Below are 461,373 nucleotides of genomic sequence, written 5' to 3'. Positions count from 1 at the left end.
AAGTCTGTTTATCGTTTTTTGACCCAACCTCAGAAGCAGCCACAGGATTGCTCCTGCTACAGCACACATCACTACCCACCCCAGAATGTTCCAGAGGACTGAAGGCTCGGATGGGGGCTCTCTCCAGTCATTCGGGATATTTATCGGCTGATTGGGGTTGTCCATAGGCAATTGTGGCTCCTCGCCGGAAATCGGACCAAACCATCCCCTGATCCATGCGAGCAAGCGGTCACGTAGTGGCCCCAACCAGGCTGCCAGACTTGGGAAAGCACCGATCGCGACGATGACAATAAACATCCACATGAACCGCTGATGATTCGCACGTGCAAAATCTCGTAATACCAATCTTCTCTTGCCGTCATTGAGCATTGCCTGATCCAGTTGCAGCATATATCGTCCAACCAGCCAAAAGGCAAAGCTGATCACTCCAGCAATATAAATCCATAGGGTATAGGTTCGTATCGGCTGCATGAATTCTAATGAATTCGAAGCAATCATAAGTACAATTGCACTGATTACACCCATAATCTGCAAGCGCCATAACATTACAGAATGAAAGACTGGCTGGAAGGTCAGACCTGCATAAGCCGAGATAACTCCGCACAGTACCAATGTGATGATATCCGGCAACGGGAGAATGAGGCTCATCCCAACAACGAGTCCGAAGAAAAATCCTACGATGAGTGCCGTTACTCCACGAATAAATGTACTTTTCTCGCTAAAATCCGGTATTTTATGCTGAATGAATTGTCCCAACCAACCCACGAGAACAACCAGGATGAATAATATATACGGCAAATGTTCCATGGCATAGAATGAAGCGAGCGTAAATATCGGGAATAGGTATATACCAGCCATCAAGACGGCAAACATCGCTATGAGTCCCTTGGTCGTCGCTGCCTGTCTGCTGCTCATGCACTCACCGCCTTCGTATTACCCTTTACGTCTTCTACCGGGAGAATTGTCACACGATGTCCTTGTTCGTGCAGACGTGCAATCTCATGCTCCATAGCGGCAGATACATAGGATGTAATCAGCAGATAGCTGCGGATTTGCTGTGCTTCTTCATTCAGCCGTACTTCATCATTCAGGAATTGCTCCATGGGTACCATGCATTTCAGCTCTGTCTCCGCCATAGCTTCCAGTAACCGTTCCAGATGGGGTGTACCATAATCCGGCTCTATCCGAAGTGTATCGCGGCCTCCACCCACATGATAACCATTATGGGCGAAGCCTGCCGGCAATCCTCTACCGATGGCATCCACTGCAGCCGTGGCAGCGTAACGGAGTGCCCGTTCAATCTTTTCCGGTCGAGTGACAACACTCCACATATCTGCAGATTCCTGAATATTCACTACAATCCAGGATTGCGGATCAGCTGTCCACCCCTGCTTGTAGACTTGTAATTCACCTGTACGTGCACTCGCTTTCCAGTGAATACGATTCATGGGGTCGCCTGCGCCATAAGGCCGAACACCCAGAATCAAGAAAGGATCTTCAACGATCCATCGTGATACTTCCACTTCTCCCTGCCATACCTGATAAATTGCAGGAAGATCCTCTGCATTCACTAATGAAGGATACACGACCATAGACATTTGCAAAGGAATCGGTTTGGTGGAACGCCACACGCCAAAGAGATCCCCACCTGTCATCGTTGCTGTATTTAATGGATAAATCCCACGCTGAGTACATGCAAAAGGATGCTTGCGCGTAATACGAGTAAACGGTTTCAACGTAAAAATACTCTTATGGTTCTGATAGATTTCGCCTTGGCTAATATCCATACCTGAACCGGAACGAAATACAAACGACACCGGCATCATCGACTCAAGTCTGAGCCACGGTACGGAGACCCGTTTCTCATTCGATATCGTCTCCACCATCTCAAGTTCATCTCCAGCGTAACAACGCAGCTTGCTGAATTGTCTGCTGTACTTGAGCTTTCGCAGTGCAGGGCGTCCGAACCACACACCATGTATAACAACGACAATGCCTCCAACAAGGACAAGCCATAATAATGCCATAAGATTAACGCCCGCTTGTAGCGAGATTCTCCGTAGGCACTTCTGTCTGATTCAGAAGTTCCTGGATGATACGCTCAGCCAAGCCCTCTTGTTGTCTGACCCGGTTACGGAATACAAGTCGGTGGGCCAGCACAGGTTCCGCCAGAACTTTAATATCATCAGGCAAAACAAAGTCTCTGCCATGCAGTGCAGCCCATGCCTGACTTGCCTTGAGTAATGCCTGAGCCCCTCGTGGACTTACGCCAAGCGAGAGCTCGGGATGTTGCCTTGTGGCTTCAGTTAACTGAATGATATATCGTAGCAAATCTTCGTTGATTTGCACTGTTTTATACGTATCCTGTGCCTTTAAAAGTTCTTCACGACTGATCACTGCCGTGAGATCATCAACAGAACGGCTGGCTACCGTACGTCTCAAAATTTCTACACTCTCTTCACTGCTTGGATAACCCATGCGAATTTTCATCATAAAACGATCCATCTGAGCCTCAGGTAGCGGAAAAGTTCCCTGGTTATCTACGGGGTTCTGGGTGGCAATAACGATAAATGGCCGTTCCAGCTGTCTCGTTGAGCCGTCGATACTGATCTGGCGCTCTTCCATGCACTCCAGCAAGCTTGATTGCGTACGTGGTGTAGCCCGGTTAATTTCATCGGCTAGTACAAGATTGGCAAACAAGGGCCCCGGTCTGAATTCAAAATCACCTTCTTTTTGATTAAAAAAATGAATTCCTGTTAAGTCAGAGGGCAGCAAGTCCGGTGTAAACTGTATACGTTGGAATGTGCAGTCCAATGAAGAGGCTACCGATTTGGCGAGCATCGTTTTCCCGGTACCCGGTACATCCTCCAGCAGCACATGTCCTGACGCTATAATCGCTGTCATCACCAGCTCTATGGTATGCTCTTTTCCCACAATCACTTTCCCCACGTGATCCATCAATTGTTGATTCATTCGTTCCATTCCTTGGATTTCCATCTGCATCTCATCCTTCCGTTATGGAGCTTATGTATTCGCATTCATTACTAACTATAACCCTAATTGGCAACATAAAACAAAGGAGTCGGCAAATGGCCGACTCCTTGACTCCCCGCTCTTCTCAAAATACCAAAGGTAACATAATCATAAACCGCGTACCTTCGCCTTTTTTGCTATCCACAGAGATGGTACCTCCATGGTTCTTGATGATTCGGTAACTCACGGAGAGTCCAAGCCCTGTTCCGCTCTCCTTGGTCGTGAAGAATGGGTCAAACAGACGTACAAGCGTGTTATGGTCCATCCCATGACCGTTATCCGCGATGGAGATCTGCACGAACTTGTTTTCCGTGGCAGTAGATATTCGAATTAGACCGGTATGTTCTTCGCCGACTTCCTCAATGGCATCCATTGCATTTTTCACCATATTCAAAATAACCTGCTTAATCTGTTTGACATCAATGGACACATTCAGCGGGGCATCCCCTTCATCCAGTATGATCTCGCATCCCTTCATCAAACCTTCGCTTTCTGTCAGCAAGACCACCTCTTTGAGTAAAGAGTCGACGGACATCACGGTCTTTTGTGGAGCCGACGGTTTGGAAGAATTCAAAAATTCGTAGATGATGTCGTTCGCCCGATCAATCTCCGTCAATATGATCCGCGCGTACTCGTCTTTGCCGAGCTGTAGCAAATGGGGCCTGAGCAATTGGATGAACCCACGGATTGCAGTCAACGGATTACGAATTTCATGAGCAATAGATGCTGAAATCCGCCCCAGCATCGCAAGTTTGTCATTTTGATAAGCGGTCTGTTCAATTTGTTTATAATCAGATACATCTTTGACGCTGAACAAAAAGTCCCCATCCATCTGATCACCGTACGTCACAGTAACCAGCCAATGCCTTCCGTATTCATCAATCAACTCATGATAGCGCTTACGGTGAAAAATGGTTTCCCGATAAATACGTAAAATTTTCTTTTTCTTGAATCGGCTCATCTGCGGATGATGCAGCATTTGCATCAGGGTGCAGCCGCTCAACAGACTTCTCGGAAGTTCCAACAACTTTGCCATCTGAACGTTAATAAACGTCAATACACCGTGACTGTCAAACAACATAATACCGCTATCCAGATGTTCCAGTACATTCTCGTACTTGTTGTTATCCAGATGCACAGGCGGGAATCCATCCGTTGGTTGAGGCACTGTATCCTGAAATTCACTAATCATGTCAGGTTCCTCCTTTTCACGTAAATGATAAACTTGCCATTCGGACATCATATCATCACAGAAACAGGAAGGGCCGATTTTATTTTTCATTACCGGTGCCCTTTCGTTGGGGGGCTGAGCGCCGAAAATATGGATGGCATGTCCGGAACTCAAGCTGGTCTATTCCCGGTAACCAACAGTCGATCCGGAAAATCATATACGTTTGTTCCATTCTGACCTTCTCCTATTCCCAAACACGAACATTTTTTGCTCCGCCTCTTTTGCAAGTCTGCTTTTATCATAGACAAGTTTATAGAAGAGAGTCAATCGGAGAAAGTGTCGAATGGAAATTATTTTAAAAAAAACCTCGAATTAGTTCCAGAAACAAAGCACAAAAACGAAGCCGTTTCACCCAGGGGCAAATCAGCTTCGTTTTTAATATCTTTAATTTGTGATATATCCGAGATCATCTATAGTCCGGTCTTATTATGCTGAATTTTCAGTCTGCGCTGACTCATTACAGCTAATCGACGTTTAAGTTCGCTTTCCCACTTCTCGTCTTTAGTTTCTTTGGCAAGCCTGAGCAAATCCAGAGCCATATCAATCTGGCGCTGTACAATGACCATGGCATCCTCGCTCTCACGGTTTACACAGTTTTCGAAAATGGCATCCTCATCTTCTGTAACATAATCTTGAAAGTCGATCTCGGATGCACCGTCTCCATGCGCATATTCAGCCAGAATTTCGTACTCGTTCTCCACTTTATAATGCACCTCAACCCGGTGACACACCGGGCAAAACAGCAGGGGAACATTATGAACCTGGGTGCGGTAATGCTTCAGCGTGCCCTTCGTTCCAACCATACTTGCCCCACAACAGTAACTCATTTTTGTTCACCCTCCTTATTACGTGCCGGGACTTTTTTTGTTAAAATGCAATCCCGTACACTTCCAGCACTTCCGAAAAGGTAGTTCCATCAGTGTATCACATTCATGTACAGATTATAAATGCAGAGCACCGGAATATTTACCGGGTTTCCATACCCTATTCGCCTTAAAGGCCATCAATTCCTCTTTCAGCAGATAAAAAGAAGACTTTCTTCTAATATATTATTAACACGCTTGGCTGCTTGTTCAAACACTTTTGATTAACTTCGTGATAACTTCTGGCAAAAGGGTGCAAAAAGCCCTCAATCCCTAACGGGATGAGGGCTTGAAGAAAAACCGTTCAAGTTAACCTGGCCTTACAGGTTATTGTCGCCTGGTTTCCAGTTCATTGCACACAATCCGCCGGATTGCAGTGCTTGCAGTACGCGAAGTGTTTCTTCAACACTACGGCCTACATCGTTGTGGTTAACCACTTGATATTTCAATTCGCCTTCTGGATCGATGATGAACAGGCCGCGCAATGCTACGCCTTCTTCTTCGATCAGAACGCCGTAATCTTTAGCCACTTGCTTCGTGATGTCAGAAGCCAGCGGGAAATTCAATTGACCCAGACCATTGCTGTCTACAGGTGTGTTGATCCATGCTTTGTGGCTGTGTACGGAGTCTACGCTCACGCCAAGGATTTCTGTATCCAAAGCTTTGAATTGCTCGGAAGCAACGCTCAAAGCTGTAATTTCAGTTGGGCACACAAATGTGAAGTCCAAAGGATAAAAGAAGAATACAAGCCATTTGCCACGATAATCGGACAGTTTAACGGAACCGAAATCTTGTCCGTCTCCTGATACTGTTTCCATTGCGAAATCCGGTGCTGGTCTACCAACCAAACGTTCTGCCATAACTAAAAATTCCTCCTTTGGGATTATGTAAGCATCCTTACGGATTGCTCATCATCAAGAAAAACGCGAACGTTTTTCCTGTAATTAAAATGATTTGATACTTGATAACAAGTACAAGTAAAATGTTATCATCCGGACTTCCCAAAGTCAAGATTATAAACATTATTTTTTTATAATAATTATAAATAAGGATTTTTCGTGGCAAAAATGATAAAGGAACAGCCCTCTGTACATTCCATAATTGGAAACAAAGGGCTGCCTGTTGTTGGTCCTATAATTACGCTTGTTTCTGAATAGCCGCCACGATCAAATCGCCCATTTCGGTCGTGCTGATCGCTGTGCTCTTGTCTACAGCAATATCACTCGTGCGGTGTCCTGCGTTCAATACATCCGACACAGCTGCTTCAATAGCATCTGCACCTTCTGCATAACCAAAGGTTGTGCGGAACATCAACGCCAAAGAGAGAATGGTTGCAATCGGATTAGCGAGGCCTTGACCTGCGATATCCGGTGCAGAACCGTGTACCGGTTCATATAGTCCGAAGCTGCCTTCTCCCAGTGATGCAGATGCAAGCATACCGATGGAACCCGTCAGCATCGCTGCTTCATCACTCAAGATATCTCCGAACATGTTTTCCGTTACAATAACATCAAAGCTGGCTGGACGACGAAGCAATTGCATCGCGCAGTTGTCTACCAACACATGCTCCAGTTCAACATCCGGATAATCAGGTGCTACCCGATTCACAACTTCACGCCAGAGACGGGAGGTTTCCAAGACGTTGGCTTTGTCTACAGAAGCCAGCTTTTTGCGACGTCCTTGCGCAATTTCGAATGCCTGACGAACGATCCGCTCCACTTCTGTTACATTATATGCACAAGTATCTACTGCCTCTTCACCCTGTGCACTTTCACGTCTGAACTTCTCACCGAAGTAGATACCACCTGTCAATTCACGTACTACCATCAGATCAGTACCTTCAAGTACTTCCGGCTTCAACGTTGAAGCATCTTTCAAGCAATCAAATACGACAGCCGGACGCAGGTTAGAGAACAATCCGAGTGCTTTGCGAATACCCAGCAGGCCTGTTTCCGGGCGAAGTTCCTTGCTGTTATTATCCCATTTTGGACCGCCAACCGCTCCAAGCAGGACTGCATCTGCACTTTTACATACGCTCAGTGTTTCTTCCGGAAGAGGTGTACCCTTCTCATCAATCGCGATTCCGCCAAACAGGGCGTGCTCTGTCTCAAAACGATAACCGAATACTTCCTCCGTACGTTTAAGAACTTTCTCAGCCTCAGCTACGACTTCAGGTCCGATTCCGTCACCTGCAATAACTGCAATTTTTTTCACGTCTGCCATTGGGTTGTCCACTCCTTATATTTCATTCATTAATTATTCATAAAGTAACGTCTCATATTAACTCTCTCTTTTGTATCATATTCCAAGGTCATTTGACCAAGATATACAATCTATGACTTTAATAGATTTTACCTATAAGCTAATAGAGATTAGTTTTCGCAAGTTGTTCCGACCCTCCGAGTAAGGTAAAATATAGCTGAATTCAAATCAGGTACGCAGGAGGGATAAGCAACATGCAATATTCGTATTTGGGTAAATCAGGTCTCAAGGTCAGTCGAATCTGTCTCGGTACCATGAATTTCGGGCCTGCTACAGATGAAAAAGAAGCTTTCCGCATTATGGACGAAGCACTCGATGCAGGGGTGAACTTTTTTGATACCGCTAACATTTACGGTTGGGGTGAAAATTCCGGTCTTACCGAAGAAATTATCGGACGCTGGTTCAACCAGGGTGGTGGCAGACGCGAGAAAGTAGTTCTGGCCACCAAAGTCTATGGCTCCATGCATGATGATACAGATGGCCCCAACAACGAAGCTGGCCTCTCCGCCTACAAAATCAGACGGCATCTAGAGGGTTCCCTCCGCCGCTTGCAGACCGATCATATCGAGCTGTACCAGATGCACCATGTTGACCCAGCCGTATCATGGAATGAACTGTGGGGCGCATTTGAGAATGCCGTTCATCAAGGTAAAATCGGTTATGTAGGATCGAGTAACTTTGCTGCATGGCAGATCGCAATCGCTCAAAGCGAAGCCAATAATCGTCATTTCCTCGGCCTGGTATCCGAACAACATAAATATAGCCTCAACTGTCGTTTGCCTGAGTTGGAAGTACTGCCTGCTGCCAAAGAACTGGGCCTCGGCGTCATTCCATGGAGTCCACTGGATGGTGGATTACTGGGACGTAACGCTCTTCAGAAGCTGGAGGGAACACGCAGCGGCGGCATCGCGGGACGAATTGAACAGCAACAGACTCAGCTTGAAGACTTCGCAGCACTCTGTCGTGATCTCGGCGAACCACAGGATACAGTGGCATTGGCCTGGGTTGCAGCCAATCCGGCAGTGACCGCCCCGATTATCGGACCGCGTACACTGGAGCAGTTTGAGACCGCACTCAAATGTCTGGATGTGACTCTGGATGAAGCCGTGCTCAAACGTCTGGATGAGATTTTTCCGGGTCCAGGTGGACATGCACCTAATGCATACGCGTGGTAATAGCTTGATAGCGTAAAGTAATGCAATAAGTTACCGTAGAGAATGCACTGTGTTGCCATAATCATATAAAATACAAGCAAAAGAGTCTGACCCTCCATAGGAGAGTCAGACTCTTTACGTACCTCACTGAACGGAACAAAACAGCTCGAACGATCTTCTATACCCATTCAAAATGAGATAGATCGTACTGTCAGCATACATGTGTCCTAGCTATAATTTCCAGTTCAATGAAGGGTTTGTCCTGCTGCACCGGAATGCAGCCTACAGGTTCACATTTACACGATTTGTGTATGTCTTGCGTTTCTCAATTAATTGATTCAGACCGTCCACATAGGCACGTGCACTTGCACCCAATATATCTGTGCTTACACCACGTCCTTGTACCGAAACCTGATTTTGAGTCAGCACAACATGCACTTCACCCAATGCATCCTTACCATGTGTTACCGATTTGATGGAATAGTCAGACAACGTTACGTCTTCCCCACTCACTTGGTCAATCGCATTGTAGATTGCATCTACCGATCCATTACCCTCTGCTTGCTTCTCAACCGTACCCCCGTCAAGTGTCGCAATGCGTACTTTGGCTGTGGGTACCGATTCATCTCCGTACGTAACAAAGATCGATTCCAGTTTATACACCTCAGGTGCATCCTGCAATTTCTCTTCAATCACGGCAAGCAGATCTTCGTCAGTAACTTCTTTCTTCTTATCAGCCAGTTCTTTGAACTGGGCAAAAGCCCGATTCAATGCTTCTTCGTCCAGCTCATATCCCAGATCAATCAACCGCTCACGGAAGGCATGACGACCAGAATGTTTACCCAGTACAAGCTTGCTTTCCTTCAGACCGATAGACTCTGGCGTCATAATCTCATATGTTGTTTTTTCCTTCAGCATGCCGTCCTGGTGAATTCCGGATTCATGTGCGAAGGCGTTCGCCCCAACAATGGCTTTGTTTCCTGGCACAACCATACCTGTCAAACGGCTAACCAAACGACTGGTCCGTGCAATCTCAGACAACTGCAGTGAAGTTTTCGCCTGGAAAAACTCCTGACGTGTCTCCAGCGCCATAGCAATTTCCTCGATCGCCGTGTTGCCTGCACGTTCACCAATGCCATTGATCGTACCTTCGATCTGATCGGCTCCGTTGAGAATAGCTGCAAGGGTATTGGCGGTCGCCATACCCAGGTCATTATGACAGTGGGCACTCAGCTGTACCTTTTCAATATCGTGCACATTCTCCTTGAGATGTTTGAAAATGTTTCCGTATTCATATGGGCTCAGGTAACCAACCGTATCCGGAATATTCACAACGGCTGCACCTTCTTCAACAGCCATGTTCACCATTTCCACGAGGAAATCATACTCGGTACGGCCTGCATCCTCAAGTGAGAACTCGATCTTCGAAAATGTTTTCTTCGCATAACGAATCGCGGAACGAGCTGTATCCAGTACCTGTCCTTTGTCCATACGTAATTTATGTTGGCGGTGAATAGGAGAAGTTGCCAGGAACACGTGAATGCACGGGTCCTGTGCGCCTTTAAGTGCTTCCTTAACCGCATCAATGTCTTGCTCTCTGGAACGGGACAAGCCAATTACAGTCACATTTTTAACCGCTTTTGCTACTGCATTGACAGCTGCCAGGTCACCTGGAGATGCCGCCGGGAAACCAGCTTCCATCCGGTCAATGCCAAGCCGCTCGAGCTGATGGGCAATTTCCACCTTTTCACGAGTGTTCAGATTGACTCCCGGGGATTGCTCTCCATCACGCAGCGTTGTGTCAAATACATAGATTTTACGCACGCTTCGCACCTCCTGTACTTGTATTATAATGTTTCTCTGAACCAGCAATAGCGGCTCACGCATAAGCACGGCCGCTATTCCCAGTTAAAGCTCTAAGTTTACTTGAATACCTTAAAGTGCAGGTTCTAAAAGTTAATGCTTACTTCTTGATCCAGTGCATCATCTCACGCAATTGTCCGCCAACCACTTCGATTGGGTGTTCAGCTTCGTTACGACGAGTTGCTGTCAAGAATGCACGTCCGGATTGGTTCTCCAAGATGAAGTCGCGTGCGAATTTACCTTGTTGGATATCCGTCAGCACTTCTTTCATTGCTTTCTTCGTATCTTCAGTTACAACGCGAGGTCCAGTTACATAGTCACCGTACTCAGCTGTGTTACTGATGGAATCACGCATACTTGCAAGTCCGCCTTCATACATCATGTCAACGATCAGCTTCAGTTCGTGCAGACATTCGAAGTATGCCATTTCAGGAGCGTAACCCGCTTCTGTCAATGTTTCGAATCCAGCTTTTACCAATGCACTTACGCCACCACACAGAACAGCTTGCTCACCGAACAAATCTGTTTCTGTTTCTTCACGGAAGGAAGTTTCGATAACCCCTGCGCGTGTACAACCGATACCTTTAGCATAAGCCAAACCGATTTCTTTTGCTTTACCCGTTGCATCTTGCTCGATCGCGATCAGGCCCGGTACACCAAAACCTTCCACATAAGTACGACGTACCATGTGACCAGGGGACTTAGGAGCTACCAGCAATACATCGCTGTTTTTTGGAGCAACGATTTGACCGAAATGAACGTTGAAACCGTGGGAGAAGAGCAGTGCAGCGCCTTCTTTGAGGTTTGGTTCGATTTCGTTTTTGTATACAGAAGCTTGAGTTTCGTCAGGGAGCAAGATTTGAACTACATCTGCGCGGCTTGTTGCTTCAGCCGGGGACAGAACTTCAAATCCGTCATTTTTTGCAGTGTCGAAGGATTTACCTTCACGAAGTCCGATGACTACGTTCAATCCGCTATCACGAAGGTTTTGCGCTTGGGCGTGGCCCTGGCTACCATAACCGATTACCGCGATCGTTTTTCCTTTCAATACGTTAAGCTCTGCATCCTGTTCATAATAAGTAGTTACTGGCATGTTTATAAGTCCTCCTTTGTATTGTAAAGAACCCTTCATTAATGAGCGGGTGTCTCAAGGGACCGACTCGCTTGGAGTGTCCAAAGCATCTCAGGTCTGATCGATCCGTTCAGACACCCGCCCATTAATGCGGGAATGTATCTATCTTTTCAAGCGTTACATCACTAAAATGTTAAATTGCAGCTGTTAAGGGACTGACACTCACTTAAGATCAACTATATATGTTAGCTAACCGTCGTCCCTCTTCATCATTATAGCTTTATACGTTGCCACGTACCAATGCAGTTATGCCTGTACGGGACAATTCACGAATGCCATATGGCTTGAGCAGTTCAATCATCGCATCAATTTTGTCCGTATCTCCGACCACCTGTACAATCAGGCTGCCTGGACCAACATCTACAACGGATGCGCGGAATGTTTCTACCACACCCAGAATCTCAGGACGCTCGGAAGGCTCTGCTTTAACTTTGATCAGGGCAAGTTCACGGGCTACCATTGGTTTCAGGCTGAAATCAACCACTTTAATCACATCGATGATTTTGTACAATTGTTTCTCAATCTGCTCCAGCGTTTTATCGTCACCAATGGTGACAATAACCATCCGGGAGAGTCCGGGTTCTTCTGATTGACCCACTGTAATACTCTCAATGTTAAATCCGCGTCGACCGAACAACCCTGATACCCGCTGAAGGACGCCTGGCTGATCGTTAACCAATATTGAAATCGTATGTCTAATCATTCGTCAGCATCCCCCATCAGCATTTGATCAATTGTTGCTCCCTGCGGAACCATTGGATATACATTTTCTTCCTTGCGAACTACGAATTCAACAACGACCGGTCCCGGTGTATCCAAAGCTTCCTGCCAAGCACGCTCGGCTTCTTCCTTGTTCGTTGCACGCAAACCTTTTACGCCATAAGCTTCAGCCAATTTTACAAAATCCGGACTTCCTGCCAAATCGATATGACTGTAACGGTTCTCATAGATGATCTCTTGCCATTGGCGAACCATTCCGAGTACCTGATTGTTAATGATCACAATTTTAACCGGTATATTGTTAATGGCACAGATCGCGAGTTCTTGGGAACACATCTGCATTCCGCCGTCACCGTTAATGGAGATAACGAGTCTGTCCGGATTGGCCATCTGAGCACCTATGGCAGAAGGGAATCCAAAGCCCATCGTACCGAGACCACCCGAAGTTACCCATGAACGTGGTTGATTAAATTTGTAATATTGTGCTGCCCACATCTGATGTTGTCCCACATCCGTAGTTACAATCGCTTCACCTTTGGTTGTATCATTCAGCATTTCCACAACCCACTGGGGTTTCAGCACTTCGTCTGAATCGGTATAGCTGTAAGGTTTCTCTTGCTTCCACTGTTTGATCTGATCTCTCCATGCGTCTGCACGCTCGGCACGTCCAACTTCTTTGTTGGCTATTTCCAGTACAGTCTTCACATCACCAACGATTGGAATATCGGTTGCAATGTTTTTACCAATCTCAGCCGGATCGATATCGATATGAACGATCTTGGCATGTGGAGCGAATCCATCCAGCTTGCCTGTAACCCGATCATCGAATCGTGCGCCGATATTAATCAGCAGATCCGCTTGTTGAATAGCCTGATTGGAAGTGTACGTTCCGTGCATACCTGGCATACCCGTCCATAATTCATGACCGCTTGGGAAAGCACCCAAACCAAGGAGAGTCGTTGTAATTGGAATACCTGTCTTCTCAACAAACTCGAACAGTTCTTCATGTCCACCCGAGTACACCACACCGCCACCAGCCAGAATCATTGGACGTTCTGCTTCCTGAATGGCTTGGGCCAAACGGTCAACCTGCAGTTTGTTTGGTACTGTCCGTGGATTGTACCCTCTCAATATAACAGGTTCAGTTGTCGGTTCAAACAATGTTTTGTTCGCTGATACATCTTTCGGTATGTCGATCAGTACAGGACCTTTACGACCGGTATTGGCAATATGGAATGCCTCATGAATTACACTAGACAGATCTTTTACATCTTTTACCAGGTAACTGTGTTTCGTGATTGGCATTGTAATCCCGGTAATGTCCGCTTCCTGGAAAGCATCTGACCCGATCAGGCTCGAAATAACGTTCCCCGTAATGACTACGAGTGGTACTGAATCCATATACGCTGTTGCAATACCCGTAACCAGATTCGTTGCTCCTGGTCCGGAAGTAGCGATGCAGACACCAACTTTGCCGCTTGCACGTGCATATCCGTCAGCTGCATGTATTGCTCCTTGTTCATGACGAGTGAGAACGTGTTTGAAATCCTCGAAACCATACATCGCATCGTAAATGTACAACACTGCGCCGCCCGGGTAACCAAATACGCACTCTACACCTTCAAGTAACAAGCTTCTCAGCAGAATTTCGGATCCGCTAATGACCTCCGGCTTCATCCATTTTTCACGTAATTCATCTGTTGACCGCACTTCTGGAATTTGAGCTCCCATCAGTCATCCTCCTCTCGAAATTTACACCATTCTGACATTTAAAGTTACAAAAAAAACCTTCCATCCCTGCAAACAAGTTCATGCTTGCGAGGGACGAAAGGTTATCGCTTCCGTGGTACCACCCAACTTTGCCCGAAATTTCGCAATAACGGACCTTACCAGGTACAACAAAACGAATAGCTCAAACGAACATAGTCGTTTCCCATACCTGTTGTCTGTAACGCAGACATACGATTTTCCCTAATACGCGAAAGGAGTGACATCCAGTGCTTTTCAGGAAAACAGCTCCGAGGTGAGCTCGTATATAAGGGATAATGGTGGTGGTTTCAGCAATTCCAGCCACTCTCTGAGCAAAAGAGCCCTTAAAACTTCGTCCTCTTCATAGCCGATGAAATATTCTCGTTAAATGTTAGGAACATTATATGATTCCTCCAACCGATAAGTCAATACCTGTTTTGCATAAAAATTCAGAGAACCTTCCTTCCTCCCTCTTCAACCTTTAAGGTTGCCCTAATCTCGGCGCTTCATTCAGTCACCTTTTATCTTGTCTCGGGCATAGGATATACGAGCAGCACGACTGGTCCTGAAAGGAGGCTCCGTATGGTGATTCGGCAACGCACATCCAAGCTGGATGATGGCGCCATCATGAAGCTGATTGACACTCAACTTGTGCCTCTCTCTCACATGAGTGAAAAAGAAATTAACAAAATCCGCAAAGAAATACCCCTGCGAATGAACAGGGGCATGACCTTTGTTGTCTCGCCGGAGCCAGATAAAGCTGCTGTGGCATTCATCCATTTTCTCATGCATGGGGAACTGCTCTATGTCGATATGATGGCTGTTAGCCTGAAAGAACAACGCAAACGTTATGGGCAAACTTTGCTGCTCAAAGCAGAGAGCTTTGCGGCATCCCGGGGTTGTCGAAGATCGAAAGTGATGGTGGATGAAGGCAATACCAAAGGGATTCAGTTTTATCAAAAAAATGGATACAGCGCGATTCGATACATCATGATAAGCCGCTGCTACGAATTGGAAAAAACATTATAGAATATCCTAGAAAAATCCTGGCGGACGTGGCCCAGGTCCATAAGGACCGAATCCAGGACCCGGTCCATATCCGCCACCAGGTCCTCCAGGTCCACCATATCCAGGTCCGTAACCTGGGCCATATCCATGGCCTGGTTTTGGTCCTGGTCCATATCCGGGACCGAAGCCGGGACCAGCGCCATAAGCATAAGGCAGTGTGGCAATAGCCAGCAAATCAAATAATACCAGTGGCAGAATCGCTTTTGTGCGTACCTTTTTGCCATTCAGACGCTTCAGTACCAGTTTATTGCCGGATACTTTCAACAGCTTTCCCGTAACCCGAGTGCCGTCTTTTTTGATTGCAACAATATTTTTGCCTATTAATTTCATCGCTTCATCACGCGTAACTTGTAGTTTCATACTTTCCCCTCCTCCTCGGATCGTTCAAAACAGTGTATTCGTCCATGACTGGATTCGCCTGTTTCTTTGTCCCTACCTGAAAATATGGGTATCTGCACGAGAACCAAAGTAAACGTGAAAAAGTGGCTTGCCTACGTTCAAGAAAACAAAAAAGGCCCGCACAAGGCGGACCCTTTTATCAAGCTTTTGGATAATAAATTGACAAGTTGCACATTGCTACCTTTTACCCGGGTCATACGCTTCACCGAGTGCAGACGGAGCCGAAGAACGTCCAACCGCTGCAACAAGAACGATGATGGTAAGCAGGTAAGGCAACATGAAAATAATTTCCTGGGGAATACTTTGTGACCATTCAAACAACTGCACATAGTTTCGGATTGCTTGTGAGAATCCAAAGAAGACAGCCGCACCAAATGCACCAATTGGATTCCACTTACCAAAGATCATAGCTGCAATGGCAATATAACCTTGGCCGGAAACCGTATTGTGTGAGAATGTACCCGTAGTCGTCAACGTGATTGCAGCACCACCAATGGCTGCAAGCGCACCACTGATCATAACGCCAACATAGCGATAACGACGCACTTTAACACCAACCGTATCAGCCGCACTTGGATGTTCACCTACAGAACGAAGGCGCAGACCAAATGGTGTTTTAAACATGATGTAATACGTCAGGAATACGAACAGAATTGCCAGATATGTCGTTGGATATACGTTTTTGAAGAAGGCTTCTCCAAGCAAAGGAATGTCTTTCAAGAATGGCACATCAAACTTGTTGAAGCCTTGAACCAACGGTGAATCACCAGAACCTTCGAACAACAGTTTAACCAAGTACAACGTACTTCCTGCTGCCAAAAAGTTAATGACAATACCACTGATAATCTGGTCTGCCTTAAATGTGATAGACGCAACGGCATGAATCAACGATACCAGTATGCCCAATACAATCGCAAGCAGAACCCCCATCCAGGCCGACGTCGTTCCGCCCATACCCGCTTCTTGAGCATAATGCGCCCCGATACCAGCTGCAAAGGCACCGAAGACCATAAAGCCTTCAAGTCCAAGATTCGTTACCCCTGATTTTTCCGAAAAAATTCCGCCGAGTGATGCAAAAATCAATGCCGTAGCAAAGACAAGCGTCGTATTGATAATTTGCCCAATTGTCAACAAGTCCATCTACAACACCTTCTCTTTCTTACGCTTCGAATAGAACGGTTTAAGTATCCAGCGCACGATGCCTTGTGCCGCAATGAAGAAGATAATCGAACCGATCACAATCCGAATAATCTCAGGCGGAACATCCGCAGCAAAACTCATACCTGCAGATCCGTACGTGAGGGTACCAAACAACACTGCCCCCAATAACACCCCAAACGGATGATTCAAACCAATCAGGGCAACCGCAATTCCGTCAAAGCCTGTTCCCGGTGAACCCGACATTACGGTTTGGTATTGGAACACACCAAGAACCTGGAAGGCACCACCAAGACCCGCAAGCATACCACTGATAAACATCGCTTTTACGATATTCCGGTTAACATGCATACCTGCATATTCAGCCGCATTAGGGTTGTAACCTACCGCGCGGATTTCATAACCTTGTTTTGTTTTCCACATATAGATATAAAAGAGCACAGCCATCACAAGGGCAATTAACGTCCCCATGTGTACACGGGAATTGCCCATCAGTTCAGAGAGCCATGTCAAACTAATCGAAGCCGATTCGCTGATATCCACGGAACGATTCTCGCCCTTCAACAGTAAGAATTGGCGTACGATAAGGTTCGCCAGATACAGACCAATCCAGTTCAACATGATACTACTGATAACTTCATTGACCCCACGTGCCGCCTTCAGATAACCAGCAATAGCGGCCCACAGACCACCAAATAATGCACCGGCAATCAAAGCCAGTGGCGCATGAAGGTAGATCGGCAAACCTGCAAACTTAACACCAACAAATGTTGCAGCGGTCATACCAACGAGAAATTGACCTTCTCCCCCGATGTTAAACAACCCTGCACGTGATGCAAATGCAAATGCAAGTCCAGTCATAATTAGTGGTGTCATTTCCCGTACTGCTTCACCAAAGTTGTACATGTCGCCAAATACCTTGGTGAACAATGCACCATAGGCTTCGATTGGATTGTAACCACCAATCAGCATGACAACTCCACCGAGAATAAGACCCATAATAATAGCTACTACAGGCAAAATAAATGAATCTCGCGTAAACCATTTCAATACGTTATTCATGCGCAGTACCTCTCTTTTGGGTGCTGCCCGCCATCATCAAGCCGAGCTCCCTGTCATTGGTTTCTTCCGGCAGCACCTCGCCAACGATCTGTCCTTCATAAATAACAGCAATTCGGTCAGATACATTGATAATCTCATCAAGCTCAAATGAAATCAGTAGAACAGCCTTCCCTTGATCGCGCTGTGCAATCAGTTGCTTTTGCACGAACTCAATAGCCCCTACATCCAAACCACGTGTTGGTTGCGCAGCGATAAGCAGTTCAGGGTTTTTATCTACCTCACGGGCGATAATGGCCTTTTGCTGGTTTCCTCCGGACAAGGACCGAGCTTTGGTCTCGATGCTTGGTGTACGTACGTCAAATGCCTCAACAAGTCGTTTCGCTTGCTGTTTGATGGCATCGAAGTTAAGGAAACCTTTACGGGTGTATGGTGCTTTATAATACGATTCCAGAACGATATTTTCACTCACTGAAAAATCAAGTACAAGTCCGTGTTTATGTCGATCTTCCGGGATGTGGGCTACACCCGACTCCGAGATATGGCGCGGAGAATGATTGGACAGCTCCTTACCCTCCAAAAGAATCGAACCGCTCTCTACTTTACGAAGTCCGGTAAGAGCTTCAATCAGTTCACTTTGACCGTTACCATCCACGCCTGCAATTCCAACAATTTCTCCAGCACGTACGTTCAGGTTAAGTTGGTTCAATACTGCAATACCTTCTTTATTCTTGGCGGTTAATTTGCTGACTTCAAGCACATTCGCTCCTGGTGTAGCCGGCTTTTTATCTACTTTGAACGTGACATTCCGCCCCACCATTTTCTCTGCCAACTCATTTGGATTGGTTTCCGATGTTTTAACCGAATCAATGACTTTACCCCGACGGATAATCGTTACCGTATCGGAAATTTCCATGATCTCTTTAAGTTTGTGCGTGATCAAAATAATGGACTTTCCTTCAGCTACAAGTTTCTTCATGATGATCATCAGTTCTTTGATCTCTTGAGGAGTCAATACGGCTGTAGGCTCGTCAAAAATCAGAATGTCTGCACCTCGATACAACGTTTTAACAATCTCGACACGTTGCTGCATTCCGACAGAGATATCATGAATTTTGGCATGAGGATTCACCTTAAGTCCATACTGTTCGGAAAGACGCTGAACTTCAGCGGCTGCTTTTTTATAGTTAATATTGAGACCCTTCGTTGGTTCAGATCCCAAAATAATGTTCTCTGTTACCGTGAACGGCTGTACAAGCTTAAAGTGCTGATGCACCATTCCGATGCCAAGATCGATTGCTCGGTTAGGGCTGTCGATGATGACAGGCTTGCCATTCACTTCAATGGAACCTTCATCTGGCTGATAGAGACCAAATACAATATTCATCAACGTTGACTTACCAGCGCCGTTTTCGCCCAGTAGCGCATGGATCTCGCCTTTACGAAGCTGAAGGCTGATGGCGTCGTTGGCAACAATGCCTGGGAAACGCTTCGTAATTTGTTTTAACTCAACGACGGGGGTTGCTGCACCCATGTAATCACCCTTATAACTGATATAGTGTGGTTCCGCAAACGAAAGAAAAGCTCCTACCGGAGCGTTGATACACAGTGACCTTGTACAATTGTTATGATGACTTGATCAAATGTTCCTGTTCTTGCAATCATAAGGCCGGTCAAGACCGGCCCCAATGATTATTCATTTGCGACTAGGATCAAAATTACTCTGTAGGAACTTTGATTTCGCCGCTGATGATTTTTTCTTTGTACTCTTCTACTTTAGCAAGTGTATCAGCAGATACGTTGGCAGTAGAGGTATCAGCAATACCTACGCCGTTTTCTTTCAAAGTCAGGTTCTCGGAACCGCCGGCGAATGTACCATCAACTACTTCTTTGTTAACGCGCTTAACTGCTTCGTCAACTTTTTTGATCATGGAAGTCAAAGTGATCTCGTCACCAAACTCAAGAGATTGGTCTTTGTCAACACCGATAACCCATACATCTTGACCTTGGTTCTTACGAGCACTTGCTTCTTTAAACACACCGTTACCTGTTGCGCCAGAAGCGTGGAAGATAATATCTACGCCTTCATTGTAAAGTGTTGCTGCTGCTGCTTTACCCAAGTCAGGTTTATCAAATGCACCTGTGTAGTTAGAAATGAATTGAGCATCAGGGTTCACTGCTTTAACACCTTCTCTGAATCCTACTTCAAACTTTTTGATCAGTGGGCTTTCCATACCGCCTACAAAACCAATTTTGTTTGTTTTTGTTGTCAGACCGGCAACAACACCAACCAAGAAGGATCCTTCTTCTTCAGCAAAAGTTACGGACTTAACATTAGGAGAATCCACTACACTGTCAATGATCGCGAGTTTGGAATCCGGGTTTTGGTCAGCAACCGTTTTGATTGCATCAGCCAATTGGAAACCGATACCCCAAGTCAGATCATATCCACCTTTGACGAATTCGTTCAAGTTCGGAATGTACTCTTCATCGGATTTACTTTGCAGGTATTTAACTGCTACCCCTGTTTCTGTTTCAGTCGCTTGCAGAGCTTCCCAAGCGGATTGGTTAAAGGATTTGTCATTAACTCCACCTACGTCAGTAACCATACCGATTTTGAGATCGGATTTGGCTTCAGTGGGAGTTCCACCTGTATCTCCTCCGGCATTTGTTTCTTCTTTCGGTTTGCTACCGCAACCTGCGAGCATAACCGATACCGCCAGCAACATCACCAAAGACAAGCTGAGCATCTTTTTCATTTTCTCTTTTTCCCCCTTAATGATATATCCTTCATTCCAATCCAGCCTTCAATTGAACGGTTAACAGATAGCAGGAATGGCTTTTATGCAGAATGTATGGTTTCTTCGACATTAAAAGCGCATTCTCACCCTTGAAGCATCCTATCATCTGTCGAAAAACCGAACATTATGACATGGAGAGAAAAATCTAGGACTAGCCTACTAGAGGTGATTATACAATCAACCAGTGTTAAAATCCAGATGTTTCATCACCAAATATCACATATTTTTGTTCTTTTTTTATTGAAAACGCTTAATAATTTAGCGTTTTAACACACTAACGTTACAACGATGTGATTTTATATAACAAAAACATATCACGAACTTTAGTGAAGAAAAGGATTTACCTGTTTTCATTTGTATTATTTCACCGTTCGTATTTTATGTATTTCCATGGACTGTTATCCACCAGTTATCTGGTTTCATTGTTCCCTTCCAGACCATGGCCTATTCGCTCTACTCATTCAGAGATTCATCTTCGAATTGTTTCCAAGCCGTAAAAAAAGCCGCCATATAGGTACGGCGGCTTGTATCATACAGTTTAAGCGTTGATTTTGCCTTTAGCTACAGTAGCCAAAGAGTTGAACGCATTGATGTCGTTAACGGCCAGATCAGCCAACATTTTGCGGTTCATGTCTACACCAGCAAGTTTCAAACCATGGATCAGTTTGTTGTAAGACAAACCATTCATACGTGCTGCAGCATTGATACGAACGATCCACAGTCTGCGGAAGTTACGTTTCGTGTTGCGACGGTCACGGTATGCGTATACCAGGGATTTCATTACTTGCTCGTTAGCTGTTTTAAAAATACGGTGTTTGGAACCGAAATAACCTCTTGCCAGTTTCAAAACCTTTTTATGACGACGACGTACTACAAAACCGCCTTTTACTCTTGCCATATTAAAGAACCTCCCAAATAAATATAAATGTATCCGTGGTATGTGTACGGCCGTAGCCGATCCCCCATACGGAATGTACTAATTAGAATTAGCCTTTCAAGTTAGCCAAACCTTGTTTCAAACGTCTAACATCCCCGGCAGCCATAACTGGGTTACCGTTCAGAACGCGCTTAGCACGTTTAGATTTGTGGGAAAGCAAGTGGTTTTTGTGAGCTTTGTAACGAAGGACTTTACCGGAACCGGTAATTTTGAAGCGTCCTTTCAAACTGCTGTGTGTTTTCATTTTAGGCATTTTGTGTTTCCTCCTCCAATGTTATCAGGCTTTAGGAGCCAAGATCATGATCATACTGCGGCCTTCCAATTTTGGTTGACGTTCAATAGTACAAAGTTCTGCAACTTCTACCTTAACGCGCTCCAAAATCCGTTGACCAATCGCGGCATGTGCAATTTCACGTCCGCGGTAACGAACAGAACATTTCACTTTGTCGCCTTCGTTCAAAAACTTAACTACATTACGAAGCTTCGTTTGATAATCGTGCTCCTCAATATTGGAACGGAACCATACTTCTTTAATGTCAACAATTTTCTGGTTCTTACGGGCTTCTTTTTCTTTCTTTTGTTGCTCATAGCGGAATTTGCCATAGTCCATAATACGACACACCGGCGGTTTAGCCTGTGGTGCCACATTGACCAGATCCAAATTCAGGTCAATCGCCATTTGCAGTGCTTCGCGAATGGGCGTGATCCCAATTTGTTCTCCTTCAGCTCCGACAAGGCGTACTTCCTTCGCCCGAATCTCATCATTAATCATGTGATCTTTACTAATAACCGTCCACCTCCAGGTCATTTTGAATATCCAGTTACACAAAAATAAAAGGGATGCCGGTCAAGCTACCGACATCCCTGTAATCAACACAATTCTTCATGAGTATACACTTCATAAATTATTGGGATCGTTGACCAGCCAACATAGTGTTGATCAGGTGAGAAGTCGGACTTCTACTTGTGATTCCATTGCTATTCATCTTAAATCCGTTTTAAAGCACTTGAATACTATAACATCCACGAAATGCATTGTCAACATCTTCACAACTTTTTTTATGAATTATACATTTGTTATATCCGATGTCGACAAAGTCTCGTCTGCATGTTCCTTTATCCTTGTTTGCTCTGTACCTCATCCAGCCGCACAACACGTGTGTGTTGGGTGTGGCTCCACTGTTTGTTGTTCTGCGTGAAGAAAGCGTAGAACGTAATCGGGTACCAAGACAGCAGATAAATCGGGAACAAGATCAGATATAGATAAACTTTGGCAAAGGTAACCTTCTCCAGCGCCATAGATAGCAGGAACGTCAGAATATTCAGACCGATAGCCACGAATCCAACCCATAACGGGAAGTATCCATAAATATTCGCAATGTGCGGACCTTTAAATATGGCCATGTCTACCCACATCACAGCGGTCATCAGGAACGTAAGCAACACAACATAGACATTGGCTCCATAGATAGCAAGGTCAAATTTCACCAGGCTTCTTTCCTTAATGGACTGCCAGAGCAGTGGGAAGAAGTATCTACGTGCAACTGTAAAGTGACCTTGCATCCAGCGCAGGCGTTGTCTGGCTGAAGCTTTGAACGTTAATGGCTTCTCATCAAATACTTTGGCGTCATAGTTGAAAACAGGATACACATTACGTTGCACACTGCGCATCGTAAACTCCAGATCCTCAACCAGACTTGTTGCACCCCAGCCAATTTCCTTCAGCAGGTTGGTCTCGAAGCACATACCGGTTCCTCCGAGGAAATTCGCCATATTCAAGTTATGACGAGACAACTGCCACAGACGGTTAATGTACCAATAAGATACACCGTAAGCTGCAGTGATCCAGGAATCCTCCGGATTTTTCGTATCAATGTATCCTTGGATAACACGTGAACCATTGTTCAAGTCATCATTCATCTCAAGCAAGAAGTTACGGTCAACCAGGTTATCCGCGTCAAACATAACAACTGCGTCATACTGACGTGGCAATTTCCACAGGTACTTAAGCATCCATTCGATGGCATACCCTTTACCTCTTAGATCAGCGTTAGTACGTACACAGGCATTCAACCCATGTTCTCTAACAATCTGAGCCGTTCCATCCGTACAGTTGTCACAGATGACAAACACATCATACAGATCTTCCGGATAATCAAGTTGTTTCAAGTTCTCCATCAAGGCACCAATGACTTGTTCCTCATTGTGTGCTGCGACGAGTACAGCGAATGATTTTGTCGCCGGATAATGTTTCTTTTTCTTTTTCTTAATCAGACCGAACAGCGAAAACGTGAATTGGTACACGGCTAGCAGTGCCAGAATGACCTGCATCGTGACGAATATAGCGTCCAACATCGTTCTCTGTTACCCCCTTTTTTTCAAACCCAGTTTACTTAAGCATTTCTCTTCCTGATTCTGCAATTTATTTTTTTGTAATGTGCAGAATATGACCCTGTTCTTTTGTGTAATACGTGAATTTATCAGGCAATGTTTCAAAGCTTGGTTGCTGTCAGTTGGCTGCTTTATCGATTCTGTATTCTTTTCAGTCATTTGTCAAAACCCCAATTCCACTTTCTGAAGGAGAAATGTGATCTTTAAACGCTGAATAGACACTTCGTGATACCACAACCTCGCATTCATGCCTGTTATATCTTATTTTCAGCCGTTTACTTGATTTTTATTTCTAAAGTCCCTGCTTTTTTCATCAGCATGTTATTCTTCGTCAGAGGCTCTATAACAAATAACGCAAACAGACCTCAAAAAGTTTAAACCAAAACTCACATTTTTTTACCTCATTTCAGCCATGTTGAATCATTGTATCTTTTTTGGCTGACACAAGTCAAAAAGTTAAGATGGGTATATATCCACTCTTTAACATGAATTTTACGTTCTTTACATGGGTTCTTCTTGAAAAGGACAACATTTAAAAATATGATAAACATATACCTGAAATAACCTCAAGTACTTGAAAAACGGTTATATATTAATCAGGACGAAACCGGATGCAGAAGATGACCGGAAATAATGCCGCCATTACAGGCGGCCTGACTGGCAGGAGGCCAATATGAGCCGTTTATTCTTAAAGTTTCAAGATTATGATCGAAATGTTTTTATGTGGATCAACGGCCGACTTCATAATCGTTTTATGAATTTTTGGCTGTATTATTTCACCCATCTGGGTGGAGCAACTTCTTCTATTGCAGTATCCTTGTTAATCTGGCTGCTTGCTCCAGCTCCATGGAGCACAACAGGACTCCAGGCTTGTATCGCTCTTGCGGTCAGTCACATTCCTGTAGCCATCGCGAAAAAATTGTATCCCCGCATTCGACCTTATCTGGCCTTGCCGGATACAATTACATTCCGTAATCCCCTGACGGACCACTCGTTTCCTTCAGGACACACAACTGCCATTTTTTCGGTCACGGTTCCATTTATGACCACTGATCCGATCTTATTGCTAATATTGTTGCCTGTGGCCCTTATTGTCGGATTCTCTCGAATTTATCTGGGATTACACTACCCTTCCGATGTTCTGGCAGGTGCCACAATAGGTACTTTAGTCGCACTTGCAACAGTTGCATTCTGGTCTTAAAGCCGATATGTTAGACTCAGAAAAACCTAGCAGGAACAGGTGAAGTAAGCGTGGAGAAAAAAAGAGTATTACTATTATCTGAAGGCTTTGGTACGGGTCATACTCAAGCCGCCTATGCACTATCCAGCAATCTGCGAAAGCTCTCGTCAGACGTGCAGACGAAAGTGCTGGAACTGGGAAGTTTCTTAAATCCCAAGGTTGCACCTCTTATTATAACTGCATACAAAAAAACGGTTACCAACCAACCCAAACTTGTCGGATACGTATACAGACACCAATATAAAAAATCATTGAACCGGCTGACAACACTCGCGCTGCATAAACTGTTCTACACCCATACACGCAGCGTTGTGCGTCAGTTACGTCCTGATGCAATCGTCTGTACCCATCCAATTCCAAGTGCTGTTATAGCCAGACTGAAGCGCCTGGGTGTACAGGTTCCCCTGTGCACAGTCATCACCGACTATGATGCACATGGGACATGGATTAACCGTGAAGTAGACCTTTATCTGGTTTCTTCAGATGAAGTTAAGTCCAAATTATTGCTGCGTGGCGTACCTGTAGACAAAATTCGAGTCACAGGCATTCCCGTGCATCCGAACTTCTGGGAGCATCCCGGACGAGAAGAGATCCGAAGCAGATTCAACCTCAAGAACATGCCCACTGTTCTGGTAATGGGCGGCGGTTGGGGAATGCTCAGCGACAAGCTGCTCCATCCATTGCTGACACGCTGGCATGAAGATATTCAGATCATTTTTTGTCTGGGTAGCAATGATAAAGCACGCATTAGCATGGAACAGAACCCCATGTATCGCAAAGAAAACATTCATATTATCGGGTACACCAACGAAGTGGACAAATTGATGGAAGTATCCGACTTGCTGATCACCAAACCAGGGGGGATGACATGCAGCGAAGGCTTAGCCAAAGGAATTCCCATGTTGTTCCATAATCCTATACCTGGTCAGGAAGAAGAAAACGTCCATTATTTTACCGCAAGAGGTTTGGGAGAACCCATCTCTTCGCTCGACGTAGTGGTCAAATGGATGAACAAACTGCTGCATCACTACCCGGATGTCGTACGTAAACGCAAACGTCATCTGGCGGAAATCGCCAAGGTTCATCCAATGGAGAGCGCTCAAAGTATTATCGATCTGTTGGAGGACGTTCGTCCTTCATCCGCAGAAGAGGCCCGTATATGAAGCTGAATTTATCCGAACTTTTGCTGCTTCCCGCAGACTTCGTCCAATTACGCCTCTAACCAACGGCTTCAAACAAGCCTGCATACACATTGAAAAGGTGCCTTCGAATTTGAGGGCACCTTTTCTTTATGAAGGAAAGTACAAACTATTGAATGCCCGCTGACTTCAAATACTCCTGCCACTGCTTCGTGTATTCTGCCTGAATTTTTTCCAATCCTGCTTGTTTAGCCTTCTCCATAAATGTATTCAACCCAGCCTCTACGTCTGCCACCAAACCCACATTAAGCGGATACAAGTATTGTTTCTCAACTTGCTCCAATGCAGCTTTCTCGGCTTGGTATGGAGTCCAGTCTTCCGCAAATCCGGTAAAAATATCTGGCTTTTTGATTTTGTCCAGATCTTCAAACATGGTCAGGACATCATCAAAGGTTTTATCGTAGAGCATAAATTCGGGATTACGCCAAGCCCAGCCATTCATGCCCTCACGCGGGAAGCCGTTCGTTTGTGCATCGCCCATCATTTTGTAGTATCCATTATCTACCTCGAAGTTTTTGCCCTCCACGCCGTATTCAGTCAACCAATTATATCGTTTGTCTGTCACAAGCTTCTCGTAAAATGCCAATGCTTTTTCCGGGTTCTTACTACTACGCGGAATCGCAAAACCATTGTGGATCGGGTGAACCGGTTGTGCAAACCCTTTTGCATTCGGGTAAGGAAAATAAGCCAGTTTCCAATCTGGATGCGTAGACTGCACTTTGATTACATCTGCATTAAATTTGTTAGGGTTTTCCCCGGACAGAACAACAGCCGATTTTCCATTTTGCAGCAATGAGTTGGAAGTATCTTTTACATTCAGTACGTTTTTCGGGAAAAATCCTTTGTCCATCCAGCGTTTGTATGTTTTCAGGTCTTCCAGATGTTGCGCTGATCCCCAATAGGATGTCACGGTTGAAGGTGTGTCATACATAATATCCAATCCATATGGAAGTTGACCTGCTGTATTAACCAGCTTGGATGTCAATTGACGGATACCATGCGTATGGTTGGCATTGCTATCCGCGATCGGAATCATATTTGGTTCGTTGGCCTTGATGCCTTCGAGATACGCTTCGAGTGTCTCAAGCGATTCTGGCTTCGGAAGATTGTACTTCTCGCGCAAATCCTCGCGGTACGCAATCCCCTCGGTTACATACTCAATCCAGGTTGATGGAACAGTATAGATTTTGTCATTGATTTTGACAGCATTCCACATGTCATCAGGGACATGAGCTTTCAGTTTTGGCGCTGCTGTAGGCAGCATTTCATCCAATGCCAGGAACGCGCCCTTCTTGGCATAGGACTGGTAGAATGTCCAATCCGCTGTGAAGATCAGATCGATCGGCTGTCCGGAAGACAGCAGCAGTTTATATTTTTGATCCCAGTCGGTCCATGAGGTGTAGTTGAATTTCACATTGACGTTCAGATCAGCCTCAGCCAGCTTATTGATCTCGGATTCAATGACAGGCAGATCTTTGGGAGCATCCCCAAGCATGTAGAATTGAAGCGTTACTTTCTCGCCTTTGTTCCCGGATGTTCCCCCTTGCTCGCTTCCTTGCGACGATCCCCCCGAACCGTTGTTACATGCGGCAAGCACCCCGGCAAACAACATCAGGGCAAGTACCAGAGACAGGTGCCGAATTGTTTTGTTACGCATATGCATCCTCCCTTTTTGTGGTGAACCTTTATATGTTAGCGTGGACTCGCCATGTTTCAGACCGGAGATGATGCCAGCAGCCTGATATCCAGAGCGTGTTCACGTTCTAACCTTTCACTGCACCAATCGTAAGTCCTTTGACAAAGTAACGTTGTACAAACGGATACAGGAACAAAATCGGTCCCGTCACAACGATAGCCATCGCCATCTTGGTTGATTCAGTAGGCACATCCTGACTAAGCGTGATCCCTGTGCCAATCGCCATCTGGTCGATAAAGGTAATCGTGTTCATCGTGTTATAGAGATAAAATTGCAGTTGGTACATATCCGGGTTGTTAATGAAGAGCGATGAGGTAAACCAGTCATTCCAGTAACCCAATGCCAGAAACAGCCCTACAGTGGCGATCCCAGGCATCGCCAGTTTCAACACAATGCTGAAATAAATACGGAAGTCATTCGCTCCATCAATTTTGGCGGACTCAATCAATTCATCCGGCACTGCCGAACGAATGAAATTTTTCATCAGGATAATGAGGAATGGCGTCATCAATCCCGGGAAAATCAATACGGTGTACGTATCCGTGAGATTGAAGTAGTTCGCCAGCATAATGTACCAAGGCACAAGTCCCCCACCAAACAGGGTTGTGAAGTAAATAAAAAACGAGAACGTATTCCGATATTTAAAATCTTTACGCTGGAGCACAAAGCCGGCCATCGTGATGAGAAACAGCCCTAGCGTAGTCCCCACCACTGTTGTAAAGACCGTTACCCCATAAGCTTTGAGTACCTGAGTCGGGAATTTGAACACCATTTTGTAACCTTCCAGGGAAAAGTCCGTTGGAAAGAGGTGATAGCCATCCCTCACTATGGATTCGTTGCTGCTAAATGAGCCGGATAGAATCAGCAGAAAAGGCAGCAAGCACATGATTGATAAAATGATGATGAAGCTGTAGGAAATCAGTTGAAACATGAAAGTAAACTCCGAATCTCTGAGACGAGTATTCGTACGCGTGTGAGTATTCATTGGCGTGTTCATGATTGTTCTCCCTCCTGCCCTGCGGGCCTTCTAGAACAAGGCGTAGTCCTCATTTACTTTGCGGATAATATAGTTGACGGTCATGATCAAAATGAATCCGAACAAGGACTGATACAGACCAGCAGCCGTTGCCATCCCGATATCAAACGTTACTTTCAGAGAACGATACACATACGTATCAATAATATCTGTAGCGTTGTACAGCACCCCGTTGTTGCCAATCAGTTGATAGAACAGGTCAAACTGCCCCTTCATGATGCTGCCGAGCGAGAACAACAATAGGATGACAAAGGTTGGCTTCAGCATCGGTACCGTAATGTACCAGATCCGCTGAAAAATATTGGCCCCGTCGATTCGGGCTGCTTCATAATACTCGTCACTGATCCCCGTTATGGCGGCCAGATAGATGACCATGCTGTATCCTAGATTTTTCCACAGATAAAAGATGATGATCAGAAACACCCAGATCCAGGGTGTGTTATAAATATCGACCGGTCCGGCCTCGAAACGTTTGAGCACCGTGTTCACAAAACCCGACTCGTAGTTGAACATGTTGTAAGCGATTACACTTAATAGTACAAATGAGATGAAATACGGCAAGAACATGACGGATTGCGTAATTTTTTTGAATAACCTGCCACGGATTTCGCTAAGCATGATCGCACAGAAGATCGCCAGTCCGTTTCCCAATATAATGAAGGCGAGATTGTAACCCACGGTATTGGTTGTGAGTTTCAACAGCATTCCGGATTGCCACAGGAACTTAAAGTTCTCCAGACCGACAAATGGACTGCCAAATAATCCGCCTTCAAAATCATACCGGGTGAACGCATAATAGATGCCGACCATTGGAAAATAGGAGTTAATCAGAAAAAAGATCAGCGTGGGCAACAGCATCAGAAACATAATTTTGTTTTTGTTCAATTCTTTGAGCATGGCTCGATCCCTCCCGAATTTCTTGCGGTGCTGCGTGGTGGAGCTCTCTTTTTATTGTAGATGCTCTCTTCGCTCACGGATACTGAAGCTTCCCCTCAGAAAATGAACGATTCTGCGAAATAAACTATGAACAAAATGAACGAACCATGAAATGAACAGACATCCCCACACATCCGTTCACAAATGTTGATATCGTGCATAGGCTAAACCTAGTGAACAATCCAGCGAAAGTTGAACTTTATGTAGAAAAAGCAGGTGAAATGGCCTGTCCAGCATTGATGTAAACGCATACATAATATATAATTCAAGTACTCTTGTTCTTCTGCTCACCCATATATGAAGTCTGGTTTATGTATATGAAGTCCTACGTTGTTCACCCAAAACAGGAGGTCCAAGGGGGAAAAGGAATGCGTAAACGTTCAGAGGACAGTCAGAAGGTCTTCACACGGATTCTGATCGGCATTATCATCAGTACCGTCGCTACCTTACTTGTGGCTTCTTCCATTTTGTATGTCAACTATAATCGGATTGCTCTTCGCCAGGTGTATCGTACCGATATGAACAGTCTTACACAAACCAGTCGTGAAGTGGCCAAAATGACCGAAACTGCGAAATCATTGTCATATCAGATTTATCAGGACTACACCATCTCTTCATTACTGCTTTATTCCAAACCAAATATCTATGAGATTACATCGGCAATGGAGCAGCTCGACAACTACCGCATGTCTCTTCCCTTTATTGAATCCATCTATGTATATAACTCTAAAAGTAATGAATTCTTTATCAGTTCCAACGTGCGTAATGGGCAGCAGTCCATCTCGGAGATCGATGATCAGGGGATTACAAGCATCCTCCAACGCTTCCATGACTATAAACCTTTTGTCCCCATCCCGCGTACATATCAGGTTGGCTCTACTGAAGCAACAGAGGTTAACAGCTACACCTATCTCTGTTATGACACGATCAATGACAACGCGAAATTAAACTATGCTGTCATCGTTAATATCAAGGATGATTGGCTCAGTCCAAATATGAATGCTGTGGATCAACCAGGCAAGACCTTTATCGTGAATGAGAATGGGGATCTATTATCTGACTTTGGTGACCGTTCATTGATGAAAAATCTCTCCAGCGAAGCTTTTATGAAGCCAATTATGCAGGATGCCGAGCAGTCAGCTTACTTTACCGAGAAGGTCGACGGAGAAAAATCACTCATCACCTACACCGCTCCCGATGATCTGGGCTGGCGTTATGTGAGAATAACACCGTATGATCTGATTACCTCGGATATCCGGAGTATGCGCACACATACCGTTCTGTTTTGCGTTGGACTTCTCATCGCAGGGTTGCTTCTCTCTTACCTTGTATCCCGAAAACTTTATCACCCTATTGATAAGGTGCTTGTTCGTTTACGTGTGATGGAAGCAGAGCGACGTGGCAGTCTTCATTTGTTACGGCAGGATTTTCTACGAGGGGCCCTACAAGGCCGCGAAACAGTAACCGGAGGTATGTTGGAAGAACGGATGAAGTTCTACGGTTCCTCCATTGATGTTCAGCGCGCATCCAGACTGGTATTGCTGCGTATTGACCATTTTACCGAATTCTACGAAACGTATCGTGATGAGACCCAGCTTGTAAAATACGCCATGATGAACATCTGCACCGAGACAGCCAATCTCCACTACAATGCAGAAGCTGTGGACATGGGCGGTGATCTGATCACACTCATCTTCAATGAAAAAGCGGAAAACCATGAACTTGGGCAACTTGCTCATCACCGGATCGAAGAGCTGCTGCGCATGATGCAGGCTGCTGTAATGACCCATTTGAAATGCTCCATCTCCTGTACGATCGGAACGGAAGAAGATTCATTGGAAGACAGTATCGCATCCTACACCAGATCAGCCGAAGCCTCACTGCATCGTTTGTTCATGGGACCGGGCTGTCTGATCTATACCTCTGACATCATGGCTTATCACGCCAAGGAGTACGCATTCCCGGCAGGTAAGGAAAGACAGCTTGTTGATCATCTAATGACAGGTAAGACGCGAGAAGCCAAACAAGTCTATGCAGATATCGTCGGTGAAACAGCCTCTTACCCGTTCACCGTCTTCCAGCTAGCCTTATCCCATCTGACGATGACACTGAACCATGTACGAAATACCCTCAAGAAGAATAATCAACTCACGCTTGATTCAGTCTCGGATGGACTAATGCTGCCTGTCAAAGAAGCGGAAGACATCAGTGAAGTACATGAACACTTCTATCGTATGTTCGATGAGCTTGGTTCCAAAGTCGAGGAGAAGCGTACACTGAAGCACGAAGAGTTGATTCGTAAAATCAATGGCATTATTGAGCGGGACTATGCAGACCCCAATCTATGTCTAACTTCTATCGCAGATGAGCTTAGCATGTCGCCCATCTATGTAAGCAGGCTCTACAAACAGCTCACCCTGAAAGGGCTCACGGACGTAATTAACGAAACCCGCATAGCCAAGGCCCAGCATCTGCTGGTGGAAACGGAGAACTCCGTTGCCGACATTGCCGAGAGAACTGGATTCACCAACAGTTCATACTTCTATCGCATGTTCAAAAAGTTCAATGGTGTTACACCGAACGATTATCGGCGCAAAGAGTTTCATTCAGAGAACTTTTGAAATCATCCCAGACGTGAGTTTATGGAGCATTGCACATTGTTGTTAATGCAAAAAAGAGCGACCTATGAGAATGAATCATTCACCTCATGTGTCGCTCTTCTTTAATAAGTTTAAGTTAGATTTCGATTTATTCCTGTTCCTGATCTTCGCCGGACTCATCAGAAGCTTCACGAACTTTATACTTGTCCAGGCGTGTCTGCTGATACTCACGCAGGGCCTCTTCACCAACAATCACTTCAACCCGGTGAATGTTCATACCTTTACCCATGAATTTCTGCTCGTACTCCGTCATCACATGTTCTTCATTCAAACCATCACGATGCAGATTCAAAGAAATATTGGTCATTTGCAGGCCAAAGTCGGCAATGGCGTTGAGTGAGAAATCAAACAACGTCTCCGAATCGGTTTTGAAATGAATCTGACCTTTGGGATTAAGCAATTCCGTGTATTTCTTCAGGAAGCGCGGATGCGTCAACCGGCGACGTGCATGCTTTGCTTTTGGCCAAGGATCACTGAAGTTCAAATAAATACGTTCCAGTTCTTCCGGTTCAAAAACTTCCTCGATCTGTTCGATATTTGCCAGCGCAAGCTTCAGGTTCGGAGGTGTCTCCACATCAGCCTGACTCCACGCATTACGAGCTTTCTCACTGGCACGACGCACCAGTTCATCATACATATCAATACCGATAAAATTAAATTCCGGATATTTATAACTCATTTGGCTGATAAATTGACCTTTACCCATACCAAATTCCACGAAGATCGGATGGTCATTGCCAAACAGTTCAGACCATTTTCCTTTATGCTGCTTGGGGTCCAGTACAACAAGATCAACTTGTTGCTCCAGATTTTCTCTTATCCCTTTTCTGCCACGTAAACGCATTTTATTCCTCCGTTTGTCCCATACTTGTCTCAGACTTATTTTGCCGAAGAACTGGCAAATTGTAAAGAGCAATGAAAAGGGAATCTTCGGATCTGCCACTTTGGGCAAATCTCAAAGATTCCCTCTTCGATTTATTTGGAATTGGGGTCCAACTACTTTAGTAGTTCATAGTCTACCTTATCTTGGTGTGAAAAATCAAATGTCTTTTCGAAAGCATCGCGAACTTTTTGTCTTGCAGCCGCTTTCACTTTCGGATTTCCATTAAAACGAACACCTGTTAAAGCCAGTGCTTCTTCTGCCGTCAATTCAACAGACACATGATTCAATTCTTTGTTTTTAACTTGGGAATTCATTCATATCACCTCACGGTATAGTATGGTCCATGACGTCAACATTGATTCAAATGCTATGATGAATAGTACCCAGTAGATGGTGTCTGACGCTGATTTAAATATAACATAAGGTGTAAACTATAGCAAGGAGAAAACCTTGATTTTACGGCCTATTTTGCGTTTCGGTTCCCTTTTTTTTTAGTTTTTTGATACAATGATAAAAGTTCATGAAGACACCTATAATCGCTATCCATCGTCTATGACGGAAATCGCATAGCGCTTCTTCTTTTGTTCACGTATGATTACTGTAATTAGACAGCCAAAGGAGTACCTTGAAGATGAATGCACCTGCATTACAGTCCCCTCTCCTGTGGGGAGATAAACGATTCCATACCTGGAATTATGAGATGCGAGATCAATTTAACAATAAGGTTTTCAAAGTGATGCTGGATGCAGGATTCACCTGTCCCAACCGTGACGGTTCCATTGCCAAAGGTGGCTGCACCTTCTGCAGTGCGCGTGGATCAGGCGATTTTGCTGGCAACAGACGTGAAGATCTGGTTACCCAGTTCAATACGATTCGAGATAAACAGCACCTCAAGTGGCCTACAGCCCATTATATTGGTTACTTCCAAGCCTATACGAACACGTATGCTCCGGTTGAGGAGCTTCGCGAATATTTTGAAGAAATTTTAGAGCAACCAGGTGTTGTTGGTTTGTCCATCGCCACTCGCCCGGATTGTTTGCCAGACGACGTTGTTGATTATTTGGCTGAACTGAACGAGCGCACCTACCTGTGGGTTGAGATGGGGCTTCAAACGATCCACGATTCCACATCAACTTTAATTAATCGGGCACACGACACGAAGTGTTACGAAGAAGCGGTTGAGAAACTGCGCAAACGAAATATACGTGTGTGCACACATATCATATATGGTCTGCCTCAAGAGACGCATGAGATGATGCTCGACACTGGACGGGCAGTCGCCAATATGGATGTACAGGGCATTAAAATTCACCTGTTGCATCTGATGCGCAAAACGCCGATGGTGAAGCAATATGAAGCTGGTCTTTTACGTTTTCTGGATCAGGACGAGTATATCAAGCTGATCGTAGATACATTGGAGATGCTCCCACCAGAAATGATCGTACACCGCCTTACAGGCGATGCACCGCGTAATCTGCTGATTGGACCAATGTGGTCCCTGAACAAATGGGAAGTGTTAAACTCCATTGATCGTGAGCTGGTAGAGCGGGATTCATGGCAAGGTAAGTATTGGAGGCGAGCATAGATGGGCTTTCTTTCAGTTCTCAGCTGTGCACATCAGTGGATTGCTTCCCGTCTGCAGCCAGGTGATCTGGCCATAGATGCAACGGTTGGTACAGGAGCAGACACACTATTTTTGGCACAACAAGTTGGCAGGCGTGGTCAAGTCATTGGATTCGATATTCAAAGTGAAGCACTCACGCTGGCACAGGCCCGGATTCGAAAACAAAATGACGAAACCAATCTTGGCTCCATCTCCATGCTTCAACTAAGCCATGATCGAATGGCAGAAGCGGTGCCTGAGTCATGGTCTGGTGCGGTTGGTGCAGTTATGTTCAATCTGGGGTACCTGCCTTCAGAAAGTGCAGATTCCTCCATCATCACCGAGACTGACAGCACGATCGCTGCACTCGAGGCTGCACTCACTTTATTACGCCCTCGTGGAATCATTACGGTTGTGCTCTACCCCGGTCATGACGGAGGCGCACAGGAAGCGGCAGCCGTATTGGAATGGTCATCTGCCCTGCCGGTGGAACAGGCACAGGTTGTGATGTATCGCCAATTGCAGCGAGAAACTTCTCCTTTTCTGATCGGAATCGAGAAAAAATAATTTCTTTTGTTCACCAAATACAATAAACTAGACACAATCGCAAGGCGAGCTATTAACGGCTTTTTCTTACTGCGATCTGTGTTCTACATCTACATATGCAAACGTATTCACTTGTTTGCTCATGGCTTTTACATGCCCATGACTGATTAAAGCGACCCACCATTTCATATACTAGAGGAGAGATTACTGATGTCAACGCCATATCCATTACAATTCCAACCTGAATTCAAAGAACGTGTGTGGGGCGGTCGTGCGCTGGAGCAATTCGGCCTTACGCCCCCTGAAGGACATATCGGAGAAGGCTGGATGATTGCGGATCATCCAAACGGTACAACCAAGGTATTAAATGGAGCACTTGCCGGCAAGGGTCTGGATGAAGTTCGTGAACAACTGGGCACCGAATGGCTAGGAACCAAAGGCGTTTCCGAAAAAGGCGGACGCTTCCCCCTTCTAATTAAGCTGCTTGACTGCAACGATGACCTATCCGTTCAGGTTCATCCAACAGACGAGTATGAGGCACTTCCTCCTGGCGAACTTGGCAAAACAGAAATGTGGTATGTACTCGACGCAAAACCGGGCGCACACATCATCTACGGCTTGAATGAAGGCGTTGATCGGGCAACATTAAAAGAAGCATTGGAGAACGGTACGGTGATGGATACCCTTCGTCAGGTACCTGTGGAAGCTGGTGATACGTTCTTTATCCCTGCCGGAACAGTGCATGCGCTCTGTGCAGGTGTTGTTGTCGCCGAGATTCAGCAAAACTCGGATACAACGTACCGGATATACGATTACAATCGTCCAGGGCTGGATGGCAAACCACGTGAGTTGCATGTTGAAGACTCATTAAATGTCACCGCCTATGAGGGCGCAGGTGCCTCAACGATGAAAACAAATAATGCTACTCCCGGTGAATGGCTCAAGCTTGCGGAATGCCCTTATTTTGTGGTGGAAAAAGGGATTGTGACTGAACGGTGGGAACTCTCCACCAATCCTGACAGCTTCACGATTCTCGTTGTCTGTGAAGGAGAAGGCACTTTGGAGTGGGCACATGCTGAATCAGACCGCATTGAATTGAAAGCTGGACAATGTTATCTCTTGCCAGCCAATCTGGGGTCTTATACATTAGATGGAAATACCACTGTTCTTCGCTCTTATCTGCCATAAATCAAGCTTATATGTAACCTGTGAAGGAGGAATTACACGAGATGCAGGAATCTACCTTTGCCTTGGTCGCTAGTGAAGGTACCCGTATTCATGTGTACCGCTGGCTTCCCGATCCGGAATGCGACGTTAAAGGGGTAGTGCAAATTGCACATGGCATGGGCGAGACGGCAGCCCGATACGCGGAATTTGCCAACGTTCTTACTGAAAGTGGCTATGCGGTCTATGCCAATGACCATCGGGGTCATGGCAAAACTGTGGAGAATGCCAAGTTACTCGGTAATGCTGGTATCGATGCGTTCCGCTGGATGGCAAGTGATATGATCAATCTGGGCGAAGTAGCCGCCAAGGAGAATCCTGGGGTGCCCCTGTTTCTAATGGGACATAGCATGGGCTCATTCTTGGTACAACATCTCATGTACGCTGGTCATGAGCAGTACCATGCCTTTATTTTATCCGGGACAAACGGCAGACGCGGTCTGCTCCGGTTTGGTGAGAAGCTGGCCTTCTTGCAATGCGGCATTCAGGGGGCTACTCATCCCAGCATGCTGCTCAACGCGATTGTATTTGGTGGATTTAACCGTTCTTTCCGCCCTGCAACGACACCGTTTGATTGGTTGTCGCGCGACTCCCAAGAGGTTCAGCGATTCATTGATGATCCCCTGTGCGGAGCAGTCTGTACAGCAGGTTTTTTCCGCGACTTCTTCAAATTGCTGCTTGAAGTCCATCTTCCACACAATATGGAGCGCATACCCAAACACAAACCCGTATATCTGTTCTCAGGTGAGAAGGACCCTGTCGGCCTTCATGGCAAAGGCGTTCTTAATCTGGTCTCGCAGTATAAGAAGCTTCAGCTGGAGAATATTGAGTATCGCCTGTATCCGGATGGACGCCATGAAATGCTGCATGAAATCAACCGAACAGAAGTGGCTCAGCACGTTGTGAACTGGCTAGAGCGGAATACCCCTGGCTCGAATACACACCCTAGTCCATTGAACCCTACTGAGACGGCTGACTCTATATAAGAGTCGGAGACAACATACCAAGAGCAAAAGCAAAAGAAACCCCTGAATCGGATGTACAGCTCACGCTGCGCTCCAGTTCAGGGGTTTTCTTGTTAACTGATATGAATAATAGCCATGATCAAACGTTATGGATTAACCTTCAATTAACAGAGATTCCGGGTCTTCAAGCAGTTCTTTCACGGTCACGAGGAAACGTACAGCCTCACTACCGTCGATAATCCGGTGATCGTAGGACAACGCGATGTACATCATTGGACGGTTCTCCATCCGTTCTGCATCAATTGCCACTGGACGAAGCTGGATCTTATGCATCCCCAGAATACCCACTTGAGGTGTATTCAGAATTGGCGTAGACAACAAGGAACCAAATGTTCCACCATTGGTGATGGTGAACGTTCCACCTTGCAGATCAGATAACGCCAGTGTGTTGGAGCGAGCTTTGGATGCCAGGTCCGCAATACTCTTCTCGATCTCGGCAAAGCCCAGACGATCGGCATCACGTACAACCGGTACAACCAGTCCTTCCTTCGCAGATACGGCAATGCCGATATCATAATACTTTTTGAGCACAACATCTTCGCCATCAATCTCTGCGTTGATTGTAGGGAATTTTTTCAGAGCCCCCACAACCGCTTTGGTGAAGAAGGACATGAAGCCCAGGTTAATCTCATGTTTCTCTTTGAACTTGTCCTTACGGCGTTTACGCACATCCATGATCGCAGTCATATCAACTTCATTAAACGTAGTCAACATGGCTGCTGTCTGCTGAGCCTCTACCAGCCGTTTGGCAATGGTCGCACGGCGGCGAGACATCCGCTGACGCTCCACTGGTTTGGTATAGGTGGAACTTCCAGCTGCCGGAGCACTTGGTGCCGCAGGAGCTTTATTCGCAGGTGGAGCAGCAGGAGCAGGCGCCTGATTGTTATGGCTCTTCACATCGTCCTGATATACCCGTCCGATTGGATCTTTACTCTGAACCTGATCCAACTCGATACCACGTTCACGTGCAAGCTTACGTGCAGACGGTGAAGCCGTCTTGGCACTATCGGATGACTCCGGTGCTGCCGCAACAGGTGCTGGTGGTGTTGGAGCTTCAGGCGCTGGAGTAGCGGCCTTCTTCTCTTCAGCTGCTGCCGGTTCGGAAGCGGGTGCACCGCTTCCTCCTCCAGAACCAGCTGAGAGTGTACCGATCGTTTCACCGATCTCTACCGTCTCTCCTTCCTGACGAATGATCTTCTCCAGCACACCACTTTCTTCTGCGCTGATCTCAATATTTACTTTATCCGTTTCCAGTTCAAGAAGCACATCACCCTGATTAACGGTATCCCCTTCTTTAACCATCCATCTGGATACAGTTCCCTCAGTTATTGACTCACCCATTGCAGGTACTTTAATTTCACTCACAGCTGTTACCTCCCCAGTGGAATATTATTCTTCGTCGTTTGTTTCAACGCAGATGTAATAATCTGTTGCTGTTCCATACTATGCACAAGCTGATAACCGCTGGAAGGACTTGCGTGTTCCGGGCGACCTTCGTATCTAACGGTTGTGCCTTCCGGAGCAACTTCACGAAGACGAGGCTCCATGTAAGTCCAGGCACCCATGTTTTTGTTTTCTTCCTGTACCCATACCAGTTCTTTTACATTGCTGAAACGTGCAAGGATACGTTTGATCTCTTCTGCCGGGAACGGATATAGCTGTTCCACTCGAATGATGTGAAGCCATGACCAATCTGCTTTATCTTTTTCAAAAGCATCTTCAAGATCGATGGCAATCTTGCCACTGCACAGAATAATGCGCTCCACGCGATCAGGCTGCGTACCCAGCCCAGCTTGTTCAAGCACAAGCTCAAACTTGCCTTCACTGAATTCCACTGCCGGTGATGCAACACGCGGATTCCGGATGAGACTTTTCGGTGACATCATCACAAGTGGACGGGCATCTTCCGTTTCAGTCAACGAAGCTTGGCGACGCAACAAGTGGAAATACTGAGAAGCACTCGACAAGTTCGCAACCGTCATATTATCTTCTGCACAAAGCTGCAGGAAGCGCTCAAGACGGGCACTCGTATGCTCAGGCCCCTGACCCTCATTCGCATGTGGAAGCAACATAACCAGACTGGATTTTTGAGACCACTTGGCACGACCCGCTGATACAAACTGGTCAAAAATAACCTGTGCACAGTTGGCAAAATCTCCGAATTGAGCTTCCCAGATAACCAGTGTATCTGGTGAATATACGTTATATCCGTATTCGAATCCAACAACGGATTCTTCAGACAACGGACTGTTATAGATTGCAAAGGATGCTCTTGCCTGTGGCAAGTGATGCAATGGGCAGAACTTTGCTCCATTCTCCGAATCATGCAGTACCAGATTCCGATGAGCGAATGTAGCGCGCTCGGCATCCTGTCCACTAATCCGAATTGGCTTGCCATCTGCCAGAATGGTTGCAAATGCGAGTGTCTCCGCAAGGCTCCAATCCACTTTTTCCCCTTCGTTCAGAGAAGTGCTCCGGCGTTGCAAAATCCGCTGTAACTTTGGATACACATTGAAGTTCTCAGGCCATTTCAGCAGGTCCGCATTAATGCTGCGCAGATTCTCCAATGGTACGGCAGTAGGCGTAATCGTAACAGCTTCCGGCTCACTGATTTTCCGTTGGTAATATTCATGTACTTCATTTTTCTTCATCTGGTCATAAGCTTCTTTTAATTTGTTCGTTACTCCATCGCGAATGCTTGTAATGGACGCATCATCGATAACCGATTCCTGCTTCAACTGATCTTGATACAAGTGGCTTACCGTTGGATGGTTCTTCACCTTGTCATAAACGATAGGTTGAGTCGTTTCGGGATCATCGGTTTCATTATGACCGTAGCGACGGTAACCGATCAAGTCGATCAGGAAATCCTTTTTGAAACGATTGCGATACTCTGCTGCCATGCGAATGGCTGCAATACAAGCTTCCGGATTGTCCGCATTAACGTGAACAATCGGAATTTCGTACCCTTTGGCAAGGTCACTTGCGTAGTACGTTGAACGGGAATCACCGCTATCTGTAGTGAAACCCAGACGATTGTTGACGATAATATGGATGGTTCCGCCATTCTGATATCCTGGCAGTGCTTTGAAGTTAAGCGTCTCTGCAACGATCCCTTCTCCAGGGAATGCTGCATCACCGTGCATCAAAATGGTAGCTGCCTTCGTTACATCCTGCTTCGGATATCCAGGGTCACGACGGTCATCCTGTGCCGCACGTGCAAACCCTTGTACAACCGGATTGACGTATTCCAGATGACTCGGGTTATTCGCCAGAGTCAGGCGGGCCTGCACAGTTTCCCCGTCTTTTACAAAACGGTTGGCACCCATATGATATTTGACATCCCCCGTCCAACCGTAGTTGATTCCCGTCGAACCTTCCGAAGGAACCAGGTCTTTGTTCGGAGCATGATGGAATTCAGAGAAAATTTTGCTGTACGGTTTGCCCAAAACATGAGCCAGTACATTCAACCGTCCACGGTGGGCCATACCCATCAAAATGTGGCTTGATCCGGCTTCTGCCATGATGCGGACAGCTTCATCCAGCATCGGTACAAGCACATCGTTACCTTCGATGGAGAAACGTTTCTGTCCAACAAATGTTTTGTGAAGATAATCTTCAAATTGTTCAACTTCAACCAAACGTTCCAGCAAAGCCTTACGTTCTTGCGGCGTAAGCGGAGCTGGTGAAGTACGGGATTCCGCACGGCGATTCAACCACTCACGTTCTTGAACTTCGTGTACATGACTGAATTCATAGGCCATGGGTCCAGTGTATATCTGACGCAAGCGCTGGATTGCATCCCAACCGGTTGCTGTCTGCCCATCTGCACCTTCCCAGATCAGCGAAGCAGGCAAAGCTTTCAAATCTTCTTCGTTTAATTCGAAATGCTGAGGCTCCAGCAAAGATGTATCTGTATCTTCACTGATTCCAAGCGGATCTATGTCTGCAGCAAGGTGACCATACGTACGAATATTCCATACCAGTTTACCTGCTGTAACCGCTTTCTGTAATAATTGAATGTCTACGCTTCCGGAAGCCGATTGGGCGTTGCCGGAATTCGAGGTTGTGCGTGCATCCTTGCCAGACATTGGCGGTGCACCCCATTGTTCAAATAGTTCACGATAGGCCGGTGTAACCGAACCAGGGTCTTGAGCAAATAATTCATACTGTTCCTGTACGTATCCCATATTGGGGCCATAGTAACTTTCCCAGGGCTTCTTGTTGCCTTCCACGATCGTCATCGACGTTCCCTCCGTCTTGATTTAGTCATAAGTTTTTGACGGAAATCATTGACTAAGCCGTAATTTGCGTTCGTTCAACATTTTAAGCGAAATTTTTCATGAAGTCCAATAATCGTGCTGTTGGTGGTAGTAACGTTAGTCCGACGCTCCCGTCAAGGTTTGTCTGCGTTTTCAAAATCAAAGTAAAACAATGATTGTATATACCGTCGCACAGATGTCGAATACTGTCCTGATCCGTTCGAAGGTTACACTTTCTCCTCTTCTTCAAGTGAAGTCCGTGTTCTAATATCTATTCTATAAACTTTTACGCTCAGGAGCATTTCCTATTTTTAGCTCAATTGATGCATAAATTAGATGAATCGAATAAATCGAGCAATTTGGATAGAACAACGAACGCTTAATTACAACAAAATAGGCATACGATCTCCCATTTACCTCCTTAATTAAATTGTGGTCCATTATGTTCAAAAACAAACCGTCCAGTTAAACATTAACCAATTGACATCACAATCAACAAATAATTGGGGTTTTCTTCAGGAGACCAACTGAAAAAAGCTCGCCCAGACTAAATTATCCGAGCAGCTTCTTTGAATTCAGCAAATTCAACTCAGCGAATACTTCTATTTCTCTTCATCATCTGTAACAGCATCCAGATCTATGGCCATACGGATCATATCCACACAACGGATACCATCCTCTATAATCTCTTCCTCATAGTGCCTCACAAAGAAATCACGATCAACCCCGATAATGCGGAAACCGCAACGTTGATATAACTTCAATTGATGAAAGCTGGAGTTGCCTGTCCCAATCTCGAGAATCCGGCAGCCTAATCTGCGTGCAGCTTCCATCGCTTCCTTAATCATGTGTTTGCCTACACCTTGTCCCTGCAGTTCTTCCTGTACAGCAATATTAACAATCTCGGCAGTCTCCGGACGAGTCTTGAGCAATACGAACTCTCCAACCATCTCTCCTTCATACTCGGCAATAAAACAAACACCCCGACTCAGGTACTCATCCACAATTGTTTTTGAAGGATCAGCCATCAATAAAAGTTCGTACGGTCTCTCTTCTTCCCAGTCCAAAATCCGGAACGACAATTTCATGCCAATCTCCACCTTTTCATCGTACAATATTCATTTACGTCCTGTTTGCAGAAGCCTATGTATGGCAAATCCACAAATATATCATTCTTCATTTCAACAAACTAGTTTACTCAATCTATTATTAAACACACACTATTACTCACAGACTAGTCATCTCCCATAAAAATAGTAAACTTCATTATATCATAATATCTGGATATAAATATATAGATATGGATGATACATTATGAGGCATTATTTTTATCCTAACCCAAGCTTAAATGCTCATGGATTAATTTCCATTCTCCATCAAGCCCAGCAACAAACACATTCGTTGCCCGCCCCTTTCCATAAGCGAGCTCGCCCTGATAAATCCCCTTCCAGTGGTAGGTATAAATACAAACTGCCTGATCTTTGCTAGTCGTAATCCACTTAACCTCTTCAGCACTGTAGACTTCTTCCTTGACTGTTTCCCAAGCGTTCTCAAAATAAGCCCGAATGTCGTCTGGGGTAGTACAGGACGTTCCTGTAAACCAATATACGGCATCTGGCGATAACCATTTGCTCACTTCATGAAACTGATGTGTATTCGTCGCTGCAATGTATCCTTCCAGGGCATGCTGGTATCCCATGATCTTCTCTCCCTTTAACGTTTATCTTATCGAACCCCACGCTGTTCAAGAACGGAATCGTTATACACCATAAATGTCTCTTGCAGCGTACGTCCGGATGACTTCTCCCAGATTACGCTCCGCTCAAACGTACCGTTCTGGAAAAAACGTGGGAGACGTTCAGCGAACCAGTCCTGCATAGGTAGCTCGAATACCCGCTTCATAGGCACCCATAACAGTTCGCCTTCGGGCGGATCTTGCAATAATTGACCCTCGAATGAAGTCGCCAGATAGTTAAATACCATGTATCGTAACCCTTGTTCGGGATCACAGAACTCATCAAGTCCTTTATACGTAATCTCATTGACCGTTAAACCCGTCTCCTCCAGAACCTCCCGCACGGCACCATCCACAATGCTTTCCGGAAAGTCTACCTTTCCCCCAGGAGCGATGTATCCCGGAAATCCTTTGCGATCCGGCCGATTCATTAATAACACCTGATCATTCATTTTGTCCCATACCATACACATTGTTAATATCTCTATTCTGGTGCTCATATTCGTCCTCCTGCTAACATGCGCTTCTCTGCTGTACACTAACATTTCTGGGAATAACCTGTGTTTTCCTTCTTTATTCCCACGCTGATTTATTGGTATTTTCACCGGTTCCTCAGTATAGTCCATGATGATATATATGCATACGAAAGGCGGACGCCCTGTACATCAGAAGCCCGCCTGTTTTGTGATATTCTATGCTGCTCATTCCTCTAGCTTGGCGATTCCAGTTCTCAGTTCAATTCCGTAATCAACACGCGCCGTTCCTTCCATTCAGCCCGGCGGTAAGCCTGTTGAATACCGAATTTGCGGATACTTGCCTTTGGCACCGATTTGTAAGGCAAAACGACGGTAAAGTCCTCATCAAACGGGAAAAAAGACAGGCCAACTTTTTCATTGGATAACCACTCTGCCTGAATTGGTTGTCTGGAACAGGCATCAAACGTACAACTGAGCCCTTCTGCAAAAAAATCATAACGCGCAGCAGGTGTTCCAGGTTCCTCCATACAGAGAAACAAACTGAGCTGATCACAGAAAAGCATGATCTCCACATCACTTTGCAGCCTCTGTTTCAGTGCTTCAGCATCACCACCAAGCTGTTTCTCCCAATCCAGCTGACGTTCGTGTTCTTGCTGCAGATAATCTCGGATGTCATCATCATCCTGAGCATTGGCCCCCAGATTTTTCTGAAACAGTTCCGTATACATCAAGCTACACAATAATCCGGCGTAGAGGTTTTTCTGACGAACTTCTTCAATCCCTTTATGGTAGAATACAAAACGCGGACGCAATGGAAAGTCACGAAACGAATACGGCGATTGACTGTAATCATTCCAGAATGGAGCAGCATCCAACTCAATCCAGCCCCGGTCATGTTCTCTCGCCGCTAGAATTAATTCATCCCGATGCGCAGCATCGGCTAATAATTCGTTTTTCCAGTGAGAAGCCATCTCTCCGGCTACTAATCCATGCTCATGCTGTGCGGTCAAAACAAAATCATGCTCTCTCTCATATATGATCATATGCTGTCACCCTTCCGCATGGTATACGTTGACTTTAACATAAATTGGGTTAAACTTTCCTATAAGTTGGTTTTCGCTCCATTTGCACGAAAGGCATTATGGAATGCACAATGTAAAGGTGTTGTCAGTTTCCTGAAATTTGGTACACTAAAGGTTGTGTCCACAATTATATTACATACAGAAAGCGGGATCTCATGAATTTATACTCTCCTTACATCGAGTTTAACCGCAAGGAATGGGCTGAACTTAAAGAACATCAGACCACTCTTCCACTGACGGAAGCCGAATTAGAACAGTTAAAGGGATTGAATGAAGAGGTATCGATTCAAGAAGTCGAAGATATATATTTGCCTCTTACCCACTTTATTGACCTATATGCAAGAGTTTCACGAGAGCTGAATCGACTAACGGCCTCCTTTATGAAAAAAGAAGCTCTCCCCACCCCCTACATCATTGGAATCGGGGGAAGTGTTGCCGTGGGCAAAAGTACAGCGGCCCGCTTGCTTCAGGCACTGCTCGCCCGAGGTAAGAATAGTCCGAAGGTTGACCTTGTCACAACCGACGGTTTCTTATATCCCAACGCTGTCCTACAAGAGAAGGGCATTATGAACCGCAAGGGATTCCCGGAAAGCTATGATATCAAATCCCTGATTCAGTTCATGGGCGATGTGAAATCAGGCAAGCCCGAAGTGAAAGCACCGGTGTACTCTCACCTCGCCTACGATGTCATTCAAGGGGAAGAGATGCAGATCTGTCAACCGGATATTCTCATTATCGAAGGCATCAATGTACTTCAGGTCAAAAAAGAAACGCCTTTGCTGGTTAGTGATTTCTTCGATTTCTCCATCTACATTGATGCAGAAGAAGAGCATATAAGACACTGGTACGTTGAGCGTTTCAAGCTACTCCGCAATACGGCATTCCAGGACACGGATTCCTTTTTCCATCAACGATTCGCCAATATTGATGAAGAAGAAACCGTGCGTACCGCCAACCAGATCTGGCAGGATATCAATGCCAAAAACCTGCATGAAAACATTTTGCCAACCAAAGGGCGTGCCAGACTAATTCTGAAAAAGGAAGCCGATCACTCCATTGGGCAGATTCAATTGCGCAAACTCTAGACAACACTCGTGCAAAATAAACCTTGATGTTATAACTAATTACCCTTAAAAGGAGAGAAAAACACATTGCAAACCCTGATTATACTCGGCAGTATTATGATGTTCTTGGCTGTTGCTTTGGGTGCTTTTGGTGCACACGCGCTCAAGCGCAAATTATCCGCTGACATGATCAAAATCTATGAAACCGGCGTTCAATATCACCTCATCCACGGACTGGGGATCATCCTGATTGGACTGCTGGCAGACCGTCTCGAATCCTCTTCACTCGTCATGTTTGCCGGATGGCTGATGTTCGCCGGGATCATCCTGTTCTCTGGCAGCCTGTACGCTTTAAGTGTTACGGGTGTTCGCAAATTGGGAGCCATTACGCCACTTGGCGGAGTCGCATTTTTGGCTGGATGGGTTATGATCATGATTGCCGCATTATAAACATTCCCTATGAATAAACGAAAAGAGTGTTCTGGCTGATATCCTATCGCTGGAGCACTCTTTTCCTGTTTAATCTGTCCAGATTCTGCGAATGGTGAGCTGCCCTGCATCTGGCCGTTGTCTTTCCAGCACATACACATCCGGGTTAGAAAGTTTAGCCCACTCTTCATAGCCAAAGGATGGTTCATACTCACGAATAAGCAGTGATAACAAGTTCCCATGTGTAACCACAGCCCCGTGTTGTTCAGGTCTGCTCCACAACTCTTCCAGTAGTGCCACCCCCCTTGCAGCCGCGTTTCTCGAAGATTCCCCGCCTTCTTCCATCCAATCCACATCATCATATGTACGTTTTAGTACATCCATCCAGTTAGGCAGATCAAGAGAGCTAAGTATCCTCTCCTGGAGACGTTCATCCGTATGTATATGTTGCAGCGTTGCTATGCCCAGCGGCATAGCCGTCTGAACAGCCCTTTTCCACGTACTGGAAACAATATACGTTATGGATTGATGAGCCAAGATATCTGCAAGTTTTTCGGCCTGCCTGATCCCTTCATCTGTAAGCTCTGCATGGGGTTCCTGCCCTGTGGCCTTGGCGTGACGGATAAGATAAATGGACTGCATAGCGATCACCTCCTATGGTGTAACCTACATGGAGTTCTTCTCAAGATATTGAAGTGCCCTGTACATCTTCTCCTGCTCTTCCGGTCGGCCTGCTGAACTGAAGAAAGTGACCTGTTCCCCAATTCTGTCTCCATGCTGAGCCACCAGTCCAAGCCGCTGCTTCAGATGCTTCACGGTGCCTGTACTGCCATCAATAATCTGTATATGATCTGGCAGAACCGTGCGCAGAATGGACGTATAGAATGGATAATGCGTGCAACCAAGCACCACTGTGCCATACACCTGAAGATCGAGATCTGCCAGCTTGAACCGGAAATAATCAGCGATTTTACTCGGATCAAAATCCAGCTGTTCACACCATTCCACAAGTTCCGGAAGCGCAATGGAATCCACACTGTGGTGATCATCAACACGCGATACCAGTTCGTTATACTTGGTTTGGCTCAAGGTGAGGGCCGTGGCAAATACAAGCACTCTCTTCCCACTCTCACGATTCATCTCCACGGCTGGTTTCACCGCAGGCTCCATACCAATGATCGGGATATCGTACTTGGCGCGCAGATCTTTAACAGCCAGACTGGTTGCTGTATTACAAGCAATTACGATTGCTTGGACATCCTCCTGAACGATGGCTTCCACACAATCAAAAATATGTCCTCTAACCTCATCTGCAGACTTGGTTCCATACGGGACATGCAAGGTATCTGCGTAATACAGGAATTTTTCTTCTGGAAACTGTTGTAATGCCTTATGCAAAACGGTTAAACCACCGATGCCTGAATCAAAAAAAGCAATTTTCTTATTCAAGGATTTCACCTCTATAATGTATTATTTCGGGTTCCAAGAACCTCTCAATGCTGCTCATGCTGACTGGAGGTGAGGTTTGTACTTCCGGCTCATCACACACTAGGATGATGAACCATTATTCTACGTTTATTTTATACTGCCTGAGCCAGTCCTTGCCACTATGCCACGTCTCTACAGGGTTGTGCTCTCCAAGCATTTCGCTACTTGCCTGAGCCATGATCCATTCCTTGAGACCGTTCTCCGAACTGGATTCGAGTTGCTGTAACAGGAGAAGAAGTCCTTCCTCACCCATATTCAGAATGTCCTCGTAAGCCTCCCGGTTAGCAGTAATATAATCATTGGGATTGCTGCTGGTCAGGACGACAGGGTCGCTAACGATCTGCTGTAGATTGCTTGCAATGGTTGCTGACAATACCTGTTCTTCCGTCCGAGTCGAACACGCTGCTACCATCAAGGCTGTGCATACGGATAACAGACCCAGAATCAGTCTTCTGCGATTCACTGTACCACTCCCTTCAAAACGAGTTAACCCAATAGATGTCGCTTTTATGTTCAAGCCACTGACCAACTACAGCGCAAGCCCCCATTTTTCTTCGGTAAGCTCCCGCCCCGATAAAAACTGCTTGCGGACTTCCTTCACTTCAAAGCCCACAGATTGATATAATCTACGCGCGCCGATCAAAGACTTATTGGTCCACAGGATCACGGATGTGTAGCCTTTTTCTTTTGCAAAAAGAACTGCCTGTTGGATAAGCTTTCCGCCCCAGCCTGCACCACGTGCTTCCGGTTCGATCAGAAACCAGCGCAGTTGAGCCGTATGTTCATTCACATGAGTAATTCCTATGGAGCCGGAATAAGTCTGATCTAACTCAACGATCCATAACATCTCCCTCGCATGATTACCTGAAAGTGCAAACGAATTCACCGCATTCGTGATAAATTCGGCAAAGCTATCATCATAATTATACTCATCTCGATAGATTCGAATATGCGCTTCAATGACATACTGCAGATCCTTTTGTACGAAAGTGCGGATCATCAGACATCACAGCCCTTCCTCAACTCCACAGTTGTGATACTGAAATCCACACCGAACTGAATTAATCCCAGTTTACGGGCAACTTGCTGGGAAGCGAGATTATCCCAAGATGTACTGTAGATTGGCATGCGTCCACGCTCCTTGACATGATACTGCCAACATTTTACCGTCTCCGCTGCATACCCATGTCCTCTATAGCCAGGTGCCGTATAAAGACTTGCTTCCGCCCCATGTTCGGAGAGCCTTGCGGAGCAGCACACTGCCACAGCAGAATCACCAATAACATAAGCCGAAACAGGCCATTTTTCATGCAAGTGATCTGTTAATTCAGGAAAATGCTCTGCCAGCAAATAACACTGCTCCTGACCAATCAACTGAACCTGCTGATTCCATTCGTCAGATGACTCAGGAAAGGCATAGGCTGGTCCCATCCACACATGGTTAACTGGCTCAAAGGTCTCCACCTTTCGAATCAGTTTCGGAATATCCAATGGAAGCTCGCAATTCTTACCCAATTCATCCATCAGATCCGGCGGTAACTGCTCATGGTAATAGATCAGTGAACCGGCAGAAGTCATGCCGATAAAAATGGCTGGAGCCTGCCCACCACCCGGCTCGTTAATGCTTAATAGACGCTGCTGCTCATTGATTGTATATAACGTGCCCGCCTGTATCTTCAACATTTCCATAGACGACAGGTTCGATGTAGGAGCCATAACTATGAACTTAACCTTTGCAATAATCGTTTGCCTTCACTGCCTTTACCAGCTTCTTGCTGCTCCAGAAAAGCGGATAATTCACGTAAATCAGCCGGGCGATATCCAGCCCCGCACCCACAATTATGAAAGGTATAACCATGGCGATACAGAATCATCACTTTGGTCCATTGTTTGGTATCATTTTGTTTAGGCGCCTGGAAATCCTGTCCCATGCTAACCATAGACGCAGCACATTGCGGGCATTTATATTCAAGTTGTGCCACCACTTCTGGGCCCAGGTCGTATCTGGAAACTTGTTTAAATGATTTGCGACAATTGAAGCATGCATAGATGTCTTTGTATGGTCCCGACATGGCATATCTGCACATCATCTGCACCCCCTTAATAATTTCCATTATACGGTATTTCTCGCACACATACGAATGGATTTTGCATATTTGCGAATATCCCCTTCACAAGAATCAACGATCTTGCATCACAGCTTGTTTCCAAGCCTCACCCATTTCCGCAATCGATGTGTACCGCTGGGACCGATCGGCGCTGACTGCACGTATCACAACCTGATATAAAGCCTCTCCGGCATCCCATCTATCATATGAATGGTCTTTCTCCCCACCTAGCAGCGCGAATGCCATGGCTCCCATATTGAATACATTGGTAACCACATCTATGAGTGCACCCCGCTCAAATTCCTCTGGAGACATGAAACGAGAAGAACCCCACATACGCCCCATGGTATTGATGAAAGAGCCCTTTCGATACAAGTCTATATCACAAATTTTCATGACGTACTTGTCAAAATCATAGATCAGACTGCCGTCATACAGATCAACAGCCACATAACCTCTCCGCTCCACCTCGATATGAAAATCAAGAATCTGCTCCATCGCGCCAATCCTTGTCTTCACCGGTAGTTGTCTGAACTGATAGTAGGGGGAACGAGGATCTTCATATTTGGCCGGAGGCGGAAATTTCCAGTGATTATGAAGATTCTCCCCCTCCACCCAATCGAATACACAGGCATAGCCCTCATCCGTCGCAAAATGATCCGTTAATCGGATCAACGTGTCATGCGCCAAATCTTCATAGACCGAAACAGATGATTTCAGATTACGAATGGCTTCCGGGGGACTTCCTGTATGATTCGCATGAATGGTATGTGCTCCCGCATATTTAACAAACAATCTCTTTCCATCCTTTTGCATGATACCGAAGGAGAGATTGCCTGAATCCTGCTGATCGAATACTCGAAAGACCGTACCCATGGGCCGTAACCAATCAAATGAATGAGACTCTTTCAAGACAAAGGGGATACCGTCGATCTCAAGTTCAACTTGACCTGTCATAGGACACCTCCTGCTGTGATATCCTCATTCCATGTCGAATGCACCGTATAAAAGTAATTCATATGCGCTTCATCATATCCTTGACCATGGACCTCCAATGCGTTACGCTCGATGCCATAAACTTCAAATCCATATCGCTCGTATAAACGTCTGGCTGATTCATTGGTTGTAACTACACTCAGATTAATCTGTTTGATGCCCTCCAGATGTCTTCCCCGATCCAGCACCTCGCTGAGCATGCGCGAAGCCAGCCCACATCCCCGATATAGCGGAGCAACATAGACGCCCCAGATCATGCCTTTATGCCTGAGTTTCAGGCCGTGTTCCCTTTTGAAACCCATCATTCCCGCCAATGTTCCTTCTGTTGTATATGCGCCCAGAATATAATCGTCGGGCTCGTTATGTATGCGTTCCTGCACTTCATTCATGGGGATCTGAATGGACCATTCGAAGGAAGCCCCGAAGGCTTCAGGATGTGTTTTCAGTGCTTCCAGTCGAAAAGGCCAGTATACGTCTGCTTCATCCCGCTTAATATTGCGAATGATATAGGTCTCTTGCTTTCCATTTTCGTTCATTCTTCGACCACTCCCTCCATTTCATAAGGATAATCGATCTGGAGTTTCACATTTGCTGCCGCTTCCTGTCCTGCAAGCAACCCAACAACATAAATCCCCAGATCAATGGACGTGGCTACTCCACCGGCCGTAATTACATTTCCATCTTTTACAATCCGCTTCTGAATCACCTCATCGACATACGGCTGAAGCAAATCATATGCATAAGGATGTGTTGTTGCTTTTTTGCCGGATAAAAAACCAGCTGCACCCAATAGCAGAGAGCCTGTGCACACCGAAACCTTCAAAGGTACAGACGCAGCCTGTCTCAGCCAACCTACAAATGCCTCGTCGTATCGAAGCTTACGCGTTCCCATGCCTCCGGGGACAAACACGAGATCATATTCCGATAGGTCAGGCTTCACTCGATCCACCTTCATCGTTAAACCAGACTCATCCGTGACCTGATCTGTCATTGCACAGGTTTCCCACGTTGTTCCTTTGGTTTGTTCAAAGAAATTCAACCGATTGATCACATCATAAAACCCTGCAAAATCAAGGAAAGTCAGTCCATCAAACAAAACGAATGCAATTTTCATTGGCAACCTCCGCTTATTTTAATTTGGAGCATCCTGGTTATGTTTCTGATTCCGATCCCGTTCCATCGCTTCCTTCACCCAATCACGTTCCGGCAGCTTGCTGTTGATGCGAAAGAGCAGAACCACAATCGCAAGAAGTAAAATAATTACGGTGAATTCAAAGATGGTCAATCCCTCCCTTTCGGAAATTATGCAATGTTGACTGGTACCTATCTCTATTTTAATCCACGGGCAATGATCCATTCCAGCCACTTCCACGGTAGCAATGCTTTACCTATGATCAGCACACGCGATCCTTTTCCCAGCGCATATCGGAGCTTTGGTGCACGCATCCGTGCAATTCGTCCGATCAGATCTGCTACCTCCTGTGGGTCAGGTGCCGTCTCGCTCGCATGTTGGGAATAACGAAGAACCGCATCCAGCTTATGCTTATACGGAGAGTCCTCGCTCCGGTGAATCTCACCCAAACCTTTATTCCAGATCGGCGTACGATAAGCACCCGGTTCAACCAATACTACGCGAACGCCAAACGAAGACATCTCATGCCGCAGACTTTCCGTGAATCCCTCCACAGCGAATTTGGAGGCAGCATATGGAGCATATCCTGGAAAACCGGACAACCCGCTGACACTGGACAAGTTAACAATTAACCCCTGCTTCTGTTCACGCATCACAGGCAGGACCGCACGTGTCACAGCGATTAACCCAAACAGATTCGTATCCATCTGGCGCCGCCAATCCGCCATCGATACTTCCTCAATGAACCCGCCAACCGCAAATCCTGCATTGTTCACCAGTATGTCGATTCGGCCATTATTAATAAGTACGTTCTCTACAGCTTTCTGCACGGATTCAGCATCGGTTACGTCCAGTTGTACATATTGCAAACGTTCAGCTAACCCCGCCTGTTCAGCCAGTTTCACCAATTCTTCTCTTCGACTCAGATCACGCATTGTAGCAACCACGCGATATCCCTGCTTGGCAAGAGTGATTGCGGTAAGCATACCAAAACCACTGGATGTACCTGTAATTAAGGCCACAGGAGCGTTTGCTCCATCCTTCCTCTTCTTCACTACATCCGAAGCTGTGTCGATTCGTCCCTGTCCCGCTTCGGTTTGATGTTCCTGTACTGTCATGCGTCACCTTCCTCCCTCAAGTAATTGCTGTCCTCCTACCTCTACCTCTCGACTACTGAATTCCTTATACCCCGCTATGTCGTCTCTCGACCCTGCGAAGTTTCGTAATTCCCGGTTCAAATGTATACGGAACAAATCTGATCTCAGGTAAGGTACATTCCAGGCGCTCTCCCAGCTTCATCAGTTCACCCCGCACATCCGTCTCCACCTGCTCCAGCACTGCGCTCCCGCCAAGCCGAAGGGATACTTCCATCGTCCCGTCCTCTTGCTGCACCACACGATAATGTTCAATCTCTGGCGAAGCCGCAATGACCGAACGGGTGACGAAATCCGGAAAGACCGGCACCGCCTCACCCGTATGTAGTTGTGTAAAATAAAGCGTGTCATCACAGCGGCCTTCAATCCGCTCAATGGCGGTAAACGGGGAACCGCAGGCACATGGCATCGCCGCCTCGGTCAGAATATCATTCAGCCGATATCGGATGATCGGCTGTGATGTTCTGGAGAAGTCCGTAATAATGGGCACGAACCGCCGGGTGGCGGGGTCCATGTACTCTTTTTCAATATGGACTATATCCTCATTCAAATGCAGTGTGCCATAACGACAGGTTGCTCCCAGGAACCCTTCTGTACACTGATAGACTTGATGAACGGTCTGTCCGAAGACCTGCTCCAGTATCTTGCGATCCAGAGGGTCCAACACCTCGGCAACAGAGATGATTTTATCGGGTACAGCGGTCAGATGGCCTGCCACATATGCGTCCGCCAACAGACGCAGCATGGATGGAGGAGCCACCCACACGGTAGGTTGGTAGGTTTCAAGTCGCTTCACCAAGGTCTCCACACGCTCCAGCAGATCAAAGTACTGAAACTGCAATTTGCCACGCTGCACCGATTCATACAGATTACTGTTGGCCCGCAGGAAAAACGCAATCTTCGCAGGTTTCCACAGTCCACCAGGCAGCAACTTGGCCAGCACCGTGCCCGTCCAGGCATCCTGCTCCCGATCACTCACCAGAAATATCCCCCGGTTCCCTGACGTACCCGAGGACAATCCAACAGTCACTCCCTGAAAGGAGGGTTTGAAGTCACGCGTTTCTTCGCTCTCACCTGCAAGAGCCAACGCTTCGTCCTTGGTAATGCCCACCGTATTCAGTGTATCGAAGTTCTGCATCATGATTGATTTGTCAATCAATGGAAAACTTCTCCAGTTGGATGCGTCCACGCCACCCCACCATTTCCGATAAAACGGAGATCGGGCACGGATCTGATGGACATGTCGAATAATCCGGCGCTCTTGCCAGCGCTCCAGTTGTTCTCGCGTTTTCCATGTTCGCAGCCCACGTGCAAGCGCATAATGAACCACAATACGAAGTGGATTGCTCATAAGTCCTGCCCTCCTGTGCCCCAAGCGTCCAGCACATCTCGACAATGGCTCGGTACAATCCGAATGTGGGGAAACTGCTGATGCAGCTGAACCAACTTGTCAAAGTTACGGTGGTATTCCTGTCGATCAGACATAATGATACCAGCAAGAATATTCGGCCTACGCTGTTCACGAAAAGCCCGACTCGACCACACTGCGTCCGCGCACAGGAAATAATCATGTTCTTCTGTACGCAACAGGAGTCCCATCATGCCTTCCGCATGACCGGATACATCCACCCCCAGCAGACTGCCATCGCCAAAGATATCGTAGACCTCATCAAAAGGGAACTCCTCTCCAGCTCTCGTCCATCGCTCAGGCTGACGCGTAACTGGCAATGATCTGTCCGCAAAATCCTCAGGCAGCAACCCGGACAGATAACCTGCCTTCACAGCCGCAATCGAACCAAGGGAGCGCACAGCATCATAAGCCCTTGGCAGATAGATGAATTGTGCCTCCGGGAAATCTCTCACACCCGCGATGTGATCGCCGTGAAAATGGGAGAGGATGATATACCGAATATCCGAAGCTTTCAGCCCAAGCCCAGCCAAAAAATGAACGGCACTATCCTCTTCACGATAAACTACTGGTGTAATATGACGATACAGTGCATTGGGCAGATGAGCCGTTTCCGTGAAAAAGCGGGAGCTATATCCCGTATCCAGCAGGATTGGTCCATGTACAGGGTGAATGATGCAGGCAAAACCTGCCGGGAAAGGCACCGGCTTCAACCGACCACCCCGCAGCGTCAGAAACTCTGGATGTGTACAGTAACCTGCCGCACCCAGATATAGTTCTACCGGAGTTGTCGTCAGCATGATTCAGCCCTCCACCAGTCTGCAAATTGTTGTAAACCCTCTTCAATAGACACCCGAGGGGCGTATCCCAATTGCTCCCGTGCATCCGTAATATCCAACGTCTGCGGGATGGACAAAGAGCCGACTGTATACCGTGTCAACGCGGGTTCACCCAACGCAGGAATATAGCCATGAACTCGCTCCAGCAACGCTGCCACACCATATGCCATCCGATAAGGAATATTAAGGCGACGCAGCGGCATATCCAGCATACGAAACAGGCTGGTTACCAACTCATTAAACGCCCTTGGATCACCATTGGAGATATTGTAGGCTCTGCCGAGTGCTGTGGCATCAACATCACGGCACAACAATAAGGCGTCCACCACATTATCCACACCTGTCAGATCGATTAATGCCTGTCCCCCGCCGATCATCGGCACGCCTGATTTCGCGTTCGCTGCGACAATTCTGGGAAATAACGTCTGATCATACGGACCAAAGATAGCTCGCGGTCGAATCATGATCGACGGAAGTCCCTTCGCATGCCCCTCCATCACAACCTGCTCCGCGAGAAGCTTTGTGGCTGCATAATGATTGGCTGGTCTGGATGGCAACGGGTCATTCTCATGTACGTTAAATCGCGGTATGTAGTTAAAATAAATACTTGGAGTCGAGACATGTATGAATCGCTGTACCTCATTATGCAGGCAGCCATCCATGAGTTTCTGTGTCCCTTCCACATTACTGCTATAAAAGTCCTTATACTTCCCCCATGGTGATGATAGCGCCGCACAGTGAAAGACCACATCCTGCCCCGTACACGCTACATTTACTGCCGCCTCATCCCGTATATCTCCATTCAGAAATCGGATTCCTGCCGACTCAAGTTCTGCACCAATCTTTGGCTGTCGGCCCATGCCCGTGACTTCCCATCCCTCTTTTGCAAGTCGTATCGCGAGATGCCTGCCCAGGCATCCCGTAGCTCCTGTAACCAATGCTCTGTTCATTGTTGTTCACCGTTCCATTCTATGTCGTGAGTCAAAGCTTCCGTCAGCGAGAACTTCTGTGATCTTGCCAGACGCCAGGCGGTCAGCACCACTGCAAATTGTTCAAATAACGGCTGGATATCCTGCCGCATATAGACCACATCCCTGGCTCCACGCCAGGCAGCTACCCATGCCCGGAGCTTCCCTTGGCAGAAAATCTGCTGCAGTCCGTTACCCAACATGGGTAGCATCAGCATGGCTTTACTGCCCCGTGCGGGCGTGACCATTCTTCCTTCCTCGACCAACGTCTCCGGTTCAGTTAGTGCACGCACCAAGTCATCTCCGGGGTGAAACAGATGAATCCCACTCGTTGCCCTCGGATTACATTCAATTGCGTATACTTGCCTATCCTGACCTTCTATAAAATCAAACCCAATCTGTCCACTAAAACCTGTTGCCTGCACAAATTGTCTCACCCATGCAAGGGCACCCTCATGTTCCACCTGTTCAAAAAACACACTGGCCCCCACACTTCCTGTGCGGTAGCGGCTGTCGTAAGTGGCGTGCGCAACCAGTTGCCCTTCGTGGGCTATGCTGTATGTACATAACATCTGACCCGGAATGAAGGCCTGTGCAACCCAAGGTGAAATAGAGGATAATTCCCCTTCTTCCGGAGGATCGTTACGTAAATGTCGATGTTTCTTTTCGCTTACGCTTCCTTCCTGAACCGTCCCTGCCCCAGCGTCATCGGTTATGAGTGTTGGCATGCGAACTTTGGCTGCGAAGCGGGAATACACCGGTTTCCATACCCAATCTCCTTCTTCTCCCAGAACAGACTGAGCTTCCGTCCATTCCTGCCGACTGTTGATCAGACGTGTATCCGGAACCGAAAGACCGAGTGAACCTGCAAGCTGGATAAAACCATATTTATGGTGCAGCGCATGCAGCTGCTCCAGAGTTGTAACCAGCACACGGCAATATGCACGCAGTCTGTCTGCCCCTTGAGCAACATAGAAGACTTCTTCACACATGGGGATCAGCAGGTCGATCTGCCAATCCTGTGCCAACCGTTCCAGCTCTTCCAGATAAGCACGTGTATTATGACGCGGCGATGGGACCACAGCGCACTGTTCCACTGCACTGGATGATCTGGTCAGATGCCGTACGGCACTCTCCGCAACATAGACCCGATGGCCTGCCCGATGAAGCATACGTGCCAGATCGAGCGTAACGGGAGCCCTTCCACCTGTAAGCAGCACACGAAGAGAAGCAGCTGTACGATGTCCGGTTTCCCCAGATCTAGTAGTCAAAAATGAGTCCTCCCAATGATAATCCGGCAGCCGTGCCAATCATCAACACCCGATCTCCCCGCTGAATACGCTGTTGTCTAATCGCTTCATGCAGACCCATCGGGATCGATGCCGCAATTGTATTGCCGTGATTTCGTGTGATGTCCATAAACCGATCTTCAGCAATGCCAAGCTTCTTACGGATCAGTCTCATCGCCATGGCACTCCCCTGATGGGGAATCACCAATCGGAAATCCTCCATCTGATTCCCGGTAGCCTGCAACATATCACTAATGAATTCGGGCAAAAGTCTGGAAGCCATCCGGAAGATGGCCTGTCCATCCATATGAAACAGGTAAGGTTCAGGCTGATCTGCATTATAATTTGAAGCATGCAGCCGTGTACCTCCACCTGCTATCTCCGAGAAGCGAGCACCTCGGCTGTAGGTTCGAAGGGAAGCATGCACAATCTGTGAGGATGACCCTTCAGGCGAGCGTTCAATAATAACGGCGGCCGCTCCATCTCCGAACAGGGCCGCACTCTCTTTATCAGACCAATTTAGTCCCGCTGAGGCAATCTCGGTGGCTACGAGCAGTACTCGCTGGTAACGTCCGGCGTCTACCATATAGGAGATCACATCGAGTCCGTTGAGGAAACTCAGACAGGTTGCATCCATATCAAAAGCAGGTACGCCTGAATCTTGCTGCCCCATGGCCTGCTGGATAAATACCGCCGTACTTGGCAACGGTTGTTCCTTCGTGCCACTGGTACACACCAGGCAGTCGATATCACTGAATTGTAATCCTGCATCCGCAAGTGCAGCTTCGGCCGCCTTGGCACCCATGTAGGACGAGGTTTCTTCACCCGAAGCATAATGGCGTACACCTACACCTGTGGCTTTGCTAACCCAGCCCGCAGGCACCCCCAAGCGGCGATCCAGTTCCTCATCGGTGATCTCCTGTTCAGGCAGGTACTTCCCTGTTCCCGCAATCCGTACTCTTCTAAGTTGCATTTCCCCAACCTCTTTCTGTTCATCTGACTGATTATGAAATGAGTCCTTAACCTCAAATGGCGAAACGCCATCTGATAGAAGCCTTGAAATATATAATAAAGGGCAGATGCCTCTGCCCTTGCTGTTGTGTTTTATTATTTATACTGTGTTGTCATTTCTTCTTATTCAGAATCTCGGCAAGAGCGGTATCTAGTGTACCGTATGTGAAAGTAAATCCTTCCCTCTCCAATCGTTCAGGAATGACCCAACGACTTTTGAGAACCAATTCCGTCTCGGTCTGAATGAAGCGTGCACCCAGTTCAAGCATCCAGCGAGGAGAGGGCAGCCCGATCCGAACACCCATCTGTTCTCTCAGACGCGCCATTAGCTCCCGATTCGTCACCGGATGCGGAGAGGACGCATTGAACACACCATTCAAGTGTGGATGCTCTTGCAGATAAATTACCATACGGAAGAGATCCTCGATATGAATCCAGCTGAACTGCTGTGTTCCTGCACCTTGCGATCCTCCCAGTCCAAAACGAACGAGATTTGTCATGGGCACCATCACGCCGCCCTCGCCCAGCACAATCGCAATCCGCAGTGCAATCTGACGCGTAGACGGCAGACTGAATTCAAAGAAAGCCTGTTCCCAAGCTTTGGCAACGTCCACTGAGAAGCCAGAGCCAATCTCGCCTTCTTTTTCCGTCATGGGACGATCTTCAGCATGTCTGTATATGGTCGCCGTACTCGAATTAATCCATAGTTCGGGAGGATGATTACAAGCCAGGACGGCATCGCCGAGAATACGCGTTGTACGCGTTCTGGATTCCAGAATGACTTTGCGATTCTCATCCGTATAACGGCAATTCACCGATTTACCTGCCAGGTTAATCAACATCTCTGCTTCTTCCAGTGCCTCTATGATCCTTGCACGATCCTCCCAGGCAATATGACCGGGCTGACGCGAGATAATTAACACCTCATAACCCAGCTTCCTGAACCTTTGGGCAAAATCCTGTCCAACAAAACCCGTTCCACCAGCTAAGACAACCTTCTTCACGGTATCCCCTCATTTCCCATACTGGGTAAAGATTTCGCAATAAATAGATCAAATTGTTTCTATACATGCAAAATACAGATATTAGATTAAACACCGCTGGTGACCCGTTGGTTTGATTTAATTCGCACCCAGCGCCGTGTATAAGCGATCCCGCTCTTCGATAGCCCATGCGTTTGCAGGGTTTTGTTCCAGTTGATATCGGAGTTCATCATAAAAGTCATGAATCATGAATCCGTCTGGCAAGTTGCCAAGCATGGCTGTAAAGTTGTACTCTGGCAGCGCTCTCTTTCCTTCACTGATCTGCTTCAGCCAGTCCATCCACTTCGCAAGAGTAAGCACTTCCTCCTGCCACAACTCCGCCTGTAACCCAAGCACATCCTGAAACTGCTCGTACGCGAAAGGATCAACGAAGACCCGGCAAGCCTGAACAGCCAGTTCATACAACTGGGCCACTGCGCGACGTACCTCATGCTCAAGTTCGACCTCCAAGCCTCCCAGATAGTCCTGAACCTGAATGCTCTGTCCATCATCATATAGTAGCGGGGTTTGGGCCAACAGGCGTACAATCTCTTCCATCTCTTGCATTGAAACTCGTTTCTGCTCATAGAGAGCAGGTAATTGATATGCTGTAATGATCATTCACTCCTACATCGTTCTTCTATTAATGACCTATATTATAACATGGTTTGGCAATCATCTATCAGGATAACTTGACTATCCACTACAACATGTAGTAGTTTATACGTACTACGTAGTGTAGTAATACGATCGTTATGGACGCATAACGATGTTAAGGAGTGTTCACGGTGAACCAGATTCAAAAATTATCCGAAACAGAAATGGAGTTAATGGTCGTTATATGGTCATGCGACCCACCCGTCACCTCAACAGAGCTATTAGACATATTCGCTGAGAAAGGGAAAGCGTGGAAAGCGCAGACTATGTCTACTTTTTTGTCACGGTTGGTGGATAAAGGCGCACTTACCGTCACGAGACGTGGACGAACCAATGATTATGTACCTCTTCTACAGCCCGAAGATTACAAACTACAGGAAACGCAGCATGTTCTTGATGGACTTTATCAAGGTTCAGTCAAGAATTTGGTTTCGGCCATGTATGATGGCGACAAGCTTTCAGACGATGACATTTCAGAACTGAAAAAATGGCTTTCGGAAAAGTAGGTGCAGATGATGAACATCTTTTTTGAAATTCTGTGCAGCCTGACCGTGGCGGGAAGTATCGTTTCTGTTTGTATTTTGGCACTACGACTTATACCCGTATCTGTTTTTCCGACCAAGTGGCTCTACAGGCTCGGTAAACTGGCTATCTTGTTTTATCTGTTCCCGGTATCTCTTGGCCTTTCATGGCTTTTGGATATTGCATTCCAAACGACATCAACTATAACGGGTACGGAGAATGCAGCAACTTCGGGCGTACTTGCAGGAACGTTTATCCCGGAACAAACCATTTCGGTAACCACAGCCTGGTTCTTGTTATGCGTATGGGGCATTGGAGTCATTGGTTTTTCTGCATGGCAGGCGTACTGTTATCAAAGATTTCTGAATGAATTATCTCGTACACGTACGCCAGTCCTCTGTCATAGTGAAGCAGCTATACAGCTACCATTAATCAAAGAGGCTTTGGGTCTCAAACGTAATATCACACTTGCTCACAGCACCCTAGTACGAAGCCCTATACTGGTTGGCTTGTTTAAACCAACAATATATCTTCCACCCGAAAATACGGTAAAGATGGACATCAAGATGGTGATTCATCATGAGTTGGTACATCTGAAACATCAAGATCTGTGGGTCAAGGCTGTGACCTTGGGCGTTAGTGCCCTGCATTGGTTCAATCCCCTGATTCATATGATTCGCCGGGACATTCATACCTGGAGCGAGTTGGCCTGTGATGAAGATGTGGTGAAAGAGATGTCCCATGAAGAGCGAAGACGATATGGTGAGACGATTTTAAATGTGATGGCGGGAACCAAAAAAATGCCTGCTCAATTTTGTTCATCCCTGTCGGGTGAAGGCAAACAATTAAAAAGGAGATTGATGATTATGTTTAATGTAAAGAAACTGAAAAAGAAACATTGGGTGATAAGTATGGGAGCCCTCCTGCTTATTACAGGCGTAAGTACGTCCACCGCAGTATGGGCATCAAACCATGCGGTTAAAGTAGAGGCCAAGGCTACTGAAGCTGTGCCTGTTCCTTCCGTATCTGAGACTCCTAAGATCGTAGCTTCTCCCGACAAGGTCGGAATTTCCGAATCTGTAACTGCTCCCGCTGCTTCCGAAACGCCTGAAATCGTGGCTATCCCTGAGGATGAAGTTTCAGAAGCTGTGCCAGTTCCGTCTGCTACTGTACCTTCTACTACTAAACCTTCTGAGGCTAAAGTTGTAGAAACAGCCACTGTTCCTTTTACGAGTAAATCTCCTGAAATCGTAGCCGTTCCTTCTGAGGCCCAGGTCACCGAAGCTGTACCTGCTCCTTCAGAAAAATAACCTATCGTTAAGGAGCAATAACATCCTTATATGCAAACAGGACGAAGCGTAGATCTCCAGCTTCGTCCTGTTTCCGTTTTTTTGTCATGTGTACTAAATAAATGTTTTGATCGTAGCAAAATATTCACGGATCATATTGACCGGCTTCAAATATCCCGGTGATGGGGCTGATATGCCATATTCTGCCGCATAACCGTTCTTGGCAGCGATATACTTGGAGCGGAACATGTGATAGTCACTGGTGACAATCATGATCTCCGGGTGCTCCAACCCGGATTCCTGAATGATTTTTTTGGAAAAAGCCAAATTCTCCTGTGTACTTGTGGAGCGATCTTCCATAATGACTTGGGTGGGGTTAACCCCCTGTTCAATCAGATAGTTTTTCATGGCGAGCGCTTCGGGAATCGATTCCCCAGGTCCCTGCCCACCCGATACAATGACCGGTGTCTGAGGGTGACTGCGAATGTAGTCCAGACTGGCATCTAACCTTTGCTTCAAAGTCAATGATAATTCCGTTCCCCGAATGCCTGAACCCAGAATAATGACGTAGTCCGCCTCTTCCGGATCATTCGCACTAAGCTGTGTGAATACAAGTGCCTCAATAATGACAAAAGAGACGGCAACCACGCCAAATCCGGTAAGGATAATCCGTTTCAGAATAACATGCTTCTGATAGTCAATTCGTCTTAGAACGATAAAAGCCACCGTGATCATTCCGAATAACATGACTGGGAATCTTTGGCCCCAGAAGATCAGAAATGCCACAAAACATGTCAACAGGACAAGATCAATGATCAGTCCATTTTTTTGTAAGAACTTTTTTATCAAATCCGTAGACACTCCTTCTTGTACCTGCACTTCCTCATATCACTTATCTTTCAGTCTGTTATTATCGTTAGTTTGAGCCACTGTTGTTGCCAGCACTTCTTCTGTACTCTCTGATTATAATAGTCAGCATCCGTGAAAAACGGACTTTTGCGGACTATAAGATGATACAGATCATGCAAACCATGCGGAGCACAGATATTCACCCGATCTTCTTCATCCAGCTGTACGCCTATGGCAGTCACAACTTCTGGCCAATAGCGAAGAGCATCTTCAGTAGAATGATAAGGAACTGTGCCATTGCGCAGATGCATTCTCGCCTGATTTTTGACCGACCACTTGGCATTGCCTGTCAACTCACGAAGCTGACACTCCAACTGTATGTCTCGTTCCTCACGCAGGTCTGACGCATCATAATAGACAACATCAATATCGCTATGAAGTTCACGAAGATCATATCCATGCAGAACATCCCAGATATAATTACGAATATATCCTGCACCTATGTAACTTTGAGGCAAATGGAGACTGCGTACTCTACGCAGGTCATGCATTAATTGCTCGTGTTTGATGATCGTCTGAATAAAAAGGTCCTCATATAACATATCTGCCTCCTGCGGTTTACCTCATTCTCCTCTTATAACTGTTAACCTTCATTCCAATATATCATGTTTACCTGGCTGCAATAAAATGAACAACGCTTGAACATCCTCTGTACAACTTCGAATCTCTGATTAATCATAACCAAATAACCCATAAACAGCTTCGGTTATCCGAGTGTTTACGGGCTACAATGATCGAGTTTGAAACGGTTAAAATTTATTTAATCGGTATCCAGATTTGTGGCGGTTGATTGTGGCCCGGGTATACTTCCAGCTCCGGCATATATGCGTGCTCATAAGGGTTGGATGGAAACCATTCCGAAATAATCCGTTTCCACAGAAGCTGCATACTCTCCGGCATCGGGCCTTCTACTTCAAACACACTCCATTTGGAAGCAGGCATAGTGAAGCTTGATAATCCTTCTGGTACTTCACCATCGTAAGTTGTAGCAATCCAGTATTCCAGTTGCTTTTCCTTGATTTCGCTCTGATCCACAACGACGCCGAGTAACCCTGGAATATCCCCATTGTTCAGTTCAAACAAACGATCCTCTGTACCGCTCGCCCACGCTTCCTGCCACATTTTCCCGATCCCTTGCAGATGTTCTCCATCTGCATATGAGAAAGTCTGCTTTACTCCGACCAATGTAAATTCGGGATGTTCAACGATTTTATATTTCATCGGTTCTGCTCCTTTTAGACTTACTTGAATAACCAGACGATTATACGATTGGACAGAGCTACTATTTTTGCGAGCCTCACTGGGTGCGATCCCATGTTGTCTACGAAAGGCTTTAGAGAAAGATTCCGGTGTGTCGAAACCATATTTAAACGCCAGATCAATAATTTTGTGATCACTTTGCAGAAGTTCATGTGCCGCCAGTGTCAATCGTCTTCGTCTTATGTACTCGGCTACAGTAACATCAGTTAATAAGGCAAAGGTACGTTGAAAATGAAAAGGAGAGATATTGGCCTGCGCTGCAATCTGCTCCATCGTCATATTTTCGAGCAAGTGGTCTTCCATATATTGAATAGCGACCTGTAATGCGTTGATCCAGTTCATGTAATAATCACTCCTTGATGTCTAATATAACGGATAAACAACCCAAAAACCTGTCATGCTGTGCTTTCATTTGTCCGGTTAATGTGCAACGACGTAGTTCATGTAACACCCTCTCACAAAATTTGACAATGCAAACGATTTACTATAGCCTACTAGTATAATGATCGTTCTATCTTATTTTGAAGGGAGAGTATCAGTGATTATGAGCAGCAAAAAAGAAATGCTTTTGAACGTGGCTGAAGAACTGTTCTACCTTCATGGCTTCCATTCCATTGGCTTAAAGCGAATTATCACAGAGGCCGGGATCGCCATCATGACGTTATATAACCACTTTGAATCCAAGGATGATCTCATCGTCCAGGTTCTCCTGCGACGCGAACAGCGTTATTTGGAACAGCTCCGGCAATATGCAAACAATAAAGAGCAACCTATGTTTCTCAATCTGGCTGAAGGACATGCAACTTGGCTAAAAGAACATGAATCAAGGGGATGCTTGTTCTTACGCGCCAAGGAAGAATTCGGAGGTCATGTAGACCATATCATCGTCCAGACAGTAAATGCGCATAAAAGACATATGAGAACATTAATCCAAACATTGGCGCCTGCTGCAAGTGATCGAGATCTGTTGCGATTCTCCCTGCTGCTGGAGGGTTCCACGGCACTTGCTGAGACAGAAAATGTAAATGACGTCTGCCGCGAATTGATCCATATGACGCAAACCAGTTTCAAATAATGCTATTCCGGGTGAGTTAGTAGTTCAACTCACTTTTTTATTTCACAATAAATATAATGATCGTTCTATCTAAAAGGCGGTGGATTTAATGAAAAAAATTATCTTCCCAGGCATTGCACTTATCGCTGTATGTTATGCATTCGGGCGATTCAGTTATGGATTGTTTATGCCGGAAATTTCGGAAGCCTTACAATTGAATGATGCAGCCTCTGGCGCGATTAACTCAGGAACGTATATTGCCTACTGTCTGTCCCTTCTAACTGCACCACTGTTGATTAATCGCAAGGGACATCATTATGTCATTCAATTGGCAGGGATCAGTGCAGTGCTCGGATTAACCGGGATCGCCCTGTCTCAGAATGCATGGGTTCTTGCATTTAGTGTATTTCTAGCTGGTTTGAGTACAGGCTGGGCCTCTCCGGCACTCGGTAACACGGTTAATGCCGAACTTGCACCGGATCTGCAAGCCAGAGGCAATAGCTGGATTAATACAGGGACCAGCTTCGGAATTGTTATATCCGGTCCACTCTACTGGCTGTTCACGGATTACTGGCGTCTAACCTACATCCTGTTTGCTGTGATCGGTGTTGTCGTTCTGTTGTGGAACAGACGTGTCATTCCGGCAACCAAGACACTGCCTTGTACCAAGTCACTCTGGACATGTATGAAACCAACCAGACCCGGGTCTGCTCTTCTGATGGCTTGTCTGTTAACAGGTGTTAGTTCAGCAATCTACTGGACCTTTGCTCGAAACTTCCTCACGGACGAGAAAGGGGCCTCCGATTCGGAAGCCGTGTTGTTCTGGATTGTGATGGGGGTTATGGGGATACTCGGCGGATGCGCTGGACGCATTATTGAACGTATTGAGATTGGGTGGTCCTACCGGATAGGTATACTTTTATTGGCTATCTCACTGGGGGTAATCCTGCTTCCATCCATGACTGCCAGTCTCATCTCTGCGATCATATTTGGCAGCACGTATATTTTCCTGACCAGTGTATTTATCGTTTGGGCAACCAGACTATTCAGTCCAAATGTGTCCATCGGAATTAGTCTTGCCTTTCTCGCGCTGGGTGCTGGGCAATTCCTTGGTTCATCCATGGCAGGTTACACAATTGAAGTGTTCTCCAATACAACGGCATTTCTGGCCTTCGCTGTACTCGGCCTGTTCGGATTGTTAATTCGAGTGAAATAAATGACAGAACAACGTTCTGATCGTTTTTTATTCTACTCGGCGTACACTTCCGGTCACTCCATGGTGAAGCTGTACGTCTGTAAAAGTAACCGTGGTCCCTTGCCCAATGGGGGATTGGGCCACAATGCCAACTTTGATCTCTTCCGGGCAGTCGAGTCCGAAATAACGAACCAACTTCCACTTCTCTCCATCCTGAGAATAATGGAAAGCAAAGCTGTTGCCTGCCCGGGCTACACGTAAATAAGGCTTGTTAACCTCTACAGGTGCTGATACACAATCATCCGAGTTACCTCGAGTAACAACACTAAGAATAGACGGCTGTTCTTCAAAATACTCAAAGCAGACTTTAGCCCAATTCGTATCGTCCACCCTCACCATCAGGCAGCCTGAGTCATACTGTTCTTTCATGTCCACCTGTACTTGAGTGACGATGCTGAAATCTCCCTTGACTATCGTATGTAAAAATGGTGCTGAAGCTTTCACCGGCTCACCTGCCGGATCAATAAAAAAGTCGCTGATCGGCGAAACAGTTATCGTTACTTTGCCGTCTTCAATGGACCAATCTGCTGGCTCGTTCAGCCATCCGAGGTTGGCAGATAATGTTTGACCTGAACAATGTTCGAATAGATTCGTCATGTGGCACACCCTTTGTCTGTGATTTTGAATTCGCTGACTTCTCTGTTGTATTCGTTAAATAACGGAATTATCCTTTCGGATCAGTAAAAGGAAAAAAGCGACTCACATGAGTCGCTTGTATTCCTTTCATATAAATAATCGTATTCATATCGTCATATCCATAGCACGCTATACTGATAATACATCAGATGCACATCTAAAACCGATATGTCCGGTGGATGTGTCCAGCGTATTGGGAATCCGTGCTGCCACTCTGTACCGATTGCAATAGGAACGGTGGCACAGATATGAACCGCCTTTTAACACCTTGCGAACTTCATTGGAAGTAATAACAGTCTTAGCAAGTATAGACTTCTCATGATCCGTAACATAGTTGTCAGCGCACCATTCCCATACATTACCTGACATGTTGTACAATCCAAATCCGTTGGCAGGAAAGGATCGGGATGGAGCTGTACCCACATAACCATCCGCGGCATTATTTTGAGTTGGAAAGGTACCTTGCCAGATGTTGCACTGATGCTGTCCATCCGGTCTCAGAACATCACCCCAGGGATATTTCTTCTGGATTAATCCACCTCGTGCTGCATATTCCCACTCGGCTTCTGTAGGCAGGCGCTTACCCGCCCAGCCACAATACGCGTTGGCATCGTTCCAGGAGATATGGATAACGGGATGGTCAGCCCTGTCATTTACATCAGAGTCAGGTCCTTCGGGATGAGACCAGTCCGCACCTTCAACAACCCACCACCAGGGCGTTTGCTCCACCACAGTACGAACATGAGCAGCCGTTTGCGAAGAAACGAATAAATGAAAAACAAAGGACCAGCCGAATCGCTCAGCCTCCGTTCGATACCCGGTCTCCCGCACAAACTGTTCAAACTGCGCATTGGTCACTGTGCATTCATCCAGATAAAAGGAGTCCACCTGTGTCTCCCTGACAGGCCCTTCCCCATCTCCTGTAAAAGCTTCAGGATCATTGGTACCCATAAGGAACCTTCCACCTTTAATCCATACGCGGTCCCTGTCGTCACGCCCGGCGATGTATCCGTCGTCTCCCGCCAGCGCACTGGTCTCCAGAAGGTCAACAGGATGTAAGAAAGCATTGTCGGCCGCTGCACTCATCTCACGGGAAGCGGTCGATTCCCGTGTATCCTCTAATCGAATTCCCTCCTTAATCCTGCTACTCCGGCTTGCAGAACAACAGCAGGACGTTTCCTTTTTGGGTATCTGACCATGCATCTGAGGTATCCCCTTCCCCTGGTTTATGACTCATGATCCCCATTGTACACGACAGGAATAATGTTCGGAACGGGTGGAGTAGTCGTCATCCCTTCACCCAGATAATAATCCGTCAACAAGGATTGCATATATCCTTTCACAGCCAGTCCATTGCGGTAAGCCGGATTATGCGGCAACGTGTAGATGCGGACGTCGGATGGTATCGTTGTTGTATACAGACGTAATGCTGTGAAATCACTCGTTTCATAGAGAATTTCCTCTCGCCAATCCCCGAGCAGATCGCCATAGAGCACAGGGGCGTTTCTGGAATTGACGCGAACATCATCGGCTGTAAACAGACGTGTGGCTATGTTCTGCTCCCAATCCCACTTTTCCACAAAATTCTTATCCAGCAGCTCGCCGAGCACATCACCGTCCCACCAAATTCTGAAATTGGTCGAGGGCTGAACTGAACTAATCACTTCACCGTCCACGTTGTAGATATTGCCTGAACTGGACCACATCTCAAGCCCATTGTGCCGTGGATCAATATCCGCCAGCGTTCCCCGTGCTACGTCCTGCGGGATTTCCCCTGTACGAATGATCTCGCCCGTCGCCGCATCGGCATAAAACCAAGGGAATTGATTGACGTTTCCGTTCTCCGCCTGCTGAATCCCGAATTGCTCCAGCCCTGGTCGATCCGGATCAATGTCTGTAATGTGGAAACGATCGCCATGGACTACACCCGGCAGACTGTATAAGGTCTCTCCGTTATCATCCAGTGCCCAACCTCCGAATGACACCTCATCCTTCCCATCCCCATCGAGATCCAGGATACGAATCTGGTGGAAAAACTCACCGTCCGCTCCAACATGTCTCCAACGCTCCGTCAGGGCACCGCCTGCATAGTCATAGGCTGACGTCACATACTGAAAATTGCGGCTAAGCGCACGATTCTTGAGCGCTGTAATCAAGCTTGGATGTTCGCCATCCAGATAAGCAATGCCAAAGTGCCCACTAAGTGGACCGTCGACTGCATAATCATTGGTTATCGTTGTGCGTGCCGCTTCTGTTCCGGTCCATCCATCTACAACGGACACATACTGCGCACGCTCCGTCGTCGCAGGAACGACCTGACCATCAGCAAACGTTACTCCTTCAAACGTACGTAGCAATACTTCTGCTTTCCCATCACTGTCCAGATCAAATACCGTTATATTGTCGTTGTCCCGCCAGCCCCCAAGTCCAGCCACTCCAAATTCACTAACGGAAGCAGGCGGCGCATTATATGTATCTATCGTTGTGACACTGTATGGACCCAGATCAATCCGCCACAGGAAACCTTCGGTCAGACTGTAGGCCTCCACATATTTATTGCCTCCGTTCACCGGAATGCGGGTGACCACGTATTCATATTCCCCATCACCGTCCAGATCCCCAGGCCAACCATGCTGCACAAAATAATCGGACGGATTGGATGTTATATTTTGCAATGGAATACTGAAGTAATTGCGGATCTCGGGATTCGCTGCCAATACGACCTCGGCACTCGTATCTTGTAACCTACCGTCCACATAAGACTTCACGATATACGTATGGCTCTGGGTTACATCTACATTGGTGTCCGTATAATTGGTTCCCTGTGTCAAAGGCTGGTCATTCAGCTTCACTTCTTCTGTACCCGTCCGACGATAGATATCAAATGTAACCTGCTGCGGTTCGGTCCCAAGCAGACGCCAGCTCAGATACACCTTGTTCTCTCCCAGATATACGGCAGTAAAACCTCGTCCCAGATTTTCAACCAGACGTGGTGCAGATCCTTCTGCTGCATCGGCATTTGCATCTGCATGGAGTACTCCCCCTCCCGGTGAAGCAATTCCGGTCCATCCAATAACTCCACTTAACAGCAATGTGATTAGTACTTTGGTTCCTTTTGCCACAGTTGTTTTGGTTTTCATTTACATTTCCCCTCCATCGATGGTTAGTATATGCATAAAAAAAAGCAAAACCTGTTATCTCGTTCCCATTAGCCAATCTAAATGAGATTGACTGATTGGGTTCAGCAATAACTGCTTTGCCTCCGGATGCCCGGTCAACATGGTCTATCTACCGCTCTAACGGCTTGGTTCCTCCACGATCATAGAAAAAGGGTCCTTTCGCCCAACTGACAGCCAGATGCATCAGCAGTTCGGTCTTTAATTGCTCCCGAATTACAGCGTGCTGCTCATCATCATACAGGTTCGTCCACTCATGAGGGTCAACCGTCAGGTGATACAATTCACCCTTCGTTTCGTGCACTCTGGATGCAGACTCCGCAACAGAGCCCTCCATGTACAAAATGAGCTTCCACTCCGTGGTCCGCCACATATAGGCCGGAGCCGAATGAGGTGCCGTTACTCCCTTTCCATGAAATTCACAGAACGTTCCGCGATGCCGGAGATCGCCCAGCAGATCGACACCAGGCAGCATCGGATTCGCTTCAAGTCCGGCTGCACGCGTCAATGTGGGTACCAGATCCACCAATTCCGCAGGTTCCTGATCAATCGTTCCCCGCTTCTGCTCCTGAATATGGGTACCAGACAAGATGAGCGGCACCCTCACACTGCTGTCATACAGATTATATTTGGTGAAGCGAAACTGTCGTTCCCCCAGCATCTCTCCATGATCCGAGACAAATACAATCAGCGCGTTCTCCAGCCTCCCCTGGTTCTCCAACTTCTCCAAAGCGAGTCCAAAGTAATGATCGAGCCAGGAGCAATTCGCCCAGTATCTTAACGTGGTCCTCCTCCGCTCCTCCGAACTGCGCTGGTCCCATACCTTCTTCTTATCGAGGTACGACTGGCGACTACTCGAATTCAGTTCATCGGAAGCTGCCAGGTGAGTCTGCACTTCATCCTCCCAAGGTGGTTGCGGAATATCCGGAATATCTTCCAGCCTGTACAGGTCTTCGAATGCTTTTGGCACATTGAACCCGGCATGTGGCTTCAGGAAAGACAGATAAAAAAATAACGGCCGCTCCGGGTCTACCCCTTCATCCAAAAATTGCAGCGCCTGTTCGGCTACCCAGCCATCCCGATGCTGATTCATCGGAATCTGACTCGTAAGCCCTGTATAACCATTGACATTTTCCTCACCGCCGCCAAAATCCTTCGTCTCCTGATGGTAGGCTTCCAACGCTTCGGGATGGGAGTCACCCATCATTGTCGCTCCCTGTTCATAATGACCACTTTGACGGGAAAGTCCGATGGATCTTACTTCGAACCCTCGCGTGGAAGGCTCCTCTACGCCCTCGCTATGGTTCCAATGCGTTTTTCCGAATCCGGCGGTCTGATACCCTGCGCGGTGCATCAACGCTGGCAAAGGTTCTGAAGGCAGCTTGTCTTCCTCGAACAATCCGCCATAATTCGTTCGGACCCCAAGCTGTGACGGATAATATCCCATCATCATGGAGCTTCGGCTTGGCGCACACATTGGCGATTGGCAGACCGCATCATGGAAAGTGATTCCCTCGGCTGCAAGTTTATCGAGACTCGGTGTATGAATATGTTCATTGAACGTTCCAATACAGTCCCATCGCTGCTGATCTGTCATGAGAAAAATAATATTTGGCTTGTCCTGTGACACGTCACATCCCACTCTCCTTTGGCCGAAAACTAGGGCGTGTACTAAACGGAGCGGTTACCCCGATTATGCCCCGTATGATTGTGAATGTCTTCCCGGTAACGACTTGGCGTCGTTCCCTCATTTTTCTTGAACAACCGATTGAAGTAACTGGGCTGATAACCTACCTGCTCCGCAATTTCACTGATTTTGACGTCTGTTGATTCAAGCAGCTCCTTGGCCCGGTGGAGCCTTACCTCAGTCAAATAGTCCACAAAATTCTGCCCGAACGTCTGCTTGAATGCCCGGCTTAATGTGTAGGAATGAATCCCGTGAAGATCTGCCAATGCATCTAACGATAAGGCTTCTGCATAGTGCTGCTGTGCATGCTCCTTCATCTGATGAACAGCCATCTGTATCTGCTTCTCTTCCTTGCCTGTGAATTCCTCTACACATACGTGCACAATCCGCTCCTTGAACCACAGGAACAGTTCATCCAGATCATGCAGCTGCAACACCTCTTCATACATCCCTATCCCGAATAGCTCGACCGGATCTTCCCCTAATTGCAAAAGGGTATGTTGTATGCGTGCCAGCAGTTGGAATACAGCCTGACGAACATGCTTATCCGGCGCTTCAAATCGGGCATACGTGCCAATAAATATGCTGAACTGTTCCAAGGCAGTGTCCTGTTCACCACTCCGTAATGCCGAGATGATAGCCTGCTCCAATTCAAGCGAATATACTTCATGTTCATTCACATCCTGCTCTGCCTCCTCATTCATATCAATGATCGTCACATTGGATGAGAACTGCCTTTTCCTCAATACAGCCCTCGATTCTCTGACCAGCTGAGGAATATGGGAGGCATCTGATGTGGGTTTGCTGATCAAGACTGTCATACGAACGTTCCATTCCGACTGCACGGCTTCCAGCCAATGCTGGGCCATCCGAGATAATTCCTCTCTGAATTCAGGCGTCTCTGGCTGGACCTCTGGAGGGACAGCCAGCAACAGCGCAATGGACATGTCATGGTAATTGATCGTCTCGGCTCGGTAAGGAAGTCCCTTCAACTGCCTGTTCAGAATATCGGTTGCGCCAAAACTGATCCACTCCTGAGATTCGCTTCGATGTCGCTCTTTAGTCCCATATAGAAGAACTGCACTCGGAGGAATCTGAGCAAACAGGATGATGAACCGCTCATTCCGAAGGACCCAGCCCAGCTGTGCCAGACGTTCCTTCCATTCATGGTCGGATGACAGTAACAGATGACCCAGCGTGAGCTGAATCAGCAAGCTCTCCCGGGCGAGTGGAAGTTGCTCTTCCAACCGTTGCTGCAACGATTCTCTCTCCTGATTAACGCCAATCCAGCGCTGTTCAATATGCTTGATTTCATCCAGTTGTACAGACTCATTCGAGCGGACAGAAGCCGCGGTAAACATTCGCAATAACTTCGTAAACGGTTTATAGAGCTGGAGCGAACCAACCCACGATAAGATCAATGCCAGTAATAGTCCTGATCCATTGACGAGAAGAACGATTCGGGGTACCGATACAATCGGAGCTACAATTTCATTGAGAGGCACCGCGGACACGTAAGTCCAATCAGTACCCAGTCTGCGGAAGGTGCCCGTTTGAACCGAGTAAGTCAGGTCTTCATAATCCATCAGGAAAGAAGACAGACTTCCTTCCAAGTTCAACATATGTTCACGCACAGCATGCTGTAATCCACCAAACACTTTGTCTTGTGGAAGCATGGGCTTGCCCTGCTCATCCAGCAGGAATGTCGTCCCGCCATTATACGGAGACAAGGTCTGTAACATGTTGCCTAGTTGCTTGTTATCCAGCGTGATCGTTAGTGCCCCTAGTGCATCGTCGCTTCCACCCGGAAGCCGATTCACCATCATCATGGAGGTGCTATCCATGGAGCGGGACCAATATGTGGCCTGGGGCTGATGAGTCAACCGTTCATACTTCTCGATCTCCCCGGCGTCTTTGATAAAATCATACCGTTCAGAATCCATCTTTACGGCCTGGGGTTCCCCCAGATACAATTGAACTTTGCCGATCAATGTATTGGAATTCTGAATCATCAGCAGCAATCGGTACAGTTCATGAACCTGTTTATACTTGAATACAAAATCGAGCTCTTTCAGACGATTATCGAAAACCGGATCAAAGGCCCACTGCGAGAAGGTCAATTCAAGTGCATCCAATTGATCGCCAACCCACACGGTACGTTGTTCAAACTGATGTAGATGGGTTTGCTGCAAAATCTTTTCCATTTTGACGGTGACCCAGCCATACAGCAGCCCCCCTGTAATGACTCCCGGAATGCAGGCGATAAACAGAATCATCATCAGGCTGCGCCTGAAATAACGCCCTTTGGGTAATGGGTCTGCTGTGCGCTTGAATATCATCTGTATGGACCTCCTTCCCGGGAATACCCGCCTGAATGCAGATTCATCCTTTGACCGAGCCGATCAGTGCTCCTTTGGCAAAATGCTTTTGTATAAACGGATACACCACCAGTACTGGCAATATGGCTACAATAATCGCGGCCATCTTCAACATTTCTGTCGGCGGTGTCTCCACCTGCTGTCCAGGCGCAACCAGATCGATGTTGGATGCGTTCAGCAACATGTTTTGCAGTAATACTTGGATGGGCCATTTGGCAGAATCGTTCAGATATAACAGTGCCGCGAAGAATTGATTCCAGTACCCTACAGCGAAAAACAATCCAAAGGCAGCAAGCGCAGGCATCGACAAGGGCAACACAATCGTGTACCAGGTTCGGATGGCGCTACAGCCATCAATGGATGCCGCTTCGCTGATCTCTGCGGGCAGGCTGTCGAAGAAATTTTTCATCAGCAACACCGTCCAGCCATTGGCGAGCGCTGGCAGGATCAGTGCCCAGATATTATTGATCAGCCCCAGTTCCCGTACCAGCAGGTAATTTGGAATGATGCCCGGGCTAAACAAGATGGTTAGTACAATCAGGAACATCAGTATTTTTCTGAAGTGGAATTGCTTCTGGGACAGCGCATAAGCCAGAGAGGATGATACAGCCAGGCTGCACGCCGTGCCGACGGTTGCCAGAAATGCACTGTTCCCCAGCGAGCGTGCAAAGGCAGGCGTGGATAACAAATACGTATAGGCTTCAACAGACCAGCGTTCCGGGAAGAGTACGATTTTCTTTTGCAAATACTCTCCGGGGTCAGTGAATGAAACGACAAAAACATAATATAGCGGGAAAAACATAACCACAGCCAATAGTCCAAGCGTAACCACATTCAGGGACTGTCCAATCCGCTCACTCCATTTCATGCGATGCATTCGAAACCTCCTCTCCATTGATTAAAGGCTGGTACGGATATGGTCGAGTACCGGAACTAACTAATAGACGCCTTCCTGACCCAAGCGCTTTACTACACGATTTGCGACAACGACCAGCACCAGACCAATTACGGATTTGAACAGTCCAACCGCTGTACTGTAGCTGAAATCGCCCTGCTCAATCCCTGTGCGGTATACATAGGTGTCGAATACTTCGGCCACTTCAGATACAGCGCCGTTGTACATGAGGAAAATTTGCTCAAACCCCACCTCCATGATGTCTCCCAGCCTTAAAATCAAGAGTACGATGATGACACTGCGGATGGCAGGCAGCGTAATGTGCCAGATCTGGCGCAATCGTCCTGCTCCATCCATGCGTGCCGCCTCATACAGCTGAGTATCCACACTCGCCATGGCCGCCAGAAACACAATCGTGCCCCAACCTGCTTCCTTCCACATCGCTTGCAAGGTGACCATGATCCAGAAGCTGTCCGGATTCGTTAATATATCCACTCGGGGCCATCCCCATAAAGCGAATAACTCATTAATCAGTCCCGTTCCTTTGGCGAACAGCAGCAGCGTTAACCCTGCAATGATTACCCAGGAGAGGAAATGCGGCATGTAGATAATTGTTTGAATCAGTCTCTTATACGCCACACTTCGCAGTTCATTGAGTCCCAGGGAGATCAGGATCGGAAAAGGAAAGAACAATATCAGATTGAGCAGGCTGATCGCCAGCGTATTTCGGAACAACAAGGCAAAGTCCGGATTATCAAATAGTGCTGTAAAGTGCTGCAAACCAACCCACTCACTGCCCTGAATCCCCCGAAAGGGCGAGTAATCCTGAAACGCAATGATAATGCCCCACATCGGGATGTATTTGAAAATGAGAAAGAACAATATGCCTGGCAGTGCAAGCACATATAACGACCGGTCACGCCGAAGTGCAGACAGCAAGTTTAACCCTTTCTTTTTGGTTGAAGTTTGCTTCCCCTTAACCGTACTCATTCGTTGCTCATGGGTGCTCATGGTTTGCAGCTCCTTCCCCTCAGATTCACTGTCCATTTCTTTTCTTGTAGGCTTCGGTCATCTCATCACTCATCGCCTGGACATTCGGATCATTCCGCAGGGTTTCCACAAAGGCATCCCAAGCTTCAATCGGCTCCCGGCCCAAAATAATCTTTGCTTTCAGATCCTGGATCTTCTTGTTGAGTTCAGGCAGCACTTTTTGCCCGGTCTCGGATTGAAGGCCAGCAGCCAGATCTGCCACGCTCGTTTTGTCTCGCTCTGCCTCCACTTTTTTGAACAGTTCATTGGCCTGTGTCTCTTCGTCCGTTTCGCCAGTGGTATTCCAAGGCAGGTCGATGACGTTAACGATATGATTGAAATCCGACGCGTTATCCGCCGTCAACTTTTCACTACTTGCTACCTTTTTGCCATCGACCACTTCATAATGCGTACCTTCAATCCCGAACTGCTGGATTTCAAATACTTCCGGATTCATCCAGGTATCGACGAGTTGGAGAATTCGTTTCATCTTCTCTTCCGGCACACTGGCAGGGATCGCCAGAATACCGTTGTATCCCGAACCTTTCGGATTATATCCATTCAGATTGGTCAAAGGATAGAAATCCGTATATTTAAAAGAAGGATCGACCTTCTTCAGGTCATCGGCATAGATTTTGCGCATCGTACCTGTCTTGTCCACGATAATGCCCGCCTGATTGCGCTTGAACAGTTCCCTGGCCTGCGTCAGCTTGAGCGAAAGCAGATCTTCCGGCATCATGCCTTTGCTATAGGCTTTGGTTAAATATTGAAGGGATTCTTTCACCTCGGGCAACAATTCCCTGTAGACCAGCTTCTCCTGCGACCCATCCCATTTCCAACTGCTATTGGTTCCGATAAATGAACTCTCAATGGCACCGAGTACTGGGCCCAGATTCCCTCCCCAGCCGAGATCATCAGGACTGATATAAGCGGCAAGCGCTGTGGTATCTTTGGTTCCATTACCATCAGGGTCCTGTTCTACAAAAGCCTCCATCACCTTGAACAACTCATCCGTGGTCTCTGGCACCTGCAAATTCAATCGGTCGAGCCAATCCTTGCGGATGATGAAAAAAGAATCTCCAGTGACTGGACGAGGCCGCGGGATACCATAATTGTTGCCGTCTGCTGCCTTGGTTGTATCCCATGCAATATCGGGAATGCCTCCGCTGAGGTTGGGATAGTCTTTAATATACGGGGTGATATCCCAGAAAGCACCTTGTTTGACCATCTTGGTGAAGGTACTTCCAAACGGATCATTAATCATGATCAGATCAGGTATATCCCCGGAAGCCAAGGTCAGATTGAGCTTGTCACCATAGATATTGTTGGAGACCCACTGAATGTTCATTTTGGAGTTAGTTGCTTCTTCAATGGCGCGTTTGATTACATTATCATCAGCAGCGGGGACGGCACTCGGCGTGATGGTCATAATGCTGACTTCCAACGGATCGTCGGCATTGCCGCTGCTGCCACTTACCTGTCCTTCTTCTTTATTTCCGCATGCACTAAGCACCACGGACATGACCATGACAACCGATATGATCCAGGCCAGATTACGGGTGTTGCGTTTCCCCACTTTTTGCATAGGCTTTCCCATCCTCCTTAGTCTCTTAAACCTATAGTCTTAATCGGATTAACGATTAAAAAAAGGGGCTTTGACAGGCTCTTGAAGAAGATTCTTCCTGACCGGTCAAAGCTTTCACTCACTATAACGAACACCCGTATTTCCTGCAATTGCACTTTTTTGCACCTGTTAGAAACGGTAGAAATGTGCCCTAAACCCCTTCGCTTCAACGATAAGGTCTGATAATACGCTCGTCCCATACTTGTACTTCAATATATCGTTCGGGACCTTGATCGCTAGTCATAGTGTACATCATGCCAACATATGTGGAAATAACTGTAGCAAAATATTGCCCGTGGATAAAGTTACACTTGGGACTTCAATTACACGAGGTAAAACCCACTGTTATTAAGGAAATATTAACCAATATGTGGTAGACTAATATAAATTATTTATCTTCAGCAGGCTTAAAGGGAGGTCATCCTATGTTTGGTGTTAACGTGAAAAAAATAAAAGATCAACTGGTCATTCGCTGGCAGTTTTCCAAAATTGAAATTCCTATCTCCAACATTACGTCAGTTACCCTTGACGATACATATGGTGGCAGCGAACCAGCCGCCATTCGGATCGGTCCGGTTAATGGCACAAGCGAGAGGATTCTGATCCGTACGGTTAATCAATCATATATCTTATTCACGAACAGTGTGAATTTATATCCCAATATCCAAGCTATGTTACACCCGTCAAACTAGATTGTTGTTCTAGCCGGATTCGCATGTTCTCTTGGAAGAAGGGTTCCATTTACATATGTGCGCTACCCAAAAAGCGTTAGTATTCGCATGAATTCTTACAGCGAATACTAACGCTTCTCTCATTCCAATTCAACAGTCCAATTAACCCACAACCCCGGAGCGTTCAATGCTCTCCACAAAATAACGCTGCACGAACAAGTACAAAATAATCAGCGGTGCAATCGCGAGCAAAATGCCTGTATCCACGATCATCGCCACATAGTTCGGATCGGCCTTGATGCCGGAGTTCGAGCCAAATCCCATCAGCTGCGGGATCAACTGGTTCGCCTGAGCAGGCAAGGAAGCCACCTTCAGTGAGATCAGTGGACTTTCACTCATGAATAATGCCGAATAGAAGGTATCATTGTACTGCCAGACAAACGAAAACAGAATGACCGTGATCAGTGGCGAGATTGCATTGGGCAGCATGATTCGGGCAAACGTTTTGAATCCACCAGCGCCATCAATCAGGGCGGCCTCCTCAATTTCCTTTGGCATTCCCTTGAAAAACTGACGGAAAATATAGATGAACAGCCCCGCTTTCAGCCCTCCTGCCGTAGCCGCCGTAATCATGGAAGGCCAATACGTATTCAGCAGATTGATGCCATTCTTTCCGGTGAACAACTGGATGATGCCCATAAAGTCAAAACTGCGGAAATGCAAATACATCGGCACCATGAGCGTACTTGTCGGCACCAGAATCGTAAGAATCACCAGCACAAAGAGCACATTACTACCCGGAAACGAAAACCGGGCGAAGCCATACCCGGCAAGTGCACAGGATATCGCTGTCAGAAGCGTTGTGATGGTAACGAACAATAACGTGTTCGCCAGCAGAGGCAGGTAATCCATCACTTGTGCCGCTAGCCGGATATTATCCAGCGTAAAATGCTGAGGAATCATATAAATCGTTGGATTGTAGATATCCTGTTTATCCTTGAACGCCACTGACACTTTGAGAAATAACGGGTACAAAATAATAAATGAAATACCGATGACCAGTGCATATCTGAATATGGAATAGAGAAGGTCCGATGTTTTGTTTCGCACCCGATGCATGTGATAATTCTGCTTCGGAACTACCACCATGCGATCTGTCCCTGATGCAGCCATAATCTGAAGCCTCCCTTAATGTTAACCGTCAGTTGTAGTGAACCCGCCGTGACAAGACCCAGCCCACTACGATCAGTACAAGGCCAATCACCAGCGTATATAGCCAGGACATCGCCGAGCTTAAGCCAAAGTTCTGGGTTTTGAATGCGGTCTGATAGATAGCCTGTGTGACCGGACTTCCGGCAAAGGAATCAATGATGGTATAGATGACATTTGTCAGAATCAATGGACTGACCATGGGAAAGGTAATTTTCCAGAACGATTCGTAGGCTGTCGCCCCTTCGATCTTCGCAACCTCATACATTGATCCCGGTACCGATTGCAGCGCGGCAAGGAAAATCAAAATCTGCACACCCGAACTGCTAATAATCTCATAGATCCGCATGATGGCTTCAACGATATAATCCACATAGGCCATTGGCAATCCCACATCCGCCAGCATCCGCACAATGGATACCACATTGAACGAGGCACCGCCATCAGCGGCCGCATCGACAGCACTTGCATCTCCCATCAGATTGATTAATCCCGCAGACTCAGCTGCTGCAACTGCACTGGAAGCCAGAATAACCGGTAAAAAGAAGATTGCACGTGCCATCGTTCTACCTCTGAACTTCTGGTTAAGCAGTGTCGCCGTGAACAGACTGAAGAACAAAATCATCGGCACATTCAGCAACATCGCTCCAACGGAGTCGACCAGAATCCGGTTGAACGTCGCATCAACCAGAAGCGCATCCTTGAAGTTTTTAAATCCAACGAAGTCCAGAACGTACCCGCCCGGAGCAACGGACAGATTACTCAAACTGAACCGAATCGATTGCAGGAGCGGCGTGGCAAAGAGGAAGATGAAGCCGACCAGCCACGGCGAAATAAATGCAAGTCCAAGCAGCGCTCTCCGTGACTTCAGCGATAATCGAATGGTTCTCATCGGTTCACTCCTCCCACCACATAATCCGTCCCGCCAACCGTTGTTCCATCCACGGTTACAGCATCCGCATTGTAATTCACAAGGATGGATGTACCGCCAGTATAGATGATCCGGACCACACCATCCTGAATGCGTTCATGCTTGAGAATCTGCTCATTCGCCAGATCTCCCAACACTTCATTAGCCTGCTTATACAAGGCAACGGCGTCATCCACCCAATATGCATACTCCGTTGCGTAAGCCGAATCATAATTCGTCAGCTTCAGCCGGGAAGATGGTTCATAGGTCCATTGAAAATACGGAGCTGCCCCAAGCTCCAGGCTGCGCAGCAACTGTTTGCGCAGATCCTGATCTCCCGATGTGTTCATCGGAGATGCCGCATAGTTCATGTATCCATGAATGACCATCGCATAAAAAGGAACCTCTTCATCGGTAATATTGAACCGACTCGACCCTGCGGGTACATTCACAACATGTTGTGCACTACCCCAAGCGTAGCTATTTGCAGCAGATATCATCAGGTTCGGATAGGACTGTTCCAACTTGCCAAGTTGCTCCTTCACAATGTTTTTCGCCGTCTCCCGATGAATCACCCGACTATCCCGGTAATCGGAAGTCAGGACCTGCCCGAGATCACGAAGGGATAATCCGCCGAGGTCCAGTTGATTGTATTGGTCAGCAAACTCACTCACTACATAAGGAAGCTTGGCCGCTGAGAGCAGATAATAGCTGTCCCTACTCTGATCCATGCGATTAAGCGCAGGATTGTATGGATACAGTTCTGCTGTCTCCTTTGTGACAAACCGCGCCGCATCCGAGGAAGGAGCAAAACGCATATCATCGTGATAAATATGCTGGAAAGCCACATCCGGGAACAAAGCTCCACCCGACTGCTCCAGCTTGGCGGACAACGCCTGAAGTTCGGAATGACTGCCTACTTCACTGTCCAACTTCACCTTGGTTGGCGTATGATGACTGATGCCACCGCCGAACCATCCCTGATAACGCATTTGTACGCGGTTCACACCATTCTGCTGTAACTTCGCTGCCATTTCGGTGGCCTGTTCGTACGTCGTCATGGCTAAAGTGGTCCGATAGGGCACACTCAGGAACGAAGCCTTTTTGTCCACTGCACCAAGCACATCCACATAGAACGGCAGCTCCGTCTGTTCTGCGAGCGGCTTCAATATATCCTGCTCTATCAACTGCTGCTGATATAGGCGGGCCATACCCGAGTAACTGGCATCTTCTCCATGAAGGAAATGATAGCGAACCTGAATATCTCCACGGAAAGGCTCATCGCTAAGCAGCTGGATCTCCTGCATTTTCTGCGAGGTGTACATCTCCAGTTCATCTTCACCCCGCAGGGAGAAGGTCGCATGCACGTGATTGTAACTGTTCTGCCTGCCTCCAATATCCGCGGAGATACTGGCAATGCCGTCCCCTTTTTCAATGACTGCAAACCAGGCATTCTCTCCGTTTTTCAGACCAAACACAGGCATATGCGCGGATTCACTAACCTGAGGACGACTGAGCGAATTATCATTTGGGTCTGTGCCGTATACGCGCTGTACATACTGCTCTTCCTGGGTTTTCCCGTTGTTCAGATGGATCAGGCTGCCGGAACCATCAGGCACGAGCATATAGCCCTCACCCTTCGTATCCGCAGCACCAAAATAAGCGAGCAAATCAATATTCCGAATGCGGTATTGCCCACTTTCCTCTATCTGGCTCAGAGGCACGGTCACAACAAGTGCTCCCTGCTCCAGTCGGTATTCCACTGAAATGACAAAGCTGGGCTTATCGGATACGCCCCCACCTTCAACCCCGTTCTCCTGATTGTCAAAAGCCAAATCGTCCGCGGTATAACCCGCCGTCTCAAAGGCACCCAACATCTTGTTCAGTACTAGCTGCTTCGAAATCTGTCCATCCAGCCGTTCCAGAATATCCGGATTGTTCTTGGTTGGATAATAACGTGCAGACGTGTATCTTGCGACAGTAGCGTCCAGCTTGGAAAGCACCTTCTCCTCGAGTCGCTGCTTGCTAATCAACTTCGGCAGTGCATCAATGCCAAGCGACGTATCACCAAGTGTATAGTTCACCCGAATCCCCTGATCGATCTGACCCACTGTGAATTGTTTGTTGCTTATACTCGAACTGAAATTTGGAAAGTTCTCCAGTGTGCCCATCGAATCCCGGAAAGACACGTTCAACTGGGAGGACAGCACTTCTTTTTCATATGCGGAAGCGAGACTGTCCTCAGCCCGTTCTTTCGGGTTGCTATACCAGACCTCTCCACTCTTCCCGTCCCGTACTGCAATTTCCGTTGTTTCCTCGTTATAGTACAGGGCCAATCCCTGATCTTCGGCGACCAGCTGCATACCAGGCACACCCTGCGAAGAGTCGCTAAGGAACTGCAGCGGGACCTCCGTGACGGGCATGGCTTGGGTTGTCGTATCCAGATAAGCCGCGGCTTTTACGGCAGGAATCCCCCTGTTGTTTATATACAGCAGCCCGGCTGCAATCATGATCACAGCTGTACCACCAGCCAGCACCGTATATAGTCGTTGCCTTTTGTTCACGGATGCCGCCTCCTTTAGGTCCGAAAAATCAACTCGCGGTAAATGTTATAACCGAATTCGTACAACTGTTGCAGCATGCTGAAGACCAGTGCGCCAAGGAATACGATAATGCCCATCACAATGAGTGTCAGCACCATCGTAACGATTGTTTTAAATACCGTGTACTGGTGTACCGTCATCGTGCCAATGAACAGAAGCAGTACAAACCAGAAAAAAGCGATGCTATTGAACAGATAATAAAAAGCAGTCTCCTCCTGCACCATAAAGCGGCTAATCACGATCATTGGGGCATAGATCAGAATAACCGGAATGAGCGAGTAACCTGTTGCCAGAACGATTTCCCTGAACTTGCCTTCCCCTTCCATCAAGGTTGTTACTGCCCAATTGGCCGTACACCATAGAAAGAAAGGCACCGCAACTGTGGCGATCTCAATGATGCTGTTAATCGTGCGAGGGTCGATGTAATTGACGAGAAATCCTGCGTACTGCTTTTGCAAAATCATCATGACAATGGTAAGCGCGAGTGCTGCAAAAGCAACAAGCAGTCGTCCCCGGTTATCCGACTTGAGATCCCAAAATGCAGCAATGGGGTGAAAAATGAGATGCAGCGGAAACTTAATGAAATCCTGCTTCACGATCAACCTGCCTCCTCTGTCTCCATTTAACCGCTACCCGGGTCAGGAACAGAATGACAATCAGCGCGATTGCAACGGTCAGGAATGTACCAAAATGTTCCTTCATCATCTCTCGCCGATGCCTCTTGAATGCCACAGAATAACTCTTGCGATCCATCCCAAGTTCGAAGTAATCCAGCGCTTCCTCGTTTTTCTTCTCCATTAATAAGGACTTGCCGATACCGATATAGGCGATGTCATAGTTGGCATTCAGCTTAAGCACTTCTCTCCATATATTTACGGCCTCCGTGTCCTCGCCCCGATAGTGGAGTGCCACCGCTTCATTCACACGGGAACCAAAACGGGTTGGCTCATAGACAACAAGATTGTTCTTGCCCCGGTCCAGAACCAAGTGATGCTCACCCGATTGTTCAATCGCGACAGGTGTTTTGAGCGTGCCCACCTGATTGCCTTTGCCACCGTATATGTAGAGCAGATGACCTTCATCGTCGTACGTGAACACCCGGTTCTGTGTCGCATCCAGTACACTGTACATGCCGTCGCCCAGCACTTTCACATCAATCAGTTTGGATGGACCCGGATTGTTGCGGAACCGGATATCGCCTTTGACGTCGTAGTAACCAAACCGCTTCAGTACATCTTCACCAGACGGGTTGAGACGTTTGATCGGTTCATTCGAACCTGGATCAATATTCGTCGCATACACGAATCCTTTGGGGTCAATATCCGCATTGGAGAACTCCGTTGGAACAAACAGGACCATCTGTGCACGCTGGGCTTTGGTGGATAACATGCGCCAGATGTATTCGCCGTAGTCCCGCTCCACTTTGTTGGTACCGACGTATCCGATAAATGTCCCACTCTCATCAAACTGCATAATGCCTTCGTAGACACCTTGTGCCACAACATATACGCGACCTACATGATCAACCGTCAGTTTCAAGGGCTGGAACTGGAATTGGGTCGACAGGATATCCGACTCCGGCTTGGTTATGGTATGAAGCAGCATCCCTTCTCCATCCAAAACAACCACTCGACTGTTTCCCGTATCGGCGACATATATGCGTTCTTCTTCATCTACAAACAATCCACCTGGAAGGTTAAAGCTCTCTTTGCTACCCTCCATCATGAATCCATCGATGACGCGCAGCAGCTTAAAGCCTGGGTCCAATACGACAACTCGGCTGTTACCGCTATCCAAAATGTAGATCAACCCGGACGGAGAAACGTTCACATCACCGGGGTCTTTGAACTCACTAATGCCGAGGTCACGGCCTGAAATGGTGCGCTCGGGCAGATAGGCATCTGGTGAAGGAACAGCCTCTTTCCAGTAGTTGTAGTTATAACTCTCATACGGCGCCGGGGAGGCCGCCGCAGGCACGGCATTCACCAGCAGCAGAGATACTGCCGCCAGGAGAACAAGCCATCTTTTCACTGTGCGTGCCATATCGTTCCCCCTTAATCCTTCATGCCCGAGCTCGCCATCGTCTCAATGATCCGGCTCTGAGAGAAAATAAATAGCGTGATCGGCACACTCATCAAAATCAGTGCTACCGCAGCACCCGCTCCTGCCCGGGAAATTCCGCCCTGAATAATCTGGCCCGCTGCATAATGCAAGGTCTTGAGCTGCTCACTATAAATGTATCCATTGCCATCACTGCCCCATAACATCTGGAACAACAGGATGATCAACGTAAGCCAGGCTGGCTTCACATTGGGCATAACGATAGACCAAAAGATCCGGTATTCACTCGCACCGTCAATCTTGGCTGCTTCCAGCAGTGCATCCGGGATCTGCTCCATGAATTGTTTCATCAGATACAACCCGAGTGAATAGGCAAATGCCGGAATAATGACTGCCCAGTAAGTGTCAATCCATCCGAGCCATGACATGATCATATAGTTCGGAATTGCCGTCACCGCAGGTGTGAACATCAGTGACAGTACGACCACTTGGAACATGAATACTTTGCCTGGAAACTTGTGCTTGGCAAGCGGGTAGGCCGCCGCGGAAGCTAGCAGCACATGGCCTACGATACCGATGCCTGTTATAAACACCGTGTTGAATATATAACGTGAGAACGGCACCCACGAGTCACTCAGCAGATTCAGCAGATCCGTAAAGTTGCTGAACGTCGGATTTTTGACAAACAGCGTTGGTGGAAAGGTAAAAATCTCATCCAATGGTTTGAATGCATTGTTGATTGCATAGATCAGCGGCAGCACCATGAAGGCACCAAATACGAGCAGAAGGGCAAACAGGGAGAGACTTCCCGATAGCGAGCGATTTACCCGCTTTTTGCCTGTCGCAATTGCAGCCATAGCTATTCTCCCACCCTTCGAAGCAGTTTCTGTACCAGCAAGTTGGTACCCACCATAATCATGAACAATACGGTGGCAATCGCTGATGCGTAACCCATCTCAAACCGTGTTGTACCAAAGTCGATCAAATGGGTCACCACGGTCTCTGCTGCATAATTCACGCTTGGGAACCCGGCCAGCGCAATCGACACATCGGCCACGGCAAACGAGGTTGTAAGCTGAATGACTGCGCCGAACATGAGCTGCGGGCGCATCGAAGGCAGGGTAATGTACCATAGCTCCTGCCAGCGATTTTTGATCCCATCCACTGCTCCTGCTTCATATAACGTCCGGTCCACCGTCTGCAAACCGGCGATAAACGCCAGAAATCCGGTTCCGAGACTCAGCCATAACTGCACGAGAATGAGGATCGGCATAATGTAGGCTTCCGTCTTTAGCCACTGGATTGGCTCCAGCAGAAAACCCCATTTGATCAAAAGCCCATTGGCAATACCATAACGATCTCCCGAGAAGATCATCAGCCAGATAAAATACACATTGCCCGAGATGGAGGGCGCGTAGAAGATCAGCGTCATGAAAGCTCTCCATTTCGGTGTTAACTCATTAATGATCCACGCGAAGACGAAGCAAGCAATGTAACTGATCGGTCCGGTAATAATGGCAAACAGCAGCGTATTCTTGATCGCAATCAGGAATACATCATCCTCCAGAAACAGGCGAGTATAGTTCTGCCAGCCAATGAAACGTGGAAATTCCAACATATTAAAGTAGGTGAAGCTGAGTATGATCGAGATGACAACCGGAATCACGGTAAACATGAGGAACAGGAGCATATACGGTGCAAGCAGAACATAGGAATGTTTGCTGGCCTTCATTTCCTGGAGCTTCCAGCTCCACCACGATTTCATGCCCATCCTTGACGCTTTCTCAGGAGGACTGTTTTGTCGGTCTCGGAGTGATATTTGTGGCACGATTAACCCTCCCTCTGCTTACGGAAGACCAAATTCATTACGCTTCACTCGAATCTCGTCCTGAATATATTGGGTATAATCCATGATGGATTCCCTGGCTTCCACTTGGCCAACAACGGTTTTGTAAAATGCATTGAACAGATGGCGGCCTGTAAAATAACCACCAGGTACTTCGGGAATGCCCTTCACGGTTTCGAATTGTGCCTTCAGATTGGCGTAATCCTCCGCAGGCCACGGCAGGGAATCCAGTGCCTTGATGTTGGCCGTTGGATAACGGGCAGCCGCACCCATCAGTCCTTCCATCTCCCGTCCGAATTCAGCCTGGATCGGTGTACTGGTCCACCACTTCATGAACGCCCACGCCGCATCCTGATCCTTGGCACCCTCCAGCATCATGACTGCGCTGCCTCCACCGGGTACGTCCCGATTCAAGGTTCCATCCGCTTGAACGGTTCCCGGTACAGGAACGAATCCCCATAATCCTCGAATCTCCGGTGCAAATACGGACAACTGGTTGTACATGGTGTAATCCGTTAGTCCAATAGGCATCTGTCCTGTCCGGAAACGATTGGCAAAATCATATTCCCGCTCCAGCTTGTAATCGGTATAGAATTCGGTCCACTGCTTGAACGTCTCGATCCCGATCCGGGAATCCAGATCCGACTCCTTGTCATCGTTCCGATAGAAAGCGCCTCCGTTCTGGAGCAGCATCGTGGCATACTGTGAGTTCGGCGGAATATTGACACCCTGCATATTCGCCTGAGTCACAATCGGCATGCCAAATTCCATGTGATTTTTGCTCAGAATCGCGAGTAGAGCCTCGACATCCTGCCAGTTCTGAGGCACTTCAAGCCCGAGTTCTTCCAGCACGTCTTTACGGTAAAACAACATGTTAAAGGTCTGTGTTTCCGGCAGGGCATATACGCCTGAATCATAGGCATACGGCACGATTGCACTTTCCCTGAACTCCTGTTCTACGGTGCGATAGTCACTGAATTGCGTCAGATCTACAGCCGAGTTCCGCATCGCAAAATTCACAGGCAGATCATTACCGATCTGCATGGCAATATCGGGTCCTTCACCGGACAAGGTTGCTGGCAGCAAGGTTCCCATGTTGACCAGCTTCAGGTTCACGTTAATGCCACTGTCTGGTGTGAAGGTCTTGTCAATCATCGCCTTCATCGTATTCGCCTGGTCCCGCCCGCTGCCAATCCAGACGGTTACGGTGCGCTGATCTTCCGATGTGGCTACATTGCCGATCTGGTTGTAATCAATGAAGAACGAATGATAGAATATCTTCGCTTCATGACCGAGCTTGGCAAGTGGCCCCATGCCTGTGCCGGGAATATCGCGGTCGATCGAAGTGACGTACAGTGCGTCGATCTCCAGGGGCTGTTCTCGTGCCTGCTGCACCCATGTGCCAAGACCGCCTGTATTGGTTTTATAAGCCGCAAGCCGTCTTGGAATGGTATCTGGTTTGTCAATCATCTCGTCCAGTTGCAGCGCCATCGTCTTGATCAGCGCTTCCTGATCGCTGGACTGTCCTGACAGGAGACGAAGCTGTGCGGCCACGCCTTTGAGTCTTTTACTTTCTCCGCTGAACACTTCCAGCAGGTTCGGGATCTGTTTTTCCACCCGGTAATCCCGGAATTCATCAGGCTTCGTACCTGTAATCATCAGAATGCGTCGGTACATGGAGTTCAAGTTGTACAGACTGTCCTCCACATTTCGGATGAGGGGCGCAAAATCACCTAGGCTGTTCTCCAGCCGCAGCACATGTTTTCCTTTTTCCAAGTGAAACTTGTATGCTTCCTTGCCGCCCATGACGTCAATGCGATAGTCACTTTGATAACGAAAAGGTGCTTTGGCCATCTCTGCAAACGGAACTTCACCGTCAATGGTCAGTTTGCGTGTAGAATAGATGCCTTTGACAAAATTCTGCTGTGCGGTAAAACCGATATGATACAGTCCACTCTCCGGCACATCCACTTCCCATTCAATCCATTGTCCTGGCAAACGCCAGTTAAATCCGCCAATCGTATTGATGCGTACCTGGGAAGCGCTATATGGAGATACAGCAGAACTTGATCTTTCGCTCGTCGGGTATAACGTAGGTGAAGATTTGGCAACAGCAGCTTCTCCTTCAATGCGAATAAGTACATCCTTCGGTTGCCCAGAGGAATTCGATTGTTGTGCACCCGCAGTCTCTGCGTAAGGAACGGCTGTCTTCTCATTGAAAAGATGAATGGATCGGATCACCATGGGTTCACGCGAGGATTTTAGCGTTAGGGTGTGTTTCCCTTTTTCCAAATAAAACTTGAATGGAGCCTGTTCGTACCCGTCGGAGTCCTGAAACGTCTCTTCCATCCAGCGTGGTTGCTCCACTTGTCTCGGACGAAGGTCATTGCCTTGATTATCCTGCTCAACAACATCTTTCTCATTGGCCCACACCCGGTCAAACTGCAAATAGGCGGCTTCCGCAAAAGGAAGTTCATCGTCAATGTACAACGCACGCTCAATGGCTGAGCTCTTGCCTTCAACGGGATAATAGATGGCGGACAGGTTATACAGCCCGGTCTCCGGCACATTAATGGTCCAATCGACTTGTCCGGTCTCTCCGGTATGGAGAGATACACCATCCATTCCCTCATAATTGGTCAGTTTGCGGACGTCTTCACCTTCGGCTTTTATGTAATCTCCTGCTTCAATGGTGATGTCCACATTCGGCTGTGTAGCCTGATCCGTTCCGGATCGATACTGTTCGTATCCCTTTTTCTGCCGAGTCTGCTGCAAGATTGCATCCACTTCAATGGCAGGCAGACTGCCAGGTGGAATGTCTGCACTCTTCTCATCAGCGCCGGAAGTTACATATAGAATGATGCAGGCTGCTGCCACGATGATCACTGTGGACAATACCCATGTCTTGCGTTGTAGAATTCCAGCCATCCTACGAGTCCTCCTCATCAAGGCTGATGCCAGCAATGCCGATTTGGTGGTTCAGGAAAAAGGGGCTCCGTGCAACGTTGCCGACACGAGCCCCTGCCTGAATCGTTTGCTGGTGATAAGTGTGATTATTGTTTACCGAGTTTATCAATGGCAGCTTGTGCCTGTGCTTTATATTTCTCCGCTGTTGCCGTCACGGAAGCATTGTTTTTGATGATATCGTTCACATAATCCCCGAAAGGGTATCCCGTGTAGGCATCATCCAGCAAGATGCGGCCTGTTCCAGCGATGTGCTCGCGAATGATGGCAATATCCTTCTCGTCGGTGTAACGACTCTCCAGATAGTCCTGACCTGGATACTCTTCAATCTGCGGGATGTCGAAGGTCTCTTCATAGATTTGGTAGACGATCTTTGGGTCCTCCACACCTTTTGGAATGAATTTCGCTGATGCCGCGTTGTTTGCATACGTTACCTCTTTGCTACCCTGTGGTCCATTCGGAATCGGCACAACACCGACAGCAAAGGTGAGATCGCCCAACTGCCATTCGGCTGCGGTAAACAGGGCTACGTCTCCATCCTTAAAGGTATTGCTTTCCTCCCAATTGGTTTTGTCGCCCGTTTTGACCTTCACGACATTTTCCACGTTGTACAGTCTTTTGACGAATTCGGCAGCTTCAATCGTTTTCGGATCGGACAATCCTTCCTTGCTATGTTCATCATCCACGATCGTTCCACCATTGGCAGCGGTAAAATGACGAACGACATCAAGCGCCCAGCCAGAAAATCCGTATACGTCAATTTTTCCGTCGTTATTGGTATCTTTGGTTGCCTGTTTGGCGAGTTCCATGAATTTATCCCAATCCCATTTGCCTTGGTTATACAGTTCTTGAGGATCAGGCAGAGATAATTTTTTGAACAAGTCACGGTTATAGTGAAGTCCCAGGCCAATGCTGGTTGGCGATTCAAAGGCGTATTCGTTGCCTGCAATGGCAGGGAATTTAGTAATCAGGTTAGCCTCTTGGTTGATGTTGTTCTCAGGTGTAGTGAATTCGGAGAGGGGCAACAATTGCCCTTTGAGGATAGCAGGTAGTGCGGATTTGTATTCCATCTGAACGATATCAGCGAATGGTTCGCCGGCCAGCGCAGACGTGGTGAATTTGTTCATGTATTCTTCGAAAGGCACGTTGACGAATTCCAGTTTTACGTTGTATTTCTTCTCGACCTCTGCAATTTTATCGAGTCTGGCCTTATCGGAGGCTGTCTCTCCCGTCGGTTTCAAGTCCCACCAGGCCGCGACCTTAATGACACGTCCACCCAGATCAGGAACATTCGCCACAGCTTCCTCCGCTCCGCCCTCTTTCTCTGTCTCAGAGATTTCGGTGCTGTTGCCTGAGTTCGTTGTTCCGTCTGCTTCGGTCCCCGTCTGCGCTGCCCCCCCACCACTGCAAGCGGATACAAAAAGCATCACGGCCAATAACATCAGAGGTAGAACATTCCATCTTCTAATCATGATTTTAACAACCTCCCCGAATGTGTATACCAATCATGGTCCACCCTTAATCGTTAACCCCATTCATCAACCAATCGAAAATGAAGAACCACCACCATTTGTTATTTTCTTGTTTGTTTTTGACAAACAAAATTTAACACAGCAAAATGTAAGCGTCAACATTTTTGTTGTTAACATTTTCTAATTATTCTGATAAAATGCTGATAAAGCTGTAATTTATCTGTATCACAGCTTATTCAACATCCTGAATTCTAAGTACAAACTTATTAAAACATGATTATAACTTTGTTTATTTTGTTATTTTTATAAAATAACAAAATAATAATTCAACAGACAAAATTCGTCATACTATCTGAAAATATGCTTACCGTCACGTTGAACGTTCATCCTAAAATACTGTGCATCACTAACATTTTGAATTCTCTGTCCGTTATTAGATTAAGAGAAATACATCATGTTATACTAAGAACAGTTGGATATCGCTCCAAATAAGGAATACGGCAGAACTACGAGTGTAAGGATGGTATGATGAAGACAAAGGTAACAATTCAGGAGATTGCACATTTTACGGGTTTGTCGAAATTCGCGGTGTCAAGAGCTTTGTCTGGAAAATCAGGAGTTAGCGATCAAACGAGGGATGTCATTCTCAAGGCCGCTGGCAAACTTGGATATTTCAAAGATAACAGCATGTTGTCTGGTGAACTGTATAACAGCCATGAAATTCAGGAAACGAAGAACACACGTTCAAGCGGAACGATCTTGATTTTGTTTCCCAATGTTCGGTACCAAAATCAAGACTCCGTATACTGGGGACCCGTCTTTAACGGGATTTCTTCCAAGCTGAACCAAAAAGGGATTAATATTCTGACCTTGACGGAACCATCAGCAGACCAGCTATTCACCCTGCTCAACCCGGATGCCATTCGTGGAATCATTACCGTGGGCTCGATCTCGACTCCGATTCTGCTTGAAATCAAGCGGCTCAGTATTCCCGTTGTCATGGTAGATCATCTGGACCCTGTTTTCCACAGTGATAGCATATTTACCGATAACTTTGCATCCATGCGAGAGATCATGCTCTATTTGCTCCGCAAAGGCTTCAAAACATTTCAGTTCGTTGGCAATATCGGGGATGCTCACAGTTTCTATGAACGCTGGATTGCATACACTTCTGTACTTATGGGCCATGGGATGGAAATAGATCAGATCCCCGAACTGAGTAATCAGGCATTGGATGAGTTCCGCCAGACGTTCACTTCGGTGATCAGTGAGGATAACCTGCCTGAAGTGTTTGTATGTGCGAATGATTTCTATGGGCTATACACCATAGAAGCCCTTGAGAGTATGGGGATTCGTGTACCCGATCAGTGTGTTGTCACGGGATTTGATAATCTATATGACAATATCCCATTACTGGCTACTGTCAATGTGAACAAGGAATTGCTCGGTGCGCGTGCAGTGGATCAGATGTTATGGCGCATTGCGAATCCAGAAAGCAACGTCGAGAAAAAATTAATTCTTGCTGACGTCATTATTCGTGAACAGTTTGGCAGGCATAGTGGATAAAAGCAGACGAAATACCCTCAAACCCATCGATGAGATGACGGGTCTGAGGGTATTTGTGTTTCGTTTAGGATACAACACTCGATCATTCCATCCTACGTATCTGTACGCACATCATCCCACGCCTGATCCAGATAACAGATCAGCCAGTTCAATGCACGGTGACGTTCATAAGCCACTCCACCATTCAGTCCTACGGGAGGTGTTTTGTCATTCACACGACTATCCACGCATACCCAGTTGTAGCGGTAGATCAGATCTGCTTCATCCAGAATCTCGCTCTTATTACGCAGAGATGCATCGGAGAGAAAGTCGGCAAAGCTGTCCTTCTGTTGCAAATAACCGACATCCTTCCCTACGTTACACAACTCCGTTGGTGCACCCAGTTCCTTCACATAACCAAGCGCCCACAACATCACGTGGTACGCTTCATATCCCCAAGAGAAGGAGATGATCTCCTGCTGCTCTGCTCCGTGCTGGTCGATAAACCTCTTCTCTACGGGTGAGAAGAAGGATTCAGCATCATACTTGTCGATCACTTCCTGAACCAGTGCTGCGGTATCATCCGCACTTTCGCCCGCTCCCAGACACTCACCCTTAAGCGCGGCGAGACACAGGGCCACCGCACGGCGCGCGACTTCTTCTTTACTCCGAATTGTGGTGTGCTCTTCTCCGGCCCTTGCAGGCAAGTTCGCATTATACGGAATGCCTTGTTCCGTCAACCGTTGCTCTGAACGGGCTTTACGTTGAATTGCAGACTCTGACTGGGTTCCAGCATCGTCCAGGAAACTGGTGTGCGCTGTCACCGTGTAATCCTCTACCTCAGATTCTCCATTCACATCCAGCAATAACTGGCCTTGTGCATTCAGCAGAGATCCACCTCCCCAGAAAATGACGGCATCCAGAGCATCTGCCAAGCGCAACAATTCGCCGAAGAATTCTTCCGAGATATCCTCTTCCGTCTCAATACCAACCACCATGTTCAGTGTAGAACATTTGATCAATACCTTTTCCTGAAGCGAAGCATTGCGCCCCTCAATCTGACTCAAAAATCCAAGCATCCCCTGAATCATGGTCGTAAATTCCTCAGGATGTGTCTGGCTGGTCATGATATTAAAACCTTTGTTTTTTTTACTTAGCCATTTTTTCTGAGTCACTTGAATATGAGTCTTGTCTTCCCGGCGTTTAATCGTACCCTCAGGATAAATGGATTGAATCACTTCAAACAGCTGATCCAGGTCAAACTGAGAGCTGTATATCGCACAATTTCTCATGAAGTTCACCCTCTTTTCTGACTAATCCTTATACGGATCGAATTCGTTACCTCCGGCCATGGCAACACCAACGGGACGCAGCACATGGTTGATTTTCAGCGTATTCGCATGTGCGTTCAGCACGTCTTGCAGTTTCTTATACACAAACGGACTTTCGTCTGTGCCCGCTCCCCGCAGCTCAACACCATAGGCACGAATCGCCTCTTGCATCTGTGCTTCGCTAATCTCACCGCCCATACGTGTGCGCAGCTTGTAATTCATTTTGCCAGCCGCCTGGGTTCGGCTCATCGTGCGCCCTGCCCCATGTACGGTGCTGCGGAATGACTCGGTATTCTCCTCGCTATGGATTCCCTCCACAATTACCGAGATATCGCCCATACTGCCTCCAACAAAACCGAGTTGCCCGGGTGCCAGCGGCGTTGCACCTTTGCGGACCACCACTACCTCTTCACCCATGTGTTGTTCCTTCCAGGCAAAGTTGTGATGGTTATGTACGGCGTATTCAGCACTTGCCCCGAGAATTCCCAGTACCTGTTCAATAACATAATCACGTCCTGCATAGGCGTATCTGCCCGCCAAAGTCATTCCATCCCAATACATATCACCCATTTCGCTGTTCAGGTCAAACAACGTAGGCGGTTGATCCATGGATTCGCCCGGAGCTTTGCCACTGAACTGACGCCCTGCGGCAAGGTTAAGGAACCCACTCGCCACTTTGTGACCGAACCCGCGGCTGCCAAAATGATTCGCGATCCACACCTTTCCCGTTGCCTCTTCTACAAAAATATCCACAAAATGATTGCCACTGCCTACGGTCCCGAGTTGATTGCGTGCGAGTGTCTTTAGCTTATGTTGTAATCCTGGTTCAATGGTATCGAACATCTTCCAGCTCCCGTCGTCGAACAGTTCATGATCCACGGGTGTTAGGTTGTTACGACCCACGCCGAAAGATATGGTCGAATTGATGTCATCCATAATCGTCACAATCTGATCCCGAATATCATCCCACATCAGATTGGTGCGCACAGCCTTGTTGCCACAGGCAATATCATATCCGACACCTGACGGACTGATCATATTCCGATAAGCAACAACACCACCGATGGGTTGCGAGTAACCTTTGTGGTGGTCGGCCATCAGAGCCACACCCAAGACATCTCCATATTGCGAACAAGTCACCGCCTGACTTACGGCGTTCTCCAGCGGCTCCCCCCAGACTTTAATGTTATCTACGATACGCATGATTGTGTTAACCTCCTATGTATTATTTTGAATATTTCCTCTTAAGTTTTGATCTGTTACTTTCATTAGTTTAACAAAGATCAGCGTAGCTCGAAACGTTCTCATCCTTCAGATCACCAATTATCTACACATAAAAAAAAGAGAGCTCGGCTCCCTTTTCTCACGGTCGGTAACTATTTACTTCTTGCTAATCTTAAACTTGAACGCCCAGGTCGCTGTGTTACCAGAATACCGACCTCTGTTCTCGGTCACCACCACAGAAAGTGTCTTGTTGGTTGATTTGGAGAACGAAGATAGTTTGACGTTGGTGCTTTTATCCCCGTAATCGGGAATTTTGTCCTGTTCTTCGGCGATGGCCTCCAGTTTCAATGTACCCGTGGATTTCAGGTTTAAAGTGACTGACGAACCCTCCTCCAGATCTTTGCCGTTCACACTTGCTCCGATGGCCCACTCATTACCGACAGAGTTATTCTCGACAAGCTCTGCGCTCACCAACGTCACGGTTACCTTAACCGTTTTGGCGGCAGCATAGGAGGTTGGGGAACATACGGCGAATACCAGGCTCAGAATCATGAAAACATTAGCCCATTTTTTGAGCACGAGAGTGCCTCCCTCTTATTCGTTTCATTTGTTAAGACTATGCCTTATTCGCCATGTTCCTTAAGTAATCCTTCCACTTGTGTAAGAAATTTTCATCCGCTTGGATATTTAAAGATGCTTCCGGTAACCCTGAACCTTCTCATCCTTGAAACCCAGCTTCTCATAAAATATATGCGCTTCCTTGCGCTGATCGCCAGACACCAGAATCATGTAACCACAACCCAGATCTTTCGCAATCCGCTCAATCTGGAGCATTAATCTCTGCCCAATGCCCTGCCTGCGTACCTGATCAGATACAATCACATTCTCCACAACCATGAACGGTTTGCATGGACCCACCAGATCCATACACTCAATCCCCATAACGGACCCAACCAGTTTGCCATTGTAAAATGCCCCAAGCACATGATAATGACCGTTCTGCTGTATGTATTGGAACATCTTTTTCATCTGCTGCTCATTGGTGGGCATTCCCATCAACTCATTGTATAGCTGGCTTAGTGCCGGTAAGTCTTCAAGTTCGATTCCTTTAATGGTAACCATTGTTATCCTCCTGATTTGGTCTTATTTCGCGTATGTTGTCTTACGTGAGGTCCTTCTTAAAATAATAATGACTGTGTACAGTCGGTGCATTCTCGATCGTTGTGATTATTTGGTAGCCATGCTTCTTGTAAAATTCCGGTGCTTGATAGGAGAAGGTATTTAACATGACAAAATCACAAGATTTCTCTCGTGCAATTCGTTCAACTTCAAGCAACAACTGTGAACCATATCCACGATGCCGCTGTTCAGAATCCACCCATAGAATATCAACCTCCAGCCAGTTCCAGCAAAGTGTACTAAGCACACCTGCGACAATCTTGCCGGTCTCATTTTTGATATTGAAATTCAGTTCTTCGTAACGATGCCTTAATTCCTCGCTCACATGTGCAGCATTAAATGCGATAAGTTGCTGGCGAACATACTCTGAATCCTCTGAAGTACTTGGATTGATATTTATTTGGGACATCCTCTTCTCCCCCTATCGTCATTACTCACAGCCTCATTCATTTCTTGCATATTTTAACATAAAGTTATCCCTTACAAAAATAAAAAAACGCACCTTCCATAGAGGAAGGCACGTTGAAGTTACTTGCATTAGTTCACATATGCTGTTTTAAAATACGTTACTCTATTTCTTTCAAATCAACGTACACGTGACCTACACCAATTCTGCCCAGAGGGTCGGTAGCTATCACCTCAATCCGAATAGGCTCACTACTCGTTCCCAGTGCAGTAACGTATAGTTTCTGTCCAATCATTCTGACATCTGCCAGTTGTGGATCAGGGGAGTCAGCCTGTAGTGTGAGAGTTGATCTAGCGTCATCTTCATCTTCAAACATAAAGGACAGGTCGATCTCAATCTCATTTCCATGAACATAAGCGATATTACCCGCAGGTGCCTCCACCAGCACAGGGGGAGCATCATTAAAATCATACATGTACACACGTTGTAGCAACGTATGATGCATTGTGAAGTCCGGCTCTTCTCTCAGGGGTATGGCATTGTTACTCACATCCAAGTATTGCAGATCAGACAGTCCAGCAATTCCAGTTGGTAGATGAAAAAGCTCATTACTGTTCAGATCTAGTTTTTGCAAGGAATCTAGTCCGCTCACATCCAATAAAGGAAGTCGATTATTCGCGAGATTCAGATACTCCAGCTGGTCCAGTCCTGTCACATTAATTTGCGTCAGTTCGTTACCGGATAAATCAAGCCAATTCAATTGATCGAATCCAGAAGCATCTGCTTTGCTTATGGCGTTTCCGGACAGATCAATTTCGGTTACATTCAATCCTTTGAATATCTCGACTCCTGTCAGATCGGAAATGCCCGCATTTCTCGCATACAATCCTCCATTGGTCTGAATGAGTGCTTCCACCAATTCATCTTTGGTCAGTGGATCATTTACATCCTTTTGCAACCAATATGCAATAGCTCCAGCCAAATATGGATCAGGAAATTGACGACTTATCGTGTTGGGCTGTACCTTAACCTTGAGTTGTGCCGTGACACTTGCGCCCCGAACATCGACAGCTTTGATTGTCAGCAATGTTTCTCCAGCAGCTTGAGGTACAAGTCGAATCACTTTTTCTACGACAGTAGAGGAAACAATGGTTGCATCTCCGGTTATGACACTGAATTGCAATTCATCACCATCTGGATCACTAAAATACGTGGAGACATTCAAGTCTAATGCGGCATGATCTAGTGTAAGTTCCTGATCAGGCAAACCGCCACTAATAACCAGTGGCGCCCTGTTCCCCGTACCTGGATTGGACGGAGTGGAAGGATTCGTTGGAGTGGTTGGCGCAGATCCACCTCCTCCACCCGTACTTCCAGTTCCATTCCCTGGTGTCACCCCGGAATTACTGTTTGCGTTCCCTATACCGTTCCCTGCGTTATTGCCGCCTGAAGTTGTACCCTGCACCTCAATTCCCTTTCCTGGCTCATCAGGATTGGATTCCGAATTGGTGCCTCCTTGATTCGCAGCTTCATCAAGCGCTTGAATGACTTCAGTTGTGCGGAATGCGATCACGGCCATTTCCTGTCTGGAAGTAGAACGCTTCGGCGCAAAGTTTCCATTTTCCCCTTTCAAGATTCCCAATTCAACAGCCTGTTGTACACTTGGCAAAGCCCAGGCACTAATGTCGGAAGTATCCTTAAATGACAACTCTTTGGTCAAATTTAATGTTTCATCATATCCTTTAGCCTTCAAAGCACGGATAATTGTCGTTGCCAGCTCTTCCCTTGTTACCAGACCGGCAGGACGAAACGTACCATCCGGATAACCATTCATAATTCCAGATAATTGAAGTGCACGAATATAGGAACCATTCTCAGCGTTACGATCCAGATCCCTGAATAACTGATCTGGAAGCTGGACGGACGACAGCACGTTCAATTCCAATAGTTGAGCCAGCGTGTATGCAAGGTCACCTCTTGTTAACGTTGCGCTCGGGTTGAAATTCCCTGCTTTGTCCGCCAGAATCATCTGTCGCTCGGCAGCCCTTTCAATGGCTTGCTTGGCCCACGGTGCTGCCTGCTGCAAGTCACGAATGTTTACAGCATCGGACGCTGCATGCACTGTCCCGGGAACAGAAATGACGGATAAAGACAGAAGGGCTGCCAAATAAGGCGAGACTTTACGGATCTTATTTTTCGTATAAACTTCTCGTTTGGATATTCGTGTTGACATCTTTTAACGTTACCTCCCACATGAACATAAACCCTGGTGTCAGCAAAGACTTGTCAGCGTTATTTGATTATCTTCATTGTAGGAGAGACCTGAGCTTGCAAACAGTCTACAAAAGAGTAGACACAGTTTCACAAAATTATAATAATCCCCGCTGCTCCGCGATTTGTACAGCATGAGTTCGACTACTCGCACCCAGCTTCGCGAACACTCGGCGAATGTGTGTATTAACGGTTCCGGGTGAGATGCCAAACTCGGCAGCAATCTGTTTGCTGGTCAGGCCCTCAGCGATGTGACCGAATATTTTTTGCTCCATCGGGCTGAGTCCCACTTCCTTTGTATCCAGCTTTGCCTCTCCTACAGATGAGAGGCCTCTCAATCGTTTGTCACTTGCAAAAGCAGATAATAACTGTTTTACATAAGCCATTTTCACACCATCATCGTGTATTGCCTTCATGCGACGCAGAGACAGGTATCTCTGTAGCAGCTGCTTCATCTGTTCACCTTCAGCAACAAATGAACGGATATACCCTTCGGGCCCTCCCAGCACCAGAGCACGGGATAACGCTACAACACTGGCATCTGTAAGTGCCTGCTTTTGCAGCATGATTGACTCTAGCAGAGCACACTCTACCTGTTCAGCAAGCAAGTCCCGTTCTTCAGCCTGTTTACGGATTCGTCTCAGTTCCTCTCGCGCATAATTATACTGCTCAAGAATGATCATCGCACGTATGCGAACCATGGATCGGAAGATCTGATCACAGCTGATCTCAGCAGCTACATCTCCTTCGTTTGCAGGCTTAGCCAGAATGGTATGGGACGATTCCACCGGACTCATTTCAATTAAAATTCGGTTTTGATGCGCTGACAGTGCAGGTTCCCAGTAATCCATATCCTTCACAGATAATAAACCCGAGACCCGCTGAAGCAGTTTCAAGCCTTCCTCAGGTCTGCCCAGTGTAAGTTCAAGTCTGGACTTGAGTACATACGCAGGAACGAGCAACGCAGCCACCTTGATCTGCAAAGCCACTTCAAGCGCTCGGTCCGCATAACTTATCGCTTCTGCAATTCGATCCTGTTCCATTAAAATCTCACCATATCCAACACCATAGTAGGACGTTACATAGGCATGTTCAGCATACCAACGTTCCGTAATCGCTCCGAAGCAAGCTTCCCCACGCCTCAAGTAGCCATTAACGCCATGAAAGCTGCGCAGGCGCATGCTCTCTCTCCGATCATAGTCCATATATTGAAAGGCAATATCATCAGGATAGCCCTGATCAATGTAGGAAACCAAATAATGAGCCAACCCATCCAAATCTCTGTTCAAATAGGCCATGTATGCTCGCATCACACATATAACTTGCAACAAATACCCGATAATCTCAGGTTCCAGCTGCCCTTGAAGATGCACCCGGATCACGTGTTCGAGTTCATCCAACTGCTTTACCATCTGTCCATAAGGCATCTCACGTGCAACAAGGAACAGGTAAGACATATATAATTTTGGACGTGATTTCACGATCTCCAGTGGCACAACATCAAAGTATCGCCGGAGCGTCCACCACTCTCCCATAATAAAATGGGCAAACAACTCTTCCAGCAGTCTCGCTGCATCCTGCATGTGCTGTCCGAGAATATAATGATCCAGCGCTTCAGCCGGGTATCCTTGTTGTTCATACCAAAGTGCAGCAAGAGCATGTAATTCATTAACTTGTTCAGCACCACAACGATCCAGCTCACGCTTTAGAAATGCAGAGAACAAATGATGATAACGATACCAGTGCGCTTCCCGATCAAGTGGAACAAGAAAAAGATGTTCCTTCTCCAGTTGCCTTAACAATTGTGGAGCTTCCTGCATATCACTTAATACCTGACATAAACTGCTGTTCATTCTTCTTGTGATCGCTGTCCGGAGCAGAAATTGCTGCATTTCCGGTGACTGACGCTGGAATACCTCTTCAAGCAGGTAATCCGAAATCGTCCTCTCGCCAGTTGCTCCATGATCTTCACGAGACAGAGGTGACGATATCGAATTCATAGGGCTGACCAACGCGTTTCCACCCCATGCATGAGATAAAGCGAGCAGCTTCAATCCGGCAGCCCAACCCTCCGTCTGCTGTACCCAACCACGCGCATCTCCCCCGGCAATATCCAATTGCATAATCTCTTGGCAAAATTCAATGCCCTCTTCTGGCGTAAATGCCAGTTCCTGAAGTGTAAATTGCTTCAATTCACCTCTCAGACGCAGCTTTTCAAGCTTGAACGGAGGATATGTGCGACTAGACAGAACTAGATGAATGGATAAGGGAAGATTTTCAATAAAGTATTGCATCTGTTCATGAATCTTGGGCTGGGTTACTGCATGATAGTCATCCAGAATGAGCAGCGTATGTTGATTGGTCTGGTCAACGCGGTTCAACAATAATATCAATGCCGACCTGGGGTCTATCGGGTACCGTTGCAAAAAATGTGGCAGTACATCTCCGCAGAGTTCCTTACTCACTCGATCCAGTGCATGAATAATGTAGAGCCAAAACTGAAGTGGGTCCTGATCTTTATCATCCAGGCAAACACAGGCTGCATGAACGGCTTCACTTCTCACCCAGCTACCTAAAAGTGTTGATTTCCCTGAACCCGCCGGGGCAGTCAACAAAGTGACTTTGGATTGGAACAATTCTTTGCGTTGCAAACTTAGCCGTGGACGGTCCATTGTATCTGCTGGCAAGGGTGGAAGTTCCAGTTTGGTTGTTAAAATCATAAATTGAAGCCAGTCCACGTGGAGACCAGCGGTATGTTCCTGTTGCATGAGATCCTCCTGAATCAGCACCATGGTGCACTTTTTTCCGATTCATTGTATGTATATTTAGATAATCTAAGTATACAAGGAACAATACATATGCCCCACATATTTTTGAACGGAAATCAACGACAAATAAACCCTGCACATTGTGTACAGGGTAACATTGGATTATCGAACCATTATCCGATTGGCTCTTCTATTTTTCTGTCTGTAGCAACTTATAGTTTACTACAATATAATTCAATCCCGATAACAGCGTAACTCCTGCCGCCAGCCACAATAAAATTACATCAACCCGCACCTCAGTCAGCAAACTGAACGGAACATTGTATAACAAAATGGCAATGATGGCTGCCACCTGAAGCACCATTTTGATCTTGCCATATCGATCTGCTGCAAGAGCAATGCCCTGCTCTGTTGCTACCATTCGTAATGCAGTAATGACAATTTCACGCCCAATAATGATTACAGCAATCCATGAACTGATCATATTCTCCTGAACCATCATGACCAGCGCTACCGCAATCAACAGTTTATCCGCCAGTGGATCAAGCAACTTTCCCAGATTCGTGATCTGATTATATTTTCTCGCTACATATCCATCCAGTTTATCCGTACCTGCCGCTACTGCAAATATAACTAGTGCAAACATCAAGCTATGCTGATTAAGGAAACAGATCATAAACAATGGAATCAACGCGATTCTAGCCAACGTGATTTTATTTGCCAGATTCATTGAAAATCTCCTCTCGTTTCCCGTTATACATGAATCAGAACCATGGACTCTATCATCATTTCGACTCAATTCCATTATCATCCTTTTTTTCACAAGGTAATATTCTTAGAAAAAGCAAAAAGAACAGTCTGTATATATTACAGCTGCCCTTTACTCAAACTATTTTGTTATATCAGCATACGCCTGATCCCAATTCTACAAAGCTTCCTTAATCACCCGTTTATAGTACCACACGGACAACAGACCAAAAATCGAATATAACAATGTATAGACTATCATGACAATGACCGTAGGTGTCGCCAGCTCCGTGCCAAAGAAAAACCAACCTGATTTCACGGCAAAGTAACTATGGCTCAATCCCACGATGAGTGGAATACCGAAGTTAAACAATTGTTTGATCTGAATTCCACGCAACAGATTGCCTTGCGTAAATCCGAGCTTTCGCAGAATGGTATAGTTGCCCTTCTCCTCTTCACTCTCATTCATTTGTTTAAAGTACAGGATACATCCTGATGTAATTAAAAACGTCAAACCAAGGAATCCAACAATGAACATAATTAGGCCCATCGTGTTACGTTGATTATTTCTGAACTCAATTTGGGAGAAACTTGGGGCTTCCAACTGCTGCTCCTTGTATACGGCATATGCATCTTCAGCCTGCCCCTCGTTCACAATACGTACACCATAGTAGTCAGTCCACTCGGCTTTCTGCAGCTCGGGATCGATGTCCTGCTTCAGTTGCTGATATACCGTCTCATCCACGACCGCTACAGGCGTGCCCCCAGTATAGTACGCGGGAAGGACGCCATGTTTGGTTGTTCCGATCAGTTGTTGTGCCAGCCTATGTTTCAACCCGTGCAAGACGATTGGACCTTTCTCCTGAATGGAAATTAACTGCTGAATGGCATTTCCGTATCCCATGAAGACCACTTCACCCGCTTGCACATCAATGTTATCTACCATGTTGTCACTCAGCACACTACTGAACAGGTATTGTTCCGTCATGGAGTCATCCATCACTTCTTGTGCATCAATTTCAATATAAATAGGCTCTCTATGCTTCTCTTCATAAGCAATCTGTTTGTGTTCCAACTCCGCTACAAAACGATTTTTCACATCCGCCTGAGCAAAAGAGAAATCCTCCGGCAAGCTTTCCTTGGCCTGAGCCTCTGCCGAATAATACGAAATGTAACTGAGTGACAACATGCCAATCGCAAGTGCAGATACGGTTGTAATAATCGTGAGAAGCAAGGCATTAGACTTCATGCGGAACATGATTGAAGATAACGATAACACCTCATGAATGGATAGGTAGCCGTTTTTGCTTTTGCGAATCAGATTAAAGATAAAACTTACCGAACCCTTATAGAACAGGTATGTGCCCAGTATGACCGAGAAGAGAATCAGAATCATCGTATACATCAACTGCTGCATATCCATTGCCTCACCGCTGAACAGCCGTGCAGACATGAAGTATCCATACACAATCAGGGCAATGCCCAAGACGCCAACAATCATCTGTCCGACAGACATCTTCTGCACCTGCTGTTCCGTAGTGGCCGACACCCGAAAGAGTGAGAGAATGCTCTGTCTCTTGATAAAAGTGTAGTTCATCAGCATGATGAGCAAATACATTATCGTAAAGACAATCACCGTTTGCATCAGTGCCATCGGAGAGAAGTACAGTTTCGTAATCGCATCCACACCGAGAATTTTGAACAATATCATCAATACCAGCTTGGACGCAAGAAACCCAATTAACACACCGATAGCCATGGAGCCAAAATAGAGAATACTGTTCTCCGCACTCAAAATGCCAAAAATTCTGCCTTTCGTCAGTCCGATCAATTGAAATAATCCAATTTCTTTGCTACGCCGCTTGATAAAGATTGTATTGGCATAGAGCAAAAAGATGCCGACAATGACGATTAACAGTACCGAAGATGCGCCTATAGCCGCCGCACCTTTCGTTGAAGCTGCTACCTCATCCATGGAAGGATCATACTGTAACGTCACAAAGGAAAAATATAAGGCCACACTGAACACAAGCGCAAAAACATAGAGATAATAATTCTTCAGATTTTTCCTGAGATTACGGAAGATAATATAATTCAAGCTCATTGCTGCACACCACCCAATACGCCCTGGGTTTTGATAATATCGTTGAAAAACGATTGCCGGGACTCGTCTCCTTTATTCAGCTGGGTGTAGATCTGACCGTCTCGAATGAAGATCACTCTGCTGCAATAACTTGCGGCAACCGGATCATGGGTAACCATAATAATAGTCGCCTTTCGGGTGCTGTTCATCTCACTTAACTTGCCTAGCAGATCCGAAGCGGACTTGGAATCCAGCGCTCCTGTTGGCTCATCCGCAAAAATGATACTCGGCTCGTGGACAAATGCTCGTGCTGCCGAAGTTCGCTGCTTCTGCCCACCCGAAATCTCAGATGGATACTTGTCTTTCAATTCGTAGATTCCCAGTTCACGGGCAATCTGTTCAAACTTCCGGTGTGCCTCCTGCTTTGGAATGCTCGTAATCGAGAGTGGTAATAACACATTTTCCTTCACCGTAAGGGTATCCAGCAGATTGTATTCCTGAAAAATAAAGCCCAGATGATGTTTGCGGAACTCAGCCAGCTGTTTCTCCTTCATTCCGGTGAATTCCTTGCCTTCAATATCAATCGTGCCCTGGCTCACCCGATCGATGGAAGAAAGTACATTAAGCAACGTCGTTTTACCCGAACCCGAAGGCCCCATAATACCAACAAACTCTCCCTCGCTTACCCCAAGATCAATCCCCTTCAGCACTTCCTGTTTATTCAGTTTATTCCCATAGACTTTATGGATTTTTTTGGCTTCCAGTATCCACATATCCCACTCACTCCTCTTTGAACTTCTGCAAAATGCTCATGTCTATATCATAGGCGGAATGTGCAGTGTTATCGTGTGATTCACCGAACAAAACCAAAAAGCATGTGACATTGTTGTCACACGCCTGCAAGATGCACCATGTCGTTTTTTCGCGGAAAAATAAGTGTGACGATTGTGCCCTCGCCAAGAGAAGATTCTACATGAATGCGCATATGAAGCGTCTGGACCACCTGACGAACCAGATACAGCCCCATACCAGTAGCCGCTCCATCCATTCTGCCTCGGGTAGACGTAAATCCTTTATCAAATATACGCGGCAGATCTTGAGTCTCAATCCCTCGCCCGTGATCCTTAATCATCAGTATGACATGTCCATCCTGTTCCCGACTTTCAATGAGGATGTCCGATGAATCACTATATTTCACCGCATTACTCAACAACTGCCGGAGGATGAAACCTAACCATTTGCTGTCTGTAAGTACACGCGATACCATTAAAGATACATCAAAGCCAATGCCCTTGGATATGCACCATGATCTCAGCGCTCGAATCTCGCTATTCAATATCGGTTCAAATTCCGTCTCTTCGATGAACAGATCATTATGCATGAACGGAATCCGCTTCTGATGAAGCTGCTGATCCAGCAACTGATGGATTCGTAACCATTCATATGTCATTTGGCTCTGTAACTTGTCATCTGGCAAACGCTCAATCATCAGTTGCAATGCAGTTAGTGGGGTCTTCACCTCATGAATCCAGGACAACATCTCGTCCTTCTCCTGTTCCAGGGCGATAAAATGTTGTGATGACTCCTTACGATATCGCTGTGTCTGGGAACTCAGAGCCTCATGTACGATCTGCTCATATGGACTTTCGGCGATGTCGAGTTCTCCCAGATCATAGGTATGATCCCAGATGCTCAATTTTTTATAGAAACGAGTCTCTTTCAGGAATCTCGCCCAGATAAAAACAAGGCATACCACCACATTCAGTCCTACGATATACACCACAGATTGGAATGGAATGGACGAGTCCAAGTAGGCCACCAATAAAATAATAAGTTGCATGCTTACCAGTAGCCATAACCAACTAGCCCTTTCTCGTATGTACTTACCGATCATGCTTCTGCCTCTTCCGTTGCCATGTACCCCTGACCTACTTTGGTTTCAATGTACCGCTCCAAGCCGATGGGTTCAAGTTTCTTCCGTAACCGATTAACGTTAACCGTCAGCGTATTGTCACTCACGAAATGTTCATGATCCCACAAGCTCCGGATGAGTTCCTCACGGGTAACAATCTGATTTTTGTGCTCGACCAGCACTTTAAGGATGAACATCTCATTTTTGGTCAACAGAACAGATTCATCCCCGCAAGTGAGTGTATTTTTCACATATTCAATTGCAGCACCGCGCCAAGTCCGGAGTTCAATATGCTCTGTATTATAGTTGTACACCCTCCGCAGAGTTGCCTGAATCTTGGCAATCAATACATCGAAGTGAAACGGCTTCTGGATAAAATCGTCTGCACCCAAATGCATGGACATGACCATATCCGCAGGATGATCCCGTGAGGACAAAAAGATAATCGGCACATTGGAATGCGAGCGAATGATCCGACACCAATGGAACCCGTCATATTGGGGCAGCTGAATATCAATAATAACCAGTTGCGGCTGAATTACGCTGTACTCCTGCAATACCTTGCCAAAGTCCTGCACACCATACACGTCATACGACCATTGGGACAAACGTTCCTTGATTTCATTGAATAACGATTCATCGTCTTCAATGAGCATAATTTTAAACAAGAGATTTCACCACATTTCTGATCTTCTAAGGTTGAATAAGGTAATTAGACTCCGTTGTTGCAGGATCACCTTTACCGTTACAAATCGTTCTTTAGATCGCTGATTCCAGTGTACAGGTAAGTTGGGCTTATATCAAAAGGTATCCATACTTCGTAAAGAAAACGATCCGAAATACGTATAACATATTAGTTCTCAATAGGGTGTATAACATTGCTTGTATCATTGTGTTCGTCAATCCGCTCGATCAACTGCATCGCTACATCTCGTGGCGATCTTAATTGCCCTGCTTCATATACTTGATTGAACATGCCTGCAAGCGCAAACTCCTCTGCACTTTTGCCTCGTGCAGCAGCCTGTAACTCCGTATCGACCATCCCCGGATCAAAAGCAATGATCTCAACAGGGTTCTGTCGACCCGTTTGCTCCAAAGATACGCATTGGGTGAACATATTCATACCTGCCTTGGATGTACAGTACACTGCCATTGAAGGCGCGGGATAACTTCCCGAACCCGATGAGAGATTAACAATTTTACGTCTGGCGGACAGGTGATTGGTTTGTTGAATAAAAGATGAAGTCAATATCATTGGCGCTGCAAGACTGATGTTAAGACTCTGACTTATCTCTGCCGCACTGCATTGTTCTATGGGTCCTAGAGGCTCCAGCATCGCTGCATTATTAATGAGTCCAATGCAATCAGCTTCCTGAGTTGGGATTTGGTCCAATAGATATGTAACCACATCATCAATCCCGCTCAGGTCGGCTAGATCGTACTGAACATGATGGTAACGCCCGCTCCATTCCTCGCTTGATTCCAACTCGTCCGAATGCCCGCGTGAAATGCCATAGACCCATTCTCCCCTGGCTAACAACAACTCCGCGAGCTGTTTGCCAATTCCTTTGGATGTACCTGTAATGATAAAATACCTCTCTCCCATATTCCCCCGCCTTCTCTCGCTCAATGCGATATTGGTTAAACTTCAACCTATGACTTTATAAATCTATAACTAAACGCCCGGTTTCTTCCACATGGTCACCCACAAAATCGGTAATCCAAAACAATTCTCATCCTGGCTCATCGCCTTCATTGGGCGTAATTCCACGCATTCAAATGGATCTTGCAGTAAATAACGAAGCTTCTCCTCCGTGAACGCAAGACCACCTCGCATCGACTTCTCTTGATATACCTGCCAATCGTCCATGACGCTCTCCGGCCCACCTTGACCGCCAAAACCAGGAGCAAAACAAGTCATTCCAAAGTATCCTCCGGGCTTGAGCGCTTGGTGAATCATCTCTATGTAAGGAATCCGCTGATGAGGTAACAGATGGTGCAAACAACCTGAGTCGTAGACAAGATCATATTCTTGCTCCGGGGCCAGTTCGAACACGGAGCGACATTCAAAATGCACGTCCAGTTGCTCTTCTGTTGCCCTTTCCTTAGCCCAAGCAATAGCTGTCTCGGAAAGATCATAAGCATCTACCTGATATCCTTGGCGGGTTAAATACAACGCATTTCTGCCTGGGCCACAACCCAGTTCCAATGCCTTGCCGCCTGCCAGCAGACCTGCGTTCACATGCGCTACCAGATTCTCATCCGGTTTGTTAGGGAAAAAGGGGATGGGGCTGTCCCGATCCTCATAAAAAGGCTCCCAAAATTGCTTGGCAGATCTGAAGTCCGCATCGAGCATATCATATAGATCCTGTACACTTTTAATCGTCCTTTCCACAACCACATTCCTCCTTATACTCTCCATCCGAACCTTCATTTCCGACTATTCATTCCTCATCATTTTCATTAAGTCAGCCACACTCTATTATAACATTTTTACCCATTAATTCTCTATTTTTCTTGTGTTTTTCCACTCCAAAACAGAAGCTTTTTTCCAACAAAAAAACGACCGACATGAATGTCGATCGCTTACAACCGTAGCGGTTTTAAGTTGTAGCTTACTTCGCCCGTTCCAAGACTGCAAAGTAATTTCCTTCATTATCAGCAAAGTTGAAAACACGCCCGGTTGGCATCTCGACAATCTCTCCCACCGTTACATGTTTACCAGACAAGTCGGCATATAACTGATCCAGATTTTCGGTGAAGAACATTAACGAAGGTGTGCCCAGATTTACCCCCGCTGACATCCGTTCGACGAACTCTTTGTCATGGAGAATAATACTCGTCTGCGAATCTGGGGTGGGCGCAATCTCAATCCATCTCATACCCTCGTCCAGGTTTACTTCATCCACAATGTGGAATCCTGCAACTTCCGTCCAAAATGCCAATGATTCATCCTGATTGTTGACATACAACATAATTTGGCCGACTTTGCTAAACATGCATCATTCACTCCTCTGATCATCTAATCTCTCAACATCCTGCTTATCATTCCTCAAATTCCAATAGAGTATAACATGCAAGACGGCTTTTTCATTATCTTTTTTTGGAAGTACACTACACTTAAACTGAAGTAAACTTTTATGCTTCCACTACTTAAACACTGCTCTGATCGAAGTTTCTGATCAGACCGATGTAGCGATCCTACTTTGGAGAATGGAAGCTTCCCCTCCACTATACAGATAGGTTAAATTAGCTTAACAAATCAAGATCAGATTTTGAGTGAAGTGGATTACTTGAAGTTACTTATAGTGTTTTGACAAGAGCCAGCCTATGGAACCCCGAGGTATAATAGTTCATATCAACACCTTCCTTTTGAAAATTCATTCGTTCATAAAATACGAGCGCTGCTTCATTTTCTGCATGATCAAGTGTGTAAAGCATGATATCACTACATCCAAATTTAGCTATTTTCATACATATTTCAGTAATTAGTGTACGGGCTACACCCTGTCGAAGGTGTGATTTACATGTAACAACGCCAACAATTTCATATCGGTTAACCGTAGGCTGAAAGATATAACCAGCATGACCTATCACAACATCTGCTTCGTCAACCATGACATAATAAGCACTGATCCGTTCATCCTTCATATTTAAAAATAAATCCCAGCGCGCAGGATACTGTTCGCGTATAAACGGAGGGAATTGAAAATCATGATCCGTCATCATTTTCAGCACTGCTGGCTGATCAATCGTTTGAAAAAGACGAATAGTCATCTTTCCACCCCCTCCCCTTAAAGATCACAGCTTCATAAAATCCAGCCAAATCCATACTTGTCATTCGATCAAATAAAGCAAACGCCATTTTCATTGCCGCCACCAGTCCTTTCGTACCCGAATAATAAATAAAGTGTTTGATCAAAAGATCAAACACTTTGCCCAGGCGTACGGCATATAATATATGTGCTTCCTCGTGGTTCACTCCACGTTTACGCCAGTCACACACAATCGATATTTAACAACCAGTACACATGACTCACACTTATTACATGCCTTTTAATTTCTTCGTAAGATAAAGCACAACATCGTCGTCCATAACTGTTTCTTCACCTGGCTGAATGTAATGATCGTGTCTGTGGACACCATGACCGTCCGGTATATATCCGCGATGGGCATATAAAATTTGCGCTTTGCCATAATCGGAAAACACACCTACACCAATGCCTGCTACATCCGTTCGTTCCGAAATAACTTCCTCTGCTCGTTCCATCAACCGTGAACCAATACCTTGGCGCTGGAACTTGATCAGCACATTGAAATCGTTAATTTCGGGAATGCCTTGTTCCCTGAAAGACGGGTATTTGGACTGCCACAATACATTCACGTACCCAGCAAATTCTCCATTCAACTCGGCTACCAAGGTTACACGGTCCCCATTCTGTTGTTCAGCCAAGTAATGAAGATACTGCTCAGCGTATCTCCCCCACCCCTGCTCCTGAAACGCCTTTGATATGGTTACAGGATCACTCTCATTTAATAATCTGATATGTACAGTCATTAATGATTCTCCTTAATAAGATATTTTGCCTAACTATATTCCCAGTCGATCTCGAAGCGATGTGATATGCGCAACATGGTGTTTGCCATGCCACGCATACATGCCCAGATTATAATCCAGTCTCGTTGTTTCTTGCGATGAGGGATGATAGAATTGTTTGGCATAATCTGCATCTGTTAATGCGTTTAACAGAAACACCCAACGACGATGAAGTGCATCCAGAATCTGAAGCGAGAACTCAACATCCAGGTCCCTTGAATCACTCAGTTCAGCCCAACGCTCTTCATAATATGGTCGAATCGTAGGTGTATCCTCTGTCAGTGCCAATTTGAAACGAATCATACTGTTCATATGGCTGTCTGCCATGTGGTGAATGACCTGTTTGAGCATCCATCCGCCTTCTCGATAGGGCAGACTTAATTGCTCTTCACTCAGTCCCTTTACCGCTTCTCGCGCGTGCTCAGGCAACTCAGCAATGTCCTGAATCCACTTCTCCCGCTGTGCCAAGGTAACTTCACCTGTGTGTACAAATGGTCCTATCGGAAATCGTTCGTCCATCTATTATTCCTCCTTGTTTGTATGATTCAAAATAACTTTTAATTATCTAAGGAGCATATTCCATGAGCCAGCAGTCTCTCATCTGTCCTTCATGCTGCTCATGTTTCTCCAACAGCTTAATCCTTTGAAAACCACATTTCTCATAACAGGATATCGCTCGCAAGTTCCAGGATTGAGGGTCCATAACCACTTTACGGGCTTCTTTTTCATGAGTCAGATAAGCCAGCATGGATTGCACCAGCAATGTTCCGATACCTTTGTTCCAATAATCTATCTCACCAATAAACTGATCCGTTCCATAGATGATCTCATCCGTGTCTCCATAACCATACTCCGTTCGTTCTTCTTCCTCAAGCTCATAGAACTGAATGTATCCAATCGGATGTCCTCCATACTCAACGATACAACGGGTAGCATCATCATCCTGATTGTAAAAATGTTCTCTTACCTGCTCCAGATCATGCGGCCGATCACGGCCTTCATAGTATTGAAGGACTTCCGGGTCAGTCAGCCACTTCACCAGCTGGTGTTCATCTTCTGTTTCCAAGAAACGTACGGTGATTCCGTTTGATTCATATACTCTCATCACTCTGCATACTCCTTAATGATCTCCAGATTTTCACCCGTAACCCAACTTAGATCCTTCCCCAACAACTGCTCGTTGTGAACATAATACACCATGGGATTCTTTAGCGGTTGAGTCGTTCCATCCAAGGATCTGAGCGTAAATCGCAACTTGTAACTCCCTAACTCATCAGGTATCGCAAATCCTATCAGATTATCAGCTGATTTCCTCGTTTTCCCCTGGCCCTTCAGATACTTTTCCAGAATGACTTGATCAAAATAGGAGCTGCCAACAGACGAAGGCATGTACCACGCATCATCTAGTTCATCCGTGAATGTGACCCCTCCCCAGCCCGGGACAACGGGATACACCATATGTTGATCCTGGTCTTCTCTTTTTCGCGTTATCTCTAACTCTACCTCCACTGCATCTGTATCAATCTGTCTGATTGTCCCTGCCATCACAACATCCTTGGCATTCACACTTGGAATAACATAGCTGTAGATGAGCAGAGTCACCAAAAAAATGATCGTTATTCCCGTAATCCAAAATATTGTTCTTTTACGCATCTGCCTGATCCTCCGTCTGGTTAATCATACTTCTGGAGCAGCTCCTTCTCTGTTACAGATTGAGTTACCCTATCCAACTCAGGTGATGCCATCCAATCACTGAATGTATTTAATCCATGTTTGATTGTATGGATCGTGCTATGTGCAGACATGTATATATTGTGGTGGACTCCAGGTTGGACAATCATATGCTCTCCTTCACGCATCACTCGAATGGAAAACACCTGATCGTCTCCATAACTGGCATAAGCAATCCATCCGGATTGCACCACATAAAACTCCGTTAGACTGATATGTACATGACTGTTTTGCCATGCTCCCTGGGAAGAAGCAACGGTTCTACAATAATAACTGCCATCTTCTGATATCATTTTATATTTCTGTTCCCCGTTCGCCATCTGCTCAAAGCTGGTTTTGACACCAGTCTCACCATATTTCTGTTCTGAAAATTCTGTGTTCAATCGGCTTCATCTCCTGACAAAAAATCCCTTTATTCTAACATTCGACATCGGCTAATCGAATCTCCTGTTTGAATATGCGAATATCTTTGCCAAAATTTGAAACGTTTCCCTTCCAGCTTCCGTATTAAGGTCGAAGTCGTATGTATCCCCTATAATAAACCATCTGATCTGGAGGTTAAGCGCATGTCATTTTTCAAGAAAATGTTAGCCAGTGTAGGTGTTGGAGCAGCCAAAGTAAATACGGAATTGCATACACCAGAGGTCACGCCTGGAGGAATCATCACGGGGGTTGTGTACATTGAAGGTGGAGATGTGGAGCAGAACGTAGATCGAATCTATCTTTCAATCAAAACCCATTACATACGGGAGCACGATGATCGCAAAGTAAAAGAAACAGCCGTTATCGCCAAATACCTGCTCACCGAAGGTTTCACATTACAGCCTGGAGCCAAATTGGAGAAAGAATTCTCATTTGACCTGCCAGAAAACCTGCCGATTACACTGCATCGTGCCGAAGTTTGGGTAGAAACCGGCCTCGATATCTCAAGCGCGGTGGACCCATCAGATCGTGACAGGTTGCATGTTGTTCCCAGCAAAGACATGAATACTGTGCTCGATGCAATCGATATCCTTGACTTCAAACTGCGTGAAGTGACCAACGACTATGCGCCGAAGCTTGGCGGAAATCTGCCATTTGTTCAGGAATTCGAATATGTACCAACAAACAAGTTCCGTGGACATCTGGATGAGCTGGAAGTCCTGTTTTATCCAATGGGCGATTCGCTTGAACTGTTATTACAGATCGACCGCCGTGCTCGTGGGCTCAGTGGAATATTCTCCGAAGCCATGGGTACGGATGAAAGTTTTGTCCGCTTGCATCTGTATGAAAGACATCTGGCACGGGGTGCGCATTCTGTCGCTCAAGGACTGGAAGAAGTCATTTCCAAACATATCTAGTATATAGTCTATAAAAAAAACCGTCCTCTATCAGATAAATCTGATAAAGGACGGTTTCCATTTTAAATAAGGGAACTTAATAGACTCAGGGCAGTTGTAATTGAGTTTCAATTGGTGTGCTGCAAAGGCACCGTAAAGGAACATGTGACATGGAGCTTATGAGGACAATCCTTCAGGAACGCTGTGTCCAGCGCTGCATTCCAGATCGAAGACCGTAATATGCTGCGGCGAGCAAAACGAATCCGGCAACAGCCATGATCATGGATGTTGAATCCCACCGAACCATAGTTCCAAAAGCAACCTTGGATTGCAATGGGTTAACGGATGAAGCGGTGTTTGTCAGATCAGGTACGTAATTCATGGTCATGATCATGCCTTGTACGACATTCCAAGCTGCAAAACCGATGATGAATAACAGGGTAACCAGAACGGATTCCATCACTAATCGTTTGTTCATGTTTGTCAATTCCCCCCTCTTCCCATTCAATTAGACAAGAAGTGCTCCATCTCCTGTTTCAGCAGATCTTTGTTGGCATCCACATACTGATACAGCAGGTCGAAACTTTCTTCGTTATCGGATTGCATGCTTAGGTTGCCGGCTTCCAGTTCAATGCGCTGCAATACCTCATGAATCTGTTCCCCATGCGTTTGCAGGCTTGTCGTGATGTCATCTTCGGACAGGCCATTCACATTATCTCGTAATTGCCCGTGCGTTACGCTGCTTTCGGACAACACTTGCTCTATTTTCTTCAGGATCACGGCATCTGCATCATTGCCAATCCGTTCCATAGCTGTTATCGTCTCACCCAGATACTGCCCGCTGGCATTCTCAAGGAAACCGGTCATACCGTTCATGGACAGCTCGGTATCCAAATCAATGATTAGAATGATATCGCGCAATACTTGCGGAAGTACCGGCCCACTCTCGCGAATCGTCTCGAATTCAGCCCGATAAAGGTCCATGGCAACACTCCCCACCATTTCTTCACCTGACATCTCTTCAAGCTGATCGAGTGGTAACAACTCCTGCAGTTCTTCTTGTAACTTGTTCATCTTTCTCTGCCTCCTGTATCTCTATCTACATACGCCGACACGTTATTACATCATAGCAGAATACGCTATACAAGTTGAACTTATAGTAGTTAGTATTGTCTATCCTGTTATCCAATTTACAGGGAATATCGTCAAGTTAACATGCACTTGACCTCGGGAAAATGTTCCGCTGTTATGATCTTGGCATCACGAGTCTTGGGAGGGGTAATGATGCGCCTGGCCTTGTTCACAGACACCTATCTTCCGGAAACCAATGGTGTTGCTGGCACGCTCCACCGCTTGAGTAACCATCTGAACCGCAGAAGAATTGAACATCTGTTGTTTACTCCGAACTCCATCATTGAAGGAAGCCATGAGACTCAAGTCAGATCGGTTGCCAACATTCCCTTTTTTCTGTATCCCGAATGCCGCATTGCTCTACCCAACAGAGCTAGCACTCACAAGCAGCTGCAAACCTTTCAACCCGATCTGCTGCATATCGCCACGCCTTTTAATATGGGGCTGCTTGGTCTGAGGTATGCGCTCAAACATCATCTTCCGCATGTTGTCTCCTATCATACCCACTTCGATCGTTATCTCGAATATTACCGGTTGAAAAGTATGATTCCTCTCTATTGGAAATATATCCAATGGTTCCACCGTGCCTGTGATGCAACCCTGGCTCCATCACAGGAGACGTTAAACACCCTTCAAGTCCAAGGCATTCAGCGTCTGAAGCTCTGGTCTCGCGGAATTGATTGCAACCTGTACTCCCCTGATAAACGCAGCTCGGATATCCGTGAACGATACCACATCACCGCTCCCCTTATTTTACTCTACGTTGGTCGCATTGCCCCGGAAAAAGATATCGCTACACTCTCGACTACCATGCAGCAGTTGCCCCAGGATATGCAGTCCCGTGTACACTGGATTATCGTTGGCGACGGCCCATCTCTCCCCAAAATGCGTCTGCAAACCCCACCCAATGTCACCTTTACAGGCTATATGCATGGCGAAGAACTTGCTGTTATGTATGCTTCGGCAGATCTGTTTGTGTTTCCTTCCTCTACGGAGACATTTGGCAATGTGGTATTGGAAGCAATGGCTTCAGGGCTTCCTGTAGTGGCGGCCAATGCCGGAGGTGTAAAGGATCTGGTATCCCACCACCGCAATGGTGTGTTGTTCGAGCCAGGTCATGCTGATGCACTGATTCGGGAGATATGTCTCTGGGAAAATCACGTGAACCAATTGAGGATGATGGGACTGGAAGGCAGAAAGCTGGCTGAGCAGCGGTCGTGGGAGCATATTTTTGATACACTGATCAGGGACTATGAGGAAGCGATAGAACATCGGAACAGACAAACGAAAGATCGAATTATTACAGCCTGATCTGGTCGTAAAGGCTTCATTCGTCAAAAACATATTATGTGTTGATATTACGATATTGACATAAAAAGACATGATCTCATTGAACTGGATCATGTCTTTTATTGCATATATCTATTGGTTGAATTTAGTGTATGGGACTTTGATATCTACAAATCCTTTAGCGTAGGGTGCAACCTCATAAGGATAGAATCGGATGACGATCCCTTTGTCATACAAAAAGAATTCAGATGTTTGATCAAGCTGAAAATCATAAATATTCTCTTCAAAAATAGAAACTCCTGCATTATACATGGCTAATAGACTGTTGGAGATTGATTTCTCTACCTTCTCCATCTGAATATCATCTTTAACATACTCGCTTAGCTTCAGTTCTTTCCCTGTTCTTAAATCATAGTTATATGATGTTGTCGCATCCATTCCATGTGCTCCGCCAGTGTATACATGATCTTCATATACTACAGACAACTTTTCTTTTGCATTGTATTTTACACTGGCCATGGTAGTGTAGAAATAAGCTTTGTTTGATTGCTTTTCTTCTTTGTCCAGGCGAGCTGCTTTCACTGCGTGGAGTTTAAACGTCTTGTTCAACTTATCCGTCACAGATTTCTTTCCACCTGTTAGATGTATGTATGGCTGTCCTTTGTAATATTGGACCTTCGTTTTCACTGTAATCGTGCTGTCTGCCTCTACATGACTACTCGGAAGAATGATAGCAATCAGTACAGTGATCAACAGGTAATTTATCCATCTCCATTTTTTTCTTCCAGTTCTATCTTTCAATATTATCGATAACCCCCTTTGGCTCAAATGATTTCGCTTCCTGCATTCTGTTCCATATGACCTGTGGAGTGCCCTTTAAGTCTGTTCCGCCTTGAACGTTGCCAATCCAGATGTCTTCTGCTCCCGGATGTTGTAAATAGTGCCTGAGCGTTGCTTTAATTAGAATAGACGAATGTAAGTCCAGCACCTCATCCATTGGTATCCAGAATAACTCTCCTTCATCGGAGGGCACAAAATGTCGATGTTTCGTCTCTCCGAAATATACAAACTGCTGCCAAATCTCACCACCGTTAACCTCCAACAGCATATATCGAAGCCGAAAGTGTTCGATATCCGCTTGCTTGAACCCGGTCTCTTCTTCAATCTCCCGATAGCTGGCGGTCATGGGTGCGTTCAGTTCCCCTTGTTCCAGATGCCCGCCGATGCCACCCCAAAATTCAAAATCAAACAATCTGCTACCCGCCTTCTTCATCATCAGCACGTCTGAGCCATTCTTCAAAAACGCTGTAGCCATCTGTCTAATCTCCATATGTTCCTCGCTTTCCAGACTGTGATTATAGGAGTCTTTATCTATTTAAACTGAACAAAAAAATATTTACACTAGCCACTCCGATGACAGAACAACCTTCCGATCGCTGTTATCCCCAGATTTTTTGATTCCTTTCCTAAAGGGTAAATCCGGGGATAAAGGCGAGGTTTATGCTTCCGAAGTAGCTTTCTTTCAGAAAGCTTTTAGCTCCGCTTCTTCAGGTTATTTCTGTCCTCTACGTTTTGTGTAAATGTTATATTCAATTTATATAACCGCCTTCTACAGCAATTCCTTTAGCTCACTTAGATGCTCAATCGTATGTAAAGGACTAGTCGTAATCCTGTCCTGCCACGGCTGGTTGACCTTCATCCAGATGGTGCTCATGCCTACGCTTGCCGCTCCTTCAATATCGTTTACGGGATGATCGCCAATGTAGATGCATTGCTCTGGGCTTAGACCGAAATGATCGAGCGCAAGCTGAAATATGCGTGGGTCGGGCTTTTTGACTCCAGCCTCTTCTGAAACAATAATATGGTCGTAATCCTCCCGGATACCGAGTTGATCGATTTTTCCATACTGAATATCGGTCTGCCCATTGGTAATTAAACCGGTTTGATATTTCCCCCGCAGATGATGAACGACTTCTCGCGCCTGTTCCATCAGAACTGAACTTTGCACATACTCTCTGCCATAGAACTCCATCAGTTCTGCATGTGGCGGATGCTCTGCCCAAGGCAATTCGTGCAACAATTCGTTGAACAGGAGGCGTTTGTCCTTATAACCATCCTGGTCTAGTTCAATAATTCGCTTGCTTATCTCTTCAGTTGATTCAAGATGACCAAAATAAGTGTTCATTAAACGTTGCGTGAATCCGTCAAAGGTCATCGTTCTGTTTAGAATTGTATTGTCCAAATCAAAAATAACAGCTTTAATATGATTCATTCCTCTTCCCCCAGTTTTATGACACTGACACTCCGATGACAGAATAACCTTCCAATCGCTGTTACCCCCAGATTTTTTTGATTCCTTTTTATAAAGGAAAAATCCGGGGATAAAGGCGAGGTGTATGCTTCCGAAGTAGCTTTCTTTCAGAAAGCTTTTAGCTTCACTTTTTCAAGTTATGTCTGCCCTCTCCGTTATCGTGTGATGTTTAGTTGAACTTATAACTACCTCAGTGCAAAAACAGCTTTAATGAAAGAAGCACCAGTTATTTTTTCTTTTTATGATAGTGATAACCCGTGCACAGACCCTTTTGCTTGGATTTGGCAGAACAGTTATGTCCACCGTTCTTATCCAGTCTGCCTGGATGAGCATAAGCGGAAGAGGATACACCAACAAGTACAACAAGAGACAGGATTACGATAACAACCTTTTTCATAAGTCACCCTTCGATCTACACCCTATGCTTTAGGGCTTAATACGTGCCATATCATTCTACATGAAAATCCACAATTGGGATATCCTTCATCTTTATTTTATGTGAGAATCCTCATATAACCTTAAATTGCTCCAGCGCATGGGTGATGCCATCTTCACTTGCCCGTAGAGTAACATAATCTGCGCTTTGTTTAATTCGTTCTCCGCCATTTCCCATCGCAATTCCGATTCCCGCATACGTTAGCAGATCCACATCATTCTCCCCATCGCCAAAGGCCATTGTATCCTCTCTAGATATCTTCAGGTAATCAAGGACTTTCTCTGCGGCTATCGATTTGCTGACTTCGCTTGCTTCCAGCACATTCACTACATACGGATGGAATCTCACGAATCGTAAAGAAGGAAATCTGGATTGGAATTTCTCCGTCTCCGTTTCATCCGCATATAAACAAATGCAGTATACATCCTGTTCCAACGTGCTGATTTTCTGCGGAGAATCCATAAGTCCAAGCGTATCTCTTAAGGCCTCAGTAACACGACCATCTGCTGTACACAACCCGTTCGTCTCAAAAGACTCTGTAAAATATGAAATACTGTGCCTATGCAACTCGGCAAACTCACTGAATACTCTTACCATCTGTGCAGAAAGTACAGACTTATGTATCACCTCATTACCTGCTTTGATCAATGCCCCATTAGCCGAAATGATCGTCTCGATTCCGAGATTTTTGAATTCTTCGCATAAGTTATAGGGCCGGCCTGTGACAAGTACGACTTGAACGCCTTTATGAATCAATTCCCGGATCGACTCTGCAGTACGCGGTGATAAACTCCGATCTATTTCGCTCAGCAATGTACCATCCACATCAAAGAATACAGCTTTCATCAAAATATCCTTCCTCCTCTAATAAAAAGAGCAAGTACAGAATAACCTGATGTGGTCTTCCTGCACTCGCTCTTGCGATTAACGGGTCTGAACATCTTGGGTACGTCCCATGTACCATAATTGAAATGATTCCGCTGTATCCAGGGGAATGTCATGTGCACGATGATGCAGTACAGGTTTGGCACGGTTTACCGTATGAATGGAAGCAACACCGAACCAGCGCTGTAACACGTTCCGGGTGATCTGTACTTCGATAACTTTCTCGCGTTTGGAGATAAAGAGTGTTGAAGTGAGCGCCCCAGTCCGAAGTTGAATGAAATTTTGATGTAAAGTGTATCTGGTATGGAAAAATTCCATCACTCTGCTTGTTGCAATCCACACGAGCAGAATCGCCGAAATCATCCACCAGGCATGCTTCTGCCCAAAAACAAATGGTTTGAAATACCACAATACACCCGTAATCATGATCCATCCCCAGCTTGGTTTGAGCAGACGCAGCCATAGTGATATTCTCGGAAGTTTTTCCATCTCCTGCGTCACCTGATAGGATGGTAGTATCTCTTCAATCATGGTATAGGCTTGCTTCACCGGCAAGAAGGGATAGAGCGAATTCACTTCCTGCTCAGATTCCCCCAGACTACCTGCAGTGGTCAGTTCTACTTCCGCTAGTCCAAGCAACCTTTTCATCGGAGACTGTGTAATTTTCACAGCCTGAACTCGTTCTTTCAAGATTGAAAATGACGTTTGTTCCATCATGCCCTTCGAGATATAGATCCGCTTGGCATCCGAGGTGATCTGGAAGTTTCCATACTTCACAAAGGTTCTGACAATCCCCAGAGCGATGGATATGATCAATAAAACCAAAATCATCAAACCGGCAATCCACCAGGAATCAAGCCAGGTTAAGAATAAACTTTCCGTTACTTCTTCATCGGGGAAGAAATCTTTCACCCAGGAATAAAGTGTACCCAGGACTGGAATCAATACGAGAAAGCTGAGCGAGGTAAAGGATGCTTTGAATATGTCCTTGCGGGTAGAATGATAATGAACAACCCGTTCCTGTTTTTCTTTTGCAGGTAGAGACATGACTTCATCCGTTATAAAAGGTTCGGATTGCGCCTCTCCCTCTTCCATAGCTTGAACTGCATCCAACGTAACATGTTCCTCTGTTGCTTCTACTGTTTCTGCTTCTGCATCTTCTGCCATATAACCCGCTACAAGCTTCTCCAACTGTTCTGCTTCGGAAAGTGAAACAACGTGTAACTGAAAGGTAGCATCTTCTCCCTTAATCCCGGTCTCGAATCGGATCGATGTCACGTTGAACAGACGGTGAAATAGAGTCGTGTGGCGATTCACGTTCTGGACCTTGGTATACGGTATCGTTCTTCGAGTACGGTTGAACACACCACTGTAGATGTGAAAGGCCTTAACGTCTGCTGTATAACGAGAAGTAAACCACTTCCAGATCATCGAAATAAGACCAATGGACATACCTGCATAAAAGGTGATTCTTCCATAGTAGAGCCATTGGGACTCTGAACCCTGGCGGAAGACAAACAAAAACAAGATGATCGCAAACGAATTCTTCACCAGTTTCCACAGACTCCACAGCATGGATAATGGATGATGTCGCTTCATATCGATCATTCGTCCACCTCATTAATCCGTGCATAGGATGCAATCTGATGACGGAGTGCAAGCGCGACTTCCTCTGGCAATGCCGGGATCTCATGCGATGACCCCATCGTGCCAACCGATACGGAATAGAGCCCATATTTTCGCATCAAGGGTCCCTGATTTGTTGTAACCGATTGTACTTTCGCCATGGGAATAATCTGATGTACCTTGGTTAGCGCCCCACGCTTCAATTGCAGGAACTCCTCATTCACCTCATAGTACCAATGCTTGTATAACCATGCAGGCTGGATGAAAATATCCCACACTGCATAGAGCACCGATATGGCCGTAACACCCCACAGGATCCAACCGACCCACGTCTTCCATCCATAGATGGAGTCAAGTATTAACAGTACGGCAAGGATCAGGATACCTATTATATTCGTTAGGATGGCGCTAATTCTCCACAGCTTTACCGCTTGAGGGGATAGCCGTTGCTCGGGTGGTTTCCACTGTAATGACATATGTTCACTCCTTTTTCCTTCAGATACTTAAAAACATACATAATACACTGTACGAATAATCGTCCACGATCGATGCAGAAAGATTCACTTAGTAAAAGAGATGACCCCTGTAAAGTACAGGTCGTCATCTCTTTATTTGTAATCAAAAGCGGGCTTATTGAACACCCTCTATAAAATCCTGTACTTCACACAGCCACACCATATGATCTGTTCCTTCGCCCCAGTAGTTGTTCGCCACCACATAGGGTTCACCGAATTTGCGTTGCCACTTCTTCTGTGCGATTCGATAACCACTGTCCAGGCAAAATTGCTGAATTCCCAGCCGTTGCAGTTCAGTAACCAGTGCGAGAATGAGTGCCGAACCAATCCCCTGACCTTGAGCATCGGGCAACACATACAGGCTACCCAGTTCTCCGATATCATTCAGCCGGCCCTCTGTACATTCTCGAATCTCCTCACCACAAGGTCCATACGAGATTGTGCCTACAATAACATCTCCCCTTTTGGCGACAAGGAAAAATACACTTGCATCTATATTGTCCTTTGCTTGTAATGCCTTGTGAACCATCGTTTTTTTGTGTGTTATTTCATCCTGAATATCATCCAGAAGAGAGCCTATTCCCTCCTGATCAAATGCTGCGGGAATCGTTGTCTCGAACACCTGATACACTCCATCTGCATCTGATTGCGTCAAAGGTTCAATGGTAATTTTGTCATCCACAGGTTCTTCTCCGTTCCATCTACCTTCTTAATCTGTACGTCGCTGAATCAGTCTTCTTAGTTGATTCGAATCCTCAAGAGGAATGCTATATCCAGTATGCGAGTCTTCCTGGTTTACTAACAGGCCTTGCATCTTGGGATCCATTCCTAATGAAAAATCATACCGTGTTATCGAGCTGTCCGCATTTGTTATGCTCATGACGTACTCTGTACCATAATCGAGAATGCCCGGCAAACGCACAGCCTTATGTATGGCCTCCATCATAATCCGAATCTCGTCAGATCGATCAAACTTAACATCTTGGCATGGTTCCAAAGTGAGGTTTGGATTACACGTTAAAGTGATCAGTACAGGAAGCCCTTCTTTCGCGTTCGATTCATTCGGTTTGTTGCACCCTACAATGAACGTGGCAATGACGACTATTAACAACACTCCTGCATATCTCACCATACTGCGTGCCCCCCTGACTTCGTGTTAAATAGACAAGTACTGATGAACAGAGAAGTAATAAATACAGCATCTAATGACTCAGCTGCACTAACTAACGTTCGTAGTCATATCCAGTTACGTAACGCCGGGTCCCATGAAGACAACAAAGCGATCAATCGCTGTACGGTCTCTTCCACAAATACTCGGATCTTCTCCCCCGTAATGAACTCAGGAGTAATTCCAGGTTCTTCCCCATTCAGAAAAGAAAATGTGTGGTCCCTCCAGCGTACAATCTCATCAGCAGTTAAGCGATCCGTCATGTCATAACCTGGTGAACTGTTGAGCATCTGCCACACTTCTTCGCTCCAACTTGTACCTTGATAGAGATTAAAGTCGATCTGATCCGTCTCCTGGTAATATAAACGCGCCAGTTCTTCCTTGGATTTACTCGTACCTAAGGACAAGTCTGCCTTATTGACCCGTTCTACGAATTCAGGATGCACGCTCCGGAACCAGTAATAGTCTGTCATCACATGTATAAAGTACCCACGAACAAACCACTTCCATCCTTCATCTGTACGTTGTTGCATATAAGTTAAGTAGAGTCCCTTCAGTCCTCCGACGTAATCTCCTTCATCTGTCGGGTTGAAATGGGTGTACTCCTTATCCTCTCTAGTTGTGCCTTCACGCATATGTATGGAATCCGGGGCGATATTCCCCAGATAGAATGAATTTCGATCAGCCTGCATTTGCAGCGAGTCTGCAATTCGATTAGCGATATTGAGATGAACCATTGGTAACGGCATAGAGTTGATCTCCTTTTTGTCGGGAAGTATTCTACTATACTTAGAAAAATGATATAACCTACTGCTGCAACGTACATATTACTTAAATAGTAAACCTCCGCTATGTTCCACCTTTTTTCATCGTAATTGCGTAATTAACCCTGTGTTCTCTCCAATTGCATTCGATCAAACAATTGCTCCAGATCCGTATGGTACTCCGGATGCTCCTTCACTAGCAGACTAATATATTCCGACCCACACTCATAGAACATCAAGCGGTTAAATGGGGCTGTGTCTCCCATATGATTGCTTTCCTGTCCAAATTTTGCCCGAATCAGATTCTCAATATAACGCGCGTAACCCTCGTTCCACTCCAACCAGCTCCAGTACTCGGCTTGCTCTTCATTTAATGAAGTGAACAACGCCTTTCTAGCCGTGTGTACTTGTGTCAGGTCTTTACTTTTCAAAGCAGTCAACAAAGAGTTAATCCGCTCCACAACAATTTCATCTTCATATGGAAATTCATAATCCAGTTCCCATGTCACACGCTTCAATTCCGTCATTTTATGTTTAATCTGGAGACGATTCACGATCCGCTCATCATATTTCTCTTACACATAGCAATGAACATATTCGTGGAACAGATAGACTTTCTGCTCCAGATCTTTGAACGCTGCGTCCGTTACAATCGCACACATTCGTCCGTTCATATGATACACAGGCATTGCTGCAAGGCATTCATCTGGAATATATAAATCGTCCGGCACCGTCTTTACCCACTCATATTGCTGCGTCTTAGAGGAATAATCATAGATATATAATAAAGCTTCATAGGCTACAACTACTGGATAATGTTCTGCAAACAAAGGATGTATGCTGACCAAATCTTTCTGAAGCTCGTTTAACTCGTTAATTTGCTCTAAAAAAGCATCCATGTCATGAACCTCTCTTTACTGGAATGATGCGTTAATCATACTAGATTAGGAAAGATAAAACACTGAGAGAAAAATGATAATTCTGTTCGAGTATGAGATAGTGAACGTTAGAACCGTTCGCCGCGCTTCTCATACAGGTAGATATCCAGTGCCTGAATCCCACGCCGGGCCAGCTTAATAAATAGGATCAGCGCATACACACCGAGTCCATATAACAACACATTAATCAACATTAGAATTATTGTAATCATAATTGTTATTCCTCCTATGAACCTATTAAATTACCATTACCTATTCTAGCATATTTTTCCTCAGTTAACTTTTTGGTGGATGTAAAGGTTACTGGGTGTGCTTATTGATTCAAAACCAAAAAAACTTCCACATCCGTATGCGAAAGGTGGAAGTTTTATAATCCGGCATACATTTTTCTAAGTTCGTTCACCACTGACTATATGCCAATGTTGATGCTTCGAGTCCTGATAGCTGCCCAAGTTAGTTACAATCTTCGATGAGCCTGTCTGAGCTAACATGTCAGCAGCTACTTTTTTAATGACCCGCATCATTTCAATAAGCAGCTCATCATTATTCTCTTCCTCTTCTGAAATGAAGGACTGAATATGTATCTTGGGAATTACAACAATGTGGTGCTTGTAGTATGGCCGAGTGTGATGATAAGCCATAACGTTATTGGTTTCCATGACAACTTTAACTTGTGTTTTACCACTCAGCACCTCATCACAATAAAAGTCCTGCGTCATCATACTCCCCCTTCTTCAAAGTGCGTACGTTAAAACGTGTCCTTATGATTTGGTCAAGATTCCCTGGTCCACGGATTTCTGAATAAGCTGCTGCGCATACTCCCACAATGTCTCGGAACCGTTCGCAATCTCACGGTTTCTGTTTAACACCTGATCACTTGTAATGTTATATTTCTGCCATGTATCTCCCTCATTCTGATGGTTGTGGATAATAGGCTGCAATCGATCGAGAGATGAGGCAAACTGTGCTTCAGACGTCTGCTTTTCTTCAAACTCCAACCATAACTGGAGTAGTTCTTCAGCCTGTTCCTTAGGCAACATTCCAAACAATCGATGAGCCGCTTTGAGTTCACGATCATATTTATCCGTATTCCCTACCGTATCGTAGGCAAAAGTATCTCCTGCATCAATTTCGACCAGATCATGAACGAGAAGCATCTTAATGACTTTGAGCATATCCACATCCGTGTTGGCATGACTCTGTAAAACCAAAGCCATCATCGCCAGATGCCAAGAATGCTCCGCATCATTTTCAAGTCTATCACCATGCATAATTCTCGTCTTTCGTTCAATCGTTTTGAGTTTATCAATCTCAATGAGAAATTGAATCTGATCCTGTAATGATTCGCTCACAGCATATCCTCCTTCATATGGATCTCATTTAACATATATTCCGCATACTCCAGAAATAAGGCTCTTTATGTATAAATCATGTATCCAATTCAACATTCAGTTCACACACAAAAACAGCTGTACCCTTCATTTTGACATCCATATCCTCACCACCCCGAATCACGCTCACTTGAACCTTTCCATCTCTTCCAATCTCATGCCCTTGCTCTACCACAAACTGTACCTCATCAATCTCCGGTTTCACATAGGTTAAATAATAGGCACCCATAACCCCGGAAGCTGTTCCAGTCACTGGATCTTCCGTCGTACCTGAGTAAGGTGATGAAAAATGTCTGGCATGCATCATCGCATCAGAATCACGAGTTTCGAAACAAAAGGGATGTAGGGAAGCCTTGGGATTCTCAATTAGAATTCCTGGGAACAGGTAAGAATCCGGTTTCATTTTCATAAAAGAGCTTAGTTCACGAATGGGGATTAATAATGTCCAGGCTCCCGTACTTCCATAAACGATTGGCGTAGAAAGGTCAACATCTTCCAGAGTGAGGTTTATGGCGCTTACCAGCTTCTCGATATCCCCCTGGAACGGTATAAATTGCGGTTGATCCTGTTTCATTTCCATGTAAATAGAGTCGGCATTGCGCTCAAATCGTATGGGTAATATACCTACATTGGTTTCAATCGTGATTAACTCTTGGTCACCCAACATACCACGCGTCTTCAACCCATACAGTGATGCCATTGTGGCATGTCCACACAGATTAATCTCATGACCCGGCGTAAAATAACGTAATTTGACGTCAGCTACTTCCGAGTTCAACACAAATACCGTCTCATTAAAACCAACTTGATAAGCGATCTGCTGCATTGCTGTCTCACTGAAATGATCCGCATCAAAAACCACTCCTGCGGGGTTACCTTGACCGGGAACTGTAGAGAAAGCATCATAATGATAGACCTTGATATTACTCATCACTTGACCCACTTTCTCTGTAATCTACGAGACGCACATTTCCATGTAACTCTACTCTTTCACCATCAACTACAAGCCCGCCACCATCTTGGCACGCATAGACCGCTGTACAGTTAACATGCGTATATTCTCTTAGTGCATTTAGGGTATGTTCTGAACCATCCCAATGCGGTGCAAACTCAAAATCAACGAGTCCCAGTGCTTTCATATCTTTCAGATCTACTTTGTTTTCATCTGCATCTTCCCCATACCCGGCTATCTCTATCGTAGGTGTCGTCAGAATACTGCCTGCGCTGACCCCGATCAGCATGCCGCCACTCTTCACATAGGAACGCAGCAAACCAAGCACATTTCTCTTTTGTAATAAACTTAGAAAATTAAACGTATTTCCGCCGGATAGATGAATTGCATCACACTCGAAAATAGAGCCAAATGCGCTCTCTTCGTACTCCAGATCAAGATCATAATATTGAATATTATCTATTCCTATTTGATTATAGTAACGTCTAGTGTGTTCAAAATACCTTCGCTGCGGGTCGGAACATGAAGGAATATATCCGATGGAAGGCTGTTCACTGTGGAATAAGCTTCGTATTTTCTGATTCAATTTATCGTTAGATTCGAAGACCAAATCACTTAGCAGAATCAACGTAGTCATCTTATTTCCTCCCGTACATGTCAAACTGGCTTAAACTCTCTATCCAAAATCGAGTAAAAATACTGGTCTGTCCATTGATTGTTCCACCATAGTTCTTCCTGGAAGACGGCCTCCCGTGTCATACCCACATGTTGCATCAGTGCGGCTGAGCGAACGTTTTGTGAATTGCACATGCCAATGACCTTATGAGCTTGTAACTCTTGGAATGCAAATTGTAGCAAAAGTCGGGTAGCTTCACTCCCGTATCCTCTACCTGCATATTCAGAAAGCACAGCGTATCCAAGTTCCCAGCTTTTTCGGTGATCCACGTAACTCCACAACTGAACGATACAATGGGTGTATCCTCTGGATCATTCATGCGCCGTATAACGAAATCATAAGCATACGGTTTCTCATCTGCGACAGCAAAATGGCTGCGATATTTCTCACGGGCCTTTTCCTCATCCGTTTCAACAGTTTCCTCAAAACTCCATATGCTTGTGTCACATTCAAGTTGACCCATGAAGTTGAGGTCTTGTTCTGTAACTGTAGTTATTTTAATTTTCTGTCCCACGAATTCCATGTGAATTCATCTCCTTAGGATTATGCCACCATTCCATAGACTACTGCATCTGCCCGTTAATATATCTTCTGTGATTTGCAGATGCTTCCTGAACCCACAAGTCCAACTCAACCCTACTCACAAAAAATTTATCCTGAACCTTAATGAACGGAAACATTCTTCCATCAAAGAAACCTGCCACCGTGAAACTCCCTTGCTCTGCCTTAATAATACTCATTACCTGTTCTTCAGTCATACTCAGATACTCTGCAGTTTCTTGCATCGTCAATAATACTTTATCGTTAGGTACTTCTTGTCCTACTGCATGAGTCAGTTCACTATTTCTCTCATGAGTGGTTAAAATTATACAGCCAATGATAAAGGAGATACCCAAAACGACACTGGATAACAGGATAGAGAACGTTACAGATTTCATTGTTTTGGAATCTCCCACTCTGTATGAAGCACTCCTCTACTAATATTCCATTTGGCGAGTAAGGCTCTCTGTCTGTTTTCCAGATCAAGGTATGGTGCTGCAACACAGGATAGCGTATCAAACATATGGATAAAATGAGGTCCTTCCTTGAACCGTCGAAGCCCTCCGTACTCTTCATCATCCGCTGCCCATACAATCTTTTTAATACCAGACATTAGTATGGTACAAGAACACATAGGACAAGGTTCACAGGTAGTATACAGTGTCAGATCGTTCTTCGTGTATCTCTTCTTCTCTACATCCAGCAAATGTTTTCCTGCTCGACGAATGGCATCCACTTCAGCATGTGCGGTGGGATCGCACGTAGAGTAGACCCTGTTCCTGCCTTTACTCACGACATTTCCATCCACATCCACGATTATCGCACCAATCGGATACGTTCCTTCAATAAGCGATTGCTCTGCTTCTTCCATAGCCAAAGTTAAATATTCATAATCCGATAACTTCATTAAAGAACCCCCTAAGCACAGTTATAGTCACTTACAAACAGATTCCTTTTACATAAACCGGGTTACATCCGGTTCAGCGAAATGTTCATACACAACCTTCGTTCCGCAATGGTTAACTCTCGAAAGTGCAATCGTTCAGTCTCTATATTAGGAAAATAAGTCATGATGGGATCTCCTTCAATCGTTAAACGTTCCTCATTGTGTACTGCCCGGCCTCACCAAGAAAATCACTTTTGCTTAACCCTTGTTCTCCGAGCAACATCCTGTAGTTAGTAATCGTGCCATCATGGGAAATGACAAACGTGTTTCCACTCTGTTGCCTGCACCATTCCAGAAGCTGTTCAGCTAATATCTTGAATCGACATGCATCCATCTGATTAATACTTTCTTCCCAACAATCCAAACCCAACTCAATCATTTTTATGTCAGTGTACTGATGGCTGAGTTCTTCCTTGGAATAGATCTGATCGCAGACGAAAGGAACAAACTCCGGATTCTGAGGAAACATTCTTGGGCCAACCAACGGGCTGAACATAAGATTGCTGGTTGGGGCAAGCAAGCATGCTGTTTCGATAGTACGTTTCGTTGGACTAACCAAGATGGTGTCTTCAGGAGAAAAATTCACTTGTTTACGCAATGCTATAACCTGACTCTTTCCCAATTCAGTGAGACCAGGATGCAGGCAATTTAATTGGTTAGGATAATCTAACAAGTGTTCACCGTGACCATGACGAATAAATGTAACGTTCATAAGCCCTCTATTCCTGAAGATGCTCCACCAATATATTTTTGTTCTCTAAATACTCATCTTGCTGACCATCCATCGGACACTCCATCTATAAATCCCGTGATGAATGAAAAAATAACGAGTCCGAGCAATAAAATCAAACTGGCTATACCCCATTTAAGCAAAAGTTTCCTTTTACTTTTTGCACCAATCCCTAACAATAAAGCTGTTACAACTATCAATGCTACTTCCAACAAAATCATGCCAATAAACCTCCGTTATGTATTATGCTGAGCAGTTTTCATATATGTTCTGACCTGTTCTGCAAACCGAACTGCTTCCGCCTTCGTTTCAAAATTGTTGCAGGAAAGCCACAAAGGTCACTTCATCTTCGACTTCATTTACAAGCTCAAATAACGTTTTTTTCATGTTGTTTTGTTCACCTGCTCTCGATGTTCTTAGCTTCGTAAGGTTACTCCAGAATTTTTTCCAGTTTGCGTCTACAAACCTCCAGGTCATAATCCGAGTTATCCAGCCATTCCTTATCCATCTGAAGTAAGCCATAGATTTCGGACTCCAGCTTCTTTCTTTCCTGTAAAACTTGTACCGTACCCTGAAAACCATGATAACCCTGCGCTTGCCCAAAACCCTGATTCGTATAATAGTTAATAAAACCTTCTGACCATTCCTTCGGTCTTTCACGAACTGCCTTATCAAAGGTATAGGATATATTCTTCTGGTCGATATAGATGAGAAGCGGATTCAGAGCATGAATGATACGACCCAGTTCCAATACATACTGCACATTCTTCTCTTTGGATTGATTGCACTTTACTAGACCCATGGTTAGTGGATTCTGGATAAAACAACACTCAAATATCGTGATGCAGTCATCCTTCGTGCTTAACACGTTCTGGGTGAAATCTTGCCACTTCTCGGTGATCAGCTTCACATTTTGCTCAAAAGGAATTTCGTAAATATCTCGGCTGAAAATATCCTGTACAACGTGATCGGGAAGCTCTATTCCCCATTGTTCTCTCATCTTACGATAAGGAATCAGGTATCCTTGATCATGAGCAGTGGCATGGCTTTCCAGAATCTCTCTGTATTCTTCATGCGTTTTCAATAAGGACTCGAAGTCTCCAGCATCATAGTAAGCCACACCTTCGTAATCAGCAGGGTGATCCAGGTTGCCTTCTTGAAATAGTTGTACCTCCTTGCCCTTTTCTATCAAAATTTCGGATACCATTTTGGCAATTGTTGACTTGCCTGAACCAGGTAATCCTTCAATAAGCACTAAGCGTCTAGCCATTATTACATCATCCTTTACGTTGTGTGAATGTGAAGATATAGATCTTCCATGTGTCAGAGACGATGTTATTAATCAATATCTGCAATAACCCATTGCGCAAAATCGCCATCTTGTTTCTTTTTCCAAAACACCATCGTATTGATATATTCCTTATCGTTCTCTCTTAGTTCAGTAATCGTTACAGCTACCTGGAAGAGTTTCTTCTGCTCTTGAATGACAATATCGCTTATGGAAGTAATCTTTCGAATTTTGTATCTTCCCATGCCCGATATAGGAGACTGTGGATCAAACAGATTCTTATACCCCTTTTCGTCACTTTCGTATAAATAACGCATACGTGCATTCATAAGTTTGACAATTTCCAATTGGTCCCCGGTATAGTTTGTTTCATCGAGATACACTGGTGGGATTTCTTCCTTCTCTTGGGATGTCGATATTCCTTCATTCTGTTGTGTCTCTTTTTCTGTGACATTTAAGGGTGAGGAGTCTATTGATTGCTGTGCATCGTCAGTGTTTCCCTTGTTCTGACATGCAACCAGAAGTAGAAATAATAATGAAACTAGGGTTAACTTTTTCATATTCCGTCCTCCAATCACCAATCGTCTACATAAGAATACTTCCTATCTATGTAAAATTTTCTTTCAAGGTACATCATAACCCATAATGTGGGATTTGCGAACGAACGAAATTAGCCATTCCAACGTATAAGGCATCTCACGCCAAAAACACGCTTCTCTGCACAAGTTACATCATGCATAGAGCGTGGATATCAGCAGAACTTTTTCCTAACTTTTTTAACTGTCCATAGTCAATCTACCTATCGATTCCATAGCATATTCATTATGCCGACCGCTTCAATCTGGATTTCTTTTTCTTCATGATCCGAGAAAAGATAACTATACGTTGAAAAGATTCCCATATGGCGTATATGTCCACCTTTATAGTGAAGTATCTTTTCCTCACCGTCAATCGTCTGCGTGAACATCCTGCCTTCACTTACATTATACGAAGAATGGATATCATATTCACTTGCGAGCCATGCAACAAATTTCTCTTCGTTTGGATTGGTCATGACTAGAATAACGAGCAGAACAACAAATACAACCATGGCCGTTCTTAGTCCTGCGCCCCTCTTTACGCCTCGCTGTGAATATTTACGCCTCATCGAATTCCCCCCGTTTCTTGCGACTTAACCCATAAGTTTTCCATTTGGTAAAATTATGCTTCCAATACGTGATGAGCACTTCATTATGATCTCGATATCTTCAAAAACAAATGGATAACTCACGAAATATGAACCGTCTACAATACTACAGACTGCTCATTGACTCTTTCACTAACGTTTCCCGTTAGTTGAAGAATAATTTCACTTTTTTAATTGAGTCATCTTTTTAAGGAGAACCGCGGTGCAGACAGATATAACACTGGCTAAGTATAAAAGAGCATATGCTATGGCAGCATAATATGTATGTTCAGCTTCAATATCGGAGCTTGTAAGAAGAATAATAATGGAAAAGCCAACAACAAAAACTACAGTACCTAATAGAACATTTTTAATTACTTCTTTCACATACTCACCTCTCAGGATTTTCGACAGTTCCGGACCTGCTATTTTAGCGTTTATAATTTCCCCTCCCTTAAGCTATTCTCAATTGTGATCTAGCCCTTTCCCAAAAAAAGTCTTTTGGTTGTATCATTCGAAAAATTCGGAACGAATATCCAGTGTTTTAATAGTGAGTAGATATCCATTTATCGTATTAGTAATCATTTCAATTTCAGATACATTGTATGAAGTTATATCCATTTTCGAAATGATCACATGCTTACTAAGCACTTTTGATAAAGAAGAGGTAATTTGTTTCTTTACATCGTCATTTAAACTTTCAAACTGGAGTACAAGGTTTTCAAGGTCATCCTTGCTACCTTTAATCAAACTATGGGATTGGATAGCACTATGCCCTGGAGATGAAGACTTGATAGCATAAATCTCAATGATATCATCCATTTTAACTTTAAAGTTTTTACCTTCTTCTGTTTCAACAAATAGGCGGTCTTCCTTTAATTCTTTAGCAACACCACGGAAAAATTCATCTCGATTATTAACTTTAAATACTACAGAATATTGTTCTTTAACTGTCATCTCAATAAATTGTCTCTTGTTCATCATACTATGCAATGTGTTCCCCTCCCTTTTTAAAGATAAAGTACTCTATATGAGGTATATTATTCCCTTTTCATTAAACTAACCTGCCAGTTAGTTCAGCCAATTACTTGCAGGCTGTCTAAATTTAATTATCATAAGTCGTCCTAATGAGGACTCACGGCCAACTTATCTTCCAAATACATTGAAAACACCAAAATTCTAAGTTTTCACTGACATACTTATTGGAAATATCCTATTTCTTAATGGGTTAAGTCTCAATTGCACTGAATCTCTACGCTCTTCGCCAGAACCCAACCACTCAATCCATACGAGGATGAGATCACCATGTACTTGTATTTCTCCTTGATTAGCCGGATTTGCAATTCGTCATAGGACTCATAACTGACAGGCCAGCCTTGGCCTTTCCCCGATTCCAATAACTCGCGATTATATGGGATAAAATGCTTTAGATCCCTCTCATCCAGATCGAAAATAATGCTGCCATGCAGCGGTGTATCAAACGAATGGGCCATAACACCAGAGAATAAAACATCCATATTTTTCGGCACATCATGACTTGAACGAGTACGCATCTTGATTCTTCCGTTCTCTAAATCTACTTCGTAACTTAATATGATGTTGTCATGCAAACTTGGCATACTCCCTCTCCTTCCAATATGTCCGTTAACTCGTGTATCCTCAAACACCGTAATATCTTTTATAGTCCGAGACCCATTCCACTTTGGAAAAATTAACAAAATCATACGGCTCGCACTGTCTAAGGTACAGTAACTCCTCATGCGCCTGTTCCCCATCCATATTTTCCAGGTAAAACAATGTCTCCTCATACCCTGCACCACATAATAACTGCACATCAATATAACTGCTTGTATCCTGATTTTTCTGTTTGGCCTGCCAGATCAGCGTGGTGTCCTCTACATTTCCGATACAGAACAACATAATGCACAATAGTTTCAGAACTTCGTTATCCTCTAAGTTTCGATTCTCTATCTCTTGGTGAAGCAGCTGCCGGATATCCTTCCGGTTAACCTCATAAGGTTCCAATCCGTACAGCTGCAACAGTTCTTCCTCGTTCATACGTGCACTCCCTGCCTACTTGAGAATGTTATTTAACTCTTCCGCTTTTTTCCTGCTATCTATTCTAGCATAAAAATAAAAAGCGATGACGGAGCATTCAAGGCATGAGTTATTCTTTTCATATAATGGTGCTAGGTTAACGTTAATCAATCTCCAGATACATCTCCTGATTTTGCAGGATCATCTCGTTCATGTGTGTAATAGCTTCTTGTGCCACGGCTTGATAAGTAGCATATAATGCTTCTGTTCTCTGAAGTAGGGTCGGGTCCTTCTCCAGATCCGTTGGCAGCACCTCACGCCACGTTTCATCCACTCTATTGTGGTCCGTAATCAGGTATTCGATCTGATCCAGTACAGTTACCATCTCATCTAAACGGAAAAAGTGCATCCCTTTTTTAATTCCATTCCAACTCTTAATCTCAATGATGTTATACGCCGAAAACCAATAAAATTCCGCCAGACTCTTCGTGTGATTATGATAAGAATAGAACATAAATAAAGCTTGTTGCCCCTCATGTAACTGTCGGTATATCTCTGTTTTGGCGGCCATATCTCTGCCCCGTACGGCAACAAGCATCGGTTCAATACATAACCAACTTAATTGCTTTGAATATATATCTTCTGGTCGAATTCTAGCCTTCATAACATGCTCCTCTCTATTCACTAATTTAAGGATTCTCTGGTGTATCCACGGCCGGGTCATTCTCTCCGCCCATTCTGCGTCTGGATGTCTCCATCTTGCCTGTCGAAGGCACATGTTCAAATGCTTTAGCTAATCCGAATTTGGGCATGTTAGCGTATATGGTCTCGAAAGAACCTGACTGAGCCTTATATGTTTCATGATAAATCCCTACAGTTCCATCTGAACCAATGGAGCGGTTGAATCTTTTCCAAGCTTCCAAGTGTATTCCGCCCCGTGCGTATTTCTCCAATTCATCGTAAGAGCGCCAGTATTGGAGTAGCGTCACCCCACGCCAGCTTATAAAATACTCTGTACTCAGAAATCCGGTCTCCGGATTCATATAGAGTTCTTTAATCATCGGGCCCATGGACTGTAGAACAGGCAGCCATTTATGTATAGCCCACAGACGATTGATCCTCATTCCAATGATAAAAACCACAAATTCTCCCTCAATTTGAGCTGAATATCTTCCCTTATATATGTTCGGCACGTCACTTCTCCTTCTCGTCCAACATGTACCTGCGTTCAATAAACTTGATCTTACTAGCAATATTAAAAGCTTGGCTTGTCGTCACACCCTCTTTAATTATATGACCCTCGATCTTCATCCTCCTTTATGTGATTCTATTATGCAAAATTAATTGCCGACCATGGATGCCTATCTTTCGAACGCCTCTATTGTCCTTAGACTTCAATTTCCCCCCACTGCCAATCTCCAGTCGTTACATTGTATGGTCGTCCCCACAGGGTATTCAAAATCACACTCACCAATATACGAAAAGCCCAGCTTACGACAAATGGCATTCGAAGCAGGATTCTTGGTTTTAGGAAAAGCGTGAATAAATTTATGTTTCTTCTTTTCAGAACGAATAGAAGCTATGGCCTTCGCTGTTGCTTCTGTCGCTATTCCTCTACCTTGATATTCAGATAAAACACTCCAACCTATCTCGTAAATAGATTCTTCTTTCCAGATCTGATCCCAATACCCTACACTACCCACGACTTCAAGATGCGGAAGCAAGAGAATCTTGAACATTTTCCCAGTTCCATTTTGTGCAATTTCATAATAGCGCTTATGGCGTGCTAAGATTTTCTCCTCAGTCTCTGGTCCTCCGAAGTGTACTGTCATCTCAGGCGAATTTAATTGGCGAAGCAAACCTAGATCTCCTTCGTCCCATTGTTCAATTCTTATCTCTGGCGCATTCCTTTGTTCCATCTTGTCACTCACCTCACTATTTTTATTTTCAACCAGATTCAGAGGGTCTTCGGACCCTCTTTTGTATCATCTTCAGCCAGACCTAAAAGCGTCAGTGATGCTGCGTAAATCCTTATAAACATCCCATTTCGTATACAATTGTTTTAGCGCTAATCCTGTTGTATGTATGAATTCTTCCATAGCTTCCATGGATATAATATTTAATTCACCCGAAGGTTCGTTGTCAGGGTTAGCTAAAAACCCCAGTTTCTTTCCCCTATACTGATACACCTCAGCTTCCAGCAATCCACCTAAATCATATGCTTTTCCCACGTTCAGCTCACTTAACCAATCGTTGGCCCTGTTCCAATTCCGTAAAATCAGAAATTCAAGCTTCGTGACATCCTGTGTATACATGCTTCTTCCATTGGGGTGAACTTCATAGGCAGGATATATATCGAATGTCCACACGCGGTCCGTATAGATATGGGCGATGTAACCGCACAGATATTGCATGAATTTGGGATCTCTATAAGCTAACTTCTTGTTGGACTCAAAAAACTCTTTAAGTTCTTCGTCTGTTGCAAACCTTCCTGCCTCTGGCATGAGGTGGGTTTTTGCCTTTTCGGTACGAAGATTAGTTCTTACATGGATGGAATCAGGAGCTAGGCTTCCCAACAACAGTTCAGAGGATGGCTTGGATATCAATTCCGATGCAATTGCAAAATGGACCATAGGCCAGGGCATTTACATACTCCTTTCTGTATCTAAACTACTCTTAAGGCTATCACTCGCGTAGCAATTTAGACTCTCCTTGCTTCAAGTCTACAAATATAGGCTTCTGCACATTGTTAATTGTGGCAATATCAATCTCTTCCACACTTTTAAAAATAAGCTGTAATGACTCCTTTTGTTCATCTTCAAATAAAAGAGTTACTTGATCATCACAGAGTTTTCCTTCCAACTCCGCAATAACGTCAAATAAAAACATTACAAATACTACTTCATTTCCATCCGGATACGTATAGTGCATCCTCTCGCCCGTGTAGATGGAGGCCAATTCATAAGAACTCACCTCGAGCCCTGTTTCCTCTTTCACTTCTCTAATCATGGTTTCTTCGATTCGTTCACCTGGCTCCATACCACCACCGGGTAATCCCCAATCTCCATAATCTGATCTCTTTTGCAGCAGAACCCTCCCCATATGATCTCGAATAATAGCTCCACCCGTAACAACAATACGACTAGTCATTACTCTTGCTCCTTTCTATTAGGTTGCTTCTCAAGATCACAATTTTAATCAGGAAACGTTCCTATTGATTTAAATTCCAAAATGCACAATACACTTCCCATTTACCTCAGCATACTTTGCCATGTTCGCAAGCTTATGTAATTCGTTGATTAATTCAACTTTGTTGTACAAGAGTTTCTCGTAGCAGCCCTTCTGTTCTTCTCCATCAAAACCGTAACTCCCTGTTAGAACAATCGGATCTGTCGCATGACTAAATAGATCTATCCAGGCTTGAATCAATTGATGAAACTTCAACAATGCATCCTGCTCTTCAATAACGGTTATTCCACAGTTGTTCAGCCCACTTTTATGTATGTTGCCATGAGAATCCCATGAGTAGGAGGTATGAATATTCCCGTTTACTCGCGATTTGTTTTCAATCACAAAATGATGTTTTGACATACCTAACACTTCCCCCTTACACGGCCACTCCCACAGGCTCCTCTTTCTTCATCATAACCCATGTATTGGTAAATGGAAATTGAAAAAGATCCTATCCACCTCCCAACGCAGGAGAAGCAAACCGGACCTAAAAAAAATAAATTACATTCAAAAAACCTTTCGTTTACTCAGAAACTCTGCCCCTTCCTTACGATACATCTCTATCCATTCATTGGTCACATGATCATGCCTCAGTATTCCCATATAATCTGTTCCAGGTTTCTTTGGTCTATAATCGGAATCAATCGTGTAGATATTGAAATGTACCTCATCTTCGTCATCTGACACATCTGTATGATCAAAAAGTGAAATCACTTCATCTTTACCGAGAAACCTAAATGGAGGTTCCTGACGCTCTATAATATAAAAAGGATATGTGATGTTCTCTACCTCAACAAATTCCTGGTATCCCTTAAGCTCATCAGGTATAAGATCCATGTACTGTCTAGCTACATCTTCTGCCTGAAATATACCTGAAACCCACTTCCAATTCCCCTTGGTTGCTATGATAATAAACAAGCTAATCACCTTCTAATTTAAATATTTCTATGATAAACAGGTTACTGTTTATCCAAATATCGTGTGTATACCTTTAATACGTATTCATCACCTCCATTTTTTTCATTAGTATTTTGAGTTATCTCGCCATAAACATTTGACTTCAAAAAAAGTTCTATAACTTCATCAGGCTCACTCACATTCTGAATCTTGCATCTGAAAGGTAGCTCCTTATTGCTATCTGAGATTAGATTAAATCTTAGTTGACTCGCCATAAAATCATACCATAGATAAAATATCATTCCGCTCTGCATAGTCGAACGATTAATCTGATTCTGGCGGTTGGCTATGACGTCCATTATAAAACCATGAAAATCACTCACCCTCACCTCATTAGACATTTCTTCTGAAATTGAAATACACCACATATTCGTTTGTATTTCTTTCTGAAGTTCAGATTTAGAAGAACTTATATAGATCACATCATGAATAATTTCTTCGAGGTTCTTGAAATATTGCTCTTTAGACATTAAACATACTTGCCCCCTTCATATGTCTATATCGTCATCCATTACAAAAGTCTGAGACAAAATCCGGTGGCTGCCCGGTATGTTGTCAATCTCAATGTGATATGCAGACTCGGTATATTCAATCTGATGTTGTTCATAATACTTTTTCCAGAAGGAAACTGCGGCTGCATTGTTAGCGAGTTGTTCTACTTTGAATCTACCCTCAAATTGAGCAAAAACCAAGTCAACCGCTTGTGCTGCCAGCCCCTGCCCGCGATATTTTTTGACCAAGAACAGCTCTTGCACGGTATAATCCACTTCTTCCGACACATATGGAGGTGAGCACACCAGTACGAATCCAATAACCTTCCCTTCATACTGAATCAAAAACGGATGTAATTCATCGCGCTCCAGATATAGATAGGTGTTCGTTGGATCATATTTCCCCTCTTCTAGCAGATCCTCACCAGAAAATTCAGACAGATCATATAAGTACAAGTTGAACAGGTTGAGAAACAATTCCTTTTGTTCTGCCAAAATACTCATAATTTGTACATTCATCTTCATTCCACATCTCCCTTAGTTAATGAGTTGGTTAGTGATCCATACAGGACTTTCCCGATATCCACAACGAGCTTGCTAGGCCCAGTTCTCAATATATCGTTTCAACCCTAGCAGATATAGGCAAAGTTTGGTTTAAACCATAGAGTAACCTTACTTTCACGGTCGACATGCACATATGTACAAAAAAAAGACTCCTACAGAGTCCATTTATTGATCTTATCTTTATTTTCCGCCAAGTATCCACTGGCATGTGGCCAACACTTAATGGATTAAATAATCAACCACAGGGTATGAGATCACATTGCGGTCTCTGTACGTAGAAGTCACTGATTCGTGATGTATGCTAAGAATTCCATTTTGCAACATTACCGGCCGAAAACCTCGCTCCATCGCTCCGTTGTAGGTGAATAGTACACATTCCTCTGCGGCAAAGCCGGCGATGATCACTAGTTTAATGCCATGACTCTTTAACACCTGCTCCAGATCGGTCTGCCAGAAGGCATTGGAAGCTTCCTTCGTAACCGTGAGATCCTTCTCATTCACATCCACCTCGGGAATAATGCGATACTCATCTGGCGCCGCCTCTTCCATACCTTCCACATCCTGAACGTGAACGACCACATGGTCGTTCGAGCGCAGCACTCCTGCAACATGATTAATGTACTCGCAAGCATGGTCTATCGAATTCTGGTCCATCTTTTTCCGCACAATACTCTCTTGCATATCAACAATCAGCAAACCTACCTTCATCCAATCTCTCCTCAAAAATCAATTTTACGCGCATGATTTAGTATCTTCCCTTGTTTACACGGATAACTTAACTTAATCCTTAAATAATTCATTCAGCATCCGGTCGCGGTTCTCCAGAAAGCTGCGGGTAATCTGATAGTGATCGGTCTCCTCATAGGTTACCTCTTGAATATGGCTATCGTCAAAGCTTAAAATCTCTGCCCCCGGATACCCCAGCAAAATGGGGGAGTGCGTCGCAATTATGAATTGCGAAGTGCCTGACAGATCGTGGAGGATGCGCAACAAGGAGAGCTGCCTTGCTGGAGACAAAGCGGCTTCGGGCTCGTCGAGCAGATAGATGCCTTTGGAACTGAACCGATTGACGAACAGACTGAGAAAAGATTCCCCGTGCGATTGTTCATGTAATGAACGCCCACCATAATACGGAAGCGACTCTGGCATCTCATCCACATGTGATGCAAACTGATAGAATGATTCAGAGCGCATGAAGAAACCATTCGTTATTTTGGGCAACCATGCAAGTCTTAGATAATTCCCGAGCGAGGATTCGGAAGCATGTGTCTCATAGGCATTATTCCTGCCGCCCCCTGCGGTATTGAATCCACATTGATGAGCAATGCCTTCAAGCAGCGTCGATTTCCCTGAACCATTTTCACCTACAAAAAAAGTAATGTTATTCGTGAGCTCCAATCGTTCCAAGGATCGTATCGCGGGGATGTCAAAAGGATATTGGTTCCGATTCTCAATTTTGGCTGACATGAGTTCTACACTTCGAAGATACATAATCGTCCTCCCCTATGTGTTCTATTTCAATCTAACGCTCAAATTCATTCCCTTTCCATCGTACCCTATAACGGGGTACATATGAAACCGTTTCAACCAAAAAAGAGCAAGCCATAGGCTTACTCTCTCTTCAAGGTTAATAGACAAATCTGCGCTGCGCCCAATAGCTGAATAGGAAGATGGACACCTCGGTCAACAGTTTGGCAGCGAGCAGCGGAATAATCAGTTTTTCATTGTAAAAATACAGTAAACCGTAGTTTAATAACAGCACCAGTAGGACAAGCGAGAAATATTTGGGCAAAGACTGTCGCACCTTCGAGGTTCGCCCAGCGGAAAATACGTACTTCCGATTAATCGTATAGTTGAAGATGGAGCTGCATAGTCTTGCTGCGAGGACCGACATAAACAGATTGTGTGTGAAATACTGAATGACGAATAGTAGTCCAAAATCAATCAGAGCAGACAGCACCGAAGATGTGCTGAACATCAGGATTGGCATATAGATCCGGAATGAATCAACCAGCGGGCGGAAATGGGAGGACTCATTGTGATCCAGATACACCGTATCAATAAACTCCTCCGTAATCTCATACCCTTCCTTGTGTGCTGTTAACAGCATGTTCATCTCGTATTCAAACCGATCCCCGGGAATCTGATTCAGCCAGTCCAGCATGGAGTAAGGAAAACCGCGTAGACCCGTCTGCGTGTCATATACTTTGGTACCTGTTGTGAGGGAAAAGACCGCCCGTGTGATGGTGTTGCCAAAACGGCTGCGTGCTGGAATTTTACCACTGAAGCGACGGCTGCCGAGTACAATTCCTGGTGTCGTTTGTGCGAGCAGAACTTCGAAGATACGCTTAATATCATGCGGCAGATGCTGCCCGTCACTATCTGCGCACACGATACCGCCCTGAGGGCCGTACTCCTTAATGTATTGGAAGCCTGTCTTCAACGCCCTGCCCTTACCCAGATTGACGGGATGTGTCAGGACCGTACAGCCATAGGCTTCTGCTGTTTCAAAAATGCCACGGTAACCGGGTCCACTACCATCATCCACAATCACAATAGGTCCAAGCTTAAATGTCTGTAACTGCAGAACAAGATTTAGCAAACGCACATCGGGTTCATATGATGGAATTAATATCGTCATGATCCTTGTCCCTCCGTCAGATATAAAATGTCACTTACACCACGTTCCTGGTTGCGCCCCAGTGGATTATTGACGACTCGGCCCATAAAATACATCGTGGATGAACCGCCGCCGTCCAGATTGTAGGCTTCGGTTGCTCCGAGGCCTTTCATGACATCGGCCAGTTCTGCCAAGGTCATGCCACGGCTGTCGTCCTGCCGTCCGTCCACCACCACGAAGACGTAATGATTCGGAGCAATCATGCCGATCGCAGTTCTTGGATTCGCATCCTGGATGGAGCGATTACCGAAGTTGTTGTCAATTTTCACACTGCTAAAATCACTGACAATCTCTCCATCCTGAATCAGAATGGGCCCAAAGGATAACGTATTGGTGACACCTTCTGCCATCAGTTCCGAGGAGGAAATCTCGTTCTCGTTATATGTTTTCATGGTCCCATTGTTGAAGAGGGCAAGTGCATCCCGTGTCGGGCTGTCCCGATACAATGTTCCATTTCGGATAATGACACCATCATCACGGAATCCATAATAATCACCATTAATGGCAAAGATCGCATTATTGGCTGCGGCAATCTCTGACGTATTCTCGGTAATGTTCGTTCCAAAACTATTATCTGCCAGCGCGGATCGCAGGCTGCTTGCATCCGTTAGCTGAACATCAGCGACATAATACGTAATCTGATCCGAGCCAGAACCTGTCTGTACCTTTTCAATATTGACCTTCATATCATCACTTGAATAATTCCAATCATCTGACGTTGCATTCACTTTAGTTGCGGTGGTTGAAGAGCTGGTGGAGTCATTCGTGTTGCCCGTTGCTGCTGTGACCGTGCTCTCATCCGCTACAACTACCTGCACATGCCGGATCAGGTAACGGTCAGCTAGGCTGTACAGGATTCCACCTACTGCGAGCACCATGACAAGTGTGATGATGAGCCATCTTCGCTTTCTTGGGGAGAACGGTCTTTTATGTGGGTCTTTCCGGGTTGGTTTCTGATATATCTTCATCATGTGAAGCTCACCTCTTCATCTAAGTTCTTAAGGCCATATTAGGCCGGGTAGCTTAAATGAATCTGAAACCAAATAATTGAACTAAAGAATATTCACACTAAACACTACGATGACAGAACAACCTTCCAATCGCTGTTACCCCCAGATTTTTCTGATTCCCTTTTCTAAAGGGGAAAATCCGGGGATAAAGGCGAAGCGTATGCTTCCGAAGTAGCTTTCTTGCAGAAAGCTTTTAGCTTCGCTTTTTCAGGTTTTTTCTGTCCTCTCCGTTATTGTGTGAACGTATAGTTCAATAAAAAAAGGCCATCCGTTTTCCCACTGAGGAAATCAGATCACCTTTATTTTTAATCTATATAACCTTAAATGTCGCTGTTATCGTGTACATGTTTCGTTCAGCTTACAGATCAAAACATCTTCGTCAGAGCTTCCTGTTATGCCTCTGCAAAAAGGGCATCGTACGCAGGACAAGGCAGCTTCTCCAGGAATTCTATTAACGCCGGTGGCTGCTGGGCATAGATATCCTTCAACGACGTTCCGTTATAGATGTTGCCAATCACGACAGGATGGCATAACTCACAGATGAGAATATCCCCGTTGCCATGCAAGTGCAGCTGTTTCGTGCCATCCACGCAATTAGAGAAATACACGCCAGGTTGCTCCCGCAAATTCAACTGTTCAGCGAACCGGTCCATACAGGTGAAATAGAGCGTTGTATCTGGCTTTCTATTTTCAATCAGCTCCGTTACAGATCGAATGAGGGACTCTTTGGATACAATCTGGCTCCAGTCGGTATGCGGCATTTTAATGCTGTTCTGGATCTCATGGATGCGCACACCCAGATCATACACCTTATCGCTAATGTCCTGCATGTTCGCTTGGTTCCCTTCAAACAGTAACGTTTCCAGCACCGTCTCCAGACCGGCTTCCGTACACAATCGGATATTCTGCTCCAGTCTCTCATACATGCGAGGGTGCACACGGTAGTACGCAGCATACGACTCCGCATCTGTATAATTAAACGAGATATGAATGTTGGACAAGCCTGCATCACGCAATGCAAGAATCCGTTCTTCTGTCAGCAGACTGGCATTACTGTTCAATTGTGTATCGATGCCATGTGCCGCACAATACGTCACGATCTCCAGGCAATCCTGGTATTTCAGGGTAACTTCTCCCCCGGACAATCGCACTCGCTTAAGACGAGGAAGCTCACTAATAATACGGATGACTTCCTGACTATCGATGCACGCTCCATCGTCCCGATTGTAGGCGCAGCAGTAGTCGCATTTATAATTGCAGTTCGATGTCACTCCCACCTCAAGCCCTTCCAGCTCATATAAGCCCGGGGTCTCCAGTTCGAGTGATTTATATTTGTTTTTGGCTATCAATTCGTTGTACCTCCTGGTTACTTCACTTAATCCACATTTGGATAACTTGAAGATTATAGCGGATGGCACCTATGTGACGATATGACATTATGTACGTTGGTTTTAAAAAAATAAACCCCATTTCCTTAACGATCAGGAACGGGCCAACACTTGTCATATGATTATTGGATTAAACAATATAGAATCTTTATTGTATGTCACTATTGAGTATAGAAATCTTCTTTTACAATGGCATACATCTTCAGATCCTGATGTTCATTTTTCACCCTCATGTACTTCCTTAAAACACCTTCAAATTGCATGCCGGCCTTTTCCACGACTTTCGCGGAGCCCGTGTTCTTCACTAAACATTGGGCCTGAATTCGTTCTAATCCCACTTCGTCAAATCCAAATTGGATGATTCGTTTCACCACTTCGGTCATGTAGCCTTGATTCCAATATTGATCAGATAACACATATCCCAGCTCAACTCTCCTGTTATCGCTATCACACCCTAGATAATTACAACTACCTATCAGCTTCTTGGTTTGTTTATCTTCAATGCCCCATGGGCCTATTAAATTCACATCATACCGGCTCATGACAAAATCCAAAAAAGCTTTGGTATCTTCTTTGCTCTGATGCGCTTCTCAGGTGGTGAACTCCGAGACAGCAGGTACAACACAATAACTATACATATCGTCCAGATCATCATAGGTAAGAGGCCGGAGTAACGTCCGTTCGGTTTCCAACACAGGAAATGGTTCGAAGAAACATTCAATCGTTTTCATAGATTTGCCCTCCCTGAGATTGTTAAGAAAAGAAATACATAACCGTTCAATCCGCGCTGCATACTCATCTGTTATAAAATCAAGGCCACAATCTGCGTGTCTTCCACTGCCCATCCTGCATCACATATCGGACTCGCACATGCTTTCGCTCTGAATCTCCCTGCCAGAACTCCACCTCTTGTGCATTCACGGCATATAAACGCCATTGAGGTGTAACGACATCGGGATCACGTTGGATGCGTTCTTTCTGAGCTTCAATGGCACTATCCAGCACTTCCTCACTATCCAAAACCTCACTCTGATGCCCTGTCATGGCAACTGCTCGCGCTCCAGCTGAACGTTTGCGGAAATCATCAGCGCCCGCTTGATCTCCCTGATCCTCAGCAACTCCCTTTATCCGAATCTGTCTTCCAAGTGATGGCCAGTAGAAGGTGAGCGCCACATGAGGGTTCTCCTTCAACTGCTGCCCTTTTCGGCTCTCCGAACTGGAGGCAAAATAGAACGTTTCGTCGATTACGTTTTTCAAAATCAACACCCTCGCATCAGGATAACCATCGTGATCCACGGTGGAGATCGTCATGGCATGAGGTTCTTTCACTTCGTTCTCAACCGCCAATCTCAACCACTCCAAAAATAGCTTCCCTGGCCGTTCCAGCAACTGCCCCATATCCCACGTTGGAAATGGTCCAGATAAAGACTTCAAATGTTGTAGCAGTTCAATGGGTTGATTACTCATGTCATCGCCTCCGCCTTCTATTTTATACCAATGTATTACATTGGTATCTATGAGTTTGTTCATCCTTTCCTGATTAAGTCGACTTATCAGCTCTGGATCTAATAAATAACTACTCTAGATGACTTAACACATTTGCACTGCTAATTCTCCAACCATACCTTCCCTTTTCAACGGTATGTACACTGGCGTTGTCCATGGGATAGAATTTGGACTTATTGCTCCATTCCTTCTTCTCAAGCAGATAATACAGGATGTTAATCACTCCGCCGTGAGTAATTAACAGAACATTGGACTTGAGTGTATTCTCCTCTAAGCTTCTGAAAAGACTCTCGAAAGCAGTGCTTATCCGGCTATAAAAATCTCTTGGACTTTCTCCTCCCGGAAAAGGAGAATCCATCTCAAGGGTGTTGAAATACACTCCTGGGTAATGAACTTCTGCATCCTTATGAAGCATACCTGCCAACTCTCCGTTATTCATCTCCCTCCATTCTTCCATGAAGATCGCCTGCATGTTTAATTTCTTCTCCAATTCCCGTGTTGTCTGTGCAGCACGAGCAAGATCACTGCTCATGATGCTATGTATGTCATACTCTTCAGCATGAAGATGCAAATACTCTCCCAGCCTCTTCGATTGATTGATCCCCTGTTCCGTGAGTCCACGCTCACTCCATCCGCCTCGATAGCCTTCCTCATCCATCCCATGCCTTACCAGATAAATTTTCAAGGATTTCTCCTCCTTTTCAGATTCCACTGCAACAGATTCCTTAACATATATCGATACTTTTACAGCTGCTCTCAATGGAAACAAAAAAACGATCTCAGATAGCTTCTATCCAAGATCGGGCATTTCCTGCGATCCATTTATCTTACAAAAGTGTTATGAACTCGTTCCGACTTGATAAAGTAAGGAATCCAGATGGCACAAGTGAGTATCGATTTACCTATATCTCTTAACGAGCTTCCATCCTCAAGTTCTCTTGCCATTGGAATCTGGAGCAGCAACAGATAATCAATGATACTCACGGCCAGACTGACGCTATAAAACATGATCATAAGACGAGGAAAGATTGATTTTTTACTATAAAAAGCAATGATCGTATAAATGCCAAACACTAAAAAGAGCACGTTATATACCGTTTCAAAAATAACGACCGGTCCCCATAGCGGGTGATAATATTCAGATTGCTTCGAAGTTAGCAACTCCCAAGTCTCTGTTGTAAGTGTGGGCAAACAATACAGAACCAATTGGAGTGCAAGGAAAATCACTGTAAGAAATAATCCGATCTGGACGAGAATCAGCCAACCACCCAAGCCCGATACGCCTAGTGGACGGTAATCTGTTTTTTGCTCTGGAATATGTGGTTCCACTTGCTAACACTTCCTTAACCATTTTAGTTTTTTAGTTTTTCAGAGATGAGTCTTCCACGTAATCGTACTCATGCAAATCAAATCTACGGGTACTGCTTTCCCCTTACTACACGTGCGTTGTATGTATTCTCACACCCTTCTTATAGCTACCTCTCCATCCTCCTCTTATATAGAATTTTACACAACTTCCTTATTGTACTACGTGTGTCAAGGACAAACCCTCTATTTCAAAAACACCGTACTTATACACCGTGAAAGCCAAAGAAGACCTTCGCTATACTTCCGCCATGTTCAGTTTAGTACGTGCACGTCATAATCCTCTTATACAGATGCAGATGGTGACTCAGCATTTGACTACAAAGGAGGATATGGATATGTCCAATCCCAAAGTAAACCTTTTGCCTTTTGCCGATATTTCAAATTATGTCGAAGGCTTCGATATCGTTTCCACCCAGTGGGGCGGGGATGGCCTTGTCTATGTGCTGTTGATGAATCAGATTCCCGAAAGAAAACGAGGTATGTTCGTCCAAAGTAAATTTAATCAAAGCTATACGTACAAAGTTCTTATTGTGACTGATCAAACTATCGAGGAAATTGTCATCTGGGGGCAGACATTCAATTATCATTACGTACAACCCTTACATGATCATCTGCTGCTGGTCGGAGCACGGTGTGCGAATTATGGGAATGAACAGGTTGATCTGAACGCCAAAGTGTGTGATTTAGACGGAAATACCATTCGCGAGTTTTTGTTGGGAGACGGTATTCAGAGTGTACAGGTCACCGAAAAGGGAACGATCTGGACTAGTTACTTCGATGAAGGGGTATTTGGTAACTACGGATGGAGCGATCCGATTGGATCATGTGGTCTGCTGGCCTGGGATGAGCATGGGAATAAACTATATGAAAATCATGAAGCTGACATTGCGGATTGTTACGCACTCAATGTGGTGAATGAGAAGCAGGTTTGGTTCTACTTCTATACCGATTTCGAACTCGGTTGTATCTCAGGGGGCACCCGTGAACCCAACGTTACATTCATGAATCCAAACATCTCCGGTTCCTCCGGCTTCAGTACGGATGGTTATCATTTTTTGTTCGATGCCGGGTATGGTAAACATGGGACGTTTGTGCTTAAGAAGATGGAGAAGCCCGAAAGATTCAGCAAGGGGCAGAGAGTTGATTTACTAAATGAAGATGATAAGCCCTTCAAGCAGGCAAGGCAGGATTTTCGCCAACATCGTCTGCTACTCAGTGAAGGTAACTTGTTGTATCGGGTAACGATGGAGGAGATTATTTCAGCTTCTGGTTTGGATTAGCAGAGTATTCTGAAGAGGGTTACTTCTTAAACGTTAATCCCTCTTCTTCTAAAGCGCTTCGCAGTTTGGGTATGGCAGATGGTCCGATTCCATGGAGTTTCAGGATCTCTTTTTCCGTGTACTCTGCAAGTTGCAGTAGTGTCGCAATGCCTTCATTCTCCAAGGCACGTCTGGCGGGAGCTGACAGCAAGGCTAGAAATCCATCTGTCGGTTTACGTTCAGCTTCGCACGTCGGGCAGGTTGGGTAATCACTTTTTTTATAATATGAATGTCCTTGTTCGCATGTCCTGAGTGTTCCTTTATCGTTTACCATATGGGCATCTCTCCTTACTCATTAATTTCCCAACCAATTCTTAACATCTAAAATCATGATCAATTCACCGAGCTGTAATTCATTACACAGTTTTTCAAAATTTAAATTATATTGAGTATCGTTCATATGTTATCGCCTTTCATTTTGTATTGATCATATTCCTCGCCTTGGACAGGACATCCTCATTTGGGCTATTTGTCTGAATTAAAGATTACATTCCGTGCTCGGCAAAAACGCTGTCCAATTGCTGTACAATACCTTCGGATTTCTCATACAGTTCGGAGGCAACATCGCCTTATCCTTTAGCTTCTTCTCGCAGCATATGAGCCAGTTGGTACATCTCCGCAATGTCATGTCTGTTCTGTTCCTGGAATCTTCGGATTGCCTCGTCGATCTCTACCACTTCCACCGCAACCACCTGCTCGCCATCCTCTGGATTCAGTGGATCACCGACAAGTTCAACGTCTCCATATCCGATGATTCGCACAAAATGGGGATGCGGGATATGCGGTCGATACGGTTCCAACGCACTGGATGTACAGCGGAATTGGCCAAAGATCTGATAGGAACGCATTTCAGCCCCAAGTTCCTCCATCAGTTCACGCTTCAGTCCAGCCATATACGGCTCACCTGCTTCAAGCGTCCCCCCAGGCAGCTCCCAGTCTCCATTATCCAGTTGAAAGACGACACATTGATCCCCGACAAATGGAATGATGCTAATATTGCTCACCAGCTTTTCATCCACGATGTCGTTTAATCTGAACTCTGCCTCAACAATGCCCCAATGAATCGACGTACTCAGTGCCGGGAATTGTTCTGCATTCAAGCTGCTCATCCGCATCCGTTCCTCTCTATGTAAAATAAAATCTCTCACCTATATACTTCTCTCCCAATTATAGATGAAAACGAAGAAAGAAGGCCACCTTCCCACCGGGAATACATGACCTTCTCGTCCTTAACCACATCAGATCGTTCCGTTCCTGACAAACTCACCTAATCGTCTAATGCTGCACCAGTTTTCCCTTTTCCAAAAAAAGAACCCGGCTACAGAGCGGCAAAATCCGCTCATCATGCGTAACCATCACTGCACTCTTGCCCTGCTCTTTCACGAGCCGCGCAATCATGCCTACGATATCCAGCCCGCGCTCTGCATCCAGACTGGCTGTCGGTTCATCCGCGAGCAGGACAGCCGGATCGTTCATCAAGGCCCGTGCAATAGCGACCCGCTGACGCTCCCCACCAGACAGCTTCTCCGTATATGCCTTCCGCCGATGGGTCAGCCCTACGGTATCCAATAGCTCATCTACTCGTTTCTCCGCCTTGTTTTTATCCGTTCCGGCGAGCTTCGCGACCACCATCAGTTGTTCTTCTACTTTCAGATAAGGAATGAGGTTGGCACTTTGAAATATAAAACCAAGCTGTTGAAGCCGTACATCAGATATGTCTTGTTTACTTTTGCCCATAATAGAAGACCCGTCCAGCAGAACCTGTCCTTCCGTTGGTTCAAGAAGTGCGCCAGCAATGGACAGGAATGTACTTTTGCCAGAGCCGGAAGGCCCCATCACAGCTACAAGTTCCCCTTCGGCCACCTCAAGGTCGAGCTTATTCAGAATCGTGCGTTTACTGCTACCATCTTCAAAGGTCTGGGTAATTCCCTGTAATACCAATCGGTTTCTCATGCTGCTGTCCTCCCAATCGCATCAAGCGCATCAATTTTGGTAACCTTCCACACTGAAAATAATGAACCCGCCATAGACATCAGGATGAACAATACGCAGGTTAAGGCAAGCGTGGATAAGCCTAATTGAAATGGCATTGATGCTGGCAAGATGGACTCAAACAGTCGAACCAACAGTACGCTAATGACCAAACTGCCAACCGATAGAATGAACACTTGTAACGAAACACTACCCGCCAGATATCCATTCCGCGTTCCGATCGCTTTCAATATGCCGAACTGACTTGTTTTCTGAATCGTGATGACATAGAAAAATACAGCAAGTACAAACGCTGAGATGACATATAGAAAAGCGATCATCATAAGCAACGATCCCTGCTCTTCCTTATATCCAGGAATGGCCGATACGGCATCCGACTTCGTGATGACTTCCGTATTAGGCATTGCAGCACTTAGTTCGTCTACCTGCTCACCCGCGTCCTTTACCGCAATGGCATTGTATATCGGAGCATTAGCATTGGTGTCGGCCGAACCTTGTGTAGTCCGTGTCCCTCCTTGAAGCGTAAGCCATTCTTCTTCATTCAGGAACACGACCGGAGAGTGACTGAAAGACTCATTTTGTACAAATCCGCCAACGGTCCACTTCATCCCGGAAGCTTGATCGACCAGAACGGTGCCAATCGTCACACCGGATTCAGCTAACTTATGATCCACCACAACCTGCCCGTTGGTCTGATCCGTAATCGGAGTTCCTTCGGTAACCGCTGGAGCAAGCCAGCCTTCCGGATTCACCATGAACAACGTGACATCGATCTTTTTCGTGTCGCCCATTGGACTGACGGTTGTCATTTTCACACCGAGTGGCTCAGCGTTCTCTTGCCCCACTACGGAGCGAGCTTGATTAAGCTGATCCTGATCCACTTGTGACCGGGTAAACCGATGATTCGAATCCTGTTCCATCACAAAGTGGGTTGCTGCCATATTTTTGACCGAAGCTGCGTTATCATACGCCAGCCCCTGTGCAAGACCTGTAACAAACAGTACCAGAAATGAAACCAGTACCATGATTGTAGCAATTAAGGCATACCGCCCTTTGGCATACCTCATTTCCCGAATAGCCAAGTACATGTTGTGTGACCTCCCTCTTGATAACCCAAGTATAAGAGGCGAAAATGAACGGAAAATGAATAACAGATTACATCTGCGGAAGGGTCACGGTAAAGACCGTACCCTCAGTCGAACTGGCAACCTCAATTGTACCGTCATGGATTCGGATAATTTTCTGCACAATGGCAAGTCCAAGCCCGGTTCGGCCGGAAGAACGTTCCCGCGCACGGTCCACCCTATAGAATCGATCAAACAGGAAAGGCAGATGCTCCGCAGCAATCCCGTCCCCTGTATCCCGAATCTGAATCACACACTGGTTATCCATCTGCTCGGCATGAATCTCGATGCTTCTTCCTTGTGGAAGGTGATTCACCGCATTACCGAGAAGATTCATCCAGACTTGCATGAGCAGCACTTCATTGCCAATCAGCTGGATGGATTCGGGCACCGAAATCCGAAGTAGCAGTTCTTTTTCTTCCAGTTGCCATTGCAGCACCTGAACCGCTTGCCGGAACTGGTCTCGCAAAGAGAACTTTACTTTGGTCAGATCTTCGTTGCCTTGTTCAAGAGAGGACAGAAGAAGCAGCTGCTTGCTCAACAAGGAGAGGTGACGGCTCTCCTCCTCAATGATCGACGCATAGTGCTCCCGTTCCTGTTCAGGCAGATCCCGATCTGCCACTAATTGGGCAAACCCCTGAATGGATGTCAACGGCGATTGAATCTCATGGGATACATTGGATACAAACTGCTGCCTCGCCTGATCGACCCTCTCCAATTCACGACTCATGGTCATGAAATGCTGGGCCAATTGTCCAATCTCGTCACGCCGTGCGGTAGGCAGTTTCAGATTATACTTTCCTTGTGCAATCCGCTTGGTCGCCTCGGACAGACGTTCAATCGGATTGACCAGATATCGGGTACTGATCAGAAAGATCAGAATACTAATGCCTATGGTAAATGCGCCAATCAGTGCAAAAAAGATACGCAGCTCACCGAACTGCAGAATTACATCCGGGCGCATAAAGAGAGCGTAATTGGTATTGCCCAACTTTAGATGAACACCCACGGTGTTACTTAATTGATTATCGAAAAACCCGGTAATGAACGGTTTGCTTGGAAACTGCGCGACACCGTGGTACACTTCACCCCGCAGCACCAGTTCTACAGCTTGTTTGTCCAGATCTTTCTCTCGGAATTCGCGGCCGTAGAATCGGTCATTTTCCTTTCCATCTGTCACATAGATTTCGTATCCGAGTGCGGCGGCATTGTTCAGATACTGCTCCATCGTCCCAGGTTGCTGCTCCACAAATTGCTTCATTTGCGTTGCAATGCCCACCAGCTTCTCATCATTGAAATCCTTGAGCTTGGCATGATAGTAGATATTCGACAAAAGGAAACCGAGCATGCCGCTGACCACAATCACCGCCACCGTAATGAGGAATACCCGGACGTACAACGTTCTCAAGGTGCTTTCACCTCCATCTTGTAACCAATGCCCCGGACCGTTTGGATGACGAAATCCTCCGTATAATCGGCAAATCGATCGCGCAACCGCTTGATGTGTACATCAACAGTGCGGTCATCTCCTTCGTAATCTGCTCCCCAGACAAGTCGAATGAGTTCATCCCGAGAGAACAAACGTCCCGGAAACTGGGCAAGCTGTGAGAGTAATTCAAATTCCTTCATTGGTAAAAATAGAATGGATTGCCCGTCCGTAACCTCCACATTATTACGGTCAATGACGATTCGATTCATGCGGATGATATCGCTGGATGTGCGATGGTACCGACGAAATAACGCCTTTACCCGATAGACTAATTCTTCCGGTTCAAACGGCTTGGTCACATATTCATCCGTTCCTTTCAGATAACCGTCTCGCTTGTCAGATAGCTGATCTCGTGCCGTCAGCAACATAATTGGAATATCATAATGCTGCCGAATGTAATCACATAACTCCAATCCGTCCATGCCTGGCATCATCACATCTAAGATTGCCAGATCGATCGGTGTTTCTTGCATCAGTTTGACTGCTTCCAGTCCGTCCTGCGCTTCATGAACCCGATAGCCTTCCTTGGTCATGACATGCCGCAGGAGTGCTCGAATATTCGCATCATCGTCTGCCAGCAGCAGATGTTTCATATCGTTATCCGCCCTTCTATGTAGCGAGAACATCTCACTATGATCCTGCACAGATGGTAGCACAAAAGCAATCTCATTCGCCAGCACGTGCATGGAGATACCTTGGTATGTTTACATTTCCTTAAATCTGGTTGACACTACTATGAGGCGCAACTATAATAAAACCATAACATATGAACGAACGCTCATATATTCATTTGTTAGTGAGTAACCTTTGCTAAAGATTCATTTATAGCCACACTAGAAATCATATTACATAACGGAGCTTCGCTCCAAAGGAGAGGATTTAATATGTCTGGACATCAACACAGTCATAACCATGGGCACGATCACGCTCACACCACCAATAACAAAAAAGTATTATTGTTTTCCTTCATTATTATTACCGTCTATATGATCGTTGAAGCCATTGGTGGATTTATTACCAACAGTCTCGCACTTATTTCGGATGCAGGCCATATGTTGTCCGACTCCATTGCACTCGGGATCGCTTTGCTGGCGTTCACGTTTGGTGAAAAAGCCGTGAATACCGGCAAAACATACGGATACAGAAGATTTGAAATTCTGGCTGCCACGTTAAACGGAATTACGTTAATCGCCATTGCGCTCTACATTTTCTACGAAGCCATTGGTCGATTCATTAACCCGCCAGAAGTCGCAACCGTAGGCATGTTAATCATCAGCGTCATCGGATTGCTCGTCAATATTCTGGTAGCCTGGATCATGATGCGTGGTAGCGATACGGAGAATAACCTGAACATGCGCGGTGCTTATCTGCATGTCATCAGTGACATGCTGGGATCGGTTGGAGCCATTGCTGCGGCATTGCTGATGATGTTCTTTGGCTGGGGTTGGGCCGATCCACTGGCGAGTGTCATTGTCGCGGCACTGGTATTGCGTAGTGGGTTCTATGTCACCAAATCATCTCTGCATATCTTGATGGAAGGTACTCCGGCCAATGTGGATGTGAATGAGCTGGTGCAGACCATCAAACAAGTGGATGGTGTCAAAGGCGTACACGATGTGCATGTCTGGTCCATTACGAGTAACCTGAACGCACTGACTGCTCATATCGTCGTAGATGGAACGATGGATGTGTATGCATCCGAGACCCTGGTTCAGAAGATTGAACATATGCTGGAGCATAAAGAAATCAAACATGTAACGCTCCAAGTGGAGTCTGAGAAACATCTGCATGACACCTCGGTACTATGCACTGTCAAAGGCGACGCACCTGATGCCCACGCGCATCATCACCATTAAGATGAATAGCTGTAAATAAAAACAGGACTTATTCCCGGTAGTGGAATAGTCCTGTTTTCATTTTCCACGTAACTTTAATGCCTTTCAGGTGTTATGTAATACACATAGCATTATCGAATTAACCGGTTTTACACCGTCATTTTCTTAATATAACGAGGAGGTTATATCTACTCATGGGAAACTTCCGTAAGTTCATTTCAGTGATCCTTGTACTGGTAACGCTTCTTCTATTTCTTAACTACCAGGAGCTAAGAGAAAACAATAGACTACAAAACATCATCATCAATGGTATATATAATTGTCAAACCGACTGCGACAGAATTACTTTGAAGGAATAGAAAGGGGTAATAATCATGACAAATAGACCATTTTTCCCGTCTCTTCTGCTCTTCCTTCTTCTCACAGCCTGTGCTTCAGAAGCTCCTGCTGAAAATCATGATACTGAAGTTATCCTAACAAATGAAGCTTTGCCCATTATTACGAATGTTGAGACTAACTTTCCCGAAAAAGAAGGTTGGATTATACTTCCTACTGATAGCACAGAGATAAATATCACAGTAGAGGCGACCAACGCGGAAACACTTCTTTTCTGGGCCGTTCCAACAGGAACAGAGACTTGGGGAGAAAGAGAACTGATCGGATACGATACCAATGAGAACGATGGTTGGAAAATAACTTGGAATATTGCGGGTAAGTCTGTGCATCACCACATGACTGTTCAAGCATTAGGGAGTGACGGTAAGACTATTACAGATAAGACAATAAATATTACGAACGAGTAAGATCGATTTAAATCATTTAATTAACGAAAATATTTTTTTGATAAAGGAACCGCCCTACCCCAATAACTATTATCTTAAGTGGGACTCCATTATTTTTGTATATAAGTTATCTCTGAAATAAATGAAGAACGATTGGAGATGAATACAAATAGAGACTTTCACTAAAGGAGAGTCTCTTTTGTATTCCATATTTGTATTTTACTGAGCAACTATTTCGCTGCGGATAACAAGTTACACCCACATGATTTACCCGTTAAGCTGTGTCATCATTTCTTTCATATAACGTGTTCCATGAACCTCATTTTGAGGACTTACCTTTTCAATGCGAGCTAAGTCATCGGGTGTCAGTTCAATTGTTACAGCGTTCGCATTTTCCTCCAAATAGTTGATTCGTTTCGTTCCCGGAATCGGCAGTGCGTTATTAGCTATTGTCCAGGCTAAAGCCAATTGTGCAGGAGTACACTCCTTCTCCATCGCGATCTCTTTGATTTTATCCACAACTTCTATATTTTTGGCAAAATTTTCTCCTTGGAACCTCGGCATATATCTGCGCAGATCATTAACATGCAAATCTTCGAATTTCCGTATCTCACCTGAGATAAATCCTCTGCTTAATGGACTGTATGCAACATGTGTAATATTCAGTTCTCTCGCAGTAGGCAGAATCTCGTCCTCAATATCCCGGCTCCACAGGGAATATTCGCTCTGCAACGCAGAAATCGGATGAACGGCGTGTGCCCGGCGTAAAGTGGAAGCCGATGCTTCCGACAAGCCAAGGCAGCGGACTTTCCCCTCTTTAACCAAATCAGCCATTGCGCCGACAGTTTCCTCAATCGGAATCTGAGGATCTACCCTGTGTTGGTAGTACAGATCAATATAGTCGGTGTCCAGCCGGTGAAGACTTGCTTCTACAGCCTTTTTCACGTAATCTGGATGACCATTCAACGTCTCATAGTTCGGGGTGTACGCAAATTTGGTAGCAATAATCGCCTGATCGCGACGACCCTTCAGCGCTTTCCCCAGTAGTTCTTCATTATGACCATTACCATACACGTCAGCTGTATCTAGCAGTGTAACGCCAATCTCCAGCGCATGATGGATGGTCTTTATTGACTCCTCATCATTGGTTTCTCCGTACATCCCTGGAGACATGCCCATTATTCCCAATCCAATCGAAGATACGACGATATCGCTATTTCCCAGCACTCTTTGCTTCATTTCTCCATCTCTCCGTCCGTTAGTATTAGTCTAGTCTTTGCCGATGCTTTCCATTTGGTCTAGCAGCTTGCTTTCTGAAGGAAGCTTTCCTGTCTCTATGTCTTCATAGATCGTCAATTTGTTATCCACCGCTGCAAGTGCCTCGGCAATTTCACTTTGGCGGCGATGTAATTCCTCTTTATATTCGTGAAGTATCGCTTTCCGTTGTGGAATTGTTGAATCACCATCCAGCGCCAGACTAACCATATGTTTCAATGTAGATACCTTCATACCCGTTGCCCGGAAACAAGACATCAATCTCATCCAATCCAAATGTTCTTCCTCGAACATCCGATTTCCATGTTGATCCCGCCTAATGTAAGGGAGTAGTCCCTCCTTCTCGTAATAACGAATTTTATGTGCAGGACAACCCAGCCGCTCCGAAGCTTCTTTTATCGAAAAAGCCATAATGCTGACTCCTCCTTTATGTTCATTTTTGGATGCATTTGGCCGGTTCTTTTACATCCTAAAGCTTCATGTTCACATTAAGGCAAGCACAAATTTCAAAAAAATAATTCAACTGATCACTATTTTCAACAAATGCAGGACATAACACACGCTTCAGTACTGGGAAGTAACGATTAGAGGAGATATGCCGAGAAGATCGGTGAAAGCAGAAATACGGAGGAAAAGAACCTGGAGATGCTGGGGTTGTTTCACTTACTTCAATCGTTGGGTGTCATAGAGTGCCCGGGCTTGATCAAAATTCAATTGTTCCTTGTAGGCGGATACACACGTATGGCGCACTTGCCACCTTTTCCTTGATCCGATACGATATCGTTTAGTCTGAACTAAGGCATTCCGTGATAGCTGTAGAAACTTTGCTTGTTCAGAGTTCCTCACATAATCGCTTCCATCCATCCCATGCCTTCAAGTATTCAGGCAGATCATCAGGATGATGTTTGTTACTCAGCCCAATTCGGCAATAGAGATGAACCAGAGCTTCCTCGATCAATCTGGATTTGTCCATTTCCACCTGTTCCAGAAGTTCAAACGCAGCAAATAAGGTTTCGGTGTTGATATCATCCGGCGAGGAGCTAAAAGCATACAAGAAATCATAGAGAATAGGTCCAACCATTGGAGAAGGGTCAATAACGCCGATGAGTGCATTTTGATTGTATACAAAATTATGAACCCCCGTATCGCCATGCAAAAGAAACTTCTCTTCTTCCTCGAGAAACAGGCGATCCACTTTGGATTGAACCAGATGATAATCATCTGTCGTTAAAATACTTCCGATATTCATCTTCGCTTCATGAATGCTAATCTGATTGAATTCTTTCCATGTCCTCTGCGAGAACTCCATTCTGCCCCATGATTTCGTATCTGTAGAACGCACATAGGTATTGAACAGCTCTTTCACCAGACGAGTTAACCATTCTTTCTTCAGTCCACGGTTGAAATGGGTTGTGCCTTCAATATAGGAGTAAATTAGATAAGTGTGGTCCTGAGCAGTCAACAAAACTTCAGGCAATAACGAAGAATTCTTATACGTCTCCAAAAACTGCTGGGCGATGTGAATCTGTTCGGGTTCATCTGATTTCAGAATATAATGCTTATTCAGACTTGTACTCAACCGATAAACACATCCAGCGGTGGTACCTGACAAACGTTGAATTTCAGTGATCACTTCGTTGATATGATGTATCTTGAATAAGTTATTGATCTCATTTACCGTTGGATTGATTAACATATAGTTCTCCTCATATAACTAGGATCTTGATTCATTTGATAGACATAAGGTGAGGTTAGATTCCAATTGCACAGGAAGTTATCTTTCAAAATGGGCTCGTTCTTCTTGTTTGGAGCTAAAAATATAATCCGGATACTGGTTTGCCATGGTTGGAAGCTGATCCTCGGGGAAAAACTGCAGATCCTTCATCTCTTCATTATCGGGCGTGAGTTGCCCAGATTGGATCCTGCATTCAAATACGATAGTCAAATATTCGACCTGATGACCGTTACGGTATGTAAACCGTCTCGCTTCACCTCCGTATACTCCGATAATCTTCTCGGGTCCAACGACCAGACCTGTCTCTTCCAGTGCCTCTCTCGCCATCGCTTGCGCTGGTGTCACCAAGCTCGATGGCTCCAGCAATTAACCCCCAGGTTGATTCGTTATGTTTACGACCGAACAGGATCTCCCCTTGTTCATTTCGAATAATCCCAGCGACACCCGGCATAAAAATAAGCTCATTGCCGATCTTTCCCCTGAGGTTTTTGTAATAGTCTGACATGCCCATACAGGTCTACCTCCTGTCTTTTATTTTCTAAATTCCTTTCCATGAATGATCCACTGTACGGCATCCCAAATATCCTCTGCGATATAATCAGGTTCGGTCTCCGCCCATTTGTCTCTGAATTTCGTTAATGAAGACTCTCCCCAGCCTGTTCTCACCATGATCTTGGTCGCTCCTACGGCATGGGCAGCAAGCATGTCTGTATCTCCCACATCTCCAATAACGATGCATTTGGATAAATCCAGACCGTGTTCCTCGGAAGCTTGCAGTAACATTCCGGGTTTCGGCTTTCGGCAACTGCATTCTTGCTCATGTGGACATATATAGGAATGATCGAATCCATACTCGCGAAATTGCGCTTCAAAATCCTGAACACTTGCTTCTCCACGTGAGATTCGATATTGATTCGTAAACGCCAGTACCATAATTCCTTCTCGTTTCAAACACATAATGGCTTCTTGAGCATTGGGGTATAATCTGAAATCTCTCGGATGAATAAAATGTCCTGTACCACCGATGGTTCCATCTCTGTCTATAAAAACAGCTTGTACATTCCCATTTGCTTTCAGCATGTCTGTTCCTTTCCGAGAACATATTATTGGATCTCTCGCCTCTGATCTAAAATTATTTCCCTATACTTTCTCATCAATTATATGCTTGCGATCATCTTGCTGCTTATGGTGTTGCTGTTTTTTGATTTCAGTTTTAAGATAGTGTACTTCTTTAATTAATGCGTCCAACTTTTTCGATGTTTTGGATGAATCTACGGCATACCGTATGATTGCCGCAAAGATAAGAACTACAATAATACTTATAATTGAGATCACTATAGCCCAGATAAATTCGAAAATGGTGTCCAACTCCTTGCTGTCAAAAAACTAAATTGTAAAACTCTTCTGAAAACCAAAACCATATAAACCCCAGGATCACCATAATGGTGCCTAGGACTTTTAATATAATTTCGATATGTTTAGGGATATCACTATTTTCCCTTACTGAATTCCCGCCGTACCAAACGTATTTTCAATGGCATATTTATAACTATCCCAATCAAAAAAGAATGGGCCCACCTGCAGTTTCTTGTCATTCAATATGAAATCTCTCCAGATCACCACATCATCTTCTCTATCAATCTTCACAGAAATAAACCCACATTCTTCATCCCCACACCAGGGACATACTAAAATCGGATATCTATCATACATGGATTCATGTGGCTTTTTAAGTAAAAAATAATCAATAAGAAGTCTTTGATATTCATTGCTTCCCCATCCGAGACAAGGTATCAATTCATGTTTTTTCAATCTTTGATAGAGCGATGTACCATCAATTATGATGTCAGCAAATCTCGTATTTTTATTCCCATCCTGTTCAGGATCGAACTCATCGTATCTAGAACCTAATTTGGTTTCTATGGTGCTAATTTTCACTATTTTCCCTCCATATTCAGCCTCTTGGCCCTCTCTCATTCTTGCTCCACCAGAATGTCAGCACATCGAACAATTAGCTCAGGCATATTCTCTCCATCAAATAGAACATGAAGCTCATATCCGTTATCGATCCGGTACAGCTCCTGATACAACCAGTAAGTGCCTACAATCCCACCGTCTTGCTTGATGATTTCAGGTGCAACCAGCGTAAGTTTATTTATATTGGTGAAGCCCCCGCGGGTGTCAAAACGAATGAGCACTTCATCCCCTGTCAGTAGTTGCGTCACTGTACAATCATGAAATTGAACCCGGTTACGAATTTCATCCGGAATATCCTGTGCTATAATGACTTCCCGGTATTCATCCGATACACGCTCCATCTCTCTCCTATTTTCGGCGCTCTGTTTCTGTAGCTGTAGCATAACTTCTCTCGTACAGTAGCCCAACGTAAACACACGGATATCCGCAATTTGTTCAACAATTTTCTGTGGCAAATTCTCTGCCTTATATCGAAAATTCCATTCCATTGATTCTTTGTACTCTTCCTTGCATTTCTTCTCATCAAACGGAGGGCGTACATCATATTCTGCAATAAGTTTCTCGATATGCGCTCTTTGTTCCGGAGGCATGCGAAATACCATCTGATCCTCTTCCGTTATCTCTTCCCCGCTAAAAGCTTTCTCTACACGAGTCATGACCTGACCATCATGCTCCAGCATGAAACGCGGGTCCAAGTTATATAGCTCTCGCTCCTGCTCCACATGCGCTTTTTCCTTTCGTTTATATAGCCTTAAAAATAGATTCTCATCGAACTCATACGCTCCGCTATGTACTCTTATACCAAAATGAAGATGTGTCTGCTGACACAGCTCATACCATTCTTTCGTTAAATATCTCATATGCACCTCTCCTGCTGATTTTTAGAATCTACTTTGCGATTGAAGCGTAAAGCTTTTTTATTTGTGACGAGAAATTAGCTGCACCTGGAATATGTGTGCGTTTAAAAAACGCTGTTAATTGTTTAGGATGATTTTTGACCATATCATATTCAATGATGGTGTTAGCGATAACAGATCTCGTAAAACCTAATACCTCGACCACTTCAGATCGATCTCCTGCCTCAAGCTCCTCGCCTTCTGAAAATTCTCCATCTGGATCATCTTCCAACTGTTCACTGAATGTTAATCGAGCTAGAACATAGGACATGATATGGTCCTTGTCTCTGTCCATCTGCTCCATGATCCACTGTATACACTCTTCTTCGGTTGGAGCCGAAACACCGAAACCCACTAGTACATATTTCCGTTCTTTAAATGAATCCATCAGCAACGATGCTTCGAAACTGGCATGCTCGACAAATTGGACCTGAGGTTTAAGATGAATGATTTCAGCTGTTACCTGTGTATACCAATCACTCGTTAGAAATTGCTCTATGGTTTGCATCGCTACGCCTCCCCTATCTTCAGCCTTAACCATTCCTTATACTCAACAGACGCACGGGTCTACGCCAAGGTTTGAAAAAATCTGTGTTTTATCTCTTTGTCGTTCCGCGCCGCCCATTCATGCACAGCTTCTACGCCTGCAGACTCCTGACCTCTTTGAAAATAAAAACATAGATCCATCGGCACTAACCGTTTACCATAGAGTTTGATGCCAATCCGTCTGTAATTCATATAAATACACTCAATCTGAGATGCATCATATCTCTGATGTTTCGTAGAAATCACATGATCGCTTTCCAGCGTAATACTGGGTTTAGTGAAAAATAACCGCCAGATCAGGAAAACGATATAAACCAGAATATAGGTCAATATAGCGATCAGGGAGTACTTCCAAATCCCATTTTTATCGTAAATACCATCCCTGAGGAGTATTGCTTCAATGACCAACATACATAGTAGGCTCAACCATGCTCTTGGATAAATCGTCTTGTATGTGATGAGTTCCACCTCCTAATCATTCTCTCCATGAATTCGAAGCCACTTGGAAGGGGCTTTCTTGGCAAAATGCTTTTCAACAAAATGCAAAATGTCATCAATTCCGGGCAATGCCGCATTGTCTTTGGCTTCGTCAAACGTCATCCATTGGTACTCGGTATGTTCATGATTTAACCGGACAGGCTGGCTTTCATCCACGTATCCTACAAAAACAGGAGCGGTATAGATATACTCCTCCTTGGGTGAATAATATTGTTCGAATTGATTGGCAGAATACAACCGGACTTTCGTAATGCCTGTTTCCTCGTGAACTTCTCTCAGTGCAGCTTCCCATGCCTTCTCGCCCTTCTCTATCCCGCCGCCAACATAACACCATTCATTATGCAACATCCGACCAGCCCGCTTTAACATCAGTACACGGTATTGATCGTGGCTCTTCTTCAACAGAACTACAGCTACGCCTTCACAACGAAAGGGCACTGCCTGTTTCGCGTGCTCCGCACCATTCATCTTCCCGACCCCTTCTCTTCGGAATCAAAGTCTTCCAGAACCTTAAACTTATCCCCGTGGATTTTGTCCAGATGATCTTCTCCCCAGTAACACAAATGGTCCAGGGCAGGCTTAAGTCCCCAGCCGTAATCCGTTAACTCATACTCCACTTTGGGAGGAACCTCCGAATATACCTTTCGCTGCACAATCTCGTCCTTTTCCAGACCTTTGAGCTGTGTTGTCAGCATCTTCTGCGTAATGTCGGGGATTAACCGTCGAAGCTCTGACGTGCGTTTCCGTCCAGTCATCAAGTGATAAATAATCAAAGGCTTCCACTTCCCACCCATCACTTCCAAGGCCGCTTCCACGCCTACTTTATATTTCTTTGGAGCACTTGTTTCTCCATGTTCCGTCATTTTTGAACCCCTCCATATCCAGTTGTATCCCAGATGAAAATATAATCTTTTTGCTGTTCTTTTTTCTATTATTAAGCTCATTTCGAGGCATGCATTTAGGGTACTTCAATGTTCCTATGGCACTTTATTCTTCTTATAGAACATCAAAGTGCGTACTTCCAGATGTTTTCATACCTGTTTATAATAGCATCAGCCATTGATTTATGGCTACAAGACCGTAATCCAGAAAGGTAGTGAAAGATAAGATGAACGTACTCGTTGTAGTATCCCACCCGCGTAAAGATTCGTTGACCTTCCAGGTAGCTGAACGTTTTGCAAAAGGGCTTACCGAGGCTGGTCACGGTTATGAGATATTGGATTTGCATGGGATTGGATTCGACCCGATTCTTCGTGGAAAGGATGAAGCCGAGTATTCCCAAGAAAATAAAGTGTTCTCACCAGAGGTTGAAACCGAGATGGAGCGATTGAAGAAACACGATGCTGTGGCTTTTGTGTTTCCTCTCTGGTGGTGGCATCTGCCAGCCATGTTGAAAGGTTATGTGGATCGTGTCATGAACAACGGGTTTGCCTATGGCACGAACAAACTTCCTCATCAGCAGATCTTGTGGCTCTCTCTTTCAGGTGTGACGGAAGAACAGATGCACAAGCGCAACTATGGTGAATCGATCGCCACTCTGCTCAATGTGGGTATTGCCGATTACTGCGGCGTGTCCCAATCCAGGGTTGAGTTTTTATATGAAACGACGTTGGAATCCAATCCTGAGCATTATGAGGCATTACTGAATCAGGCGCATAACCTGGGACTGAATTTTGCCAACAATCCTTCGACGCTTTAAAGGCATTACAACCCCGATATGAAGTCTGAAGATCTGTTTTAATTTCTGTGGCCTGAAGCCTTCTTTGTGAAAATAAAAATCACGTTAACCATCACGATGACCTCTTGCGTTTACGGTAAGAGAACAACTACGCTTGAACACGGCAAAAGGGTCGCTCCTAAGAGCGACCCTTTTGCCGTGTCTTGCATTATTTTACGGTCGAGAGAAGAAACTTCTCCAACATACTAGTATCGGTGATGCTATGGTTGCAAGCTGTGTTATCCATACATACGTACTGGGCCACGGAAGATACGTTATCCGGCGTATAACTCTTGGTCTTCACGTTGAAGAATCCGAGCTCCTGATGGCGATGACAGAACATGCAATACCCTTTCTTGTTCGTGGCTGTAAGCCGCCCCTCAATTCCGAGGAATCTGCCTTCGTGCGGATACACGATGAACAAGCGATCGGTAGCAATGTCGGTCCATCTCAGATAAGTTGTACGTGCGTAATCGATGGATTCCAGATCCGGCACTTTGAGCTTCTTTACCTTGGGAAACAGCTTCTGAATCTGCTTCGCGGATACTTGCGGAAATGGAATCAGATAGGCTTCCAGTTGGTTCAGATAGGTCTTCAACTCATGTGTCGTCTCATACGTGGATAACTGCTCCAGCAGTTGCTTTTGTTCCGGCGTCAGATCATTGAAGATGCCAACGGCATTCGTGCTGACCGTATAACGGACCGTATCCAATACCTTGGGGTCCACGACCGAGCGCAGCGTTTTGAGCAGGAAATCAGCTTGTTTATGAATATAATTGAATTGATGATTATGAATGAATGGTGTTTGCATGGCTTTCAGCCCCTTATTTTTATTAAGAAAATAAAGTAAGGTGCAAAGCCTGCGGGTTGAACCATGCTGTTGATGTTGATTTCAGGGCAAACGATCTCATTTTGTCGCGCCCTACACAAAGTCCGCCCCTATTCAGGCTTTGCGTAAGGCTTTCTAGCGAACGAGCAATCCGGCATCATCCATATTGCCACGTCATAACCCCCAATGCAGTAGATATATCGGAATTATAACAGGGTAGCATAGTGTAGGCAACGGGCTTCGTTTCAATTTTCAATTCAAAAATAGCTTTGTTCTACATTTATAAATGATAAAGTCTAAAGTTCTCTAGATCTAAATTGAAAATTGCCCTCTTTAAGTATATCTAGTCCTAATACACCGTTAATATTATGATCTCATTCTCTTTGTCAACTTGAATGCCAATATCATCTACTTCACCCTGTGAAACTAAGGTATGACTTTCTCCCGTATCAATAACTATGTTATTGATGCTTTTTCTCTTTCCGTTAATATAAAATTGTTAGTTCAGTGAAAAATAAATAGTATAAACTTCGAAAATCTTACAAAAACATCATTGACAATTTAGAGTTTAATAGGTAAAAATAGTTATTGTATCAAGATTCAATATAAGGAAAATAGTAGAAATTTATTCAATGATACTTCCGCTAATTACATCCTTTGAAGAGCTGAGATTTATAGAGATTCATATTCGGGAGTAGCTTGAATACATAGGTGGTGATTAATGAAAGTTCCTTCAACGCTGTATCATAGTTTATCCATTCTGAAAAACTAGGAGGAATAACATTCATGTTAAAAATGTTCAAATCCGTATTTGTCTCATGTTGTATGGTATCGATTCTAACAATTCCACTTGCAAGTAACGCCTTTGCAACTGACTCGGTTAAGACCATAAGCGCATCTGACAGTATATTGCCTACCGTTGTTTCTGATTATGTCGACGCAATCAATAACAAAGACTGGGATACGTTTGTTCACTCTTATTCGCCTGATCGACAACAATTTTATCAAGGATTTCCAAGTAAAGAACAAGAAAAAAATAAAACAGGTATTTTATCTGTAGAATCTATCAATGTATTCGAGGCAAAAAAACTCCCTTCCAGTAATATACTAGAAGTAGAGCCCTATTTTGCTGACATCAGCTCAGCATACACGGATATCGGTTATTACTATGTAGGATTTAATTATACAGTTAATAAAGAAAGCGAATTCTTCTACAATGGTGTTAAATATGAGTTAATTGCAACAGGGAATCTAAACGGACAAGAATATATTATTGGTCATGAAAATGTTTATAATATTGACGAACTTGTAGCTCTTGGTTATGCCTTTAATTCAGCAGCTGAGCAACAAGCCAATAACGTAGTTAAAGAACGAGAACAGGGGCATATTGTAAATTTTGAGAATAAATCTATCGAGCAAACTACTATTGAAGAAGATGCGCAACATGCAGATTTAAACCAAACAGTAGAAGAAAATACTATAGATCTTAATCATGATTTCCCTGAAACAACTACAATTAAGAAACCACGAGAACAATTGAATTTGGAAAAAGCTAAGAACGGAGGTAACGCTCAAAGTAATTCAGGTGATATCCAACCTTTAAGTGCTACGAGTACGCCATCATCATTCAAATTGTATATTACTGGTTCCGGAACAATCACTAATATAGGATTTGACACTTACGCAAAGAATGTATTGCCAAACGAGTGGTACGGATCATGGAAATCAGAGTCATTGAAAGCTGGAGCAGTAACAATTAAGACATATGCCTGGTATAACGCCACTTATCCAAGAAAACCTGCAACAGATTATGGGGCACACTTGACAGACCGCTGGCAAAATTACCAACACTACGTTCCAAATTCTGGTCAAACAACTACAAACAATGCCGTTAATGCTGTATCAGGAATCTTCATGGTCAATTCTGATGGCAAAGTTTTTGACGCTCAGTATAGAGCAGGATCAGAAGGGGATATTGGTACAGCTTGGGGTGGAGTGTTAAGTCAATGGGGTACACAATATATTGCACAAAATTACCCAGAGTATAACTACTACACTATATTAAGCTATTATTACAGTTTTTCTGATAAAAGTAGTGGATACATTCAAACTGGGAATTATTAATCTTATCCTTCAGATTAGACGTCAAACGTAAAGTTTGGCGTTTTTTTGGAATTTTAATTCATTTTTTTCTATAATATAGTTTATTCATTGAAAATTATAGAAGGAGGTGATGATAATGACAAAAAAAGCATTCTACCTGCTTCTTTTTTTCCTTCTTCTTCTCACTGCATGTACTTCAGAAGACTCTGGGAAAAATCATGAGACTGAAAATGTTCAAAGAAAAGAGTCTGCACCTATGATCACGAGTATTAAGACTAACTTTCCTGAAAAAGAAGGTTGGGTCGTAGTCCCTGCAAACAGTTCTGAAATAACAGTCACTGTAGAGACGACAAACACGGAAACACTTCTTTTCTGGTCCGTTCCAACTGGGACAGAGACTTGGGGAGAAAGAGAACTAATTGGGTACGATACCAGTGGGAGCGATGGTTGGAATATAACGTGGAATATTGCGGGTAAGTCATTACACAATCGTTTAGTAGTTCAAGCATTGGGGAGTGATGGAAAAACGATCACTGATGAAACGATAAATATTACGAATGAGTAAGTCTGATCTAGATCATTAGTTAACGAAGATATAATTAACAATGGATGCCCACTTTAGGTGTTCGTCCATTGTTAATTATTCAGTTGTCTCTTAACGATTTAATCTTGTTAAGCAGCTTCTCTTTTTTTGCTCAGATTCATATTTAGTAATCATATTCTTTCTCTCAACTTTCTACTTGTGAATTGGATGGAGTTTAATAATTGGCGCTAAGCCTTCAGATTGTAAAACTTCTAACTTAGCTGGAGGGATACTTTCTTGCAAATCTCCATTCATAACATCCATCGCTTCCCATTCGACGAACACAACAAAGTTATCCGTCATTATGGAGTAATCGGACCAATTTGTCTTTTCATTAAGGCTATACGCAACTTCTTTCCACAAGCTCTTGCCTTCCTCCCACCAATCTCCGTTGCTACGCCAATACATAATAAGAGTTCGAAGTTTCTGAATTAAATGTTGATCCGTGAGTTCCTGTTGATCGTTCATCGGATGATCTCCTGAATTCCAGATCGTGTAATAATATTCTTCCTCATCATTATGTTTTATTTCGATTTGCTCTTCTCTTACTTCTTGCAAGCCAGGATGGAAAATAGGTGAGTATACCGTATGCACTTCATCATGCAAGTAGATCGACATGAAACAATACTCTTTGCCTGATTGATTTTCGCAGAGATATCCAATGATTCCTTTTAAGGCTCGAATGAGTTCTTCTTTTACCGCTTCTCTAATTATTAATGCTTCCTCAGAGGACATTCTTACATAAATAACACCTTTGGTCCCATCTAACACTCGCAAGAGAATCCCTTGCTCATCATATTCAAAATAGGTTCTAAGAAGATGATCAAAATAGGTATTATTTTCATATTGAGGTTGATATATTTGAACCAGAATATTCCCCTCATAGATATACTCTTCAACCTCTAATTTATCGAATCGAGGGAAATATTCCACAGATCGGTCGATTAATCCATCTTGCAACAAGTACTCTTTGATAGAATCCAGCATTCCATTGACATACGTTCTGGTAGTTTTTTTATTTTCTTCATATGCAGTATAAGCATACCCGTCAATTAGATCATCACAAGCCGAGATCCTAATGCTGTCATGCTTATCAAACCCATAATATGTATCCGTCTCTTCATCTAAAATATCTCCAGGAATTTCACCTTGGCGCGCAAACCAATATGGAGAAATGTCATAACGCTTGCTGGTCGTATATTCTATTCTATGTAGCGATGCTTCAGCCTCTTCCTTGTAAAATGTATAATTCTCTTGGGCATTTTGACTAAGCTTTGCATAATATTCTTTGTCTATCATAATTTTTAACTCCTCCGTGTCAACTGTCTGTGTCTTTCTAGATCGCCTGTAATTGCCTGTGCTCTTCTCTTATCAAGTCTCATTCAAAAGAAAAAGAGAGAATTTCTTCTCTCTTTCCACTTAAGTAAGATAACTTAGTAAGACAACCACCCATACGTACGATAATCATGAGGTACTGGACGATAAAATTCTTCATGAACCATGTTCATTTTGAATTGTTTTCGAAAACTTCTTTGAGTGAGTCTTCGAATATACTTAACCTCGTTATGATAATAATACTTGGTTTTTCTGTGATTTCGATACTCATTTAATTTCTTGATTCTGGGGTCAAAATCTCTTTTTATTCTCTTCCATGGATCCAGGTCCTTGTTTAGCTGTTGCATATCCCATACTTGCATTTCGTAGTTATCTTTGAACAATAAGATCCCCGGCACGTACTTTAGATTTACCTAAAATAAGGTATGAGTAGTAACGTACCTAGAGGTCTATAACATATGGAGGTAGCAACACGATTAACCTCACTTCCATCATAGATTGGTACTATTTTACAACAAATTAATAGGATTGAAAATATTTACACAAAAAGAAGCCACCTCCCTGGCCTTCCCCAGTTCAGTGACTCCCTTTTCATAATACATTCATTTAAGTTAAGCAATACATGTTTACACTTACATTCAACTACTCCTTAACAGCACCAACCACAATCCCCGTTACAAAGTACCGTTGCAGGAACGGATACACGAGCAGGATCGGCAGCGCGCTGATAAAGATCTGCGAAGCCCGAATCGTCCGTTGGGACAGGTTCTTCACCGCTTCCGGATCAAGCTTCGACATGTCGGCCTGCACGATGATCGTCTGCATGAAAGTTGCAAGTGGCAGCTTTTCCGCATCACGGATGTAGATAATCCCATCAAAGTATGCGTTCCAATGCCCAACCATCATGAAGAGCGAAACCGTTGCAATAACGGGTACGGAGACCGGCAGATAGATTTTGATAAACGTCTGCAAGTGACCGGCACCATCGATAAATGCAGCTTCCTCCAGATCCTTTGGAACGGTACGGAAGAAATTCAGCAACAGAATGATGTTGAACACCGCAACCAATCCCGGCAGGATCAAAGCCAGCAATGTGTTCATCAGACCCAGCTTCAGAATCAGGATATACCCCGGAATGAGACCACCGCTGAACAGCATCGTGATGACAAAATACCACAGATAGATGTTACGTGCGCGGAACACCCGTGTCTCTTTGGAAAGCGCATAGGCTGCAAGCGTATTAACGATTAACGCAAGTCCTGTACCTAATACCGTCCGCTCGACGGACACCCACAAGGAGGAGAGGAAGTTGGTATTGGCAAATGTCTTGGCATATGCCTCCAATGTAAATCCAATCGGCCAGAACGTGACGAGACCAGCATTCGCAGGTGCAGATGCGCTAAGAGATACCATGAGCAAGTGATACAAAGGCAGCAAGCAGAGCAGTGAAAGCAGGGTCAGTAACACATTGTTGAATATGCTGAATATGCGGTAAGGCATCGTTTTATGATACATTTGTTCGTCCTCCTTTCTAGAAAATTCGGTATCCGGCGAATCGGTAAGCCAGTCGGTACGAGATCACAATCAGGATCAGGCTGATGACCGATTTGAACAGATTCACAGCGGTAGCGAAACTGAACTGCCCACTAAGCAGACCTTCTCTATACACAAACGTATCGATAATATCGCCTTGTTGGTAAATCAACGGGCTATATAAGTTAAAGATCTGGTCAAAGTTGGCGTTGAGCACATTCCCCAGTGCCAGGGTGGCGATGACGATCCCAATCGGAATAAGTGCCGGGATGGTAATATACATCGTTTGCTTCCAGCGTCCTGCGCCGTCCACTTCAGCTGCCTCATACAGTGCCGGGTTAATGCCGGACAATGCCGCAAGGAAGATGATTGTGTTGAATCCAAACTCTTTCCAGACATCACTCGCGATAATCGTGAACCGGAACCAGCTGCCATCCCCCAGGAAGAAGATCGGCTTGATGCCGAATACTGAAACCAGGAACTGATTGACAATACCCGTCTGGGCCAGAATGTCGATCAGGATACCGGATAACGTTACCCAAGACAGAAAGTGTGGTAGATACACGAGCGTTTGAATCGTTCTTTTCAGCGCCATCTTCCGTACCTCGTTGAGCAATAAGGCGAAGACAAACGGAATGATCAGATTCATGACAATCTTCGTACAGGCAAAAAATAGCGTGTTCCACGTAATTTGCAGGAAATAATCATTTTCCCACATGTACCTGAAGTGCTTCAGTCCTACCCATTCGGAATTGAAAAATCCCAGTGCAGGTTTATAATCCTGAAATGCCATCAAAATCCCGGACATCGGAATGTATGAAAATATAAAGACCATAATGGCCGCCGGCAACACCATGAAGTGCAGAATCCATGGCTGTTTATAGCGTTTTTTTCTCTTTTTTTCCAGCTTGTTCCCAACGTTTGCCTGCGGGACCCGCTTACCCTCCAATTTAGCCTCCATAGCACTGCTCCTGTTCCCAAAAAAAGTTTTTGTGTGTGATGGGGTTCTCTGATATAAATAGTATCAAGCCATACTGAGGTCTGCTATATAACATTGTTAGGCTTGATAGTGTTTTGTTAGGGCCATCCTAGAAGAAGTTGTTTACACACGAATTAGAAGGAGACTTTTTATGTATATATGGAAGCGCTTAATGCCTTTTCAAAATAAAACCAGATCCCGATTCAGTCTATTCGCCAAAATAAATCTGTTAATTGTGGTCTTGTTCATCCCCATTCTGATCATGTATACCTACTCCAACAACGTCACTTATGATGTCGTCAGCAAAGAATTGCAGATCTCCAACACGAAGCAGCTCACGTTCTTGTCCAGTCAGATCGACTCCCGTATCAATCAGATGATGGATTTTAGCCTGATTCTCTCCCGTGATCCGAATGTCAGAGCCTTCAACGGCCTGAACATGTGGGATGATCGATATGACCGGATGCAGACCCGTTATGTGATTCAGGAGAAGATGACGCTTCAGACGAGCGTTACCGATATATGGCCTACCCGATATGCGGTGTATTCACAGCAGAATGAGGATGTCATCGCCAACTACAACCGAACTACAGGATATGATGAGGCCTATTTGAAAAAAAATATGAGCGGACAATGGACCTATGGGGACCAAAGTGCCGAATCACAAGATGAGATGAAATCCTTCTACTGGTTCTTTACGGACTCCCTTGCCCAACCAGGAATGCTCACGGGAAGCAATCTGGTGATTGAAGCCAGCTTCAGCTATGAGAATATTCAGAATATGCTGGATACGTATAAAGCAGGTGGACAAGGTGATCCTTTCTTATATCACAAAGGGAATGCACCCATTCTGAATCGCAGCGCGGACAAGCAGTTATCCGCAGCACTCACCCAGTATCTGGATACGCACTCGCCAGAGGATACCACACAGGACGTGGTCGAACTGAACGGAAAGAAATATCTGGTTAGCTCCGTGAAGTCCACCTATCTGGATTGGCATCTGGTTGACGTCATCCCGCTGTATCAGATTTTGAAACCCATCTCGCTCAGTCAGAATCTGTTCTACACCAGTATGATTTTGCTACTCGTAGTGGGCATCTCGGCTTCCATCCTGCTGTACCGGAATGTGCAATATCCAATCAAACAGCTGATCAAAGGCTTACGCCGCGTTGAGCAGGGTGATTATTCTGTTCGACTGCATAGCAAAAACCAGAATGAATTCTCATTCCTGTTCCGCCGATTCAACGATATGTCCCATCAGATTCAGGATCTGATCGAGAATGTGTTCCATGAGAAGATTAGAGCCAGGGAAGCTACGCTGAAGCAATTACAAGCACAGATCAATCCGCATTTCCTATATAATTGTCTTGGTTATATCATCAACATGGCCCAGATGAAGGACGAGCAAGCTGTGGTCTCCATGGCGCATAACCTAAGTGCGTATTATCGCTATACCACCCGTATGGAAAAAGAGACGTCTTCGCTTCAGGAAGAGATCAAGCTGCTGATCAACTATCTGGACATTCAGAAGCTGCGCAATGGCCGGATTGAATATCACATCGATATCCCTGAGGATATGCTTGCCCAATCCGTGCCGCGATTAATGCTTCAACCGATGGTTGAGAATTCTGTCATACACGGCGTGGCGAAGTCCTATTCATCCGGGGAAATCCGAATTACCGGGGAGCGCAAGAATGGTTTTGGCAGAATATACATTGATGACGATGGCCCCGGCCTAAGCCCGGAACAGTACGAAGCGCTGAACTTGAAGATGCAGGAACCTTTACAGGAAGAAATGGGCTGCGGCCTTTGGAATACGAATCAACGAATCATGCACACATTCGGAAGCCATTCCTACCTCCTATTCGGCCCATCCCCACTTGGCGGATTCCGAACCGAAATCATCTGGGAGATATCAAAAGAGGACACCGATTCCGATAAAGATAATACCGATACGGATTGATACGATACAACCAATAAATTGACGATTTAATTTTGAACAAGATCATGTACACGATAACTCAAAGGACAGAAAAAACCTTTAGAAACGAAGTGCTCGGAAGTGTTCTCTTGTGCGACTTTTACTAAAAAGGCTGCACAAGAATCGTAGCCTTCGCCCTTATTACAAATTCAACCTTTATATAAGGCTCATTTTTAAAATAAAGGGTTAGACTTTACGTGAACCAAAGCGAAGGATTGAAGGGATTCTGTAGAAACGAAGTGTTCGCCTTTCAAGCATCATTTTAACCTTATAATCTTCAAATTCAGAAAATGGGGCTTGAACAGCGATCGAAAGAACCCTTCGAATCCGTAGCGACCTCGTTCACAAGAAACATCCTTTGATTTTAACTTTTAAGACGTATATACACCAAGGGAGACATTATAATGCACATGATGATCGTAGACGATGAAGCACACTGGGTCGATAACCTGTCCATGACCAAGCCCTGGCATACGCTGGGCATCGAACATGTGCATAAAGCCTACTCGGCACACGAAGCACTACAAATGATCGACACCCACCCCATCGATATCGTGATCTCGGACATCCAGATGCCCGAAATGACAGGCATAGAACTGATCGAACGCATCCGCATCCGGGACAAAAAGATAAAATGCATCCTGTTATCCGGGTATTCCGAATTCGATTACGCCAAAAAAGCCATCCAGTTCGAAGCCGTAGACTATCTGCTGAAGCCGCCCACAGACGATGAACTAATGGGTGCTGTTCAGAAGGCCATCGACCAATTGAACAATGAATGGGAACTGGTCAGTTCACTGACACGAACGCAATTTACATTGCGAGAGAATCTCCCCCATTTGCGAGGACGACTGCTCCTTGGGGCTTTGCAGGGACAACGAATCGCCGCTGCCGAATGGGAGCGGAAGCTCGCCAATTACGATCTCCCTTTTCACACCGGGGATGCCGCTTTAATGTTGGTACGGTTGGAAGAAGAATTCGGACACTATGACAGCAATGATCAGACCCTGATCGAATATGCGATCATCAACATGGCGGAAGAGATTATGGGTGAGTTTATGGAAGTGTGGGGCGTGAAGGAGGAGCACGGATATCTGGTGTTTCTACTGCAAATGAAAGAACGGAAAGGCGATATTGGCAAAGAAACCATGCTGGAGAAGCTTTCCATTCAGCTTCAATCCAAAGTAAAACAATTTCTGAAAGGCTCCCTCTCCATCGTCATCACCGAGTGGTTCACCTTTCCGGAACAGATTTACGATCGCTTCCGTCAGGCTTCCGCCTATTTCCGGCAGATCGTTGGCGACGAACGCGAATTCGTCATGCGTGTTAGCGATGTCGAGACACCTGCGGCGCAAGGTCCACTCGACGTACTGTACACCCCGCCCACCTTCATTAGTCTGTTGGAAAGCGGACAGTGGGATGCCGCCGAAGAGAAAATCCTCGCAGTCTGCGCCGAGTTGGACGAAAAATGGTCGGAATCCTGGGAACACTGCATGGAGGCAGGTTTTCTTATTACAGCTTCATTCACTAATATTGCTCACCGAAACAAGCTGACCCTGACCACTTTAATGGGAAACGATGTCGAGGATTTGCAAAGCGGCGAAGTTTTCGCTACCATCAGCAAACTGCGGAAATGGTCTCTCAGCGTGCTCAGTAAACTCAAGGAAGGCACATCCAATGAGATCAAGGATATTCGTTCCGATTATGTGAAGAAGATTCAGGATTTTACAGATAAGAACCTGCATCTGGATGTCTCTTTGCGTGTGCTTGCAGATCATGTGAACCTGCACCCAACCCATCTGTCCAAGATCTATAAGATTGAAACAGGCGAAGGCATCAGTGATTACATCTCGCGCCTGCGTATGGATCGGGCCTGTCACAAGTTGGTGACAACCACCAAAAAAGTATATGAAATCAGCATGGAGATTGGCTATATGGACCCGGCCTATTTTATCAAAGTGTTCAAGCGTCAATTCGGCGTTACGCCGCAAGAATACAGAGACCAGCATAAATAACATCTTAGAGGTTGTTCAAAAAGTCCGCTTTTGATTACGAAGGATGCCTCACGGCATCATCAGCATCGAATATGGAATTCAGCCGAAATGTCCGTTGCTCACGTAGTTTTCCTACGCTCCGCTACTCCATTTCTAGCTTTATCCCATCTTCTCGGTACTGAAAACCGAATTTTTTGAACTTCATTTGCACATTCATTTGAACATTCACTAATAGAGTCCTATGGAAACTAACAAACTCATATAGATGCCCTCCCGCCCAAATTGGTACAGTTACATTGTAGAGGTTGTTCAAAAAGTCCGCTTTTGATTACGAAGGATGCCTAGCGGCATCATCAGCATCGAATATGGGATTCAACCGAAATGTCCGTTGCTCACGTAGCTCTATCTACGCTCCGCTACTCCATTTCTAGCTTCATCCCATCTTCTCGGTACTGAAAACCGGCCTTTTTGAACACGCATTTATAAAGATCATACACCGTAGGGGGATTGAACAATGATCAAATTTAAAACATGGTGGTCACTGCTCATGGTTATCGCGCTCATCACGATCACTGCGTGCGGCAGTGGCGAGACAGCCAGTGACAATGGTACCGATAATACGCCGGGAACTGTCGGTTCAGCTGAAGCAGAAGCTGCTTTTGCCAAAGGAAAATACGACCCACCCATCGAGTTCAGTTCGGTATTGATGCCGAAGAAATACGTGCAAGGAGATACCAAAGAAAATAACGTGCACGATCGCTGGATGCTGGAAACGCTGGGTATGAAACATAAAGATACCTGGTATCCGGCCAATGACGATCAATACAGACAGAAGCTTCAACTGGCTATCGCCTCTGGCGAGAAGCTGCCTGATTTTGTAACCGTGCCGACCAATGCGGTATTGACCAATCAACTGATCGACTCCGGTCAATTCATCGCCATCGATGAGTTGTTCGACAAGTACGCGAGTCAGACCCTGAAAGATCACGCAGCAGCACATCCTGAACTGTGGTATCCGTTCACCAAGGACGGCAAGAAATACAACATGCCGATCATGGAGTACACCGATAACGACGATACGCTGCTCTGGCTCCGCGAGGACTGGATGGAGAAGCTGAACCTGGAAGCTCCGAAAACCATCGCAGACCTTGAGAACATCATGGACAAATTCAAAAACGAGAACCCGGACGGTCTGTCTCCAGACAAAGTATTCCCGCTGGCGATCTCGCTGAAAAATAACACCAACACCTGGATGGGTCAGCTCGACTGGTTGTTCGGTGCATACGGCACAATCGAGGAGCAATGGAACAAAGACGCGAACGGCAATCTCGAGTACGGCTCCGTTAACCCGGGTGCCAAACAAGCTCTTGCCAAGCTGGCTGAATGGATGGATAAAGGTTATATCCACGCTGACTCCGCTCTGTGGGACGAAGGAAAATCCGCTGAAAGCTGGACAGCTGGCAAAGCGGGCATTCTGCCTGGCGCTAACTGGGTACCGGACTGGCCTGCACCTGACCTGCTGAAGAACGTACCTGGCTCGAAGTATAAAGCTTACCCTGTTCCAGCTGGCCCAGACGGCAAGATCGGTACGAAGTGGCAGAACTCTGGTGTCAACGCAAGTATCATGATTAACAAAGATGCGAAGCATCCAGAAGCCATCTTCCTGTACTACAACTACCTGCTGGATAACCTTGCGAACCCGAAAGCGGGCAGTGAGTATGAATACGGCTTCGCCAAAGGTTACGACTGGGATATCATTGACGGACAACCGACCAGTGACAAAGAGAAGATCAAAGACTTCTCCAACGAATTCCCTTTCCTGACCGGCCCAGCACGTATCCCGGATCTGTACATGAAAACACTCGTGAAGCTGGCCAACGGCGAGAAGCCTGAAACACCTTACGAGAAACAAATGGCCGAATTCCGTAAACCGGAAAACTGGTATGCCGGTAAAGTCGTGATGTCCCAAATTGACGTTCGTAAACAAAACTACTTCACTGGCGCTGCAACACCAACCATGGTATCCAAATGGAACCTGCTCCGCCAGTCCGAGATGGAAACCTTCAACAAAATCATCTACGGCAATCTGCCAATTGATGCCTTTGACCAATTCGTCGCCAATTGGAAATCCAATGGCGGTGATCAGATCACGCAAGAAGTTAATGAATGGTTTAAGTCTGTGAGTGCGAAGTAAGAGTTGGATTTTGGAAAAGTAGATCGTTAAAAAACCAGCCGAAGCGTGTAATCTACCGCTTCGGCTGGTTTTTTAAGTTAAGATCGGGGCCGCTTCCCCTGACTTATGGATTCGCGTTAGTGGATCAAGCCTTCGTATCAATCTCCTCCGGCATCGACACACCTAGCAAGGATACTGTGAGTTGAATGCCATCTCTTAGCCCTTGCATGTATAACCGCTCATTCTCTATTCCTTTACTGACAATGTAGCGGCTCTCCCACTTAGCATATTCGGGTTTCTGCTCGATATCCTTGCCAAAAAACAATCCTTCGAACGCTTCGTCCTTATCCTCACGTACACGACTCAATTCAGGGTCATGCTCGATTTGGGCAGATACTTCATCTAGCCTTGCCTGAATCGCTTGTTGCAACCATGGTGGAAAATCCATAGCTTCTCCTCCCCTACGCGTTATGTACCTCATTCATCATCGTACAACTCGGTTATGTCTCGCCTTCATTTCACCCACTCGGGCCACCAGTTCGTCCACCCTTCGGCTCTGTTCTTGCACTTCGGGGTTGTCCCACAACGGAATCGCTTGCTTCAAGGATGCCTCACCAAGCTGATTAAGCTTGCGCCTCTATGTTATTCCTTTTCTCTTTGTCTCATCTAAATTGTACGAAAAATTATGAACTTTTTAATGTAATTATCGAATTATAATAAAAGAATACGATTAATTTGCATGGTGGAAATAAACTGTTACCTCTAAGGAAAATAAATTTTCATATTTATAACATTGCCTTACTGACTCATATCAGCAATTATTCTCTCCATATATTTGCTTCCTTTAAACAAAAACGGCTGCACTGAAGTTCATGCAACCGATGTTCTCAATTTTTTGTACACTCTTGCATTCTCAATTTTAGTGGCGTGGATTCCTTCGCCCATACTCAAAGCAGAAGTTCTTATTATGAGCAAAGTGGTAATGAGAACTTCTATTATTGTCTTTGAAGAAAACCTGCTAATTGTGCGTGTCTTCTTAAAGTGACTTTAATTGCATCTTTAATTGACGAAGGTTTTGTGTTTTCCGAAGAAAACACCTTCATTTCGATAATAAGCTTATTTTTTTGTGCTCCTTCTTTTTTAACATATACATCTGCTCGAACTGAACTATATTCTGTATTGATATTTTTTTCATATGATGCTTCAAGGTCACACAATCTTAGTATCTCAGAAATTCTTTTCCCCAGTGCGACAGATTTTTCTGGTATATCTTGATACCACTCACGTGCAGCAATAGAACGTTGAGACTCTCTATCCCTAACAGGATTAAAATTATAATTAGTCCAATTATCAGAAAGTATTAAGTAAAAATGAGTAGCCTTAAACCTATTTAATGGTGAAACAGGTACTCGGTAATTTTCATCTTCTAATGAGAGACAAAGCTTGTGTAAATCAGCAACTTTTACAGGAACAATACGAAGATCAAAGTACAATCGCGTTTTATTAAATTCTCTTAAAGGTAGACTCGCTCTATCTTCGTCATTGAGTTCTCTATACCAAGCATCCCAATTAAGTTTATAACCTTCACGAGGTTTACTAAATTGCAGTACACGTTGAATTCTTACACTGTCTGCGACAGGCCACATTAGGATTACTTGGTAATCTGACAGATTATCAACATCATCAATGTTGCTCGCCAACAAGCTACCAACTTTTTCAATCGCGGCACCTATTGTATTACATCGAAGGCCAATATCCACCAGATCTGGTTCCAAAATACCGTAGTCCGCTAATGAATTCTCTGAGTTATGGAAGGAAAAAGTTTCTTCAATGATTGAAGGCCATTCTTCTTTAACGGGTCCTGAAATTATAAAATCATCACTTAAAAGAATCCTCTTATTTCTACTTGTAGCATCTACTAATAACCTCTGAAACTCCCTATTTGTCGTCAACCAAATAAAAACAATTGGTATATTACGAAACTCTCCCCGGTCTAATAAACTTAAATACTCTACAAATTGTGTTGGAATAGTCTCTCTGCCTACTACTCCTTCTTCATATTGATCAATAATCGCAATCAATAATTTGTCAATATTATATATTTTCTCGATTTGTACTCTTTCAAAGAGTTTCTCTTTACTTTCAATCTCTTCACGATTAAGTTGAAATGTATATGTACTAGGGATATGTGTACTTATCTCGCGAACAGCGGAAGTCTTTCCAGCGCCACTTTCACCGTACATAGGCAGAAAGCGAATCCCTCCACTAATTTGTATTGATTTATTTGCAGTGTTTATTATAGATAACAAGTTTGAATTAGGTACCAATCTTCCCCTATATGCCGTATCAAGATCTTCATATCTCGAAGGTAAACTGATTGTAATGGACATAGTAATAAATCTCCTCTCTTTCTAATTTCCCTGTGTTCTATCATTGAAATTCCCTAAACAACTTTCATTACTACATCTAAAAATACGTAGTTAATAAAATACATACAGAACTCCTTATTACTATTGTTTTGTTTCTTTATGAATAGATTTTTTTGTATTCACGGCCTTTAAAGAAGTGTTTGTACTTATTTTCCCCACAAATTCTTACTACACATAGTAATTAATCTTCGTATTGCTTTAATAACAACTCACCATAAGAAACTAGATCATCATAAGTAATTATTTGAATTGAATTAAGTTTAGAATTCAAAACTCTTAAACAATCCTTCTGATCATTATTAAAGTTCTTATTGCAACCCACGATTATTCTAATTCGAGGCATTATAACTTTAATGGAATACTCTCTTTCTAAGTTCAACTTATATTCTTCTAACTTTTGCAAATAGAAAAGGCTTTGACCAATGACTAATGACAAGTCTGGATGAGGATAATAACATTTATGGCTCATATCATACTTTAGTAAATCATGTGATGGCCGCTTTAATTCAATTAAATCAAGATATCCATCAACTGATTCCATGAGCAAATCTCCTTCACTAAATAAACCAATCTTTCTTGCATCATGCTTTTTTATATAATCCACACCGAAAATCCATAAATTTTGTTCAATCCAATTTTGAAAAACCTTTTCTGGTTGTTTAGCTCGATATTTGATTAAGCTATCTTCAGAATTCACTCCATCAACTATTTTTCCACTCTCTTCGTAAAGTAATAGTTTCCTTAGATTTGAAATCTCACTTATCATTAGTTTATGATGGTAGGCACCATGTAAATTTTCTATTTCCAGATCACTTAATGACTCTAGTAGACCAATAATTTTATTTTCTGATTTGAATTTGTTTAATAAGGTTAGTATTACTTCTAAGTCTCTCTCCTTTAAACTTTCTAGTAATACGTTGATTTCATCTGAGGTTTCAACAAACTTAGAAGATATAGGAGCTCCTTCTCTAATAATCGAAATAGAATTCAAATGTGTAAAAATTTTTCTAATATGGTCTACATAGAGTCGTTCTGTAAAAATAGGCATACCTTGAGCATCTATTGCAAAGATGTTTAAGCAAAGGTCTTCACTAGCAGTATCATTCACTATACCAGAATAATTTAGCATTAATTTAAACCGATCAGTTGAATAAATTTCCAGGTGGTAAGCAACACTCATTAATCTCACACCTTCGCAATGGTATTTGAATAACCTGTCCATTCAGGATTATACTTATCAGTTAATATTTCGAATTTTGGTTCACTTTCAATAATCTCTATGTTTCCAACATCTTTTATATCAAACATTCTAAAATCAGGAAAAGGGTTTTCCCAAGCAGAATCTGAAACTCCTCCTGTTTGTACAATATGTATTTTTGTACTTTTCAATCCACTTTTAGCTACAAAAATAAAAATTGCATGTACATTGCCTACTCTTATACCTTGAATTTTTCCAGGCTTGTTGTAGGTAAACATAATTGGTTTTCTATTCTCTACTGCTTGAATTAACTTATTGAGAGTCTCCATTAAGATTGCTCCTTTGTTAACGTATCAGAATATTCTTCTAAAATCTAAACTACGTATATCATAACCCATCTTGCGACATTTTCAGAGAAAAATTTGGTGAAAAAGGAAGATTCAGCAGAAAAATTATTCATCAATTCTTTTTCCAAGGAAGTTTATGGACTTTTTTAGATAATTTTTGTCAATATATGCTACTCTTGCATTCATATGACTAAGTAGTTCCTGAATGTAGCGTAGGTCTGTCCCATTTTTCAGCAGATGAAAGCCTCGGCGCATGATGTACATAGCTGAATATAGCAAATCATTAGATGTTATCAGTAAATTCTTCTAATCTACATCCTACCTAACAGACGTCCAGAGGTTGTTTGAGAACGCTAGGCAACCACAGTAATTTTGAAAAAGGTTGTTATTCATTCGTCGCCAAACCCCTCCGATCTTGTTGAAAACTCCTCTCTCACAATATAATTTTTTGCCTTTCAATATTACAGATTGCTGCAACTCTGACGGTTCATCCAACTCTTCATTAGCCCCAAATCCCGGTATATTGAAGACTGACCCCACGCTAAACGGCATTTTAATTTCCATTCTGTGCCTCCTTATCTCTGATCTATGTACAGCTCGCTTTTGACATCTCGCACTCTGAGATCGGCATTACGAAGTCTAACCATCGCGTCTCTTAATAAAGCATACCTTTCAGTAGAATTGAGTTCAGTAGCAAACCTTGCTGCTCGGATACTTGACCAAGCATCTGTAGGCAAAACTGCTTCTCTAATTGCTCCATTGACGCCAAATGTCCAGTAATTCAGAAATCCATCTACACAATCATATTTCTTCTGTTATCGGTCATATGCGAATAGTATAAATGCTTGTCCCAGCTCTTTTACTTTGATACATACACCACTTGTTTTTTATTCCATTTAATAATATTTTTTTGAATTTTTTTCTAAAAAAAATGTAACTTCTATTGAACTTTCGTTGTTAATAGATTCGAGAGGAAAAATAATCACATCAAGTATTACATAACACTCTAAATCAACTAAAGAAAGAGGTGATTTTCGAAGATATTGTTAGATAATGAGTCGTTACAATGTCTATCTCATTTCGATCTTCTTTGGATGCTGAACAGAAATTTACTACTAGAAAGATAATACAAAATCCTGAAAGTATGGAGGAATCAAATTTAAAATGAAGAATTTATTTAGAGTTCCGTTTCTTTTGTTGGCTATCTTCACTCTAGCGTTCAGTACTATATTTCCGACCTATGCTTCTGCAAATAGCAACACTACTGTACCGACAGAGGCTCAACCGTCTAAAGCGACTGTATCTAGTGAACAGCCTAGTCCCGTAGTAAAGAACAAAAATGGTACTATTATTCCTATGGCAAGCTCTGATGTTGCCGTATTGACTCTTTTTTCGGTCCCTAATGGCAGTACAAATAGTTCAGGGGGTTCGACAGGATCGAATTGGGGCACCCATTCTTTTATAACAGTTAAAAACGTGAGTTCATCCAATATTTCTGTTGGCGGACTTAGCGGAATTGCCTCTAATAAAACTATTTCTGTGGGTACATGGGGCAATAAAAGCGAAAATGAAGGCATATTTTATAACTTAGAAGCTAAATTTATCTCTGAGAATAGCTACAATAATAGAGTTTCCCGTTCTATGTATTTAACCCAGAGCCAACTTAACAGTGTCAATTCATATATTCGAAGCCATGACTCTTGGAGCTCGTTAAATAATTGCTCTTCTTTTGCGGTAGGATTGTGGAATTCTGTATCAACAGATACGTATACTGCTGGTTTTCCAAATACGCCACAAAATCTGTATAATTCACTCAGAGACGGTGCTTACACTACGAATGCTGCTGTGCCATATGATTATTTGGTATATTATTCAGATGAACCTAATGCTCCTAAACGTAGCAATCAGTTTTAAACAAATACAATTAATCGATGTACCCAAGTATCATCGGGTGCATCGATTAATATCAATGAGGTGATTTATCAACTATGAGACCAAGAACAAAGTATGGCATTATCGTTAGTGCCGTTATAATCGTTGTGGTTCCTGTTATCATTGGAATTTATATGTTTAACAAGGTTGTGAACCCTGAGGAAATCATGGTTACGAAATCCGAAGTTTCTTCTGAACTTATCACTTTAAAAGGTGGATTCGCAGATAGTATCAGTAGGTATCACGGCTATAACGTTTCGCATAATAACAATTCATTATTCATTCAGATTAAAGGTAGTAAACTCCCCATAGGAGGTAGTAAGGATTTCAATATATCGTTTTCCAATGCCTACGGAAAGGTCGAAGAAATCTATTTACTAGGTCCAGATGACTCAAAGAAAAAGATTTGGCCAAATCCTTAATTACCTTTTTATTAAAGCAGCATCTCTAGATCGTTCGAATCATTCCTGATCACTCTATATAATGAATATTTCTATAATTGGAACTTTACTGCTTAAAGAAGGTGATCCTGTAATCTAGCTAGATCATCTTTTTTAAGTTTTTTGGTATTTTATAATCGTTGAATTAGGTTTTGTTTAACTACTTATCTCATGACTTTTTTCCAATGCTACCTTACATATCGTTAAATGTCTTATGGAACGTAAAATACTCACAAACATAAGGATGGGGTTTATTTGATTATCAAGAAGCTAATAATTAGCATGATCACACTTTGTATTCTAGTCATATTGGGTTTTCTTAGATGGAACACCCTTGATTCCAGCGGAGACATTAGTTATAAGTATGATCGATGGGCAGGTCAGAAATGGGTAGAGTTCTATCCGCCGCTAGCTGCTTCATCCAACAGCATGGAGTTTCCACTTATATATAGGGATGGAATAAATCAAAATGATATAGAAAAATATTTAGGAAAACAAGCTCTCTCTGGAGAGTTAGTCAACAAGTGGATTGAACGAACAAAGTTAACGGATGGATATATAGGACTATTATTATTGAATATTCTAGTGGTCATTTACATTTTCTTTAAAATATTTATTTTGAGAGTTAAAAAAATAGGATGATCTGATAACTCTTCAATATGTTAATTACGTCTCTTGTTTTCACGTATGCGTTTTCAAAAGAGTTCACACGAATCTAAGTTATTTCTCAAATGCAATTACACTCCATTCAGGAGAGAGGCCGAAGAATTTCACCTTTCCAATTAACGATGTTTATTTCTTTATCTTTCAACAGGCACCAATCAATGATTTCACCTATCAACTTTGGCGTGATGATCTCATCGCTCCATTTCGGTGTTAGTACTCTTCTGTATCCTATATATTCTGTTGTCCAACCTTCGAATTCTTCTCCGATGATGACTATAAATGGGGGCTTGTTCTTAATACTGTGTTGTCCCACTTCATAAGTGACGATTAACTTTTTATCCTCAGAAACGATATGTAATTTGATTATCCCTTCATCGTCAATATCCGGTTCAACATACCAATAAAATAATCGATTGGAGCGAACGATTTTACGTTTATATTTTTTTCTTACGCCCATAACTCATCTCGCATATTCCTTTTTCTCTATATGCAGTATTTCAACAGTTTGCCAATCCACAACATGAACACTTTGTTATCCGATATTGATGGGCCTTATAATTCATTCATTTTATTGCTTTGTTATTCTTTCTTTATTGCCTAATATGACTTCATAAATTTTCATCATATAATTGTAAATCTATAAATTCTTCATGAATCCATAGTCCTTCCTCAACATCTCCTCCCCCCATACCTCCACTAATCCCATCACCAGGAAAGAGTTTTTCGTAAAATAGTCCTTGGCCTTCTCCCTCATTACAGGCCCATGCAATGGTATCTAAATCTTTTAATAGAGTATGTAATGTCTCCTCACTGCAATTGACTAGTTTCATAGGACAAGACAAGTAGATTTGTCCTCCATCATCACCTTCCATAATTACATATGCATCTGGAGTATCCAGAGCTTTCTTAAAACTATCTATAAACTGATTGTTCGGTTGTCCATTTGCTTCATTAAGGAAATGTCGTAAAGGGCTATGGTGATCTGGAATTATAGCCATCTCTTTGTTCTCATCTTTTTTTCTTTCCATAAAGATACACCTCTTTGTTAGATATGTTTATTTGGACTTTTTTCATATTAGTTATTTACATCATTCATCCCTACGACTTGTTCCATTGCTATATTAAATTCGTTAACATTAATGTTTAACTTGATTATTCCTTCTTTATCCAGCCCTTTAGTATCTAATTTAAAAGTACCTGTCAGTTCTTCCGAGCTATTACCATCAACTTTCTCATTTATGTCCAATTTAATGTCCCTATCAATTAATCGCTCCTGAATATCCTTACTTAAGATCGGTTCAACTGTTTTTAACATTATTGATGTATTGGTTCTATTTCGAAGAGTGAAATTGTATGTTACGACTGTAATACCTGCATCTTCTTCGCTCTCTCCCAGTCCAATTGTAATCGAGTTTATGTTCACCCCATCCTCAACAATTTTATCCGTCTTCACACTGTATGAAATGCAACCACTTAGGGCTAGTATCATTAAAAGAAATATTAAAATCATTGCATGCTTTTGGTTCTTCAATTCAGGAACTCCTTCAGTTTTTTTCTATATTTTTAAGATCCATATTTGCAAGTTCAAGTGCGATCGCTAATCTTTCAATCCGTTAACCCCACTGATATAGATCTAAGATAAATACTTCATTACCTATCGAAAAATAAATCTGTTCCCAATCAAACTCATCTTTCCATTCATTCTCTGTTACGAGTCTATAAGCTTTAACAATTGACCCTTCAAAGAATTCTTCCAACAGTTTAATCAGTTTATTACTCACGTTATTTAACTCTTTATCTAGTTCTGCAGGCGTTTCCCCATCAATGTCCGGATATTCAATACTTATGCCAAAATCTTGTAAGCGAAATAAAGAGAAAAACCATTTTGCCGTAATATTAAATATCTCATCCTTCCAATCATCTATTTCGCTTAGTCCTACATATTTAATATCTTTGTGATTTTTTAAATTACTATTAGCATTATAAAGTTCTATTGCTCGTTCTATTGGCGAATCAATTTTTACAAACTGATATTCGTGCCCATAGCATCCTCCGAAGTATGTAACTACATTACTTACTCCTTCTAAATATCCATTAATTCTGCTAAACAGTTCATGATTCATAGAGTCACATCCAATATCTTAGTATGTTGACTTTCTCTGTTCCACCATTAAATTCCTCATTTAATCCAGAGATTCTTAATATCTTCTATTATGATTTCTGAAATATGTATAGATGAATCCTGCGGATACAACCATATTGTTACGATAAGAGTTGAACATATCGTCAATCCTAGAATAACTCGCCCAACAACTCTAAACTTGGTGTATTTAAGCAAATAATAAACCACACTAGATGAGATCAGAATTATCACACCATTCATCATAAAAGTTAATGGCAAGCTTATAATTCTTCCTAATCCGGTGTTAGGATATTTTAATAAAAGTAAAATCTCTAATACTACAAATGGAACTGACAGTAGAACAATATAAAAAAAATGACTTTTGAATTTCCTCTCCACTACTGAACTCACCTACTCCAACTCTTTTAATACAATTTCACATCATATTTGGTGTTACAAGCCCGAGAACCCTAACTGACCAGTAAATATTATTCTTGTTTCCATTGATGTGATTCATGTAGTTTCCCGGTTTCATAAAAATACTTTAGTACTTCAAGCATGGGCATTAATTCTATACAAATGTTATCGCAATAATTGCCTAACTGACCACCAATCACTAGAGAAATTTCACTGTTTCCCTGCCTGTCGTTCATAAGCGTATATATATGTTCATCCATTGTAATGGACACAACAAAATATTCCGGTCCACCTCCAACTAATGCTGAACCTGTGTCTGATACCTCAAAAAAAACTAATGTAAATTTATCTCCATCGAGTTTTCTCAAAAAACTTAAACTGTCTGCCCATGTAGGGTTCATAACGATCTCTTCATTAAATGTGGTCCCGTTCCGCTCATCAATGCTAATAGAGTTTATCATTTTTTTCTTTTTATCCTTTTTAGATCATTTTATTGGTTTAGATCCTCCATCTTAAATGCTTCACTATAGAATTTACGCAGCTTGGTTGAATTATCATTCCACTGAATGAGCTTACCATTGATAATTGGGACCAATACATCTAGACACCGATGTCACCCTCCCTTACCGTGGACATCCACAATTAAATAACATTTATTACACCTATCCATCTTCAGGTTCACCAACATCAAAGCCCAACACTTTTGACGCTTCCAACTTAAATGCTTCTATCCAAGAAGTCCAATCCTCGCTATTCATCTGCGCATAAAAGGATAACCCACTAGGCTCAACGGATGCTTCAATAAATACATCATCCTCTTCAGTTCCAAACCAATGTGGAATCCCACTTTTATAACCCCTCCACCCTTGCATACGCTCATATAATTCAGATACTTTAGCCCATACCTCATCAGGCAGGTCATACCGTATATTTAGGTTGCAATGATGAGAGTTTATGTTGTTCATTTACATTCTCTCCTCCTACCTTGAATGTAGATCCAAAAACGCTCTTTATTATTATGTAAAATACTTATCTCTCCCACCACTTGCTCAAAGTTGTATCTCTTCATCCTTATACACTTTTTTCGTTATCATTTTTGTATATTTTAATCTCGTGATTTCAATCAGGTCATGTGGCTGCATCATATTCAGGATAGGACCATCTTTTATTAAAATCTTGCTGTTGCCTCGTCCCAATCCTTTAACTATAATCATATTTTTATTCTTCCTCACATCTACAATTTGTCCAATCGTTATGAGCTGCTCTTGTTTCTTGAGATCAAGGTATGTTAAAAGTCCAAGTATACAAAATATAAGAAAACAAAAAATTAATAATGCAGTTGTCCATACAGGGGAATGGTTTACTAAGGTGTTGGTAGTTAGTTGAATTCCAATGATAAAAATAAATAAAATGATGAGTAGGAATTGCTTTTTTAATTTCCCTTTAGCTTTTTCGTTCATAACTTCTCCTTCTAAGTCAATTTCACCATAGCCGATAATTCAAAACTCACTTACGTAACTCTAGTAACTTCAAGTCAATAATAAAGTTTTGTTGTTTCAGAATATCCAACCCGAGAAGACCTTTATGATCTTTAGGCAATATGCCTACATCGATCTCTATATTCTCAATGCTGTTTGTGTCTATTACAATCCTATCCATGATTTTGGTGTAAAAAGGAATACTTCCTCCAATCCCGTATGCTTCAAAAATTGAATCCCCTGTTTCATAAGTAACGCCGATTTCCTCTAAAACATCAGGACTAATGATCGTATGTGAAGATCCAGTATCTATAATGACATCATCTATTTTCAGTGTTCTTCCTCTAAATGTAACGGTAAGTGACGTTGTAATTAGCTGTCCATCATAGTTAATTTTCATTCGTATTACGTCTCACTCTCATTAATGGATCTTTACGGAGATGAATCACAAAGTCCTGATTCGAAGTATGATATACAACGTTACCAGGCTCTACTCGAAAAAACTCTTTATTCGCATCTTGTTCTGATACGGTACGAATTGGTGCAACTTCATCTACGATTTTTTTATTATCTTCCTCATGATATTGAATGATAGAAACCAGAACAAATTGGTCTGGGAACAGTTCTCTAACCTCTTGCCATTTCATGTGTTATACCTCCTGTTATTCGTATTGGTTCAACTTTCTATCATTTTAACATATCCCCCTGACTCGTATATCGTTCCTGCATTATTAACACTCGGCCTGATCTAATGTGTCCTCATTCAAGTATGTAAAATGTACAAAGAAACCGTCTCCTTTGGTATATGGTTGCTCTCACTTCCATTTACTACTACGGAACGGTTTCTTTTGTTTTCCCTCATGAAAAAGCTGCCCCTCACCCCAACAACGCCTGCTCAATCTGATCCACAATGCCATTGATCCCCATCGGCCCATAGCACCCAATCCATGTCGCAGCATCTACCGAGTGTATGTGCTGTCGCTCACCTGTATCCAGCATCCCCCACACACGCTGTTCTGTCGCGGATATCCCATCCTGCATAAGCTCATTACTGAGCAAAAAGTAATGGCTGGCTTGTACAGCCGGTAATCTATCAACCGAGATATGATAGGCCGTGTCGGCGGTATCGGATACAAATAACGGGACAGGCAGACCCAGATCACGGTACAACACAGCACCTGTACGATGAGCAGCAGAGTGAACCCGAACAAGAGAATCGAGCGGACGGATCAGCGCCACACTTTTACCTGCCAGTACCGGAGCCAGTTCTTCGGACAGCAAAGCAGTACGTCGATGATAATCCGCAAGTATACGCTTGGCCTCTGTCCGCTTGCCTGTCAGTTCACCGAACAGACTCAGTATGGTCTGCCAGCTCTCATTACGCTTGAACATAATCACTGGAGCGATTCGACTTAACCGTTCATGATGCTGATCATGCACCTCGGTGCAGATAATCAGATCCGGTGACAATCGTTCTACCGCAAGCAGATCAGGGTATTCGTACGTTCCGAGTAATTCGGTACCCTGAAGTCCTGCCCGGATGTACTGAGGGAAATTGACCACGGCACTTCCCGATCCTACGCTTCCTACTGGAGACAACCCAAGCGCGAGCAAATGATCGGCATATTGAACATCCAGTACGGCGATACGCTGTGGTGATTCAGTAACTTGATATTCACCTCGCATATGGCAGATCACCGGACCTTGGGCCGACTCGTACGAAGAAGCTGTGCGATTCCGCAGTAAGGCTTGAGCATACTTTTCATCTAATTCTGAAGCGGCAGCAAGTCGATAACGCAGCGGAGGAACGCCATAATATTTCTTAAACGCCCTGCTGAAATAATACATGTCGCGATAGCCCATTTTGTCAGCAATTTCCCCAATGGAAGCATCCGTATGAAGTAACATCCGAGACGCATTCTCCATCCGCAGCTGGATGACGTACTCCATCGGCCCGAGCTGCTTCTCTTGTTTGAATCGTCGCTGCAACTGCCTTACACTGCATCCAGCGAGGGCTGCCAACTCTTTTAGCTCCAGATTCTGGCGATAATGCGATGATATATAGGACACGACAACATCCACCATGTCGGACTCTGCTCCGCCTTGACCACGCTCATACTCCATGATCAGTTCGTAGATCATCCCCTGGAGCAATGCATTGGCATGAAAACGCTCCAGCCCTTCGCCGCGACGCCATTTGGCAACGATTTTTTCCGCATTCTGAATCCATTCCGCTTGCGTCACAGGATTCTGAATAAACGATGTTTGCAGCGGGTGTTTGCGATACGAGGGCAACGCATGGGAGGCTCCTTCCAGGGAAGAAGCCTTATACCTAATCACGATATAATAAAGTTCGTCTGATCTGGCCGTCAGTGTAAAGGATGTTCCCTTCGCCACATGACAAGCAAAAGAAGCTCCAATGTGGCAAACTTCACCATTCATTGCAAGCTCCCCTTCCCCGCCTACCGCCAGCAGCAACACATTCGAGGTTAATTCGGTTTCGTTAAGAACACTGCTTGTCTGCAAAGTACCGCTATACCCGTCAAGCATCTTGATCGTCGTATCACTCCATAGACTTGTCTGTTCTTGCAGCGGCATTTCTCTCATCTCCTGACAATAGCAATGGTAAAATTGTTGCTGTTGTCATTGTAGTTGAGATTCTTTCTCAATGTCAATTTTCGGACATTTGAGACAATATTCCCCTGACATCTGGTAATAGAAACAACAGGTGATCCGCTCACTTTTGGCAACATGCACATTGTCCTTACAATCGGTGAAGCGGGTTAACGGATTCTTCCTCACACCAAACACTTGTCCGGATGCTACCTGCGTTAGATAAGAGAAGTCCTCTCGAATGATCTTACGTTCCTGCTCTGTCTCGGCTTCATCAGGAGTGAATAGTCGGCCAATCCGCACCATAATATTCTCCCAGAGAATGCTCATCGAAAGAGGTGCAATCGCAGCAAGTGTCTTTAACAAAGGTGTCAGTTGTACCGCAAACATCTCCTGGACCGCCTTTTCCCGCCATACGCTCCTGTCTCCAGACAGTTCTTCAGCCTGAAGCCCGTTCACCGCTAGAAAAGGAAATCGTGTACCCTCCTCATGTTCTTCGAGCTTTGGATGATAGAGAAAGCTGTTCTCCAGCTGAAAGGTTACATGCTGATGATGAAACGTCATCGCGGTCACGAGCGGAGTCGTCCATAGATAGCCAAGCCGCTTGGCTAACATGGAGGCTGCGACTTTCATGTCTGGTGCATCGATATAGTTCTGAAACCAGCGGATATACTCTCGACACGCCTCTTCGTCATGCAGCTCACTCAAAGCAATGGTACGGACACTATGTTCAGGCGGTTCACCGAGCAAAATCGAATAATCCTCTACCGTCTCTTTCCATAAGTCTGTCGAGAGATATCGGTTCATATTAGTTCGATCCGAGCAGGGCTTCCGATGCCTGATCTACAATCAGATTAATCGCAAGCGGTCCGTAGTATGCAATCCACAGTGTGGAGTTTACGTCATACGTGCGGTTATTTTTCACAGCATCAAGAGACTGCCATACCGGATTGTTCACCATCGCCTCAGCTTCTGCCGCAAACAGCTCATCCGACAGCACAAAATAACGATCTGCCCCGATCTCAGGCACTTTTTCCATCGAGATTTCTACGGAACCATCTTCATTAATCTCCTGTACCAGAGCAGGCATTTTCAGCCCCAAGTCATTGTACATGATACCGCCAATGCGATGCTCAATACCGTGAACACGAATTCCTTCTTTTCGTGGACGAATGATCGCCACTGTTTCATCGCCCAGCTTCTCTGACAATTGTGCTTTCAGCCCGGCGATTTTCTCTTCATACGCTGTGCGCACTTTCTCTGCCTCGTCCTGCTTGTCTGTAATTTGGGCAACCGTAGCTAACGTATCACGCCAGTCTTCGTAGAAGTCGAGTACCAGGGTAGGTGCAATTTTGCTTACACTCTCATACTGTTTCTCCTGGAAGTCGGTCATGATAATCAGATCCGGGTCAAGTGCAACAATGGCTTCCAGGTTAGGCTCGTCCCGTGTACCCAGAACTTCTACGCCATTCGGCTGGTCTCCTAAATATTCTGGAAAATCGGTATTCCCTCCTGCAATAACACTTCCTGCTGGTTTCTCGCCAATCGCTAACATCTGATCCAGAAACTTAACATCGAGAATTGCAATTCTCTTCGGTTTTTCGTTTAGAGTGATGTCACCCTTCATACCCTTGATCGTTACGGGAAAAGCTCCGTCCGTCTGTGTTTCCGCATTCGCTGGTGTCTCTGCTGGCGTTGCCGCAGATTGCTTACCGCTATCTGTACCTGTTGCGGCACCGCAAGCCGTCAGGACTAGAATAAGGGCCAACATCACGCCCATAAGTAATCGTGATTTGTGAGCAGCATAGCCTTTGCTTCCGCCTGCTTGCCCCTGTGTTCCTTGTTTCATTTGTAAATCCCCCTTATGTATAATACTGATAATGATTTTCATTATCGAAACATAAAGAGAGTATATACGATCTCCGTATCGGGTTACCATGTACTTTTGCGACATTTCAGCCGGACTAATGCGACATGATGATTCATGATTTACTGATCCACTATCCACCCTTTAACTTTTCAGCAATATATGCTTGCAAGCGATAGATATCCGAAAGAAGTTCTTCTTCCTCTGATGTATTGCCATACTCCCCCAGCCAGCGAGGTGTGCGGATATGCCACTCATCTGTCAGGTATTGCTTTTGATCGCGATACTCTATAATATGTCCCAGGAAATATTCCAGAGAGCCAAAGGATTGCTTTTCTCGATCGTTAATGATGGATTGTGTTTTTTCGACGATCACCTGCAACATATGTTGGATATGGTCTTCTGTATTCATAGCTCCTCCTTCAGTCTCTTCTATTTAAAAGGTTAAAAGCCACGTATTCCAAAATCAATAGTAAACCCATCTACATAAGTTTAACTATCCTTCTACACCTATATAACACCAAATAAAATTTTATTATATTGTACATTACAATCTGGGACTACACGGACAACTGGAAGGAAAGGGATGGAGCGGAGAATTGCATGGGGATATGTGCGTGCAGACGTAGGACGTAAGGTTCGGTCATATAAAATAAAATCAAAAAACAGTCGAGGCGATAAAAATACGCTTCGGCTGTTTTATGAGTTCGAGATTAGGCCGTTCATCACAGATTCACAGACCACAGTTACACGGACTCTCTAATTCATTGTTCCAAGATTAGATCAAGATCCATCAAGCCTGCTTCACATAGCGATTCACAGGCACGGACAGTCCCAGGTTCCCCCGCAGCGTATCGTGCTCATATTCCGTACGGAACAGTCCGCGCTGTTGCAGCACAGGTACGACCAGTTCCACGAATGCTTCCAGTCCATCCGGTACGGTTGGAAGAATGATATAGCCGTCCGCTGCTCCCTCCTCGAACCATAGCTGCATCAAGTCGGCAATCGTTTCAGGTGTGCCAAAAAATGCAGATCGGGGCTGTGCAACATGCAGCGCAACCTCGCGCAGTGTTGATCCTTGCTCACGTGCTTCTCGCTTAATTTGATCGGTAAAACTTCGAAAGCCATTGGAGCCGAAATCTCCTAAATCCGGAAATGGCTCATCCAGTGCATATTGCGTAAAGTCATGGTAATCAAAATAACGACTTAGATATTGAATCGCATCATCAACAGAGCCAAGTTGCACAACCTCATCATATTTGCGCTGAGCCTCCGCTTCGGTATGCCCTACAATCGGTGCAATTCCTGGCAGAATCAAAATCTCTTCAGGTTTACGTCCGAAGGAGACTGCACGTTGCTTTAGATCATTGTATACCGCTTTCGCTTCCTCCAGGGATTGGCCGTGGACAAACACAGCATCCGCCGTTTTGGCAGCAAAATCCCGGCCCGATTCGGACGCACCTGCCTGGAAAATGACAGGATGCCCCTGTTTGGAACGCGCGATGTTCAGCGGACCGGCCACCTCGTAGAACTCGCCTTTGTGATTGAGCGTATGCAGCTTCTCAGGATCGAAGAAAACGCCACTTTCCTTGTCCCGAATCAACGCATCATCTTCCCACGAGTCCCACAGCCCACGAGTAACCTCGACATACTCTGCGGCCATGCGGTAACGGGTTTCATGATCGGGATGGCCTCCCTTGTTGAAGTTGTCCGCCACACCTTCCGATGGCGAAGTCACCACATTCCATGCTGCACGTCCACCACTGAGATGATCCAGAGATGCAAACTGACGGGCGACCGTAAAGGGTTCGCTATAGGATGTGGAGAGGGTTCCTGCCAGGCCAATATTTCGAGTCGATGCAGCAAGAGCAGACAGAACAGTAAGCGGCTCAAAACGATTCAAAAAATGAGGTATAGACTGCTCGGTAATGTGCAAACCATCGGCTATAAACACGAAATCAAGCTTGCCCGCCTCCGCCTGTCTAGCCTGCTGAATATAATAATCGATATTGATGCTTGCATCGGATGGCAGATCGGGATGCCTCCAGCCCGATACGCTGGAGCCAACGCCGTGCAATGATGTTCCCAGCTTTAATTGACCCTGTCTCGACATGAAGGCTCTCCTTTCAAAATTCAATGTATTCTCACCATTTTAATAGGTTTTATAATATAAACGATTCACATTAAACGGTCGCTTGCTCCGTCTTCTGCTGCGTATACCGATTTTCCGGTACGGGCAGACCCAGATGGCCTCGTAGGGTATCCGATTCATATTCGGTACGAAACACACCGCGCTCCTGCAAGATCGGTACAACCTTATCGACAAAAATAACAAGATCCTCCGGTATAATCGGATGTACGATGAAACCATCGGCTGCACCCGTCTCGAACCAATGCTGCAACGTATCTGCTACCGTCTCGGCCGAGCCAATGAAGGGAGACCTTGGCGCCACCGCTTCGAGAGCAACCTGCCGCAACGTTTGTCCAAGCTCTTGTGCCCTGGCTTTGATTCGATCCGTGCTGCTGCGGAACGAGTTCTGACCAATATCACCAAGCTCCGGAAATGGCTCATCCAATGCATATTGATGGAAATCATGATGGTCGAAAAAGCGTCCCAGTACGTCCAGCGCTTCGGTAATCGGGATACGGCTCGCCGCATCCTGGTATCTTCTCTCCGCCTCTTCGTCGGTTTCCCCAATGATGGGAACAATGCCTACCATGATAGCCAGATCGTCTGCCGAACGTCCTTGCTCCACAGTACGCCGCTTCACATCTTCATAGAATGCTCTGGCGTCCTCGATCGAGTTCTGTCCGGTAAACACCGCATCAGCTCCCTTGGCTGCGAGCTGTTTGCCGGGTTCTGACGAACCGGCCTGAAAGACGACGGGCTGTCCCTGCTTCGTACGCGCAATATTGAGTGGTCCTGCTACCTTAAAATGCTTGCCTTCATGCTGGATACGATGCAGCTTCGCAGCATCAAAAAAGACGCCCGTCTCCTTGTTTCGTACAAAAGCATCATCCTCCCAGGAATCCCACAAACCACGCACAACCTCCAAAAACTCCTCTGCAATCTCGTAACGATCCCCATGAGACGGGTGATTCTCTTTACTATAATTCGCTGCGGAACCTTCCAACGGCGATGTAACGAGATTCCAGCCTCCGCGTCCTTTACTGATATGATCCAGAGATGCAAATTGACGGGCCGCGTTAAAGGGTTCGCTGTACGTGCTTGATAATGTGCCAACCAGCCCGATCCGAGTGGTGACCACCGCAAGCGCAGACAGGATGGTAAGCGGCTCGAAGCGATTTAGAAAATGAGGGATGGATTTCTCCGTAATAAACAGCCCATCGGCAATAAACACCAGATCGAATTTGCCACGTTCCGCGGTCTGGGCCTGCTGTGTGTAAAATTCCAGATTAACGCTGGCATCCACCGGCACACTGGGATGACGCCAACTGGACATCGTACCGCCTACGCCCAAAATAATACTGCCTAGTTTAAGCTGTTTTGCTTTGCTCATAATCAACCTCCCACATAGATCCATTATTGAAGCAATAGGGTGTCGGCCAGCTGCAAGCGATAGCTTTTGACCAGCGTGTTTCCCCCTGTCATAAACTCTTTATCCAACGCTCGTTCAAACCCCAGACGCTCATAAAGACGAATCGCCGCCCCCATCATGTCCGAGGTGTGAAGGTACAACGTGTCCGCACCTCGTTCACTCGCCAGTCTGACACTGGCCCGAATAAGCTCTGTCGCCACACCTCTGCCTCGAGCTTTGCCAGTTACGCCCAGCAGACGAATAATCGGGGAATGGATGCCTAGCTCTGCATTGCCGTATGCGGTCTCGGATGAGGCATACACAAATACGCTGCCGACGATTTCTCCATCCAGTTCTGCGACAAGCTTGGCAATCGTTGACGATTTCCGGGTCGCTTCTGCAATGCCTGCTTTATAGGCAACCCATACATCCTGAGGAAGCTCCTGTTCATATTGACTGTATGCTTCATACAGGACGGCCTCCAGCAAATGGCCTTCTTCGGCAGCTGCTTCCCTGATGATCAGTTCCCGGCTGTCCGTACCCGAATTCGGATGTTGGCTGGCCGTTGATTGCGCCTCCGTGTTTCCCATTACTGCACCTGCTTTTCAGCTGCTGCTTGCTTGATTCTGCGAATCTGGTTGAGATGGTTCTGCACATGAGCGACAAAACCCGGAATGATCACAGCTAGAGATACCGTCTCGCCTTTGAAGTTAATGCCGGTTTTCTCCCATTCTTCGTCGCTCAGCCGCTTCAGTAGTCCTGAGTTGTACTGAACCAGACCATTGGCAATCGTAATCAGCTGAGAGATCTGCTCCTCATTTGCTTTTTGTCCGGCAATCCACGCGTCCTGGTTAAAACCAGGCAGCGTCGCCTGTGATCCCGCTAATATTTCCCGGATGCGAAAGGAAACGACGATACTGTGGTCCACCAGATGTGCCAGCACTTCAGTAACACTCCAGGAGGATGGAGAAGACTTCCACTTCAACTGTTGCTCGGTCAGACCCGCAATCTCCTGTTCAATCTCTTCATAAGCGTGTACATATGCCGATATAATTGATTCTGTCTTCACTGTTGTGTTCCCCATGATTACCGCTCTCCGATCCATATGAGTTTAACTAAAATACTACTTTTGAGAATTTCTGTACTTACACCAGTTCCCCTGTAAAGGCTTCTTTTAGCAATTGGAACGAGCGGCTTCGTTGATCAAAATCAGGAATAATGGTTGTGAACACAAAGCTGTTTACGCCATATTCCTCCGACAGCTCAAGCAGCCGCTTCCGCACCGATTCTTTAGTGCCACGTGTAATGTCCGCTTCGCGCTCAACCGCCGTATACGTTTCTCCCGCTTGCCTTGCGAATTCCGCTGCCTGCTCCAGTGTCTGCACATTCACGGTTTTGCCACTCGCCAGCGTTACACGCACGCTTTTGTGCTGTCCCGCCAATGCATTAGCCTCTTCTTCCGTATCTGCTGCAATGACCGACAAGGCTAGAATAGCTTCGGGCTCTCCACCTTGCTCAGCGTTAAACTGCGTGCGATACGTATCCAGCGCAGCGCGTGCCGTTTCGGGATCATTGTTGATAAACAGCGCGAACGCATAAGGAAGCCCCTGCTTTGCTGCCAGTTCCGCACTGGAAACACTCGTGCCCAGCATATAAATACCTGCCGGCTGCCCTGGTAACGGATGAGCTGTCAGTCCTGGCTGCGCATGGGTTTCACTTGCCGGAGCTTTCAGGAAGTTTTTCAGTTCTACCAGTTTGTCATCCAACGTTTCCGGTTCTGCAATTCCCTTTTGCAGCGCCTTCGTGGAACGAGGCAAGCCGCCTGGGGCACGCCCGATCCCCAGTTCAACCCGTCCCGGAGCCAGTGTCGCAAGCACATTGAAGTTTTCAGCCACCTTATAGGGGCTATAATGCTGGAGCATGACACCCCCGGAACCGATCCGGATCTTTTGGGTCTGTGCCAGCAAATACGAAACGAGCACTTCCGGCGATGATCCCGCCACACCTTCAGAGTCATGATGCTCCGCCACCCAAAACCGATCATATCCAAGCGATTCCCCAAGCTTCGCCAGTTTCACGGTATTATTCAACGACTCTGCAGCTGACTGGCCGGGAAACACAATACTTTGATCCAAAATCCCCAATGTAAATGACATACATCTTCCCCCTCAGATGTTCCTTATATGGAATAGGCAGTATCCGGTGTAATCCGTTTCAGAAACTGCTTCGTACGTTCTTCCTTCGGATAGCGGAACAGCTGCTTCGGCTCTCCTTCTTCCACAATGACCCCACCATCCATAAACACAACATGGTTCGCCACTTCTTGGGCAAAACCCATTTCATGAGTAACGATGATCATCGTTATGCCTTCCTCTGCAATCTGGCGAATAACCGCCAGCACCTCGCCTACAAGTTCCGGGTCCAGCGCCGAGGTCGGCTCGTCAAACAAAATGACCTCCGGATTCATCGCCAGTGCCCGTGCAATGCCGACGCGCTGCTGCTGTCCACCTGAAAGCTGACTAGGGTATGAATCGAGCTTGTTTCCGAGTCCCACCTTCTCCAGCAAGGCGGCACTCTGCGCCCGCGCTTCTTCCTTGGCCACTTTGCGTACAGCAACAAGTCCTTCCATCACATTTTGCAACGCTGTTTTATGACGGAACAGATTGTATTGCTGAAACACCATTGCTGATTTTTGGCGTAAGGCATGGATGTCCTTTTTAGTGTGCTTCCCATAATCCAAGGTAAAATCACCGAGTGTGATATGCCCGGAATCTGGTTTTTCCAAATAGTTAATGCAGCGCAGAAGCGTTGTTTTGCCTGATCCACTGGGTCCCAGAATCGCAACCACCTCTCCGCGCGCCACATTCAGATTAATTCCTGACAGCACCTTGTTGTCTCCGAAGCTTTTGTGTATTTGCTTTAGTTCAATCATGACACGCCTCCCCGGTTGTACACCCTGAACCGCTTCTCTGCCAATGCGGTCAGTTTCTCAATAATGATGGTCAGACCCCAGAAAATAAGGGCTGCCGCCACGTAAGCCTCAAAAAATTTCCAGTTAGTTGATGCGACAATCTGAGCCTTGGCGTTAATCTCGACCACCGATACCGCAAAGGCCAGTGTAGATCCATGCAACATGCCAATCAGCATGTTAGAAATGTTGGGTAGACTGGCTGCAAAAGCCTGCGGCAGCACAATTCTGCGCAGCGCCTTTGTCGCTGTCATGCCCAGAGAATATGCGGCTTCAATCTGCCCGCGATCCACCGAGAGCAAGCCGGATCTGACAATCTCTGACGCATAAGCACCCGCGGTAATCGAGAATGACAGGTAAGCAAAGCCGATCAATGGAATGGACGATGAGTTGAACCCAAGTCCGAGTGATGAAGACACGCTGTCAATGATCATCGGCAGACCGAAATAGATCAGAAGCAGATGTGTAATCATGGGTGTACCGCGAATAAACGTAACATAGGCAGTCGCCAGCTGGCTTAGGACAGGAACCCGAAACTGACGGAGAAGTGCAACCACAGTGCCGATGATAAAACCGAGAACCACCGAGACAACGGTGATGGCCAGTGTAATCGGGATGACACCGAGAAGCTGCACGAAAGCGGTCCATACAAAGGAAAGATCAAAGCTCATATCGGAGCAAACCCCCTCTTCTGCACTCTCCGCTCAAGCACACTGAACACCCTCTCCAGCACAAAACTCAAAACAAAATAAATGAGCGCCAGCGAGATATACGCTTCAATAAAATGACGAGAGATCGTTGCCAGTGTAGACGACTTGCCCGTCATCTCCATGACACCCACACTGAAAGCGAGGGATGTATCCTTCAGGCTGCTAATCACCATGTTGGTGAATATAGGCAATGCCGTCACATAGGCCTGCGGCAATACAATCCGGAAGAAAGCTTGTGGACCAGACATGCCCAAGGCATAAGCAGCTTCTACCTGCCCCCGATCCACGGAAGCAACTGAAGCCCGAATCATCTCCACCATAAACGCTCCGCTATGGAGCGAGTAAGTCATAATAACAAAATAGATTGCAGGTGCGCGGTCGGCATTAATACCGAACAAACCCAAAATTTCCGGCACACCGTAATAGAACAAGAACAGCTGAATCAAGATCGGTGTACCGCGAAAAAAAGACACATACAGCTTAGACAGCTGTTTCAGCACCGGAATATTGTACATCTGCGGCACTGCCGCGATGGAACTGATGATTAGACCAAGCACCATTGCACTAACTACAATTAGAAGCGTAGTACTGATGGTGGGTAGGAGCTTTATAAAGTAGTCAATGACATAACTGAATTCGAATGGTGTACCCATCGCTGCGACCTGCCTTTCATCTACGTGTTATTTAGTTTCCGATTCCGTAGCGTCAAAGCCAAGCCACTGCTCACTAAGTTTCTTCAATGTACCATCTGCCTTGATTTCCTTCAGCGCTTCATCGATGCGGTCAGCGAGTTTCTGCTCTTCAGGATCATCCTTGCGGAACATAAACAGGGTGTCGGATTCACTGAGTGGTGGACCAACCAGTTTCAGATCGCCGCTCGGATCAACGAGTGGAAGCGTAAAGTCAGCCGCTACAAACGCTGCAACCCGTCCAGCCTTGAGCTGTGAGATAGAATCGTTAGCCACACCGCTTGAATACACAATATCAAGTGCATTGTTGTGCTCTTTGTTGTAGTTTTCCAGCAAAATGGCCTGGGCACTGGTTGCTGTCGTTAATACTTTTTTGCCTTTCAGATCATCGATGGAATGAATGGTATTGTCATCTTTGAGAACAGCGATTTTGTTTTTCCAGTGTGAATACGCTTCTTTATTGAATAAATATTTCTCTTCGCGCTCCGGGTTTTTCTCCATTTGATGCGCAACCATATCAATCTTGTTCGTTTCGAGGCTCAGCAGCAAATTGGTGAACTCCATCGTCTGCAGATCAAACTCGTAATCATCAAGCCGTTTATCAATTTCTCTGACGAGTTCTACATCATATCCCGTCAGCTTGTTATTTTCGTCAATAAAAGCTACATTCGGAAATTGTGTGCCTGTTCCCACAATAATCTTGGTTGCTTCTTTCCCTCCATCAGCTCCTGATGCTGTCTTTGTGTCTCCCCCGGTGCTGCATCCTGTCAGCGCCAATACGATTGCAGTTGTAAGTGTTAGAACAGACCATTTTTTCATGTTTTTCTCCCCCGTTGTGTTTACCATTTTTTTAAACCATTAATTCTTACAAGTTAACTAGGAATTAATTGATATAAAAATAGCATTCTAACAGGAATATCGTCAACGGGTTTACTTATAGAACAATTCTATATATAAATAAAATATTAAATGGGTGGGATTACTCCACACCTTAGCAGTACCGAGAATACCCACTCGCAATAAGATAGACGACTTCTACGCTAAACCTGAACATTACCGTTATCTAACAATTCTCTACGGGAAATAAGCAAAAAACCTAACGAAATCTCGTTAGGTTGAGGCATCATAATCAGCATAATGATAAAATCCAGTTAGTGGCTCTTCTACTTTACTTATCTCCTACTTCACTTACCTTCTACTTAACTTCTTAAATGCTGAGTACTCCTTCTCGGAGTTCATATAACTTAATATTTTTTCCGCACATGCAGCCGAACTCAGTTCTTCCGTGTTCACTTCCAGATCATACTCATCATAGGCGTAGACATAGTCGAATTGAGAATGAGCAAGTCCAGTTGCGCGATTTTCCCTACTCTGTTCTCTTCGGGTAAGTTCCTCTTTGGAGCAATGCAGACTTGGTGAACCACTTGTTCCCTTCTTTAAAGTTAGTATAGATATACATTGGTATACAGTTCTTTATACAGATCATCTTTAGAAAACTTCTCAAGATTTTCTCTACTAATTTCAGTGGTTGTATACATATTCTCCTTCTCCTGATAAGTATACGAAAATTGCAATTTAGAAACCGGATAAGCAGATAGAAAATGTACACCAACTTCAGAACATTTTTCAGCAAAATCTTCCTTTGATAATTTTATGTTCTCTTCCCAACCAATATGAACAACCAGTACTAGATCTCCGTTGCTGTTGGGGACATATTGGATATTTTCTTTGCCAAACTCACTATAATAGGTCTTTTCATCAATAGATTGATGAAGAACGTGGACTTTAGCCGTAGGAAGAGTTTCTCTAACCTTAGTATTAAATTGCTCTTCTGCATCAGCTAATAACGCCCAGAACAAAAAGTCATCATCTCTTATATCCTCAAACATGTTTAAATCAACATAGAACTTAATTTTTTGTTTTTTATTTTCGGTATATACTGGGACTTTATACCATCCATCTGAGATGTCATTAAAAAAATTTTGACTGGGCCAACCAACTCTCATATTTTTATCAACATATTTCTTTTCGATGTAAACTACTGCTTGTTGTCGAGCTACACTATAAAAAATAAGGTGAATCAACATTATTAGTGTAATAATAGAACCTATTAAACCAAATATCTTTTTTATTTTGACCACTACTTTCGTCAGCTTCTTATAACGTAGGGGTATTCATGACTTTAGACGTAGTCGGATGTGTCCGACTGCCACTACCTCCCCTAAATTCCTATACCGGACCGAGGTCGTTATGCCCAATGCGTGAATATTATGTATGTGAAGCCTTTGCCTTCCGTGATACGCCTACACTCTTTATAACTCCCTTAGAATTCCTTCTTCAACGAATCCCCCCCATTTCCTGCGTATGAGCAAATATACGAATTCGCTTAATGTTCCCATATATATTATTAGACGAAGAGAGGGCTAATCCTCCAGCGCCGACAGGTTTTCTTAAAGGCTTAAGAGGCCGAACAACTCCTGAATCTCCTTATTTTGGTAAGTAAAAAGGCAGCTTCTGCTTTACACATCGCTGCCTTTTTGCTTATTAACTTTTTTCTAACGGACCTATCCGTCGTTATCTACATAAAAATTGTAGTCCCAGATTTAAATTATTTTCGGAAATGATATATGTTCCTGCGCCACTTACGCCCCACACCTCACATTTAACCAAATTCAGCATCACATCAGGTCCCTCCTAACCTCCCTGGGGTTTCGCATCGCTAGTGCTTCATTCATAGAAATGATTGTTCAACCTTTTATACCGCTAAATGTAATGCCGCTAATAAACGTCTTTTGAAGAAAAAAGAACAAAACAATAATAGGTAATGTCATCAAGGTGGATACCGCCATTAATAGACCCCATTCGGATCCCTTTTGACTCTGAAATTGCTGCAATCCAAGCGAAACCGTGTAAGATGGTTCATTGGTTAAATAAAGCAAGGGGCCCATGAAATCAGTCCAGCTCCCCATAAATTGAAACAATGCCACGGCTAATACGGCGGATTTGGCTAGTGGAAACATGATCTGTAAATATATGCGGAACTCACTAGCGCCGTCTAAGCGGCCCGCTTCGCGCAAGGCATCAGGCAGTCCCATGAAAAACTGCCGCAATAGAAAAATGTAAATGGGCACTCCAAAAAATTGGGGTACAATTAGTGGAAGAGGTGTCCCTACCCAACCTAATTTAGTAAACAACAGGAATAGAGGAATCATGGTCACCTGTCCGGGGATCATCATAACAGCAAGGGTAACAAAGAAAAGTAAACCTCTCCCACGGTACTCTAACTTGGCAAAACTATAGGCAACCAAGGGACAGGATATGATCACACCAAGCGTACTAACGATAGTTATAATCGCCGTGTTTTTCAGATATGTCCAGAAAGGGATATACTCAACAGCACGGGAATAATTACTCCACAGAATTGGACGCGGAATCCACTCTGGTGGGAATGTAAAGATTTGTGTGAGTGGTTTAAGAGAAGTCGAAAGCAGCCAAATGAACGGAATCATGAAAAATGCAGAAGCAACAATTAGACATACATAGGCTAACGCACGATTGATTCTTTTGATAGCGGTAGGATTCATCCCTTGCTTCCTCCTCCTTATTTTCCCTGATAATGAACCCAGCGTTTAGACGTAATAAAAATAATTCCAGTTAATGCCATAACGATAATAAATAAGATCCAGGCCATTGCGGAGGCATAACCCATTTTGAAATACCTGAAGCCGTTCTCATATAAATACATGACGTAGAAAGTCATGGAATTTGCAGGAGTTCCTTGCCCTTTGGTCAACGTATAGGGAAGAGTAAACTGTTGGAATGCACCAATCATTCCCATGACAAGGTTGTAGAAAATAACGGGCGTAAGCAAAGGCAGGGTTACCTTTCTCGTTTTCTGAAACCAGTTAGCTCCATCGATTTGCGCCGCTTCATAGTACTCCTCAGGGATGTCTCCTAATCCAGCAAGGTAGATAACGACAGCTTGCCCAATACCCCAAAGCGACATCAGAATGAGAGAGGGCTTGGACCACGACTCACCACCAAGCCAAGCGGGCCCATCGATACCGATATTCGCTAACATCCCGTTCACCAATCCGAAGTTTGGATGTAACAGCCACATCCACAGAACAGCCAGAGCCACTTGTGGCACGAGAGTAGGTAAGAAAAAGATCGTTCTGAATACAGCCATACCCTTAACCTTCATATTCAACATCATAGCGAGTGCCACACCGAAAAATATACTTAATGGAACAAAAAATACCGTAAAATAAATCGTGTTGTATATGGATTTCCAAAATAGAGGATCATGAAAAAGCTCTTTATAATTATTCATTCCGACAAATTCACCAGGCTGCAGAATGCTGTAAGTAGTGAAGCTGAAGTAGATGGACATTAGCATTGGAATTGCATAAAAGCATAGCAGCCCTATAGCCCAAGGTGAAGCAAACAGCCACCCAATCGCGTTAGTTCTGTGGAGTGCTCGTTTACTTGCCGATGGAATTGCTTTTACCTGAACTGGATCGGCCAGTTTTGCCATGTACATTCTCCTTCCAAGTGTCATTCATGAATAGGCAAGGAGAGAAAGTTCGCTCCCTGCCTACCGAGCACTCTATTTGTCGTATTTTTCTAGAGCCTTATTAACCGTCTCTGTTACTCTATCCAGGTTCTCTTTCGGAGTACCGTTACCGCGGGTAGCCTTTTCCGTAGCGGAAGCTAACTCATTCCACAGCAGTTGTCCTTCAGGAATAACCGGGCGGTTATGTGAATTGGGCAAAATATTAATAAATTCCTTCATAATCGGATCGTCCTTGTAACCGTATTTGTCGTTTACCGAATCAATAACGGAAATTTGAGAATCAGCGTTTAATAACGTTTGCCCTTCTTCTTTCCCTAAGAATTCGAGGAATTCCCAAGCAGCAGCGACGTTCTTGGCGCCTTTAGGGATAATAGCGGACCCGCCTCCCGACCATGTCGTAAAATTAGTACCTGTTGGGGTCGGTATGGGTGCAACACCGTAGTTTAAATCCGGCTTAAACTTTTCGATACCCTTCACCGTAAAGTTTCCACTTATCTTCATGCTAACTTGACCGGAAATGAACGGATCCATTTCCTCCGTACCCGCTGCGCTTGTGAATCCGGCAATATCCTCGACATTGTACTTTTTACCGAAGTCGGTCATCCATTGTAATGCTTCCACGACTTTAGGATCATTTGCGGTAATTTTGCCGGTGGCAGCATCCTGGAACTCTCCTCCAAATGCCCATCCCCAAGTATACAGCCAGCCTTGCGAATACCATGGGATGAACCCGATCCGTTTGAAACGTTTACCTTCCTTGATGGTTAACTTATCGGCGGCCGCTTCAAGCTCGGCGATCGTTTGTGGTGGTTTGTTGGGATCCAACCCTACTTCCTTGAAATGATCCTTATTGTAAAATAGCAGGCGAGAGTCCGTATCCATCGGCATTGCATAAAGCTTTCCTTGATAACTGGACTCCTCCCATGCAAATGGATAATACATTTCCTTACGAATTCCGGATTCTGCTGCCATCGAGGATAAGTCAGTCAGAGAACCTTGCGCTGCCCAAGTACCGACCTTAAAACGGTCGAAAAGTGCAACGTCAGGAGGATTGCCGCCTGCAACTGCAGTCAGCAGCTTCTGATCGGAACCCTCGTTGGATTCTGTATAAACCAAATTCATTTTGATCGTAGGGTTTTTCTCTTCAAATGCCTTCACGACTTTATTCATATTATCTAAATCAATTGATGTGAGACCATGCCACATCGTAACCGTTGTAATCCCCTCTCCGGCCTGATCGCTAGATCCTCCCTTCGTTGAACAAGCCGTTACAAGTAGTAACATAACCAGAAAGCAAACAAGAATTGGAAATGCGAATTTTTTGGATCTCCTCATTCAAAGTCCCCCTTAAGTTAAATGAATTCGTTTAACTCGGATTCCTATAAGATCCACTTCATTTTCTGATCATCCCTTATGTAAGCGCTAACAAATCTGGTGAAATGAACTATAAAAATCAGAAAATGATGAACACCGTGAATTTGTTATAGGAGCCCACTAGTTATACTAAGTATATTAATATGACATCATAAAACATGTCAATTGCAATATTACGACATCACTATTCATGATGTATGGCTATAATTTAGATATAGAGACCGACGTTTCAAGGGTTGGTTAATCTCCGGTCCCCTAACCAATTCCCTGATGTGAAACATGCTTTACCATAAGAAAAGCGCCTATCCACATGCTTCATAGAAGACAGGCCGCGTCTAAAAGAGGTTTTTCTTGCGATATCTGGTCAGGAAGTTCCCTGCTTCGAAGCTTATATTTTTGATATCAAAAAAAGTGCCGATAAGCCCCTCGGGACTTCTCGACACTCTGAACAATTGCTTTGGTTTAGCTGCACTTGTATAAACCCTACCCGTTATTTTTCACGATCATACGATGTTTGATAATGTTCAGCTCGGGAACTACTGTTCCATGCAATTGAGAGATTAACATATCCACTGCTAATTCACCCATCTGCTTCTCGTCCTGCTTAATATGAGTGAAGATGGGTTGACCCAGGTGATCGTTCAGGGAGTCGAAACAAACGATCTCGTATTCCTCCAGAGATTTCCCCATCGAGTGGATGACTTGAGCCAGCATGGTAGCTATTAGAAATTCCGATGCGACAAACGCCTTTACATCAGGGTGTTGTTTCAAAAAATGCTTTACTGTTTCTTTATCACTTTCAATCGCTGTTCCGTTTATGTTCTTGGGAAGGGTGCCCTTCAAGTTCGTCAATACATAATCTTTGTTCAAATTCATTCCTTCTTGGGTGAAGGCAAACGTATATCCGAGCAGCCTTTCCTCCAATGTTGAAGTGTTCTCTTCCGGCGGAGATAAAAAGGCGATTTTTTTATGACCTTTGCTAATCAGATGACGTGTAAGATCCATGGCTGCTTTCTTATTGTCTGTGTAAACCGAACAAACCGGAATTCCTTTTAGATATCTATCGGCCAAAACAATTGGAAACCGATCTAATACAAGTCGAAGCAGTTCAGAATTATAGTGTTGACCATGAATGGGGGTCACGATTAATCCTTTAATGCCTAAACCAATAAATAAGTCGATCGCACGTTTTTCCTCATCCCGATCCCCGCAAGTTCGCTTGATAATGAGTTGATAATTATGCTCAGCACTCCGCTTTTCCATCGATCTAAGAAGTTCCAGGCCAAACTCGTCAGAAAAATTCGGTATAATAAACCCGATCACCCGCTTATCGTCCTCAGGAACCAAAGTTGTTCTTACCTCTGAATAATGCTTCGGTTCTTGTCCTCCAATGATACCATCGGCCACATATGAACCTTTTCCTTGTATTCGATTAATAACCCCAGAATCTGCCAATTTCTCCAGAGCCTTTTTAGATGTAATACGACTGACGCCAAATTGTTCAGCCAACTCTTTTTCAGAAGAGACCCGGTCACCTTCTTTTAAACGACCTTCTTTAATCTCTTGTACAATATAGCTATATATCTGCTCGTATAAATGCAATTCCACAAAACCACCCTGACATCATAATATTAATATACTAAGTATATTACACAAGAAGTAATTCGCAAAGTTACTGGGTGGGTTTGTGGTGTTCCTTGAAGAAGGTCGAGTGCCTCCTAGAGGCTTGATTCCCTGATTTCTGCTAACGTTACTGTGTCGACCCGACGTATGTCGCATAGCCGACGAAGGGCGTATGCCCACAAAATGAATTTTATGTTAGAAGATGTGATGCCACTTCTTCTTCGAACTCTCCACCTACAATTAGTTATGGATTTGAGATTTGATTTTAGAAATTTGCTTATCTATTAAGTTATAGATTTTTTCGATTTCATCTTTTTTTATCTTGTTTTTTACCAATTCATTTTTAATTTCCTGTTGAAGGTCAATTAATGCTTCAAGTTTCAATGTTATAAACCAGCCTGTCCATTCTGTAACTAGGCTATCGTCAAAGCATTCGCCATCGGTATAAAAAAACATACTATAATAACCTATTCTATTATTTTTGTAGTAAATGTCTAACGTAGATATAACCCTCTGAGAATAGTAACTGTCTACGATCTGATAATCAGGATGAAAAATAGTTTTATACTCTATTGTATCTATTGAAGGCTTAATATCTTCCAGATTCAATTCATCAAAAAACAAACTAACTTCTTCTGGGCATTCTTTCAAGTAATTATTGAATGCTACCCAAAAACCTTCTAAAGTTCTATCCATAATTTTATATGTACCGATCCAGCTTTGAAGCTCAATATTATTCAATTAGATCACCCATTCTTTAATTACCTACTAGCAGGCCCAAGGCCAAACGGACCACAGCGCGAATATAATGCGAATTACCCGTCTTCAGTCAATCCAAATATTCTTTAAATCCCTTATAAATATACTGGGATCATCTTCATCTACATACATAAATCCTTCATCTTTTAGAATTTGACTCTGAATTAAGTCATTGATTATTCTATCTGTTACTTCTTTATAGTGTTCTATGTCTTGCGGAGATTCTTCTAGGTCTGAAAGAAATGTAATAGTATCGCCTACGTTATTTATTAAGTACCAGGTAGTAATCGCGGAAGCGACTGGATTCCCAACGATTTCCCTTAGTTTTGAAGCCGGTAGGTGACAGTAATTAATAACTTCTTTCTTTGATAAGTTTATTAATTGATATGTAGTACCCATACCTATCAGATCCTCCTTATATCGCATTTAGGGTATTTCACATAACATTCCCGCATTCACGACGTTCCACCACCCTAAGGAAGAAGTGACTGGACGCGATGCGGTTGGGTGGTGGGATGTGTCTGGTGATTCCGCTCCCCCGAAATGTCTCTTCCGGACTAAGGGCCGCTTGCGGCCCTTAGCGTTGAATGCGATGTTAGGCAATGCTGCTCTTGGCTTCTTCGAGTTCTCTACATAAATCTCTTATTGTATGTCTTTAGATCAATCAAATCCTTAAAATATTCTTTAAATTTATTACCTAATCCATCATCTTCAGTTAAGAATAATGTTAATGTGCTATCCCAACAAACAACCTCAATATCCGCTAATGGATGTTGTATTTTGGGTTCTGATACCCAGAAATTTGGATTTCCATCCGCATATGGTTCAATGATAAGTTCTTCTATATTGATATCTATATTTTTGCGGAATCCTGAAAACACACCCCAAACAAACTGAATACTGTTACCATATATTATCCTTGTTAGTTCTTCCCCACTAATCCAAATTGGATCTTTATCAAGCTTATCAGATGGGGAGGTTGATTCTTCATAAATTGTTAGATTATCAGGAAGACTTGTATTAGCTGCACTTCTTATAGCATTTGTATAATGTTCAAGATTAGTTATTAACCAGTTATATTCCAATTGGCATCCATCTAAAGCATTAAATACTCTTCTCATGTCAGTATGTATTGGCATTTGATTTGATCTTTCAAGAATAAAGCTATTCATAAATAATACTCCTTTGGATGTTCTCAATTAAATGTACTGTCAATTATGATTTTCCGAGAGTTTCGCCTAACGTTCCTGTATTCACGACGTCCGACGTAGTCGGATGTGTCTGCTGAAATACCTCTTGGAAGTTCATCCAGCAGACCAAGGCTCCATTAGGAGCCGCAGCTTGAATATTATGTTATAGGATGTCAGTGCCTTCTTCGAAACACTTTTACATTCAGGCATTTTTATATTAGTCATAATTCCATACAAGTTGTCCCTTTCTAATCTTTGCTGCATATATTATTTGTCCGGTGTGATAATGCATTTCTCTAATCATTGCTATCATTAGATTAAGAACCGTTGTCTCATTGTTTACCTGGCTATATGTGAGAGGTGGACGATTGATAAACGGTTGTGATAACAACAATTCAGGGTTTGATTTAAGGTGTTCGAGATAGAGAATGATTATATCAAATGCTTCTTTTATCATGTTATAAACTTGCTCTTTAGAATATTGGAGTCCACGTTCAAACTCCTTGTCTCTGTCCCTAGTGTCTGGAATGTCATAAAAGATTGTTTCTATTCTGGAATGGACACAACCTCGAATATGAGCAACTAAATTAGTAATACTATTACTTTCAGAGTTAGGCACCCATGTTAAATCTTCCTCTGACAATTGTCCAATCGCTTGGAGAGTCCATTTCCTCTCCGAGTTAAACTTAATCAACATACTTTCGATTACTTCATCTGCAATTTCCATGAGCGAGCCTCCCAACTAGTTATCTTGATAACCAATATTAATAGTTACTCAATCTCTATGTATTATCGGATATTTGTTTTTTCACTGATTTCCTATAACATCTTATTTATGTACTTCGTAAATACCACAGATCCTCTCTGATATGTGAACTACGTATATGATAACCGATGCTGTGGTATTTGCGAAGAAGAATTTGGTGGAAAAGGTAGATTTATAGGAGTATTCAACCTCCAAGATCCAAACGATCCAGCGGGCTCTGAATACGCTGAATATTTTTCGTACTAACATGCGTATATCGCTGAGTTGTTCGTGCACTCGTATGACCAAGGAACTCCTGAATATAACGCAGGTCTGTTCCGTTTTCCAACAAATGAGTAGCGAAAGGGTGCCTCAATACATGAATACTAACCTTTCTCACAATGCCTATTCTTTGTCCAGCTTCTTCAAAAACCTTCTGCACACTCCGCTCCGTAAGATGTCGATCAGAAGTTTGCCCTGGAAAGAGCCAACGACTTGGCCTATATTCAGTGATGTATTTTTGCACCATATCCCACGCTAGACTCGATAGAATCGTTCTCCGATCCTTTTGCCCCTTCCCCTGTCTCACTGATGAGTGCTTGCCTTTCAATATCCAGATCGCTGCACTGTAGACGAACAACTTCACTTACACGAAGTCCAGAAGAATAGGTTAGAAACAAAATGGCCTTATGTTTAGAGTTGGTTACGGATTTAAGCAATTGAATGACTTCCTTTTCGGACAATACTTGCGGCAGCTTAGTTTGCTTCTTTGAACGAATATACTGGATCTCCGTAGGGTGATAGAGTACATGCTTGCAATAGAAACGGATAGCGCTAATGGTCTGATTCACGCTTGAATGGGAAATGCCCCGCTCAAATAAGCCCAAACAATACGTCTGAACTTTGGAAGTAGTCACCTCATTATCTTTAAGGGGAGAGCTACTCAGAAAAACGTTCCACCTGATTACAATACGCTTTAATCGTTTTGCGGCTGTATCCTCGTAAACGGCTCTTTGCTCCATGGATGGTTTCCCTTACTAGCTTTCCATTGCTGTAAATGCTCATTTTCCACCCACAATTCTGGGGTAATCAGAACGTCATCTGGATCAAACTGATTCATGAACTCCTGAAGAGCAGCTATGGTGTAAGGGATGATCCACACTTTTTGTTTGGCTTCCCACGTTCTGCCCTAATCCGACGATCCGTTCAATATTTGCTGGGTTATATGGGATATGGAGGGTATAGTAACTCAGCGGAACCTTTTGTTATGGTAATCGCCTTTTCAGTAGTAGCATATTTATTTATAGGAAACTCCTTCATCTGGAAAGGTTATGTTGATGAACCAAATTCGCAAAAACAAAAAGGAAGGCCCTTCTTCATCCACTAGGGAATCAGACGACCTTCCTATGCTTTTGGAACATATATGCTGTAAAAGTAAAGCAAGAGCGCGGCTTATTCAATGGCAAGCCGCGTAAGGGTGAGGTGCTGCGCCCGATGGGTGCAAGCACCTTATGAAGATGCACCACGTTCATTGACGCGGTGCTCATCACTTGCAGGCATCACCCGCGCGTAGCCGTGATGCCTGCCTATAAAGTGCCACGACCGCAAAGCCGTGGCACCTCTCCCTTCTGCATGATGCCAATTGGCCATGCAGCTTGTAGAAGGCCGCTGCACCTACATGGCAGCGGCTTCTTCTCCCAGCGGCAGCGTGTAATACTGCGCCTGCTGCCCTTCATGCTGCTGGTACACAACGACCAGCAGCGTCCGGCCTTTCGCGGCAAGCGGGCTGGCGCCAGCTAACACACGCTCAAGCCGGAACGGAAGCACATCCAGTACGGTGTGCTTCTGCAGTTCTTTTTCGCCGAGACCAAGGTCGGCGAAAGCACGGGCACCCATGACCGTCTGTGCGGTCATGGCCGAGGTCATCGGCAACGCACGCGAAGCGTTGCCGTCTTCCCCGTCTGCCGCTCCATCCGCGGCAGACCCTGTTGCGTCGCCCGCAGGGAGCGACGCTGCCCCCCCGGCTTCGCTGCCGATCATACCCGCCGCATCCGCGGCAGAGTCTTCCTTGGCAGCAGCCGAACTTCCCACAGCGGCACTCGGACCCGTGCCGCTACTTTCCAGCCATGCCGTGCCAGCGGCACCGGCAACACGTGGCAGACGAACGTCTTCCGGACGTTCAGCCAACGTTTTCATGTAACCCGCCCATTGGTCTTTCTGGAGCGGATCTTCCCACCAGATTTTGCGCGGTTTGTATTTGTGGCCGAGGAAATAATCCAGCTTCATCAAACCTAGAACGATATCCATATGCGGCGTATTCCGCGACTCCAGGAAGCTGTGCAGACGAGTAAACAGATCCTCCAGTTGGTGACCAATCTTCTGCCAGCCCTGACCCTCCCAGTAATCCCCGAACGCCTGGAAGAAATCAAACGGCGAATTGAACTCCTGCTCCATCAGATATTTCAACGTATGATCCATCCGGTGTGCGTTCCAGTATTTTTCCAACACATCTTCCAACCGCTTCAAGCGTACAATATCGCTAAACGGCAGCACATCACTGCCCAAAATCTCATACGGCGCGTGATCCATATACGTATAGTTGTACTTCTCTGCATCCAGACGCAGACCCGTACCACGCAGCATTTTGAGGAATCCAAGCTGAAGCTCTTCTGGCCCCAGTGCAAATACATCGTTAAACGTCTTGCGGAACGTATTGTAATCTTCCTCCGGCAGTCCGGCGATGAGATCCAGATGCTGGTCGATTTTCCCACTGGCTTTGACTTTGTTAACGGTCCGGCTCAGCTTGGTAAAGTTCTGGCGGCGTTTCACCAGTTCATTTGTCGGATCATTCGTGGATTGAACCCCGATCTCGAAGCGGAATGTGCCCGGCGGCGCATTCTCTGCCAGATAATCCAGTACCTCGGGACGCATAATGTCCGCTGTGATTTCAAACTGGAACACCGTCCCCTGATGATTCTCGATCAGGAATTTGAACATTTCGAGCGCATAATCCCGCTTGATGTTAAACGTCCGGTCTACAAACTTGATCAGCTTCGCGCCCTTCTCAATCAGGTACAGAATATCCGATTTCGTCCGCTCAATATCGTAATACCGCACGCCGACCTCAATACTGGACAGACAGAACTGACAACTGAACGGACAGCCCCGACTGGTCTCAAAATAAACAACCCGCTTCCCAAGCTCCGGAATATCCTCTTCAAAACGGTGCGGTGACGGCAGATCGTTCAGGTCCGCCTTCGGTCGTCCTGGCATGAGAATGACTTCTTCCCCTTTGCGATACGCCAGTCCATAGACAAAGTGGAACTTCTTGCTTCCCTCCAGCTCCGTCAACAGCTGATGTAGCGTCTCTTCCCCTTCACCCATCACGATGAAATCAACATTGGGAATCCGGTTCATCCAATATTCCGTGTCGTAGGACACTTCCGGCCCGCCCAGCAGAATTTTCACGTCAGGCATAACCTTTTTCAGATTATCAATGACCTTGATCGTCTCTTCGATGTTCCAGATGTAACACGAGAAACCAATCACGTCCGCCCCGCGCTGGTATAGATCAGACACTATGTTCATCACAGGGTCTTTGATCGTATACTCCGCCAGGTCAATATCAAAATCCTTCTCACTGTACGCCTTCAGACACCGCAAGGCCAAGGAGGTATGGATGTACTTTGCATTTAATGTAGAAAGAATAACCTTCATGGTTCACAACCTTTGCCTGGACACCCAGACCATATTTTTTTGGTAAAAGTAAACCTGCACAGCCATCCTGCCCCGGATGCTGTTCATCTAAACCTCTTTTGAACTAGCCATTCCATCTCTCATGGACATATCCAACTTTTGTCTTTCAAAGAGTGGACACTCTTTTCAAAAAGACATATACACCCCGCCAAACCAAAAACACAACATACAGTGCGCAATCAACTAAATAAAACTATATATTGTACATGCTACTTTCAGATATCCCTATCGCCAATGTCCACCCTTTGAAAGACAATTCACCTTAATTTGTCCACAATACAGAGACACACTATAGTCCAAGTCCATTTCAAACTTAATTGCGCTCCGGCTTTCGACAGGTTTGAAGATATCCTCTGGATAGACATATAGCATCTCTACAATCATTTAAGCTTTACGCACATGAGCCTCAAAGACCTGAAAGCGCGAATGTAACCACAATTCACACTTCATCCCAACTTGCTCATATCTGATTATACCCTTGCATACTACTCAAACTCGTAAAATGCATCATCATCTGTATCGACTTCTTCGCCCGATTGCTTTTGGAAAAACTCCAGAAACGGCAGTCCGTACTTGCGATACTTGACCTCACCCACCCCTTTGATATCCAGCATGTCTCGTTCTGTCTGTGGACATACCACACTCATCTCACGCAGGGTCGCATCATTGAAGATAATGTAGGATGGCACATGCTCTTTCGCCGCCAAATCACGCCGGATCAGACGCAATTGTTCGAATACCGTCTCGTTAACCGCAGATGGCATCGCATCGCGTCCACGACGTCCGCCATAATTCGTACCGGAAGCCGTCGCCGCTGTCTTGCGGACGACACGTTGCATCACTTCACGTTGACCTTTGAGCACTTCCACCGCAAGTGGTTGCAGACGTACAACTGGATACTGCCCCTCGGACAGCATCAGATATCCTTCCGATACCATCACGTTGATGATCTCCGATATCTCGCGCTCTGTCCGATTACCCATTACACCGTAGGTTGGCAGAGAGTTGAAGCCATAATCAAGTACCTTTTTGGCACGGGAGCCTTTGAGCACCGAAGCGACCAGCGATACACCATACCGTTCACGCATGCGGTGAATGCAGCTGAATATTTTCTGCGCATCAATCGTCATGTCTACCAGCTCGCGGTCGTCCGTACAGGAACTGCAAATACCGCAAGGTGTATCGTCATGCACCTCACCGAAATAGTCCAGCTGTGCACTGCGCAGACAGCGGGTCGTGTAACAGTAATCCACCATCTGTTGCAGCTTCCGGTAATCGTTCTGTTTGCGGTCGCCCTCCATCGGATTCTGCTCAATCAGAAACTTCTGGGTGATAATGTCCTGTGCCCCGAATAGCAGAATACACTGACTGGGCTCTCCGTCCCGTCCCGCACGCCCCGCTTCCTGCACGTAGGCTTCCATGTTCTTTGGCATGCTGTTATGAATAACGTAACGCACGTTCGATTTATCAATCCCCATCCCGAACGCATTCGTTGCCACCATCACTCGAATATCATCGTACAAAAAAGCTTCCTGGCTATGGGCCCGTTCATCATCCGTCATTCCAGCATGGTAGCGCCCAGCAGGCAATCCCGCCTGCAACAAACGCTGATGCAGATCGTCCACGTCCTTACGGGTCGCGGCGTACACTATACCCGGCTCGCTGGCATGCTCGCGCGCATAATTCAGGACAAAATCCTTCTTGCTCTCGCCGCGCAGCACGCTAAACGCCAGATTATCCCGCCCAAGTCCAGTCACATACGTCTGCGGATCCTGCAAACGCAGCAGCCGCAGAATATCGCCCATGACCTCGGGCGTCGCTGTAGCCGTAAAGGCCGCAACCACCGGCCGCTCCGGCAAACTGTCCACAAACGGCGCTACCGCAAGGTAGCTTGTCCGAAAATCATGACCCCACTGCGATACACAGTGGGCCTCATCCACGGCAACGCAAGAGATTGGCAAATAGCCCATCTCCTCGCGGAACCAATCCAGCTCCAGTCGCTCAGGCGCGACATAGAGCAACTTCAGCTCACCGCGCTGCGCCGCGCGGATGCGATCATTCACTTCTTTGCCGCTAAGTGTACTATTAATATACGCGGCAGCAATTCCGGCGGTCGTCAACGCATCGACCTGGTCCTTCATCAATGAGATCAATGGGGAGACAACAAGCGTCAGTCCCGAATATAACAGGGCGGGGATCTGATAACAGATCGACTTACCGCCCCCGGTTGGCATAATGCCGAGCGTATCTTCACGTTCGAGCAGGCTGGCTACAATTTTTTTCTGTCCCTCACGGAAGTCGGGGTAGCCATAATATTTTTGCAGGAGACCCTGCGCTTCTTCAATAGTAGGTGTTTGCACACTCATGTAAAGACTCCTTACTTATCACCGGTGTTCTTCCACCAGCTTGGTCCGATCCGATTCTGACATCCGAAAGCGGTTCATATACCGCATCCTTGACAACAAAATGGCGTTCTCATGACTTGTCCGTCAAGCAAACGCCGCTCCCTTTAGTTTAACGGCCCAGCCCCGAATGAGCAACCGCGTTTTACTGTAAAACGTTTAAAGCTTCTTCATTAAAATAAAAACAATCGTCCTGCCCTAGTTGGACAAAACGATTGCATTCATTTTGAAAAAACCTAAGCCACCCAGCGACTGTTTTGTACTGGATGCGCTTCTAATCTTTCAACGCCTCAACTTCAGACGCAGTTAGACCACTTGTTTGGGCAATCACTGAAATTTCAATACCAAAAGAAAGCATATTTTTCGCAATCTCAATCGCCTTTCTTTTTTCCCCTTCTACTAATCCCTTGGCTATTCCCTGTTCCGTAGCCCACTCAATCATCGAAGCTTCATTATGCAGATACTTCTGCCGTTCTTCATACAAACGACGCGCCTCCCGATCCTGACTCAAGAACTCCAGCGTATCCATTGCTTTCTTCAAAGTCGGTTCGTTCATTTGCAACACCTCCCAATTGGATCTATCCGCACCTTTCAGAAACAAAAGCCAGTTGATCAGCCCACCCACCACCGGAACGGATTGATCGTCCAGCTTGGACAGCTCCATGAAATGCACTTCAAGATCATCACTCAGTTCAAGTCCGGTGTGGTCTTCCCTCAGATGAAACACATTATGATAACGCTCGTTCGCGATAAACGAGTAATTTAAAATATTAATGGTCACACACTTTTTCAGTTCCTTGTACGTTTGGCCTTCCTGCAACTGACTGGAATAACGCTTGCTCCAATAGTATAGGGTCCGCTTTTCAATATCGTATTTATTAAATAACTGCATCTCAATGTTAATCAATTTACCTTCAGCTGTTTTCGCCCAAATATCAAATATGGACTGTTTATCTAGTGGAGCATCTTTATCTGTGTACGGGTTGAGAAGTACAATCTCCGTCAGCGGCTGTTCCCCCCGATTCTGCAAACGTTCGGTTCAAGAACACCAGCAGGACATCTTTATTTTCCTCACTGCCAAAAATACGTTTGAAAACAAAATCGTTCCGAGGATCGAGCAAATCAGACATCTGACCATCAACTCCGTTTCTTTCTATTATACCATGTCGGGTGCGAATTTTTGCAGAGCACTCTTCGATATCTGAATGAATTAACTAACTCCAATTTCGTTTTTAAATGTGATCTCTCATACGGTTCGTACATTAAATAAGGATAAATATAATTCCGCAAATCGTGTCCATTAATTATTTCGTACGAGCTCACTTATCTACAACTGCTGCTTTTGCATTCATCCGATAATACAATCCTTTCCTCTGCATCAACTGTTCATGCGTCCCATCCTCGGCAATTCGGCCTTTCTCCATTACAAGGATACGAGAACACTGACGAGCGATCTCCATGCGATGTGTGACAAGCAACCCGATTCTGCCTTTCATAAAGTTCAGCAAGTGATTCATCACCCTCTGTTCTGTCTGAATATCCAGTGATGACGTTGGTTCGTCCAGGATGTACAGATCGGATGACCTCATAAAGAGCCTGGCTAGCGACAGTCGCTGCTGTTGTCCTCCAGATATATTGGAGCCTTTCTCTTGCAACATGGCTGCGTATTGTCCTTCCTGAGCCTCAATGTATTCATGCAAACCTGCCTGCTTTGCCGCAAGCTTCACTCTGTCCAATGTAACGTCTGAACTCAGACGAATATTTTCTTCGATCGTTCCTGTAAAAAAAGTTGGTGTCTGCGGCATATACGTCAGCTTGGATTGATCATCCATCTCTATATACTCTGCAACATGTTGATCACCCAGCAATGCGCTTCCGTTTGTTGGCTCGATCAGCCCTGCACACACTTGGCACAGTGTAGATTTGCCAGCACCACTGGCGCCAACTACAGCAACCAGTTCACCAGGAACCAGATTAAGCGTAATCTGATCCAAAATCTTCCGACCACTGTCTTCATCGGTTAACGTAACCTGTTGAAGACGTAGCATGGTAATTTCGTTCTCTTTGTGTGCCCCTTTTTGTGTACTCCCTTGATCTTGGTTACAAATTCCCTGTGCAAACTCCTCGTGCTTAGTATTAGATGCGTCAGTCTTCTTGTTCTCCGCCAATTTCAACCATGCAGAGATACGTCCAAATGCTCCCACGCTGGCTTGCATCTGACTCCACTGGCTAGACAAGCCGAGTACTGGCCACACCACCAATTCAAAGAGCAGACTACTTGCGACAACCATGCCCGGAGACAGAGTTCCCCTAGCCGCTGACAGAGCAATCAGGAACAACGCTGCCAATTGAGCCAGACCAAACACCGCCATCGCCACGTTATCCGACATGCTCAGTGTCATCTGTAACTTGGCCTGAACACGATTCAGTGATTGTTGTTGTGTTCGAAAGCGAGTGAGAAACCACGGTGAAGCATCATACATCTGAATCACCGGTATCCCTTCAACATACTGCTGTATCTGTTCTTGGGACTCGCCTTCTCTGGATTCGACCTCATCGGACAGATGTACAATTCGCTGATCATACAACCTCGCCGTGAACCAGATTGCCCCTGCACTTACCAAGGCGATAACCGCAACCCATGCATCTGCTCTGTACAAGTATCCCAGCGATAGAGCAATGATGAACACAACCGTAACACCCTCTGCAATAGCCTCCACAACTTCTGCACCATGCTTCGTGTCCTCTTTGATGCGAAGCATCACATCCCCGGACTTCTGTCTGCGCACCCAGGAATAGGGCATCCGGTTCAACAGTTTCAACAGATCCATCGACATGTCCCGTTGCATAGACTCCTTGAGCCATACCAGCACATACCGATGCATCGCGAGCAATACGATAAACCCTGCCAGAATGGCGATAAAGATCAATGCCGTAGCATTAAGCTGCTCCTGTCCCCCATCATGAATGGCATCCACGAAGAATCCCTGTACGAAGGCAAGTCCCCAATCGAAGATTGCATCTGCTGCAATAAAAATGAGCAAGATCACTACAGCTAATCCATAAGGCTTCATCCATCGAAAAATAACGGGCCATACCGTTGCCAGTGATACAGCTTGCTTTGGGTCATCTGGAACATGACTTTCGTTCATCTGATGATCAACTTCTATTTCATTATTTTCATTTATCTCATTTGCTCCACTTTTCTCATGACTGCTCTTCATTCCAACATCATCGGCATATGCTGCATCTTCAATCTTGTTACTCATGCTGTCCCTCCACTTCCGTATCCTGCTCCGCAATATAGCTTCGATATCCGTTTGCACGATCCAGCAATTCACGATGAGTCCCCGTATCTTCGACGCGTCCCTTCTGAATATAGATGACCTGATCCGCCCGTTCTATCAGCGATAATCGATGAGTAACTGCAATGACCGTTGTGCCTTTGTCAGCAGTAATTCTCGCCAAGAGATCATTCAATCGTTGCTCATGTAAAGGGTCTTGAGATGACGTCGGTTCATCCAACAATAGAATATCCGGGTTCCTCAGCATCGCTCTGGCCAAACTAATACGCTGAAGCTCTCCACCCGACATCGTCCCGCCTTGTGGCCGAAGCTCTGTCCCATAACCGAGCGATTGACGCATAATCGCGTCATGTGCATGCGTCATGTGGGCTGCAACCTCTACTTGATCGGCAGATACCCCCTCTTGTCCAAAAACAATATTCTCTTCCACTGTACCTGTGAAAATAAAGGCTTGTTGTGGAACATACACCTGATTGACATGTGTTGTGTGAACTTCGTTCACACCATTCAGTGAATTCTTCTGATTCATGACCTGGATCGAGCCAGTAACAGGTCTATCTAATCCGGCTATTAACTTCAATAACGTGGTTTTCCCGCATCCACTTGGCCCAGTGATTACAGTTAGCTTTCCTTTCTTGGCCTCAAAAGAAATATCCGTTAACACTTCTTCTTGCTCCGCATACCTATAAGACACATGCTGCACGTTGATGCCACCCGGTTTAGATTGCTTTTCAAGCTGCTCTAAATGCGTATCGGAACGTACATATGTATTGGTACTTGTATTAGCAGCCCCATCCTTTCTCTCCAAATCCAGTACTTCAAAGATTCTGGATGCGTGAGAAGCAGAACCAATAAAATCATTCCAAAGCCCGGATAGCGACTCAATTGGACGAGTTAACTGACTGCTTGCCACCAGAAAAGCAGCCAGGCCTCCTACATCCATATGTCCATTCAGTACCTGCATGCCACCTAAATAGAGAATCAGAATCATGCCACCATAGGTCGAGACCCGTCCGGCTGCTTCCGAAAGACGTTGTAATACAGATACAGACATAGTATGTCTGAACACTTGATCCATTCGATCTTTAAATTGATGATGAACATAACCCGCGAGTCCGTAACTTCGGATCTCAACTGGGGCTTGGATGATTTCAGTTAGCATCTCATCTCTTGACGCTGCACTGGCATTCAACTGATCATGCTGTCGCTGCAGACGTTTACCCAATCCTACCGTTACAAGAGGATAGATTAACGTGAATGCAATGATAGCCAACGACAACGGCAAGTTCACCCAGCTGAAGTAAGCAAAGGCAAGAATCAGCTGAATGATATTTTTTGCTAGTTCAATGCCATGTTGGTTTATCCCCTTCTGTGCTTCCTTGGCTGAAGTCCATATCCTGGAGGTTAGGTCACCCGTGTGATAATGTGCCAGATCGCGTGTCTCTGTGTTGCCTAGAGATGAGAGCAGTAGAGACTGCATAGACAATAATGTCTTTTGCTGAAATAACGTCTCGACCCTCGTCATGAATGCGGTTACAACCAATCGTAATACTACAATGCTAACGCCTATGATCAGACCTGAGTAGAGTAACGAAAACTGTGCTTCGGTAGCACCTTTGACCAGTCTTCGGATCGACTCCAAATAACCGACCTCAATCAGGGAGACCATACATGCGGCGAAAAGTAACAGAATGATGAACACACGGTACTTGCCCGTTAATGTCCATAATCGAGTTATCATGCCTAACGTTGTATACGTTCTTTTGTCAGCTAACATGGATGGTTTCTCCAATCTTGTCATTAAATTATGTACTTGGTTATGATATCATCGGTGATAAGGAAAAAATGAACATTTATTGCTGTAAGTACTATTTGAAGTAGGGAGATTGCTATGCAACATGATTTGCTAGACACACTGGATAAACTATTCGACTACATAGAAGACCATATTCAAGACAAATTAACGCTGGATCATCTGGCATCTGTGACTCATGTATCCAAGTTCCACCTGCATCGCATGTTCAAACATGCAAGTGGACAATTGCCTGGAGAATACATCCGTTCACGCAAATTGGCACGCAGCCTGGAGCAATTGGTGAACTTGAATTGGAAAATTATCGATATCAGTGGACATTACGCTTTTGAACATGAACAATCCTACATACGTGCTTTCAAACAAACCTTTGGGATCACCCCCTTGCAATATCGCAAACAGGGAGCTGGAGACCTTGAATTCACAGCCCGTCTGACTTCGTCCATGATCACGATGCTTCCGTACGGATATATTTTCACACCAACGTATGTAAGAAAACCGGCTATGAAACTCATCGGACAACGTTCCCATATTCGGTATGCAGACAATGAAGAACACTATGAAGCCAATTCAGCAGGCAACGATTTTTTTGAAAAACACTTTCATTCGATTCCTAATGTGTTGCAGCCTAACGTCTATATTGGATTTACCAATGAGATTAACGAGGATTACAGTACATATCAACCGTCTGTAGAAGTGTCCACTCTGGATCATATCCCTGAAGACCTGAATGGACTTGAGGTCCCGGCCAACCAGTATGCCGTATTCAAATTCGTTTGTGATTTCCATCCAAGTCTGATCAACATTGATCATCTGGACAGTGTCTGGACATTTATCGATGAATATTGGCAGAGCCATTCGGGGTACGAGAAGAGTGATTCATACTATTTTGAACGAATTGATGGCAGTTTGGCTCAGGACCACTACGGAGAAATGGACATTTATATTCCTGCAAAGCAAATTTCACTGTAGGTGGAGGTTCGATACTTATGAATCAAATTAAGCAAGCTAGTTCAAGTTCATCCCATACAGATTCTCGCAAACCTTGGATACGTAGACACCCTTTTTTCACCACATTTTCATTGTTGATTCTTGTACTGTTCGTTGCCTTATTCCTGTATTTCTGGCTCCGTCCATACTTCTCCACATTTGACCGTTCCGAACTGGGAGATCTGAGTTATTCCATGCCTTCACGGAACGGTGAATATACTGCCGAGATTTACGGCGTACCTTATGGTGGTGCGGCAGGCGGTGTTACGATCTGGGTCGATGTGAAGAAGACAAATGCCCCTGAGGACGCCACAGTACAAACGATCTATCGTGCCGAGCACCACGGAAATAACCATCTTGAATGGGAAAGTGAAAACACACTCCGGATTGAAAACTGGAATGAATACACGGATGAGACCATTACCCTCAATATCGATGACGAAATATATGATGGACGGGGCTGGGCGTGCAAGAGCTTACGGATGAAAGACCACTATGTGCGTTGCCTGGCACCGAAAAGCAAAGCAACTTAGCAGCTAAAATGACGCCCCTAAGCAATGAAGGTCTCATCTTGTGCGTAATACACACGGCATCTCACATCAGAAGTTCCACGCTGCGTATGCCTTGTGAAAATTTCGCCAAATGCCAGCCTTTGCTTACACAATGACGTGAGATACACGCGGTACAAGAAGCGTAAAAAGCCCCACTCACCGACTCTTTCGGTCAAGCGGGGCTACTCTTGTTCATTAACAACTTCGCAACCATCGACTTAAAACTTATGGCAGAATTATCATTTATCTATCCTATCTATGATACCTCATAATCTGCTTCTGCTTCTGCTTCTGCTTCTGCTTCTGCTTCTGCTTCTGCTTCTGCTTCTGCTTCTGCTTCTGCTTCTGCTTCTGCTTCTGCTTCTGCTTCTGCTTCTGCTTCTGCTTCTGCTTCTGCTTCTGCTTCTGCTTCTGCTTCTGCTTCTGCTTCTGCTTCTGCTTCTGCTTCTGCTTCTGCTTCTGCTCACAATTGTGCCCCACACTCTATTTCCACTCAACCCTTATTTCACACTGATCCGTCCTATCTTATCCTACAGCAACGACTCGTTTTTGTTGTTCTTTCAATTCTGCTTCAATCTATTGCCTTATTCCTTCTTCCCGCTTAAACCCCTTCTGTCCTCATCTGTCCCAGTTCGTCTTCCTACTTATGAGGTGAGACTTCACCACGATCTTCCCGCTCCTTCATCTCCTTGCGCACCACCACTTCGAGCTTCTGCCGATTGGCAAGCAGCCCTGGATCGTTTGGCAAATACTCACGGGCTTTGGTGTTATGCATCAATGCCTGCTCCCAGTTGCCCAGATGGGCATAACAAAGAGATAAACGAGCATGTGGCAGCCAGGTACGGCAGGCCGCGGGTACCGGACGAAGGCCTGGATCGCGGCTACTCACATCGACTGCCTGCATATACCAGTAGATTGCCGAGACGGGTTCATGCCGTTCATGGAAACAGGCCGCAATGGCGCAACAGAAATCGGCATGTGGCAAATCATACTGGAAAGACAGCAGCAATGCGCCGAGCTTACGACCCGGGTTGCCTAGTCGTTCATAACATTCTGCCAGCCTCGCGCAGGCAATTAGGTAATCCTCGCGGTAACCGCTTGGCTGTTCCAGCAGCTTCGCGTACCCGCGTGCCGCCGCCGCATAACGCTTGCGGTCATAACATTCGCCTGCATAATAGAACAGCAGGCGACCTTGGGCTACGCCCTCTTCGGCGATCCATTTGCGCAGAATGCGCACGTTTCGCGCCGAATGATGTCCCGCTTCGCGGCGATGTGTGACGGCAATGTCTGCCGTAATGACCTCGCCCTGCGGGAAGCTGAGCTGCTCGTGCAGCCGGCCATGCCAGCGACACCCGGCATCCCGCTTGACCAGGCGAAGGCGTCGGTCCGTCACAAGTGGACTTCCCTCCGCTCCCTCGGCCAGCGTGTAGTTCAAGATCACAGCTTCCGTCTTCCCCCCGGACGGAAGCTGCTGCTTCAACACCTCCAGCTTCGCCCGTTCCGCAGGCAGCAGCACATCATCCGCATCCAGCCACAGGATATACTCCTGCGTGGCCTTGGCGAATGACTCATTCCGCGCAGCGGCAAAGTCTTCCTTCCATTCATACGTGTAGACCTGGTCGGTATACTCCGCAGCGATGTCCATCGTACGATCCGATGAACCGGTATCCACAATGACAATCTCGTCCGCGATGCCAGCAACCGAGTCGAGACAGCGTGCCAGCGTGCGTTCCTCGTTCTTCACAATCATGCACAGACTGATGGTGATCACGTTTTGAGCCCCTTCCTGTCGAACGCGTATTGCGAAATGTCATGACGGCTTTGTTCTTTCATTGACCAGGTACTTCGAACACCGTACTAACATTTGGTATTTGGAACTTAGTACCGGTACATGTACTACAACACTCTAATTGGCTGCTTCAAGCACACGATTAACTTGTATCCCAGGATCATCAGGAATATCGCTACAAGCAACTGCTTTCACACTCCCACTGTGGCTAACGAACCGAGGTAACGCTATTCGGTGTATATCAGCCTATTGGAAAATCTAACGAATCTGAGGCGCGCTATTCATGCTTTTTAGGCATCCATTCCCCGTTTATCGCAGCTTTCGGATGAAATAGCGTCGCTTAGATTCGTTAGATTTTTACCTTCTCAAAAATCACCAATATAAGGCGTGTGAGATTCCTTAGAACATAAGCTGTCTCTGTCGTCACAAAACATCAGTGGAATAGAGATTCTCCTTCTATAGGATCTAATAAATGATCTAATTAAGATTCTAATAGGGATCTAATAAAGATCTGATAAGTGATCTGAGACGCGTGTATAAGAGACTTTTTTTGAGACCACCGCCTCTATACTCCAAAGTGGAATGGCCCGATCTCCTTCACAAGGAGAAGCTTAATGTTGATCCAGAGCACCCACCTCTTCACATTTACTCTAGCAGGCTGTTTTCCCCTAGTCCTACAATTTGCGTTTTGTTAGCGTCTACCTATACCTTTGCCTTCACAGTTTCTTGCAACACAGTTGCAGTGTCCTTGGGTTTGGGTTTGGGTTTGGGTTTGGGTTTGGGTTTGGGTTTGGGTTTAGCTTTTGCTTTTGCTTTTGCTTTTGCTTTTGCTTTTGCTTTTGCTTTTGCTTTTGGGTTAGCACTTGTCCTTGAGTTCGCCTCTAACCCTGCCCTTGCCTCTATCTCTACCGATATCCCTTTTCCTTCCACTCTTCCCCTACCTTCACTGCTACCCTTCCCCACTCTCCTGACGGCGAAGCCGTTTCACCTGCTCCACCGCACTGTCCAGTACCTTCTTGCGCTGTTTCATTGCGCGGAGATGCTGTTGTTCCACCTCGGCAAAATGCGCATGATCCAACCCCATCCACTCCATCAGTTGATCTAACGTTGGCGACATATGCAGTTGTGTTCTTCGCCGTCTGCGGGCCACGCAACATAGATATTTATGATGAACTTCCAGTTTCAAGACTTCAAAATACGGCATAAGGGTCATCGCCAGATTTCCTGCATAGAAGGTCTGCTTGTGATCATAGAACGGATGATATCCATATGGCACGGTTACAACCAGCGTCCCCTCTTCTTGCAACAGCCGATGAATCTGAATCAATAACGTCTCTGGATGAGCAAAATGCTCCAACACTTCTCCAAGCAGTACCGTGTCAAAAGTCGTTCTGACTTTCCATTGCGTAATATCCAGCATCCGAAAATCCACATTGTTCCTGACCGGCCTGGATTCTTTGGCAAGCTCTTCTTGTGCATACCGAATGCTCTCTTCCTCCAGATCAATGCCAGTGACACGAAATCCTTCACGTCCCAGCAGAATTGACGTAATGCCCTGACTGCACCCGACATCCAGGATGCGTTTGCCTGTCGCCTCACGGCACATCCAGTGGATACGTGTTCTCGTCGCTTCATGAGAATCTTCCGAGTTAATCTCGCCATAGTAACGTTCACTTACACGATCATGATTTGCCATGGGCATCTCCCTGATCCTTGTCGGGATCGATGGCAACTTCATGGTGAGCTGCAGTATCCTCGACTGCCGTTTCTTTTTGTCCAACCCATGCTACGATCTCCTGTTGCTCACGAACTCCATTCACCTCAGGCCGTACAGGCTGGCCCAGCACCACAATATTTCCCCCCTGGCAGTCGGCCGTTGCGTTACGTGTATCGAAAATCAGCTTCGCATGATCTGCCATCTCCTGATAATTGAATCCCGAATGATCCGTTGTGATGATCACCAAGTCAGCCCATGCCCACAATTCCGGCACCGCCGGACTAGCGTGCAGCACTGTCCCATCATCCTTGCGAAAGACAGGCACCATCGGATCGGTGAAAACCACTTCTGCCCCCGCTGCGCTCAGCAGCCGAAAGACGTCCAGCGCTGGCGATTCGCGCAAGTCGTCAATGTCTTTTTTGTAAGCCATACCCGCGAGTACAACACGTGCTCCCCGCACAGATACACCCTTTTGCTCCAGCAGCTCCGCGGCACGCTTCACCACTCTCTCTGGCATTTGCCGATTGGTTGCATCCGCCAGCTGAATGAATTGCAGCTCCGATCCCTGACGGTTTGCCGCCCAGGACAGATAGATCGGATCGATCGGGATACAGTGTCCGCCGATGCCGGGACCGGGATAAAATGGCATGTAACCAAACGGCTTGGTTGCCGCTGCACCCAACACCTCCCAGATGTTCACTCCCATCTGTTCACAGGCCGGAGTCAGCTCATTCACAAGGGCAATATTGACACTGCGAAATGTATTTTCGAACAGCTTCGCCGTCTCCGCAACCGTTGTTGAACTAACCGGCACAACTTCGTTGAGGAACGAGCCGTAGAACTGTTTACCATAATTCAGACAGGCGGGTGTAGAGCCGCCAATAATCTTCGGCGTATTTTTCACACCATAATGCACGCTGCCCGGATCTACCCGCTCTGGAGAATAACAAACGTAGAACTGTTCTCCGGCTCGCCAGCCATTTTCCGCTTCAATCGGTTGTTTCACACGTTCTTCCGTCGTGCCCGGATAAGTCGTGCTTTCCAATATAACAAGGCTGCCTTCTTGCAAATACGGAGTCATGCCATCCACCGCCGCCGAGATATATGAGATATCCGGTTGATGTTCAGCGGTCAGTGGGGTGGGCACACAGATTACAATGACATTCGCCTGTGCCACCGCTGCATAATCCGTACTGGCCGTGAACAAACCTGCCCGCATTAGAGACTGCAGGACATCATCCTCAATGCCAATGACATACGAGTGCCCTGCACGCAGCTTGTTTACCTTGGAGGTATCGATATCGATCCCGTGGACCTGATAACCTGCCTGGGCCATCTCCATGGCCATGGGTAAACCTACATAACCGAGACCGATGACAACAGCTTTCAAGGAGCGGTCATGAATAGGTTGTATTAGGGTACGCGGCTGTAATTCTTCATTTCTTTCGTGCTGCTCATGCTGATGATTCTCTTCCGTTCCTTCCAACTCCAAATGCTCCGCCTCCCTTCGGCGGGCGTGTCTGAAAACTCCGTTGAAGCAGTTTTGAGACACACCCTAATCGATATAACCGCCTGCACGCAAAAACCGGGCAATCGTTGGTTTGTTCATCATGGCACTGTCCGAACGATACTCTGTGAAGTTCACACGAGGCAGGCTGCTGTACTGTTCCGTCAGTCCCTTGTCCTGGTGCTCTGGCAGGATCACATAATACTGCGCATCGTATTGACGAGTGCGCGGTGCTTCAAAGGGCGAGATCAGCACTTCATGCAATTTCTCCCCCGGACGAATTCCCGTCACCTTGTAATCGAAGGATGGACGACCTGCCTGTTCCAACATGACGGAGGCCAGATCGGTCATCTTGCAAGCTTTCATTTTCATCACAAACGTCTCCCCGCCCACGGCTGCCTCAGCGGCCTTAAGCAGTAAATGTATAGCTTCGGTACGCGTAAGGAAAAAACGGGTCATGCCTTTGTCTGTAATGGTCAGGATCTTGCCTTCATCGATCTGACGACGGAACAATGGCACGACACTTCCGCTGGTTCCAAGCACATTACCGCCGCGGATGCAGACAAACCGGGTACCTTCACTCAGCCAATTGGCACGGATCATCATTTTTTCACCCAAAGCCTTCGTCATGCCATATACGTTAATCGGATCTACCGCCTTATCCGTGGACACATCAATAACTTTGGGAATCTGCATACGGATCGCTGCCCGAATAATGTTCTGCGTCCCGATCACATTGGTCTTGAACGCCTCATCCGGCTGGTCCTCGCAGACCGGAACATGCTTCAGCGCAGCCAAATGGAAAAGCACATCCACGCCCCTGCATGCATCTTCCACTGCCCGATAATCCCGGATATCTCCAATGATGAATCGCAGACGCGGGTCATGGTTGAACTCACGCTGCATCGCAATCTGGGCGTATTCATTGCGTGACAGAAGGCGAATCTCAGCCGGGTCCTGCTCCAGCAGCACCTCGGTCAGCTTTTGACCCCAGGAGCCTGTTCCTCCGGTGATCAGAATCGTTTGTCCTTGAATCATCGATGAATCCCCCCTGATCAGATCATGAATTCGCGTAGTACCTGTGCCATCTCATCCCGGCTTAATCGGTCTTTGGGCGGTACTTTTTTCACTGAAGTATTGTTTGAATGTACGATGTTGACATAATTGCGCGGAGCAAGCAGTTCATGCGGCAAGTCTATGACATTGCCATGTGTACCTCTGCCCGGAAGCTTGACCCGGTATCCGGATGCGTACTCCGCTGTTTTATACAGGTAGACATAGAATTGCGGAGAACGATGAAACGCTGGTGCCATCTCGTTGTTCACGCTATCCCAGAGATAGCCGTTCTGGTTAATCAGTGCCATCGTCTGCGGCTGTGGCTGAATATCGTAGAGTTGTTGAACAAAGGTTCTATGGTACAGATCATCCGAATCCAGACGGGCAATATAGATATCCTCTGCTCCTTCAGCAAAAGCCAAAATGGCACGCACACTTTCAATATTGGTTCCAAAACGAATATTGGAAGGAAGCGGCTCCTGATCTGCAAGAATCTCCCGCATTAAGTCCCCCGATTCCTTGGACAGCTTCACCACCGTAAGGAAATCCTGATTCGTCTGTGCCTTCAGGCAATGTAATGTGAACGTGCGGAAGATGCCCATCCGACGCTCCAGCCACTCCCGCGTCAACCGCTGCGGGTCCATCCCATAATTGTTGAAGTTAATTTCAATTACAACTTTCCTGGACATAACATTCCTCCTCATGGACACTGCAAGTTCCGTTTATCGGATGCAGACTGTTTTCATAGTTTCGATGCCGTATTTCAATGAACCACATCTATCACATTCAGATCACTTCCAAGCAACATCTCCTTTGGAATCCCGCACTCTATAACGTATGAAACGTTAGTAGAAGCGGTACCGACAGATGTACTAACTTTCATATAAATAGATTCATATACGCCTGAAGATGAAGCCCTGCGGGTCGAACGTACATATCGTTGCTCCAGTCGCAACATAGAATAGAGCAGTTCTATTTTCAAAGGGGGCAATCGCTGAATGGATTCGATCTATCTTGAACTGGAAGGTGTGCTTGAGCAGCTTGAAGCGGCGCTTCGTGAACAGCGTCCACTCTCTCTTGTGCGAGTCGGTGATGGCGAGAATATCGTCATGTCTCAAGAAACCGTGTGGACCACGGAACAGGTCCTTCAGGAGCGTTGGGCCAAGAAAGCCAATTTAGGACAAAAGGGATTACGTCTTCCCAACCCGCAGCTCCGGGATGAAGTCGCCGCTTCCTTGCAACGGGCGGATATCGTCGGCGTTCTTCCTCGCGGTGACAGTACCATTAATGCGCCGGATTATCTCAAAAGACCTCTGACTGATATGGTGTTTGCACACTTTGGCATCTCTCCCTCACGGACTTGTCATGCCTGTGTCAATCGGGAACTGGCGCAAAACCCGCGTTTCTGGCAGATGCTTGCAGGCAAGCGTGTGCTTCTCGTCACTCGTGAGATCGAGGCCCTACGTGCCACGCTCGAACGTGAGCCGTATCATTTAAACATTGTGACCGCACTCCCTTTCGACAGTTATGATCAAATGGGAGAAACGCTTCACTGGATTCAGACGAATCAAGATACCTTTGATGTCGCTCTCTTCTCCTGTGGTGTCAACGCGGTTATTCTTGCTGAGCGTACAGCCACACTCGCAGGTAAAGTTGCCATCGACTTCGGCAAAGCCAACAACATCATTTTGAAAGGCCGTGCCAATTGATCCAGGACACCTCCAAACTTCAGATTCGTGAGTTGTATTGAAACGCGCACATGCTTGTATGACAAAAACCCCCGACTCCTTGAGCCGGGGGTTTCTTGCTGAGCGCCAATCGAAACATATCGCTACACAGGTCTTGCACTTCTGGTTTCTGGGATCTGAAGCGGACTCTGCCGTCAAAAAAAGCGATGATGATGCAGGCTGCTATTCACATTTTAGTCCTTCACAACTAGTTGGTAGCTGCTATACCGTAAAACATCTCCGGCCCCGTTCTTACTGCTGTAGACACGCCCGAGATGAACGAAGTGTACACACTTTCCAGTGCTGGTGGTGCAGACAGATCCTGAGCAGTGAACGAATGAAACTCGGCACCGCCGTTCTGTCCAATCGTACCTTCAGCACGGTAGATCACATAGAAGGGGTCATATAGGAATCCCCGTACCAGCTCCACAACAAAGGTATCTCCCAGTTCTCCCGTAACGCCTACTGTCCCGTTCAATGTAATAATGGGATTCACCACACCTTGGGTCTGAAGACCAATCGCGCCGAATGCTTCCGGGGATGGACCTAGCGGTATTCCGGGCTGTCCTACCGTTCCCGAGTTCTCCGAAGTTCTCATATCGAGAAACACGCCCATAAGTAACACCTCCTATGCTATGGGATACCATATCCTATGAATCTCACAACTCTTCGGATTGGATGTATAGCAGTTTTATGAACCTATTTTTATTTGTCGACTGTTAATGGTATATTGGACTGCATAACGAAATGAACGGATCGTATGCACACAAGCGGTACAGGCTGTTCAGAAGGAGATTACTATTCATGAATAAACGCAAACGTCCAACAGGCAAAACATCAGCCTCGGCCAAGGGAAAAACATACGCAGGTTCATCTGTAGCACGTTCCGGCAAGTCTAACTTCTCATCTGCAAAATCATCAGGAGCTTCCGCTTCACGCAATACGGAGGAGAATAAGAAACCACTAGTTGCCAAATCAACGGCCGCACCGAAGAAAGGCGGAGGTAACAAATCCAAAAACGCCAGTGCTTCCAAGCGCCCGGGCAATTCCTATTACCGTAAGCAGGAACCACCACGCCAGTACAAAGTAACCGAACCAGACGAACTGCTGAACTTCTTGCTGCAACATCTGAAGTCGGGACGGAATGCCGTGAAGTCCATACTGGGTCGTGGACAGGTGTCCGTGGATCAGAAGGTCGTAACCAAGTTTAATGAAGCGCTGACGCCAGGTCAGATTGTCTACATTCGAAAAGAAGGTGCAGTCGCTGCTCCATCCTTGACAGGCATTAACATTTTGCATGAAGACGATGATATCATTGTGATTCGCAAGGAAGCCGGACTGTTGTCCATTGCCGCTGACAAGACGGATGATCTGACAGCTTATCGCCAACTGACGGAGCATGTACGCCGCACCAATCCCCTCAACCGGATCTTTGTTGTCCATCGTCTGGATCGGGATACGTCGGGTGTGATGATGTTTGCCAAAAGTGAAGAAGTGCAGCAGAAGCTGCAAAACAACTGGAAAGAAAATGTGCAGGACCGCGTCTACGTTGCCCTTGTTGAAGGTGCAGTAGCCAAAGAAGAAGGCACTATCTCTTCCTGGTTGAAGGAAACCAAAACGCTGAAAATGTACTCCAGCTCTCGTCCAAATGATGGACAACATGCGATCACACATTACAAACGTCTGAAGTCGAACCGCGAGTTCTCTCTGCTGGAAGTACGTCTGGAGACAGGTCGCAAAAATCAGATTCGCGTGCACATGGAAGATCTCGGACATCCTATTGCCGGTGACCGAAAATATGGCGCACGCACAAGAGACCTCGGCCGTCTCGGACTTCATGCACGTATACTCTCATTTATTCATCCGACAACCAATGAATTGATGTCATTTGAAACGGATATTCCGAAACCATTCCTGTATCCGTTCCGTGCAGATGCTCCACCTGCGAAATAACTGCATCTTCATAGAGAATCGGCTGATCCATTGATCATGCCTGAAAGGAGGAACGGACACTGAAAAAGCTGTTGATTACCGGTTACCGGGCACATGAATTACAGATTTTTGGACAGAAGCATGAAGGTATTCCTTTTATCAAAAAGGCCATCTCTTCCCGCTTAACGCCTCTTGTCGAGGATGGTCTGGAATGGGTGCTGACGCCGGGACAATACGGTGTGGATCTGTGGGCCTGTGAAGTGGTGATTGATCTGAAGAAGACGTATCCGCATCTAAAACTGTCAATCATTACTGCCTTTCAGAACCCGGAGGAACAATGGAAAGAAGACAAGCAGGAGTATTACCGTTCCATCCTCTCGGGTGTGGACTATTACGGTGCGATTAGCAATCAACCTTATATTGGGCCGTGGCAGTTCACTGCCCGGGATGACCTGTTGCTGCGCAAAAGCGACGGTCTTCTGCTCGTCTATGATGAAGATGCCGGGGAAGGCAGTCCCCGTTTTGTGAAGGAAAAAGCCGTGAAGAAACAGCAGAACGAGGACTATACGATCATCAGTGTCACTTCAGAGGATATCCAATCGGTAGCTGAGGATGAGCGCATGAACGATATTGTAGACTTCGACGATTCTTCCTTCTGAATCATGCTGGATCAATGCAGACCGTTCAAGGTCCATCCATTCACGTCCATCATCAGAGGAGATTAGCCTTTCGTATGACGTACATATGTTTTTTTTCGAGGCAGGTTGGGTATAAGTAGTATTATAACTGCGATGATATGTCGTATGGGATAAGGGGAACTGCAACCATGACAATTACGCCAGAGCAGCGCATTCAACTGCATGGATTTAACAACCTGACCAAGTCGCTGAGCTTCAATATGTACGATATCTGTTATACGAAAACCAAAGACGAACGCGAAGCTTACATTGAATATATTGATGAACAATATAACGCCGACCGGCTGAGCAAGATTCTGAACAACGTCTCCGACATCATCGGGGCTCACGTGTTGAATGTTGCTAAGCAGGATTATGTGCCTCAAGGTGCCAGTGTGACGATCCTTGTCTCGGAAGGTCCTATTGTGGAGATCCCCGAAGAATCACTCGATGAATCTCCCGGTCCTCTGCCCGATAACGTCGTTATGCAGCTGGACAAAAGCCATATCACGGTGCACACCTACCCAGAGTTTCACCCTAGTGAAGGCATCAGTACCTTTCGTGCGGACATCGACGTCTCCACCTGCGGTGAGATTTCACCGCTCAAGGCGCTTAATTATCTGATCCACTCGTTTGATACAGACATTATGACGATGGATTACCGGGTACGTGGCTTCACGCGGGACACCAGCGGACGCAAGCTGTTCATTGACCATGAGATCGGCTCGATTCAGAATTATATTCCGGACGAGATCAAGAACAGCTTTGACATGATTGACGTGAACGTCTATCAGGAGAATATTTTCCACACCAAATGTAAGCTGAAGGAATTTGACCTCGATAATTATCTGTTTGGGTACACCAAGGATAAGCTCAGCAAAAAGGAACAACAGGAGATTACGGAGTGGCTGAAGCTGGAGATGGACGAGATCTATTACGGCAAAAATATGAATCGTCCCACTTAAAAGTCTGTTCGAAGGCTGATCCATAAAGCCAGCCAAAGTCTAAGACAAGATTTCATGAAGGCAAGGTTCTTTTCAAGGACCTCCGGCATGTGCTTGTCTTTTTCTATGTTATGTTGACAGTGTGCAACTTTATTTTTTATTATAGGATTAACTGTATCCCTATGCAGTGAAGGAGACTGAGCCTGTGATCGAAACGAATACCACAAGACGTAACGAATCACTGTTACAAGCGCTTACTGCACAGCACAATGCTATTACCAACAACATAGCCAATGCAGACACGCCCAACTACAAAAAGAAAACGGTAGAGTTTCAGGAAGAGCTGAGACGGATCGTTGAGAATGGCAAAACAGATCAGCTCGCTATGAAGCGGACTCATGAAAAACACTTCCCTGTCAGTGATCCCCATTCTTCCATCGTACAGTACCGAATTGTCGAGAACAACGAAACCACGATGAACAATAACAACAATAACGTTGACATTGACAAGGAAATGGCAGACCTTTCAGAGAACCAACTCATGTATAACTACATGGTTGATCGGGTCAGTGGTCACTACAAAAAAATGAAGAATTTATTGAATGATCTGAAATAATGAATGTACAAGCAGCCCGAAATGGCTGCTTTTTTTTGTTGTTTTTTAATGCGTGTAGACTGTTTAGTGCCATTTTTCGGTATCCGCTCCTGTTCGTAGTATAATGGAATGAAATGAAAGATTTCATATCGAACAAAAGAGGTGCAACATGGCTCCACGTCATTTAAATGCTTTTCAAGGTTCCAAAGTCAGACTCGCGGCCCCATGCCCGGAAGATTGCATGCGTCTCTCCCGCTTCACGGACGATTACGAATATTTGCGCAACATGGATACCGATATTGCTGTTCCATTAACGCCGGATGAGACAGGTTCCTCCTCTGTCCGTCGAGACAACGGCTTTGAATTTGCATTACGTACACTGGAGGGAAATCGATTCATCGGCTTCACCGCCCTCTACCGGATTGAATGGAACAATCGCTCCGCCCGTCTGGCGATTGGCATCGGTGAAGAAAATGATCGGGGTAAAGGATATGGCAGCGATGCCCTCGCCCTGATTCTTCGGTATGGCTTCCACGAATTGAACCTGAACCGGATTGCGCTGGAAGTCATCGAATACAATGAAGCCGCGAGACGTGCGTACCTGAAAGCGGGATTTCGGGAAGAGGGTCGCCAGCGTTCTGCAGTTTTGCGGGATGGCATGCATTATGACCTGATCTCGATGAGTATCCTTGCTGAAGAATGGTCGGTACAGTCTGGGCTTCCCTTGTCGTTCCGGTCTAATCGTTCTGCTCCTGCTGCCGAATCCGGAAAAATGGTAACTGATTTTTCACAGCGTTATGAGAACGAACAAGCTGCGCTGTCCCTGTCGGAACTACGTTCAGATCCAAAAGGTGATGCTGACACTTCACCTCGTATTGGCGTAGGCGCGGTCATCCTGAATGAGCGGGGCGAAGTGCTTCTCGCTTGGCGAAATCGCCAGCCTGAACAGCACACCTGGAGTATTCCTGGCGGGAAAGTAGATCCCTATGAATCACTGGAGACGGCCGTCATCCGTGAAATCAAGGAGGAAGTGAATCTGGATATCGCCATCGACAGTCTGCTCTGCACGGCGGAGACCATCCAGCCACAACAGCAGGAACATTGGATATCCGTGCTCTATTCCACCAAGGTGATTGGCGGCCATGCTCGTAATCTGGAAGAAGGCGGAGCCATTGGTGAGATCGGCTGGTTCCCGCTCCATGATCTGCCCTCTCCACTCGCTTGTTTTGCCGTACCTGGGCTGGAAGCTGTGAAGAAGCTATATGATGAATCCCTGTAAATTCTAATATTCCATCCGATGGAGGACTTTCTTATGAATCAAGCAGATCAGATGAATCAACTATTTCAGGCTGCACAGGCTGGAGATGCGGTAACCATTGCTGGAATTCTCGCTTCTCAGCCGGAACTCACCAATACTGAAAATCAGGATGGGTTAACTCCACTGGGGTATGCCTCTCATTATGGACAAACAGGAGTAGTTCGTGTTCTTCTGGAGCACGGAGCCAATGTTAACGCCCTGTCTCATTCCAAAATTTCGTTTATTCCGTCCAATACTGCACTGCATGCTGCTCTTGCCGGGGAACGTTCATCCGAAGTGATCCGCCTTTTGCTCCAACGTGGCGCATCCTCAAGCATTCTGGATAGCGATGGCCAATATGCACTGCACTCCGCAGCATTTCATACGGATCAGACCGAACTTATCGAGATATTAATCCAGCATGGTGCAGATCCACATGCGCTGAACTCAGCGGGTCAGCCCCCACTGGACATTGCACTTGAACGCGGTAACACGTCTACAGCTTCATGTCTGCGAGCAGCCGTTGCAGCTCAGCAGCAATAATGTTTAGGTAGCTTGGACCATAACATGAACAACCGCCAGAACTCTTTTTGCAGTACAAAGAGAAGGTCTGACGGTTATTTGTGTTGTCCTCTACGTTCCTGTATACATACGTAGTTCAACTTCTATAGAAATCGTAATACATCATATTTTTTTCAGAAAACAAGAACCGTTTGACGCCTCACACGGTCTAATACTCAACATATCCATGAAAGGAGGAGCCATGTGACCCCTACTCAGCTCACTATCGCCGCACAAAAAGGGGATGCCGAGGCTTTTGCAGCCTTAATGGAATTGCATCATAGCCGACTGTACCGTATTGCCTATGCCTACCTGCACAATGAAGGTGATGCACTGGAGGCAATTCAGGAATCAACCTTCCGAGCATTCCGTAAACTCAAAAAATTAAAAGAGCCATCCTACTTTGGCACTTGGCTCATCCGCATTCTGCTCAACTACTGCGCAGACGAACGCAAACGCAAAAGTCGATTTAGTCCGGATACCACAGTTCACGAACCCAGCAGCTGGGATCGTCCTGCCGACCCTGATCTTGCTGCCGCCGTATCCAACCTTGATCGGGATTGCAAACAGATTATTATCCTGAGTTATTTTGAAGGTTTCTCCCTAACCGAAGTCGCCGATATTCTGGAAATCCCGACCGGAACCGTCAAATCCCGATTACATCGGGCACTCGGACAGCTACGGGATCAACTTGAAACGAAAGGAGATGCATCCTCATGACGGATGAACAAAAATCATTCGACGCATTGGAAGAACGTCTGAATGCTCGTAAGACAGAATACGAAACCATGCCAGTACCGGATGCTGCCTCCCAGGCTGTGCAAGCGGGAATTCGCCAGGCTGCCCGCAAACGCAAGTCCCGGCTGCGCTGGTATATGAGTTCCATCTCGGCAGCTGCCCTCATCCTGCTGTTTACGGGATGTATCCGTGTCTCTCCCGCTTTTGCGTCCTTCGTGGAGCAATTGCCTGGCATGGAAGGCATTGTTAGCATGATTCGCCAGGACAAAGGATTAATGATGGCGATTGATCAGTCCCTCTTACAGAAAGTCGGTGTCACCGACGAGCATGATGGTACTTCCTTGACCGTTGATGGCATTATCACAGACGAGTCACGCATGGTTATTTTTTACACAATGAAAGGTATGAAAGATCCCGAGAAATTCAACTATGATATCGATTTGCTTGATGAGAACGGTAAAGATCTGCCTGTTGCGTTTAGTTACGCTTCACCTAAACCGGCTTCAGAAAGTGGTGTTTATGAGGATAAAATCGATGTCTCATTCACCGAATCTTTACCGCCACAAGAGCTAACCATTATATTTAAAGAACAGGATAAGGAAACGAATAACAAGTGGAAGGTCACCTTCCCAGTGGATCACAGCTTAACGAAAGACATGAAAAAAATCATCCCCGTAAACCAAACAATGACCGTGGATGGGCAGCGTATTCATGTAAAACAGGGCGTTCTGTATCCCACTCGCCTTGTACTTGACATCGAATATGATCGCAACAACACCAAAAAAATCTTCGGCATTCCTGATCTGCATTTGGTAGATGAGCAAGGCCGAGCATGGCGAACGGATTCATCTTCCATCTCTGGCTCTGGAAATTCCGTCTTTTTCGAAAGCATGTATTTTTCCACTCCGAAAAAACTGACGCTCCAAGGGTCTGGTCTTTCAGCAGTGGATAAGAATGAACTAGTTATTAGTATCGATCCATTATTGGGTGAAATCCAAGGTGGCCCATCAAATTTGAAATTTTTGAAAAGCTCAGTCCAGGGCAATAATCTGATCCTCGAGTTTTCAATTGCAGACGCTCAAAATGCTACTTCGGGGCTATCATTTACCAATGTCGAGGACAGTAAAGGGAACCCATTCGACATAAGTGAAGTAGGCTGGAGCCCTTCCGTCTTTGAAGCAAGAGTTGTCATTAAAAATGGGGCCGCAGCCAAAGGAAATCTGACAATGGAAATATTCTCTTATCCTGATCAAATTCGCGCACCGTTCTCTATTGATATTCCTGTGAATCCTTAATCTAAACGCAATGTGCTTTCAATAAATGGATTAATCTATATAATGGAAATATTCATGAAGATGAGCAAAGTGAACAGGAAAGGGTGTTTTCACAATGAATCAACGTTCCATCCGTTATCCGCAGCCACTCGCTCCGGGAAATACCATCGGTGTAGCTGCACCCTCCAGCGGTGTAGGCGAATCCTTGCACCATTATCTTGAGGAAAGTAAACGTAATATGGAGCGCCTTGGTTTTGGCGTGATAGAAAGCCCATCGCTCCGCCACAACACCAAATGTGTGAGTGCCTCCAAAGAGGAACGCGCTGCAGAGATGAATGAATTTTTCCGCAATCCAACTATTCAAGCCATTATCCCTCCATGGGGCGGGGAATTTCTCATGGATATCCTGCCCCTGCTGGATTGGGAAGCTTTGAGAACATTGCCGCCCAAATGGGTCATGGGATATTCGGATATCAGCACGTTCTTATTCGCATACACCCTGCTCACCGGAACAGCATCAGCACATGGCACCAATTATGTTGATCTAAGATCAAACGCCCTCGATCCGGTGACTGCGCGCTGGATAGATGTTCTACAGACCGCATACGGCGGAAAGATCACACAATCGTCATCCACACATTATCAATCGGCATGGAAAATGGACCTGCCTGGATTTAACCTGGACACACCCTCACGCTGGAAACAGCTCGGCAACTCGGAAGATTCAGACACCGCTGTGGCATTCTCCGGTCGGCTGATCGGCGGTTGTATGGATACTATCACCTGTCTGATCGGCACCCCGTATGCACCCGTCCAATCGTATTTGGATCAGTACTGTGCAGACGAAGGAACGATCTGGTATCTGGAGAGCTGTGAGATGAACGCAGGAGATATTTACCGTCATCTGTGGCAGATGAGACAGGCTGGCTGGTTTGCAGGTGTGAAAGGATTCATGTTTGGCAGACCTGCCGGTTATTCCGATACAGCGGATTTCAATTTCTCTGATGCTCTCTCCTCTGCACTTGGGGATCTGGATGTTCCTGTACTGTATGACGTGGATCTTGGCCATATGCCGCCCCAGTTAACCTTTGTGAATGGGGCACTGGGCAAAGTCGCCTATGAAAATGGACGCGGGAGCCTGGAGATGGCGTTTGTGTAATCACCCTTTGTAGGCAGATGCATACCTTGAAGTAAGAACTTATTTTGAGGAAGGGTTGTGCATCATGTCTGAATCCACATCTACGCCATCCACGCGTGTCGTGTATCAAGCCAATCAACCGATGCTTCAATCCGTGCAAAGTGTGCGGAATATGCTTCATCATACAGCTCGGCAGCATATAGGCAAGAAGGTACAAGTCCAGAATATCGATGGTCAAGTGTGGGAAGGTGTCATCATCAGTGCAGACCGGGGGATTTTGTATCTCCAGGTTACCCCGATGCATGGATACCCTGAACCGCGCGCCTTGTTTGGACCCACGATTTTGCCGCTTGTGCTGTATGAATTGTTGGTTATTACCCTGTTGATGTAGGGGTATTGTTCCTGTTGATCCGTTTATATCCGAACCTTGTTCCACGAAGCTTCGCTCCTGAGATCTTCAAGTCTTGGGAACGAAGCTTTTTTAGGGTCTTGGCGATGGTGCGGTATGATTCTTTGCGAGCGTGTGAAATATGATACAATGGTGTCGCACCACCCCATATCACTTATGAAACGGAGCTTGATCCGGTTGGAATACATACGTCATGATTCATCACCCGTATCACAAGTGGAGACGGGTATGATTGGCACTAACCCTACTGAACAATCCCGCGTGATTGCCATCTGTCTGCTCGCAGGCAAAATCATGCTGCAAAGCGGTGGCGAAACCTACCGTGTGGAAGATACGATGAAACGTATGGCCGCTGCGCTCGGTTTACCCCATTCACACAGTTACGTTGTGCCTACAGGCATCTTCTTCTCTGTTGATGCAACCGAACCCGCCAAGCTGATTCGTATCTCCGAGCGTACGACGGATCTGGATAAGGTATCCGAGGTGAATGCGGTCTCCCGCCGTATTGGACAAGGTGAGCTATCTGCTCAGGAAGCTCATGATCTGTTGGTACAGATCGAAGGCAAGCCCTCCTCCTATTCAACGGCCGTACAGCTTGGGGCCGCGGCGTTATCCAGTGGTTGTTTTACCATTATGTTTGGCGGAGGCTGGAGCGACTTTCTTCCGGCGCTGATCTGCGGGGGTATAGGTTATGCAGCCGTTATTGCCTTTCACCGACTAGTACGGGTCAAATTCTTTGCCGAGCTTACGGCATCCTTCGTTATTGGCTTACTCGCTTTTCTCCTGATCTATATGGGAGTGGGCCATGAACGGGACAAAATTATTATCGGTTCGGTTATGCCGCTGGTTCCCGGGCTGCTAATTACCAACGCTGTACGCGACCTGATGGCCGGACATCTCGTATCCGGATTATCCAAGGGAGCCGAGGCATTTCTGACCGCCTTTGCCATAGGTACTGGTATTGCAGTTGTATTTTCACTTTTTATGTAAGACGGAGGAATGCAGGATATGCTCCATTTTATTGAACAAGCCTTAACCAGTTTTGTCGCTTCAGCCGCGTTTGGGATCATCTTCAACGCACCACGGCGCATGCTGCTCCACGGTGGATTTGTCGGCATGATCGGCTGGATTATCTATATCGTGCTTGAATACGCAGCGGATGCGGTGCCTGCTACCCTTGCAGCGACCATAGCCGTTGGTGTCATCAGCCAGATATTCTCTCGCATGTTTCGTGCCCCCGTCATCATCTTCAGCGTTGCAGGGATCATTCCCCTGGTTCCTGGTGGGCTGGCGTATAATGCGATGCGGAGTTTTGTGCAAAATGACTACAGTGCCGCCATGGAGATGGCCGCCAAGGCACTCATGTTATCCGGCGCTATTGCCGTAGGCCTTGTGCTGTCCGAGGTATTAAACCAGATGATACGCCGAATTCCCGCCTCGATCCGGACCAAATCATCATCGAAATGATTATTTTTCCCACATATGTAACACACGTAAGGCCCGTTAGCACACAGGATGAACTCTTGTATGCCAGCGGGCCTTACGTATTACTATTCCAATTCATCCTTTTTACTTCACAAACGTATTCTTCACACGTACCGACCTCAGGAAATACGGAATGAAGATACAACACACCAGAATGGATCGTACAATCAGATGAAAAGCCGGAGTTGCATCAAGTACATGCTGTTCTCTTGGGATTTCATTTCGCGCAATCAGAATCCAGGTCACGATGCTTATGATCACATTCATCACGTACATCACCATCATCATTCGTGGAAACTGTCTCTTCCGTTTATATAAAAGAATGAGATTCACGATAACGATTATCAATAAAATGATACTACTTATGAAGCCAAACCACAGGAGTGGACGAATCATCTCCGTGTAGATCTGCGGGTCAACACCACGGCCGACTTCCCATCGGGCAGGGTCCATGATGACATTCACCTGCGATACATCCGAGATGAGAAACACCAAGGCAAGCCAAAGACTGATCTGGATTAAAATAAGCCATCCACCTAATCCGGAGATACCAGGCCGTTCCGGTCTGATACCGGTTTTGGATTGCAGCGAGTTCATATCCGTATCTGCATCCGATTTACTGTATTTAACTTCCATTTCAACCTCCTTTTACACTAGATAAGAAAACATATTATACATTAAAATCTAGATTCTGTGTATTTTAGAGGACGAACGGAGCGTCTGGCCTATGATCTCCCTCACTTCGACGTCTATTACATCGCTCGTTTCATTACCGTTGCGAACAAATCCGCTGCGACACCACTCCCTGACCTCATATAATGTTCTGCATCCGTATGATCAAATCCCATCCAGACCGCCGCAGTCCAATTACTCGTATAGCCCACAAACCACAGATCCCGATTGGCCTCCCTTCCCACACCAGGTAATGCAGCCTGTGTTGTTCCCGTTTTACCTGCTACCTTGTGCTGACCTAACTGTGCCCGACTCCCTGTTTCCTGACTGACTACATTTTGCAGCATTCTGGTCATGGCATTCGCCGTGCTAGAGGAGATTACCTGCTTATTTTCCGACTTATGAGCGTAGATTGTTCGTCCACGGGAATCTGTTATCTGGCGTATCAGATGGGCTGTGTTCAACTTTCCATTATTCGCAAACACGGTATAGGCCTGTGCCATCTTCATTGGAGACACCCCCTGATGCACACCTCCCAAGGCAATCGAGAGGTTCAGGTCTTCTTTCCCCAGTTCAATACCGAGTCGTGCCGCAAATTGATGTGCGTATTTCAGTCCAGTTTCATGAAGCAGCCATACGGCTGGGGCATTGATGGACTTTTGCAGAGCTTGGGACATCGATATTGAACCGCTGTAACGCCCACCCAGATTGCTGGGCTGATAGTTGCCATAACTCATGCGTTTATCCGGCAGTATGCTCTCTGGCTTGAACTTCCCTAACTCCAACGCAGGGCCATATGCAATAATCGGTTTAAAAGAAGAGCCTGGCTGCCTTGCATCCATAATCGCCCGGTTGATGCCCCCTTTCGAGGGATTACGTCCCCCCATCATCGCTTTCACTTCACCGTTATGCTGGTCGATAATAACCATACTTGCCTGAACCAGTTCGTCTTGGCGGTCATCGGGGAATCGGGTAGTGTCTGCAAATGTTTCTTCCATCGCCAGTTGCGCCTGTTGGTCCAGCCCGGTTTGAATAACCCAACCTGCCGATTGAATCTCCGCTTCACTTTTACCTGTGAGCCGGGAAGCCTCCTGAATCACAGCATCTACGGCAGACACATATGCGGGCTCGCTCAAGCCCGATGAAGTTGCTGCATTCAATACAGTTTCAGGCGGCCTGTAATCGACACTACAAGCTTCGAGCATCTGCTTTCGTGTAATTAGTCCCTGTTCATGCATTAATCCTAGGATAACGGCACGTCTTTGTTTGGAAAGTTCAGGATGATCTACTGGATTGTATATGGATGGACCTTTGGGCATTCCGGCCAATGTAGCAATCTGCCATAGTTCCAACTGATGCATATCCTTCATTCCAAAATACCGCCAGGCTGCCGCTTTTACACCATACTGCTGGCGTCCCATGTAGATCTGATTCAGATACATCTCCAGAATTTCATCCTTGCTGTATTTCTTCTCAAGGGCCATCGCAATCGACATCTCATTCACCTTTCGATTCAAGGTTTTATCCCCATTCAAGTACAGATTTCTTGCCAATTGCTGCGTGATGGAGCTTCCTCCCTGACTCAGATTCATATGTATAATGTCTTGCACAATGGCCCTGCCGAGACCGATGAAATCCAGTCCATCATGGTTGTAGAAACGTCGATCTTCTGTAACCAAAAAAGCCATCTTTAATAAATCCGGCATGGCGTTCAGATCAGCATATTCCGAATACCCTTTGGTCTGAGTAAGCAACCTCGAAATTTCGGTCCCCTCTGCATTGGTAATAATGGTTGAAGCGGCCACCTGCATAGCCTCGGGACGATTGCGAAGTACCCCTTCGCCATAAGTAATCAGATAGAGATAGAAAAGCGCCAACATCACAACTCCAACCACTGCTGTATCAAATACGTAATACATCCATCGCTTGCCCCTGTGCTTCAACATTTAGGCTCCTTGTGTACCTGTTCAACTGAAACTCCGCGTTCCTGTCCATCCCGTTGTGTAATCTCCAGAGCATGTTGAAGCAGCAATGTCTGTTTATACGCCAACCTGACCCAATGCTGAACTTCTACCTCGTCCTGACAGCGCCCTTGGATGATTTCATCCAGAGAGGAACGGACGCCGTATAGGGTAAGCTTTATCGGTAAGTCAACCTGTGCAGAACTAGTCTGAGCATTCTCCTTGTCTTCTTCCACATGTTGCTTTAGATCAGGTTGCTCATTGTTAATAGACGCTACCTCTATCTCTCTTCTCTCATGTTTCCGTTCTGATATGCTCAGCCTTTCCTCATGCAGGAGAGACGCAATCGTATTCAGATTGGTAGCAATTTGTTTTAATTCACCACCACTTAGAACATCAATTCTTCCAGGTTTGTGGCCCAAGGCAAGTTCGGCTGTTCCGCGTGCAAGTTGACTGAGATCTTCCGCAATCTTCTGGGATCGAATCCAGAAAAAGATCGCAAACAAAGCTCCGCCAATGAAGATGAAGAACGGCTTTGTGCCGATATGGTTGATTCCCCAGTTCATCATACGCGTTATCCATGCTGTATTAGGAAGGACATGGTTATGCGCAAATCGTAGCACGTGATAAACGACAAAAAGGAGCGCTGCGCTCAGTAACGCGCTTGCTCCTCCAATGTATATGTATCTTAGTCTTACAGTACTGAATCGGGACTTCATATTCGGTATCCTCCTCCATATAACAATATGGTAATAGAGGTAGCATACCGAATATTTCTTAATGAGGAAGTAGTTAACTTCTTACCAATTTCTTAATTATTATTCTTCTGAGTAATTACTTGGTGGAGCAGTAGTTACAGGGAATCGGGTAACAAAATCCGTTCTGCCATTTTCACTGTAGGCAGCGATACTTCCTCGATGTAATTCAATCATCGATTTGGCAATCGCCAGGCCGAGACCCGTGCCTCCCGTTTCCCGGGAACGGGATTTATCCACACGATAGAATCGATCAAATAGATGTGGCAGATCTTGTGCCGGAATCGATTCACCATAATTACTGATGCGGACTACAGCCTCTTTACCTTCAAGAGCCAGTCCAATCTCCATTCGTTTACCTTGCGAACCATACCGAATGGCATTGCTGAACAGATTCTCATACGCTCTTACAAGCTCCCCCGGAGCAGCCTGTATCCATAGTGGCTCTTGTCCGCCGACGATATTGTAGGTCATCCCAGCAGCCTCCAGCATGGGAGCAAACTCTTCAGCCAACTGCATCAGAAACGAATTCAGGTTCAACGCCTGCAAAGACAATGGAAGACTCCCGCCACTCACACGCGTATATTCGAATAAGTCATCGATCAGCTTACGAAGAGTCAAGGATTTCTCATAGGCAATGCTAACGTAATAGCGCATCTCAATCTCATCCTGGTAGCGATCCTTCTCAATGTACTCCAGAAATCCCAGAATAGAAGTGAGCGGTGTTCTCAGATCATGTGATATCCCCGTAATCAGATCGTTTTTGGCAGCGACTGCATTACGCTCTTCCTGAAGCGATAACTGCAATTGTTCAGCCATCTGATTAATACTTGCAGCCACCACTCCGAATTCATCCGAAGTCTTCACTTCGATGCGATGGGAAAGCTCTCCTTTGGCAACTTCCTGAATTCCTGCCGTTATTTCGTCCAGAACCCGCATCACCTTGCGAGAGAACAGGAAAAAAAACAGCACAAAACAGAGCACGCCTACCACAATCATTAAAGGCACCGAACCGATATTATTCACCAACCATCTGATCCCTTGGGCTGGAATGGAATAATTGGGATATGTCTGAGCTTCCAGAATGGTCTGCCCCACTTGACTGCCCCCGTACAACATAACTGCAGTTAATATGCCGCTCAGCAAAAATGCATAGATAAATTTCCATCGGACTGTATTAATCAACTTTGAATTCATAGTAGGAACTCCCTGAATGTGTTCATGTCAAATGATATCCTGTGGATGTCATGTTTATTGCGGTTTGATCATCTTATAACCAACACCCCATACGGTCTGAATGAACTTGGGATGTTTGCTGTCGAGTTCAATTTTCTCACGAATCTTGCGAATATGCACCATGACGGTATTGTTCGACTCCATGAATTCTTCTTTCCAGACTTGACGATAGATCTGTTCCATACTAAGTACTGAACCTTGGTGACGAGCCAGTAGTTCAAGAACAGCAAATTCACGCGGAGTCAGACGAACCGGCTGCTCATCCACCCATACTTCATGTGTATCGGTATTAATTACCAGATCATCAATAACCCACTCGTGCTCTTTGTTCTCACGACCTTCATTGAAGGTATGATACCTGCGCAGCTGAGATTTCGCCCGTGCGACAAGTTCAAGCGGGTTAAACGGCTTGGTCACATAATCATCAGCACCGATGCTTAGGCCTGTGATTTTATCCATATCCATGCTTTTGGCGGACAACATAATAATCGGCATTTTCTGCTCTTCCCGAATTTTCATACAAGCTTCAATTCCGTCCATATTCGGCATCATGACATCCAGAATAATGAGATCAATCGACTCTTTTTTCAATTGTTCCAACGCTTCAAGCCCATCATTCGCAGTAAGAATCCGATAACCCTCGTTGCCAAAATAAATTTCCATCAGTTTAATAATCTCCTGCTCATCATCCACAAGCAGAATGGTTGCTGGCTGTGCCACGGCATTATTCCTTTCCCTTCCATAATTCATGATCTGTTCAAAGTATACCACCGAGGGATGAAACTTCGAAAATCATCATGATCTTCACGGACACGCTCGATCCTGGTCATCATCTCATGTGTCTCTTCCGGCTTCACCTGCTGAATCCATACCACCGAAGACACCAGCGCCATAGCCGTATACAGTGAATACAATCTCCAGAATAATTCATCCGGTTCTTTGCCATCGAAGTAACCCTGAATCTGACCTATGGAATATGGAATACTGATCTCCGAAGCAAACAAACCCAGCTTCAAAAATTCATGAATGGGATCACCTTGATCATAACGATTAAAATCAATTACTCCTGCGAGCTTATCCTGCTTAACGACAAGATTGCTCGGGTGGAAATCATCATGCTGAAATCCATCTGGACGATTTTTCATCCAATCGAGATGGTCTGCGATAAACGTAAGAATAGCCTGATCCTCTTTCATCACGATCGGGCACTGTTTATAGCGCTCCATGTAACGTTGATGCTTCGTGCTCTTGCGTATGTACCATGATTCGGTCTGTTCCTCCATCGGCAACTGGTGAATCAGCTGTAACTGCGCTCCTGCTTCCAAGCCAACGGCCCACTGTTGCTGTTCATTCAGTTGAGGCAGTCTCTCGGAAGCATCTTCGCCTTCGATGTAGCTAAGAATCATATATCCTTTCTTCTCATCCAATCTACCTGTGCCCAACGTTGTCGGACACAGTACACCTAATTGTTGCATGCTCTTCAAGCATTGGTATTCCTTTTGCTTCGTCCATTCCTCAGCAACATCATATACCCTTACCAACACATGGCCATAGCCAGGGACAAACATTTTGAATTTAGCATCCGCTGAATAACCCTTCATAACCGGTTCAATCCGCGTAGCCTGACCAAGTTCAGGAATCTGTTTTAACCTGTCAATCAACATATTGTTCATCGATGATGCATTCCATGTATTGTGTTGTTCCACGTCCCGAATCCTCCGTTATTTCACGTATAACGTGCAGTATCGTCGGTCTATTCCCACTTTAACCTGTAATGTTTCCTATAACATGCTAGTATGTATTCTACTCATTTCTATTTAAAAAGCACTGATTCGGGTTCTTTGCCCGTCAGGGTCAGCATTGTATACAATTGTCCTCTGTGATGATACACATGTCCCATAATCTCAAGCAACCACTCCAGCCGACTATAGGAGGCTCCCCAGTATGAATCCGTCACATGCAGTAACTCTTCCGTGTTAAACTGCCTGTATCGTTGGTATAGATACATCTGGTTATCAATCAGAGCCTGCTTGATCTCATGGAGCGAATGCACCTGATTCTCTGCATAGAATTGAGCCATCTCTTCCTCCGATGCACCTTCGGAAATATAAACATCCGCTCGGCAGATCACAGACAGATGGGCTAGTAGCTCTCCAACAGGCCGTTTACCTTCAATCGGTGTCAAAGCCAAATCTTCTTCCGACAACTGATCACATATATCAATCAACGATGTTACGGCCACGTCAATATGTTTGAACGCAGATTGAATCAACAGATACACTTCCTTTTTATCCTATTATACAGAACATATGTTCTATTTTCAACCAAGATATCCCTCCCTAATATATACCCCAAATCTATATAAATTGAACTACTCATTTACACGAGAACGTAGAGGACAGAAAGGACCTGAAGAAGCGGAGCGTTCGCCTTTATCCCCGGATTTCCCCTTTATAAAAGGAATTAAAAAAATCTGGGGATAACAGCGATCAGAAGGTTGTTCTGTCATCGGAGTGTGCAGTGTAAATATTCTTTAGTTCAATTTATATAACAAACTACGAACAAAAAAGTCCTTCCTCCTTCTTATAGACGGGATTCGGGACATTTTGTTGCTTATATGAGTTCAAATCTTTGTTCAACTTGAGTATAACGAACAATACGTATGTTCGAACCGTCCAGCCTCCAAGTCAGACTTGCGAATGAAAAATTGCAGTTCCCCGCAATCCCACCATTGAAAACCTATGGCATCATGTGTATCTATCTTCAACAGCAGCAGCGTATCGGATAGTTCCTGCCTAGTCCAATCCTCATCTCCACCGTAATACTTGGTCAGCTTCTTCTCACACGCCTGCTCATTATAATCGTACTCTTCTCCCAGTTCGATCTGTAACAATGCCCGATGCTCGGCATCCGGATGCTGCCCGTCAGGATATCCAAACATACCACCCCAATTCAGCGTACTTGGATGATTCCAGCTCGACTCGAATTCAAGGTATCGGTCATACAGACTTATTACTTCCGCTTCGGTCTCATCGGTCAGCAGAGCTGGCGAGAGCTCGTTCAGCGCGGCGGCATCAATATAAGCATATGTAGGAAACTCAAGATTAGGCAACACAGTCACCGAATGTGCAACAAAGGGTGCTCCATCCAGCGCGGTATCACCTTCAGGCTCTCGCCTTATCAGGTTATGAGAACTCGGCTCAAAAATCACACGATGTTCAATGGGACTAGCAGATTCATCCGTGCCAACGAAAAAGTATAACATTCCGCGTTCAGACAAAGTCCCGCGCCCATCATTCGGCGTATACGGCGACAGATCCACCAGGTTCAACTGGGCCAGGAAAGTCATCGGAACTCCTTCTTGTGTTACGGGCCACTCCATACGACTCGGCAAATCCGGATGTCCACCCACACGTGAGTTTCCTGTTCTGCGATATTCGTCCAGTGTGGATACATCGAGGCGAATTCCCCAGCGGCTTGAGGACAACAGCAGATCGGCAGCAACTCCCAAACCATATTCCTCAAGTGTTTTACGGGCTTTTCTGGTCAGACGTTCACATTGTTCTGGCTTAATCATATAGATCCTCCCCTTTTGACAATACACCTATGCTGAGACATATTCAGGTTCACACCTGTATATTCTTCCGCCCAGTCGTCTTTCCCTGCTTCTATATAAATTGAACTTAAGAATATTTTACACTTACCACTCCGATGACAGAACAACCTTCCGATCGCTGTTATACCCAGAATTTTTTAGATTCACCTTTGCAAAGGTAAAAATCCGGGGATAGCGTATGCTTCGGATGCAGCTTTCTTGCAGAAAGCTTTTAGCTTCGCTTCTTCAGGTTCTTTCTGTCCTCTACGTTCTCGTGTAAATGAGTAGTTCAATTTATATAGAAAAAAGAGACTGACATTCCTTGTCAGTCTACTTCTTCACCCTATATTCCATTTAACGATTTGGATCAGAAGACTTTTCCTGGTAAGCACGCATATGCTCCTCACCGTCCAGGAATTCATGGGCCTGATGGGCTGCCATCACCCCATGATAGCTGATATCCAGACCCAGATCTTCCTCTTCCTCTGTCGAACGTACAGGCACAATTTTGCCAATTAACTTTAACCCGAACCAGGTCATGGCGAATCCCCAGATGACCAGGGCTGTAAGGCCAAGCGCCTGAACACCCAGCAACCTCCAGCCGCCGCCCATGAATAATCCACCATCCGTGGCAAACAGACCTACAGCAATCGTGCCCCACATTCCGGATGCGGCATGCACCGGGAAAGCACCAACCGGATCATCAATCTGTCGACGGTCTAGCCAGTTGGTGGCTGCCATCATCAATAAGCCGGATACGGCCCCAATGAATATTGCTGCTACATCGCCAACAAAAGCACAACCTGCTGTAATTCCGACCAGTCCCGCAAGCGAACCGTTAATGACCGAAGGTGCATCTGAACGATTGAAGCGGAATAACGTGTACAGCAACGTAACTGCACCACCGGAGGCCGCGGATAACATCGTAACAATCGCAATGTGACCAATTCTTACATCCGTGGCGCTGAGTGTACTACCAGCATTGAAGCCAAACCAGCCGAACCATAATAGAAATGCACCTACAGATGCCAGTGGCAGATTGCTCGGGAGTGCAATGGCACTTACGCCAAGTGGCGTGTATTTGCCTTTACGTGGACCAATAATAATCGCAGCAGCCAGTGCCGAGAATCCACCAAGTGCATGGATGACAGCCGAACCGGCAAAGTCCTGCATTCCCAGCTGACTAAGCCAACCACCGCCCCATGCCCAGTGTCCACCAATTGGATAGATGATCGCCGTCATTAATATGATATACAGAAGATAGGCACGGAAGTTGATCCGCTCGGCTACCGCTCCTGAAACGATGGAAATAACGGCAATGGTAAAGGCAGCCTGGAACAACCAGAATGTCTCCAGCGATACCGGTACGTCCAGGTGAGACAAATCCCCATTCAGGAAAAATCCTGTTACTCCCGCAAAACCGCCAACGTCCGAACCATACATCAGTCCAAAACCGATGGCATAAAACAGCAACGTTCCAATCGTAATGTCAGCAAAAACCTTCATAATAATGTTCACACTATTTTTATAACGCACAAAGCCAGCCTCGAGCAGGGCGAATCCACCCTCCATCAATAATATCATCGCTGCACTCAGTACGACCCAGACCGTATCGATCCCGGTGCTTAACGTCTCCAAAGTCATGCTTGTACATCCTCCGTTTCACTAAGCTGTCTGAGCTCACGGATGGTATCGGGCGCAAGCTCAATCTCGTCCCGCTCAATGCTGTCCGGATGCTTGATTCGTTCTGCGATCTGATCCAATTCACGTATACGTCTGCGAATCTGTTCCATCTTGCGAAAACGTTCCTTCACCTGAACCATATATTCCACCGCCTGATGATGGGTTGCAGGGCGTCCCGCAAACCATTTGCGCACGGTCGACAACGATTGATAAGCGACCTCTTCCGCTCGACGCTTTTGTTCGAACTGTTCGATCTTCTGCTTAAGCGTTTGAATCTCATTTTCTTTTTTGACCTTCATCCGTTCGATAAGGTACAATAAATCGGACGATGATATTTGCAATGCTGTCTGGTGATAAACCTCGTCGATTACTAACATATCATGTCAGGACTCCTTACATATCAAGTTACTTGTACCGATTATAGTTTGCCGGGGTCTGCCCGTCAATCTTTTTTTGGACTTTGTATGAATTGAAATGAACCGTTCATAGAGAACGGCTTTTTTTTATTTGACACAGATTACATCTAACAAGGCTAATCTTGCCTGGATTCGCATTTACTCATTCCATTCCCTATGCTTATAGAATAAGCATCCACATTTGGGGTAATGAACATACACAGACTACCCTCATCACAGAAACTGTACCTTTAAGGAGAGGATTACACGATGTTTACTCGTAATGATGATATACGCGACCAAATCTGGGAAGCCGTCTCAGGACTCGAAGAAGAACAATTGAACCAGAAGCCTTCACCCAAACAATGGAGTATTATGCAAGTACTCCGTCATCTGAATCTGATGGAAAATGTAATTGGAAAACAAGCCCGCCTTGCACTTGAGAAGGAACAGACGGTGGCTGTGGACAAAAAACCATATGAATTATCGTTGGACCGCAGCCGCTCCGTCGAGGCACCACCCCATCTTCAGCCTCCAGCAGCACCTGAAGCACTCGCAGACGTACGCACCGATCTGGACGAATCTCACCAAGCGTTAAATAACTTTGCATTGGATCATGATCCTGACTTGCTGCGCAGCAAGTCCTTTCCTCATCCCGTATTCGGTGAGATGGATCTTACCCAATGGATTGACTTCGCAAGTTATCATGAGGAACGTCATCTGGGACAGATTCAAGAGATTAAGCATCAGCTTGGCGTATAAGTACAGCCTGCACTTTCACATAGCGAAGAATATATGTACGACAAAAAACCTCCAATCCTATAAAATGGGTTGGAGGTCTTCTTTAGCGTTCTTATGTTCCTAATAAAAACGACACTTATATTTTTTTGCCCAATATCGCCAGATCTCTATTCTCACCATCCAGCACGGCCACTTCGGGATAATATCCCCACTGTTCAAAACCATGCTTGCGCAACAATCCCAGACTCGGTTCATTATGCCCGAAGACAAATCCGAGAATGGTCGTAATTTCAAGTGCAGGACAAGCCGCAAATACCGTTTCAAGCAAACGTCCACCCGCCCCAATTCCGCGGCATTGCTGATCCACGTATACACTGACTTCCACCGTTCCATTATACGCAGGGCGTCCATAGAACGAGCTGAGACTTGCCCAAGCTACCACATGACCTGCCTGCTTCATCACCCAAAGAGGACGATGATCCGGTGAATGGTCCTCGAACCACGGAAGACGTTGCTCCACTGTCACTGGTTCCAAATCCGCTGTTACCATACGGCTCTCAATGGTGGAATTATAAATTTCTACAATCCTCGGTAAGTCCTCCAGGCGCGCATATTCAATCTGCACATCTTCCAGCTTCATCTATACTCCTCCATTATTCCAGATCGTTCTATATCATAGAGGATATTATAATGGAAAATAGAAGCCTTCGTCATCCCTTACATTCTGACAGAGAAATACTCCAGCATCACTCTGCCCTTCCCTGAATTGTGTTGCCACGAGTTAACTGCTGACTCTGGTCCGCCCAGCGAATGTTCATTGAATGAGATGTGAACAGATCCGGGCCGTCCGATACCTGGAAGTGCAGATGGGCTTCACTGGAGTTACCCGAATTGCCCAGCTCACCGATGAGGTCCCCCTGCTTGAGCTTATCTCCTTTTTTGACCGAAACACTGCCTTTCTTGATATGTGCTGTGATGCTGTATTCACCGTTGTCATGGTCGATTACTACATAGTTACCCGCCGGCTCTTCCGGATTCATCACACCCGGTACATTGTCCGGTATATCGTTCTTGATTTCAACGACGGTTCCATCCGCAGCAGCATAGAGCGGTTCACCAAAAGCATGGTAGCTATCGTTCACCTTGGCATCCCCGTTATAACTGAAACCTTCTTTAGCCCGAATGATATCCAACGCATAGCGCTGCGTTTCATGCTCATAATGATAGTTCGACAACACATCATTACCTCCCCAGAATACATACCATTCTCCCTTCATCGGGAATTGAAATTCGGTTTTGGTGAATTTGGCATCCGTGTCCTCATGAGCTTGCAGCGGTTGGATCGACAGACCCTCAATTTGATTTTCTTCGGAAAAATAGGCTCGAATCCCTTTGGTCCCAGTCTGATCCTTCCAGGCCACCTCGGATATTTGATTCATTTTGGCGTCTACCACTTGCTCCCATGATTCAACACCCTCCAGAAAAGGATCAGCGGTCGTTTTGAACTGCTCAAGCGTTAACGTCCCCTTTAATTCCGGAGAGAATTGATTATAGATTACATCCTTTGAACCTTTCATCAACGTATCTATGAAATTGTCCGGTGTAACCACCGCGCTCACCTCTGAATTGGAGTTCTGCTCCTGATTGGAGTTCTCGCTCGCTTCATTATTGGACGACTGTTCGGCTGACTGCTGCTCCGCCTGGTCGGAAGTAATGGAGTTGCCGTTGCCGCAAGCAGACAATATCACGCAAGCTCCAAGGGTAATCGCAAGCATCTTCCAGCCCCTTTTATTCTGTAATTTCGAATGTGTATGTTGTTCTGATTTCACATGACCTTCTCTGTTCATTCTCAACATCCCTTCTGCTAATCGTTATACTTTCCAGTTAAGTGTACAGAATGAGTCTTATCCTTCGTCTAACCCCATCTTACATGTAGTTAAACTTGCAACACCCTCTAACGCTGTATAATTAAGATTCCGTTAAGATAGCTTGTAAGCTATACAGCCCCATAGGATGGTATGATTATTAATACACACAACGGAAGTACCAGGAGGTCATGTTTTAACTATGGAAAACGTCTCAATACTGCTTGTGGATGATGAACAAGCTATTCTGCATATGCTCAAAACCGTTCTGCTCAAAGAGCAGTTTCTCGATATTGATACCGTTACAACAGGCGAAGCTGCCATTGAGGCTTGCAACAACAAGACATATCATTGCATTGTGCTCGACATCATGCTTCCTGGCAAAAGCGGGCTGGAAATCTGTCCTTTTTTACGGCAGGTCACCGATGCGCCCATCCTATTTCTAACAGCCAAAACAACGGATTATGACAAATTAACCGGGTTCGCCGTTGGTGGCGACGATTATGTCGCCAAACCCTTTAATCCTCTGGAAGTCGTTGCTCGAATTAAATCATTACTGAAGCGTTATTTACCTTCAAAAACAGCAGCAATCTCGGAACTCAGCTCATCCAACGTAAATACGTCATCTTCCAGCATGCCGGAAGGCGTGTACGACTTTGGACGATTCCAGGTGCTGGAATGGGCTGGTGAGCTTCGAGTTGAAGGAGAATCCGTATCCTGTCCGGCGCTTGTGTTTCAACTACTGCTCTTTTTCTGCAAACATCCCAATCGCATCTTCACCAAGTCTGATCTATATGAGCGGGTCTGGGGCTCAGAAGCCATTAGTGATGACAATACCGTGATGGTTCATATTCACCGCATTCGGGAGCGCATTGAAGCCGATCCTTCCAATCCAGTGTATCTCGTTAACGTCCGAGGTCTGGGATACAAGCTCATTCAGCCGGAACATGTGTCACTCCCATGAGTATTCGTCGCAGATTGATGACCCGGTTTGTCGGGATGCTTGCCGGTATAGTTGTCCTTATTATCCTGTTGGGTTCTGCGGCTACCTATTGGGTCATTCAAAGGGTAAATGAAGTCATGCTGGTGGATGACTTCGCTACAAGCGGACTGGAGCAATTAATCAATACCGCAGAGATGTTGCCCGATGGCACGGTACGTTATGATCCCAAGCTGCTGGAGCAGGTTAAACATAACCAGGGATGGTTGCAGGTTCTGGATAAGAAGGGCTACGTCATTGACGACTTTAATACACCACCCGATGTCCCCAAACAATACAAGCCCGGCGAGTTGATCGCTTATTGGGATGCCACAGAGCCCTTCCCGTACCAGATCATCATTCAGATTCGGGAGAAAGAGGGACAGAATTTCACCTTGCTGTACGGCGAGCGCAATCAGGCCGAGTCCTTACTTAATCAAGTCCGTCAAAACAGTTATTACACCAATGGAGAGCTGGTTCTCCAGCCCCAACAACAGGATGCGATTCGCTCGAAAGGCGCCTATCTGCAAGTTTTGGACGCTTACGGCCAAGAACTGGCTTCCTTTAACAAACCCGCCATAGGCGTCTCCAGCAGTTATGACATTCAGGAACTGGTATTACGTATTCGTTATCCCAATCGGTATGGAATATCGAGCGCAACTTTTTACGACGAACAGAACGGCACAACCTGGATGATTAGCATACCTGTAGACCCATCTGCGTCAGGAAATGAGAATCCATATAAATTCATATTAGCACCCGCTCTCCTCGTCCTGCTCCTGTCCGTTGTCATTTTGATTAGCCTACTCGCCTTTTGGTATGCCAACCGATTCGGCTCACCCATGCTGCATATGCTCCAATGGTTACAGCGTCTGGAACGAGGACATTACGAGGAACCTACCGGAGCCTTCGGAGTGCCTCGCAGTCAGCGTCGTAACGGAAAGTGGAAGCGAAAATACAACGTGTATGCTGAAGTGCTTCGCTCCATGCAGGCCCTGTCTCACACATTGAAGCAAGATGAAGAACTCCGCAAACAGACCGAATCCTTGCGGGAAGAATGGATTGCTGGCATAACACATGATCTGAAAACACCCCTATCCTCCATCCAGGGTTATGCCCATATGCTTGAGGCTGACAAATATAGCTGGACCACGGAGGAAGTCAGGGAATTCGCAGGTATAATGCTGGATAAGTCCATGTATATGGACAGGCTTGTCAACGACCTTGCCATGACCTATCGATTACGCAGTGGAGGATATCAACCTGCGGTGGAAGAGACTGACGTAAATACGTTACTCCATGATCTGATCCAGCGCGCTGAACGGAATCCAGCATATGGGGAAGGTCGCATCGTATTCCAACCTTCTGAAGTGCCTGTGTATGGGCTTGTCCATATTCCGTCGTTTGAACGAATTGTGGATAATCTGACCGCTAATGCCCTTCTTCATAATCCGCCCGAGTCCATCCTGGTTGTCAGTGTGCATTCTGGTGAACACGCAGATGCATTCAGCATTCAGTTTGCCGATAATGGACGAGGCATGGACCCCGAGACGGTATGGAAGTTATTTGAACGATACTATCGCGGTACAGATACAGGTACGTCGGATGTTGGATCAGGGCTGGGCATGGCGGTAACCAAAGGTTTGATTGAAGCCATGAATGGTCGTATTGAGGTACAGTCCACCCCTGGTGAAGGAACGATCATTCGCTTAATATGGGATGGGCCGTCCGAAACAAATTAAAATGTTCCGCTTGACCTTTCCATTTTCAGTCTATATAATCGACACTCAATAACACCTGTTCCAATATATTGATATTGAATGCAACACATTTCAGGATAACTTTAATGAGTTGATCTAACATATTTGGCGATGACCAGAGACATGATTTCGTTTGCGTGCTGCCCAGAGAGAGAGGGGATTGGTGAAACCTTCTTCAGCGAACGGACCGGAATTACCCCTCTGCAGCCGTGACCTCGAACCTCAGCATTTCGAACTTCCCTCGGATGTTCGGCTTGCTGCCAGTAGAGTTCACCGCCTGATCCCCGATAACGGATTCCAATGAGGGTTATGATGTTTTCTGTTCCGGCGGCTGGCCGAGATCAGGGTGCACCATAACCAAAATTAGGGTGGAACCACGAGCCAAGCGCACTCGTCCCTTTTCCGGGACGGGTGTTTTTTGCGCTTTCATTTGATGAAATGGAGAGTGGTTCACATGAGCAAACAAGAAAACAGTAACTCAGCAAGCAACAAATCAGTTAACGAAATAAACAACCAAGCAAATGATCTGCAACCATCCAGTCATTCCATTGAGGTCCGTCTGCAAGGTGGAGCAGTACGTTCTTACAACGCTGGCATCACTGTAGGGGCAGTTGCCTCATCCATCAGCACAAGTCTAGGGAAACAGGCGATCGGCGGTATTGTAGATGGTCAGAATGTCGATCTCGATTGGGTGCTCAAGCAAGATTGCGAACTCGTTATCGTTACTTTGGACAGCGTGGAAGGTCTGTATCGTTACCGTCACAGCGCAGCACATGTGCTCGCACAGGCGCTCAAACGCATCTACGGTGCAGAACAAGTGAAACTGGGTATCGGCCCAGTCATTGAAGATGGATTCTATTACGATGTTGATCTGGAGCATGCCCTGTCCATCAGTGATCTGGCCGCTATTGAGCGAGAAATGAACAAAATCATTCAGGAGAATCATAAAATCAGTCGTCGAGTCGTTAGCCGGGAGGAAGCCCTCCGTATCTTCGGAGAAATCCAGGACCCTTATAAGCTTGAACTCATTCAGGATTTGCCAGAAGACGCCGAGCTTTCGATCTATGATCAAGGAGAGTTCTTCGATCTGTGTCGTGGTCCCCATCTTCCATCCACGGGTCGGATCAAAGCGTTCAAGCTGCTGAATGTGGCTGGTGCGTACTGGCGCGGCAATTCGGATAATAAAATGCTGCAACGTATCTACGGCACTGCTTTCCCGAACAAAGCCCAGCTGGATGAACATCTGCACATGCTCGAAGAAGCGAAAAAACGGGATCACCGTAAACTCGGTAAAGAGCTTGAACTATTCATGTTCTCCGAAGAAGCGCCCGGCATGCCCTTCTATCTGCCTAAAGGCATGACTGTTCGTACTGAACTGGAGCAATTCTCGCGTGAGCTGCAATTACAGGAAGGTTATCAGGAAGTTCGGACGCCTCTCATGATGAACAACCGGCTGTGGGAGCAATCTGGCCATTGGGAGCATTACAAGGACAACATGTATTTTTCGGAAGTGGACGATGCAACGTTTGCACTGAAACCGATGAACTGTCCCGGGCACATGCTGATCTTCAAAAATACACTCCATTCCTATCGCGAATTACCGATTCGCATGATGGAATTTGGTCAGGTTCACCGTCATGAATTCTCAGGTGCCCTAAACGGCATGATGCGTGTGCGGACATTCTGCCAGGATGATGCCCATCTCTATGTCATGCCAGAGCAGATCGAGGACGAGATTAATCAGGCGATCTCACTGATTGGACGTATGTACGATATCTTTGGATTCGAATATAAGATTGAGTTGTCCACTCGACCGGAAGATTCCATGGGATCGGAAGAGCTGTGGGATCAGGCGGAACGTGCATTGCAAAATGTACTGGATCGCCGAGGTGTGGAGTATCGCATTAACGAAGGAGACGGCGCCTTTTATGGACCGAAAATTGACTTTCATATCCTCGATGCGTTGAAGCGCAGCTGGCAGTGCGGAACAATCCAGCTTGACTTTCAAATGCCGGAGAAATTCGACCTCACTTACATTGGCGAGGATAGCCTGAAACACCGTCCTGTCGTGATCCATCGTGCCATCTACGGTTCCATCGATCGTTTCATCGGTATCCTGACTGAACACTACGCAGGAGCGTTCCCACTCTGGCTTGCACCCGTGCAAGTGAAGCTGCTGCCTGTATCGGATCATTACGCAGATTATGCGCTCCAAGTACAGAGCCAGCTCCGGGCTGCGGGCATTCGGGTCGAAACAGATCTACGAAGTGAGAAACTTGGATACAAAATCCGTGAAGCCCAGATGGAAAAAGTGCCTTATTCACTCGTGCTTGGTGAGAACGAGAAAAATGCCTCATCCGCCTCTGTCCGTGTATACGGTCAGGGAGATCAAGGCATCCAACGTATTGAAGCTGTTATTGAAATGATCCAACATGCTGTGAAGGCAAAAGTATAAAAAAGTAGCGGCTCTACTCTATGGTCAATCATCAGCTTGTGTTAAATTACAACTTCTCGTCAGGCTTCAGCCCAACCTGTTCTTCGCTCCACGTCCAGAAACGCTCAGCTGAAGCATCATCAACGGCATGCGCCTTCAGCTGCTGCTCTTTCTGCTGATAGAAGTAACGCCCGGTGATGCCGACGACTTCAGGGCTTGTAGCCAGATAAACAGCCGTTCGCGCCCCTTCTTCAGGGGACAGAAAAAATGGAAGTTTGCCTGCAAACGCCATAATGCGTGTGCCAAATCCGGTATTGCGGTCTACGCCAATGCTCGTTCCCACCGCACCAGGGTGTAGACAGTTCACTGTGACAGACGTACCTGACAGTTTGCGAGCCAATGCACGAGTGAACAGCACATTAGCCAATTTGGATTGGGCGTAGCTTTTGATTGGATTATAACCTTTGTGCAGATGTGGATCTTCGAAGTGAATTTTGCCGGCCTTGTACGCACCTGACGACACGTTCACAATCCGTCCCTGTGTTGCAGCTTTCAGTGGTTCGATCAAAAGTAAGGTCAGCAGGAAATGCCCCAGATGGTTAATGCCGATACTCTGTTCAAACCCGTCTGAGGTTTCCTTCCGTTTGACCATCACCACCCCCGCATTATTCACCAGAACGTCAAGGCGATCATGACGCTCGCGGAATGTGCGGGCAAACTGGCGTATACTTTCGAGTGAACCCAGGTCACACAGCATTAATTCAATGGCAGAAGAGCCAGACTGACGCACAGCTTCCTGAAGAGCCTCCTGTCCGCGTTTCTCACTGCGGCATGCCATAATTACGCGATATCCTTGTCTTGCAAGTTCAATGGTGGTTGCCAACCCCATACCTGAGTTGGCTCCTGTTACAATTGCTGTCTGATTGGACATGAAGTACTTCCCTTCTGAACCTGAGGTTCCGAAATTAGAGGCGCGACGACGGACAATATGAGATAATGATAGGATCACATCTCGGTTTCCATGGGAGGACAAGTATGCTGACCAAAGAAGATTTTAAAAAGGTTAAAAAACAAGCCAAACTTGAAATCGCACTACTCGAACAGGAATATCAGGAAATCTTGCAGAACGTTGACACTACGCTGTATGAAAAATACGGTATTTTGGACAAAGAAGAAACACGTGAGCTCACCCGAAAACGCAAAAACCGAAGATATGCTTCACTGGTCATCGAACTATGTGCCATTATTGAACAAATGTTACATCAACTGTACAGACACGTATATCAGAAAAAGTTTAATTCGACCCAGCTGATGAAAACTCCTGCCTATCGGGCACGCTCCAACATGGAGATCATTCAAGCTGAACTGAGTAAAGAGTTCATTGCTCTGGAATCCGAAAAAGAACACTTCGCTGAAGCCCTTGGTCTGGTGTTTCAGACAAGAAACAAACTTGTTCATGATAACTTCTCGTTTGTCTCCATCGTTAAGGATGGCAGTAATGAAGAAGAAACGTTCGAATCACTGCTCCATACGGTCAAAAAATATAGAAAACACTTAAAATATAATCGCCCTGAATAACAACAATTATCGCTAAAAAAGAAAAGGAGGTGTACCGGACTACGGTCCGGATCATCATGAGCCAACCAACCCATTCGATTACTGTGCTAAATCTCCAGATTCCCACACCTTCCGGGAACAGCCCCATATTCCCCGTCATGCTTCGTGATGAAGATGGTGTTACCTTGGTGGATACGGGCATGATTGGCCAATTTGCTGAACTTCAATCCGCATTGGAACACGAGGGCGTACAACTCTCGGACGTCAAACGTGTGATTATTACACATCAGGACATCGATCATATCGGTAATCTGGGCGCTCTTCTGGATGCTATCCCCGATCTGGAAATCTGGGCACATGCCGATGAGATTCCATATCTAACAGGTGAAAAACCTTTGATCAAGTTCACGCCTGAACGTCGTGCTCTGCTTCCAGCACCCGTTCTGGCACTGGCAGACCAATTGCTCCTGCAGCTGCCCGAAGTGAACATCAGCAGAACGCTAGCAGACGGAGACCTGTTACCTCTGCAAGGAGGCACACAAGTCATTCATACACCTGGACATACCCCAGGTCATATCTGCTTGTATTTCGGAGAGCAGCAGTTCCTGCTTGCTGCCGATGAACTTCGTGTGGTTGATGATGAACTCGTTGGCCCTGCGCCACCTGCGACACCGGACATGCCTGAAGCACTTCGAAGCCTGAAGAAACTGACAGACCTTACGCTCAATAAGGTTCTCTGTTATCACGGCGGGGAGTACACTAATGATCCGGCTCAGCGTATTGTCACACTTGCGGAGAGCGCAGAATAAATAAAGAACGCGGAGCTGTGAGTGTTTTTGGAACGACAACGCATCCTCATAATGTTTGATAACTTAGTGTGGCAACCCTATGTTGTGCCACATTCAGGATTAGGATGACACATCTATTACAATCAAGGAGCTGTCCCATAAGTCATGAATTTGACGGGACAGCTCCTTTGATTAATTCACCACGCATTCTACTACTGCACTGGTGTTGACCATATGCTAGCTACCTCTTGCGCACGGTTTGCATGTAGTATCTTATATTTCACCGCTATATTTCACCACGTATATGCACAGTATCTTCCCTTGCCCTTTTGCAAAACAATTCACCAAAAAAATCCGTAACGTAAGTGTCTGAGTTTTTGACAGAGTTCCACCTTTAATGAATTGGGCACACTCTATACGCTATCGTTGTTTTGTAATGAATCTCAGACACCCTATACGCAGTATTTTGAGTATCAAGATTTTCTAATGAACTCCATACACCTTATTTACTCATTTCGTTGATTTTCCCACAGGTTTCGAGTGAATTTTGGCGATATAACGTGGCTGAGGTTCGTTACATTCTACAAACGCCATTAAACCTCTATTTAAGGTGCGTCAGGTTCGTTAGAATAATTTAACTCTCCGGAGTAAGTACAATCAGCTTGTCATCCCCATCCCGTGGCGATCCTCGTCCATCCCGATTGTTTGTAAGCACGTATAACTTTCCATCCTCGCCAGCACTCACATTACGAATTCGCCCCCATTCATCTTCGAAGATCGGTTCCATCTGCTCCACCTGTGTGCCATCTTCCGAAAGAGTGATCTTCAGCAACTGTTCACCACGCAGATTCGCGGCAATCAGCGAGCCGGCCCAAGGCCCTTCTTCAACAAAAGCTACACCAGACGGCGCCCATGTATCATTCCCACTATGTGCAAGCGGAGCCAGATATGCGCCATTGTCATCGTCGTCTCCCTCCACCTCGGGCCAGCCATAATTCTCCCCGGCCACAATCCGGTTGATCTCATCATGATTACGCTGACCATGCTCAGTTGCATAGAGGTAACCGTTGTCCGGGTTCCAGGCCAGTCCCTGTGCGTTGCGGTGTCCCATACTGTATACGGGTGAACTCGGCCATGGGTTGTCTGCCGGGATCGATCCGTCGAGACCTATCCGCAATATTTTACCTCCAAGGCTATCTTTGTTCTGGGACAATTCCGGTTCATACCGCTCACCTGTTGTGATATAGAGCAACTTGTCCGGGCCAATTTTGATCCGCCCACCGTTATGATTTGTTCCGCCTGGAATGTTACCAAGCAACTCTTGATCTATGACCGCTTTCGCATCATTCACCTTGAGGCGTAACACCCGATTGGCAATGTCGTCGCCTTCCAGATAGGAGTGGTACGCATACAAGTAACCGTTCTCCTCAAAGTCCGGATCAGCCGCAAGACCCAACAGACCTCCTTCACCTTCTTCATTAAACGGTGCTGAGAATTCAATCAGTGGTTCAGGGGCTAGTATCCCATCCTTAATAATCCGAATTGCACCAGGGCGTTCCGTTACAAACATCCGACCATCAGGCACACTTACAATCTCCCATGGTGCATTCAGTCCTTCAACCATAACGGAAGCTTTATACGGAATAACCGCCTCTCCCTGCGCTCCACTCTCAGTTCCACTCGTACCGGTATTGCCTCCATTAGCTGTATGTCCCTGACCGGTTCCCTGACCCTGAGACGACGTCTGCTCTGTTCCACCAACAGAGGGGTCGGCTGAAGAGCATGATGCTGTTAACAGTGCCACACTCAATAATGAAGCATACAGTGGAACGGTTCCTCGATTATTCATGATTACATCTCCCTTCGCATCTCGATCTTTTGTATCCATTAAATAAGCCCAGCTTCAATGTATTGTTAACATATTGTTCTCTATAGTTGTCGCACTATTATTCATGTACAGCGGTTTCGCCCTGTATTACCCTTCACACCAGCCGCTCAAACCAAGAATTTAAGGGATTCCGAGGACATGAAATCACTGCAGTTTGGAATTCCATCATATTCTTTTATAATAGAAAGATAGTATGAATGGAAAGGTGGACAACTACACTTATGAATCAAAACCCTTTATCTCGTCTTGAAGCCGATCTGTCCGGGCAAGGATTGGACGCCATGCTGATCACAGATCCGAAACATATCTACTATTTAACTGGATTTGCGAGCAATCCGCATGAACGCTTCCTCGGTCTGGTTCTCGCACGCGGCGAAGAGCCCTTGTTGATTGTACCCGCCCTAGACGCTGAAGCTGCCGCAGCCGCTTCCTCGGTCTCCAACATTGCGACTCACACGGATACGGATAATCCGTATGCTTTGTTTGATCGTTATCAGGGGCGCTTGGGCCGAGTAGGTCTCGAAAAAGAATATGTGACAGTCGCACGTTATGAGCAACTGACCGCCGCGCTGGGTGCTGCCAGCTTTGAAGATGTTGGCCCCCTGCTTCGCACATTACGTGTGAAAAAAACACCAGATGAGGTCGCCCGCATTCGCCACGCCATTCATTTGATCGAAGAAACATTGCGTCAAGGCCTCTCTCATGTTCGCACAGGCGTAACCGAGATCGAACTTGTCGCCGAGATGGAGTATCAGATGAAAAAGTTGGGCGCTGACGGCCCTTCCTTTGATACCATGGTGCTCACGGGACCCAAAACAGGTCTGCCACACGGGACACCAGGTGAACGGAAACTGCAACATGGTGACCTGTTGATGTTTGATATGGGTGTATATGCTGGCGGATATGCCTCGGATATCACGCGTACATTCGCCTTTGGAGACATCTCACCTGAACTCAAAACCATCTATAACACTGTACTCGCAGCGAACGAAGCTGCCATCCAAATCGTAAAACCAGGTATCACCTGCGCCGAAGTGGATCGTGCGGCACGTCAGGTCACGGAAGAAGCCGGATACGGCGAACGCTTTATGCATAGAGTAGGACATGGATTGGGTATCGACGTACATGAGTATCCTTCCCTCCATGGAGAGAATATGGACATCCTGAATGAAGGTACCGTATTCACGATTGAACCGGGCATATATACCGCAGCAGGCGGCGTTCGTATCGAAGATGATGTGATTGTGACCGAGACAGGTGTCGAAGTTCTGACAACATATCCAAAAGAACTGCGAATCCTTACCGACTAGTCCAATTGTGATCTAAATCCAAAACACCATATCCATCAATGCTCAGCCGATATTATCTATCATGAACTAAACTGTACGAAACTGTGCTGAACTGTATCTTCAAAATATACTCCTTTCCCGTACGCCTCAGTCCTGTATACAGAAAAAGTAGCAAGTACACACGCGAACGCAAAAATCCCGCAAATCCATGAATATCATGGGTTGCGGGATTTTAATTATTACGAAGCATATCCTAAATTACTCCGTCTGTATTCTACGTGTCTTATTCCTGCTCACTCAATTACCATCAGTTAAACTCATGCGTGATATCCTGCCAGGATTCCAGCTGTGGCAGCTGTTGCTTCCCCCAATAATCCAGAACCCATTGAATAATTGCAGTCGGATCTGCTGTGCTGTAGCTGTAATGCCGGAAACCGTCCTCCCCTTCCTGCAAACGAATCTCCGCCACCATTTGCCCTGGTTCCTCAAGCGCAGCGGCCTGCATATACATGCTTCCCTCCACCAGCTCCGAAGGTGCAAGTACTACGTAGTCCTGCAATTCCAGATTGGTGATCAACTCCACCAATAACGAGGCATTAATGCTATCATTCTCGTAGGTTGTGCCATTGCTTTCCAGTGTATAACGCAGTGTAGAGTACATATGCGATTCCCCTTTGGTTGAAATCATCGTTGGCTAATGATACACGCTCATAACGACAGGTCGTTTATATTATAACTTTTTCATAAAAATGTAAAAAGGGTTTTCCTTGTTTCGGGGACATGTGTTTTTATAAAAAAAATCCCCTTGCAGAGTCCAAATTACAATGGACTGCGCAGAGGGTGATTTTAAGTGATATTCTTTGATTGTTGTCTAAGCTTCATCCTTAAACTTAAAGCTACGTGCAGCATACAGAAACGGCGTTCCGACCGCAGTTAATACAAATTTGATAATATACGTCGTCAGGAAGATTTCCAGCCAAACATCCCAAGGATAGATGAACGCAAACGCGATCGTGCAGAACACCAGTGTATCTACAAATGAACTGATGATCGAACTACCGTTGGTACGAATCCACAACTGATTGCGTCCAGGGGCCACCTTGCGCAGCCAGGAGTATAATCGTACATCCAGGAACTGACTGATGAAGTACGCTGTCAGACTTCCGAGTGCCAGACGTGGCAGCAGACCAAATAATGCTTTCATCGAATCCTGTGCAAAGTCCGTCGGTGCCGGGTCAAAGTACAACACCATCTGCATCAACACCGTTGTCATGATGAGCGTGAAAAACCCGAACCATACCGCTTTGCGTGCCTCACCTGGTCCACATTTCTCATTAAGAAGGTCACTGGTCAGATACATGCTGACATACATCGTGTTGCCTAACGTCAGTACAATCCCCATAATATCTATCGTTTTGGTCACCTGAATGTTGGCTATAACCGTAGCCACACCAATCCAGGCATAGAGACCTTTTTTACCGAACAAGCGGTAACACAGCAGGAAAAATCCATAAGTTACGAGAACGAAAACCGCTCCCCACCCTAAGTTAAACATAAATACATACACTGCCTTCCTAGTTTTGATTACGCGGGATGGTTACGAACCGCGGTTTGGCTCAGGGCCAAAACATGAATACTCTATCACATTTCTCGTCCCATGAACAGAACTAAATAACTCCAAGTGTGCGTGAGTGACTACGATCCTTGCTATATTCCTCACGTATTCCTCTGAACAATACTACGCTTTTCCTGCCTCCCTCTCTCTTACCACGAGTATCAAAAAGTAGAAGGCTTCACACAACATGCACAGGTTTGATGATGCGATTGCCGCAAAAAAACCGCCCTCCGGATTCCTCCGAAGGACGGCTTTTCCCACTTGATTTGTAGACGGCTCTAGCTATCTTAATGTGAGCTTCTATCTAATCCATTCTGTATTAAGCCTGAGCCGCAGAATCCAGCTCACGGCTCAAATCGTTAAACGTGTCCCGATCGTTTTCTTTCAAAATCTTGCTGGTTACGAGTCCTGAAGTCATGGACCCGTTCACGTTAAGCGCTGTACGACCCATGTCGATCAGCGGCTCCACGGAAATGAGCAGTCCAACCAGAGCCACAGGCAGATTCATGGTGGACAATACGATCAGGGAAGCGAAGGTTGCCCCGCCGCCAACGCCAGCTACTCCAAACGAACTGATCATGACTACGAGGATCAAAGTCACAATGAAGTCCCAGCTCAGCGGGTCGATGCCGACCGTCGGAGCAATCATCACCGCCAGCATGGCCGGATAGATCCCGGCGCAGCCGTTTTGCCCAATTGTAGCCCCAAAGCTTGCAGACAGATTTGCAATACCGTCCGATACGCCGAGTTTCTTCGTCTGTGTCTCCACATTTAGCGGGATCGCCGCTGCACTTGAACGGGACGTAAAGGCAAATACCAGTGTTGGCAACACCTTCTTCAAATACGTAATCGGGTTGAAGCCGGACAGAGAGATAATGATCAAATGAATAATAAACATGATCGCCAGCGCGATATAAGACGCAATTACGAATTTGATGAGCTTTAATATCTCTTCCGCATTGGTCGTCGCCGTTACCTTTGTAATCAGTGCTAAAATCCCGTAAGGCGTAAGCCTCAGCACCAGTGTAACAATTCGCATAACCACCGCATATACCGCATTAACCATACCTCGGAACGTTTCCGCCTGCTGAGGTTTTTTGCGATCCAGTCCAAGTACAGCTACACCGATAAACGCGGAGAAGATAACCACCGCCAGTGTGGATGTACGACGTTCTCCTGTCATATCTGCAAATGGATTCGAAGGAATGAATTCCAGCACTTGCTGCGGGATGGTCTGATCCTTCACATCAACAAGCCGTTCTTCCACCTTCTGAATCTGCGCATTCTCCCGGTCTCCTCCTTGAATCTCAATAGAAGTCAGGTTGAAGCCCAGACTGGTCACAATGCTGACCCCTGCGGCAATCGCTGTGGTGATCAACAGAATGGCAATAATGGAAACACTCATCTTGCCGAGATTTTGCTTGCCTTTCAGATTCATGATGGCTGAGATGATCGACACCATGATCAATGGAATCACGACCATTTGCAACAAACGAACATATCCTGAACCGACCAGATTGAACCAATCGACTGATTTCGTAACGACATCAGAACCTGATGTGTACACCAATTGAAGAATAACTCCGTACACAACCCCCAGTCCAAGACCCGCAAATACGCGTTTCGTAAAGGAGATATGCTTTTTCTGCATCCAGTAGAGGATGCCAAGTAAAGCAAGCATAACCACTACATTCAATATGATTAGAAAAGTATCCATTTCTTTAAATCCTCCTCAGGTATGTGTGTAACCGGAACATATCCGATTTTCTCTATTATCTTTTGTACTTCCGACAAAGACATTTTACAATATACCACATAACAAACTATTCTGGTAGGTATTAATTGATATTATGTAATATGCATGTAACAGATTCATCTATTTCTGAAAAAAATACACCAATTCGTGAAAATTGTTCTATTCAACCTCCGGTTAATTTTGTAATATAGGTATATCCGCTTATTCCCAAGTTTTCTCAACCTATAATTTAGGTCTTTCTTCATTGGTAGATAGGTCTTATGAGTACGGAAAAGCGACAATGTTAATGAACTTGACGTGAAAGGATGATCATATGTTTCGTAATCGCACCGTTGCCGGTAAAATCAGAGGCACCTTGTTCCTCGTTCTGCTGGTTGCTTCCCTGTTGTTCAGTATTAGTTTCTATGCCGTATCGATGAATATTATTCAAAGTTACGTTCTCCCGCAGTTCGACAAAGTCCTAAACACGTCCATTCAGGATATATACAAGAACACTTCGGCATCCAAAATCCTACAGGTACAGAGTGGCGGAGCCGGTTCTGAAGGTGCTGCCATGACCGTGGAATCGTATCTGGCAGATAAAGCAAAAGAACATAATCTGGATGCAGCTTACGTTGTCGCCATCCAGGATGGCTCAGCCAAAGTTGTTGTGGCCAACTCTTCCTCAGGTATGAAAGCCCAGGATGATATCACCGTAGAGCCAGCAATGAATACAGCCATCGAGAGCAAAGAAATGGTAATCAGCGAAGTCTATTCCGATTCCTTCGGTGTACATAAGGCAGCATTCATTCCAATTGCAGGAAGTAACATGATTATGGCTGTAAGCATGGATGCCCAATTCATTCAGGATAAGATTACCCAGATTTTCTGGCTATGTCTTGGGATTACAGCATTAGTCTTTGTGCTCGGCTGGCTTATCTCCACTAGTATGATCAAAAGAGTAACCAAACCGATCATCAAGCTTGTCCAACATAGTAAACAAATATCTCAAGGTGACCTGACCGCTGAACTCCAGATCAAAGGTAAAGATGAAATTGCCCAGCTCGCTTCAAGCTTCCAGACGATGACACATAATCTGAAAGAAATGATCAGCCGCGCCTTGTCCACGTCCAATGAAGTGGTGTCAGGCTCCAATGACTTGCTTCAACGGGTCGAATCGATGTCCGGTATGGTACGGAACTCCAGCCGCTCCGCTGAAGATGCAGAGAAAGGCAGCATCAGCATTGCGTCAAGCGCATCCGAGAACGCCAGAGCCATGGAGGAAATTACGCAGGGCATCATGCATATCGCTTCATCTTCTGCCGAAGTATCCGAGCAGATTGGGGAAGCAGCCAATGAAGCAGTTAATGGTAACCGACTGGCTCAGAATGCCGTTGAGCAGATGGAACGTGTAGGCCAGACAGCAAGTGAATCACTGCGGTATGTGGAGACCATGAATGAACGTTCGGTAGCCGTAGGCACCATTGTAGCTTCCATTTTTGAGATCACCAAACAAATAAACATGCTTTCACTTAACGCATCCATTGAAGCAGCACGTGCAGGAGAGCATGGCCGCGGATTCGCTGTCGTTGCTGGAGAAGTTCGCAAACTTGCCGAACAATCCAAGACAGCCACAGAGGAAATCTCGGATTATTTGGGCACCATTCGAGAAGACGCTGAACGTTCCGTTGATGCCATGAACCGTGTAACCCAGGAGATTGGTTCAGGTACAACTGTCGTTCAACAAGCAGGCTCAGCCTTCCAGCAACTGAATGAATTGATCCAGAACGTCAACCTGACCATTCAGACCGTCTCTGCTTCGACACAACAAGTATCCGCTGGTGCAGAAGAAGTGAGTGCGTCCGTTGAAGAAACGGCACAGATTACGTCCAAATCCCGTGAGAGCATGTTACAGATTGCATCAACAGCAGATCTTCAGCTTAGCGAGATGGATTCACATTCGAATACGGTTCGCCATCTGCATGAACAAGCTGTAGAGCTGCAATCCGCCATGAAGAAATTCAAAATAAACTAACAGGTATACCATTAACCCATCATCACCTGATTTAAACCTCATTGAATCATAGGATATACAATACCCCCATGCCGCTAACATTCCGTTTCCAAAGAACGGTTTGTCGGACATGGGGGTATTGTTGTTTCACTCCGGTGACTGAACACCCATAATCTCGTACACGCGCTTCATATCCAATGCCGAACGCAATGATTCGGCTACCCGATCGAACTCCATCTCTTTACGTTCATGCGCACTGTATGTCTCCTGAAGTGGAGCCAGTCCCTTTCCTGCACGCAAACCATTAAGCCACGAACGGCGGAATAGATCACTTTCAAACAAACCATGCAGGTAGGTTCCCCACACGCTGCCATCCGCTGAGCCCCAGCCCTCTTGGAAAGGTTGCCCACCTGGATGTGAGATTTCAAACAACGTGGTTACACGTTCAGGCTCATGGCACTCTGTAACGCCCATATGAATCTCATATCCGTTAATAGGTAATGAAGCATCTGTTACATCTCGCTCACCATGCAGACGAATTGGGTGATTAGGCTGCACCCGTCCGGAAGCTCTGACGGTCTGCTTGTTCTGAAGAAACGTTGTTGATAGCGGGAGCCAACCAAGCCCTTTCGCTTCCTGGATCTGATTCGCTTCCACAGCGAACGGGTCCTTCAGATGACGTCCCAGCATCTGGTATCCGCCACATATGCCTACGAGCTGAACATGCTCACGCTCGGTCTGACTGGCAATCGCCTGCTCCAGACCAGACTCACGCAGAAATGCCAGATCACCTATCGTATCCTTCGTACCCGGTAGAAGAATGGCATCCGGACTGCCCAATTCCTCTGGAGTTGTCACGTAACGTACATTCACATCCGGTTCACGGGAAAGTGCATCGAAATCTGTAAAGTTGGAAATTCGCGGATATCGGATCACCGCCAGATCCAGCTCCGTTTTGCCGGATTTCCCATGACGCATGGAGTCCAATACCACTGAATCCTCTGCTTCAATCTGAATATCTCTTATGTAAGGCAATACACCCAGAACGGGTATGCCTGTCCGTTCTTCAAGCCAGTCTAGACCGGGCTGCAACAGGGACAGATCACCGCGAAACTTGTTGATGATAAACCCCTTCACACGCTGGACCTCATGCGGCTCTAACAGCTCCAAAGTGCCAACGATGGAAGCAAATACCCCGCCCCGATCAATATCAGAGATCAGAATTACCGGTGCATCAGCCCAACCTGCCAGATTCATATTGACGATATCCCGATCCTTCAGATTGATCTCGGCAGGACTGCCCGCTCCTTCCATCAGCACAATATCATAGGTATCCCGTAGCCGGTTCAAGGCATCCATAACCGTCTGTTTTGCTTCAGGCAGGAAATGCTGACGGTAGTCCGAAGCACTCATCTGGGCAAAAGGTACACCGTGTACCACGATCTGCGAATGCATGTCCCGCACCGGCTTGATCAGGATCGGGTTCATGTCGGTTGTCGCCTCAATACCGCAGGCTTCCGCCTGTGCCCCCTGGGCCCGACCAATCTCCTTGCCATCTTCCGTCACATAGGAATTCAGTGCCATATTCTGTGACTTGAACGGGGCTGGCTTGAAGCCATCCTGTTTAAAAATCCGGCACAATGCCGTTGTGATGACACTTTTGCCTACATCGGAAGCCGTTCCTTGCAGCATCAGTACCGCCGCTGGTTGTGATGGCCTATCTTCCACGCGCTCTCCCCCTGTCTCCGTGTTATATCCAGATCCCCTTGCTCCCAACCTTATGCGTAACACTTTCCATACTGCTTCATACTTCAAAAGTTAAAGCCAGAACAGCCCTTGAAGCACGCTCAGCACGGTCAACAAAGCCGCCTCCAGCAGCTCATTCATGGCACCATACGTATCCCCGGTTAAACCGCCGAGCCGTTCACTGATCCGAGCAGCCACAAATCGGCCGATGTAATAACACGCCACAGGCAGGATAATAACTGCCGTCACCGGGTATAGCCACCATGGCAGTGTTCCCAGACCACTCACCATGGCATCCGCAATCCCCATATCCGGCTTGAAAAGCCAAACTGCGGCAAACGTAACTGCCCCTGCAATCAGGGTCAGCCCCACGGCTGAGCTGCGTGCACGCTGTACCTCTTTCCGCTCACCGAGACCTTTGAACAATACGGCAAGTCCATCATCTCTGCGCGCATTTGGCCAGGCCGACATCGCATACACCATGAACCAGCGGCTCCAGATCATGGGCAGGATCAGCAGCGCACCGTACACCCAATGGCCCTGGGCAATAAAATCGGCGATTAGCGCAGCCTTCATCATGAGCAGCAGCACACAGGCGATCACGCCCATGGCGCCCACACGACTGTCTTTCATAATCTCCAGCATTCGCTCACGGGTACGATAACTGAGCAAGCCATCCGCCGTATCCATCCATCCGTCAAGATGAAGCCCTCCGGTGAGCCATACCCATAACGTCAAGGTTAGGACAGCAGCGGGAAAGGCGGGAAGCACCGCACCGCTTAAGGCTCCCGCGAGCCAGACACACAGACCGATTGCAGCACCGACCAGCGGATAAAAGACAACACTTTCCCGCAGCAGCGGCGGGGCAAAATCGATTTGCATTTTGACAGGGAAACGGGATAAAAATTGAAAAGCGGCTGCCGCCGCATGTTTGCGCTGAGGAGCAGGCGTGCCATCCTTCATAAGCGATACTCCTTGCTTTTTAGCTCAATCGCAATGCCTACAGTCACCAGAAACACTTCACCACATATCGCCGCAATGCGCTGATTCAACACACCGGCCAGATCCCGATATTTCCTGCCAAGGGCATATTCCGGTACGATTCCGTCCCCCACTTCATTCGTAACCAGAACAAGCAAACCGGGATAGGTTCGAATCGCTTCAACCAGCGCGTCCAAATGTCCCTGTAACACCTGCTTCTCGTCATGCTCATGTGCTAACAAAACATTCGTCAGCCACAGCGTCAGGCAATCCACCAGAATGGTGGGTGCAGAAGTCCCTGTATGCCCTTCACCCATACGGCTTATCAAAGCAGGCAGATGTATTGGCTCTTCCATCGTATGCCACAGATACCCTGATGCCTCGCGCTGATGCTGATGCATGGCGATACGCTCACGCATTTCATCATCGTACGCCTGGGCTGTCGCCACATACCAGGCCTCCGAGGAACGCTGCATGCAGAGACGTTCGGCAAAGGAGCTTTTGCCACTACGTGCGCCGCCCGTCACCAGTACACTCATCGGGAACTCTCTCCTTGCCGGGATGAATCAACCGACGCAGCGGAATCTGGAGCAAGGCTTGTCCCGTCCGAGACACCCGCGCTTGCAAAGGTGGCCATCTCGTTCAGAATGAGACAGGCCGCATCAATCAGATGAAGACTGAGAACGCCGCCTGTGCCTTCGCCCAGACGCATGTCCAGATCCAGCATCGATTTCAGGTCCAGTTCACGCAGCAGCGCTCCATGTCCATTTTCATGTGAAGTATGAGAAGCGATCATATAGGCTGTACTCAGCGGTGCAAGTTGTCTCGCCACCAGCGCTGCTGCGGTAGAGATGAACCCGTCTACAACGACCGGGCAACGATGAGCAGCTGCTGCGAGGATAACCCCGGTGAGTCCGGCAATCTCTAGTCCACCCACCTTGCACAGAACATCCAGTGCATCTTCCGGGTTCGGTGCGTTTACGCTAAGCGCCCGGCTGACTACAGCAGCCTTGCGCTGCAAGCCTGCATCATCAATGCCGGTACCTCTCCCCACGGCAGCGGCAGGGGCAACTCCGGTTAGTGCGCTCATTACCGCAGCACTTGCAGTGGTGTTGCCAATTCCCATCTCCCCGGTGACAAACAGCTGTGTTCCCTTCGCCACCTCTGCCGATACAACTTCGGCTCCCGCAAGGATAGCCCGAACTGCCTCATCCCGGGTCATCGCTGCGCCTCGGGCCATGTTGGCCGTGCCTTTGCGAATTTTACGGGAGAGCAGGCCCGGATGTTCAAGATCGGCATTCACCCCGATATCCACACAGATCACATCAGCACCTGCGTGACGTGCAAGCACATTCACGGCTGCGCCCCCAGCGAGGAAATTCATGACCATCTGTGGGGTTACTTCAGCAGGAAAAGCACTGATGCCTTCTTCCACTACGCCGTGATCTGCGGCCATGACAATGACCGCCCTGTGATCAAAACGCGGACGTACATTGCCCGTCATGCCTGCCAGGCGGATTACTAGCTCTTCCAATTTGCCCAGACTCCCCGGCGGCTTCGTCAACGAATCCACATGCGCAGAGGTCTGTGCCGCCACTTCCTGGTCAGGAGCGGTAATCCTTTGCGTTAATTGCTCCAACACCTGTTCATTATTCATACAACCAGCACTTCCTTCATCAAAATATGGGTTGCCCCGTTTCATTTAATCGATTTCCCGCCGCAGCAGCAGTTGAGGTATGGCATGGTCGGGATGGGAAACAATTGCGGGTTTGACGCGAAATATGTCCTGGATATTCTCATCGTTGATCAACGTATGAGGCGTGCCCTTTCCAACCGCCATGCCCTCACGGAGCGCCAGAATGTGATCGCAAAATAACGCGGCGAGATTCAGATCATGCAGCACAGCCACAATCGTAATGTTATTTCTCTGTCGCCATGCCGATAACAATTCCATGAATTGCAATTGATACTTAATGTCCAGAAACGTGGTCGGCTCGTCCAGCAGCAGCAACCGCGGCTCCTGAGCCATAACTTTGGCAAGTGCGACCCGTTGTCGTTGCCCGCCGCTGAGTGCATCCAGCGGTCTGTCCGCCAGCTCCGTCAATCCCAGGTCTTCAAGCACCCTGTCTACCACAAGTGCCCCATCACCCGCTTCCCGCCCCAGCCAGTTCTGGTACGGATATCGCCCCATCTCCACCACGTCTCGTACAGGATAAGAGATGGGTGGCAAGCCGTCCTGCTGCAATACAGCGATCATGCGCGACAGGTCCTTACGGCTGTAAGAGCTGATATCTCGACCATCGATACGGATCTGACCTTCGCTTAACTGTTCCGTTCCGGCAATAAGCTGGATCAGGGTGGACTTGCCGCTGCCGTTTGGACCGACAACACCCCACCAGTCACCTTCACCAACATGCCAGTCTACACTACGCAATGCCTGATGATTACCATATGACTTCCCTGCTCCCTTAATGGAAATAAGTGAAGTTGAGTTTGAATCGGTACTGGCATTGGAATTGGTACTGGAAGCCAAAACCTTGTCCCCACGTTGATTCGTACGTCTCTCCTTCTCTTCACTCATGGCATCATCCCCTTCTGCAACTTTTTGTTCCGGTGCAGCAGGTAAGCAAAGAACGGCGCACCAACAAAGGCGGTGACAACACCGAGCGGAATTTCAGTTGGCGCAAGCAACGACCTTGCGATGGTATCGGCCCACACCATGAAGATTGCTCCACCAATGGCAGACAAAGGTACCAGCAGTCGATAATCCGGCCCCACCAGCAGCCGCAACATATGCGGGATCACCAATCCAACAAATCCAATGACACCTGATACCGAGACAGCCCCTGCGGTCAGCAGTGTGCCAACTGCCAGAACGGACAGCTTAAGCCTGTCCACGCCAATCCCGATATGTGCCGCTTGACGTTCTCCCAGCGCAAGCACATTCAACGAGCGTGCCCTACTCCAGAGAAAGACCAGCCCCAACAGAAAATACGGGAAAAGGATGGCCGTATACGACCACCCGCGTAAAGCCAGACTTCCCATCGTCCAGTATATAATTTCATTAATCGTCTGTTTCGACATGGTCGACAGGAAGGAAACCACTGCGCCCAGGAAACTTTGCATGACCACACCAGCCAGAATGAGGCTGTGTGTTGGTATTTTACGCCCTTCACGAGCCAGTGCCATAACAAACCATAACGTGATTACACCCGTCAAAAACGCAATCAAGGGTAACGTCCAGATCCCGATCAGTGCATACTGCAATCCGAAGAAAATCAGGAAAGCAGCCCCCACCGACGCACCGGATGATACACCAAGTGTAAACGGATCGGCCAGCGGATTACGCAGTACACCCTGGAAGCCCGAACCCGCAATGGCCAGTGAAGCACCCACGAGCACAGCAAGCAGTACGCGTGGAAAACGGACTTTCCAGATAATCTGTTCGGCTGCTTTATTCCAATCCGGTGTAATCCAGTCGCCCAACCAGGGAATTTTGTGAATCAAGATGCCTGCAATATCCCGGATTGGCAACGCTACTGAACCAATGCCCGTGCAGATGAGCACGGTGAGCACCAGCAGCACCATGCCCGTCGTTCCGAACAGGATCAGCTTTTTACTCATTGGAACAAGTCAGGGTAGATCGCTTTGGCTACTTCTTTCAACCCTTGAGTTACCCGTGGACCCGGACGGCTCAGCAGATTGGCATCCAGGCCAATAACCGCGTCATTTTTCACCGCTGTAATTTGATCCCAGCCGCTGCGTGCCTTGATGATCTGATCCAGTGTTTTGGAGTTTTCGTCAATTACATCGTTGGCATACAGGATCACATCCGGGTTGGAGGCAATGACGTTTTCTTCATTAATTTCATACCAACCATCTTTGTCCGAAGCAATATTGCTACCACCGGCTACAGTGATGAGTTCATCCATAAATTCACCTTTACCTACAGTCCAGCCTGGGGAGAATTCAACGTATACTTTTTTCTTCTCTTCCGGTTTAACTGCCTTCACCGCTTCGGTTACATCCGTCACGTCCTGTTTCATCTGAGTGATGATTTCTTGTGCTTTTTCCTGATGATCGGTGATTTTACCGAAGGTTTCGATATTGTTCATCACGTCGTCAATGGATTTAGGATCCGTTTTGAAAATGGTAATACCCAGTTCGCGCAGCTTCTTCACGGCATCCTCGCTCATCGAGATACCTGTGAAGACGATGTCGGCTTCAGCTGCAATGATCGACTCTTCATTGGGCTTGGTGATACCGCCCATTTTCGCTTTGGTTGTTGCTGCTTCAGGATAATCGTCATAGTCGGATACACCAACAATTTGATCGTCCAATCCAAGGGCAAACAGGGATTCCGTCTCAGCCGGAGACACGGATACAATTTTGGCCGGTGCCTTTTCAAAGGTAAACGATTCACCCGTTGCATCCGTAACGGTAAGTGGATATTGTGTTTTGAGGTCCGTCTGCGCCTGACCTTGGGACTGCTCCTGTGCTGGTTGCTGTGAAGTACCTGTACCCTCATTCGTTGTTGCATTGCCACATCCGGCCAAAGCCAGTGCGAGTGCCGCTGCACTTAGCAGGGACGCTACGTTTTTCCAATTCTTGAAATTCATTCTGTTATTCTCCCCTTCTCTATTTGTGCTATTTTCTTCCATCGTGCTCGAACTCTTGCTCCCCATGCCTTGGTGTTCCTGTGTAAGGTTTGAACTGCAACATTTACACGTTAACGGAGAGTGCAGAACCGATCTGAAGAAACGAAGTGTTCGCTTAAAGCTTTCTACAAGAAAGCTACATCGGAAGCATACGCTTATCACCGGATTTTCCCTTTCAAAAAAAGGATTCAAAAAATCTGGGGATAACAGCGATCGGAAGATGGTACTGCAATCGGAGTGACCTCGTGTAAAATTGGTCTCGGTTCATCTTACATGAACAATAAAAAATCCCCAATCCATACGTCCAGGATCAGGGATGACGTCTCGCATATGGCGATCTGTACATGTTCAACCAAAGGTTGTCCATGCGCATAGAATAGCCCGAAACGCTGTCCTTTCCTCGAAGGAACACCGGTTTGTACGTCCAGGGCAGGTAACCTGACTTACAGGAATCATCCTGTTTTACAGTGGCGGGACCGTGCCGGATTTGCACCGACTTCCCCATTTCACCCTTGTGTGTTTCACGACTCGTACCAATCTGCCATGAAAACAGCCTTCACACACGGGACCCTTGGTCGCTGATATGGTAAACCATTGCCGTGTAATTTCTGCATGTTGCATACTCGTTGAGACTTAACAGCCTGCACCGTATCTGTATCCATGTTGAAGTCACACTTCTGTTGTGATTATAGGGTATATTGTACATCCTTACAACCCGATTGGCGGAAAAGTCACTCTGCTGCCAAACCATTGATTCCCCTGTCGATCAAGCTGAACCTGAATCGCCTGTCCCGGTACGACATGTGTATCCCAGAACCCAAGCCCGGCAATCAGACGGGACAAGGCATACCGGATGACACCACCATGCGTAACCACAACTATGGTTGGCACTTGCCCCTCATCAACTTGGATCGAAGGACGACCCTCCAACAACATCTCTTGGAGAAAGGAATCCAACCGTCCGGTAAACTCCTGCCACGATTCCCCTCCGGGCGGAGTGACCTCCTGCGGCGCATCAATCCAGCTTCGGTACACAGAATTATCCTTAAGCTGATCATACGTCAGCCCTTCCCACTGTCCAAAATCATTCTCACGCAGACGCGAGTCAAACTTCACCTGTGCGTTGGCATCAGGAAGGATCTGTTCCAGCGTCTGCCGGCAGCGAAGCAGATCACTGCAATATACCTCGTGCCACAAAACACCGCTCAATTGTTCATGAAGCGGAGCCAGTTCTTCTTTGGCATTTGGCAACAGACCAATGTCGGTATGCCCCAGGTATCTTTTTTCCACATTCCACAGCGTTGTCCCGTGACGGACCCACAGAATGTTTCGTTTCAGTGAGCCGGGTTGATCCATATGTACTTCATTGCCTGCATTCCCTTCATTTACGGCCATAACAGCGTCCCTCCTGCCAGCCACACACCTAGCGTTATGATCACACACAGTACCACAAATGCCCCTGCTGACCAGAACATCAGACCTGATGTTCGCACAATATCCTCGGCTTCCATCGGCCGTGTGGCCTCGCCCATGTAGGCGCGAAACGAAGCAACTCCATGATACACGTTATGTCCGCCAAGCCGGATGCCCAGTGCTCCAGCCACCGCTGATTCGGGAAAACCGCTATTCGGACTTGGATGCAGTCTGGCATCCCGTGCGACCATGCGAGCTGCTCCTTTGGCGTCCAGCTTCATGACCCAGGCACCCACAATTAACAGCATCGCGGTCAGCCGCGCAGGTATCCAGTTCGCCACATCATCCAGACGGGCCGAGGCCCAGCCAAGATGCAGGTACTTGTCATTTTTATATCCGACCATGGAATCCAGCGTGTTGACGGCACGATAAGCCATAGCTAGAGGAGCGCCTCCAATGAGCGCATAAAATAACGGGGATACAATGGCATCAACGATATTTTCGGCAACCGTCTCTACCGTTCCCCGTACAACCTCCGGTTCGTCCAGATGCGCCGTATCTCGTCCAACAATCATACCCAGTGAACGTCTGGCCGCCGGCCAATCCTGCTGCTTCAGATGACGATACACTTCCATACCTGCATCCTTCAGCCCTTTTGAAGCAATGGTCGTTGCAATGAGCACCACTTCAGCTGCTGCTGCAATGACAGGATGAATCAGCCAAAGCACATATACAAGTCCCCACGTGATGGCAAAAGAACCCCCCGCGATCACAATCGGAAACAACAGCCCTGCTCTCTTCAGCCCCGAATCTGTGTTCACACGCGAGCGAATAACACGCTCCAACGCCGAGATGCCTTTTCCCATGCCAATCACCGGGTGGGGAATCCAGCGGGGATCACCGATACATCGGTCTAACAGGTACGCCAGTATAATAATCCAGGCTCCAGCCATGCCTGTCCAGAACGGCCAGGTCCATAGATGCTCTATCTCAAAAGTCATTTGTGCCTGATCCTCTCTTTCCATAACAGTCCGGCCTGAAGGCTCTCCGTCACCGTGTCGTATACCAATCTGCCAATCGCCGCCCCTGCCGTAGTCGCCGTCCCGGCATACGTGATCATTGGTGGTGGTTCCTCCACTGCCTGACGTACCGCAAACACAATGGCATCGGTTGTGGTGCCCGTGGCGGGCAACCCGTTCTCCGAATCCAGAACACCTGCATCCGCCAGCGCTGCCGCTTTGGCTTCCACCGCCGTCTGTACCGCATTCACCATCGCCCCGGTGGTCATGCGTCCATTCAACCAGAGCATGATGTTAATTGTACCCGGGACATAGGGAGGTATCGATAGATTCCGTGCTGAAGGAGCAGAGTGCTCTCTGCCGGAAGACATCATCTTATTTCCCACCGTATCAAATACGGTTCTCTCCGACCCCGCTCGTGCGGCATTTGATACACCCGCAGTGGTGCAGCACAGAAGGCCAAATTCATCACTTGTATATTCCTGAATGGAGGTATGCTCCAGCCTTACGGCCGTCAATAATCCGGCACATTGATCACGCGGCTCTTGCCATTCGTTCAGTCCTTGTTCGATATCACGCGGCGGATCATCACATCGGTAATGCCTGTCCACATAGATATTAAATACGCGATCCAGTTCTAGCATCCCACCGCCATATACCGCACTCGACAATGCTTGGGCAGCCCTTGGACTCTGTGCTTTGATATGTCGTTCATGCGCAGATATGTTCAGTCCCGGCCAGGAAGAGGCCGCATATCCATTCTCGCCTGTTTCACCATTCGCAAAGTAGTTATAAAACGGGAGTGTCACTGCCGCTTCCCTCCCTGTTCCTGTTCCGAATCTTTCGCCTTCTCCTGCTGACTTGATACTTGAATCGAAGTCTGATCGACATTCGAATATCTCTTGGTTTTCAACACGCTGCCCAGCACTTCGAGCAAAGTAGCATTGGCGTCCGCATCCTTGACCGCGAAACGTACATGGCCTTCGTCAAGCCCCGGATACATGGCACAGCTGCGAATCAGGATACCCCTTCTGCCCAGCGCCTCCTGCATTAATGCTGCGGTCCAAGGGGCCGGCACACATGCCAAAATAAAGTTCGCCTCTCCCGGTGTCACCGCACATCCATACGCCTGCAGTTCTGCGATAAGATGTCCTCGTTCCCGCGTGATCTGTGATATGGTCTCCTGTTCGTACCGTTCTCCACTGCGCAGACAGGCTTCACCTGCCATAAGCGCCAGACCGTTGACACTCCAGGTCACCTGTTTCTTTGTCATTGCCTGAATGTATTCTGCACGGCCCAAAGCATATCCGAGACGCAAGCCCGGAATGGCATAAAACTTCGTCATCGAGCGAATGATGATCACATTTGGATAGTCATTCAGATGTGATGCCAGGGATTGGCGTCGGGCTACCGGAATAAAATCCATAAATGCCTCGTCAATGACAAGTACGGTTCCCGTTTCTTCCGCTTTGCGTGCAAGCCTTTGCAATATCTCCAGCGGGTATTGTACACCGTTTGGATTGTTGGGCTGACCAAGGAAGAGCAGGTCTACCTTTTCCATGAGCTGCTCGATGTCCTCCGGTTCCGCTCGCCACGCCAGCTCTTCTCTGCCCTCCGTATGTACAACCTCGGCACCGAATTGTCGTGCCAACGCGCGGTACTCCGAGAATCCCGGTTCCACCGTACCCACCTTGCGCGGGGCAAGCCCCAGCAGAATGAGCGCCATACTTTCGGCTGCACCGTTGCCCACGGAAATCTGCTCCTGCATCACACCAAGGCGCTCGCTCAGCAGTGCTTTGAATCCCCGATGCCCCGGATCGGGATACCGAATTACCGACTGCAATCCTTGCTGTATAGCCTCCAGCACCTCTCTGGGCGGACCGAGCGGATTAATGTTGGCACTGAAATCCAGAAAATCAGTGGCTTCCCTCCCGAATCGTGACGCAGCCGTCTCCACATCCCCGCCATGTCCGAACACTTCGATATAACCGGTCATTCTTCCGTCATCCTTTCTGTCTGTCCTTTTTATTATGGATGGCACGGGAGGTTTGGGTCAATCCTGTTTTCTTTGTGTCCCAACCATAATTCGTTTACAATAGAAGAGGAATTTCGGTTCCGTTTGATATACAAGGTTCACTACATAAGGGACTAGCAATCCCTCACATACATTAATGGAGGAATGACCATGCTGTTTGTAGACAATCAGGGCATTACAGATCCTTCTGTAAACCTGGCGATTGAGGAGTACATTCTGAAGCATCTGCCGATGGAGGATGACAGCTATCTGCTGTTCTACATCAACCGTCCGTCGATCATCATCGGAAAACATCAAAATACGATTGAAGAAATTAATATCGAGTACGTTCAGGATAACGGTGTGCAGGTGGTTCGTCGTCTTTCGGGAGGCGGAGCGGTGTATCACGATCTGGGCAACCTGAATTTCAGTTTTATTACAGCCGATGACGGTCAATCCTTCCACAATTTCCGCAAGTTTACCCAGCCTGTCGTTGAAGCTTTGCACGAGCTTGGTGTAAATGCCGAGTTGACCGGGCGTAATGATCTGCAAGTGGGCGAAAAGAAAATTTCGGGCAATGCCCAGTTTTCCACACGTGGGCGTATGTTCAGTCATGGCACCTTGATGTTTGATCTGAATCTGGAGCATGTTCAGGCTTCCCTGAACGTCAATCCCGAGAAGTTCAAATCCAAGAGCACCAAGTCCGTACGCAGCCGGGTCGCCAACATACGGGATCTGATTGACACCAACTTGACGATTGAGCAGTTCCGCGATGAGCTGTTACGTCACATTTTCCGAATGGAGCCTAAGGACGTTCCACAATATACGCTTACTGACAAGGACTGGGACAAAATCAAGGAAATCTCTGCTGAGCGTTACAACAACTGGGACTGGAACTATGGCTTGTCTCCGGAAAGCAATGTGAAGCACACTCGCAAATTCCCTGTCGGCATCATCGATCTGCGCATGAACATCAAGGATGGACGCATCGAAGATATCAAAATCTTTGGCGACTTCTTCGGTGTAGGCGATGTAGCGGATATCGAAAATATGCTGCGCGGCAAGCGTTATGAGGAATCCGAGGTGCGTACTGCACTTGAGGGACTAGATGTAAAACATTACTTCGGCAACCTGGAGCTGGAAGACTTTATCGGCCTTGTTTTCCTAGAAGAATAAAATTTAGATGGAAGTATAGTTTTAGAACGGAGTCTAAGATTACACGTTAACGGTGAAGACAGAATTTATCGGGAGAAGCGAAGCGTTCGCCTAAAGCTTTTTGAAAAAAAGCTACATCGGAAGCATACGCTTATCAACGGATTTCCCCTTGGGGAATGGAATCAAAAATCCGGGGATAACAGCGATCGAAAGATGAATCTGTATTCGGAGTGGCCTCGTGTAATACTTATTTTTTCGTTCGTTAGTATAGATACAGATAAAAAAGGAGAGAAACACAGATGACCTACAAATTAATCGCAATCGATATTGATGACACTCTGATCAACGACAACAAGGAAGTGACCCCTGCCACGCAAACGGCGCTGGAACAAGCGGTTGCTCATGGTGTAACTGTAACACTCGCGACTGGACGTGCTTATGCTTCCGCACAAGCGCTTGCTCGTCAAACCGGACTTAACGTGCCAATCATTACGTATCAAGGCGCTTTGGTGAAAAACCTGCTGGACGAAAAAGTTCTTTATGAGCGTTACGTTCCACAGGAAGCTTCCCGCAAATTGTATGATTACTGCCTGGAGAACAATCTCCACCTTCAAACATACATTGACGACAAGCTATATGCTCGTGAGGAGAACGACAAGCTTCGTAATTATGCCAAATTAAACGGCACCCAATATTATATCGAGTCTGATTTTATTAAAGTCATCGAACAAAAAACACCGAAACTGCTTATTATCGATGAGCCTGACTATTTGGATAAGGTTGCTGTTGACCTGCGTGAATTGCTCGGACCTCAAGTGCATATCACAAAATCCAAACCTTACTTCCTGGAGATCATGCACAATGAAGGAACGAAAGGCCATGCCCTGACCTTCCTGGCAGACCACTTTGGTCACCAGCTCAGCGAATGTATTGCCATCGGCGACTCCTGGAATGACCATGAGATGCTCGAAGTTGCAGGACTTGGTGTAGCGATGGGGAATGCCATCCCTGCGCTGAAAGAGCTGGCTGACTACATTACGGCAAGCAATAACGAAGACGGTGTAAAAGAGGTTATTGAGAAGTTTGTATTGAACGCAGAGTAAATAAGGTCAACGAACAGCCCGGTCAGTGAATTTCACTGTGCAGGGCTGTTTTTTGATTTTAAAAATATGTTCATTATCCAGTCTCTTACTTGCTCATGGCATGCTGGAAAGACTCCAGCAGTTTTTTGATTTGCCCATCAAATTCCAGTTGAAATGGCGGAATGATCTCATCTATTCTTTGCTGGAATAGCTCAGGATCTTGGACATCAAGCTCCGCTCTTAACTCCATTTCTTCTTCGGAACCATTGTCGTTCAGGATCATGTTCAGGATTTCACCTTTAAAGTATTCACTTGGAGGAAGGATTAGAGCATTCATCAGGAACTGAGTAAAAAAGAGATGATTATTGTTTTCCTGACTCGCCTTTTTCATCGCCTGCTTAGTAAACAAGTTTATATACTTCTGAGCAAACGCAACCCCTTTCATTCGGGAAGGCCCAACATGTTCGACCCCTTTCCATCGCAGATCGGCCACAGAACTAAGCCACCAGGCCGGTTCAATCGCCTGCTGCATACGAAGCAGGATTTGGCGCTCAAACTGTGGCTCAGGATGTATTCGCTGCTCATCCAAACATTTTCCTATGGTCTCCGCTTCAATTGCAGCGACCGTCATGCCTTGGCCATGGATCGGATCGAAGCTGCAAAATGCATCGCCAAGGACGAGTAATCCGGAGGGCCAATTCTCCATCAGTTCAAAATGTTGACGGACAGACTCGGAAATACGGTATCCCCGCGGCCCTTGAAAAGGCTCCAACTGGTCTGCCAATGCTAGGATTTCATCTGAAGCAAACAGATGTTTGATTTGCTCTTGAAACTCATCCGGATGAGTTGGAGGATATTCATCTCCTCCTGCGTTGAACAGTAATAGTCCAGCGATCTCATTCTCAATGCGCCACAACATGCCTGCACGAGTTCCTTGCACAGGATCGGACTCTGTTATCACCGTCCCCCAGTCATTTTGAATAGAGGATGGTATCTTATAATAGCGGGTGCTGTAACCAAGAGACACCTTCAGCACTTCCGGCTCAGGCACGGACAACCCTATCTGTTCAAGCCATCTGATCAATTTGGAAGAACGCCCCGCGGCATCAATAACCATATCTGCTGCAAGCATTGCTTCCCGGTTATTCCGGCCTCTTTCCTTGGTATACACGCCTGTAATCGAACGCTGATCTTCTGATGCCATTAACCCGGTAACTTCCGTACTCGTTAAGAAGCTTATATGATCGATGTTCTGGACGCGCTGACGCAGTACCCATTCCAGCAGAGCTCTACTGCTTGATGCAATTTTGAATAAGGAATTAGCATTTGCCTTATTAACTAATGTACCGTAGCGATTGGCAATCACAAATTTCTCTTCATGTGAAGGAATTGCGCCAAGCGCGACCAATTCGTCATTGTATCCGGGAAAGTAATGTTCCAGAATGAGTCCGCCGCGCGGTAACACACGATGTGGATGAAAGGATTGAGGCACACCCTGCCGATTCGCCGGCTCAGAAGGCAATTCATCTCGCTCAATGATACACACCTCGTCATAATAATCAGATAACATCCTTGCAGTTATTAATCCTGCAATACCAGCTCCAATGACCACAGCTTTTTTCATATCGGACATCGCCACTTCATCCTCTCTAATCCATCATATTTTATCTACACTTGTAGTCCTATCAAAAAATTACTTATAATACCAATATACACTTGGAATCTCGCATCAAGTAAGAATCAATATCAGGATACTATATAGCTAAACTACAATAAGGAAATGATGTAGATGAAAATGATTGATACAAAGGTGGATTTGAGAGTTACCCGAACTCATAAATTGTTAACGATGGCGCTTCTCGATCTGTTATGTGAGAAAGGCCAGCTATTCAGCAACATCACAATTAATGAAATATGTGACAAAGCTATGGTTCACCGAACAACGTTTTACAAATATTTCAAGGATAAATTTGCTCTACTGTCCTCCACCCTAACTTGGGTCCTTCGGGATTATTTACACATGAATGTAGAAGATCGGTTACAGCAGCCTTTGCAAAGCGTATCTAAAATTCTGTTCGGAAATGTACTGGAGACTATCGTGCAGAACCAGCAGAAGGATGAGGGGTTTAACAACTTTTTCATACATTATATCGGAGAGATATTCAGACGAGATTTTCTGGAATTGAAGAGAAGAGGTAAACATTTTTCACTTCCCATTGAACTGGTAGCCGAGTTTCACTCGGGGGTTATTCGTTTACTTGTGACGTGGTGGATACAACATTTCGATGAAAATGTTACGGCAGAACAGATGGATGAATATTACTACCTGCTGGTTAACGAGAACATCATGTTGGAATAACAAACAGCTCAACCTAAAATCAAGGGCTGATTTTGAGATTGAGCTGCATACCTTCAAACTTTACCTATTTTAAAACAGATTCGGAAGCCTGCACTGTCATCCTCGCACGCTTTCCGTTCTTCAACCAGCCGCTCACCTTCTCATTCATCGCCAGCAGACCTGAAACGACCAGCACCACTCCGATCCATGTAACCCAGCTGACATGCTCACCTGGAGATCCGGTTATTGAGAAGTTTGTGATTAAGGCGGATTACGGTTCAAGCGAAGCATTCAGCACAAACTATGTTCTGATCAAAACATAAAAAAACAACAGCCCTGTACAACGATAACTCGCTTGTGTAGGGCTGTTATTTTAAGTGTAACTATGTATTATCATCTTTCTCAAAACTCATTTTTTGTTAGCCATTTTCTCTAGTGCTCTAACGGCACGCTCACGTTGTTCCCTCTTCACAGCCCGGTAGTGACTTGCATCCTCTCCAGCACTGCTAAAGAATCCCCAGAGCATCCCAATTAAACTACCCACTATACTAGGAACCGCCTGATTCACCCAGTAAAAATCCATATCCAGTTTAATACTTAGAAATAAAAGTCCACCCCAGATGATAAAATAACCATAAAAAGCTAGATAACGATGACTAAATGCAAAAAGTAGATAAATTAAAAATGCAACAAAACCTAAAACAATCGAAATCACATGAAATTCATCTTCCATAATAACGCAGCTCCCTAATGCCAGTCTAATTGTTTTGCATAAACTTATTGAACTCTAAGAATTTCTTTTCACTTACATGCTCGATTAAACTCTCGCTTGGTAGAACTTTCTCCTCTCTGCTTTGTTAAACGCACTCCACACTATATCATATCCAGCTTCTTCTTATAACCTATATTTAATTCTTATGAACAAATAACCATCCGTTTACGTCATCCAAGATGTCGTAAACGGATGGTTTAGTTTCCTGTACTACTCATTGTATTATCGCTCTCATTCCTGTGCAGAATTACGCATCACCTATTTCACCACAGGTTTGGAGGTTTGAGATACTGAATAGGAACGCTTTCCTTTCTTCAACCAGCTGCTCACCTTCTCATTCATCGCGAGCAGTCCTGAAACGACCAGTACCACGCCGATCCATGTAACCCAGCTGACATGCTCACCATAGACAACAGCACCAAGCCCTACCGCAATGGGTGGTGAAATGTATAACCATGTGGCCGGGAATAACGGATTAGTGCGCGACATAATCCAATAGAACAAACTATGCCCCACCATGGAGCCTATGACAGTCAGATAGATCACCGACGAGACGGCAGGCACCCAGTCCAGAGCAGACATATTCCATGATTCCGTTCCGGCCGAGAGCAGAGTTAAGAGCAATCCCCCATACATCATCTGCACCGCATTAATCGCTACAGGACTAGCCTCCTTGAACTGATGAATGACCTTTTTGGAGTACAATGCACCTGCTGAATAACAGACTTCTCCCACCAGTACCGCGATACAACCCCACATGAATAGAGAACCTGCACCAAGCGATACACCTGGCAGCACAACCAGAACCACACCGGTGAACCCGATCAAACAGCCTGTAATCATACGGCCAGATGTTTTTTGCCGTAACAACGCCGTCTGCATCAACATAATCATCAGCGGCCCTGTCGCTGACAGAATGGCACCCACACCCGAGCTCACATGCTGTTCAGCCCAATATAATGTGGCAAAGGTGCCGAAGGTCAGACCCGCTCCCGTCAACAACATCTCCTTGCGGAACAGGAGCGACCAGCTCACTTTGCCCTTCATCCACATCCATGCAAACATCAGCGCTCCCGCGATTACAAATCGCAATCCAGCTGACAGAAAAGGCGGCATGCCAGCCTCAACTCCAATTTTAATAGCCAGAAACGTTGTACCGAAAATAAGACACATGACCGTAAATGCAATCCCCACCATGATAACCACTCCTTTATCTGTTCTCCATCATATCTCATGGTCTACAGAACAGAATGAACAAAACAGAACAGTTCTCTCCCATTAGCTGTTACAATAGAGTTCAAAAGGAGTGTGAGCCGGGTGGGCAGAACCGTGATGATGACAGATAACAGCCTAAAATTATATGAGCAAGTAATCCATTATCTCGTTGTACGTATAGAAGCAGGAGAGTGGGCCGAACATGAAAAACTGCCATCTGTACGAAGCCTGTCCGAGCTACTCGGCGTACATCGTCTGACCGTTTTCAAAGCCTATCAGGAGTTAAAAGAACGTGGGAATGTTTATGTGAAGGATAAGTCTGGCTATTATGTCAGCCCAGCGACTCCATTCTCAGTAACGGATCAGGCGGATGATCCCGCCGTGTCTGCCTGGCTGCATTGGGATTCACTTGCACGGGTACAGTCCCTTGAAGCAGAATACCAATTTTCCAAATCGTTAATCGATCCCTCTTTGCTGCCCAACCGTTATTGGGGTGAACTACTGCGTGATCTGCTGGATCAATATCCCCGTTTGCTCGGAACGTATTCCACAATTCAGGGTGATCTGGAATTGCGAAGTGCGCTGGCAAGCCATCTGACGAAAAAAGAACGCTTCTATCTCTCTGCAGACGAAGTGCTCATTACTTCGGGGGCCCAGCAAGCGATTGACGTCATCTCGCGGACGCTGGTCAAGCCCGGGGATCGGGTGTTGATGGAACGGCCTACGTATGGACCGGCAATGGAGATTTTCCGCAAACAAGGTGCTCGTCTGATCTTTACGGATATTCACTCGGACGGGTATGATCTGGAGCAGATTGAGCATCTGATGAAATCGGAGAAACCACGCTTATTCTACACGACGCCAACTTTTCATAATCCAACCGGCGTTAACGTTCCAGTAGAACAGCGCAAGCAGTTACCCGAACTTGCAGAACAGTATGGATGTTATTTGCTCGAAGACGATAGCACCTATGATATCTATTTTAAGGAGAAACCTCCTGCACCCATTTTCACCTACGACACCACCGGACACACTCTGTACATTCGCAGTTACAGTAAGTACGTTGCACCCGGGCTACGGATTGCAGCCATCATATGCCGCCAGCGATTCATGCCAGGACTACAGGCTGTAAAATCACTGACAGATAACGGATCGCCCCTTCTGAACCAGAAGCTTTTTCTCCGTTATTTTCAGTCAGAACGTATGCATCAGCATCTGTCCAAGCTGCGGACCGCCATCCAGCTACGGATGGAAGTGATGGAACAATCTCTGCTGGAAACGGACTGGACGTGGACCCGGCCGGAGGGCGGACTCAACTTTTGGGTGGAGCTTCCGGAGGGTGTGGATACTGGAAGACTGCTTCACCGATGCATGGAGCAATCCGTTGCTTTTGTACCCGGAACCGTATTCGATTCTTCGGATAATTCAGCGAGCCGCAAGCTGCGTTTGTCCTTCTCTTATGCCCATGAGCAGCAGATTCGGGAAGGCATGAACAGGCTTATTATGCTGGCCAAAGAAATGTAAGGTTTTGTATATAGTGAAAAAGCCCGAAAGGTCACATGACCCTCCGGGCTACTGTTATGAGCTGGATATGACCTTATCCACCAATCCATATTCGACTGCTTCAGCAGCGGTCAGGAAATAATCTCGATCCGAGTCCTTCTCAATCCGCTCAATTGACTGTCCTGTATGGTCGGCTAACAGCTTGTTAAGACGTTGACGGTGCTGAATGATGCGGTTAGCATGAATCAACATATCCGACGCCTGCCCTCGTGTACCACCATGTGGCTGATGGATCATGATCTCACTGTTGGGCAGCGCCATACGCTTGCCTTTTGTTCCACCTACCAGCAAGATCGTACCAAAGCTTGCCGCCATCCCTGTACAGATCGTGGAGATATCCGGCTTCACGAATTGCATCGTGTCATAGATCGAGAATCCCGCAGTCACCGACCCACCAGGACTGTTGATGTACATCTGGATGTCCTTCTCCGGGTCCTCTGCAGTCAAAAACAATAACTGGGCCACGATGGCATTTGCCATCTGATCTTCAATCTCTCCAGACACCATAATGATTCGGTCTTTGAGCAAACGTGAATAAATATCATAACTCCGCTCACCGCGAGCGGTCTGTTCCACTACATAGGGTACTACATTCATATGTGTCGCCTCCTTGGTTTAGGCAACCATGTTGGCCGTGTACCCACCTCCATACGACATCGCATTCGTTCCGGAAGCGGCGTACCCGTACATCACTGGCTGCATGGATGGAGACGGCAGAGTCTGCTGCAAAATGCTACCCGCCACAGCCATCGGATCATCCGTCCGATTCAGGCATAGATCAATGATGCGAGCGGTATCTCCCGTGCGGAATGCCAGCAGATAGCTGCGCAGCTCCTCCCGATTGTCCTCCACTGCGCCCTCTTCATACTGCAATTCAGCGTCCGAATGTTCCAACTTGTGCCTCACCTCAGCTATGGCTGAACGGGCACGACTTAACGCCGCTTTCACAGCGCCTTCTGTCGTCTCCAGCATATCCGCAGTCTCTGCCGCCTTATAACCCATAATTTCACGTAATACATATATGGCTCGCTGCCAGGGTGGTAATTCGCTAATTAATAACTGAACAGCAGATTCTAGCTCTTCAAAATGCTCTTCCTCTGCGAACTCTCGCATAACAGGCTTCAAGCCATCCAATATGGAATGCAATCTCTGCTGCTTCCGAATCATATCAATCCAGCTGTTGCGAGCAATTCGGATCAGATAAGCCTCCCAGTTCATTTCTTTCATCGTCTCGGAAGATTGCACCGCCGTGGACGACAATACTTTGAGACAGGTATCCTGAACCAAGTCCTCGGTCTCGGGTACAGATCTGGTCAAGGATAAACAATACGCATATAACGGACCCATCAGGTCGGTTAAGACGGCATGAATGCCCTGGTTAACCGGATGTCCGGCGATATCACCGGATTCCAGATCAGGTTTATTTTTTAGATCATCCTCTTGTGGTCTGTTCATGCGGCAATTCACGGACTTCACAAAGGCCATATCGGGGGCCCCCCTTTGCTGGTTCCTGATTATTGTGACTTACACTATGTAAACGAAGAACCTCCTTCAAAGGATACGCTCTTCTGAAATCATTTTTTGTTTCTAGCTCCCGCTTATAAGTCTAGAGGGTTCCAAGCGGCACTTTCATCCCGGTAAGGGCAATCGTAATACCTTGATCCAGATTATAATTCTGGCGTACATCAACGTCATGGGACATATGTGTAAAATAGGTATGACCCGGTTTCAGTTCCCGCAGCAGCTCCTGCGCTTCACGCATATCGTACACGGAACGTGTGGAGAATTCCGCAAGTTCATGCACAAAGCTTGTTCCAAGCACCAGCAGATCCAGTCTGTGCAGCGGCTCTTTCTCGGATCCCTTCAGGTCAATGGCATCTGAACAGTACGCCCAGCTAAACCCCACCCGATCCAGCCGATACGCGTACGAATACCCGTTATGCCCATGGCATACTTTCCAGGAATGCACCTTCCAGCCGCCGAGTTCAATATCATCATCCGTTTCCAGAAAGTCCATATGACGCCCCAACCAGGGAAACTGTCCCTGAATGGTGGATATCACTTCACGTGGTGCATATAAACGTCCCTTTACACCCAACCATCGGCACGCATCCGCCCATTCCGGCAATCCTCCAATATGGTCAAAATGGGCATGAGTGATGAGCAGCGTATGCACCATGCGCAATCCCTGATCCTCCATCTGTGATCTCCAGTCCGGCCCGCAGTCAATCATGAACTGTTCACTCGCACCATCGCCACCATAGTCAATCAGAACGGAAGAGCGTATCCGTTTATTCTCTCCCGTAAGCCTCGCCTCTGTACATACTTCGCAATCGCAATACACACGTGGAACGCCCATCGCATCGCCAGTGCCCAGAAATGTTAGCTGATTCAATCTGCATTCCCCCTGAACTAATAATATGTAAATTGTAATCGTGCACCTCTCTTTTTGCAAAAAAAGACCATCCCGCCGCAGTTATCCACTGCAATTCGGGACAGTCTGTGGTCTGACTGTTCACCGTCAGACTTCATCTCCATGCTTTGCTCCATTCGGGAGCGTTCAACTCATATTAACCCAACGCTCGAACTACACCAGTGCCCGCAGTTTTAGTGTCAATTCCTTACCCGCAGGTACATCCTTTGTATCGGTAATGACCCAGTTCGACGCAAGTCGCTTCGCCAGCACCTCTGCCTGCTCCGGTTTCAAGTGTAGTCCGGTGACGATTCCTTCACCCACCGTGAAGTCTTTCTCTGGCTGCACCTTAAAGGCCTTTTCCAACCAGATTCCGAGCCCACCACGTGTGTTAAAGGTAATCCGGTAGCCATCTTTCACTGCTGCCTCCAGATTTTCACCATGCTCGTCCGCATACGAGAAAAATTCATTATATCGGTATTCCTCTTCAGACACTGCGTCAAAAGCGGAAACGTCTTTGGCTTGAATGGCTTTTAATATTTCTTCCTCAGGCATCCCCTTACCGCGGGCTTGCTCCAGTCGAATCGCTGTACTTTGGGATAATTTGATCTCTGCACTCATCCAACTCACACCTTCCTGCTAGTACTATGTAACAATCATGATTCAGTATACCTCTATTATAACCTTTTGGCAGTAAAAAACCTCCATCTCTACTTCCATTGAAATGAAGGTTTAGTATCCACATACTCGGTTTCCTATTCAATTACATCAGCAATACTCATATTCCCGCAAGCACCTGATACCACACGCCGCGTTTGGAGTACAACGTACTGCGTACCTCATCCCATCCACCCAGATAGTTGATATCAAATAATCCTTCAGGCGTTGGGAATGTGGACTCGGTCTGTGCAAATACATCCGGATCTACTGAACGAAAACCATGCTTGGCAAAAATGCGCTGGGCTTCTGGTGTACGCAAATATGCGACAAAAGCTTCAGCCAGTTCACGATTCCCATGTTTATCGGCATACTTATTCACTACAACTGCCGGATTCTCAATCAGGATCGTATTTTTCGGAATAACGATGTCATAATCCACACCTTTGGCGATCCGGGCAAGCAATTCATTTTCATACGTGACGATGACATCACCGACACCGTATTCGAATGCCGCCATCGAAGAACGCCCACTCTTGTCCAATGACTCAACGTTACGATGTACCTGTTCGAGAAAAGCCTTGGCTGCAGCAGGATCTTTCTTCCCCTCTTGCTCCTCCGACAGTTTTAATCCAGCACCGTAGATGGCATTAATATCCCATTGTGCGCCCCCGGATGTCTTTGGATTAGGGTAGAGTACCTTTACTCCCGGCTTGGTTAAATCCTGAAAATCATGAATTCCGAGCGGGTTGCCTGCTCTTGTGCCCAGGACAACAATCGAGCGGGTGATCATGCCCTCATTAGGGGTCTGTTTCCAATCGGGGCTAACCAGATCGGCTTTGACCAGCTTGTCGATATCACTCTCCATCGCGAGCAAGGCCACATCCGCCTCGAATCCACCAACGATGGCTCTTGCCTGTGTACCCGATGCTTCATAGGACTCCTGGAAGTTAATCGTCTGTCCGGTCTTTGCCTTCCACTCCTCCTGAAACTTGGGCAGCAATTCGCCTACAGCGTCTTTCGCTACACTATAAGCACCGATCACCAGCGTATTGGATGAATCGTTACCAGCGGGCTCGTTCTGTTCGCTTGACTCCTCCTGCTTGCTGCATCCAGCGGTCATGCAGACGAGCAGAAGCATGAGGGCAACATATAAAAGTATGACTTTCTTCTTCCTCGTCTGCATGGGCAGCCCCTTTCTTCCACTTGACTAAATCATCACCGGCATCGGATCTTCCTTCAGTCGGTTCTCAACCACCCAACTGTTGGAGTCATTGAACAGGTATGCGCGATGTACCAGGACACGAATTTGTTGACCGATCTCCAAGGTCGTTTTCTCCAGGGAACGATATGTGATTAACTTGTGCCCCTGTACGTCCACCTCTACCATCCATTGACTGCCGCGGAAATGAAGATGTTTGACTGTACCTTTTTCCGTTGCAGACAACATGGTGAACTCATTTTTCAAGCCGATCTCAATATACTCCGGTCGGATCAGTGCTTTTGTATGCTCACCTTGGACTGCATGTTCGAAACCTTTCAGCTGTGAAGCATCCTCCACAACCGTAGACTCTCCGATAAATGTAGCTACAAAAGGTGTCTGCGGGTTTTTGTAAATATCCCAAGGAGTACCCTTCTGTTCCAGACGACCTTGGCTGATAATCATAATTTCGTCTGCCACTTCAATCGCTTCATCCTGGTCATGCGTTACAAAGATCGAAGTGATTCCCACTCGCTCGATTAGCTCCCGCAACCATGAACGCAGTTCCTGACGGATCTTGGCATCAATGGCCGCGAACGGTTCGTCCAGCAATAACAGCTGCGGCTCCGGGGCGAGTGCTCTGGCAAAAGCAACACGCTGACGCTGCCCACCAGACAACTGATGTGGATAGCGCTGTTCAAAACCTTTTAACCCGGTCAATTCAACCAACTCCATAACCCGATCACGGATCTGGGCTTTTGGCGTCTTCTTGACCTTGAGTCCAAAAGCAATATTCTCAAATACTGTCATATGTTTGAACAAGGCATAGTTCTGGAATACAAATCCGATTCCACGCTCCTGTGGAGGCAGATGGTTCACCACTTTTCCATGAAAGCGAATCTCTCCGGAACCTGGATTCTCCAGACCCGCAAGCATCCGCAGAATGGACGTCTTCCCGCCTCCGCTGGGTCCAAGCAGACCGATCAGATGGCCTTTGGCAATATCGAATGAGACATCTTTTACCGCATGAAAATCACCGAAATGTTTGTTCAGATCACGGACTTCTACATGCATATCAATGCACTTCCTTTCGCTTCTTGGCCCATTCCATCATGAGCAGCAGCCCGACGGAGAAGGTGACCAGCACCAATGCGACACCATTTGCGGCAGCTACATTAAAATTCTCAACATCCTGGTACACCAGGGTTGTTGCTGTCTGCGTTTTGTTCATAATATTACCTGATACAACCAGCACTGCACCGAATTCCCCAAGCGAGCGCGCAACCGTCAAGACTAAACCATACACTACCGCCCAGCGGATCGAAGGCCATGTCACACTCCAGAATGTTCTCCAGCCGTAGGCGCCAAGTGTAGATGCGGCCTCTTCTTGCTGAGAACCGAGTTCCTGCAGGACAGGCATGACCTCTCTTACCATTAGTGGAAAGGTAACAAATAACGTTGCGATCACCATACCCGGGAAGGCATAGACCACATTGAATCCAATCCCTTCAAAAAAAGCACCCATAATGCTGTTAGGTCCCAACATCAACACTATCATCAAACCGCCAATGACAGGAGATACGGCATAAGGCAAGTCTACAATGCTGTTCAGCAGCCCTTTTATCCGTTCACTCAACCATCCGGCACGAACCAGATACAGAGCCATCATGATGCCAAACAATGTATTTAACAGGGTGACCACCAGGACCACCAGTCCGGTCATCATCAAGGCGTGTAGCGCCTCAGGGCGCATCAGTCCTTTCAGGAATCCACCCGCCCCGTCTTCAAATGCACCAATAAAAATGCGTCCAAGCGGGATGATCAGCAGTATGATAAATACCGCAAACGTCAATCCGATTAAGAGTCGTCTCATCGTCTTCTCCCCCGCATCTGCACCAGATTGATCAGCCAGAGGATCAGGAAGGAGAGCGTTAGGAGCAACACGGATACAGCAGCGGCGCCCGTGGGATTATCACTTTCAATCTCCCCGTAAATAAATACAGAAGCAGTCAGTGTTCTTCCCGGAATGTTACCAGCCACCAGCACGACAGCCCCGAATTCAGCAAGTCCTCTGGAGAAAGCGAGCATCCCTCCACTGATCATGCCAGGTGCCATGGATGGCAGAATAACCTGCATGAACGTGCGAGCCTTGGATGCCCCCATCGTGTACGAGGCCTCTTCCTCGGAAGGATCGATTTCTTCCAGCAAAGGCTGCACCGCACGGATCACAAACGGAAACGTGACAAAAGTCATCGCGATAACAATTGCGGGCTGGTGAAATACAATCTCAAACCCCATGGATTCTGCCAGTTTCCCGATGGCACTGACCGGACCCAATAGCAGCATAATCATCAAGCCGCCCACCGCTGTTGGCAGTGCAAACGGGAGATCAACCAGACTGTTCAGAAACGATCGACCTACAAAGCGATACCTTGTCAGCACCCAGGCAATCATTGTGCCCAGAACCACATTAATCAGCGTAGCAATCACGGCCAACCGAATCGTCAGCAGTACGGCTTTCCACGCGATGGGGTCCATAATGCTCTGAACAAAGTTGCTCCATCCTTCGGAGAAGGAATTGACGTACACACCGATGATTGGAAGTACAATAAGTACGATAAAATATAACAATACGGTACTGCGGAATCCCCAAGTCCATCCCTTATGACGAAGAACGGTATTCATTGCTGCGTTCCCTCCCAGCCTCCGGCTTTAGCTCCGGTCGGCAGTCTTCCTGGCTTCAATACGACATTTTCCTAAGTTGGATGATATTACTTTATTATTATTCCCATTAGTCTACTTGGTTTTGCTTTTCTGATACTTTACCAGTTTGCAGTGCTAATCGTCAATGCTTTTATTGAATATAATTAGGCCAGATATAAGATCAATTAATTAAAATCGCACCTGTACACTGCGAGGCGACAACAACCTTCCGATCACTGTTATCCCCAGATTTCTTTAATCCCCTTTATTAAAGGGGAAATCCGGTGGTAAAGGTGAGGCTTATGCTTCCGAAGCAGCTTTCTTATAGAAAGCTTTTAGCTTTCGCTTCTTCAAGTTATTTCTGTCCTCTCCGTTATCATGCATTTTCTGTGATCAAAGTCATATGTGGTTTGTTTGGTATGTAGTGGTTAAGGTACAATCGAGGGTAAGTAAAGAATTATAAGGAGTGATCTAACATGTTATATACGAAGAATATATCCACTTCCACACGAGATGAAATGAAGGATATCACACGGGACGTGAAGCAGGTTGTCCAGCGTAGCGGTGTGCAGAATGGGACGGTGCTCATCTACTGCCCACATACAACAGCGGGTATCGCCATCAACGAAAATGCTGACCCGGATGTGAAACACGATGTCTTGCTCCGTCTGGATGAAGTGTATCCTTGGGAGCATCCCGAGTATCGACATGCCGAAGGCAATACAGCCTCTCACCTCAAATCGATTACAACAGGGCCATCACAGACGGTGATTATTCACGAAGGCAGGCTGCTGCTTGGCCGCTGGCAAGGCATTTATTTTTGCGAATTCGATGGACCACGTGAGCGGGAGTACTTCCTCAAAATCATGGAAGGCTAGTTCCAGTCCAACAGGCCTGCATCTGTTCTTTCGTTTTTGCATACACAAACAGGCGGTCCACCCTCATACCGGGTCGGAGCCGCCTGACTTGGTCTTCTGTGCTCATTAACTTTCGCGAGACAATGTGATAAAGAATTAAAGTTATGACAAATCACCGCCCTGAAGTGTAGGGGTGCAACAATTGCGCCATTATTGGACGCCAGACTCAGGCTGCTGACCCAGATTGCGGCACAGCACTTTGACATGAGACAGCGCAGACGATTCAATCTCCTCAAACGATAAACGATCCTGAATGTAATAAGAAATGAATCCGTGCATAGCCAAAAATAGCGTACGCGGTACCCTTTGAATATCCTCTTCCGTACAGTTCGCTTCATTCATATACTGCCTTATAATCGATGCAAATAATTCGAAGCAGCGTCCCTGTTCGGTACGACAATAAGACAACAGTTCTTCGTCCCTGATCATAAACATAATCTCGTATTGATAGGGATTCTCCAGACCAAAACGAATAAACTCCATCATAATGTGCTCTACCTTGCTCACATCATCACGAACCGGCCTGACCATAGCTTGCAGCAGCAAATGCCCCAGATAATTGAAATCTTCAACCACGATGGCATAGAACAGCTCTGCCTTTTCCTTAAAGTGATAATACAGCGACCCATGACTATAGCCTAGATGCTGGCCGATGCTTCGCATCGAAATGGCGCGGTATCCTTTGGTAATAAAAAGGTGCCTCGCCGCCTCCAGTATCCGCTCCCTCGACAACTCCTGTTCGACTGCTCTTCTAGCCATATATTTTATTCCCCTTCAATAAAATAAAGCCGCTGTCCCTCCGTGATCCGGGATTGCCCTTGCGTCAAATCCGTGATCCAGGCTACAAAAGCCTCGGTTTCACTATCCGGCGGAAGACAAGTCAACGTAACCTTATCGGTGAATCCAGTTTCACCTGTACGGACTTCCCGGCTCCTTAACTCATTTTCCACTTTACCCAACCATGTATAATCCAGCTCAACAAACACTTCACGATGCAGCACGTTGGTAATGGCTTCTCCGGCTTCAATGGCTGCCACAGCCCCATCCGTGTAAGCGCGAATTAACCCACCGGCTCCAAGCATGATTCCCCCAAAGTATCGTGTAACCACAATTGCCACATTTTTCAATTTCTGATTTTTGATTACTTCAAGAATGGGTTTCCCTGCTGTTCCGCTAGGTTCCCCGTCATCGGATTGCTTCTGGATCTCATCCCGCTCCCCAATCATGTACGCAGAGCAGTTATGAGTCGCATTCCAATGTTTTTTCTTGATATCATCAATAAAGGCAACGGCTTCTTCCTCTGTCGTGACCGGCATAATGTGACCGATAAATCGCGACTTCTTGATTACAATTTCCAGATTGCCCGGTCCTCGAACCGTGCGATAACGTTCGATCATCCCAAATCCAACTTTCTAGTCTTTTCCTGAGTCCCATTTTACAAGAAAGCAGTTCCCCGCGTGAACGCGGACGAACTGCCCTGGTTATCTATATCCGGGAACCCTGCATTATACTCAACAGTAATCCCCGGATAGATTTACATTAGCTTATTTAACTATATGAGCAGACCGATGAATTATTCGGAAAGTCTCGCTTCGAGCGCTGCTTTCTCTTCTTCAAAGCCTGGTTTGCCCAGCAATGCAAACATATTTTTCTTGTAAGCTTCCACACCTGGTTGGTCAAATGGATTGACGCCCAGCAGGTAGCCACTGATGCCGCATGCTTTTTCAAAGAAGTATACCAGATATCCGAAAGAATATGGAGTCATATCTGGAATGTTCACAATCAGGTTTGGTACTTGACCATCTGTATGTGCAAGCAGTGTTCCCTGGAACGCTTTTTTATTAACAAAGTCCATCGTTTTACCTTCAAGGAAGTTCAGACCATCCAAGTCATCCGGATCGGATTTGATCGAGATATGTTCCGCAACTTCAGTAACCTGAATCACGGTTTCGAAGATATTCCGGCTACCTTCCTGGATGAATTGACCCATGGAGTGCAAGTCTGTAGAGAAATCAACTGACGCAGGATAGATCCCTTTGTAGTCTTTGCCTTCACTCTCTCCGAATAACTGTTTCCACCACTCGGACACGAAGTGCAGGGATGGCTCATAGTTTACAAGAATCTCAGTTCCTTTACCTTTGCGATACAATGCGTTACGAACAGCAGCATATTGATATGCTTCATTCTCAGCTACGTTCGGGTTGCTGTATTCCTTGGATGCGTCAGCCGCACCTTGCATCATTTCTTCGATACTGATACCCGCTGCTGCGATAGGCAGCAAACCTACAGCCGTCAGAACGGAGTAACGTCCACCTACATCATCAGGGATAATGAAAGATTCGTATCCTTCTGCATTCGCCAGTTCTTTCAATGCACCACGTGCTTTGTCTGTTGTAGCGTAGATGCGCTTGCGAGCTTCTTCCTTACCATATTTCTCTTCCAATGCTGCACGGAAGATACGGAAAGCGATTGCCGGCTCTGTTGTTGTACCGGATTTGGAGATAACATTTACGGAGAAATCTTTGCCTTCAACCAGATCCAACAAGTGAGTTACATATGTGGAACTGATATTGTTTCCTGCAAAATAGATTTCAGGTGTTTTGCGTTTATCTTTTGGCAGGTTGTTATAGAAAGAGTGTGTCAGCATTTCAATCGCTGCACGTGCACCCAGGTAAGATCCACCAATACCGATAACGATCAGTACTTCGGAGTCGCTTTGGATTTTGGCAGCTGCTTTTTGAATGCGGGCGAACTCTTCTTTGTCATAAGCCGTTGGCAGGTCAATCCAGCCCAGATAGTCGGACCCTGTTCCTGTTCCGTTGTGGAGCTGCTCATGAGCCAAACGAATCGGTTCAGCGAAATAATCCACTTCGTGCTGATTTACAAATTGCAGTGCCGTGCTATAGTCAAATGTCACTTTTTTTGCCATGATCTCAAAAACCTCCTGATTTCGATTATAAAGCGGTCTTTTTGAACAACCTCTTATATTATTTCCGTATTCCATTCTAAACAACTTGCCTTAAGGATACTTCAAATCCACGGGGCTGACAAGCTTGCCGCTCGAACTTTGTCGTTCCTATTCAAGAAGCAAAAAGGGTAAACCGAATCCGCGGGTTGCGGTTCTGCTTACCCTTCTTATGTTATTCCGCCGGGTACGAGCAGACGTAGTCAGTAACGCTGCGTATCTCCAGTTTAAATTTGGATTCGGCAGGCACGTGGAACGTAGCTTGGCCTTGAATCTCTTGCCACTCTTCTTCTCCGGGAAGCAATACTTTCAGATCTCCGGACAGAATCTCCATAATTTCACGGGAATCCGTACCGAATTCATAACTGCCTGGAAGCATGATGCCCAGAGTCACTTTGCTGCCATCCCCCAAAATAACTGTTCTGCTGGTTACCTGACCTTCATAATAAATGTTGGCCTCTTTCACTACACTGACTTGATCGAATTGTGACATGCGTACCCGCTCCCCTGAAGTTAATGAAAACAAAAGGCAAAACAGATCAGGGCGATAACATTTACCGCCCATGTTCTGCGGAAATAACTTGCTGCCATGGACCAGGACAGCATGATGCCCTCCCAACCATAGCAGCGCTTATGAAACTATAGGTGCGTGTTCAGAAAGTCAGGTTTTCAGTACTTTTCGGCTGAATCCCATATTCGACGCTGATGATGCCGTGAGGCATCCTTCGTAATCAAAAGTAGACTTTTTGAACAACCGCTATTACAGCAATGCTTTTACGCGGCTAACCACGTTGTCCACTGTAAAGCCATACTCTTGGATAACACGGTCGCCTGGCGCGGAAGCACCGAATGTGCTGATTCCGAGAATGTCACCTTGATCTCCAACATATTTCTCCCAGCCCATTGGATAAGCCATTTCAATTGCAAGACGAGCTTTAACATCCGGAAGAAGAACGGACTCTTTGTAAGCTTTATCTTGTTTCTCGAACAGATCCCAGCTTGGCATGCTGATTACGCGAACTTGAATGCCTTGTTCAGCCAGTGCTGCTTGAGCTTTAACAGCCAATTGCACTTCAGAACCTGTAGCGATGATTTGTGCTACCGCTTTGCCATCTTTTGCATCAGAGACAACATAAGCACCACGTTTCACGTTCTCACGTGAACCTTCAACGGTACCTTCGAGGATCGGCAGGTTTTGACGAGTGAGTACGAGTGCAACCGGATTGCTCTTGTTCTCAAGCGCGTAAGCCCAAGCAGCCGAAGTTTCATTACCGTCAGCCGGACGAATAACCGTCAGGTTAGGAATGATACGCAGGGATGCCAGTTGCTCGATCGGTTCGTGCGTAGGACCGTCTTCACCAACAGCGATACTGTCGTGAGTCAGAACATACGTTACAGGCAATCCCATCAGGGCAGCCAGACGAACAGCCGGACGCAGGTAATCGGTAAATACGAAGAACGTACCTCCGAATACTTTCACACCACTGTGCAGTGCCATACCGTTCATTGCTCCAGCCATACCGAATTCACGGATACCGAAGTAGATGTTACGGCCAGAGTAATCTTCAGGTGTGAAGTTCTCCAGGTTGTTCAAGTGAGTCATTGTGGAGCTTTCCAAGTCAGCAGATCCACCTGTCAGTTGTGGCACGTTGTGTGCCAGACCGTTCAGAGCGTTACCAGATGCTACACGAGTTGAGAGTGCTTTGTCTGTTGCTGCATATTTAGGAAGATCACGGTCCCATCCTTCTGGAAGGTCGCCGTTAATCGCTGTTTCGAATTGAGCTGCCAGCTCAGGGAATGCTTTTTTGTACTCGGCAAATTTCTCGTCCCAAGCTTTATTAGCAGAGATACCACGATCTTTCACTTGTGCAAAGTGATCGCGAACTTCAGCTGGTACGTGGAAGTTTTCTTCATAAACCCATTTGTAATACTCTTTAGTCAATTTGGCTTCGTCTGCACCCAGTGGAGATCCGTGAGTACCGCCGTGGCCGCCTTTACCTTGTTTGTTCGGGCTACCATAACCGATAACCGTTTTAACTTCGATCAGTGTAGGACGCAGCGTATCTGCTTGACCTTCCTGAATTGCTTTTTCGATTGCAGGCAGATCGTTACCATCTTCTACGCGCAGCACTTGCCAGCCATAAGCTTCAAAACGCTTCGCGATGCTTTCGGAAGAAGACAGATCCAATTTACCATCCAGCGTGATGTCATTGGAGTCGAACAACATGATCAATTTGCCCAAGTGCAAACGTCCAGCCAGGGAAGCTGATTCATGCGATACACCTTCCATCAAGTCGCCATCACCACAGATTGCGTAAGTGTAGTGATCAACTACGTTGAACTTGTCTTTATTGTAAGTTGCGCCCAGTTGAGCTTCAGCCATCGCCATACCTACAGCCATTGCAATACCTTGACCCAGTGGGCCTGTAGTTGCATCAACACCTGCAGTATGTCCGAATTCCGGGTGACCCGGTGTTTTGCTTCCCCATTGACGGAACTGTTTCAGTTCTTCCATTGGAAGATCATATCCGCTCAGGTGGAGCAAGCTGTACAGCAACATGGAGCCGTGTCCTGCAGACAGGACAAAACGGTCCCGGTTAACCCAAGTTGGGTGGTCCGGGTTATGAGTCATCGTTTTTGCAAAAAGTTGGTACCCCATTGGAGCGGAGCCCATAGGCATACCCGGATGTCCGGAATTTGCCTTCTCAATTGCATCAATCGCCAAAGTACGTACGGTAGTAATCGACAGGTTGTCGATCGTGCTGTTCTCGTCCTTTTGAATCGCTTCGTTCTTGTCAGTCATGGTTTGTCCTCCTCATGTCTTTAGATAAGTCGGGTGCGCAAGCGAATCCCTCTCATCATACAAGCAAACCGAATTTCACAATAAGTGAATCCGCTTGAGTGTTTCATTTTGACTTATTCACTTTTGTATTGTATCACTTGGCGTGAAGCTTTTCCATAACCTTCTTTTAGAAGTTCGTGAAAAATTGGTTGTTTGTGATGAATAATCCCTTGCCAATCAAGCAAAAACCGTACCAAGACAAGGCATTAAATTCCATAAACAGACCTATTAAGCCTCGCAAATCCATCGCATGAAGTATAACCTTTAACACGAAAACCATACACTTTTTAGATATCCAAGTTAAATTTACATAACATATCCTGAATATGGATTCGAAAGCGGGACTGTGGTTTACTTTTCAAAGTAAACACCAATCATAGGAGGTTGTTATCATGTCTGTACATGCTGCTCACCCTACTGGGTACTCAAATCGTTCATTACCCTGGATCTCGGGCATTTTAACAGGTATGGTTTCGGGAGTTGTCCTTGGATTCTTCCTCAAAACAATTCAGCTTTACACTGGTGAAAAGGTATATACCCTGCTTCTGAATATTGATTTTGTACCTGGACTTCCGCCAACACTTCCCGAATGGATTGAATTTTCTCTGCATCTCTTCGTGTCCGTATTCATTGGCATCTTCTATCTATGGTGGGTAAGGCATTCTGGCCACCCGATGTTCAAAGGAATCTTGCTCGGTGCTGGATCTTCCCTGCTCTACATCCCGCTCTCTCAACTTTCTTCACGTGTACCAAACCTTTACGATATAACAGCCATTCTCTACTGGGTAATCGGTCATCTGTTATTCGGTATTGTGCTCGGCTTGTGCGGAAAGTATATAAGCGCGAAAAAAGCGACTCACCGTTCGTAAACGAATGGGGTCGCTTTTTTCTCAATCTATTATGTGGTTCCGAATCAACCTTGCACAGTATTAAAGTGTAAACTTAAAATACGACCGTCTTATTTTCATGAACGAGAACCCGGTCTTCAACATGCCACTTCACGGCACGTGCAAGCACAACACGCTCAATGGTACGTCCAATGCGCTTCAGTTCGGTGACATCATCTCCGTGGCTTACACGTTGCACGTCTTGTTCAATAATCGGGCCGCCATCCAGTTCTTCCGTAACATAGTGCGCTGTCGCACCGATGATTTTGACACCACGGTTATACGCTTGTGCATAAGGTTTACCACCAACAAAGGCCGGCAGGAATGAATGATGGATATTAATGATTCGATTGCGATAGTGCTCAATGAACATTGGAGAGATGATCTGCATGTAACGAGCCAGAATGATCACATCCACATCGTTGCCGATGACGTCGAGTTGACGTTGTTCCGCTTCTTTCTTCGTATCTGCTGTAACCGGAATATGATGATATGGAATGCCAAATGATTCTACATAATCCTTCATGTCCAGATGGTTGCTGACTACAAGCGCAATATCTGCATCCAAGTCGCCTGCCTGCCATTGCCACAACAATTCAACCAGACAATGATCTTCTTTGGATACAAAGATAGCTAATTTCTTCTTGCGGCTAACCGCAGATAACGTCCATTCCATTTGGAAACGGCTTGCCACTTCTGCAAAATCAGCTTCCAGTTTCGGCAAATTGACCAACAATTGCGGAAGATCAAACTCAATCCGCATAAAGAACATGCCGCCAGCAGGGTCCATGGTGTACTGGTCCGACTGAACAATATTTGCACCATGCTGGTGCAGGAAATGAGATACCGCAGCTACAATTCCTGGACCATCTGGACAGGAAATGAGCATGCGCGCACGATCGGCGCGGTTTTTAGAATCAGGGCGTACTTGTTTAGCGTGGATCTCCATCGGGTTATTCTTCCTCCTTCAATTAAGCCATGACCTGCGGGGTTAACCCGCAAGCCATGCAATCAAGCGATGATTCAGTTGTTCTTCATTCAAATGTGGGAACAACGCAGCTTCAGTCACCATGTCATAGAGGCGTTCCAGCGGTTCGCGCGGGTCTGCCTTTTTGGCTTTGGCATCATTTTTGAGCAACGTCCACACATCCAGAATATACGAACGGGACTCAATCTCTTTACCTTTGAAAAAGTGTTGCAATTGTTCTACTTCTGTCAGGAATTCCTGGCCGAATCGACCAGCAACATCCCCACGAAGCAACGCAATCTCCACCTCATACATTGGACGCTGTGTTTTGGCCTCTTTGCCAATCCAAGGTGTCTCCAGAATAAATGGACGTCCTTGAAGCTTCTCATGGTTAACGATGCGGTTAATCGCTTCAAACCCAATCCAGCCAGAGCCAATGGGAGTATGACGGTCCTTGTGCGCACCCACAGCATTCTTACTATCATTAATATGCATTACGGCAATGCGGTCAAGTCCTACCGTACGATCGAATTGTTCCAGTACACCGTCAAAATCGTTAACGATATCATATCCGGCATCGTGAATGTGGCATGTGTCCATACACACAGTCAGGCGCTCGTTATACGTTACTTTCTCGATAATCTGGGCGATCTCTTCGAAACTGCGCCCCATCTCCGTACCTTTGCCAGCCATGGTTTCCAGAGCGATGTTCACATCTGTCTCTTTCACACCTTCCAGCACTTCATTCAACCCTTCTGCGATCCGTCCGATCCCATAGTGGGCATCTTTATCTGTAAAAGCGCCGGGATGTAATACGATGTTTTTGACACCAATGGCATGTGTACGACGGATCTCTTCCTGAAGGAAATCTACAGCGAGTCTATACGTGTTGTCTTTGTATGAGCCAAGATTAATAATGTATGGTGCATGGACAACGATATCTTCCATTCCACCCTCTTGCATGGCAAGCTTGCCTTCTTCAATATACATGGATTCAATTGGCTTGCGACGTGTATTCTGTGGTGCACCCGTATATATCATAAACGAACTGGAACCGTACGATGACGCTTCCTTCGTTGCACTCAATAATCCCTTGTCCGAAAAGGACACGTGGGAGCCGATTTTCAGCATTATTGATCCCCCTTAATCTGAATTATCCCTTATTCTAACGCGATTATCGAAATAAATCTAGAAATGCGTTATAATTCGGGATAGAGGCTATTTCAGACAGCTAATTTATGGAACATGGGTAGGCGGCGGAATCCGTCTTTCCGTGAAAATCAATGAACCGAGGTGACTCCGCAATGATTTTCGACTCCTACGCGATGATACTGACCAGCACTTCCCCCAGCAATTGGTTTATGAATACGATCGCATTCTGGACTTTTTTATTGCTTGGCAGCATGTGTATCGGTGGATTTTTCATGATGCGCAAATTTTTGAAAGTGCTACCAAAAGCAGACGGAAAGTCCAAACTGGATTGGCAGAATTATTGGGTGGAAGCCAGCCGTCACTTGTGGACTGATGAAGCCAAAGCTTTTTTGGATCAACTCGTCGAGCCTGTACCTGGGCCATTTCGTGACATCGCCAAACATTCCATTGCTGCAGAGATCGGAAAAATTGCAGTTGAAGACAACGCCACGGAAGTATCGAGAGATCATTGTATCAAAGGATACATTATTGCCACACCGAAGCGGGATAATAAGTTTTTGGTAAAATTTTTGGAGAAAAACAAAATCGATTATTCCCCTTATCAACATTTGATTAAATAAGATACAAAGATGAGTTAAGCCATATATAGATTTGGTTAATTTACAGAGATGCTCCGTCAGGTAAGTTCGTTCCCAACAGGCATTGCTTACCGGCCGGGGCTGTTTGTCGATTCACAGGTATATATCAGGGCAGTGAAAATATGGAGAGGATGTTTGATATGAAAATTGCCATTTGTGGAGGTACCGGATTTGTGGGAGGAGCACTTGTAGATTACTGGCTGCAAGCCGGGCACCATGTGAAAGTTATTACACGAAAACTGCCTGACTTGCATAATCCAAGTAAAAATCTTACATATATATCGTGGGAACAAGTCGAAGAACAACCTCACTTGTTGGAAGGTATGGATGCTCTCGTTAACCTTGCCGGAGAAACGCTGAATCAACGTTGGACAACCAAGGCGAAGCTGGAGATTGTTGAATCCAGAGTAACAACCGTAGCACGGGTAGCCCGATTAGTGGAATCCCTGGAGCAAAAGCCGGAAGTGGTCGTTCAGGCTTCTGCCATGGCCATCTATGGAACCTCCCCTAATGAAACCTTCGACGAGAGCAGTCCGCAAAAATCCATGAACTTCCCGTCCCGGGTCTCGGAACAATGGGAAGTTGCTGCAGATGCAATCAAAAATGTGAGACTTGTTAAGATTCGGGTTAGCTTGGTACTCGGACATAAAAAAGGTGCATTTCCATTAATGAAACTGCCTTATATGCTAGGTGTTGGCGGCAAAATTGGCAGTGGCAAGCAATGGACTAGCTGGATTCACATTATGGATATCGTCAGACTGATTGACTTCACTATTCAGGACAAACAGATTTCCGGGCCTGTGAATGCTTCCACACCAAATCCCGTTACCAATGATGAATTCGGTCGCACGGTGGGTAAGGTGTATCATCGCCCTCACTGGTTCCCCGTACCCAGTTTCTTAATTAAAACCTTGGTTGGTGAACTATCCGTTGTTGTGCTTCAAGGGCAGCGAGTTATTCCGCAAAAAGCACTCGACCACGGATTCCAATTCACCTTCCCTACCTTAACCGAGGCTCTGGAGGATCTGAAGCACCGCGGTTTATCTGACTGATTGAAGTACGGCTTATCCAATCGACCGATAAGTGTAAACCGATTCCGCAAGTGTAAATGTATCTCCATCCGCCAATGGATACTCCTTATACGGAGCAAGAATATTGCCCTGAAGAATGGTTCCATTGACGGAACCCAGATCCTTAATCACATAGCCCGATTTGTTCCGGCTCAATTCCACATGAGCACGGGACACCCCGGTCGCTGTGTCCACCCACTGAACCATGTCTGCCGATCTTCCGATGACAAAAGATGCTCCCTGCACATCCATCCGTTCATGTTGGTCACCACTGCCAGATCTTCGTTCAAGATAATAAGACGCTATCACCGGGCCTGCCCCTGTAAAGTTACTTTTAGCCAGATTCTGCAAGTTCACGGTTGCTTCCGCAACTGTATCATGTGGGATTAGCTCTGAAGTTGAAGCTATCGTTTCCACATGGCGCTGAACGAACGGTGGTTCGGAGTGTTCAGGTGTCATGTGCAGACGTTGATAACGGGAATGCGCATTTCCTTCTACAACCGATTCAGTCGCTTGTTTTACACCTTCCTCCTTTTTATCAGCTGTATTCCAGCGCCAGCTTTCTTGAAATGGTTCCTCTTCATCTTCCGTTTGCTTCCCTTTGTTCTTACCTATATTGAACGAAAAAGACCGCTTATTCTCTGAGTCTTTATGAGGGTTTTCTTTACGCTTCCATGTCCATCCTGCTACCCCAAGCAAGCCAAGGCTTAGTACCATGCACAGAATCATCTGGGTCTGTCCCGGTTGCTCCATGTATATGAATCTCCACACCAATGCCATGGCAACCATGCAGCCCAATATGATATAGGTTACTTTGGAAGATCCGGACTTTTCCTCCGTTTCCATATCAACACGCTCTAATGAATCATAAGAGTTACTTGATCCATGATGTACGTTGCTTGAGCCCTCCAATGAAGATTGTCCAGGTGAGCGCCTGCCTGAAAAGGTTCGAGATCTCACCGGAAAGTCTTCAACCTCAGATTCACTCGTTTTCTGCGGCTGACGGAAATTTAGTTGCGACTCCATAGCAGCATTTTGAACAGGAGCACCGAGTTGATCTGGAGGAGAATAACCAGTGGATTGCCTGCTATCCCGCCCAGTAATTGACGAATGAAGATTATCTCCTGGACCATCGACGGTTTCCGACGTTCTGGACGAGAGAAATGCCGCTCTTCCTCTGCTCTCTTTCTCGTCTGCGTATAACTCCAGTAGAAGCTCTCGCAATTGTCTAATATCCCAGCGTTCATTGTCGCATAACTGCAGAACACGCTGAATTCCTTCTCCCTGCAGTTCCTGTACATGGGCCATCAGCCTGATTACCAGCTCACGGAATTGCTGAGGCATCGGATCAACTTCAACGGTATCCAAGATGGGCACATATACCATCCCAAGCTCACCCTGTTCGAATGAACCGTTGATGAATAGGTACTCTTCCTGGATCAATAATTTACGAGGCTCCAGCATATATTGTCGGCATTCCGTGAAGGCATCGGCTAATTGGAACAACAGACCATACAGAACACGCAACTTGATTTTGCTTGACTTTAACATCTGGGATAACATCTTGTAGCCGGATATGTCGTACTGCAAAGTTACATTACGGTCCACTTCCCGAATATGAACAGGAAGAAGTCGCGGAATCTGATTGGAGGACAACATGCCCATCTGTACCCGGCTCAATTCCTCCATTCGTAACCCTTCCTTTTTCTCCAAAACCATGAACGCTCCGCCGTTACGAATAAAATCTCTCGTTAATCCATACATGCCAATCCTCTCTTTCCATTGTTACTCTCAAATTTCTTTACTCCTTCATCTAAGGGAAAATTACTGAGATAAGCACCGTGATAAACCCGGGCAATACCGCAAGCATAAATGGAAACTTTAATGTCTTCTCTTTGTTCAGCAGCTTGAGGGAACCAAGCATAAAGAACCCGGCAAGATTGCCTGCCATGCCCCGAATCCGTTTCGCTGAGTCTTTGCGGAATAGAAGTATCACTAAACCAATGGCTCCTGCATACAAAACGGAGTAAATAATCACATGAATGCCAAAAGCAAGTCCCGTCCATGCGCCAATCGCACCAAACAATTTCACATCTCCTGCCCCTACTGCGCCAATCGCATACATCAGAAACAAAATACCAAAACCTGCTGCAAATCCAGCGGCTGAGAACAAGAAACCATCCCAACCTCCCCATATGATATGGGCCAGTACACCTGCAACAGTCACGGGTAAAGTCAATCGATTTGGAATTTTCATGAAACGAATATCTGTAACAAAAGCTGCAATAATGTATAGGCCACAGGCAATGTAGAACCACTCCACCTCCATCATCCCCTTCCTTATTTCCTGGAGGCCACGTTAAACGTAGTCTCTGTCTTGGCACCGTCTCCTGTCTCGACAACAAAACTCCATGTTCCTTCTGTTGTCCGAGTACCAACAAACCAGGTCCATTCGATCATTCCATTCTCATCCGCGGTGGCCCAGCCGATGTGCTTCGCGGAACTTTCACCTGACTTGTAAAATATCGTTAAATTGGCTGTCGCTCCTGGTTCAACCTTTACCTTAATCGTTGCATTGTTGCCTATGTATGCCGGGTCAGGCTTCGACAGTACCGTTGCTGAACCCGCAGTATCCCCATCTCCTGAACTGCCATCTGCCCCTTCTCCGGTATCTCCAATCCATACCCGTTCTGCCGCAGCAGCCTGAATCCGAAGCGGTTTACTGAGAAAGGGGACTTTTACCGGCAATTCATAACTCAGTTCAAGTCGGAAATATGGATTTGTTTTGTTTTTGAGATCAGGTATGGAAATCCCATTCACATGAACCCGTTCCATATCCAGCAGAGTTGGTTCGATAAAAGGTTGAAGCAGCGGTTTTACCGTGGGATCAAGTACGGTTTCCAAAACGGATGTCTTGATCTCCTGTAGTGGCTGTTCACCACTGGCCGCCGCTGAACGTACCCAATCACTTAATGGCTCGGGCAGAGAAGAAGCATAACCTTCTGCCCACTCTGTCAGAGACAACTCCGGTATCTTCCACCCTCCTCCAGAGCCTTCACCACCTGCAGAATCCGAAGGGGTAAATGCAAGGGAAACCGGATATATTTTCGTTGATAACTGCTTCACCGCTTCTCCTGCTGTGCTCTGCAGCGCTGTGGAGATTAGAGTCATTTGCACAATGAAGATGAGAAACATGATAAAGAACAGAAAGACAGGTAACACCAGTGAGGCTTCCAGAACCATGCTGCCCTGTTCCTTTTTCGGAGAACATATCTGCTTATTCAGAAACTTCAAACGTTGCAATCTGATTATTCTGGTTAACCTAATCTCTAATTGTGCTCTTTCTTTTTCATATTGTTGCTGCTTATCCATAATCCCTCCACCGAAACGATCCTAATCACTCAATAGGAATAATCCGCCTTCCGCTCAATGAAAAATCGCCCATCTTCAACCTGATCCGCACTACCCATAACTGCACCTATGCTTCTAACCACCCCTGGTAAAAACCACAACTTGATGCTGCTGCGCATGTTACCCGAAGCATACGTCTGTTTCTCATCTGGATTCACACCCGTATTTAATCGAATTAACGCCAGCATTCTGGACATTTTGCGTTCATTGTTGCTGTTCATCAATAGGAACAATCGAAGATGGTCCCTATACGTCAATTTGACTTTGATATACTTTGACAATTCCACACTGCCCTCTTTTGCTAGTTTCACCATATCCGCGATGGCGTTTGTAATCCCGTATAAGATTGCCGCCGATAATACCAGAAGTGGGTTCCCAAGCTTGCTGTGCTCAATTAACCCTTCTGCGGTTCGAATAGCCAGGCGCATCCCAAATATCTCCGCATATGCCGCAGCGATGTTACCCGAAGGATTATGAAACCCGTAAACGATATACTCCAGTTCCTGATTCTCCAATTTGAAGACATCACCCGCATCTCCACCACCTTCAGTCCAGGTAAATAGTTGACCAAAATCCATGGAGTTGAAATAGGCTAGAGCGTATTCATTCTGGAACAATTCGTCGCCAAGACTATCCAGCAGACCTGACATCCCGCCAAACAAACTGTCCATTCCCTTCATGGCATCGCCACCAGAGTCATAGGGATCACCAGCAATCTCTGCCTTTTTGGATTCCTCACGACTAGCCTCATTAAAAGCAATATTAGCGTTGTAATATTCCTCTAGCTGTTTGAAAGCTTCCATGGAACCAGCACTTCCATTCTGAATCTGCGACAAGATTCGTTTAACTTCCTTTAATTTCCCTTTGGATTCCTTATCATTCGCTTTGCGCTCAGCATCCGACCCACGACCACTCTCCAGCTGCTGCTTACTCTGTTGAATGAGGTTGGCAGGACCGCTACGTACATAGGTGTCCATATATCGTTCGGTAATCTGACTTGCCTGTCTGACCGCGGGTTTAATCGGAACCCCACTCATGCCCGTGACACTACGAAGATGTGTATTCAATTCCATATTGTCTCTTCTGACGTTGTCGAAGTCCGTATTCTGGGAAACAACTCGTGCCTTCAACTGCTCGAATAGGGTATCTGCCCTCACAAGCTCCGAAGCAAGAGAACGTGTACTTTTGGCTTCAGTGGCTGATCCTGTAGATGTAAGACTCGTTCCAGGCAGATTTGAGTTGCCCACGTTATCGTAACTGGCATTCTCCGAACGGTTCTCCCCCTCCGCGATCACACGTTTCATTTCCTCATTAATCTTGCGTGCTTCTTCGATCTTGGACTGTGCTTCCTCCAGCTTCGTTTGATGGGCCTGTAACGCCGGTTGTATGACCATGCTGATGCCTGTCACCACATTACCAACACCAGTCCGATAACGAGCCAGTTCCAATATGTATTGTTGCTCTCTGAACGGCAATCCCTCATCTGCCTGTTTCTTGTTAAGATAATCTGCATAACGTGCCGCTGCCTCGGCAGCTGTCTCTGGTGTTTCTTCCAACATTTCTTCATAGATGGCCTGTGAAGGCGGGTCCATGATTAACTTCGGAAGATTCTTCAGCTTCTCCGCGGATTCCGTCTGATTGGCAATGGCTTCATCCAACAATTCTTCACGTTTGTCATATAACTTCTGCAATTTTTTCAACAAGTCTACCGTGTGCGAGGCTTCCTTCATCTCGTCTGACATCGGTTTGAACCGATTGATCACTTCAAGGGTAAAGTCAACCGGAGCCCGATACTTCATATCCTCCTGAATCTGGCGATTAAATATATCGTATCTGCCCAGTTCACGCTCCATGCTCAGCGTAGTTGTATCCCACTGGATATCCAGAATGGGGAATCCATCTTTCACAGATGAAGGCTTCACGCTATCATTCAGCACTTTAGCCATAATCGCATCCCCACTACTGTCGCCATACCCGAATAAACCATACTCCCGTAGTGAGGTGTCATAGGCTGACATGACGGATCTCATCGCAGCATGAGTCATTCGTTCAGTCTGCACCTTGAATGCCGCTATACGAGCATAATCAATAAATATAGCGACAAACATATAAACTCCGGCCAAGATTAATATTAAAAAAAGGGTTACGGCCCCCAACTCACCGTCTTTTTTTCTAAACAGCTCCGCCCTCCTCCTTTTCTCACTTTCTGCTTTTGCCAAAATGCTGCACAACCTGTCCTGCTTCCGCGGCAGTACTCGCAGCTTCTCCGCCTTTGCCTTTAAACTTGGCTGCGTAATAACGGACCAGATCTACCGTTCGAATGAATTCCACCGGTTCAACAACCGCGGATGATCCTTGGGTCAACACACGGTTACCTGAATCGAACAGAAAAGAAGGAAGAGGCAAAGAGATTACTTGTTCCAGCTTGGTCGTTACTTTCCGCTGAATCAGAGAATTCTGATACTCAATTGTTCCTTTCATGGCTGAGGGCATCTGTTGAACTGCTTGTGCTAATTTCTGTTCCGAGAGACTTCCGCCTTCACGAGCAGGTACAGATATGCTAACCTGATTGTCCGCTCCCGCCCAGCCAAACAGCGCTCCAAGCATACGATCATCCGTCAGTCTCCAGTACAGACTGTCATGTTCTCCAGCAACATATTCACCCGTCATCGCCTGTTTGTGACTGTTGTCCCAACTATAGGCTGCACGCTCAGAAGCTGCATAGGCATGTTGAGTCAAGAATGTCTTTTGATACATGTACATGGTAAAGAAGAGCAACAACACAAGAATAAACAGCACGACAGGGAAGATCAGGGAGGCTTCAACGGTGAAGCTCCCTTCTTCCTTCTTCAGCCTGTTAACCCGGGAAAAATTCATTACTTTTTGTATCCACTTTGCTAAGAAGAGACTTGATTAGTGCCGTTATTTGGTCTTTAAAAATCAAAGCAATAATGATAATAACCCCGATAATCAGAATCAGCTCCAACGTGCCGAGTCCGTCCTCTTCCTTCCAAAATGCGCTTACCTTGTTTTTTAACACTTCCATCATCCCAATTCCTCCTACATATTCATCATCATAAAAGCAGGTGCCCCGATCATGACCACAATCGTAAAAAAGATCAGTACCATCGGAAACACCAATTTGGAAGAAGCCTGTTCTCCCTTCGCCCGACTGACAGCCTTGCGTTTCTCCCACAACACATGTGACAGATCCCGCAGCGCCAATACAAAGTCACCTCCCCCACGCCGGAAATTCAGCAGCACGGTTGTTGTAAAAATCGTCACTTCCTGCACACCGCAGCGGCGACTGAACTGTTCAAATGATTGTTGAAACGAATAACCGTTATTCCAATCTCCCACGGTCTTTCTAAGTTCGTTGTACAGCGGATGATCCCGTTCCCCCTGGCTTGTGACACAGTGAACGATGGCACGCTGAACGGTCTCCCCAGCGCCCACCAACAGAACAATTCGATTCAGCAACTCGGGCAGCTCCATAAGAATGTCCTGATCTCTCCGCTGGACCTTGGTATTGAGGTCTTTATAGAGTGCAAAAGGTAAAGCTATTCCTAACGCTAGTCCACCCACCATACCCCCGATGCCCATATCTCCAACAAGTGTTAACAGACAACCTGCCAGTAACATAAGCCACGTGTAGGTTAACATTTCAGCGCAATAGAGCATCGTTTTCTCCCCACTGTGCTGTATGCCATACATTTTCTGAATAGCATGTTGCATCCGAAACATGAGCACAGGCAATCTGCGTCCAGTCTCAAACTTGTCCAATATAAACAGGAAGGGACCATGCAATTTCTTCAGTCGCAATCCTTCCATATCCAGCTTGCGCAGATGCCGGTAGGTCTGTCCCCGGGTTCGATCCAGCACCAGCCATCCCGCTCCGAGCATCCCTGCGACTATAACGGGAAGCAGCATCGTTTCAGCTCCTTATACTTTGATATCCATAATGCGATTAATCCACAGATAACAGCAGGCGAGTACTGCCAAGGCACCGCTAGAGATGAGGTAACCCATCCCGCTATATAACGGCTCCATAAAGTCCTTGGCGGTCAGATTGAGAAATATCAAAAAAATAAATGGAGCGGCAAACATCACCTTCGATTCGAACTTTTTCTGTGATACCGCGACCATAATATCCTGCTGAATATCCAGCTTCTCACCAATCACCGCAGAGGTACGGCGCACAACCTCAACCAGATCCCCCCCAGTTCGTTTGCACGTAATGAATACATCTGCAAAGTTCGTAATATCCTCAATCTGCGCCCGATCCGAGAAATCCTGTAGAGCCTCTTCTATTGGTTGTCCATACTCCATCCGTGTCCTCAATATCGTAAACTCACGAATCAGATCGGTATCGGCTTCCGGATTTAACATCCGCAAATCTTCCACGGATTCCTTGAATCCATTCTCCACCGATTTTCCTGCGGCAAGTGCAGAAGATAATGCATATAACGCTTGCTTAAAATGTAAACTGAGTGTCATTCTTTTTCGTTCCAACAGCACTTTAGTCCAATGTTTTGGTACCCATATGCAACCCGCAGCCAGGATAGCTCCAGCCAACCAGTGATGGTAGAACAGAATTCCGATGCCAAAAAAGAGCAGACCACTGATCAGCATACAGACCATTCGTTGTCTCCGGGAAAGCGTATATACGGTGTAATCCGTCAACATCTGTCTGGCTTCACCCAACAGTAATCACCTTCCAATGACTTTAATTTGCGTTGTTATCTGATGAATTTGTTTCAACACTACATTGTTCTATGTATTCATCCAGCCATTCCCCGAGCCCAGCCATCTGAATTTTATCCACCTGATTCAACTTTCCAACCTGTACTAACCCGCCAATAATTTTGCCTTCACGCTCTTCTTGTTCCTGGAAACGAAAGAGTGGATTCAGCATAACCTCACCGTTCTTCATACCAATCACTTCACTAATTTCTGTCACCCGCCGTGAGCGGTCTCGCAGCCGGGATAGATGTACAAAAATATCGATTGCTGAACTAATCTGCTGCCTTACAACCGCAATGGGGAGATCCGCACCACTGAGCACCATCGTTTCAAGTCTGCTGATCATGTCGGAGATGGTATTCGCATGCCCAGTTGATAAAGATCCATCATGACCTGTGTTCATGGCCTGTAACATATCCAGAGCTTCTGCGCCCCTGACTTCCCCAATCACAATCCGGTTCGGACGCATCCGTAAGGAAGATTTGATCAGATCCCGAATAGATATCTGTCCCTTGCCTTCGGTGTTTGCATTCCGTGTTTCCAGTGATACCAGATTTGGTACCGTAACAATCTGTAACTCAGCCGAATCCTCAATGGTAATAATCCGCTCATCAGCAGGGATAAACTGTGATAAGGCGTTCAGAAAGGTCGTTTTTCCCGATCCGGTTCCACCTCCAATGAAGATGTTGTATTTACTCCGTACCAACTGCTGCAATAATTCTGCCGCTTCTTCATGCAGGGCTCCCTTTTCAATCAGATCGGACATCTTCATCGGTTCACTGGGGAATTTACGAATCGTCATCGTGGGACCTTTCAAGGCAATAGGAGGCAACACGATATTGACCCGCGAACCATCCTTTAAACGGGCATCTACGATTGGAGAAGACTCATTCACAATCCGGTTTACCCCGGACACAATCATCTGGATAATATCCTCGAGCCGTTCCATGGACTCAAATTCAAGGGTGATCTGGTTGACTTCACCTTCCTGCTCCACAAAAATCTCCTTGTGACTATTGATCATAATCTCCGTAATATCGGGATGATCCACAAGTGGCTGCAAGATATCTAATCCACGAAAGGAGTCAAACAATCGCTGTACCAGCGTATGACGCTCTCCTGATGTTAGATCATCCAGCTTCGGGTCACTGAGAACTTTGCTCTCTATCCCTTGCCAGAGTTCATCATCTCCAGCAGACGAGGTTAAATCGAGGCCAGCCCTGACTTCCCTGCGCATCATCTGAAACTGTTCTTCACGATCCAATATTCTATTGGATGAATCCGTCATAGTGCCCACCGATCCTGCTTCTGAATTCGTCCCGTCTGCTTCAATTCTTCTTCGCCATCTTGTACCAGCAGGGCACATAATCTCTTCACTTCACGTTGGAAGATCGGTGAACTAAGCATGACTTCCTCCTGACTGAGTTGTTTCCAAGAAGGGATATAGGGCAACACTGCATCCAGATGCAGATCAGGGCGTGGGAGTACATTGACGACATTGTCCCGATATTTGTTAACCACAAAGCGTGAACTCTCCAGTATACTTTCGTACAAATCTGGCTTCGTTCGTCCAGCATGCTGCAACCATTGCCCCCATCGATGCATGGCAGATATATCATCCTCAACCAACCAGACAAATGCATCTGCTGCATCTAGTACACCTTCACTGCGCCCATCCCATCCGGAATCCCCATCCAGAATCAACACGTCATATTGTCCGCAATCGGTTAAATAACGAAGCAGATTCGACGTATCCTCACGAGTCATCTGCAACAATTCTTTCCGATTCGATAATGGCCAGAACACATCGGATTTCAATGCTTCATGCCGGACCACATATCCATCTACGCCCTTCGATAGCGCCTGTAACTGCTTGCCGGATTCCTTTCTGCCCACCTTCAGATCGTATAACAGGCGTGACAATCCCGTCTCCGCATCCGGGTGGCGCTGCCCACTTCTAGTTAGTCCCTTTTCCAGAAACGGGAGCGTACTGTCCAGCGTCTCCAGATTCAGATAGAGAACAGCATAACCTGCAAGTCCCAGTTGCTTCGCCATATGCAGGGCTACTGCCGTTTTGCCACTTCCACCCGAAGCGGATACAACACCGATGGAGAGAGTCTCTTGCCCCGGATGGTGAACCTTCTTGCGGCGTGGCTGCCGACAAGCATGCATCACAGCATCCAGCAAAGCAGGCAAGGGTTGGTATTTCATCAGCCGCTTCGCCTCTTCCACCTCTTCCAGCCCTTCACTAAGCATCAGCCAAGGTACACCTGATCCTTCTCCCCCGTTATTCAGCCAGTCATTCAGAAACTCCGGTTCCGCAATAACCAGATCCGGTAATTCCCGACCTTCCTGCTGATTCATATGATCCTTGAACGAATCCCTTTGGGAGAATGCCGTGAAACGCACATGGAAACCAGACGAATCTCCCTGTACATAATCAAGCCAGGCGCTAATGTAATCTCTATCCTTTGAGACCAGAACAACCTTCAGTACAATCAATTTTTCCTTCCCTCCCTGTCAAAAAGCACAAAAAAGCACCGCCCAATAACCGCATGAATATGCAGTATATGGACGGTGCTTCCGTCACGTGCTATGAATGTATGGATAATATAGCATACAATTTCTGGTCGAGCAAGGGATTTATTCTAATCCATTTTTTCCTTAAGAGTTATACGGTGAATCAAACTCAATAATGTTACGGTCAGGATCGAGAACAAAAATCTGTGCGAATCCAGCCACACTATCCGGTCTCGCTTCGTACTCAATTCCCTGCTGTTCCAACCAAGCAATAGTCCCCGAATAACTGGTCACCCAGATTGCAAAGTGGCCGTCTGTTGTATCAATTCCGGCCTCGCGTAACGTGTGACCCTCCGGGTGCTGTAACAGATGAAGCTGCTGGCTACCGATGGCGTACCATGTACCAGTGGAGCGGAAAGGCGGACGTTCAATCTCCTGCATTCCCAGTAACCCCGAATAGAACTTTTTCGCGATTTCCAGATCACGTACAGCCAGACTAACATGGTGGATGTGTGCATATTCGATCATCTTTGATCTCCCCTCTCTACTTCAATATGACTATACTACAACATCTTGGACCCTGAACATATTCTCCTCTAAAAAGAAAAACACCCCTGTTTGAATCCGGTAAAACCTCTCGGTTCACACAGATCTAGGTCAGAGGTGCCTGTAAACGGTACACAATGATGTGCGTTCATCGCTTCAAATGATCTTCAGCATTTCATTTGGCAATTGTGCTAGCCAACTTACTTAGCGCTATCCAATGCTTCTTGTGGAATCTTGATCTCTTCCACTTGATCATGGTTGGAGAACGTACTGTTCATCTTCATGTCCATCGTCATTTTCTGTCCATTCTGTTCCATCTCCATGACCATGGTTACATCCGTACTTGCCGGCAAATACGTTTCTTTATTGATCATGTATTTCATCTTCATGCTGGTAATATTCATCTGATCAAGCATAGCTTGCATCTGGGCATCCGAGCCGTTTTGCTCCATCACGGCTTTGGCCAGTTCTTTTACATTATCACCGGATACGTCAGCGTTAATCACATAATTGTCGCCTTCTTCGGTTACTTCAGTATCTTCTTCGATCTTTTTGAATTGCTCCAATTCACCTTCCGGATTCATGCTTGCTTTCATCTGCTCAATCAATGCAGCAGTTTGTGCTTCAGGAATCGCAACCCATTGCTCCCCAACTTGGGAGTAGATTTTATCCGAAGTAATATACTGCTTCACGTTCTGAGCTTCCTGTCCCGACATTTCCATTTTCATCTCTTGATAGATCATCATTGGATCTTTGATAATATCCATCTTGAGCGATGTTTTGACCTGTTGATCCTGGGACTGTTCACCAGCATCCAGTTTCAGATTCTGATCAATGTTTGCTTCAGTTGTGAAGCTTTTCATTTCTTTCGTTGCTGCATTGGTTTTGGTAATCAATTCGTCCAAGGTAGGGATCTTTGTTTCCTGCTCCGCAGGTGTATTGCCCTCGTTAGATGTTTCGTTGTTAGTTGCTGGCGGCGTTGCCGTATTATCTGTGTCGTTACCGCATGCTGCCAAGCTCACTGCTAATAATGCCCCGATAAATAATGTAGTCCACTTCTTCAAGTTGTTGTCCTCCCAAAATAGATATGATCTGTAGTCATTACCCAATTATTTCCGTTATTAATCATAAAAATCGATCTTTGATCTCCGGGGTAGGCAACATGCACGCCTCATCCTTGCCAAACCAGCGATAACGGTTGCTAGCAACCCAATTATAGATTGCATTACGAATAAATTTCGGTACAATAATGAACACATATAACAATGGATAAGGAAACTTCAGACCTTTAGCCAATCGCAGTGCGGCTGTTGAACGTGTATAGTATTTTCCATTTTCAATCAAAACAAAAGTATCCATACTGTCTGTCGACAGATTGCCCTTCACTAGCAGTGCCTTGGCTACATCCGATTGGAGCGAAGCAAAATGATATTTCCCTTCCGGGTCACGTTTGATAATCCATTTGGTTAAGCCCTGGCAGAAGTGACAGACGCCATCCACCAGTACGATGGGATGTCCCTGATGCACATCTGTTTGATTTGCTGTCATATTGACTGCCTCCTATTGTTCCGGTTAGAGTAACTTACCCAATCTGAGCCTTCTTGTTCACTAATTCTAAAATTTAATTATAGAGGTAGTTCAAAAAAAGACTAAAACCCGCTCTTTTTGAACACGCATTAATGGGAAATAAAAGAAAAAGAGCGCAGGCATTGTGCCCACGCTCGTATCTGTCCGGCAATTACTCAGCAATTGCCTTTTCCATCCATTGGTCATCGATCATTTGTTGATGCAGGTCACTTGCCCACTGGTCCATACATTTGCAAATGAAATCTTTGCGGCATACTGGACAAGGCGTTTTCTGCAGACGGCTGATATTGGTCATCTTCCATTCCGGAGAACGGGAGTAGAATACACGGCATTTTGTACCGTCTACCAAATTCATTTTGAATTCGTACAATCCGTCTTCCTTGTTACCATAAGCTAATTCTAAATCTGCAATACGCGGTCTATAAGACATGGATATCACCTGTTTAATTCAAATTTGGTTCATGCAATGACACTACTCAGTACTAAGTTATATTAAAGAAAATTCAGTTCAATGTCAACTCGCGCATGTCTACCCGCCAAACAGAATATCCAGAATCGTCCCTACCTGCCCTTGTTTTTTACCTTTCAAAACATCCGGATCAAATACTTCAACATAGCCGCAGGAAGCACAAGCAACAAACAGGTAGTGGTTATGTTGTATATCGAACATCTTGCTCAGGCCTGCTCCTGACATGGAAACTTCCTTAATGTTACAATCCGTGCCCCTGCATTTTGTACATACAAATCGACGCTCAATCATCTCTTCAATACTCATCTTCGTTCCCCCTTTATGGAATGTGTAGCATGAAGTGGGAGTGCAATTATGTAAAAAGTACGCGATCTGGCATCTGATCTCCTGCATCCTGTCCTTATATTATAATCAACACAAAACCCTGCCGATTGCCAGCAGGGCTTTGTAGTCGAACATCAGGTATCTGGGATACCCTGCTCTATATGTTCCCCTTTACTTGCCGGGAGTCAAATCTTAGACTACGTTTAAAACAACATCAATGTTGCCACGTGTCGCTTTGGAATATGGACAGAAATCGTGTGCCTTGCGGGCCAGATCTTCTGCTTGACTGTGATCCACACCAGGCATACTCACGTCCAAGCGAACAGATAATTGGAAACCGTCATCCGCAGGGTCTTTACCAATGGATACGTTACTTGTAACCACCACATTCTCCAACTTCACACCTGCTTTACGTGCTACATTGGCAAGGGCACTTTCATAACATGCTCCATATCCAGCGGCGAAGAGCTGTTCAGGGTTGGTACCTTCACCACCGGGACCTCCGAGCTCTTTGGGCATTTTCAGATCATGTTTGAGCACGCCATCCGAAGAAGCCACAGAACCTGTACGTCCACCTTTAACTGTCGCTACTGCTGTATATAAAGCTTCCATTAAGAATCTCTCCCTTATCCATATAGTTTTAAATGCCTTCAATTGAATTTAAACTTCTGGCTCAATTTGAAACGCATTTTATATCTTTATCAGCTTTTACATCTTTATTATTTTCATGCATCTTATCTCCATGTCTGTATTTTTTCTGAGGTTGGGTAATATACAAAAGGGCATTTTCAAATTAGAACATAAATTTTGTGTTAATACATAAAAGTTGCACTAGACAAAAATTATTGAAGGAGTACAATGTAACAATAAACATAAAAATTTAGATATATCTTGAGCGGTTCGTCCCGCATCACTATTCCAAAGAGTCAGGTGATAAACGTATGAGTAAAGAAAATCCATTCAACGCTCCTTCAAGAGAATCATTGTCTACTGCAGGCATGGCCCCTTCACTCGGAGAAGCACATAGTTCCATGAAAATACCGCAGAATGCGTCATGGTGGAAGAAATTCCTCGCTTTTGTAGGGCCAGGGTACCTCGTTGCCGTAGGTTACATGGACCCCGGCAACTGGGCAACTGATATCGCAGGCGGATCGCAGTTCGGGTATACCTTGTTATCCGTCATCCTGCTCTCGAATCTGATGGCCGTTGTGCTTCAATCGTTGGCCGGAAAGCTTGGAATTGTCACTGGACGGGATCTGGCCCAAGCCTGCCGCGAACGCTTCAGCATGCCTGTTGTCGTCATGTTATGGATTCTGTGTGAACTGGCCATTGCAGCTACCGATCTGGCTGAGGTCATAGGTTCTGCCATCGCGTTAAAGCTGTTATTTAACATCCCCATGTTGTACGGCGTTATCATCACCGCAGTTGATGTACTCCTGATTCTTGTACTGCAAAACAAAGGCTTCCGCGCATTGGAAACACTCGTCATTGTGCTGATGGCCACCATTGCCCTCTGCTTCGGAATTGACCTGTTCCTGGCAAAACCGGATATGGGCGGTGTTCTCCATGGTTTTGTACCCAATGTCGAGATTCTGCAAAACCCTGCTATGCTCTATATTGCCATTGGTATTATAGGAGCAACCGTGATGCCGCATAATCTGTATCTGCATTCTTCCATTGTGCAGACGCGTCAGATCGAACAGACACCACAGGGTAAAAAAGAAGCTATTCGTTACTCGACCATGGACTCTACAATCGCGCTGACACTCGCCTTGTTCATCAATGCGGCCATCCTGATTGTATCAGCTGCTGTATTCCATAGTGCCGGCATGACGCAGGTTGCCGAGATCTCAGATGCCTACCACTTGCTGACACCCCTATTAGGGACTACAATCGCAAGTATCCTGTTCGGTGTAGCGCTGTTAGCATCAGGCCAGAATTCTACCCTTACAGGTACACTCGCTGGGCAGATTGTTATGGAAGGTTTCCTCAACATTCGGATTCCCTCTTGGCTGCGGAGACTGGTCACACGTCTGATCGCCATCATCCCGGCAGTAATTGTCACAGCAATTGCAGGAGAACACGGCACAGAAGAACTGCTCATTTTGAGTCAGGTTGTGCTGTCGCTTCAATTACCTTTTGCGGTAATCCCTCTGGTGATGTTCACGAGTGATAAAAAAAGCATGGGTGCATTCGCCAACAAATTGTGGCTCAAAATCATCTCATGGCTCATTACAGCAATTATCGTTGTGCTGAATGTATATCTGCTCATTCAAACGATCCGGTTATTCTGATCTCGTTCTGATCGACTAAATACTAAAAAGGCTGATCAACTCCGGTATTCAATACCAAGTTGATCAGCCTTTATTGTTGCAGTACAGCAACGCGTTTCTTTTTGCAGTAAAACTCTAGCTCTAACAAACAATCATCTAATCCTGATTGGGTATCAGTAAAGGCAGAAGTTGATCCAATGAATCCACAGTCCAATCCGCGCGTTCGTCATCCGATCGGTCTGGCTGGAATCTTCCGTAACCCTGCATAATTCGAATCGTACGCATGCCCAGCTTCCGGGCAGGAATGATATCGTTATCAATCCGATCCCCGACCATGACGGCTTCCTCCGGCGCACAACCTGCCTGTTTCAAGGCTACAGCGTATAACTCTGGATCTGGCTTGGACACCCCTTCTTCAGCCGAGCAGGCCAGAACATCAACATACTTCCGCAGTCCGTAACTCTCCAGTCTTTCTTCCGTTCCAGGACTCTGATTGGCAATAATGCCAATGCGATAATACCGCGACAACTGCTGAAGAACGGAATCCGCTGAAGGAAAAGGACGTTCAAGATCTTTTTGAAACTTCAGCTTGTCCTGAATCTGTTTCTGATGTCCCTCGTCTTCAATGAATGTGCGAATCGCCACCCTCATAGGCCATTGCTCATATTTCTGGTAACAGTTCGCGAACAGTTCACGTACTGCCTCAATCTTCACCGGATACCCCAAAGCACTGGCTTCGCGGACGAACTGTCCGATAATATCATCAACCGGCTCCCATTCGTCCACCAGCGTATCTCCAACGTCAAAAAACAACCACTTTAATCCACCCACATCCGGCACGCCAATTCCTCCTTGTAAGCCACAGGCAATCTAAGAGTTCGTGTTCACCTTTAAAACCATAAAAAAAAAGACTCACCATCTTGCATGAGTCTCCTCAAATTTCCGTTTATCGATACTTTCAATTATAACAGGCACCTTACACCTGAGCAATCAGAAGCTATGGCATTAACCATTGAGGAGAAAGCCGACCTCTCCGTTAAGCGAATATACAATCCGGTCTGCACCCATTCCCCGATAGATTCCCTTCGGATGGCTTTGCTCCGTAATGACGCACAGGGATTTCGATGTCCATGATCTACAGATCTGTAAATAACGACAGGTCAGGTTCAGGCTGTTCTCGAAAATAAACACGTTGCCCACACTGCCCTGCGGCAAAAACCATTTTTGAGCTGCAGCCGTATTCATGCGAATGACATGCTCTACTCCGATTCTACGGAGTCTGCGCTCTTCCCCTGCACTGTTGGTTAGAACGGCAAACGGCATTTTTTTGTACATCAGCAATTTGATAAATTTGCGTCCTGCTTCATTAGGAGCAGTCACTAAGATCATCTCAGTATCCATCATTCGTTCCTCCCTTGGCGTGAAAAGACAACAAAAAAGAAGCGTGGGGGACCAAGGCCTCCCGAACGCTTCTTAAAGAATCCATGGCGAAAACGCCATGAACCAGCGTACGGCTTGTTGCCTCTCCCTTTAACGCTTACGAGGTTAGCTGACGGATTCGGGCGCGAGAGTCGCCCTATTTCCGGCTGTCACCGGAAAATTCACCCCATGAATGCCTACTGTCCAAGACAGCGCATTCCGTTGGTTCCCCCGTTTCCCACTCATGAATGAATGGAAACTCAGCGATTAAAACATCGTTCGTATATCTTAAGTTAAGATCGAGCGATATTATCGTTTGTTTCGTTTTTCAAGTACAATTTAGTTTAAATTGAAATTACGTTATGAATCATACACCCGTGCCATGGCGGTGTAAAGTCCGGACAGATCACCGAATCGGCAGATTTTCGCCATTATTCATATATAATAACGCTTACAATATGGTTATACTCTATCCACCTCTTCAAGGCTATCTAATTCTCACTCTGGCGAAAATCACTTCGCAATTCATTCACGCAATCTGCACAACTTGCCTGTTTTGATTCATTTAACACCATATAAGTTTTGCATTAATTAATTGCAACCAATATAATAAGAGATATCAGATGATATCATGGAGGCGATTGAGATGACAGTCTACGATTACAAAGTGAATACCCTTCGCGGTCAAGAAGTTGAAATGTCCGACTACCGTGATAAAGTGTTACTGATTGTGAATACGGCAAGCTCATGCGGACTTACTCCTCAATTCAAAGGTCTGCAAGAACTGCAAGACAAGTTCCAGGATGCGCCATTTGAAGTCCTTGGTTTTCCAAGCAACCAGTTTGCACAGGAAAAAGGATCTTCCGACGATATCGCCGAGTTCTGTCAGATGAATTATGGCGTAAGCTTCCCGATGTTTGAGAAAATTGATGTGAACGGCTCAAGCGCTCACCCTCTCTTCCAGCACCTTAGCAAAGAAGCACCCGGCCTGCTCGGCTCCAAAACAATCAAATGGAATTTTACCAAGTTCCTCGTGGATCAGAACGGACAGGTAGTTAAACGTTATGCTCCCAAAACAACACCTGACAAAATTGAAGAAGATATCAAGAACTTGCTGCAAAAATAATACATCGGCCACCATAGCTGGAAGGGAAGGTACAATCGTCCCCCGGTAATGGATGGCCTTTTTTTCTCAAACCTTGATGTCAGACTGTTCAAAAAAGTAAAAAAAGAAGCTTTCCATTAATGGAAAGCTTCTTCTTAATCGTTCATATGATGCGGTCGAGAGGACTCGAACCTCCACGGGCATACGCCCACTACCCCCTCAAGATAGCGTGTCTGCCATTCCACCACGACCGCATGTCGTAAATAATCGGCAACAGAATTGATTATACCGGGTTCAGAACTAAAAGTAAAGTGTTTTTTAAACCTTCTTTTTGGGTAGGCATTTTCCTCAAAAAACGCATATTCTCGTCATGTTTATCCATGAACTGCATATCATTAGATTCGATCCCCTCTTTTTTCGGCTAGAGCCGATTTTGTTGATTCATTATATATAGTCCTCCCTGCGACTAATAACTTACATTATGAGTAATATAAAATAACACATATAATTGAATTTAGATTTAATACATTAAATTCCATCAATTCTATTGACAAAATGCGGACATTTATGGGATGATAACTATCATATAATTCGGATTTTCAAATATAAAGCAAACAAAAAGGAATATAAATGTCATTTAACATGACATTTAACGAACACAGGAGGCGAATGATTGTGAACCGTGGGAATAAGCTGCTCGATTATGTCAAACTGCTTGATTCCTCTATTCAGGTTGGAGGGTTTACCCATTCCTTCGGCATGGATATCCATATCAGGGAGGGTACCATTCGTAATGCTGAAGATCTCGAATCATTCATGCGTTGTCAGTTGCATCCCAGCATTGTTCGTCTTGAAGGCATGGCCATCAAAGGCATCTATACCGCAGCAGATCACAAAGATACATGGCGGATAGCTCTGATCGACAAGCTGGTCCATGTTCAGCGAACTCCTGGAGATCTCAGAGAACAAGCTGCCGCCATGGGAAAACGATTGATCAGACTGGCACGCGCTCTGCACCCCTGGATTGATTTCAGCCAGCTCGAACAGATCTTCGCCAAATACGATTCGGTTGGCTGCCTCTCCACTGTTCACGCCTGGATTAACCACCACCTCGACATCCCGGTCGAGGAGGCGGTCCTTGGTTACCTGCATTCAGCCATGAATGCCTGCATAACCGAAGCCTCCAAAGTCATTCCCCTGAACAACGATACAACCAAAGATCTGATCGTCCGCCTGGCCACGGATCTTGAGAATGAATGGAATACCGTCAGCGCCTCCGCTGCGGATGGACTGGCACAGCCAACCTCGATGTCCATGAAATCATTTTTCCCCAGTTTCCATATGCTTGGAGCTGGACTTCATGCCTACAGGGCCTAGTTCTCTTCCTCATCAAACCTCCCCTCATTCAGACAAACTAAAAAACACGCGGCAACTTCCTTGCCGTCGTGTTTTTTGTCATTTTATTTGTTTATTTAACGTATTTACGCCATTAAACATCACAAAATACACTTTTTTCCGTCTTTTTTAATTGTTAGATGACGCATTTACGTATATAATGAAATATACAGCTCGCATTTCTATATATTCTACATGAAGAAAGGGCGACTGAATACTACATTCTAACCAGGGGTGAACCCTTTTGAACAAGAACAAGAAAAAACCAGTTACTCCGTTCGGATGGGCCATCAAACGACGGCTAACCGAACTACAAGTGGACCAGAAGACCTTTTGTGAACAGCACGGCATTCCACCCTACCGTCTATCCAATCTCATTCACGGCACACGCAAAGCAACCCGATTCAGGCACATGGTCGCTGATATTTTGGATATTCCAGATGAACTGAGATAAGATTTCTGTCAAAGGAGGGTCCCATCCATGAGACATGTTACATCCGATCTGGAAAGGCTGTCGTTCCAGTCCATACGTCACCAGCTCATCATCGTTGATCACAATTGGATCATCCACAGTTGTAACCGTGCCTGGCAACAGGGACTCGGCCAACCATCACCTAACCCGGATGCGAATATTAATCATAAACACTACCTGCATCTGACGGAAGCCTGGGCAATACGAAGCAAGAACGTAAACACGGCACTTGTCGCACAGAATTTGAAAGAACGCGGAATACCCTTTAATCGAAATCATACATATGACATCTGCGTGTATACTGTATACAACGAAGAGAGGTGGTTTCGCGTGGATCTCACCCCTCTATCTCATACGAATTCAATTCTGGATACCGATCTCGCTTTGATTGCACACATGGATATTACCGAACAAAGGAAGACAGAACATCAATTAAAGAAGGCATTGTCTGAAGTGCGCACATTGCGTGGACTGTTGCCTATTTGCGCCGTCTGCAAACAAATCAAGGACGAAGAGGAACACTGGACCTCCGTTGAGAGTTATCTGGAGAAGCACACCCACGCCGAATTCACCCATGACATCTGCCCGGAATGCATCCGGCGGTTATATCCCAAATACTCGAATATCCTGGACAAGCGTTCCTGAACCTCTCTACTCAACACGCTAAATACAACTACACGGACAGATGATGTTCAAACTGTGACATATCCAGTTCTTGCGGTGTCCCGTGCAGGGTGATGGTTCCTTTGTCCATGATATAGATATAATCTGCGGCACTCTTTACAAAATCAATACTCTGCTCCACCAGTAGAACAGAGAGGTCTCCCTTTGCCTTGAGCTGCAAAATAACCTGCCGAATGTCCTCCACGATAGAAGGCTGGATGCCTTCTGTCGGCTCATCAAGTAGTAACAACCCCGGACGTGAAGCCAACGCCCGGGCAAATGCCAATTGTTGCTGCTGTCCACCACTCAGATCCCCGCCCTGCCGTCCATACATCGTAGCAAGCACTGGAAACATCGCCAGCACATCCTCTGGGAACGTTTTTAATCCCGGCGCACTTGTCTCCAGGCCAAGCAACAGATTTTCTTTCACCGTAAGCTGCGGGAAAATCTCCCGCCCCTGCGGTACATAACCGATTCCTGCCCTTGCGCGCTTAGCTGTGTCCAAGGTGGATAACTCCTGATGTTGCCACTGGATACTGCCCTTGCGTGTTTTGAGCAGCCCCATTAATGTTTTCATCAACGTGGTTTTACCTACACCGTTACGGCCCATCAGACACACCACCTGTCCAGGCTGTACGTCCAGATTCACACCACGAAGCACATTGCTCTCCCCGTAGCCGGATTCAATTCGTTGCAGCGACAGCATGGTCATCCCTCCTTTTGCCCAGATACACTTCTGCTACTTTCGGGTCTGCCTGTACCTCCGCCATCGTACCTTCCTTCAGCAATTTCCCTTCATGCATTACCGTTACCTTGGCTGCGAACTCTCGCACAAACTCCATATCATGCTCCACCACCACAACCGAGCGTTCACGCGCAATCTCTTGCAGGAGTCGCCCTGTCTTGTGTGTTTCTTCATCCGTCATGCCCGCGGCTGGTTCGTCCAGTAACAACACACGTGGCTCCTGCAGAAGCAACATGCCGATCTCCAGCCACTGCTTCTCCCCATGCGATAACGCCCCTGCACGAGTCTCAACGCGGTCTTGCAGACCAATCTGGAGGGTAACACGCTCCATGGCAGCACTCATTTTCCCATATCGACGAATACCGATGGCTTGCAAAGGGGAACGGCGAGTCTCCGCTGCCAGCGTCAGATTCTCCTGAACCGTCAGACCCGCGAAGATTGATGGCGCCTGGAATTTGCGTCCTACACCTTTGCGAACAATCTGGTGTTCCCTCAGTCTCGTCAAGTCCGCGCCATCCGCCATCTTCACCGAGCCGGACAACGGTTTGGTTTTGCCACAGATCACATCCAGCATCGTCGTTTTCCCTGCACCATTCGGTCCAATCAGAAAATGCAGATCATGCTCAAGCAGCTTCAGATTCATGCCTTTGACAGCAACGAACCCGCCAAAGGCCACCGTAATATCCTCAGCTACCAGGACCGCCGAATCCTTAGTAGACTTCAGGTTTTTCTCGAGTGACTTGGACATGCGCTCTCTCTCCTCTCCGCTTCAGCAAGCGAACGACATGACGATACACACCTACAATACCGTTTGGCATGAACAAAACTACCGTTACAAATAACCCACCAATGACAAACAGCCAGCCTTCGGGGTAAGCCTCGCTTATACCTGTTTTGGCTGCATTCAGCACCACCGCTCCGATGACCGCTCCAATAAGCGTACCGCGACCACCCAACGCAACCCACAGGACCATCTCAATGGAAGGCACAATCCCCATCATGGATGGCGAGATAATACCGACCTGAAGAACAAACAACATGCCCGCAATACCTGCAAGCGCACCTGAAAAAGCAAAAGCCAGCGTTTTATATCCTGCCGGATCATATCCGAGGAATCGCACCCGATTCTCTCCATCACGCGCAGCTTCGAGCACTTGGCCGAACCGACTGTTCACCATTCGACGACAGAGCACATACGCGATCACCAGAATAGCAAGCGTTATATAGTAGAGAACTATTGTTGTTCCAGCGGAATGAAGTGTAAAACCAAAGATTGAATTATACCCGGTAATGCCATTCGTTCCACCCGTCCATTCCTGTTTACCAACAAAGAGTGTTACCGTAATAAGAACCAAAGCTTGAGTCAGGATCGTAAAATAAACACCGGTGATCCGGTTACGGAACGTAAACCACCCCAGGGCAAAGGCAAGCAATGCCGGAAGGGCTATCCCCAATAACAGCGCCACCGGGAAAGAGCGAAATGGTTCCCAGAACCATGGCAGACCACTGAGACCACTCCATCCCATGAAGTCAGGAAGCGTTGCTCCACTGGCCTGAAGCTTCAGATACATCGCCATCGCGTATCCACCTAGCCCAAAGAACACACCATGCCCAAGACTCAACACACCACCATAACCCCAGATCAAATCGAGACCAATGGCCAGGATCGCCAGCGCCAAAAACTTGGCTAATAGACTCAGACGAAACTCCGTGGAGATCAGTGGAGCAAGACACATCATGATGAGTACAACTGCCCAGATGATCCTCATTTTCAGACTGCCAGTCTTGAGTAATGCCGACATGAACTAACCCCCTTCTTCACGTTAATCGAGACTCCGTGTACGCATTGCGACCAAGCCACGTGGTTTCCATTGCAGAAAAGCAACGATACACACAAATACCAGCACCTTGCCAATGGAGGCAGAGGTATACGTTTCGAACAGCGTGTTGAACATACCAATCCCCAGTGCACCACACACAGTTCCGACCAATTTCCCTACGCCACCCAGAACAACGACCATGAATGCATCCACAATATAATACGTGCCAAGTGATGGGCCAATTGGACCAATGAGCGTTAATGCACAGCCAGCAATTCCGGCGATGCCCGAACCAATGGCAAAGGTCATGCCATCTACCCGCCGAGTCGAAATTCCAAGGCACCCTGCCATACTCCGATTCTGCATCACAGCCCTCATTCGTCTTCCGGATGATGTTCGATAGATATACAGATACATACACAGCAGCACAACCGCAACCAATGCGATAATGAAAATTCGCTTGTACGGAAATACAATGCCATCCGAGATCGCCAATCCTCCATTGAGCCAAGCCGGACTGGATACCCCCACATTCGGCGCTCCGAATATCGTACGGGCCAGTTGTTGCAGCATCATCCCTACGCCCCATGTCGCAAGCAGACTGTCAAGCGGCCTGCCATATAGATGCCTGATCAGCACAACTTCGAGCAACCAGCCAATTAGAGCGGCGACGATGAACGCAATCGGCAAAGCTACAACAAAGTAGGCACCAAACCACGCTGCTGGAGCATAGGACATGAACAGATTCTGTGTTACATATGTGGCGTACGCACCGATCATGATCAGTTCACCGTGAGCCATATTGATGACATTCATCAACCCAAACGTTACCGCCAGACCGAGTGCTATCAACAACAGAATTGAACTGATACTCAGACCATTGAACATCTGCAGGATAAACATATCCATCGCTATCCCCTCCTCCATACGTTAGTCTCGCTATGTACATGACTCCATCTACCCCAGTCACATACACACATATAGTTATCGCATCAACGCTTTACCGCAATACGGTTAGAGGATGTGTTGTCACACCCTCGTTTCTGTTTGGGTTGCTTTGAAGCGAGTTACCTGTGTTTATTACGAGGTTTCTATGTTATTTGGCGCTAAGGGAAGCTCCCCATTCATACGTTTTCAGATAAGGGTCCGGCTTGACAGGCGCGCCAGAATTCCATAATTCCTTGAACTGCCCATCTTCCTGCACCTCACCGATCCGTACAGTTTTGTAGATATGCTGATTCTCTCCATCCACGGTTACCTTACCTTCCGGGGCATCAAACTCCAGACCCTTCGCAGCTGCCTTAACCTTCTCCACGTCGGTTGATCCCGCTTTTTCCACCGCCGCCTTCCACAGATATACCGCAACGTATCCCGCTTCAATCGGATCTGCTGTCACCCGATCAGCACCGTATTTTTCTTTATACTTGGCAACAAATGTTGCATTTTCAGGCGTATCCGTTGTCTGATAATAGTTCCACGAAGCGAGATGTCCCTTCAACACGTCCGCGCCAATACCACGGATTTCTTCCTCCGCCACACTTACCGAGAGGGTTGTCATCTGATCCGAAGAGATTCCGGCATCCTTCAATTGTTTGAAGAAGGCCACATTGCTATCTCCGTTCAGTGTATTGTATACAATATCCGGCTTCGCAGCCTTGATTTTGCTAATGATGGTACTGTAATCGGTATGTCCCAGCGGTGTATACTCCTCACCCACCACTTCTCCGCCCTCTGCTGCGAGTTGTGCCTTAATGACCTGATTGGCCGTTTTCGGGAAAACATAATCTGAACCGAGCAGATAAAACGTCTTGCCCCTGTTCTCCAGTAACCAGGTTACGGATGGAACGATTTGCTGATTGGTTGTTGCTCCTGTATAAAAAATATTTGGCGACGATTCCAATCCTTCATATTGTACCGGGTAAAACAACAGACCTTTGTTCTGTTCGAACACCGGGAGCATAGCCTTCCGACTTGCAGAGGTCCATCCACCAAATACTGCAGCGACCTTATCCTGTTGCAGCAGCTTTCCAGCCTTCTCCGCAAAAGTAGGCCAATCCGAAGCGCCATCCTCAATTACTGGCTCGATCTGCTTACCCAAAACTCCGCCCGCGGCGTTAATCTCTTCAATAGCAAGCATCTCGGCATCTTTAACAGATACCTCACTGATTGCCATCGTTCCGCTGAGGGAGTGAAGAATGCCAACTTTAATCGTATCACCGGATGCAGCCGGTTCTCCTGTACCACCCGAACCTGAAGCTTCAGGCGGCGCAGTACCCTCCACACATCCTGTCATTACAATGACCGCACCGAGCAAAATACTCCATAACTTGACCGACCTCTTCTTCAATAGCCTACACTCCCTTTTTTTAGTCTATTGCCGAACATTAAGGTCATTTACACCCGAAATGTTCGTTGATCCAAATTATGGAGCGTTACACTCTTCATGTCAATATAGCTTACATAATTTTATTTCATGCCTACTCGTTTCATGCATGCTGCTAATAAGCTTTGAAGCTTATTGACAAAGGATTCACCCTGTGTGAGTATATTTAACATATAACATGATTCATGAACATATCAGACATTATAAGCGAAAGGTCGGATTGCCTTGCACTGGACTGAACAGGAAAAGGAAAAACTCCTGATTACCGTGGCCGCTAACCTCGCCCGTGAACGAAGAGCACGCGGACTCAAATTAAATGTTCCCGAAGCCATCGCTTTATTGACCTCCGAACTCATGGAACGGGCACGGGATGGAATGAGTGTTGCCGATTTAATGAGACACGGAGGCACCATCCTGACACGCGAAGACTGTATGGATGGCGTTCCTGATATGATCCCTGAAGTACAGGTAGAAGCCACATTTCCTGACGGTACCAAACTCGTTACCGTACATGAACCTATACGCTGAGAAAGGCAGGAGAAGTTATGATTCCTGGTGAATATCGCTTGAAGCCAGATGACGATATCATCTGTCATCCGGATCGTCCAACCATACGCCTGATTGTCCTGAACCGCGGCGACCGTCCCGTCCAGGTCGGCTCTCACGTTCACTTCTATGAAGTTAATGCCGCGCTGGACTTCGATCGCACTTCAGCTTTTGGACATCGTCTGCATATTCCGGCAGGCACCGCCGTCCGTTTCGAACCTGGTGAGGAGAAACCCGTCGAACTCACGACCTTTGGCGGCAAACGCCAGATTCACGGATTCAATGGATTAACGGAAGGCTCAGCGGATCAACAACCCGATCCACAGAAACTGGAGGCATTCCTGAAGACGTTCTCCCCTCCCATACAGGATGGAGGTGGGCCTTCATGAAACGAATGAGTCGCGAGCAATATGCTTCGATGTTCGGACCTACAACTGGTGATGCCGTAAGACTAGCAGATACCGAACTATGGGCAGAGATCGAACATGACTATGCTGTATACGGAGATGAGAGCAAGTTCGGGGGTGGCAAAGTCATCCGCGACGGGATGGGCCAGTCCACCTCTGCCCTGCGCAGTGACGGTACTCCTGATACCGTTATTACCAACGCCATCATCATTGATCATTGGGGCATTGTAAAAGCAGACATCGGCATTCGGGATGGTCACATCTGTGCCATTGGCAAATCCGGTAACCCGGATACAATGGATGGGGTTCACCCCGCGCTGGTCATCGGCGCTTCCACCGAAATCATTGCTGGTGAAGGCATGATTGTAACAGCTGGCGGCATTGATACCCATATTCATTTCATCTGTCCACAGCAGATTCAGACCGCATTATCCTCCGGTGTAACGACCATGATTGGCGGCGGAACAGGACCAGCAACAGGAACCAAAGCCACCACCTGCACACCAGGGGCCTGGCACATTCACCGGATGCTGGAGTCAGCAGAAGCTTTTCCCATGAACATCGGTTACCTCGGCAAAGGCAACAGCTCCAGCACCGCACCTCTAATCGAACAGATTGAAGCGGGTGTAATCGGTCTGAAGCTGCATGAGGATTGGGGAACTACCCCGAGCGCTATCGATGCCTGCCTGACTGCCGCCGGTGAACATGATGTTCAAGTCGCTATCCATACCGATACACTGAACGAAACCGGATTTCTCGAAAACACACTGGCCGCGATCAATGGCCGGACGATCCACACGTACCATACGGAAGGCGCTGGTGGCGGACATGCACCGGATATTATTCGGGCCGCTGGGGAGTCCTACGTTATCCCCTCATCCACCAACCCAACACGACCGTACACACGCAACACTGTAGAAGAACATCTGGATATGTTGATGGTGTGCCATCACCTGGACCCTTCCATTCCGGAAGATGTGGCATTTGCCGATTCGCGAATTCGTCCCGAAACGATTGCAGCCGAAGACATTTTGCATGATCTTGGGGTGTTCAGCATCATCAGTTCGGATTCACAAGCCATGGGCCGAGTGGGCGAAGTCATTATACGCACTTGGCAGACAGCCGACAAAATGAAAAAACAGCGCGGCAAACTTGAACTCAACCCAGATTCACCTTCCGATAACGATCGGATCAAGAGATATGTCGCCAAATACACCATCAATCCAGCGATCGCTCATGGAATCGGACACCTCGTCGGTTCGGTGGAAGTCGGCAAGCTGGCAGATCTAACCATATGGAAACCAGCCTACTTCGGTGTAAAACCCGAGATTGTCATCAAAGGCGGCATGATTACATTCGCCCAAATGGGTGATCCCAATGCATCCATCCCGACACCTCAGCCGGTTTTTGGCAGACCGATGTTCGGAGCCTATGGAAGCGCCATTGCCAACGGATCGATCACCTTTGTCTCCCAAGCCGCAGCAGATGCGGGAATCAAAGAGACATTAGGGCTGAAAAAGAGGGTTGAACCTGTTAAAGGCTGCCGCTCGGTAAGCAAAAAAGACATGATTCATAACGACGTCACCCCTGTCATTGAAGTCGATCCCGAAACCTATGAGGTACGCGCCGACGGCGAGCTGCTCACCTGTGAACCCGCAGACGAGTTGCCTATGGCACAGCGCTACTTTATGTTTTGATCAGAATACGGATTAGCTGAGAAGGGGGCACTCATGATGAATAGCGGCACGAAGCTACTCCGTTACGTTCAGCTGTTGGATTCAGCCCTGCCCATCGGCGGGTTCTCCCATTCCTTCGGTCTGGAGGCTTATACGCATGATGGCACGGTGCAAAATACCACACAGCTCGAACAGTTTATTCGCAGTCAGCTTCATTCCAGTCTTGTGCGACTAGATGGCCTTGCCATCAAAGGAGTCTATCAGGCAATACATCAGCAAGATGCCGCTCTACTTGCCCTGTATGACAAACGTGTCCACGCCCAGCGCTCCCCTCGGGAACTCAGGGAGAGCGGTCACAAAATGGGAAAGCGACTACTTAAACTCGCCCGTTCACTCTATCCATGGATGGACTTCACCCTGATGGATGAGGCCATACGGGAATACGGCGCGTATTGTGGCATCACGACCATACACGGTTATATCAACTATCAATTGGAGATTGGATTGGATGAGGCTGTCACCGGGCACCTGTATACCTCAGTTAACGCTTATGTAAACAGCGCACTTCGCCTTCTGCCCATCGGTCAAACCGAGGCGCAAATGCTGATTCAGAAACTGCTTCATGACATTGAAGCGGAATGGACTCTCATCCGGGAGAATGACCCGGAGGACATGCACAGCTTTGGAATCGCCCAGGAAATCTACGCCATGCGGCATGAGATCTTACCCGCGCGGCTGTTTATGTCTTAACTACAAATTTTATCTAACTTAGGAGGAATTGTTATGTGTGGAGGAGCTAATCATACGCATCATCCAGAGTGGGAACGTAAAGCATTTGATCGGAGTCGTCCGATGCGAATTGGGATTGGCGGACCGGTAGGTTCAGGCAAAACAGCCCTTGTCGAGAAGCTGTCCAAGGCACTGCGTACACGTTATAGCCTTGCTGTCATCACGAATGACATTTATACCAAGGAAGATGCCGAGATCTTGCTGCGTCAGAATGCATTGGCACCAGAACGTATTATCGGTGTAGAGACAGGCGGATGCCCGCACACGGCTATTCGTGAGGATGCTTCCATGAATTTCGAAGCGGTTGACGAGTTGATTGAACGTTTCCCGGACCTGCAACTGATCTTTATCGAAAGCGGTGGCGACAATCTCTCCGCTGCATTCAGTCCGGAACTCGCTGATGTGTTCATCTACATTATCGACGTTGCCCAAGGAGAGAAACTTCCTCGCAAAGGCGGTCCTGGCATTACGCGTTCAGATCTGCTGTTAATCAACAAAACCGACCTCGCCCCTTACGTTGGAGCAAGCCTGGAAGTGATGAAAAATGATACCGAGCGGGTACGCGAAGGCCGTCCTTATGTCATGTCTAATCTAATGAGCGGTGAAGGTGTATCCGAGATTGTCCACTGGCTTGAACATCAGTATATGGATGACGATGCTTCCGCTGCACATCTGCATTCACACAGCCATGAACATGGCACTCACTCACATTAATTCATCTTCTGTTCCCACCGGGACAGAGATGAATCGGAACGAAAGTACAGGTGAGCCCATCACGCGCCGCAGCGAGCTTCGGGCCACCTTTGCCTTTCAAGGCGAGCGGACGGTTATGACCGATCGTTATTACAGCGCCCCTCTTCGGTTTAGCCGATCCTTTCGACCTCCCGGAGGCGGAACCGAATTATGTGTGTACACGTCAGACGTCTCTCCCGGAGTCCTTAACGGGGATCATTATCATTCCGAGTGGGAATTAGGTGAAGGCACGCATGTCATGCTGAGCAGTACATCAGCAACCAGGCTTCATCCTACACCTTCCCTTCCCTCATCCGTTAATCATCACTTTCGGTTGGGAAAAGGAGCCACGCTGGAATACTTCCCGGAATGCGTCATTCCCTTCAAGGGAAGTTCTTCTTCACTCGCTGTAACCTTTGAGCTGGAAGAACAGGCCATTCTTGCCTATGCAGATATCTGGTCTGCCGGACGGATTCATCGGGGAGAAGCGTTCCAGTTCGAACGCTACCGCAGCTTGACGGAGATATGGCAAGGTAAGCAACTGGCTGTCTGGGATCGCTTCGGACTCGTACCGGAAACCGATGACCCCAAACACTCAGCGTCCCTCCTTCACTACACTCATACCGCTGCATTGTGGATAATCGCCCCGGGGCTTGGCACTGCGGAGTTGGAACAAGTCAGATCCGCGCTGCCACCCGATGGACGAATGCTCGCAGGTGCGAGCTTGCTGGCAACTGGGGGTATCGGTGTTCGACTTCTTGGCGTGGCCGCTTGGGAGCTTCAGGAACAGTGCCTTCAGATCTGGAACACACTTCGTCCCCAGCTGCTGGGCAAAGAAACTCTTGTCTTTCGCAAATAAGGACATGAAGCATAGTTAACACCAAAAACCTCTGAACTTTCCCGAGTGATTCGGATTAGTCCAGAGGTTTTTGTTCATTCGGTCTATGGATGCTGCTCATATCACTTACGCTTCATTTTCCTCAGAATTGTTCTCTGATTTGTTCTCAGGCTTATAACGATATTCGCCTGCATCCTTGCTTTCCTTGGATTTGCGGTAACGGGTGAATTCAATATATTCGCTGATAAAAGACTGTTCCACAGTCGATAATTCACTTTCCTGGCAATTCAATTGCCGCAAAACGTCAAAAAAATAATCCTCCCGTTTTTCCCGAACCATCGCTTCCTTCGATGGACGCCCAATCATGAGCCAGTCGAGGCTCACATCAAAAAACGAAGCAATCTCAATTAATTTATTCGTACTCGGAATAGACTTGCCACGTTTCCAGTCACCCAGATTGCCTGTGCTAATCTTCAGCTGTTGGCAGAAAGCCTTCTTGGTCATTCCTCGTTCGGCAATCAGGTGTTCAATTCGCTCATAGATCGACTGCATACAAGAACCGCCTTCCAACCGTAATAATCAACTCATCTGCTTGAATTATACCACATTATTCCTGAATGCTCAGCCTTTATATACCTGGAACAGGATAAGGTATATCGTATAACACAAAGATAGACTCCCACGAATGATCATGGAAGTCTATCCTATAACGTTGTTGCTGTGATGCGGTCGAGAGGACTCGAACCTCCACGGGTATACACCCACTACCCCCTCAAGATAGCGTGTCTGCCATTCCACCACGACCGCATATTCAATTGTAAAAATGGTGAGCCATGAAGGGCTCGAACCTTCGACACCCTGATTAAAAGTCAGGTGCTCTACCAACTGAGCTAATGGCTCTTGCTGTAAACTTCACCGGATGTGCCATGCTTCATTCTTCTATATAAGAGCAATGACTTTGAGGATTTCTCATCGAAAATATAAATCTCATGAGGTGGTGAAGATATGACCCGTAGGGGATTCGAACCCCTGTTACCTCCGTGAAAGGGAGGTGTCTTAACCCCTTGACCAACGGGCCTTAATAACAAGTTGTCTTTCTTGGCGACAAGAATGAGTATACCACAGGACAATTTGAACTTGCAATACTTTTTTTAAATTTATTTTTCAAGCCTTTTTTGGTCTGTGGCACACTGCTCTTCAGGCCCCATTATTAGCCACCTCCACGTTCATGCCAATGTCACCCCCGTGCAGGAAGAATGTAAATTATTCATTAAAACACTTACAAAAACTTACGTTCACTTATAATATTGCAAATGGCATTAAGAATACTTATAATTAAAGTATCAGTATAAGTACGGTCATCCATACACTCGGAGGTGACATGTTTGTTTCAAGAAGAACGAATGCAGCTCATTGTTGAACATCTACGCAAACACAATCGCATCTCAGCCGATGATATTGTCGCCTTGTTTGATGTATCACGGGATACTGCACGCAGGGATCTGATCAAGCTTGAGGAACAGGATGCCATTATTCGAACCCGTGGCGGTGCGATTCTCCCCCCTCCTCCGCAAGAATTCAGATCCTACAAAGACCGTTTACTCGATGTATCTGAGGAAAAAAGAGCCATCGGCAAACTCGCTGCCGCTATTGTAAGACAAGGCGAGATCATTATTCTGGATTCTTCCACGACCGTGCAGGCCTGTGCCGAGAATTTGAACGGCAAATCCTGTACCGTCATTACCAATTCGATTCATTCCGCTGATCTTCTCTCCAATCACACGGCTGTCCAGATTCGTTTGCTCGGTGGCAAAGTCGATAAGGAACAACGTTATGTCTACGGTACCTCTGTTATTGAGACCCTCTCCCACTATTATGTAGATAAAGCCTTTATCGGAATTGGCGGTATCACCATGGATGGCTTCAGTGCTTCCGAAGAGGAAGGGAAAATTAAACACCAAATGATGAAAGCTGCCAAGAAAGTTGTTGTTCTTGCCGATCAATCCAAGTTTGATAGACGTTATGGTTATCGTTTTGCCGACTGGTCATTGGTGGATGTATTGATTACGGATCAATGGCCAACCAAAGAATGGCTTGTTTTTCTAGCCGAACAACAGGTCGAGATTCTCATTCCTGAACCTACAGATGATAAGGAGTTGTAAATATATGAAATTATTTGCCACAGATTTAGATGGAACTTTGTTGAACAGAGATAGCCAGATTAGCCCGGAGAATGCCACAGCCATCCAAAAGGCCCAGCAATCCGGTATGAAAGTTACCATTGCTACAGGACGCGTCTATTCCGATGTTGTGACCATCAGCCGCGAAGGCGGAATCAAAACCCCAATTATCGGCTCTAACGGAGCGACGATTCATGATGCCGACGGTGAACGTCTATTCCATCTTCCACTTGAGCGTGACACAGCGGCTTCCGTCATGCAGTGGCTGGAAGATCATGATGTCTATTATGAAGCTTCAACGCAACAAGGCATCTACGCCCCGCTTAGCAGTCATGAGACCTTGCTCGCCGAGATGGAACGTGTTCTTGGTTCGAACCCTGGTGAGGACATTGCACGCATGATTCGGGGCATTAAGAAACACTATGAAAAAAAAGACTACCACCGTGTAAACAGCCACCTCGAAATTCCGGCAGAAGCCTATATCTATAATATTATGGCCTTCTCCATGAATCCGGATAAAGTAAAAACAGGACGAGAATACTTCGCTTCCCGATCCGATGTCGCTATGGTTGTATCCTTTGAGCACAACTTCGAAATGCAGCACCCTGACGTATCCAAAGGTAACGCCCTCACCAAACTGGCGGCTCACCTGAATATCTCCATGGAAGATACAGCAGCGATCGGTGATAACTTCAACGATGTCTCCATGTTAAAAATGGTAGGACTCGGCATCGCCATGGGTAATGGCGAACCCGAAATTCAGGCACTGGCCAAAGCCATAACGCTGACTAATGTCGAGCACGGTGTCGCCCATGCCATTGAGTGCCTGCTTGAAGGCAAACCGGTGTCCCGTCCAGAAACGATTGTTGGAGAAGGGCAGTAATCGAACACATACTCACTTAAACACTAAACCTGCATGGTCGCCTATTGAGCCATGCAGGTTTTCTTCATTTTAATTCAGCAGAGCGAACATGAGGCACGTCCTGTAACAAAATAATCAGTTGCTCGCCCCGATATGAACCTGGTAGTTGCAACGTGAACTCAAGCATAGTCTCTTCCACGGAGTCTGTGCTTGTTTGCTGTTCTGTCTTAAATCCGACAACCGAGATCTTCTCCTGTCCCAGCAGTGCCATAACAGTCTTCAGGGCCTCTCCCTCATTTTGCAGATGGATGGTTAACGTCTCTGTTCGAGCGGATACCAGCCAACGTGTGGGTCTATGCAGTAACATCTGTGCCACGACAATAAGCAGTGTCACGCCTGCACCTGTCCAATACAGGCCTGAACCCACAGCAAGTCCCATGCCTGCTGTAGCCCATATGCCAGCCGCTGTGGTCAATCCCCTGACCGTGTGTCGCTGTGTGAAGATCATGCCTGCTCCAATGAACCCCACACCACTAACGACCTGTGCCGCAATCCTTGATGGATCAAGCGACAGATTGGCCCAGCCAGCCTGATCCTGGAATCCATACTTCGACACAATCATCATCAGGGCCGCGCCGACAGCGACCACAAAATGAGTACGGATTCCCGCCTCTTTCATTCGATTCTTGCGCTCATATCCGATTAACACACCACATATTCCAGCTATGAGTACACGCATCAAATATTCCAATTCCATGCACATCACCTCTTTCATTATGTATATGCTTACATGAGTCTATCTTTACTATTACCCAATCTTTCCCTGACTACTTAAGTTGAACTAAAGATTATTTACACTGGCACTTCGATGACAGAACAACCTTCCAATTGCTGTTATCCCCAGATTTTTTCCATCCCCTTTCCTAAAGAGGAAAATCAGGGGATAGCGTATGCTTCCGATGTAGCTTTCTTCCAGAAAGCTTATAGGCGAGTGTATGCTTTCGAAGTAGCTTTCTTACAGAAAGCTTTTAGCTTCGCTTTTTCAGGTTTTTTCTGTCCTCTCCGTTATCGTATAAATGATTAATTCATCTTATATAATAAAAAGCCTCCACTCAGGTCAATTCTCTGCCCGAAAATTGCCCCCTTGTCTCTCTCCCAATCCATAATAATGTCTGAAATTATATATCAGAGGATGCCATTCTTCTGGATTAATCTTGTTTGGTCCAGATATCAGTCGTATGTGCGCGTGCACCTTCAACGCTTTCACTTCCACAATCGCCATGAACGGTGTATGTTCGGGAATGCGTATGTGTTGTACAGCCGCTTCAATCTGGAGCGGACATTCGACTATTTTATCTGGAGCAACCTGAACCGAGCATTCGGATGTCAAGCCAGCTACAGTGAATTTATCATGACAATATTCATAGCCCATCTGCTTTTTCTCCTCAGGAACCGGGGTGACTCCCGTATAACGTCCTAATGCCTCAACCTGTCTCCACATGGTCGCATCTGGTAGATTAATCACACACTCCGGATGTCGACTCAGATTCTCATAGGCTTTGCCCTGTGTACCTAGACCGAGAACGAGACAGTCCCCCAGCGCCCAAGATGAGGACAGAGGAGACAAGTTGGTTGACCCATCCTCATTTAATGTACTTAGCAGCAATACAGGCGTACCATAATATAAAATACTGGGATTAATCGTTTCATGTCGTACCACTGCGGAAATTTTGTTCAACTGCTCAGTAGCAGCGTCCGTTTTCATTATCTTGTTCATCTTGTACCTCTCCTGTTCCAATCTATTCGTTTATAAGCTCCAGCTGACCCGTATAGGATGATACAACAGAATTGTAATACAGTAATAGTTCAGATATGATCGAAGTATGAATGTATATCCGAATATTACTGTTATTGCGTCGTTAATCGCTGATCCAAGTCGCTCCATTTTTCTGTCATCCTTACTGGATGGCCGGGCGTTGCCCGCAGGAGAGCTTGCCCATATGGCAGACGTCACGCCCCAGACGGCAAGCAGTCATCTCGCCAAACTCGTAGAAGGAGGATTATTGGAAGTTGAACAGCAAGGCCGTCACCGGTACTACCGTCTTGCAAATAAGGAAATTGCTAATCTGATTGAAACCATGGCCAGTATTGCCCCGCCTGTACAGATCCGCTCTCTCAAACAATCCGATCAGCTTCAACAACTGAGTTATGCACGGACCTGTTATGGTCATCTCGCCGGGAAATTGGGAATCTCGCTCTGTGAAGCCTTAATACAGAAGGGTTATCTTGCAGAGCCCGAAGAAGCACTAAGCAAGGATTATCAAGTTACAGAGAAAGGAATGCAGTGGTTCACCTCGTTCGGTATTGAACTTCAAGTGAAGCCGGGATCACGCCGGGCCTTCGCTCGTAAATGCCTGGATTGGAGTGAACGCCGTCATCATCTCTCAGGTATGCTCGGGGAACAACTCAGACATCGATTATCGGAACTGGACTGGATTCGTCAAAAAACAGGAAGTCGCTCTGTCGAAGTAACGGAAGCAGGTAAGAAAGGTTTATACGAGGTGTTGAGCATTTCACTTTAGACGGGGCAGAAAAATATACGAAGGATACCCAAAGACGAGAACGCAAAAACCCCCTTCACAGTGACCAATAACCGGTCAAATGTGAAGGGGATTTTGGGTTGAATCAGAACGGAGAGAGAGGGGTACTCTCACTTCGTTCGAGACTGCGAAGTATTGCTAACGAAGTCTATGCTCCGACGAACCTTTAGGGTTCTCATCCCTTTGCAGAGAAGTTATTACAGAACGGAGAGAGAGGGATTCGAACCCTCGCACCGCTTACGCAGTCTAACCCCTTAGCAGAGGGTCCCCTTATAGCCACTTGGGTATCTCTCCAAGAAATGGCTCCCCGAACAGGGCTCGAACCTGTGACAACTCGATTAACAGTCGAGTGCTCTACCAACTGAGCTATCAGGGAAAATTAACTTGAATAAGATTAATTTATCATGATTAATAATCCAAGTCAACATCCCTTCCATCACTTTCTCCAATACATTGATTGATACTCACATCAGATATTCTGAAGGCCCAACTTTCCCGCGCAACGACCACAGCGGTAACGCTTCGGATCTATTTTCCGCTTGCGCAAATATTCCGTCCCACAGCTCTTGCACACCAGCTTATAACGATATGGCAGCGGCTTTCTGCCTTTGCCATCAGGCAAAGATTGACAGTAACGCGAACCGCCCACCTTCTGTAATAAAGCCTTGAATTCCGGGTCACGATGCTGATAGCCGCGCCCACGAATATGAAGATGATAGTGACACAGCTCATGTTTGATGATTTTTTCAACCTCATCTCGCCCATAGACTTCGAGTTGATGCGGATTGATCTCAATCCGGTGACTTTTGAGCATATAACGCCCTCCCGTAGTGGTCAGACGACTGTTAAACAACGCTTCATGGGTGAACGGCACTCCGAAATGATCCAGTGATACCTGTTCAATCCATTGTTGCAATTCCTCATTTTCCATCGGTATCCTCTCCTTGCACCCCCTCGGAGCATTTGTTTTTCCGGCATAATACTTGAATTTTAACCGTTTCGTAGGCTACACTGTCAAGTAGAATGTATGAGGGGAGATTATTACTCGTTATGCCTACAATGCGCTATGTCATCCTGCAGCAGGAACAACAATTGCAGTTCGTGGAAATGCCGGCGGATTACGCCTATCAACTAAGTGCGCTCAATCTGCGCCTTCACAAGGAGATAGATAAACTCACGGCAGCAGATGTCCCTGTCCTGCCTTGGGCGATCGCCGAATGTGACAACCTCGATCTCCTGAACGAAAATCTTACCATCATCGGCGGCCTTGATTATATTAATGCGCTTGAAGAGTCTTTTGCAGCACTACGTGAAAGCCATTATCCTTTGATTTCTCTGCTTACCGAAATCCGGGCGCTCCAAGCTCAATTGGAACAATGGTATGAAGAAGAGATGGAAGCTCTCTAATTCATCTGAGGTATCATTTTAAAATGACAAGTTCAAAAAGCGCAACTCCCTGCATTGGGAATTGTGCTTTTTGGCGATTGAGATAATGATTTGGCGGAGCTCCTCACTTAAGCCGCACAGTCCAGGCTATTGCCACATATGCTAACGTACAGATGAATTATGCAAGAGGAGGAGATACCCTTGCCTCAATGGCTTTGCAATCAACTGATGCGTGCATTTCACAAAAAGGATAGCCGGCAAATCAAGTTGCTGAACGAATGCTGGTTCTTTTATCGCAACAAACCAGCAGCAAATGGCACACCACGTAGTGCCGAGAACGAACTTTAAGAGGTTTCCTAAAGTCTGCTGTGGATTACGAAGGATGGCCTTTAGAACTCGCACTTTAAGAAAATGCACATATTCCCACCGTACTTACCAGAGGAATTAGAACGGACAACGGGACCTATTACTGTTGACAACAAACAGCCTTCCCTGGTCAGGGAAGGCTGTTCTCCAATCCTAATGCTTAAGAAGACTGTTGCGCGGAAGCAGGCTTCTTCATCGTAAGGCCGACACGGCCTTTTTTGGTATCCACATTCATGACCCACACCGTTACATTATCCCCGACAGATACAACATCCATCGGATGTTTAACATATCCGTTGCTGAGCTGTGAGATATGGACAAGCCCATCACTCTTAATCCCAATATCAACAAAGGCACCAAAATCAATGACGTTCCGAACTGTACCTTGCAGCTCCATACCTTCTACCAGATCCTCAATTTTCAATACATCTGTACGGAAGATTGGCAACGGCATCTCTTCACGCGGGTCACGACCCGGACGCTGCAAGCTGTCCAGAATGTCACGCAATGTAGGCACACCTACGTCCAGTTTCACAGCCAATTGTTCTGGCTGTTGCTCTGACAGTAGCACCGACAGTTCCTTGCTGCCTAGCTTGTCCAGTGCAACCTGAAGCTCCTTGAACAGCTGATCCACAACCTTGTAGGACTCAGGGTGAATCGGTGTACGATCCAATGGATTCTCACCTTCACCAATACGCATGAATCCTACGCACTGCTCATAGGTTTTGGCACCAAGACGCGGCACCTTCTGAAGCTGACGGCGGTTCGTAAACCGGCCATTCTCTTCGCGGTACTTCACAATGTTTTTGGCAATTGTAGCGTTAACTCCGGCAACATATGACAGCAACGAAGGTGAAGCCGTATTCACGTCCACACCCACATGGTTCACTGCAGATTCGACGACAGCCTTCAGACTTTCTTCCAGAACCTTCTGGGAAACGTCATGCTGATATTGCCCCACACCAATGGCTTTTGGATCAATCTTAACCAACTCCGCAAGCGGGTCTTGTACCCGGCGAGCAATGGAAGCTGCACTGCGCTCCGCAACATCCAGATCCGGGAACTCTTCCTGGGCCAGCTTGGATGCAGAATACACACTCGCCCCTGCTTCGTTAACAATCAGATACACAAGACTTTCATCACCGTTCTCCTGAATGATCTCGGCAACAAACTGCTCCGTTTCACGCGATCCGGTACCATTACCAATGACGATCAGTCCGATATCATATTGCTTGATCATGCGGTGGAATACTTCCGCAGCTTCACGTTTTTTGTTGTGTGGTGGCGTTGGGTAGGTCACAGCCACTTCCAGCAGCTTGCCCGTATCATCTACGACAGCCAGTTTACAACCCGTACGATAGGCCGGATCGACACCGAGGACACGTTTGCCATGAATCGGCGGTTGAAGCAACAGATTACGCAGATTGGCGGAGAATACCGAGATGGCCTGATTTTCACCTTTTTCCGTCAGTTCTCCACGAACTTCACGCTCAATGGAAGGTGCAATAAGCCGCTTGTATGCATCCTCAATCACGTCACGCAGGATATCCTGCACGGCAGAAGCACCACGAATGATCTGTCCTTCCATATGACGATGGGCCGGTTCTGCCTGAACGTCCAGGCCGACTTTCAGAATACTCTCACGTTCACCGCGATTAATCGCGAGAATCCGGTGTGGAGGCATCTTTTTGGCTAGTTCGCGGTAATCATAATAATTCTCGTACACGGACTCCTCTTGAGCATCCTTCGCTTCTGAAGTCAGCATCCCATGATCCAGTGTGTACCGACGAATCCAGGCACGAATGGCGGCATCGTCTGCGATGTTCTCAGCGAGGATGTCTTTGGCTCCCTGAAGCGCAGCCTCCGCATCTTCTACGCCCAGTTCAGCATTGATATATTTCGCAGCTTCCTGGAGTGCATCCCCTTGTTTCGGTTGACCCCAGATCCATACAGCAAGGGGCTCAAGACCTTTTTCCTTGGCCACGCTCGCACGCGTTTTCCGCTTCTGACGGAACGGACGATACAAGTCTTCCACTTCCTGCAGCTTCACCGCTTGGGTTATGGACAGCTTCAGTTCTCCGGTCAGCTTGCCCTGTTCCTCTATAATACGGATGACTTCCAATTTGCGATCCTCAAGATTGCGCAGATAGACAATGCGTTCTTCAATCGATCGCAGCTGGTTCTCATCCAGCTCTCCAGTCATTTCTTTACGGTAGCGTGCGATAAATGGAATCGTATTGCCTTCGTCCAGAAGCTCCGACGTCGTACGGACCTGCTTCAAGGACAGTGACAGTTCCTTGGCTACCTGTTTGATGATTCGTTCATGGCGTTCTGCCTTTATTGTTTCTTCATTGGGTTCCAGAACCGTTTCCTGTTCAGACAAAATAAATCCCTCTTTCCTTCCTGAATCGTTCGTTACAATCATTTCAGGGCAGCTTTGCTGCTGTAATTACAGTATAGTTGAACCAATTGTTTCTTCCACTCTACCCTATATTATCACAAAATCACGCCTAGATTTCCATCAATCCGTAAGCATACAAGTTCTGACAGAATGATGTCATCCTCCAGCCTTCCCCATTACGGCAAAAAAAGACCGAAAAACGTCATCACAACGCTCCTCGGTCCTCCTTTATTTAAAACTCTATACACAATAGCAATCTATAAGTGAAACTACTCATTTACATGATGACGAAGAGGACAGAAAAAAACTGAAAAAGCGAAGCTACAAGCTTTCTTCAGAAAGCTACTTCGAAAGCATACACTCGCCTAAAAGCTTTCTGAAAGAAAGCTTCATCGGAAGCATACGCTATCCCCGGATTTTCCCTTTGAGAAAGAGAATCAAAAAATCTGGGGATAACAGCGATTGCAAGGTTGTTCTGTCATCGCAGTATCAGTGTAAATAACTGTAGTTCACTTATCTAGACGCGCTCGAACCGGAACAGTTCGCTCAGATAGTCTCCTGATGCGCTACCTACCGAAATACCCCCGTACATCAAGGCATCGCCGGTAAAGGTCTCTGATCCGCCTTTCAGACGATAATCCGCATCCGGGTCCAATCCTTTCAGCTTCAGGCGCTGAAGTGGCGCATTAGGCTCAGAGAGCACGCGGAAGTAGAATACAACAGCTTCGCTTCCGTCTGGTGCAATAAACATCCACGCCGTCTCATTGCCTTCAAACGGACTGAGCAAGCGACGGAATGTTCCATATTGAACCGTTCCACGGATCTCCTTGTACAGTTCAACCTGGGCTTTCACGATGTCGTTCTCTTCCTCCGTGAATTTCGTCAGGTCCAGCTCATACCCGAAGTTGCCCGACATCGCCACATGTCCCCGAATCTCTAGAGAAGTGATCCGGTTCACCTGATGATTCGGTACCGCCGAGATATGCGATCCCATGGAGCTCACCGGATACACAAGACTGGTACCATATTGAATCCGAAGACGAGAGATCGCATCGGTGTTGTCACTTGTCCAGGTCTGTGGCATGTAATAGAGCATACCTGGATCGAATCGGCCGCCACCACCTGAACAGCTCTCGAACAGAATGTTCGGGAACGCCGAAGTGATCCGTTCCATAACGTCATACAACCCCAACATGTAACGATGTGCGGTCTCACGCTGTCTATCTGCCGGAAGTAACGCAGAACCCACTTCCGTCATATTGCGGTTCATGTCCCATTTCACATAAGTGATTGGTGCAGAACCAAGTACGTCTGTTAACATGCGTACAATCTCATCACGTACATCCTGACGAGAGAAGTCGAGTACCAATTGTTGACGTCCTTCTGTCCGGCGACGATCAGGCACATGCAGACACCAGTCCGGGTGCGCACGGTACAGCTCACTGTCTGGTGAGATCATCTCAGGCTCAAACCACAGTCCGAACTGCATGTCCAGACCTGTTACGCGGTTAGCCAGATCATCCAGCCCCTGTGGCAATTTGTTTTTATCGACAATCCAGTCACCCAGCGAGGAGTTATCACTGTCCCTGTGTCCAAACCAACCATCATCCAAGACAAACAGCTCAATACCCAGCTTCTGTCCAGCGCGAGCAATCTGTTCAATCTTGTCCGCATTGAAACCAAAGTAAGTCGCTTCCCAGTTATTGACCAACACCGGACGCTCCGCATTGCGGAATTTGCCGCGTGCCAGACGCTCCCGATACAATTCGTGGTAGGACTGTGACATACCATCCAAACCTGCAGACGAATACACCATAACTGTCTCAGGTGTCTGGAAAGCTTCCTGTGGCTCCAGCTTCCAGGTGAACTCGAACGGGTTGATCCCAAGCGATACACGGGTGGTGTGGAACTGATCCACTTCAGCCTGTGCGGTGAAGCTACCACTGTAGACGAGACTGAATCCGTAGACTTCACCCTGATCTTCGTCCGTACCTGGTGTCATTAGCGCAATAAATGGATTTTGCTGGTGACTGCTTGAACCGCGACGACTCTCAATTCCTTGAAGTCCTGACGCAAGCGGTCTGCGCACGATATCACGTTCCCGTGTCCAAGCCCCTGACAATTGCAACAATTCATAATCAGCATGCGGGAAATCGACAGAAGAACTGAGCGCACGTACCACATTCACAGCGGTAGCGCTCTCATTAACGATACGCATGGAGCGTGTAATCGCATTAAATGCCGTAAAGGCTGTATAAGAAAGCTCGATCTTGATACCAGCGACACGGTCTTCCAGCTCAATAACCAGTGTCTCTGCTTCGTCATCGGATTCAACGTATGTTGCTGGCAGTCCGGTAAGCGTTGCCTTTCCTTTGACCAATCGATGACCTGTATACGTAAACTCTGAAACCGTTGAGCCATTCTCAAGTTCCAATTGGATTGCAGGGTTACGGAAATCACTCGTGCCATACACTGGCAATTCCACTGGCAACGTATCGAAGGAGATCGTACGATCCTCCGGCACCGGGTTAGGGCTAAAGGATGCTCGTTCTGTCCGTACATGCAACCAGCTCAGATCGGTGTCGCGTAATTTTTTGCCATAATACAAATGCACCAAATATCCTGAAGGCAGTACCTGAAATACGTAACTCGCCTCACGGGTCTGTAAATGAAACTGAAGTTTCTCCTGATTGATGTAAATGCTCATATGTCTCCTCCACCTCTATATATAGGTCTTTCGGGTAAACGGTTTCTCAGGTTTCATTATAGCGAAAAGATCGCCAATGTTCTACGCTTTCATCAAGCTTTAATCAAAAGAGCGTACAACAGCCCGAAGGATGTCATACGCTCTTTTGGTTACAGTCTGAATTCAGTGTGTTCCCTTACAGGAACATCCATTGCCAACGGACAGCAGGGCAGCGTACAAGACGCTGGTTACTGCCTTAAAAATCGATTAAACCAAGACTGATCTGTAAGGCTTCGTTGACCAATTTCATGGTCTCCTCGTCCAGATGGGTAATCTTGTCAGTCAGCCTCTGCTTATCGATCGTCCGTATTTGTTCGAGCAAAATAACCGAGTCCCGGTCAAAGCCATGTGCCGCCGCATCAATTTCAACATGCGTTGGCAGCTTTGCCTTCTGGATCTGGGCGGTGATAGCCGCCACAATACAAGTTGGACTGAACCGGTTGCCGATATCATTCTGGATCACCAGAACCGGCCTGACTCCACCTTGCTCGGAACCGACAACGGGAGAAAGATCCGCAAAAAAAACGTCACCACGTTTTACGATCAATGTCTACACCCCGCTAACTAAGCGGTCCAGAGTGCTGTCCGCATCTTCCTCCGCATGAAAGGCTTCGGATGCCATGGTCAGATTAATTTTTGCCATCTCCATGTACCCTCGCTGCATCGTTTCACGGATGTAACGTTTCTTACGCTCCGTTAAATACAGCTTCATAGCCTGCCTAATCAATTCGCTGCGGTTGGAATTCTCCAGCGCTACGATGCCATCCACTTCCTGCAAAAGATAATCAGGTAAACTGATCATGATCCGCTTGGTGTTCTGCAAGTTGGCCACCTTTCTTCCACCCCCACAAACCTTTCGCCATTGTGAACCAGTATTACGTTTTTCCAGAACTTTTATACAAAGGAATATATATGCCCCGAGTATATCAAGTATGCTGTACTCCATTATAAACACGGGGAACAATATTCGTACAGACCAAACATCTCAATTCAGGAATTAAATCCTTACCGTTATACAACATTCGAGATGCTCCGACAGTTTTCCTTCTGTTCTGAAAAAAAGTTTATTGGTAATGACGTCCAGTTTACCTGTCAGGATGTCAAAAGTGGATTGATTTTGGCGAGTACTGCTCCCCCACGGGTATATACACGTGGAATGCGGTGCGCCATCATGCAGATCACTTCATAAGCAATCGTACCGAGCTGGAGTGCCACCTCGTCTGCGGTTATAACGCCACCAGACTGATGACCGATGAGGACAACCTCTTCGCCGACTTGAATTTCTTCCGCTTCTTCCGCGAAAGATTGTAACGACACCATACACTGATCCATGCAGATTGTACCGACAACAGGGACGCGGCGGCCGCGTACAAGCACTTGTGCTTTACCTGTCAGCATTCTTGAGAATCCGTCTGCATATCCGATCGGCAGGGTCGCTATTCGTTCGTACCCTTGCGTAAAATAACGGGTTCCGTAACTGATCCCCCAATGGGGTGGCAGTGTTTTGACCAGAACCGCTCTCGTCTTCAGCGTCAATACCGGGGACAGCTTCACCACCTGATGATTCACCTCAGCCGAAGGATACAGTCCGTACAGGCTTATTCCCACACGTACCATATCATAGGACAATTCCGGTGTATCAATGGCAGCGGCGCTATTCGCCGTATGTATAATCGGGATGGAACATCCCTGATCCCTGAGCGCATGAACCACGCCTTGGAACCGTCGATACTGCTCCAGTGTATAGGTTTTGTCTTCTTCATCCGCTCTGGCAAAATGGGTAAACATGCCTTCCAGCATCACCTGATTGAGCGAAGCTACTTCCTGGATGAAAGCCAATGCCTCATCGCCAGGTAACAGACCTAATCGGCCCATGCCGCTGTCAATTTTAATATGAACCTTCAGTTTGTTCGCGAATGTGCTCGCATCCAAATGTCGAATAGCGTCAAGCACTTCCCTGCTGAACAGCGTGATGGTCACCTCATGTTTCCATGCAACAGCGATCCCTTCAGGCGGCGTATAACCCAATACCAGAATTGGAATCGTAATCCCATGTTGTCGCAGTTCCAGAGCTTCGTCAAGAAAAGCAACACTTAAGTAATCCACACCCATTCGTTCCAGTTCTCTGGCCATCTCCACCGCTCCGTGCCCATAGGCATTGGCCTTCACACAGGCGAGAAATTTCATGCCCTGAGGCAATGCCTTGCGGAAAGCTTCTACGTTAGTACACAAATGATCCAAATTGATGTCCGCTTGGGTCGGCCGATATTGTCCTTGCACGTTAAGTCACCTTCTCTAATCATCTTAATCCGGCTCACGTCAGACTCCATCGTAATGCTCCTGCATGTGACTGTCAAATGAACCGAAGTTTCACATTCAAAAACAGATGCAAGGCGCGCCGTTTGAGGAACCAATGTGAATACAGAAGAAGACCGATAAGCGAGATTGACAGGGTATAATTTCACTTTTAACCCCATCAAAGAGCTGCTTATATCGATTATTTACCCGGTTCCCCCTGCATAGAAGCGCATTTTGCATTATTGGATGATGGGAGTAGGAGAAACGGTTCCAGATGAATACCTATCTCTCATCAAACAAAGCACCGGAGAACGGGTCTCCGATGCTTCTTAGCATTCCTTATGTTTATGCTACTATTCGTTCTTTTGTGCAAAAATCATTTGCCTGACTCTTCCTGCATCGATGTTGCAATGCGTACCATTTCGTTCTGAGGCAGGTCTGCACTGGTGATCCGATATTCTATGCCATCTGTCATCCATGTCAGAGTCTTCAATGCATCTCCGCTGATCATTCCCAATGTGAATCCAAGATCCACTACACTGGATGGAGCAAGCGATACAGCTCGATCCTGCGGTCTGGCTTCGAATATCGTGTAATTATAGGTTCCTTCATAACGAAGCATGACCGAATAGTCTTCCGCTTCTTCCAAGATCTGATCATCCTTGAGCTGTACGCCTTCCGGCGCATAGGTCGGCTGAATTACGCCGAAGCTGTCTGAACCTTCCGGTTCTGCGAGGGTTGGCTCTTCGCCTTCCTGGCCTGTTGCAGCACCTTCTGTACCTTGCTGCTCTGTGTTCCCACCTACACCCGTCTGTCCATCAGTAACAGCTCCGTCAGGTTCAGGTGCAGTCTGAGGATTAGCCGGTTCTTTACTGCCCTCATTACCGGTTTGCTCCACAGGAGTCACACCGGAGTCGGTTCCTGTTTTACCGCCTTCTTCTGTAGCTGCTGTCATGTTACGTTGCATGTCAAAGGCATCTTTCTCAAATTCAGTCCCGAATTTGAAGGAGTCAAATTTCACATCGACCACAACATTGGCATTGGAGTCGGATACCTCCACCTGTTTAGGTGCATAATCACTTTTGTTCAGCCAGATTTTCTGTCTGACAAGTGCATGTGTATTATAATTGGCAGCTACATCAAATACATAGCTCTCCTTTTCATCCGCAAACTGGCGGGTTGTGTCCCCCGTAATGCTCCGAATCAAAGTTTCATAGAGATATACCTGTCCTTGATTATCTGGCCAATTGCTTTGAAAACGGAAGCTTTTGTTCTGGCTCGGTGTCAAAACAAACACGCCTTCATCGTTACGCAAGACAATCTGTGTTACATCCTTTTTGGCATTCGTTAACGCAATACGATAATAGGAAGGCTTCTGATGCCATACCTCGACCTTGTACTGCTGCGGCGCATCTCCGGTATGCAGCGTCATCACGCCTGCCCCCTGGTAACTTTCCATCTCTCCTACGACTTCGTTCAGATCTTTGACCACAGCTGCCGCATCCTTCTTCCCGCAGGCGGCAAGTAAGGCCGATAAGACCAATACCATGGCAAGCATCCATGATATTCGGCGCATGACATCATCCCCTTTAGCACATGTTTTCACTTCAGGATTGTGCTTGCAGCAGAACCCCTACTTGATTAGTACATGTTATGAGGGACTTGTTCGATATATGCGGACTAGTTTGACAAGCAATCGGTGAAGTCGGTTAATACGGCATTGACTACGCAAAATAAGTCTCGGGGAGGATGTTAACTTTATCCAGAAAAGGCATAGTGAATTGTAGGAAAATTGAATATCGGGAGGAAAAGGTATGACAACAACAAAGCTTCGCACATCACTGGAAGGACTGGATGAATTCATCGATGATCAGCTTCAACTATGGAATGGTGTCGGTACAGCGGTGGCTGTGATCTATAAGGATGAAGTCATCTGGCAAAAAGGCTACGGTTATCGTGACCTGGAATCCAAACTTGAAGTTACCCCTAATACGTTGTTTGCCATCGGTTCAAGTACCAAAGCCTTTACCGCAGCAGCCGCTGCTCTGCTTGTTGATCGGGGGATACTGGATTGGGATATCCCTGTGAAGTCGTATATGAAGGATTTCAAAATGTTCGATCCAGTCACAACAGAACGTCTAACTATTCGCGACATGTTGTGTCATCGTTCCGGTCTTCCAAGGCATGAGTTGGTATGGTACAACTCCCCACGTACAAGAGAAGAACTTGTGCGTGCATTACAGTATCTGGAGCCGAATCAAGATTTCCGTAACAAATGGCAGTATCAAAACCTGATGTACATGACAGCCGGTTACCTTGTTGGACAGCTCAATGAAACTTCGTGGGAGCAGATGGTCCAGAATTCCCTATTTAATCCGCTCGGTATGAACTCAAGTCTGTTCTCAGTTGAAGAGATGCAACTTCAGTCTGACTATGCTTACCCTTATATGGAGAAGGATGGTCAGAATACTAAAATACCTTTTCGAGCCATTGATGCCGTAGGACCTGCTGGTTCCATTAACAGTAATCTAGTCGATATGATCGCATGGCTTCAATTCCAGTTGAATCAAGGTCAATGGGAAGGAGCGTCACTAATATCTAAGGAACAGATGAAGATTATGCATAGTCCTCAGATGACTAGTGATTCGCCGTTCATAAGCCAAGAACTGCCTGTGAGTACATATGGTCTGGGTTGGATGATTGAGCCTTATCGTGGACATGCCATGATTCATCATGGTGGGGCTATTGATGGCTTTGCATCACAAGTTGCCTTTTTGCCAGAGGAGCAGATTGGAATCGTGATTCTGAGCAATACCAACGGAAGTATAATTCCGTATACGGTTGCTTTTCATATCATGGACCGACTGCTTGGACTTGAGCCCGTCAATTGGAGTTCCAAATTGAGCAAATTAATGGGTAAAGAATCAGCAGAAACGGAGGTTAATCCAGAGAATCCTTTGGAAGTACCTATTCAAGCAGACACTGCCGCTGAGGCAAAAATGGAAGAACCTCACATTACACCTTGTGATCGTCCTTACACCGCTTATGCGGGTATTTACACGCATCCTGGTTATGGCGAGATGTCTATTCAGGAAACAACGAAAGGGTTGCAGGCAACCTTTAACGCCATCGAAATGCCCATGGATTACACCGGAAAAGATACGTTCTCTGTCGAACTGGTCACATTCGGACAAAAGTTTACATTTACGTTCACCCTGAATGAATCATCAGAAGTTGCTCAATCCATCTCCATTCCTTTGTTGCTTGAGCCGGGTACAAAGCCTATTGAATTCAACAGGGTTTCGTAAATGATCTGAACTGGTGAACACTTGCTTCATTTCCGTTGTGGTAGGTATCCATCCATACCTACCACAACGGAATATACACCGGATAACTCGCATCCTCTTGCTCGGCACCAGGCCTTCTCTTCACCCACAATCGGCGCAGATCAGGCAGACCATACCCCGCAAGACGATAATCTCGCAACGAATCATGATGGGCGTGTTCTTCCTTGAAGCTGTACGCGGGCAGAAGCAACGCCTCCTGTATTAGTCGATCTTCCAGCTGAATCAATCTTCCCAACCGCTCCGCAGGTTCCTGAATCATGACCACTCGTCCGCATTCCTGCTCCAATTCATGTCTCCAGTAATCATTCATGGCGATAAGGAATAATGTGTTCCGGAAGGTATACATCGTCACGAGACTCAGCATGACATGATCATTGAAGACTTCTCCTGTATAGATCAGATCACAGTCCCCGAACCCATCTTGATAGACTGCATGGACCGGATCTCCCGGCATAATGTTGATATGTAGGCTAATCTGTTTACATCTCTCTGCAAACCAGACCATATCTGCCTCCATCTTCTCTCCTTCTTCCACCCATAGACTTAAACTTTGCCCTTGGTAAGAGCTACGATGCAATAATGCTGAGGCTCGCGCCAGGGAGGACTCCATGGAAAGTACGGGTACAGGTGTGACAGAACCATCCGGTTGTTCCGAATGCTGTCTCCATAGCTCCCCTTGATCCGTACCCAATGTTAGATGTTGCTCCTGTACTCGTCCTCGAATCAAACTATAAGCAGCCTGTGTGTTTGTGCTCCCAAGCTCTTCCGACAGCTCATACGCATTTAATAACTGTTGAACAGCCCGGCGAAAATTCACATCATGCTGCGGCCCTTCCTTTTGCATATTAAACGTCATATACACACCGCCCTGCATCTCATGCTGTACAGCACGAGGCTGTGCATCCGGAAATAGATCATGCTTGATGATGGATTCCGCCTTTGCCGAGTGGGGGAGCTGCCACACTTCAACACGATCTACATAAGCACGCCCTCTGAAATAAGCAAGGAACACATCAAGCACGAGCAGCTTCGTATCATGACGAGTCAATCGATAAGGTCCTGTTCCGATCGGATGAAGCGGGTTCATCTCCACATCTCTAGGCAGGATAGATGCACACATACTGCTCATCAGATCCGGGAACATGAAGTTCGGCTTATTCAACACAAAACGTACAGTCAACGGGTCATACACCTCTATGCTCTCAATGGAACCAAACAGCGGCCTGCACGGGTTACTCTTGTCAGAGATAATGCGATCAAAGGTAAACTTGACGTCCTCTGCATCCAGTATCCTTCCATGATGAAAAGGTATGCCTTTATGCAGATAAAAGGTCCATTCCCTTCCATCCGCATGACTCTCCCATGCCATAGCCAGACTCGGCTCGCAGACTTGGCGTTCAGCATTATAACGAACCAAACGATCAAAGACCTCTGTAATAATGAACACTTCTCCCCACATCCCCGTCTGCGTTGGGTCGAGAGTCTTAAAAGGTGTATTCTGCGGAATCCGCAATGTATCCACTCGGCCTCTGTCCCCTTCATTCGAACGCAAGCCGAATTGAGTCTGCATTTGCTGCATTAGATGTTCTCGCATCGTAATTGGCAAGGTCGCGGCCAGTTCATAGGCATCCTCCATCCTGTTACCCTTCAGTAGATCGTCAAACCGTTCACGCGCCACTGTAAGTAATGGGATACAAAATACCAGCATTGATTTTTTGCCTCTGCCACGCTGCGGGTTCCACCTGACCCATCCGTTTTCCTTGAATTTGTTCATAATGAGGTTCATATTGCGCATGGTACAACATAAAAGATCAGCGAGTTCACCTACCGTTGTATGTACTTCTTGTTCATCATGCACATGTGGAAAGTTCAACCGCAGTTGAATGTAATGTTCTGATACGTCCATATATGCCCTTCCTTCTTCTCATTCTAATCTCTATTTTTTAGTTGCCTTCCTCGTTCTGCTAAAATACGAAATCCACCCGGATGCTTCTACAGTTTTTCTTCAGGTTTTCCTCCATTATACTCAGTAACATCAACATGACCAGTGGGAAGGAAGAAGAACAATTTATGAAATACGCCGATCTGCACCCTAACATCAGGATACGTATCATTACAGATTTTTTCACCGATCTGACCCAAAAGTCCATCATTCCATTCATGGCGATCTATCTGAGTATTCAGATTGGCGCAGGTGTGGCAGGGTTACTGCTGACAATCAATATTGTGGCTTCCATGATTGTAGGATTGTGGGCAGGATATTGGTCGGATCGAATTGGACGGAAGAAATTAATGGTGATTGCACAAACTCTGCAGGTCGTGGCTCTACTTTGTTTGGCCATCGCCAACTCGCCGTGGATGGATTCGATCATCGTCACTTGTCTCATGTTTCTGCTCAGCAGTCTAAGTTCAGGGATCACAGTGCCGATTGCTAATGCCATGATTGTCGACGTGAGCAGTGAACATGAACGTCATTATGTATATGGGTTGCAATATTGGACAACGAACGTTGCTGTAACCTTTGGCGCACTGATGGGCGGTTTATTTTTCGAATCATTTCGTTTCCTATTGTTCAGTCTGGTATGCCTGGAAAGCATAGTTACCCTGTTTATTTTGATCTTTATAATTCGTGAAACAATGGATAAACGTGCAATGATCTACAACAAATCAGCCGATGATTCGGGTAGATCCACCAGACCAATGGAGGCCAATGCTCCCATCCAGAGGAACATACTGAAAACGTACTGGGCGGTCTTTCAGGACAAACGTTTCATGATATTTTTCACGGCTACGGTCCTTGCTGTCTCCCTGGAATTTCAGTTGGATAAATATATTGCTGTTCGTCTAAAAAGTGAATTCACCGCCCAACTGTTCGGCTCAGATATCTCTGGTCTGCGTATGTTCAGCCTGATCATGATCATCAACACTGTACTGGTTGCATTAGTTGCAATCCCATTCTCTAGATGGATGGGCCGCTTCCAGTCCCGATCTATCATGACTGTCGGTATGTGCCTTTATACCGCTGGCTTCGCCGTTCTTGCTTTCAGCAACTGGGCCTGGTTACTCATCTCATCCGCTATATTGCTAACTATTGGAGAATTGATGTACTCCCCAGTTCGTCAGGTCATGCTAGCCGGTATGATCCCAGATTCGGACCGGGCTGCCTACATGGCCGCTGACGGGTTGAGCTATAACGTAGCCGCACTACTCGGAAGTCTCGGGTTAACCATTGGAGCCTTCCTGCCTTCATACGTAATGGCTGTTCTGTATGTACTTATGGGACTTGGCGCGCTCATCTTTTTCCGAATGTTACTTCGGAAGGCAGAGGAACAGCATCAACATCTGGCGTGTGCAGATGCATCTTGATTTCACTTTTTCGGCAACAAAATAATCATCCAAGGGAGCCGGGCAGGCTCTCTTTTCATGTCCAATCTCACCATTTATAAGTAAATTATCATTAACATTTTGTATATTATAGTTTACATTTAGTTAAATATCATATACATTAGCTTCATGGAGGTGAGCAAGTGGAAGAATTGCACAATCACGTTCGGGAGTTACGAGCCAGAGACCGACTGTCCCAAGCGGAACTAGCCAAACTCATCGGCGCATCCCGCCAAACCATTGCCCTGATTGAACGTGGAGATTACTCTCCATCGGTCGTCTTGGCATTAAAAATAGCCCACGTCTTTCGTGAACCCGTCGAAAAAATCTTTGAATTGAAAGGTGGAGATTAAGATGAACAGAACAACCTCCCCGTCCAAAAAGAACAAGATGCGCCTTCCATTGTATGCGGCAGGTGGTACTGTAGTCGGTTTTCTCGGAGCCAGCGGAATCAACAAAATTCCATCTAATTTGAACTGGACGCTGTCCGTTTACTATGACTATGATCTTTTATTTGCATTACTGGCTGCTTCGTTGGTGGTTATGATGTTGTGGAACATATTCAGTCTCTCCCGCACGCCATCTGTTCCTCCGATGGAAGAAGATACGTATGGAGAATCTGACTCACTCATCTCTCCTGCTGAGCGTTCCCTCGGTAAAGCGATGATCCTCAGCGGATTGAGCGTTATTGTTGCGTTTACCTGGGCAGCACTGGCCTTGTCCTTGTACGCTTCCCATAGAAATATGACGAATTTTCCTGAACTGTTTAACCTCGTGAATCTCATTGTTGCATGTATCTCTATTATTATCGTCGTGGTGCTGCAAACACTGACCGTCAAGCGGTACAACCGCTATTTCCCTGATCGCGCACTGGATCTGAACTCACGTAATATGAAGAAAGATCACTTCGAGAAGTTGGATGAAGGTGAGAAATGGATCGTGTATCGCGCAGCCTACCGTTCTTTTCAGATGATGAATGTACTTCTTGGTGTCGGAATGGTCTCTATGGTGCTGTATTCGGTTCTATTCACCTTCGCTCCATTTCCAATCGTAATGCTCTCCGTCATCTGGATTGCCAACATCGGAATCTATTATCGTGAAACCTATCGTGCGAGTAATCAGTAATACATGGGTAAGTAACTATTTTGTAAATATTTTCATAAAAGGAGTGTTTGCATGCATTTATCCAAACGAAAGACCCGCGTCAGGTTCACCTCCCTAACCGGAGCTTTCATGGCTGTAGTTCTGTCTCTCAGTCTGTGGGTACCCGCCGTTCAGGCGGAGACCGCGACTCCGGTAGCTGCCGAACAGGGAAAGACGAAAGCGCTGACAACCGAATCAGCTACAGCATTTCTCGATTCATTCTTCGATTCCGCTGAGGCAAAAGCCCATTATGTTGGAGCGTCCGTTGTTGTTGTGAAGGATGGCAAAGTTCTGGCGGAAAAAGGATACGGCTATGCCGATCAGGAGAACAAAACGTCTATCGATCCGAAAAATACGGCCTTCCGTGTAGCCTCTGTCTCCAAAACATTCACGGCAGCAGCCGTGATGCAGCTGGTGGAGCAAGGCAAGGTTGACCTTCAAGCTGATTTTCAGACCTATGTGAAAGGGCTCAAATTCGATAACCCTTTTGACAAACCTGTAACTGTGGAGAACCTGCTCACACACACGACCGGATTCGAGATCCGTGATCCGCAGCAGGAAGACATCCATACTGATTTCGACAAGTACATAGCGATGGAGGATTACGCACAGCAACACATGCCTCCTGTCGTTCGCGAGCCTGGTAGCGCCTACATGTACGATAACTTCTCGTTTTTGCTGCTTGGCATGATTGTCGAGAATGTAAGCGGCGAGCCTTTTGAATCCTACATGCAGCAGCATATCTTCAAACCGTTAGGAATGGATAACAGCAGTTTCATGCTGGACAAAAAATTCCAAAAGCAGCTGGCTACAGGCTATGATGCGGCACACAATCCGCTTGATCTGTACACCATCTCTCCAACACCAATGCCTCAAGGGGGCATGTTGTCTACCGCCGAGGACATTGGGAAATTCATGATTGCGTTCCTGAATGATGGCGTGAAGGACAACAAGCGAATCTTTAAGGAATCCACGGTGAAAAGCATGGAACAGTACCGTTCTTCCATTCACCCACTGTTACCAAACACCACGTATGGATTCGAAGCAGCATTTCAGATTCCCGGTGCAGGAAGTAGTCCAAAAGTTATTACGAAAGCAGGCGACCTGACCGGGTTCAGCTCTTATCTCTTCCTTATTCCCGAGCAAAATACAGGCGTTTTCCTGACGTATAATCAAAATGGAGCACTTCGTAATCTGTTCTATCCTGCATTCATTCAGAGTTTCTTCCCGCAATATGCAGAGCCTGTGCAGTTCAAGGAATACACGCCGCAATCCGCAGCTGAGCTGCAACGCTTAACCGGATTGTACGCAGATCTTCGACTTAACACGATTGTAAGTTCCCTGAAAGGTGGCGGGGATAAGCCAGGACAACTGAGCATTAGCGATGTATTCCTGGGTCAACGCAACCTGATCCAACTGGAAGATCATCTCTTCAAAGATGAATTGACCGGTCAATTCACAGCATTCATAGAAAATGCAGATGGCACCACATACTTGAAGGAACCTTACCTCAACCCTATGGGTTATGAGAAAAAAGGGCAAAAACCTGTGGGCTTCCGGGATGTTCGTAAGAACAGTCCTTATGCTGAAGCTATCTATGGATTACAATCACTCGGATATTATGAGAATGAGGCTAACAAGTCTTTCCAACCGAAAACAGCTGTGACACGAGCTGAATTTATTGAAAACACGCTTAAACTTAGTGGATTGAAACCCAGCAAAACAACACCTCCTGCCGGCACCGATTGGGCAGACCATGCAGCAGCCGGATATATTCAACTCGGGTATGAGATGGGGATGATTACGGGCGCAGATGACACGCAGTTTAAACCGGATCAAGTGATTATGCGACAGGAAGCGATGGTAATGATCTGGAGATCTCTCCAACTGCAATATCCTAGCGAACTGTTCAATGATGTGAAACTTGCGGGACACACGGACCCATGGGCTGTACCAGCCGTTCAGATGATGGCGAAGCTTGGTATCCATGGACCTGAGGTAAAAGTGCTGGAAGATGGATCCATTGATTTACTTTCCCGCAAACCTCTGATTCGTCAGGAAGAGGCTGCGATTATGTATGCGTTGCTTACACAACCAACAGATCAAATCGTCGCTGAACTGATGGCTGCTAGGCAGCCACAAGCAGAACCTGCTGAAGAAGCCGAAGCTGCAGAGGAGACATCTGAAACTGCACCGGTTCCAGTACCAGTGCCGGTCCCTTCTGCGACTTCAGCACAATAAAAATAAAACATCTTCATACCGATTAGACATATCATGCTTTTTGCAAGAAAAACAGGCTTGTTCGGAAGGATACGCGCTCCTTCTCGAACAAGCCTGTTTCTTTATTTTGCTCATGTCATTATAGTCATCTGTTACATGTTACGAGTTATATCCGTCTCTCTGCAATCAACGAGGATACATGTGTGTTTCCATTACGCTGATCAAACTTGGCTGCAACGGTCTGAGCATGCTCCGCAAAGTAATCCGCCAGCTTGAGCAGATCTCCCGGATCACCTTCATACGGGAAGGATGCTGGCAGGCGCATGCGATAGCCTTCCGACTCTTTTTCTTCAGTCCAACGCCGCAATAACGGGGCTGCCTTCGCATAATATAACATTTTGGCATACGCATCTTCATGATCGGCTGCGAGCACCAGTGTTTCTTCGAGGACATCAATGCCTTTGGCAGGATTCGTAAGTGTGAGATACTCCATCTGCTCGGAAAAACTCTGCACAAAATCGTTCTCACCCTTGATCAAGCGGTATCCCTTGACCTGATATTTATCGGCTTCCTCCGTCCGCCCCAGACGATATAGTGGCATCAGAATTTCCGACAACGTTAGATGCGGAATCTCCGCACAGCTCATGCGTCCTTTGAGAATAGGCTTGGCCACTTCCAGCACCTTCTCGTCGTCTCCTTTTAACATAAAATAACGCATAATCTCATCCTGCTCACATGCCTCACAGTCACTCATGAAGTCGCGGTCTAATGTTCTAAACTTATCATAACTGCGCCCTGATTCCTCCAGCTCTCCGAAATCCATAAAGATGCGGAAACGATAGTACCAATAAGAACGCTCACTGTAACCATAAGACTTGAACCGTGCTCCGAAGTCCTCCAACAGCTCCATAATCTTCTCGCGTGAGATTTCCGGGAAATCGGGCATTTTGCCAAGAATCCATTTATATGACCACAATAACGTCTCTTCATCATACAGCTCTGGTTGCTGATCGAACTTGCCCAGCTGCCAAGAAAAAGCGATTAAAGCTTTCATTGGATACCCACAGAAGGTGGCAGCATCAACAATCTCCGAGCGTGCTTCGTATGCCTCTTCGACCATGCCATTGACATCGGCTACCCGCGCTGCTTCCTCCAAAAAACCGAGCTTCGCAGGACCATTAGGCAGTTGATAGGCCTCTTCCATCAAATCTTCAAAATCCATCTCTGTCTTCATCACGCATCCCCCTTACGATCTGTATTTGCCCGCAAACCCCAATCAATAAACCGTACAATTCCCTGGTTCAACACTTCAAGTTCCTGCTTGTTCATAGCGTAATGGCCCATCATCAGTGCGTTGACGTACAGCATTTCAATAGCAATCGGTGTCATCTGATTATCTGGTGAAGTCAACACCCGTTTAATGATGGGATTGTTCACATTCAGATACAAGGTCGAGTACCCTGCCGAATTAATGCCTGCTGACAATGAACCAAGGACAGAGGAGAATAAGTCTGTGCTTTCTTCGCTGGCTTTTTCCAGCGCACGCAGTGTAGATGACTCCTGCGAAAGGGTAAACAACACCGGCAGATCCGATGGCTTGAATCCTTTTACCTCTGCCCGGCAGCGAAAACGTTGTAATGCCGAATCTGCCAAACGCAGCGCATCATAGTACTGGTTACGCTCGGCCGGTGCAACATCCGTAAATGTCATCGATACTTCATCTGGCTCAATTCGCTCGGTCTGTACATTGTTCAGTATGACAGGCAGCATCGCCATCAGTTCTTTATCATAGATGTAACCTGCGTTGACGACCAGCATGGACTGTGCAGAAGCGACATGGTGAATCTGACGATATTCATCAATGGAGCCGGTGTAATACAGCGTCTCCCCTTCATCAATCAGTTCACCCAGTTCCCGGTGTCCTCTCGTCGTCTCAAAAGGTAGCCAGCGGTGAATCATCGCGTAGAACGCCTGATCCTGAACAGCCAATGCCTTCATCGAAAGAGCATGCAGACGAATCAGCTTCTGCAGACGTTCGGTCTGATTCTCAGCCATGTCAGCCAGCCCCATACGCAGAGCGTCTCCAAGCTCGGAGCGCACCTCTTCCAGCTTTTCATTTTCATAGAAATGTTCTCTTGACGCCGTTGGTTGAAGCTCATCGGTCCAAATCAGGCATTTCACAAAGAACGCCCACTCTGGCAAGATGTTCTCAGCCTTCTCCGAAATTAGCATTCGCTTCAGGTAAACTCGGTGAGAACGTTTTGCATTCAGATTCACTGCATGTGGCAGCACATACGCAATGCCTCCCGTACGGCCCGTAGCCGTTGTCAGCGGGATGAAATCCTGGAACTTCTCCCCCAGCAGACGTTCACCAAAAGCAAGCACTTCCGCTCGGCAGGAACGAGCAAGTTCTGGACGTGTTAACCAGATCGGGGAATCCTGATTGACAACAGACTGCACCCCGTCATGAAGCAACGTGACCGGATAAGGCAACAACGCACCATAGTAAAATAAAGCTTCTTTTACATACTCCGTTTCAAAATAATGTGCTGCATCCGGTGTACAACGCAGATATACTTTCGTTCCGGGAGACAACTGTGTGTCCAATTGTCTAATCGTATATGTACCATCCGGCTTACCTCTCCACTCCATCGAGGGACCACCCTTAATCGATTGAGTCAGCATAACGATCTCATGACTTACCATGAAACAGCTAAGCAGACCAATACCAAAACGCCCAATAAACGATGTCTCGCCATCCAGCAGTGCCTGTTGCCCCCGCTTCGAGGATTGTCCAATCATCGCCAGAAACTCGTGGATGTCCGCTTCGGTCAGGCCAACTCCGTTGTCCTCCACCATCATCGTCAGTTGATCACCGGTTCCTGTCAGTTCAATCCGAGCTTCTCCCTGATATCCCGGCTCCACTTCCTTGCGTGCCGTGATCGCATCTGTTGCATTCTGCATCAGTTCGCGCAAGAACACCTTAGGACTACTATATAGATGGTTGGACAAAATCTGAATCATCCCGCTCAGGTTCACCTGAAAACGATATTCATTGGATGCTGTCATAACTCACTCACCTTCCTCTACGTCCAAACACAATATGTACCCATACGATGTATTCGTATGGATGTGTTAGACGAATTCATTATGTAATCGTTAAAAACAGACGTTTCCGTTGTAGGTACGTCCAAAACATCACGCCAAGCCGGTCCTGGATTACCAAGACCGGCGTTAGATGATTATTACAGACATTCATGAGACGTAAGGTCTTAACTTTCATTACCACATTATGAATAGCAATGAAACGGATGTTCTACCCTAAAATAAGGATACATGTTACAAGCTATAGTGAAAACAAACCTGAGACCCGATTTCAGACAGGCTTCAGGGTAAATATGCATCCTGCATTCGGGACTATTGAAGGAGAGATAGATCTTTTTTGTCGTCCATTTGAACGATATCAGCCTACCGCACGTATAACCTCCAAACTCAGATCGGACGGTGAATATAGATGATCGAAGCACGTAACATATCCAAGCAATTCAAGGTGCATCAAGCACTTCAAGATGTCAGTTTCACAGTTAAACAAGGCAGTGTCACCGGGTTAATTGGCCCTAACGGTTCGGGCAAAACCACACTGATCCGTATCATGAATGGTGTCTTGGGTGCTTCCAGTGGACAGGTAACCATTAACGGATTGGACACCGCTCGTGAGGCGGAGAAAGTACTGGCCATATGTGGCACCCTTACCGAACAAAGTGGACTATATGAAAATATGAGTGGCCGTGACAATCTGACTTTCTTCGCAGATGTTTTTGGCCTGAAGCATGCTCAGAAACGTATTGACGAGCTTGTAACTCTGTTCGAGTTGCAGGATTATCAGCATCGAAAAGTCGGGACCTATAGCACAGGCATGAAGAAACGCTTGGGGCTTGCACGAGTACTCCTGCACCGTCCTTCCATCCTGTTCCTGGATGAACCCACCAATGGCCTGGATCCGGATGGAATTCAGATGGTACTGCGTATCATCCGTCAACTAAATCAGGAAGAAAAGATGACGATTCTGGTCTCATCCCATGTGCTGTCCCAACTGTCAGCCGTCTGTGATCGTTATATTTTCCTGGAAAAGGGGCGCATCGTTGAGGAAGGCACGGAACAGGAGATTGTTAGCCGATACCTGTCCACTCCGAAACTCGAAGTCGAAGCCGACATGCCGGAAGGATGGCACACGGCAACCGACTTTACACCTGAAATAATCTCCGCACATCAAGCAGTATTTCAGCTTACATCGCGTGAAGATATTCCATTACTGCTAAGGCAATTAACGGAGCATGGCCAAGTCTATCAGGCCCGTATCACGGGCAGTGATCTGGAAAGTATCTATTTTGCCATAAGGGAGGCACACCACCATGAATAATCGTCAAGCCATACGTGCACTGGTACGTAAAGATATCCGGTCCGTCACAGCCAGCGTTCAGCTCTGGTTGCCTATGTTGATCGTTCCACTGATTATCGGAATCATTATGCCCTCTGCCCTCTTGTGGGCGGCCTCCAGAATGGAACTTCGTTCTCTGGGCAACATCAGCTTTCTGCTCGAATCATTGGATGCGTTAACCCATGGCGGACAGATTCCTCAGCTTGCTTCCATGCCTACAGATAATCATCGTATTGTCTATTACTTGGCCATGTATATGTTCGCTCCCTTGTTTCTCATTATTCCGGTGATGGCCTCCAGTATTCTGACGGCCAATAGTTTCGCTGGAGAGAAGGAACGCAAGACGCTGGAAGGTTTATTGTTCACACCGATCAGCATGGACACTCTTTTTAAAGGCAAAGTATTGGCTGCCCTAATCCCTTCCCTTCTATTATCCTGGGTTACTTTCCTGATCTATGGAATCATTGCCAATATTCTGATGTACCCCATGTTTGGAACGTTGATGTTTCCCAATCTGAACTGGATCATACTTGTGGTGTGGGTTGTTCCCGCATGCAGTCTTATGGTCATTTTATTGAACGTCCTGATCTCGGCCAAGGTCCGTGGGTTCCAGGAAGCCTATCAGCTCGGCGGATTGATTGTCCTTCCCCTGATCGCCTTAGTCGCTGGTCAAGCCAGTGGCATGCTGCTGATCGGTCCTTGGATGTTACTCATGATTGGAGCATTGCTCCTGCTCATTAGTATGGTTCTTCTTCGTTTCGTCACCCTGTGGAATAGTCGTCAGCAGCTGGCAGAAAGTCAGATCTGAGATGTGCAGATTGAGAAATAGATAAACGCAGGTTATGATGTGGAGACATGTACTTTCGGAAGATAATAGAGAGGGATGGAACAACCGCATGGAATCCAAACTGCTTCAAAAATTAAAATATACTCCACAATTAACGACACAGGAGAAGCATATCGTGGACTACATCCTGAACAACCCCGAAGTTGTATTTGATTCTACAGCCCATGAACTGGCTCAGCAAACCTATACAAGCTCGTCTACCATTGTTCGTCTATGCAAAAAGCTGGGTACCAAGGGGTACCCAGACTTTCAGTTAAAACTTGCTCTTGAATATCAACAGATACCTTCCGCGTTGCAGACGCTGAATTGTCCAATTGCAGAACAAGGCAACGTGCTTGCTGCCATCGACTCGGTTCCTTACCTGTATCAGCAGGCGCTGGAGGATACACGCCGGATGTTAAATGCTCCTATTTTGCTACGAATCTCTAACTGGGTCAAAGAATCTGGACGCATCGATATCTATGGCAGTGATATGAACTATTATCTAGCGCAACAGGCTTGTGCCAAGTGGAATGAACTCGGTATATCTGCGATTGCTCACAATAGTCCCAACATGCATTATTTGAACACGATCAATCCCAACAGCCTGACGTTGTCTTTTGTTATCTCGCACACAGGTGAGAACCAATCCATGATTGAAGCCGCCAAAGTACTGAGCAACAAACAGATGAAAGTCATTGCGGTCACAGGCAAAAACCATTCAACCCTGTCCAAACATTGTGATGAAACGTTACTGGCATATGGATACAATGAACAATTAAGGCTGTCCAAAATGTCTTCGATGGTTTCTGTACTTTATATTTTCGACATGTTGTACATGAGCAGCATTAGTGACACGTATTAACGATTACTGTATATCTGCTGCGAATACAATTCCGGCATCCTTACGCGCACCCATCAGTACACCCATCACAGACTGGCTGTGTTCCAGCAGTTCGTAACACCGGTTGTGATCCCCACTTGCATGGATGTCCCTGAACGCTTCCCACTCATAGTATAGCCAATTGGACTTGGTCTGGGCATTATACTCCTCAGCAGGCTCATTCCCGATCTGAAGCTTGATCTCCCGGCAACCGTTTGCTCCCCCGACAACGTGAAGATACCCTTTCTCTCCCTGAATGAGGACAAAGTTCATGCTGTTTGTATCTTTGGCACCCACACATTCCGCGATAAACTCTGGATATTGGAGAACCACTACTCCGGATGTATCAATGCCGTTTGCATGTTGGTTTGCGGTATACGATACGGCATTCGGACTGCCGAACAGATTCATGACCAGATGAAGATTATAAATATTGATATCCATCAGCGCTCCACCAGAAAATTGTGGATTAAATACATTCGGTGTCTGCCCTGCAAGCAGATCATTGTACTTGCGTGAGTATTGACTGTAGTTACATTGGATGAGTTTGATCGGACCAAGCTTTGGTAGTTGCTCCTGTATAACTTTGATATTGGGCAAATGAATGTTGGAGATGGCTTCAAACAGCAACAGATTCTTTTCTTTTGCAAGTGCAATCAGCGTTTCTGCTTCGTGAAGCGTGGACGTGAATGGCTTTTCACAGACGACATGTTTGCCATGTTGAAGTGCCTGATAGGCCTGTTCGTAATGCATGCTGTTCGGTGACGCAATATAAATGAGATCTACATTGGTATCTGAAAATAGGGATTCCAGGTCCGTATAGATGGTATCGACCTCATACTTCCCCGCAAGCTCCTGTGCTGTCTCTCTCTTCCGGGAGTACATCGCTGTACACGTAACATCATCCAGTTCATTTATCGCAGATAAAATGGCATCCACAATGGACCCTGTACCAATCGTTGCTATATTCATCATATCGTTTCGCTCCTGTCGTTGATGAATCACTTTGCTCTCTTCGCCGCTTCTACTCCGTCATGTAAAATATCCAATACATATAAAACCTCTTCATCCTTGACCGGTTTATCACCGTGATGTCGAATGGCTTGAAGTAGTTGATCATATAAGATGCCATAGTCCGTTGCTTCCGAAGGAACTTTCTCCGTATGTGATGTTCCCTCATCGTCCACATAACTAATCGTACCCCAATTATCCTCGGGTTCAGCTTCAATGGATACCCTGGTTCGTCCATCTCCAGTTTTCTTTTGATGTCCGCTGCTATATTTGACAAAGCTCCCTCGATCCCCGTGTACAATGAATTTCGGATGTTCGATCTTCACAAGCAGGCTGCACTTAATCGTGGCCTTCATTCGTCCATAACGAAAATCAATATCGATATAATCATCGGACTCACCTGGCGCGATTAAACTCCTAACATCATAATCAATTCGGTCAGCTACTCCATATATGGAGATCAATTGATCGATGGTATGCACCGCCAAGCCATGCAGCAGTCCGAATCCACTTCTCGTGTAATGCGGGTGAAAATAATCATAGTGGGACTGGATTTCAACCATATTCCCCAGTTTGCCACTCTCCATCACTTTTTTCAATGTCAGGAAGTCACCATCAAATCTGCGATTTTGATTCGCCATGGCGATGAGATTTTTACGTTTGGCCAGTTCAAAGATAGCTTTGGCTTCCGCAGAAGTGGAGGCAAAAGGTTTCTCGACCAGCACATGTTTGCCGTATTCTAATGCCAGCTTGGCGTATTCTACATGGCTATCCACATGGGTGGCGACAACCATCAATTCAATTTCATCGTCCTGCAATATATCTTCGATATGGGTCGAAAAAGTAATCTCAGGATAAAGTAGCTCACGCTCTGTATCGCCAACCCGATCTTCCTCGCGACGGTATATCGTTTTCACCTTGATATTTTCTTTCTTCTCCAGATAAGGCAAATGATAATTCACCACTGCGTTCCCAAATCCGATGATCGCCACATTCATTAACATGATCGCTCACTCCTCTGCTCTGGTTGAATGTTATGTTATCACGATCAAGTCAGGCGGAGAATGCTTTGGAACCGGATTGGTAGCATCATTCGCAATTTGATTTCAAGTTGGAATGTGCATGAAATTCAATTTCATCCTCTGTTTTTTTCATGTATGAGACCTAACATATCTTCCATAGTTTACCGATATAACATAAGGAAATAACGACATACATACACGAACGAAGGGGACGAGGAAAGCATGAAAACAGGGTATACATACGTACAACGCACCATCTGTACATTGCTGTTATTTACACTCATTGCAGCAGTGACATTCGGAGGCGGGGGCGCAGCCCAGGCAGCTTCACTTAGCCAATCTACTGTGTATTATGAGTCCGACGGCGTTTTGTACAAAGTATCCGCGGATGGAAGCAATACAACAGAAGTATTAATTGATTTCCAAGGTGTGGACTTGCTCGCGGCAGGTTCTTATCTCTACTACACACAGACTGCTTCTTCCACAACGTTACTTCGGGTTCCGAATGACGGGTCCAGCGATGCGGCAGAGACATTTGCAACAGATGTGCTCAGCTATTATACGGATAACGGATTCATCTATTATCTGGATGCTACAGGCACGATTTATCGAGCTAATGGCAACAGTGATGCTTCAACTGTCACCAAGATTGCTGACAAGGCCGATACCGATTTTCCGTTTCTCGTGGTAGCCAAGGGGCGGGCTTACTATAATGCACTGGTTAATGGAAACACCTGGATCGTGTCCAAAACGTCCAACGGTTCTGGAGCTGTGCAGCGGATTGCCGCAGGCGCAGTGGAAGGTCGTTATTTTACGAATCAAGCCAAAAACGAACTGCAACTGATGGTTAATACAGACCCATACGAGCAGTACTACTCCACCAATGCTGTTGTCATGTATAAGGTGAATTACAACACGGGCAAAGCCACTGCGGTTAATCCAAAAGCGAAACTGGATGTGAACGCTGTATATTCCGGTGGCTGGGGAAACAATCTTTATGTGTATAACAAGGGAATCGATCTCGACAACAATAAGGATTACAATTATGCCAAAGGCAAAGCGTTTGCGTTAACAACTTCAGCCAAAACACTTCAGCTTCATAACAAAAGCGTTCGGGAAGTAAGTGCCCTAGGTACAGACAAGGTTGTCCTTATTGATGCAGACAAGAAGGCTTATGCCAAAACGGTCTCCGGCAACAAAGTAACCAAGTCCGCCAACCTGAACCTGAACAATGTAACGTATGTTGCGAATCAATTGACCAACGGCACACCTACGGCTGCTTACATCTCGGGCAACAACGGTCTCTATTCGGTCAATACTGCTCTCAAAGTAACCAAACTTACCAGTGACGAATGGGATGCATTCCATATTAGAGATGATGTTGCGGGCCTGTTCTATATCAATGCCAAAGATCAATATCGCTTGTATCACGTGCAAACGGGTGGAACAGGAAAAAAAGTACTAAGTGACGTTTTCCTCGACAATATTCTATTGGTAACACCGTACTAACTTACTAACATATCCTGTTGATTCAAGCATGTAGCTCATTCTACGGACTTGTCCATAATAAAAAGGATTACCTGGTAGCCATAACGGCTCTTGGTAGTCCTTTTTTGGTTGTCGAGAACTATTTTAAAAAACATCTTCCATATGAGAATGATAATTGTTATCATTAAGAAAATAAGACAAAAGGATGGTCCGTATGACTGAACAGTTTCCCTTCATTGCTGAAACCTCATCTCTACCGCTCCTCTCCTCCATGTGCCGTGTGCGTCGGGGGGAGAATTTCCGTGTGCAAGGCATGACGGTATCCCGGCCCATGCTCTGTCTTATTTTGCAAGGAGACGGTGTTCTGGTCCTGAATGATACAGTCTATACGGCTCAAGCGGGCAGCTTATTTGTACTGAAGCCAGATACAACCATTGAGGCCGCTGCACGCTCTAATGTGACTGAATTTATATTGCTAAGCATGGATACGGTTCGTTTGCAGCAAGTGCGAGGTGAGTGGAAAATGACCTCTTCACCTGACTTCCCGCTGGATTGGCAAACAGGCAGGTTGCTGGTTCGTCACGAACAGCAGGCTGTATCACGTTTGGAACAACTGTATGAAACCTATCGGGGCTGTCAGCCAAATCACTTTATCAGCATACATAGCCAATTACATGAACTACTGCAGTTTCTCTCGGAGAACCGGCTGGAAGCCAATCATGAGAAAGTAGACCCTGCTTTGGAACGCAGTATTATGTATATGCGACGCTACATGAGTGAAGGAATCAGCATGGATCAGCTTGCCAAGATCGCTGGTCTTACGCCCAGCTCCTATTCACGCAGTTTCAAGAAGGCCAAAGGCATGTCGCCGACCGATTATCTGAATCGTTTACGTATAGACGAAGCCAAAAAACAGTTGTCAGCGGAACCCTGTGTCCTCAAAGACGTCGCGGTATCTGTCGGGTATGGCAACGAGTATTATTTTAGCCGCAAATTCAAACAAACCTTGGGGATTGCTCCCAGCGTGTATATGAAAAAAGATCAACTTCGCGTAGCTACAGCATCCATCATGGGACTCCATGAGAATCTGGACTCGCTTGGACTGCGCCCGGTAGCTGTGCTTGAAGGAGTTCTTGACCGAGAACCGGATGAATATGAACAAGAACGCCGATTAACCAGACAATTAGATCAACTTCGGCAGGCGAAGCCCGATTTGATCATCGGGGACTTTTACCACAAGCCCTATTACGATCACCTGAAAAGTATTGCACCCACCATCATCTTGGAGTCCACGGATGACTGGAAAGAGAACCATCTTCGCCTAGCCGAACTGGTCGGACGTGAGAAGCAAGCGTTGCTGAACTTCAAGGAACTTGAGTTTCGCAAGCTCGAAGCAAGCCTGAACCTACCATCTTATTTCGGACAAAAACGGTTGGCGCTGATGGAGATTACGAATCAGTTCATCCGATTACAGGGGACTGGCGAGCATCCATTAAATCACTTGTTGTATGCTGAATTGGGAATCCTGCCTGCCCAACTTGTATCTCCCGACATCTCCCGGAATGATTATGCAGCAGATAGTATCCCCATGCTGGACACGGATTATCTGTTGATCCACCGTGCTTCGCTTCAGCCTGCCAGTGAAAAGGTGTTCCGGCGCATGAAGCAAACGCCATCCTGGAATCGTTCCCCTGCCGTGTTGCATGGTAATGTTCACGATATCTCAGATTGGCAACGGTTATGCTGGACTCCGGCTGGCCAAATGCAGATACTAAATGAACTGCAACAGATCTCACAGCATTCTGTAGCCTTTCCTCATGCAGGTCTGATTGGACATTAAACGAGACTATCAGCTTGAAACGATGTGGAATTTTTTCTTTTTCATCGTGTTCCTTCATTAATATAAAGAGAGTATATAACAAACCAAAAGGCCCCTCCTGTGACGGAAAGGGCCTTTTGCATGTAATTATGAGTGTTCCTTGATCTCTTCTTTTGGAACAAGCTTATATATCTCTTCATTTTCCATGGTATCGATTAACCGATCCAACCATTTGTAGTATGCTTCCGCTTGCAAAATCTTATGTTTGTCTTCCATCAGGATGTGGATCAGTTCAGCATCCGCCTCTTCATCCAGATCTTCGACTAACCGATTCATTTCTTCAATTGATTTTCGCAGAACCTGCAGATTACTCTCCACGGCTTTTCTCCATTTAATGGCAAAATAATCCGTAAACGTCTGATGCCAGTCATATTCCACTTCATATAGGTCTTTCCTGGAGCCCTTGCTCCACACTTTATTCACCATCTTCAAATCCAGCAGTGTTCGTACACCTGTACTCATACTCGTTTTGCTCATTTCCATTTCCCGTCCCATATCGTCAAGGGTCATTGGTTTGTCTGCAAAAAATAGCAATCCATATAAGTGTCCCGTAGACAGCGTAACGCCGTAAAGATCCATATTACGTCCAATGGCTTCGATGACACGCTTACGAATCTTCAGCACGGATGCCTGCTGTTCCTCTTGTAAATGGTCCAAGCCCATGCTTGCAACCTCCATTCTGAACATTCCACAGTCTTGGCAAAATAATTGCAACACTTTAAAGTCCTGCTTACATGGGAAAGCATCCGGCCGGACATCCTATATGCCAGAGGGCTTTCTTTCACCCAATGTATGAAAATGGGAACTTTACCAGGCTACATTTGCCTATGACTATCTTTTAACCAAAAAATTCAGCTTCAATTCAGCTCATTTTCTATTGTAGGAAAAGCAATGTCAAATGTAAAGCTGCCTTATTAGCCAGAAAAAGGAGAACGACGGAGTATATGGACGAAAAACTTTGTACAGTTTTTACTGTACAAACATTATGTACTGTTTATTCAGTTGATATACTGGTTAAGTATTGTTAGTATTAAAAACGTTACCCAGAAAGACGGGAAGCGAAGCAACAATTACCGGATTTCGTGGCTGGGCGCATAAGTGTATGGGCTTATGGATGCTGAAAGCCGTTCGAAGTGCACAACACATCAGAAGGGGTGAAAACATGACCATACTTGAAGTGAAAAACGTAAGTAAATTGTTTGGACCCCAAACCGAGCAAGGTCTGCAATTACTGGAGCAAGGTTGGGGGAAAGAAAAGTTGGCCAAAGAAAAACAGATAACGGTTGGTGTCAACCGGGTCAACATGGATATTAAGGAAGGCGAAATCTTCGTTATTATGGGACTGTCCGGGAGTGGTAAATCCACACTGGTTCGGATGTTTAATCGTCTGATTGAACCAACATCCGGAGAAATTCTGGTCCATGGTAAGGATCTACGCAAGATGAACAAAGAACAATTGCGCGAAGTGCGTCGGAAAACGATCAGCATGGTCTTCCAGAAGTTTGCGTTATTCCCGCACCGTACCGTTCTTGATAATGTGGAGTATGGATTGGAAATACAGAAAGTAGATAAGGAAGTACGCCGCGAAAAGGCGAAAACCTCACTTGAGCTGGTCGGCCTTAAAGGTTGGGAAGACAAAATGCCAGATGAACTCAGTGGCGGGATGCAGCAACGTGTCGGTTTGGCCCGAGCACTTGCCAATGACCCGGAAGTACTATTGATGGATGAAGCCTTCAGTGCACTTGATCCATTGATTCGCCGTGATATGCAGGATGAATTAATCGAGCTTCAGGATAAAATGAAAAAGACCATTATTTTCATTACCCATGACTTGGACGAAGCGCTGCGCATCGGCGATCGGATTGCACTCATGAAAGACGGCGCAGTTGTGCAGATTGGTACACCGGAAGAAATCATGATTCAACCGGCCAACTCATACGTGGCCCGCTTCGTCGAAGACGTGGATCTGTCCAAGGTCCTTACAGCCTCTCACGTAATGCGTCGCCCTGAAACCATTACGCTTGACCGTGGTCCTCGTGTTGCCCTCGAATTAATGCGCGAACGTGGTATTTCCAACCTGTTTGTCATTGACCGTTCGAAAAAACTGCTTGGTGTCATCACAGCTGAAGATGCTACCCGTGCGATGCGCGAAAATAAAGTATTGAACGACATTCTGATCACGGACGGGCCGACTGTTGCTCCTGAGACCCTGATTCATGAATTGTTCGAAATGGTAAGCTCAGCCCATGTGCCTCTCGCTGTTGTTGGTGAGACTGGCCGTCTGCAAGGTGTTATCGTCCGCGGTGCCCTGCTGGGTGCACTTAGCGGTGAAGTTGCAGTAAAGGAGGAACTTGTGAATGATTCCCAAAATACCACTAGCATCGTGGATTGAATCCATCGTTGACTGGATGAGCTCCTCGCTCTCCGGATTGTTTAATGTCATCTCTGTTGTTATTCAGGCAGTGGTCGGATTCTTCTCCGGGCTGTTCATGTTGCCCCATCCGCTTCTGTTCATTGCGATACTGGGTGTTCTAGCGTTCCTTGTGGGTCGCCTCCCACTTACCCTATTTACGGTGATTGGATTCTTGCTCGTAGATAACCTCGGGTACTGGTCCCAATCTATGGACACACTCGGCTTGGTTATTACTTCAGGATTAATCTCCATTCTGATTGGGGTTCCAGTCGGAATCTGGCTGGCATATAGCAAAACTGCAGCACGCATTATTACACCGCTGCTTGACTTCATGCAGACAATGCCTGCATTTGTCTACTTGCTGCCTGCGGTTACATTCTTTAGCCTTGGTGTCGTTCCAGGTGTTATCGCATCCGTTATTTTTGCGATTCCACCAACGATTCGTCTGACTCATCTGGGTATCAGACAGGTATCTGGCGAATTGGTTGAAGCAGCTGATGCTTTCGGCTCGACTTCCATGCAAAAGTTATTTAAAGTACAGCTCCCCCTCGCTCTGCCTACCGTGATGTCCGGTATTAACCAGACGATCATGCTGTCACTATCCATGGTTGTTATTGCATCCATGATCGGTGCACAAGGTATTGGTGCGGAAGTCTATCGTGCGGTAACACAGCTGCAAATCGGTAAAGGTTTCGAAGCCGGTCTAGCCGTTGTTGTACTCGCGATTGTATTGGACCGTTTTACACAAAATCTGTTTATGCCAGGTCGCAAAAAGACCTCACGCGTTACAGCAAAGCAAAAAGCATGGATCACGGCTGCAGCTACATTCCTTGTGCTTGTCGCTGGTTTCTCACAATACTTCGTTGGTGGCACAACTTCCGCTGGTGGCAACAATTCAGCAGCCAATGCTGTAGGTGAAGAAGTAAATTATCAGATTATTGGTATCGATCCAGGGGCTGGTATCATGAAGTCTGCTGCAAAAGCGATTGAAGACTATAAACTGACTGACTGGACTCTTATTGAAGGCTCTGGTGCAGCCATGACAGCCACGCTGGACAAAGCGCTCAAAAATGAAGAACCAATCATCATTACAGGTTGGACTCCGCACTGGATGTTCAACAAATATGATCTAAAATATTTGGAAGACCCTGAGAAATCTTTCGGTGATGCTGAAGAAATTCATACCATCGCTCGTAAAGGTCTGAAAGAAGATCACCCTGTTGCGTTTGAATTCCTGTCCCGTTTCCAATGGACATCGGATGAAATGGGTGAAATGATGACTGCCATTCAGGATGGCACATCCCCAGAAGAAGCCGCGAAAGCATATGCTGAGAAACATGCCGATCAGATTGCTGAGTGGACCAAAGGTCTGACTCCAGTGAACGGTGATGCATTCAAACTTAGCTATGTGGCTTGGGATTCCGAAATCGCAAGTACCAACTTGCTGAAATATGTGATGGAAAACAACTTGGGTTATAAAGTTAATGCTCTTCAAGTCGAAGCTGGACCAATGTGGACGGGTGTTGCCTCAGGCGACGTAGATGCCTCTCCAGCAGCTTGGCTGCCATTGACTCACGCAGACTACTGGGAACGTTACAAAGACCAGGTAGACGATCTGGGTGCCAATATGACAGGTGTACGCACAGGCCTCGTGGTTCCTAAATATATGACTGAAGTGAACTCGATTGCAGATCTGGAGACAGGTGCTACTTCTTCCTCCGCTCCATCGGCAAGTGCCAATGTGGGTAAAGAGGTCAATCATCAAATTATCGGTATCGATCCGGGTGCCGGAATTATGAGATCTACAGCAAGTGCCATTGAGAAATACGGTTTGTCTGACTGGAAACTGGTTGAAGGTTCAGGAGCCGCAATGACAGCTACGCTGGATAAAGCAGTTAAAAATAAGGAACCGGTCATCGTTACTGGTTGGACACCGCATTGGATGTTCAACGCATATGACCTGAAATATCTGGAGGATCCGGAAGGCGTTTACGGTGAAGCCGAACAGATTCATACCATTGCCCGTAAAGGGTTAAAGGAAGACAAACCTGTCGCTTATGAATTCCTTGACCGCTTCTCTTGGACAACTGAAGAGATGGGTGAGATTATGATCGCTATTCAAAATGGAGAAGATGCTCAGCAAGCTGCTGCCGCTTATGCAGAAAAGCATAGTGACCAGGTGGCTGAGTGGACCAAAGGTCTAACTCCAGTGAATGGTGACCCCATCAAACTAAGTTATGTAGCCTGGGACTCCGAAATCGCAAGTACCAACTTGCTGGAGTATGTTCTGAAGGAAAAACTCGGTTACAATGTAACTTCTCTTCAAGTTGAAATCGGTCCAATGTGGACGGGCATCGCCAACGGTGATGTAGATGCTACACCAGCCGCATGGTTACCACTTACTTCATCCGATTATTACAACAAGTATAAGGATCAGATCGATGATCTGGGTCCGAATATGGACGGTGCCAAAACAGGTCTGGTTGTACCAACCTATATGGACATCAACTCTATTGAAGATTTAAAAGATAATTAAACCAGTTTGAGATGGTTAAACCTGAATCTGGTAAAAAGACCACCGAAATTTTTCGGTGGTCTTTTTGAGTGTAACTTTTACTTGGGAAAGTCTTCAAACCTAATGAAAACCTCAATGTACCTGAAATGCCGTTAAAGAGGGTTGTCTCCCTTTCAATGAAAGGCTTCGCTCTCTGGAAGGGATCTGGTGAGCTACACACTCACGGTTGGAGCAGAACAAGTACAAGTGCTAACGAATCGGAGACGCCTTATTCAAGGATATGAAGTGATTCCAGAAATCTAAAGAACCTGAGACACGCTATATCAGAATAAAACAGTCGTTTGCAGTGTTTTTGACAGGGATTCCAGCAAATAAGGTGTCTGATGTTCCTTACTTTGTAAAAAGAAGAGCTGAAGGCGAAATAAGTCGTCCTGAGTTCCTTAGAAAATCGGCTCCCTTTCCCCAGGGGATAAGGCTTGGGCTTCAAGACATTTTTAAATGGTAATCTCCACCCCTAAGTAACCTCGAATCTCAAGCATAAAACTAAACGTACTAATCGTTGCCTTCTACATTAAAGGCTGTGAAACTGAATTATGTACTCGGGCTCTACATTTTTTTCTTTCTTCTCTATTCCTACACTTTACCAATCAGTAACAGCAGTACACCAATGACAATCAGGACAACACCGAGAATACCATATACTACTCTTGCGCCCTGCCGTCCAATGGTCTTCACAAAGATCCCTGCTCGAAAGCTCTTCATAAACCAGTCCCAGTTGTTAATTCCTCCGAGCAAACTAAAAATTCCTGCTGCGATGGCAAATAGTGCGATTAATACCGGTTGATCTTGCATGTTAACACTCCTTCCATATAATTCCGTCTACTATACCTTCCTCTGGTAAAAATGAACAGTCATTAATTAGTAAAAAAACAGCTTGCAGATGAAGGTCTGCAAGCTGTTTTCAATAGTGTAAAGGAGTTTAGCGCTTAAGGTTAAAACTGGTTTTAGCTTCCTTTTCATAGGAAAATTGAATAGTCTTTATTATTTCGCCTGCAACTCACTTGCCGACAATAGCAGGGTCACCACTTCAGCACGTGTTGCTTCGGCGAGTGGGTTAAATCTATTTTGCCCTGTTCCCTTCACCAGTCCTGCATCATATGCCGCAGCGATATACGGAACAGCCCACGTTGGTACTTTATCTGCGTCTGCGAAACTCAGTGTCGGATTGGACTGTACCGGAAGACCGAGTGCTCTGACGAGCATAACCGTCATCTCTACCCTCGATACTTTGCCCGATGAACGGAAGGTATCATCCGTATACCCGCTAATGATGCCTTGTTCCACTGCCTGAGCAATAAAGGTTTGCGCCCACGCAGGTATGCCAGCCGCATCCTTAAACGTCAATACCTTGTTGCTTGCTGGAAGTTCAAATGCTCTTCCCAACATAACAATGAATTCGGCGCGGGTGGCTGGTGCATTCGGACGGAAATTACCATCCTGATACCCGTTCACAATTCCCCGGGAAATGGCCTGCTCAATGGCAGCCGCAGCCCAGTGATTCCCGATATCTTTCAGGTCTACAACCGGAGTGGTTGGATTCGTACCTCCTCCATTACCAGGAACGGTTGGCGTAGTAGGGTTCGTAGGGGTGGTTGGAGTTACCGGCTGAGTAGGTGTTGTAGACCCTCCACCACTGTTACCACTGCCCGGATTACTGCCATTATTGCCACCACCATTACCAGGATTGCTTCCATTTCCGTCTCCAGGAAGCGGCTTGCCCTTAAGATCCGTACTGCGTCCTTCCGTCTTTTGATCAACTGTACCTACACGGTCCAGATGTTCATGGAAGATTTCATAATCGACCAGATTCAATTCGTAGAATCGATTATCATCTTTCGCCGTTCTCATCGCACGATAGAAATCTCCACCGTTAGCCATGAATGAATTGGTAGCAACGATATAATACCCGTTCGGATCGATATCCGAGTACGTCCCATCTGCATTTTTAATCTGAACTTTGACCATACGTTGCCCGACTTGGGTCACGGTGTTGGTCGTGGCATCAATTTTTTCGCCTGGTTTCGTGGAATCGTAGTAGAACCGCATGCCTGCCACTTGCGGGAAGCGCCCTTCTCCCGTTTCCACACCACTAACGCCATTTTCCAGCGCGGCTGTGATTTCTTTACCTGTCATTTTCAACGCAGACAGATTATTCCCAAATGGCATCACAGTCAAGAGATTACCCAGCGTAATATCACCTGTCTGGAATGAAGCTCGAATGCCACCACCGTTCTGAATTGCGACGTATCCTTTGACATCATTCTCCTGCACAATGGATTTCACTTTTTCCAGCATACCGTCTGTCATCAGGTTTCCTAAATTGGTTTCCTGTTTCCGCACAGTACCACGTTCTCCATCCAGGAAGACATTTGTTTTACCGATAACGGTTTTCTTGAATTGTTCCAACAGTGGAGCATACTCTTTCAGCTTGTTTGCGGCTTCCACATCATCAGCATAGACGAATTGACCGTTAGCATCTTTCGCATCCAGGCTCAGCAATTTGCCGTTCCACTTTTTCAATATACCTGCTTCATCAAACGTAACATCCAATTGACCAAGAGACACGTCATATTCACCAGTTTGTACAACCAAAGTTGGGTCCGCATGGGTATCCACCAAAACGGGTGCGTTCAGAATGGTGTGTGAATGCCCGCCTACCACAATGTCGATTCCTTCTACGGCCTCAGCCAATTTGAGATCTTCTGAGTAGCCTAAGTGAGTCAAAGCAATAATTTTATTGATACCTTCATGTTGCAGCATCTGTACAGTTGCTTGTGCACTTGCTTTATAATCTACAAACTTCAAGTCATCTCCCGGCGAAGAAAGAGATACCGTGTCCGGTGTCGTCAGTCCGAAAATTCCGACTCGCTCACCGTTCAGTTCCGTAATAATTGCCGGATAAATCTCGGATTTTTCACCCGGATTTCCGATGTTATTGTTGTACAAACCACTCAAATTCGCCTCTTTTGAATAATCAATATTGGCGCTCACAAATGGGAATTCTGCTTTTTCAATAAATGCTTTCAATACGCTCGGACCTTTGTCAAACTCATGATTACCGAAGGTCATGGCATCGTATCCGATCATGTTCATGAACTCCAGATCAGCCAGACCATTAAACAGATTGAAGTACAATGTGCCAGAGAAAACGTCCCCTGCATCCAGCACCAACGTGTTATCATTGCGCGCTTCCTTGATTGCGGTTACTCGGCGTGGGATATTATCCAGATGCGCATGGGTATCATTCGTGTGCAGTACGCGCAGGTTGAAGTCCCCTTCTTCCACCGGCTCTCCGATACTTAATTGGGCGAGCAGCGGATCATGATCACTCACCCGTCCATCTGCTGTCTCAAAATCGGCATTCACATGCACCACTTCGATGGCTGCCGTCTCAGTCAGGTTTTTACTCACCAGAATATGATCCAGTGTCTGAGAATTACCATCATAGATATAGGAGTAGCGCTGATTTTCTGGCAGTTCGTTTACCAGATTGTCCAATTCATTACCCTCAACAATGTTCAAAGTATTTGAGAATTGGAAATCATTGAAGTCGCCGAGAACAGCGACATTTACCTCTGGGTCTTTGTTCAGCAACTCTTTCACAAAGCCATTCACCAACGCAGCTTGCTTCGCACGTTGAACTTCACTGCCTCGAGTGGCAGGCTGTATGCTTCCAAACGGTTTCAGGTCTCCACCTTTGGAATTGAAGTGGTTGGCAATCACCACCACACGTTCACCATTGAATTCGAATTCCGCAGCAAGCGGTTTGCGAGAGCTGGCGAACGCCTCGTCTTCCGGTGCAATACGACCTGGGTTATTAGATAGACTACCGTCAGCGCCTACCTGAATTGCTGTTGTCGCATTACCTTTAATTCCTTCTTTCAAGGACACACGTGATTCATTATATAAGAACCCAACTCGAATGTTGGCACCTGGTGCTCCGCCATCCTTGTTATTTTCCGGAGCGATATCTGTGTATTTATACGTGGGACCACCTCTGGCAGCAATCGCATCAATTAAAGTCTGAAAGCTCGCATCCGCAGCAGTTGTTCCGCTGTCGGTTGCTCCATCATTATCTTGCACTTCCATAATGCCGATAATATCTGGATTTTTCAGATTATTCACAACAATGCCGCCAATTTTAACCGCTCTAGCCCCATCCTTTTGACTGAAATTCTCTACATTGAACGTTGCAATCGTTAATTTGTCATCCTTAGGTTGAATATTTGTTATGGCTTGTGCAAGAGAATTCGGCGTGATTGCCGGAAGATTGCCCTCAGGAATCACTTTAAAGTTCCCATTGGAGTATGTCATAACCCCTTTAACAGAGCCATCCAGCTTGTCTCCCGTTTTGACCGCTTGGGATGGTTTTTTATTGATGAACAGCCGTTGCGGATTAAGTGAACTCTCAAACGGCTCTACACCATCTCCTGTCAGAATGACACCACCCGCAGGAGTGCGCAATGGATTGTTCGCACCATTATCTACAACAACAGCGAGACCCGGTTCACTGGAATACGGACCGATAATGGTAGCATTATCGAGTTGTACTCTCATTCCTTCTAGACTCTCATAAAAGTCAATAGCATCCTTATCCGGATTAAACTCGCCGAATTGATCGGAATCAATTACAGTAGGAATCATTCGGCCGTTAGCACCCAAAACCACAGGTTCAGGCAGATCTTTATTACTATCTTCAACCGTAATCGCTGTAGCCACTATTTCTGTTGTCGCCAGCTCGGTCGTTGCTGTCGCATATTCCTTCACTTGACCGGATACGCTGACTTTGTTGCCTACAGCCATGCCATGAGTCGATTTATAAATAAGGATACCCTCAGATGTTTTTATGTCGTCATCTTCCATGCCAGGAATCTCCTGCATATAGAACGAACTTGCATTGACAATATGAGTCACAATACCTTCAACATTTTGCACAGCCAGACCGTCATAAAGGGAGTTATGAGATGCTCCTTGTATATCGTGAATTCTTAGATTGTTTAGTTCCTGAAGAACTTTGTAAGTAAAGCTATATACATCACTTGTATTTCCACCTGATACGGCGATCGCTTTAACAACCATATCTTCGTCTACAGTGATCGGGCCATTATAAATCGTAGATGTTTGGGTTGGTTCTGTTCCATCAACCGAATAATATATTTCCGCTCCTGCTGTTGGTGAGGATAAGGTCACGGTTGATCCTTTGACAATACCGCCCGACGGAACACTAGCTGTAACAGAAAGCAGATTTTCGACAACATCCGTTGCTGTACGCGGGATTAGTTCCAAACCATAGCTTGTGTGGTAAGTCATGACACCTGTCACTTTTTCGTATGTTTTGCCTGTTGCTAGTGCAGTGGGGCTATTTTTGGCATAGATCGTGATCTCACCACCATCGATATCTGTCGCAAAAAAGGTGGAACTACTGCTTCTTGTCACTGTAACCCCATTAACTTCGACAAGCATTCCTTCATAAATGCCGCCCGCACCCTTACCTCCGCCTTCAGCAGGTGTAAAATCCTTGGAAGTCAATACAAGCGGTTCAGGAATTTCTTGTGCTTTGTCTAAAATCTTGATGTATCCGCCTGGAAATCCTGCTTTATCCTTCTCGATCTGGAGCAGACCGTTATAAATGGTGAGCGGACCATATGCTTCTATCCGGTCACCGGGCTCCACGGTTGAATCCGTGCCCCGAATGACGATACCGGCATTCTCATCCTGAATGTATAGATTCGCCATCCCTCCGGATTCCTCTCGGTAGGTGACAATCCCCTGAACGGTAACCGAAGCGTTTTCCGGTTTGTTTCTGGCATCAGAGATTGAGATTGGTGTATTGTCCACGATGGTGTAATTAAATAAAGCAATTGCACTATCCAGCAAGCCTTCTTTATGTGCATAAGCTTCAATGTGTAAAGCATCATTTACCGTGATGGGAACTGTGTAAGGAAGAAATGTATTATCATCATTTAACTTGTAATATACGGCAGCACCGACTGTAGTTGTTCCTAAAGTCACCTGTGTTCCTGCCGGAACTTCCCCTGGAGATGGGTTAGCTGTAACATTGGCTACTTCCGTTTCCGGTGTGTCATCAATGAGTTGAAAGGTTGTTGATGCAACGGAGCGAATACCTTTAGAAGTGAAATATTGAGATAACGTACCGTTGTTAATACGCACTTTGGATTGATACAAGGAGGGATTGCTTAGTAGTCCGAACGTGCTGCGAGGAGCAGATGTGGGTACTTGAACAGGCATCATTTTGCTAATATCTTTTTCGGTTGGACTATCCGCAATAGCAAAATTGGTGTCTACAGTAAAGGGTGGATTCGAATTTACACTTGGACCGTTGCTGTAGGTCCCTACAACATAACCTTCAACTGTAGCGGTTGAATCATCCGAACCAAGAGCGAGCGCCTGTGTAACCGTTAATGGCTCGTCTGCTGCGGCGGCTTTGCTGTTGAATAAGCCAGCAGGTATAGCTCCGGTAATCAACAGCACAACAGCTAAGAATAATCGAAGCCAACTCTTTATTTGCTTACTTTGCATCTTTTTCCTACCCCCATGTTATGAATTTTCAATCATTTGTTCAGACAGCTTGTACATTAGTTCAAATATAAGATAACTGAATAACAGACTGGTGTAAACAATATTTCTTCACTATGAAAGAAAATAGAACATATACATCACAGAAATATATTAAATCTTATAATATTCTTTCGAATAGGACTAAATTTCGGCACTAATTGTGACTTTTTGAACCTTACATCTCTCATTCCTGTGCACAAAAAACTAATTTGAGTCAGTTAAACTAACATGAAGAATATAAACTTTATCTTCTTTCGACATTTTGTGATAACACATACGACTCCATACATCATGAAAAATCCAACTTAAGTCTCACTGGTTAAAATCCATAAAATCATAAAGACACGACGATCAGGAATGATCGCCGCATCTGGTTGTAATGTGAGATTAGCCTACAGTTATTTCTTCACCGTACTGTTATATTGCGCAATCTTGTCTGTAATTTGTTTAGCTGCTGCATCCAATGCTTCTTGTGGTGTACCTTGTCCATTCAGGACGGTTTCAATCGCTCCTTCGACAAGTTGTCGAGCTTCCGGGAATACGCCCATCACAGCCCCGGATGTTGCTGTCGAATCTGCTGAAGCGTGTAATTGGTCGACGGCTGTCTGGAATTGCGGGTACTTCGCCATATTATCCTTTAATACTTGCTCATTGTAGGCTGCTGTCGTAATAGGGAAGTATCCTGTCGCCACACTCCAATTCGCTTGAACCTCTGGTGTAGCCAAGTACTTGATGAATTCCCATGCCGCTTGTTGTTGTTCTTCCGATTTGTTGTTCATGATGTACAAGCTTGCTCCACCCACCACAACGCCGCCTTCTTTGGCATCAGCCGGACGAGGAAGGAAGCCTGTTCCCAGTTCAAACTTGCCACCTGAACCTTCTACGATTTTACGCAGGCCAGCCGTGGAATCCAGGGTCATACCAATCTGCTGAGCGGTAAATGCTGCTGTTGTATCGTCTGTGCTACGTCCCAGATTGGAGAGGGTTTTCTCGTCAATCATCTTTTTCCACCACGTTAACGTCTTCACGCCTGCTTCGGAATTCAGCAGAGACTCTGTAGCTGTTTCGGTTCTTCCGTTACCATTGTTTACATAATCTGCATTCTGGTTTGCAAAGAATTGTTCCATAAACCAGCCGTAGATCGCCATGGACGCACCTGGCTTACCGTCTTTCGCCAGTGCTTTTGCTGCTTGCTCAAACTCTTCATACGTCTTCGGCGGGTTCTCCGGGTCCAGACCTGCTGCTTTAAACATATCCTTGTTGTAGTACAGGATCGGGTTTGATGTGTTAAACGGCATGGCATTCAATTTGCCATCGATGGTGTAATATCGGATGATGTTTGGCTCCAATTGAGACAGATCAAACTGGTCCTTGTCAATAAACTGCTGTACCGGCGTGATCATGCCGGAATCGATCATGAACTTGCTGCCAATCTCATAGACCTGGATAATGTCCGGACCGCTGTCTGAGCCCATGGATGCTTTGAGTTTGTTCAGACTCTCATCGTACTTCCCTTGATAAATGGGCTTCACCTGAATGTCTGGATGACTGGCGTTAAAGTCGGAGGCGAGTTGATTAATGGCTTTCTCTCCAGCACCGGACATGGAGTGCCACCACGTCAGTTGTGTTGTTTCGGCGGCAGCCGCTTCTGCTTGAGCTCCACTCGCCGGGCTGCTTATTTCAGCTTTTGTTCCGCACGCGGAGATGACCAACATGAGTGCTGCCAGCATTAATGCAAATGTTCCTTTTTTTTTCAACCGAAATCGCTCTCCTTTTATATGGCTCGCGTAATCATAAGTGCATAGGTGCTGCAAGATGGCCGTTCCGGATATGAATCGTTCTTTTGATCGCTGTTATCCCCGGATTTTTTCATTCCCCCTCTCAAAGGGGAAAATCCGGTGATAAAGGCGAACGCTTCGCTTCTTCAGAATCGATTCTTCTCCTTCACTACTTTTGCAGCTCTTCAAGAGACTTATTGAAAATGTGAGCCTCATTTATTCGCTCCTGGTATCCAATCCTTAAGACCTTGTACGAAGATACAAGGTTTAATTCAAAACCTCTAAATTAAAATCTTTAGATCAAAACCTTCAGAATTTCAATTTCATTTTAATAGTTTTAAACTTTTCTTTTCTCACCCCTTCAGTGCGCCTGCGGCCATTCCGCGGACAAGCTGCTTCAACCCGAATATCAATAACAGTAAGGATGGTAGAATCACCATTGCGGTTCCGGCAAATACCAGATTCCACGCGGTGGATTCCTGGAACTCCAGCATCGAGATCCCGATCTGTGCGGTTCTCATCTCCGGTGTATTTGTCACCAGCAGCGGCCAAAGATACGAATTGTACATGCTTAAGAATGAATAGATTGCCAGTGTACCAAGTGCCGGACGGGACAAAGGCAAGACATGCGATATGAAATAGCGAATATGACCACAACCGTCGATCCTCGCTGCCTCGAACAACTCCTTGGGCAGCTGCATGAAGAACTGTCTGAGCAGGAATGTACCAAACGCCGTTGCCAGAAATGGCACTGTAAGCCCTTGATAACTATCCAGCCAACCCCAGCTGCGAACCGTGAGGTAATTTGGGATCATGGTTACTTCCCATGGAATCATCATCGTTGCGACAAACATGCTGAAGATGACGTTTTTGCCTTTGAACTGCATTTTCGCAAAAGCATAGGCCGCCATACTCGCTGTAATCAATTGACCAATTGTTGTCAGTCCTGCGACAAGGAAGGTATTACCGATAAATCGACCGATCGGAACAATATCGAATACTTCGCTAAAGTTGGACAGATCGATGGAATTTGGAATGATATGCGGCGGATAAGCGCTCGCATCTTCCGGCGTCATGACAGCCATGAAAAAGGTGTACATCACCGGATACAGCACAAGCGCTGCACAGATCGTCAGTAATCCATACAACAGCGTTTTGGTCCAAGTTGCACTCATTGGTAATGCACTTTCCTTTCTACCCATTTGAACTGGATCAGGGTCAGCAGCATAATCACCACGAACAGGATCAGTGCCTGTGCACTACCTGTACCAAAGCGGAAATTAACGAAGGCTTCCTGATAGATGGAATAGACGAACACATTCGTACTATCCATCGGGCCACCCCGGGTTAGAATGTTGATCTGACCGAACGATTGAAAAGCACCAATAATCGATACGACCGTAACAAAAAATAACGTTGGTGACAGTAGCGGCATTGAGATTTTACGAAACGTAAGCAATGCTCCTGCGCCATCAATCTTGGCACTCTCGTAGATCTCATCGGGTATGCCTGCCAAACCACTAGATAGAATAATGTAGTTAAATCCGAGGTTCATCCAGATGGTCATGATGGAGATCGAGATCAATGCCCAGTCCGGGCTGGTAAGCCAGGGGATTGGGTCAATGCCTACTTTGCCAAGCAGATAATTCAGCATGCCCAGGGTCGGATGGAATAGAAACTTCCAGATGACCGCTGAAGAACCGACCGATAATACCACGGGCAGAGAGAACACAAATTGGAATACACGCATTCCCTTGAAACGGTTGTGAGTCAATGCAGCCAGAATCAGAGCAGCCAGCATACCCGTAGGTACTGTAAACAGGACAAATAGTAACGTTACTTTCATGCCTTGCATAAACAGTCCCGATTGGAACACCGCCTTGAAGTTATCCAGCCCCACGTAAGCCGCAATCTGCCCCGTCGGATCTGTGGAATGCAGACTGAGGTACACGGACTTAAACATCGGATAAAACAAAAACACTGCAAACAAAAGCAGCGATGGTGCCAGGAAACCATAGGCCAGCAGATTCTCCCGCATTCGCTGCACACGCAGCGAGGTTGCCCGGCGCTCACTCGTACCGGATACGCGCCGTTTGGCCGCGGGCAAGCTGATCCGGTTATCAAGCTCACTCATCGGATTTTCTTCCCCCTTGTTTCACGCATTCAGTGTGTGTGAAAGGTTACATCCACTTCAGCACCACGTTATCTAGTGTAAGAGTCGAATGTCACAGCAAAATTCATTCTGAATCAACGTAACGTTAATCATAGACAAGGGACTTTACGCAAATGTGCATCCATACGAAAGCGGTATCTAGACCGGATTTCACGACAAAAAAACCGCAAGAACTCTCCTTTTTGGAGATATCCTTGCGGTTCGATGTGTAAATGGAATATGAACGTATACCTATTAAAGAACGTGACTCATTTTACAATAATCTGTAAATCTTCCAAACGGGGTGAAGCGTTGAACCGTTCGAGTTAACGATTAAGATGATATGGCACCGTGGTGACAATCACGTCTTTATAATTGATCAGATAGGCCCGGATCATGAAGCTGGTCTGGTTGTGCAGTACATTTTGCCACCAGTGCTTGGTGATGAATTGCGGAATCAATACGGTGATGTGATCGGTCTCTGCCGTTTTCCACTCTACGGTATCAATGAATTTCTTCAGCGGCCCCATAATGCTGCGGTATCTCGATTTGATCACGACCAGACGAACACCTGGATTCCACTCTTCCCACTTCTGCTCCATCTTGCGTATGGCCTCATCATCGAATCCAATATACAGCGCAACCACGTGATCCGACATCGTCTGCGCATAACTGATTGTATTCATGACGACCCGGGTAATGCCTGCGACAGGAATGATAATGGTATTGCCTTTGTGGGCTGGTTTTTCCACCTGAATGTCAATTCGCAGCTCATCAGCAATGTTGCAATAGTGACGGTGAATGCGCATAAATACATAGACAACGACCGGCAAAAAGATAAAGATGACCCATGTCTGCGTGAACTTGGTGAAAATAAAGATCAGGGTAATCGATAATGTAGTCAGCATACCGACCGTATTCACGAGCAGTTTCATCTGCCAGCCGGACGGCTTGACTTTGATCCAGCGAATCATCATGCCGAGCTGTGACAGGGTAAATGGAATGAACACCCCTACCGCATAGAGCGGAATCAGGCTTTCCGTATTTCCTTTGAACCCGACCACCAGCAGCGCAGACATCACACTAAGAAAAATGATCCCGTTCGAGAAACCAAGGCGGTCTCCTCTGACCATAAATGCATGCGGCATGTATTTGTCCTTCGCCATCATGAAGGATAGTAGCGGGAAAGCCGAATATGCTGTGTTGGCAGCCAGGAACAGGATTAGTGCCGTTACACCCTGAATGATAAAATACATCGTGCCCCTGCCAAACGTCGCTTCAGCAATCTGGGAAATGACCGTTGCTTTGGGATCAGGCTTCACTCCGTACCCATAAGCCAGTAAGGTGATGCCGATGAACATGGCTCCTAATATACAACCCATAAGCAGTAATGTACCCGCGGCATTTTTCTCGGCAGGCTGCTTGAAGTTCGGGATCGCGTTACTTACCGCTTCCACGCCAGTCAAGGCCGAACATCCGGAGCTGAATGCTTTCAATAACAGAAACATACTCACATGGGATAGACTTGTTCCGAATTCTGGTGCAGCTGCTTCCATGCCCCCGGCAAGAAATTTGATTCCGCCCGAGATAATCAGAATTGCAATCGAAAAGATAAACAGATATATGGGGATCGCCAGCACAGACGCCGACTCCGTCACTCCCCGCAGATTCATAATCGTTAGAAAAACAATCATAATGAGTGCAATCACAACACTGTAGTCATGCAGCATAGGAAAAGCCGATGTAATCGCATCCGTGCCTGCGGACGAACTTACCGCAACGGTCAAAATATAATCGACCAGCAGAGATCCTCCGGCGATCAGGCTGGATGTTGTACCCAGGTTATCCTTGGCTACGATATAAGCGCCGCCCCCTGTTGGATAAGCAAATATCGTCTGGCGATAGGAAAAAATTAAAATGACGAGTAATCCCAGCACGGCGATTGAAATCGGAACAGAGTACCAAAGGGCGGCGAATCCGGCCGCTACGAGCACCAGCAAAATCTGTTCCGTACCGTAGGCAACGGACGATAAGGCATCAGAGGACAGGATGGCGAGTGCCTTCCATTTCCCTAATTTTTCTCCATCCAGTTCAGCCGATTTCATTGGCTTGCCTATTAAGATTCTCTTCATTTTGCCAAGCATGATCATAACTTCCTTCCGTCTCTCATCTGTGAAGCATTGTTATTATGCAAAATCGCAGAGCCGTTGACAATACGTCATTTCACCCGAATTTCGCAAGCGCGTGATAATGGATTCTACGATTCAATAATCGATAACAAAGCCATCCTTTTTCAGCAATTTGAACTTTTTTGAACCAAAACGACGTTTGCTCGTCAAAAAAAAGGAAATGGTCTTCGGTTCAATGAACCAAAGACCACTTCCTTGATCTATGCGTTGACTATGTTAACTGCCGAGAATACCAGGACGAGGGATGACACCAAACGCTTGCGCCAGGGTAGTCAGCTGTTCATCCGTAATTCTCTGCCGGATCTCGTGACCAGCAACCAGCATATACACCTGTGCTGCCTTCTCAATGGTCTCAATCAGCCCAAAAGCCTCGTCAATCGTTGTACCTGTTCCAAAGATGCCATGTTGCGGCCAGATGACCGCGTGGTATTCCTTCATTTTCTCAGCCGTTTCCCGGCCAATCTCGTTCGACCCAGGAATCATCCATGGAATAATGCCAATGCCATCCGGGAATACAACTACACACTCGGTGCACATCTGCCAGAGGGTCTTTGTGAATTTCGCCTCATCCAATTCGTGGATAAACGTCATGGCCAATACATGAGTGGCGTGGTTGTGCATAACAACCCGGTGGTTCGGGTCCAATTTCAAACGTTCAATGTGGCTCATGAAATGCGTAGGTAATTCACTCGTTGGATTCGCCCCCGACTTCAATCCCCAGAGTACTTCCAGCTCCTGTCCATCTTGCGATACACGCAGCAATCCCAAATTGCTCTCGGGATCAGCGAGTACATTTTTGAAATATTTGCCCGATGCGGTCACGATAACATACTTGCCTGCCAGCTCCTGCACCGAAAATGCCGGTTTAATCTTGCGAATCACATGATGGATATCGATATATTGGGCAACTTCCTCTTCCTCCAGCAGATAGCTGACATTACCGCCATTGCGCTCATCCCAGCCATTTTTCCACATATGCTGTGTAATCTCGGCCATCTCTCGAACAAATGGAATATCGAAACCTGCAGCCTGTGTTGTGTCATTCGTAAGGGTCACGTTCATGATCAATCTCTCCTTATATTAAAAATCATATGCTTGCCACGTACAAGGTAAGTTCCTTTTTTCACATTCATTATACCTTTGTTTATCTTTGTTAGTCAATAACAAACACAGAATATTCTTTTATTTATTTTTGATCACTTTTGTTTATTTGAAAATAAAACAAAAAAATACCCCACCGGCGCCCGGCGGGGTCAGTCACACATCTATGCATTCCATCGAATTGACGGAGGTATTCCCTAGTTAGAACTAAGCCATATGTCTGCCACGAAATGCAGCATAATAATCATATAACATCTGCAAAGCAAACCATAACAATAGATACAACTGCTCAGCAAAAGAAAGCTTCAGGCAAATCGTTATCAATACGAGAGATATCGCTATAGCAACCCATTTTCCCCGATGCCATAGCTTTATCAGCCACCCGCGCATGATCCAGATCATAGAGACAAGGACAATAAGAGTAAGAAGCCATGATATGGACCAAGGTAAGGCGTCCCACGTTCTTTCCCCTGTTTCCGACTGTCGAATTCGGCTCGCAATGCCAAGAAATGCACCAAAGAGAATAACCTGAACCAGCAGCACCTTTAGAATTCGAGATGAACTTAACGTCTGGTATCGCTGCCTTAGTTCTGTAACCTCAGCATTGTATGCTTCACAGTGCTCTGCTTCGGAAACCTGACAGCATTCCATATGTTTTTTTTGAATAGATAACCATTCGGCGTTCATGCGATTCATCGCCCCAAAGGTACGTTTCATATAAGCCAAGCTGGGATACAATATAACAAATGAACACACAGCCAGCAGAAGAACGGATATCCAAGGATTGTTGATCCTGTTCAAGCTGGAAGCAGCAACATTTAAAAGGGCTGTGCTTACCCCCGTCCCATACAAGATACCTAATCCAATGGTTGTGCCCAATACCAACCGGATCGTTCCACTTATCCTTTTCATGAGACAACCGCCTCGATTGTGATCTGATCAAGCTCCCTTTCCATATATACTGCAAAAGCGGACAACTCCTGAGCATCTACCATCTGGACAGCTCGGTAGAGATCTGTGAACGTGCTATTAGCATTACATATTCGTTTGACATGCTCCAACCATCTGGAAGGATAGTCCCAATCATAGATCATTTTGATTAGCAGATTTTCTTTGATCTGCCCCACCTGTTCATCATCCATAACCTTGCTGATTTGGAGTAAAAGCTGCCTGAGCTGCCCATATGGCTCCACATTGCGACTTATGAGGATGAGATGATGAATGCCCGCTTCAGAACACCAACTGCATTCAAACTGCTCCTCACTCTTCTGACGCAAAAGTACAACAAACAGTTCAAGTCGAACTGCATACCGCAAATACTCATGGGAGGTAGCCTCTGCAGACGGACCTGGGAACACTACACCAATCCATGTCTCATGCCTGTCGTTTTCGGGCAGAAATCTACAGGAAAAACTTTTGGCCACCATCGGTTTAAAGTGAGCATTTATTGAACTCTCTTTCCCTTTGTTCATCGGCTCTTGTTCAATCCATCGGAGTGGACTCGCCTTACCCTTACGACTATGATTCTGATTGCCCAGAACAAACATGATCATGTTGCTAGGCTGATAGAAGCGGTGTATCATATCCTTTAACTGAGGAACTGTCATGGAACGAATATCCACATCCCTTCCAGCCGGATAGATCGAATAAGCATCGTCGGGATACATACCTGCCAACAGATGGTACAGTCTAGTTATGCCCGACTGCATAAATGCAGTCTCAATTTCGCTTAGAATGAGTGCAGTCTCGTCTTCAAACCGTGTAAAATCCCACACATTCCTTGTCGCCTGTTGATATAACATCAGCGCGTTCTCGTAAACATTATCCGGTTTAGATATACATAAATAGTGTGTATGCAGAAAGGTCGTGAACGCATTCATCAACGTGTACCTATCCGCATATTTTTCGTAGAGGCTTATCCCCCGATCCCAGAAAAAAAGATGCTCCACAAAATGCGCTGCTCCGTAAGGAATGGATCTATTCCGGGAAGGATCAAAACTATCTTTCGCACCACAATTCACCTGTAAATTGAGCAATGTGAAGCCCGAAGTGGACATATCAACACGACACACTTGGAGTCCATCAGCATACATCTCCTTGGTCATTTTACTGTCTGCCTCATGAAAGAAACGTTTCAGCTTCATCAACGCCCCCCCTTTAACCAGTAAACTCCGCCAAACTGCACTTGTTTATCTACAAATCGCTGTAATTGAGAAGATGTCACTTCGTTCACCAAGTGAAAAATATCACTAACTTGTATGTTATACGTTCTCAAAATCGGGCCATAGGCCATTCTGCCTTCCGGTTTATCCAATATAAACATGAGTTCCTCGATCAATCCCTTTTTAATCGTTTCAAGCCGCGATGATGTAAGCACTTGTTGTTCCAGACAGTGTTTTATGATCTTAGCTGCATTCCTCTCCATCCCTGAACGGACGCAGGCTGAGATAAGCCAGATGCCTGTCATCATATCATAACGACTTCCCGCATGATAAGCCGATACTGGAGCCGAACGCAAAGTTTGAAGCAAGTAAGGATCTCCATATTTCCCCATCCAGCCATCCAGCATTTTTGCATAAATATGATCTTTAAATCCATACTTATTGTTGCATCGGAAGCCGCCAATGATAATAGTTTGATTCTGAATTAGCTTTGTAGACTCCGTCCATTCCTGCGCAGCTGGAATGGACGGAGTCTGAAACTGCTTATTAATGTACCCAGACTTCTGTTCAGTCCGATGATCACCTTGACTCAATTGGGAAACAGTCTCAGGGTCTGCCTGGGATAAATCCCCCAGAAGAGTGATATTGGTGCGGAATTGTTGCATGTTATGCATCGCTATCCTTTTATGCTCTGACCATTCCACGTAACTTAGCGCTGAATAGATTTCATAACTCCCCTGTACACCCGTTCCTGACTCCGTCGCACCTGTTACATATTCAAGATAACGAGATGCAGCGTATAAAAGGGGATCATTGAATATTCGTTCCACCCGCTGAATCAAATTTCCTCTGGCCTGTTCCCACAGCCTTACTTCTTCTGAAGGAGAACAATCTGCATCTAAAGATAAGAGCTCTGTCAGCAGGCATCCAATCAGCTCCTCCCCAAGGTCCAAATACCTCGCATCGGGAATCCTTAGCCCCCATACATGGTTTCTCCCTCCAAAATAAACTCCGGTGGAGTACATAAAGGCTTGACCAAAGAGCCCGCCATATTTTTGAGCGAGCTGCTGTTTGCGCAATTGGCCCAAGATATAAAAAAACAGTTGGGTTTGCTCGAAACCTTTGTCATTCTTAATTGGATTTTGTCTACTTATACTTAGTGATATCGTTGCATATTGTGTTGTATTCATCACATAACTGTCAGGTAACAAGATGGATGACCCTTCCATATTACGCATCATAAAACCCCCCGTTTTTTCGGCGTAATGCAGTCAAGTAAACGACCGCACCGATCAATGGCACGAGAATTAAGCCCCAATATGAGGGCAGTAAAGCTACAGCCAGAACTGGGAGACAATAGACAACAGAGCGATATTTTCCGTACCCGCTCCATAGCTTTTGCTCATTGACCCATGACAGATTGGGCCTAAGTTCGTCCGCCTTTAATCGAATGCCCCCACAAACAGCCAAAAGTAACAAACACTCCAGCGTCAGCTTCCATCCAGGGCGAATTGAGTAAACAACCGACATAAAGCATAGAATGATCAGAAATCCGCCCATCAGCAAACCAATATAAAATCGGTACTTACTCCAAAACACTCTTTTTCGCGATAATGGCAGGGACAACAATAATAGACGAACTTTTTTTTCAATCGAAAATAATAAGGCAATGGGTGAACTCAAAAGTAAAAAAAAGCAGGAACCTATCATTAAGATCTGCGCCTCACGAAAACCCGATTGCAAAAATTGATAGGTAAAGAACAAAACAAAAGCCACAAACACCATCCAATTCACAAGCATCATCGGTGAGGTCAAAAAGCGCTTCCACTCGCGTTTATAAAATGATACGGATAACGGATTCTTCTCCGGTTTGGCCTTCGAACCCTGTCGATACACTGAATGACGCAACATAAGCGGAAACTCATGCCACCAACACCAGACGATATATAGCAGGCAGGCTCCTATTGCCCATTGTGAAGACCATAATACGATCGCAGCCATAAGAACAGCGATCACTCCATGCAACCCACACCGCAAGCCCTGACGCTGGAGCCCCCATGTGCTCATGACACTGCCCGCAGTGATACCGTACCAGGTGAAGACAGCAAAGGTAGCCATCCATACCCCAGCTTGAAACCATTCGACTTGTCCGTTAATGAACAGAAACAATGGAAACAGATAAAAAAAGATCGTTCTTCGTAGTGAATAATCGATAAAACAAAAAACGGTCCATGATATCCAAAAAGTCCGACCATCCACAGGAAGCTCACGAAACCGCTCCATCCATTGTTCCTTCCACTGTGCCCCCGTCATCATCAATGTCATGTATCCATTGCTCGCAATGACAGCCAAGCCTATAAATCTAGCGCTAAGCAGCTCACCCGTAAGATTCGCATGAAGGATCAGATAGAATTCGAACCCGATCAGTATAAGCAAACCGATCCATGTCCGCGCCCAATCCCTCCACTGATACTTGCCATAGAAGCGGAGCCAAATCACAGTGAATACATGCTTCCAGATCGAATTATCCATCATGAATCACTTGCCTTAGTTTGCCCCTCAGATCTTCCCCTTCGTTCAGATCAATCCGGGCCTGAATTCGTTTAGCATTGAGGATAAAAGCTTCATCACAGAATCGTTCTACCATCTCTAATAAATGAGAGGAAAAAATCACCGTCCCTCCATTGCTCGTGTAAACTTTCATCTGCTGCTCCAATGAATCAATGGATTCAATGTCCAGACCATTCAAGGGTTCATCCAGTATGTACAGAGGTGGCTCCACTAAAAATCCGGTTATTAGGGCGGTTTTTTGGCGATTCCCCAAAGATAGCTCACCAATCGTGCGATCAACGTATTCTGTGAAACGAAATAGGTGAACCAATTCGTGAAAATAAGCTTTATTCCAAGCCTTTTTATAGATTCGAGTAACAAAATCCATGTATTGAAAAGCCGTCATCTCTTCAAACAATTGTGGTGCATCCGGGGCAAAATAACGTTGCTTTTTAGAAAAATTCAGCTTATCGGCAGAGGATTGAGAATCCAGTTTACAACCGCCAACAAAACAATCGCCACTAAAACGGGAGTGAAGGCCTGTCAGTACATGCAGCAGCGTCGTTTTACCCGCACCATTCATGCCAAGCAAACCATAAATTTTGCCTGGCTTCAGTACCCAATCCACTTCCTCCAATACCGGAACACCCGGGGTATACCAGGCACTTACTTTGCTTAGATCCACAATCATCCTTTTTTGCCCCTAAACCCACGCATCCCAAAAAGCAACCCTATTAAAACAAAAAGAATGCCGAACCAATAGTCACCTTTTACGGTATACACCACTCCTCCAGCGATAAAAACAAGAGCAACTAAGAGCATCACCATTTTTTTCTGTTCCGGTTTCATCGTTTACACTCCCTCTGCTGTTATCTCATTGCCACTACAACTGTTTCAAGGTTGTTATCCGTAATCCAATGACAGCTTGTTTCTTGCTTGGCATTGGAATGGATTCCTTTCAGATAGCAACCGCCACAATATCCGCGGGACGGGCAATCCTTTTGACAGGCGTCGCTAAATCGGGGAGATTGCACTTTCCACAGCGTATGAACAAGCTTCGAATCAAAAATTTCTTCATATGTTTGTTTAAATATGTTCCCTAGGGAGAACTCTTTTGGAAACAGGGCGCAGGGTCTGATATTCCCGTTGGGATCAATCAGAACGGAGCGCCAGCCTGCCCCGCAGTTAGACGTCGCTTTTCTCTCATAGGGGACCACAGGAATCAAGCCACGGAATTCCTCAATTAATTCCTGTTCATAATCAATGAACTTTCTGTACTCTTCCCTGTTCTTCTCCAGCATCATATGTTTGCCTCGACCAAAATCATCCACCCAGTTATACGAAAATGCAGCAGCACCTAATTCCTTGACCAGAAAAGCCATCTCTTTAAGCTCCCACATGTTCCCTGGATGGATGGACATCCCTACCCGTACATATAATTGTCGTCCCGCAAGAAGTTGAATTGTCTTGCATGTTCGTTCAAATGCACCTTTACGCCCTCTAAACTGATCATGTGTTTTGGGATGGACACTATCCAAAGATATCCCAATTATAATCTTATTTTTATATTTATCCAATAATTCCAAAATCTCATTTTTGAGAAGTGTACCATTCGTCAGCAATCCGATCTTCTTAAATTTGCCTAGGGCGTATTCAAGCATTTCACGTATTTCTGGATGCACAAACACCTCTCCCCCAGTAATCTCCAACGTGAGTACGCCTCGCTCATACAACTGATTACATAAATTTTTGAAAGAAGTCAGACTCATGATTCCCTCTGCCTCTGGTGAAGCCTCCAAATAACAGTGCTCACACCTCAGGTTGCATTTGTGGGTAATCTCAATTGTGGCATGAAGGGGAGTCGGAAAGAGATTTGTACCACTGGTGATGATGTCCCACCGGAAAGGTGCATCACTCCACTCGACAATTTGTTTCCCGGTTAACATTTGCAACATATCTTCATACCAGTCTCTGTGGTCTTCCTTGTTCTCACCATATTTACTGCATTGGGATTCGAGAACCTGCTCTGCGGTTTGAATTCCACAAAATTGTGAACATAACTCATAGGCAGTCTGATTCAGATCCATATATTCCAGATCATTGCCGTCAGCATTGGCATTCATGTGATTGACTTCAATCATGCCTCCTGTGGGCAACTGATGTAATCTCACCTTTGCACTTAAATGCGGATATTGATAGATCAAGACAAACCCCACCTTTACAATGGATAATAGCAGCAAAGGAGCATATCACTATGCCCCTTTTTGCCTATAACTTGTCCACACTCAACATTGAATTAACCTACCAGACCAAATGTTCCTGTAATCCCCAAAATTTCAAAATCAGGCAAAGGACCGTCAATTAAACACGCTGCACCGATCGAACATGCTGCACAACCTTTGTTTGCCACAATAATTGCTTTTTCCATTGCTCATTCAGCTCCTTTGAATTTGTATAGTATGTAAATCTTTGATGTGACCTTATTATAATATGGAAAATAAAACTAAATAATGACATTAATCACATTTAATTTACATTTAAATACTTTTTATTGTAACAGATGACTTAGTTCACAAAAAAAATACCCCGCCGGCGCCCGGCGGGGTCAGTCACACATCTATTTAACACGAGAAGGGGTTTACAAGAATTATCATACCTCCGCTACCTTAATAGAAGCTGAAAGCGAAATAAAAAAAGCATGAAAAGCGAGCTAACTCAGTACAGACCGTGTACCTCATCTGATCTGATTCACCTTAAGAGAATACGCTAAGGCCTGTCCACATTAAAAGATGTTCAAGGACTTTGCAGCGCATACGATGGATGCATCTTTCCTGTCGGTTCATAGCGTTCATCACCTGTGTACTCGAATCCCAGCTTGACCAAGATGTGACGGGATACTTCATTATCCGGATGATGCCCGGCAAAGAGTGCATTCACGTTCATTTCGCCAAAGGCATAATCAATTACCGCCCGCGCTGCTTCCTGGGCATACCCTTTACCCCAGTGATCCCGGGTTAGATGAAATCCCAGTTCATAGATATCCTCTTCTGGAGAATATGGACGCAGGCCACAGCAACCAACAAATACCTCCGACTCTTTCTCAAAGAAAGGCCAATATTGCACCCCCGCTTCCTTCTGCCTTTGAATTTCCTGTGTTAATCGCGCTTCTACTTCATCCTCGCTCAGAAATCCCTTGCTACTAATCCACTTGGCAACTTCATGATCACCCCACAGCGCAAACGCCAGTGCACGATCGCCTTCGTTCCAAGTCGCACATTCCAGTCGTTCCGTTTCAAATAAGATTGTTCTGTTCATCATCCACTAACCTCCTGTATGCCACCACAAGTCTGCGTGCGCCTATACCTTAAATTAATCGAATGACTGCCAAAGTAAACAAACCTGTATAAAGACGCTACTAAAGTTTAAAGGTAATACGCATTTATGATTTACTCAACTTTCGCACTTAAAATAATGAGTCAACCCCTAGTGGGCGTAAGAAGATTTAAACAGTACTGTTTCTAGTAACAAAAAAACACCTCTCTTGTTTGGTATCATGGAAGTGTGGATCAACCATAAAAAAAGGAGCTGCCCAGATGCAGTCCCCTCTCTTAAGATGTAACATTTCTTGTTTATTAGACATCTTTCAGAATATAAAACGTTATTGAAGCGTTGGTTTTATTTTCATCACAAGTATCCTATTTTCATGATTCCTACCAAAAGTAGAACCCCTTCTTAAAAGGAGGGGTTCTAGGTTGGAACTAACGTCAATCTACAATTACTAACAGATCACAATTCATTGACTGTACCACAGCCATAAGGTTGGCAAGTTTGAATTGTCGAAACAGTATTAATAAATCCAGTATAATCATGATATCTATAATAGTGATGGTCTTTCCTAATGAATAAAGTCCCAGTGGCACCATTAATAACACCTTTAGTGTATGTTTTTGTTATCCAATAGGCTCTTGGTGCATCTTTAGAAAGATAATAACCGCCAATGCTTACAAGTATGCCTGCTATTTTACCACCTACAGGTCCGCCTATAAAGGAAGCAAGTATACCTGCTACTGCAGAGGCTGTGGCATATATTATCTCAGTTGAATTTTCTACTTTGCCTTTATATACATAATCATCTGCTAATGCCTGTGGAGCGTAACTAAGATCTTCATAAACGGGTCTTACTTTTTTGATTGCATAATTCACTTCGCCGGTTTGCAGGTTTTCATACTTTACTTTGCTATCATCGACTTTTGTAATTTTTAACTCATCTTCTCCATTTAGATCGGTCGCAATATAGTAATTGTCATATTGAACTAATGTAGAACCATCTGTAAAAGTTACAGAATTACTGGTTGTGCTTTCAACTAAATCTATGAGGCTTTTATCCACTTGTGACACTGGCAAAGAAGATGGTAAATCTACCTGATCCTGAGCAAAGGCTGGTAGTGAGATAGATGTAGAGAGCAGAACTCCCGCAAAAAATGTTTTAGAAATTTTTGATCCTATCATTTTTTATCCTCCATTCATTCTTTACTTCTATTTCTTCTTTTTCCTGAAGAAATCGAACTTGATCACATAATCAAAAAGAGACGTAATTACAATTGCTCCAATTGGAATCAATAAATAAATCCAAAACGGATTATTTGGAGCTTCACCAGGGGGGGCATCAGTTAAAAAAACATAAAGAACAACACAATAAATTATGGCCACTACAATACCTGTTATGTTTCTATTTTTCATAGTTGTTTTCCACCTCTTGTTCATAGAAATTCAAAATATTGTATTTCCCACCCAAATATACTATAACACATATTTGGAATAATTTCTCTCTTTTATCTATTACTCTATAATATTGATTTTAAAAATAATAGATTTTGTGAAGCCAGATTTCCACTCCATACGGCAACCTATGGCGGGTTATTTCTTTTATAATTTTTATTTTTTCTTATGAAAGACTCGCTTTGTTCTGTTAGTTATAATATTTTATAGGTTCGCATTTATGTGATTATTAGTTGTTACTTCTACTTCCTCTTCAGAAAGGATTTACCCTTCTACATATGCTATCGTTGTTCCAACGAATTTAACGTTTTCATCTACTGCCTCACCATAATAGGAAGCGGCAAGTATTTTATTAACTTTTATTATCTCAAAATACCCCTTTAAATCTATGTATATCCATACAAAAAAAGAAAAACCCCTGCCGGCAACCTGTCCGGCAGAGGCCAATCTACTTCATAACACCAATTAGAGTTCTGCTACGGAGAACTGAATTGTTCCGGAAGCTGCGCCTCCGAGGTTTGCTAACAATGCAAAGACCAGAACTCCACCTGCCGAAATGGTAAGGCTACTGTTTACAGGAATAACGTAAGTGACTACGGGTTCGTTCACACGTGTGATCACGAGAGATACGGGAAAAGGTCCAAAGTTGTTCACTGTAGCGCTGGCATTGGTGCCTCCAGCCAAGTTTTCGTAGTAGGACTTGCCTACACCAGCTGGAAGATTGTAAAACTGTTGCGGTAAAAGGATGGCCATTTAAAATCACCTCCTTTTGCTTTGATACGGTATTCTATGTTTGAAAACTATTAAAGCAACGGTGAATTACCAGCGTCACAATGTCCAATTTTGATAGACATCATAGATTGATAGACGACTGTACGCAAAAAGCCCCACCGGAACGTCCGATGGAGCCAAAGCTTACTTTAATAGTACAAGTTTAACTACGCATACAGCATGAAGAAATTTAATTCATGACCCTGCTGCTTGAGATAGTTATAGAGCTGCGAACGGTGATGGAACACATGTGTCAACGTTTCAATCTGCCATTGCGCCTGCAAATGACCGTGTTCCATATAGAAAGCTTTGGTAGAGCGGTTCAAATAATCTTCTTCACCTAATCCCGTGATATAGGCTTTGTAGGATTCGAAATTACTCCACAATGTTGCTTCCAGCTTCTCAATATCCTGGTTCCCGGACAGACTGTTCTCCACTAGCCCAACCTCAGCTTCACTTTGTTCTTGCATGATGGCAAGGTCCGATGCGGTGATCTGGATAAAATGATGTACAAGCTCCACCAATGAACGCATATTCTCCTGTGGACGATACGACCAATCCTCCGGACGGATCAAGCGAATTAACGAAGCCCCCGTCCGTACTCCTGTTTCCAGTTCAGTTAACAAATGATCCCGAATCTGCAATGTTCCATTCATATATGATGTCTCCCTTATCTTTTATTCCCACAATTAGAGTATAACTGAAGGCTCTACAGATCTATTGTACAAATCGGACAACATCCTGCCGTGCTCTCTGGCTGCCGTCAACGGAGTCTCTCCATAAAACTTGCGAAATTGCCGAATCAGATGGGCTTGGTCAAAAAAACCATGATTCTGGGCAAGCATGGCCCAGTCTGCCGTGTTCCCCTGATGAATATCGCTCAGTACACGATGAAAACGAACCACCTCACTGAATCGCTTGGGGCTGATTCCGACCCATTCCGAGAACTTGCGATGCAACTGCCGCTCACTGATCACTTCACGCATTGCCAACTCCTGGACACTCATACGTCCCCCATCGATAAAAATGCGGTGCAGCACGTTTTTCATCAAATCGTTCTCAGATGTGGTTGTCTGCACGGACAACGGATTCAAATATGCGTTCATTACCTCTACCCGTTCTGCAAAACGATTCGTTCCAGCCATCCGCTCCTGAAGCTCGTTCAGCCCCTCCGGCCAACATTCCTGAAGGGCAATTCGCTTATCCGTAAACCATTCCAGACGCATGCCATGGAAGACATGCGCTCCACCCGGAAAGAACCGAACACCAAAGGTGTAGTCTCCAGCAGGAGGACCATCATCGGATTGCTCAGGTACAATGAACGGCTGTGTATAATTGCCACAGTAAGCATAGGTATGCACGGAACAGACCGGGTCATATGTAATCAGCATATCCGTACAACCATCCGGCAATACCCGGGCAGGTACAGTCATCACTGATGGCTCTTGATCTTCTCCCATAACCCCCTGCTCATGTGTGTATGGAAGAGATCCTGATTCCCAATAACAGGCTACATAAGCCTTTAAGCCGGGAGCGGGTATTTTCTCAACGTAATAACTGTTCGAATACGTTCCATTCATCTGAATCGGCTTAAACAACGGGTGCAAGCTGTGATCCACTATGCAATCCTCCGATCACTAGAGTTGGTTACACATTATGTATTCATCTATCATACCATCAACCGAACAAATGAAGAAAAAAAGTGCCCTACCGGAGGACAATCCGATAGGGCCAGTCACACATCTATTTAACACGAGAAGGGGTTTACAAGACTTATCTTACCTTCGTAACCTTAATAGAAACTGAAATTGGGATGAAAAGAACCTCAATTTTTCTAAAGTGTCTTGATCAGTATGGACGCAATCAGCACGGATGCTGTTGTGACCGTTGTGAATCCACCCACCAGCATTGGCGTTAAAATCTCATCGAGGATGGCTTTGCGTTCATTTTCATCACGTCCAACTGAACGGCTTACTTCTTCACAGATAATATAGTCCCCCGGAAAACCGAATAGTGCGGTCAGTGCCACAGGCAGACCTTTGAGCGGGTCCCATTTGAACAGCTTGGAACCGACAAAGCCACCGATCAGCACCCCAACTACACCAACTGCGATAATGAACAACACCGGAATAATGGAACTAACCACCGCATTGAAAGTAATCGACTCCATACTTGTCATAACCACCACAATCAGACCTGTCATGGCAATTCCCGATGTACTCGCTTTGTCCAGAATACGAGATGGGAATACTCCGATCAGATGACCCAGAACCCCAAGCAACAGAGCCCAGATACTATAGCTAAGTCCGGTTACATTTCCCAGATAAATGGAGAGACTGCCCATAATGAACAAAAGCAAAAGCAGAATAGGTGCGGTTTGGAAACGTTGTGGAAGGAATGTTTTGGCATTCGCTTCTTTAATGTTCACATTGGATTCCCCTGCAACCTTGTTCTCAAAAGCGCCCTGTTTCTGTAGTTTCAGCGCATATCTGCGTAACATGTTAGTTGCAATCGGCATCCCCACGAGGGAATGAATACCCAGAATAACAGCCGGAATTGTAATTAGATGACCCAAGTTCATCTCTTGCAACTTCGTCGTTGTGATCAGATATGAGATAATGCCACCGACAACCGGACTTGACCCGGCAACAGCGGTAGGATAACCATAGAACGGTGATACGATTAACAGGATTAGACCTGTAGCTGTGAGTGATGCGAACAAAGAGATCAGTATTGCTTTATATTGGGACCGTATTAATTTCAGCGGTATTAGTGTGCCCATGTGTACAATCAGCGGAGCCACCATGAGAGCCCCGAACGCAGTCAGAGCAGAGCTGGAGACCACACCTTTGGGAAATACCCCCGCCCAGTTCAGCAGCAAATATCCGATCAGAATCACAAGCAAGGAAGGAATTCGCGCTTTGGACCAGATCGAAACCAGTTCCCCTATAGCTAAAATAACAAGTAATACCGTGGCGATATATATCGGTTGACTAAACATGGTGGCTTCTCCCCATTCTCTATGTTGTCAGTGCAGTACACGTAGAACCATCTTTCTCTTTCTTATTTCAAGCGTTCACCTGATAAATAGACCTGTTCGATATTCTCTGTGTTTTCGAGCAGTCCAATATCCGTTAACGGATTCACATTTAATACCAGCAGATCAGCAGCTTTCCCGGGTTCAATCGTACCGATCTCTGCTTCCATCTGCATCGCTCTTGCCGCATCCCTTGTGGCAGCTACAATCGCTTCCATCGGCGTAAATCCAACATCTTCAACAAGCAATCGCAGTTCGAGCGCATTCCCGCCATGCTCAACAGGTGCACAGGTGCAGAAATCTGTCCCTACTGCAATGGTTACGTCTGCCTTACGCGCGATAATCATGTTCTCTATATGCTCCTGATATACACTTTTGGCTTTACGAATGCCAAATTCGGGAACACCGTATTTATGCCCTTCTTTGATGATCCGATGTACAATGGCCAATGTTGGAACCAGAACCGCCTTTTGATCCAGCATCATGCCAATGCCTTCTTCATCAATGTAGATCCCGTGTTCAATGGTGCGTACGCCCGCTTCCAGCGCATTTTTGATCCCCTGTGTACCTTGCGCATGTGCAGCCACATATGACTGTACCGCTTCCGCTTCATACACGATCGCCTTCAGCTCATCCATGCGGAATTGCGACCAGCGAGGGTCATCTTTCTCCGAAAGCACCCCGCCTGTGGAACACACCTTAATGAAATCCGCCCCCTCACGGAACTGTGTGCGTGTTGCCTTAATGACTTCCGGAACGCCGTCACACACGGTGAACATATTCAGTTCCGTTGGAATCATATGAATATCTGCATGTCCACCCGTCTGAGAGAGCATATGACGGGATGTTTTAATCCGCGGCCCCTTCACCACACCTTCCTTGATCAGATCACGAATGTATACAGCAACATGGCTGCCGACATCCCTGACGGTTGTAAAGCCCGCGTTGATCAGCTTCGGCAGATCTTGAAGTGCTCTTCCCATCTGAAGTTCATTGGCTTCCAGCGCCACCGCAGCCATATTCAGATTTTTGGCCCCGTGCACATGCACATGGGCATCGATTAATCCGGGGATTACCGTTTTACCCGTTACATCAACAAGCTTGGCACTTTCCGGTACTGGAACGGTCGCCTTCGCACCCGCAGCTATGAATTTCCCGTTCTCAACCAGGACCACACTATCGGAAACAGGCTCTCCACCTTGTCCATCAATCAACAATGCACCTACAAAAGCAGTAATTTGACTCATCTGTACTCCACCTCATTTTCAGACTTGGTTGTCAGTTCAACTAAAGAATATTTACATTCCCACTCCGATGACAGAATAACCTTCCGATCGCTGTTATCCCCAGATTTTTTGATTCCCTTCTCCAAAGGGAAAATCCGGGGATAGCGTATGCTTCCGAAGCAGCTTTCTTTCAGAAAGCTTTTAGGCGAACGCTTTGCTTCTTCACGTTATTTCTGTCCTCTCCGTTCTCGTGTAAAAAGTTAAGTTGAACTTCAATATTACGTGTACACGTTCGATTTACAGCTCTATTGCTGTACTACGATGAAATTGTATAGTGTTAAAGTTAATGACATTATATAAGTTGCAAATGTATAATGTCATTGTTGATAACAACAGCATTTTGATATTTATTATGGTGATATACACAATATCGAATATAAATTACACAGCATAGTGAAGATCATGTTATATATGTAAGCATTTTGCCATGTGAACACGAAAGGAGTACGTTTGCTATGATTCATGAAGCGGTTCGCTCATTTATGGTTCAGGTCTTTGGATCTGCTTCGTATGGAATCTGGATGAAGGATGAATACGATTTCCAGTGGAATAATTGGTTGCGTGAAGGAGAAGTACCTGAATATACAGATCAAGAACAGATCGAGTCATCCTGGAAGATTCTCAGGTATACGTTTGATTTTTTGTCCAATATCAACATTCGTGTGGTTATCGATACCCAGAAGCAGCTCACCCTGCTACAAAGTGAACGTCTGGAGTCTTTGATTCGGGAAGGACTGCTGAAGCAGCAGATTGAGATGGAACGTGCACACAATGATCAATGGTTGACCGGACTGCGGGAGCTGACCTGTTCCCTGGAGTTGAACGACTTGTTATTCAAAATCATGGAGAATGCACTGCATGTCATCCCTTCTCTTTCCTGCGGACTGTTCATGATGGTTGATCCGGACTCTGGCAAGATGATCCCTAGAGCCAAGGTCGGTTTTCAGGATAGTGTGTATCAATATCAGGGCGAGCTGGATGAGGGCATTACGGGAAAAGTATACGAGGAAGGCATTGGCCGAATGTACAGCACACCGGATGATGCCTTTAAGGATATGGGCAATGTCAGTCAGGAGAATGCGGATATTATTGTACGTTCACTGCCTGATGGTGTTATGGCGAAAGGGCTTATCGCCGTTCCCGTGACGATGAACACCCATAAAATCGGGGTGATGCTGGTATACCAATTTGAACAACACAGACGATTTGCCCCACATGATCTGAATGTGATGCAGGGATTCGCGGATCAGGCAGCTATTGCCATCTCCAACGCCACCATGTATTCAGAACTGCTGGAAACGAATCGATATCTCGTTAGCCGCAACGAAATCCATAATCAATTCACGGCCCTTTCCATTGAACATGTGAGCCTCGGACATATCATTGAGACGGTTGGATCGATGCTGAAGCTTCCCACCTATTATGTGGACATGGCGAGAAATGACTGGTATCCACTCATCCCCGAAAGTGTCTTGCTAAGTGAGCTCGATATCTATACCGCTCTGGACAGTCAGTTTAACCCCATCACCTTATCCGGTGGAGCCGATCATAGCGATTATTACCTGTATCCGATTGTGAATGGATCTCTGATGCTTGGCTGTTTTGCCATCCAATTAGATCATCCGTTAGGTCAGTTGGATCATGTGATTTTGGAACAAGGCGGAGCTATTGTCATGCTGGAGATGATGAACACCTACTCCCTCACCGAAATGTCCTATCGAAAAAACCATGATTTCTTCAGCGATCTGGTGCAATATAGAGAACCACAGCAGTTGGAGGCCAGACTTTCCAGCTTTCAATTGCCAGCCCATCAGTCCTTGTTCGTCGCACAATTGCAGCTCTATGGGGAACATCCCGATATGAAAACCACTGAAAATTGGGTGCGCAAATTGATTGGTTTTATCGAAAAGGAACTAGGCATCCGTGAACATCTGTTGTTCAGTGCACATCACAAAATTACGATACTGGCTGCGGCACCAGAGCCCAAAGTCAGACATTGGATCATCAGCCGGCTGGAAACGGCCGTAGAGAAATGGACCACCTCCAAAACTCCTGCTCTATCCATCGGTATCGGCGGACTTTATCAAGGGCTTGAGTATGTGTCCAAAAGCAATGACGAGGCTACACGCTCGTTGTCCTTTTTACTGAAACAAAACAAAGCTGGCCTGATGCTCTACGAAGAAATCGGGATCAATCGGTTGTTTCTGAATCAGGAACCATCCGATATTGAGAACTACATTCATGAAATTCTGTCCCCTCTTCAACAGCAAAAATCAGGAGAGCTTGAACTCACACTCAAAACCTATATTGCGGCGAATCGATCTGTGCAAGCCACAGCAGAACGTCTGCATATTCATACCAATACACTGTATCTGCGCCTGCGCAAAATAGAGGAGATTCTAGGTGTTGATCTGAACGATTCCGAGGGTTGGATGAAGGTGTATCTGGCATGTCATTTAAGTGAAGTGTACTCTGTTGCTCCTACCGCAAACGGAGCATTAAAATTGTAACTTCATCAATTCAGTCCGTGCAGTTTGCGAAAACGTTCCGGACTCATACCTGTATGCCTTTTGAACATCGCACAGAAATAACTGGCGTTCTCGTAACCCACTCGATCAGCAACTTCATATATTCGGAGCTCTCTCTCACTGAACATAAGTTGTTTGCTCCGATTGATCCGTTCCTGGTTCACGTAAAATACAGGTCTGATATGGAGCGCCTTCTGAAACAGCCTGCACAAATATTGGGGAGATACTACAGCCACATCGGCCAGTTCCTTCAGCGTAAGTGAACGATCCAGATGCTCTGCAATATAACGCAGCACAGGCTTCAAACGCTCCAGTTCATCATTATAATTGGCGGATGCAATGAGCAGTGGTTTCAGATCCAGCAGCAGGGCATATAATTGTTTGGAGCATTCAACATCGTAATCTGTGTAATCCATCGTATCCTCCTTCTCTCCTCTAACTAGAAGTTGCTCCAGGCCACGCAGCAGCGTGGCTGTTCTGAGTCTGCACACGCGTGAACCGGTTATTCCCGCATAAGATAATAACTGGCTGGCCTCTCTCCCCTGAAACGAGACCCAAGCCAACTCCCAACGATCACTAATGGGCATATATCGATGCGGAACATCAGGATACAGAAAGAAAACGTCACCCGGTCCGACGATATACTCTTCGTCTTGTATAATCAGTCTCCCCTGCCCATAAATAATCTGATGGATTTGATAATCCGGGAATCCCTCTGGACGCTCGGTTTCATATTGGTGTTCCCAGTAACCAACCGTGGTCATATAGATCGGCAGGCGAGCAGCTTCTTCTGTTTTACCAAAAAAAATCCGGGTATCCATCCAGTACACCACTTTCTTCATCGTTAGTTTCATATTGTGATATATATGGGCAATATTCTTTATTCTCTAAGTTATCATTCAATTCTATAATGACAATATTATAACATTTCAGAAGGAGTTGCTGTTATGCGAAAGAAACTGGTATACACCCCTCCGGCAAATGGATACCCGGAATGGAACAACAATCCCGAGACTTTTCAAGTAGGCCGTCTACCCGCACATGCGTCTATGGTAGCGTTTCCATCTGTAGCAGAAGCGTTATCCAATGAATCCAGCGCATCGCCATGGTACGAATCACTGAATGGTCCGTGGAAGTTTGCCTTTGCGGAGACACCGGAGCAACGGATTGCATCCTTTTATGAGAACAACTATGATGCCAGTGACTGGGACGAGATCTCCGTTCCTTCCAACTGGCAGCTACAAGGTTACGATTATCCCCAGTATACAAACATGACGTATCCGTGGGTCGAACGCGAGCCTGAATTGAAGCCCCCCTTTGCACCAACGAGTTATAATCCGGTGGGTTCGTACATCCGTACGTTTACGGTTCCTGCGGACTGGAAAGACCGGCCTGTCCTGCTGCACTTTGAGGGCGTTGAATCTGCCTTTTATGTATGGGTTAACGGGGAGCTCGTCGGTTATAGTGAGGACACGTTCACACCCGCAGAATTTGATATTACACCGTATCTGACCGAAGGTGAGAACAAACTGGCTGTAGAGGTATATCGCTGGTGTGATGCGAGTTGGTTGGAGAATCAGGATTTCTGGCGGCTAAGCGGCATATTCCGTGGTGTGTACCTGCACTCACCTTCACCGGTTCAAATCGCCGATTTCTTTGTTCGCACTGAACTGGATGATGCCTATCAGGATGCGGAGCTACTGCTGGATGTGAAATTATTTAATCATAATGCGGTGCAGACTACTGCCGGATTGTCCGTTCAGGCACAGCTCTATGATGCACAACAGCAGACTGTATTGAAGCAACCACTTACTGCGGCGGTCACTTTCCAGGGCGAGGATGAACTTTCATTCCAGTTGTCAACAGAGGTTATGAAGCCGCTTCTATGGAGCGCCGAGACCCCTCATCTATATACACTTGTGCTGTCCATTCAGAATGAATCGGGCGAAATACTGGAGGCTGTTCGCAGCCGGATCGGATTCCGCAAGTTTGAACTGAAGGACGGCCTGATGCAAATCAACGGCAAACGCATTGTGTTCAAGGGCGTCAATCGTCATGAATTTTCCCCGGATAAGGGTCGAGCCATTGGTCGGGAAGACATGATCCGTGACATCGAACTGATGAAGTCATATAATGTTAACGCTGTGCGCACATCCCATTATCCGAATCAGTCACTCTGGTACGAACTGTGTGATGAATATGGCCTCTATGTCATTGATGAAACGAATCTGGAAACTCACGGCACGTGGTACTATGGGCAAAAGGAAATGAATGAGAACAATATTCCCGCGAGCAAGCCGGAATGGCGTAGTAACGTCATAGATCGCTGTAACTCGATGTTCCAGCGGGATAAAAACCATCCGTCCGTTATTATCTGGTCTCTGGGTAATGAATCCTTCGGCGGCGATAACTTCATCGCCATGTACGATTATCTGAAACAAGTCGATCCGACCCGTCTCGTTCATTATGAAGGGACTTTCCATTATCGGCCTTCCGATTCGGCAAGCGATATTGAATCAACGATGTATATCAGCCCTGAAGATGTGGAGAATTATGCTCGCATGCAAGGGCCGAAGAAACCTTATATTATCTGTGAATACAGCCATGCCATGGGTAACTCTTGTGGCGGTCTACATCTGTATTGGGATTTGTTCGATAAATATGATGTGTTGCAAGGTGCATTCATCTGGGACTGGGTCGATCAGTCCATTCGTACCACTACGGCAGACGGTGTCGAATATTTCGCGTATGGCGGTGATTTCGGTGAATCCCCTCATGATGGCAATTTCTGCGGAAACGGACTCATTCTGGCCGATAAGACGGTTACACCGAAGCTGGAAGAAGTGAAGAAATGTTATCAGAACGTTCGTATGGAAGCTATTGATGTAAAAGACGGCCTACTGCGCATTCGAAACCAGTTCCTGTTCACGGATCTGAGCGAATACTCACTGGTATGGACACTAGCACATAATGGCGTTTCTGTAGAGAACGGCAAGTTGGACATCGCGGTACCTCCAGGCGAATCGGCTGAAGTCCGTATCCCTTACACCCCATCATCCGATAAGTTCAAGGAAGCCGTGTTGACTGTATCTCTGGTAACCAAAGTGGCAACCAAATGGGCAGGAATAGGTCATGAAATCGGCTGGGATCAGTTCGTGGTATCTCCGCGATTGCGTCCAATCCAACTGGTACACCAAGGACAAGGCAATTCGCCACAGGTACATGAACTGCAAGATGAATTGAAAGTAGCTACAGGTCAAGTCACGTTTAGTTTCAACCCGGCTACTGGCGCGTTAACGTCTTATCAGATTAACAATCAGGAACAATTGCTGGCTCCTGTCCGCCCGAATTTCTGGCGAGCCATGACAGACAACGATATGGGGAACAAGCTGAATATGCGTTCTGCTTTCTGGAGAGATGCTCACGCTACCAGCAGTTTAATTCGCTTCGAGCACTATTCAGACGAACAAGGCATTCTCGTGACGACCGATTTTACGTGGGATCAACATCCGGGATGTACGCTGTCCATCTCGTACCGAATTAACCCAGATGGCGTATTGGAAATCAGTCAAACGCTTATTCCAGGCGAGGGTCTACCTGATCTTCCGGAATTCGGTATGCTGCTGCAACTGAGCAACAGCCTGGATACAATCTCTTGGTACGGCAGAGGGCCGCACGACAACTATGCAGACCGTCTAACCAGTGCTCGTCTCGGCTATTACACAGGTGCGGTTCGAGATCAATTCGTTCCATACCTGAAACCACAAGAGTGTGGTAACAAAACGGATGTACGCTTTGCTGAAATCACGTCAACGGATGGTCAAAGTGGCCTGCATGTTGAAGCCAACATACCATTTGAGATCAATGCGTTGCCATGGACACCGGAGGAACTGGAAGCCAATGATCATGTGTATAAATTACCTCAGAGTACACAGACTGTCGCCCGCATCAATTACAAACAAATGGGTGTCGGCGGGGATGATAGCTGGGGCGCACGTACCCACGCTGAATACACCTTGCCGGCCAACCGCGCGTATCACTTCACTTTTACGGTAAGACCTGTATAACATCAAGCAAGCACTGCTGGCAGTATGCCGGCAGTGCTTTTTTTTGTTGGGGACAATCTTACACTTTTGAAAGATTCGTGAAAGATAGATACATAGGAGTTACAACCAACATTGAATATACTTTAAACCAAGAAGATGCTGACAATGAACATAAAATAATTGGAGGGTTACAAATGGATCTAATACAAGTTATAGGCAAAATATTGCCTATCTTAGCTATTGCATTGGCCGCGGGAGTTGTTGTAATTGGTATTACTTATTCAGTATATGTTGCATACAGGAAAAGAGGGGGGAAAAGAAGCATAACCAGAAGGCAATTTATAGCGTCATTTTTGATCTTGGGTTGGTTTGTCATTGTCATGACTTTAACCACATTTAGCAGAGGGGCTAATTATGAGGGTTGGATCAATTTAGAGCTATTCAGTGGCTATATAAATGCATGGAATCAATGGTCGTTGAGCGAATTCCAGCTCATCATTTTTAATATGTTGATGTTCGCACCACTCGGTTTCATACTTCCGCATTTAGGAATGAAAACACGTCACGTTAAGCCCGTGCTACTCATATCGCTGTTGCTAACGTTGGGTATCGAAACTTTTCAAATGGTCACCGGCAGGGGAATATTTGAACTTGATGATATTCTCCATAATACACTAGGTAGTATGGCAGGATATCTGCTGATGAGAGCGATCCTCGACAGTGTTGAGCAAAGTAAGATCACCTTAAGGTCACTATCGAAGGCACTCTGCATACCACTAGTTTTTACGATGCTTTTTTCTAGTGCTTTTATCATTTATCACAACAAAGAACTTGGTAATCTCTCCATACGTCCAGCTATTTATCAAAATATGAATCAAGTCGAAGTAACGCTCAACACAAGGTTACCGGATGAGGCCGAGAAAGTGTCTCTTTATCGCAGTAGTGAAATTCACAACCTTGAATATGCCAAACGAGTTTCCTCTCTAATGAAGGATTATTTTGAATTACATCAGAAAGGTAGCATATCTATTGATGGATACAACCGAATTTGGAGTTTTCTTGACAATACGGGAACAGAATATACATTTAATTATGACGTCAGTAGCGGCACATGGTGGCTGTCATCTAATATCGAAGCAAGCACTCCTGTAGAGCCGGAAGATTTAATCAAACAAGGACAAGTGTATGGCAGTTGGTTGATTCAGAATGACTTAATGCCTAAGAATGCGATATTCAGTACGCAAAATGGAGACACGGTCCGATGGGATATCGGAAAAACAGTTACAGATATCGCGAAGGGTGATCGCGATTATGATACCGGACTAGTTATGATTGTCCCATCAGCAGAACCTATGATTCCTCAGAATTTATTATACTCTATAAATAAAAATATTTATGTGCGAGTAATTGATATTATCAGTCCAGCTGAGGCATACGAAGAAATTCCCAAGGGAAACTTTTCGATCTATAACAACTTAAAAAAAGGGGACAAACTAAATGTGAACAAGTATGAACTGACTTACACCTATGATTCGAAAGGTTATTATCAGCCAGTTTATCGGTTCGAAGGAGAGATCAATGGAGAGAATTGGGATGCTTTGATCCCAGCAGTAATGAATTGATTACAGCTTCTACGTGTCTTGATGTATGAGTTTGAAGTTTTTCATGAGAACATTATAATAAATGGGGTGCTAGAACGATGAAATTATTTTGATTACGAGGTGAGATTTTGCAATATCTGTTTACCGCTCTTTTCATTCTTGGTTTCATTGCTTTCTTGGGATTACTTGTTCTGATGATCTTATCTATTCGCAAAGTTAATAGGTTGCCGTTCAAATACATTTTTCTAACGACGGCCTGTTTTGCGATTGCTTCAATTGGATTGTATGGCATGCTGACTTTATCTTCGAACTCTGCTCAGTTTGGAGAAGATCAGCCCCCTTCATCTCAGATCAAACTTTCTGGACTCCATATGACTACCGATGAATTCCAAAACAAGTTTAATGGCGCCGTGGGCAAATACCGACTGAATGGTTTGAGTATTACCCGTTTGAATATGAAAGAGTCTTCCGAGCAGGGCACTGGCACTTTCGAGTATGCATTCAATGACAAATTGCGCTTGGCTGGTGTAGTGAATGCAGATGAGAGCTTACAGGAGGTCAGGTTATATGGAACTGGTGACACGAGAGAACCAACGGATGGAAGTTTTTTGACCGCGATCGCCACACTCATTCTCACAACCCATAGTGAGTATACGTATAACGATGCACAAGATGTTATCCAGAAGATCGGTCTATTGGATCGCGATGTCAATCAGTCTGATTTTGATGGGGCGACAGTTCGAAATGGATTAGAATATCGCTTCAGCATCCAGGATCATGAACAATCTACTTTTGAAATCTCTGTTGCGAAGTGAGATGTATTGGAGGAAAAAGGCCGCTCCATGAAGGAACGGCCTAGCGGGTGATATGTACTATGTACTATAGGATGATTCAGTAAGTTTACTTGCGATCTTTTCTTTTAAGGATTAAAGAGTCCTAATATTAAAGTAACCAAGATACAAAAAAGCGTTACAGGATACACTATCCATTTACTGATCCTGTCTTTGAACGTGATCATCAAACAAATAATGCATATCCACGCAATAAATAGTTGCCACCAAACCAATGATAACACCTCCACCATGCAAGATTTACTCAAAAGTTATAGTCTCGTTTTGATTGTTCCAACTCATTTTAAAGGTAATCGGATCTTTCATTTTCTCCGTCTCAGTAACCGTTCCCGACATACTGAACGGTACCCCTTGTTCTTCAAGTGCTTTCCCCTGTTGTTTTATGTTGTTGCCGGTAAGGTCAAACACAAAATTCTTTATACGCTTTTCATCACCGATGTAGGTGATACTATAGTACCCTGTTGATCTCTGAAGAGACACATCCCAGTTATCGCTCTTTCCATGGAGCCTATCATCCGCACCACAAGCTGAGACAATAGATACAAGCACTATAACACAAAGAATCATTGGAAGTTTAAGTAATTTCATAAAATCCCTCCTTTTAGGAATATACCCAAAAATGTGAGATGTGATATTTGCCTAATTATCCCCAGCATCTGCTCCAGTATAATGTGTCTTACCTTTGAATCACATGACTAACGATCTTCTGAGCATCGTACTTGACCCATCCCAATAGCGCTGAACCCCGTGATGTTTGCCAAGGTAGTCCAACATAGTACAGTCCAGCAATCGGTGATACGCCTCTCTCGTGTATAATTTCACCTTTTGAATCAAAAGCAGTATGGATATCGATCCAACCATCATTTCGCTTAAATCCAGTCGCCCAGATCATATTGTCTATTCTTGTCTCACTACCATCCTCATATAGGATGCGGTCATCTATTGCATTAACGGCACGTGGGCGCATGTTAACTTTCCCCTGGGTCATTAATTTTTTTAACTCATAGCCATAGACGTACTCTGGCTGATTCCGCAACCATTTTCCAACCATACGATCCGCACTTGCACGTAATATTCCGAGCTTTTCAAAATACCAGAATATACTTCGTTTCATGATATGCAATGGCCTAAAGGTAATATTTCGAGCTATGGATATGTATACCGTTTGTCTATCATCTGATACTAACTCTACAGCGATTTGGGCGCCTGAATTCCCTCCGCCTACAACTACTGTTGTCCCAGGCAGCAATTGAGAGCTATTTTGATATTCCGATGAGTGAAGTTGAACTATATTCTCGGATAACGACTTTGCAAAAGGTGGAACATTCTTAGTCTGGAAAGGCCCCGTCGCAACGATAATATTGCGCGCTTCAATTATTCCATCATTGGTTTCAGCATAGTACACCTCGTCTTGCTTCGAGAGACGGGAGATTTCACAGTTTAACTTTACTGGAAGCTCCATTTGTTTAGCATAGTTTTCAAAATAATCTGCAATTTCATCTTTGCTTGGCAGATCATTTTCGTTTCCACTAAGCGGCATTCCCGGTAACCCATCATACATTCGCGGGGTAAACAGACGCAAGGAATCGTACCGTTTACGCCAAGATTCCCCCATAGATGAAGCAGCGTCAACGATTAAAAAGTTGAACCCCGACCTCTGAAGATAGTAACCTGCTGCCAACCCAGCTTGCCCAGCCCCGATAACCAATACATCGTACATATGTATCATCTCCAATTTTTCTTATGTATTAATATATGAGCACTCATTCATATGTTTATTTTACTTAACAACTATCTGCTTAGCAATAAAAGAAATCACCCATACCTTTTTTTCAAAAAATGATCATTAAAAAAGACTCCCTCAAGGGAGCCTTTACATATTTCAGGTGTGGTTCGAACTAGCGTAACTTTGATCTTAAATATAATATGTTATTTTGTTTGTCGGTTAGTTATTATCTGGTGTATCGGTCAATGTCATCCATCGCAGACTGGTGCTCTCTTCTATGGTGATCTTCATGCTGACGGACATCGTTCTTTAACTTTGCTAAGAATCCCCACCCCATAAAGGCAAGTAAAAGCACGGTAATCAGTGCATATGCAAAGCTATATAAATTCATGAAGAAGTTGATAAAAATTGCAGCGAGCATCAAGCCCAGAATCAACAATGTCCATTTTGTACCCTTTCTCAAAATCATTTCCTCCCTAATTAGCGTTTGTTTCCAGAGAAACATCTAACGTGCCAGACATCCCTTGTGCAGAAGAAGTATTCACATAATACCAACCCGTCGACAACGCTTTGTCATTATAATATGTATGCTCTTTTCCATCTGGTGGGACACTGCCAGACATGATCGCAGTTCCACTAGTAGATCCTTCATTGATCGTAAACGCGAAGTGTTTCGAACCCGTGTTTTTAAAACTCACTTTTACATAACCAAATCCTGCCCGAATATCAAAACGATGCGTATTTGTAGTACCTGCTAAATCCTCATTATTAATTACTGTTAATTTCGTCAATGAAGTATTAATAGTTGCATCCGCTTTTACAAATTCACCTTCAGAATTGGAAGTGAAATTATAAACTAAGATGATAACAGCAGCAGAAACCAGAACTGCCACTATCATTTTTCTAATATGTTTCATAATATATGACCTCCAAATCTCTTTACTAACTTTCATCATACAACTGTAAATATTCCCTATGCAATAGGAAGCAAATACATAAGGTAACACTGCGAAAGGCATAAGGGGGAATCGAACTTTGATTATAAAAAGATTCAATAAAACAAAAACCACTTCTCAATAATTACTAAGAAGTGGTTTTTGTTTATTTATTGTAACAGTGTTTGCTTCAAGATGCATTAAAGGTTTTTTACACCTTTATTACATCATGCCGCCCATTCCACCCATACCGCCCATGTCAGGCATTCCGCCGCCAGCACCTGCTGGTTCTGGTTTGTCAGCGATAACCGCTTCAGTGGTCAGGAACATTGCTGCTACGGAAGCAGCGTTTTGCAATGCATAACGAGTTACTTTTGCAGGGTCAACGATACCTGCTTCGATCATGTTAACCCACTCGCCAGTCGCAGCGTTGAAGCCTACGCCAGTTTGTTCTTTTTTCAGACGTTCCACGATTACGGAACCTTCTTCGCCAGCGTTAGCTGCGATTGTACGGATTGGTGCTTCCAAAGCGCGCAGGACGATGTTTACGCCTGTTTGCTCGTCACCGGACAGGGCTACGCCTGCAACCGCGTTGTATACGTTCATGAGCGCTGTACCACCACCGGATACGATACCTTCTTCAACCGCAGCGCGAGTTGCGTTCAGGGCATCTTCGATGCGAAGTTTGCGTTCTTTCAATTCTGTTTCAGTAGCCGCACCGACTTTGATTACTGCTACACCGCCGGACAATTTAGCCAGACGCTCTTGCAGTTTCTCTTTGTCGAACTCGGAAGTTGTTTCTTCCAGTTGTGTACGGATTTGGCTAACACGTGCATCGATATCGGATTTGTTACCAGCACCGTCAACGATGATTGTGTTTTCTTTGGTTACACGGATTTGGCGAGCTGTACCCAGTTGTTCCACAACAGCGGATTTCAGGTCGAGACCCAGTTCTTCCGTGATCAATTGGCCACCAGTGAGGGCAGCGATATCTTGCAGCATTGCTTTACGACGGTCACCGAATCCTGGAGCTTTAACAGCTACAGCATTGAATGTACCACGCAATTTGTTCACAACCAGCATAGCCAGTGCTTCGCCTTCGATATCTTCAGCGATCAATACCAGCGGTTTGCCTTGTTGAACGATTTTCTCAAGCAATGGCAAGATGTCTTGCGTGCTGGAGATTTTTTTGTCTGTGATCAAGATGTACGGATTGTCCAAAACAGCTTCCATTTTGTCCGTGTCTGTGATCATGTAAGGAGAGATGTATCCACGGTCGAATTGCATACCTTCAACCACTTCAAGCTCCGTAGCGAATCCGCGGGATTCTTCTACAGTGATAACGCCGTCTTTACCTACTTTTTCCATAGCTTCAGCGATCAGTTCGCCTACTTCTTCGTCAGCTGCAGAGATTGCTGCAACTTGTGCGATAGATTGTTTGGTTTCAACCGGTTTGGAGATGGATTGCAATTCAGCAACCGCAGCTTTAACCGCTTTGTCGATCCCTTTACGGATACCGATTGGGCTAGCGCCTGCAGTTACGTTTTTCAGACCTTCTGTGATCAGCGCTTGCGCGAGTACAGTTGCTGTTGTAGTACCGTCACCGGCAACATCGTTGGTTTTAGTAGCTACTTCTTTAACCAGTTGTGCACCCATGTTCTCGAATGCATCTTCCAGTTCGATTTCTTTAGCAATCGTTACACCATCGTTAGTGATGAGTGGGCTTCCGAATTTTTTCTCCAGAACCACGTTACGGCCTTTAGGACCGAGTGTTACTTTTACTGCATTAGCCAATGCATCCACACCACGAAGCATGGAGCGACGAGCGTCTTCACTGAATTTAATGTCTTTAGCCATGTTAAGAAAACCTCCCTAGTTTTTGTTGGAAAATGGTCGTGCTATATGGTTCGGTTATCCGATTAAATTTGAATTAGTCGAGAATCGCGTGAATATCGCTTTCTTTCATAATCAAATATTCTTTACCTTCGAACTTGATTTCTGTACCGGCATATTTGGAGAAAATAACGCGATCTCCTTCTTTCACTTCCAGAGCCACACGTACGCCGTCTTTCAATGCTCCTGCGCCAACTGCAATGATTCTACCCTCTTGCGGTTTTTCTTTGGCGGAGTCCGGGAGTACGATCCCGAAAGAAGTTGTTTGCTCTTGCTCCAGTGGTTCTACCAATACGCGTTCACCTAAAGGTCTGATCATGAAAAATAGCCTCCTTTTGAAATTATATAACGTTACATTGTAGGTTGTAGCCATATGTATTAGCACTCGACAGTGTTCAGTGCTAACAACCAACTTTATGATACTCAACTTGAAGCATGATTTCAAGTCCTTTTGACGAATTCCTGCGAGAATTTACGTTGAATTTACACGAACATAGCCAAAGTACACCCGCTGTGCCTGGTTCTATGTGGAAATTCACTATTTTTATTCTACGAAATTCTTGAGCCCTTCTGCAACGTTAGCAGACAGTCCCTTTCCCATTGTATCCATTGTTGAACATAATATGCCTGCTTGTCCTGCCTAGCAGTGGAACAATCTACAACAATAGCCCGGAAAAGAACAGACCGTCTTCTCCGGGCATATTACAGTTACAGATCATCCTCATTCACACGCATACCCGTCATACACCAGCTATGAATGAGATATCCTGTGTTCCATTTTGATACCATCTTATGTTCTAACCCACATGTTTCTTATCCTCGGCACGAACGTAGCGGGATTCGATCTCTTCATCGGCCGCAAGCTGCTTGCGGTATACGATTGCGGATAATAACACACTGATCTCATATAACAGGAGCAAGGGAATCATCACCAGCAGATCAGATATGAAGTCTGGAGGTGTAATCACCACTGCAATGAAGATCAGGACAAAATAAGCAACTCTGCGCATCTTACGAAGGCGAATCGGATTCAGAATCCGCAGTCCTGTCAGAAACATAATAAGTAAAGGAAGTTCGAATAACAGGGACACAGGCAGCACAATGCCAAACAGGAAGCTGAAATACTGTTTCATCCCGTAGGTCTCCACAAGCCCCATCTTCTCCGTAATCGCTGTAGTGAAGGCGAGTGCCATCGGAAATATAACATAATACGAAAAAGCCATTCCTATAAGAAATAACAGAAATACATAGGGCACATACTTCAGCGTTGCTTTTCGTTCGCGTGGTTTTAGTCCCGGACTAACAAACTTCCAGATCTGATACACCGTAAACGGCAACGTAATGATAAGTGAAAACAAACCGGCAATCTTCATGTAAATGCCAATCCCGTCCCAGAACGAGAAGGCATGCAATACAAAACCTTTGGCCGACTCTGACTTGGTCAGATATTGGTATACCGGGTCCGCCACAAAAAATCCTGCAATCAGTCCCAGCACAAAAATACTTAATACGTAGATTAGCCGCTTTCGCAGCTCACTCAGATGTTCCGTAATCGACATTTCTTCCATTTGCTGCGTCATGCCTGCCCCCCATTATTGCCAGCTTAAAATACAAAACCCTTCCGGCAGGAAGGGATTTCTCTTTCATTGCCGTCAAGATTATTCCGGCAGGCGTTTATCAGCAGGCTTGTCTGCAGGTGTGCTCTCAGCCGCCAGCGGTTTCGCCTTCTCCTGCTCTTTGCGATTGGACGAGTCATCCTCAGAGATAATCTCGCGAGCGCCCTCTTTGAATTCACGGAAGGTACGCCCAACTGCACGTCCCAGTTCCGGAAGTTTGTTGGGTCCAAACAACAACAACGCAATCACGGCCAGCAAAATAAAACCAGTTGGTCCAATGGAACTAAACATTGATATTCCTCCTCGTCTCAAGCTTCAAAGATGCGCATACTCGGCCAGATGTTCATAGATGTCTCAACTGCGTTCTTGATTTACGCCCATCATACCATAGATGTAACCACTTACATAACCCGCAAAATTCACAAATAAGAGTTGTCCTCGATTATTGCTTGAACTGACCCGTAACCATCAGCAGCGCTTCTGGAAGCTGATCCATAATGGCAGCCAGATGTTCGTGTACACCCTTTGGTGTACCTGGGAGATTGACAATCAGCGTGCGTCCACGAATGCCACATACCCCACGGAACAGCATTGCAGAACGGTTTTTGCTCATTACACTGTACCGCATGGCCTCTGCCATTCCGGGAACTTCCCGTTCAATTACGCGCCGGGTCGCTTCCGGAGTAATATCACGAATGGCCAGCTCCGTGCCACCGGTCGTCAGCACCAGATCGGCGTGAAAATAATCCGTCATCTCAATCAAAGCCGCAATAATCTCATCGGGTTCATCCGGAACGATACGGTACTCCACGATTTGACCACCCAGCTCTTCTTCCACCAGCTCCCGAATGACTTGTGCACTCGTATCCTCACGTTCACCGCGGGCTCCTTTGTCACTGGCTGTCAGGATTGCTGTTCTCCACACCATAAAGATCACCCTTCTCCTCTATGAAAATAAATATTGCCTATCGGCTGTAATCACCGTTTTTGCCACCACTCTTGGAATTCAGCATGGTTGGACCGATAATCATATCTTTTTGCATGGCCTTGCACATGTCATAGACCGTCAGTGCTGCAGCCGAGGCAGCCGTGAGCGCCTCCATCTCAACACCCGTTTTGCCTTCGGTTTTGACAGTAACTTCAATGTGTAATTCATCCACTCCGTTATCATGAAACCGAATATCCACACCCGTCAGTGCCAGCGGATGGCACATCGGAATCCAGTCCGACGTTTTCTTCGCACCTTGAATCCCGGCAATCTGAGCCACAGCCAGAACATCACCTTTGCCGATTCGGCCCGCCCGAATCGCTTCCAGTGTATCTGGATTCATCGTCACCTTGGTTACGGCCACAGCCGTACGCACGGTAATTTCCTTACCCGAAATATCAACCATCCGGGCCCGCCCCTGTTCATTAAAATGGGTCAGTTTGCCACCCGAAGCCTGGCCGTTGTTCACTTCTGAACTCAATCACATCACAACCCTTTATTCGATATGTAATATACCTTCGGTTGTTATCAACAGATCCATCCGCAGATCGAGCAGGTCCATCGGGATCTCCTCTTGCAACTGACCCGGCAATACCATCGCAGCCATCAAAGGTTTCTTGCCCGTCATCACACATGTTGCTGCAAGCGTCTCGGCAAAACGATCATAATAACCGCCACCATAACCAATACGCCCTCCATGCAGATCATAACCAAGCCCCGGTACCAGTACGAGATCGATATCCGACCAATCTTCAGGATTGAGAACTTCACAGGAATCCTTGGGTTCCGGTATCCCCCATATGCCTGGCTCTAGATCCTGTTCTCCGGTCACTCGCCGTAGCTCCATTCGAGGTGGATTCGCCAACACTTTCGGTGCAAACATCACATCTCCATGTTTCCAGCCCTCTTGAAACAGAAAAGCTGTGGATGCTTCGCTTCCATAGGACAAATAACTGAATATGACGAGTGGTCTGTTCACGACCTTACTCTTGGCCTGTCTAAGGCGCTCCAGCTCCCGCTTCACTCCAGCGTTAATCTTAGTCATTGCCTGCTGACGCATGCTCTCATCCATCAGATCACGGCTCTGTCTCAGTCTGGATCGAAGCTGACTTTTCAGTTCCGCATGATCCTGCATATCCTTGAATAACCTCCTGTTGATAGGGAAGGTAAAAAAAGCTCTCATTAAAAACAATTTATATGTTATGACCAGTTGTCATCTTGTTGAAATGGTTAAAATGATTCATTTTCTGCAAAATCCTCATGTAATAACATGCCTTCTTTCAGTTTATCATTGATTGATCAAAAAGACTACATGCCCCATGCGTTCCCAATCGGTGCAATTGCTCTGTATTTCATGTAAACTGGGATATAGTTGTCATATCAAGAACTGGACCTATGGAGGAACTTAATTTTATGCTGCTGCAAGTATCCGGAATTATCAAACGTTTTGGTGTCGATCCAATCCTGGACGGCGTGAACTTACAAATATTAGAACGCGAGCGCATCGGCCTCGTTGGTGTAAACGGTGCAGGAAAATCCACTTTGCTTAAAATTGTAGCCGGTGAAATGTCCTATGACGGAGGACAGATTTTCAAATCCAAAGAAACCACGCTCGGTTACCTGGCTCAGAACAGCGGGCTGCAATCCGATCGCAGCATCTGGGAAGAAATGATGAACGTGTTCGCTCACCTGACACAGGCTGAAGCTGATTTGCGTCAGATGGAACGCGATATTGCCGACCCTGCCCAGATGGAAGACGAGAAAAAGTACGCGGACCTGCTGGAACGTTATGCGAAACGCTCCGACTGGTTCAAGGACCATGGCGGTTATGAGATGGAAACCCGCATTCGCAGCGTACTGCACGGGATGGGATTCGGCGAATTTTCGCCAGACACCCCCATTGCTACGCTGAGCGGCGGGCAGAAGACGCGCCTCGCGCTTGCTCGTATTTTGCTTCAGGCACCCGATCTGCTCATGCTGGACGAGCCTACCAACTATCTTGATATCGCCACCCTTACATGGTTGGAAGATTATCTGAGAGGGTATTCAGGCGCACTGCTCGTGGTATCCCATGACCGGTACTTCCTCGATCGGCTCGTAACGACCATCGTAGAGATCGAACGGCATCGCTCCAAAAAATATACGGGCAATTACAGCCGTTATATGGAACTCAAAGCTGCCGAATATGAGACTCAGATGAAGCAATATGAGAAACAACAGGGTGAAATCTCCAAGATGGAAGATTTTGTCCAGAAAAATATTGTACGTGCATCGACGACCAAACGGGCTCAAAGCCGCCGCAAGGCCCTCGACAAAATGGAGCGTCTTGATAAACCGATGGGAGATTTGAAAAAAGCCCACTTTTCCTTCGAAACAGCCGTTATGTCCGGCAAGGAAGTACTTCGTGTGGATCAGCTGTCCGTTGCTTATGACGAGGCTTCTCCATTGTTCCGCAATGTATCCTTCGATCTGCGACGCGGAGAAACCGTTGCTCTGATTGGACCAAACGGTATTGGTAAATCCACCATGCTGAAGTGTCTCACCGGAAGTTTACGTCCGGTATCCGGGGATATCCAATGGGGAACGAAAGTCCAGATTGGATATTATGATCAGGAACAGACGGGGCTCAATCCGTCTAACACGGTTCTGGAAGAACTGTGGAGTGCCTATCCCGGGATGGAAGAAGCACGCATTCGGACCGTACTCGGGAACTTTTTGTTCAGCGGTGACGATGTGCTCAAGAAAATCTCCTCCCTCAGCGGCGGTGAGAAAGCACGTGTCTCTCTCTCCAAGCTGATGCTGAAGGAAGCCAACATGCTCATTCTGGATGAGCCTACGAACCATCTCGACCTGTTTGCCAAAGAAGTGCTGGAAGCGGCGTTAATGGATTATGAAGGTACCCTGCTGTTCATTTCCCATGACCGATACTTCCTCAACAAAATGGCCGAGCGCATTGTCGAGCTTCATCCAGGTGGAACGGAACACTATCTTGGAAATTATGATGATTATGTGGAGAAGAAACAGGAGCTTGAGGACATCGCACGCGAAGCTGCTGAGGCACGTCAGGCATCATCCAAGAACTCGTCCAAATCCGATCTGAGTACAGCCACAACCGAAAAATCTGGAGCGGCTTCATTTGAAGCAGAAAAACAAGCAAAGCGTGAGGAGCGCAACCGACAACGCAAGCAGGAAGCTCTGGAACAACAGATTGCGGAACTGGAAACGAAGATTACAGAGCTTGAGGAGCAGATGGCTCTGCCTGAAATCTATCAGGATTATATGAAGCTGCAAGAACTCCAACAACAATCGGAGGAGCGGAAGGCAGAGCTCACCAAGGCATATGAGGACTGGGAAGAACTAGCTATGGAATAGTACGAACTCAGAACATGGCTTGATCACGTCCTTACAAGTATAGTTGTACCCCGGCTGATTCCTTATTGGAATCAGCTTTTTGTTTAAGTCGGGAGACATGTTTTGGCTTTTGTCAAATTCACTCGAATGAGAAGAAATATTTTTACATGCCCATCCCTCATACTTATCCACAGCAAAGCAAGATAGCAAGCACATTAATATGCTTAATTATACAGCGGTAGAATAGCCTTTTACACACAAAAACCATATTTATCCACTAAGTTATCCACGTTATCCACAACTTTGTGGATAGTAAGGAGTCGTTCTATCCCCTAAACCCTTTTCGTTTCGAAAACTATACTGGTTTGGCTTTATCCTAGTTACCCACAATTTTCACTGGATATGTGGATAACTATAGTCACACCTTGACAAATACACTTTCCCTCTCTTCATTATTCCTCCATAAAAAGACAAAAGCAGACCTCTGTCGTTCAAGGCCTGCCCGTTGTTTACTCACTTGATGCAATGTAGATCAAATCGCGATTGGTACCATACCGCTGCACATACGATCTGACCCAGATGATCTACGCGTGTGCTTGTTCATGATGTTCGGAAGGCTCCGCCTTCAGCCCAGCAGCATTGCAGGCCGCTACATAAGCCAAACCGGCAGCCATGACGATATCATTATGTGTTGCCGTTCCCCGGAACTCACGTCCTGCACGCTCCACAGTAACTACAGCCTCCGCGCTTGCACCCTCTCCCCCACTCAAGGCATGCATCTCCATATCGACAAATGCAATATCGTCGGAAATGCTCTGACCAATGGCACGAATGGTTGCATCCACGGGTCCCCCGCCAACGGCAGAATAGGACTGTTCTCCTGCACTTGTGCGAATACGAACTGCAGCCATTCGATCCGTCATGCTGCCCGCCGTCACCTGCAATTCAACCAGCTCATAATCCTGTGCAGGAATATTCATGGTTTGGCTAACCATCTGCAGCAACTGGTCGTCACTGACCACTTTTTGCTGGTCTGCGGTTTCTTTAAACACCTCATACAATTGCTCCATCTGTTGCTCATCCGGCTCAAAACCGTATTTGCGAACCCGATCCTTCAGGGCGTGACGACCGGAGTGTTTGCCCAGAATAATCATGCTGCGTGGGATACCCAGCGCCTCCGGGTCCATAATCTCATAAGTGCTCCGATTCTTCAGCAGACCATCCTGATGGATGCCGGATTCATGCTGGAATGCATTACGTCCCACCACCGGTTTGTTGTATGCAATCGGGAAGTGCATGGCACGGCTAATCTGACGAGAAGTCTCATACAGCTGGTTCAGCTTAATGTTGGTCGTTGCACCAATTGCATCTCCCCGGGTCTCCAGCGCCATAATCAGTTCTTCCAGTGCACAGTTCCCCGTCCGTTCTCCGATACCATTAATCGTCACTTCAATCTGGGAAGCCCCATTGGCAATTGCGGCCAAACTATTCGCTACGGCCAGGCCCAGATCATTGTGACAGTGTGCACTATAGCGAACCTGATCGCCGCCTCTTGCACCCTCACGTACACGGCGGAACATCTCGCCATACTCATGTGGCAGAGCATAACCGACCGTATCCGGCAGGTTGATAATACTTGCTCCAGCTTCAATAGCCACTTCAACCATTTCAATCAGATCGTCCATCTTGGTACGAGCCGCATCCATAGCAGTGAACTCTACGATGTCCGTGAACTGGCGTGCATACGATACCATCTCACGAGCGGTAGCCACCACTTCACTACGGGGACGACGCAGCTGATGCTCTATATGAATATCCGAGGAAGAAATAAACAGGTGAATTCGGCGCCGTGCTGCATCCGCTGTTGCTTGAACGGCCGCATCAATATCACCTTTGACCGCACGCGCAAATCCACAGATCTCTACGTTCTGCAATTGTCTCGAAATCGCCTGAACCGCCGCGAACTCACCTGGACTGGAGATCGGGAATCCAGGCTCAATGACGTCGATACCCAGAGAAGCCAGTTGGTGTGCCAGTTCGATCTTTTGCTCGGGTTGCAGACTCGCTCCCGGTGCCTGTTCTCCATCGCGCAGCGTTGTATCAAAAATTTCAATCATACGTTTGTTATTAATCGTTGTCATATTCATCAACCTCCATCAAATTTTATATTCATTTTTGTTACGATCCACGAGCCACAGAACACCCGCTGCTCGCCATCAATGTTGTTATATATTTTGTTAGTAAATGCGTATGTCGTTTGTAGCTTAGTCCTTGGAAATCAGTAAAGCCTGTTGCATGTTTAGTGCCTATACTTGATGTTACATGTTCATTGCTCGTTCGATGCATATCCTGCTTACCCTCATGACAGGGTGTACGTCGACTTACATCCTGTCCTTCTCACTTTTCAATCTCCATATGGTTCATTCCCATGCCCACCCTGCTGCCGGCAGCAAACACAAATAACCCGCCATCTCATATAAGAGACGGCGGGTTATTCTCCCCTCCGCGGTACCACTCTTGCTTGATGGGCCAGACTTATGCCGGACTCCATCCACCTCGTCGTCTCCAGAATCCGTTGGATGTGTGCGCACGTACGACATCACTGGAATTCGGAGAAACACCCTATAACGGGGGTTAACCGTTGCTGTGTAACACATGTCGTTGTCCATCAGGACAACTGGGCGATTGAAATCGTCCCCACGCTTCCACAGCTCCGTTCCCGGGCGAGATTCGAAGGATTCCAGCCACTGCGTCGCACCACCCCGCAGCTCTCTGAGCGCTTTATCGTTCTACTGCTCCCGTTCATCACATTTATAATATGACCTAATTTCATTCATCCTTATTTTAAAAATCAAAAAAAGCCTGCCACCTCATGCAATAATGCAAGAGACGACAGGCTGTTCACCTTCGCGGTACCACTCTTGTTGACTTCCTTCCTGTTCATTCAAGAGAACCCCTAGATGCTTTCGCACCTCCGGATCACTTGAAGCAGCCTGAAAGCCCCCTCAGTTATTGTCGGTAATCCTTGTAATAACGGTCCATCCGACAACGGCCCATTCACGGAGGCAACCCGTAACCATGTACTTTGGGCCATAATCGGCCTTCGGATTCTCCCGGGGAGTCACCGTGTTCCATCGTTCCGCTTCCAGGTGAGTTTCAGGTTTCCTTCGACTGCGTTGCACCAACCCGCAGCTCTCTAAACCGGGAATTGACCTTACTATTCCTGTTCATCGCGTTTATCCATTCAGGAAAATAACTTCCTGTTTAAATTTGTAACTAATATACATTCTTCACATGCAGGCTGTCAACTCTTAATCTCAAACAGCCTGTTTATATAAACTATAAGTGCGTGTTCAAAAAGATCGGTTTTCAGTACCGAGAAGATGGGATGAAGCTAGAAATGGAGTAGCGGAGCGTAGTCAAAACTACGTGAGCAACTACAATGTTTCCGAAGGAAACATACTTCGTAAGCCTCCCCCTTATTTCGGCTGAATTCCATCTTCGATGCTGATGATGCCGCTAGGCATCATTCGTAATCAAAAGCGGGCTTTTTGAACAACCTCTATAAGGACTGAACGGACCATGCTTCCAGGGAAAGCCCGGGATCAGCTTTGGCATCAAATTCAGAGATTTCTCCCCGCTGCCATTTCAGATACGCAGCCGCTCCAATCATGGCCGCATTATCCGTACAATACTCCATTGGCGGGATTAACAGCTCAAGCCCTTCCTTCGTGCATCGCTCCTGTAGTGCTGAACGCAATCCCCTGTTGGCGGCAACACCACCGCACAACAGCAATTGTTTTGAACCATACTCACGCACTGCTCTTACGGCTTTCTCCACCAGCACTTCTATGACAGCTTCCTGGAAACCACGTGCAACTGCAGACGGCTCCAAGGTTTCTCCGCGCATTTTAGCCTGATTGAGCGCATTCAGTACAGCAGACTTCAGACCACTGAGACTGAAATCATACGAACCTGCTTCCAGCCATACCCGTGGTAGTGGTACCACATCCTCCGCTTCAGACGCCATCCGGTCCACATGCGGACCTCCCGGATAAGGACAGCCCAATGCACGTGCTACTTTGTCATAGGCTTCGCCTACGGCATCATCTCGCGTACGACCAATCAACTTGAACTTGCCCTCGGATTCCATATGCACGAGTTCTGTATGTCCACCGGATACGACCAGTGCCATCGCCGGGTATTGCAGTTCATGGGTAAGTCGGTTGGCATAAATATGCCCGGCAATATGGTGTGTGCCAATGAGCGGTTTGCCCAGTGCCATTGCCAGCGTTTTGGCCGCAACGATTCCTACCAGCAATGCCCCAACCAGTCCCGGGCCTTGTGTCACAGCAATCGCACTCAGATCACGCGGACGAATGCCGGACTGCTCAATCGCCTGTTCCAGCATCAACGTAATGACTTCAACGTGTTTACGTGAAGCCACTTCAGGGACCACACCACCAAATGCCTTATGCGTCTCGATCTGACTTGAGATCAGATTGGACAGCACTTCCCGTCCGTCCTTAACTACAGCTACCGATGTTTCATCACAGCTTGTCTCCACCGCCAAAATGTAGGATGGTGCAGAATTTATTTTTTCATTGAGTTCGTTCATGAATCCAGTACGCTTCCTTCCTCTTCGCCGCTCCGGCCTGCAGACGGCAAGTTCGCCCACATAATCATCGCATCTTCCCCATTATCGGAGTAATACCCTTTACGAAGACCCGCCGATTCAAACCCTTTTTTCTGATATAAACGCTGAGCTATGCTGTTCGAAACTCTGACCTCCAGCGTCATTCGTTCCATCCCGAGATAAGCCGCTGTACTCATTAATTCATCCAGTAACTTTTCGCCAAGCTTGCGTCCACGATACGCGCCTCTGACTGCAATATTGGTAATATGGGCTTCATCCATAATCGTCCACATTCCGGCATAACCAATGGCTTTGCCTTCCAATTCCATCACCATATATTTAGCAAACTGATTGTGTGTCAATTCATTTTGAAATGCTTCTTCCGTCCAGGGCAGGGTAAAGGCCTCATGTTCAATCTCCATCACATCGGGAATATCCGCGAGTGTCATGAACCTGAACTGAAGCGATGCTTCCTGCTTATTATTCGCCACGTTGTCCATCTGCTTCCCCCCTTTAGTGCGTGTTCAAAAAGACCGGTTTTCAGTACCGAGAAGATGGGATGAAGCTAGAAATGGAGTAGCGGAGCGTAGTCAAAACTACGTGAGCAACGGACATTTCGGCTGAATTCCATATTCGATGCTGACGATGCCACCAGGCAACCTTCGTAATCAAAAGCGGACTTTTTGAACAACCTCTTTCAGCTTTTGCGCAGCAGATTGGCTTCCGCTTCAGACAGCTGGGTGTAGTTCGGCACCAGCGCATGCACGTCATCACGCTGACCTGCAAGCAGCGCGGCGGCGCCAAGGCGCCCAACCCAGCGGCCTTCCAGCTCATAAGGTACGAGCTGGAGCGCCGTTCCTGCGGGGCAGCGAAGCTCCGCCGCTGCCGCAGCATGAGGGCCCGTCTCGCCGACGAACCAGACGGCAGCGGGCCGCTCTTCCGGCGCCGCCTCCGCCATGCGGGCGGCGAGGGCTTCCAGCCATCCGTCCATCTTGCGGATGGCATCAGGCGCCAGACGCCGGGGCGCATCGCTCCCGGCGGAGGCAAACAGCGCGGTGCACGCTTGACCGCGCCGTGCATCCACAAGCGGAACGATCCAGTGGACGGGGGCAGCACCTGTGCTGCCCTGGTCCGCGGATGGCGTTCCGCCAGCCCCTGCTGCGGCATCGTCTGCCGCAGCTTCCGCCTTGGCGGCAAGGCCGCTGTGCCAGCCGCCCCAGGCGAGGGCCTGAAGGCTGGACACCCCGGCTACGGGGATGTCCCATGCCCAGGCCAGTGTCTTCGCAGCGGTCACCGCAATGCGGATGCCCGTGTACGAGCCTGGGCCAACGCCAACGGCAATACCGTCCAGTTGGCCAGGCTGTGTGCTGCTGGCAGCCAGCAGCTGCTCCATCACCGGTACAACATGTACCGAATGGTTGCGCTCAGCCCGTTCATTGCGTTCTTCCAGAAGCGCATGACCTTCCATCATCGCAGCTGCCATCACTGCGGTGGATGTATCCAACGCCAAAAACCGCTGACGCGGCTCTTTTTGTAAATCTTCCATCATCATTTGACCCCATTCTGTCTGAACTGTCGGCACATGGCTGCATAAGTCTCGCCGTACCCATCCAGTGTAATCGTTCGATCCTCCAGGCCCGTTGTTTCAATCTGCACATGCAAGTGCTCTTGCGGCAGCAATTCGGGAATGATACTCGACCACTCCACCAGACTGACTCCGGCTCCATAGAAATATTCATCAAGTCCAAGCTCATCCGCTTCTTCCAGCGATATGCGATATACATCCATGTGATATAAAGGCAAACGCCCTTCGTACTCCTTGATTAACGTGAATGTGGGACTGCTCACCACATCACGTACACCCAAATGCCAGGCAAATTTCTGTGAAAATGCCGTTTTACCCGCGCCCAGATCACCATCCAAAGCAATCACCATGCCGGCGTTTGCCTGTCTGGCGAGTGCGGAAGCGAGTGCTTCTGTATCTGCAATGCCATGGGATGGAAACACCCACTGCTCGTGCGTCTGATTCAATATTCGCCCCACCTTTGGCGGTCTAGCCGCCTGAGTTCACTTTGAACCTTATTATATCGGTCCCTTTCTTCCCCCGCAACATCCAAGGAGGACAGCGAAAATATAAACGCGCATGATTAGACGTGTCTTAAAACTCACTTCCTCGAAGTTTCAGTAACCCAAACCCACCAGGAAAAACCAAAAACCGGCACCTCCCGGTACCGGCCGTGCTATGCATATATTTCAGCTTTTATTCATTCTCGAATTCCTCAATAACAATATGCTGCTTGTACCTACTCCTCCAAGCGATCCACACGTACCGTCTGGGTATTTCCCGGTCTGCTGCCAACCTGAACGGTCGCCATGCCATTGGCTTCATCCACGTTCTCGATCCAGACCGGATCTCCTTCCAGCGTAACGGCAATCGTATCCTTGGAATCATATATCGCTTTGGCGCGCTTTGCATCCATCATCTTATTCATACTCCCCTTCCGGATCCTCATGTGATTCTCGAACCATGCTATCTGTTGTACTTTCACCAATATAACCGTTATCGTCCGTAACTTGTCCCCCGCCTAACCCTTCATTCACCATCCGGTCAATGTCGAGCATGAACGACTCCCGATCAAGGGGCAGTTCTTCTGAGGTTACCGCTTCCCAATTCACAGCTGTAGCGGGTGTATAGAATTCTTCTGCGCTTTCGGCTTCCGCAAGAGGATACGGAGAAAATGCGTGCTTGTGTGCTTCCTCTTCATCCCGTCTGTTCTTCATTTCAGCACCTCCCAGCTTAATCATTGTGAGATCACTTCTGTTATCATCCCCGAGTCTCGTCGAACCATACGAATTCGTTCGTCCATAAGACGATTATCCCTTGCGCCATATGCCCATACTATTGAATATAAATCCGTGTTCAAAAAATCCGGTTTTCAGTAACGGACATTCGGCTGACGTAATCAAAAGCGGAATTTTTGAACACCCTTTCGAAAGGAGCCGACCTATGCATACCGTCTGGAAAGGTGCAATCAGTTTTGGCCTTGTTCATGTCCCTGTCAAAATGTTCTCGGCTACCGAAGACAAAGACATCTCCATGCGCTATATCCATAAAGTCTGCGGCAGCCCGCTCGCTTATGTTCGTCAATGTCCATCCTGTGAAGTGGACGTCAAATGGGAAGAGATCACCAAAGGCTATGAATATGAAAAAGGAAAGTTCGTACTCTTCGAGAAAGATGAATTAGAAGCGTTAAATGATTCCACCAACAAAACCATCACCATACTGGATTTTGTCGACTTAACTGAGATTGACCCGATTTATTTTCAGAAAACATATTACCTTTCGCCCGATCAGGCTGGGGGAAATGCCTATCAGCTGTTGATGAACGCGATGCGGGATACCGGCAAAATTGGCATCGCCAAAATCTCCATCCGCTCCAAAAGCAGCCTGGCTGCGATACGTGTGTTGGAAGATTGCCTCTCCATGGAGACGATTTTCTATCCGGACGAGATTCGTCCTGTCTCCCAGGTGCCCAACTTGCCAGAAGTGCAAAACGTGAATGAGAAGGAACTCACGATGGCAAAGCTCTTGATTGACCAATTGTCCACGCCTTTTGAACCCGGTAAATACACCGATGACTATCGCAACAAACTGCTGGATCTTATCCAGCACAAAGTGGCAGGCGAGGAAATCAAGATTGCTCCAGCCAAACCTGAAGCCAATGTGATGGATTTGATGGCTGCCTTGCAGGCAAGCATTGAGGCCGTAAAACCTATTCCGGCTGATCCTGGGACAACAACGGCCAAACCGAAGAAACGCGCACCGCGAAAAACGTCCGCTCAAGCGGTTGCCGGAGGAGAATCCGATACACCTGCACCGACCAAAAGAAAAAAGGCGGCACCCAAACCAAAAGTTTGAATGTTGCTAAGGCAGGATCGTATTCCGTTATCTGCTCATGTAATGATGTTTACTCCGATCCGGCTTCACAGTCGGATTTTTTTGTTTTTGTAAAATGCGATTGACGAAAGTTGATTTATATTTTATATTAACTTATGAAAAGTAACTTATTTATGAATATACAGTCAGTCACTCTGTAATTCTGCTTCAGAGCATGCAATTTAATAATCCGTTTTCAACGCATATACACATTCAAACGAGAACCCATATTATCTATTATCAGGAGGAAACGATCATGAATACAACGTATCAAATCCCTGCCACAACCCATCTGGGTGAAGTGAGTCTCCGAATTATGAACCTGGACCGTTCAATTAAGTTCTATACCGATGTGGTTGGATTGAAATTACTGGAGCGTAGTGGCAAAGTTGCAACGTTGACAGCCGACGGAAAACAGTCCCTGCTGCGATTGGAAGAGCTCACGGATGGAATTACCCTACCGGAACGCTCACACGCTGGCTTGTATCATTTCGCCATCCTGCTGCCTGACCGTAAGTCCCTAGGTATTGCTCTTCGTAATCTGGCTGCATCCGGTATCGGTATCGGCCAAGGCGATCACTTGGTCAGCGAAGCCTTCTATATCTCCGATCCCGATCAGAACGGGATTGAGATCTATGCTGACCGTGCACGTGATACCTGGAAACGGGATAGCGACAATAACTACGTGATGGCAAGTGATCCGGTTGATGTGGAAAGCCTGTTTGCCCTATCGGAGAATGAACCTTGGCAGGGTCTGCCTGCTGGTACAGTTATCGGTCACGTACATTTCCACGTCCGCAGCCTGGAAGAATCCCGCAACTTCTACACCGGCATACTCGGTTTTGACATCGTAGGTAACTTCGCCAAGATGTCAGCACTATTTGTATCCGCAGGCGGCTATCATCATCATCTGGGACTCAATATCTGGGCAGGAGTGAATGCACCTGTCAATCCGGATAATGCTACAGGAATTGATTATTTCACCATCGTGTACGCCACAAAGGAACAATTGGAACAGGCACTTGAACAATTGCGTCAATCCGGTACAGTCGTTACACAAGTCGAGGACACTTGGTTTACGGTAGACCCACAGAATATTCGTATACGTCTGACAACCGCGAACTGATTTTATGTAGCGTTACAATCCAACCTGTTTGCCTAACCACATGTTATTAGCCCGAGTAACCGATTTCTCTACATCACAGAGAGATCGGCTGCACGGGCTTTTTGAGTTGGCTTTTATAAAACTGGAACAATTGGTGCATTCTAACCAATACATAGACAAGATATGTTAAGGAGATACCTCATGATCGAAAAGGGACGTTTGACTGTTAGGCAGCTGGCTTCACTCATGTTCCTGTGCACCATTGGGGAGCAAATTCTGGTCTTCCCTTCCATGATCACATCCTACGCTCATCAGGATGCCTGGTTATCAGCCTTGTTGGGAGTCGCAGGGGGGCTTGGCATACTCTTCATTATGCTTATTGCCTACAAACTGCATCCCCGGTTGAATTTGATTCAAAATGCCCTTCAAACATTGGGACCCTGGATCGGGACCTTGTTTGGTTCATTTTATATTTTTTATTTCCTGATCAGCACCTCAACGTTCATTAGGGAAATTGGCGACTTTATGTCTACCCAGATCTTGCCGGAATCTCCATTACTGATTCTGCATTTAGTTTTCATCTGTGCGCTTGTCTGGGGGCTTCTTTCGGGTCTGGAGAGCATAGGCAGAAGTGCTGAAGTCTTTCTTCCTCTAATCGTGTTGTTTTTGCTTATTCTGACGGGTTGTCTAATCCCCCATATAAAAGTAGCTAACATTCAACCTGTGCTAGCGCAGGGTTTTCTCGATCCGCTAAAGGGTTTTTTCGCTGTACTCACATATCCCTACTGTGAACTATGTATCTTCATGATGCTCTTTCCCTACACAAAAAATGAGCCCCATCTGGAGAAGGACATTCTGTTAGCAGGGATGATTGGCGGATTGTTACTCACACTGACGCTGAGCATGTGTCTGCTCGTTATGGGACCCTGGATGACACAGCATCACTGGTTCGCTTCATTCAACCTTTCACAGAAGATCAATATCGGAAACTTTATGCAACGCATCGAAGCGTTCATGGCATCGGTCTGGCTTATCGCTGTTTTCTTCAAAGCCGCCCTGTTCTTCTATAGTTTTGTCCTGGGTCTCGCTAACCTGTGTCGCTTGTCCAGTCACCGTTCTCTGATCCTGCCGGGTTCCATGCTTATTCTCGCCATGTCTATTCTAATCGCTCCGAATGAGACCTTTTATCTCAAGGTCATCATCCCCTATTGGATTGATTGGGATCTGACCTGCGGCATAGCGCTTCCGTTATTGCTCATCCTGGTGCATCATATGAAGTCCCACTTTCAAAAAATATAACAAAATTCCGAATTAACCTGCGCCGACGGGTTAGAGCGAGGAAGGAGTTCCCATGTTCAAACCGCTGATTCCGTTCGAACCCATCTCCAAGGATACCTTGCCCACAGGACCGCAATGGATTGCCCAGGTCAAGTGGGATGGAGTCCGTATGCTTGCCTATGAGGACGGGCATGAGCTGCGCCTGGTGAATCGCAGATTACATGATCGAACTGCGCAGTATCCCGAGTTGGTGACACCACGCAATTTATGCTCAGGCTCCTCCTATATCTTGGATGGAGAAGTTATTGCTCTGGACCCCGACACCGGAAAACCTTCGTTTTATCACGTTCTGCGGCGGGATCGCATGAGCAGACCCGAAGGCATCGCCCAAGCCATACATCAGATTCCGGTCACGTATATGGTATTTGATATCCTGTTCTATGAAGGGAAATGGGTGACGGATCAGCCTTTGGCAGATCGACAGCGCCTGTTACACGAGGTTCTTAACACCGCTCCCCATGTTCAGGAGGTCACCAATACACTTGATGCCGCATCCCTGCTTACGGTGATGAGACAGCATCAGATGGAAGGCATCGTCTGCAAAGATCTCACCAGCACTTATGGCATACAGGGTAAGGACCAGCGCTGGCAGAAGGTCAAAATCATGCATGATGTATATGCCATGATCGGGGGAGTCACGTACCGGAGCGGTATTGTGAACGCCGTCGCGATCGGAGTATATGATGGGCCTAAATTTGTCTATATTGGTCATGTCGGGACTGGCAAGCTGAACTCCAATACTTGGCGTGAACTCACCCATCAAGTTGAGCCTCTGATTAGGCAGGACCGACCGTTCCATAATGTACCCGAACGCAGTGCGGAAACCACCTGGGTGGAACCACGAATAGGTGTCAAAGTGCAATATATGGAACTGACGCATCATCACACACTACGCCATCCCAGTATTCAGACCTTCGCAGAGGTAACCCGTGAGGATTGCCTGGCGAATCAGCTTCTTCAATGAATGAGTTCGTATATAGATTACGCATAGGAGGTGTTCGGTATGGCCCCTAAGATCCAAGGAACCATCATAATAGATGGCACAGAGCTAACCGTTACGAACCCGGACAAGCTGTTATGGCCGGAAGCGGGTGTCACCAAAGCAATCTATCTGCAAAAGCTGGCTGCTCTAGCTCCATATCTGCTCACATATACAAGCAATCGACTACTAACCACCATTAGGTACCCCCATGGAGCTGGAGGGACATTTTTCTACCAAAAGAATGCTCCTGAACCTGTCCCGGATTATGTACGGACTGAAGTTCACGATGGCATCCGTTATGTCGTGATGAATGGACTCCCGGAATTGTTGTGGCTTGGCAACCTGGCGGCACTTGAATTCCATCCTTCTCTTCATGCTGTGGGAAGCCTGCTGCCCTGTGAATGGATGATTGATCTGGACCCCTCTCAGGAACATGAGCCACGAATCATGCAGGCTGCACTCATCGTTGGAGAGACCCTGACTTCGCTTGGTCTGAAATCCATCCCCAAAACTTCAGGAGCAACCGGAGTTCAGATTATAGTTCCTATTGTGCAAGGTGTTACCTTTGATGAGCTGCGGGATATCGGTTATTTTGTTGGCAAATATGTCACTCAGAAGCACCCCGATCTGTTCACACTGGAACGACTCAAAAAGGACCGTGGAGACCGCATATATTTTGACTACCTCCAGCATTATGGTGGCAAGACCCTTGCGGCCCCCTATACACCTCGTGCCAAATCAGGAGCCACCGTTTCTACTCCACTTACCTGGGATGAGGTTCGAAACAACGTCTCCATCCAGGATTACCATCTGATGAACATTGTTGAACGCCTGAATGATACCGGAGATTTAATTGCAGCCGTCGAGCCACAACCGGTTGAACTCATTCTCAAGCATTTGAAGAAAAAATAGCCGACCCCCTTATCACAAGGGAGTCGGCTATTTTCATATATGCGTGGATAAATCGCTAATGGATACCTTTTTTCTTGAAACGTCCGCCCTTCACGTCGTGAATGTTACCGATCGCCACAAAGGCTTGCGGGTCCCAATCTTCAACGATGGACTTGAGCTTGGCTTCTTCCAAACGGGTGATTACAACGAAAATAATCTTCTTCTCATCCCCGCTGAATCCGCCCTCTCCATCCAGGAAAGTCACACCCCGACCGAGACGGTCTGTCAGGGCTGAACCGATATCACGATACTTCTCACTGATGATCCATACCGATTTGGACTGGTCCAGTCCTTCATTCACGATATCAATCATCTTCATCGCAATATAATATGCAATCATGGAATACAGGGCATTCGGCCAACCGAATACAAATCCTGCGCCTGCGAAAATAAATACGTTAATGAATAATACGATCTGTCCTACAGATAACGGTGACTTCTCACTAAGCAGGATGGCCACGATCTCCGTACCGTCCAGTGAACCACCAGACCGAATGACGAGTCCAACACCCACACCCAGGATCAATCCGCCAAAAACAGCTCCCAGCAAAGGCTCACCCGGTGTTAATGCAGGAACATGGTGCAATAATGACGTCCCGATGGACATGACCACGATTCCCAGTAGCGTGGATAATGCAAATGTTTTACCAATCTGCTTGTAACCCAGAATCAGGAAAGGCAAGTTGAGCAAGGTCAGGAATACGCCTAGTGGCAGATGTGTAAGTTCTGACACCATAATTGAAATCCCCGTAATTCCACCATCAATAACGCCATTCGGTACGAGAAACACTTCAAGCGACACAGCCATCAGTGCAGCACCGATCAGAATCATCACAATACGTTGCAGCAGCTTTAATGTAAACACCGAGCTTTTGACCCCGCGGTCAGCTGGCTTGGCTGTTAGTTCTTTAACCGTTACATTGGACATGGTATCCCCCCCGTTAAATCAGTGTGTGAATCCATTTTATAAATCATTTAAATACTCAGGGTGAATCGACATATAGAAAACAGCAAATGCGTTCTACATGTACCCCGGCTATACAAGCACAAGCATCTAAAGGCGATATAAAATGGATTCAAAATGGTCTTTATCCCGGTTTGTACTTTCAAAAGAGAGCAAAAGGGAGCCTGTTTTCTCGCAGACTCCCCTCCTTCGCCAAGACATGATTTATATATCTATTATATCATAAAAGATCAAATTTGCGCAAAATACTCAGCAAAAAGAAGATAAATTCACAAAAAGTGAACTTATCTTCAGAAATCTGTCCTAAATCGGCTAAAGAAGCGGAGAAAGCATCCGAGAAAGCATTTCTGCGCCTTTTTGCCCCCTTGAACGCTTCTGAAATACCTTCCCATCGATCTGACTGCATTCCCCGAGATCACGTTCAAAGTCAGTAATCAAACGATGGATCGCAGAGGACTCAAACAGGACGGCCGTCAACTCGAAATTGCAGAAAAAACTGCGCATATCCATGTTGGCTGTTCCGACTGTAGCGAGCAGCTCATCTACAATCATCACTTTGGCATGTACAAACCCTTTACGATATTGGAAAAACTGCACACCTGCTCGCAACAGTTCCTCCACATATGAAAGTGACGCCAGGTGCACGAGTACTGAATCGGATTGATACGGAATGATAATTCTCACATCAACGCCACTGACTGCAGCTGTTTTGAGCGCCTCATATAGTGCAGGATCAGGTATAAAATAAGGTGTGGTAATGTAGATCCGGTCACAGGCTACCGAAATGGCCCCAAAACACATCTCCTGAATCGCATCCCAGTCCTGATCCGGTCCACTAGCCAATATCTGAATTCGCTCTTCCCCGCTACAGATATGCGGAGGAAATAATTCTGCAAGCTGGGGTTCGGTAATTCGCTCACCAGCAGCCAGTTTCCAGTCGTTAAGGAACGTACTTTGCAAAAAGTATACAGCGTCTCCCTCAATCTGCACATGTGTATCCCTCCAGAAACCCACCTCTGGATATTGTCCAAGATAATCATCACCTACATTAATGCCGCCCACAAAGCCAACTTGTCCATCCACAACAACAATTTTGCGGTGATTCCGGTAGTTTACTCTGCGGTCAATTGTAGCGATCAGCGGTGGGAGAAAATAATGGAATTCCACACCGGCATCCTGAAGTTTGCGGATAAAGCTTCCACTCATCTTGTGGCTGCCGAGACCGTCGCAGATAAACCGAACTTTCACACCCTCTTGCGCCTTACGAATCATGACGTCCTGAAATTTGGTACTGATGACATCATCACGAAAAATGTAAAATTCCACATGCAGATGGTGTTTTGCTTTTTCCATTTCTCTCAACATTGCCGCAAATGCCTCTTCACCATTGGTGAGTACCGTACTGTGGTTACAACCCGTGATCGGGCTCTCCGACAGATGGGTTAACAGGTTAAACAATCGATGCTGATGGCTGAAACGATCGCCAGGCATCTGTTCGACATCTCCAATGATGTGGGCTTGTGTCCAGATCGTTTCCTTCATTTCACGGAAAATTCTCGATCCACCCTTGCGGAGTTTTTTTCGTTTGTTATAATCCTGCGCCACGAAATAATACACGACAAAACCGATCAAAGGCACGCAGAACAAAATAAACAGCCAAGCCACAGCTTTAGCCGGATTCCGAAATTCCAGCAAAAGAATCGTGGCGGCCTGAAAAATAAATACGACTAATATAATGACCAGCCAGAACATTCGGCTTCCTCCTTAGGTGGCAAGCTTCATGACCTTGCCGTTCTCTCACTTACACAGCTTTGACGATTATGCATACAGCTAATCATAGATACCCAATGTAGCCCCTATTCGTAACGTTTGCTTAGATAAAACTTTACATAAGCCGACGGAATACTTGATTCTGGTAATCCGAGTGTCTCATCATAGGTTGTATATTATGACTGTGTTACCTTCTACATATCAGATTAATCAGGATACAGAACCGCATTGTAGCGCCAATCTGCTCACTATCCCTTCCAGACTCTTCCTCTTTTCTTCATGAGAAGGTGGTCTTCTTACGTAAAATTAGATATAATACTCGTTAAAAACTTATTACTTAAAGGAGAACAGTAGTGAATGGACAGTGAGAGGTATGCGTTAAATTTAATATTGGTTGCGTTTTTGATAGGACTTTCGGCGTTTTTTGTTGCAGTGGAGTTCGCTCTGGTACGGGTTCGTCCGAGCCGGATCGACCAAATGATTGCAGAAGGAAACAAGCGTGCGCTGGCTGTGAAACAAGCCGTTGCCAATCTGGATGGATATTTGTCCGCCTGCCAGCTCGGCATCACGATTACCTCTCTGGGACTGGGCTGGTTGGGTGAACCAACGGTAGAGAAGATTCTCCACCCTGTGTTCGAAAGCTTGCAAATTCCTGAGGCAGTTTCTTCATTCTTATCATTTGTTATTGCGTTTGCTTCCATCACGTATCTGCATGTTGTGGTTGGTGAACTTGCTCCAAAAACGATTGCAATCCGCAAAGCAGAGACTGTAGCCCTGCTGACGTCTACACCTATCATCTGGTTTAACCGAATTATGTATCCTTTTATCTGGCTGTTAAACGGCTCAGCAAACCAACTGGTGAAACTGTTCGGAATCAAACCTGCTTCCGAGCACGAAGATGCTCACTCTGAAGAAGAGTTGCAGATCATTATTAATGAAAGCTTCGAAAACGGTAAAATAAACCAAGCCGAGTTCGGTTATGTAAGCCGGATCTTTGCTTTTGATGAGATGTTAGCCAAAGAAATCATGGTACCCCGGACCGATATGGTCTGCCTTTATGTAAATAGAACGAATGAGGAAAACCTGGAGATTATTCGTGAAGAGCAGTATACCCGTTTTCCAGTAGTTAATGAGAGCAAAGACGATATTATCGGTATCATTAATACGAAGCAATTCTTCCTGGAACTATACGGAAATGATGAACCTGTCGATCTGTCTTCCCTGATTCAGCCTGTATCTGCTGTTCACGAAACAACTCCTGTAAAGGACTTGCTCAAGAAAATGCAGAAGGATGGCGTACACATCGCCGTGCTGGTTGATGAATATGGAGGAACATCCGGAATTGTAACCATCGAGGATGTGCTTGAACAGATTGTCGGTGAGATCCGCGACGAGTTCGACGCTGACGAAGTGGAGGATATTCAGGTCATCAATGAGAACTATGTCATTATGGATGGCAAGGTTTCCTTATCGAAGGTGAACGACATGTTTATGTCCAGCCTGGATGCAGATGAGTGGGATACCATTGGTGGATGGCTTTATAGCCATCGTCCGGAGATGAAAGAACAGGAAGAATATGAGTTCGAGAATCTAACTTTTGTTTTGCTGGAAAAAGACAAAAATCGGTTCTACAAAGTGGCCATTGTTCCCAAGGAACCATTGACTATGTCTGACTACACCGATGAAGACGAGAAAGAGTCCAATTGGTTAAATAAAGCAAATTCATAATAAAAAAGAGGAGCACCTGCCTACATTGGCAAGTGCTCCTCTTTTTTATTATTTCTGGCTCAATGTGTTACACTCTTCTCCATGCTATTTTAATACCCACTTCGCTATATCATCAATAATAGCTTTGGAGACATTAGATGGCTCAGCATACTCTTGACCAATTGAAAGTCCATCATAGCTGGATAAAAGATGATTTACCTTTGGATAACTATTGTACGTTACATTGGAATGACCTTGAAGAGCCGATTTCCAGGTTTGGAATTGATTCATAGACACTTGCACATCGTTTTCCCCTTGTATAACAAGCATAGGGGTATTTTGTGTTTTAGCCAGTTCCGCAGGCACATAATCTCTCTGTTCAAACCACCAATAAGCAGGTTGAAGCGGAAATTCCTCAGGAAGATGATCTATAGAGTATTGAGGATCTTTAACGATCGCAGCAACATTTTTATAAAAAGCAGCTTGTTCTTTAATAATCTTCGTGTCTAAACCTAGCCGATCCATCCGGTCTACCAATTCGTCCTGCTGCTCGGTAAGCACATCCACAAAGCTGCTGCTTGGTGCAGCAAGCAGAATACTTCCTGCAATATCCTGCTGATTATCGTCAGCAATGATTAACGGTACTGCAAACCCGCCTTGACTATGTCCAGCCACAAAAATCGCTGTAGGATCAATAATTGGATTCTTTTTAAGCAAATCTACTGCATCTGCTACCTGATCTACACTTTCTTGTTTTAACGTGAATTTAGGCTGTGAAGCGACCTTATAGGTATGCTCATATGTGACCTTATCATATCTTAATACAGCAACGCCTTGTGAAGCTAGCCCTACCGCAAGATCACGGAATGGCTTTGCACCGCCAATGGCAGCATCTTGATTGCTAGCCCCGGATCCATGTACCAGAATAACAACCGGGAAAGGTCCCTCCCCTTTGGGCAATGTTAATGTTCCTGGTAAAGCTAAATCGCCCTGACCCACCGTTATGTCTTGTTCTGTGTACGCAGATGGGTCGTCGTAGCTTGGTTTTTGATACACATCTGGCGTAGCGGCGGCAATATACAAGTCATCCACAAGTCCGTTATCATTCATTCTGACCGTAATATTTATACGAGTAAGCTCTGTCTTAAACGTGTAGGTGACATTGCGATGCACAGTGTTATTTTCTACGTGTTTAGCTATGGCTTTATTTGTGATTTTACCATTTTGACCTTCTAATGCTGTCCATAACTGACTCAACAACGCAGGGGACAACACTCCACTCACAGAGGTATGAACATACTTCGCAGCTTCCTTGCCATTGCCCTCACTTATAAGTGAAATGAATTTATCCTCAGGTGCTACCTTCAATGCCTCCGTAAGAAATCCCTCATCCATAAAGGTTACCCCTTTCGTTAGCTGAACAGGATTGTTTATGGGTACGACTTGCCCATTCACCATCGCCTGTTTCTCCCCTACCTTAACTACAATAATAAGTTCATTTTTTCGTATCGTGATTTGTCCTGTTTTTTGTTGCCAAGATACCTCTGCCCCATTCTTTACTGCAATCTCACGAATAGGAACTAGATTTTCATGACCAGAAGGTTTCTCAGCAGCTGCTAAGATGGATGTTACCGGCAGGATAAGACATACGGCAGTAAGAGAACATAATAACTTTTTCCAATTGTTCATCGTCATAACTCCTCCAAGTCATTTTTATAATATGCATAGTCTATGAGCTTTTATTGGCTCAGAACTCTGCTTAAAACAACAATAGCAATAATGAATAACACTAGGACCCAAGATAGTGGACGAGCGAAGTTAATCGTCCAACCTATTCCATAACGTTTCTCTACGGTAAAAGAAGGATCTTTGGGATTGAAGTAAATAAAGCCAAGCTTCCAATACTCATCGTCATTCACAGGCTGCTCCTTGGAACGTTCGCGATCTTCCTGATGATTTCGAATCTTCCCACCGCCTTGTCTGCCTGTAAGAGACAGCATTATAGCGCCTAATAAGATCGCCACTGAGGTGATCAGACTAATCGCTGTTAACAAGACCTGATTAGGAACGAACATATTTATCTGAATGAAGGCAAATAAGATGGTAAGAAGCATGCCTGTTATGATCGTAAATAGGGACCACTTACGGCGGAAACGGATATGATCAGCAGCAAATTGGGCAGGATTAGATGGAGTAAGCTGTTGTTTGCTTGTTTTAATACTCCAGTTCACCAGCATCATAAGTGCAATGATTCCTAGCTGTACAAGGTTAATAGCCAGTACCGAAAAGTAGGTTTTGGGCACACTGGAAGTGACATTACCCTGAAGATCATATTTCATCGGAATGACGTTAGGTAGTGCGTTATAATTCAAGATTGTAATGATCGCAATGGCTACAATAATAGCCATGTGAACGAGAAACCAATAGTTGGAATAGGTGAGTTTATTTTGGCGGAAGGTGGTATCGATTTTAACCCTTTGAGGTGCTTCTACAGTTGTAAGTGTTTCTTTTATCTTTTTCATCTTGAAATGAAATAAGATGTGTAGTGCGGCCCAGTACACAATGAATATCATTGTGCAAACACCGGTGATCATTGCGGTAGACTCTTCATTGGCAGATCGGAGTACATACAGACAGGCAAGAATAATCAACCCGTTTCCGATCAGACTTACTGTAGCAAACGTTCTCCGAAGCTTACGTAATACTGGTGTGTAGTAATTATATTGACTTACCGTAACCCCAAAGCTGATTGTTTCCCTTGTCACATAAGGTGCAAAGGATAGAAGTAAGGCTAATGGAGCAAAGATTAAAATGATAGGCAATATACTAAATAGTTGCATACATAACACACTCCCTTGATTCTTTATTCTTTGTTGTGACCCATCTTTACATCATCATACATTTGGTCTAATACCGCAGACAGTTCCTCTTTGGTCATTCCACGACATATCGCTTCGGCAATAATCGGTCTTAATTCTCTTTGCTGCTTTTTCAAAAAATCATCCGTTAAATCAGGCATTCCATCAGGGTTTACCACAACTCCCTTTTGTCTATGAACCAGAATGTACCCGTCTTGCTTGAGTATTGTATAAGCCTTGTTGACTGTATGAAGGTTAACGCCAATATCTGCGGCCAAATTCCGAACCGAAGGTAACGCCTCACCTAGCTGTAACTCGCCACTGGCAATGCCTTCAATAATTTGATAAACGAGTTGCGAATAGATGGGAAGTTCAGATTGCATATCCAGTTGAATAATCAAGGGTTCACCTTCTTTTTGTTATCTGTTATATATCAAGTATAACAGATATAACAAACGTGAGCAATACGTGTGAAAACAAAAAAAGCCGTATATCCATCGTGAGGGCCAACTTACCTGACCCATCACCATTGATATATGGCTTATCCTATTGAGCTTATCTATGTGATTTGAGAAAACCTTTAGTGGTATCATATGACAGCGTGATATTTCTAATTCCATTCATAGTTCATTCTTATCTTCGACAATTCGATAATGGATTTTGCGAACTATAATTTTCAGAATCATATACAGCGGAATAACGATAATCATGCCCAGGATATTACCCAGATCGGCACCCACGAGCAATAGAATAACGGTAGTCAGAGGATGAATATCAAGCTGCTTGCCATAAACGTAAGGTGAGATCAGGTTATCCTGAATTTGCTGTGCGATCACAATGATTACCAGTGACCAGATCGCCATCGAAGGAGATTCGATAAACGCGACAATGACAACCGGAATAGCTGCCAGCAAAGCACCCACATAAGGGATGAAGTTCAGAATTATGGATACAACCGTTAGCAACAAGGCATAAGGCAAACCCAAGATGAGAAAACCGATGTACATCAGAATTCCCAGAGCAACATTAACAATGACCCGACCTACAATATAGCTGCTTAGTGCTTCATCGATCTCATGGACGGTTTCTTCCCCATCCTTCCGATAACGCCTTGGCAACAATAAGGTCAGATTTGTTCCAAACTTGCTGCCTTCTTTGAGCATGTAGTACAGCATGATCGGGAACGTCGCCAGAATAATAACCAGATTCGATACTACGGAGAATAACCCGGAGACATAATCGGTTACCTGCGTGATCCCTTGGCTCAGAACATCAGATAATCGTGAGAACAGATTGGAATCATCAGGCAGGTATCTGGATACAAAATTGCTCTTTTCAAGTGCATTCAACTGATCGCTGAGCGAAGTAACCAACGCTGGAGCATTCTCCACAAAATTCAGCAGTTGCTCTCTCAATGAAGGCCATACCAGTACACTGAAACCTGCAATCATCAATGCAGTCACGACATAAATAATCAGAACTGACAATGCACGCTTAATCTTGTGCCTTTCCATATAATCGACGAGCGGTCGCAGCAGATAATAGAAAAAACCAGCAATCAGCAGCGGAATGATGATGATGTGAATCAGTGAGGTCAGGGGGCTGAAAATAAAGTTTACTTTATCCCCCAGGTACACAATGAGCAGCAACAAAATAATTGCTGTACATATGCGGTAGAACTTGTTATTTATCAAGAAACGTGATCCCTCCATGCGCTGCTCTGCCAAAGTGACTGCGGCGTTCATATGTATATCTAGTCATTTACTTATGATAGTAAGTACCCTTAAATGACAGTCATGCCACAGCCGATGCTGAATATACCCTTTTTTCTTTCCAAAACACCAATAGAGCAAAAAAAAGAAGCAGGCGTTAGCCTGCCACATCTCTTTTGCTGAATACAACCCAGGAAATCACCATGAAAATAACGTAATACACCGCCAGGACTGCAATGGAGAAACCAAGTGTCATTCCTGCACTCGGACCACCCATTAGCGCAAAATCCGCCCCGGTGTTCATGTATTTGCTAAGATCCATGTTGTTGAACAGAACATACTTGGCCCATTCATAACGAACCGGATTGAATATGAGTGAGAAGATACTTTGTGAGAACATAATGAACAGGGATAATCCAATCGCAAGTGCGCCTGAACGAAATACGGAGGACACCATAAAGGCAATTGCAAGTGTAATGAAGAGATCAACGTACAAATATCCCCATAACGTTAGTGCATTCCCACTTCCCGAAGGACCATCATGCGAGAACAGCAAATAGGACATTCCTGTTGCCATTACAATGACAACCAGAGTACTCAATATACTGAAGATGATCACGGTGAGATATTTGGAAGCCAGAATTTTGCTTCGTGACCATGGACGAATAAGCAGCAGTTTGATTGTTCCCCAAGTAAATTCTCCAGCTACCGCTTCCGCTGCAATTACAACACAGAAGATCGTATTCAGAAAGAATACAATTTGCACAGTGGTTACAGCCGCTTCCCAGAATGGAACACCAGCGGACCCCATTCCTTCTCGCAGTAACACTGGCATTAACAGCGAGATCAGCACCAGAATGGATAACATGATCCAGGTACGTGGACGACGGAATATTTTCATATTTTCATTCAATATCAGATTACCAAAACTACCCAATGCCTCCACCCCCAGTTACTTGCAAGAATTGTTCTTCAAGGGTATGAGTCACGTTACGAATACCGTATACCTGAAACCCTTCGCTAACCAGCTTGGCATTGATATCCGGAATCTGCTCACGAGACACCCGCGCCACCAGGACATTGCCCTGTACAGTAGCACCTTGAATCAGGTCCGCAGCGCGTTCTGCATCATTCACTTCAAAAGCAACTTCAATTAATGCGTCCGCACCCGTTTCAGCTCGAAGATTTCTTACATCAATCAACTTGCCGTTCTGGATAATAGCCACCGTATCACACATCAGTTCCATCTCCGACAGCAAATGGCTGGAGACGAAGACCGTAATGCCTTCCTCTTGGGTGAGCTCACGCAAATAGTCCCTCAGTTCCCGTATGCCCTGTGGGTCCAGTCCATTGGTTGGCTCATCCAGTACAAGCAGCTTCGGTTTATGTAATATCGCTTGCGCGACACCCAGACGCTGGCGCATACCCAGTGAGTAGGTTTTGACTTTATCGTGAATACGGGCGGTAAGCCCAACACGCTCAATCGTTTCCGCAATTCGTTCTTTGGTGACACCAGGTGACATGCGGGCAAAGTGTACGAGATTCTGATACCCGGTCAGAAACTTGTACATCTCCGGATTTTCCACAATGGCTCCTACCTGCGCTACCGCCTGTTCAAACTCATTCTTCACACTGTGTCCCGAGATCAAAATGTCACCCTTACTGATGGACATCAGTCCAACCATCATTCGGATCGTCGTTGTTTTCCCCGCGCCATTAGGTCCTAAAAAACCAAAAACCTGCCCCGGAGAAATATCCAGAGTCAGGTCGCTGACCAATGATCGGGAGGATATAATTTTGCTGACGCCCTGAATCCGGACGACCGGCTCCTGCTGCATTCAATCCCCTCCTTCATGGACGAGCATATACCTCATGCCCGTTTCTCATATGCACATAGTGTATCATAATCTTTAGTATATTGTCCCGCAAACTGGGATTTCCCCTGACGTTTCGCTTCAACTACACACGCTTCACAGCATCCAAGCGGCATTTCACTCCGGTAGAATCCGGTGCGAAATACGTGATTGCCTCCATTGCCCTCTTCCTTCATTTCGACAGAGCTTCTAGCGACCGACACAATCATCCCACAACTGACACAGTAAAAGCGGCCCGTTTCGATCAATGATATTCCTTCCCCTCACAAGGAGCTTAGAAGTCCTTGTTATTTGTCGTTAGACGCTGAAAATTGATACATTTTGTATCTATCTCGTAATTTACTTGACACCGGGACTATTGTCAAGGCTTTACAGCCATAAAAACAAGTAAAACACAAAAAAAGCTCCATAAATGCGACAAAAGTCTCGCATTTACAGAGCTTCATGTTAGGTAAATGATACAATTCGGTGCAAAGTATGGGTTAATATCATCATGTCGGAGTTCCATTCTCTTTCACAACGATCCCACGTTGCCTGATTAGTCACTATTGTCGACATGGGAGGTATCCTCATTCTTCTGATTTGGATAATACCACAGTAATGTCCACTCATCGCCATCCTCTACCAGATAACAGATCTGCACAATATCGAATTGGCCAAAGGTACCTGAGTACTTCTGGGTGACACGGATTCTGTAGGCTTCAGAAAATGGCTTAACGCCATCGATCACGGTTACATCGAACTCGCGCTCCGGCTTTTCCATCTCCAACTCAAAAGTTTCCACGCCAAAATGCTGCATAAATATATGTGCTCTGTTCTGTACGTAAGCACTCTTGGGAAACCGCTCTTTCATCAAGGGATGAAAGAGTTCCCACGAACTGCCGAAGTCACCCGTCTGCTCATATTTGTAAAACTCTTCGGCAACAGAAGCAGCTTCATCCGATGTATCTGTCTGAAACAGATACGGAATGGTTCTGGCAATCAACCACAACAATATTACAATGATCGCAATGAACCCGATCTTCTTGAGCAAAACATTACGGTTCCTTCTTCGCAGCATGTCTCCGCCCTCCTTGTCCTCCATCCATATCTATGATGGATGGCAGACAAGTAGAAGCAGGGTCTACACAGCATTTCCTGGGAAATCACTTGCTGTGAATGGAATTACGTTTTCCCTTTCTGATCCTTCGGATCATGGACTGAAGTCCTGCATATATGGCAATCCCATAGCAGCAGCCGAGCAAGTCCACTCCAACATCACGTATTGAGCTTGTCCGGTCCGGGCTGAACTGCTGAATATACTCATCAATGGAGGCTATGACAAACACCACAGCCAGAGCAGAAACGATACTGGTCACAAGGGATGTTCTTCTGTACCGCAGCCCGCCGTACACAAGCACGGCGAGCACAGCATATACAAATAAGTGCGCACTCTTGCGAAAGACGAACTCTGCAAAATCATACGGCCTCTGCTTCAGCGAATACTCATACTCCCCATAAGTGAATTGCACATCGGGAAGCGTAAAACCGATGTGCAATTTTTGAGACCATTTATGAAGCCAAGGCTGAATGTCTTGCTGTTGAGAGGATTGCGTTGACATGGACCAGATGATCAGAATCCAGATCACAATCAACAGCAGAGCAATGAGAAATCCGTACGTTCTTCGTACATGCTTTTGTCTCGTGCGCCCGGAGCCCTCCTCCATCATTTTGATCTTCACCACTTTCATATCTCTCTCGTTATTCTATTGATCCAACATACATACCTCTGCCATTTGTACCTACATATACCTGACCATAGATTTGACGGTCTGCCGCCATAATTTGCGGTTCATTACCTAATCCGATTCCAGCCCCTAAAGGACCTATATTGTTCCAGGTTGCCCCCATATCATCTGAACGAAAAAATCCATGCACGTTATTTACGGTGCCATATACATAGACAGCTGGAACAAAATTACCAGGCTTAGCTTTTCCAAAGGCAAATAATTTGGAATTCTGCACGCCCTGGATTTTGGAAAATGTATTTCCCGAGTTCATCGATGCATATAGTCCATCGGTTCCCAGACTTACCCATACGGCATTCGGCACACCTGGGGCGGCCTCAACTTTAATGAAGCTCGTATTGATATCCGTGTTATATGGAAGGCGGACCGCATTCGCTTTGGACCAGTTGGCCCCTGCATCGGTTGAGCGATATAGATAACCGGCAGCATACATATAAAATTTATATCCATTGATGCGATCGGCAGCTAGTGGATGATTATAAGAGAAGACCATATTCCCCCCAATGGCCTGAAAAGGGGCACCATTCATATTTTGCCATGTTGCGCCACGATTCGTGCTCCTGACCGGATTACCAGTCTGAGGGTAATAGACAATTACATTCGGATTAATGGCCGAGTAAGCGACCCTCCCCAGGATGGAACCCGCTGGAACATTCATTGGAGTTACGGTAACTCCGTTATTGGAAGAGACAAATAAACGTGTGGTCGTACCATACCAGTCACTGCTTCCCAAGAATATCATGTAATTCGGATTGGCTTCATGATAATCAATACTTACAATTTCTCGCATACCTGAGAGTGGAATTTTATTGAGTGGAACATTGGATACATTTTCATGTCTAAATCCGACCTGATCCGTTAAACCGCTAAAGAACGAAACACCTTGAGGTGGTGTGGATGCAGTAAGCGCAACGACCTCTTCATGACCATCGGTAATGGCTTCCCAAGTACTCGCAGTATTGCCAGTCAATCCATTGGTACCATTGATATTATCCGTCTTATACACGCCAAACCAGTCTGTAGCGTATACGGTGCCCGGATGATGTGGATCGAACTTGATACTGGATGTCGCTGAGAAAAACATGTTGGGTGTCCACCATGATGGTTTGGATACTAGCGTTTTGCTCACTGTTGTCCAACTCTGTCCGCCATTAACGGAACGATACAGTGGCAGATTATCTCCGCCGGTTCGAACGGCTGCTAGGATATGATTATCATTATTGGGATCAATCGTGATCCCATAATAAGAAGAGTAACTGGAACTTGGCGTGATATTCGTCCACTGCACACCATTGAACTTGTAGACGCCCTGATTATCCGTGGTAACATATAACGTTCCGTTCTTCGCCACAGTCATACGTGCAGGATATTCAGGGCTTCTTCCGGTAAGTTGCCATGTGGTCTGCCCATTACTTCTTGGTGCTTTACTATAGACACCAATGCCGCGAACGCCTGCATACACAACCTGACCTTGCTTCGTCACCGGATTTAGTCCATAAGCTACACTCCGTATACCCTCACCGGCCAAACCGTTCGGTACATCCCACACCTTGCTCCACGTGGCTGCACCGTCACTGGAAGTGTACAATCCATCATATCGTGTACCAACGTGCAGGTAATTGGAGTTGGTTGGATTCACAGCGATACTCTCTCCCATGGCTCGATGGATATTTCCATTCGATTCATTCCGAAGATTAAGTCCGGTTCGGACCCAGGTTTCTCCCCGGTCTGTAGATTTCAGAATATCGCTTGGCCCCACATTGCCGTACTTCCCAGCAGCGATATACACGATATTAGGGTTTTGCTGATCCAGTGCAATCCCATCCACACCGTACAGATTGCTGTCCTCATCTCCGAAATGATCCAGTAGCGGGACCCAATCTCCTGAGGCTGCATCCAACCGATAGGCTCCTCCAACGTCAGTTCGAGCGTAAACCAGATCAGGCTCAGTCGGATGAATAACCACACCTGTAACGTACCCCCCACCACCAATGGGTATATTCTTCCACTGATAGTTTTGAGCTGATTGAACAACGTTTGTACTTGCCGGTATCATGAGCATATACATTAGTAGCACAATCAGGGACAATTTCATTAGCCTGGAGATACGCATCTGGTTCACCGCCCTATCCGATCATTTTGAATGTTCTTCAATCATCTGATGTATCCTGTCTCGCTCTGACTGTTCCACGATATAGTAATACACTCCGTCTATTTTCTTGCCCGTGCCTTTGATCTCAACAGACTCGATATGATTCAGCACCGGGCGGTAATTGGAGAACATCTGCTTCATTTCATCAAAGGTAACGTCAGTTCTCACGTGAGCACTTACTTCATCCAGCAACGTCTCCAGTTGCAACACGTTGGATACCTGAACCGTATTCTTCAGCACTTGTTTGATAATCTCCCGCTGACGGTCATTCCGCCCGAGATCCCCCTTCGGATCATCATAACGCATTCGCGAAAATCCCAAAGCTGCTGCACCATCCAGATGAATATTTCCTTGCTCGAACCGATAACCTTCATAGTCAAATGCAAACGGGTTATTCACATCCACTCCACCCACCATGTCGATGACCTGTGCAAAGCCCTCCATA

General features: G+C 45.9%; 450 protein-coding genes, 6 tRNA genes, 6 pseudogenes, 3 riboswitches and 2 other annotated features (2 of these 467 running past the window's edge). Of the genes and pseudogenes, 103 read left to right on the top strand and 359 right to left on the bottom strand.

The window, feature by feature from the left end; genetic code table 11:
- The 7 genes from NKT06_RS08855 to leuB all read right to left on the bottom strand — a co-directional run.
- A protein-coding gene (locus tag NKT06_RS08855) for a DUF4129 domain-containing protein (protein WP_253432751.1) crosses the window boundary here: on the bottom strand, positions 1 to 915 show its 5' portion. It extends 399 nt beyond the left edge of the window; 915 of the gene's 1,314 nt are visible here — the first part of the coding sequence; the start codon lies at positions 913 to 915; its stop codon lies beyond the left edge, outside the window.
- Positions 912 to 2,027, bottom strand: coding sequence for a DUF58 domain-containing protein (locus NKT06_RS08850; RefSeq protein WP_253432748.1), 1,116 nt, complete (start codon positions 2,025 to 2,027; stop codon positions 912 to 914). The genes NKT06_RS08855 and NKT06_RS08850 overlap by 4 nt, the downstream gene beginning before the upstream one ends.
- Positions 2,028 to 2,031: 4 nt before the next feature.
- Positions 2,032 to 2,997: an AAA family ATPase gene (locus tag NKT06_RS08845; protein WP_253432745.1), complete on the bottom strand. Its 966-nt coding sequence runs from the start codon at positions 2,995 to 2,997 to the stop codon at positions 2,032 to 2,034.
- A gap of 121 nt (positions 2,998 to 3,118) precedes the next feature.
- On the bottom strand, positions 3,119 to 4,225 hold the full coding sequence (locus tag NKT06_RS08840) for a PAS domain-containing sensor histidine kinase (RefSeq protein WP_253432742.1): 1,107 nt from the start codon (positions 4,223 to 4,225) through the stop codon (positions 3,119 to 3,121).
- Positions 4,226 to 4,674: 449 nt separating this feature from the next.
- Positions 4,675 to 5,091 (bottom strand): hypothetical protein, encoded by a 417-nt coding sequence (locus NKT06_RS08835; RefSeq protein ID WP_017689649.1) that lies wholly within the window; start codon positions 5,089 to 5,091, stop codon positions 4,675 to 4,677.
- 356 nt (positions 5,092 to 5,447) lie between these two features.
- Positions 5,448 to 5,987 (bottom strand): peroxiredoxin, encoded by a 540-nt coding sequence (locus tag NKT06_RS08830; protein ID WP_091032840.1) that lies wholly within the window; start codon positions 5,985 to 5,987, stop codon positions 5,448 to 5,450.
- Between the two features lie 277 nt (positions 5,988 to 6,264).
- Positions 6,265 to 7,350: a 3-isopropylmalate dehydrogenase gene (gene leuB, locus NKT06_RS08825; protein ID WP_253432739.1), complete on the bottom strand. Its 1,086-nt coding sequence runs from the start codon at positions 7,348 to 7,350 to the stop codon at positions 6,265 to 6,267.
- A 233-nt stretch (positions 7,351 to 7,583) separates the two neighbouring features.
- Here leuB and NKT06_RS08820 point away from each other — a divergent pair, with 233 nt between their 5' ends.
- A complete protein-coding gene (locus NKT06_RS08820; RefSeq protein WP_253432737.1) occupies positions 7,584 to 8,564 on the top strand; it encodes an aldo/keto reductase in 981 nt (326 codons plus the stop codon).
- A 261-nt stretch (positions 8,565 to 8,825) separates the two neighbouring features.
- Here NKT06_RS08820 and NKT06_RS08815 read toward each other — a convergent pair whose 3' ends face one another.
- From NKT06_RS08815 to ilvB, 4 genes are all read right to left on the bottom strand, one after another.
- Positions 8,826 to 10,367: a 2-isopropylmalate synthase gene (locus NKT06_RS08815; RefSeq protein ID WP_253432735.1), complete on the bottom strand. Its 1,542-nt coding sequence runs from the start codon at positions 10,365 to 10,367 to the stop codon at positions 8,826 to 8,828.
- A 139-nt stretch (positions 10,368 to 10,506) separates the two neighbouring features.
- A complete protein-coding gene (ilvC, locus tag NKT06_RS08810) occupies positions 10,507 to 11,499 on the bottom strand; it encodes a ketol-acid reductoisomerase (RefSeq protein ID WP_062833429.1) in 993 nt (330 codons plus the stop codon).
- A gap of 259 nt (positions 11,500 to 11,758) precedes the next feature.
- On the bottom strand, positions 11,759 to 12,241 hold the full coding sequence (gene ilvN, locus NKT06_RS08805) for an acetolactate synthase small subunit (RefSeq protein ID WP_024628317.1): 483 nt from the start codon (positions 12,239 to 12,241) through the stop codon (positions 11,759 to 11,761).
- On the bottom strand, positions 12,238 to 13,989 hold the full coding sequence (gene ilvB / locus NKT06_RS08800) for a biosynthetic-type acetolactate synthase large subunit (protein ID WP_253432732.1): 1,752 nt from the start codon (positions 13,987 to 13,989) through the stop codon (positions 12,238 to 12,240). Before ilvB ends, ilvN begins: the two co-directional genes overlap by 4 nt.
- A 603-nt stretch (positions 13,990 to 14,592) precedes the next feature.
- On the opposite strand from ilvB, the gene NKT06_RS08795 reads away from it, so the two are divergent.
- Complete coding sequence (locus NKT06_RS08795; protein WP_483311614.1) at positions 14,593 to 15,036, top strand: GNAT family N-acetyltransferase; 444 nt, start codon at positions 14,593 to 14,595, stop codon at positions 15,034 to 15,036.
- A 6-nt stretch (positions 15,037 to 15,042) separates the two neighbouring features.
- Here the strand turns inward: NKT06_RS08795 and NKT06_RS08790 are convergent, their stop codons facing one another.
- The 9 genes from NKT06_RS08790 to NKT06_RS08750 form a co-directional block, all read right to left on the bottom strand.
- Positions 15,043 to 15,435, bottom strand: a complete 393-nt coding sequence (locus NKT06_RS08790) for a hypothetical protein (RefSeq protein ID WP_253432728.1) — start codon at positions 15,433 to 15,435, stop codon at positions 15,043 to 15,045.
- 216 nt (positions 15,436 to 15,651) lie between these two features.
- Complete coding sequence (locus NKT06_RS08785; RefSeq protein ID WP_150364821.1) at positions 15,652 to 16,614, bottom strand: ABC transporter permease; 963 nt, start codon at positions 16,612 to 16,614, stop codon at positions 15,652 to 15,654.
- Positions 16,615 to 17,694 carry an ABC transporter permease gene (locus NKT06_RS08780; protein ID WP_036610168.1) on the bottom strand — a complete coding sequence of 360 codons (1,080 nt, stop codon included), beginning with the start codon at positions 17,692 to 17,694 and terminating at the stop codon, positions 16,615 to 16,617. It lies immediately after the preceding gene.
- Positions 17,687 to 19,225, bottom strand: a complete 1,539-nt coding sequence (locus tag NKT06_RS08775; RefSeq protein WP_124115488.1) for an ABC transporter ATP-binding protein — start codon at positions 19,223 to 19,225, stop codon at positions 17,687 to 17,689. The genes NKT06_RS08780 and NKT06_RS08775 overlap by 8 nt, the downstream gene beginning before the upstream one ends.
- A gap of 184 nt (positions 19,226 to 19,409) precedes the next feature.
- On the bottom strand, positions 19,410 to 20,450 hold the full coding sequence (locus NKT06_RS08770; RefSeq protein WP_253432726.1) for a BMP family lipoprotein: 1,041 nt from the start codon (positions 20,448 to 20,450) through the stop codon (positions 19,410 to 19,412).
- Positions 20,451 to 21,030: 580 nt separating this feature from the next.
- On the bottom strand, positions 21,031 to 21,390 hold the full coding sequence (gene rplT, locus NKT06_RS08765; RefSeq protein WP_017689664.1) for a 50S ribosomal protein L20: 360 nt from the start codon (positions 21,388 to 21,390) through the stop codon (positions 21,031 to 21,033).
- An 88-nt stretch (positions 21,391 to 21,478) separates the two neighbouring features.
- Complete coding sequence (gene rpmI, locus NKT06_RS08760) at positions 21,479 to 21,682, bottom strand: 50S ribosomal protein L35 (protein WP_017689665.1); 204 nt, start codon at positions 21,680 to 21,682, stop codon at positions 21,479 to 21,481.
- A gap of 24 nt (positions 21,683 to 21,706) precedes the next feature.
- Complete coding sequence (infC, locus tag NKT06_RS08755) at positions 21,707 to 22,201, bottom strand: translation initiation factor IF-3 (protein ID WP_062833422.1); 495 nt, start codon at positions 22,199 to 22,201, stop codon at positions 21,707 to 21,709.
- A 344-nt stretch (positions 22,202 to 22,545) separates the two neighbouring features.
- Positions 22,546 to 23,784: a glycosyltransferase family 2 protein gene (locus NKT06_RS08750; RefSeq protein WP_253432724.1), complete on the bottom strand. Its 1,239-nt coding sequence runs from the start codon at positions 23,782 to 23,784 to the stop codon at positions 22,546 to 22,548.
- A gap of 709 nt (positions 23,785 to 24,493) precedes the next feature.
- Here NKT06_RS08750 and NKT06_RS08745 point away from each other — a divergent pair.
- Both NKT06_RS08745 and NKT06_RS08740 read left to right on the top strand, forming a co-directional pair.
- Positions 24,494 to 25,021 (top strand): phosphatase PAP2 family protein, encoded by a 528-nt coding sequence (locus tag NKT06_RS08745; protein WP_169478872.1) that lies wholly within the window; start codon positions 24,494 to 24,496, stop codon positions 25,019 to 25,021.
- A gap of 50 nt (positions 25,022 to 25,071) precedes the next feature.
- Positions 25,072 to 26,223 carry an MGDG synthase family glycosyltransferase gene (locus NKT06_RS08740; protein WP_253432722.1) on the top strand — a complete coding sequence of 384 codons (1,152 nt, stop codon included), beginning with the start codon at positions 25,072 to 25,074 and terminating at the stop codon, positions 26,221 to 26,223.
- Between the two features lie 145 nt (positions 26,224 to 26,368).
- Here NKT06_RS08740 and NKT06_RS08735 read toward each other — a convergent pair whose 3' ends face one another.
- The 3 genes from NKT06_RS08735 to NKT06_RS08725 form a co-directional block, all read right to left on the bottom strand.
- Complete coding sequence (locus NKT06_RS08735; protein WP_483311566.1) at positions 26,369 to 27,922, bottom strand: ABC transporter substrate-binding protein; 1,554 nt, start codon at positions 27,920 to 27,922, stop codon at positions 26,369 to 26,371.
- A gap of 100 nt (positions 27,923 to 28,022) precedes the next feature.
- Positions 28,023 to 28,886, bottom strand: coding sequence for a carbohydrate ABC transporter permease (locus NKT06_RS08730; protein WP_370511436.1), 864 nt, complete (start codon positions 28,884 to 28,886; stop codon positions 28,023 to 28,025).
- A 96-nt stretch (positions 28,887 to 28,982) separates the two neighbouring features.
- A complete protein-coding gene (locus NKT06_RS08725; protein ID WP_017689672.1) occupies positions 28,983 to 29,888 on the bottom strand; it encodes an ABC transporter permease in 906 nt (301 codons plus the stop codon).
- A gap of 407 nt (positions 29,889 to 30,295) precedes the next feature.
- Here NKT06_RS08725 and NKT06_RS08720 point away from each other — a divergent pair, with 407 nt between their 5' ends.
- Positions 30,296 to 32,548: an AraC family transcriptional regulator gene (locus tag NKT06_RS08720; RefSeq protein WP_253432716.1), complete on the top strand. Its 2,253-nt coding sequence runs from the start codon at positions 30,296 to 30,298 to the stop codon at positions 32,546 to 32,548.
- A gap of 127 nt (positions 32,549 to 32,675) precedes the next feature.
- Here NKT06_RS08720 and trmB read toward each other — a convergent pair whose 3' ends face one another.
- On the bottom strand, positions 32,676 to 33,431 hold the full coding sequence (gene trmB, locus NKT06_RS08715; RefSeq protein ID WP_076252463.1) for a tRNA (guanosine(46)-N7)-methyltransferase TrmB: 756 nt from the start codon (positions 33,429 to 33,431) through the stop codon (positions 32,676 to 32,678).
- A 152-nt stretch (positions 33,432 to 33,583) separates the two neighbouring features.
- Positions 33,584 to 33,784, bottom strand: coding sequence for a hypothetical protein (locus tag NKT06_RS08710; protein ID WP_017689675.1), 201 nt, complete (start codon positions 33,782 to 33,784; stop codon positions 33,584 to 33,586).
- A gap of 317 nt (positions 33,785 to 34,101) precedes the next feature.
- Between NKT06_RS08710 and mnmL the strand changes: the two genes are divergently transcribed.
- The 4 genes from mnmL (at position 34,102) to NKT06_RS08690 (ending at position 37,829) form a co-directional block, all read left to right on the top strand.
- Positions 34,102 to 35,055, top strand: a complete 954-nt coding sequence (gene mnmL, locus NKT06_RS08705; protein WP_253432713.1) for a tRNA modification radical SAM protein MnmL/YtqA — start codon at positions 34,102 to 34,104, stop codon at positions 35,053 to 35,055.
- Positions 35,056 to 35,640, top strand: coding sequence for a tRNA 5-(aminomethyl)-2-thiouridylate-methyltransferase MnmM (gene mnmM, locus NKT06_RS08700; protein ID WP_253432711.1), 585 nt, complete (start codon positions 35,056 to 35,058; stop codon positions 35,638 to 35,640). It begins immediately after the preceding gene.
- Between the two features lie 189 nt (positions 35,641 to 35,829).
- The gene (locus tag NKT06_RS08695) at positions 35,830 to 36,807 is read left to right on the top strand and encodes a type I phosphomannose isomerase catalytic subunit (RefSeq protein WP_253432708.1); all 978 of its coding nucleotides are present in this window, start codon (positions 35,830 to 35,832) and stop codon (positions 36,805 to 36,807) included.
- Positions 36,808 to 36,848: 41 nt separating this feature from the next.
- On the top strand, positions 36,849 to 37,829 hold the full coding sequence (locus NKT06_RS08690; protein WP_253432706.1) for an alpha/beta fold hydrolase: 981 nt from the start codon (positions 36,849 to 36,851) through the stop codon (positions 37,827 to 37,829).
- 132 nt (positions 37,830 to 37,961) lie between these two features.
- Here NKT06_RS08690 and odhB read toward each other — a convergent pair whose 3' ends face one another.
- The 6 genes from odhB to NKT06_RS08660 all read right to left on the bottom strand — a co-directional run bounded on the left by odhB (position 37,962) and on the right by NKT06_RS08660 (position 45,384).
- Positions 37,962 to 39,233: a 2-oxoglutarate dehydrogenase complex dihydrolipoyllysine-residue succinyltransferase gene (gene odhB, locus NKT06_RS08685; RefSeq protein ID WP_253432703.1), complete on the bottom strand. Its 1,272-nt coding sequence runs from the start codon at positions 39,231 to 39,233 to the stop codon at positions 37,962 to 37,964.
- Positions 39,234 to 39,238: 5 nt separating this feature from the next.
- Positions 39,239 to 42,112, bottom strand: a complete 2,874-nt coding sequence (locus tag NKT06_RS08680) for a 2-oxoglutarate dehydrogenase E1 component (RefSeq protein ID WP_253432700.1) — start codon at positions 42,110 to 42,112, stop codon at positions 39,239 to 39,241.
- 620 nt (positions 42,113 to 42,732) lie between these two features.
- Entirely contained in the window at positions 42,733 to 43,218 is a 486-nt protein-coding gene (locus NKT06_RS08675) for a GNAT family N-acetyltransferase (protein WP_253432697.1), read from the bottom strand.
- 245 nt (positions 43,219 to 43,463) lie between these two features.
- The gene (locus NKT06_RS08670; protein ID WP_253432694.1) at positions 43,464 to 43,829 is read right to left on the bottom strand and encodes a YybH family protein; all 366 of its coding nucleotides are present in this window, start codon (positions 43,827 to 43,829) and stop codon (positions 43,464 to 43,466) included.
- A 26-nt stretch (positions 43,830 to 43,855) separates the two neighbouring features.
- Entirely contained in the window at positions 43,856 to 44,365 is a 510-nt protein-coding gene (locus NKT06_RS08665) for an 8-oxo-dGTP diphosphatase (protein ID WP_253432691.1), read from the bottom strand.
- Between the two features lie 230 nt (positions 44,366 to 44,595).
- Positions 44,596 to 45,384: a DUF3891 family protein gene (locus tag NKT06_RS08660; protein WP_253432688.1), complete on the bottom strand. Its 789-nt coding sequence runs from the start codon at positions 45,382 to 45,384 to the stop codon at positions 44,596 to 44,598.
- A 194-nt stretch (positions 45,385 to 45,578) separates the two neighbouring features.
- Between NKT06_RS08660 and coaA the strand changes: the two genes are divergently transcribed.
- A complete protein-coding gene (coaA, locus tag NKT06_RS08655) occupies positions 45,579 to 46,508 on the top strand; it encodes a type I pantothenate kinase (RefSeq protein ID WP_253432685.1) in 930 nt (309 codons plus the stop codon).
- A 66-nt stretch (positions 46,509 to 46,574) separates the two neighbouring features.
- Positions 46,575 to 46,937 carry a DUF423 domain-containing protein gene (locus NKT06_RS08650; RefSeq protein ID WP_253432680.1) on the top strand — a complete coding sequence of 121 codons (363 nt, stop codon included), beginning with the start codon at positions 46,575 to 46,577 and terminating at the stop codon, positions 46,935 to 46,937.
- 69 nt (positions 46,938 to 47,006) lie between these two features.
- Here NKT06_RS08650 and NKT06_RS08645 read toward each other — a convergent pair whose 3' ends face one another.
- From NKT06_RS08645 to NKT06_RS08560, 18 genes are all read right to left on the bottom strand, one after another.
- Positions 47,007 to 47,558 carry a histidine phosphatase family protein gene (locus tag NKT06_RS08645; protein ID WP_253432677.1) on the bottom strand — a complete coding sequence of 184 codons (552 nt, stop codon included), beginning with the start codon at positions 47,556 to 47,558 and terminating at the stop codon, positions 47,007 to 47,009.
- A 24-nt stretch (positions 47,559 to 47,582) separates the two neighbouring features.
- Positions 47,583 to 48,365, bottom strand: a complete 783-nt coding sequence (gene murI, locus NKT06_RS08640) for a glutamate racemase (RefSeq protein ID WP_253432674.1) — start codon at positions 48,363 to 48,365, stop codon at positions 47,583 to 47,585.
- 115 nt (positions 48,366 to 48,480) lie between these two features.
- The gene (locus tag NKT06_RS08635) at positions 48,481 to 48,867 is read right to left on the bottom strand and encodes a hypothetical protein (RefSeq protein ID WP_253432670.1); all 387 of its coding nucleotides are present in this window, start codon (positions 48,865 to 48,867) and stop codon (positions 48,481 to 48,483) included.
- A 66-nt stretch (positions 48,868 to 48,933) separates the two neighbouring features.
- Positions 48,934 to 49,404 carry a GNAT family N-acetyltransferase gene (locus NKT06_RS08630; RefSeq protein WP_253432667.1) on the bottom strand — a complete coding sequence of 157 codons (471 nt, stop codon included), beginning with the start codon at positions 49,402 to 49,404 and terminating at the stop codon, positions 48,934 to 48,936.
- Positions 49,404 to 50,120 carry a GNAT family N-acetyltransferase gene (locus NKT06_RS08625; RefSeq protein WP_253432663.1) on the bottom strand — a complete coding sequence of 239 codons (717 nt, stop codon included), beginning with the start codon at positions 50,118 to 50,120 and terminating at the stop codon, positions 49,404 to 49,406. Before NKT06_RS08625 ends, NKT06_RS08630 begins: the two co-directional genes overlap by 1 nt.
- 2 nt (positions 50,121 to 50,122) lie before the next feature.
- The gene (locus tag NKT06_RS08620; RefSeq protein ID WP_367399852.1) at positions 50,123 to 50,494 is read right to left on the bottom strand and encodes a hypothetical protein; all 372 of its coding nucleotides are present in this window, start codon (positions 50,492 to 50,494) and stop codon (positions 50,123 to 50,125) included.
- Between the two features lie 90 nt (positions 50,495 to 50,584).
- Positions 50,585 to 51,469 carry a serine/threonine-protein kinase gene (locus NKT06_RS08615; protein WP_253432660.1) on the bottom strand — a complete coding sequence of 295 codons (885 nt, stop codon included), beginning with the start codon at positions 51,467 to 51,469 and terminating at the stop codon, positions 50,585 to 50,587.
- A complete protein-coding gene (locus NKT06_RS08610; protein WP_253432657.1) occupies positions 51,466 to 52,044 on the bottom strand; it encodes a GNAT family N-acetyltransferase in 579 nt (192 codons plus the stop codon). The genes NKT06_RS08615 and NKT06_RS08610 overlap by 4 nt, the downstream gene beginning before the upstream one ends.
- Positions 52,041 to 52,622 (bottom strand): DJ-1/PfpI family protein, encoded by a 582-nt coding sequence (locus NKT06_RS08605; protein ID WP_253432655.1) that lies wholly within the window; start codon positions 52,620 to 52,622, stop codon positions 52,041 to 52,043. Before NKT06_RS08605 ends, NKT06_RS08610 begins: the two co-directional genes overlap by 4 nt.
- An 18-nt stretch (positions 52,623 to 52,640) precedes the next feature.
- Entirely contained in the window at positions 52,641 to 52,793 is a 153-nt protein-coding gene (locus NKT06_RS08600) for a hypothetical protein (RefSeq protein ID WP_253432651.1), read from the bottom strand.
- A 44-nt stretch (positions 52,794 to 52,837) separates the two neighbouring features.
- The gene (locus tag NKT06_RS08595) at positions 52,838 to 53,758 is read right to left on the bottom strand and encodes an SDR family oxidoreductase (protein WP_253432646.1); all 921 of its coding nucleotides are present in this window, start codon (positions 53,756 to 53,758) and stop codon (positions 52,838 to 52,840) included.
- 64 nt (positions 53,759 to 53,822) lie between these two features.
- Positions 53,823 to 55,145, bottom strand: a complete 1,323-nt coding sequence (locus NKT06_RS08590; RefSeq protein ID WP_253432643.1) for a F390 synthetase-related protein — start codon at positions 55,143 to 55,145, stop codon at positions 53,823 to 53,825.
- Positions 55,142 to 56,002, bottom strand: a complete 861-nt coding sequence (locus NKT06_RS08585; protein ID WP_253432639.1) for an MBL fold metallo-hydrolase — start codon at positions 56,000 to 56,002, stop codon at positions 55,142 to 55,144. The genes NKT06_RS08590 and NKT06_RS08585 overlap by 4 nt, the downstream gene beginning before the upstream one ends.
- A complete protein-coding gene (locus tag NKT06_RS08580) occupies positions 55,996 to 56,991 on the bottom strand; it encodes an NAD-dependent epimerase/dehydratase family protein (protein WP_253432636.1) in 996 nt (331 codons plus the stop codon). Before NKT06_RS08580 ends, NKT06_RS08585 begins: the two co-directional genes overlap by 7 nt.
- Positions 56,988 to 58,280, bottom strand: a complete 1,293-nt coding sequence (locus tag NKT06_RS08575; RefSeq protein WP_253432633.1) for an ATP-grasp domain-containing protein — start codon at positions 58,278 to 58,280, stop codon at positions 56,988 to 56,990. The genes NKT06_RS08580 and NKT06_RS08575 overlap by 4 nt, the downstream gene beginning before the upstream one ends.
- Complete coding sequence (locus NKT06_RS08570) at positions 58,270 to 59,271, bottom strand: beta-ketoacyl-ACP synthase III (RefSeq protein WP_253432629.1); 1,002 nt, start codon at positions 59,269 to 59,271, stop codon at positions 58,270 to 58,272. Before NKT06_RS08570 ends, NKT06_RS08575 begins: the two co-directional genes overlap by 11 nt.
- A 151-nt stretch (positions 59,272 to 59,422) precedes the next feature.
- The gene (locus NKT06_RS08565; RefSeq protein ID WP_253432626.1) at positions 59,423 to 60,313 is read right to left on the bottom strand and encodes a TIGR01777 family oxidoreductase; all 891 of its coding nucleotides are present in this window, start codon (positions 60,311 to 60,313) and stop codon (positions 59,423 to 59,425) included.
- Between the two features lie 117 nt (positions 60,314 to 60,430).
- A complete protein-coding gene (locus NKT06_RS08560; RefSeq protein ID WP_253432624.1) occupies positions 60,431 to 60,952 on the bottom strand; it encodes a hypothetical protein in 522 nt (173 codons plus the stop codon).
- 167 nt (positions 60,953 to 61,119) lie between these two features.
- Between NKT06_RS08560 and NKT06_RS08555 the strand changes: the two genes are divergently transcribed.
- Together NKT06_RS08555 and NKT06_RS08550 are read left to right on the top strand one after the other, a co-directional pair.
- Positions 61,120 to 61,494, top strand: a complete 375-nt coding sequence (locus tag NKT06_RS08555) for a BlaI/MecI/CopY family transcriptional regulator (protein ID WP_076209251.1) — start codon at positions 61,120 to 61,122, stop codon at positions 61,492 to 61,494.
- 6 nt (positions 61,495 to 61,500) lie between these two features.
- Positions 61,501 to 62,820 carry a M56 family metallopeptidase gene (locus NKT06_RS08550; RefSeq protein WP_253432621.1) on the top strand — a complete coding sequence of 440 codons (1,320 nt, stop codon included), beginning with the start codon at positions 61,501 to 61,503 and terminating at the stop codon, positions 62,818 to 62,820.
- A gap of 93 nt (positions 62,821 to 62,913) precedes the next feature.
- Here the strand turns inward: NKT06_RS08550 and NKT06_RS08545 are convergent, their stop codons facing one another.
- The 3 genes from NKT06_RS08545 to NKT06_RS08535 form a co-directional block, all read right to left on the bottom strand.
- Positions 62,914 to 63,648, bottom strand: coding sequence for a YdcF family protein (locus tag NKT06_RS08545; protein WP_253432618.1), 735 nt, complete (start codon positions 63,646 to 63,648; stop codon positions 62,914 to 62,916).
- 50 nt (positions 63,649 to 63,698) lie between these two features.
- Positions 63,699 to 64,250, bottom strand: a complete 552-nt coding sequence (locus NKT06_RS08540; RefSeq protein ID WP_253432615.1) for a nucleotidyltransferase family protein — start codon at positions 64,248 to 64,250, stop codon at positions 63,699 to 63,701.
- A 214-nt stretch (positions 64,251 to 64,464) separates the two neighbouring features.
- Positions 64,465 to 65,310 (bottom strand): AraC family transcriptional regulator, encoded by an 846-nt coding sequence (locus tag NKT06_RS08535; RefSeq protein WP_253432612.1) that lies wholly within the window; start codon positions 65,308 to 65,310, stop codon positions 64,465 to 64,467.
- 202 nt (positions 65,311 to 65,512) lie between these two features.
- On the opposite strand from NKT06_RS08535, the gene NKT06_RS08530 reads away from it, so the two are divergent.
- Positions 65,513 to 66,043 (top strand): TetR/AcrR family transcriptional regulator, encoded by a 531-nt coding sequence (locus NKT06_RS08530; protein ID WP_253432609.1) that lies wholly within the window; start codon positions 65,513 to 65,515, stop codon positions 66,041 to 66,043.
- A gap of 88 nt (positions 66,044 to 66,131) precedes the next feature.
- A complete protein-coding gene (locus tag NKT06_RS08525; protein ID WP_253432605.1) occupies positions 66,132 to 67,238 on the top strand; it encodes an MFS transporter in 1,107 nt (368 codons plus the stop codon).
- Between the two features lie 27 nt (positions 67,239 to 67,265).
- On the opposite strand, the gene NKT06_RS08520 is transcribed toward NKT06_RS08525, so the two are convergent.
- The 8 genes and pseudogenes from NKT06_RS08520 to NKT06_RS08485 all read right to left on the bottom strand — a co-directional run bounded on the left by NKT06_RS08520 (position 67,266) and on the right by NKT06_RS08485 (position 78,663).
- Positions 67,266 to 67,874, bottom strand: coding sequence for a DUF1349 domain-containing protein (locus tag NKT06_RS08520; RefSeq protein WP_253432601.1), 609 nt, complete (start codon positions 67,872 to 67,874; stop codon positions 67,266 to 67,268).
- A gap of 168 nt (positions 67,875 to 68,042) precedes the next feature.
- Positions 68,043 to 68,879 (bottom strand): annotated as a pseudogene (locus NKT06_RS08515) (formylglycine-generating enzyme family protein); the annotation flags it as partial.
- Between the two features lie 260 nt (positions 68,880 to 69,139).
- Positions 69,140 to 71,053 (bottom strand): rhamnogalacturonan lyase family protein, encoded by a 1,914-nt coding sequence (locus NKT06_RS08510; RefSeq protein WP_253432594.1) that lies wholly within the window; start codon positions 71,051 to 71,053, stop codon positions 69,140 to 69,142.
- A gap of 148 nt (positions 71,054 to 71,201) precedes the next feature.
- Positions 71,202 to 72,719 carry a sulfatase family protein gene (locus tag NKT06_RS08505; RefSeq protein WP_367399851.1) on the bottom strand — a complete coding sequence of 506 codons (1,518 nt, stop codon included), beginning with the start codon at positions 72,717 to 72,719 and terminating at the stop codon, positions 71,202 to 71,204.
- A gap of 41 nt (positions 72,720 to 72,760) precedes the next feature.
- Positions 72,761 to 75,115: a helix-turn-helix domain-containing protein gene (locus tag NKT06_RS08500; protein WP_253432591.1), complete on the bottom strand. Its 2,355-nt coding sequence runs from the start codon at positions 75,113 to 75,115 to the stop codon at positions 72,761 to 72,763.
- Positions 75,116 to 75,158: 43 nt separating this feature from the next.
- The gene (locus tag NKT06_RS08495; RefSeq protein WP_483311565.1) at positions 75,159 to 76,031 is read right to left on the bottom strand and encodes a carbohydrate ABC transporter permease; all 873 of its coding nucleotides are present in this window, start codon (positions 76,029 to 76,031) and stop codon (positions 75,159 to 75,161) included.
- A 60-nt stretch (positions 76,032 to 76,091) separates the two neighbouring features.
- Positions 76,092 to 77,039 (bottom strand): ABC transporter permease, encoded by a 948-nt coding sequence (locus NKT06_RS08490; protein WP_253442448.1) that lies wholly within the window; start codon positions 77,037 to 77,039, stop codon positions 76,092 to 76,094.
- A 46-nt stretch (positions 77,040 to 77,085) separates the two neighbouring features.
- Complete coding sequence (locus NKT06_RS08485) at positions 77,086 to 78,663, bottom strand: extracellular solute-binding protein (protein WP_253432588.1); 1,578 nt, start codon at positions 78,661 to 78,663, stop codon at positions 77,086 to 77,088.
- Positions 78,664 to 79,127: 464 nt separating this feature from the next.
- On the opposite strand from NKT06_RS08485, the gene NKT06_RS08480 reads away from it, so the two are divergent.
- The gene (locus tag NKT06_RS08480) at positions 79,128 to 79,394 is read left to right on the top strand and encodes a PH domain-containing protein (protein ID WP_253432585.1); all 267 of its coding nucleotides are present in this window, start codon (positions 79,128 to 79,130) and stop codon (positions 79,392 to 79,394) included.
- 141 nt (positions 79,395 to 79,535) lie between these two features.
- On the opposite strand, the gene NKT06_RS08475 is transcribed toward NKT06_RS08480, so the two are convergent.
- The 9 genes from NKT06_RS08475 to NKT06_RS08435 form a co-directional block, all read right to left on the bottom strand.
- Positions 79,536 to 80,546, bottom strand: a complete 1,011-nt coding sequence (locus NKT06_RS08475; protein ID WP_190945116.1) for a carbohydrate ABC transporter permease — start codon at positions 80,544 to 80,546, stop codon at positions 79,536 to 79,538.
- A 28-nt stretch (positions 80,547 to 80,574) separates the two neighbouring features.
- Complete coding sequence (locus tag NKT06_RS08470) at positions 80,575 to 81,474, bottom strand: carbohydrate ABC transporter permease (protein WP_253432582.1); 900 nt, start codon at positions 81,472 to 81,474, stop codon at positions 80,575 to 80,577.
- Positions 81,471 to 84,056, bottom strand: a complete 2,586-nt coding sequence (locus tag NKT06_RS08465; RefSeq protein WP_253432579.1) for a DUF5696 domain-containing protein — start codon at positions 84,054 to 84,056, stop codon at positions 81,471 to 81,473. Before NKT06_RS08465 ends, NKT06_RS08470 begins: the two co-directional genes overlap by 4 nt.
- 14 nt (positions 84,057 to 84,070) lie before the next feature.
- Positions 84,071 to 84,691 (bottom strand): YIP1 family protein, encoded by a 621-nt coding sequence (locus NKT06_RS08460; RefSeq protein WP_253432576.1) that lies wholly within the window; start codon positions 84,689 to 84,691, stop codon positions 84,071 to 84,073.
- Complete coding sequence (locus NKT06_RS08455; protein ID WP_253432573.1) at positions 84,672 to 86,138, bottom strand: NHL repeat-containing protein; 1,467 nt, start codon at positions 86,136 to 86,138, stop codon at positions 84,672 to 84,674. Before NKT06_RS08455 ends, NKT06_RS08460 begins: the two co-directional genes overlap by 20 nt.
- 11 nt (positions 86,139 to 86,149) lie before the next feature.
- Complete coding sequence (locus NKT06_RS08450; protein WP_017689719.1) at positions 86,150 to 87,013, bottom strand: carbohydrate ABC transporter permease; 864 nt, start codon at positions 87,011 to 87,013, stop codon at positions 86,150 to 86,152.
- Positions 87,014 to 87,015: 2 nt separating this feature from the next.
- The gene (locus tag NKT06_RS08445) at positions 87,016 to 87,927 is read right to left on the bottom strand and encodes a carbohydrate ABC transporter permease (protein WP_047842211.1); all 912 of its coding nucleotides are present in this window, start codon (positions 87,925 to 87,927) and stop codon (positions 87,016 to 87,018) included.
- 75 nt (positions 87,928 to 88,002) lie between these two features.
- A complete protein-coding gene (locus NKT06_RS08440) occupies positions 88,003 to 90,930 on the bottom strand; it encodes an extracellular solute-binding protein (protein ID WP_253432569.1) in 2,928 nt (975 codons plus the stop codon).
- A gap of 125 nt (positions 90,931 to 91,055) precedes the next feature.
- Positions 91,056 to 92,438, bottom strand: coding sequence for an ABC transporter substrate-binding protein (locus tag NKT06_RS08435; RefSeq protein WP_253432566.1), 1,383 nt, complete (start codon positions 92,436 to 92,438; stop codon positions 91,056 to 91,058).
- A 528-nt stretch (positions 92,439 to 92,966) separates the two neighbouring features.
- Between NKT06_RS08435 and NKT06_RS08430 the strand changes: the two genes are divergently transcribed.
- A complete protein-coding gene (locus NKT06_RS08430; RefSeq protein WP_483311613.1) occupies positions 92,967 to 94,004 on the top strand; it encodes a LacI family DNA-binding transcriptional regulator in 1,038 nt (345 codons plus the stop codon).
- Between the two features lie 92 nt (positions 94,005 to 94,096).
- Here the strand turns inward: NKT06_RS08430 and NKT06_RS08425 are convergent, their stop codons facing one another.
- The 21 genes from NKT06_RS08425 to NKT06_RS08325 all read right to left on the bottom strand — a co-directional run bounded on the left by NKT06_RS08425 (position 94,097) and on the right by NKT06_RS08325 (position 114,615).
- Positions 94,097 to 95,275 (bottom strand): DUF4272 domain-containing protein, encoded by a 1,179-nt coding sequence (locus tag NKT06_RS08425; RefSeq protein WP_253432560.1) that lies wholly within the window; start codon positions 95,273 to 95,275, stop codon positions 94,097 to 94,099.
- Between the two features lie 21 nt (positions 95,276 to 95,296).
- Positions 95,297 to 96,517, bottom strand: coding sequence for an RtcB family protein (locus NKT06_RS08420; protein ID WP_253432557.1), 1,221 nt, complete (start codon positions 96,515 to 96,517; stop codon positions 95,297 to 95,299).
- Positions 96,518 to 96,694: 177 nt separating this feature from the next.
- Positions 96,695 to 97,117, bottom strand: coding sequence for a hypothetical protein (locus tag NKT06_RS08415; RefSeq protein ID WP_253432554.1), 423 nt, complete (start codon positions 97,115 to 97,117; stop codon positions 96,695 to 96,697).
- Between the two features lie 108 nt (positions 97,118 to 97,225).
- Positions 97,226 to 97,660: a GNAT family N-acetyltransferase gene (locus tag NKT06_RS08410; protein ID WP_253432551.1), complete on the bottom strand. Its 435-nt coding sequence runs from the start codon at positions 97,658 to 97,660 to the stop codon at positions 97,226 to 97,228.
- A gap of 40 nt (positions 97,661 to 97,700) precedes the next feature.
- Complete coding sequence (locus NKT06_RS08405; RefSeq protein WP_253432547.1) at positions 97,701 to 98,126, bottom strand: GNAT family N-acetyltransferase; 426 nt, start codon at positions 98,124 to 98,126, stop codon at positions 97,701 to 97,703.
- 157 nt (positions 98,127 to 98,283) lie between these two features.
- Positions 98,284 to 100,356 carry an S-layer homology domain-containing protein gene (locus tag NKT06_RS08400; protein ID WP_253432544.1) on the bottom strand — a complete coding sequence of 691 codons (2,073 nt, stop codon included), beginning with the start codon at positions 100,354 to 100,356 and terminating at the stop codon, positions 98,284 to 98,286.
- Positions 100,357 to 100,492: 136 nt separating this feature from the next.
- Positions 100,493 to 103,162 (bottom strand): winged helix-turn-helix domain-containing protein, encoded by a 2,670-nt coding sequence (locus NKT06_RS08395; protein WP_253432541.1) that lies wholly within the window; start codon positions 103,160 to 103,162, stop codon positions 100,493 to 100,495.
- A 190-nt stretch (positions 103,163 to 103,352) separates the two neighbouring features.
- Positions 103,353 to 103,892, bottom strand: a complete 540-nt coding sequence (gene pgsA, locus NKT06_RS08390) for a CDP-diacylglycerol--glycerol-3-phosphate 3-phosphatidyltransferase (RefSeq protein WP_253432538.1) — start codon at positions 103,890 to 103,892, stop codon at positions 103,353 to 103,355.
- Positions 103,893 to 104,087: 195 nt separating this feature from the next.
- Positions 104,088 to 106,013, bottom strand: a complete 1,926-nt coding sequence (locus NKT06_RS08385) for an ABC transporter permease (RefSeq protein WP_253432535.1) — start codon at positions 106,011 to 106,013, stop codon at positions 104,088 to 104,090.
- Positions 106,010 to 106,765, bottom strand: coding sequence for an ABC transporter ATP-binding protein (locus NKT06_RS08380; protein WP_253432532.1), 756 nt, complete (start codon positions 106,763 to 106,765; stop codon positions 106,010 to 106,012). The genes NKT06_RS08385 and NKT06_RS08380 overlap by 4 nt, the downstream gene beginning before the upstream one ends.
- A 116-nt stretch (positions 106,766 to 106,881) precedes the next feature.
- The gene (locus NKT06_RS08375; RefSeq protein ID WP_253432529.1) at positions 106,882 to 107,886 is read right to left on the bottom strand and encodes a sensor histidine kinase; all 1,005 of its coding nucleotides are present in this window, start codon (positions 107,884 to 107,886) and stop codon (positions 106,882 to 106,884) included.
- Positions 107,883 to 108,572, bottom strand: coding sequence for a response regulator transcription factor (locus tag NKT06_RS08370; protein ID WP_253432526.1), 690 nt, complete (start codon positions 108,570 to 108,572; stop codon positions 107,883 to 107,885). The genes NKT06_RS08375 and NKT06_RS08370 overlap by 4 nt, the downstream gene beginning before the upstream one ends.
- A gap of 185 nt (positions 108,573 to 108,757) precedes the next feature.
- The gene (locus tag NKT06_RS08365; protein WP_253432524.1) at positions 108,758 to 109,510 is read right to left on the bottom strand and encodes an SDR family NAD(P)-dependent oxidoreductase; all 753 of its coding nucleotides are present in this window, start codon (positions 109,508 to 109,510) and stop codon (positions 108,758 to 108,760) included.
- Between the two features lie 69 nt (positions 109,511 to 109,579).
- The gene (locus tag NKT06_RS08360) at positions 109,580 to 110,299 is read right to left on the bottom strand and encodes a class I SAM-dependent methyltransferase (protein WP_253432521.1); all 720 of its coding nucleotides are present in this window, start codon (positions 110,297 to 110,299) and stop codon (positions 109,580 to 109,582) included.
- 220 nt (positions 110,300 to 110,519) lie between these two features.
- On the bottom strand, positions 110,520 to 110,903 hold the full coding sequence (locus NKT06_RS08355; protein WP_253432519.1) for a VOC family protein: 384 nt from the start codon (positions 110,901 to 110,903) through the stop codon (positions 110,520 to 110,522).
- A gap of 304 nt (positions 110,904 to 111,207) precedes the next feature.
- Positions 111,208 to 111,681 carry a GNAT family N-acetyltransferase gene (locus NKT06_RS08350; protein WP_253432516.1) on the bottom strand — a complete coding sequence of 158 codons (474 nt, stop codon included), beginning with the start codon at positions 111,679 to 111,681 and terminating at the stop codon, positions 111,208 to 111,210.
- A 153-nt stretch (positions 111,682 to 111,834) separates the two neighbouring features.
- Positions 111,835 to 111,916, bottom strand: a riboswitch (ZMP/ZTP riboswitch).
- Positions 111,917 to 111,949: 33 nt separating this feature from the next.
- Positions 111,950 to 112,462 carry a GNAT family N-acetyltransferase gene (locus tag NKT06_RS08345; RefSeq protein WP_253432513.1) on the bottom strand — a complete coding sequence of 171 codons (513 nt, stop codon included), beginning with the start codon at positions 112,460 to 112,462 and terminating at the stop codon, positions 111,950 to 111,952.
- A 33-nt stretch (positions 112,463 to 112,495) separates the two neighbouring features.
- Positions 112,496 to 113,020, bottom strand: a complete 525-nt coding sequence (locus NKT06_RS08340) for a YfiT family bacillithiol transferase (protein ID WP_253432508.1) — start codon at positions 113,018 to 113,020, stop codon at positions 112,496 to 112,498.
- Positions 113,021 to 113,066: 46 nt separating this feature from the next.
- A complete protein-coding gene (locus NKT06_RS08335) occupies positions 113,067 to 113,606 on the bottom strand; it encodes a GNAT family N-acetyltransferase (protein WP_253432505.1) in 540 nt (179 codons plus the stop codon).
- Positions 113,606 to 114,154, bottom strand: coding sequence for a hypothetical protein (locus tag NKT06_RS08330; RefSeq protein WP_253432502.1), 549 nt, complete (start codon positions 114,152 to 114,154; stop codon positions 113,606 to 113,608). Before NKT06_RS08330 ends, NKT06_RS08335 begins: the two co-directional genes overlap by 1 nt.
- Before the next feature lie 20 nt (positions 114,155 to 114,174).
- Positions 114,175 to 114,615 (bottom strand): hypothetical protein, encoded by a 441-nt coding sequence (locus NKT06_RS08325; protein WP_253432499.1) that lies wholly within the window; start codon positions 114,613 to 114,615, stop codon positions 114,175 to 114,177.
- A gap of 183 nt (positions 114,616 to 114,798) precedes the next feature.
- On the opposite strand from NKT06_RS08325, the gene NKT06_RS08320 reads away from it, so the two are divergent.
- Positions 114,799 to 115,572: a sporulation protein gene (locus NKT06_RS08320; protein WP_253432496.1), complete on the top strand. Its 774-nt coding sequence runs from the start codon at positions 114,799 to 114,801 to the stop codon at positions 115,570 to 115,572.
- A gap of 172 nt (positions 115,573 to 115,744) precedes the next feature.
- Here the strand turns inward: NKT06_RS08320 and NKT06_RS08315 are convergent, their stop codons facing one another.
- Positions 115,745 to 116,029, bottom strand: a complete 285-nt coding sequence (locus tag NKT06_RS08315) for a hypothetical protein (RefSeq protein ID WP_253432492.1) — start codon at positions 116,027 to 116,029, stop codon at positions 115,745 to 115,747.
- A gap of 26 nt (positions 116,030 to 116,055) precedes the next feature.
- Positions 116,056 to 116,625, bottom strand: coding sequence for a DMP19 family protein (locus NKT06_RS08310; RefSeq protein ID WP_253432489.1), 570 nt, complete (start codon positions 116,623 to 116,625; stop codon positions 116,056 to 116,058).
- Positions 116,626 to 116,832: 207 nt separating this feature from the next.
- Here NKT06_RS08310 and NKT06_RS08305 point away from each other — a divergent pair, with 207 nt between their 5' ends.
- Positions 116,833 to 117,993: a glycosyltransferase family 4 protein gene (locus NKT06_RS08305; RefSeq protein ID WP_253432485.1), complete on the top strand. Its 1,161-nt coding sequence runs from the start codon at positions 116,833 to 116,835 to the stop codon at positions 117,991 to 117,993.
- 111 nt (positions 117,994 to 118,104) lie between these two features.
- Here NKT06_RS08305 and NKT06_RS08300 read toward each other — a convergent pair whose 3' ends face one another.
- From NKT06_RS08300 to NKT06_RS08065, 48 genes and pseudogenes are all read right to left on the bottom strand, one after another.
- Positions 118,105 to 118,773, bottom strand: a complete 669-nt coding sequence (locus NKT06_RS08300) for a DUF3298 and DUF4163 domain-containing protein (RefSeq protein WP_253432482.1) — start codon at positions 118,771 to 118,773, stop codon at positions 118,105 to 118,107.
- The gene (locus NKT06_RS08295) at positions 118,763 to 119,287 is read right to left on the bottom strand and encodes an NUDIX domain-containing protein (protein ID WP_253432478.1); all 525 of its coding nucleotides are present in this window, start codon (positions 119,285 to 119,287) and stop codon (positions 118,763 to 118,765) included. Before NKT06_RS08295 ends, NKT06_RS08300 begins: the two co-directional genes overlap by 11 nt.
- 294 nt (positions 119,288 to 119,581) lie before the next feature.
- The gene (locus NKT06_RS08290; protein WP_253432474.1) at positions 119,582 to 120,244 is read right to left on the bottom strand and encodes an HAD family hydrolase; all 663 of its coding nucleotides are present in this window, start codon (positions 120,242 to 120,244) and stop codon (positions 119,582 to 119,584) included.
- Positions 120,245 to 120,509: 265 nt separating this feature from the next.
- Positions 120,510 to 120,680 (bottom strand): YHYH domain-containing protein, encoded by a 171-nt coding sequence (locus NKT06_RS08285; RefSeq protein WP_094030640.1) that lies wholly within the window; start codon positions 120,678 to 120,680, stop codon positions 120,510 to 120,512.
- A 111-nt stretch (positions 120,681 to 120,791) separates the two neighbouring features.
- The gene (locus NKT06_RS08280; protein ID WP_253432471.1) at positions 120,792 to 121,568 is read right to left on the bottom strand and encodes a Cof-type HAD-IIB family hydrolase; all 777 of its coding nucleotides are present in this window, start codon (positions 121,566 to 121,568) and stop codon (positions 120,792 to 120,794) included.
- A gap of 75 nt (positions 121,569 to 121,643) precedes the next feature.
- Positions 121,644 to 123,212 carry a PH domain-containing protein gene (locus NKT06_RS08275; RefSeq protein ID WP_253432466.1) on the bottom strand — a complete coding sequence of 523 codons (1,569 nt, stop codon included), beginning with the start codon at positions 123,210 to 123,212 and terminating at the stop codon, positions 121,644 to 121,646.
- The gene (locus tag NKT06_RS08270) at positions 123,209 to 123,706 is read right to left on the bottom strand and encodes a PH domain-containing protein (protein ID WP_253432463.1); all 498 of its coding nucleotides are present in this window, start codon (positions 123,704 to 123,706) and stop codon (positions 123,209 to 123,211) included. Before NKT06_RS08270 ends, NKT06_RS08275 begins: the two co-directional genes overlap by 4 nt.
- Positions 123,707 to 123,860: 154 nt before the next feature.
- Positions 123,861 to 124,427 (bottom strand): GNAT family N-acetyltransferase, encoded by a 567-nt coding sequence (locus NKT06_RS08265; RefSeq protein ID WP_253432459.1) that lies wholly within the window; start codon positions 124,425 to 124,427, stop codon positions 123,861 to 123,863.
- Between the two features lie 27 nt (positions 124,428 to 124,454).
- Positions 124,455 to 124,877 carry a YhfM domain-containing protein gene (locus tag NKT06_RS08260; RefSeq protein ID WP_253432456.1) on the bottom strand — a complete coding sequence of 141 codons (423 nt, stop codon included), beginning with the start codon at positions 124,875 to 124,877 and terminating at the stop codon, positions 124,455 to 124,457.
- A gap of 104 nt (positions 124,878 to 124,981) precedes the next feature.
- The gene (locus tag NKT06_RS08255; RefSeq protein ID WP_253432453.1) at positions 124,982 to 125,662 is read right to left on the bottom strand and encodes a zinc dependent phospholipase C family protein; all 681 of its coding nucleotides are present in this window, start codon (positions 125,660 to 125,662) and stop codon (positions 124,982 to 124,984) included.
- 134 nt (positions 125,663 to 125,796) lie between these two features.
- Positions 125,797 to 126,231 carry a hypothetical protein gene (locus NKT06_RS08250; protein ID WP_253432450.1) on the bottom strand — a complete coding sequence of 145 codons (435 nt, stop codon included), beginning with the start codon at positions 126,229 to 126,231 and terminating at the stop codon, positions 125,797 to 125,799.
- 21 nt (positions 126,232 to 126,252) lie between these two features.
- Positions 126,253 to 126,576 (bottom strand): hypothetical protein, encoded by a 324-nt coding sequence (locus NKT06_RS08245; RefSeq protein WP_253432448.1) that lies wholly within the window; start codon positions 126,574 to 126,576, stop codon positions 126,253 to 126,255.
- A 107-nt stretch (positions 126,577 to 126,683) separates the two neighbouring features.
- Positions 126,684 to 126,827, bottom strand: coding sequence for a hypothetical protein (locus tag NKT06_RS08240; RefSeq protein WP_253432446.1), 144 nt, complete (start codon positions 126,825 to 126,827; stop codon positions 126,684 to 126,686).
- 177 nt (positions 126,828 to 127,004) lie between these two features.
- A complete protein-coding gene (locus tag NKT06_RS08235; protein ID WP_253432444.1) occupies positions 127,005 to 127,337 on the bottom strand; it encodes an HIT domain-containing protein in 333 nt (110 codons plus the stop codon).
- A 39-nt stretch (positions 127,338 to 127,376) separates the two neighbouring features.
- On the bottom strand, positions 127,377 to 127,967 hold the full coding sequence (locus tag NKT06_RS08230) for an HD domain-containing protein (protein ID WP_253432441.1): 591 nt from the start codon (positions 127,965 to 127,967) through the stop codon (positions 127,377 to 127,379).
- A 76-nt stretch (positions 127,968 to 128,043) separates the two neighbouring features.
- Entirely contained in the window at positions 128,044 to 128,937 is an 894-nt protein-coding gene (locus NKT06_RS08225; protein WP_253432439.1) for a PhzF family phenazine biosynthesis protein, read from the bottom strand.
- Complete coding sequence (locus NKT06_RS08220; RefSeq protein ID WP_253432437.1) at positions 128,930 to 129,595, bottom strand: Type 1 glutamine amidotransferase-like domain-containing protein; 666 nt, start codon at positions 129,593 to 129,595, stop codon at positions 128,930 to 128,932. Before NKT06_RS08220 ends, NKT06_RS08225 begins: the two co-directional genes overlap by 8 nt.
- A gap of 20 nt (positions 129,596 to 129,615) precedes the next feature.
- Entirely contained in the window at positions 129,616 to 129,867 is a 252-nt protein-coding gene (locus tag NKT06_RS08215; protein ID WP_253442446.1) for a GNAT family N-acetyltransferase, read from the bottom strand.
- Positions 129,868 to 130,197: 330 nt separating this feature from the next.
- Entirely contained in the window at positions 130,198 to 130,572 is a 375-nt protein-coding gene (locus tag NKT06_RS08210) for a hypothetical protein (protein ID WP_253432435.1), read from the bottom strand.
- On the bottom strand, positions 130,569 to 131,081 hold the full coding sequence (locus NKT06_RS08205) for a nucleoside deaminase (protein ID WP_253432431.1): 513 nt from the start codon (positions 131,079 to 131,081) through the stop codon (positions 130,569 to 130,571). Before NKT06_RS08205 ends, NKT06_RS08210 begins: the two co-directional genes overlap by 4 nt.
- 184 nt (positions 131,082 to 131,265) lie before the next feature.
- The gene (locus NKT06_RS08200; RefSeq protein ID WP_253432427.1) at positions 131,266 to 131,832 is read right to left on the bottom strand and encodes a phosphoglycerate mutase family protein; all 567 of its coding nucleotides are present in this window, start codon (positions 131,830 to 131,832) and stop codon (positions 131,266 to 131,268) included.
- A 53-nt stretch (positions 131,833 to 131,885) separates the two neighbouring features.
- Complete coding sequence (locus tag NKT06_RS08195) at positions 131,886 to 132,071, bottom strand: hypothetical protein (RefSeq protein WP_253432423.1); 186 nt, start codon at positions 132,069 to 132,071, stop codon at positions 131,886 to 131,888.
- A 209-nt stretch (positions 132,072 to 132,280) separates the two neighbouring features.
- Positions 132,281 to 133,120 (bottom strand): adenylyl-sulfate kinase, encoded by an 840-nt coding sequence (locus NKT06_RS08190; RefSeq protein WP_253432420.1) that lies wholly within the window; start codon positions 133,118 to 133,120, stop codon positions 132,281 to 132,283.
- A 68-nt stretch (positions 133,121 to 133,188) separates the two neighbouring features.
- Positions 133,189 to 133,698 (bottom strand): hypothetical protein, encoded by a 510-nt coding sequence (locus tag NKT06_RS08185; RefSeq protein WP_253432417.1) that lies wholly within the window; start codon positions 133,696 to 133,698, stop codon positions 133,189 to 133,191.
- 239 nt (positions 133,699 to 133,937) lie between these two features.
- Complete coding sequence (locus NKT06_RS08180) at positions 133,938 to 134,285, bottom strand: hypothetical protein (RefSeq protein WP_253432415.1); 348 nt, start codon at positions 134,283 to 134,285, stop codon at positions 133,938 to 133,940.
- A 201-nt stretch (positions 134,286 to 134,486) separates the two neighbouring features.
- Positions 134,487 to 134,690 carry a hypothetical protein gene (locus NKT06_RS08175; protein WP_253432412.1) on the bottom strand — a complete coding sequence of 68 codons (204 nt, stop codon included), beginning with the start codon at positions 134,688 to 134,690 and terminating at the stop codon, positions 134,487 to 134,489.
- A 123-nt stretch (positions 134,691 to 134,813) separates the two neighbouring features.
- A complete protein-coding gene (locus NKT06_RS08170; RefSeq protein WP_253432409.1) occupies positions 134,814 to 135,296 on the bottom strand; it encodes a hypothetical protein in 483 nt (160 codons plus the stop codon).
- Positions 135,297 to 135,538: 242 nt separating this feature from the next.
- Positions 135,539 to 135,922, bottom strand: coding sequence for a hypothetical protein (locus NKT06_RS08165; protein ID WP_253432406.1), 384 nt, complete (start codon positions 135,920 to 135,922; stop codon positions 135,539 to 135,541).
- Positions 135,923 to 135,962: 40 nt separating this feature from the next.
- Positions 135,963 to 136,361 (bottom strand): hypothetical protein, encoded by a 399-nt coding sequence (locus NKT06_RS08160; RefSeq protein WP_253432403.1) that lies wholly within the window; start codon positions 136,359 to 136,361, stop codon positions 135,963 to 135,965.
- A 142-nt stretch (positions 136,362 to 136,503) separates the two neighbouring features.
- The gene (locus tag NKT06_RS08155; protein ID WP_253432400.1) at positions 136,504 to 137,004 is read right to left on the bottom strand and encodes a hypothetical protein; all 501 of its coding nucleotides are present in this window, start codon (positions 137,002 to 137,004) and stop codon (positions 136,504 to 136,506) included.
- A gap of 25 nt (positions 137,005 to 137,029) precedes the next feature.
- Positions 137,030 to 137,533: a DUF4188 domain-containing protein gene (locus NKT06_RS08150; protein ID WP_253432397.1), complete on the bottom strand. Its 504-nt coding sequence runs from the start codon at positions 137,531 to 137,533 to the stop codon at positions 137,030 to 137,032.
- Positions 137,534 to 137,734: 201 nt separating this feature from the next.
- Positions 137,735 to 138,259 (bottom strand): GNAT family N-acetyltransferase, encoded by a 525-nt coding sequence (locus NKT06_RS08145; RefSeq protein ID WP_253432394.1) that lies wholly within the window; start codon positions 138,257 to 138,259, stop codon positions 137,735 to 137,737.
- A gap of 72 nt (positions 138,260 to 138,331) precedes the next feature.
- The gene (locus NKT06_RS08140) at positions 138,332 to 138,985 is read right to left on the bottom strand and encodes a hypothetical protein (protein WP_253432391.1); all 654 of its coding nucleotides are present in this window, start codon (positions 138,983 to 138,985) and stop codon (positions 138,332 to 138,334) included.
- A 40-nt stretch (positions 138,986 to 139,025) separates the two neighbouring features.
- A complete protein-coding gene (locus tag NKT06_RS08135) occupies positions 139,026 to 139,490 on the bottom strand; it encodes an NUDIX domain-containing protein (protein ID WP_253432388.1) in 465 nt (154 codons plus the stop codon).
- A 69-nt stretch (positions 139,491 to 139,559) separates the two neighbouring features.
- Positions 139,560 to 139,931, bottom strand: a complete 372-nt coding sequence (locus NKT06_RS08130) for a hypothetical protein (RefSeq protein WP_253432385.1) — start codon at positions 139,929 to 139,931, stop codon at positions 139,560 to 139,562.
- A 147-nt stretch (positions 139,932 to 140,078) separates the two neighbouring features.
- Positions 140,079 to 140,489, bottom strand: a complete 411-nt coding sequence (locus NKT06_RS08125; protein ID WP_253432382.1) for a hypothetical protein — start codon at positions 140,487 to 140,489, stop codon at positions 140,079 to 140,081.
- A gap of 41 nt (positions 140,490 to 140,530) precedes the next feature.
- Complete coding sequence (locus NKT06_RS08120; protein ID WP_253432379.1) at positions 140,531 to 140,998, bottom strand: hypothetical protein; 468 nt, start codon at positions 140,996 to 140,998, stop codon at positions 140,531 to 140,533.
- An 18-nt stretch (positions 140,999 to 141,016) separates the two neighbouring features.
- Entirely contained in the window at positions 141,017 to 141,544 is a 528-nt protein-coding gene (locus tag NKT06_RS08115) for a GNAT family N-acetyltransferase (protein WP_253432376.1), read from the bottom strand.
- A gap of 258 nt (positions 141,545 to 141,802) precedes the next feature.
- Positions 141,803 to 142,291, bottom strand: coding sequence for a cysteine hydrolase family protein (locus NKT06_RS08110; protein ID WP_253432374.1), 489 nt, complete (start codon positions 142,289 to 142,291; stop codon positions 141,803 to 141,805).
- Positions 142,292 to 142,363: 72 nt separating this feature from the next.
- The gene (locus tag NKT06_RS08105) at positions 142,364 to 143,074 is read right to left on the bottom strand and encodes an AAA family ATPase (protein ID WP_253432372.1); all 711 of its coding nucleotides are present in this window, start codon (positions 143,072 to 143,074) and stop codon (positions 142,364 to 142,366) included.
- 136 nt (positions 143,075 to 143,210) lie between these two features.
- Complete coding sequence (locus NKT06_RS08100) at positions 143,211 to 144,224, bottom strand: bifunctional glycosyltransferase family 2/GtrA family protein (protein WP_253432370.1); 1,014 nt, start codon at positions 144,222 to 144,224, stop codon at positions 143,211 to 143,213.
- Positions 144,221 to 145,234, bottom strand: a complete 1,014-nt coding sequence (locus NKT06_RS08095) for a phosphodiester glycosidase family protein (protein ID WP_253432367.1) — start codon at positions 145,232 to 145,234, stop codon at positions 144,221 to 144,223. Before NKT06_RS08095 ends, NKT06_RS08100 begins: the two co-directional genes overlap by 4 nt.
- Positions 145,235 to 145,665: 431 nt before the next feature.
- Positions 145,666 to 146,622, bottom strand: a complete 957-nt coding sequence (locus NKT06_RS08090) for a radical SAM protein (protein WP_253432365.1) — start codon at positions 146,620 to 146,622, stop codon at positions 145,666 to 145,668.
- Positions 146,623 to 146,822: 200 nt separating this feature from the next.
- A pseudogene (locus tag NKT06_RS08085) lies at positions 146,823 to 147,233 on the bottom strand (GNAT family N-acetyltransferase); the annotation flags it as partial.
- An 18-nt stretch (positions 147,234 to 147,251) separates the two neighbouring features.
- Positions 147,252 to 147,392, bottom strand: coding sequence for a GNAT family N-acetyltransferase (locus tag NKT06_RS08080; protein WP_253432361.1), 141 nt, complete (start codon positions 147,390 to 147,392; stop codon positions 147,252 to 147,254).
- 79 nt (positions 147,393 to 147,471) lie between these two features.
- Positions 147,472 to 148,128, bottom strand: a complete 657-nt coding sequence (locus NKT06_RS08075) for a pyridoxine/pyridoxamine 5'-phosphate oxidase (RefSeq protein ID WP_253432358.1) — start codon at positions 148,126 to 148,128, stop codon at positions 147,472 to 147,474.
- Between the two features lie 109 nt (positions 148,129 to 148,237).
- Positions 148,238 to 148,852: a histidine phosphatase family protein gene (locus NKT06_RS08070; protein ID WP_253432354.1), complete on the bottom strand. Its 615-nt coding sequence runs from the start codon at positions 148,850 to 148,852 to the stop codon at positions 148,238 to 148,240.
- 137 nt (positions 148,853 to 148,989) lie between these two features.
- Complete coding sequence (locus NKT06_RS08065; protein WP_253432351.1) at positions 148,990 to 149,496, bottom strand: DUF2569 domain-containing protein; 507 nt, start codon at positions 149,494 to 149,496, stop codon at positions 148,990 to 148,992.
- A 374-nt stretch (positions 149,497 to 149,870) separates the two neighbouring features.
- Here NKT06_RS08065 and NKT06_RS08060 point away from each other — a divergent pair, with 374 nt between their 5' ends.
- A complete protein-coding gene (locus NKT06_RS08060) occupies positions 149,871 to 150,815 on the top strand; it encodes a hypothetical protein (protein ID WP_253432347.1) in 945 nt (314 codons plus the stop codon).
- A 19-nt stretch (positions 150,816 to 150,834) separates the two neighbouring features.
- Here NKT06_RS08060 and NKT06_RS08055 read toward each other — a convergent pair whose 3' ends face one another.
- The 6 genes from NKT06_RS08055 to NKT06_RS08030 form a co-directional block, all read right to left on the bottom strand.
- Positions 150,835 to 151,128 carry an RNA polymerase alpha subunit C-terminal domain-containing protein gene (locus tag NKT06_RS08055; protein WP_253432344.1) on the bottom strand — a complete coding sequence of 98 codons (294 nt, stop codon included), beginning with the start codon at positions 151,126 to 151,128 and terminating at the stop codon, positions 150,835 to 150,837.
- A 295-nt stretch (positions 151,129 to 151,423) separates the two neighbouring features.
- Positions 151,424 to 152,002: an NUDIX hydrolase gene (locus NKT06_RS08050; RefSeq protein WP_367399850.1), complete on the bottom strand. Its 579-nt coding sequence runs from the start codon at positions 152,000 to 152,002 to the stop codon at positions 151,424 to 151,426.
- Between the two features lie 127 nt (positions 152,003 to 152,129).
- Positions 152,130 to 152,807, bottom strand: a complete 678-nt coding sequence (locus NKT06_RS08045) for an ABC transporter ATP-binding protein (RefSeq protein ID WP_253432341.1) — start codon at positions 152,805 to 152,807, stop codon at positions 152,130 to 152,132.
- Positions 152,804 to 153,934, bottom strand: coding sequence for an ABC transporter permease (locus tag NKT06_RS08040; RefSeq protein ID WP_253432337.1), 1,131 nt, complete (start codon positions 153,932 to 153,934; stop codon positions 152,804 to 152,806). Before NKT06_RS08040 ends, NKT06_RS08045 begins: the two co-directional genes overlap by 4 nt.
- A 67-nt stretch (positions 153,935 to 154,001) precedes the next feature.
- A complete protein-coding gene (locus tag NKT06_RS08035; RefSeq protein ID WP_253432334.1) occupies positions 154,002 to 155,378 on the bottom strand; it encodes a sensor histidine kinase in 1,377 nt (458 codons plus the stop codon).
- On the bottom strand, positions 155,375 to 156,052 hold the full coding sequence (locus NKT06_RS08030) for a response regulator transcription factor (protein WP_253432331.1): 678 nt from the start codon (positions 156,050 to 156,052) through the stop codon (positions 155,375 to 155,377). Before NKT06_RS08030 ends, NKT06_RS08035 begins: the two co-directional genes overlap by 4 nt.
- 291 nt (positions 156,053 to 156,343) lie before the next feature.
- Here NKT06_RS08030 and NKT06_RS08025 point away from each other — a divergent pair, with 291 nt between their 5' ends.
- Together NKT06_RS08025 and NKT06_RS08020 are read left to right on the top strand one after the other, a co-directional pair.
- On the top strand, positions 156,344 to 157,315 hold the full coding sequence (locus NKT06_RS08025) for a cation diffusion facilitator family transporter (protein WP_253432328.1): 972 nt from the start codon (positions 156,344 to 156,346) through the stop codon (positions 157,313 to 157,315).
- A gap of 353 nt (positions 157,316 to 157,668) precedes the next feature.
- The gene (locus NKT06_RS08020) at positions 157,669 to 158,097 is read left to right on the top strand and encodes a hypothetical protein (RefSeq protein WP_253432325.1); all 429 of its coding nucleotides are present in this window, start codon (positions 157,669 to 157,671) and stop codon (positions 158,095 to 158,097) included.
- A gap of 246 nt (positions 158,098 to 158,343) precedes the next feature.
- Here NKT06_RS08020 and NKT06_RS08015 read toward each other — a convergent pair whose 3' ends face one another.
- The 11 genes and pseudogenes from NKT06_RS08015 to NKT06_RS07965 all read right to left on the bottom strand — a co-directional run bounded on the left by NKT06_RS08015 (position 158,344) and on the right by NKT06_RS07965 (position 165,866).
- On the bottom strand, positions 158,344 to 159,315 hold the full coding sequence (locus NKT06_RS08015) for an aldo/keto reductase (protein WP_253432321.1): 972 nt from the start codon (positions 159,313 to 159,315) through the stop codon (positions 158,344 to 158,346).
- A 30-nt stretch (positions 159,316 to 159,345) separates the two neighbouring features.
- The gene (locus tag NKT06_RS08010) at positions 159,346 to 159,762 is read right to left on the bottom strand and encodes a MerR family transcriptional regulator (RefSeq protein ID WP_253432318.1); all 417 of its coding nucleotides are present in this window, start codon (positions 159,760 to 159,762) and stop codon (positions 159,346 to 159,348) included.
- 421 nt (positions 159,763 to 160,183) lie between these two features.
- Positions 160,184 to 161,047 (bottom strand): phosphotransferase, encoded by an 864-nt coding sequence (locus NKT06_RS08005; RefSeq protein ID WP_253432315.1) that lies wholly within the window; start codon positions 161,045 to 161,047, stop codon positions 160,184 to 160,186.
- 78 nt (positions 161,048 to 161,125) lie between these two features.
- A pseudogene (locus NKT06_RS08000) lies at positions 161,126 to 161,597 on the bottom strand (NUDIX domain-containing protein).
- A 20-nt stretch (positions 161,598 to 161,617) separates the two neighbouring features.
- Positions 161,618 to 162,166: an HAD-IIIA family hydrolase gene (locus NKT06_RS07995; RefSeq protein WP_253432312.1), complete on the bottom strand. Its 549-nt coding sequence runs from the start codon at positions 162,164 to 162,166 to the stop codon at positions 161,618 to 161,620.
- A 420-nt stretch (positions 162,167 to 162,586) separates the two neighbouring features.
- Complete coding sequence (locus tag NKT06_RS07990) at positions 162,587 to 163,063, bottom strand: oxidoreductase (protein ID WP_301289873.1); 477 nt, start codon at positions 163,061 to 163,063, stop codon at positions 162,587 to 162,589.
- Positions 163,060 to 163,923 carry a DUF4085 family protein gene (locus NKT06_RS07985; RefSeq protein ID WP_253432309.1) on the bottom strand — a complete coding sequence of 288 codons (864 nt, stop codon included), beginning with the start codon at positions 163,921 to 163,923 and terminating at the stop codon, positions 163,060 to 163,062. Before NKT06_RS07985 ends, NKT06_RS07990 begins: the two co-directional genes overlap by 4 nt.
- Before the next feature lie 28 nt (positions 163,924 to 163,951).
- Positions 163,952 to 164,467 carry a hypothetical protein gene (locus NKT06_RS07980; RefSeq protein WP_253432305.1) on the bottom strand — a complete coding sequence of 172 codons (516 nt, stop codon included), beginning with the start codon at positions 164,465 to 164,467 and terminating at the stop codon, positions 163,952 to 163,954.
- Positions 164,468 to 164,526: 59 nt separating this feature from the next.
- Positions 164,527 to 164,916 carry a hypothetical protein gene (locus tag NKT06_RS07975; RefSeq protein WP_253432302.1) on the bottom strand — a complete coding sequence of 130 codons (390 nt, stop codon included), beginning with the start codon at positions 164,914 to 164,916 and terminating at the stop codon, positions 164,527 to 164,529.
- Between the two features lie 60 nt (positions 164,917 to 164,976).
- Positions 164,977 to 165,471, bottom strand: coding sequence for an NUDIX hydrolase (locus tag NKT06_RS07970; protein ID WP_253432299.1), 495 nt, complete (start codon positions 165,469 to 165,471; stop codon positions 164,977 to 164,979).
- The gene (locus tag NKT06_RS07965) at positions 165,468 to 165,866 is read right to left on the bottom strand and encodes a winged helix-turn-helix transcriptional regulator (protein ID WP_253432297.1); all 399 of its coding nucleotides are present in this window, start codon (positions 165,864 to 165,866) and stop codon (positions 165,468 to 165,470) included. The genes NKT06_RS07970 and NKT06_RS07965 overlap by 4 nt, the downstream gene beginning before the upstream one ends.
- Positions 165,867 to 166,111: 245 nt before the next feature.
- Between NKT06_RS07965 and NKT06_RS07960 the strand changes: the two genes are divergently transcribed.
- The gene (locus tag NKT06_RS07960) at positions 166,112 to 166,702 is read left to right on the top strand and encodes an NAD(P)H oxidoreductase (RefSeq protein ID WP_253432295.1); all 591 of its coding nucleotides are present in this window, start codon (positions 166,112 to 166,114) and stop codon (positions 166,700 to 166,702) included.
- Between the two features lie 187 nt (positions 166,703 to 166,889).
- On the opposite strand, the gene NKT06_RS07955 is transcribed toward NKT06_RS07960, so the two are convergent.
- Positions 166,890 to 167,531: a FusB/FusC family EF-G-binding protein gene (locus NKT06_RS07955; protein WP_253432293.1), complete on the bottom strand. Its 642-nt coding sequence runs from the start codon at positions 167,529 to 167,531 to the stop codon at positions 166,890 to 166,892.
- A gap of 804 nt (positions 167,532 to 168,335) precedes the next feature.
- Between NKT06_RS07955 and NKT06_RS07950 the strand changes: the two genes are divergently transcribed.
- Both NKT06_RS07950 and NKT06_RS07945 read left to right on the top strand, forming a co-directional pair.
- Positions 168,336 to 169,673 (top strand): SpoIID/LytB domain-containing protein, encoded by a 1,338-nt coding sequence (locus tag NKT06_RS07950; protein ID WP_253432292.1) that lies wholly within the window; start codon positions 168,336 to 168,338, stop codon positions 169,671 to 169,673.
- Positions 169,674 to 169,788: 115 nt separating this feature from the next.
- A complete protein-coding gene (locus tag NKT06_RS07945) occupies positions 169,789 to 170,217 on the top strand; it encodes a hypothetical protein (protein WP_253432291.1) in 429 nt (142 codons plus the stop codon).
- Between the two features lie 171 nt (positions 170,218 to 170,388).
- Here NKT06_RS07945 and NKT06_RS07940 read toward each other — a convergent pair whose 3' ends face one another.
- The 3 genes from NKT06_RS07940 to NKT06_RS07930 form a co-directional block, all read right to left on the bottom strand.
- Complete coding sequence (locus NKT06_RS07940; RefSeq protein ID WP_253432290.1) at positions 170,389 to 171,534, bottom strand: hypothetical protein; 1,146 nt, start codon at positions 171,532 to 171,534, stop codon at positions 170,389 to 170,391.
- A gap of 678 nt (positions 171,535 to 172,212) precedes the next feature.
- Positions 172,213 to 173,085, bottom strand: coding sequence for a carbohydrate ABC transporter permease (locus NKT06_RS07935; RefSeq protein ID WP_253432288.1), 873 nt, complete (start codon positions 173,083 to 173,085; stop codon positions 172,213 to 172,215).
- A gap of 16 nt (positions 173,086 to 173,101) precedes the next feature.
- The gene (locus tag NKT06_RS07930) at positions 173,102 to 173,959 is read right to left on the bottom strand and encodes an ABC transporter permease (RefSeq protein WP_179086446.1); all 858 of its coding nucleotides are present in this window, start codon (positions 173,957 to 173,959) and stop codon (positions 173,102 to 173,104) included.
- A gap of 274 nt (positions 173,960 to 174,233) precedes the next feature.
- On the opposite strand from NKT06_RS07930, the gene NKT06_RS07925 reads away from it, so the two are divergent.
- From NKT06_RS07925 to NKT06_RS07915, 3 genes are all read left to right on the top strand, one after another.
- Entirely contained in the window at positions 174,234 to 176,045 is a 1,812-nt protein-coding gene (locus NKT06_RS07925) for a sensor histidine kinase (RefSeq protein ID WP_253432287.1), read from the top strand.
- Positions 176,046 to 176,473: 428 nt separating this feature from the next.
- Complete coding sequence (locus NKT06_RS07920; protein WP_253432285.1) at positions 176,474 to 178,078, top strand: response regulator transcription factor; 1,605 nt, start codon at positions 176,474 to 176,476, stop codon at positions 178,076 to 178,078.
- A gap of 493 nt (positions 178,079 to 178,571) precedes the next feature.
- A complete protein-coding gene (locus NKT06_RS07915; RefSeq protein WP_253432282.1) occupies positions 178,572 to 180,251 on the top strand; it encodes a type 2 periplasmic-binding domain-containing protein in 1,680 nt (559 codons plus the stop codon).
- A 124-nt stretch (positions 180,252 to 180,375) separates the two neighbouring features.
- On the opposite strand, the gene NKT06_RS07910 is transcribed toward NKT06_RS07915, so the two are convergent.
- The 5 genes from NKT06_RS07910 to NKT06_RS07890 form a co-directional block, all read right to left on the bottom strand.
- Positions 180,376 to 180,678, bottom strand: a complete 303-nt coding sequence (locus tag NKT06_RS07910) for a hypothetical protein (protein WP_253432280.1) — start codon at positions 180,676 to 180,678, stop codon at positions 180,376 to 180,378.
- A 547-nt stretch (positions 180,679 to 181,225) separates the two neighbouring features.
- Entirely contained in the window at positions 181,226 to 182,620 is a 1,395-nt protein-coding gene (locus NKT06_RS07905; protein WP_253432278.1) for an ATP-binding protein, read from the bottom strand.
- 220 nt (positions 182,621 to 182,840) lie between these two features.
- Positions 182,841 to 183,839 carry a Shedu anti-phage system protein SduA domain-containing protein gene (locus NKT06_RS07900; protein ID WP_253432276.1) on the bottom strand — a complete coding sequence of 333 codons (999 nt, stop codon included), beginning with the start codon at positions 183,837 to 183,839 and terminating at the stop codon, positions 182,841 to 182,843.
- 5 nt (positions 183,840 to 183,844) lie between these two features.
- Positions 183,845 to 184,186 (bottom strand): hypothetical protein, encoded by a 342-nt coding sequence (locus tag NKT06_RS07895; protein ID WP_253432273.1) that lies wholly within the window; start codon positions 184,184 to 184,186, stop codon positions 183,845 to 183,847.
- A 336-nt stretch (positions 184,187 to 184,522) separates the two neighbouring features.
- Entirely contained in the window at positions 184,523 to 184,768 is a 246-nt protein-coding gene (locus NKT06_RS07890; RefSeq protein WP_253432270.1) for a hypothetical protein, read from the bottom strand.
- 600 nt (positions 184,769 to 185,368) lie between these two features.
- Between NKT06_RS07890 and NKT06_RS07885 the strand changes: the two genes are divergently transcribed.
- The 3 genes from NKT06_RS07885 (at position 185,369) to NKT06_RS07875 (ending at position 187,218) form a co-directional block, all read left to right on the top strand.
- Positions 185,369 to 186,118 carry a hypothetical protein gene (locus NKT06_RS07885; RefSeq protein ID WP_253432267.1) on the top strand — a complete coding sequence of 250 codons (750 nt, stop codon included), beginning with the start codon at positions 185,369 to 185,371 and terminating at the stop codon, positions 186,116 to 186,118.
- Positions 186,119 to 186,192: 74 nt separating this feature from the next.
- Positions 186,193 to 186,558, top strand: coding sequence for a hypothetical protein (locus tag NKT06_RS07880; protein WP_253432264.1), 366 nt, complete (start codon positions 186,193 to 186,195; stop codon positions 186,556 to 186,558).
- A 273-nt stretch (positions 186,559 to 186,831) separates the two neighbouring features.
- On the top strand, positions 186,832 to 187,218 hold the full coding sequence (locus tag NKT06_RS07875; protein WP_253432261.1) for a hypothetical protein: 387 nt from the start codon (positions 186,832 to 186,834) through the stop codon (positions 187,216 to 187,218).
- Between the two features lie 106 nt (positions 187,219 to 187,324).
- Here the strand turns inward: NKT06_RS07875 and NKT06_RS07870 are convergent, their stop codons facing one another.
- The 39 genes and pseudogenes from NKT06_RS07870 to NKT06_RS07680 form a co-directional block, all read right to left on the bottom strand.
- The gene (locus NKT06_RS07870; protein WP_253432258.1) at positions 187,325 to 187,699 is read right to left on the bottom strand and encodes a hypothetical protein; all 375 of its coding nucleotides are present in this window, start codon (positions 187,697 to 187,699) and stop codon (positions 187,325 to 187,327) included.
- A gap of 151 nt (positions 187,700 to 187,850) precedes the next feature.
- The gene (locus NKT06_RS07865) at positions 187,851 to 188,270 is read right to left on the bottom strand and encodes a hypothetical protein (protein ID WP_253432255.1); all 420 of its coding nucleotides are present in this window, start codon (positions 188,268 to 188,270) and stop codon (positions 187,851 to 187,853) included.
- A gap of 47 nt (positions 188,271 to 188,317) precedes the next feature.
- On the bottom strand, positions 188,318 to 188,773 hold the full coding sequence (locus NKT06_RS07860) for a hypothetical protein (protein ID WP_253432252.1): 456 nt from the start codon (positions 188,771 to 188,773) through the stop codon (positions 188,318 to 188,320).
- A gap of 82 nt (positions 188,774 to 188,855) precedes the next feature.
- Positions 188,856 to 189,365: a hypothetical protein gene (locus NKT06_RS07855; protein ID WP_253432249.1), complete on the bottom strand. Its 510-nt coding sequence runs from the start codon at positions 189,363 to 189,365 to the stop codon at positions 188,856 to 188,858.
- Between the two features lie 487 nt (positions 189,366 to 189,852).
- Complete coding sequence (locus NKT06_RS07850) at positions 189,853 to 190,182, bottom strand: hypothetical protein (protein WP_253432246.1); 330 nt, start codon at positions 190,180 to 190,182, stop codon at positions 189,853 to 189,855.
- A gap of 261 nt (positions 190,183 to 190,443) precedes the next feature.
- Positions 190,444 to 190,746, bottom strand: a complete 303-nt coding sequence (locus tag NKT06_RS07845) for a hypothetical protein (protein WP_253432244.1) — start codon at positions 190,744 to 190,746, stop codon at positions 190,444 to 190,446.
- Between the two features lie 84 nt (positions 190,747 to 190,830).
- Positions 190,831 to 191,241 (bottom strand): hypothetical protein, encoded by a 411-nt coding sequence (locus NKT06_RS07840; RefSeq protein WP_253432241.1) that lies wholly within the window; start codon positions 191,239 to 191,241, stop codon positions 190,831 to 190,833.
- Between the two features lie 46 nt (positions 191,242 to 191,287).
- Positions 191,288 to 191,659: a retropepsin-like aspartic protease gene (locus NKT06_RS07835; RefSeq protein WP_253432238.1), complete on the bottom strand. Its 372-nt coding sequence runs from the start codon at positions 191,657 to 191,659 to the stop codon at positions 191,288 to 191,290.
- Positions 191,649 to 191,906, bottom strand: a complete 258-nt coding sequence (locus tag NKT06_RS07830; RefSeq protein WP_253432236.1) for a hypothetical protein — start codon at positions 191,904 to 191,906, stop codon at positions 191,649 to 191,651. Before NKT06_RS07830 ends, NKT06_RS07835 begins: the two co-directional genes overlap by 11 nt.
- A 229-nt stretch (positions 191,907 to 192,135) precedes the next feature.
- Positions 192,136 to 193,857, bottom strand: a complete 1,722-nt coding sequence (locus NKT06_RS07825) for an AraC family transcriptional regulator (protein ID WP_253432233.1) — start codon at positions 193,855 to 193,857, stop codon at positions 192,136 to 192,138.
- A gap of 45 nt (positions 193,858 to 193,902) precedes the next feature.
- Entirely contained in the window at positions 193,903 to 194,679 is a 777-nt protein-coding gene (locus tag NKT06_RS07820; RefSeq protein ID WP_253432231.1) for a (2Fe-2S)-binding protein, read from the bottom strand.
- A gap of 1 nt (position 194,680) precedes the next feature.
- A complete protein-coding gene (locus NKT06_RS07815) occupies positions 194,681 to 195,721 on the bottom strand; it encodes an ABC transporter substrate-binding protein (RefSeq protein WP_253432226.1) in 1,041 nt (346 codons plus the stop codon).
- 151 nt (positions 195,722 to 195,872) lie between these two features.
- Positions 195,873 to 196,151, bottom strand: a complete 279-nt coding sequence (locus tag NKT06_RS07810; protein WP_253432188.1) for a hypothetical protein — start codon at positions 196,149 to 196,151, stop codon at positions 195,873 to 195,875.
- 381 nt (positions 196,152 to 196,532) lie between these two features.
- Positions 196,533 to 197,852 carry an LLM class flavin-dependent oxidoreductase gene (locus NKT06_RS07805; RefSeq protein WP_253432185.1) on the bottom strand — a complete coding sequence of 440 codons (1,320 nt, stop codon included), beginning with the start codon at positions 197,850 to 197,852 and terminating at the stop codon, positions 196,533 to 196,535.
- Between the two features lie 70 nt (positions 197,853 to 197,922).
- Positions 197,923 to 199,260 (bottom strand): LLM class flavin-dependent oxidoreductase, encoded by a 1,338-nt coding sequence (locus tag NKT06_RS07800; protein ID WP_253432182.1) that lies wholly within the window; start codon positions 199,258 to 199,260, stop codon positions 197,923 to 197,925.
- A 23-nt stretch (positions 199,261 to 199,283) separates the two neighbouring features.
- Complete coding sequence (locus NKT06_RS07795) at positions 199,284 to 199,868, bottom strand: GNAT family N-acetyltransferase (RefSeq protein ID WP_253432179.1); 585 nt, start codon at positions 199,866 to 199,868, stop codon at positions 199,284 to 199,286.
- Positions 199,868 to 200,362: a DinB family protein gene (locus NKT06_RS07790; protein WP_253432176.1), complete on the bottom strand. Its 495-nt coding sequence runs from the start codon at positions 200,360 to 200,362 to the stop codon at positions 199,868 to 199,870. The genes NKT06_RS07795 and NKT06_RS07790 overlap by 1 nt, the downstream gene beginning before the upstream one ends.
- 61 nt (positions 200,363 to 200,423) lie before the next feature.
- Complete coding sequence (locus NKT06_RS07785; protein ID WP_253432173.1) at positions 200,424 to 201,434, bottom strand: LLM class flavin-dependent oxidoreductase; 1,011 nt, start codon at positions 201,432 to 201,434, stop codon at positions 200,424 to 200,426.
- 23 nt (positions 201,435 to 201,457) lie between these two features.
- Complete coding sequence (locus NKT06_RS07780) at positions 201,458 to 202,210, bottom strand: amino acid ABC transporter ATP-binding protein (protein WP_253432170.1); 753 nt, start codon at positions 202,208 to 202,210, stop codon at positions 201,458 to 201,460.
- The gene (locus tag NKT06_RS07775) at positions 202,207 to 202,917 is read right to left on the bottom strand and encodes an amino acid ABC transporter permease (RefSeq protein WP_253432167.1); all 711 of its coding nucleotides are present in this window, start codon (positions 202,915 to 202,917) and stop codon (positions 202,207 to 202,209) included. Before NKT06_RS07775 ends, NKT06_RS07780 begins: the two co-directional genes overlap by 4 nt.
- Positions 202,914 to 203,609 (bottom strand): amino acid ABC transporter permease, encoded by a 696-nt coding sequence (locus NKT06_RS07770; protein ID WP_253432164.1) that lies wholly within the window; start codon positions 203,607 to 203,609, stop codon positions 202,914 to 202,916. Before NKT06_RS07770 ends, NKT06_RS07775 begins: the two co-directional genes overlap by 4 nt.
- Positions 203,610 to 203,636: 27 nt before the next feature.
- Entirely contained in the window at positions 203,637 to 204,464 is an 828-nt protein-coding gene (locus tag NKT06_RS07765; protein WP_253432161.1) for a transporter substrate-binding domain-containing protein, read from the bottom strand.
- A 369-nt stretch (positions 204,465 to 204,833) separates the two neighbouring features.
- A pseudogene (locus tag NKT06_RS07760) lies at positions 204,834 to 205,049 on the bottom strand (phosphotransferase-like protein); the annotation flags it as partial.
- Positions 205,050 to 205,087: 38 nt separating this feature from the next.
- A complete protein-coding gene (locus NKT06_RS07755) occupies positions 205,088 to 205,786 on the bottom strand; it encodes a hypothetical protein (protein WP_253432157.1) in 699 nt (232 codons plus the stop codon).
- A gap of 606 nt (positions 205,787 to 206,392) precedes the next feature.
- On the bottom strand, positions 206,393 to 207,229 hold the full coding sequence (locus tag NKT06_RS07750; RefSeq protein ID WP_253432153.1) for a carbohydrate ABC transporter permease: 837 nt from the start codon (positions 207,227 to 207,229) through the stop codon (positions 206,393 to 206,395).
- A gap of 17 nt (positions 207,230 to 207,246) precedes the next feature.
- Complete coding sequence (locus tag NKT06_RS07745; protein WP_253432150.1) at positions 207,247 to 208,182, bottom strand: carbohydrate ABC transporter permease; 936 nt, start codon at positions 208,180 to 208,182, stop codon at positions 207,247 to 207,249.
- Positions 208,183 to 208,254: 72 nt separating this feature from the next.
- Complete coding sequence (locus NKT06_RS07740; RefSeq protein ID WP_239304629.1) at positions 208,255 to 209,556, bottom strand: ABC transporter substrate-binding protein; 1,302 nt, start codon at positions 209,554 to 209,556, stop codon at positions 208,255 to 208,257.
- Between the two features lie 522 nt (positions 209,557 to 210,078).
- Entirely contained in the window at positions 210,079 to 211,203 is a 1,125-nt protein-coding gene (locus NKT06_RS07735) for a GntR family transcriptional regulator (RefSeq protein WP_253432147.1), read from the bottom strand.
- Positions 211,204 to 211,458: 255 nt separating this feature from the next.
- Positions 211,459 to 211,959, bottom strand: a complete 501-nt coding sequence (locus NKT06_RS07730) for a hypothetical protein (protein ID WP_210107466.1) — start codon at positions 211,957 to 211,959, stop codon at positions 211,459 to 211,461.
- A gap of 84 nt (positions 211,960 to 212,043) precedes the next feature.
- Entirely contained in the window at positions 212,044 to 212,376 is a 333-nt protein-coding gene (locus tag NKT06_RS07725; protein ID WP_253432143.1) for a hypothetical protein, read from the bottom strand.
- Between the two features lie 230 nt (positions 212,377 to 212,606).
- The gene (locus NKT06_RS07720) at positions 212,607 to 213,149 is read right to left on the bottom strand and encodes a hypothetical protein (RefSeq protein ID WP_253432140.1); all 543 of its coding nucleotides are present in this window, start codon (positions 213,147 to 213,149) and stop codon (positions 212,607 to 212,609) included.
- A gap of 235 nt (positions 213,150 to 213,384) precedes the next feature.
- Complete coding sequence (locus NKT06_RS07715) at positions 213,385 to 213,894, bottom strand: DinB family protein (RefSeq protein WP_253432137.1); 510 nt, start codon at positions 213,892 to 213,894, stop codon at positions 213,385 to 213,387.
- A 223-nt stretch (positions 213,895 to 214,117) separates the two neighbouring features.
- Entirely contained in the window at positions 214,118 to 214,501 is a 384-nt protein-coding gene (locus NKT06_RS07710; protein ID WP_253442438.1) for a tyrosine-type recombinase/integrase, read from the bottom strand.
- A complete protein-coding gene (locus NKT06_RS07705) occupies positions 214,419 to 214,829 on the bottom strand; it encodes a tyrosine-type recombinase/integrase (protein WP_253432134.1) in 411 nt (136 codons plus the stop codon). Before NKT06_RS07705 ends, NKT06_RS07710 begins: the two co-directional genes overlap by 83 nt.
- Before the next feature lie 757 nt (positions 214,830 to 215,586).
- Positions 215,587 to 217,629, bottom strand: a complete 2,043-nt coding sequence (locus NKT06_RS07700; RefSeq protein WP_253432131.1) for a B12-binding domain-containing radical SAM protein — start codon at positions 217,627 to 217,629, stop codon at positions 215,587 to 215,589.
- A gap of 524 nt (positions 217,630 to 218,153) precedes the next feature.
- Positions 218,154 to 220,034, bottom strand: a complete 1,881-nt coding sequence (gene recQ / locus NKT06_RS07695) for a DNA helicase RecQ (RefSeq protein WP_253432128.1) — start codon at positions 220,032 to 220,034, stop codon at positions 218,154 to 218,156.
- A 310-nt stretch (positions 220,035 to 220,344) separates the two neighbouring features.
- A pseudogene (locus NKT06_RS07690) lies at positions 220,345 to 221,200 on the bottom strand (Rpn family recombination-promoting nuclease/putative transposase).
- 189 nt (positions 221,201 to 221,389) lie between these two features.
- Entirely contained in the window at positions 221,390 to 223,339 is a 1,950-nt protein-coding gene (locus NKT06_RS07685) for an ABC transporter ATP-binding protein (RefSeq protein ID WP_253432125.1), read from the bottom strand.
- The gene (locus NKT06_RS07680; RefSeq protein WP_253432123.1) at positions 223,332 to 225,152 is read right to left on the bottom strand and encodes an ABC transporter ATP-binding protein; all 1,821 of its coding nucleotides are present in this window, start codon (positions 225,150 to 225,152) and stop codon (positions 223,332 to 223,334) included. The genes NKT06_RS07685 and NKT06_RS07680 overlap by 8 nt, the downstream gene beginning before the upstream one ends.
- 114 nt (positions 225,153 to 225,266) lie before the next feature.
- Between NKT06_RS07680 and NKT06_RS07675 the strand changes: the two genes are divergently transcribed.
- Positions 225,267 to 226,160, top strand: a complete 894-nt coding sequence (locus tag NKT06_RS07675) for an AraC family transcriptional regulator (RefSeq protein ID WP_253432120.1) — start codon at positions 225,267 to 225,269, stop codon at positions 226,158 to 226,160.
- 17 nt (positions 226,161 to 226,177) lie between these two features.
- Complete coding sequence (locus NKT06_RS07670; RefSeq protein WP_253432116.1) at positions 226,178 to 226,711, top strand: DUF5412 family protein; 534 nt, start codon at positions 226,178 to 226,180, stop codon at positions 226,709 to 226,711.
- Between the two features lie 270 nt (positions 226,712 to 226,981).
- Here the strand turns inward: NKT06_RS07670 and NKT06_RS07665 are convergent, their stop codons facing one another.
- The 7 genes from NKT06_RS07665 to NKT06_RS07635 form a co-directional block, all read right to left on the bottom strand.
- Positions 226,982 to 227,209 (bottom strand): hypothetical protein, encoded by a 228-nt coding sequence (locus NKT06_RS07665; protein WP_253432113.1) that lies wholly within the window; start codon positions 227,207 to 227,209, stop codon positions 226,982 to 226,984.
- A gap of 160 nt (positions 227,210 to 227,369) precedes the next feature.
- A complete protein-coding gene (locus NKT06_RS07660) occupies positions 227,370 to 228,500 on the bottom strand; it encodes a glycosyltransferase family 2 protein (RefSeq protein WP_253432111.1) in 1,131 nt (376 codons plus the stop codon).
- Positions 228,501 to 229,220: 720 nt separating this feature from the next.
- Positions 229,221 to 229,448: a hypothetical protein gene (locus tag NKT06_RS07655; RefSeq protein WP_253432107.1), complete on the bottom strand. Its 228-nt coding sequence runs from the start codon at positions 229,446 to 229,448 to the stop codon at positions 229,221 to 229,223.
- 19 nt (positions 229,449 to 229,467) lie between these two features.
- On the bottom strand, positions 229,468 to 230,214 hold the full coding sequence (locus NKT06_RS07650; RefSeq protein WP_253432104.1) for a class I SAM-dependent methyltransferase: 747 nt from the start codon (positions 230,212 to 230,214) through the stop codon (positions 229,468 to 229,470).
- Positions 230,201 to 231,727, bottom strand: coding sequence for a nucleotide sugar dehydrogenase (locus NKT06_RS07645; protein ID WP_253432101.1), 1,527 nt, complete (start codon positions 231,725 to 231,727; stop codon positions 230,201 to 230,203). Before NKT06_RS07645 ends, NKT06_RS07650 begins: the two co-directional genes overlap by 14 nt.
- 63 nt (positions 231,728 to 231,790) lie before the next feature.
- The gene (locus tag NKT06_RS07640) at positions 231,791 to 232,780 is read right to left on the bottom strand and encodes a polysaccharide biosynthesis protein (RefSeq protein ID WP_253432097.1); all 990 of its coding nucleotides are present in this window, start codon (positions 232,778 to 232,780) and stop codon (positions 231,791 to 231,793) included.
- 17 nt (positions 232,781 to 232,797) lie between these two features.
- The gene (locus NKT06_RS07635; protein ID WP_253432094.1) at positions 232,798 to 233,487 is read right to left on the bottom strand and encodes a glycosyltransferase; all 690 of its coding nucleotides are present in this window, start codon (positions 233,485 to 233,487) and stop codon (positions 232,798 to 232,800) included.
- Positions 233,488 to 233,796: 309 nt separating this feature from the next.
- On the opposite strand from NKT06_RS07635, the gene NKT06_RS07630 reads away from it, so the two are divergent.
- Positions 233,797 to 234,507: a GT-D fold domain-containing glycosyltransferase gene (locus tag NKT06_RS07630; protein ID WP_253432090.1), complete on the top strand. Its 711-nt coding sequence runs from the start codon at positions 233,797 to 233,799 to the stop codon at positions 234,505 to 234,507.
- Positions 234,508 to 234,733: 226 nt separating this feature from the next.
- On the opposite strand, the gene NKT06_RS07625 is transcribed toward NKT06_RS07630, so the two are convergent.
- The gene (locus NKT06_RS07625; protein ID WP_253432087.1) at positions 234,734 to 235,141 is read right to left on the bottom strand and encodes a hypothetical protein; all 408 of its coding nucleotides are present in this window, start codon (positions 235,139 to 235,141) and stop codon (positions 234,734 to 234,736) included.
- 188 nt (positions 235,142 to 235,329) lie between these two features.
- On the opposite strand from NKT06_RS07625, the gene NKT06_RS07620 reads away from it, so the two are divergent.
- From NKT06_RS07620 to NKT06_RS07560, 13 genes and pseudogenes are all read left to right on the top strand, one after another.
- Positions 235,330 to 236,478 (top strand): RluA family pseudouridine synthase, encoded by a 1,149-nt coding sequence (locus NKT06_RS07620; protein ID WP_253432084.1) that lies wholly within the window; start codon positions 235,330 to 235,332, stop codon positions 236,476 to 236,478.
- Positions 236,479 to 236,537: 59 nt separating this feature from the next.
- Positions 236,538 to 237,116: an SLOG family protein gene (locus NKT06_RS07615; protein ID WP_253442437.1), complete on the top strand. Its 579-nt coding sequence runs from the start codon at positions 236,538 to 236,540 to the stop codon at positions 237,114 to 237,116.
- Between the two features lie 167 nt (positions 237,117 to 237,283).
- On the top strand, positions 237,284 to 238,099 hold the full coding sequence (gene speD, locus NKT06_RS07610) for an adenosylmethionine decarboxylase (RefSeq protein WP_253432081.1): 816 nt from the start codon (positions 237,284 to 237,286) through the stop codon (positions 238,097 to 238,099).
- A 184-nt stretch (positions 238,100 to 238,283) separates the two neighbouring features.
- Positions 238,284 to 238,694 (top strand): flagellar basal body rod protein FlgB, encoded by a 411-nt coding sequence (gene flgB / locus NKT06_RS07605; protein ID WP_253432078.1) that lies wholly within the window; start codon positions 238,284 to 238,286, stop codon positions 238,692 to 238,694.
- Positions 238,695 to 238,842: 148 nt separating this feature from the next.
- A pseudogene (locus tag NKT06_RS07600) lies at positions 238,843 to 239,331 on the top strand (GNAT family N-acetyltransferase); the annotation flags it as partial.
- A 216-nt stretch (positions 239,332 to 239,547) separates the two neighbouring features.
- Positions 239,548 to 239,952 carry an NUDIX domain-containing protein gene (locus tag NKT06_RS07595; RefSeq protein WP_253442435.1) on the top strand — a complete coding sequence of 135 codons (405 nt, stop codon included), beginning with the start codon at positions 239,548 to 239,550 and terminating at the stop codon, positions 239,950 to 239,952.
- A gap of 33 nt (positions 239,953 to 239,985) precedes the next feature.
- Positions 239,986 to 240,513 carry an ankyrin repeat domain-containing protein gene (locus tag NKT06_RS07590; RefSeq protein WP_253432073.1) on the top strand — a complete coding sequence of 176 codons (528 nt, stop codon included), beginning with the start codon at positions 239,986 to 239,988 and terminating at the stop codon, positions 240,511 to 240,513.
- 222 nt (positions 240,514 to 240,735) lie between these two features.
- Positions 240,736 to 241,251, top strand: coding sequence for an RNA polymerase sigma factor (locus NKT06_RS07585; protein ID WP_253432069.1), 516 nt, complete (start codon positions 240,736 to 240,738; stop codon positions 241,249 to 241,251).
- Positions 241,248 to 242,564, top strand: a complete 1,317-nt coding sequence (locus tag NKT06_RS07580; protein WP_253432066.1) for a DUF4179 domain-containing protein — start codon at positions 241,248 to 241,250, stop codon at positions 242,562 to 242,564. Before NKT06_RS07585 ends, NKT06_RS07580 begins: the two co-directional genes overlap by 4 nt.
- A 94-nt stretch (positions 242,565 to 242,658) precedes the next feature.
- A complete protein-coding gene (locus tag NKT06_RS07575) occupies positions 242,659 to 243,702 on the top strand; it encodes a S66 family peptidase (protein WP_253432064.1) in 1,044 nt (347 codons plus the stop codon).
- Positions 243,703 to 243,766: 64 nt separating this feature from the next.
- On the top strand, positions 243,767 to 244,072 hold the full coding sequence (locus tag NKT06_RS07570) for a hypothetical protein (protein WP_036610673.1): 306 nt from the start codon (positions 243,767 to 243,769) through the stop codon (positions 244,070 to 244,072).
- 246 nt (positions 244,073 to 244,318) lie between these two features.
- Entirely contained in the window at positions 244,319 to 245,080 is a 762-nt protein-coding gene (locus NKT06_RS07565) for a threonine/serine exporter family protein (protein ID WP_253442433.1), read from the top strand.
- Between the two features lie 18 nt (positions 245,081 to 245,098).
- Entirely contained in the window at positions 245,099 to 245,557 is a 459-nt protein-coding gene (locus NKT06_RS07560; protein ID WP_253432060.1) for a threonine/serine exporter family protein, read from the top strand.
- 102 nt (positions 245,558 to 245,659) lie between these two features.
- Here NKT06_RS07560 and NKT06_RS07555 read toward each other — a convergent pair whose 3' ends face one another.
- The 10 genes from NKT06_RS07555 to NKT06_RS07510 all read right to left on the bottom strand — a co-directional run bounded on the left by NKT06_RS07555 (position 245,660) and on the right by NKT06_RS07510 (position 255,854).
- Positions 245,660 to 246,211, bottom strand: a complete 552-nt coding sequence (locus tag NKT06_RS07555) for a DUF2569 family protein (RefSeq protein WP_253432057.1) — start codon at positions 246,209 to 246,211, stop codon at positions 245,660 to 245,662.
- 116 nt (positions 246,212 to 246,327) lie between these two features.
- Positions 246,328 to 248,166: a transglycosylase domain-containing protein gene (locus NKT06_RS07550; protein WP_253432055.1), complete on the bottom strand. Its 1,839-nt coding sequence runs from the start codon at positions 248,164 to 248,166 to the stop codon at positions 246,328 to 246,330.
- Positions 248,167 to 248,186: 20 nt separating this feature from the next.
- Complete coding sequence (locus tag NKT06_RS07545) at positions 248,187 to 248,927, bottom strand: hypothetical protein (RefSeq protein ID WP_253432053.1); 741 nt, start codon at positions 248,925 to 248,927, stop codon at positions 248,187 to 248,189.
- A 99-nt stretch (positions 248,928 to 249,026) separates the two neighbouring features.
- On the bottom strand, positions 249,027 to 250,160 hold the full coding sequence (locus NKT06_RS07540; protein ID WP_253432051.1) for a sensor histidine kinase: 1,134 nt from the start codon (positions 250,158 to 250,160) through the stop codon (positions 249,027 to 249,029).
- Positions 250,161 to 250,214: 54 nt separating this feature from the next.
- Positions 250,215 to 250,949 (bottom strand): response regulator transcription factor, encoded by a 735-nt coding sequence (locus NKT06_RS07535; RefSeq protein WP_017689932.1) that lies wholly within the window; start codon positions 250,947 to 250,949, stop codon positions 250,215 to 250,217.
- Positions 250,946 to 251,905: an aminoglycoside phosphotransferase family protein gene (locus tag NKT06_RS07530; RefSeq protein WP_253432049.1), complete on the bottom strand. Its 960-nt coding sequence runs from the start codon at positions 251,903 to 251,905 to the stop codon at positions 250,946 to 250,948. The genes NKT06_RS07535 and NKT06_RS07530 overlap by 4 nt, the downstream gene beginning before the upstream one ends.
- Positions 251,906 to 252,012: 107 nt before the next feature.
- Positions 252,013 to 252,480, bottom strand: coding sequence for a DinB family protein (locus NKT06_RS07525; protein WP_253432047.1), 468 nt, complete (start codon positions 252,478 to 252,480; stop codon positions 252,013 to 252,015).
- Between the two features lie 354 nt (positions 252,481 to 252,834).
- Entirely contained in the window at positions 252,835 to 253,776 is a 942-nt protein-coding gene (locus tag NKT06_RS07520) for a DUF1963 domain-containing protein (RefSeq protein ID WP_253432045.1), read from the bottom strand.
- 372 nt (positions 253,777 to 254,148) lie between these two features.
- A complete protein-coding gene (locus NKT06_RS07515; RefSeq protein WP_253432043.1) occupies positions 254,149 to 255,438 on the bottom strand; it encodes an ammonium transporter in 1,290 nt (429 codons plus the stop codon).
- Positions 255,435 to 255,854 (bottom strand): hypothetical protein, encoded by a 420-nt coding sequence (locus NKT06_RS07510; RefSeq protein ID WP_253432041.1) that lies wholly within the window; start codon positions 255,852 to 255,854, stop codon positions 255,435 to 255,437. Before NKT06_RS07510 ends, NKT06_RS07515 begins: the two co-directional genes overlap by 4 nt.
- Positions 255,855 to 256,142: 288 nt before the next feature.
- Here NKT06_RS07510 and NKT06_RS07505 point away from each other — a divergent pair, with 288 nt between their 5' ends.
- Positions 256,143 to 256,634, top strand: a complete 492-nt coding sequence (locus NKT06_RS07505) for a DinB family protein (protein WP_253432037.1) — start codon at positions 256,143 to 256,145, stop codon at positions 256,632 to 256,634.
- A gap of 115 nt (positions 256,635 to 256,749) precedes the next feature.
- On the opposite strand, the gene NKT06_RS07500 is transcribed toward NKT06_RS07505, so the two are convergent.
- The gene (locus NKT06_RS07500; protein ID WP_253432034.1) at positions 256,750 to 257,253 is read right to left on the bottom strand and encodes a GNAT family N-acetyltransferase; all 504 of its coding nucleotides are present in this window, start codon (positions 257,251 to 257,253) and stop codon (positions 256,750 to 256,752) included.
- A 106-nt stretch (positions 257,254 to 257,359) separates the two neighbouring features.
- On the bottom strand, positions 257,360 to 258,460 hold the full coding sequence (locus tag NKT06_RS07495) for a M23 family metallopeptidase (RefSeq protein ID WP_253432031.1): 1,101 nt from the start codon (positions 258,458 to 258,460) through the stop codon (positions 257,360 to 257,362).
- Positions 258,461 to 258,680: 220 nt separating this feature from the next.
- Between NKT06_RS07495 and NKT06_RS07490 the strand changes: the two genes are divergently transcribed.
- The 3 genes from NKT06_RS07490 (at position 258,681) to thrS (ending at position 263,672) form a co-directional block, all read left to right on the top strand.
- Positions 258,681 to 259,442, top strand: coding sequence for a response regulator transcription factor (locus NKT06_RS07490; protein WP_253432028.1), 762 nt, complete (start codon positions 258,681 to 258,683; stop codon positions 259,440 to 259,442).
- Positions 259,439 to 261,199 carry a sensor histidine kinase gene (locus tag NKT06_RS07485; RefSeq protein ID WP_253432024.1) on the top strand — a complete coding sequence of 587 codons (1,761 nt, stop codon included), beginning with the start codon at positions 259,439 to 259,441 and terminating at the stop codon, positions 261,197 to 261,199. Before NKT06_RS07490 ends, NKT06_RS07485 begins: the two co-directional genes overlap by 4 nt.
- A gap of 472 nt (positions 261,200 to 261,671) precedes the next feature.
- Positions 261,672 to 263,672, top strand: a complete 2,001-nt coding sequence (gene thrS / locus NKT06_RS07480) for a threonine--tRNA ligase (protein WP_253432021.1) — start codon at positions 261,672 to 261,674, stop codon at positions 263,670 to 263,672.
- A gap of 46 nt (positions 263,673 to 263,718) precedes the next feature.
- Here thrS and NKT06_RS07475 read toward each other — a convergent pair whose 3' ends face one another.
- Positions 263,719 to 264,582 carry an SDR family oxidoreductase gene (locus NKT06_RS07475; protein WP_253432018.1) on the bottom strand — a complete coding sequence of 288 codons (864 nt, stop codon included), beginning with the start codon at positions 264,580 to 264,582 and terminating at the stop codon, positions 263,719 to 263,721.
- 104 nt (positions 264,583 to 264,686) lie between these two features.
- Here NKT06_RS07475 and NKT06_RS07470 point away from each other — a divergent pair, with 104 nt between their 5' ends.
- Together NKT06_RS07470 and NKT06_RS07465 are read left to right on the top strand one after the other, a co-directional pair.
- Positions 264,687 to 265,229 carry a hypothetical protein gene (locus NKT06_RS07470; protein ID WP_253432014.1) on the top strand — a complete coding sequence of 181 codons (543 nt, stop codon included), beginning with the start codon at positions 264,687 to 264,689 and terminating at the stop codon, positions 265,227 to 265,229.
- A 56-nt stretch (positions 265,230 to 265,285) separates the two neighbouring features.
- Complete coding sequence (locus NKT06_RS07465) at positions 265,286 to 266,017, top strand: MBL fold metallo-hydrolase (protein WP_253432010.1); 732 nt, start codon at positions 265,286 to 265,288, stop codon at positions 266,015 to 266,017.
- 613 nt (positions 266,018 to 266,630) lie between these two features.
- Here the strand turns inward: NKT06_RS07465 and NKT06_RS07460 are convergent.
- The gene (locus NKT06_RS07460; protein ID WP_253432007.1) at positions 266,631 to 267,845 is read right to left on the bottom strand and encodes a PQQ-dependent sugar dehydrogenase; all 1,215 of its coding nucleotides are present in this window, start codon (positions 267,843 to 267,845) and stop codon (positions 266,631 to 266,633) included.
- Between the two features lie 260 nt (positions 267,846 to 268,105).
- Here NKT06_RS07460 and NKT06_RS07455 point away from each other — a divergent pair, with 260 nt between their 5' ends.
- A complete protein-coding gene (locus NKT06_RS07455) occupies positions 268,106 to 269,194 on the top strand; it encodes a M24 family metallopeptidase (RefSeq protein WP_253432002.1) in 1,089 nt (362 codons plus the stop codon).
- A gap of 286 nt (positions 269,195 to 269,480) precedes the next feature.
- Here the strand turns inward: NKT06_RS07455 and NKT06_RS07450 are convergent, their stop codons facing one another.
- The 3 genes from NKT06_RS07450 to NKT06_RS07440 all read right to left on the bottom strand — a co-directional run bounded on the left by NKT06_RS07450 (position 269,481) and on the right by NKT06_RS07440 (position 272,505).
- Positions 269,481 to 269,834 (bottom strand): hypothetical protein, encoded by a 354-nt coding sequence (locus NKT06_RS07450; RefSeq protein WP_253432000.1) that lies wholly within the window; start codon positions 269,832 to 269,834, stop codon positions 269,481 to 269,483.
- Positions 269,835 to 270,044: 210 nt separating this feature from the next.
- A complete protein-coding gene (locus NKT06_RS07445) occupies positions 270,045 to 270,728 on the bottom strand; it encodes a queuosine precursor transporter (protein ID WP_253431997.1) in 684 nt (227 codons plus the stop codon).
- Positions 270,729 to 271,107: 379 nt separating this feature from the next.
- Positions 271,108 to 272,505: an L-cystine transporter gene (locus tag NKT06_RS07440; protein ID WP_253431994.1), complete on the bottom strand. Its 1,398-nt coding sequence runs from the start codon at positions 272,503 to 272,505 to the stop codon at positions 271,108 to 271,110.
- Between the two features lie 352 nt (positions 272,506 to 272,857).
- Between NKT06_RS07440 and NKT06_RS07435 the strand changes: the two genes are divergently transcribed.
- The gene (locus tag NKT06_RS07435) at positions 272,858 to 274,558 is read left to right on the top strand and encodes a methyl-accepting chemotaxis protein (RefSeq protein ID WP_253431991.1); all 1,701 of its coding nucleotides are present in this window, start codon (positions 272,858 to 272,860) and stop codon (positions 274,556 to 274,558) included.
- Positions 274,559 to 274,684: 126 nt separating this feature from the next.
- Here NKT06_RS07435 and NKT06_RS07430 read toward each other — a convergent pair whose 3' ends face one another.
- The 11 genes from NKT06_RS07430 to cobD all read right to left on the bottom strand — a co-directional run bounded on the left by NKT06_RS07430 (position 274,685) and on the right by cobD (position 286,350).
- Entirely contained in the window at positions 274,685 to 276,229 is a 1,545-nt protein-coding gene (locus tag NKT06_RS07430; RefSeq protein WP_253442431.1) for a cobyric acid synthase, read from the bottom strand.
- A 126-nt stretch (positions 276,230 to 276,355) separates the two neighbouring features.
- Entirely contained in the window at positions 276,356 to 277,246 is an 891-nt protein-coding gene (locus tag NKT06_RS07425; protein WP_253431988.1) for an adenosylcobinamide-GDP ribazoletransferase, read from the bottom strand.
- On the bottom strand, positions 277,243 to 277,803 hold the full coding sequence (cobU, locus tag NKT06_RS07420) for a bifunctional adenosylcobinamide kinase/adenosylcobinamide-phosphate guanylyltransferase (protein WP_076251579.1): 561 nt from the start codon (positions 277,801 to 277,803) through the stop codon (positions 277,243 to 277,245). The genes NKT06_RS07425 and cobU overlap by 4 nt, the downstream gene beginning before the upstream one ends.
- Positions 277,800 to 278,921, bottom strand: a complete 1,122-nt coding sequence (gene cobT, locus NKT06_RS07415; RefSeq protein WP_253431985.1) for a nicotinate-nucleotide--dimethylbenzimidazole phosphoribosyltransferase — start codon at positions 278,919 to 278,921, stop codon at positions 277,800 to 277,802. The genes cobU and cobT overlap by 4 nt, the downstream gene beginning before the upstream one ends.
- A gap of 45 nt (positions 278,922 to 278,966) precedes the next feature.
- Positions 278,967 to 279,845: an ABC transporter ATP-binding protein gene (locus NKT06_RS07410; protein ID WP_253431982.1), complete on the bottom strand. Its 879-nt coding sequence runs from the start codon at positions 279,843 to 279,845 to the stop codon at positions 278,967 to 278,969.
- Complete coding sequence (locus NKT06_RS07405) at positions 279,842 to 280,888, bottom strand: FecCD family ABC transporter permease (RefSeq protein ID WP_253431980.1); 1,047 nt, start codon at positions 280,886 to 280,888, stop codon at positions 279,842 to 279,844. The genes NKT06_RS07410 and NKT06_RS07405 overlap by 4 nt, the downstream gene beginning before the upstream one ends.
- The gene (locus tag NKT06_RS07400) at positions 280,885 to 281,883 is read right to left on the bottom strand and encodes an ABC transporter substrate-binding protein (RefSeq protein WP_253431977.1); all 999 of its coding nucleotides are present in this window, start codon (positions 281,881 to 281,883) and stop codon (positions 280,885 to 280,887) included. The genes NKT06_RS07405 and NKT06_RS07400 overlap by 4 nt, the downstream gene beginning before the upstream one ends.
- 450 nt (positions 281,884 to 282,333) lie before the next feature.
- A riboswitch (cobalamin riboswitch) is annotated at positions 282,334 to 282,472 on the bottom strand.
- Between the two features lie 158 nt (positions 282,473 to 282,630).
- A complete protein-coding gene (locus tag NKT06_RS07395) occupies positions 282,631 to 283,317 on the bottom strand; it encodes a histidine phosphatase family protein (RefSeq protein ID WP_253431974.1) in 687 nt (228 codons plus the stop codon).
- Positions 283,308 to 284,288 (bottom strand): adenosylcobinamide-phosphate synthase CbiB, encoded by a 981-nt coding sequence (gene cbiB, locus NKT06_RS07390; protein ID WP_253442430.1) that lies wholly within the window; start codon positions 284,286 to 284,288, stop codon positions 283,308 to 283,310. Before cbiB ends, NKT06_RS07395 begins: the two co-directional genes overlap by 10 nt.
- A gap of 44 nt (positions 284,289 to 284,332) precedes the next feature.
- Complete coding sequence (locus NKT06_RS07385; protein WP_253431971.1) at positions 284,333 to 285,163, bottom strand: adenosylcobinamide amidohydrolase; 831 nt, start codon at positions 285,161 to 285,163, stop codon at positions 284,333 to 284,335.
- Positions 285,160 to 286,350: a threonine-phosphate decarboxylase CobD gene (gene cobD / locus NKT06_RS07380; RefSeq protein ID WP_253431968.1), complete on the bottom strand. Its 1,191-nt coding sequence runs from the start codon at positions 286,348 to 286,350 to the stop codon at positions 285,160 to 285,162. The genes NKT06_RS07385 and cobD overlap by 4 nt, the downstream gene beginning before the upstream one ends.
- Positions 286,351 to 286,539: 189 nt before the next feature.
- On the opposite strand from cobD, the gene lplA reads away from it, so the two are divergent.
- On the top strand, positions 286,540 to 287,544 hold the full coding sequence (lplA, locus tag NKT06_RS07375) for a lipoate--protein ligase (RefSeq protein ID WP_133386795.1): 1,005 nt from the start codon (positions 286,540 to 286,542) through the stop codon (positions 287,542 to 287,544).
- Between the two features lie 278 nt (positions 287,545 to 287,822).
- On the top strand, positions 287,823 to 288,626 hold the full coding sequence (locus NKT06_RS07370) for a Cof-type HAD-IIB family hydrolase (RefSeq protein ID WP_253431965.1): 804 nt from the start codon (positions 287,823 to 287,825) through the stop codon (positions 288,624 to 288,626).
- Between the two features lie 85 nt (positions 288,627 to 288,711).
- On the opposite strand, the gene NKT06_RS07365 is transcribed toward NKT06_RS07370, so the two are convergent.
- A complete protein-coding gene (locus NKT06_RS07365; RefSeq protein ID WP_253431961.1) occupies positions 288,712 to 290,238 on the bottom strand; it encodes an NAD(P)/FAD-dependent oxidoreductase in 1,527 nt (508 codons plus the stop codon).
- 156 nt (positions 290,239 to 290,394) lie between these two features.
- On the opposite strand from NKT06_RS07365, the gene NKT06_RS07360 reads away from it, so the two are divergent.
- Positions 290,395 to 290,964: a TetR/AcrR family transcriptional regulator gene (locus NKT06_RS07360; protein ID WP_253431958.1), complete on the top strand. Its 570-nt coding sequence runs from the start codon at positions 290,395 to 290,397 to the stop codon at positions 290,962 to 290,964.
- A gap of 38 nt (positions 290,965 to 291,002) precedes the next feature.
- On the top strand, positions 291,003 to 291,266 hold the full coding sequence (locus NKT06_RS07355; protein WP_253431955.1) for a hypothetical protein: 264 nt from the start codon (positions 291,003 to 291,005) through the stop codon (positions 291,264 to 291,266).
- 86 nt (positions 291,267 to 291,352) lie between these two features.
- Here the strand turns inward: NKT06_RS07355 and NKT06_RS07350 are convergent, their stop codons facing one another.
- Positions 291,353 to 291,676 carry a hypothetical protein gene (locus NKT06_RS07350; protein WP_074094012.1) on the bottom strand — a complete coding sequence of 108 codons (324 nt, stop codon included), beginning with the start codon at positions 291,674 to 291,676 and terminating at the stop codon, positions 291,353 to 291,355.
- A 297-nt stretch (positions 291,677 to 291,973) separates the two neighbouring features.
- Positions 291,974 to 292,912 carry a DMT family transporter gene (locus tag NKT06_RS07345; protein ID WP_253431951.1) on the bottom strand — a complete coding sequence of 313 codons (939 nt, stop codon included), beginning with the start codon at positions 292,910 to 292,912 and terminating at the stop codon, positions 291,974 to 291,976.
- 135 nt (positions 292,913 to 293,047) lie between these two features.
- Here NKT06_RS07345 and NKT06_RS07340 point away from each other — a divergent pair, with 135 nt between their 5' ends.
- The gene (locus tag NKT06_RS07340; RefSeq protein ID WP_483311612.1) at positions 293,048 to 294,454 is read left to right on the top strand and encodes an aminotransferase-like domain-containing protein; all 1,407 of its coding nucleotides are present in this window, start codon (positions 293,048 to 293,050) and stop codon (positions 294,452 to 294,454) included.
- Between the two features lie 54 nt (positions 294,455 to 294,508).
- Here the strand turns inward: NKT06_RS07340 and clpP are convergent, their stop codons facing one another.
- From clpP to cysT, 8 genes are all read right to left on the bottom strand, one after another.
- Positions 294,509 to 295,090, bottom strand: a complete 582-nt coding sequence (clpP, locus tag NKT06_RS07335; RefSeq protein WP_017689971.1) for an ATP-dependent Clp endopeptidase proteolytic subunit ClpP — start codon at positions 295,088 to 295,090, stop codon at positions 294,509 to 294,511.
- Positions 295,091 to 295,108: 18 nt separating this feature from the next.
- Positions 295,109 to 295,978, bottom strand: a complete 870-nt coding sequence (locus NKT06_RS07330) for an RNA polymerase sigma factor (RefSeq protein WP_253431944.1) — start codon at positions 295,976 to 295,978, stop codon at positions 295,109 to 295,111.
- Positions 295,979 to 296,099: 121 nt separating this feature from the next.
- A complete protein-coding gene (locus NKT06_RS07325) occupies positions 296,100 to 296,888 on the bottom strand; it encodes an MBL fold metallo-hydrolase (RefSeq protein WP_253431941.1) in 789 nt (262 codons plus the stop codon).
- Positions 296,889 to 297,080: 192 nt separating this feature from the next.
- Positions 297,081 to 297,527 (bottom strand): hypothetical protein, encoded by a 447-nt coding sequence (locus NKT06_RS07320; RefSeq protein WP_253431938.1) that lies wholly within the window; start codon positions 297,525 to 297,527, stop codon positions 297,081 to 297,083.
- A gap of 157 nt (positions 297,528 to 297,684) precedes the next feature.
- Positions 297,685 to 298,749, bottom strand: a complete 1,065-nt coding sequence (locus NKT06_RS07315; RefSeq protein WP_253431934.1) for a sulfate ABC transporter substrate-binding protein — start codon at positions 298,747 to 298,749, stop codon at positions 297,685 to 297,687.
- A gap of 24 nt (positions 298,750 to 298,773) precedes the next feature.
- Positions 298,774 to 299,838 (bottom strand): sulfate/molybdate ABC transporter ATP-binding protein, encoded by a 1,065-nt coding sequence (locus NKT06_RS07310; protein WP_253431931.1) that lies wholly within the window; start codon positions 299,836 to 299,838, stop codon positions 298,774 to 298,776.
- Position 299,839: 1 nt separating this feature from the next.
- Positions 299,840 to 300,637, bottom strand: a complete 798-nt coding sequence (locus NKT06_RS07305) for a sulfate ABC transporter permease subunit (RefSeq protein WP_253431928.1) — start codon at positions 300,635 to 300,637, stop codon at positions 299,840 to 299,842.
- Complete coding sequence (gene cysT / locus NKT06_RS07300; protein ID WP_017689978.1) at positions 300,634 to 301,449, bottom strand: sulfate ABC transporter permease subunit CysT; 816 nt, start codon at positions 301,447 to 301,449, stop codon at positions 300,634 to 300,636. Before cysT ends, NKT06_RS07305 begins: the two co-directional genes overlap by 4 nt.
- Positions 301,450 to 301,943: 494 nt before the next feature.
- Here cysT and NKT06_RS07295 point away from each other — a divergent pair, with 494 nt between their 5' ends.
- Positions 301,944 to 302,345: a secondary thiamine-phosphate synthase enzyme YjbQ gene (locus tag NKT06_RS07295; protein ID WP_253431924.1), complete on the top strand. Its 402-nt coding sequence runs from the start codon at positions 301,944 to 301,946 to the stop codon at positions 302,343 to 302,345.
- 189 nt (positions 302,346 to 302,534) lie between these two features.
- Here NKT06_RS07295 and NKT06_RS07290 read toward each other — a convergent pair whose 3' ends face one another.
- The 5 genes from NKT06_RS07290 to tkt all read right to left on the bottom strand — a co-directional run bounded on the left by NKT06_RS07290 (position 302,535) and on the right by tkt (position 308,152).
- A complete protein-coding gene (locus NKT06_RS07290) occupies positions 302,535 to 303,143 on the bottom strand; it encodes a TetR/AcrR family transcriptional regulator (RefSeq protein WP_253431921.1) in 609 nt (202 codons plus the stop codon).
- Positions 303,144 to 303,148: 5 nt separating this feature from the next.
- Complete coding sequence (locus tag NKT06_RS07285; RefSeq protein ID WP_253431918.1) at positions 303,149 to 303,781, bottom strand: YigZ family protein; 633 nt, start codon at positions 303,779 to 303,781, stop codon at positions 303,149 to 303,151.
- Positions 303,782 to 303,957: 176 nt separating this feature from the next.
- The gene (locus NKT06_RS07280; protein WP_017689982.1) at positions 303,958 to 305,313 is read right to left on the bottom strand and encodes a glucose-6-phosphate isomerase; all 1,356 of its coding nucleotides are present in this window, start codon (positions 305,311 to 305,313) and stop codon (positions 303,958 to 303,960) included.
- A 211-nt stretch (positions 305,314 to 305,524) separates the two neighbouring features.
- Positions 305,525 to 305,842, bottom strand: a complete 318-nt coding sequence (gene ppnP / locus NKT06_RS07275; protein WP_105408176.1) for a pyrimidine/purine nucleoside phosphorylase — start codon at positions 305,840 to 305,842, stop codon at positions 305,525 to 305,527.
- 267 nt (positions 305,843 to 306,109) lie between these two features.
- Complete coding sequence (gene tkt / locus NKT06_RS07270) at positions 306,110 to 308,152, bottom strand: transketolase (RefSeq protein WP_253431915.1); 2,043 nt, start codon at positions 308,150 to 308,152, stop codon at positions 306,110 to 306,112.
- 431 nt (positions 308,153 to 308,583) lie between these two features.
- Between tkt and NKT06_RS07265 the strand changes: the two genes are divergently transcribed.
- Entirely contained in the window at positions 308,584 to 309,060 is a 477-nt protein-coding gene (locus NKT06_RS07265; protein ID WP_253431911.1) for a hypothetical protein, read from the top strand.
- 73 nt (positions 309,061 to 309,133) lie between these two features.
- Here the strand turns inward: NKT06_RS07265 and purU are convergent, their stop codons facing one another.
- Positions 309,134 to 310,027 (bottom strand): formyltetrahydrofolate deformylase, encoded by an 894-nt coding sequence (purU, locus tag NKT06_RS07260; protein WP_017689986.1) that lies wholly within the window; start codon positions 310,025 to 310,027, stop codon positions 309,134 to 309,136.
- 42 nt (positions 310,028 to 310,069) lie between these two features.
- Entirely contained in the window at positions 310,070 to 311,176 is a 1,107-nt protein-coding gene (locus NKT06_RS07255) for a deoxyribonuclease IV (RefSeq protein ID WP_149846393.1), read from the bottom strand.
- 173 nt (positions 311,177 to 311,349) lie between these two features.
- Here NKT06_RS07255 and NKT06_RS07250 point away from each other — a divergent pair, with 173 nt between their 5' ends.
- Positions 311,350 to 311,817 (top strand): DUF2621 domain-containing protein, encoded by a 468-nt coding sequence (locus tag NKT06_RS07250; protein ID WP_253431906.1) that lies wholly within the window; start codon positions 311,350 to 311,352, stop codon positions 311,815 to 311,817.
- A gap of 158 nt (positions 311,818 to 311,975) precedes the next feature.
- Positions 311,976 to 312,887, top strand: coding sequence for a TIGR01777 family oxidoreductase (locus tag NKT06_RS07245; protein ID WP_253431903.1), 912 nt, complete (start codon positions 311,976 to 311,978; stop codon positions 312,885 to 312,887).
- A 12-nt stretch (positions 312,888 to 312,899) separates the two neighbouring features.
- On the opposite strand, the gene NKT06_RS07240 is transcribed toward NKT06_RS07245, so the two are convergent.
- From NKT06_RS07240 to NKT06_RS07165, 16 genes are all read right to left on the bottom strand, one after another.
- On the bottom strand, positions 312,900 to 314,669 hold the full coding sequence (locus NKT06_RS07240) for a DUF6382 domain-containing protein (protein WP_253431900.1): 1,770 nt from the start codon (positions 314,667 to 314,669) through the stop codon (positions 312,900 to 312,902).
- Between the two features lie 49 nt (positions 314,670 to 314,718).
- A complete protein-coding gene (locus tag NKT06_RS07235; protein WP_253442428.1) occupies positions 314,719 to 315,234 on the bottom strand; it encodes an A24 family peptidase in 516 nt (171 codons plus the stop codon).
- Between the two features lie 11 nt (positions 315,235 to 315,245).
- Complete coding sequence (locus NKT06_RS07230) at positions 315,246 to 316,277, bottom strand: pilus assembly protein (protein WP_253431898.1); 1,032 nt, start codon at positions 316,275 to 316,277, stop codon at positions 315,246 to 315,248.
- Between the two features lie 29 nt (positions 316,278 to 316,306).
- Positions 316,307 to 318,535, bottom strand: a complete 2,229-nt coding sequence (locus NKT06_RS07225) for a hypothetical protein (protein ID WP_253431895.1) — start codon at positions 318,533 to 318,535, stop codon at positions 316,307 to 316,309.
- Positions 318,516 to 319,193, bottom strand: a complete 678-nt coding sequence (locus NKT06_RS07220; protein WP_253431892.1) for a TadE/TadG family type IV pilus assembly protein — start codon at positions 319,191 to 319,193, stop codon at positions 318,516 to 318,518. Before NKT06_RS07220 ends, NKT06_RS07225 begins: the two co-directional genes overlap by 20 nt.
- Positions 319,174 to 319,365: a Flp1 family type IVb pilin gene (locus tag NKT06_RS07215; RefSeq protein ID WP_253431888.1), complete on the bottom strand. Its 192-nt coding sequence runs from the start codon at positions 319,363 to 319,365 to the stop codon at positions 319,174 to 319,176. The genes NKT06_RS07220 and NKT06_RS07215 overlap by 20 nt, the downstream gene beginning before the upstream one ends.
- Before the next feature lie 11 nt (positions 319,366 to 319,376).
- Complete coding sequence (locus NKT06_RS07210; protein ID WP_253431886.1) at positions 319,377 to 320,246, bottom strand: type II secretion system F family protein; 870 nt, start codon at positions 320,244 to 320,246, stop codon at positions 319,377 to 319,379.
- A gap of 12 nt (positions 320,247 to 320,258) precedes the next feature.
- Positions 320,259 to 321,002, bottom strand: coding sequence for a type II secretion system F family protein (locus NKT06_RS07205; protein WP_091016179.1), 744 nt, complete (start codon positions 321,000 to 321,002; stop codon positions 320,259 to 320,261).
- A gap of 40 nt (positions 321,003 to 321,042) precedes the next feature.
- Positions 321,043 to 322,347: a TadA family conjugal transfer-associated ATPase gene (locus NKT06_RS07200; protein WP_253431883.1), complete on the bottom strand. Its 1,305-nt coding sequence runs from the start codon at positions 322,345 to 322,347 to the stop codon at positions 321,043 to 321,045.
- On the bottom strand, positions 322,344 to 323,561 hold the full coding sequence (locus NKT06_RS07195; protein ID WP_253431880.1) for a nucleotide-binding protein: 1,218 nt from the start codon (positions 323,559 to 323,561) through the stop codon (positions 322,344 to 322,346). The genes NKT06_RS07200 and NKT06_RS07195 overlap by 4 nt, the downstream gene beginning before the upstream one ends.
- 162 nt (positions 323,562 to 323,723) lie before the next feature.
- Entirely contained in the window at positions 323,724 to 324,107 is a 384-nt protein-coding gene (locus NKT06_RS07190) for a VOC family protein (protein ID WP_017690000.1), read from the bottom strand.
- Between the two features lie 218 nt (positions 324,108 to 324,325).
- Positions 324,326 to 325,189 carry a DUF6612 family protein gene (locus NKT06_RS07185; RefSeq protein WP_253431877.1) on the bottom strand — a complete coding sequence of 288 codons (864 nt, stop codon included), beginning with the start codon at positions 325,187 to 325,189 and terminating at the stop codon, positions 324,326 to 324,328.
- A 61-nt stretch (positions 325,190 to 325,250) separates the two neighbouring features.
- Positions 325,251 to 325,673 carry a thiol-disulfide oxidoreductase DCC family protein gene (locus tag NKT06_RS07180; RefSeq protein ID WP_253431874.1) on the bottom strand — a complete coding sequence of 141 codons (423 nt, stop codon included), beginning with the start codon at positions 325,671 to 325,673 and terminating at the stop codon, positions 325,251 to 325,253.
- A gap of 190 nt (positions 325,674 to 325,863) precedes the next feature.
- Positions 325,864 to 326,142 (bottom strand): hypothetical protein, encoded by a 279-nt coding sequence (locus NKT06_RS07175; RefSeq protein WP_253431871.1) that lies wholly within the window; start codon positions 326,140 to 326,142, stop codon positions 325,864 to 325,866.
- Positions 326,143 to 326,241: 99 nt separating this feature from the next.
- Positions 326,242 to 326,487, bottom strand: coding sequence for a zinc ribbon domain-containing protein (locus NKT06_RS07170; protein ID WP_036610816.1), 246 nt, complete (start codon positions 326,485 to 326,487; stop codon positions 326,242 to 326,244).
- Positions 326,488 to 326,697: 210 nt separating this feature from the next.
- Positions 326,698 to 327,117: an organic hydroperoxide resistance protein gene (locus tag NKT06_RS07165; protein ID WP_253431868.1), complete on the bottom strand. Its 420-nt coding sequence runs from the start codon at positions 327,115 to 327,117 to the stop codon at positions 326,698 to 326,700.
- 386 nt (positions 327,118 to 327,503) lie between these two features.
- On the opposite strand from NKT06_RS07165, the gene NKT06_RS07160 reads away from it, so the two are divergent.
- The gene (locus NKT06_RS07160; RefSeq protein ID WP_253442426.1) at positions 327,504 to 328,799 is read left to right on the top strand and encodes an Nramp family divalent metal transporter; all 1,296 of its coding nucleotides are present in this window, start codon (positions 327,504 to 327,506) and stop codon (positions 328,797 to 328,799) included.
- 135 nt (positions 328,800 to 328,934) lie between these two features.
- Here NKT06_RS07160 and NKT06_RS07155 read toward each other — a convergent pair whose 3' ends face one another.
- Both NKT06_RS07155 and NKT06_RS07150 read right to left on the bottom strand, forming a co-directional pair.
- On the bottom strand, positions 328,935 to 329,618 hold the full coding sequence (locus NKT06_RS07155; protein ID WP_253431864.1) for an HAD family hydrolase: 684 nt from the start codon (positions 329,616 to 329,618) through the stop codon (positions 328,935 to 328,937).
- A 165-nt stretch (positions 329,619 to 329,783) separates the two neighbouring features.
- Positions 329,784 to 330,182 carry an HAD family hydrolase gene (locus NKT06_RS07150; RefSeq protein WP_235193755.1) on the bottom strand — a complete coding sequence of 133 codons (399 nt, stop codon included), beginning with the start codon at positions 330,180 to 330,182 and terminating at the stop codon, positions 329,784 to 329,786.
- A 115-nt stretch (positions 330,183 to 330,297) separates the two neighbouring features.
- A riboswitch (cyclic di-AMP (ydaO/yuaA leader) is annotated at positions 330,298 to 330,473 on the bottom strand.
- A gap of 370 nt (positions 330,474 to 330,843) precedes the next feature.
- On the opposite strand from NKT06_RS07150, the gene NKT06_RS07145 reads away from it, so the two are divergent.
- Positions 330,844 to 331,323: a glutathione peroxidase gene (locus tag NKT06_RS07145; protein WP_253431860.1), complete on the top strand. Its 480-nt coding sequence runs from the start codon at positions 330,844 to 330,846 to the stop codon at positions 331,321 to 331,323.
- 150 nt (positions 331,324 to 331,473) lie between these two features.
- On the opposite strand, the gene NKT06_RS07140 is transcribed toward NKT06_RS07145, so the two are convergent.
- Positions 331,474 to 331,556: transfer RNA gene (locus tag NKT06_RS07140), tRNA-Leu, on the bottom strand.
- A gap of 421 nt (positions 331,557 to 331,977) precedes the next feature.
- On the opposite strand from NKT06_RS07140, the gene NKT06_RS07135 reads away from it, so the two are divergent.
- The 3 genes from NKT06_RS07135 (at position 331,978) to NKT06_RS07125 (ending at position 333,814) form a co-directional block, all read left to right on the top strand.
- A complete protein-coding gene (locus tag NKT06_RS07135) occupies positions 331,978 to 332,679 on the top strand; it encodes an urease accessory protein UreF (protein ID WP_253431856.1) in 702 nt (233 codons plus the stop codon).
- A gap of 262 nt (positions 332,680 to 332,941) precedes the next feature.
- Positions 332,942 to 333,151 (top strand): XRE family transcriptional regulator, encoded by a 210-nt coding sequence (locus NKT06_RS07130; protein WP_253431853.1) that lies wholly within the window; start codon positions 332,942 to 332,944, stop codon positions 333,149 to 333,151.
- A gap of 27 nt (positions 333,152 to 333,178) precedes the next feature.
- Entirely contained in the window at positions 333,179 to 333,814 is a 636-nt protein-coding gene (locus NKT06_RS07125) for a nitrogen regulation protein NR(II) (RefSeq protein WP_253431850.1), read from the top strand.
- A 28-nt stretch (positions 333,815 to 333,842) separates the two neighbouring features.
- Here NKT06_RS07125 and urtE read toward each other — a convergent pair whose 3' ends face one another.
- From urtE to urtA, 5 genes are all read right to left on the bottom strand, one after another.
- Positions 333,843 to 334,538 (bottom strand): urea ABC transporter ATP-binding subunit UrtE, encoded by a 696-nt coding sequence (gene urtE / locus NKT06_RS07120; protein WP_253431846.1) that lies wholly within the window; start codon positions 334,536 to 334,538, stop codon positions 333,843 to 333,845.
- Positions 334,516 to 335,325, bottom strand: coding sequence for an urea ABC transporter ATP-binding protein UrtD (gene urtD, locus NKT06_RS07115; RefSeq protein ID WP_253431843.1), 810 nt, complete (start codon positions 335,323 to 335,325; stop codon positions 334,516 to 334,518). Before urtD ends, urtE begins: the two co-directional genes overlap by 23 nt.
- Positions 335,288 to 336,379, bottom strand: coding sequence for an urea ABC transporter permease subunit UrtC (gene urtC, locus NKT06_RS07110; protein ID WP_253431840.1), 1,092 nt, complete (start codon positions 336,377 to 336,379; stop codon positions 335,288 to 335,290). The genes urtD and urtC overlap by 38 nt, the downstream gene beginning before the upstream one ends.
- Positions 336,380 to 336,400: 21 nt before the next feature.
- Positions 336,401 to 337,306, bottom strand: a complete 906-nt coding sequence (gene urtB, locus NKT06_RS07105) for an urea ABC transporter permease subunit UrtB (RefSeq protein ID WP_036610830.1) — start codon at positions 337,304 to 337,306, stop codon at positions 336,401 to 336,403.
- A 187-nt stretch (positions 337,307 to 337,493) separates the two neighbouring features.
- Positions 337,494 to 338,744: an urea ABC transporter substrate-binding protein gene (urtA, locus tag NKT06_RS07100; protein ID WP_253431838.1), complete on the bottom strand. Its 1,251-nt coding sequence runs from the start codon at positions 338,742 to 338,744 to the stop codon at positions 337,494 to 337,496.
- 261 nt (positions 338,745 to 339,005) lie between these two features.
- Between urtA and NKT06_RS07095 the strand changes: the two genes are divergently transcribed.
- Genes NKT06_RS07095 through NKT06_RS07070 form a run of 6 tightly spaced genes read left to right on the top strand, consistent with a single transcriptional unit; the run spans position 339,006 to position 343,789 of the window.
- Positions 339,006 to 339,308: an urease subunit gamma gene (locus tag NKT06_RS07095; protein ID WP_253431836.1), complete on the top strand. Its 303-nt coding sequence runs from the start codon at positions 339,006 to 339,008 to the stop codon at positions 339,306 to 339,308.
- A gap of 17 nt (positions 339,309 to 339,325) precedes the next feature.
- On the top strand, positions 339,326 to 339,715 hold the full coding sequence (locus tag NKT06_RS07090; protein ID WP_253431833.1) for an urease subunit beta: 390 nt from the start codon (positions 339,326 to 339,328) through the stop codon (positions 339,713 to 339,715).
- Positions 339,712 to 341,430 (top strand): urease subunit alpha, encoded by a 1,719-nt coding sequence (ureC, locus tag NKT06_RS07085; RefSeq protein WP_253431831.1) that lies wholly within the window; start codon positions 339,712 to 339,714, stop codon positions 341,428 to 341,430. Before NKT06_RS07090 ends, ureC begins: the two co-directional genes overlap by 4 nt.
- Before the next feature lie 33 nt (positions 341,431 to 341,463).
- The gene (locus NKT06_RS07080) at positions 341,464 to 342,159 is read left to right on the top strand and encodes an urease accessory protein UreF (protein WP_253431829.1); all 696 of its coding nucleotides are present in this window, start codon (positions 341,464 to 341,466) and stop codon (positions 342,157 to 342,159) included.
- Between the two features lie 33 nt (positions 342,160 to 342,192).
- Positions 342,193 to 342,912: an urease accessory protein UreG gene (gene ureG, locus NKT06_RS07075; protein ID WP_017690021.1), complete on the top strand. Its 720-nt coding sequence runs from the start codon at positions 342,193 to 342,195 to the stop codon at positions 342,910 to 342,912.
- A complete protein-coding gene (locus NKT06_RS07070) occupies positions 342,818 to 343,789 on the top strand; it encodes an urease accessory protein UreD (RefSeq protein WP_253431827.1) in 972 nt (323 codons plus the stop codon). Before ureG ends, NKT06_RS07070 begins: the two co-directional genes overlap by 95 nt.
- A gap of 105 nt (positions 343,790 to 343,894) precedes the next feature.
- On the opposite strand, the gene NKT06_RS07065 is transcribed toward NKT06_RS07070, so the two are convergent.
- The 4 genes from NKT06_RS07065 to NKT06_RS07050 form a co-directional block, all read right to left on the bottom strand.
- Positions 343,895 to 344,320, bottom strand: a complete 426-nt coding sequence (locus NKT06_RS07065; protein WP_253431825.1) for a helix-turn-helix domain-containing protein — start codon at positions 344,318 to 344,320, stop codon at positions 343,895 to 343,897.
- A 172-nt stretch (positions 344,321 to 344,492) separates the two neighbouring features.
- Positions 344,493 to 344,575, bottom strand: a tRNA-Leu gene (locus NKT06_RS07060).
- Positions 344,576 to 344,592: 17 nt separating this feature from the next.
- A tRNA-Lys gene (locus tag NKT06_RS07055) sits at positions 344,593 to 344,668 on the bottom strand.
- Between the two features lie 106 nt (positions 344,669 to 344,774).
- Positions 344,775 to 344,846 (bottom strand) — tRNA-Glu (locus NKT06_RS07050).
- 307 nt (positions 344,847 to 345,153) lie between these two features.
- Here NKT06_RS07050 and NKT06_RS07045 point away from each other — a divergent pair.
- Positions 345,154 to 345,930 carry a DeoR/GlpR family DNA-binding transcription regulator gene (locus tag NKT06_RS07045; RefSeq protein WP_017690024.1) on the top strand — a complete coding sequence of 259 codons (777 nt, stop codon included), beginning with the start codon at positions 345,154 to 345,156 and terminating at the stop codon, positions 345,928 to 345,930.
- A gap of 4 nt (positions 345,931 to 345,934) precedes the next feature.
- Positions 345,935 to 346,831, top strand: a complete 897-nt coding sequence (locus NKT06_RS07040; protein WP_253431823.1) for a Cof-type HAD-IIB family hydrolase — start codon at positions 345,935 to 345,937, stop codon at positions 346,829 to 346,831.
- A 64-nt stretch (positions 346,832 to 346,895) separates the two neighbouring features.
- Here NKT06_RS07040 and NKT06_RS07035 read toward each other — a convergent pair whose 3' ends face one another.
- Both NKT06_RS07035 and NKT06_RS07030 read right to left on the bottom strand, forming a co-directional pair.
- Positions 346,896 to 347,567 (bottom strand): MgtC/SapB family protein, encoded by a 672-nt coding sequence (locus tag NKT06_RS07035; protein ID WP_253431820.1) that lies wholly within the window; start codon positions 347,565 to 347,567, stop codon positions 346,896 to 346,898.
- Between the two features lie 360 nt (positions 347,568 to 347,927).
- The gene (locus tag NKT06_RS07030) at positions 347,928 to 348,587 is read right to left on the bottom strand and encodes a flavin reductase family protein (RefSeq protein ID WP_253431817.1); all 660 of its coding nucleotides are present in this window, start codon (positions 348,585 to 348,587) and stop codon (positions 347,928 to 347,930) included.
- Between the two features lie 106 nt (positions 348,588 to 348,693).
- On the opposite strand from NKT06_RS07030, the gene NKT06_RS07025 reads away from it, so the two are divergent.
- Entirely contained in the window at positions 348,694 to 349,392 is a 699-nt protein-coding gene (locus NKT06_RS07025; protein WP_253431813.1) for an ArsR/SmtB family transcription factor, read from the top strand.
- A 223-nt stretch (positions 349,393 to 349,615) separates the two neighbouring features.
- Here the strand turns inward: NKT06_RS07025 and NKT06_RS07020 are convergent.
- The 3 genes from NKT06_RS07020 to NKT06_RS07010 form a co-directional block, all read right to left on the bottom strand.
- Positions 349,616 to 349,704 (bottom strand) — tRNA-Ser (locus NKT06_RS07020).
- Positions 349,705 to 349,710: 6 nt separating this feature from the next.
- Positions 349,711 to 349,786 (bottom strand) — tRNA-Asn (locus NKT06_RS07015).
- 93 nt (positions 349,787 to 349,879) lie between these two features.
- Positions 349,880 to 350,341, bottom strand: a complete 462-nt coding sequence (locus NKT06_RS07010; RefSeq protein ID WP_253431810.1) for a SprT family protein — start codon at positions 350,339 to 350,341, stop codon at positions 349,880 to 349,882.
- A 119-nt stretch (positions 350,342 to 350,460) separates the two neighbouring features.
- Here NKT06_RS07010 and NKT06_RS07005 point away from each other — a divergent pair, with 119 nt between their 5' ends.
- Positions 350,461 to 350,817, top strand: coding sequence for a hydrolase/acyltransferase (locus NKT06_RS07005; RefSeq protein ID WP_253431807.1), 357 nt, complete (start codon positions 350,461 to 350,463; stop codon positions 350,815 to 350,817).
- A 180-nt stretch (positions 350,818 to 350,997) separates the two neighbouring features.
- Complete coding sequence (gene cmpA, locus NKT06_RS07000; RefSeq protein ID WP_253431804.1) at positions 350,998 to 351,144, top strand: cortex morphogenetic protein CmpA; 147 nt, start codon at positions 350,998 to 351,000, stop codon at positions 351,142 to 351,144.
- Between the two features lie 178 nt (positions 351,145 to 351,322).
- Here the strand turns inward: cmpA and NKT06_RS06995 are convergent, their stop codons facing one another.
- From NKT06_RS06995 to NKT06_RS06970, 6 genes are all read right to left on the bottom strand, one after another.
- Positions 351,323 to 353,545, bottom strand: a complete 2,223-nt coding sequence (locus tag NKT06_RS06995; protein ID WP_253431801.1) for a Tex family protein — start codon at positions 353,543 to 353,545, stop codon at positions 351,323 to 351,325.
- Between the two features lie 535 nt (positions 353,546 to 354,080).
- Positions 354,081 to 356,270 (bottom strand): alpha-galactosidase, encoded by a 2,190-nt coding sequence (locus NKT06_RS06990; protein ID WP_253431798.1) that lies wholly within the window; start codon positions 356,268 to 356,270, stop codon positions 354,081 to 354,083.
- Between the two features lie 235 nt (positions 356,271 to 356,505).
- On the bottom strand, positions 356,506 to 356,856 hold the full coding sequence (locus tag NKT06_RS06985; RefSeq protein WP_024630714.1) for a type II toxin-antitoxin system PemK/MazF family toxin: 351 nt from the start codon (positions 356,854 to 356,856) through the stop codon (positions 356,506 to 356,508).
- Between the two features lie 3 nt (positions 356,857 to 356,859).
- Positions 356,860 to 357,141, bottom strand: coding sequence for a CopG family ribbon-helix-helix protein (locus NKT06_RS06980; RefSeq protein ID WP_017690037.1), 282 nt, complete (start codon positions 357,139 to 357,141; stop codon positions 356,860 to 356,862).
- Between the two features lie 260 nt (positions 357,142 to 357,401).
- On the bottom strand, positions 357,402 to 358,589 hold the full coding sequence (gene alr, locus NKT06_RS06975) for an alanine racemase (RefSeq protein ID WP_253431793.1): 1,188 nt from the start codon (positions 358,587 to 358,589) through the stop codon (positions 357,402 to 357,404).
- Between the two features lie 394 nt (positions 358,590 to 358,983).
- A complete protein-coding gene (locus tag NKT06_RS06970; protein ID WP_253431790.1) occupies positions 358,984 to 360,183 on the bottom strand; it encodes an outer membrane lipoprotein-sorting protein in 1,200 nt (399 codons plus the stop codon).
- Positions 360,184 to 360,421: 238 nt separating this feature from the next.
- Between NKT06_RS06970 and NKT06_RS06965 the strand changes: the two genes are divergently transcribed.
- Positions 360,422 to 361,915, top strand: coding sequence for a serine hydrolase (locus NKT06_RS06965; protein ID WP_253431787.1), 1,494 nt, complete (start codon positions 360,422 to 360,424; stop codon positions 361,913 to 361,915).
- Between the two features lie 58 nt (positions 361,916 to 361,973).
- Here the strand turns inward: NKT06_RS06965 and NKT06_RS06960 are convergent, their stop codons facing one another.
- On the bottom strand, positions 361,974 to 363,860 hold the full coding sequence (locus tag NKT06_RS06960; RefSeq protein ID WP_253431784.1) for an ABC transporter substrate-binding protein: 1,887 nt from the start codon (positions 363,858 to 363,860) through the stop codon (positions 361,974 to 361,976).
- Positions 363,861 to 364,024: 164 nt separating this feature from the next.
- On the opposite strand from NKT06_RS06960, the gene NKT06_RS06955 reads away from it, so the two are divergent.
- The 4 genes from NKT06_RS06955 (at position 364,025) to NKT06_RS06940 (ending at position 368,722) form a co-directional block, all read left to right on the top strand.
- Positions 364,025 to 365,320, top strand: a complete 1,296-nt coding sequence (locus NKT06_RS06955) for an MDR family MFS transporter (RefSeq protein WP_253431781.1) — start codon at positions 364,025 to 364,027, stop codon at positions 365,318 to 365,320.
- Positions 365,321 to 365,481: 161 nt separating this feature from the next.
- Entirely contained in the window at positions 365,482 to 365,691 is a 210-nt protein-coding gene (locus tag NKT06_RS06950) for a helix-turn-helix transcriptional regulator (RefSeq protein ID WP_017690042.1), read from the top strand.
- 1 nt (position 365,692) lies between these two features.
- Positions 365,693 to 366,463: a DUF3169 family protein gene (locus NKT06_RS06945; RefSeq protein WP_253431778.1), complete on the top strand. Its 771-nt coding sequence runs from the start codon at positions 365,693 to 365,695 to the stop codon at positions 366,461 to 366,463.
- A gap of 51 nt (positions 366,464 to 366,514) precedes the next feature.
- Positions 366,515 to 368,722, top strand: a complete 2,208-nt coding sequence (locus NKT06_RS06940; protein ID WP_253431775.1) for a serine hydrolase domain-containing protein — start codon at positions 366,515 to 366,517, stop codon at positions 368,720 to 368,722.
- A gap of 145 nt (positions 368,723 to 368,867) precedes the next feature.
- Here NKT06_RS06940 and NKT06_RS06935 read toward each other — a convergent pair whose 3' ends face one another.
- Together NKT06_RS06935 and NKT06_RS06930 are read right to left on the bottom strand one after the other, a co-directional pair.
- Entirely contained in the window at positions 368,868 to 369,935 is a 1,068-nt protein-coding gene (locus NKT06_RS06935) for a hypothetical protein (RefSeq protein WP_253431773.1), read from the bottom strand.
- Positions 369,935 to 371,770: an HSP90 family protein gene (locus tag NKT06_RS06930; protein ID WP_253431771.1), complete on the bottom strand. Its 1,836-nt coding sequence runs from the start codon at positions 371,768 to 371,770 to the stop codon at positions 369,935 to 369,937. The genes NKT06_RS06935 and NKT06_RS06930 overlap by 1 nt, the downstream gene beginning before the upstream one ends.
- Before the next feature lie 445 nt (positions 371,771 to 372,215).
- Here NKT06_RS06930 and NKT06_RS06925 point away from each other — a divergent pair, with 445 nt between their 5' ends.
- From NKT06_RS06925 to NKT06_RS06915, 3 genes are all read left to right on the top strand, one after another.
- Positions 372,216 to 373,121, top strand: a complete 906-nt coding sequence (locus tag NKT06_RS06925) for an ABC transporter ATP-binding protein (protein ID WP_253431769.1) — start codon at positions 372,216 to 372,218, stop codon at positions 373,119 to 373,121.
- Positions 373,114 to 373,947 (top strand): ABC transporter permease subunit, encoded by an 834-nt coding sequence (locus NKT06_RS06920; RefSeq protein ID WP_253431766.1) that lies wholly within the window; start codon positions 373,114 to 373,116, stop codon positions 373,945 to 373,947. Before NKT06_RS06925 ends, NKT06_RS06920 begins: the two co-directional genes overlap by 8 nt.
- Before the next feature lie 88 nt (positions 373,948 to 374,035).
- Positions 374,036 to 374,830 carry a MurR/RpiR family transcriptional regulator gene (locus NKT06_RS06915; protein WP_253431764.1) on the top strand — a complete coding sequence of 265 codons (795 nt, stop codon included), beginning with the start codon at positions 374,036 to 374,038 and terminating at the stop codon, positions 374,828 to 374,830.
- Between the two features lie 3 nt (positions 374,831 to 374,833).
- On the opposite strand, the gene NKT06_RS06910 is transcribed toward NKT06_RS06915, so the two are convergent.
- Entirely contained in the window at positions 374,834 to 375,820 is a 987-nt protein-coding gene (locus NKT06_RS06910; RefSeq protein ID WP_253442425.1) for a Gfo/Idh/MocA family protein, read from the bottom strand.
- A gap of 29 nt (positions 375,821 to 375,849) precedes the next feature.
- Complete coding sequence (locus NKT06_RS06905) at positions 375,850 to 376,863, bottom strand: Gfo/Idh/MocA family oxidoreductase (protein ID WP_253431759.1); 1,014 nt, start codon at positions 376,861 to 376,863, stop codon at positions 375,850 to 375,852.
- Positions 376,864 to 377,103: 240 nt separating this feature from the next.
- Between NKT06_RS06905 and NKT06_RS06900 the strand changes: the two genes are divergently transcribed.
- A complete protein-coding gene (locus NKT06_RS06900) occupies positions 377,104 to 378,390 on the top strand; it encodes a DUF5050 domain-containing protein (RefSeq protein ID WP_253431756.1) in 1,287 nt (428 codons plus the stop codon).
- Positions 378,391 to 378,583: 193 nt separating this feature from the next.
- Complete coding sequence (locus NKT06_RS06895; protein ID WP_253431753.1) at positions 378,584 to 380,209, top strand: helix-turn-helix domain-containing protein; 1,626 nt, start codon at positions 378,584 to 378,586, stop codon at positions 380,207 to 380,209.
- Positions 380,210 to 380,335: 126 nt separating this feature from the next.
- Here NKT06_RS06895 and NKT06_RS06890 read toward each other — a convergent pair whose 3' ends face one another.
- Positions 380,336 to 380,911, bottom strand: a complete 576-nt coding sequence (locus NKT06_RS06890) for a GbsR/MarR family transcriptional regulator (protein WP_253431750.1) — start codon at positions 380,909 to 380,911, stop codon at positions 380,336 to 380,338.
- Between the two features lie 499 nt (positions 380,912 to 381,410).
- On the opposite strand from NKT06_RS06890, the gene NKT06_RS06885 reads away from it, so the two are divergent.
- Both NKT06_RS06885 and NKT06_RS06880 read left to right on the top strand, forming a co-directional pair.
- Positions 381,411 to 382,640 (top strand): quaternary amine ABC transporter ATP-binding protein, encoded by a 1,230-nt coding sequence (locus tag NKT06_RS06885; protein ID WP_253431748.1) that lies wholly within the window; start codon positions 381,411 to 381,413, stop codon positions 382,638 to 382,640.
- Entirely contained in the window at positions 382,606 to 385,197 is a 2,592-nt protein-coding gene (locus NKT06_RS06880; RefSeq protein ID WP_253431744.1) for a glycine betaine ABC transporter substrate-binding protein, read from the top strand. Before NKT06_RS06885 ends, NKT06_RS06880 begins: the two co-directional genes overlap by 35 nt.
- A gap of 612 nt (positions 385,198 to 385,809) precedes the next feature.
- On the opposite strand, the gene NKT06_RS06875 is transcribed toward NKT06_RS06880, so the two are convergent.
- The 23 genes from NKT06_RS06875 to NKT06_RS06765 all read right to left on the bottom strand — a co-directional run bounded on the left by NKT06_RS06875 (position 385,810) and on the right by NKT06_RS06765 (position 413,581).
- Complete coding sequence (locus tag NKT06_RS06875; RefSeq protein WP_253431741.1) at positions 385,810 to 386,028, bottom strand: immunity 17 family protein; 219 nt, start codon at positions 386,026 to 386,028, stop codon at positions 385,810 to 385,812.
- 189 nt (positions 386,029 to 386,217) lie between these two features.
- Positions 386,218 to 391,776: an S-layer homology domain-containing protein gene (locus tag NKT06_RS06870; protein ID WP_253431738.1), complete on the bottom strand. Its 5,559-nt coding sequence runs from the start codon at positions 391,774 to 391,776 to the stop codon at positions 386,218 to 386,220.
- Between the two features lie 437 nt (positions 391,777 to 392,213).
- On the bottom strand, positions 392,214 to 393,572 hold the full coding sequence (locus tag NKT06_RS06865) for an ABC transporter substrate-binding protein (RefSeq protein WP_253431736.1): 1,359 nt from the start codon (positions 393,570 to 393,572) through the stop codon (positions 392,214 to 392,216).
- A gap of 374 nt (positions 393,573 to 393,946) precedes the next feature.
- Positions 393,947 to 394,768: a carbohydrate ABC transporter permease gene (locus NKT06_RS06860; RefSeq protein WP_091015359.1), complete on the bottom strand. Its 822-nt coding sequence runs from the start codon at positions 394,766 to 394,768 to the stop codon at positions 393,947 to 393,949.
- Entirely contained in the window at positions 394,765 to 395,727 is a 963-nt protein-coding gene (locus NKT06_RS06855; protein WP_091015361.1) for a carbohydrate ABC transporter permease, read from the bottom strand. Before NKT06_RS06855 ends, NKT06_RS06860 begins: the two co-directional genes overlap by 4 nt.
- Before the next feature lie 344 nt (positions 395,728 to 396,071).
- Positions 396,072 to 397,889 (bottom strand): APC family permease, encoded by a 1,818-nt coding sequence (locus NKT06_RS06850; protein ID WP_253431733.1) that lies wholly within the window; start codon positions 397,887 to 397,889, stop codon positions 396,072 to 396,074.
- Between the two features lie 261 nt (positions 397,890 to 398,150).
- A complete protein-coding gene (gene rhaD, locus NKT06_RS06845) occupies positions 398,151 to 398,996 on the bottom strand; it encodes a rhamnulose-1-phosphate aldolase (protein ID WP_253431730.1) in 846 nt (281 codons plus the stop codon).
- Positions 398,997 to 399,242: 246 nt separating this feature from the next.
- The gene (locus NKT06_RS06840) at positions 399,243 to 399,947 is read right to left on the bottom strand and encodes a hypothetical protein (protein WP_253431726.1); all 705 of its coding nucleotides are present in this window, start codon (positions 399,945 to 399,947) and stop codon (positions 399,243 to 399,245) included.
- Positions 399,944 to 401,179, bottom strand: coding sequence for a peptidase M16 family protein (locus NKT06_RS06835; RefSeq protein ID WP_253431723.1), 1,236 nt, complete (start codon positions 401,177 to 401,179; stop codon positions 399,944 to 399,946). Before NKT06_RS06835 ends, NKT06_RS06840 begins: the two co-directional genes overlap by 4 nt.
- Positions 401,179 to 402,438: a peptidase M16 family protein gene (locus tag NKT06_RS06830; protein WP_253431720.1), complete on the bottom strand. Its 1,260-nt coding sequence runs from the start codon at positions 402,436 to 402,438 to the stop codon at positions 401,179 to 401,181. Before NKT06_RS06830 ends, NKT06_RS06835 begins: the two co-directional genes overlap by 1 nt.
- A complete protein-coding gene (locus NKT06_RS06825) occupies positions 402,428 to 403,732 on the bottom strand; it encodes an ABC-2 transporter permease (protein ID WP_253431717.1) in 1,305 nt (434 codons plus the stop codon). Before NKT06_RS06825 ends, NKT06_RS06830 begins: the two co-directional genes overlap by 11 nt.
- A complete protein-coding gene (locus tag NKT06_RS06820) occupies positions 403,722 to 404,438 on the bottom strand; it encodes an ATP-binding cassette domain-containing protein (RefSeq protein WP_253431715.1) in 717 nt (238 codons plus the stop codon). The genes NKT06_RS06825 and NKT06_RS06820 overlap by 11 nt, the downstream gene beginning before the upstream one ends.
- Positions 404,435 to 404,596 carry an antibiotic biosynthesis protein AlbB gene (locus NKT06_RS06815; protein ID WP_253431710.1) on the bottom strand — a complete coding sequence of 54 codons (162 nt, stop codon included), beginning with the start codon at positions 404,594 to 404,596 and terminating at the stop codon, positions 404,435 to 404,437. Before NKT06_RS06815 ends, NKT06_RS06820 begins: the two co-directional genes overlap by 4 nt.
- A gap of 20 nt (positions 404,597 to 404,616) precedes the next feature.
- Complete coding sequence (locus NKT06_RS06810; RefSeq protein WP_483311611.1) at positions 404,617 to 405,888, bottom strand: radical SAM protein; 1,272 nt, start codon at positions 405,886 to 405,888, stop codon at positions 404,617 to 404,619.
- Between the two features lie 155 nt (positions 405,889 to 406,043).
- Complete coding sequence (locus NKT06_RS06805) at positions 406,044 to 406,175, bottom strand: subtilosin A family bacteriocin (protein ID WP_253431705.1); 132 nt, start codon at positions 406,173 to 406,175, stop codon at positions 406,044 to 406,046.
- A 365-nt stretch (positions 406,176 to 406,540) separates the two neighbouring features.
- Positions 406,541 to 407,065 (bottom strand): GNAT family N-acetyltransferase, encoded by a 525-nt coding sequence (locus tag NKT06_RS06800; RefSeq protein WP_253431701.1) that lies wholly within the window; start codon positions 407,063 to 407,065, stop codon positions 406,541 to 406,543.
- 468 nt (positions 407,066 to 407,533) lie between these two features.
- Entirely contained in the window at positions 407,534 to 408,256 is a 723-nt protein-coding gene (locus NKT06_RS06795; RefSeq protein ID WP_253431698.1) for an adenosine deaminase, read from the bottom strand.
- Positions 408,257 to 408,283: 27 nt separating this feature from the next.
- Positions 408,284 to 408,487: a hypothetical protein gene (locus NKT06_RS06790; protein ID WP_221819147.1), complete on the bottom strand. Its 204-nt coding sequence runs from the start codon at positions 408,485 to 408,487 to the stop codon at positions 408,284 to 408,286.
- 504 nt (positions 408,488 to 408,991) lie between these two features.
- Positions 408,992 to 409,279, bottom strand: a complete 288-nt coding sequence (locus NKT06_RS06785; RefSeq protein ID WP_253431695.1) for a hypothetical protein — start codon at positions 409,277 to 409,279, stop codon at positions 408,992 to 408,994.
- A 185-nt stretch (positions 409,280 to 409,464) separates the two neighbouring features.
- Positions 409,465 to 409,953: a DinB family protein gene (locus NKT06_RS06780; protein ID WP_253431691.1), complete on the bottom strand. Its 489-nt coding sequence runs from the start codon at positions 409,951 to 409,953 to the stop codon at positions 409,465 to 409,467.
- A 33-nt stretch (positions 409,954 to 409,986) separates the two neighbouring features.
- A complete protein-coding gene (locus tag NKT06_RS06775; RefSeq protein ID WP_253431688.1) occupies positions 409,987 to 410,916 on the bottom strand; it encodes a helix-turn-helix domain-containing protein in 930 nt (309 codons plus the stop codon).
- Between the two features lie 215 nt (positions 410,917 to 411,131).
- On the bottom strand, positions 411,132 to 412,298 hold the full coding sequence (locus NKT06_RS06770; protein WP_253431685.1) for a hypothetical protein: 1,167 nt from the start codon (positions 412,296 to 412,298) through the stop codon (positions 411,132 to 411,134).
- A 62-nt stretch (positions 412,299 to 412,360) separates the two neighbouring features.
- On the bottom strand, positions 412,361 to 413,581 hold the full coding sequence (locus NKT06_RS06765; RefSeq protein WP_253431682.1) for a metal-dependent hydrolase family protein: 1,221 nt from the start codon (positions 413,579 to 413,581) through the stop codon (positions 412,361 to 412,363).
- Positions 413,582 to 414,075: 494 nt separating this feature from the next.
- On the opposite strand from NKT06_RS06765, the gene NKT06_RS06760 reads away from it, so the two are divergent.
- Positions 414,076 to 416,130: a helix-turn-helix domain-containing protein gene (locus tag NKT06_RS06760; RefSeq protein WP_253431678.1), complete on the top strand. Its 2,055-nt coding sequence runs from the start codon at positions 414,076 to 414,078 to the stop codon at positions 416,128 to 416,130.
- 5 nt (positions 416,131 to 416,135) lie between these two features.
- On the opposite strand, the gene NKT06_RS06755 is transcribed toward NKT06_RS06760, so the two are convergent.
- Positions 416,136 to 416,990, bottom strand: a complete 855-nt coding sequence (locus NKT06_RS06755) for a helix-turn-helix transcriptional regulator (protein WP_253431675.1) — start codon at positions 416,988 to 416,990, stop codon at positions 416,136 to 416,138.
- A 105-nt stretch (positions 416,991 to 417,095) separates the two neighbouring features.
- Between NKT06_RS06755 and lacZ the strand changes: the two genes are divergently transcribed.
- The 3 genes from lacZ (at position 417,096) to NKT06_RS06740 (ending at position 422,610) form a co-directional block, all read left to right on the top strand.
- Positions 417,096 to 420,215, top strand: a complete 3,120-nt coding sequence (gene lacZ, locus NKT06_RS06750; RefSeq protein ID WP_253431672.1) for a beta-galactosidase, LacZ type — start codon at positions 417,096 to 417,098, stop codon at positions 420,213 to 420,215.
- A gap of 173 nt (positions 420,216 to 420,388) precedes the next feature.
- Positions 420,389 to 421,816, top strand: a complete 1,428-nt coding sequence (locus NKT06_RS06745) for a VanZ family protein (RefSeq protein ID WP_253431669.1) — start codon at positions 420,389 to 420,391, stop codon at positions 421,814 to 421,816.
- Positions 421,817 to 421,923: 107 nt separating this feature from the next.
- On the top strand, positions 421,924 to 422,610 hold the full coding sequence (locus NKT06_RS06740; RefSeq protein WP_253431666.1) for a hypothetical protein: 687 nt from the start codon (positions 421,924 to 421,926) through the stop codon (positions 422,608 to 422,610).
- Between the two features lie 276 nt (positions 422,611 to 422,886).
- Here the strand turns inward: NKT06_RS06740 and NKT06_RS06735 are convergent, their stop codons facing one another.
- The 11 genes from NKT06_RS06735 to NKT06_RS06685 all read right to left on the bottom strand — a co-directional run bounded on the left by NKT06_RS06735 (position 422,887) and on the right by NKT06_RS06685 (position 430,939).
- Positions 422,887 to 423,234, bottom strand: coding sequence for a hypothetical protein (locus tag NKT06_RS06735; RefSeq protein WP_253431663.1), 348 nt, complete (start codon positions 423,232 to 423,234; stop codon positions 422,887 to 422,889).
- An 88-nt stretch (positions 423,235 to 423,322) separates the two neighbouring features.
- On the bottom strand, positions 423,323 to 424,366 hold the full coding sequence (locus NKT06_RS06730; RefSeq protein WP_253431660.1) for a flavin-containing monooxygenase: 1,044 nt from the start codon (positions 424,364 to 424,366) through the stop codon (positions 423,323 to 423,325).
- A 232-nt stretch (positions 424,367 to 424,598) separates the two neighbouring features.
- Entirely contained in the window at positions 424,599 to 424,841 is a 243-nt protein-coding gene (locus NKT06_RS06725; RefSeq protein ID WP_253431658.1) for a hypothetical protein, read from the bottom strand.
- A gap of 7 nt (positions 424,842 to 424,848) precedes the next feature.
- The gene (locus NKT06_RS06720) at positions 424,849 to 425,289 is read right to left on the bottom strand and encodes a hypothetical protein (protein WP_253431655.1); all 441 of its coding nucleotides are present in this window, start codon (positions 425,287 to 425,289) and stop codon (positions 424,849 to 424,851) included.
- 240 nt (positions 425,290 to 425,529) lie between these two features.
- Entirely contained in the window at positions 425,530 to 427,164 is a 1,635-nt protein-coding gene (groL, locus tag NKT06_RS06715; RefSeq protein WP_094939589.1) for a chaperonin GroEL, read from the bottom strand.
- A 73-nt stretch (positions 427,165 to 427,237) separates the two neighbouring features.
- The gene (gene groES / locus NKT06_RS06710; protein WP_153977313.1) at positions 427,238 to 427,519 is read right to left on the bottom strand and encodes a co-chaperone GroES; all 282 of its coding nucleotides are present in this window, start codon (positions 427,517 to 427,519) and stop codon (positions 427,238 to 427,240) included.
- Between the two features lie 478 nt (positions 427,520 to 427,997).
- Positions 427,998 to 428,780 (bottom strand): twin-arginine translocase subunit TatC, encoded by a 783-nt coding sequence (tatC, locus tag NKT06_RS06705; RefSeq protein ID WP_253431652.1) that lies wholly within the window; start codon positions 428,778 to 428,780, stop codon positions 427,998 to 428,000.
- A 78-nt stretch (positions 428,781 to 428,858) separates the two neighbouring features.
- A complete protein-coding gene (gene tatA / locus NKT06_RS06700) occupies positions 428,859 to 429,107 on the bottom strand; it encodes a twin-arginine translocase TatA/TatE family subunit (RefSeq protein WP_036668966.1) in 249 nt (82 codons plus the stop codon).
- 151 nt (positions 429,108 to 429,258) lie between these two features.
- Positions 429,259 to 429,744, bottom strand: coding sequence for a MogA/MoaB family molybdenum cofactor biosynthesis protein (locus tag NKT06_RS06695; protein WP_017690080.1), 486 nt, complete (start codon positions 429,742 to 429,744; stop codon positions 429,259 to 429,261).
- Between the two features lie 37 nt (positions 429,745 to 429,781).
- Entirely contained in the window at positions 429,782 to 430,285 is a 504-nt protein-coding gene (gene moaC / locus NKT06_RS06690; protein WP_301289869.1) for a cyclic pyranopterin monophosphate synthase MoaC, read from the bottom strand.
- 15 nt (positions 430,286 to 430,300) lie between these two features.
- Complete coding sequence (locus NKT06_RS06685; RefSeq protein WP_253431649.1) at positions 430,301 to 430,939, bottom strand: 5-formyltetrahydrofolate cyclo-ligase; 639 nt, start codon at positions 430,937 to 430,939, stop codon at positions 430,301 to 430,303.
- 278 nt (positions 430,940 to 431,217) lie between these two features.
- Between NKT06_RS06685 and NKT06_RS06680 the strand changes: the two genes are divergently transcribed.
- Positions 431,218 to 433,176 (top strand): ABC-F family ATP-binding cassette domain-containing protein, encoded by a 1,959-nt coding sequence (locus tag NKT06_RS06680; protein ID WP_253431645.1) that lies wholly within the window; start codon positions 431,218 to 431,220, stop codon positions 433,174 to 433,176.
- Between the two features lie 563 nt (positions 433,177 to 433,739).
- On the opposite strand, the gene NKT06_RS06675 is transcribed toward NKT06_RS06680, so the two are convergent.
- The 7 genes from NKT06_RS06675 to NKT06_RS06645 all read right to left on the bottom strand — a co-directional run bounded on the left by NKT06_RS06675 (position 433,740) and on the right by NKT06_RS06645 (position 440,572).
- Positions 433,740 to 435,296 carry a 2-isopropylmalate synthase gene (locus tag NKT06_RS06675; protein WP_253431642.1) on the bottom strand — a complete coding sequence of 519 codons (1,557 nt, stop codon included), beginning with the start codon at positions 435,294 to 435,296 and terminating at the stop codon, positions 433,740 to 433,742.
- A 335-nt stretch (positions 435,297 to 435,631) separates the two neighbouring features.
- Positions 435,632 to 435,970: a binding site (T-box leader), on the bottom strand.
- Positions 435,971 to 436,037: 67 nt separating this feature from the next.
- Positions 436,038 to 436,395 (bottom strand) — a binding site (T-box leader).
- A gap of 322 nt (positions 436,396 to 436,717) precedes the next feature.
- A complete protein-coding gene (gene tsaD, locus NKT06_RS06670; protein WP_253431638.1) occupies positions 436,718 to 437,773 on the bottom strand; it encodes a tRNA (adenosine(37)-N6)-threonylcarbamoyltransferase complex transferase subunit TsaD in 1,056 nt (351 codons plus the stop codon).
- Positions 437,770 to 438,291 carry a ribosomal protein S18-alanine N-acetyltransferase gene (gene rimI / locus NKT06_RS06665; RefSeq protein ID WP_237176573.1) on the bottom strand — a complete coding sequence of 174 codons (522 nt, stop codon included), beginning with the start codon at positions 438,289 to 438,291 and terminating at the stop codon, positions 437,770 to 437,772. Before rimI ends, tsaD begins: the two co-directional genes overlap by 4 nt.
- A gap of 197 nt (positions 438,292 to 438,488) precedes the next feature.
- Positions 438,489 to 439,337, bottom strand: a complete 849-nt coding sequence (tsaB, locus tag NKT06_RS06660; RefSeq protein WP_446723778.1) for a tRNA (adenosine(37)-N6)-threonylcarbamoyltransferase complex dimerization subunit type 1 TsaB — start codon at positions 439,335 to 439,337, stop codon at positions 438,489 to 438,491.
- Between the two features lie 2 nt (positions 439,338 to 439,339).
- Positions 439,340 to 439,822, bottom strand: a complete 483-nt coding sequence (gene tsaE / locus NKT06_RS06655) for a tRNA (adenosine(37)-N6)-threonylcarbamoyltransferase complex ATPase subunit type 1 TsaE (RefSeq protein ID WP_253431632.1) — start codon at positions 439,820 to 439,822, stop codon at positions 439,340 to 439,342.
- A gap of 272 nt (positions 439,823 to 440,094) precedes the next feature.
- On the bottom strand, positions 440,095 to 440,271 hold the full coding sequence (locus NKT06_RS06650) for an H-type small acid-soluble spore protein (protein WP_026081228.1): 177 nt from the start codon (positions 440,269 to 440,271) through the stop codon (positions 440,095 to 440,097).
- A 4-nt stretch (positions 440,272 to 440,275) separates the two neighbouring features.
- Positions 440,276 to 440,572 (bottom strand): hypothetical protein, encoded by a 297-nt coding sequence (locus NKT06_RS06645; RefSeq protein ID WP_253431629.1) that lies wholly within the window; start codon positions 440,570 to 440,572, stop codon positions 440,276 to 440,278.
- Between the two features lie 226 nt (positions 440,573 to 440,798).
- Here NKT06_RS06645 and ku point away from each other — a divergent pair, with 226 nt between their 5' ends.
- The 5 genes from ku (at position 440,799) to ligD (ending at position 446,065) form a co-directional block, all read left to right on the top strand.
- On the top strand, positions 440,799 to 441,710 hold the full coding sequence (gene ku, locus NKT06_RS06640) for a non-homologous end joining protein Ku (protein ID WP_253431626.1): 912 nt from the start codon (positions 440,799 to 440,801) through the stop codon (positions 441,708 to 441,710).
- Between the two features lie 274 nt (positions 441,711 to 441,984).
- Positions 441,985 to 442,854 (top strand): VOC family protein, encoded by an 870-nt coding sequence (locus tag NKT06_RS06635; RefSeq protein ID WP_253431622.1) that lies wholly within the window; start codon positions 441,985 to 441,987, stop codon positions 442,852 to 442,854.
- 180 nt (positions 442,855 to 443,034) lie between these two features.
- Positions 443,035 to 444,132, top strand: a complete 1,098-nt coding sequence (locus tag NKT06_RS06630; protein WP_253431618.1) for a GerAB/ArcD/ProY family transporter — start codon at positions 443,035 to 443,037, stop codon at positions 444,130 to 444,132.
- A 52-nt stretch (positions 444,133 to 444,184) separates the two neighbouring features.
- A complete protein-coding gene (locus tag NKT06_RS06625; protein WP_253431615.1) occupies positions 444,185 to 445,135 on the top strand; it encodes an ATP-dependent DNA ligase in 951 nt (316 codons plus the stop codon).
- 39 nt (positions 445,136 to 445,174) lie between these two features.
- Entirely contained in the window at positions 445,175 to 446,065 is an 891-nt protein-coding gene (gene ligD, locus NKT06_RS06620) for a non-homologous end-joining DNA ligase (protein WP_253431612.1), read from the top strand.
- A 55-nt stretch (positions 446,066 to 446,120) separates the two neighbouring features.
- Here ligD and NKT06_RS06615 read toward each other — a convergent pair whose 3' ends face one another.
- On the bottom strand, positions 446,121 to 447,032 hold the full coding sequence (locus NKT06_RS06615) for a YitT family protein (RefSeq protein ID WP_253431608.1): 912 nt from the start codon (positions 447,030 to 447,032) through the stop codon (positions 446,121 to 446,123).
- Between the two features lie 348 nt (positions 447,033 to 447,380).
- Positions 447,381 to 448,820, bottom strand: a complete 1,440-nt coding sequence (cls, locus tag NKT06_RS06610; RefSeq protein ID WP_253431605.1) for a cardiolipin synthase — start codon at positions 448,818 to 448,820, stop codon at positions 447,381 to 447,383.
- Between the two features lie 375 nt (positions 448,821 to 449,195).
- Between cls and NKT06_RS06605 the strand changes: the two genes are divergently transcribed.
- A complete protein-coding gene (locus NKT06_RS06605; RefSeq protein ID WP_253431603.1) occupies positions 449,196 to 450,566 on the top strand; it encodes a hemolysin family protein in 1,371 nt (456 codons plus the stop codon).
- Between the two features lie 84 nt (positions 450,567 to 450,650).
- Here NKT06_RS06605 and NKT06_RS06600 read toward each other — a convergent pair whose 3' ends face one another.
- The 11 genes from NKT06_RS06600 to NKT06_RS06550 all read right to left on the bottom strand — a co-directional run.
- Positions 450,651 to 452,234: an alpha/beta hydrolase family protein gene (locus NKT06_RS06600; protein ID WP_253431601.1), complete on the bottom strand. Its 1,584-nt coding sequence runs from the start codon at positions 452,232 to 452,234 to the stop codon at positions 450,651 to 450,653.
- A 50-nt stretch (positions 452,235 to 452,284) separates the two neighbouring features.
- On the bottom strand, positions 452,285 to 453,385 hold the full coding sequence (locus NKT06_RS06595) for a DUF1648 domain-containing protein (RefSeq protein WP_253431599.1): 1,101 nt from the start codon (positions 453,383 to 453,385) through the stop codon (positions 452,285 to 452,287).
- A gap of 23 nt (positions 453,386 to 453,408) precedes the next feature.
- The gene (locus NKT06_RS06590) at positions 453,409 to 453,804 is read right to left on the bottom strand and encodes a GntR family transcriptional regulator (RefSeq protein ID WP_253431596.1); all 396 of its coding nucleotides are present in this window, start codon (positions 453,802 to 453,804) and stop codon (positions 453,409 to 453,411) included.
- A gap of 219 nt (positions 453,805 to 454,023) precedes the next feature.
- Positions 454,024 to 455,097: an AI-2E family transporter gene (locus NKT06_RS06585; RefSeq protein WP_253431594.1), complete on the bottom strand. Its 1,074-nt coding sequence runs from the start codon at positions 455,095 to 455,097 to the stop codon at positions 454,024 to 454,026.
- Positions 455,098 to 455,272: 175 nt separating this feature from the next.
- Positions 455,273 to 456,052: an ABC transporter permease gene (locus NKT06_RS06580; RefSeq protein WP_253431592.1), complete on the bottom strand. Its 780-nt coding sequence runs from the start codon at positions 456,050 to 456,052 to the stop codon at positions 455,273 to 455,275.
- Positions 456,045 to 456,953 carry an ABC transporter ATP-binding protein gene (locus NKT06_RS06575; protein ID WP_253431590.1) on the bottom strand — a complete coding sequence of 303 codons (909 nt, stop codon included), beginning with the start codon at positions 456,951 to 456,953 and terminating at the stop codon, positions 456,045 to 456,047. The genes NKT06_RS06580 and NKT06_RS06575 overlap by 8 nt, the downstream gene beginning before the upstream one ends.
- A gap of 32 nt (positions 456,954 to 456,985) precedes the next feature.
- On the bottom strand, positions 456,986 to 457,237 hold the full coding sequence (locus NKT06_RS06570; RefSeq protein WP_143023589.1) for a hypothetical protein: 252 nt from the start codon (positions 457,235 to 457,237) through the stop codon (positions 456,986 to 456,988).
- Between the two features lie 290 nt (positions 457,238 to 457,527).
- The gene (locus NKT06_RS06565; protein ID WP_253431588.1) at positions 457,528 to 458,049 is read right to left on the bottom strand and encodes a hypothetical protein; all 522 of its coding nucleotides are present in this window, start codon (positions 458,047 to 458,049) and stop codon (positions 457,528 to 457,530) included.
- 85 nt (positions 458,050 to 458,134) lie between these two features.
- Entirely contained in the window at positions 458,135 to 458,719 is a 585-nt protein-coding gene (locus NKT06_RS06560) for a VanZ family protein (protein ID WP_253431585.1), read from the bottom strand.
- Positions 458,720 to 458,729: 10 nt separating this feature from the next.
- On the bottom strand, positions 458,730 to 460,889 hold the full coding sequence (locus NKT06_RS06555) for a hypothetical protein (RefSeq protein ID WP_253431582.1): 2,160 nt from the start codon (positions 460,887 to 460,889) through the stop codon (positions 458,730 to 458,732).
- A 21-nt stretch (positions 460,890 to 460,910) separates the two neighbouring features.
- A protein-coding gene (locus NKT06_RS06550; RefSeq protein WP_253431580.1) for an LCP family glycopolymer transferase crosses the window boundary here: on the bottom strand, positions 460,911 to 461,373 show its 3' portion. 458 nt of this gene lie beyond the right edge of the window; only the last 463 of its 921 coding nucleotides appear in the window; its start codon lies beyond the right edge, outside the window; it ends in the stop codon at positions 460,911 to 460,913.

The sequence above is a fragment of the Paenibacillus sp. 1781tsa1 genome (assembly GCF_024159265.1).
Taxonomy (GTDB): domain Bacteria; phylum Bacillota; class Bacilli; order Paenibacillales; family Paenibacillaceae; genus Paenibacillus.
This window is presented reverse-complemented; position numbering and strand designations above follow the sequence as displayed.

What these genes read in the sequence shown, in the direction of transcription:
- NKT06_RS06930 (WP_253431771.1), bottom strand. Translation starts at nt 371,770, where the DNA reads ATGACAGCATCCAATGAATATCGTTTTCAGGTGAACCTGAGCGGGATG.
- rhaD (WP_253431730.1), bottom strand. Translation starts at nt 398,996, where the DNA reads ATGAACGTGACCCTTACGAATGACACAACACAGGCTGCAGGTTTCGAT.
- NKT06_RS08375 (WP_253432529.1), bottom strand. Translation starts at nt 107,886, where the DNA reads ATGATCGGTAAGTACATACGAGAAAGGGCTAGTTGGTTATGGCTACTG.
- NKT06_RS07825 (WP_253432233.1), bottom strand. Translation starts at nt 193,857, where the DNA reads ATGCCGCTGCAAGAACAGACAAGTCTATGGAGTGATACGACGATCAAG.
- NKT06_RS06880 (WP_253431744.1), top strand. Translation starts at nt 382,606, where the DNA reads ATGATTCCCAAAATACCACTAGCATCGTGGATTGAATCCATCGTTGAC.
- NKT06_RS08845 (WP_253432745.1), bottom strand. Translation starts at nt 2,997, where the DNA reads ATGGAAATCCAAGGAATGGAACGAATGAATCAACAATTGATGGATCAC.
- coaA (WP_253432685.1), top strand. Translation starts at nt 45,579, where the DNA reads ATGAATTTATACTCTCCTTACATCGAGTTTAACCGCAAGGAATGGGCT.
- NKT06_RS08400 (WP_253432544.1), bottom strand. Translation starts at nt 100,356, where the DNA reads ATGTCAACACGAATATCCAAACGAGAAGTTTATACGAAAAATAAGATC.
- rplT (WP_017689664.1), bottom strand. Translation starts at nt 21,390, where the DNA reads ATGGCAAGAGTAAAAGGCGGTTTTGTAGTACGTCGTCGTCATAAAAAG.
- NKT06_RS07850 (WP_253432246.1), bottom strand. Translation starts at nt 190,182, where the DNA reads ATGAACCCTACATGGGCAGACAGTTTAAGTTTTTTGAGAAAACTCGAT.
- NKT06_RS07490 (WP_253432028.1), top strand. Translation starts at nt 258,681, where the DNA reads ATGGAAAACGTCTCAATACTGCTTGTGGATGATGAACAAGCTATTCTG.
- NKT06_RS08355 (WP_253432519.1), bottom strand. Translation starts at nt 110,903, where the DNA reads ATGTTTAGCAAAGTCGGCCAAATTATGTTGTATGTCAACAATCAGGAT.
- NKT06_RS08165 (WP_253432406.1), bottom strand. Translation starts at nt 135,922, where the DNA reads ATGCCAAGTTTGCATGACAACATCATATTAAGTTACGAAGTAGATTTA.
- NKT06_RS08145 (WP_253432394.1), bottom strand. Translation starts at nt 138,259, where the DNA reads ATGGAACAAAGGAATGCGCCAGAGATAAGAATTGAACAATGGGACGAA.
- NKT06_RS07840 (WP_253432241.1), bottom strand. Translation starts at nt 191,241, where the DNA reads ATGAACGAAAAAGCTAAAGGGAAATTAAAAAAGCAATTCCTACTCATC.
- NKT06_RS06840 (WP_253431726.1), bottom strand. Translation starts at nt 399,947, where the DNA reads ATGAAAAGGATAAGTGGAACGATCCGGTTGGTATTGGGCACAACCATT.
- NKT06_RS07435 (WP_253431991.1), top strand. Translation starts at nt 272,858, where the DNA reads ATGTTTCGTAATCGCACCGTTGCCGGTAAAATCAGAGGCACCTTGTTC.
- NKT06_RS08710 (WP_017689675.1), bottom strand. Translation starts at nt 33,784, where the DNA reads ATGAATTCCCAAGTTAAAAACAAAGAATTGAATCATGTGTCTGTTGAA.
- NKT06_RS08665 (WP_253432691.1), bottom strand. Translation starts at nt 44,365, where the DNA reads ATGAGCACCAGAATAGAGATATTAACAATGTGTATGGTATGGGACAAA.
- NKT06_RS07440 (WP_253431994.1), bottom strand. Translation starts at nt 272,505, where the DNA reads ATGGATACTTTTCTAATCATATTGAATGTAGTGGTTATGCTTGCTTTA.
- NKT06_RS07880 (WP_253432264.1), top strand. Translation starts at nt 186,193, where the DNA reads ATGAGACCAAGAACAAAGTATGGCATTATCGTTAGTGCCGTTATAATC.
- NKT06_RS08135 (WP_253432388.1), bottom strand. Translation starts at nt 139,490, where the DNA reads ATGACTAGTCGTATTGTTGTTACGGGTGGAGCTATTATTCGAGATCAT.
- NKT06_RS07550 (WP_253432055.1), bottom strand. Translation starts at nt 248,166, where the DNA reads ATGTATTACGTATTTGATACAGCAGTGGTTGGAGTTGTGATGTTGGCG.
- NKT06_RS07360 (WP_253431958.1), top strand. Translation starts at nt 290,395, where the DNA reads ATGAAAATGATTGATACAAAGGTGGATTTGAGAGTTACCCGAACTCAT.
- NKT06_RS06925 (WP_253431769.1), top strand. Translation starts at nt 372,216, where the DNA reads ATGATCGAAGCACGTAACATATCCAAGCAATTCAAGGTGCATCAAGCA.
- NKT06_RS07160 (WP_253442426.1), top strand. Translation starts at nt 327,504, where the DNA reads ATGGCCCCTTCACTCGGAGAAGCACATAGTTCCATGAAAATACCGCAG.
- NKT06_RS07820 (WP_253432231.1), bottom strand. Translation starts at nt 194,679, where the DNA reads ATGAACCGATATCTCTCGACAGACTTATGGAAAGAGACGGTAGAGGAT.
- urtE (WP_253431846.1), bottom strand. Translation starts at nt 334,538, where the DNA reads ATGCTGTCGCTGCAACGAATTGAATCCGGCTACGGGGAGAGCAATGTG.
- NKT06_RS08840 (WP_253432742.1), bottom strand. Translation starts at nt 4,225, where the DNA reads ATGATTAGTGAATTTCAGGATACAGTGCCTCAACCAACGGATGGATTC.
- NKT06_RS07290 (WP_253431921.1), bottom strand. Translation starts at nt 303,143, where the DNA reads ATGGCTAGAAGAGCAGTCGAACAGGAGTTGTCGAGGGAGCGGATACTG.
- tatA (WP_036668966.1), bottom strand. Translation starts at nt 429,107, where the DNA reads ATGTTTAGTTCCATTGGACCAACTGGTTTTATTTTGCTGGCCGTGATT.
- NKT06_RS08520 (WP_253432601.1), bottom strand. Translation starts at nt 67,874, where the DNA reads ATGACGAATCTATTCGAACATTGTTCAGGTCAAACATTATCTGCCAAC.
- NKT06_RS07830 (WP_253432236.1), bottom strand. Translation starts at nt 191,906, where the DNA reads ATGAAATGGCAAGAGGTTAGAGAACTGTTCCCAGACCAATTTGTTCTG.
- NKT06_RS07125 (WP_253431850.1), top strand. Translation starts at nt 333,179, where the DNA reads ATGAGACATGTTACATCCGATCTGGAAAGGCTGTCGTTCCAGTCCATA.
- NKT06_RS06645 (WP_253431629.1), bottom strand. Translation starts at nt 440,572, where the DNA reads ATGAAGAACAGACGGGATGAAGAGGAAGCACACAAGCACGCATTTTCT.
- NKT06_RS07080 (WP_253431829.1), top strand. Translation starts at nt 341,464, where the DNA reads ATGATGAATAGCGGCACGAAGCTACTCCGTTACGTTCAGCTGTTGGAT.
- NKT06_RS08730 (WP_370511436.1), bottom strand. Translation starts at nt 28,886, where the DNA reads ATGTTTCAACTGATTTCCTACAGCTTCATCATCATTTTATCAATCATG.
- NKT06_RS08195 (WP_253432423.1), bottom strand. Translation starts at nt 132,071, where the DNA reads ATGATTTTGTTGGAAGTAGCATTGATAGTTGTAACAGCTTTATTGTTA.
- NKT06_RS08385 (WP_253432535.1), bottom strand. Translation starts at nt 106,013, where the DNA reads ATGAGCTTGAATTATATTATCTTCCGTAATCTCAGGAAAAATCTGAAG.
- NKT06_RS08850 (WP_253432748.1), bottom strand. Translation starts at nt 2,027, where the DNA reads ATGGCATTATTATGGCTTGTCCTTGTTGGAGGCATTGTCGTTGTTATA.
- tsaD (WP_253431638.1), bottom strand. Translation starts at nt 437,773, where the DNA reads ATGAACGAACTCAATGAAAAAATAAATTCTGCACCATCCTACATTTTG.
- NKT06_RS06910 (WP_253442425.1), bottom strand. Translation starts at nt 375,820, where the DNA reads ATGAATATAGCAACGATTGGTACAGGGTCCATTGTGGATGCCATTTTA.
- NKT06_RS08295 (WP_253432478.1), bottom strand. Translation starts at nt 119,287, where the DNA reads ATGGCTACAGCGTTTTTGAAGAATGGCTCAGACGTGCTGATGATGAAG.
- NKT06_RS08015 (WP_253432321.1), bottom strand. Translation starts at nt 159,315, where the DNA reads ATGAAGCAAAGAGTGCTGGGAAATAGCGATATCGTCGTATCTTCGATT.
- NKT06_RS08675 (WP_253432697.1), bottom strand. Translation starts at nt 43,218, where the DNA reads ATGAAATTGTCGTTCCGGATTTTGGACTGGGAAGAAGAGAGACCGTAC.
- NKT06_RS07410 (WP_253431982.1), bottom strand. Translation starts at nt 279,845, where the DNA reads ATGAGTGAAGAGAAGGAGAGACGTACGAATCAACGTGGGGACAAGGTT.
- NKT06_RS07455 (WP_253432002.1), top strand. Translation starts at nt 268,106, where the DNA reads ATGAATCAAAACCCTTTATCTCGTCTTGAAGCCGATCTGTCCGGGCAA.
- NKT06_RS07580 (WP_253432066.1), top strand. Translation starts at nt 241,248, where the DNA reads ATGACGGATGAACAAAAATCATTCGACGCATTGGAAGAACGTCTGAAT.
- NKT06_RS07980 (WP_253432305.1), bottom strand. Translation starts at nt 164,467, where the DNA reads ATGCAAACCATAGAGCAATTTCTAACGAGTGATTGGTATACACAGGTA.
- NKT06_RS07090 (WP_253431833.1), top strand. Translation starts at nt 339,326, where the DNA reads ATGATTCCTGGTGAATATCGCTTGAAGCCAGATGACGATATCATCTGT.
- NKT06_RS07940 (WP_253432290.1), bottom strand. Translation starts at nt 171,534, where the DNA reads ATGATAGACAAAGAATATTATGCAAAGCTTAGTCAAAATGCCCAAGAG.
- NKT06_RS06945 (WP_253431778.1), top strand. Translation starts at nt 365,693, where the DNA reads ATGAACAGAACAACCTCCCCGTCCAAAAAGAACAAGATGCGCCTTCCA.
- NKT06_RS07145 (WP_253431860.1), top strand. Translation starts at nt 330,844, where the DNA reads ATGACAGTCTACGATTACAAAGTGAATACCCTTCGCGGTCAAGAAGTT.
- NKT06_RS06695 (WP_017690080.1), bottom strand. Translation starts at nt 429,744, where the DNA reads ATGGTGTGGAGAACAGCAATCCTGACAGCCAGTGACAAAGGAGCCCGC.
- NKT06_RS07915 (WP_253432282.1), top strand. Translation starts at nt 178,572, where the DNA reads ATGATCAAATTTAAAACATGGTGGTCACTGCTCATGGTTATCGCGCTC.
- NKT06_RS08060 (WP_253432347.1), top strand. Translation starts at nt 149,871, where the DNA reads ATGTCCAATCCCAAAGTAAACCTTTTGCCTTTTGCCGATATTTCAAAT.
- NKT06_RS07315 (WP_253431934.1), bottom strand. Translation starts at nt 298,749, where the DNA reads ATGCAGACGAGGAAGAAGAAAGTCATACTTTTATATGTTGCCCTCATG.
- NKT06_RS07680 (WP_253432123.1), bottom strand. Translation starts at nt 225,152, where the DNA reads ATGTTAGCTGACAAAAGAACGTATACAACGTTAGGCATGATAACTCGA.
- NKT06_RS07405 (WP_253431980.1), bottom strand. Translation starts at nt 280,888, where the DNA reads ATGAGTAAAAAGCTGATCCTGTTCGGAACGACGGGCATGGTGCTGCTG.
- NKT06_RS08025 (WP_253432328.1), top strand. Translation starts at nt 156,344, where the DNA reads ATGTCTGGACATCAACACAGTCATAACCATGGGCACGATCACGCTCAC.
- NKT06_RS07280 (WP_017689982.1), bottom strand. Translation starts at nt 305,313, where the DNA reads ATGGCAAAAAAAGTGACATTTGACTATAGCACGGCACTGCAATTTGTA.
- NKT06_RS07925 (WP_253432287.1), top strand. Translation starts at nt 174,234, where the DNA reads ATGTATATATGGAAGCGCTTAATGCCTTTTCAAAATAAAACCAGATCC.
- NKT06_RS08055 (WP_253432344.1), bottom strand. Translation starts at nt 151,128, where the DNA reads ATGGTAAACGATAAAGGAACACTCAGGACATGCGAACAAGGACATTCA.
- ilvN (WP_024628317.1), bottom strand. Translation starts at nt 12,241, where the DNA reads ATGATTAGACATACGATTTCAATATTGGTTAACGATCAGCCAGGCGTC.
- NKT06_RS07920 (WP_253432285.1), top strand. Translation starts at nt 176,474, where the DNA reads ATGATGATCGTAGACGATGAAGCACACTGGGTCGATAACCTGTCCATG.
- NKT06_RS08645 (WP_253432677.1), bottom strand. Translation starts at nt 47,558, where the DNA reads ATGCAGTCCATTTATCTTATCCGTCACGCCAAGGCCACAGGGCAGGAA.
- NKT06_RS08605 (WP_253432655.1), bottom strand. Translation starts at nt 52,622, where the DNA reads ATGAAAATTGCATTCGTTTTGTTTGATGGACTGACTTTCCTTGATTTT.
- NKT06_RS08625 (WP_253432663.1), bottom strand. Translation starts at nt 50,120, where the DNA reads ATGGCTCCTACATCGAACCTGTCGTCTATGGAAATGTTGAAGATACAG.
- clpP (WP_017689971.1), bottom strand. Translation starts at nt 295,090, where the DNA reads ATGAATGTAGTACCCTATGTAGTGGAACAGACCGCTCGCGGTGAGCGG.
- NKT06_RS06870 (WP_253431738.1), bottom strand. Translation starts at nt 391,776, where the DNA reads ATGCAAAGTAAGCAAATAAAGAGTTGGCTTCGATTATTCTTAGCTGTT.
- NKT06_RS06835 (WP_253431723.1), bottom strand. Translation starts at nt 401,179, where the DNA reads ATGAAGCTGAAACGTTTCTTTCATGAGGCAGACAGTAAAATGACCAAG.
- NKT06_RS08160 (WP_253432403.1), bottom strand. Translation starts at nt 136,361, where the DNA reads ATGAACGAGGAAGAACTGTTGCAGCTGTACGGATTGGAACCTTATGAG.
- ku (WP_253431626.1), top strand. Translation starts at nt 440,799, where the DNA reads ATGCATACCGTCTGGAAAGGTGCAATCAGTTTTGGCCTTGTTCATGTC.
- NKT06_RS08490 (WP_253442448.1), bottom strand. Translation starts at nt 77,039, where the DNA reads ATGAGTACGGTTAAGGGGAAGCAAACTTCAACCAAAAAGAAAGGGTTA.
- cbiB (WP_253442430.1), bottom strand. Translation starts at nt 284,288, where the DNA reads ATGGCTGGAGCCTGGATTATTATACTGGCGTACCTGTTAGACCGATGT.
- NKT06_RS08780 (WP_036610168.1), bottom strand. Translation starts at nt 17,694, where the DNA reads ATGAATAACGTATTGAAATGGTTTACGCGAGATTCATTTATTTTGCCT.
- NKT06_RS06760 (WP_253431678.1), top strand. Translation starts at nt 414,076, where the DNA reads ATGATTCATGAAGCGGTTCGCTCATTTATGGTTCAGGTCTTTGGATCT.
- NKT06_RS07930 (WP_179086446.1), bottom strand. Translation starts at nt 173,959, where the DNA reads ATGGTGTTGCCGGCGGCCATTATGGTCTTTATATTTTCATACATTCCG.
- NKT06_RS08270 (WP_253432463.1), bottom strand. Translation starts at nt 123,706, where the DNA reads ATGTCATTACAGTGGAAACCACCCGAGCAACGGCTATCCCCTCAAGCG.
- NKT06_RS08345 (WP_253432513.1), bottom strand. Translation starts at nt 112,462, where the DNA reads ATGACTGTACATATCAGATTATTAAATGAGAGTGATCCTGTAACCATA.
- NKT06_RS08405 (WP_253432547.1), bottom strand. Translation starts at nt 98,126, where the DNA reads ATGTCCCAAATAAATATCAATCCAAGTACTTCAGAGGATTCAGAGTAT.
- NKT06_RS07470 (WP_253432014.1), top strand. Translation starts at nt 264,687, where the DNA reads ATGCTGACCAAAGAAGATTTTAAAAAGGTTAAAAAACAAGCCAAACTT.
- NKT06_RS06900 (WP_253431756.1), top strand. Translation starts at nt 377,104, where the DNA reads ATGAAAACAGGGTATACATACGTACAACGCACCATCTGTACATTGCTG.
- NKT06_RS07535 (WP_017689932.1), bottom strand. Translation starts at nt 250,949, where the DNA reads ATGAATTATGGAAGGGAAAGGAATAATGCCGTGGCACAGCCAGCAACC.
- NKT06_RS06855 (WP_091015361.1), bottom strand. Translation starts at nt 395,727, where the DNA reads ATGAGTGAGCTTGATAACCGGATCAGCTTGCCCGCGGCCAAACGGCGC.
- recQ (WP_253432128.1), bottom strand. Translation starts at nt 220,034, where the DNA reads ATGAGTGTGCAAACACCTACTATTGAAGAAGCGCAGGGTCTCCTGCAA.
- NKT06_RS07975 (WP_253432302.1), bottom strand. Translation starts at nt 164,916, where the DNA reads ATGTTGGTCATTGAAGCAATACTCCTCAGGGATGGTATTTACGATAAA.
- NKT06_RS08130 (WP_253432385.1), bottom strand. Translation starts at nt 139,931, where the DNA reads ATGTCAAAACATCATTTTGTGATTGAAAACAAATCGCGAGTAAACGGG.
- lacZ (WP_253431672.1), top strand. Translation starts at nt 417,096, where the DNA reads ATGCGAAAGAAACTGGTATACACCCCTCCGGCAAATGGATACCCGGAA.
- NKT06_RS07510 (WP_253432041.1), bottom strand. Translation starts at nt 255,854, where the DNA reads ATGTTAGTAATCGACGAGGTTTATCACCAGACAGCATTGCAAATATCA.
- NKT06_RS07745 (WP_253432150.1), bottom strand. Translation starts at nt 208,182, where the DNA reads ATGGCAAAACTGGCCGATCCAGTTCAGGTAAAAGCAATTCCATCGGCA.
- NKT06_RS07700 (WP_253432131.1), bottom strand. Translation starts at nt 217,629, where the DNA reads ATGAAGGTTATTCTTTCTACATTAAATGCAAAGTACATCCATACCTCC.
- NKT06_RS07475 (WP_253432018.1), bottom strand. Translation starts at nt 264,582, where the DNA reads ATGTCCAATCAGACAGCAATTGTAACAGGAGCCAACTCAGGTATGGGG.
- NKT06_RS07250 (WP_253431906.1), top strand. Translation starts at nt 311,350, where the DNA reads ATGATTTTCGACTCCTACGCGATGATACTGACCAGCACTTCCCCCAGC.
- NKT06_RS08450 (WP_017689719.1), bottom strand. Translation starts at nt 87,013, where the DNA reads ATGGCTGCAATTGCGACAGGCAAAAAGCGGGTAAATCGCTCGCTATCG.
- NKT06_RS06815 (WP_253431710.1), bottom strand. Translation starts at nt 404,596, where the DNA reads ATGAAACCGGAACAGAAAAAAATGGTGATGCTCTTAGTTGCTCTTGTT.
- NKT06_RS07805 (WP_253432185.1), bottom strand. Translation starts at nt 197,852, where the DNA reads ATGTCGAGACAGGGTCAATTAAAGCTGGGAACATCATTGCACGGCGTT.
- NKT06_RS07175 (WP_253431871.1), bottom strand. Translation starts at nt 326,142, where the DNA reads ATGTCTTATAGACCGCGTATTGCAGATTTAGAATTAGCTTATGGTAAC.
- NKT06_RS07960 (WP_253432295.1), top strand. Translation starts at nt 166,112, where the DNA reads ATGAACGTACTCGTTGTAGTATCCCACCCGCGTAAAGATTCGTTGACC.
- NKT06_RS08585 (WP_253432639.1), bottom strand. Translation starts at nt 56,002, where the DNA reads ATGCTGACGACAACTCCGGTAGAACTATATCTGGGTGCGGCAGGTTAC.
- NKT06_RS07555 (WP_253432057.1), bottom strand. Translation starts at nt 246,211, where the DNA reads ATGGAAGTTAAATACAGTAAATCGGATGCAGATACGGATATGAACTCG.
- NKT06_RS08475 (WP_190945116.1), bottom strand. Translation starts at nt 80,546, where the DNA reads ATGGCTGCATCAGGGACAGATCGCATGGTGGTAGTTCCGAAGCAGAAT.
- NKT06_RS07900 (WP_253432276.1), bottom strand. Translation starts at nt 183,839, where the DNA reads ATGAGTGTTGCTTACCACCTGGAAATTTATTCAACTGATCGGTTTAAA.
- NKT06_RS07990 (WP_301289873.1), bottom strand. Translation starts at nt 163,063, where the DNA reads ATGAGAGAGGGCCAAGAGGCTGAATATGGAGGGAAAATAGTGAAAATT.
- NKT06_RS07945 (WP_253432291.1), top strand. Translation starts at nt 169,789, where the DNA reads ATGACAAAAAAAGCATTCTACCTGCTTCTTTTTTTCCTTCTTCTTCTC.
- NKT06_RS07255 (WP_149846393.1), bottom strand. Translation starts at nt 311,176, where the DNA reads ATGCTGAAAATCGGCTCCCACGTGTCCTTTTCGGACAAGGGATTATTG.
- NKT06_RS06745 (WP_253431669.1), top strand. Translation starts at nt 420,389, where the DNA reads ATGGATCTAATACAAGTTATAGGCAAAATATTGCCTATCTTAGCTATT.
- NKT06_RS06850 (WP_253431733.1), bottom strand. Translation starts at nt 397,889, where the DNA reads ATGCTTGGCAAAATGAAGAGAATCTTAATAGGCAAGCCAATGAAATCG.
- NKT06_RS07770 (WP_253432164.1), bottom strand. Translation starts at nt 203,609, where the DNA reads ATGGGTACACCATTCGAATTCAGTTATGTCATTGACTACTTTATAAAG.
- NKT06_RS08100 (WP_253432370.1), bottom strand. Translation starts at nt 144,224, where the DNA reads ATGACGATATTAATTCCATCATATGAACCCGATGTGCGTTTGCTAAAT.
- cls (WP_253431605.1), bottom strand. Translation starts at nt 448,820, where the DNA reads ATGTTCTGGCTGGTCATTATATTAGTCGTATTTATTTTTCAGGCCGCC.
- NKT06_RS08835 (WP_017689649.1), bottom strand. Translation starts at nt 5,091, where the DNA reads ATGAGTTACTGTTGTGGGGCAAGTATGGTTGGAACGAAGGGCACGCTG.
- NKT06_RS07170 (WP_036610816.1), bottom strand. Translation starts at nt 326,487, where the DNA reads ATGAGTATTGAAGAGATGATTGAGCGTCGATTTGTATGTACAAAATGC.
- NKT06_RS07795 (WP_253432179.1), bottom strand. Translation starts at nt 199,868, where the DNA reads ATGGGAAACACGGAGGCGCAATCAACGGCCAGCCAACATCCGAATTCG.
- thrS (WP_253432021.1), top strand. Translation starts at nt 261,672, where the DNA reads ATGAGCAAACAAGAAAACAGTAACTCAGCAAGCAACAAATCAGTTAAC.
- NKT06_RS06735 (WP_253431663.1), bottom strand. Translation starts at nt 423,234, where the DNA reads ATGAAATTACTTAAACTTCCAATGATTCTTTGTGTTATAGTGCTTGTA.
- NKT06_RS06810 (WP_483311611.1), bottom strand. Translation starts at nt 405,888, where the DNA reads ATGATTGAAGTCAATCACATGAATGCCAATGCTGACGGCAATGATCTG.
- NKT06_RS08630 (WP_253432667.1), bottom strand. Translation starts at nt 49,404, where the DNA reads ATGATCCGCACTTTCGTACAAAAGGATCTGCAGTATGTCATTGAAGCG.
- NKT06_RS07630 (WP_253432090.1), top strand. Translation starts at nt 233,797, where the DNA reads ATGGATTCGATCTATCTTGAACTGGAAGGTGTGCTTGAGCAGCTTGAA.
- NKT06_RS06675 (WP_253431642.1), bottom strand. Translation starts at nt 435,296, where the DNA reads ATGACAACGATTAATAACAAACGTATGATTGAAATTTTTGATACAACG.
- NKT06_RS07995 (WP_253432312.1), bottom strand. Translation starts at nt 162,166, where the DNA reads ATGCTGAAAGCAAATGGGAATGTACAAGCTGTTTTTATAGACAGAGAT.
- NKT06_RS08560 (WP_253432624.1), bottom strand. Translation starts at nt 60,952, where the DNA reads ATGATCATTACAGCATATCAATTACCTGCTCTCTATGAGCAGAAACGA.
- NKT06_RS07350 (WP_074094012.1), bottom strand. Translation starts at nt 291,676, where the DNA reads ATGGAAGATGAATTTCATGTGATTTCGATTGTTTTAGGTTTTGTTGCA.
- NKT06_RS07200 (WP_253431883.1), bottom strand. Translation starts at nt 322,347, where the DNA reads ATGACGGATTCATCCAATAGAATATTGGATCGTGAAGAACAGTTTCAG.
- NKT06_RS08620 (WP_367399852.1), bottom strand. Translation starts at nt 50,494, where the DNA reads ATGATGTGCAGATATGCCATGTCGGGACCATACAAAGACATCTATGCA.
- trmB (WP_076252463.1), bottom strand. Translation starts at nt 33,431, where the DNA reads ATGCGTTTACGTGGCAGAAAAGGGATAAGAGAAAATCTGGAGCAACAA.
- NKT06_RS07780 (WP_253432170.1), bottom strand. Translation starts at nt 202,210, where the DNA reads ATGATTGAACTAAAGCAAATACACAAAAGCTTCGGAGACAACAAGGTG.
- NKT06_RS06765 (WP_253431682.1), bottom strand. Translation starts at nt 413,581, where the DNA reads ATGAGTCAAATTACTGCTTTTGTAGGTGCATTGTTGATTGATGGACAA.
- NKT06_RS06915 (WP_253431764.1), top strand. Translation starts at nt 374,036, where the DNA reads ATGGAATCCAAACTGCTTCAAAAATTAAAATATACTCCACAATTAACG.
- NKT06_RS08540 (WP_253432615.1), bottom strand. Translation starts at nt 64,250, where the DNA reads ATGTTATATGAGGACCTTTTTATTCAGACGATCATCAAACACGAGCAA.
- NKT06_RS07035 (WP_253431820.1), bottom strand. Translation starts at nt 347,567, where the DNA reads ATGGAATTGGAATATTTGATGCGTGTACTCATAGCTGGAATATGTGGT.
- NKT06_RS07165 (WP_253431868.1), bottom strand. Translation starts at nt 327,117, where the DNA reads ATGGAAGCTTTATATACAGCAGTAGCGACAGTTAAAGGTGGACGTACA.
- NKT06_RS08040 (WP_253432337.1), bottom strand. Translation starts at nt 153,934, where the DNA reads ATGTACTTGGCTATTCGGGAAATGAGGTATGCCAAAGGGCGGTATGCC.
- ligD (WP_253431612.1), top strand. Translation starts at nt 445,175, where the DNA reads ATGGCCCCTAAGATCCAAGGAACCATCATAATAGATGGCACAGAGCTA.
- leuB (WP_253432739.1), bottom strand. Translation starts at nt 7,350, where the DNA reads ATGGCAGACGTGAAAAAAATTGCAGTTATTGCAGGTGACGGAATCGGA.
- NKT06_RS07330 (WP_253431944.1), bottom strand. Translation starts at nt 295,978, where the DNA reads ATGGCCTTTGTGAAGTCCGTGAATTGCCGCATGAACAGACCACAAGAG.
- NKT06_RS07560 (WP_253432060.1), top strand. Translation starts at nt 245,099, where the DNA reads ATGCTCCATTTTATTGAACAAGCCTTAACCAGTTTTGTCGCTTCAGCC.
- NKT06_RS08550 (WP_253432621.1), top strand. Translation starts at nt 61,501, where the DNA reads ATGATGAACATCTTTTTTGAAATTCTGTGCAGCCTGACCGTGGCGGGA.
- NKT06_RS08535 (WP_253432612.1), bottom strand. Translation starts at nt 65,310, where the DNA reads ATGAACTGGATCAACGCATTACAGGTCGCTATTCAATATATGGAAGAC.
- NKT06_RS08480 (WP_253432585.1), top strand. Translation starts at nt 79,128, where the DNA reads ATGTTTGGTGTTAACGTGAAAAAAATAAAAGATCAACTGGTCATTCGC.
- NKT06_RS06825 (WP_253431717.1), bottom strand. Translation starts at nt 403,732, where the DNA reads ATGATGGATAATTCGATCTGGAAGCATGTATTCACTGTGATTTGGCTC.
- NKT06_RS08350 (WP_253432516.1), bottom strand. Translation starts at nt 111,681, where the DNA reads ATGACTATTCGTCTTTTTCAAACGATTGATCAGCCAGCAGTGCTGAAA.
- NKT06_RS08190 (WP_253432420.1), bottom strand. Translation starts at nt 133,120, where the DNA reads ATGGCTAGACGCTTAGTGCTTATTGAAGGATTACCTGGTTCAGGCAAG.
- cysT (WP_017689978.1), bottom strand. Translation starts at nt 301,449, where the DNA reads ATGAATACCGTTCTTCGTCATAAGGGATGGACTTGGGGATTCCGCAGT.
- NKT06_RS08245 (WP_253432448.1), bottom strand. Translation starts at nt 126,576, where the DNA reads ATGGATGCTTTTTTAGAGCAAATTAACGAGTTAAACGAGCTTCAGAAA.
- NKT06_RS08420 (WP_253432557.1), bottom strand. Translation starts at nt 96,517, where the DNA reads ATGCGTATCGTAGATAACATTAAAGTCTGGGGGGAGCCGCTGGAGAAC.
- NKT06_RS07305 (WP_253431928.1), bottom strand. Translation starts at nt 300,637, where the DNA reads ATGAGACGACTCTTAATCGGATTGACGTTTGCGGTATTTATCATACTG.
- NKT06_RS08570 (WP_253432629.1), bottom strand. Translation starts at nt 59,271, where the DNA reads ATGCAACTTAGAAGAGTACGGATTGCGGGAACAGGGAAGTACCTGCCT.
- NKT06_RS07065 (WP_253431825.1), bottom strand. Translation starts at nt 344,320, where the DNA reads ATGCAGTCGATCTATGAGCGAATTGAACACCTGATTGCCGAACGAGGA.
- NKT06_RS07520 (WP_253432045.1), bottom strand. Translation starts at nt 253,776, where the DNA reads ATGATTAAGCCAGAACAATGTGAACGTCTGACCAGAAAAGCCCGTAAA.
- NKT06_RS07495 (WP_253432031.1), bottom strand. Translation starts at nt 258,460, where the DNA reads ATGAACAGAGAAGGTCATGTGAAATCAGAACAACATACACATTCGAAA.
- NKT06_RS08255 (WP_253432453.1), bottom strand. Translation starts at nt 125,662, where the DNA reads ATGCCGTTACCAATGGTTCATCTCAATATCGCTAATCGAATTGCAGAC.
- NKT06_RS07150 (WP_235193755.1), bottom strand. Translation starts at nt 330,182, where the DNA reads ATGATGGATACTGAGATGATCTTAGTGACTGCTCCTAATGAAGCAGGA.
- NKT06_RS08495 (WP_483311565.1), bottom strand. Translation starts at nt 76,031, where the DNA reads ATGCATCGCATGAAATGGAGTGAGCGGATTGGACAGTCCCTGAATGTG.
- NKT06_RS08045 (WP_253432341.1), bottom strand. Translation starts at nt 152,807, where the DNA reads ATGAGAAACCGATTGGTATTACAGGGAATTACCCAGACCTTTGAAGAT.
- groL (WP_094939589.1), bottom strand. Translation starts at nt 427,164, where the DNA reads ATGGCTAAAGACATTAAATTCAGTGAAGACGCTCGTCGCTCCATGCTT.
- NKT06_RS07725 (WP_253432143.1), bottom strand. Translation starts at nt 212,376, where the DNA reads ATGGGTACTACATATCAATTAATAAACTTATCAAAGAAAGAAGTTATT.
- NKT06_RS06830 (WP_253431720.1), bottom strand. Translation starts at nt 402,438, where the DNA reads ATGATGCGTAATATGGAAGGGTCATCCATCTTGTTACCTGACAGTTAT.
- NKT06_RS06860 (WP_091015359.1), bottom strand. Translation starts at nt 394,768, where the DNA reads ATGAGTGCAACTTGGACCAAAACGCTGTTGTATGGATTACTGACGATC.
- NKT06_RS08440 (WP_253432569.1), bottom strand. Translation starts at nt 90,930, where the DNA reads ATGGCTGGAATTCTACAACGCAAGACATGGGTATTGTCCACAGTGATC.
- NKT06_RS08340 (WP_253432508.1), bottom strand. Translation starts at nt 113,020, where the DNA reads ATGGACGAACGATTTCCGATAGGACCATTTGTACACACAGGTGAAGTT.
- NKT06_RS07855 (WP_253432249.1), bottom strand. Translation starts at nt 189,365, where the DNA reads ATGAATCATGAACTGTTTAGCAGAATTAATGGATATTTAGAAGGAGTA.
- NKT06_RS08220 (WP_253432437.1), bottom strand. Translation starts at nt 129,595, where the DNA reads ATGACTACGTTGATTCTGCTAAGTGATTTGGTCTTCGAATCTAACGAT.
- NKT06_RS08225 (WP_253432439.1), bottom strand. Translation starts at nt 128,937, where the DNA reads ATGAGTAATATCAAGGTCTATCATTATGATGCTTTCTCTACAGTTCCC.
- NKT06_RS07815 (WP_253432226.1), bottom strand. Translation starts at nt 195,721, where the DNA reads ATGAAACAAGGAACACAGGGGCAAGCAGGCGGAAGCAAAGGCTATGCT.
- NKT06_RS08105 (WP_253432372.1), bottom strand. Translation starts at nt 143,074, where the DNA reads ATGTATCTTCGAAGTGTAGAACTCATGTCAGCCAAAATTGAGAATCGG.
- NKT06_RS07500 (WP_253432034.1), bottom strand. Translation starts at nt 257,253, where the DNA reads ATGAAGCTGGAAGATGTGCAGATTGAATATGCGCGCCTGGAGGACTTA.
- NKT06_RS08030 (WP_253432331.1), bottom strand. Translation starts at nt 156,052, where the DNA reads ATGAAACATCTGCTGCTGGCAGACGATGATGCGAATATTCGAGCACTC.
- NKT06_RS08235 (WP_253432444.1), bottom strand. Translation starts at nt 127,337, where the DNA reads ATGATGACGCAGGACTTTTATTGTGATGAGGTGCTGAGTGGTAAAACA.
- NKT06_RS06795 (WP_253431698.1), bottom strand. Translation starts at nt 408,256, where the DNA reads ATGATAGGATCAAAAATTTCTAAAACATTTTTTGCGGGAGTTCTGCTC.
- NKT06_RS06920 (WP_253431766.1), top strand. Translation starts at nt 373,114, where the DNA reads ATGAATAATCGTCAAGCCATACGTGCACTGGTACGTAAAGATATCCGG.
- NKT06_RS07465 (WP_253432010.1), top strand. Translation starts at nt 265,286, where the DNA reads ATGAGCCAACCAACCCATTCGATTACTGTGCTAAATCTCCAGATTCCC.
- groES (WP_153977313.1), bottom strand. Translation starts at nt 427,519, where the DNA reads ATGATCAGACCTTTAGGTGAACGCGTATTGGTAGAACCACTGGAGCAA.
- NKT06_RS08095 (WP_253432367.1), bottom strand. Translation starts at nt 145,234, where the DNA reads ATGATGAAGATATATCAGAAACCAACCCGGAAAGACCCACATAAAAGA.
- NKT06_RS08670 (WP_253432694.1), bottom strand. Translation starts at nt 43,829, where the DNA reads ATGGGATACCAGCATGCCCTGGAAGGATACATTGCAGCGACGAATACA.
- NKT06_RS07775 (WP_253432167.1), bottom strand. Translation starts at nt 202,917, where the DNA reads ATGAGCTTTGATCTTTCCTTTGTATGGACCGCTTTCGTGCAGCTTCTC.
- NKT06_RS06555 (WP_253431582.1), bottom strand. Translation starts at nt 460,889, where the DNA reads ATGCGTATCTCCAGGCTAATGAAATTGTCCCTGATTGTGCTACTAATG.
- NKT06_RS07905 (WP_253432278.1), bottom strand. Translation starts at nt 182,620, where the DNA reads ATGTCCATTACAATCAGTTTACCTTCGAGATATGAAGATCTTGATACG.
- NKT06_RS07650 (WP_253432104.1), bottom strand. Translation starts at nt 230,214, where the DNA reads ATGGCAAATCATGATCGTGTAAGTGAACGTTACTATGGCGAGATTAAC.
- NKT06_RS06560 (WP_253431585.1), bottom strand. Translation starts at nt 458,719, where the DNA reads ATGAAAGTGGTGAAGATCAAAATGATGGAGGAGGGCTCCGGGCGCACG.
- NKT06_RS08155 (WP_253432400.1), bottom strand. Translation starts at nt 137,004, where the DNA reads ATGAAGGCTAGAATTCGACCAGAAGATATATATTCAAAGCAATTAAGT.
- NKT06_RS06625 (WP_253431615.1), top strand. Translation starts at nt 444,185, where the DNA reads ATGTTCAAACCGCTGATTCCGTTCGAACCCATCTCCAAGGATACCTTG.
- NKT06_RS08470 (WP_253432582.1), bottom strand. Translation starts at nt 81,474, where the DNA reads ATGAGAACCATTCGATTATCGCTGAAGTCACGGAGAGCGCTGCTTGGA.
- NKT06_RS08785 (WP_150364821.1), bottom strand. Translation starts at nt 16,614, where the DNA reads ATGGACTTGTTGACAATTGGGCAAATTATCAATACGACGCTTGTCTTT.
- NKT06_RS07570 (WP_036610673.1), top strand. Translation starts at nt 243,767, where the DNA reads ATGTCTGAATCCACATCTACGCCATCCACGCGTGTCGTGTATCAAGCC.
- NKT06_RS08830 (WP_091032840.1), bottom strand. Translation starts at nt 5,987, where the DNA reads ATGGCAGAACGTTTGGTTGGTAGACCAGCACCGGATTTCGCAATGGAA.
- NKT06_RS07450 (WP_253432000.1), bottom strand. Translation starts at nt 269,834, where the DNA reads ATGTACTCTACACTGCGTTATACACTGGAAAGCAATGGCACAACCTAC.
- NKT06_RS08510 (WP_253432594.1), bottom strand. Translation starts at nt 71,053, where the DNA reads ATGAAAACCAAAACAACTGTGGCAAAAGGAACCAAAGTACTAATCACA.
- ilvB (WP_253432732.1), bottom strand. Translation starts at nt 13,989, where the DNA reads ATGGGAGCTCAAATTCCAGAAGTGCGGTCAACAGATGAATTACGTGAA.
- NKT06_RS07040 (WP_253431823.1), top strand. Translation starts at nt 345,935, where the DNA reads ATGAAATTATTTGCCACAGATTTAGATGGAACTTTGTTGAACAGAGAT.
- cobT (WP_253431985.1), bottom strand. Translation starts at nt 278,921, where the DNA reads ATGAATAATGAACAGGTGTTGGAGCAATTAACGCAAAGGATTACCGCT.
- NKT06_RS08335 (WP_253432505.1), bottom strand. Translation starts at nt 113,606, where the DNA reads ATGAGAGTATATGAATCAAACGGAATCACCGTACGTTTCTTGGAAACA.
- NKT06_RS08745 (WP_169478872.1), top strand. Translation starts at nt 24,494, where the DNA reads ATGAGCCGTTTATTCTTAAAGTTTCAAGATTATGATCGAAATGTTTTT.
- NKT06_RS08380 (WP_253432532.1), bottom strand. Translation starts at nt 106,765, where the DNA reads ATGTGGATACTGGAAGCCAAAAAAATCCATAAAGTCTATGGGAATAAA.
- infC (WP_062833422.1), bottom strand. Translation starts at nt 22,201, where the DNA reads ATGATTAATGATGAGATTCGGGCGAAGGAAGTACGCCTTGTCGGAGCT.
- NKT06_RS08330 (WP_253432502.1), bottom strand. Translation starts at nt 114,154, where the DNA reads ATGCGTAAAAGAACAATATTTTGGATTACGGGAATAACGATCATTTTT.
- NKT06_RS07235 (WP_253442428.1), bottom strand. Translation starts at nt 315,234, where the DNA reads ATGGAGGTGGAGTGGTTCTACATTGCCTGTGGCCTATACATTATTGCA.
- NKT06_RS06720 (WP_253431655.1), bottom strand. Translation starts at nt 425,289, where the DNA reads ATGAAACATATTAGAAAAATGATAGTGGCAGTTCTGGTTTCTGCTGCT.
- NKT06_RS08200 (WP_253432427.1), bottom strand. Translation starts at nt 131,832, where the DNA reads ATGAACGTTACATTTATTCGTCATGGTCACGGTGAACACTTGTTAGAT.
- pgsA (WP_253432538.1), bottom strand. Translation starts at nt 103,892, where the DNA reads ATGAATCTGGCAAATAAAATCACGTTGGCTAGAATCGCGTTGATTCCA.
- NKT06_RS07295 (WP_253431924.1), top strand. Translation starts at nt 301,944, where the DNA reads ATGTTATATACGAAGAATATATCCACTTCCACACGAGATGAAATGAAG.
- NKT06_RS07425 (WP_253431988.1), bottom strand. Translation starts at nt 277,246, where the DNA reads ATGAAGGATGGCACGCCTGCTCCTCAGCGCAAACATGCGGCGGCAGCC.
- NKT06_RS07460 (WP_253432007.1), bottom strand. Translation starts at nt 267,845, where the DNA reads ATGAATAATCGAGGAACCGTTCCACTGTATGCTTCATTATTGAGTGTG.
- NKT06_RS07430 (WP_253442431.1), bottom strand. Translation starts at nt 276,229, where the DNA reads ATGCTGCAAGGAACGGCTTCCGATGTAGGCAAAAGTGTCATCACAACG.
- cobU (WP_076251579.1), bottom strand. Translation starts at nt 277,803, where the DNA reads ATGAGTGTACTGGTGACGGGCGGCGCACGTAGTGGCAAAAGCTCCTTT.
- NKT06_RS06595 (WP_253431599.1), bottom strand. Translation starts at nt 453,385, where the DNA reads ATGCAACTATTTAGTATATTGCCTATCATTTTAATCTTTGCTCCATTA.
- NKT06_RS07895 (WP_253432273.1), bottom strand. Translation starts at nt 184,186, where the DNA reads ATGGAGACTCTCAATAAGTTAATTCAAGCAGTAGAGAATAGAAAACCA.
- NKT06_RS07190 (WP_017690000.1), bottom strand. Translation starts at nt 324,107, where the DNA reads ATGATCGAATATGCACACATCCACCATGTTAGTCTGGCTGTACGTGAT.
- NKT06_RS07955 (WP_253432293.1), bottom strand. Translation starts at nt 167,531, where the DNA reads ATGCAAACACCATTCATTCATAATCATCAATTCAATTATATTCATAAA.
- NKT06_RS06890 (WP_253431750.1), bottom strand. Translation starts at nt 380,911, where the DNA reads ATGGGCTTGGACCATTTACAAGAGGAACAGCAGGCATCCGTGCTGAAG.
- NKT06_RS07395 (WP_253431974.1), bottom strand. Translation starts at nt 283,317, where the DNA reads ATGGCCGTAAATGAAGGGAATGCAGGCAATGAAGTACATATGGATCAA.
- NKT06_RS07810 (WP_253432188.1), bottom strand. Translation starts at nt 196,151, where the DNA reads ATGAATACAGAAGACCATATCCAACATATGTTGCAGGTGATCGTCGAA.
- NKT06_RS06565 (WP_253431588.1), bottom strand. Translation starts at nt 458,049, where the DNA reads ATGCTGCGAAGAAGGAACCGTAATGTTTTGCTCAAGAAGATCGGGTTC.
- NKT06_RS06615 (WP_253431608.1), bottom strand. Translation starts at nt 447,032, where the DNA reads ATGTCCAATGTAACGGTTAAAGAACTAACAGCCAAGCCAGCTGACCGC.
- NKT06_RS07025 (WP_253431813.1), top strand. Translation starts at nt 348,694, where the DNA reads ATGAATGTATATCCGAATATTACTGTTATTGCGTCGTTAATCGCTGAT.
- NKT06_RS07010 (WP_253431810.1), bottom strand. Translation starts at nt 350,341, where the DNA reads ATGGAAAATGAGGAATTGCAACAATGGATTGAACAGGTATCACTGGAT.
- NKT06_RS08110 (WP_253432374.1), bottom strand. Translation starts at nt 142,291, where the DNA reads ATGAAGGTAGGTTTGCTGATTGTTGATATGCAAGAGAGTATTGTGCGG.
- NKT06_RS08320 (WP_253432496.1), top strand. Translation starts at nt 114,799, where the DNA reads ATGTCATTTTTCAAGAAAATGTTAGCCAGTGTAGGTGTTGGAGCAGCC.
- NKT06_RS07575 (WP_253432064.1), top strand. Translation starts at nt 242,659, where the DNA reads ATGAATCAACGTTCCATCCGTTATCCGCAGCCACTCGCTCCGGGAAAT.
- NKT06_RS08180 (WP_253432415.1), bottom strand. Translation starts at nt 134,285, where the DNA reads ATGAGGCGTAAATATTCACAGCGAGGCGTAAAGAGGGGCGCAGGACTA.
- NKT06_RS07590 (WP_253432073.1), top strand. Translation starts at nt 239,986, where the DNA reads ATGAATCAAGCAGATCAGATGAATCAACTATTTCAGGCTGCACAGGCT.
- NKT06_RS07345 (WP_253431951.1), bottom strand. Translation starts at nt 292,912, where the DNA reads ATGGTGGGGATTGCATTTACGGTCATGTGTCTTATTTTCGGTACAACG.
- NKT06_RS06680 (WP_253431645.1), top strand. Translation starts at nt 431,218, where the DNA reads ATGCTGCTGCAAGTATCCGGAATTATCAAACGTTTTGGTGTCGATCCA.
- NKT06_RS07790 (WP_253432176.1), bottom strand. Translation starts at nt 200,362, where the DNA reads ATGGGGAACACAACAGTGAAGACAGAATCAATTATATCGGCATATGTA.
- NKT06_RS08660 (WP_253432688.1), bottom strand. Translation starts at nt 45,384, where the DNA reads ATGATCATATATGAGAGAGAGCATGATTTTGTTTTGACCGCACAGCAT.
- NKT06_RS07370 (WP_253431965.1), top strand. Translation starts at nt 287,823, where the DNA reads ATGACCTACAAATTAATCGCAATCGATATTGATGACACTCTGATCAAC.
- rpmI (WP_017689665.1), bottom strand. Translation starts at nt 21,682, where the DNA reads ATGCCTAAAATGAAAACACACAGCAGTTTGAAAGGACGCTTCAAAATT.
- NKT06_RS06635 (WP_253431622.1), top strand. Translation starts at nt 441,985, where the DNA reads ATGAATACAACGTATCAAATCCCTGCCACAACCCATCTGGGTGAAGTG.
- NKT06_RS07310 (WP_253431931.1), bottom strand. Translation starts at nt 299,838, where the DNA reads ATGCATGTAGAAGTCCGTGATCTGAACAAACATTTCGGTGATTTTCAT.
- NKT06_RS06575 (WP_253431590.1), bottom strand. Translation starts at nt 456,953, where the DNA reads ATGCAGCAGGAGCCGGTCGTCCGGATTCAGGGCGTCAGCAAAATTATA.
- speD (WP_253432081.1), top strand. Translation starts at nt 237,284, where the DNA reads ATGACAATTACGCCAGAGCAGCGCATTCAACTGCATGGATTTAACAAC.
- NKT06_RS08315 (WP_253432492.1), bottom strand. Translation starts at nt 116,029, where the DNA reads ATGAACAAACGATTAGTGATGGAATCCGTTCTGGTTACCCTGTTATTC.
- NKT06_RS06955 (WP_253431781.1), top strand. Translation starts at nt 364,025, where the DNA reads ATGAAATACGCCGATCTGCACCCTAACATCAGGATACGTATCATTACA.
- NKT06_RS07715 (WP_253432137.1), bottom strand. Translation starts at nt 213,894, where the DNA reads ATGGAAATTGCAGATGAAGTAATCGAAAGTATGTTGATTAAGTTTAAC.
- NKT06_RS06905 (WP_253431759.1), bottom strand. Translation starts at nt 376,863, where the DNA reads ATGTTAATGAATGTGGCGATCATCGGATTTGGGAACGCAGTGGTGAAT.
- NKT06_RS07965 (WP_253432297.1), bottom strand. Translation starts at nt 165,866, where the DNA reads ATGACGGAACATGGAGAAACAAGTGCTCCAAAGAAATATAAAGTAGGC.
- NKT06_RS07320 (WP_253431938.1), bottom strand. Translation starts at nt 297,527, where the DNA reads ATGAGTGCAGAGATCAAATTATCCCAAAGTACAGCGATTCGACTGGAG.
- NKT06_RS06770 (WP_253431685.1), bottom strand. Translation starts at nt 412,298, where the DNA reads ATGTTTAGTCAACCGATATATATCGCCACGGTATTACTTGTTATTTTA.
- NKT06_RS08020 (WP_253432325.1), top strand. Translation starts at nt 157,669, where the DNA reads ATGACAAATAGACCATTTTTCCCGTCTCTTCTGCTCTTCCTTCTTCTC.
- NKT06_RS07910 (WP_253432280.1), bottom strand. Translation starts at nt 180,678, where the DNA reads ATGGATTTTCCACCATGGTTGCAACAAGCGATTCAGGCAAGGCTAGAT.
- NKT06_RS07950 (WP_253432292.1), top strand. Translation starts at nt 168,336, where the DNA reads ATGTTAAAAATGTTCAAATCCGTATTTGTCTCATGTTGTATGGTATCG.
- NKT06_RS07400 (WP_253431977.1), bottom strand. Translation starts at nt 281,883, where the DNA reads ATGAATTTCAAGAATTGGAAAAACGTAGCGTCCCTGCTAAGTGCAGCG.
- NKT06_RS07675 (WP_253432120.1), top strand. Translation starts at nt 225,267, where the DNA reads ATGCAACATGATTTGCTAGACACACTGGATAAACTATTCGACTACATA.
- NKT06_RS06725 (WP_253431658.1), bottom strand. Translation starts at nt 424,841, where the DNA reads ATGATTTTGAGAAAGGGTACAAAATGGACATTGTTGATTCTGGGCTTG.
- NKT06_RS06785 (WP_253431695.1), bottom strand. Translation starts at nt 409,279, where the DNA reads ATGGCCATCCTTTTACCGCAACAGTTTTACAATCTTCCAGCTGGTGTA.
- NKT06_RS08750 (WP_253432724.1), bottom strand. Translation starts at nt 23,784, where the DNA reads ATGTTGGACGCTATATTCGTCACGATGCAGGTCATTCTGGCACTGCTA.
- NKT06_RS06780 (WP_253431691.1), bottom strand. Translation starts at nt 409,953, where the DNA reads ATGAATGGAACATTGCAGATTCGGGATCATTTGTTAACTGAACTGGAA.
- NKT06_RS08260 (WP_253432456.1), bottom strand. Translation starts at nt 124,877, where the DNA reads ATGGTGAGATATGCAGGAGTGTTGTTAATAGTCGTCATTGCCACGTTC.
- NKT06_RS07625 (WP_253432087.1), bottom strand. Translation starts at nt 235,141, where the DNA reads ATGGGCGTGTTTCTCGATATGAGAACTTCGGAGAACTCGGGAACGGTA.
- NKT06_RS06965 (WP_253431787.1), top strand. Translation starts at nt 360,422, where the DNA reads ATGACAACAACAAAGCTTCGCACATCACTGGAAGGACTGGATGAATTC.
- NKT06_RS08695 (WP_253432708.1), top strand. Translation starts at nt 35,830, where the DNA reads ATGTCAACGCCATATCCATTACAATTCCAACCTGAATTCAAAGAACGT.
- NKT06_RS08430 (WP_483311613.1), top strand. Translation starts at nt 92,967, where the DNA reads ATGAAGACAAAGGTAACAATTCAGGAGATTGCACATTTTACGGGTTTG.
- NKT06_RS08080 (WP_253432361.1), bottom strand. Translation starts at nt 147,392, where the DNA reads ATGAAAACGATTGAATGTTTCTTCGAACCATTTCCTGTGTTGGAAACC.
- NKT06_RS07545 (WP_253432053.1), bottom strand. Translation starts at nt 248,927, where the DNA reads ATGAAGTCCCGATTCAGTACTGTAAGACTAAGATACATATACATTGGA.
- NKT06_RS07445 (WP_253431997.1), bottom strand. Translation starts at nt 270,728, where the DNA reads ATGTTTAACTTAGGGTGGGGAGCGGTTTTCGTTCTCGTAACTTATGGA.
- NKT06_RS06885 (WP_253431748.1), top strand. Translation starts at nt 381,411, where the DNA reads ATGACCATACTTGAAGTGAAAAACGTAAGTAAATTGTTTGGACCCCAA.
- NKT06_RS07985 (WP_253432309.1), bottom strand. Translation starts at nt 163,923, where the DNA reads ATGAGATATTTAACGAAAGAATGGTATGAGCTGTGTCAGCAGACACAT.
- NKT06_RS08115 (WP_253432376.1), bottom strand. Translation starts at nt 141,544, where the DNA reads ATGAAGATGAATGTACAAATTATGAGTATTTTGGCAGAACAAAAGGAA.
- NKT06_RS07620 (WP_253432084.1), top strand. Translation starts at nt 235,330, where the DNA reads ATGAATAAACGCAAACGTCCAACAGGCAAAACATCAGCCTCGGCCAAG.
- NKT06_RS07785 (WP_253432173.1), bottom strand. Translation starts at nt 201,434, where the DNA reads ATGTCATTTACATTGGGGATTTTGGATCAAAGTATTGTGTTTCCCGGC.
- NKT06_RS08725 (WP_017689672.1), bottom strand. Translation starts at nt 29,888, where the DNA reads ATGCTCAAAGAATTGAACAAAAACAAAATTATGTTTCTGATGCTGTTG.
- NKT06_RS08410 (WP_253432551.1), bottom strand. Translation starts at nt 97,660, where the DNA reads ATGGTTACCATTAAAGGAATCGAACTTGAAGACTTACCGGCACTAAGC.
- NKT06_RS06755 (WP_253431675.1), bottom strand. Translation starts at nt 416,990, where the DNA reads ATGAAGAAAGTGGTGTACTGGATGGATACCCGGATTTTTTTTGGTAAA.
- NKT06_RS07765 (WP_253432161.1), bottom strand. Translation starts at nt 204,464, where the DNA reads ATGAAAAAATGGTCTGTTCTAACACTTACAACTGCAATCGTATTGGCG.
- NKT06_RS07635 (WP_253432094.1), bottom strand. Translation starts at nt 233,487, where the DNA reads ATGTCCAGGAAAGTTGTAATTGAAATTAACTTCAACAATTATGGGATG.
- rimI (WP_237176573.1), bottom strand. Translation starts at nt 438,291, where the DNA reads ATGGACAACGTGGCGAATAATAAGCAGGAAGCATCGCTTCAGTTCAGG.
- NKT06_RS07565 (WP_253442433.1), top strand. Translation starts at nt 244,319, where the DNA reads ATGATTGGCACTAACCCTACTGAACAATCCCGCGTGATTGCCATCTGT.
- NKT06_RS06630 (WP_253431618.1), top strand. Translation starts at nt 443,035, where the DNA reads ATGATCGAAAAGGGACGTTTGACTGTTAGGCAGCTGGCTTCACTCATG.
- NKT06_RS07265 (WP_253431911.1), top strand. Translation starts at nt 308,584, where the DNA reads ATGTCTGTACATGCTGCTCACCCTACTGGGTACTCAAATCGTTCATTA.
- NKT06_RS08770 (WP_253432726.1), bottom strand. Translation starts at nt 20,450, where the DNA reads ATGAAAAAGATGCTCAGCTTGTCTTTGGTGATGTTGCTGGCGGTATCG.
- NKT06_RS08435 (WP_253432566.1), bottom strand. Translation starts at nt 92,438, where the DNA reads ATGATTAGAAGATGGAATGTTCTACCTCTGATGTTATTGGCCGTGATG.
- cobD (WP_253431968.1), bottom strand. Translation starts at nt 286,350, where the DNA reads ATGACCGGTTATATCGAAGTGTTCGGACATGGCGGGGATGTGGAGACG.
- NKT06_RS08275 (WP_253432466.1), bottom strand. Translation starts at nt 123,212, where the DNA reads ATGATCGATATGAAGCGACATCATCCATTATCCATGCTGTGGAGTCTG.
- NKT06_RS07365 (WP_253431961.1), bottom strand. Translation starts at nt 290,238, where the DNA reads ATGTCCGATATGAAAAAAGCTGTGGTCATTGGAGCTGGTATTGCAGGA.
- NKT06_RS07005 (WP_253431807.1), top strand. Translation starts at nt 350,461, where the DNA reads ATGCCTACAATGCGCTATGTCATCCTGCAGCAGGAACAACAATTGCAG.
- NKT06_RS07885 (WP_253432267.1), top strand. Translation starts at nt 185,369, where the DNA reads ATGAAGAATTTATTTAGAGTTCCGTTTCTTTTGTTGGCTATCTTCACT.
- purU (WP_017689986.1), bottom strand. Translation starts at nt 310,027, where the DNA reads ATGGAGATCCACGCTAAACAAGTACGCCCTGATTCTAAAAACCGCGCC.
- NKT06_RS06960 (WP_253431784.1), bottom strand. Translation starts at nt 363,860, where the DNA reads ATGGACGTATCAGAACATTACATTCAACTGCGGTTGAACTTTCCACAT.
- mnmM (WP_253432711.1), top strand. Translation starts at nt 35,056, where the DNA reads ATGGGCTTTCTTTCAGTTCTCAGCTGTGCACATCAGTGGATTGCTTCC.
- NKT06_RS07845 (WP_253432244.1), bottom strand. Translation starts at nt 190,746, where the DNA reads ATGAACAACATAAACTCTCATCATTGCAACCTAAATATACGGTATGAC.
- NKT06_RS06800 (WP_253431701.1), bottom strand. Translation starts at nt 407,065, where the DNA reads ATGATGAACAGAACAATCTTATTTGAAACGGAACGACTGGAATGTGCG.
- NKT06_RS07720 (WP_253432140.1), bottom strand. Translation starts at nt 213,149, where the DNA reads ATGAATAGCTTTATTCTTGAAAGATCAAATCAAATGCCAATACATACT.
- tkt (WP_253431915.1), bottom strand. Translation starts at nt 308,152, where the DNA reads ATGACTGACAAGAACGAAGCGATTCAAAAGGACGAGAACAGCACGATC.
- NKT06_RS08590 (WP_253432643.1), bottom strand. Translation starts at nt 55,145, where the DNA reads ATGAGCAATCCACTTCGTATTGTGGTTCATTATGCGCTTGCACGTGGG.
- NKT06_RS08615 (WP_253432660.1), bottom strand. Translation starts at nt 51,469, where the DNA reads ATGACAGGTCAAGTTGAACTTGAGATCGACGGTATCCCCTTTGTCTTG.
- NKT06_RS07740 (WP_239304629.1), bottom strand. Translation starts at nt 209,556, where the DNA reads ATGAGGAGATCCAAAAAATTCGCATTTCCAATTCTTGTTTGCTTTCTG.
- NKT06_RS06940 (WP_253431775.1), top strand. Translation starts at nt 366,515, where the DNA reads ATGCATTTATCCAAACGAAAGACCCGCGTCAGGTTCACCTCCCTAACC.
- NKT06_RS08305 (WP_253432485.1), top strand. Translation starts at nt 116,833, where the DNA reads ATGATGCGCCTGGCCTTGTTCACAGACACCTATCTTCCGGAAACCAAT.
- NKT06_RS07640 (WP_253432097.1), bottom strand. Translation starts at nt 232,780, where the DNA reads ATGATTCAAGGACAAACGATTCTGATCACCGGAGGAACAGGCTCCTGG.
- NKT06_RS07670 (WP_253432116.1), top strand. Translation starts at nt 226,178, where the DNA reads ATGAATCAAATTAAGCAAGCTAGTTCAAGTTCATCCCATACAGATTCT.
- NKT06_RS08290 (WP_253432474.1), bottom strand. Translation starts at nt 120,244, where the DNA reads ATGAATCATATTAAAGCTGTTATTTTTGATTTGGACAATACAATTCTA.
- NKT06_RS08285 (WP_094030640.1), bottom strand. Translation starts at nt 120,680, where the DNA reads ATGAAAAAGGTTGTTATCGTAATCCTGTCTCTTGTTGTACTTGTTGGT.
- tsaB (WP_446723778.1), bottom strand. Translation starts at nt 439,337, where the DNA reads ATGGAAGATTTACAAAAAGAGCCGCGTCAGCGGTTTTTGGCGTTGGAT.
- NKT06_RS07205 (WP_091016179.1), bottom strand. Translation starts at nt 321,002, where the DNA reads ATGTTGACGGATTACACCGTATATACGCTTTCCCGGAGACAACGAATG.
- NKT06_RS08120 (WP_253432379.1), bottom strand. Translation starts at nt 140,998, where the DNA reads ATGTCTAAAGAGCAATATTTCAAGAACCTCGAAGAAATTATTCATGAT.
- NKT06_RS06685 (WP_253431649.1), bottom strand. Translation starts at nt 430,939, where the DNA reads ATGCAGGATCATGCGGAACTGAAAAGTCAGCTTCGATCCAGACTGAGA.
- NKT06_RS08455 (WP_253432573.1), bottom strand. Translation starts at nt 86,138, where the DNA reads ATGGCACGCACAGTGAAAAGATGGCTTGTTCTCCTGGCGGCAGTATCT.
- NKT06_RS07240 (WP_253431900.1), bottom strand. Translation starts at nt 314,669, where the DNA reads ATGTATGGATTAACGAGAGATTTTATTCGTAACGGCGGAGCGTTCATG.
- NKT06_RS06605 (WP_253431603.1), top strand. Translation starts at nt 449,196, where the DNA reads ATGGACAGTGAGAGGTATGCGTTAAATTTAATATTGGTTGCGTTTTTG.
- NKT06_RS08445 (WP_047842211.1), bottom strand. Translation starts at nt 87,927, where the DNA reads ATGGGCATGAAATCGTGGTGGAGCTGGAAGCTCCAGGAAATGAAGGCC.
- NKT06_RS08005 (WP_253432315.1), bottom strand. Translation starts at nt 161,047, where the DNA reads ATGTTAATCAATCCAACGGTAAATGAGATCAATAACTTATTCAAGATA.
- NKT06_RS08580 (WP_253432636.1), bottom strand. Translation starts at nt 56,991, where the DNA reads ATGAACAGAGCATTGGTTACAGGAGCTACGGGATGCCTGGGCAGGCAT.
- NKT06_RS06820 (WP_253431715.1), bottom strand. Translation starts at nt 404,438, where the DNA reads ATGATTGTGGATCTAAGCAAAGTAAGTGCCTGGTATACCCCGGGTGTT.
- NKT06_RS06935 (WP_253431773.1), bottom strand. Translation starts at nt 369,935, where the DNA reads ATGAAGACAGAGATGGATTTTGAAGATTTGATGGAAGAGGCCTATCAA.
- tatC (WP_253431652.1), bottom strand. Translation starts at nt 428,780, where the DNA reads ATGACGCAGCAAATGGAAGAAATGTCGATTACGGAACATCTGAGTGAG.
- NKT06_RS07210 (WP_253431886.1), bottom strand. Translation starts at nt 320,246, where the DNA reads ATGCTGCTTCCCGTTATAGTCGCAGGGATGCTCGGAGCGGGATGGCTG.
- NKT06_RS08525 (WP_253432605.1), top strand. Translation starts at nt 66,132, where the DNA reads ATGAAAAAAATTATCTTCCCAGGCATTGCACTTATCGCTGTATGTTAT.
- NKT06_RS07890 (WP_253432270.1), bottom strand. Translation starts at nt 184,768, where the DNA reads ATGGAAATTAAAATGCCGTTTAGCGTGGGGTCAGTCTTCAATATACCG.
- NKT06_RS08735 (WP_483311566.1), bottom strand. Translation starts at nt 27,922, where the DNA reads ATGCATATGCGTAACAAAACAATTCGGCACCTGTCTCTGGTACTTGCC.
- NKT06_RS08595 (WP_253432646.1), bottom strand. Translation starts at nt 53,758, where the DNA reads ATGACAGTACAGGAACATCAAACCGAAGCGGGACAGGGACGAATCGAC.
- NKT06_RS06805 (WP_253431705.1), bottom strand. Translation starts at nt 406,175, where the DNA reads ATGGAAAAAGCAATTATTGTGGCAAACAAAGGTTGTGCAGCATGTTCG.
- NKT06_RS07285 (WP_253431918.1), bottom strand. Translation starts at nt 303,781, where the DNA reads ATGATCGAACGTTATCGCACGGTTCGAGGACCGGGCAATCTGGAAATT.
- NKT06_RS08680 (WP_253432700.1), bottom strand. Translation starts at nt 42,112, where the DNA reads ATGACGATCGTGGAAGGCAACAAGAAGCCCTGGGAAAGTTACTATGGC.
- urtB (WP_036610830.1), bottom strand. Translation starts at nt 337,306, where the DNA reads ATGGATATGTTTATCCTGCAGATGTTCAATGGTCTGAGTATCAGTTCA.
- NKT06_RS08720 (WP_253432716.1), top strand. Translation starts at nt 30,296, where the DNA reads ATGCGTAAACGTTCAGAGGACAGTCAGAAGGTCTTCACACGGATTCTG.
- NKT06_RS07215 (WP_253431888.1), bottom strand. Translation starts at nt 319,365, where the DNA reads ATGATGGAAGTGTTAAAAAACAAGGTAAGCGCATTTTGGAAGGAAGAG.
- NKT06_RS07750 (WP_253432153.1), bottom strand. Translation starts at nt 207,229, where the DNA reads ATGAATCCTACCGCTATCAAAAGAATCAATCGTGCGTTAGCCTATGTA.
- NKT06_RS08500 (WP_253432591.1), bottom strand. Translation starts at nt 75,115, where the DNA reads ATGATATTCAAGCGCACAGCAGACCCATTACCCAAAGGGCGTTATTTC.
- NKT06_RS07865 (WP_253432255.1), bottom strand. Translation starts at nt 188,270, where the DNA reads ATGGAAAGAAAAAAAGATGAGAACAAAGAGATGGCTATAATTCCAGAT.
- NKT06_RS06895 (WP_253431753.1), top strand. Translation starts at nt 378,584, where the DNA reads ATGACTGAACAGTTTCCCTTCATTGCTGAAACCTCATCTCTACCGCTC.
- NKT06_RS08690 (WP_253432706.1), top strand. Translation starts at nt 36,849, where the DNA reads ATGCAGGAATCTACCTTTGCCTTGGTCGCTAGTGAAGGTACCCGTATT.
- NKT06_RS08310 (WP_253432489.1), bottom strand. Translation starts at nt 116,625, where the DNA reads ATGAACAAGTTACAAGAAGAACTGCAGGAGTTGTTACCACTCGATCAG.
- mnmL (WP_253432713.1), top strand. Translation starts at nt 34,102, where the DNA reads ATGAATGCACCTGCATTACAGTCCCCTCTCCTGTGGGGAGATAAACGA.
- NKT06_RS08820 (WP_253432737.1), top strand. Translation starts at nt 7,584, where the DNA reads ATGCAATATTCGTATTTGGGTAAATCAGGTCTCAAGGTCAGTCGAATC.
- NKT06_RS07505 (WP_253432037.1), top strand. Translation starts at nt 256,143, where the DNA reads ATGTTTACTCGTAATGATGATATACGCGACCAAATCTGGGAAGCCGTC.
- NKT06_RS07970 (WP_253432299.1), bottom strand. Translation starts at nt 165,471, where the DNA reads ATGAATGGTGCGGAGCACGCGAAACAGGCAGTGCCCTTTCGTTGTGAA.
- NKT06_RS08425 (WP_253432560.1), bottom strand. Translation starts at nt 95,275, where the DNA reads ATGAGAAATTGTGCGATATACAGCTCTCAGTTTGACCTGGATCAGCTG.
- NKT06_RS07180 (WP_253431874.1), bottom strand. Translation starts at nt 325,673, where the DNA reads ATGACAGCAAATCAAACAGATGTGCATCAGGGACATCCCATCGTACTG.
- ureC (WP_253431831.1), top strand. Translation starts at nt 339,712, where the DNA reads ATGAAACGAATGAGTCGCGAGCAATATGCTTCGATGTTCGGACCTACA.
- NKT06_RS07540 (WP_253432051.1), bottom strand. Translation starts at nt 250,160, where the DNA reads ATGAATTCAAAGTTGATTAATACAGTCCGATGGAAATTTATCTATGCA.
- NKT06_RS08240 (WP_253432446.1), bottom strand. Translation starts at nt 126,827, where the DNA reads ATGATTACAATAATTCTAATGTTGATTAATGTGTTGTTATATGGACTC.
- NKT06_RS08205 (WP_253432431.1), bottom strand. Translation starts at nt 131,081, where the DNA reads ATGAAGTTATCGGATTATGAATATTTAACTTTGGCTATGGAAGAAGCA.
- NKT06_RS08365 (WP_253432524.1), bottom strand. Translation starts at nt 109,510, where the DNA reads ATGGGAGAGAGGTATTTTATCATTACAGGTACATCCAAAGGAATTGGC.
- NKT06_RS08210 (WP_253432435.1), bottom strand. Translation starts at nt 130,572, where the DNA reads ATGAAATCTGTAACGTTCTCTATCCTGTTATCCAGTGTCGTTTTGGGT.
- NKT06_RS07935 (WP_253432288.1), bottom strand. Translation starts at nt 173,085, where the DNA reads ATGTATCATAAAACGATGCCTTACCGCATATTCAGCATATTCAACAAT.
- NKT06_RS07835 (WP_253432238.1), bottom strand. Translation starts at nt 191,659, where the DNA reads ATGAAAATTAACTATGATGGACAGCTAATTACAACGTCACTTACCGTT.
- NKT06_RS06990 (WP_253431798.1), bottom strand. Translation starts at nt 356,270, where the DNA reads ATGAGCATTTACATCAATCAGGAGAAACTTCAGTTTCATTTACAGACC.
- ureG (WP_017690021.1), top strand. Translation starts at nt 342,193, where the DNA reads ATGTGTGGAGGAGCTAATCATACGCATCATCCAGAGTGGGAACGTAAA.
- NKT06_RS06790 (WP_221819147.1), bottom strand. Translation starts at nt 408,487, where the DNA reads ATGAAAAATAGAAACATAACAGGTATTGTAGTGGCCATAATTTATTGT.
- ilvC (WP_062833429.1), bottom strand. Translation starts at nt 11,499, where the DNA reads ATGCCAGTAACTACTTATTATGAACAGGATGCAGAGCTTAACGTATTG.
- NKT06_RS07870 (WP_253432258.1), bottom strand. Translation starts at nt 187,699, where the DNA reads ATGGGCGTAAGAAAAAAATATAAACGTAAAATCGTTCGCTCCAATCGA.
- NKT06_RS06600 (WP_253431601.1), bottom strand. Translation starts at nt 452,234, where the DNA reads ATGAACAATTGGAAAAAGTTATTATGTTCTCTTACTGCCGTATGTCTT.
- NKT06_RS07485 (WP_253432024.1), top strand. Translation starts at nt 259,439, where the DNA reads ATGAGTATTCGTCGCAGATTGATGACCCGGTTTGTCGGGATGCTTGCC.
- urtD (WP_253431843.1), bottom strand. Translation starts at nt 335,325, where the DNA reads ATGTCCAAGTCACTCGAGAAAAACCTGAAGTCTACTAAGGATTCGGCG.
- NKT06_RS08775 (WP_124115488.1), bottom strand. Translation starts at nt 19,225, where the DNA reads ATGGGTGCAGCAACCCCCGTCGTTGAGTTAAAACAAATTACGAAGCGT.
- NKT06_RS07800 (WP_253432182.1), bottom strand. Translation starts at nt 199,260, where the DNA reads ATGAGCAAAGCAAAACAGCTTAAACTAGGCAGTATTATTTTGGGCGTA.
- NKT06_RS07245 (WP_253431903.1), top strand. Translation starts at nt 311,976, where the DNA reads ATGAAAATTGCCATTTGTGGAGGTACCGGATTTGTGGGAGGAGCACTT.
- NKT06_RS07220 (WP_253431892.1), bottom strand. Translation starts at nt 319,193, where the DNA reads ATGAATTTTTCCCGGGTTAACAGGCTGAAGAAGGAAGAAGGGAGCTTC.
- urtC (WP_253431840.1), bottom strand. Translation starts at nt 336,379, where the DNA reads ATGTCGGCATTACTCAAGACTGGCAGTCTGAAAATGAGGATCATCTGG.
- NKT06_RS08790 (WP_253432728.1), bottom strand. Translation starts at nt 15,435, where the DNA reads ATGAAACTACAAGTTACGCGTGATGAAGCGATGAAATTAATAGGCAAA.
- NKT06_RS06650 (WP_026081228.1), bottom strand. Translation starts at nt 440,271, where the DNA reads ATGGATGCAAAGCGCGCCAAAGCGATATATGATTCCAAGGATACGATT.
- NKT06_RS07685 (WP_253432125.1), bottom strand. Translation starts at nt 223,339, where the DNA reads ATGAGTAACAAGATTGAAGATGCAGCATATGCCGATGATGTTGGAATG.
- NKT06_RS06970 (WP_253431790.1), bottom strand. Translation starts at nt 360,183, where the DNA reads ATGCGCCGAATATCATGGATGCTTGCCATGGTATTGGTCTTATCGGCC.
- NKT06_RS06875 (WP_253431741.1), bottom strand. Translation starts at nt 386,028, where the DNA reads ATGCAAGATCAACCGGTATTAATCGCACTATTTGCCATCGCAGCAGGA.
- NKT06_RS08485 (WP_253432588.1), bottom strand. Translation starts at nt 78,663, where the DNA reads ATGCAAAAAGTGGGGAAACGCAACACCCGTAATCTGGCCTGGATCATA.
- NKT06_RS08610 (WP_253432657.1), bottom strand. Translation starts at nt 52,044, where the DNA reads ATGAACGAAAATGGAAAGCAAGAGACCTATATCATTCGCAATATTAAG.
- lplA (WP_133386795.1), top strand. Translation starts at nt 286,540, where the DNA reads ATGCTGTTTGTAGACAATCAGGGCATTACAGATCCTTCTGTAAACCTG.
- NKT06_RS07340 (WP_483311612.1), top strand. Translation starts at nt 293,048, where the DNA reads ATGATGACAGATAACAGCCTAAAATTATATGAGCAAGTAATCCATTAT.
- ppnP (WP_105408176.1), bottom strand. Translation starts at nt 305,842, where the DNA reads ATGTCACAATTCGATCAAGTCAGTGTAGTGAAAGAGGCCAACATTTAT.
- NKT06_RS08185 (WP_253432417.1), bottom strand. Translation starts at nt 133,698, where the DNA reads ATGAAAAAGTTAACCCTAGTTTCATTATTATTTCTACTTCTGGTTGCA.
- NKT06_RS06730 (WP_253431660.1), bottom strand. Translation starts at nt 424,366, where the DNA reads ATGTACGATGTATTGGTTATCGGGGCTGGGCAAGCTGGGTTGGCAGCA.
- NKT06_RS07030 (WP_253431817.1), bottom strand. Translation starts at nt 348,587, where the DNA reads ATGAACAAGATAATGAAAACGGACGCTGCTACTGAGCAGTTGAACAAA.
- NKT06_RS07230 (WP_253431898.1), bottom strand. Translation starts at nt 316,277, where the DNA reads ATGGATAAGCAGCAACAATATGAAAAAGAAAGAGCACAATTAGAGATT.
- NKT06_RS07515 (WP_253432043.1), bottom strand. Translation starts at nt 255,438, where the DNA reads ATGACTTTGGAGACGTTAAGCACCGGGATCGATACGGTCTGGGTCGTA.
- NKT06_RS08075 (WP_253432358.1), bottom strand. Translation starts at nt 148,128, where the DNA reads ATGAGTAATCAACCCATTGAACTGCTACAACATTTGAAGTCTTTATCT.
- NKT06_RS08010 (WP_253432318.1), bottom strand. Translation starts at nt 159,762, where the DNA reads ATGGCTTTTTCGATAAAAGAAGCTTCGGAGCGGCTGGGTTGTCCTGCA.
- NKT06_RS08395 (WP_253432541.1), bottom strand. Translation starts at nt 103,162, where the DNA reads ATGCAACAGGAACATACCGCTGGTCTCCACGTGGACTGGCTTCAATTT.
- NKT06_RS08140 (WP_253432391.1), bottom strand. Translation starts at nt 138,985, where the DNA reads ATGCCCTGGCCTATGGTCCATTTTGCAATTGCATCGGAATTGATATCC.
- NKT06_RS08530 (WP_253432609.1), top strand. Translation starts at nt 65,513, where the DNA reads ATGAGCAGCAAAAAAGAAATGCTTTTGAACGTGGCTGAAGAACTGTTC.